Here is a 381,538-nt window from a genome sequence, read left to right as displayed (position 1 = left end):
GGGCAGTTCCTCACGGGGGTCGACAGCGTGCGCCGGGCAGAGCTCCGGCCGTCGAGCACGCTGACGAGCCGGGCGGGGGTGCGCCGACGAGGAGAAGGTCACGGATGGGGTGATGCTGGGGTCGATCGTGCCACGGGAACCCCTCATCCACATAGTTGTCCACAGGCTGTGGGTTGTAGGGTGAGGATGCTCTCACCGGCAGGATGCCGGGATCCGGGACGACGCCGCGCCATCGTCGCACGCGGCGAAGGTCACCCGTCGTGGTTTGACCCGGAGGGGTCGCGCAGCGTAACGTCAGACAGCCGTTCCAGGTGTTCTTGGCGCGCCCGCGTGGAGGAAACTCGACGCGAGGCCTCACGTCAGGAAATCCCTGCGAGGACCCGGTGCCCCCAGCAATGGCCATCCGGTCCGCGCGCCTGAGCGGTGACCGGGCGGGGGACCGTCCGGCGCACGACCCGAACCACCGGCAGGAGCCAACCGGAGCCTGTCACTGCATCGTCGAGGACATAGACGGTGTACCTCCCCGACGTTCTTGGAGTACCTCGTGAGCAAGCGGACCTTCCAGCCGAACAACCGGCGCCGGGCGAAGACCCACGGCTTCCGGCTGCGCATGCGGACCCGCGCCGGCCGCGCCATCCTGGCTGCCCGCCGCCGCAAGGGCCGCACCGAGCTCTCTGCCTGATCGCACGTGCTCCCCGCGGCGCACCGACTGCGCCGTTCCGTCGATTTCGAGCGGGCGGTGCGCCGCGGCGTGCGTGCTGGTAGGTCGACCGTGGTCGTGCACCTCTCGGAGGATCCCGAGGGCGCTGCTCAGCCGCAGGTCGGCTTCGTCGTCTCCAAGGCAGTGGGGAACGCGGTGCACCGCAACCTCGTGAAGCGCCGACTGCGCGCCGCCACGGCGTCGCGCCTCTCCGTGCTGCCCGCGCACGGGCGCGCCGTCGTCCGCGCGCTTCCCGGCGCGGCGCTCGCCTCCTTCGAGGAGCTCAGCGCCGACCTCGACAGCGGTCTCGTGCGTGCGACCCGTCGGCTCGACGAGCGAGCGGGCGAGCGTCGATGACGACGACCCATGCGCCGCGCATTCCAGCGCCGTCCTCGCCCGAGGAGCCGGGGACCGACGAGCGCGGCATCGTTCGCCGGGTCGTCGACCTGCTGCGCCGGGTCCCCGCCCTCACGCTGATCGGCATGATCAGGGCCTACCAGTCGGTGATCTCCCCGATGACCGGGCCCACGTGCAAGTACTACCCGTCCTGCTCCCAGTACGCCCTCACGGCGGTGCGTCGTCACGGCGCCCTGCGCGGAACGGGCCTCGCCCTCTGGCGGCTGCTGCGCTGCAACCCCTGGAGCCTCGGTGGGGTCGACGACGTTCCGCCGGCACGACACACGCACTAGCCCGCTGCCCGGGAAACGGGCTTTCACACGCTTTGTCCGAAGTTGAGGGAGCAGTCACGGATGGACTTCTTCGCGTTTCTCTACCCGATCGAGTGGGTAGTCGCCTGGATCATGTACTTCTGCCACCAGGGACTCACGTTCCTGGGGTTCTCCGACGGCCCGGGGCCCGCCTGGGTCCTGTCGATCGTCGGCCTGGTCATCATCATCCGCATCCTGCTGATCCCGCTGTTCTTCAAGCAGATCAAGGCGTCGCGCGGCATGCAGCTGCTGCAGCCCGAGATGCAGGCGATCCAGAAGAAGTACAAGGGGAAGACGGACCCCGCGTCTCGTGAGGCCATGAGCCGCGAGACGATGGAGCTCTACCGCAAGCACGGGACAAACCCCTTCGCCTCGTGCATGCCGATCCTGCTCCAGTCGCCGATCTTCTTCGCACTCTTCCGGGTGCTGAACTCGCTGAAGCCGATCTCGGACGGTACGTACTCGCGCGACAGCATCGGACCGATCGACGCTTCGGTGGCGAGCGACATCGAGAGCTCGTCGGTCTTCGGAGCCAAGCTCTCCGACGTCTTCCTCCAGACGGACGACCTGCAGACCCGCATCGTCATCGCCGTGCTCATCCTGGCGATGTGCGCGACGACGTTCTTCACGCAGCGACAGCTCACGATGAAGAACATGCCGAAGGCCGCTCTCGAGGGCCCGATGGCCTCGACGCAGAAGATGATGCTCTACGTCTTCCCCTTCATCTTCGCCGTCTCCGGCGTGAACTTCCCCGTCGGCGTCCTCGTCTACTGGACCACGACGAACCTCTGGTCGATGGGGCAGCAGTTCTACACGATCCGACGCATGCCGGCCCCGGGTTCGGAGGCGGAGCGCCTCCTCAAGGAGCGCCAGGCGCGCAAGCGCGCGGCGAAGGGCGTCGTCGAGGACGCGACGCCGGTCATCGAGCAGCCTCGCGGCCAGCGTCAGCAGCCCAAGCGCAAGGACCGCCAGAAGAGCGCCCCCCGTCCCGTCGGGACGGTGTCCGCGACCACCCCGGAGGATGCCCCGGTGGAGGATGCCCCGGCGGACAAGCCGGCACCGGGCGGTGCCGCGAAGGGCGGGTCCGGGACCGGCGCGTCGAAGCCCGCGCCCAAGAAGAAGAAGCAGAAGTAGACCTGCGCCCGAGCGCGCACGTGCCGTGAGGAGCAACGCATGACGCCTACCGAGACGCCCGCGCCCGACGCGACGTCCACCGAGGAATCCGCCCCGGAGACCACCCGACTCGAGGAGGAAGGGGAGATCGCGGCGGACTACCTCGAGGAGCTCCTCGACATCGCGGACCTCGACGGTGACATCGACATCGACGTCGAGCACGACCGGGCCGCTGTCGAGATCGTCGCGGACGACCCCGCCGCTCTGAGCTCTCTCGTGGGCGACGACGGCGAGGTGCTCGATGCGCTGCAGGAGCTGACGCGTCTCGCCGTGCAGGCCAGGACGGGGGAGCGGAGCCGCCTGATGCTCGACGTCGCCGGCTTCCGTGCGGGCCGCCGTCGTGAGCTCACGGCGCAGGCCGCAGAGGCGATCGAGCGCGTGCGTGCCGAGGGCACCAAGGTTTCGCTCGAGCCGCTCAACGCCTTCGAGCGCAAGGTCATCCACGACGCCGTGGCCGCAGCAGGGCTGCGGAGCGACTCGGAGGGTGTCGAGCCGCAGCGCTACGTCGTCATCTACCCGGCAGACTGACACCGTCGGAGACGACCCCTCCGCTTCTCCGCCCCGCGTTTCACGTGAAACGCGGGGCGAAGTGCGTTCCTGAGGGTGTGCAGGTGCCCACGAGCTGCGAGTGACTCTGGGTGCGGAACTGCTGACGATCCCGCCGGCAGGGGAACCGCACAGGAGATGCGGGGCGCGGCGAGCGCCGGTGGCGGGGCGTGTGCGGTCCCGGGCCGATGCCCTGATAGACGGCGTTCGCTACGTCGCGACGACCGCCGTTCCTCGCGTCGGCGAGGAGAAGTGTGACGACGATCCTCGGAACGTGCGGGACCGTGGTCGCAGCGCGTCGAACCTCGCTCCGCACTCGGTGGGCCGCGCACGCTCCACGTCGTTTCACGTGAAACGATGAGGCGTTCGTACACGAGGAGGCAGACGACCCGATGCAGCACGAGGCCGCAGGCAACGAGGAGCCGGACATCCCCCGGGAGGCGTTGATCGAGTACTTCGGTGACTCGTTCGTCGTCGTGGAGAAGTTTGCTGAACGGTTGCGGAGCGAAGGCGAGCTGCGCGGTCTCATCGGACCGCGGGAGGTTCCGCGGATCTGGGATCGTCACATCCTTAACTCGGCCGCCGTCGTGCCCTTCCTGCCCAGGACCGGGCTGATCGCCGACGTGGGGTCGGGTGCTGGCCTGCCGGGCGTCGTGATCGCCGCCATGCGGCCGGAGGCGACCGTCTACCTCATCGAACCGATGGAGCGGCGCTGCGCCTGGCTGACGGAGATCGCCGAGGACCTCTCCTTGCCGAACATCGAGGTCAAGCGAGGACGGGCCGAGGAGTATCACGGGGCGTTCGAGTGCGACGCGGTGACGTCGCGAGCCGTCGCGGCACTCGACAAGCTCGCGCGACTGTCGCTCCCGCTGGTTCGACCCGGCGGAGAGATGATCGTTCTCAAGGGTCGTAACGTGAGTCGCGAGATCGATCCGGCGCGGAAGGTCCTGCGCAAGCTCAAGGGGTCGGAGCCGGAGATCATCGAGGCACCGACGCTCCCCGGCGTGGAGACCACGACGGTCGTTCGTATCGTGCGGCAGACTGGATCCCGCTGATCTGGGGAACGGGTGCCGAGGACGTGAGCGACACGCCCGATCTCGGCCCCGACATCCGTCGAAAGCCATGGCGCACGGCGGATGCTGAGAGGCGACGACGGAGAGGATGAGACGCGTGACGCAGAGCCCTGTGGGCCCCGACGGCTCCGAGGAGCAGGTGGCGCTCTCCCACGACGGGGAGGGCGATCGGAGCATGGGAACCGAGGACGACCGCCGGGCAGCGCTGATGGCGAGTCTTCCCGTCGCCGACGAGTCGACGCCGTTGGCGGCTCAGCTCGCGGAGGACGCTCGCCGTCGGATCGACCTCCACGGACGTCGCTTCCCCCGACCGGTGACGACCCGGATCATCACCGTCGCGAACCAGAAGGGCGGCGTCGGGAAGACCACGACGACGGTGAACCTTGCCGCCGGGCTGGCGATGGCCGGGCTCAACGTCCTGGTGATCGACAACGATCCCCAGGGGAACGCGTCGACCGCTCTCGGCGTCGAGCATCGCGCAGGGACGCCGTCGGTCTACGAGGTTCTCGTCGATGGCGACCCGTTGGCGAGTGCGGTGCAGCAGTGTCCCGACATCCCCACCCTCTGGTGCGTCCCGGCGACCATCGACCTTTCGGGTGCAGAGATCGAGCTCGTGTCGCTCGTTTCACGTGAAACACGGCTTCGTCGTGCGCTCGATGAGTATCTCGCCCAGCGTGAGCGCGACGGCCTCGAACCCATCGACTACGTCCTCGTGGACTGCCCGCCGAGCCTTGGCCTCTTGACGGTGAATGCCTTCGTGGTCGGTCGGGAAGTGCTCATCCCGATCCAGTGCGAGTACTACGCCCTGGAAGGCCTGAGCCAGCTCCTCAAGACGATCGAGCTGATCAAGGCGCACCTCAACCCGGGGCTCCATGTCTCCACGATCCTGCTCACGATGTACGACGGCAGGACGAACCTTGCGCAGCAGGTCGCCAGCGAAGTTCGCGAGCACTTCCCGGAGCAGACGCTGCGCACGACGGTCCCGCGCTCCGTGCGCATCTCGGAGGCCCCGAGCCATGGGCAGACGGTTATGACCTATGACCCGGGGTCGACGGGGGCCCTCGCGTACCTCGAAGCGGCCCGCGAGCTCACGCAGCGAGCGGAGAACCGTAGCGACGAGGGGACGGGCGAGGACCGTCAACGGAACGCCGACTTGCGGCCACCCCAGGACCCTCCGGGGTCAGCACATTCCGGTTCCACGTCTCACCACGATCATGAGTTCGCCGGCACCATCGGTGGTCCCGGCCTGCGGCAGGAGGAACAGCGATGAGCGAGAAGCGCCGAGGGCTCGGTCGAGGACTAGGTGCCCTGATCCCGACGAGCTCCGAGGGCAGGCGGCCCGTCGACGTCTTCTTCCCGAGCCCTGCCACGGACGAGGCGAAGCACCACGAGACGGCCGGCGCCGCCGAGAGTTCTGTCGACCAGCAGGCCGAGGAGGCGGCAGCCACCACGAGTGTGACGACGCTGGTGGCGGACGCGGACGCCGGGCCCGCTGACCTCGCGTCCCTTACCTCGCCCCCGGACGCGGACCTCGCTGAGCTGGATGCTGTGGCGGCGGGGGACACCGCCGACTCGAGCGCGAGCCTGGCGCCGACACGCGACTCGTCGACGACAGACCAGGCGACGACAGACCAGGCGACGGTCGACTCGGCAACGACGGGCGCGGTTTCACGTGAAACGACGTCGGACTCCAGCCTGAAGGCCGGCAGGGAGCAGATCACCGCAACGGAGCCTGGTGCCTCTTCATCTGCGGGATCGACCAGCGTGGAGGAGTGGGCAGGCGGGGCCGCCGACGACCTGGTGCCCGTTCCGGGCGCGCGGTTCGCCGAGCTCCCGACCTCGTCCATCCGACCCAACCCGCGGCAGCCGCGCACCGTCTTCGACGAGGGCGAGCTCGACGAGCTCATCGGTTCCATCCGGGAGATCGGCGTGCTCCAGCCGATCGTCGTGCGCCCGGTGCCGGGGGAGTCCGGCGCGTATGAGCTGATCATGGGCGAGCGCCGCTGGCGGGCGACGCAGGCAGCGGGTCTTGATGTCATCCCGGCCATCGTCCGTGAGACCGACGATGCCGACCTGCTGCGTGATGCGCTCCTCGAGAACCTGCACCGCAGTGCTCTCAATCCCCTCGAAGAGGCAGCCGCGTACCGGCAGCTTCTGGACGACTTCGGCTGCACCCACGAGGAGCTGGCGGACCGTATCTCGCGAAGCCGTCCGCAGATCTCGAACACCCTGCGTCTGCTGCGCCTGCCTCCGCTCGTACAGCGTCGGGTTGCTGCCGGAGTGCTCTCGGCAGGTCACGCCCGGGCGCTCCTGGGGCTCACGGACGGTGCAGAGATCGAGCGTCTGGCGCAGCGCATCGTCGCCGAAGGCCTCTCCGTGAGGGCGACGGAGGAGATCGTCGCGATGGGCGGTCTGGACGGGGAGCGTCGCCCGCCGCGAACTCCTCGGGCCGGACAGCGGTCTGCGGCGATCGACGAGCTTGCGCATCGGTTGTCCGACCGCTTCGAGACGCGCGTCAAGGTGGACCTGGGCAAGAACAAGGGCCGTCTCACCGTGGAGTTCGCCTCCGTCGAGGACCTCAACCGCATCCTCGATGTCATGGCGCCCGACGACCCGGGTCTGTTGCGGAAGTAGACGACGATCGCGCCGGTGTCGTGGGCGCGGCTGCGTCGACGAGGGCGGCTCGCGGGATCACCTAGCGGGGCGGGTGCGCACGCCATACGGCGAGTGCACCCGCCCCGCTGGCCTGTCGGGAGGGACGGACCGCACCTCGCCTCCTCAGCTTTCTTACGGTGAGACGCCCGAGCCGGCTTCACCGGCGCGCATCCGAGTCGCATGACCAGCAACCCCTGTGTCGGCCGGTCGCCACAACGCGCTGCGCCCGTGGTGCGTGGTGAGGGAACTGTGCATCTACCGCAGACCCGCCTCGGGACGGGCGGAAGGAAGACTGCCGGGTGGAGCACAAGGCTATTCAGCGAGTGCCGGAACGCCTCGCTGACGAGGACGGCCGTGTCACGATGGGCGGCCTTCGCTCACACCCTTCGAGCGCTGTGTACACGCGACGGTGGTGGCTCCCGCCCGGGGGGAGGGCGGATGTTCCACGTGAAACGGCAGACCGGCGGCGCGCGGGCGTACGCCGTGGAACGCTCGCGGCTCCGCAGACCCGGCTTCGCCCAACGCTTCGCCGGGAGCGCCCGCACCGCGTACGCGCGTGACGTCGTGGCGCCTCGGCTCGGGCCGACGCCGTCGCCGTTCGCCGCGTTCGTCCTCGCGTCGGGAGTCGAGACCCTCATCACGGAGCAGGCTGTGGTCGCGACGTGTTTCACGTGGACCATGTCCGGGAGGACGTGGCTGCTGATCGGCTTCACGACGGCGAGCAAGCTGACGGTCGACGCCGAACTCCTCATACGCTGCCGCGCCGGCCGATCGTCGAGGCAGCGAAGGCCCGCGGCGCTCTCTGCTCGGAGGCGCGCGCGTCGGAGGCGAGGCCAATCGGCCCCGGAGACGTTGGGCAGATCAAGCGCTCCGTGATGTGGCCGCTCTGGCACCCTGCCAACGGATCGATGTGCGGGGCTGCGCCTCGCTGTTCTTTGCGGCAGAGGCCGAGGACCCCGGACACCACGCGAATGCTCTGCCAACGGGATGGCCCGTGAGCGGGGCGGCCCTCGGGTCTTCGACGATGGGCCGCAGAGCTGTCGCTCGCGGTTCGATGGCCGACGCCGCTCGATGCCGCTGCCATGCACCACGGCCGACCTCGGGCGCCGGTGGACGGTTCGCCGGAGTCCTCTCGTGAGAACACAGCGGCGTCGCGGTTGGTCGGTACGCGGACGGGCCGGACAACGCGGCGCCTTTCGCTCACGCGCCGTGACCGGCTGTTTCACGTGGAACATCGGAAGGTCGTGGCACCGTCCGATGCGGCTGGGCTAGACACCGCGCACCTACCCGCACCGCGTCGTCCGACTCCGCAGGTGAAGCGCCAGGGCGCGCGACGCATCGGCGGGGCTGGAGGCCACAGCCCGGCACCGGGGGAGGGGAGGGGCTCCCGTGATGCGCCGCCAGGGTCACCAGGGGTGGACCTGGATGCAGGGGAGGTCAGAAGTGTCGCGGTCGGGAAGCTCGCCGCGTGAGGCTCGCTCTTTTCGCTCTCGACCGTCCCGATTCCGCGGCAGCCGTGGACGGTCAGCGGCGTCAGGCATCGGTACGGGCGAACCCCCGCCCACCCGAGACCATCGCCACAGTGGCTCTGCTGCACCGTGCGCGTCGCCGTGGGTGGGAAAGGTCTCTGACTTCGGAGAATGAGAGAGCACAGGTGCGTCTACGCGAACCAGACGTCGCCTCGCTCCGCGAGCGCGACGCCGTGCGCCGCCTAGTCCCTGGGCGCGGGTCCGGGAACGCCGGCTGGGGAGACACGCGGGCGACGCGGGGCCGGCTGCTCGGAGAGTGGGCCCGCTCGAAGTCGCCAGTCCCGTCAGGGGTGTTTCACGTGAAACGACGCGCTCGGTGATCCTGAGCCGACCTGTCGGAAGGGCGCGAAGTTCCACCGTACGAGGTCATGTCGGGAACGTGGGTCGGCCCGTGAACGAGCATCTGCGACAAGGTCGGGCTGGGGCCGCATCAGTCGGTGCTATCCCGCCAGGCCAACGCACCCGCCAGCTCCGCCGCGGCAGGCCATGGCATCGCCGTGGGTCTCGCTCTTCAGTCCCACCGGAGGGGCGAAAACGAGCGCCGGCCAGCCAGGCGGGAAAGGAATCAGTGCCGGACGTGCGCGTTGACGAGAGACCGGTAGAGGTGCCCGAGATCGAGTCCGGCAGCGCGTGCCGCCTGGGGGAGGAGGGACGTCTCGGTCATCCCCGGCGCGACGTTGACCTCGAGGAACTGCACGACCCCGTCAGCGTCGAGGATGACGTCCGTCCGGGAGAGGTCGCGGAGACCGAGCGCGGAGTGGGCTCGAACGGCGACCTCGCGGACGACGCCGAGGACGTCGTCGTCGAGCCGCGCCGGTGCGAAGTACTCGGTGCGGCCGGGGTTGTAGCGTGCGTCGAAGTCGTACGGACCCGTCGTCACGATCTCGACCGGCGGCAGGGCCTCCGGACCGCGGCCCAGGTCGACGACGCTCACGGCCAGCTCGACACCACGGACGGCCTGCTCGATGAGTGCGACCTCTCCGTACGCGAAGCAGTCGACCATGGCGCGAGGAAGCTGGTCGGCTCGCTCGACGAGCGTGACGCCGAGCGCGGACCCGCCGTGCGTCGGCTTCACGACGAGCGGCAGCCCGAGGCGTGCGACGACCGCGTCGAGCACGGGCTGGGCGCCGAGCTCGCGGAACAGGCTCTGGGGGAGGGTGACGTACTCCGGGGTGCACAGGCCGGCGCCGAGGACGACGTTCTTCGCGACGGGCTTGCTCCAGGCTGCACGGCTCTCACGCGGACCGGTTCCGACGTAGGGCACGCCGACGAGCTCGAGGACGTCGCGGATGGAACCGTCCTCTCCGCTGGCACCGTGGAGGAGCGGCCAGACGACGTCGGGTCGCGCGGACTCGAGGAAGGGGAGGAGGTCGGCGTCGACGTCGTGCACGGTCACCTCGAGACCGGCGGCGCGGAGGCTCTCCGCGACACGGCGCCCGGAGCGGAGCGAGACGTCGCGCTCGTGCGAGAGGCCGCCGGCGAGGATGGCGACGTGCCCCCCCGGGGGGACGTCGTCGTCGGGCCGAAGAAGGTGAAGGTGCTGGTCAGGGCGCTGCGCGTCCGTCGAGGTCGTGCTGTCGGCTACGCCGCTCGTCGTGGGGCTGCCCGTGGTCGTGTCCACTGGTGACGGACTCCTGTTCGGTGCCGCGGCCGCCCGGTGGGGCGGCCGCGGCGTCGTGTGGTGAGGGGCTTCAGGCCAGGTTCGGCGAGGGGTTCTCGACGTCCGTGACGTCGGGGTCGAGCTCGGCGTTGGTGCCGAAGATCTCGACGAGCTCCTGCTCGGCGTTCACGACGCCCGCGAGGCGACGGACACCCTCGCGGATCCGCTCCGGGGTCGGGAAGCAGTAGGAGAGGCGCACGTGGCTCGCGCCCGTGCCGTCGGCGTAGAACGCGGTCCCGGGCACGTAGGCGACGCGCGCGGTGACCGCGCGGGGGAGCATGGACCGCGCGTCGAGCCCGTCGGGGAGCTGGACCCAGGTGTAGAAGCCGCCGTCGGGCACCGTCCAGCGCGCCGAGGGGAGGTGCTCGGCGAGGGCGCCGATCATGGCGTCGCGACGCTCACGGTAGAGCTCACGGAACTGCTTGATCTGGCCCTTCCAGTCGCACGTGTCGAGATAGGCGGCGATGGCGAGCTGCGACGCGTTCGACGGGCACAGGATCGCGGACTCGCTCGCGAGAACGAGCTTCTCGCGGACGGCGTGCGGTGCGACGACCCAGCCGACGCGGTATCCCGGGGCGAAGGTCTTCGAGAACGACCCGAGGTAGAGGACGCCGTCCTCGTCGAGCGACCGCAGCGCGGGGAGCGTCTGGCCGTCGAAGCCGAGGAGACCGTAGGGGTTGTCCTCGATGACGAGGACGCCGTACCGCTGCGCGATCTCGAGGATGCGCGGGCGGCGCTCGGCGGTGAGGGTCACGCCGGCGGGGTTGTGGAAGTTCGGGACGGTGTAGAGCAGCTTGACGCGACGCCCGTCGGCGGCGAGGCGCGCGAGCGTCTCCTCCAGCGCCTCCGGGACGAGCCCGTGCTCGTCGAGGGGCACGTGCACGACGTCGGCCTGGTACGACCGGAACACGCCCAGCGCCCCGACGTAGCTCGGCGCCTCCGCGACGACCACGTCGCCCGGGTCGACGAAGATCCGCGTGACGAGGTCGAGCGCCTGCTGCGAGCCGGTCGTCACGACGACGTCGTCGGGGTGGCACTCGATGCCCTCCATCCGCACGACGTCGAGGATCCGCTCGCGCAGGGTCTCGTCGCCCTGACCGGAGCCGTACTGGAGCGCCGTGGCACCGCGCGTCGCGACGAGGCGCTGCATGGTGTCGGCGATCTGGTCGAGGGGGAGGCCTTCGAGGTACGGCATGCCGCCGGCGAGCGACACGACCTCCGGCCGGTTCGCGACCGAGAACAGGGCTCGGATCTCCGACGCTCGCATCCCGTGCGCTCGCTCTGCGTAGGCACCGAACCACGGGTCGAGGCGGGTGCCGCTGGGAGCGGGCTGCTGCGAGGGAGTCGTCGGTCCAGTCACGATCCCCAGTGTGGCACGGAGGATCGGGGGATCGCGTGAAGACGCCGGAGGGCGGACCACCGTGCTGGTGGCCCGCCCTCCGGCGTGCGTGGTGCGAGGTCGCTCGCGGACCGTGCGGTCGCGGGAGGCGACGGCTCAGACGGTCGTGGCGAGCACGGCGTCGATCTCCTCCGTGAGCGCCCGCTTGGGGCGCGCACCGATGATCGACTTCTGCAGCTCGCCGCCGACGTAGACGTTGAGCGTCGGGATCGACACGATGCCGTAGGCGGCGGTCGTCTCCGGGTTCGCGTCGGTGTCGAGCTTGGCGATCTTGATCTTGCCGTCGTACTCCTCGGCGAGCTCCTCGAGGATCGGCGCGACCTGGCGGCACGGGCCGCACCAGGTCGCCCAGAAGTCGACGAGGACGGGGACGTCGGACTCGAGGACCTCAGCGCGGAAGGTGGCGTCGGTGACGGGGACGGTCGACATGGTGAACCTCCTGGGGACGTCGGTGGCTGCGGTGCGGGGTCAGGCCTGGAGCTCGGCGAGCGCCTCGGGCAGCTCGTCGGGGTTCGGCGTCTGCGGGGTGCCGGCGAGGTCCGCGAGGCCCGCCGCGTCCGCGAGCTCGGTGAGGTAGCGCTGCGCGTCGAGGGCGGCGGAGCACCCCGAGCCGGCGGCGGTGATGGCCTGGCGGTAGGTGTGGTCGACGGCGTCGCCGCACGCGAACACGCCCTCGAGGTTGGTCGCGGTGGTGCGCCCGACGACCTGGATGTAGCCCTCGTCGTCCAGGTCGATCTGACCCTTGACGAGCTCGGTGCGGGGCTCGTGGCCGATCGCGACGAACAGTCCCGTCGCGGGGAGCTCGCGCTCCTCGCCGGTCACGGTGTCGCGCAGCGTCACGCCCTCGACCTTCTTGTCGCCCTCGATCCCGGCGACCTCGCTGTTCCAGGCGAACTCGATCTTCGGGTCGTTGAGGGCACGGTCGGCCATGATCTTCGACGCGCGCAGCTCGTCACGACGGTGCACCAGCGTCACCTTCTCGGCGAAGCGGGTGAGGAACGTGGCCTCCTCCATCGCCGAGTCGCCCCCGCCGACGACCGCGATGTGCTGGTCGCGGAAGAAGAAGCCGTCGCACGTCGCGCACCAGGACACGCCGCGGCCGGACAGGCGCTTCTCGTCGTCCAGGCCGAGCTCGCGGTAGGCGGACCCGGTCGCGAGGATGACGGCGCGGGCGCGGTAGGTGTCACCGTTGCCCGTCACGACGGTCTTGACCGGCCCCTCGAGGTCGAGCAGCGTGGCGTCGTCCCACTCGATGCGCGCGCCGAACCGCTCGGCCTGCTTCTGCATGTGGTCCATGAGCTCCGGGCCCATGATCCCGTCGGGGAACCCGGGGAAGTTCTCGACCTCGGTCGTGTTCATCAGCGCACCGCCGGCGGTGACCGACCCCGCGAGCACCAGCGGGGACAGGCCCGCGCGCGCCGCGTAGATCGCCGCGGTGTACCCGGCGGGACCGGACCCGACGATGATCAGGTTCTGGACGGCTGACTGCTCGGTCACGTGCTGCTCCTCGGATGCTCGGTGCGTGGCGGCCGACCACGCGAGAGTGTGAACGCCGCCGGGGCGGCTTCTGTTCCACGGTACGGGGGTTCGCGGGTCGGCGGGTGCTCGGCTCACCGTGGGTGCGAACCGACCGGCACCCGGCTCGCCGCGGCGATGGTCCCGGCGCCGGCCCGCGGCCGTGCCCGCCGGCACGGTGCCGTGGGCGGGCGCTCCACGGCCCAGTGGCGCGAGAGCGACGGGCGGCCGGCGACGCCGCACGTGCCCGCGACGAGCACCGCACCGCGGGCACGAGCACGGCGGCAGGCGACGCCGCGGACCGTGGGGGACACGGCGTCGGACCCCCCACGACGTCAGGAAACGAGGATCTCGTTGATCTCCGCGCGGTACTCGCCGGCCGGGTTCTGCGGCAGCTCGGTGAACCACAGGACGATGGACTCGGCCTCGACCGGCTGCTTGAAGGTGAACGTCGCACCGGGGGAGAGCGGTCCGGAGGCGAGCACCGTGCCCTCGGTGGGGGTGTCCGGGCTCGTCGCGCGGATCTCGACGTTGCCGCCGTTCGTCGCGGTGTCGATGACGATCGACGAGACGGGAGCCTTCTCCTCCAGGGTGACGGCGAAACCGATCCCCGAGCGCAGCCCGGCGAAGTCCGCCGCGTTGTAGCGCCGCGAGATCCACGTCGTGTCCGGCTGCTGGTCGTAGGCCAGCGACGCCAGCTCAGGGTGCTCGCCGTCGTTGTTGCCGGCGGCGTCGCCCTCGGGATCGAGCGCGGTGCCGGACGCGATCATCGGGCGGACCTCGGGCGCGGGCGGTGCCTCCTCACCTGCGGAGGCGTCGCCCTCACCGCCCTCGGCCGGTGCCTCCGACCCGCCTGCGGTGGGCTCGTTGGTCTGCACGGCGGGGCCGAAGCCGTCGAACGCCGTGTTGACGGCCCAGACGACACCGCCGACGACGAGGGCCAGCACGAGCACGAGGACGATCGGGGTCGCGTTGAACCGTCGCGGCCCGCGCCGCGACGGGACGGGCTCGCTCCAGGCCTGCGCGGCGTCGGGACCGGCGGGCGGGGGCGGCGGGGACGCCGGGTCGTACGGCAGGGGAACGGTGCCCGCGTCGTAGCCGACGGGCGGCGGCGGGACCGAGTACGCCTCGGCGGTGGGCGGCGGCACGGCGGCGGTCGCCCCGGTCGCCGCCCCGGCGGCGTACGCCGCCCCCGCGCCCGCACCGGCCGACCCCGGCACCGCGCCGACGCGGTGGATGCGTCCGGTCGTCGGACGGCGGACGGGCGGCGCGGGCGGCGGCGTCCCGGGCGGCGCGCTCGCTGCGCCGTCGAACGCCGTCCGCACGGACTGGCGGCTCACACCGGCGGCGGGCTGCACGAACGCGGGCAGCGCCGCGACGACGGAGACCTCGCCCCAGGGCTCGACCGCACCCACGACGTCGGCGGGGGAGCGCGGACCCTCTCCCAGGGGTGTCGCGGTCCACTCCGCGGCGGTGCCGTGGGTGCCGGCGAAGGTCTCGGCGCACAGCTCGTCGAGCTCGGCGGGGACGTCGGGACGGACGTCCGAGAGGGCGAGCACGCTGTCGCCCGCGCGCTGCGCGGGCAGCGGGTGGATGGAGTCCGCGGCGATCCAGGGGACGTCGAGGGACGGCCCGGCCCAGCGGGCCGTCATCGCGTAGTAGAGGAGCGCGACGAGCCCGACGGCGTCCGCGCGCGAGGTCTGCTCGGCGTCGTGCTGGTCGTGGCCCGCCACGCCCGCGTCGAGCCCGAGGCCCGTGACGAGCACGCGGCTGCCGTCGACACGCACCGCGTCCGGGCGCAGCGCGAGATGGTGGACACCGCGGCGACGGGCGACCTCGAGCGCCGCGGCAGCCTCGCCGACGATGGCGCGGGCCTGCTGCGGGTCGACGATCCCGCCGGCGACGACCTCGCTCAGCGTGATGCCCGTGTAGCGCTCGGTCACGACGTACGCCACACCGTCCTCGGACCCGACGTCGAGCACCCGCGTGAGGCGCGGGTCGACGACGAGCGCCGCGCGTCGTGCGGAGTCGAGCGCCTCGGCGACGTGCGCGCCGGTGACGACCGAGAGCCGCACCGGTCGGTCGAGGATCTGGTCGTGGGCCGACCATGCCGTGACGTCCGACAGGTCGGACGCGAGCTGCTCGTCGAGCCGGTAGCGCGCGACGAGCAACGTTCCTGGGGCCACGCCGTTCACCGGACCTCCTCCGTGTGGGACTCGTGGTCGAGACCCCATGGTACGCGGGCCCGGATTGCCCCCGTATCACCGGATACCCGCACGTCAGACGTGTCGCGTCACCGGCGGACGAGGCGTCTGACGCGGCCCACGAGCGGTCCCGCGAGCTGGTCGAGCTCCCGCACGCGCATGAGCTTGAGGCCGCCCGCGTAGACGAGGCCCATCACGGTGCCGCCGACCGCCACGACGACGACCGACTGCCACCACGAGAGCCCGTAGATCCCGTCGGCGGGGTCGCCCGAGAGCACGACGAAGGCCCGCAGCACGCCCCACCCGGCGACGGCGCTCACGAGCGCGGCGAGCCCGGCCTTGACGTGCAGGCGGAGGATCCGCGCGCCGTCGAGCCCGTGGAGGGTGCGGCGCAGGCCGACGGTGCGGAGCCCGACCGCCACGAGGTTGGACAGGCTCATCGCGAGGCCGATGCCCACGACCCACAGCTGGGGAGGGAGGACCTGCGTGCCGAGCCACGACACGCCGACGAGCACGAGCGTGCCCGGCACCTGGATCCAGAAGACCGTGCGCCCGTCCTCGAACGCGTAGTAGACCCACTTCATGAGGACCATGCCGCCGAGCGGCACGAGCCCCAGCGCCATCGCGCGCAGCACCATGGACACGGCCTCGCCCGAGGCGGCGTCCACCGAGGGCACGAGCAGCTTGGTGACGGGCAGGGCGAGGACGACGAGGACCGCCGTCGCGAACACCGTGAACACGCCGACGGTGCGCACGCCGCGCGAGAGGTCGTGCCGCACGCGCGCGAGGTCGCCCGCGTGGGCGGCCGCGCTCATGCCCGTGAACAGCGCCGTCGCGATGGAGACGGTCACGAGGGAGTGCGGCAGGAGGTAGATCATCAGCGCCTGCGTGTAGGCCGCGTTGCCCGCGACGGCCAGCGCGTCCGAGAAGGCGCCGGGGGCGCCCGTCACGAGCCCGGTGACGGCGCCCAGGGTCCCGGGGTCGTCGCGGTAGGCCCCGAAGGTCTGCGCGAGCGCCGCACGGGGCGCCTCGCTCGCGAAGCGCGTCGTGAACAGGACGCCGACCTGCTCCAGGAGGACGGCGGCGAACGTCCACAGGGCCACCTGGCCCGCGGACCGCAGGCCGATGCCGTGGAGGCCGAACCGCAGGTGCCAGCGGAAGCCCGCGCGCCACAGCGGGACGACGAGGATGAGCGCCTGGGCGGCGACGCCGAGCGTCGCGGTGCCCGCGAGGAGCGCGATCTTGGTCCCGTCCCACTGCGTGAGGTCGTCGACGTTCCCCGTCGCCGCCGGGCCGTACAGCGCGATGAACGCCGCGAACCCGGCGATCGACACGACGTTGTTGAGCACGGGCGCCCACATGAACGGGCCGAACTGCCCCCGCGCGTTGAGGACCTGCCCGAGCAGCGTGTACAGGCCGTAGAAGAAGAGCTGGGGCGTGCACCAGAACGCGAACGCGACGGCGAGCGACGTCTGCGGTGCCGTCCAGCCCGGTCCCGTGTACAGCGCGACGAGGATGCTCGAACCGGCCGTGAGCAGCGCGGACAGCGCCAGCAGGATCACGCCCGAGAGCGTGAGCAGCTTGTCCAACCGCTCCTGCGTGTTGCGCGCGCGGTAGGCGCGCACGATCTGCGGGACGAGGACGGCGTTGAGCACACCGCCCGCGAGGATCGCGAAGAGGACGTTGGGGATCTTGTTCGCGACGTCGAACGCGTCCGCCACCAGGCCCGTCGTGCCGATCGCGGCGACCAGCAGCACGTTGCGCACGAGGCCCAGGCCGCGCGAGACGAAGGTGCCGGACGCCATGAGCGCCGACGACCGGCCGAGACTCCCCGTGCGGGGTGCCGGGGCCTCTGTGGCGCCCGCCTCCGCGGTCTCGTCGGGGGTGCCCGACGCCGCGGGGTCGCCGGGGAGCGCGCCGCGGTCCGGGGCGACGGCGCGCGCGGTGCCGGGGCGTGGCCCCCGCCCGGCACCCGCGGGCCGGACGTGCCGCGGCTGGCCGGGGCTCACTCGACGCGCTCCTCGTCACGCCGGGGAGGTCCGTCGGGCCCGCCCGCCGTCGCGGCCGGCGCAGCGGCCGGCGCGTCCTGCGGCGACGGCTGGTCGAGCGTGGCGCCGGCCAGACGACGGGGCGAGCGTCCACGACGCACGGTGCGCCAGATACCGGCGAACAGGGCGATGACGAGCAGGACGGCGACGACGACCGTGCCGACGGACTCCCAGTCGGCCCGCACCCGCACGACGAACTGCTGCGGCTCCGCGACCCGCACCTGGGGCTGCGCGGCGCTGACGAGCTCGACCTCGACCGTGACGTTGCCGCTCCCGAAGCCCTCGACCGGCACCCCGACGCTCGCCTCGGTCGGGACGAGGTCGCCGTCCGCGTCGCGCGTCGCCGCCGGGATCGTCACCGTCGTGCGCTCCGGGGCCCGCAGCCGGGGGTCGTCCGGACGGAGCACGACCTGGACCGTCGCATCCTGCGTGAGGGTGCTGCGCACCCGGACCGGCAGGTCCTCCTGCTCGGCGACGAAGAAGAACGACGAGCGCGTCTCCACCGAGAGCCCGCCCCGCACCGCGGCGGACCGCTGCTCGGCCTGCTGGACGGCGAGCGTGCGCGACGGCGGCGCCGCGCGGTAGGCGACGGCCGTCGGCGTGACGAACGCCGGCTCGAGCGGGCGCGTGAGCGCCGTCGGGTCCGCCGCGACCGTCGCGAACGCGGCGAGCTCCGCGCGCGACCGGTCGAGGGACCGGAGCTCGGCGGCACCGATCTCGCCGTCGGCGGGGGCGTCCTCGGGCAGGGACGCGCGGTCGACGGCGGGCGGCTCGACCGCGAGGAGCTGGTCCACGGGCGCGAGGTCGACCCAGCCGGAGTCGCGCAGCGCGTCGAGCCGCGCCGTGAACAGGCCGGGCTCGGGCTCCCACGACCGGGGCAGGGCGGCGAGGACGTGCCGCTGGTCGGCAGGGCGCTCGCGCGCGATCACGGCCGTCTCGGCGAGCAGGCGCTGCGTGGCGGAGACGCCGGAGCCGTCGCCGGCGGAGAGCAGTGCGGTGAGCACCGGGTCGGCGACGAGCGCCGTGACCGGTCCCGCGGACGTCGTCACCGTCGCGACGCCCGAGGGCGTGTACGTGAGCGACTCGTCCGGCGCGAGGCCGCCCGGGCCGACGACCGTCGCGGTCGCCCCCGACGCGACGGCGAGCGTCGTGGTCGCGAGGTCGGGGACGGCGTCGGCCGGCCAGGCGAGGTCGGTGCGCCACCCGTTCGTCGGGTCCGGAGGCGCGGGGGTCCCCGTGTCCGCGGCGTCGTCGGTGCCGTCGGTCGTGCCGTCGGCCGCCGTGCCCGACGCCGGGTCGGACGAGGTGCCCGACGACGGCAGCGGCGTCCCCTCGGGCAGCGCGAGGCCCGCGTGCGCGAACGCCGCGACGTCCGGGTCGTAGGCGCGCAGCGCGAACGTGGAGCGCCCGGCGGTCGCCCCGCTCACGGCGTCCGCCCAGGCGTTCACCGCCGGGTCGGCGGCGACGGCGGCGGCCGCGAGCAGCGCCGGGTCGGCGACCCAGCCCACGTCGGACGTCCCGCCCGTCGCGGCGAGCAGGCGGCCGAGCCGTCCCTCGCTCGCGACCGCGGCCGAGAGCGCGTCGTCGTACGCGACTGGGTCGGGGTCGACCGGGGGGCCCGTCACCGCCGCGACCACGCTGAGCCGCACGGGAGACACGTCGTCCGCGGGGGCCCGGAGCGCGAACGTGCGCTGCACGGCGAGGCGCGTACCGCCGTCGGACACGGCGACCGCCAGGCCGCGGGGGCCCGGGTCGTTGCCCGTGCCGAGGCCGAGCTCGGCGGCCGACGCGGAGAGCGTCACGTCGGCGCTCTCCCCGGGCGCGAGCGGCCGCCCGACGTCCTCGGTGGCGACGGTGGCGCCGACACGCCCGTCGAGACCGGTCGTCGTCCAGCTCTCGAGCGCGGACCGCGTGCGCAGCGCGCGGCGGTCGACGCCGAGGGTCACCGCGGGGGAGCCGAGCGTCTGCTCCGTCCCGTTCGTCACGCGCGCGGTGACGGTGAGGGTGCTGTCCGGCGCGAGGACGGTCGGTGCGAACGACGTGAGCTCGAGCGTCACCGCGTCCTCGCCCTCCGGGACGGTGTCGGCCGCGGCGGGCGGGGCCGCCGTCGTGCCGCCGAGCAGGACGCCGGCCGCGACGACCAGCACCAGGAGCAGGGCGACGAGCAGCCGTGAGGACGGACCGCGGAGCGAGACCGGCGCGGCGCCGGGAGGGCGCGCACCGCTGCGGGAGGAGGGCGTCATGAGTGGTCGGTCGAGCTCCGTGGGGCGGGCGGTGCCGGGCCGCCGCGGCCGTCGTGCGGGTGGCCGTGCGGGCGGACGATCGTCCGGGTCACCCTACTCTCGACCACCCCGTGGAACCGCGTGCGACGGCCCTCGAGGACGCCCTGCGCGACGACGGCGATGCGCCGCTCGTTCGGGTACGCCAGCCGCGCGGGGAGGTCCGCGACCGGTATCCAGGCGACGTCCTCGGCCTCGCCGTCCGGGTCGCCCTCGACCGTGAGGTACCCGCCCGTCGCGCGGAGCAGGAAGTGGTGGACGACCTTGTGCACGCGCCGGTCGTCACCGGTGAACCAGTAGTCGATGACGCCGAGGGGCTCCTGCACCGCGCCGCGGATGCCCGTCTCCTCCGCGATCTCGCGGACGGCCGCCTGCTCCGGCGTCTCGTCGCCCTCGAGGTGGCCCTTCGGCAGGCACCACTCCAGGCGGCCCCCGCGGTTGCGCCGCGCGATGATCGCCGCGCACGGGTGACCACCGTCGACCGTGATGACGAGCCCGCCCGCTGAGACCTCGTCGACGACCGGGAGCGGCGCCGGCGCCGGGCCCGGTCGCGAGCGCGGGTCGATGCGGAGGGCGTGGCCGCCCGGCGGGGCCGGGACGGGGGCGGGCTGCCCGCGGCCGTCGCCACGCCCGCCCGCCGGATCCCTCCGGGGGTCGTCGGCGTGCGCGGGGGTGGACATGGATTCAACTTTACCGAGTGGGCACCCACCTCCCCGGGACCGGCTCCCCGGCGCGGGCGCCGCATCTGGCAGGCTTGGGTGTCGTGCCCCAGCCTTCGTCCCCCTCGCCGTCGCCCCAGCCGACACCGCCCGCGACGCCGCACGCGCTCGAGCTGCAGCGCCGGGCCCTCGCGGTGCTCACCGAGATGGCGCCCGCGGCGATCGAGCTCGGCGAGGCGTTCCGCGCCGCGGGCCACGAGCTCGCGCTCGTCGGGGGACCGGTCCGCGACGCGTTCCTCGGGCGGGCGAGCAACGACCTCGACTTCGCCACCTCCGCGTCGCCCGACGAGACCGAGGCGATCCTCGCGCGGTGGGGCGACGCGCACTGGGACATCGGCAAGGAGTTCGGCACGATCGGCGCGAAGCGCTTCGGGCGCGGCGGCCCCGGGGACGACCTCGTCGTCGAGGTGACGACGTACCGGACGGACGAGTACGACCCGACGTCGCGCAAGCCCGTCGTCGCGTTCGGCGACACGCTGGAGGGCGACCTGTCCCGCCGCGACTTCACCGTCAACGCGATGGCCGTGCGCGTGCCCGACATGACGTTCGTCGACCCGTTCGACGGCCTGGGCGACCTCGCCCGCCGCGTCCTGCGCACCCCGATCGCCCCCGAGCGGTCGTTCGACGACGACCCGCTCCGCATGATGCGCGCGGCGCGGTTCGCCGCGCAGCTCGAGTTCGACGTCGACGGCGGGACGCTCGCCGCGCTCGTCCTCATGACCGAGCGCATCGAGATCGTCTCGGCCGAGCGCGTGCGCGACGAGCTGTCGAAGCTGCTGTGCGGCGCCGCGCCGCGGCGCGGGCTCGAGGTCCTCGTGGACACGGGCCTCGCCGACCACGTGCTGCCCGAGCTGCCCGCGCTCAAGCTCGAGATCGACGAGCACCACCGGCACAAGGACGTCTACGAGCACTCGCTCACGGTCCTCGACCAGGCCATCGCGCAGGAGACCGGGCCCGATGGCGCCGTCCCCGCCCCCGACCTCGTGCTCCGCCTCGCGGCGCTCCTGCACGACGTCGGCAAGCCGCCCACGCGCCGGTTCGAGGCCGGGGGCGGCGTGAGCTTCCACCACCACGAGGTCGTCGGCGCCAAGATGGTCGCCAAGCGGCTCAAGGCGCTGCGGTACGACAAGCAGGTGGTCAAGGACGTCGCGCGCCTCGTCGAGCTGCACCTGCGGTTCCACGGCTACGGCGACGGCGCGTGGACCGACTCGGCCGTGCGCCGCTACGTGACCGACGCCGGCCCGCTGCTCGAGCGCCTGCACCGCCTCACGCGCGCCGACTGCACGACCCGCAACCGGCGCAAGGCCCAGCGGCTGCGCGAGTCGTACGACGACCTGGAGCGCCGCATCGCCGACCTCCAGGCGAAGGAGGAGCTCGACGCCGTCCGCCCCGACCTCGACGGGCAGCGGATCATGGAGATCCTCGGGATCCGCCCCGGGCCCGTGGTGGGCAAGGCGTACAAGCACCTGCTGGAGCTGCGCCTCGACCGCGGCCCCGTCGACGAGGAGACGGCGCGCGCGGACCTCCTGCGGTGGTGGGCCGAGCAGCCGGAGTCCTCGGCGTCCTGAACGTGGCCCGCGCGCGTGCGCGCGGGTGAGCGCTCGGGGCGAGAAGGAGCGGAGACACCGAAGGGGTGCCGCTCTCGGGCTGAGAGCGGCACCCCTTGTCGTGCTCGCGGGTCCGACGTCGTGCCGGACGCCTCAGACGTCGTCGGTGGCCAGGGCGGCCTCGACCTTCACGTCCGCGGTGCGCGCGTCCGTGGCGCGGGAGTCCCCGGTGCGGGCGTCCTGCGTGCCGGGCTGAGCCGGGCCGGGGCCGTGCGCCGGAGGCGCGCTGCGGCGCAGGAGGAACGACAGGCCGACGGCGACCAGCATGACCGCCGTGCCCCAGACGAACGCGTCGCCGACGCCCTCGGCCAGCGCCACCCGAGGCGACGCGCCCGCCTCGCCGTAGGCGATCGACCGCGACGTCATGACCGCGACGAACATCGCGGTCCCGGCGGCGCCCGCGAGCTGCTGCACCGTGCCGATCGACGCGGAGCCGTGCGAGTACTGGTGCGGCTCGAGCGACGAGAGCGCCGACGTGAACAGCGGCGTGAACATGAACGCGAGGCCCAGGCTCAGCGTGACGTGCAGCGCCAGGACGAACCACGGCGACGAGTCCGCGTGGATCGTCGTGAAGGCCGCGAGGGCCACCGCGACGACGCTCACGCCCGGGATGACGAGCGGACGCGGGCCCACCCGGTCGTAGAGCCGGCCGACGGTCGGGCCGAGCAGACCCATGAGGAGCCCACCCGGGAGCACGATGAGCCCGGTCGCGAGCGGCTCGAGGCCCATCGCGTCCTGGAGGAACAGCGGCAGGAGGATGAGCGAGCCGAACATCGCGACCATGCCGACGGCCATGATGCCGAGCGGCACGCTGAACCCGCGGTGCGTGAACACGCGCAGGTCGAGCAGGGCGCGGTCCTCGCGCTGCAGGACGATCTGCCGCCACGCGAACGCGGCTAGCGCGAGGACGCCGAGAGCGAGCGGCACGGCGGGCGGGACGACGGGCGTGTGGCGCGCGGCCTCCCCGATGCTCGAGAGCCCGTAGACGAGCCCGCCGAACGCGAACGCCGCGAGGACCAGGGAGAACGGGTCGAGGCGCGAGTGCGTACGGTCTGCGACGTCCCGGATGTACAGGAAGCCGAGGAGGAGCGCGACGAGGCCGATCGGCAGCACGATGCCGAAGACCCACCGCCAGCTCAGGGAGTTGAGGATGAGGCCCGAGAGTGACGGACCGAGCGCGGGCGCGGCGGCCATGACGATCGAGATGTTGCCCATGACCTTGCCGCGGATGGCCGGCGGCACGAGCGTCATGATCGTCGTCATGAGCAGCGGCATCATGATGGCCGTGCCCGACGCCTGGACGACGCGCCCGACGAGCAGCCACGCGAAGCCGGGGGAGAGCGCGGCGAGCAGCGTGCCCGCGCTGAACAGCGACATCGCGAGCAGGTAGGCGCCGCGCGTCCCGAGCCGCTGGAGCAGGAACCCGGTCGCCGGGATGACGACGGCCATGGTCAGCATGAACGCCGTCGTGAGCCACTGGCCGGTGCTCGCGGTGATCCCGAGGTCCGCCATGAGCGGCGCGAGCGCCACGCTCATCGTCGTCTCGTTGAGGATCACGACGAACGCCGAGCCGAGCAGCAGCGCGATGACGAGGAAGTCCGCCCGGGGGAGGCGGTCGACGGCGGCCGAGGTGTCGTGGGTGGGGGAGGCTGTCACGGTGTGTCTCCGCTCGCGTCGGTGGCGGCCCGGGCGCAGGGTCGGACCCGGTCGGGGGGCAGGGTGCGCTGCAGGGCAGCGCGACGGTCGCGTGCGGGGGCACGCGACGACGGTGTCGGTTCGGTCGGCGGGGCCACGAGCAGGGTGACGCGACCCGGGACGGCCCGCGCGGCGCTGGCCGCGAGATCCGTACCCTGTACGACCATTCACCATCCTGCGTTATTCCCGCCGACGGTGACGACCTCTTTTCCGCCCCGGACTCATCGGTACGCCGAGGGCAGAAGGCGGCCCGCGCGCGTCGCGCAGGCGGTCGAGGGGAGGGGCGCGTCAGGCGGGAAACGTGCGGGGGGAGGCCCCGGCGTCGGGCACGACGGCGTCGCCCGGCTCGGACGGCGTGCGAGCGCCCCGCGTCCACAGGACCAGGGCGGCGACGCAGTACGCCACCGCCAGCACGGCGAACACGCCGCGCGACCAGCCCGTGTCCGGGAGCGTGAAGGCCGCGAGGGCCGCCGCGCCCACGAACGCCGCGTTGTAGAGCACGTCGTAGAACGCGAACGCGCGGCCGCGGAACTCGTCGTCCGTGTCGCGCTGGACGATCGTGTCCACCGCGATCTTCGTGCCCTGGGCGGCCAGGCCCAGCAGCGTCGCGCCCGTGAACACCACCGCGCGCGACGGCGTCGTGACGAGCAGGAGCTGGCTCGCCGCCGCGAGCAGCAGCATGATCGCGATCCACACCTGCGGACCGGTCCGGCGCGACAGGAACGGGGTGATGACCGCCGCCGCGGCACCCCCCACACCGGTGAGCCCCACGACCAGCCCGAACGTCACGAAGCCCGCGTCCTGGTCGCCCGGGCTCAGGAGGTTGCGCGCGATGAGGATCGACGCGATGAACACCACGCCGTAGAGGAAGCGGTGCGTCGCCATCGCGAGCAGCGCCTGCCCGGGCGTGCGGCGCGCGACGAGGTACCGGGCGCCGTCGGCCAGACCGCGCGCGACCCGCGCGATCTCGGAGCTGATCGCGGACTCCGCCGGGCGCTCCGGGCCGAGCTGCGTGCGCCCGAGGCGCAGCGCGAGGAGGGACGCGACGCCGAACACGAGCGCCGCGCACACGAGCGCCGACGAGTCCTTGACCCGGCCCGGCTCGAACGCCAGCCCGAGCACGACGCCGATCCCGCCCCCGACGAACGCCGCACCCGCGCCGAGCGTCGGCGTGAGGGAGTTCGCCGTGAGGAGCAGCGGCCCGTCGACGACGCGCGGGAGGCCCGCGGAGAGCCCCGCGAGCAGGAAGCGGTTCACCGACAGCGCGGCCAGGCCCAGCGCGTAGATCCAGCCGCTCACCCCGCCCGTCAGCATGAGCACCGCCATGCCGAGCGTGATGACGACGCGCACCGCGTTGCCCCACGCGAGGACCTGACGCCGCTGCCACCGGTCGAGGAACACCCCGGCGAACGGGCCGACGATCGTGAACGGCGCGAGCATCACCGCGAACGCGCCCGCGATGGCCGCCGCCGTGCCCTGCGACTCGGGGGAGAAGAACAGGAGCGACGCCAGGCCGACCTGGAACATGCCGTCCCCGGCCTGCGACACGAGCCGGACGGCGAACAGCTTGCGGAAGCCGTCCAGACGCAGCAGCGCCCGCAGCTCGGAGATCACACCCACGCGGTCACCCTACGTTCGTCGTCGTGCGGTCGGACATGCGGTTGTCCCCCGTGGGGCGTCGTGCGGCGGATCGGGGGCCGACGGCGCGGGTCGGGGGCCGACGGCGCGGATCGCCCTGGGAGGTCGGGCGGGGAGGCGCGCCGCGTCTACCATCCGCCGCTCGTCCCTCGCGGCTCCCGCCAGGCCCGCCACGACGCGGCGCGCCTCCCCGCCCTGCCGGTGCCGTCTCACCTCGGGCGTGCCCGCGGCCGACGGCGAACCCGGCCGAGCGAGGTAGAGCCCTGGTCCTCCTGCCGGACGACCAGGGCTCTACCTCGGCGGAGCGCTCAGCTTTCAGCTCCAGGTCAGCGCTCGACTCTTCGGTCGCGCTGGTCCTGCGCTCCGCTACGGCCGGGAGCCCGGCGAAAAGCGTGCCGGGCTCTCGACCTTCGCTGCACTCCGGATCAGCGCTCGACCTCACCGGCGATGAAGGCCTCCAGCTGCGCACGGCCCTTCGTGTCCTCCATCTGGACCGGCGGGGACTTCATGAAGTACGTCGAGGCCGAGAGGATCGGGCCGCCGACGCCGCGGTCCTTGGCGATCTTCGCGGCGCGGACGGCGTCGATGATGATGCCGGCGGAGTTGGGGGAGTCCCACACCTCGAGCTTGTACTCCAGGTTCAGCGGGACCTCGCCGAACGCGCGGCCCTCGAGGCGCACGTATGCCCACTTGCGGTCGTCGAGCCACGCGACGTAGTCCGACGGGCCGATGTGGACGTTGCGGTCCTCCTTCTTGCCGCCGAGCGGGCCCTCGAGGTTCGAGGTCACGGCCTGCGTCTTGGAGATCTTCTTGGACTCCAGGCGCTCGCGCTCGAGCATGTTCTTGAAGTCCATGTTGCCGCCGACGTTGAGCTGGTACGTGCGGTCCAGCACGACGCCGCGGTCCTCGAAGAGCTTCGCGAGCACGCGGTGCGTGATCGTCGCGCCGACCTGCGACTTGATGTCGTCGCCGACGATCGGGACGCCGGCCTCCTCGAACTTCGCGGCCCACTCCGGGTCGGACGCGATGAAGACGGGGAGCGCGTTGACGAACGCCACGCCGGCGTCGATCGCGGCCTGCGCGTAGAACTTCGCGGCCTGCTCCGAGCCTACGGGGAGGTAGCAGACGAGCACGTCGACCTGCGCCTCGCGCAGCGCGGCGACGACGTCGACCGGCTCCGCGTCCGACTCCTCGATCGTCTGCGCGTAGTACTTGCCGACGCCGTCGAGGGTCGGGCCGCGCTGGACGGTCACGCCGAGCGGCGGGACGTCGGCGATCTTGATCGTGTTGTTCTCGGAGGCGTTGATGGCCTCGGAGAGGTCGAAGCCGACCTTCTTCGCGTCGACGTCGAACGCCGCCACGAACTCCAGGCTCGACACGTGGTAGTCGCCGAACTGGACGTGCATGAGGCCCGGGACGGTGCTGCTCGGGTCGGCGTCACGGTAGAAGTGCACGCCCTGGACGAGGGACGATGCGCAGTTGCCTACGCCGACGATGGCGACGCGGATGGAGGTCATCCTCGCTCCTTGGTGTTCGTTGTTCCAGGGTCCTCGGGACGCCTCGCGCCGTCGGGCTCCTGCTCGGATGGTTCCGCAGGATGCGGGGTGCTGCTGGACCGCGCGCGGGCGGCGCCCCGGGCGTGCCCGGAGCTCCTGTCGCGCTCGGTGGTGATGAGACCGTCGAGCCAGCGCACCTCGCGCTCGACCTGCTCGAGTCCGTGGCGTTGCAGCTCGAGCGTGTACTCGTCGAGCCGCTCGCGCGTGCGAGCCGCGGACTCCCTGACCGCCTCCAGCCTCTCGGTGAGCCGGGTGCGCCGGCCCTCGAGGATGCGGATGCGGGTCTCGGCGTCGGTCTGCGCGAAGAACGCGAACCGGACGTCGAAGCTCTCGTCCTCCCACGCCGCCGGCCCGGAGGAGGCCAGGACGGTCTGGAGGTGCTCCTTGCCCTCGGCCGTCAGCTCGTAGACGATCCGCGCGCGCTTGCCCGAGAGGGCGGGCGCGAGGGTCGACTGCGCGGCCGACTGCTCCGTGCCGGTGATGAGCCCGCGGGCCACCAGCGACTTGAGGGCGGGGTACAGCGAGCCGTAGGACAGCACGCGGAAGGAGCCGAGCATGATGTTGAGCCGCTTGCGCAGCTCGTACCCGTGCAGCGGCGCCTCCTTGAGGAGCCCCAGGATCGCGGTCTCGAGCACGGGTGTCTTGCTCCGCACGATCCCACCTCCTGACGCTCCTCGGCGTGCCCCGGAGGGACCCGCTGGGATCTTGTTCGACCCGATGTATCGAGTCGATACATCGACAGGTTAGGTCGTCCCGATGTGTCGTGCAATCCTGACCGGACTGTGACACGCGTCGCCGGGCATGTGAAGAACCCGCGGAGGCGGCGGGACGCCCGGGCGAATCAATGGCGGACGATCCCGCTCACGGTGCGCTGAACCCTTGTCGGGACAGGGTGACGCCCTATTGTTCAGGGTGGTCCGGCGTGCGCCGACCTCGTGCCCGACGGCGGCCCGCCCCCGAGGCGGGGCCCGTCCCGTCGGTCAGGTGGTCTCCGCACGGCGGCCCACGGGCGGGCCCGCGGTCGACGCGAGCCGGCTCCTCGATGCCCCCCAGAGGAAGGTAGACCGTGGCGCGATCCACGAGGACGAACGGACGGACGACCCCGCGCGGGCGCCGTCGGTTCTTCAACTACCCACGCTCGCACGTCAAGGGCGTCCGCCGCTGGCTGCCGTCGTGGCGCGTGGTCGTCGGGACCATGCTGACGGGCATCGCGCTCGTCGCGGGCGTCGCCGTCGCTGCGTGGTACACGACCGACGTGCCGACGAAGCTGCCCAGCGTCGGCGCCCAGACGTCGACCGTCTACTGGGGCGACGGCACCACCGAGATGGGCAAGTACGCGGTCGAGGACCGCGAGATCGTCGACTACGCGACGCTGCCGGAGTACGTCGGCAACGCGGTCGTCGCGTCCGAGGACCGCACGTTCTGGACGAACTCCGGCGTCGACGTCAAGGGCATCGCGCGCGCCTTCTACAACAACATCAAGGGTGGCGGCCGTCAGGGCGCGTCCACGCTGACGCAGCAGTACGTCGAGCGGTACTACACGAACACCGTGACCGACTACGCGGGCAAGGCGCGCGAGGCGATCCTCGCCGTCAAGATCACCCAGAAGCAGGACAAGCCCGAGATCCTCGGCAACTACCTCAACACCATCTACTTCGGTCGTGGCGCCTACGGCATCCAGGCGGCCGCCAAGAAGTACTACGGCGTGAACGCCGCCGACCTCACGGTGTCGCAGGCCGCGATGATCGCCGGCATCATCCCCAGCCCCACCAACTGGGACCCGGCCGTCAACCACGCCCAGGCCGAGGAGCGGTGGAAGCGGACGCTGCGGAACATGGAGGAGGACGGCCACATCACCGCCGAGGAACACCAGGCGGCGGTGGACGCGGGCTTCCCCGAGGCGCAGGAGTACGTGAAGTCCCAGAAGTACGAGGGTCCCACCGGCTACCTCCTCGCCATGGTGGAGAAGGAGCTCGCCGGCGAGGGGATCGGCATCAGCGAGGACGCCCTCACGAGCAAGGGCTACAAGGTCACGACGACGATCGACCCGGCGATGCAGCAGGCCGCCGTCACGACGGCGGACTCGCTCCCCCAGGAGGGCCGCGACGAGAACCCGGTCTCCCCGAACCTCCGGACCGCGATCGTCTCCGTCGACCCGAACGACGGGTCGATCCGCGCCCTGTACGGCGGCAAGAACTTCCTCGAGAACCAGTACAACAGCGCGACCCCCGGCGCGGCGCAGGGCGGCTCGACGTTCAAGCCGTTCACGCTCATCGCGGGCCTGGAGAACGGGCACACGCTCGACGAGCGCTTCGACGGCAACTCGCCCAAGACCTTCCCCGGCGCCAACAACGGCGAGGACTGGAAGGTCCGCAACTTCGGCGACCACGACTGGGGGAACGTCGACCTCACCGAGGCGACCGCGCAGTCGGTGAACACCGCGTACGCGGAGCTCAACCTCGAGGTCGGGCCGGAGAAGACCGCGGACGTCGCGGCTCGCCTGGGCATCAAGGCCGACGTCGGGGTGAACCTGGCGAACGTGCTCGGTGACGCGACGGTGACGCCGCTCGAGCTGACCAACGCGTACGCGACCATCGCGGCGCAGGGCATGAAGGCGACGCCGCACATCGTGGCGTCCGTGACCGACTCGCGCGGCAACCTCGTCTACCAGGCGCCGGGCGCCGACGACCGGACGCAGGAGTTCGACCCCGAGGTGATGGCGGCGGCGACGTACGCGCTCTCCCAGGTCGTCGAGACGGGGTCGGGCAAGCCCGCGCAGGCGATCGGTCGTCCCGCGGCGGGCAAGACGGGTACGTCGACGGACAACAAGTCCGCGTGGTTCGCCGGCTTCACCCCCGGTCTCGCGACGGTCGTCGGTCTCTACCAGTCCGGCCCCAACGGCGAGCAGGAGCAGATCACGCCGTTCGGCAAGTGGGTCAACAGCGAGATCACCGGTGGGTCGTGGCCGGTCGAGGCCTGGACGTCGTACATGCAGACCGCCGCGGCGAACCTGCCGGCTGGCGAGTTCCCGGACTACACCCCGCCCAAGCCGAAGCCGACGGAGACGCCCACCGAGACCCCGACGGAGACCCCGACCGAGGAGCCGACGCCGGAGGAGACGGAGGAGCCGCAGCAGCCGGAGAACGTGGCCGTGCCGTCCGTCGTCGGCATGGAGGCCCGCGCCGCGCGCGCCCAGATCGAGGCCGCCGGCCTCAAGGTGCGGATCACCGAGGAGTTCTCCGACCAGCAGCCGCGGGGCTACGTCATCAGCCAGTCCTCGATGGACCAGGTGCCGCCGGGGTCGACCATCGCGCTCGTGGTCTCCAAGGGGACCGACCCGGGCCAGCAACCGCCGCCGGAGACGCCGGATCCGGAGGATCCGGACCCGTCGCCCACCGAGACCGGGAACCCGGGTGGTGGAGGCAACCCCGGCGGGGGCAACGGCAACGTCGGCGGCATCATCCCGGGCCGGGGCTGACCTGCCCGTCGGCCGCAGATTTCCGGGCGCCCGCGCCGAGCGGGTACTCTGGGGAGCTGCCGTCCGCCCGTCGGACGGCAGCAGCATGAAGCATGAACCCTCCTGTCACGGAGAGACCGTGACCGCGAAGACCAGAGGAGGTGGGTTATCCGCATGCGTCAGTACGAACTGATGATCATCCTCGACCCCGAGATCGAGGAGCGCACCGTCGCCCCGTCGCTCGACAAGTACCTGTCGGTCATCAAGACCGACGGCGGCTCCGTCGACAAGGTGGACATCTGGGGTCGTCGCCGCCTGGCGTACGACATCAACAAGAAGTCCGAGGGCATCTACGCGGTCGTCGACTTCACGTCGACCTCCGACACCGCCAAGGAGCTGGACCGTCAGCTCGGCCTCAACGAGGCCGTCCTGCGGACCAAGATCCTGCGCACGGACGCTCGCTGATCCTCCCCGCTTCCCCCGTCCGACCGTCCTGCACCGGACGCTGCACGCCGTAGCGCGTGTGGGCGCCGCGTGGTGGGATGAGCGACGCGAGAACGTTACGAGCGAGGCGCACGGCGCCGTCGACGACACAGACGACACACGAAGGAGCTGGCCATGGCAGGTGACACCGTCATCACGGTGATCGGGAACCTCACGGGAGACCCGGAGCTGCGTTTCACCCCCTCGGGTGCGGCGGTGGCCAACTTCACGGTGGCGTCCACGCCGCGGACCTTCGACCGCCAGTCGAACGAGTGGAAGGACGGGGACACCCTGTTCATGCGCTGCTCGATCTGGCGCGAGGCCGCGGAGAACGTCGCGGAGTCGCTGACGAAGGGCATGCGCGTCATCGTGCAGGGCCGCCTCGTCCAGCGCTCGTACGAGACCCGCGAGGGGGAGAAGCGCACCGTCGTCGAGCTGCAGGTGGACGAGATCGGTCCTTCCCTGCGCTACGCCTCTGCCAAGGTCACCCGCGCTCAGCGCTCGGGTGGCGGTGGCGGCGGCTTCGGCGGCGGTGGCGGCTACGGAGGTGGCGCCAACTCCGGCGGCGCCTCCGGCGGCGGATTCAGCTCCGGCGGCGGTCAGCAGCAGAGCGACGACCCGTGGGCCACGGCTGGTCCCGCGTCGTCCGGTGGCTCGTTCTCCGACGAGCCCCCGTTCTGATCGTCCGCCACTCCCAGAACACACACCCGTCCCCGCGGGTGCCGCGCCGCTCGTCGGCACGGTCCGTGCGCGGGGATCGCACCTTGTAGAGGAGCAACACCATGGCGAAGCCTGTGGTGCGCAAGCCCAAGAAGAAGTCCAACCCGCTGAAGTCGGCCAAGATCGAGTCGGTCGACTACAAGGACACCGCGCTGCTGCGCAAGTTCATCTCCGACCGCGGCAAGATCCGCGCGCGTCGCGTGACCGGCGTCTCCGTCCAGGAGCAGCGCCAGATCGCCCGTGCGGTGAAGAACGCGCGCGAGATGGCGCTGCTGCCGTACACGTCGACGGCTCGCTGAGCGGGAAGGGAGAGAACTCATGGCCAAGCTGATCCTGACCCACGAGGTCACCGGTCTCGGTGAGCCCGGCGACGTCGTCGAGGTGAAGGACGGGTACGCCCGTAACTTCCTCGTCCCGCGCAAGCTCGCCACGCCGTGGTCCAAGGGCGCCGAGTCGCAGGTGACTGCGATCCGCAAGGCGCGCAAGGCCCGCGAGATCGCGTCGCTCGACGACGCGAAGGCGATCCGCGACTCGCTGCAGTCGAAGCCGGTCGTCGTCGAGGCGAAGGCCGGCGCTGCCGGTCGCCTCTTCGGCGCCGTCACGACGGCGGACATCGCGTCCGCCGTGACGGCCGCCGGTGCGTCGGTCGACAAGCGCAAGATCGAGATCGGTCAGCCGATCAAGGCGACGGGGGACTACACGGTCTCCGTCCGCCTCCACCCGGAGGTCTCCGCGACCCTCGCGGTGAAGGTCGTCGCTGCCTGATCTGCTGCTGAGCAGTCCACGAAGGCCCGGCCCCTCCTCGGAGGGGCCGGGCCTTCGTCGCGTCCGGCCCAGTCGCCGGCTGCGCGCGTCGAGCCCTCAGGCGGTGCCGGTGACCATCCAGGCGCTCCCGCGCGCACGGAGCCCGGTGGTGACGGCGCGTGCCGCCATGAAGACCCCCGCGAAGGCGAGCCAGAGCCACGCGAGGCCCGCCGCGCCGTCGGGCGCCCAGTGCCGGACGGCGAGCGCGAACGGCGCGTAGACCACGAGCGTGAGCATGCCCGCCCAGGCGAGGAAGCGGCCGTCCCCGGCGCCGATGAGGACGCCGTCGAGCACGAACACCCACCCCGCCATCGGCAGGAGGACGCCGCACACCGCCATGCCGACGGCGACGGCGGTGCGCACCTCGGGGTCGGACGTGAAGAGGAGCGCGAACCACCAGCCACCCGCGGCCATGACGACGCCCAGCCCTGCCCCGGCGGCCACTCCCCACTGGAGGGTGCGGCGCAGGACGGCGCGGACGCGCGGGACGTCGTCGGCCCCCAGCCCGTGCCCGACGAGCGCCTGCGCCGCGATGGCGAGCGCGTCGAGAGCGAAGGCCGCGAGACCCCAGACGGAGTTCACGACCTGGTAGCCCGCGAGCGTGACCTCCCCGAGCCCGGTCGCGACGAACACGGTGAGGAGGATCGCGAGGCGGAGCGAGAGCGTGCGGACGAAGAGCGGAGCGCCGGCGCGCGCGTTGGCCCAGATCCCGCCCGCGGCGGGCCGCAGCGACGCGCCGTGCCGCCGGGCGCCGCGCACCACGACCACGACGAGTACCGCGCCCATGGTGAGTTGGGCGACGGCCGTCCCGATGCCGGACCCGGCGATCCCGAGCCCTGCCCCGTAGACGAGGACGACGTTGAGGACCGCGTTGAAGGTCGCGCCGCCCGCGGCGACCCACAGGGGCGTCCGGGTGTCCTGCATGCCGCGCAGCACGCCGGTGGACGCGAGGACGAGGAGCATCCCGGGGAGTCCGAGCGCGGACCAGCGGAGGTACACCACGGCGTGCTCGGCGACCTCACCCGTGCCGCCCATCGCGCCGACGGCCCACGGTGCCGTCGTCCACAGGACGGCCGCGAGGAGCGCACCCAGCCCGACGGCGAGCCAGAGGCCGTCGATCCCGGACTGGAGCGCCTCCCGCGTGTGGCCCGCACCGATGCGGCGCGCGACGGCGGCCGTGGTCGCGTAGGCGAGGAAGACGCACAGGCCGACGAGGGTCACGAGGAGGGTCGACGCGAGGGAGAGGCCCGCGAGCTGCGCGGTGCCGAGGTGGCCGACGACGGCGCTGTCGACGAGCACGAACAGCGGCTCGGCCACGAGCGCGCCGAGCGCGGGGACGGCGAGGGCCAGGATCTCCCGGTCGAGCCGGGACCGGGCGCGGCGACCTGTGGACGACGCACCGGGGCCGGACGGCGGCCCGATGTCGTCGGGGTGGCCGGACGGTGTCCGGCGTGTCGTCGGCGTGTCGCCCGACTTTCTTTCTTCCACACCCCTGAGGGTAGTGATGAGGCTGGTCAGAGGCCGCTCACGGCGATGTACACAGGAAGATCGTGAGGTTGTCCACACCGTTTTCCACCGGGTGTGCACAGTGTGGGGGACTGTGTCCACAGGAACGGGGGTCCCTGTCCACCGGGCGTGCACAGGGCCGTTTGCAGGGCGTCCGGTGGCGATCTAGTGTCGCGGGGTCGTGCCCGTCGGAGGCGGGGGGCGCGGCCACCGGGACAGTCGTGTGGGTGGCCCGCGGTAGAACACGTGTACGACGAAGAGTGGTCCCGGTCGTGCGGTCCCGCAAGGGCCGTTCCAGTCCCGGGGGAGCGAGGGGCGCATGTCGATCGAGGAGCTCGAGGAGAGCTACGGGGGACCGGGGCCGTCGGGGTTCGACCGGACGCCGCCCCAGGACGTCGCCGCCGAGATGAGCGTGCTCGGCGGCATGCTGCTGTCGAAGGACGCCATCGCGGACGTCATCGAGCAGATCCGCGGCTCCGACTTCTACCGCCCGGCGCACGAGATCGTCTACGAGTCGATCATCGACCTCTACGGTCGGGGCGAGCCCGCCGACGCCATCACCGTCGTCGCGGAGCTGACCAAGCGCGGCGAGCTCCAGCGCATCGGCGGCGCGCCCTACATCCACGACCTCATGGCCGGCGTGCCGACCGCCGCCAACGCCGGGTACTACGCGCGCATCGTCCGCGAGCGTGCGGTCCTCCGCCGTCTCGTCGAGGCGGGCACGCGCATCGTGCAGCTCGGCTACGCGACCGACGGCGGCGACGTCGACGAGATCGTCAACAACGCCCAGGCCGAGGTCTACGCCGTGACGGAGCGGCGCACGACGGAGGACTACCTCCCCCTCGCCGAGATCCTCGGGCCCACGTTCGACGAGATCGAGGCCGCCCAGGGGCGCGGCGAGGGCATGACCGGCGTCCCTACCGGCTACTCCGACTTCGACCGGCTCACCAACGGCCTGCACCCCGGCCAGATGATCGTCGTCGCGGCGCGCCCGGCCATTGGAAAATCCGTCTTAGGAATCAATGTTGCGACGCACGCCGCGGTGCACCACCAAATGGCGGCCGTCATCTTCTCCCTGGAGATGAGCCGCAACGAGATCACGATGCGTCTGCTCGCCGCCGAGGCGAAGGTGCCGCTCACGCGGATGCGTTCCGGGAAGATGGACGAGCAGGACTGGCAGAAGCTCGCCTCGACGATGGGGAAGGTCGCCGAGGCTCCGCTGTTCATCGACGACTCGCCGAACATGTCGCTCATGGAGATCCGGGCCAAGTGCCGACGGCTCAAGCAGCGCCATGACCTCAAGCTCGTCGTCATCGACTACCTCCAGCTCATGAGCTCCGGCAAGCGCGTCGAGTCGCGCCAGCAGGAGGTCTCGGAGTTCTCGCGTGCGCTCAAGCTGCTGGCGAAGGAGCTCGAGGTTCCTGTCATCGCGATCTCGCAGCTGAACCGTGGTCCGGAGCAGCGTGGCGACAAGAAGCCGCAGATGAGCGATCTTCGTGAAAGTGGGTCTATCGAGCAGGATGCTGACGTCGTGATCCTTTTGCACCGCGAAGACGCCTATGAAAAAGAATCGCCCCGAGCGGGCGAGGCGGACCTGATCGTCGCTAAGCACAGAAATGGTCCGACCGACACGATTACCGTCGCGTTCCAAGGTCATTACCAACGCTTCGCGGACATGCAGATGTAGCCGCTTGGGTGTTTCGCGTCTGTCGAGATTCCGGCTCAGTGGCCATCACATGCCTGATGAACTCGTAAGCCGCTCCGACGGCTCTCCGTGATCGAAACGCCCTGGAACGTGTGGCAAGACCGCTCCGCCTCGTTCGGGAGAACACCGCCGGGAGCTATCGACAACGAGGGCGCCTCTCGACGCACACCTGCGGGCTCAAGCCGGTGGTCCGAGAGAGAGATCGGCGATCCGCGGCCGTGGCATGCCGTCGCCAGGCTGCCTTTCCACCATGCTGCTCAGGGCGCGACGCGCCATCGACGAGCCGTCTGAGCCCGCTGGGAGAGCATCACCGACACGAGGGCAAGGATCACCACCCCCGTGTTGGCGGCGAGGGTGCCCGCCCAGGTCGTCGGCGGGATGCCGAGGGTGAAGCTGGCGGCGTTGAACACCGTGTGGGTGAGGATGCACAGGAGCACCCCGTTCGTGCCCGCCACCCGGAAGATCGCGCCGTAGAGGAAGCGGAACGCCATGACCTGGACCGCGAACATCCAGAAATCGATCTGACCGGACTCGTGGTTCGTGCCGGGGATGAAGAAGAGCGGCACGTGCCAGAGGAGCCAGACGATCCCGACCACCAGCGAGGACGGGACGAACCCCCACCGCCGATCGAGCCCGGGTTGCAGCGCGGTCATCCAGCCGGCCTCCTCCATGCCGCCGATGACGAGGTTGCCCGGCAGGGACAGGAAGAACATGAACCACGGGAGCGCGTGCGCGGAGGGGCCGGAGACCAGCAGGTGGAGCGCGAAGTACAGGGCGAGCGCGGAGAGGGCGAGCAGAAACCCCGCGGGACGGCCACGGACGGCGAAGACGAGCCACAACCACTCCCGGAGGCCTGAGACCCTGCGGTTCGCTCGCAGGACGACGTAGGAGGCGATCGCCGGCGAGAGGATGTAGAGCGCGAACGGCACGTTCGCCAGGAGCTCGGGAACCGTGGTGACGACGTTGTTCACCTCGTAGCCGAAGCGGGCCGCCACGATCAGACCGCCGGAGAGCCCGTAGGCGATCAGGAACGTGAGCGTCACGAACTGGCGAGCGATCCGTGCGTCCGTCACCCCGCAACGATAGGGCCGGCACCGAAGGCGGACGCCGCTCGTCCAGGAGCGCGGCACGACGTGGGCGCGAGGGGCCCGGACTTCAGCCGCACGTCGTCGGTGGGCACGGTCGTCCGGTCGCTGCTGCGGACGAGGTGCGGTCGGGACGGCGGGTCGTCGTCCGCCGTCAGCCCGCGACCGCCATGCGCGCGAGCGCCTGGACGGCGCGCTCCGTGACGACCGCGAGCGACGCGCCGACGTGGTGGTGCAGGGCGGTGCGGGCCTCGGGGAGCCGGTCGGCGAGCACGAGCTCGAGGATCCGGACGTGCTCGTCGACGGTGCTGCGGACGCGCTCGTCCTCGACGAAGTCGTACCGCCGCACGGCGCGCACCTTCTCGTTGACCTCCACGAGCGCCTCGGTGATCCGCTCGTTCCCGGCCGCGCGGGACAGCGCCGTGTGGAATTGCTCGTCGAGCAGCACGAAGCCGGGGTCCGGTCGGGGAGGTGCGGCGCGGAGCTCGACCCACCGCGCGAGCTCGGCGCGCAGCACGTCCGTGTCGTGGCGCAGCCCCGGGTTCTCGATGACGCGGTCGATCCCTCGGAGCTCGAGGGTCGCGCGCAGCTCGTCGAGGTCGCGCAGCTCGGCCAGGCTCGGCACGACGACGGCGTACCCGAAGTCGGTGCGCTCGACGAGTCCGTCGGACAGCAGGCGGGACAGCGCCTCGCGCACGGGGGTGCGTGAGACGCCGAACCGTCGGCCGAGCTTGGGCTCGGTGAGCCGTTCGCGGGGGTCGACGCGCCCGTCGAGGATCTCGCCCCGCAGGCGTGCGTACACGGCGTCGCGCAGCGAGGTGGTGGCTCGTTCCGACGCGGTGACGACGTCCGTGCGGGCGCCCGGGTCGTCGGCCCGGGCCCCGGCCCGTGCTCTCACCGTCCGCACGCGCCGTGCCGTCGGTCGCCGCCGGTGGCCACCCACCGCCCCGCGAGCACGGTGCCTACACCGCCATCGCCGCGCGCACGCTGTGCTCGGCGGCCTCGCCGCCCGCGCCGCGGCTCGTCACGCGCCCGGACTGCAGGACGACGTAGTCGCGTGCCGCGCCGAGCGCGAACCCGACGTGCTGCTCGACGAGCAGCACGGACAGCCCGCCCGCGTCGGTGAGCGTGAGGATCGCGTCCTCGATCTCCGTGACGACGGACGGCTGGATGCCCTCGGTGGGCTCGTCGAGCACGAGCACGCGCGGGCCGGTGAGGAGGGCCCGCGCGATGGCGAGCTGCTGGCGCTGCCCGCCGGACAGGAGCCCCGCCCGCCGGCCGAGCAGCCCGCGCAGGGCGGGGAACAGGTCGAGCGCCTCGTCGAGGCGGCGCGGCCCCTCGCGCGACGTGTCGGCGACGAGCTGGAGGTTCTCCCGCGCCGTGAGGTCGCCGAACGACTGCTGCCCCTGCGGCACGTACGCGAGACCGCGCCGCACGCGCTGGTGGGTCGGGAGGCGGGTGAGGTCCTCGCCGTCGAGCACGACGCTCCCCGACCGAGCCTTGAGCAGCCCGAGCGCGGTGCGCAGGAGCGTCGTCTTGCCGGCGCCGTTGTGCCCGAGCACGGCGGCGACGCCACCGGCGGGCACGGTGACGTCGACGCCGTGGAGCACCATGGTCCGGCCGTAGCCGGCGTGCAGGCCCGTGAGCTCGAGCATCACGCCTCCTTCTCGTCGGTCGTCGGGGCCGACGACGTCGGCGCCGCACCCCGTCGTCGGGCGCCGCGGGTCGCGCCCGCGCTGCCGAGGTAGACCTCCTGCACGCGCGGGTCGGCCTGGACCTCGGCGTAGGTGCCCTCGGCGAGCACCTGCCCGAGGTGCAGCACGGTCACCGACGACGCGAACGCCCGCAGGAACTCCATGTCGTGCTCGACGACCACGACGGTCCGCTGGGCGCCGATGCGTCGCAGCAGCTCTCCCGTCTGCTCGCGCTCGGCCTGGCTCATGCCGGCGACGGGCTCGTCGAGGAGCAGCAGCCGCGCGTCCTGGACGAGCAGCATGCCGATCTCGAGCCACTGCTTCTGCCCGTGCGCGAGGATCCCCGCCTGGACGTCGCGCAGGTGGGCGAGCCCGACGGTCTCCAGCGCCTGCTCGACGGCCGCGGGGGTCGAGGACCGGCGGCGCAGCAGCGTGAGCGGGCCCCGGCCGGCGCCGGCCGCGATGTCGAGGTTCTGCAGCACGCTCAGCTCCTCGAAGACGCTCGCGGTCTGGAACGTGCGCCCGACGCCCGCCCGCGCGATGCGGTGCGTCTTCTTCCCGAGGAGCTCGACGCCCCCGAACTGCACCGAGCCGGACGCCGTGGCGAGACCGGTGATCGCGTCGACGATCGTCGTCTTGCCCGCGCCGTTGGGCCCGATGAGGAAGCGCAGGTCGCCCGCGGTGACGGTGAGGTCGACGCCCTGGACGGCGACGAACCCGTCGAACTCGACGCGCAGCCCCCGGACCTGGAGGTAGTCGTGGCGGAAGCGCGAGTCGTCGACGCCGAGGACGGCCTGCGCGGCCTCCAGGTCGAGGCCGTCGCCCGCGACGCCGGTCTCGAGGACGGCGGCGCCGAGCGCCTCCACGTCGGTCGCCGCGTTCGCCGCGTCCGCGGCGGGCTCGGTGGGTCGGGTGGTCATGCGGTCCTCCCGGTGGTCGCGGGGTCGTGGTCGACGGCGGTCGTCCCCGCGGTGGCCGACCCGCCCGCGGTGGTGCCGCCGCCCGGGCGAGCGTCCTCCGAGGCGGCGTCGCCGGCCGGGGTGGGGCCGTCGTCGGGCACGGGGGTGGCGCGCGACCGGCGCCATCGCGTGAACAGCTCGGCGAGGCCGCCGGGCAGGAACGCGACGACGAGGATGAACAGCGCGCCCTGCGCGTAGATCCAGCCGGACGGGAACGTCTCGGACAGGCTCGTCTGTGCCCAGCTCACGGCGACGGACCCGAGCACCGGCCCGAGCAGGGTGGCCCGGCCGCCGATCGCGACCCCGATGAGGAAGCCGATCGACGGCACGACCCCCACGTCGGCGGGCGAGACGATCCCGACGATCGGCACGAACAGCGCACCGCCCACGGCGGCCATGAAGGCGGCGACGGCGTACGCGACGACCTTGACCTTCGCGGGGTCATAGCCGAGGAACCGCACGCGGTTCTCCTGGTCGCGCACGGCGACGAGCAGCTCGCCGAACCGCGACACCATGAGCTGGCGCGCGACCGCGACCATGACGAGGAGGGCCCCGGCGGCGAGGAAGAAGAGCATCCGCTTGTTCACGGGGTCGGCGAGGTCGTACCCGAAGAACGAGCGGAACCCGTTGAGGCCGTTGGTGCCGCCCGTCGTCGCCTGCTGGCCGACGAGGAGGATCGCGAACGCGGCGGCGAGCGCCTGCGAGAGGATCGCGAAGTACGCGCCCCGCACGCGCCGCGTGAAGACGGCGAACCCGAGCAGCGCGGCGAGGCCCGCGGGTACGACCACGATGGCGAGGATCGTCACGACGGGCGACCGGAACGGCTCCCACCAGCCCGGGACCTCGCCCGAGCCGTAGAGCATCATGAAGTCCGGGACGCCGTCCGGCCCGGCGTCCGCGAGCTTGAGGTGCATCGCCATGAGGTACGCACCGAGGCCGAAGAACACGCCCTGGCCGAGCGTGAGCATCCCGCCGCGGCCCCACGCGAGCCCGATGCCGACGGCGACCATGGCGAGGCACAGGAACTTCCCCAGCAGGCCGAGCCGGAACGTGGACAGCGTCGCGGGCGCGACGGCGAACAGCAGGACCGCGGCGACGGCGAACCCGACGACGACGCGGGCGCGCGACGAGCGGTACAGGGCGGTGAGCCGGGACGTGCTCCCGGTCGTGGCGGCGCTCATGCGAGGCTCCTCGTCCGGACCGACACGAGGCCCTGGGGTCGCACCTGGAGGAAGACGACGATGACGACGAACACGAGCACCTTGGCGATGCTCGCCGTCGTCGAGTACTCGAAGGTGGCCTGGAGCAGCCCGAGCGCGAACGCGGCGACGACGGTGCCCTTGATCTGCCCGATGCCGCCGGCCACGACGACGAGGAACGCGTCGACGACGTAGCTCGTGCCGAGCGTGGGCCCGATGGACCCGAGCAGGGTGAGCGCGACGCCCGCGATCCCCGCGAGGCCCGAGCCGACGAAGAACGTGAGGCGGTCCGTCGCACGGGTGGAGACCCCGCTCGCCTCGGCGAGGTCGCGGTTCTGCACGACGGCGCGGATCCGCCGCCCGAGCGGCGTCACCTTGAGCACGACGGCCAGCGCGACGACCGCGACGACGGCGAGCGCCAGGATGAACACGCGCGTCCTCGGGACGGCGAGGCCGAACAGGTCGACGGCGCCGCTCAGCCAGGCGGGGGCACGCACGTCGACGTTCGGGGCGCCGAACACGTCGCGCGCGACCTGCTGGAGCACGAGCGCGACGCCCCAGGTCACGAGCAGGGTGTCGAGCGGCCGCTTGTACATGCGGTGGATGAGCGTCGCCTCGAGCAGCAGGCCCAGCAGCCCGCCGACGAGGAACCCGAGCGGCAGCGACACGAGGAGCGAGAGCCCGGCGTTCCCGACGACCCCCTGCACGACGAACGCCGTGTAGGCGCCCGCCATCATGAACTCGCCGTGCGCCATGTTGATGACGCCCATCTGACCGAACGTGAGCGCCAGCCCGAGGGCGGCGAGGAGCAGGACCGAGCCGAGGCTCAGGCCCGCGAAGAGCTGCGAGAACAGCACGTCCATGGGCGTTCGTGCCTTCCGGTGGGTGCGGAGGAGGACGGGTGACGTGACCGCCGAGGTGGGGGGCGGGGGTGCGCGTGCCGGGTCGTGGCGGGTCTGGCCGAGGGAGACTCCGTAGTGAGCTTGCGAACGGAGGAGGATCCCGACCGAGAACACGGGAGCCCGCGAGGAACGAGCGGGCGGATGGTAGACCCGGCACGCGCACCCCCGGTCCCCACCGGACTCAGCGGGTCGGGAGCGACGAGGTCGTCAGGAGAGGCCCTCGGCCCAGTCGTAGCCCTCGAGGTACGGGTCGGGCTCGATCGGCTCGCCCGAGCTCCACTCGGTGTAGATGAGGCCGTCGGGGCCGATCTTGCCGATGAGCGCGGTCTTGGCGACGTGGTGGTTGTCCCCGTCCACGGTGACGGAGCCCTCCGGCGCGTCGAAGGTGACGCCGTCGGCGGCCTCCTGGACGTCGGCGACGTCGAACGACTCGGCCTTCTCGACCATGCCCTTCCACAGGTAGAGCGACGTGTACGCGGCCTCCATCGGGTCCGACGTCACGCGGTCGGCGCCGTACTTCGCCTGGAACGCCTCGACGAACGTGGTGTTCTCCGGGCTGTCGATGGTCTGGTAGTAGTTCCAGGCCGTGAGCTGGCCCTCGACGTTCTCGATGCCGACGCCGCCGACCTCCTCCTCGGCGATCGACACCGACACGACGGGCATCGTGTCCGGGCCGAGCCCGGCGTTCTTGTACTCCTTGAAGAACGCGACGTTGGAGTCGCCGTTGAGCGTGTTGAACACGGCGTCCGCTCCGGCGGACCTCACCTTGTTGACGATCGTGGAGAAGTCGGTGTGGCCGAGGGGCGCGTACTCCTCGCCGAGGACCTCGATGCCGTGGGCCTCCGCGTAGGCGTTGATGATCTTGTTCGCGGTGCGGGGGAAGACGTAGTCGGAGCCGACGAGGAAGATCGACGTGACGCCCTGCTCCTCGAGGTAGTCGAGCGCGGGGACGATCTGCTGGTTCGTCGTCGCGCCGGTGTAGAAGATGTTGGGCGACGACTCGAGGCCCTCGTACTGGACGGGGTAGAACAGCAGGGAGTCCTGCGCCTCGAAGACGGGGAGCATCGCCTTGCGCGACGCGGAGGTCCAGCCGCCGAACACCGCGGCGACGCAGTCGCTCGTGATGAGCTTCTCCGCCTTCTCCGCGAAGACGGTGGGCTCGGACTGCCCGTCCTCCTGGACGATCTCGAGCTGCTTGCCGAGCACGCCGCCGTCGGCGTTGATCTCCTCCGCCGCGAGGGCGAGCGAGTCGGCGACGGTCTGCTCGGAGATCGCCATCGTGCCGGAGAGCGAGTTGAGGAAGCCGATCTTGACGGTGTCGCCGGAGGTGTCGACGCAGCTCTCGGCGGCGCTGGTCGTGGAGCCCCCGCCCTCGCCGGCCTCCGTCCTCGCGCCGCACGCGGTGAGCGTGAGCGCGAGCGCGACGAGGGCGGCGGCCGGGGCGAGACGGGTCGTGGCGCGTGAAGGTGTCACGAGGGTCCTTTCAGCGGGTTCTCACAGCGGGGTTCTCGGCGGGTGCCGACGGCTGCCGGACGGGCGGCCGCTCCTCGCGGGCTCCGGGTACGGGCGCGTATACGGCCGTGCGCCCTGCGCGGTGCCCACGGTCGTCGACGCTAGTGACGGCGTGTTTCGGGTGTTCTGCCCGGGTTGTTAACGGGGCGTGTCAGGCAGTCACGATCCGGTCACGCCGACCCGGGCGGTGCGACGGCCGGCGGCGCGCAGGCCCGCGCCCAGCACGCCGACGGTCAGCGCGACGACGAGCACGACGCCGACGAGCCCTGCGACGCCGACGAAGATCCCGCCGACCTCGCCGTAGTCCGCGAGGGGTGCGCCCGCGAACGCGTGGTCGCGCGCTGCGTCGGCGAACCCGACCGACTCGGCGGTCGCCTCGAGCCCGTCGGGCGTCGCCGCGGCAAACGACGACACGACGACGGCGGCGAGCAGCGCCCCGGTGCCGAGGGCGAGGACGGCGCGCCGCACCGCGGCGAGGGGGGCGGACGGCGCGAGCGCCGGGGCCCGGCGGCCCTCGACGGCCGCGGCGCCCGGCGCGACGGCGAGCACGAGGCCGACGACGCCGGCCGTGATGAGCGCCTCGCCGAGCCCGACGAGGAGGTGCACGCCGAGCATCTGGCCGACGAGCTCGCCGACCGGGACCGGCACGGTCCCGCCGACGGCGAAGAGGCCTGCGAACACCGCGGCGGACACCGGGACGCTCACGAGCGCGCCGGCGCCGGCGGCGGCCGCGGCGCCCCGGCCGCGCGTCGCGCGGAGCACCCCGCGCGTCACCGCCCAGCCGACGAGCGTCCCGACGACGGCCATGAGGAGCACGTTCGTGCCCAGGGCGGTGAGCCCGCCGTCGGCGAACACGAGCGCCTGCACGAGCAGCACGGCGGTCACGGACAGGACGCCGAGCCACGGCCCGACGAGCGCCGCCGCGAGCGCCCCGCCCATGAGGTGCCCGCTCGTGCCGGCGGCGACGGGGTAGTTGAGCATCTGCACGGCGAAGACGAACCCGGTCGTCGCGGCCGTGAGCGCGACGCGCCGGGGCGTGAGGTCCTCGCGTGCCCGGTACGCGGCGTACCCGACGGCGGCGAGGGACACGACGGCGGTGGTCGCCGACGTGGGGTCGTCGAGGAAGTGGTCGGGGACGTGCATGTCAGGCTCCTGTCGTCAGCAGTGCGGTGCGGTGGTCGGGGAGGCCGAGGTCAGGGAGGCCGCGCGTGGCGCGCGCGGCCGCCGCCCAGGCGGTGACGACGCCGTCGGTGCCGGCGTCGTGGGTGCTCGCCCCCAGGTGGCGGACGACGGCGCCCGGGCCGTCGAGGTCGAGCCACAGGGGGCCGGACGGGGCGGCGGCGTGCGCCGCGGGCGGCCGGGCGCCCAGGCACAGCACCGAGTCGACGACGCGGGCGTCACCGAGGATCCCGGGCAGCGCCCGGTCGTCGCCGAGGTCGAGGTCCTCGACGAAGAGCTCGCGCGCCTGCCGGGGCGTGCCCCCTGCATCTGGTGACTCTCGCGGGGCCCCGGTCTCGTCGGTGGCCCGGGTGCGCGAGCGCAGGCGCCCGCCCCGCTCGCCGGTCCGGCCGAGCACGAGCGTCTCGCGGAGCAGCGCGACGGCGCTCCTGCCGAGGCGCACGTCGGTGCGCCGGTCGACGTCGGCCCCGTCCGCGACGACGAACGGCAGCGCGTCCCAGACGAGGAGGCCGTCGTCGTCCACCCGGACCGCGACGTCCCAGGACGCGGACCGGCCGCGCCCGGCGTACGCGACGGTGCCCGACACCTCGACGAGCTCGACCTCGACGCCGCGCCCGACGTGCACCTCGACCCGGACGCGGTCGCCGCCCAGGAGCAGCGCGCGCGTCGCGACGAGCGCGATGCGCACCGTCGTGGGGCTCGCGGACAGCACGCGCGGGCTCAGCGCGCCGGGGCGCAGGTCGCAGCGCACGCGGCCGCCCTCGCGGTACGCCCCGACGCGCGTCACGTCGTCCACGTGCGGCCCGTCGCCCGGGGTCAGCCGCGCCCGGGCGCGGTCACCGGCTCCGCGGCTGCGGCGTCGTGCTCGTGGGCGGGGGAGTGGCCGTCGTGGGCGGGCGCGTGGTCGTGCGGGGCGTCGCCCTCACCGTGGGTGTGGAGGAACCCGCCGCCGTCCTCGTCGGCGTGGAAGTGGGGCGCCATCGGGCCCGGGTCCTGCGGCACGTGCGCACCGGCCCGGTGCGCCGCGAGGAGCGTCTGCACCCACGTCGTGAGCGTGTCGATCGACTCGCGGTCGAGGCGCGAGAGCGCGAGCACGGGGGCGCCGTCGCGCGCGGCCGTCGCGTCGAGGACCATGCGCGGGACGTCCACCCCCACGTACGGGGCGAGGTCGGTCTTGTTGACGACGAGCAGGTCAGCCCGGGCGATCCCCGGTCCGCCCTTGCGCGCGACGTCGCCGCCCCCGGCGACGTCGAGCACGAAGATCTGCGCGTCGACGAGCGCGGGCGAGAAGGTGGCGGTGAGGTTGTCGCCGCCGGACTCGACGAGCACGACGTCGAGCGGCGCAAAGTCCTCCTCGAGGTCCTCGACGGCGAGGAGGTTGGCGGTGACGTCGTCGCGGATCGCGGTGTGCGGGCACGCGCCGGTCTCGACCGCGCGGATGCGCTCGGGGTCGAGCACGCCCGCGGAGCGCAGGAACCGCGCGTCCTCGTCCGTGTAGATGTCGTTGGTGATGACCCCGAGCCGCAGCACCTCGGACAGCTCGCGGCACAGGAGCGCGATGAGCGAGCTCTTGCCGGTGCCGACGGGGCCGGCGACGCCGAGGCGCAGCGAGCGGGTCGTGGGGGTCGTGGCGGTCGGGGCGTCGGGCAGGTTCTCAGGCACTGAACAGCCTCTCGGTGGTGCGGGCGTGGGTCTCGGCCCACTGCTCGACGAGCGGTGCGCCGTGCGCGGGGATCGCGCGGGGGTCGGTCAGGGGGGCGACGTCGTGGGCGAGCGCGTCGATCGCGGCCTGGGACGCGACGACCCAGCCCGTCGCGACGACCGGGTCGACGGGCTCGAGCTTGAGCGTGGCCGCGGCGACGGTCTGCACGTCCTCGTACCCGACGAGGCGCGCGACCTGCAGCGCGGACAGCCCCGCGCAGGCGGCCGTCACCCCGAGCACCAGGGGGCGCGGGGGCTGCGGCGCCCGGCGGCCCGACGGCGGTCGGTCGCCCGGACCACCGCGTCCCTCGTCCGCGGGGCGCGCGGCGGCGACGAGCGCCGCCGCCGCGTCGAGCGCGGCGACCGCGGGGTGCCCCGCCCACAGGCGGCGCAGGAGCCGGAGGTAGCCCCGGCCGAGCCGCTGCGACGTCTCGCGGAGCGCGGGCGACGGCGTCCGCGCCGCCCACGCGACCCAGGTGTCGGCGAGGGCGACCGCGACGGGCGGGGGGCCGTCGTCGGGCGCGAGCGCCGCGTGCCGCGCGACGACGGCGGTCGCGGCCTCGGTGCGCGTGACGGTGGCCAGGCGGGCGCGCACGTAGTCGGGGACGTGCGCGGCAGGCATCCCGGCGCGCAGCGCGGGCTCGAGGCCCGCGGACTGCGTGTGGCCGCCGGTCGGCAGCCGCGCGTCGGCGAGGAGCGCGAGCATGAGCTCGGCGCGCCCGTCGGCGTCGTGGCGGGGGAGGGCGTCCATGTCAGAACAGCGAGTAGAGCTGCGCGAGGGGCAGCCGGTCGGCGGGGGCGGGCACGACGAGCTCGCCGTCGACCTCGATCGCGAACGACTCGGGGTCGATGTCGATCCGGGGCAGGTAGTCGTTGTTCCGCATCTGGGCCTTCCCGACGTCGCGCGTCCCGGCCACGGGCAGGAGCGTCCGGGCCAGGCCGAGCCGCTCCGCGAGGCCGTCGTCGAGCGCGGCGGGCGACACGAACGACACGGACACGTCGGCCCCGATCGCGTCGGCGAGCGCGGGCCGCATGAGCACGGGCTGCGGCGACGGGATGGACGCGTTGGGGTCGCCCAGCGCGCCCCACACGAGCGCCCCGCCCTTCATGACGACACTCGGCCGCACGCCGAACAGCTTCGGCTCCCACAGCACCAGGTCGGCGAGCTTGCCGGGCTCGACGGACCCGACGTGCGCGTCGATCCCGTGCGCGACGGCCGGGTTGATCGTGTACTTCGCGACGTAGCGCCGGGCGCGCAGGTTGTCGGCCGGCAGGACAGGACCGGGGGCGCCGCCGGGGATCGGGCCGCGCCGCGCCTTCATGACGTGCGCCACCTGCCACGTCCGCGTCACGACCTCGCCGATGCGCCCCATGGCCTGAGCGTCGGACGACGTGATCGAGATGGCGCCGAGGTCGTGCAGCACGTCCTCGGCGGCGATCGTGGTCCCGCGGATGCGCGACTCGGCGAACGCGAGGTCCTCCGCCACCTGCGGGTTGAGGTGGTGGCACACCATGAGCATGTCCAGGTGCTCGGCGACGGTGTTCACCGTGTGCGGGAGGGTGGGGTTCGTCGAGCCGGGGATGACGTTCGGGTGGCTCGCGACGGTGAGGATGTCGGGCGCGTGCCCGCCGCCCGCGCCCTCGGCGTGGAACGCGTGGATCGAGCGGCCGCCGATCGCCCGGAGGGTCGACTCGACGAACCCCGCCTCGTTGAGCGAGTCGGAGTGGAGCGCGACCTGCAGGCCCCAGTCGTCGGCGGCCCGGAGCGCGGCGTCGATCGCCGCGGGCGTGGACCCCCAGTCCTCGTGCACCTTGTAGCCGCCCGCGCCGGCCATCGCCTGCTCGCGCAGACCCTCGGCGCTCACGGTGTTCCCCTTGCCGAGCAGCAGCACGTTCACGGGGAGCCGGTCGAGCGAGCGGTGGATCGCCTCTAGGTGCCAGGCGCCGGGCGTGACCGTCGTGGCCTTCGTGCCCTCGCTCGGGCCGGTGCCGCCGCCCGCGACCGTCGTGATGCCCGTGGCGAGCGCCTCGACGACCTGCGACGGCGAGATGAGGTGCACGTGCGAGTCGATGCCGCCCGCGGTGAGGATCCGGCCCTCGCCGCTCACGACGTCCGTGCTCGGGCCGATGTGCAGGTCGGGGTGCACGCCGTCCGCGATGTCGGGGTTGCCCGCGCGGCCGAGCGCGACGATCCGCCCGTCGCGGACGCCGACGTCCGTCTTGACGACGCCCCACCAGTCCAGCACGACGGCGTTGGTGATCACCGTGTCGAGCGCGCCCTCGGCGCGGGTCGTCGTGCCCTGGGCCATCGACTCGCGGATCGACTTCCCGCCGCCGAACACGACCTCCTCGCCCCCGAAGGTGCGGTCCTCCTCGACCTCGATCCACAGGTCCGTGTCGCCGAGGCGCACCTGGTCGCCCGTCGTCGGGCCGTAGAGCGCGACGTAGCGCTCGCGGGAGATCGCGACCATGCGTCAGTCCTCCTCGGGTGCGGTGGGGTCCAGGGCGCCGCCGTCGGGCTTGCCGCGCTGGAGACCGGGGACGCGTCGTCGGCCGCGCAGCGCGACGGCGTGGACCTCGGCGGACGCGCCGGGCTCGAACCGCCGCGACGTGCCGGACGGCACGTCCAGCCGGAAGCCGTGCGCCGCCGCGCGGTCGAGGTCGAGCGCCGCGTTGGCGTCGGGCAGGTGGAGGTGGGAGCCGATCTGCACGGGCCGGTCGCCCGTGTTCGTCACGACGAGGGTCACGCGCTCGTCGTCCGAGCGGTCGGCGTTGAGGACGAGCGGCACGTCCTCCGCGCCCTCCCGGAGCCGGATCGCGCCCGGTCCCGAGGTGCTGATGCCTGCCATGCCTCGCCGTCCTCTCGTCGTGCGTCGCGTCGCCGGGACCGGCTCAGGCGATGGGCTGGTGGATGGTGACGAGCTTGCGCCCGTCGGGGAACGTCGCCTCGACCTGGACGTCGGGCAGCATCTCCGCGACGCCCTCCATCACCTCGTCGCGGCCCAGCACGGCGCGCCCGGAGACCATGAGCTCCTCCACGGCGGCCCCCTCGCGGGCCCGCTCGATCACCCACGTCGTCAGGAGGGCGACCGTCTCCGGGTAGTTGAGCAGGACGCCGCGCTCGCGCCGGTCGCGGGCGACCATGCCCGCGACGGCGAGCAGCAGCTTCTCGGTGTCGGCGGGCGTCAGGTGCATGGCGGCGATCCTGTCGCGCCCGCGTTTCCGGCGTGTATACCCCGCGTTATACGTTCGTGTACCCGCTCCGCGCGGGCCGCCGCCCGCCACGCCTCCGCCGTCGTGCGCCGGCTCCGGGCGAGCCGTTGACCCCTGCTCGACCGAGGGCTACTCTCTCCGCCCCCATTCGGAAAGTTCGGCCGAAATTTCGGGGCCGCGACACGAAGGAGTGCCTGATGAATGGATCGACCGACCGCGCGTGCGAGACGACGCGGCGCCGACGCAGGGCGACGGGCCTCGTCGCCGGTGGGCTCGTCGGCGGGCTGGCGCTCGCAGCGGGACTCGCCGTCCCGGCCGCGGCCGAGAGCGCCCCGCGCACGGCGAGCGTCCCGGCGACGGTGACGCCCGCCGTCGGGCAGCCCGCCCTGACGGGTGCGCAGCGCGCGACGCTGGAGACGTACCTGGAGGACACGTACACCTCGCTGGAGGCCATGACCGACGAGGAGACCGGCCTGCCCGCGGACAACATCGAGGGCGACCTGGACCCGGCGTCGAGCAGCGCGTACACGTCGCCGACGAACATCGGCGGCTGGCTGTGGTCCACCGTCGTGGCGCGCGACCTGGGCCTGGTCGACGAGGCCGAGGCGCGCGACCGCCTCGCGACGACGATCGACACGGTCGCGTCCCTCGACCGGCACGACGCGAGCGGCATGTTCTACAACTGGTACGACCCGGCGACGGGCGACCGGGTCGAGACGTGGCCGGACGACGGCAACCCGGTGCACCAGTTCCTCAGCTCGGTGGACAACGGCTGGCTCGCCGCGGGCCTGCGCGTCGTCGCGGAGGCGGAGCCGAGCCTCGCGGAGGAGGCGCTGGCCGTCTACGACGGCATGCACTTCGGTGCGTTCTACAACGCGGAGGCGCGGCCGGACCTCGGCGTCGGGCTGCTGCGCGGCGGGTTCTGGGACGAGGAGCCGCCCGGGTGCTCGGTCGCCGGGGACTACCTCGGCACGGGGACCGACGTCTACTACACGTGCCACAACTACGACACGACGGTCTCGGAGACGCGCATCGCGACCTACCTCGGCATCGCCGAGGGCGAGGTGCCGCCGGAGGCCTACTACGCGAGCTACCGGACGTTCCCGGACACGTGCGACTGGTCGTGGCAGGAGCAGAAGCCGATCGGCGAGACGCGCGAGCACCTCGGCGTCCCGGTGTTCGAGGGGGCGTACCGCTACCGCGACCTCGCGGTCGTGCCGGGCTGGGGCGGCTCGATGTTCGAGGCGCTCATGCCGGACATGCTCGTCCCCGAGGCGGAGTGGGGCCCGACGTCGTGGGGCGTCAACCACCCGCTCGTGGTGCGCGCGCACAAGGAGCACGGCCTCGACGAGGCCGGGTACGGGGCCTGGGGCTTCTCGCCCGCGAGCAAACCCTTCGGCGGGTACGCGGAGTACGGCGTCGACGCGATCGGCCTGCGCTCCGACGGCTACCTGTCCGACGGCGAGACCGACGTCGACCTCGGCTTCGAGGGCTGCCGCGAGGCCACGAACCCGGCGTCGGAGTTCGGTGACGGCGTCGTGACGCCGCACGCGTCGTTCCTCGGGCTCGCGTACGACACCGAGGGCGTGCTCGACAACCTGGCCCACCTCGCCGACGACCTCGACGCGTACGGGCCGGGCGGGTTCTACGACTCGGTCGCGGTCCGCTCGGGCACGGTCGCCGAGCGCTACCTGTCGCTCGACCAGGCGATGATCGTCGCCGCGATCGGCAACGTCCTCGACGACTCGCGCCTCAAGGACTACTTCGTCGACGACCGGCTCGAGCAGGCGCTGCGCCCGCTCATGGAGGCGGAGACGTTCTCGGCCGTCGCCGACCTCACGCCCGGCGTGGGCGCCGACGTCGAGGTCGAGGCGCGCTGCCTCGGCAACCGGGCGGCCGTCGCGGTGCGCGCCACCAGCACGTCCGACGGCCGCACGACCGTGGAGCTCGCCACCCCGTACGGGACGCGGTCGTACGACGACGTCGCCCCGCACCGCAGCACCTACCGGGCGTTCTCGGCGCGCACGGCGGAGATCCCGTCGGGCACCGCGACCGTGACGGTGACGTCCGACGACGGCGCGACCGTCCAGGAGCTGCCGTACCGCTACGCGGGCGTCTCCTGCGGCTGACCCCACGCACCGCGGCCGACCGCCGTGCCGCGCGCGTCAGGCGCGCGGCGCGGCGGTCGACGCGCGCACGACGAGGCTCGTCGCGAGCTCCGTGCGCAGGGTGCGGCCGCTCGCGCTGCGTGCCCGGTGCACGAGCGCGACGGCCGAGGCGCCCATCTCGACGAGCGGCTGGCGCACCGTGGTGAGCGGGGGGTCGGTCCAGGGCGCGACGGGCAGGTCGTCGAACCCGACGAGCGAGACGTCGTCCGGCACGGAGCGACCCGCCTCGCGCAGCGCCCGCAGCGCGCCGAGCGCGGTGTCGTCGCTGCACGCGAAGATCGCCGTCGGGGCGTCGTCGAGGGCGAGCAGCCGCTGCGTCTCCTCGTAGCCCGCGGCGACCCCGTACGTGCTCAGGCGCACGAGGTCGTCGTCGACGGGCACGTCCGCCTGGATGAGCGCGGCCCGGTAGCCCGCGAGGCGGGCGAGCGCGTTGTCCTGCTCGGGGACGCCCGTGATCGTCGCGATGCGTCGGTGCCCCAGGGCGAGCAGGTGCGCCGTCGCCTCGAGCGCGCCCTGGAAGTTGGCCGCGCCGACGCTGAGCACGTCCTCGGGCGGACGGCGGCGCGGGTCGACGACGACGAGCGGCACCCCGGCCGTGGCGAGCGCGGCGCGCGCCTCGGCGGCGGGCACGGCGACGACGCTCACGAGACCGTCCGTGCCCCGGGCGAGCGCGTGCCGGACCCACGCCCCGCAGTCGTCGGGGTCCAGCTCGACGGACAGGACGACGTCGAGCCCGAGGCGCCGCGCCTCCGCGACCGCCCCGCGCACGACCGCCTCGGACCACGGGCCCTCGAAGTCGACGATCCGGACGTCGACGAGCCCGGTCCGCCGGGACGTGGGGGGCCGGATCTCGTAGCCGTGCCGCCGCAGGACCTCCGCGACCCGTTCGCGCGTCGCCGCCGAGACGTCCGGGCGCGCGTTGAGCACCTTCGACACCGTGGGGACGGACACCCCGGCGTCGGCCGCGACCCGGGCGAGGGGGACGCCCTGCCGACCCGGCCGCGACGCTGCCATCCGAGCCCTCCGTCCGTCGTGCGACCCGCGGCCGGTCCGGCCGGGGGAGCATGCCCCGACTCCGGATGGTAGCGAGGCCCCGGGTCGCGGCCGGGCCTGGCACGGACGACGACGGCCCGGCCGGGACCGCGAGGTCCGGACCGGGCCGCCGTGCGCGCGGTCAGTCGTCGAGCGAGACGGTCCCGCGGGCGACGCCGCCGAGCCAGCCGAGGCTGGGCTTGGGCGTGCGCTCGAAGGTCTCCGGGTCCCACGCGACGAGCCCGAACGTCGGGGCGAACGAGCCCCACTCGTAGTTGTCGAGCAGCGACCAGTGCAGGTAGCCGAGCAGCGGGAGGCCCGCCTCCATCTCGGCGTGCAGCGCGCGCAGGGCGTCGCGCGTGTAGTCGATGCGGCGCGCGTCATCCGCGGTCGCGATGCCGTTCTCGGAGACGAGGACCGGCAGGCCGGTGATCTCGTGCCCGAGGCGCGCGGCCTCCGCGATGGCGGCCGGGTAGTACTCCCACCCGGTGAGCGTCTTCTCGGAGTCCTCCGGGGCGGGCAGCGGCCCGTCCACGGTGATCCGCGTGCGCGTGTAGGCCTGGACCGCGACGAAGTCGTCGCCGCGCGAGGCCTCGAGGAAGACGGTCTCGCGCGGGTAGGCGTACTCGCGCAGGACCTCCTCGGCGCCCGGGTCGGCGAAGAACTGCTGCGGCGCGACGGACCACCCGACGGGCACCCCGACGGTCCGCACGAGCTCCACGGCCCGGCGGTGCGCGGCGATGAGGTGCTCGGTCGCGACCGGGTCGGGCGCGTGCATCGTGCCGGCCTGGAGCTGCTCGGTGCCCTTGGCGGCCGTGATCATCATCGCGAGGATGTTCGGCTCGTTGATGGTGAACACGTGCGACGCGCGGTCGAGCAGCGGCAGCACGTGCTCGACGTACCGCGCGAACCGCTCGACGGACCGCGGGTCGGTCCAGCCCCCGTCCTCCGCGAACCAGCGCGGCGACGTGAAGTGGTGCAGCGTGACGAGCGGCGTGACCCCGTGCTCGAGGCAGCAGTCGATCATGCGGCGGTAGTGGTCGACCTCGGCCCGCGAGAAGCGGCCCTCGGCCGGCTCGATGCGCGCCCACTCGATCGAGAACCGGTACGAGGTGAGCCCGGACTCGGCCAGCAGCCGGATGTCGTCGGCGTACCGGTGGTAGGAGTCGGCGGCGTCGCCCGACGGCTCGGCGAGGGTCGAGGCCGGGTCGACCTCGCGCGCCCACCAGTCGCTGTTGACGTTGTTGCCCTCGATCTGGTGGGCCGCCGTGGCGGCGCCCCAGACGAAGGACTCGGGGAAGGTGATCGACACAGGCTCTCCTCGTCGGTCGCCGGTCACTTGATGCCGGTCATGGCGATGCCCTGCACGAAGTAGCGCTGCAGGAACAGGAACAGGATGAGGATCGGCGTCACGACGAGCACGGACCCGGCCATGAGCAGGCCGTAGTAGGTGCCGTTCGAGCCGACCGAGTACAGCGAGAGCGCGACGGGGAGGGTGTACATGTTCTCCGTCTGCGCGACGACCAGGGGCCACAGGAAGTTGTTCCACGACCCGAGGAACGTGAGGATGCTCAGCGTCGCGAGCGGCGGCCCGCACTGGGGGAGCACGATCCGGAAGAAGACCCGGAACTCGCCCGCGCCGTCGATCCGGGCGGCCTCGATGAGCGCGTCCGGGATGCCGAGCATGAACTGCCGCATGAGGAACACGCCGAGCGGGCCGGCGAGGAACGGCAGGATGAGCGCCGGGTAGGTGTTGACGAGCCCCATGTTGGACACGAGCACGAACATCGGCACGAGCGTGACGACGCCCGGGACCATGAGCGTGAGCATGACGAGCGCGAACAGCACCTTCTTGCCGGGGAACTGCATCTTCGCGAGGGCGTAGCCGACCATCGAGCAGAAGATGATGTTGCCGAGCACGACGACGACGGCGACGACGATCGAGTTGGTGAAGTACTGCCCGTAGTTGAGCTGGGACAGCCACCGCTCGTAGTTGTCGAGCGTCGGGTTCTCGGGCCACCAGGTGATGGGCCGCTGCAGGAGCTCGCCCTGCGTCTTGAAGCTGCCGAGCGCCATCCAGATGAACGGCATGAGCGTCAGGAGCAGCCCGACGACGAGCGCGGTGTACGTGGCGCCGCGCGACCAGCGGATCGGGCGTCGTGCTCGACGGCGCGGCGCGCCCTCCGGAGCCGACGTCGCGGAGGGGGTCCGCGAGGACGTGACGGTCATGTCAATCCTCCTTCGACCGCAGCAGGCGGAACTGGACGGCGGCGAGGGCGGCGATCAGCGCGAAGAGCACGTACGCGGCTGCGGAGGCGAACGCGTAGTTGCCGTACCCGAACTGGTTGTAGACGTAGTAGCTGATGGTCAGCGTCGAGTTGACCGGGCCGCCCTTGGTCATGACGAAGGGCTCCTCGAACACCTGGAGGAAGCCGACCGACAGCAGCACCGCGCCGAGCAGCAGCGTCGGGCGCATCAGCGGGACCGTGATGGAGCGGAAGCGGCGCCACGAGCCCGCGCCGTCGACCTCGGCCGCCTCGTAGACGTCGCGCGGGATCGCCTGCAGGCCGGCCAGGAAGATGATCATGAGCGTGCCCATGTTGCGCCACGCGGCCATGAGGATGATCGACGGCATCGCCCACGTGCTGTCGTTGAGCCAGTCGGGACCGTCGATCCCGACCCAGCCGAGCACGGTGTTCACGAGGCCCGAGTCCTGGAGGATGAACCGCCAGACGACCGCCACGGCGACGATCGACGTCACGACGGGCGTGTAGAAGCCGACGCGGAAGACGCTGCGGAACTTCTCGATGCCCGAGTTGAGCGCGACGGCCAGGGCGAGGCCGAGCACCATCGTCAGCGGGATGCCGACGAGGACGAAGTAGAAGGTGTTGACCAGCGCCTTGCGGAACAGCTCGTCCTGGAAGACGCCGGTGAAGTTCTCGATCCCGACGAAGTTCACCGCGAACGGGGTCTTGATGTCACGGATCGTGAGGTCCGAGAACGACATCCCGAACGACGCGAGCAGCGGCCCCAGCATGAAGACCGTGAAGACCGCGACGAACGGGAGCGCGAACAGCCAGGCGACGAGCGCTTGCCGTCGCCGGTGGACGGCGCCGGCCGTACGCCGGCGCCGTCCCTCGGTGGTGGTGGTCATGACTGACGGGCCCTGTTACCAGCCGAGCCCGAGCGTGTCGGCCTTGGCCTGGATGGCCTTGGCCGCGTCCTCGGAGGACACCTGACCGTTCGCGACCTTCTCGGCCTCGGTCTCGATGGTGGCCGAGAGCTCGTCCCAGCTCGGGACGGTCGGCGGGGCGATCGTGTTCTCGAGCTGCTCCTGGAGCACCTGGGTGCGGGGGTTCGAGGTGAGCGCCTCGTAGTCCCACGCGCTGTTCAGCGCGGGCAGGTCGCTCGTCGCGTCGAACCACGCCTGCTGCGTCTCGGGCTCGGAGAGCCAGCGGATCAGCTTCCAGGCGCCGTCGGCGTTCTTGGCCTCGGCGAAGACGCCGAGGTGCGCGCCGCCGATGTAGGAGTCGTTGTTGGCGGAGCCGGCGGGCACGGGCACGGTGGCCACGTTCTGCTCGACCCAGTCCTCGCCCTGGAGGTCGGCGAGCACGTTGACCATCCACGGGCCGGAGATGAACGCCGGGTCGGAGCCGTCGACGAACGCGCTGTTCTGCGAGTCGCCGTAGCCGGACAGCGGCGACAGGCCCTCGGTGAAGAAGGACGCGTAGTAGTCGAGCGCGTCGACCATGGCCTGGTTGTCGAGGTCGAACCCGTCGCCGGCCTCGTTGAGGACGGAGCCGCCGGCCTGCGAGTAGAACGGCAGGATGACCTGCGTCGAGTCCTCGGCGTCGCCCATCGGGAGCTGGAGGCCGTAGGTCGAGCCGTTGGCCTTCATGGCCTCCGCGAACGCGGTGAGCTCCTCCCAGCTGGTGGGAGCCTCGACGCCCGCGGCCTTGGCGAGGTCGGAGCGGTAGTACAGGACGCGCGTCTCGACGTACCACGGCACGCCGTACGCGACGCCGTCGGCGACGGTCGAGGCGGCGGCGCCCTCGACGAAGTCGTCGTTGTCGACGAGGCCCTCGGGGACGGGGGCGAGGCCGCCGGTCGCGACCATCGTCGGCATGAAGGACGAGCCGATCATGATCGCGTCGGGCACGGTGCCCGCGGCGACGGCGGTCTGGAACTTCGTCATGACGTCGGCCCACGGGATCGTGGTGACCTCGACGTTCGCGTCGGGGTTCTCCTCCGTGAAGCCCTGGACGAAGTCGGGCAGCTTCTCGCCCTCCTCACCCATCGCCCAGATCGTGATGTCACCCTCCGCGGGCGCGTCGTCCACCGTCGTGGTGGAGCCGGCGCTGGTCTCACCACCCGTGGAGTCGTCGTCCGCGCGACCGCACGCGGTCAGGGCCAGGAGTCCGACGACGCCGATGGCGACCGCCTTGCGTCCGAGCTTCATGAGCAATCCTCCTCATCGAGCAGTCGGCTCGTCCGTGTGAGCCGCTGTGGAAACTACCTTAGCGTGCGCTCGGTTAGTATTTTCAACCGGGGCGTCCAGGCCGTACCGTTGGCGCCGACAGACCTGCCGAAGGAGACGGTGATGAACGAGAGCGACCCCGCAGGTGGCGGCGCCACGACGGGGACGGCCGGGGGCCCGAGGACGACGACCGCGACGGGCGCTCGCGGCACGACGGCGGCCGGCCTCCCCGACCGCCGCATCGTCCGCGGCGAGCAGCGCCGCCGCGAGATCCTCCGCACGGCGGTCGAGGTGTTCGGCGAGCAGGGCTTCCGCGGGAGCTCGCTGCGCGAGATCGCGGCCCGCGTCGGGATCTCCGAGGCCGGGCTCCTGCACCACTTCGGCAGCAAGGCCGGCCTCCTCACGGCGACCCTGGAGGAGCGCGACCGGCGCGACCGGGTGCGCCGCGGCGAGGACGAGGCCGCCGGCGCCGACCTGCTGACGACCATCCGCGACCAGGTGCGCCGCAACGCCGAGACGCCCGGCCTCGTGTCCCTCCACGTGGTGGTCGCCGCCGAGGCGACCGACGCGACCCACCCCGCGCACGACGTCGTCCGCGACCGCTACCGCGCGCTGCGCCACCAGGACGACACCCGCTTCCAGGACGCCGTCGCCCGGGGCGAGCTGCGCCCCGAGGTCGACCCGGCCGCGATCGGCCAGCTCTTCTCCGCCGTCATGGACGGCCTGCAGCTCCAGTGGCTGCTCGACCCCGACAACGTCGACATGGTCGCCCTCTTCGACCAGTTCCTCGCGCTGCTGCGCCCCGACGGCACGTCGCCCGCAGCACCCGAGCCCCGCACCACCGAGCAGGAGACCGCGTGACCCTCACCGCGACCGAGACCCCCGCCCGCGCCACGCTCACCTCGGGCGGCCTGACCGTCGAGCTCACCGGCGGCGGCGACGTGCGCGCCGTCAGCACGGACGGCCTGCTCGTGAACCAGTACCTGCCGGGCGAGCACGACCGCATGCCCGGCGGCATCCTGCTGCGCGCCACGCGCCCCGACGGCACGGTCGAGGTCGCGCGCCTCACCGGCTCCGCACCCGCCGTGACGGCGGTCGAGGTCGGCGCCGACCGCGTCGTGTGGTCGGGCGCCGCGCTCGGGCTCGCCACGCGCGTCGCGCTCACGCTCGACGGGCGCACGCTCGTCTGGCGCGTCGACCTCACGGCCGGCCCCGCGACGGACGCCGGGACGCGCTACGACGTCGTGCACGCGCAGGACCTCGCGCTCGCGCCGCCCGCCGCGGCGCTGTCGAGCGAGCCGTACGTGTGCCAGTACCTGCTGCACCGCGCGCTCGAGCACCCCGACGCCGGGACCGTGCTCGTCAGCCGGCAGACCATGTCCGCGCAGCCGCGCCTCCCGCTCGCGGTCGCGTTCCTCGTCGAGGGTGCCGTCGCGCACCTCACGGACTCTCTCCAGGTCTTCACCGCGCGCTCGCGGCGCGACGGGCTGCCGCACGGCCTGCTCGGGCCCGTGCAGCCGGGCGTGCTCCAGTACGAGTACGCGATGCCGACGCTCGTCTCGCGCCCGCTCGACCTCTCGACCGGGACGGCGCGCGTGCACGCCGTGACCGTGGTCGACGCCGACGCGCCCGGGCCGCTCGCGGCCCACCTCGACGAGGTGTCCGGCTGGGCCGCCGCCGCGGTCGCCGCCGCGGCCACCGACCGCCCGACCGCGCGCTTCACGCCCTCCGCCTCCGCGCTGCGCGACGCGCCGCTCCTCGCGGGCGACGAGCTCGACGAGGCCGGGCTGCTCGCCGCCGTCGGCCTCGCTCCCGACGACGTGCTCCTGCCCGAGCGCGACGCCGACGGCACGCTCCTGTCGTTCTTCACCGCGACGGGGACGCACGTCGTCGACGCGCGCAAGGACACCGTGACCGAGCGCTCGCACGGGCACGTGCTCAAGGCGGGCGACGACGTGCTGCCCACGGACGACGTCCTCTCCACGACGGCGTTCGCGCCCGGCGTCTTCGCGTCGCACGTCGTGCTCGGCAACACCACGGCGAACCGCCTCGCGACCGTGCACCGCCACCACCTCAACCTCCTGCGCAGCAGCGGCCTGCGCGTGCTCGTCGACGACGGCCGCGGGCCCCGGCTCCTCGGCCTGCCGTCCGCGCTCGTGCTCGACGTCGGCGGCGTCCGCTGGCTCTACGAGACGCCGCTCGGGCGGGTCGACGTGCGGACCGTCGCGCACGACCGCGAGAACCGCATCGACGTCGCCGTGCGCTGCGAGCGCCCGCTGCACGTCACCGCGACCCTCGAGCTCGAGGACGAGGCCGGCGGCTGGCTCGTCGAGCACGTCCCCGCGGCCCCGGGCGACGCCGTCGTGGTGCGGCCCGTGCCGGGCGGCGACGTCGACGCGCACTACCCGGACCTGCGGTACGCCCTGGCGTCGTCCGCGCGGCTGGTCGTCGAGGAGGACGGTTCGGAGGCCGGCGCCGAGGGCGCCGCGTCCGGCACGACCCGCCGCCTCACGAGCACGACCGGCACCGGGTCGCTCACGCTCGCCCTCTCCGGCTCGCTGCGCGGGACCGACGCCGCGCTCGGGCTCCTCGCGGGCGCGCTCGACCCCCTGGCGGACGCCGACGCGACCCTCGCGCGCCACGTCGAGACCGTCCGTGGCGTCGTGCGCGGGCTGCGGTTCGCGCCGCACGCGACGGTCGAGACGCAGGAGCTCGACCTCCTCGTGCCCTGGTACGCGCACGACGCGCTGATCCACTTCCTCGTGCCGCACGGCCTGGAGCAGTACTCAGGCGCGGCGTGGGGCACGCGCGACGTGTGCCAGGGCCCGTTCGAGCTCGCGCTCGCGGGCGGGCGCCACGACGTCGCGCGCGAGATCGTGCTGCGCGTCCTGGCCCACCAGCACACGTGGGGCGAGTTCCCGCAGTGGTTCATGTTCGACGCCTACGCGGAGCGGTACAACGACTCCTCGCACGGCGACGTCGTGGTGTGGCCGCTGTTCGCGCTCGCCCAGTACCTCGAGGCGAGCGGCGACCTCGCCGTGCTCGACGAGCACGTCCCGTTCTGGGACCACGAGCAGCGCCGCCCGGCCGCCTCGGGGCCCGACGCCGCGGCGACGGTCCGCGACCACGTGGCCCGCCTGCTCGACCACCTCGATCGCGACCGCCTGCCCGGCACGGCGCTGCCCGCCTACGGCGAGGGCGACTGGGACGACACGCTGCAGCCCGCCGACCCGCGGATGCGCACCGACCTGGCGTCGACGTGGACCTCCGCGCTGCTCGTGCAGGCCGCGGAGCTGCTCGCCCGCACGACCGCCGGCCGAGACGACCTCGCCGCGCTCTCCGGGCGCGCGGGCACGCTCGCGGCGGAGGTCCGCGCGGACCTGCGCGAGCGCGCCCTCGTGGACGGCGTCCTCGCCGGGTACGTGCGCCACGGCGCCGACGGCGACGAGCTCGTCATCCACCCGTCGGACACCGTCTCCGGGATGCGGTACCGCCTCATCCCCATGACGCAGTCGATCATCGCGGGCATCCTCACGCCCGAGGAGGCCGCGGACCACGAGCGACTCGTGCTGGAGCACCTGCACTTCCCCGACGGCGTGCGCCTCATGGACCACCCGGCCGCGTTCGACGAGGGCGTGCCGCACACGTTCCTGCGCGCCGAGCAGGCCGCGAACGTCGGCCGCGAGATCGGGCTCATGTACGTGCACGCGCACATCCGCTACGTCGAGGCGCTCGCGGCCCTGGGCCGCGGCCGCGCGCTCGACGAGCTGCTGCGCATCAGCCCGGTCGATCTCGGCCGGCGCCTCGCGCACGCCGCCCCGCGCCAGCGCAACGCCTACTTCTCGTCGAGCGACGCGGACTTCCCCGACCGCGAGAGCTTCGCGCGCGACTTCGACGGGCTCCGCGACGGGAGCGTCGGGGTGCGCGGCGGGTGGCGCGTGTACTCCAGCGGCCCCGGCATCTACCTGCGCCAGCTCGTCCAGGGCGTCCTCGGGCTGACCGAGCGCGGCGGGGAGATCGTCGTCGACCCCGTGCTGCCCGCGGCCGCGGACGGCCTCGCCGTCGACCTGGACCTCGGCGGCCGCACGCGCCGCGTGGCCTACCGCGTCACGGCGACCGGGGACGGCGTGCGGGTGCGCGCCGGGAGCGGCCCGGACGCGCTCGCGCCCGTCCCGACGACGGCGCGCACCGGCGACTACCGGCAGCGCGGCGTCGTCGTCGCGACGCGCGACCTCGGGGACGCCGCGCACGTCGAGGTCACGGTGCCCGCGGGGTCGTAGGCCCGGCCGCCGGTCAGGTGCAGTCGACGCCCGCGTAGGGCGTCTCGACGACCACGGGGCCGTCGGCGCCGGGGACCGTGAGCGTCGCGGTCCCCGCGTCGACCGACGCCGCACGGGCGCTGAAGGCGCGGTACGCGTTGCGCCCCGGCGCCACGGCGTCGAACGTGCGCTCGCCGGCCGGCGTGCCGAGCGTGACGTCGACCGGGTCGCTCCCGACGTTCTCGGCACGGACGGCGACGTGCGCCGTCCCGCCGAGGCACCGCGCGTCGGCCTCGACGTGGACGGGCGGCAGCTCGCGGACCCGCACCTCGCGGAACGACACGACGTCCGGCGCGGAGCCGTGCGCCTGGAGGCCGACGTACCCGACGAGCCCGCGCGAGCTCGAGTCCGGGTCGAGCGGACGGTCGGGGAACGGCACGCCCGGCAGGTTCTCGTACTCGTTGATGACCACGCCGTCGCGGATCACCGTGTAGTGCTGCCCGACGACGCGCACCTCCAGCTCGTTCCACGTGCCCTTGGCGGTGGGCCGGGCCTCGTCGAGGCCGAGGTCGGCGAACCCGTAGACCGAGCCCGTCTTGCGCGGGTCGTTCGAGCCGCCCTCGGGGGAGTCGTTGACCTGGATCTCGTGGCCGCAGTTGACCGCGATCCACGACAGGTTGCCCGTCTCGTTGCCGTTGAACGTCGTCGGGCAGCCCTCGACCGGACCGGACAGGTCGGGGAACCGCACCTGGATCCCGCTGTTCGCGCGCGCGTCGCCGGGGGCGTCGTCGCGGAACTCGACCACCATCGAGAAGTCGCCGTACTGGCGCACCGGGTACCAGAGCGTCCCGAACCCGCCGCCCGCGCCGGCGCGGCTGCGCACCGTGCCGTCGTCGAGACGGTCGAACCCGCCGTCGCCCGCGTACTCCCACGCGTCGAACGACTCCGGCGTGCCGTCGAGGATCACCTCGTAGCCGTCGTCGGCGGGTGCCGCGGCGGGCACGACCGCGGCGGCGGGCGCCGCGAGCGCGATCCCCGCGGCGAGGGCGGTCGCCCCGGCGACCCGGGCGCGGCGCCCCCGGCTGCGGGCCGGGCGGGCGGGGGTACGGGTGGTGCTCGTCATCGGAACTCCCTCGTTCGACGCGGTCCCGTCCACCCTCGCACGGTCCGCGCGGGCTCTCAACGGCACCCGGGCCGGTGCGAGAATCGACGCGTGGCCGGAGCCGAGGAGCGAGTGCTGGAGTCCGCGCGGGTCGCGTCCCGGCTGCGGGACGAGATCCTCGACGGCGTGCGCGAGCCCGGCTCGCGCCTCGTCGAGCGCGACCTCGCCGCCGGGTTCGGCGTGAGCCGCATCCCCGTGCGCGACGCGCTCAAGGTCCTGGAGGGGGAGGGGCTCGTCGCGCTGCGCCCGCACACGTGGGCCGTCGTGCGGGCGTTCACCGACGCCGACCTCGCCGACCTGGACGAGGTCCGCACCGTGCTCGAGCCGCTCGCGTTCCGCCTCGCCGCCGAGCGCCACGAGCCGTCGGGGCTGGAGCGCCTGCGCGCGGCGCTCTACCGCGAGCAGGAGGGCGCGCGCGCGGCCGACCCCGTGGGGTCGCGCCGCTCGGCCGCCGACTTCCACGAGATCGTCACGGCGCTCGCGGGCAACCGGCTGCTCGACGACATGATGCAGGGCATCCGCAGCCGGATGCGCTGGGCCCTGTCGCAGCACGACGACCTCGCCGACGTCACCCACGAGCACGTGGCGCTGTTCGACGCGGTGCGCGCCCGGGACGGCGACCGGGCCGCGGAGCTCGCCGCGGCCCACGTCGAGAGCAGCCGACGGCGGCGGGCCGCGCTCGCGTCGCGTCGCGCCGCGTCGCGGGCCTGAGCGTCAGACGGGCTCGTCAGACCGGCCCGGGCGTCCCGTCGCCGACCGACCGGGCCGGGATCTGGACGGCCTTGTCCCACGCGCCGACCAGGCGGCCGTCGGAGGTCTCCAGGCGGAACGGTGCGAGCGGGAGGTTGCCGGCCCGGCGCCGGGCCCGCAGCACGTCGAGCGCGTCCTCGTCCGTCTCGGCGCCGAACGGCTCGCCGCGCCGCGCACCCGTGGCGGTGACGACGCGATAGCTCGTCATCCGGTCGTCGTCGTGGTGGACCTCGTCGGCGAGCGAGGCGACCTCCTGGGCGATCTCGAGGCTCGGCAGCGCGCCCCACGTGCGGCCGGGGCCGTCGAGGGTCCAGGTGCCGGTGTCGTCGCGCCGGACGACGTACTCGCGCGAGGCGCTGCGGGCACGCCAGGTCCGGTGGTCGACGGCGGTCCAGGTGAGCAGGTTCATGTGCGGTGAGGTGGGTCGGACGACGGTCGGTCACTCGTCGGTCGAGCAGTTCCCCCCTGCCGTGTCCGGCGACCCACCGGCAGCGTACTGGTACCGATCGCGCGCGCGTGTCCACCCTGAGGAGGAGATCGGGCGGCGGGTACGGCGCCCGGGGTAGGCCGCGCGGGGGACCCCGTCACCCGACGCGCGGCCCGCCCGCGACGCTGCCATCATCGACCGGGTCAGCACGGCGACGCCGAGCCGCTCGGCGCGGGCCGGCACGCGAGCGCGAGGGGCGTGGGGCATGACCGCTGAGGGCACGGCGCAGGGCACGACGTCCGGCACCACGAAGGTCACCGTGCTCACGCTCACGGCGATGGTCGTGGGCTCCATGGTCGGGGCGGGCGTCTTCTCGCTCCCGCGCCGCTTCGCGCAGGAGACGGGCGTCGCGGGCGCGCTCGTGGCGTGGGTCGTCGCGGGTGCGGGCATGTTCACGCTCGCCCTCGTCTTCCAGCGGCTCGCGGTCCGCAAGCCCGGGCTCGACGCCGGGGTCTACGCGTACGCGAAGGCGGGCTTCGGGGAGTTCACGGGCTTCTACGCCGCCGCCGGGTACTGGGCGAGCGCGTGCGTGGGCAACGTGACGTACTGGGTGCTCATCATGTCGACGCTCGGGGCATGGGTTCCGGCCCTGGGCGCGGGGGACACGGTGCTCGCGCTCGTGCTCTCGTCGGTCGGGCTGTGGCTCTTCTTCGCGCTCGTGCGGCAGGGGATCCGGGAGGCGACGGCGATCAACCGGATCGTCACGATCGCCAAGCTCGTGCCCATCCTCGTCTTCGTCCTGCTCGCCGTGCTCGCGTTCGACCCCGCGGTCTTCGCGGCGAACCTCCACGGCGCCTCGTACACCGGGTCGCTGTTCGACCAGGTGCGCGACACCATGCTCGTCACCGTGTTCGTCTTCCTCGGGGTCGAGGGCGCGAGCGTCTACTCGCGGCACGCGCGCCGCCGCGAGGACGTGGGGCGGGCGACGATCCTCGGGTTCACGAGCGTGCTCGCGATCTTCGCGTCGGTGACGATCGTGTCCTACGGGATCCTGCCGATGGCCGAGATCGCGGAGCTGCGCCAGCCGTCGATGGCGGGCGTGCTGGAGGCCGCGGTCGGGCCGTGGGGGAGCGTCTTCGTGGGCGTCGGGCTGATCGTCTCGGTCCTGGGCGCCTACCTCGCGTGGACCCTCATGGCGGCGGAGGTCCTCTTCGTCGCGGCCCAGGACCGGGACATGCCGCGGTTCCTCACCCGCACGCGCCGGGAGGACGTCCCGGTGAACGCGCTGCTGCTCAGCACGGCGCTCTCGCAGGTGGTCCTCGTCGTCACGTACTTCTCCGACGACGCGTTCGACTTCGCGCTCGACCTCACCGCGTCGATGACCCTCATCCCGTTCCTCCTGGCCGCGCTCTACGCGCTGCGGCTGCGGCTCACGCGCGAGACGTACGACGGCGCCCCCGCCCGCACCCTGACGGGCGACCTCGTCGTGGCGGTCCTCGCGTCGGCGTACACCGCGTTCCTGCTCTTCGCGGCCGGGCTCGACCTCGCGCTGCTCGCGTTCGTCTTCTACGCGCCCGTCACCGTCCTCTTCGTCATGACGCGCCGCGAGCAGGGGCGGCGGGCGTTCGGGCCCGCGGAGCTCGCGCTGCTCGGCGTCGTCGTGGCGCTCGCGGTGCTCGCCGTCGTCGGGCTCGCGACGGGGTGGGTGTCGCTGTGAGACCACCGGACCGTACCGACCGCACCACCGAGAGGGAGCACCCATGAGCGTCGCGTCCGCCGTCCCGTCCACCGTCCCGCCCGCGCAGCACGGCGTCCACTCGGAGGTGGGGCGCCTGCGCAAGGTCCTCGTCTGCGCACCGGGGCTCGCGCACGAGCGGCTGACCCCGACGAACTCCGACGACCTCCTCTTCGACGACGTCATGTGGGTGGAGGCCGCCCAGCGCGACCACCTCGACTTCGTCAACAAGCTGACGAACCGGGGCGTCGAGGTCGTCGAGCTGCACGACCTCCTCGCGCAGACACTCGCGATCCCCGAGGCGCGGGCGTGGGTGCTCGACCGCAAGGTCGTGCCGAACCAGGTGGGCCTGGGGCTCGTCGAGGGCACGCGGGCCTACCTCGACTCGCTGAGCGAGCGCGAGCTCGCGCGGTTCCTCGTGGGCGGCCTGGCGACGACCGACCTGCCCGACGACTACCGCACCGGCTACGTGAACCTCGCGCGCGAGTCGACGGGCGGGTTCGAGTACCTGCTCCCGCCGCTGCCGAACACCCTGTACACGCGCGACACCACGTGCTGGGTCTACGGCGGCCTGACGCTCAACCCCCTGTACTGGCCGGCGCGCCAGGAGGAGACGCTCCTCATGAAGGCGGTCTACGCGTTCCACCCCGAGTACCGGGAGTCGACGGTGTGGTGGGGCGACCCGGAGCAGGACTGGGGCCAGGCCACGCTGGAGGGCGGCGACGTCATGCCGGTGGGCAACGGCGCGGTGCTCGTCGGGATGAGCGAGCGCACGTCGCGCCAGGCGATCTCGCAGCTCGCGAAGGCGCTGTTCGAGGCGGGCGCGGCGGAGCAGGTCGTCGTCGCGGGCATGCCGCGGCTGCGCGCGGCGATGCACCTCGACACCGTGTTCACGTTCGCGGACCGCGACCTCGTCACGGTGCACCCGGCGATCGTCGACGGCATCCACACCTTCACGCTGCGGCCGTCGGACCGTGCGCCGGGCGTCGAGATCACCGACGAGGGCGACACCCCCTTCGTCGACGTGGTGGCGCGCGCCCTGGACCTGCCCGCGCTGCGCGTCGTCGAGACGGCGGGCGACGCGTACGCGTCCGAGCGGCAGCAGTGGGACTCGGGGAACAACGCCGTCGCCATCGAGCCGGGCGTCGTCGTCACCTACGACCGCAACACCCTGACCAACGCGGCGCTGCGGCGCGCCGGCGTCGAGGTCGTGACGATCGTCGGGGCGGAGCTCGGGCGCGGCCGGGGCGGCGGGCACTGCATGACGTGCCCCATCGCGCGCGACCCGCTCGACTGAGACGCCGCTCGGCGGACCACCGGCGCGGCGCGGCTCCCGGGATACCCTGCACGAGCCGCCCACGACGAGAGGACCCGCCCGATGTCCGACCCCACCGAGCCGTACGAGCCGGTCGACGACCAGACCGTCATGCGGCCGCCGCGGCGGTACGGGGACGACGGCGCCGCGACCCCGGGCGGGACGCCGCCCCCGCCGCCCCCGCCCGGACCGGGGCAGCCCCACGCCCAGGTCCCGTACGGCACGGACCCGTACGGGCAGCGCGGGGCGCCGCCCGCGCCGCAGGGGTACCGCGGCCCGGACCCGCACGCGACGCTCCCGCCGGCGGACACGGGCGCGACCTGGCCTCCCGCGGAGACCGGCGCGACGTGGCCGCCCGGCGCGACGTCGTCGGGCCACACCGCACCCCCGCCGTCCGGGCACACCGCGCCGCCGCCCGGGGCGTACGCGGGCGCGCCCGGCGCGCCCTACGGCGCCCCGCCGCACGGCACCCACCCCACGGCTTCGTACGGCAGCCCGTCCGCGCCGTACGGGGCGCCGTCCGGCCCGGGCTACGGCGCGCCCGACGACGCGACGGTCGTCCCGACGGCGACCGCGACGCCGTCGGACCCGTACGGCTTCTCCCCGTACGCGACGCCGCCGGGCCGCGGCCGTCGCCCGTGGCTCGTGCCGGTCCTCGCCGGGTTGGGCGCGTTCGGGCTCGTCGCGGGCGCCCTCGGCGTGTGGCTCGGGCTGCGCGACGACGCCGCGCCCGACCCCGGGCCGACCACGGCCGAGCAGGCGCCCGCGACGTCGGACGCGCCGACGGAGCCGGAGCCGGAGGAGACCGAGGACCCCGCGGACACCGACGTCACGGACGACGAGCCGTGGCTCGCGCAGGAGTACCGCGCGGGCGCGGAGATGGACCCGGAGAAGGGCCCCGAGCTCGCGCCGATGTCGTGGGCGTACTTCTCCGACAACGACTACCTCGTCAACGACGACCGCATCGCCCTCGTGGCGCGGCGGGACTTCGCGTGCGACGACGTCCCCGCGATCCCTGCGATCCAGGCCCTCGCGGGCTCGTGCCAGGCGGGGTTCGAGGCCCGCGTCGTGTCCGACGACGGCCCGACCGTCGCGCTCGACGTCGTCGTGCTGGACGTCGGATCGAAGGAGGAGGCCGAGCGTGCCGCCGCGGCGTTCAACGACGCGCCGGAGGGCGACCCCCTGGCCGACACGACCGGCCCGGCCCACCCGACCCTCGCCGCGGCCGTCCCGCAGCCCGGGTTCCAGGGCTCGTACGCGATCCTCGACGACGGGGATGCGCCGTCGGTCATGCTGAGCACGGGCACCGTCGTGATCATGTACCGGCTCGGGATCGACGACGGCCTGGAGCGCGACCAGGTGCTCCCGGTCGCGCAGGCGGTCGGGTTCGTCGTCACCGACCACGAGCTGGCGAAGTCGTTCGACGAGAAGAAGTTCGCGAAGCCCAAGGCCGGCTGAGCGGACCGTCCCGGCGCTGGCTACGCTGGGGAGCGGTGATGGATCCCGCCGGGGCGCAGCCGCCCGAACCGCCGCCCGGGCTGATGGTTCCTGACTCGTCGCACGTCGGCGGGCAGGACGTTGCCCGCGGGAGGAGGCCGCATGAGAGCACGGCCGCACGCGGGAGCGGTGCCCCAGCCCGCGCTCGACCGGATGGTCCCGTTCGCGGGGCACGCCGTGGTGGTGGGCGTCGTCCCGGGCGGTGACCCGCTCGTCGTCCGCACGGCGGCGGCCTGGGCGGACGCCGCCGGGTCCCGGCTCGTCGCGGCGTACGCCGACGCGTCGCGCGCCGTGGTCGAGGAGCACCCGGACGGGTCCGTGACGCACGCGCCCCTCGACCCGGACTCCGCCGACGACGCCTGGCAGGGCACCGCCGAGCGCCTGCGCGCCGAGGTCGGCGCGGAGCTCGCGGGAGCACGCGTGCCGTGGGAGCTGCGCTACCTCGCGGGGCGGCCCGACCGCGCGCTGACCCACCTCGCGCGCGCCGTCGACGCGGCGGTGATCGTCGTCGGCTCGCGCGCGCCGGGCTCGCTCGCGCACGTGCGCGAGCTCGTCGAGGGGTCGGTCGCGGTGCACCTGGCCCACCACCAGCACCGTCCCGTGCTCACGGTCCCGCTCGCCGTCGTGGACTGGAAGGAGATCCGCACCCCGTGGGAGAGGTGACGCGCCGGCCCCCGCTGCTCGCGCTCGCGGGCCTCGTCGCGGCCGGGGGAGCGGTCGGCACGACGGCGCGCGCGCTGCTCGAGCAGGCGTTCGCGCCCCGGCCGGGCGCGTGGCCCTGGACGACGTTCTGGATCAACCTCGTCGGCTCGTTCGTGCTCGGCGCGCTGCTCGAGACGCTGCTGCGCGCGGGCCCCGACTCGGGCCGGCGCCGGGCCGTCCGGCTCGGGTGCGGCACGGGCGTGCTCGGCGGCTTCACGACGTACTCGACGTTCGTCGTCGAGGTCGAGCGCCTCGCGAGCGGCGGGCACTCCGCCCTCGGCGCGGCCTACGCGCTGGGGAGCGTCGCGCTGGGGGTCGCGGCGGCGGTGGGCGGCGTCGCGCTCGCGGCCGCGGCCCGACGGCGGCGCGTCGCCCGGGGCGGTGGCGCGCGGTGACGGGGGTCCCCGACCTGCTGCTCGTCGCCGTCGCGGGCGGGCTCGGTGCGGCCTCGAGGTTCCTCCTCGACACGGTCGTCGCGCGGCACAACCGCTGGTCGACGCCGCTCGGCACCCTCGTGGTCAACGTGACGGCGTGCTTCCTGCTGGGGCTGCTCACGGGGTGGGGGGCGACGCACCCGGGCCGGGGGGACGTCGTGGCGGTGCTCGGCGTCGGGTTCCTCGGCGGGTACTCCACGTTCTCGACGGCGTCGGTCGAGGGGGCGCGGCTCCTGCTCGCGGGCCGCGGCGCGGTCGCGCTCGTGCACGCGCTGGGGATGCTGCTCGTGTGCCTCGCGGCCGCCGTGGCGGGGATCGCGCTCGGGGGAGGGTGAGTCGTCGCGGGCCCGGTGCAACCCGGGGGTTGCGCCTCGACCCGGCGCTGTGCAACTGTGGAGTTGCACAGCGAGACCTTCCCCACGGAGAGGACGCACCATGACCACCACCAACGAGCCGGCCGTCGTCGACCCGGCGTCGTACACCGTCTCCCGGACCGTGACGATCGACGCCCCGGCTGCCCGCGTCTGGGCGGCGCTCACCCAGGAGGACCTCATCAGCCGCTGGTTCGGTCAGCGCACGTCCCTGCCCGACCTGCGCGTCGGTGGCGAGGGGGTGTTCAGCTGGCCCGACGTCCCCGACGTCCAGGTGCGGATCGAGGAGTACGACCCCACGACGACCTTCGCCTTCCGGTGGGGGACCCCGGTGGGGCAGCCCGTGGACGAGACGACGTCGACCGTCGCGCGCTTCACGCTCGAGCCCCAGGGCCCGACGACCGTCCTGCGCGTCGTCGAGACCGGGTTCGAGCGCACCGCCGACCCCGAGGAGCTGCTCGAGAGCCACCGGCAGGGGTGGACGAGCGAGCTCGACGAGCTCGTCGAGCTCCTCGAGGGCGCTCTCGCGGCCGAGGGCGGGCACGCGTGAGCGCAGCGGCGACGGAGCTCGCCCCCGTGTTCTCCGCGCTCGCGGACGACACCCGGTGGCGGATCCTCCAGGAGCTCGGCAGCGCGGACCTCTCGGCGTCCGCGCTCGCCGAGCGGCTCCCCGTGAGCCGGCAGGCCATCGCGAAGCACCTCGCCGTGCTCGCGGAGGTCGGGCTCGTCGAGTCGGTGCGCGTCGGGCGCGAGGTCCGGCACCGGGCCGTCGGGACGCGGCTCGGCGAGACCGCGCGCGCCCTCGAGGCCATCGGCGCGGCGTGGGACCGCCGGCTCGCGGCGATCAAGCGGATCGCGGAGGCGTAGCGGTCGTCGGTCAGGAGCCGGGAGCGGGGACGGGGTGCGCCGCGAGCGCCGACGCGACGGCGTGCAGGTTGTGCGCCATGAGGCGCCCGGTCTCGCGCGCCCACTCGTGGCCGTGGCCGGTCTGGACGTAGTCCGGCCCGGGCCCCGGGCCCTGGTTCCAGTAGGTCCACGCCTGCCCCGGGATCGTGTAGCCGATGTCCGCGAGGGCGCCGCTCACCTCCGAGATGACGTGGTGCGCGCCGTCCTCGTTGCCCGTGACCACGACCCCCGCGACCCGGTTGTACGCGACCGGGATCCCGTCGGGCCCCTCCTCGGAGATCATCGCGTCCATGCGCTCGAGCATGCGCTGGGCGAGCGACGACGGGCGCCCGAGCCACGTGGGCGTGAGGACCACGAGGATCTCCGACGCGACCAGCCGCTCGTGCACGCGGGGCCACTCGTCGCCCTCCCCGACGTCGGTGACGACGCCGGGCGGCACGGCGAGGTCGACGAGGCGGACGTGCTCGACCTCGACCCCGCGGTCCTGGAGCGCCTCGGCGACCACGCGCCCGAGCGCCTCGGTGTTGGACGGCTCCGGAGAGCTCTTGAGCGTGCAGCTGACGAACAGCGCCTTCATGGGGTCCTCCCGTGGCGCCGGGCGGTCGTGCCGCCCGGGACGGCCGGCGGCGGCTGGCTCCACCGTCCCGTCCAGCGTCACGGGGCCGCGCGCCGCTCGCAACGCGCGGCGTCGTCAGGGGAGGGCGGCGTCCTGGCGCCGGTAGCCGCGCGCGAGCCGGACCTCGCCCTGCCCGACGGCGGCGACGTCGTCCCACGGCACGAGGAACGTGCCGCGGTGCCGACGCCGCACGAGCTGCGGCACCGGCCACGGCGCCGTGACGCCCGTGCGCTCGTACCCGAGGAACGACGTCCCGGTCCGTGGGCTCACGAGGATCCCGACGACCCGCGCGCGCCCGACGCGGCTGCGCCGTCGCACCTGATCGCTCAGCGCGCGGTCCTCGGGGTGCGCGTCGTCGGGGTCGGCCCCGCCCGCGGGCGGGCCGTCGTCGGGCAGCGTGTCGAGCGCGAGGCGCACGTCGACGAGGAACCCGAGGTCCTCCCCGCCGGGCCCGAGGACGCGCGCGTCGAGCAGGTCGCCGAGGATCACGACTCCTCCTCGGGGTCGTGCCGGCCGCCCGGGATGCGGCCGACCACGTGCTCGCGCAGCCAGTCCTCGGTCCAGTGCAGGTCGAGCGAGTCCGCGCGGACGGTGAGCTCGAGCGCCGTGCCCACGTGCCCGACGTCGGACCACGGCACGCGCTCCCAGCGCGACGCGGGCGGGCGGCCGCCGAGGAGGCGCGTCACGAGCACCGGCCCGGTGAGGACCGCGCCGACCTCCGCCGGCTCGCCGGGCACCGCGTCCCGCGGGCCGTCGTCCGGCGAGCGGTCCGGCGCGGCGTCGTCCGCGGCGGCGGAGGCGACGAGCTCGAGGTCGTCGACGGTGGTGACCGGCTCGCCGTCGACGTCGAGCACCTGACGGCTCAGCAGGTGCAGGCGCGCGTCCACGACGCGCACCCCCGTCGGCGCGGTGGTGTCCCGGCTCATGACCCTGCTCCCGTCGCGATCATCAGGGGGATCGCCGCCACCGCCGCGACGACGACGATCACCAGGTACACCATGCCGAGGGCGTTGGTCACGCGCCCGTTGACGTGCTCGCCCATGTACTCCGGGTCGTTGGCTACGAGGAGGATCGGCACGTACGTGAGGGGCAGCGCGACCGCGGAGAACACGACGGACATCTCGGTGACCGCCACCGGGTCGACGCTCGTCATGAGGATCGCCACCGCGAGCAGCAGCGCGACGACCATCGTCAGGTGGAAGCGCACGGCGCGCGCCGGGCGGCGGAACTTCCCCCACGACCAGCCGAGGTACTGCGCGAGCGTGTACCCGCTCGACAGGGCCGTCTCGAGCGCGGCGCCGAACGTCGCCGCGACGATCCCGACGATCACCACGGCGAGCAGCAGCGTCCCCCCGGCCTCGGCGACGGGCAGCACGATCTGCGACAGCGACGACACCTCGATGCCTGCGGGCAGCAGCACGACGGCCGCGCACGCCGCGATCGCCACCGACAGGAGCCCGCCGAGCGGGAACCCGACGAGCACGTTGACGCGGTTCTGCGCGAGGTCCTTCGCGGTCCAGCCCTCCTCGACGGCTCCGGACGAGAAGAAGAACACCTCGTACGGCGTCATCGCGGCGCCGAAGAGCGCGACGGCGTAGTACCAGTAGGTCGCGACGTGCTCCGTCTCCGGGGGCGACGGCGGCACCGCCTGGCGCAGCAGCTCGCCCCAGTCCGGTCCCAGCAGGAACAGCGCGACCCCGAACCCCACGAGCAGCAGCCCGAGCAGGCCCGCGACGTTCTCGATCACCTGGAACTTCACGCGCCACAGCACGAGCCAGACGGCGAGCGCCGCGACCGGCATCCACAGGCGCGGCTCGACGCTGCTCGCGAGGTGCAGCGCGAGCGCGATGCCGCCGATCTCCGCGGTGAGCGTGAGCAGGTTGATCGCGAACGACGCCGCGAGGTTCGCGCCCGCCGCCCGCGGGCCCAGGCGCTCGCGGATGATCTCGAACGTCGCGCGCCCGCTCACCGCCGCGACACGGCCCGACATCGACGCGAACAGGCAGATCCCGACGACGCCCACGACCACGACCCACACGAGCGACAGGCCGAACCGCGACCCCACGACGGCGTTCGTGACGAGGTCGCCGATGTCGACGAACCCGCCGATCGCCGTGAGGATGCCGAGCGCGACACCGAGCAGCTGCTTCACGCGCCACCCGCCAGGGCGAGCACCGTGTCGAGGTCGTCGGCCGCGCGCGCGAGGTCGGCCTCGAGCTCGGACGCCGTGAGCGGCACCGCCCCGGCGGCCGACAGGTCGCCGCCCGCCTCGCGCGCGACCCAGGCGCGCGCGATGACGACCTCGGCCGTCGCGTCGGCGACGGCCGCGAGGCCTGCGTCGCGCTGCGCGGACGAGACGTCGTCCGGCGGCACGAGGGTGGTCAGGGCGGTCGTGGACTCCTCGAGGACCCGGACCTGGTCGAGCACGGCGGCGTCCGCGACGGGCGTCGTCACGCGGTCGGCGTCGAGCAGGCGCACGGTGAGCCGCGTCGTCTCGACCGCCGACCCGGCCTGGGCGACCGCGTCGGCGACGGCGGCCGTCGCCTGGCCGGGCTCCTGCCGGCTCGCCGTGCAGCCCGCCGTCGTGCCGAGCGCGAGCCCGAGCAGCAGCCCGAGCGCGGCCCCGGACCGGGTGATGCGCGCACGACGTCCCACGTCAGCGATGGTGCCGCTGCTCCGGGAGGCCCGCACCCGGACGGGCCGGCGGTCAGGCGGCCTGGACGCCCGCGAGCACGCGGTCGAGCGCCGGTCGCGGGTCGGCCCCGGCCGGCAGGTCCTGCGCGACGGCGACGATCGACTCGGCGATGTCGCGCACCTTGACGTTGGCGAGGCTCGACGAGCGGCGGAGCGACGCGAACGCGGCGTCGGGGGTGACGCGGTAGGCGAGCGCGATGATGCCCTTGGCCTGCTCGATCGCGGCACGGGACTGCGCCCACAGGCCGATCTGCTCGTTCGCCTGCACCCGCGCGCCGACGCCGACGACGCTCGTCACGTCGAGCACGACGCCCCGGGCCACGGGCACGCCCGTCGGGTCGGCCCAGGCGACGTCCACGAGCACGACGACCGCGCGCTCCCGGCCGCGGGCGTCCTGCATGACCTGCACCTGGACGGGCGCCTCGCCGGACACCGCGCGCGCGATGGCGGTGAGCGTCTGCTCCCGGTCCTTGCCCGTCGCCCGGTGGTGCCACAGGAGCAGCTCCGTCGTGGGGACGACCTCACCGGGGGCGTAGCCGAACAGCTCGACGAGCGGGTCCGACCACCACCACCGGTCCTCGTCCGGGTAGTAGCGGAACTCCCCGGCGGCGACCGCTCCCGGAGAGGCCACCCACGTCGAGAGGGCGGTGCTGTCGGCCGAACCGTTCACGTGTGCTCCTTGCGGCCTGGGAGCGGCGTGGAGCCGCTGCATGACTCCGTCGCCCCGGCGCACATGCTCCCGCACCGCGCCCCCGGGCGACGAATCGCGTGCTCAGGGGCGCGGCGGAGCGGTTCGACGCCGTGCTACGGGCGGTCGGGGGCCGTTCCCGCGGGCGCCTGCACGGAGCATGCCGCCGCGTCGGCCGCCGGGTCGGAGGCCTTCTCGGCCGCCCGCCCCGGGCGCGACGGAACGAGCTTGAGGCCCACCACCGCCGCGATGATCCCGGCGATGAAGACCACCTTGCCGACGCTCACGGACTCGTCGCCCGTGAGGATGGCGTAGGTGACGGTGAGCGCCGCGCCGACCCCGACCCACACCGCGTACGCGGTGCCGATCGGGATGTGCTTGGTCGCCCAGCCGAGGCCGAGCATGCTCAGCGCGAGCGCGACGAAGAAGACGACGGACGGCCCGAGGACGGACAACCCGTCGGACGTGCCGAGCGCCGTCGCCCAGACGGCCTCGAAGACGGCGCTGACGAGCAGGATGATCCACGGCACGGTCAGCTCACCGCCTTGAGCCCGATGACGGAGCCGACGAGCAGCACGAGCAGGCCGACGCGCGCCATGGTGGCGCGCTCCTTGCCCGTGACGAAGCCCCAGACGACGGTCAGCGTCGCGCCGATCCCGACCCACACCGCGTACGCGGTGCCGGTGGGGAGCGTGGTCATCGCCCAGGCGAGACCGACCATGCTCAGCGACATGGCGACGAAGAAGACGACGGTCGGGCGCCACCGGCGGAAGTTCTCCGACGCTCCGAGCGCGGTGGCCCACACCGCCTCGAGCAGGCCCGAGAGGACCAGGACGAGCCAAGCCATGACAAGCAACCCTCCTGAGTCAGTCTTGTCCGTGCGGGTACTGCTCCCTCGTCCGCAGAGCTACCTCGACGCAACTCTGGTACTAACGTACCACATTCGACCTCTCCAGCCGCCAGCCGCGGCTCACGGTCGTCAGCTCGCGGAACCCCCAGGCGCGCAGCTGCGCGATCTCCTCGTGGTCCGTCGCGTCCGTGCCGACCAGGACACGGTGCACCCCGGCGAGCTCGAGCCATGCCCGGGCCTCGGCCAGCACCCCGGCCAGCAGGGCGTCGTCGGCCCCCGGGCCGGGCGCGAGGTCCACCAGCTCGGCGGTGCCTCCCGTCGCGGCCTGTCGCTCGGCGCGGCCGAGGGTCGTGTCGAGCTCGACGTACGCGGCCGTCTCCGTGCCGCGGTGCGCGGTGAACCGCACGCCCCCGCCGGGGCCGAGCGTGCGCCGCAGGGCGACGTCGTCCGGCACGGGGACGGCGCGGGGGAGCGCCGAGGTCGGGGCGAGCAGCACCGTCTCGGCGTGCTCTCCGGGGCGGAAGCCCGCGCGCTCCAGGGCCTCGCGGACGTGCGGCCACTGCTCCGGCACCCCGTAGACGCCCGCGAACGGCAGCTGCCCGTCCGCGTACGCGACGCGCACCTGCCACGCCGCGAGCTGTGCGTGGCACGCGGCCGTCAGCGCGTCCGCGGCCGCGCGGGCCTCGGCGGACTGCTCCGGGTCCTCGTCGTCGGGCGGCGTGAGGAGGAGCCACTGCACGAGGCCGGCGTCGCGGTAGTCGTCGCTCGCCTCCGGCCCGGCCGTGAACCGGTGCAGGTGCGCGGCGCCCACGACCCGGTGCCGGGACTCGACGACGAACGTCGCGCGCTCGACGACCCACGGGTCGACGACGTGCTCGTCGGGCTGGCGCTCCAGGCTCCCGAGCACGCTGTTGACCGAGAGCCGCGCGCCCGGCACGACGGCGGAGAGGTGGGAGTTGACGAGGTCCGTGAGCTGGTCGCGGTCGTCGCGACGGAAGGTCCGGACACGGGGACGTGCAGACATGCGGCTGCCTCCAGGCGAAGTGATGAGCTGGGAAGGCCGCCACGCGATGCGGTACGCGGGCACCCTAGCAGCCGCGGTCGCCCACCGTCAGGGGCGCAGCAGCGCCTTGATCGCGCGCCGCTCGTCCATCGCGGCGTAGCCCTCGGCCGCGTCGTCGAGCGAGAGCTCGAGGTCGAACACGCGCGCGGGGTCGATGCGCCGTTCCAGCACGAGGTCGAGCAGCTCGGGCAGGTACCGGCGCACGGGCGCAGGCCCGCCGGACCAGTGCACGTGCCGGTAGAACATGTCGACCGCCGGGAGGTCGACGCCGTGCGGCAGCCCGACGACCCCGACGTGCCCGCCCGCACGGACGGCACCGAGCGCCTGGTTCATGGAGTCCTGCGTGCCCACCGCCTCGACGACGCTGTGCGCGCCGAGCCCGTCGGTCAGCTCGCGGACCCGCTCCACGCCCTCGTCGCCCCGCTCGGCGACGACCTCCGTCGCGCCGAACGCGCGCGCGAGCTCCTGGCGCGGCGCGTGCCGGCTCATCGCAATCACCTGCTCGGCGCCGAGCTGCGCGGCGGCGAGGACCGCGAGCAGCCCGACGGCGCCGTCGCCCACCACGACGACCGTCTTCCCCGGGCCCGCCTCGGCGACCCGGGCGCCGAACCACCCGGTCCCCAGCACGTCCGACGCCGTGAGCAGTCCGGGCAGGAGGTCGTCGTCGGGGCGCTCGGGCGTCGCGACGAGCGTCCCGTCCGCGAGCGGGACGCGCAGCAGCTCGGCCTGCGCGCCGCGCACGGGCTCCCGGTGGACGCACGACGTCTGGTACCCGGCCCGGCAGATCGGGCACGTGTTGTCGGACGCGAAGAACGACCCGACGACGAGCTGTCCCGGGCGCACGGTCCGGACGTCCGCGCCGACCTCCTCAACGGTGCCCACGTACTCGTGGCCCATCGCGACGGGGTGCTCGACCCGGTTGACGCCGCGGTACGTCCACAGGTCCGACCCGCACACGCACGCGGCCTCGACGCGCACGATCGCGTCGGTGGGCGCGAGCAGGCGCGGGTCGTCGCGCTGCTCGACGCGGACGTCGTAGGGGGCGTGGATGACGGTCGCGCGCACGGGGGCTCCTCGGGGCGGGCGGGTGGGCGGTCGTCGTCGAGCCTACGGCGACCGGTGGCGCGGGGCCTGTGCGGCTGTCGAGAGCCTGAGGTCAGCCGTCGTCGGTCCGGAGCGTCTGGACGGCGTGCTCCTCGTCGTAGGCGAAGCTGAGCCGCCTCGTGACGACCTCCTCGGCGACGTCGTCGAGCGTCGTGGACCGGGCGTAGGCGTGCGCCCGGAGCACCGCGAGCGCGTCGCCGGGCGGGATGCGGAGCTGGGCGGTGACCATGCCGGTCGCCTGGTGGACCTCCGCGCGGGGCGCCCAGTCCAACGAGTCCAGGTCGCCCAGCAGGGAGAGCCCGACGGTGTCGGCGAGGAGCTGCACGTCCTCCGGTCCCCGCGCCAGCGTCCGGGAGGAGGTGACGAGGCTCAGCACGCCGACGACCCGCCCTCCCGCGTGCATCGGCACGGCGTGGTACGCGCCCGGGCCCGTGATCGCCTCGACCGCGTGGGAGAAGACGGGGAAGTCGTGCTCGTCGCGGCCCTCGTCGGCCCCGCTGACGACGATGTGGTCCTCCGAGAGGGCGCGCTGGACCGGGCCCTCCCCGATCACCTCGCCCAGCCCCTCGATCCGGGCCGCGAGGCCGTCCGCCGTGGACACGGTGAGCCGGTCGTCCGCCGTCGGCGCGACCGTCAGCGCCGCGCTCCGGGCTCCGAGGACGGTCGCGGACGCCTGGCACAGCCGCGTGGCGAGGGGCAGGCTGCGGTCGGCCCGGGAGAGGGCGCGCGAGAGCAGCTCCAGCAGATCCGGCGCGGCGCCCACGGTGTGCCTCCCTACCTCGTGCACGGTCAGTCTGACAGCGCTCCCCGCGCTCGCTCGTCGGCGGTGCGCGGACGGCCCCGCGGCGCTCCCGGTCCGGGCAGCTCCCGGACCGGTTGCAGGAAACCGCCACCGGGCTAGAGTCCCGGAGTCGAGTCTGGACCTGGCTCACCACCCCGCTGAACGACGACGGAGACGACCCATGTCCGTGGAGAACCCCGCAGCGCTGCACCCTGTCTCGCTCGGCGACGGCACGACGCCCGGGCAGTTCCGGGTCGACCTCGCTACCGACGTCTGGTGGTGGTCGCCGGAGACGTACCGCCTCCACGGCTTCGAGCCCGGGGAGGTCGTGCCCACGACGTCGCTCGTGCTCGCCCACAAGCACCCCGACGACCGCGACCGCGTCCGCGACCTGCTGGAGCGGGCCCGCGTCGACGGGGAGCCGTTCTCGAGCATGCACCGCATCATGGACGCGCGCGGCGCGGAGCGGGTCCTCGTGCTCGTCGGGCACGGCCGTCGCGACCGGGACACCGGCCGGGTCGTCGAGCTGATGGGCAGCTTCGTCGACGTGACGGTCGCCGTCCGGGACCGGGCGGAGCAGCAGGCCGAGCGCGACATCGCGGCCGCGGCCCGCAGCCGCGGACCGATCGAGCAGGCCAAGGGCGTCGTCGCCGCCGCGCTCGGGGTGGGGACGGAGCAGGCGTTCGGGCTCCTCAAGCGCGTCTCGAACGACCGCAACGTGCGTCTGCGGGAGCTCGCCCGGCGGGTCGTCGAGGAGGGCACCACGCCGAGCCCGGACCGGGCCCGGCGCGTCGTGTCCCTCCTGCGGTAGGCGCCGGGCCGGGCGGTCAGCGCCGTGCGAGCGACCGGACGACCGCGGCGACGTCGCCCGGCGCCTCCTCGGCCATGAAGTGGCCCGCCGTCGTCGTGAGGTGCTCGAGGTCGGGCGCCCAGCGCCGCCAGACGCCCGCGGCGTCGTACCCGAGCTGCGCGCCCCAGTCCTGCTGCACCACGGCGACGGGCATCGCGAGCCGGTCGCCCGCGTCGAGCGACGCCTGGTCGTGCTCGACGTCGATCGTCGCCGTCGCGCGGTAGTCGGCCACGATCGAGTCGACCGCCTCGCGGCTCGACGCGAGGTAGTGCGCGCGCACGTCGGCGGGGATCGCGGCCGGGTCCTGCGTCCACGCGTCGAGGAAGGACCCGAAGAACGCGTCGGCGCTGTTGCGGATCATCGTCTCCGGCAGGCCCGGGGGCTGCGCCATGAGGTACAGGTGGAACGCGACGGCGGCGTCCACGCCGTGCAGCACTCCCCACGTGTCGAGCGTGGGCACCACGTCGAGGATGCCGAGGTGGCTCACGCGGTCGGGGTGGTCGAGCGCCGCGCGGAACGCGACGAGCGCGCCGCGGTCGTGGCCCACGAGGACGAACCGGTCGACGTCGAGCGCGTCGGCGAGCGCGACGACGTCGGCGGCCATGGTGCGCTTGGCGTAGACGTCAGGCGTCGTGGCGGCGGGCTTCGCGCTCTCGCCGTAGCCGCGCAGGTCGGGCACGACGACACGGTGGTCGCGCGCGAGGTCGGTCGCGACGTGCCGCCACATGTGGCGCGTCTGCGGGAAGCCGTGCAGGAGCACGACGGGCGTGCCCTCGCCCGCGGTCTCGGCGCGCAGCGCGACGCCGGGCGCGACCTCGACGGTGCGGGTCTCGAAGCCGGGGATGTGCATGGGGTGTCCTCTCTCGGGGCGGTTCTCGGCCGTGCCGGGCTGTGCCCCGCCGGTTCGTCGCCATCCTCCGGGCGGCGGATCAGCGTCCGATCAGTGCCGCCCGATCCGTGCCCCGGTGCGGCGAGAATGGCGGGGTGGTGGAGCTGCGCGTCGAGGTGCTCGGGCCGGTCCGCGTGCTGCGCGACGGCGCGGACGTCGACCCCGGCGGACCGCGCCAGCGCGAGCTCCTCGCGCGCCTCGCCGCCGCGCGCGGGCGCCCGGTGCCGTTCGACCGCCTCGCCGACGACCTCTGGGACGAGCCCGGCGCGGGGACGGGCGACCGGCGCGGCGCGCTCGCGACGTTCGTCGGCGACCTGCGGCGGCGCCTGGAGCCCGGGCGCGCGCCGCGCACGCCCCCGCGCGTCCTCGTCACCGCGCACGGCGGCTACGCGCTGCGGCTCCCGGACGACGCGCTCGACGCGGCGCGCCTGGAGGCGGCCGTCGCCCGCGCGAGCGCGTCTCCCGGGGCCGGGGACGCGGCGTCGGGCGCGACGCGCGCGCTGGCGGACGCCGCCGCCGCCTGGCGCGGCGAGCCGTACGCCGACCTGCCGGACCGGGAGTGGGTGCGGGCCGAGCGTCGGCACCTCGTCGAGATGCACGCGCGCGCCGTCGAGCTGCTCGCGGACGCGCTGCTCGGCGAGGGCCGGGCCGCGGAGGCGGTCGTCGTGCTCGACGCGCACGCCGCCGCGCACCCGTGGCGCGAGCACGCGTGGGCGCTGCTCGCGCTCGCGCTGTACCGCGACGGGCGGCAGGCGGACGCGCTCGACGTCCTGCGGCGCGCGCGCCGCCGGCTCGCCGACGAGCTCGGCCTCGACCCGGGCCCCGAGCTCGTCCGGCTCGAGCGCGACGTGCTCGGCCACGCGGCGTCGCTCGACGGCCCGACGCCGGGGCCGCGCCTCGCCGTCACGGCCCCCACCGGCTCGCGCACGCACCTGCGGTCCACGGTCGACGTCGCGCGCACGCTCGCCGTCGCCGGTGGCGACCACCTCGCGACCGCGCAGGAGCAGCGCGTCGCCGCGGCGCTCGCGGCCGAGGCGACCGGCGACCCGGTGCTCGCCGCCCGGACCGTCACCGCGTACGACGTCCCGGCCGTCTGGACCCGGAGCGACGACCCGGCGGCCGCCGACGCGCTCGTCGGCGTCGCGCGGCGGACCCTGGGGCGGCTCGGTCCGGACGCGGCGCCGGTGCTGCGCGCGCGTCTGCTCGCGGTGGTCGGCATCGAGCACCGCGGGACGCGCGACGCGTGGGCGTGGGCCGCGGCGGAGGACGCCGTCGGGATCGCGCGCGACCTCGGCGACCCGGCGACGCTCGCGCTCGCGCTCAACGCGCGGTTCCTCCAGTCCTTCCAGCGGCCGGGCGCCGGTCCCGAGCGGGACCGGACCGGCGCCGAGCTCGTCGCCCTGGCGGAGGACCACGACCTCCCGACCTTCGCGATCCTCGGCCACCTCGTCCGGATGCAGGCGGCGGCGGGCGCGGGCCGGTTCGCCGACGCCGACGCCCACGCCGCCGCGGCCGACGACGTCGCGGCGGGCTACGAGTCACCCGTGGTCCCGATGCTCACCGCCTGGTACCGGGCGATGCGCGACGCCGAGACCGCCCCGCCCGACGCCGCGGCGCGCGCGTACCGCGCCGCCGACGACCGGCTCGCCGGGGTGCGCATGCCCGGCGTGCGCGACGGGCTGCTCCCGCTCGCGCTCCTCACCGTCCGAGTGCGGCACGGGCGACCCCTCGCCGGGATCGAGGCCGCCGACCTCGGCCCGTACGCCCCGTGGGCGGAGCCGCTGCTCGTGCTCGACGCGGGCGACCCCGACACGGGCGCGCGGCTCGCGCGCGCGGCGCCCGAGCCGCCCGCCGACCACCTGCGCGAGCTGCTGTGGGCGCTGCGCGCGGAGACCGCCCTGCGGCTCGGGGACCGCGCCCTCGCCGGGCAGGCCCGACGCGCGCTCGCCCGCACCCCCGACGAGCTTGCCGGGGCCGGGTCGGGCCTGGTCTCGCTCGGGCCCGTCCGCGGCTGGCTCGACCGGCTCGACGGGCGGCGCGCGTCGTAGGAGCGGCCGTCCGGGGTGGGCGTGAGGCCGCTCAGCGCTCCGGGAGCAACCCCGCCACGAGCGCGTCGACGACGTCGTCGGTCGGGATGTCGGGGTCGATCGGCGTGGTGAGACGGTCGAGGAGCAGCCCGTCGATCGCGTAGTGGAACAGGGCGATCTCCCGGCGTCCGCCGGGCAGCCCGGCCGACCGGTTGAACGCGACGTCGGCCTCGAATCCCGCGCGCAGCCACGGGCCGAGCACGGCCGCGAGCTCGCCCCGGCGGCCGGACTCGAGCCGCAGCTCGAACAGGGCTCGGGTGACGTCGGCGTCGGTCGACAACCGGCGCACGATGTCGCGGAGGTAGTCCGCGAACAGCGCGCGGTCGGGCGTCTGGGCCGCGCGTCGGGCGAGGTCCTCGGGTGCCGGTGCGAGCCGCTCCCCGATGCGCTCGAAGAGCCCCGCGACGAGAGCGTCTCGGCTCCGGAAGTAGTTCGACGTCGTGCCCGTCGGGACCCCGGCCTCGTCGTCGATCGCGCGGTGCGTCAGGCCGCGCGACCCCTCCCGGGCGAGCACGGCGATCCCGGCGTCCGTCAGGGCGCTGCGCCGTGCGGTGTTCTTCGCCATGCGCCGAGGCTATCGCAACCACTGCACCTGTTGTAGTCTCACCGATAACCACTTCATCTGTAGTTGTCAGGAGACATGATGCGTGAGCTGACCTACTACGTCGCCGTGAGCCTCGACGGGTACATCGCCGGGCCGGGGGGCGAGTTCGACGCCTTCCTCGCCGAGGGCGACCACATGGCGCCCATCTGGTCCCGGTACCGCGGCACGGCGCCGACGGACCTGGCCGGGGCCGCCGGGCTGCCGGTCGCCGACGGCCCCTTCGACACCGTCCTCATGGGCTGGAACACCTACGCCGTCGGCCTTCCCGACCACCACCTGCCGAACCCCTACCGGCACCTGCGACAGGTCGTCTTCACCCGCACGCGCGAGGCGCCCGAGGGGAGCGAGGGGGTGCTGTTCACCGGCGCCGACCCGGTCGAGACGGTCCGCGCGCTCAAGCGGGAGGACGGCCGGGGGATCTGGCTGTGCGGCGGGGGAGCGCTCGCCGCCGTGCTCGTCGACGAGATCGACCGGCTCGCGCTCAAGGTCAACCCGGTGATGCTCGGCGCCGGGGTCCCGCTGTTCGGCGAGCGGGACTACGGGCCCCTCTCCTGGCGATCGACGGGCACGCAGACGTTCCGCTCCGGCGTCACGCTCGCGGAGTACGCGCGGGCGTGAGCGCCGGTCCCGGCGTGACGACCGTGCGCCTAGACGTCGAGCGGTCCCCGCACGACGGAGTCGCCCGAGTGGGACGGGTCGCCGTCGAAGTGCTCCTCGGAGACGTCGACCACCGGGAACTCGGCGAGGTCCAGGCCGTCGGGCACGTCGAAACGGCCCTCCGTGCCGTCGAGCACGCCGAGGCTCACGAGGCCGCTCAGGTCCTCCGCGAGGAGCCACACCTCGCGGTACGTGCCCTCGGGCACCGGCGCGTCGACCGTCACGACGACCTGGCGCCGCCCGTCGGGCCGCTCCTCGACGCGCGCGTCGCCGCTCGCGCCCTGCCAGTCGGGCAGCGGGTCGAGCGTCGCGCTGGCGACCGTCGTCTCGGGCGGCTCGACCCCGCGGCGCTCCCAGAGGATGCCGCCGACGCCGCCGACGACGAGCGCGGCGGCGGCCGCCGCCGCGACCGGGACCCAGACCCGCCGGCGCCGCGACGCGAGCGGCACGACGACGGCCGTGCCGGTCGCGCCGGTCGTGCTGTCCGGTGCCTCCGCGCCCGTCCCGGCCGCGTCCCGCGGAAGCGTCGGCGCGGCCGGAGCGTCGGTGACCGCCGCGGGGGCGACGACGGGCGGAGCGGCGGCGGCGCTCGTCAGGCCGAGCTCGGCCTGGATTCGCGACCACACCGCGGCGTCGGGGGCGACGAGCTCGTCCGCCGCGTCCGCGCCGTCGAACGCGTCGACGACGCGCGCGAGCCGGGCGACGGCGTCGGCGCACTCCGGGCAGGAGGAGAGGTGCGCGCGCGCGTCGTCGTCGAGCACGTCCTCGCCGAGCGCGAGGAGCGCGAGGGTCTGGTCATCGATGTGCTGCACCGTCCACCTCCAATCGGTCGCGCAGCCGGATCAGGCTTCGTCGTACGTGGCTCTTGACCGTACCCAGCGGCAGGCCGAGCTCCTCGGCGATCTGCACGTGCGTCAGGTCGCGGAAGAACGCGAGCTCCAGGATCGTCCGCCCCGGGTCGCCGAGCCGTCGCAGCTCCTCGGTGAGGAGCACGCGGTCGGCGACGCGTCCGACGTCGGTGTCCTCGCTCGCCGCGCGGCCCGCGTCCGGGGCGGTCGTGGCCGCGGCCTCCTCCGACCGGCGGACCCGGGACCGGGCCTCGTGCGCGTCGGCGACCGTGTGCCGCGTGATCCCGACGAGCCAGGCCGGGAGCCGGGCCCGGTCGGGGTCGAACCGGGACCGCCCGCGCCAGGCTGCGACGAACACCTGCTGGGTGACGTCCTCGGCGTCGGCGCGCGTGCCGAGCGAGCGCAGCGCGATCGTGTGCACGAGCGCTGACCAGCGCCGGTAGGCCTCGGCGAGCGCCTGCTCGTCGCCGTCGGCGAAGTCGCGGCCGAGGCGCCACAGGTCCGGGTCGGTGGTCCCGGTCTCGGTCACGTTCAGGGCGGGTCCTCGAGGGTCGGCGCCGACCACCCGGGCGGCAGCGGCGAGCGGGTAGCAGCGATCGTAGCGCCCGTGCGGGCCGTCACCGCGACGGGACCGCGGTCACGACGACGTTGTCCGAGTACGAGCGTCGTTCGGCGTCCCAGCGGCCGCCGCACGTCACGAGGACGAGGCGGCGCTCGCCGTCGCGGTCGAACAGCGCGTCGAGCGGCACGTCGGGCTTCGCGATGCTCCTGATGTCGGTCACTGTGTAGGTGTACGAGGTGCCCGTCGCGTCGACGACGTCGACGCTCGCGCCCGTCGTGATCTCGCGGAGCCGCGCGAACGGCCCGATGCCGTCCGGGTCGTCCACGTGGGCCGCGACCAGGGTCGTCCCGGTGGGGCTCGCCGGGGCCGGTCCGAACCGGTACCACGCGGCGACGTCGCCGGAGCCCGGCAGCGCCATGCGCCCCTCGGGGTCGACGCCCGCCGCCTCGACGGGCAGGTCGATCCCGAGGTCACCGACGACGACCCGTGCGGGTGCCGGCGGCGGGGGAGCCGGGACGTCCCGGGCCGGGCGCACCGGCACCGGTGCGTCCCGGGCCGGCCCGGGCGTCCCCGCGGTCGCCTCCCCGCCCTGGTGGGGGGCCGGGGTGGGGAGGGGGTCGGCCGACGGTCCGAGTCCGTCGGCAGACCCGTCGGCGGACGGCAGGGAGCATCCGCCGACGACCGCTGCGGTGACGAGCACCGCCCCCAGGAGGGTCCGGAGGCCGGCCCGCGCGCCCCGGGCGGGGCGCGCGGGACCGGCGATGGTGCGCTGCGTCATGCCGTCCGGTCGCTCCGGACGGCGTGGGCCGCGTGCTGCTGGCGCCACGCGCGCGCCAGCATGAAGGTGGCCGCGACGAGCAGCAGGCCGAACAGCGACGCACCGAACGCGATGGCGACGCCCGTCGCGGTGCTGCTCGGCGCGTCGGCCGCGAGGCCCGAGAGCCCGGCCGGGACGCCCGACGGCGACGAGTGCAGGCCTTCGACCGTCTGCGTCGCGAGGGCGAGGTTGCCGTCCTCGAGGCTGCCCCACGCGTAGGCGATGGTGTTGACGCCCTCGGCGACCGTGAGGTCGGCCGGGCCGAGCACGGGCTCCGTGGTGCCCGCGGCGGCGACGGTCGCCGAGATCGTGCCGGCCGGCAGGTCGAGCACGGCCTCCTTCGGGTTCTCCAGGCCGGTCACGACCGCCTCCCCACCGGCGAGGACGTCGACCGCCGGCGCCGCGGCGACGTGCCGCACGGTGAGCCGGCCCTGGCCCGCGGCCGTGGGCTTCGTGTCGTTCGTGAAGAGCGTCGCGGTCGGCTGGCCGCCCGCGTCGAGGTGCGCGACGGCGGTGTAGCTCGTGCCGCCCGCGAGCTGGAGGTCGACCGGGCCGATGACCGGGGAGCTCGTGTCGGTCGCGTCGGGCGCCGTGATCGCGACGCTGTACGTCCCGGCGGGGAGGTCGAGCGGACCCGCGAGGTCGCCGGGCTGGAAGTCGTCGAGGGTGAGCTCGTCGTTCACCCAGACGTCCACGGGCGTGTCCGGCACGCCGTGCAGGACGGAGAGCGAGGCGCCGTCGTCGGTGGCGGCCTGGGCGGGGAGCGCGACGGCCCCCAGCGCGACGAGGGTCGCTGCGCCCGCGAGCGCGGCGGTGCGTCGTGCGGTGCGGTGCATGGTGTCCTCCGGTGGTCGAGCCCGGTCCGTCCCGGGCGCTCGATCTGCTGACACCCCCTCTTCCCCCGCAGGTGCGGATCTGGATGCACACGCATCAAAAAAATGTGCCCGGCCCCGCAGGTGCGGGGCCGGGCACGGGGGACCGGTCAGAGGTTCTGGGGCCGCAGCACCGCGCTGATGCCGTGCGCGATCTGGACGTTGCCCTTGTTGAGGTCGAGCTTGCTCTTCACGAGGAACGGGTCGACGTCGTTGCGGTCCTGGTCGACGAGGCGGACCAGGGCGAGGCGCTTGCTCAGCACGTCGACCCGGAACGTCGCGCCCTGCGCCGTGGTGAGGACGGCGTCGTCGGACCGCAGCGCGGTGCCGGAGTCGATCGTCGCGCCGGGGACGACGTGGTAGAGCAGCACCTGCTCGATCGCGTCGATGCCCACCGCCCCGGCGAGCGACGTGAGCACGCGCTCCTCCGTGGGCTGCCAGCGGTGCGTGAGGTCGAACGCGAGGAGCTGGAACGCCCGGTCGTTCGGCAGGAACGCGGTGAGCGGCACCGTGCCGTCGGCCAGGACCGCCACGGGGCTGTCCGGCTTGGCGGCGAGGACCGCGGCCACGGCCTGGTCGACGATGTCGAAGTCGTACCAGTTGCGGTCGAACGTGTCGCCGTCGGCCGCGAGCACGGAGGCGAGGCTCGCGGTGCCCGACGGCGGCGCCGTCGTGGGGGCCGGTGCCGCGACGGCCGGTGCGGCCGCGGCGGTCAGGGCGAGGAGCGCGGCTCCCGCCGCGGTGAGCGTGCGTCGGAGGTTCATCGTCGAGTCCCTTCGTCGTGCACGGGACGGCGGTGCGCCGTCGGACGCCGGACGGCGTCCACCTCTCCTTCACCCGGACCGCCGCCCGCGGATGCACCCACCGCCGACGACTTCCTGACGCGCTCGACGCGCCGCCCGCTCAGCCCTCCGCGTCAGGCCCGTCCGTCGCGCCGCCCCCGAGGGGGCGCGCGAGCGCGCGGACCGTGTCGATCGTGTCGGCCTCGGCCGCCGTCTTGTCGTCGCGGTACCGGACGACGCGCGCGAAGCGCAGCGCGAGCCCACCGGGGTAGCGGGTCGAGCGCTGGAGGCCGTCGAACGCGATCTCGACGACCTGCTCGGGGCGCACGTGCACGACATACCCCTCGTCGGAGGTCTGGAGCTCGCGGAAACGCTGCGTCTGCCACGCGAGCATCTCGTCGGTCATGCCCTTGAACGTCTTGCCGAGCATGACGAACCCGCCCTCGGGGTCGCGCGCGCCGAGCCAGATGTTCGACAACCACCCGCTGCGCCGGCCGGAGCCCCGCTCGACGGCGAGCACGACGAGGTCGAGCGTGTGCCGCGGCTTGACCTTCACCCAGCCCGCACCACGCCGCCCGGCCGCGTAGGGCGCGTCGAGCGACTTCACGACGACGCCCTCCTGGCCCTCCGCGACGGCGGCGTCGAAGAACGCGGTCGCGGCCGCGGCGTCGTCGGTCACGAGGCGCCGCACGGCGAGCTGCCCGGCGGCGTCGGCGAGCAGGTCGTCGAGCACGGCGAGCCGGTCGCGCAGCGGCTCGTCCAGCAGGTCGCGGCCGTCGGCGTGGAGCACGTCGAAGAAGAACGGGGAGAGCTCGAGCGAGGCCGCGAGCTCGGCCTCCTCGGCGGCGCTGCGCTCGCCCTGGGTCGCGGAGCGGGCGGCGGTCTCCTGGAACGGGCGGGGGACGCCGTCGGGCCCGACGACGAGCGCCTCCCCGTCGAGGACGAGCGCCCGGCCGGGGAGCGCCCGCACGGCCGCGACGATCTCGGGGACGCGCTCGGTGATGTCGTCGAGCGAGCGCGTGAAGACGCGGACGTCGTCGCCGTCGCGGTGCACCTGGATGCGGATGCCGTCGAGCTTCACGTCCACGGCGACGGCGGTGCCCGACGCGTCCTCGCCGCCCGGCGCGGCGCCGAGCTTGTCGAGCGCGGCGCCGACGTCGGGTGCGGACTGCGCGAGCATCGGCCGCACGGGCCGGCCGACGGTGAGCCGGAACGTCGCGAGCGCCTCCGCCGCGGCCTCCGGACCGCCCGCGGTGAGCGCCGCGCGGGCGACCGGCCCGGTCGCGCCCGCGAGCATGACCGCGCGCCGCACCGTGTCGGCGGGGACGCCCGCCGCCTCGGCGACGGCGTCGACCACCACGGAGTCGAGCGCGCCCTGGCGCAGCTCGCCCGAGACCAGTCCGGCGAGGAGCGATTGCTCGCGCGCCGTCGCGGCGCCGAACAGGGCGGCCGCCTCGGCCTGGCGCGCGGTCGACGACCCGGGGCCGGAGAGCTCTGCCATGCGGGCGAAGGCGGCGTCGACGTCGGTCAGCGTGAGGCCGGGCTCCTCGGCAGGGGCGGGGAGGTCGCGCAGCGACCGCCACCCGAGCCCGGTGCGGCGCTGGCGCAGCTCGCCCGCGAGGTACGCGACGGCGATCTCCACCTCCGCGCTCCCGGCCTCGGCGTCGTCCGCGACGCGCCGCAGCAGGTCGGCGATGGCCGCGCGCTTGGCGAGGCGCGAGCGCGTGGCGGCGACGGCGTCGGACGTGGCGGCGACCTCGGCGAGCAGCATGCCCCATCCTCACGCCGACCACCCACGCCTCGCCCGCCGGGGCGCGCTCAGGGGGAGGGGGCCACCACGACGTCGACCCGCCCGACCGACGGCAGGACGTGCCGCAGCGCGTCGTCGGCGCGGGCCGACGTCCCGTCGGCGACGGCGACCGAGGTCTCGGGCGGGACGAGGACGCGCGCCTGCACGGTGAGCCGGTGCCCTGCCCAGCGCAGACGGACGTCGTCCACGCCGTCCAGCCCGTCCACCGCGTCGAGCGCGCGGCGGGCGCGGTCCGTGAGCGCGGGGTCGACGCCGTCCAGCAGCCGACGGCCGACGTCGCGCGCGGTGCCCCACAGGAGGACGAGGATCGCGACGGTGATGAGCAGGCCGACGGCGGGGTCGGCGAGGGGGACGCCGACGAGGACACCGAGCGCGCCGAGCACGACCGCGAGCGAGGTGAACCCGTCCGTGCGCGCGTGCACGCCGTCGGCGACGAGCGCGGCGGAGCCGATGCGGCGCCCGACGCGGATCCGGTAGACGGCGACGGCCTCGTTCCCGGCGAACCCGACGACGCCCGCGGCGACCACCCACCCGAGGTTCTCCACGGGCTGCGGGTCGGCGAGGCGCCGCACGGACTCGACGCCTGCGACGACGGCCGAGAGGGCGATCATCGCGACGATGAACAGGCCCGCGAGGTCCTCGGCCCGGCCGTAGCCGTGGGTGTACCGGCGCGTCGCGGCACGACGACCGAGCACGAACGCGATCCACAGCGGCACCGCCGTGAGCGCGTCGGAGAGGTTGTGCACCGTGTCGGCGAGGAGGGCGACCGAGCCGCTCACCGCCACGATGGCGAGCTGCGCGAGCGCAGTGAGCCCGAGGACCACGAGCGAGACCTTCACCGCGCGGATGCCCTGGCCGCTGGCGACGAGCTCGTCGTCGATCGAGTCGGCCGCGTCGTGGGAGTGCGGCACGAACACCTCGTGCAGCCAGCCGCGCAGGCCCGTCGGGTGCGCGTCGTGATGATGGTCGTGGTCGTGGTCGTGGTCGTGGTCGTGGTCGTGGTCGTGGTCGTGCGGGTGGTCGTGGCCGAGGACGGCCGGCCGCGGCGCGGTCATCGCGCGGCCTCGTCCGCACTGCCCGCGGCCGGCTTCTCCGCCGCCTGGTGCGCGCCGTCGGCGTGATGCTGCGGGTGGTCGTCCACCGCGTGCTGCGCCTGGAAGACGGCCTGTGTCACGAGCGTGCGCGCGTGCTCGTCGATCAGCGAGTAGAAGACGCGGTTGCCCTCCTGGCGCGCACGGACGATCCGGCCCCACCGGAGCTTCGCGAGGTGCTGGGAGACCGCGGTCGGTGACTTGCCCACCACCTCGGCGAGGGCGTTGACCGGGAGCTCGGCGTCTCGCAGGGCGAGGACGATCCGGACCCGCGTCGCGTCGGCGAGCAGCGAGAACACCTCGGCCGCGAGCTCGACGTAGGGGCTCTCGGTACCGAAGGTGCAAGCCTTCGTATCTTCACGCATACGCAGATAGTAGCGGTCCGGCTGACCCCCGTCCTTGCTCGGACGACCCCGTCGGTCTCGCCGTCCTCGACGCCTCACGGGCGGAGCAGCGCGCCCCCGTGGCTGCGAGGGCACGAGCCTCAGGACCGCCGAGCGAGGCGCACCGGTCGTACAGTGACCGCCGTGACGACCGAGCCTCCCGCTGATGTCGGCGCGGACTCCGGCGCCGCCGCGGGCACGGCTCACCGGCGACGCCGCCGTCGTCCGCCGCCGTGGCTGCTCGCCGCGGCGGTCGTCGTCGCGCTCCCCGCGACGGGTCTGCTCCCCGCGGCGGACGCGCGCGACCTGCTCGTGCGCACCGGGCCGGTCCTCGTGTTCCTCCTCGCCATCACGGTGGTCGCGGAGCTGTGCGCGGGCGCGGGCCTGTTCGACGCCGTCGCCGCCCGGGCGGCGCGGCTCGCCGGGGGTCGGCGGATCGTGCTGTGGGTCCTCGTCGTGCTGCTCGCGACGGCCAGCACCGTCGTGCTGTCGCTCGACACGACGGCGGTGCTCGTCACGCCCGTCGTGCTCGCCCTCGCCCGACGCACGGGCACCAGACCGCTGCCGCTCGCGCTCACCGTGCTCGCGCTCGCGAACACGGCGTCGCTCCTCCTGCCGGTCTCGAACCTCACCAACCTGCTCGCGGCGGAGCGGTTCGGCACCGGGTACGGCGGGGTGATGTGGGCGCCGGCGCTCGCGGTCCTCGCGGTGACGGTCGTCGTGCTCCTCGCGCTGCACGGCCGCCACCTGCGCGGGCGGTTCGACCTCGTGGGCCCTGGCCCGACGCCGCCCGACCGGGTGCTCCTGCGCGTCACCGGGGCCGTCGTCGTGCTCCTCGCGGTCGCGTTCGCGCTCGAGCTGCCCGTCGCGCCGACGGCGCTCGCGGGCGCGGCGGTGCTCGCGCTCGCGACGTGGTGGCGGCGCGTGCGCCCGCTCGTGCCGGTGCGCGAGATGCTGCCGTGGCGGTCGGCGCTCGTCGTGGCGGCGCTGTTCGTGGTCGTGGAGACCTGGCACGCGCACGGGCTCGGCGACCTCCTCGCCGCCGTCGCGGGCACGGGGACCGGGCCGGGCGACCTCGCCCGCCTCGCCGCGACGGGCGTCGTCGCGGCGAACCTCGTGAACAACCTGCCCGCGTTCCTCGCGCTGCTCCCCGCGGCGGGCGAGGACGTCGAGCGGCTCGCGACCCTGCTCGTCGCGGTCGACGCCGGGCCGCTGATCACGCCGTGGGCGTCGCTCGCGACCGTGCTGTGGTGGCAGCAGTACCGCCGTCACACCTTCGGGCAGGAGCCGCCGCCCGCGTGGCACGTGATCCGTCAGGGCCTGGTGCTCGCGCCCCTCGCCGTCGCGGCGGGGGTCGCCGTCGTGGCGCTGACTTGGCCGAGGTGACCCGGCATCACGGCCGAGCGCCATGACGAAGGCCGCGCGAGGAGACGAGACGAGATCTCCGGACGCGGGCTCCGTGCTGTCTCAGGCTGAGAGCTTGTGGTTGGCGAGACGGTTCATGGAGATGCCCTGCGCGGCAGCCTCCTCGACGAGCCGACGGTGCATGGCCGGGGGGATCCGCACGCGGAACTCGCCGGAGTAGTGGCGCTCGGACAGGGGCTCGGGGACCTCTTCGCCAGAGGCTGCCAGGTCCTCGACCACCTCGGAGGCGAGCTTCCGGATCCCGGCGAACGCGGCGGCCGACTCGGGCTCGAGCCAGGAGAGGGAGGGCAGCTCGAGAACCGTACCGACGAACTCTCCGTCGTCTGCGGACCAGGACACGCGGTAGCTGTAGTGCTCGGCGGCGTTCACTTCTCCTCCTCCGTGGAGTCGTTCTCCTCGTGCATGGCCTCGAGCCTGTCGATCGCCTCGAGGACCTGTCTGACCTGGTAGGCCTTGGCCCGGCCGTTGCTGTTCTGGATGTCGACCCGGGGGTCGCCGGGCCACGGCATGGCATAGACGTGGTGCGAGCCCCCGCTGCGTCTGGGCTCGCCGAAGTAGTGGTCGCACACGGCGGCGAGCTCGTCGAAGCGAACGCTGCCCGGGCTGTTCCGCATGCGGTCCAGCACCTTGTCTCGCTTCGTCACGAGACCTACGGTACCAATAGTGGTACCACCCCGCTGTGGCCGGCGTGCTCGGCCGCACAGGTCCGGGTGCGCTCGCCACGGGCCCGTGGTCGGATGGGGAGCGATGACTTCGCGATCGATGACGACACGAACCGTCCGCGCCGCCGCCTCGTCGCTGGCGGCGGTCCTCCTGCTCGGCGGGGTCCCCGCCGCGGCCGTCGCGGGCCCGGGGGGTGAGCCCGCCCGCACCGGTGCCGCCACGGCGTCGGCCCGCACCGGACCCGCCCCGACCACGGCCGCCCAGGTCGAGGCCCCCGTGCCCGAGATCGCCTGGGGGCCGTGCGACGGCGACGGCCTCGAGGCGTTCGAGTGCGCGACGGCGCAGGTGCCGACCGACTACGACCGCCCCCACGGCCGCACGACGACCATCGGCCTCACGCGGCTCCCGGCGTCCGACCCCGAGCAGCGGATCGGGAGCCTGTTCACCAACTTCGGCGGCCCCGGCGGCCCGGGAGTCGAGACGCTGCACCTGCTCGGGGGCTCGCTCTTCGACGACGACGTGCTCGCGCGGTTCGACGTCATCGGGTTCGACCCGCGCGCCGTCGGGACGTCCGACCCCGCGACGTGCTTCCGCGACCAGGACCGCGAGAACGCGTTCCTCGCGGGCCTGCCCGCGTTCCCCGTGACCGACCGCGAGGAGGCGCGCTACCTCGGCCAGATGGCGGCGTTCGGGGCGTCGTGCACGCTGTTCTCGGGCGACCGGATCGCCCACGCCTCGACGGCGAACGTCGCGCGCGACATGGACCTGCTGCGCCAGGCCGTGGGCGACGAGCAGCTCAGCTACGTGGGGTACTCCTACGGCACGGTGCTCGGCGCGACGTACGGCGCGCTGTTCCCGGACCGCGTCCGCGCCCTGGTGCTCGACGGCACGATGGACGTCGACGCGTGGTCGGGCGTCGGCTCGCGCGAGCTGATCGGCGCCCGGATCGGGCAGGCAGCCGGCGCGACCGAGACGTTCGGCGAGTTCGCGCGGCTGTGCGCGGAGGCGGGGCCGTCGGCGTGCGCGCTCGCGTCGCTCGGCGACCCGGCCGACGTCGTCGAGGCGACCTACGCCGCGCTCCGCGAGGCGCCCGTCGACGTGCCGCTCCCCGACGGCACGAGCGTGCGCGTCGGCTACCCGGACACGGTCGCGCTCGTCTTCCAGTACCTGTACGAGCCCGTCGCGTGGGGCGACCTCGACCTCACGCTCGCGTCGCTCGCCGTGCTGAGCGGCGCCGTCGAGCCGCCCGCGGCCGCGGACCGGCAGCGCACCCTCGGCGCCCTGCCCTCGCTGGGGGAGCTGCTCCGCCGCGCCGGATTCGCCGAGGACTACGCGTCGGTCGGCGGCGCGCTCGCGAGCCTGTGCGTCGACACGACGACCCCCGGCCGCCCGTGGCAGTACCCCGCGAAGGTCGACGCGCTCGACGCGCAGTACCCGCACTTCGGGCGCTTCCGCGGCTGGGTGGGCGTCCAGTGCGAGTTCGTGCCCGTCGAGGACCGCGACGCGTTCACGGGCCCGTGGGACCAGACGACGGACGCCCCCGTGCTCGTGGTCGGCACCCGGTTCGACCCCGCGACGCCGTACGGGTTCACGCAGCCCTACGCGGACCGCTGGCCCGACGCCCGCGTGCTCACCGTCGAGGGCTGGGGCCACACGATCATCGGCAAGAGCGCGTGCGCGGACGCCGCCGTCGCGCGGTACCTCGTGGACCTCGACGCGACCGACGGCGCGACGTGCGAGCAGGACGCCGTGCCGTTCCAGGGCCCGTCGGTCCCGCTCGGCGAGGCGCTGCGCCTGCCGGTCGTCTGACCCGCGGGGCGCTGCCCGCTGGTCCCCGCGGTCACGGCCGTTCGGCCCTGGCGACCCGTCCCGGCGCATGCCCACCCTGGAGGCATGACCGGACCGGGCCGCCGCGTGACGGAGGCCGCCCGGCGCTACCCGTGGGTGGTCGCCACGGTGGCGGTGGGTGGTCTCGCCGGCGTGCTCGAGGCCTGGGGGCCGGCCCTCTCGGCCCAGGTCGTGGTCTCGGCGTTCGCGCTCGTGCTCGTCGTGGTCCGGGCGCGCGGCATGGTGGCGGACCTGCGGGCGGGCACGTACGGCGTCGACCTGCTCGCCGTCCTGTCCGTCACGGCCACGGTGCTCGTGGGGGAGTACTGGGCCGCCCTCGTGGTGTGCCTCATGCTCTCGGGCGGCGAGGCGCTCGAGGACTACGCGAACGGGCGCGCGCGGCGCGAGCTGTCGAGCCTGCTCGCCGGCGCGCCGCGCGTCGCCCACCGGGCCGGGCCCGGCGGGGAGCTCGAGGACGTCCCCGTCGACGACGTGCGCCCCGGCGACGAGGTGTGGGTCCGGCCCGGCGAGGTCGTCCCGGTGGACGGCGTCCTGCTCAGCGCGGCGGCCACGCTCGACGAGTCGACGCTGTCCGGCGAGTCGCTCCCGGTGGAGCACCAGCGCGGCGACGTCGTGCTCTCCGGGTCGGTCAACGGTGGCGGGGCGGCGCAGGTCCGGGCGACCGCGACGGCCGCGGGCTCGCAGTACCAGGCGATCGTCGAGCTCGTGAAGCAGGCGCAGGAGTCCAAGGCGCCGTTCGTGCGCCTCGCCGACCGCGTCGCGGTGCCGTTCACGGTCGCCGCCCTCGCGCTGGCCGTCGTGGCCTGGGTGGTCAGCGGTGAGCCCGCGCGCTTCGCCGAGGTGCTCGTCGTCGCGACGCCGTGCCCGCTGATCATCGCGGCCCCGGTCGCCTTCATGTCCGGCATGTCCCGCGCGGCCCGGAACGGGATCATCGTCAAGTCCGCGGGCACGCTCGAGCAGCTCGCGCGCGTGCGCACCGTCGCGTTCGACAAGACGGGCACCCTGACGCACGGGGCCCCCGTGGTCGTCGACGTCCTCCCCGAGGGCGACCGCGCGCCGGACCGCGTGCTCGCGCTCGCGGCCGCCGTCGAGCAGTTCTCGGTGCACCCGCTCGCGGCGGCGATCGTCCGCGCGGCCCAGGACCGCGGCCTCGCGCTGCCCGTGGCACGGGACGCCACGGAGGAGACCGCCCGGGGCGCCCGCGCGACGGTGGACGGCCACGTCGTGGCGGTGGGGCGGCTGGCCTTCGTCGTCGCGGGCGCGCCTGCGGGCGTCCCCGTCCCCGGCGCGGGCCGCAGCGCCGTCCACGTGAGCGTCGACGGCGCGTACGCCGGGACCGTGCTCCTCGCCGACGAGCTGCGCGCCGACGCCCGGCCCACCGTCGCGGCCCTCCACGAGGCGGGGGTCCGCACCACCGTCATGCTCACCGGCGACGCCGCGGCCACCGCACGGCACGTCGCGGACCAGGTCGGCATCGACGACGTGCGCGCCGGCCTCCTGCCGCAGGACAAGGTCGACGCCGTGCGCGGCCTGCCGGACCGTCCCGTGATGATGGTCGGCGACGGCGTGAACGACGCCCCGGTCCTCGCCGTGGCCGACGTCGGCATGGCCATGGGTGCGCGGGGCTCGACGGCCGCGACCGAGTCCGCGGACGCCGTCGTCGTCCGCGACGACCTCGCGCGCACGGTCGGCGCCGTGCGGATCGGACGGCGCACCGTGCGGGTCGCGTGGCAGGCCATCGGCATCGGGATCGCCCTGTCCGGGCTGCTCATGGTGGTGGCCGCGACGGGACGGCTCCCCGCGCTCGCGGGCGCGTGGCTCCAGGAGGGCGTCGACCTCGCGTGCATCCTGTGGGCGCTGCTCGCCAGCCGCCCGGGCAGGGACGAGACGCCGCCCGGGCCGCCCCGCGCGGCACCGGGTGCCGAGGTCGTCGAGCCGCTCGTGCCGGCGTCGTCGTCCCGCTGACACCCCGCGCTCAGCCGTCCTGCGCTCGGGCGGCGCGGGTGCCGGCGCGTCGAGGTGCGTCCCCGCCGGCCGCCGTCGCGTGCGACAGTGTTCCGGGCGTTCGAGCACAGGACGCCCGCCGTCCGACCGTGAGGCGCCCCGTGGCCACCTCGACCTCCCCGTCCGACCCCCCGGCCGCCGCGCTGGCCGAAGCGGAGCGGCTCGCCGTCGCGCTCGAACGCCGGGCGATGTCGGCGAGCGACGTCTCGTTCACCATCGCCGACGCGCGCGCCCCCGGTATGCCGCTGGTCTGGGTCAACCCCGCGTTCACGGCGACGACCGGCTACACCGCGGCCGAGGTGCTGGGCACGAACTGCCGGTTCCTCCAGGGCCTGGGCACCGACCGCGAGGCGGTCGCGAGGATCCGCGCCGCGGTCGACGACGGCAGCACGGTGGGCGAGACGCTGCTGAACTATCGCAAGGACGGCACGGCGTTCTGGAACCAGCTCACCATCTCGCCGGTCCACGACGACCACGGGACGCTCACCCACTTCGTCGGCGTCCAGGCAGACGTCACCGCACGGGTCGAGACGGCGAGGTCGCGCGAGGCGGCCCTCGACGCGGCGATCTCCGCGAACCGTCGGCTGACCACGACGACGCGGCTCGTCGAGCGGTTGGGCGAGCTCCTCGACGTCGAGGACGTGCTGGCCGAGGCGGCGCACGCCGTCGCCGAGGTCTTCTCGGGCTGGGCGGTCGTGGTGACGTACCCGGACCGTCGCTCGCGCACCGACGTCGCGTCGCACGACCCGGCGCTCGCCGATGCGGCCCGGCGCCTGTCCCGGACGCCGGGCTGGGCCGACCGGTCGCTCGCGGCGGTCGACGTGCTCGAGGGCGGCGCGCGGTTCGCGCGGCCGTTCGACGTCACGCCCGACCTGGTCTCGCCGCACGCGGACGAGCAGGAGCTCGCGGCGATGCGAGAGCTCGGGCTCGGCTCCGCGATGTCGGTGGGGCTGCGGGCCCGGGGCCGGGTCGTCGGCGTGCTCGCCGTCGTCAGCCCGCAGGCCGGGGCCTTCGGCGACGAGGACGCCGTGATGTTCGAGGACCTCGGGCACCGGATCGGTCTCCTGCTCGACAACGCGCGGCTCTACGAGCGCGAGCGCGACGCCGCGCACACCCTGCAGGAGCGGATGCTGCCCCGCCTCGCCCCGCTCGACGACCTCGACGTCGCCGTGGTCTACCGTCCCGCGGCCGGCGCGTCGGGGGCCGCGGTCGGCGGCGACTGGTTCGAGGCTCTCGAGCTCCCCGACGGCCGCGTGCTCCTCGTGGTGGGCGACGTCGTCGGGCACGACATGCACGCCGCGGCGGCGATGGGCCAGATCCGGTCCGCGCTGCTGAGCGTCGCCGCGGACGGCACGACGCCGGACGGCGTCGTCGCGCGCCTCGACGGGCTCGTGAAGCAGTTCGGCCTCGCCGACGTCGCGACGTGCGTGGTCGCGACCCTCGGGCCGCCGGACGTCGACGGAGGGCGCGAGCTCGTCTACTGCCGGGCCGGCCACCCGCCGCCCCTGCTCCGCACGCCCGACGGCGTCGTCCGCCCGCTCGACGAGTCGCTCACCACGCCGATCGGGGTCGTCACGCCCCGGCCCGTCACGGCCGCCCGGGTGCGACCGCGTGCCGGGAGCGTGCTCGTGCTGTACACCGACGGCCTCGTGGAGTCCCGCGCCCGGGGCCAGCGCGAGGGCGTCGCGGAGCTCGCGCGGGCCCTCGGCCGCGCCCCGGCGGACGCGGACGCTGCCGCCGTCCGGGACCACCTGCTCGACCAGGCCGGGGGCCGCAGCGACGAGGACGACACGTGCCTGCTCGTCGTCCGCCTGCCGCGCGCGGACGAGGCCGCGGCGTCCGACGGCGGTGCGCCGCCCCACGCCTGAGCGGCGGGCGCTACGGACCCTCGGCGAGCGGCCCCCGCAGCCGCGCCCGGTCGTCCTCGGTCCCGCCCCGGAGCCGGCGCGCGAGCGTGTCGCGCCAGCGCGCGGGGAGCGTCGGGAGCGCGGCGAGCGCCGCGGCGGCCGGGAGGTCGTCGCGGTCGAGGTTCATCACGCGGTTGACCTCGCGCACCGTCGCGCGCCGGGTCGGCCGGTCGACGACGACGGCGGTCGCGCCCGCCCGCACCGTGCCGGGCGTGAGCACACGCAGGTACCAGCCCGTGCGGCCCGACGACTGGACCCGGTCCGGGAGGTCGACGAGACCGTGGACCGCCGCGAGCTTATAGCAGGGGCGGCGCGGCATGCTCACCTGGAGGGTCGCCGTCCCGAGGGTGAGCACGTCGCCCAGCAGCAGGTCGTCCTCGGTGAGCCCGCGCGTCAGGAGGTTCTCCCCGAACGCGCCGGGCGGGAGGTCCGCGCCGAGCTCGTCGCGCCACGCCGCGTAGTGCTCGACCGGGTACACGCACACGGCCTTCTCGGGGCCGCCGTGCACGCGCCGGTCGGCCTGCGCGTCGCCTTCCAGCCCTTCCGTCCCCACCGCGACGGGGCCGAGGCGCGGCCGCTTGCGGAACGCCGTCGGCACGTCGCGCCCACGGTGGGCCACCGTGCCCACCCCGCCGGTGCGCACCTCCAGCACGACGGCGCTCGCGGGTCCCGGGGCGGGCGCCGGGGAGCGTGGGTCGCCAGGGCGGGACGGTGCGGCAGGGCGCGACGGTGCGGCGGGGTGGGACGGCACGGTGGCTCCTCTCAGGCGGCGCGGCGCAGACCGACGGCGGGGAAGTCGACGGGGACGTCGAGCGCGACGTTGACGTAGTTGGTGAACAGGTTGAGCGCGACGTGCGCGACGACCTCGACCACCTGCTCGTCGGTCCACCCCGCGTCGCGCACCGCCTGCACGTCCTGCGCGCTCACGTGGCCGCGCTCGTCCACGAGGGCGAGCGCGAAGCGCAGCAGCGCCTCGACGCGCGGGTCGGACGCGGTGCCGTCCTGCGCGGCGGTGAGGTCGTCGCGCGCGACGCCGGCCTTGCGCCCGAGCGCGGTGTGGGCGGCGAGGCAGTACTCGCACGCGTTCCGGTTCGCGACGGCGACGGCGATCTGCTCGCCGACGGCCGCGCCGAGCGTGCCGGTGCCGAGGGCGCCGAACGCACCCCACATGCTCTGCAGGGCGGCGGGCGAGTTCGCGACCGCCCGGAACATCGCCGGGACGCCGCCGAACGCGGCACGGATCTGGTCGAGCCCGTCGGCGACGGGGCCGGTGGCGGACTCGGGGCTGACGAGGGGGACACGGGACACGGGGATCTCCTCCGGGTGCGGGGACGCCGGCCCCGGCGGGGCCGACGTCGTCCAGCCTGGTCGGTCGCGTCGGACGACGGGGAACGAATCGTCCTCGGAACGTGTCCGATCGTCTGGCATCCTGGGGTGATGGCTCCCGTCGACCGGCTCTCGCACCTGCTCGAGCGGTTCCGCGTGCGGACGCACCTCTTCCACACCGGGCCGCTGTGCGGCGTCACGACGTTCGACGCGCGGCCCGGGCGCGGGTTCCTGCACGTGCTCCGGCGGGGCGAGATGGACATGACCCACGTCGGCGCGGACGGTCGGGTGGAGCGCCGCAGCATCGACCGCCCGAGCCTGCTCTTCTACCCGCGCCCGCTCGACCACGCGTTCCACAACGCGCCCACCGAGGACTCCGACTTCGCGTGCGCGACGCTCGACGTCGAGGGCGGTGCCACGCACCCCCTCGTGCGGACGCTGCCGCCCGTGCTCGTCCTGCCGCTCGACGACGTGGCAGGGCTCGAGCCCGCGCTCGACCTGCTCTTCCGCGAGATCGACGACGTCCGCTGCGGTCGTCGGGTCCTCGCCGACCGGCTCTTCGAGGTCGTGCTCGTGCAGCTCTTCCGGTGGATCCTCGACCACGGCGACGACCTCGCCCTCCCGCCGGGTCTGCTCCCCGGCCTCGCCGACGAGCGCCTCGCGCCCGTGCTCGTCGCCGTCCACGAGGCGCCGGGGGAGCCGTGGACGCTCGCGTCGATGGCGCGCGCGGCGCACCTGTCGCGGAGCGCGTTCGCCGCCCGGTTCACCGCCGTCGTGGGGCAGCCGCCCGGCGACTACGTGACCGGCTGGCGCGTCACCGTCGCGCAGGACCGGCTCCGCGCGGGCGCCTCGGTGAGCCGGACAGCGACCGAGCTCGGGTACGCGACGCCCGCCGCGTTCTCGCGCGCGTTCAGCCACCGGGTCGGCCGCTCGCCGCGCGCGTGGCTGGCCGAGCGCGCGGACCCGGTCGCGCCGCCCGTGGCATCCTGACGCGGTGCGGTCGAAGCTGCGGGGCGAACGGTGCCGGCCGAACCGAGGCGGGTCGAGCCGGTGCGCGTCGAGCCGGTGAGCGGGGACGTCCTCGTGGACCGGGTCGTCGAGCGCGTGCTCGCCGTCGGGCGTGAGCAGCCCCGGACGGTCCGCCTCCTCGTCGACGGCCACCCCTCCACGCGGCCCGAGGACCTCGCGGATCGTCTGGTCGCGCCGCTCCGCGCGGCGGGCCGCCCGGTCGCGCGCGTGCGCGTGCAGGACTTCTGGCGCCCCGCGTCGCTGCGCCTCGAGCGCGGGCGCGAGGACCCCGACGCGCTCCTCGACGAGTGGGTCGACGTGGCCGGGCTCCGGCGCGAGGTGCTGGACGCCGTCGGGCCGGGTGGTACCGGCCGCTACCTGCCGAGCCTGCGCGACCCCGCGACGAGCCGGTCGACGCGCGCCGCGTACGTCGAGGCCGAGCCGGGCCTCGTCGTCGTGCTCGACGGCGCGCTCTGCCTGGGCCTCGGCCTCGCGCTCGACCTCACCGTGCACCTCGCCCTGCGCCCCGCGACGCTCGCGCGCCGCACCGCGCCCGACGCGGCGTGGACGCTCGCCGCCTACGGCCGGTACGCGGAGGAGGTCCGTCCCGAGGACGTGGCGGACGTCGTCGTGCGGGTCGACGACCCGCGGCACCCGGCGCTCGTGGTCCGCTGAGCGTCAGCGGGGGAGGTGCGTCTCGACGAGCTCGACGATCGCCGGGTCGTCGGGCAGGGTGCGCGGCCGGAACCGGTGCACCTCGCCGCCCGGCAGGACGAGGAACTTCTCGAAGTTCCACGTGACGCGCCCCGCCTTGCCGTCCGCGTCGGGCGTCTTCTTGAGCTCCGAGTAGAGCGGGTGCGCGTGGCGGCCGTTGACGCGCACGCGGTCCACCACGGGGAACGTCACGCCGTACGTGAGCGAGCAGAACTCCTGGATCGCCTCGTTGCTGCCGAACTCCTGGAGGAACTGGTTGCTGGGGAACCCGATCACGGTGAACCCGCGGTCGCGGTACTTCTCCTGCATCGCCTCGAGCGTCGCGTACTGCGGCGCGAGCCCGCACCGCGACGCGACGTTGACGACCAGCACGACGTCGTCCGCGTGCTCGCGCAGGGTGTGCGCCGTCCCGTCCATGGCGTCGAACGGGATGTCGTACAGGCTCATGGGACCTCCTCGGGCGAGGCGCCGGCGCGTCCGGGCCCGTCCCATCCTCGCACCGCGGGTGTGACGTCGTGCGGAACCCGTCCCGACCCCCGGTCGAGCGCGCGCGAGCCTGCCCGTGGCGTGCTGAAGTATGTGCGCGATGCCAGCAGCCGAGAGAAGGGACGCCTCCATGCGCCCGTGGACCCCGAAGACCGACATGGTGCGCCGGTTGTACGTCGCAGGCCGGGAGGCGACGAGCCCGGCCGAGGCGCTCCGGATGTCCCCGCAGGAGCTCGCGGAGGAGTTCGACCGCTGGCTCGAGGGCGTCCGCGCCGCGCGCGAGCAGTAGGAGCGGCGGAATCTCGGTGGCCTCCCGCGCCCGCGCGGGACAGACTCGGGGCATGACGACGCGGCTGCCGGACGACGGGCCGGGCCACGGACACGACGGGGGACCGGACGACGGCCCAGACACCACCTCGCCCGTGACCCGGGCGGTGGTCGGCGTGGTCGTGGGCATCGCGATCTTCGCGTTCGTGGGCGTCGTCGGGTACTTCGCGGTCGTGACGGTCGGGATGCGGTCGTGGGCCGACCAGCGGGACGCCTCCGCCGAGCGGTCGGTCGCGAGCGCGCCGGCGAGCGCGCCGGCCGGCACCGGGACCGGGCGCGAGACGACGCTCGACGCGTCGAACGAGGCGTACCGCCAGCGCCAGGGCACGCCCGAGCGTGACGCCGAGGCGGCCCGCTCGGTGCCCGCCGTCCGTGCCGCGCTCGACCCGGTCGCCGACGGCTCGGCGGTCGATGCCGACGAGGTCGCGACGGCGCTCGCCGCCGCGGGGTTCGAGACGGTGCAGGTCGTAGGCACGACGGCGTCCGGCGAGGTCGCGACGACCGTCGGCGTGGGCGTCGCCGTCCCGGGCGGCTGCGTGTTCGGGGGCGTCGCGCCCGACGCCGTGACGCTCGAGGCCGGCGGCCCGATCGCGGACGGCGGCTGCCTGGAGATGCCGGCGCACTGAGCCCCTCGTGCCAGGCGCCTGCGGCCGCGCGGCCCGGCCCGGGCGGTCCGGGAGGCCGCCGGGGCGGGTCGATCTCGCGACCTGCGGCTCTACCTGGGTACGGTCAGCGGGGCGGGCGACGGAGCCCGCACGGCTGACGGAGGATGAGAGATGCGGATCGAGGGCGCGGTCGCGCTGGTGACGGGCGGGGCGTCGGGCCTCGGGCGCGCGACGGCGGAGGGCCTGGTGGCTGCCGGGGCGCGCGTCGTGCTCGCCGACCTGGCGTCGTCCGACGGCGCGGCGGTCGCCGAGGGTCTCGGCGACGCGGCGCGGTTCGTCCCCACGGACGTCACGAGCGAGGACGACGTCGCGCGGGCCCTGGACGCCGCCGACGCCCTGGGCGGGGCGCGCGTCGTCGTGAGCTGCGCCGGGATCGTGCTCGCGCAGCGGGTCCTCGGCCGGTCCGGGGTGCACGCGCTCGACGCGTTCCGCCGCGTGGTCGACGTCAACCTCGTCGGCACGTTCAACGTCGTCCGGCTCGCCGCGGAGCGCATGCTCGCCCTCGACCCGCTCGGTCCCGACGGCCCCGACCCCGACGGCGAGGAGCGCGGCGTCGTCGTGCAGACGGCGTCGGTCGCGGCGTTCGACGGCCAGGTCGGGCAGGCGGCCTACGCCGCGTCCAAGGCCGGGGTCGCCGGCCTCACGCTGCCGCTCGCGCGCGACCTCGCGCAGCACCGGATCCGCGTCATGACGATCGCGCCCGGGATCTTCCGCACCCCGATGATGGCGTCGCTCCCCGAGGCGGCGCAGGAGTCGCTCGGGGCGCAGGTGCCGCACCCGAGCCGGCTCGGGCGCCCGGAGGAGTACGCGCACCTCGTGCGCGCGATCGTCGAGAACCCGATGCTCAACGGCGAGGTGGTCCGCCTCGACGGCGCCATCCGCATGGCGCCGCGCTGAGCCGCAGGACCGCCGGGGGCACGGGCCCCCGACGACGACAGGACCCCGGGCACGCGCCCGGAGGAGAGGAGAGGGACGATGCCGCCGTACACGACGGCGACCGACTTCCGGGCCGACCTGCTCGCCCGCGCGACGGCGGCCCAGCGCCGCGCGTCCGCCCGGAGCTTCCCGGGCGACGGCGGCTCCGTCGCCGGGGTGCGCATGGGCGACGTGTTCGTGCTCGCGAAGAACGCCCTCGACCTGCCGGTCGACCAGATCGAGCTGCTGCTCGAGGACCGGATCCACGAGGTGCGGGCCGGCGGGTGCTCGATCATGGGCAAGGCGGCGACCGCCCGGCGCGTGACGGTCGAGCGGCACGCGGAGCTCGTGGAGCTCTTCCTGCGCCGGCACGACCGCATCGACACGTGGGACCTCGTGGACCTCACCGCGTCCCAGGTGCTGGGGACGTGGCTGCTCGACCGCCCGCGCGACGTGCTCGACGACCTGGCGCGCGCGCCCGACTGGCCGCGCCGTCGCTCCGCCGTCGTCGCGACGGCGGCGTTCCTGCGGCGCGGCCAGGTCGACGACACGTTCCGGCTGTCCGCGGTGCTGCTCGACGACCCGGAGCCGTACGTCCAGAAGGGCGTCGGCTGGATGCTCCGGCACGCGGGCGACGTCGAGCCCGAGCGGCTGCGGGCGTTCCTCGAGGAGCGGGCCGCCACGATGTCGCGCGACGTGCTGCGTGCCGCCGTCGAGAAGCTGCCGCCCGCGGAGCGCAAGGAGTGGCTCGCGCGCTGAGCGCCGGGGTCGCCCTCAGCCCCGGGACGGCACCCGGCCGCAGCACGGCTCGAGGATCCGCAGCCCTTCGCGGCGGGAGAACCAGACCGTGAGCACGGCGGTGGCGCTGCCGAGGAGCGCGAGGTCGACGAGCAGCACGAGCGGCTCGATCGCGCCCTGCTCCATCGACGAGGCGCTGAAGGGTGCGAGGAGGAACAGGAAGAGGTTGTTGGCGACGTGCACGAGCACGGCCAGCTCGAGCCCGCCCGTCTTCCAGACGAGGAACCCGGTGCAGAGCGCGAACGCCGCGATGCCGATCTGCCCCACCCCGTCGTACCCGTGGCCGACGACGAAGAACGGGACCGGCAGGACGATCCCCCACACGGGCGAGCGCAGCCAGGTGCCGAGCATCTGCTGGGGCAGGCCGCGGAACGCGTACTCCTCGGCGGCGCACTGCAGCGGCCCGAGGAGGAGGATGCACCCCAGGCTCACCAGAAGGGCCGGGGTCACGGTGGGGGTCGCCAGGTCGGACGGCGGCCGGAGCAGGAACCCGCCCACGGTGACGACGCCGTAGAGCGGCACGACGAGCGGCACCGCGCTGCCGACGAGCCCCCACCGGAACCGTCCGGCGACCGAGTGGATCGTGCCGCGGCGTCGACCGCCCCAGCGCACGCCGAGCACGACGGCGGGCAGCAGGAGCGCGATGAGCCCGAGGCCGATCGCCCAGTCCAGCGGGTTGAGCGGGTCGGAGAAGTCGTCGGACGGCGTCGGCAGCCCGGGGCGGTAGGGCACCAGCACGGCGTAGGCGACCGCGACGGCGGCGACCGGGGCGAGGAACCCGAGGTAGAGGAGCGCCGTCGCGCCGAACGTGGTGAGCGGGGTCCACCACCGTGCGGGGCGAAGGTCGACGTGCGCCGCCCGGTGGTAGGCGAAGGTGGTCGCGGTCGTGCTGTCGAGCGTGGGCTGGGACACGGGACCGATGAGCGGCGCGCCGGGCACGGGTGCCGTCGGGACGGGACTCTCGTCGAGCGAGGGGTGCATGCGTCGAGCCTGGTCGGGCGGCTCGGGCCGCGGTATCGGTCATCGGTCTGATTTCCCGTCCTCAGCCGGGGCGCCGGGCTCGTCGGTGCCTACAGTGCTCCGGTGAGCATGTTCGCGCAGCGCCCGGCGTGGCGTCGGGTCCTCCGCGAGACCGGCCTCCTGGCCGCGGTCGCCCTGTCGGGTGCCCTGCTGTTCCTCGGCAACTTCGCGCTCAGCGTCGACACGCCGGGCGCGCAGGACGATCCCGTGCGGTTCGCCGCGCTCCTGTTCCTCGACCTCGCGTTCGGGGTCGCCGCGTGGGTCGTCGTGCTCTGGCGCCGCAGCGCGCCCTTCCTCGTCGCCCTGCTGCTCGCCGTGCTCGCCGTCGTCTCGACGGCGGCGGTGCCGGCGGCCCTCTTCGCGTTCGGGTCGCTCGCCACCCGGCGCCGGGTGCGCGAGCTGGCGCCGGTCGCGGCGGTCTGGCTCGTCGGCGTCCTGGCGGTGGCCGCCCTGGGGATCGACCTGGTCGGCGTGGCGCTGCCGTGGTGGGAGGTCGTGGCCGCGGTGGGCGCGACCGCCGTCGTCCTCGCCGTCGCGCTCGCCGCGGGCATCGCCGTCGGCGCACGGCGGGAGCTCGTCGCCACCCTGCACGAGCGGGTCCGGCTGACCGCGGAGGAGCAGCGCCTCGGCGAGGAGCGCGCGCGCCACCAGGAGCGCACGCAGATCGCCCGGGAGATGCACGACGCCCTCGCCCACCGCCTCTCGGTGACCGCGATGCACGCGAGCGTCCTGCGGCACCGGACGGACCTCGACGCCGCGGACCGGGACGAGGCCGTCGCCGCCCTGCACGACAGCAGCCGTCAGGCGCTCGCCGACCTGCGCGAGCTCCTCACCTACGCGCGGAGTCCGCGCGGGTCGGACGACGACCGGCCCCAGCCGACCCTCGACCGGCTCGACGAGCTCGTGGCCGAGACACCGCTCGCTCGGACGGACTGCGCCGTCGACCTCGAGCGCCTGCCCCCGACCGTCAGCCGGCACTCGTTCCGGATCGTGCAGGAGTGCCTCACCAACGCCCGGCGGCACGCCCCCGGGCAGCGCGTCGACGTCGCCATCAGCGGCGCTCCCGGCCGCGAGCTGGCGATCGTCGTGCGCAACGCTCTCGCGGGGCCGCGGCAGGGTGCGCCCCGACCGGGCCTCGGCGTCATCGGGATGCAGGAACGGGCACGGGCCGTGGGCGGGTGCGTCAGCGTCCGCCCGGGCGTCGACGAGCACGTAGTGTCGGTGACGATCCCCTGGCCCGCCGCGTGAGCCGCCCGTCGCCCGACGTCGTCCGGGTGGTCACCGTCGACGACCAGCCGGAGGTCCGCTCGGCGCTGCGCCTGATGCTCGGTGGCGAGCCCGACATCGCCGTGGTGGGCGAGGCGGTCGACGGGGACCACGCGCGCGACGTCATCGAGGCCTGCCGGCCGGACGTCGTGCTCATGGACCTGCGCATGCCACGCTGCGACGGGCTGGTCGCGACGGCGCGCGAGACCGCGCTCCGGCCGGAGACGGCGATCATCGTCCTGACGACCTTCGACACGGACCACCACGTCGTGCGCGCCCTGCGTGCCGGGGCGTGCGGGTTCCTCCTCAAGGACGCGCCGCCCGACGAGCTCGCCCACGCCGTCCGCGCGGCGGCCCAGGGGCGGCCCGTCCTCGCGCCCGCGGTGCTGCGGCGGGTGATGACGCTCGCCGCCGAGAACACCCGACCGCCGGACAGCGCCGCGGTCGACGCCCTCGCGACGCTCTCCCCGCGCGAGCGCGAGATCGCGCGCGCCCTCGCCCGGGGGATGTCGAACGCGGAGATCTGCGCGGCGCTGTTCATCTCGCTCGCCACCGTGAAGACGCACGTCAGCCGGGTGATCGCCAAGCTCGGCGTGGAGTCGCGCACCCAGGTCGCCGCCCTCGTGCTGCGGAACGACCCGGAGCACGGATGACCGCGGCGGGGGTTCCCGCGGCGGGCCGGGCGGCGTACGGTGAGCGCACGCGGCCCGGACATCCTGGCAAGAATCTCCCTTTTGACCATCTGCTGTGAAACTTTGTGCCACACTGGCCCCGTGAGCAGCAGCACGCCCGAGGGGCCGTGGGTCGTCGGGCTCGACGTCGGGGGGTCGGGGAGCCGCCTCCTCGCCCGCCGCCTGCCCGCCGCGGCACGGTCCGGTGCGGGTACGGACGACGTCGCGCTGACCGGCCGACCGGTCGCCATCGGGCCCACGGGGAGCGACGCCGCAGACGTCGTGCGTGACCTCCTCGATGCCCTCCGTGCCGCGGTCCCCGCTCTCGCCGCGGACGGCGTCGCCGCTGCCGCGGTCGGTGCGACCGGCCTCGCGTCCCTCGTGCGCGACCCCGCCGAGCTGCACGCCGCGCTGCGCACGGGCCTCCCTCCCGCCGAAGGTCTCGCGGTCGACGGCGACCCGGCCGCCCGGCCCGGCCCGCGCACCGCCGTCGCGGCGGACGCGCTCACCGCGCACCTCGGCGCGCTGTCGGGCCGTCCCGGCGCCGTGGTGGCGGTCGGGACCGGGGCGATCGCGCTCGGCACCGACCTGCGGACCGTGTGGCACCGCGTCGACGGGTGGGGCCACCTGCTCGGCGACCTGGGTTCCGGGTCGTGGATCGGCGCGCAGGGGCTGCGGGCCGCGGTCGCCGCGCACGACGGCCGCGACTCCGGCGGCTCGCCGGCGCTGCTCGCCGCCGCCGTCGCGCGGTTCGGCCCGGTGCCGTCGTGGCCCGGGCAGCTCTACACGCGCGCCGACCGCGCCCAGGTGCTCGCGTCGTTCACGCCCGACGTCGCGGCCGCCGCCCGGGCCGACGACCCCGTCGCGCGGCAGGTCCTCGCGGGCGCCGGGACCCACCTCGCGACGACGCTCGCCGCCGCGCTCGTCGACGGCGTCCCGCCGCTCGCCGCCGCGACCGGCGGGGTGCTGGGGATCGGCCCGCTCCTGACGGACGCGTTCCGGGCGCGGCTCGCCGTGCTGCGGCCCGACGTCGCGCTCGTCGACCCCGCGGGCACGCCCCTCGACGGCGCGCTGCACCTCGCCGCGCGCCTCGCGACCGAGCCGGGCTCCGTCGTCGGGCACGCGCCCTGGCTCACGCTCGGCGACCCCGCCGCGCCACCGACCGCCGGGCCACCGACCGCCCTGCCGCCGGGCGCGCCCGGCACCGCCCCGCACCCGACCACCGCCGAGGAGACCCCATGACCGCCGACGGCCTCGTCCGCATCCGCCAGGCCCTGCCGAGCCTGCGGCCCGCCGAGGCGCGCATCGCCGAGGCCGTGCTCGCCGACCCGGCGGCCGTCGTGGGCAAGACGATCACGGAGCTCGCCGCGCTCGTCGGGACGTCGCAGGCGACGGTCGTGCGGTTCTGCCGCGCGGTCGGGTACGCCGGGTACCCGGAGTTCCGCATCGACCTCGCGCAGGCGACGAGCCGCCGCGCCGTCGAGCAGGAGCGCGCGAACGTCGCGCACGGCGAGATCGACCCCGACGACACGCTGCACGACGTCGTCACGAAGATCGCGTTCCACGAGGCGCGCACCATCGAGGAGACGGCGCGCATGCTCGACCTCGACGCGCTGGAGCAGGTCACCGCCGCGGTCGCGCAGGCGACGCGGATCGACCTGTTCGGCGTCGGGTCGAGCGGGCTCACGGCGCAGGACCTCGCGCAGAAGCTCCAGCGCATCGGGCTGCTGTGCTTCGCGTCGCCGGACCCGCACGTCCAGCTCCAGTCCGCGGCGCTCCTGGCCGAGGGTGCCGTCGCGGTCGGCGTCTCGCACAGCGGGCTCACGGTCGAGACGAACGACGCCCTGCGCATCGCGCGCGACCGTGGCGCGACGACCGTCGCCGTGACGAACTTCCCCGAGTCGCCGCTCGTCGAGCACGCGGACCTCGTGCTCACCACGACGGCGCGCGAGACGCAGTTCCGGTCCGGCGCCCTGTCGAGCCGCATCGCGCAGCTCGCGCTCGTCGACTTCCTGTTCGTGCGCGTCGCGCAGCGCCTGTACGACCGCACGACCGCGAACCTGCGCGCGACGTACGAGGCCGTGCAGCCCCACCGCCTCGGCTACGACCGCCGGACGCGCCCGTGACCACCGTCGAGACGCCGGGCCTCGAGCTGCGCACGGACCTCCTCACGCGGGTCGCGCAGGCGCACGACGCGTCGCACTACCTCCTGCGGCCCGAGGTCGTCGTGCGCGCGCGCGACCGCGACGGGGTCGTCGCCGCGATGCGCGAGGCGACCCGCCGCAGGCTGCCGGTGACGTTCCGCTCCGGCGGCACGAGCCTGTCCGGCCAGGCGTCGGGCGCGGGCGTGCTCGTCGACACGCGCACGCGCTTCACCCGGGTCGAGGTGCTCGACGGCGGCGAGCGCGTGCGCTGCGAGCCCGGCGCGACGCTGCGGCTCGTCAACGCGCACCTGCTGCGGCACGGGCGCCGGCTCGGCCCGGACCCGGCGAGCGAGATCGCGTGCACGATCGGCGGGGTCGTGGCGAACAACTCGTCGGGCATGTCGTCGGGGACGGCGCGCACCGCGTACCGGACGGTCGAGGCGATGACGGTCGTGCTCGCGAGCGGGACGGTCGTCGACACGGGCGCGCCCGACGCCGACGCGCGCCTGCGCGCCGCCGAGCCCGCGATCCACCGCGGTCTCGCGGAGCTGCGCGACCGCGTGCGGGGCAGCGCGGCGGCGCGCGCGGAGATCGAGCGCCTGTTCTCGATGAAGAACACGATGGGCTACTCCGTCAACGCGTTCCTCGACCACGACGAGCCCGTGAAGATCCTCGAGCACCTGCTCGTCGGGAGCGAGGGGACGCTCGGGTGGGTCGCCGACGTGACGTTCCGGACGGTGCCGCTCCTCGCGCACGCCGCGACGACCCTCCTCGTGCTCGACTCGCTGGAGCACGCCACGGACGCGCTCGTGCCGCTCGTCGCGTCGGGCGCGGAGGCGATCGAGCTGCTCGACGCGGCGTCGCTCCGCGTCGCCGCGGCGGAACCGGCCGCCGATCCCTCGATGCGCTCGCTGGCCTCCGGGGCGGGCATCCACCGGCAGACCGCGCTCCTCGTCGAGTACCGCGCGGCGACCCCCGACGCTCTCGCGCCCTTCCAGGAGGCGGCGCGCGACGTCGTCGGCTCGCTCGCCGGCTCCCTGGCCGTCCCCGCCACGGTGACGACCGACGCCGCGACGCGCGAGCGCCTGTGGCGCGTGCGCAAAGGCCTCTACACCGCCGTCGCGGGCGCGCGGCCCGCGGGCAGCACCGCGCTGCTCGAGGACGTGGCCGTCCCCGTCGCCGACCTCACCGCGACGGTGCGCGACCTCGGCGCGCTCTTCGAGCGCCGGGGCTACGGCGACGCGGTGACGTTCGGGCACGCCAAGGACGGCAACCTGCACTTCATGATCACGCCGCGCCTCGGCGACCGCGCCGAGCTCGACCGGTACGCGGCGTTCAGCGACGACCTCGTCGACCTCGTGCTCGGCCACGGCGGCACGCTCAAGGCCGAGCACGGCACCGGCCGCATCATGGCGCCGTTCGTGCGGCGCCAGTACGGCGACGAGCTCTACGCCGTCATGCGCGAGGTCAAGGGGCTGCTCGACCCGCACGGCCTGCTCAACCCGGGCGTCGTGCTCACCGACGACGACCACGAGCACCTGCGGAACCTCAAGGTCGAGTCGTCGGCGGGCGGGGACGACGCGGCGCTCGTCGACCGCTGCGTCGAGTGCGGGTACTGCGAGCCGGGCTGCCCGTCGCGCACCGTGACGACCACGCCGCGCCAGCGCATCGCGCTGCTCAAGGAGATGGCCGCCGCGCCGCCCGCCGAGCGGCGCGAGCTCGAGCGGCAGTACGCCTACCAGGGCGTCGCGACGTGCGCCGCGGACTCGCTGTGCGTCGAGGCGTGCCCCGTGGGCATCGACACGGGCGTCGTCATGAAGGGCCACCGCGCGCGGTCGCAGCCGCGGCTCGTGCAGCGCGGGGGAGCGGCCGCCGCCGAGCACTGGGGGACCGTCGTCACGGGCCTGCGCGCCGCGCTCGGTGTCGTCGAAGCGCTCCCGACGCCGCTCGTGCGCGTCGCGTCCGAGGTCGCCCGCGGGGTCGTCGGGACGGACGTCGTGCCGCGCGTCGACGCCGACCTGCCCGGCCCCGGGCCGCGCCGCGGGACCACGGCCGTCGTGCCCGACGGCGGCGCCACCCCCGCGCGTGCGGTGCTGTTCGCGTCCTGCATGGGCGAGCTCTTCGCGCCCGCCGAGGCCGGCCTGCCCGGGGGCGCGTGCGGGGGGGACGGCGCGAGCCGCCCGGTCGGGGCCGAGGCCGCGTTCCGGGCGCTGTGCGAGCGGGCGGGCGTCGGGCTCGTGGTCCCCGACGGGATCGGCGGGCTGTGCTGCGGCACCCCGTGGTCGTCCAAGGGCCTGCCCGACGGCGCGGCCGCCATGGCCCGCAAGGTCGTAGACGCGCTGTGGGTCGCCACGCGCGAGGGCGAGCTGCCGGTCGTGTGCGACGCGTCGAGCTGCACCCACGGCCTCGCCGAGACGGCGCGCCACCTCACCGGGACGGACCCGCGCGACGAGCGGACGCGCGACCGGTTCGCCCGCCTGCGGGTCGTCGACGCCGTGACGTTCGTGCGCACCGACGTGCTGCCCGGCCTCGCGGCCCGCGGGTTCGACGTCGCGCGGGCGGGGGACGTCGTCGTGCACCCGACGTGCGCGACCGTGCACCTGGGCGCCGTGGACGACCTGCGGGCCGTGGCGGAGGCCGTCGCCGAGCGCGCCACCGTGCCGACGGCCTGGGGCTGCTGCGGGTTCGCCGGCGACCGGGGGATGCTGCACCCCGAGCTCACCGCGGGCGCGACGCGCGCCGAGGCGGACGAGGTCGCGCACCGCGCCGGCACGCTCCCCGAGGGGCGCTTCGACGCGTACGTGTCGAGCAACCGGACGTGCGAGATGGGCATGTCGCGCGCCACGGGCGAGGACTACGTCCACGTGCTCGAGCTCCTCGAGGCGGCCACGCGCCCCGGCGCGGCCGTCTGACCCCCGCGCGGTCGAGCCGGGAGCGGGCGATCGCGGTCGAGCCGGGAGCGGGCGCTCGGCGCGGTCGCTGCGACGCGGGGAGGCGGCAGACCGCTCGTCGCGGTGCATAGGGAGCGCTGACCGGTGGACGCCACCGCCGGCACGCCCCCAGGAGGACGACCGGATGGACGGCATCACCGCGATCGCGCAGCGGGTGGCTGCCATCGAGGCGACCCTCAGCCCCGCCCGCACCGTCGACGTCCGCACCGTCGACACTCGCGCCGCGGACGCCGTCGCGAGCGGCTCCGGCGCGCGCTTCGACGAGCTCCTCAGCACGGTGCTGGCGGGCTCGACCGGCACCGGCAGCACCGCGGTGGCGGGCGCGACCGGTCCCGACCGGACGCGCACGGTCGACGGCGTCCCCGGCGACCTCGCGGCCTACGGCAACGGGAAGATCCCCCGGTCCGCCCTGCAGGAGGTCGGGACGACCGGCCACCGCCTCTGGGCGCCCGCGGGCCAGGCGCTCGAAGGCCTGCTCGCCGAGGCGGCGCGCGACGGCGTCCGCATCGGCATCACGGACTCCTACCGGTCCTACGACGCGCAGGTCGACGTCGCCGCGCGCAAGGGCCTGTACTCCCAGGGCGGGCTCGCCGCCGAGCCGGGGACCAGCCCGCACGGCTGGGGCATCGCGGTCGACCTCGACCTGGACGATCGGGCCCAGGCGTGGATGCGCACCAACGGCGGCCGCTTCGGCTTCGTCGAGGACACCCCGCGCGAACCGTGGCACTGGGTGTACCGGTCCTGACCACCGCGGTCGCGACCTTGTGCGGTAGGCGTCGCAACAACCGCTCGGCCGCGGTCGCGACCTCGAGCCGCCACGCTGGGGGTCTGGTCGGCGGTCACCGGGCCGGCAGCCCCGACCATGCTCGCAGGTCGTCACCGGACGTCGTCGCGCCCTCGGCGGCGGCGCGACGGGCCCCGTCGACGTCGTCGAGCACGCAGGGCTCGGACAGCCAGAACAGCGTCTCGCGCAGCGACTCGAGGTAGTCCCCGGCCATCAGCACCGCGGCACCGCGCCCCTGCCGGGTGATCCGCATGATCTGGAGCTCTCGCTCGGCCTCGTCCACCAGGGCCGACAGCCTGTCCCTCGCCTCGCTGAGAGCTACCGACTTCATGCGCTCATACTGTCCGGACTACGAGCCTGTGAATAGCCTCATTCTTGCCAAAGAGGCACCCCTTCTTCCCGTGCTCGCGGCCTTCTCGGCCCACGGGACGCCGGGAGGCCCGCGCAGCGGGCGTGCAGGCCGTCGGCCTCGACGTGCTCGACGGCGGATCGTTGGCGGGATCTCTGCGCGCTCGAGGTCAGTTCCCGAACCCGACAGCGCAGTCAGGATTCGGCTGCGTTCCTGCCTGTAGTCCGTGCATCGGCGGACTTTCGACTTTTGATTGACACCCGACAGAAGCCTCGTAGGATGACGACCGAGTGGTAGGTGAATTTCACCCGACCGCTACGGCCCGACCGCCTCCGCGCGTGCCCCGGTGCACGTGGTGGCACTCTCCGTCCGCACGACGACGTGCGGGGGGATCGCGCTCGACGACGAGACGAGGAGGACCACCGGGCAGGGGGCGCGCAGCCCTCCCACCAGCACAGACAGACCGAGCCGCCCTGATTCCGTCGTTGGCGCGACGGGGGCGACCCGGTCCGGATGACCCCTCACAGGCGACTGAACCTCACAGGAGCGGCATCAGATGAAGGATATCGACCGGCGTACGCGCCGGAACCGGCGGGTGACCGCGGCTCTGGCCGCCGGCGCCCTCGCGCTCACGGGCCTGGGCGCGGCGACGGCACCCGCCGTCGCGCACGACGGCGTCGACCACGGCGCGGAACCGGGCGCCGAGGCGGCGCTCGACTGGTCCAACTACGAGCGCGTGCTGCTGACGAAGGACGTGGGCGAGCCCATCGACCTCGCGATCCTCCCGGACTCGCGCGTCCTGCACACGGCCCGCAACGGCGACGTGCGGCTCACCGACCCGGCGACGGGCATCACGCGCGTGGTCACGACGCTCGACGTCTACGCGAACTCCGAGGACGGCCTCCAGGGCGTCGCGCTCGACCCGGAGTTCGAGGACAACGGGTGGGTCTACCTCGTCTACGCGCCGCGCGACGCGGACGGCGACGGCGTCGCGGACACTCCGACGGGCAACGCGCCCAACTCGCTCCCGGCGGGCGAGGACGAGAGCTACTGGGACCGCTGGGTGGGCGTGAACCGTCTCGCGCGGTTCCAGTGGACGGGCGACACGATCGACCTCGCGAGCGAGCAGGTGATCCTCGACGTCGAGGTGCAGCGCGGCCAGTGCTGCCACGTCGGGGCGGACATCGACTTCGACGGCGACGGCAACCTCTACCTCACGACGGGCGACAACACGCCCGCGAGCACCCCGGGCGCGAACGGCTTCGCGCCGAACAACGACGCCCCCGGCATGAACCCCGGCTTCGACTCGCGTCGTGGCGCGGGGAGCACGAACGACCTGCGCGGCAAGATCCTGCGGATCCACGTCGAGGACGACGGCTCGTACTCGATCCCCGAGGGCAACCTGTTCGCGCCGGGCACCGAGGGCACGCGCCCCGAGATCTTCGTCATGGGCGTGCGCAACCCGTTCCGGTTCGAGGTCGACCCGGAGACGAACTCGCTCTCGTGGGGCGACTACGGCCCCGACGCGACGAAGGCGGTCGCGGAGACCGCGGGCCGCGGGCCCATGGGCCTCGTGGAGTGGAACGTCGTCTCGCTCGACGACCCGCACAACGCCGGCTGGCCCTATGTCCAGGGCGACAACTTCGCCTACAACGACTGGGACTTCGCGACGGGCACGCCGGGGGAGTTCTTCGACCCCGAGAACCTCGTCAACGACTCCCGCTGGAACACGGGCCTGCGCGAGCTGCCGCCGGCCCGCGCCGCGACGCTCTGGTACGGCGACAACCCGGGCGACCAGCCGTGGGACGAGCTCGTGAACTTCGGCTCCGGCTCCGGCCAGGCGCCGATGGGCGGTCCCGTCTACCACTACGACGCCGACAACCCGTCGACCACGAAGCTCCCCGCGTACTGGGACCGCAAGGCGTTCTTCGGCGAGTTCTCGCAGGACTACCTCGCCGCGTTCACGGTCGACTGGGAGACCTTCGACGTCACGCACATCGAGGACTTCCTGCCGAACGCCGCGCTCGCCGCGGCGGGCCAGCCGCCGCACGACAACCCGATGGACCTCGAGTTCGGTCCCGACGGCTCGCTCTACGTGCTCGACTACGGCGACGGCTTCTTCCGCGCGAACCCCGACGCGGGCCTGTACCGGATCGACTACGCCGAGGGCAACAAGGCGCCCCAGGCGCGCTTCACCGCGACGCCCACGTCGTCGTCGCAGGCGCCGCTCGAGGTGACGTTCGACGCGTCGACGTCGTCCGACCCCGAGGGCGACGACCTCACCTACGCGTGGGACGTGGACGGGGACGGCACGTTCGACGCCGAGGGCGTCCGGGCGACGCACACGTACACGGAGATCGGCGCGTACACCGCGCGCCTGCGCGTCACCGACGCGTCGGGCAAGTTCTCCCTCACGTCGCGCGTCATCTCCGTCGGGAACCAGGCGCCCGAGGTCACGATCGAGTACCCGGCCGACGGCGCGTTCTTCGACTGGGGCCAGGCCGTCCCGTACAAGGTGACCACGACCGACGCCGAGGACGACCTCGGCGGCGGCGAGGCGCCGACGCCGCACCTCACGTCGGGCGACCAGATCGGCGAGTGGCTCGCGGACGCCATCGGGCACGACGTCCTCGTCGAGACGCTCGGGGTCGACGCCGAGACGCTGGGCGAGGCCTCCGGCTTCACCCTCGACGAGCTCGTCGCGATCTCCGGCGGCGCCGTCACCGCGCAGATGGTGGCGGACGTGCTCGAGGCGTACGCCGCCGCGTTCGAGGACCCGCAGGCGGGCTCGGGCACCGTGTGCTCGCGCGTCGCGTGGACGTACGGCCTCGGGCACGACGAGCACGCGCACCCCGAGTCCACGGGCACGGGCTGCACGGGCGCGTGGCGCACCGACCCCAACTCGCCCGAGCACGGCCCCGGCGCCCTCCTGTACGGGGCGGTCGTCGTCACGTACACCGACGCGGGCCACAACGGCCTCCCGCCGGCCGCGGGCGAGGCGACGCTGCGCCTCAACCCGAAGGAGCAGCAGGGCGAGCACGCGATCGGCCGCGAGGGCGTCGAGGTGTTCGCCGACGCGACCGCACGGGGCGGCAACGCCGTCCGCGGCCTCGGCGCGGGCGACTTCCTGCGGTACGACCCGGTGAGCTTCGCCGGGATCGACGGCGCCGTGGTCCGCGCGAGCGGTAGCGGCGAGCTTCAGCTCCGCTGGGGCGCGGCCGACGCCGAGCCGTTCGCGACCGCCGTCGTCCCCGCGGGCGAGGGCTGGCAGGATGTCGAGATCACGTTCGACGCCCCCGAGGGCTCGGGCACGCTGTTCGTGACGTCGTCCGACGAGCTCGCGGTGGACGCGATCACCATGGTGGGGGCGGGCGCGGCGGACGTCACCGCCCCGACCGTCGCGCACACGCTCGCGCCGGAGACGCCCACGGGCGTCGGCGGCGTGTTCAACGAGCCGGTGCGGTTCTCCGTGCAGGCCACCGACGACGGCGCGGTCGCGAGCGTGCAGTACTCGCGCGACGCGGGCGCGACGTGGACGAACCTCGCGGCGAACCAGCAGTACGGCGTGACGTTCTCGCAGGACGGCGCGTACGACCTGCTCTACCGCGCGACCGACACGGGCGGCAACGTCTCCGAGGCCGGCGCGGTGTCGTTCACGATCGACCTCGACGCCCCGGACGAGCCGACGGTCGCCTCGGCCACGACGGTCTCCGTCGGCGCCGCGCGCGTCTCCTACGGCGCGCCGGGCGAGGCCGTCGTCACGGTCACGGGCGAGGGCGGCACGCCCACGGGCGAGGTCGTGCTCACCACGGGCGAGACCGAGGTCGGGCGCGGGACGCTCGCGGACGGCACGGCGACGATCGCGATCGACCCGTCGCTCGCCGTCGGGACGCACACCCTCACCGCGACGTACGGCGCCGACGGCGTCTACACGGCGTCGGCGGGGACGGTGCGCCTCACGGTGGCCCAGGCCCGGTCGACCACGACGGGCAGCGTGGCGCCGAACCCGGTGAAGCCCGCCGTCGCGGCGAAGGCGACGCTCCACGTGGAGTCGTCGACCGGCGTCGTGCCCACGGGCGACGTGCAGGTGACGGTGCGCAGGAACAACGGCACCGTCGCGTCGCTCACCGGGACGCTCGACGAGGCGGGGGACGTCGTCGTGACGCTCCCCAAGCTCGCGGCGACCGGCACCTACCAGGTGCAGGCCCGCTACCAGGGGTCCGCCGGGGTCGCGCCCAGCACGGTGAACCTCACCCTCACGGTCCGCAGCTGACCGTCCCACCGGTGGCCCGGGCGACCCGCCCGGGCCACCGGCCCCCAGGCGTCCCCGGGTGCGGTCCCGGGGCGGCTCACCTCGAAGGAGAGACATGAGTTCACATCACCACCCGACGGTCTCGGCCAAGCCGATGACCCGTCGCAACCTGCTCAAGGCGCTCGCGGCGTCGTCGGTCGCCGTGGGCGTGGGGGCCGCCCTCGGTCCGTCGGCGGCGAACGCGCTCGGCGGCGCCCTCCCGACGGCGGTCGCGCCGTCCGGCGGGCGCAACCGGCTCGTGCCGGTGAACCGCATCGGCATCCAGCTCTACACCGTGCGGGACAAGGTCAGCTCGCTCGGGTTCCGGGCCGTGTTCGAGGAGCTCGCCGACATCGGCTACTCCGAGATCGAGTTCGCGGGCTACACGCAGGGGAGCGTCGGCGCGATCACCGTGCCGGAGATCCGGCAGCTGCTCGACGACAACGGCCTGCGGGCCGTCGGTGCGCACGTCAACCTCACCCCGGCGAACATCGACGCCGAGATCGAGAAGGCGCTCGCGCTCGGCATGCCGCACCTCGGCCAGGGCGGACCCATCGCGGGCGGCTACGGCGGACCCATCCCCAAGGCGCAGTGGCTCCAGGCCTGCGAGACCTGGAACCAGATGGGCGAGAAGGCCCGCGCGGCGGGGCTCAAGCTCTACTCGCACAACCACGCCCAGGAGTGGGCGTTCACCAGCGACGACCCGAACCAGCGCGTCTACGACCTGCTGTGGGACAACCTCGACCCCGAGCTCGTGTTCTTCGAGATGGACGTCTACTGGGCGTACGTGGGCCGCCACCTGTACCCCGGGTTCGAGCCGATCGACTACGTCACGCGCGACCCGCGCCGCTTCCCGATCCTGCACCTGAAGGACGGCAAGACCAACGAGTCCAGCGGCAACGGCTACGACATCATCGAGTTCGGCGCCGGCGACATCCCCTACCAGGCGTTCCTCTCCCAGCTCCGCGACCGAGGGCAGCGGTTCGGGCTGTACGAGCAGGACAACGCGGCGACCGTGGCCGAGCCCGGCAACGCCCTCAACTCCCTGGGCAACGCCCGCCGCAGCTACGGCGAGATCTCCTCGCTCCGCGGCTGACGCGGACCGACCACACCTGACAAGGAGCATCACATGAAGTGGAAGTGGAAGGTCCCGGCCGCCGCGCTGCTCGCGGTGGCCACGGCCACGGCGGTCGCGCCCGCGGCGCAGGCCGCCGACGTCGAGTGCACGACCGACCTCGGCGACCGGACCGTCAGCGGCGACCTCGTCGTCCCGGGGGGCGCGGACTGCGTCCTCGGTGGCGCGACCGTCGAGGGCGACGTCGTGGTCCAGCCGGGCGGCTGGCTCGACGCGACGTCCGTGACCGTCGGGGGCGACGTCGTCGCGACCGACGCGTACGGCGTGCTGCTCGACGGCACGAGCGTCGCCGGGGACGTCAGCGTCTACTCGGCGGGCACCCGGAACGGGTTCCTGTACCTCAACGACCTCACCGTCGGGGGCGACGTCGCGGCTGGGGGCGTGGACGTCGAGATCAGCGACTCGACCGTCTCCGGCGGGCTGCTCACGCAGGAGGCGAGCTACGTCGACCTGCTGCGCACGTCCGTGCGCGGCGACGTGACGCTCGACGGCTCCGCGTTCGGCGTGACGGTCGCGGGCGCCGTGGTCGGGGGCACGCTCACCGTGAGCAACGGTGCGCGCGACCTGCTCGTCGGCGCGACGGCGTCCGGCGAGGCCGACGAGTGGGGCAACGCGGTCGCGGGCGACCTCGTGCTCAGCGGCAACGCCGGCAACCTGCGGGTCGCGGGCACGGCGGTCCAGGGCACGATCCGCGCGACGGGCAACGACCCGGCCGCCGTCTTCGGGCCCGGGAACACCGCGGGCGGCGTCGAGGGAGACCACACCGGTGAGGAGCCGGGGGCTGCGCCCGAGGGCGACCAGGCCGTGGCCGTCACCGTGCCGCAGCAGTCCGGGGGCGAGCTCACGTGGTCGCTCGAGGGCTCGTCGCGCCTCGTCGACCTCGGCGTCGCCGACGAGGAGCTCAGCTACTACCAGGCCCAGGGCCAGCTCGTCCCCGTGCGCGTGCAGGACACGCGCGCGGGCGACCCGGCGTGGTCGGTCACCGGCCAGGTGTCCGACTTCACGGCGGGCGGCCAGACGGTCGACGGCAAGCACCTCGGCTGGACGCCGGGCGTCATCGAGAACGGCGGCGACGCGGTCGCCGGCGCCCCGGTCGCGTCCGGGTTCGACGAGGGCGAGGGCCTCAAGCAGGCACGCACCCTCGCGCGGGCCGACGAGGGCCACGCGCGCGGCGCGTCCGTGGTCGGCGCCGAGCTCGACCTCAAGATGCCGCTCGACACCCCGCGCGGCACCTACACCGCGACGATCACGCTCACCGCACTGGGCTGATCCCGCGGGACACCGCAGCCCGGCCCGGCACGGGTCGGGCGACCGGTCGGCCACCACGCACGCCGTGGTGGCCGGCCGGTCCGGCGGCTCTCGTCCGAGCCGCCCCACCTGCACCGACGAAGGACCGAGCGCATGACCCACCGCCGCACCTCTCCCGCCCCCGCGTCCCGCGCCCTGCGCGCGCTCGCCGGGCCCCTGCTCGCGCTCGCGCTGACCGCCGCGCCCGCCGCCGCCGCGCTCCCCGGGGACGCCGCGGCCCCCGGCCACGTCGCGCCCGCCGCGCGGACTGCCGTCGCGACCGACGACGCCCCCGCGCCCGACCCGGAGCAGACCGTGCAGTGGGGCGTGCGTCCGGGAGACACCGCCCAGGGCGTCGACCGGCCCAACTTCGCGTACTCGCTCGCGCCCGGCGGCTCCCTGCGCGACAGCCTCGTCGTCTCGAACCACGGCGACACCCCGCTCGCGCTCGCCGTCTACGCCGCCGACGGCTTCCTCACCGACGACGGCACGCTCGACCTCCTGCCCGCGGGCGAGGAGTCGACCGCGCTCGGGACGTGGATCGCCCTCGACCAGGCCGAGGTCGAGATCCCTCCGCAGGAGCGCGTCGAGGTCCCCTTCACCGTCACCGTGCCCGACGACGCGACGCCGGGAGACTACGCCGCCGGAGTCGTGTCGTCCCTCGTCGTGGTCGCCGAGGACGGCGTCACGACCGATCGGCGGCTCGGCTCGCGCGTGCACCTGCGGGTCCAGGGCGAGCTCGCCCCGGCGCTCGCGGTCGACGACGTGCGGCTCGCCTACGACGGCACGCTCAACCCGTTCGCGCCCGGCAGCGCGACCGTCACGTTCACCGTGACGAACGAGGGCAACGCGCGCGTCGCCCCGGCGACCGCCGTCCGCGTCTCCGGCCCGTTCGGGCTCGGCGCGACGTCCGCGACCGACGTCGACGTGCCCGAGCTGCTCCCCGGCTCGTCCGTCGAGCGGACCGTCGAGGTCGACGGCGTCTGGCCGCTCGGGCGCGAGGTCGCGACGCTGACGGTCGGCGGCGAGGTCGTGCCGCTGCCCGGGACGGTGCCCGACCCGGAGGTCGTCGTGCCGGGCGTCGTCGCGACCGCCACCACCTGGGCCGTGCCATGGGTCGCGCTCGGCCTCCTCGCCCTCGTGGCGCTGGTCGTCGTCTGGCGCGTCCGCGCGCGGCGCCGGGCGCGGACCGCCCAGCAGCGCGCGGTCGACGCCGCCGTCGCCGCCGCGCTCGCCGAGCGTGCCGCGGGTGGGGCGGACGAGGCGCGGGCCGAGGACTCCCCGACCGACCCCGACGCCGTGGGCAGCCCGGCACCGGACCACGACCCCGTGGCGAGACCTGCGCCGTGAGGTGACCGGGCCGGAGCGACGGTGGTGGAGACGGCGTCACCTGGCGTGGCTGAGCGGCGCGGCGCCTTCGATACGGTGCGGGGGTGCAGCTCGAGTGGACACAACCGTTCCGGTGGGGCCTCCTCCTGGCTTTCGACGAGCAGGAGTCCTTCGACCTCCCCCCGGACCTCGGCGACGAGGCGATCGCTTCGTCACCTTCCTGCCTGGCGGTGCCGGTGCTCCATGCCGCCGACGTCGACGTCTCGGACGACTGGCCCGAGGACGTAGATCCTCCGACGGCGACGGTCACCGTGACCGTCGTCGTCGGTGAGCCCTTGCCCACGGGGGCCGCGGAGTTCGACGGACAGCTCAGCTGCCCGTCCGGGCGCCTCGCGATCGGGGACGCCGAGAACGAGCGCACCCTCGACGTCCCCCGAGGGCCGCTGCGTGTACAGGTCGACCGAGAGCCCGCTGAGTACGCGAGCCACGTGACGATGCGCATCGCCGCCCTGGAGCCGGACTGACGCCGGGGAACCTCGGCTCGAGTCCGTGGAGCGGTACCAGGCCCCGCGCCTGAGCGACCCCACCACGCGCGACGCGGGCTCAGCCTTCCGGCCGCGTGACGTCGTCGTGCGGGACGAGCACCTGCACCCCCGGCCGGTCGAGGACGGTCGTCGTCGTGGCGTCGAGGGTCTGCCAGGTCTCGTCGCTGAACCCGTTGCCGGTCGACCGCACGAGCACGGCGGACGACCCCGACGTCAGGTAGCGCAGCGCCTCCTCCTGCCACGCGAGGTTCCGACGGCGCGGCACCGGCTCGCCGGCGGCGTCCCGCGCGCCGTGGTCGTACGAGTACCCCGACAGGTCCACGGGAAGCTCGCAGCCGCGCTCTAGGTCGCGGCTCAGCACGTCGAGGACGGCGAGGACCCCGGGGGAGTCGGCGCGGACGCAGCCGTCGTCGGGGACCGCCGCCGCCACCTCGGCCGTCGGGAACGGGGCGATGCGCGGTGCGGTCTGCACCGCGGCCACGAGGAGGGCTGCGGCGCCGATGCTCAGGAGCGCCCCCGCCGCGACCCGGCCCGGGCGGGGCAGGAGCGAGCACGCGGCGGCCAGGACGAGGACCAGCGCCGGTGCCGAGAACGCGGCGTACTGCGGGTACGCGGACGGCGAGAGCAGCAGGACGCCGACCTGCACCGCGAGCAGCACGACCCACAGCCGCCCGCGCCGCCCGACCCACGCCGCGACCGCGGCGACCGTCGCGAGCCCCAGCACGGTCCACGCCACGGCGAGCTGCTCCTGCTCCGGCACGAGGTCGCGCAGGCCGCCCGTCCCCGTGAGCCACACGAGCCGCTGCTCGAGGTCCGTCGTCGCCGGGGGCCGGGTGAGCTGGTCGAGCACGACCATGCGGACCATGTCCGACCCCGCGGCGAGGAGGAACGGGCCGAGCACCGCCACCAGCGCGACGACGGCGCCCACGGCCGCGCGGGCCGCGGTGCGCCACCCGGCACCGACCAGCAGCCAGAGGAGCACGACGAGAAGCGGCACCACGCCCCAGATCTTGACCGTCGCACCGAGCGCGAGGACGGCCCCGCCCGCCCAGAGCCACGGGCGCTCGCGGCCGGTGCCCTCCTGGCGCCGGTCCAGGCCGCGGAGCAGCAGCACGACCCCGCCGAGCAGGCACAGGGAGCCGAGGGGTTCGAGGAGGGTGAGCCGCTCGGCCCACGCCGCGGCGTACGACAGCGCGTAGAGGACGCCGCCCACGACGGCCGCCGTCGTGCCCCACCGGCGCGCCACGCGCGTCACGAGCACGGCGTTGGCCGCGCCGACGAGCATGATGCCGACGCGCGCGGCGACCAGGGCGTGGTCGTCGCTCGTCCACGTGGTGAGCGCCGCGAAGGGCGTCAGGGCGAGCGTCGAGCCGGGCGGGTGCAGCAGCAGGAAGTCGCGGTAGGGCACGCGGCCGTGCACGAGCGCCACCGCGGCCGAGAAGTACACGCCGTCGTCGTAGCCGCGGTACCCGCCGATCCCGGCCGAGCCGTCGACGAGGTGCCACCGCACGAGGAACGCCAGGCCCGCCACGACGGCGGCCATGACCCACCCCCACCGCGCGGCAGCGGGCGCTCGGCGCGGGGCACGGGCTGCCAGGCTCACACCCGCCAGTGTGCGCCGGGGCCGCGGCGGGCGCGCGACGCGTCCCCCTAGCGGGACCCGACCGGGCGCTCCCGGCCGGGCTCCGGCAGGTCGTCGGCCGGGGCGGGCGCCGCCGGGCGCGGCAGCGGCCGGACCTGGCCCGCGACCGCGAGGGACAGCACGGTGGCGGCGCAGATCACGAGCAGCGCGTGGCGGGCCCCGACGCCGTCGACCAGCAGACCGAGCAGCGGGGGAGCGCTGAGCATCGCGACCGTGGAGAACGACGTCGCGACCGCGACGCGGGGTGCGGCGTGCGCGGGGTCGTCGGACGCCGCGGCGATCGCGACGGGGTTCGCGAGCGCCGCACCGCAGCCCCACAGGACGATGCCGACCCAGGCGAGCGGCAGCGTGGGCGCGAGGCCGAACACGAGGAGCCCGACGAGCGCGGAGGCGCCCGACGCCCGGAGCACCGCGACGCGACCGAACCGGTCGATGAGCCCGGTGCCGGCGAACCGGAACACCGTCATCGCGCCGACGAACGTCCCGTACGCCACCGCGCCGAGCGCCTCGCGCACGTCGAACCCGTCGACCACGGCGATGGACAGCCAGTTGCCCGCCGAGCCCTCCGAGAGCGACGACGCGAGCAGCACGAGCCCGATGAGGAGGGTGCGCGGCTCGCGCCACGCGGCGAGCGCCGCCCGGACGCCCGCGCCGCGCCGGGGTGCGGGGGCGCCGTCGGCCGCCGTCGTGCGCGCCGCGGCACGCTCGGGCGCGATCGCCGTCGCGGGCGCGATGAGGAGCGCACGGGCCGCCGTGACGACGAGCGTGACGACGACGACCTGCGTGGCGATGCCCACGTGCGCCCACGAGAACGCGGCGGCGATGAGCGCCCCGCACGCCGCCCCGATGGAGAAGGCCGCGTGGAAGTGGGGGAGGATCGCGCGTCCGACGTGCTGCTCCACCGACGCCGCGCAGATGTTGATGGGGACGTTGGTCAGCGCGCCGCACATGCCGTTGAGGAACGCGCCCGCCGCGAACACGCCGACGCTGCCGGTCGCCGTGCCGAGCGCGACGAGGCCGAACCCGACGACGTTCGCGGACGTCGCGACGACGAGCGTCGTACGGCTGCCGAAGCGCGCGACGACCGCGCCCGTCACGACGACGGCCGTGAGGGTGCCGACCCCGCCCACGACGAGCAGCGCGCCGAGCTGGCCCGAGCTCAGCCCGAGCGCCTCGCGCACCGACGGCAGGCGGCTCATCCACGACGTGCCGATGACGCCGAACAGCGCGAACTGCACCATGAGCGCCCACCGCGCGCGCGAGACCACGGCGCGGTCCGTCAGGGCGCGCGCCGTCCCGGAAACCGGAGGGTTTGTTGACACTTGCCCGAGTCTACGGAGCGAGCGGGCCCCCGGGCCTCCGTTTTCCGCGGCGGCGACCCGTCAGAGGCGGACGGTCCCCGCGACGCACGTGACGCTCGACCCGCCGACCCAGACGGTCCCGGCGCCGTCGCGCTCGACGTGCACGCGCCCCGCCCGGCCGAGCGCGGCGCCCTGGGCGGCGACGTAGCGCCCGGGGAAGCGCCCGTCGCGCGTGAGCCACTGCCCGACGACGGCGTTGAGGCTCCCGGTGACCGGGTCCTCGGGGATGCCCATGGCGAGCGCGAACCCGCGCACCTCGACGGCGGTGCCGTCGGGGCCGCCGTCGTCCCCGTGCAGGCCGGCGACGCCCACCAAGAGGTCGGGGCGCTCCGCGCGCAGCCGGGTCCAGTCGGGCGTCAGCCCCGCGACGCGCGCGGCGGAGTCGAGCAGGACGACGCGCCAGCCCGGCCCGTTGTCGAGCACGCGGTGGTCGAGCACGGCCTCGTCGGGGACGCGGAGCGCGGCGACGATCGCCGCGAGGTCGTCGGCCGGGACCGGCTCGTCGGCGAGCAGCGCGGGCGCGGCGAACGCGAGCCGCTCCGTGCCCTCCTCGCGCCGGATCGTCACGAGCCCGACGCCGCACTCCTGCACGACGACGTCCCCCGCGCGCGGGCTGCCGCCCGACTCGAGCCACGCGTGGCACGACCCGAGCGTCGGGTGGCCCGCGAACGGCAGCTCGCCCGCCGGGGTGAAGATCCGCAGGCGGTAGTCGGCTCCGCCCGCTGCGCCGTCGGGCGTGGGCGGCAGGAGGAACGTCGTCTCGGAGAGGTTGGTCCAGCGCGCGAAGGCGGCCATCTGCTCGTCCGTGAGGTCGACGGCGTCGAGCACGACCGCGACGGGGTTCCCGAGGGTCGGCGTGCGGGTGAAGACGTCGACCTGGGCGAACGGGCGGGACGCGGTCCGGTCGGCGATGTCGCCGTGGCGTGCGGTCATGCCGTGAGCGTACGTCCCCGCTGGTGGGACCACTTTTGTCGACGGCGAGACGGAAGTTGTAGACACATCGATAGAACGAGGGCTAGCCTGTCCAGCGTTGTCATCGACGGAGCCAGGCAGGGGTTACGCTCCGTGGACTCGTAGTCCGACCGAGTAAGGAGCAACGATGCTCGAACGCACCAGCCTGCCGGTGTCCCGCCGGATCAGGTACCGACGCGGCGCGGCCGCCCTCACCCTCGGCGCCCTGGTCGTCGCGGGCTGGGCCGTCCCCGCCGCGGCAGAGCTCCCCGAGCAGGAGCCCGGCGTCACGCTGCGGACCTTCCAGCTCGCGCAGAACCCCGGCGGGGTCTGCACCTTGAAGTCCGGGCAGACGCCCAACGTCGACAAGCTCATGCCGACCATCGACTGGTCCACGGCCGAGCAGTTCGGCGCCGAGGACAACTTCATCTCGCAGGTGAGCGCGAACCTGCACGTCCCCGCGGACGGCCAGTACCAGTTCCGCGTGACCAACGACGACGGCGCGCTCGTCTACATCGACGGCCAGCTCGTCCTCGAGAACGACGGCCCCAACGACTCGACCTCCGTCGAGGGCAGCGCGACGCTCACCGCGGGCGTGCACGACCTGCGGGTCGACTACTACGAGGGCAGCGACAAGCAGCGCCTCACGCTCGCGTGGAAGACGCCGGGCAGCTCCTCCTTCCAGGTGATCCCGACCTCGGCGCTCAGCACCGAGGCCGGCGTCGTGCGCGTGACCGCGCCCGGCTACAAGTACTGCGAGGGCGCGACCGACACGGCCGGCGACGGCCTGCGGCTCGACTCCGTCAACCCCAACTACGAGCTCGTCGACCTGCGCCCCGCGGGCTTCGAGCCCAAGGTCTCCGGCCTGGCGTTCACGCCGGACGAGCAGCTGGCCGTCGTGACGACGGGCGAGGTCAGCTCCGGCGGCTGGCGCCCCGACCCGGTGTCCGGCGAGGTCTACTTCCTCGACGGCGTCACCACGGCCGACGGCCCCGAGGACGTCACGGCGACGCTCGTCGCGGACGAGCTGCTCAACCCGATGGGCATCGAGGTCGTCGAGGACTCGATCTTCGTCTCGGAGCGGTACCAGCTCACGCAGCTCACCGACCCCGACGGCGACGGCTTCTACGACACGCACACGAAGATCGCGGAGTGGCCCGACGGCGGCAACTTCCACGAGTTCGCGTTCGGCCTGATCCACGACGAGGACTACTTCTACGTCAACCTCTCCGTGGCCATCAACAACGGCGGCGCCACGACGAACCCGCAGCCCGCGGCCAACCGCGGCACGTCGATCAAGATCGACCGCGAGACGGGCGAGGTGAGCTACGTCGCGGGCGGCCTCCGCACGCCGAACGGCATCGGCTTCGGCCCCGAGGGCGAGATCTTCGCGACGGACAACCAGGGCGCCTGGCTGCCGTCGAACAAGCTCATCCACATCCAGCAGGACAAGTTCTACAACCACTACACGAACCCGGCCGGGCCGTTCGACTCGAACCCCGTCGCCCCGCCGGCCGTGTGGCTGCCGCAGAACGAGATCGCCAACTCCCCGGGCAACCCGATCCTCGTCGAGGACGGCGAGTTCGCGGGCCAGATGCTGCTCGGCGACGTCACGTACGGCGGCATCCAGCGCGCGTTCCTCGAGAAGGTCGACGGCGAGTTCCAGGGTGCGGTCTTCCGCCACACCGCGGGCCTCGAGGTCGGCGTGAACCGCGTCATCTACGGCCCCGACGGCGCGCTCTACGCCGGCGGCACCGGTGAGGGCGGCAACTGGGGCGAGTCCGGCAAGCTCCGGTTCGGCCTCCAGAAGCTCGTCCCCGTCAACGAGGACTCCTTCGACATGAAGGAGATGCGCGTGGTCGAGGGCGGCTTCGAGATCGAGTACACCGACCCGGTCTCCGACGAGGTCGTCGAGAACCTCGCCGACGCGTACCAGATCAAGCAGTGGCGCTACGTGCCGACGCAGCAGTACGGCGGCCCGAAGGTCGACGAGCAGCCGCTCTTCGTCACGGACGCCCAGGTGTCCGAGGACCGCACGACCGTCACGCTGAAGATCGACGGTCTCAAGCCCGGCCACGTCGTCTACGTCCGGTCCCCGCGCCCGTTCGCCTCGGCCGACGGCGCGGAGCTCCTCAGCACCGAGGCCTGGTACACGCTCAACTCGCTGCCCGGCTACGTCGCCCCGGCCGACCGTGGCTGGTACGAGGCGGAGCTGGCCCAGCCCCTCGGCGGCTCGAGCATCGGCTCGGACCACAGCAACTACTCCGGCTCCGGCTTCGCCGCGGGCATGACGAGCGTCGGCTCCGGCCGCACGTTCTCCGTGACCGTCCCCGAGGCGGGCACCTACCCGGTGAACGTGCGCTACGCCAACGGCATCCACCCGTACACCGAGCTGCGGTCCAAGAACGTCTCGCTCCACGTGAACGGCCAGGACCTCGGCCAGTGGAACTTCCCGACCACGGGGAGCTGGAAGGACTGGGGCGTGCAGACGCGCGACCTCGAGCTCCAGGCCGGCACGAACACCATCACGCTCGCGTACGAGACGGGCGACCAGGGCAACATCAACATCGACGTGCTCTCGATCGGCGAGAACCCGGACATCTGCACCCCGGGCGAGGTCGAGGACGGCTACACCGCCCTCTTCGACGGCACCCTCGCGAGCCTCCAGGAGGGCTGGCGCATGGCCGGTCCGGGTGGCTTCGGCCGCCAGGAGGACTGCTCGATCCAGGGCGCGGGCGGCATGGGCCTGCTCTGGTACAACCAGGAGCTCGGTGACAGCTACAGCCTGAAGCTCGACTGGAAGCTCCTCAAGGACGACAACGGCGGCGTGTTCGTCGGGTTCCCGAACCCGGGCGACGACCCGTGGGTGGCCGTCAACAAGGGCTACGAGATCCAGATCGACGCGACCGACGCCGCCGACCGCACCACGGGTGCCATCTACACGTTCCAGGGTGCCGACGCCGCGGCCGTCGAGGCCTCGCTCAAGCCGGTCGGCCAGTGGAACGCGTACGACATCCGCGTCGAGGGCGACCGCATCCGGGTCTACCTCAACGACGTGCTGGTCAACGACTTCACGAGCAGCGACCCGGCCCGCCTGGTCAACAGCTTCGTGGGGATCCAGAACCACGGCAACGGCGAGATGGTCAACTACCGGAACATCCGGTTCAAGGAGCTGACCGACGAGCCCGTCGAGGAGCTCGCGATCTCGACGACGGTCCAGACCCGCTGCCTCGCGGGCAAGGTCTACGTCGCGGTCCGTGCCACGAACGACGACACGGTGCCGGCGGACGTCACGCTCACGACGCCGTTCGGGACGAAGACGGTGACCGGCGTCCAGCCGGGTGCCTCCGCGTACCAGTCGTTCGCGACGCGTGCCACGTCGGTCGAGGCCGGCGTCGCGCAGGTCTCCGCGACCGGTGACGGCCGGACGTTCGAGGCGGACGCCGCCTACGAGGCCGTCAGCTGCGGCTGAGCCGATGACCCGGGGCGGGCGGCGTGAGCCGTCCGCCCCGGGTCGCACCGGGCGGGGGCGGCGGCACGAGCCGCCCCCGCCCGACCCGTCTCGTCCGGCGCCCGGCAGGGCGTCCCCGCAGGGCGGAGCGCGGTCCGACGGCGCTCCCACCCTCGCGTAGGGTGCTCACGTCCGCGCGCTGCCGCACGGACGCACCGCACGAACGTCGTGGGCGAGCCGGCCGAGGCCGACCCCACGACTCCCCGACGAGTTCCCGACGAGGGGAGCACCCATGACGCTCGGACGCCTCCTGCACCGGACCGGACGGTTCGCCGCCCGCCGCCGGGGCGTGGTCCTCGCCGTCTGGGCCGTCCTCCTCGTCGCGGGCGCCGTGCTCGGCGGGGCGGTCTTCGACAAGACCTCCGACGTCGACCCCGCCCCGCCGGGCAGCGCGTCCGCCCTCGCGGCGGAACGCCTCGAGGAGCTCGCCCCCGAGGGCGAGACCGTCGTCGCGGTGCTGTCCGGCCGCGACCACTTCTCCGCCGACCTCATCGCCCAGGCGAGCGAGGTCATGCACGGCATCCGCGCGATGCCCGGCGTCGTGGAGCTCTCCGACGCCTACACCGGCGGCGGGCTCATCGCCGACGACGCGCAGGGCTCGCTCGTCGTCGTCGAGCTCGACCCCGCGCTGTCCGACGACGAGGCGCTCGCCCTCGCGCACCGCGTCGCCGACGCGCTGCACAGCGTCGACACCCCCGGGGTGCTCGTGGGCGGCGCGCTGCTCGCGGAGGAGGCGTTCGTCGAGCAGGCCATCACCGACGCCGCGGTGGGCGAGGGGATCGCGATCGCGGTGCTCCTCGTCGTGCTCGTCGTCGTCCTCGGCGGCCTGCGGGCCGGCCTGGTCCCGCTGCTCTCCGCGCTCGCCGCGATCGCGGTCGCGCTGCTCGTGCTCAGCGGGCTGCTCGGCGTCGTGCCCGTCAACGAGTTCGCCGTGAACGTCGTGACGCTGCTCGGCCTCGGCCTCACGGTCGACTACTCGCTGCTCGTGCTCGCGCGCTTCCGGGAGGAGCGCGCCGCGTCCCCGGGCCTCCCGCTCGACGAGCTCGTCGGGCGCACGCTGGCGACCGCCGGCCGCGCCGTGCTCGCCTCCGGCCTCGCCGTCGCGATCTCGCTCGCCGGGCTCCTCCTGCTCGGCGACTCCCTGCTCTCCGGCATGGCGGTGGGCGGCGCGATCGTGGTGCTCGTCGCGACCGCCGCCGGGCTCACGCTCGTCCCCGCGCTCGTCGCCACGTGGCACCGCGCGATCCCCGCGCCGGGCGCCCGCACCTGGTCCCACCCGTGGACGGGCCGCGGCGGCGCCGGCACGCTGGGCCGGCTCGCGCGCACCGCGCAGCGCCACGCCGTGCTCGTCACGCTCGGCGCGACGGCGCTCCTGCTCGCCCTCGCCGCGCCCCTCGGCTCGCTCACGCTCGGCAGCTCGGAGGTCCGCTCGCTGCCCGCCGACGCCGAGGCGCGCCTCGCCGCCGACGCCACCACCTCCCGCTTCGCCGACCTCGGCGTCGCGCCCGTCACCGTGCTCGTGGAGGGCCCGGTCGACGACCCGGCGGTGCCCGACCTCCTCGACCGGGCCGCCGCCCTGCCCGGTGTCGAGGACGCCATGCAGGACACCGGCTACCCGCCCGAGGTCACCGTCGTCGACCTCACGCCCGACGTCGGCCCGGGCGGTGACGCGACGGCCCAGGAGGCGCAGGACCTCGTGCACGCCGTGCGCGCCCTCGACACCGACCTCGAGGTGCTGGTCGCCGGACCGGCCGCCGAGGTCGTCGACACCCAGGAGCACCTCGCGCAGCGGCTCCCGCTCGCCGCCGGGGTCGTGGTGCTCGCGACCTTCGTGCTGCTCTTCCTGCTCACCGGCTCGCTCGTCGTGCCGCTCAAGGCCCTCGTGCTCAACCTCCTCACGCTCGCGGCGACGCTCGGCGTCCTCGTCTCCGTGTTCCAGCACGGCGTCGGCGCCTCGCTCCTCGGGTTCGAGCCGTGGGGCGCGCTCGACGTCACGACGCCCCTGCTCGTCGGCATGCTCGTGTTCGGCCTGTCCACCGACTACGAGGTCTTCCTGCTGTCCCGCACCGCGGAGGAGTGGCGCGCCCGCACGCCCGGCGAGGACCCGCGCGTCGCGAACGACCGGGCCGTGCTCCGCGGCATCACCGCGTCCGGCCCGGTCGTCACGACGGCGGCCGTCGCCATCGGCATCGTGTTCCTCGGCTTCGCGGCGGGCGAGCTCGTCGCGATGAAGGAGGTCGGCGTCGGCATGGCCGTCGCCGTGCTCCTCGATGTCACCGTCGTGCGCGGGCTGCTGCTGCCCGCGACGATGACGCTCCTGGGCCGGTGGAACTGGTGGCCCTCCTGGCGCGGGGGAGAACCCGGGTCCGCCGACGTAGAGCCCGGGTCCGCCGAGGGAGACCCCGGGTCCGCCGAGGGAGAGCCTGGGTCCGCCGAGGTAGAGCCGCGGTCGGTCACACGTCGCGCATGACCTCGGTGACGAAGCGCGCGGAGCGCTCGCGGAGGCCGTCGACGCGGAGCTCGACGAACAGCTCGCGCATCGACTCGTCGTCGCCCATCTCGGTGCGGGTCGGGGCCCGGCGGACGTTCTGCGAGCAGAGGAACTGCGTGCAGATGAGGGTGCCGACGGTGTTGCCGCGGCGCCCGGCGGCCCCGGCGCGGCGCGCCACGTAGAGGCTGACGTCGTCCGTCACGACGACGTCCTCGCACCACGCGCACACCGCACGCTTGCGCCGTCCGCCCGTCTTGGCGTCGGTCGAGCGCAGCAGGACGCCGCGCGGCTCGTCGTCGACCTCCACGACGGCGTACGCGAGGAGCGGGGCCTTGCGGTCGCGCCACCCGAGGTAGTCGAGGCGGTCCCAGTCGAGCGTGTCGAGGTCGGGGAGGGTCGCCTGCGCGGCCTCGCGCTTGGACGCGTTGACGAACGACGCGCGGATCTGCTTCTCGGTCAGGGGGTTCATGGGTTCGCTGCTTCCGTGTCAGGACGGTCCGCGGCCCGGCGGGCGTGCACGACGACGCGTGCTCGCCCGGGCGCACGACGGCGCCGCCGGGGGCGGGGAGGACGGCGTGCCCGCAGCCGTCGCGTCGTGACCGGCGCGGCCGCGACGACGGGGTCGTCGGACGGCGGTGCGCCCCGGAGCGAGGCGGGCGTCGGGGACTACGGCCCGCGGCCCGGTGGTCTCAGCGGGTGACGGTGCGGGGGGAGAGGGCGCCCGAGCAGGCCGCCATGGCCACCTCGCAGCCTGCGGTGCCGTGCATCCGCGTCTCCTCGTCCCGTGCGGCGCGCCGGCGGCGCGATCCTGACTCGTGGTCGTGCCCATCCGGCACGACGGACGGCTGCCCTCGGCAACCGTCACCCTCGATGGTGCGCCTCGGCCCCCGCCGTCGTCAACGTGATTGCCGCCCGGGCCGCCACGCACCCCGCTCGACGGCCGACGCCGTCCCTCAGGACGTGGCCCAGACGCCCAGCTCGTTGCCGCTCGGGTCGAGGAAGTGGAACCGGCGGCCGCCGGGGAACTCGTACGGGCCCTCGACCACCTCGCCGCCCGCGTCCCGCACGGCGGCGAGCGTCGCGTCGAGGTTCTCGGAGAACAGCAGGACGAACGGACCGCCGCGGGTCACGTCGCCCGACTCGGCCAGACGCAGACCGCCGGCCTCGTCCGCGCCGGACTCCGCCGCCGTGCGGATCCCGGCGTACCCGGGGCCGTAGGGGACGAACTCCCAGCCGAAGGCCGCGCCGTAGAACGCCTGCGCGGCGGCGAGCTCGGTCACGGGGAGCTCGACGTAGTCGATGGAGTGGTGGATGCCGTGCGCGTGGTTGCTCATGCGCCCATCGTGACGTGGGCCACCCACGGGCCACCCGCGGGCCGCCCGCCGGCACCACCGCGGCGGGTGCTTCCCCGGTGACCTTCGGCCCCGCCCGGGTGACGAAGTGCCGGGCCCGGCGAGCGGGTCGCCCGGCCAGACTCGGGGGTTCCGCCGTCCGCCGTCCGGGAGGAACTCCGTGCCCGTCGCCCTGCCGTCCCCGTCCGAGACCGCCGCACCCGCCGGGGAGCGGCTGGTGTCCGTGGAGGTGGTGGTGCCGTCCGGGGTGTTCTGGGCGGGGGAGGCGCGGAGCGTGACGGTCCCGGCGGCGTCGGGCACGCTGGGCATCCTGCCGCGGCACCAGCCGGTCGCGGCGTCGCTCATGGCGGGCCGGGTGCGTCTGCGCACCCCGGACCGCCCGACGGCCGAGCTGCGGATCGGGGGCGGGTTCCTCGTCGTCGACCAGGACGAGGTGACGATCCTCGCCGACGACGCGACATGGGTGCGCGCTCGGTAGCCCGCTACGCGGGGTCGGTCGTCGTCCCGAGCTGCACGACGACGACCCGGTGCCCGTCGGGGTCGTGGACGTGCGCGAACCGGTCGCCGGTCTCGGCGTCGGCGTCGGGCCCGACGAACGGCTCGACCCCGGCCGCGGCGAGGCGTGCGAGGGTCGCGTCGAGGTCGTCGACGTAGAGCACGAGGTTGGGCAGGCCGTGGCGCACGAGCGGGGCGCCGCCCTCGGGGAGCGGCACGAGCCACAGGCCGGGCTCGTCGACGCGTCCGGGGCCGACGTGGAGCAGGGGGAACCCCTCGGTCTCTCCCTGGAACAACGTGCGGAAGCCGAACCCGTCGGCCCAGAACGCGGCGCTCGCGTCGAGGTCGCGGCAGAGCAGGACCGTGCGCCCGATCGTCGTCGTCATGCGACGAGCCTAGGGCGCACCGCCGACGCTGCGCCGCGTGGGGCCGGCCTCCCGGGGCGCGCCCGCGCCGTCGGGCATACCGTGGACGGCATGGCGACCGACGGCGGCATCCGCAGGACGATCAGCGACCTCGTGGCGCAGGAGCGCGAGCTCCGCGAGCAGCTCGCGCAGGGTGAGATCACCGGGGGCGAGGAGCACGAGCGGCTCCGCGCGATCGAGGTCGAGCTCGACCAGTGCTGGGACCTGCTGCGCCAGCGTGGCGCCGCCCGGGAGTTCGGCGGCGACCCCGATGCGGCGGCGGTGCGAGACCCCGGTACGGTGGAGAACTACCTGGACTGATCGCCGACGGCGACGTCCGGCTCCCGTTCCGACCTCAGAAGGAGAACCCCATGACCACGTCCAGCGAGCAGGCGGCGCACAGCCCCCTCCCCACCGGGACCGAAGGGCGCGACATCCCCGGTCACGCGGGCGCGGTCGCACGGTTCGTCGTGGCGTTCGCGCTGTTCGTCGGCGGGCTCGTGCTCATGGGGTCGGGCATGTCCGGCGTCGACGGCGGTGTGTGGCTCTTCGTGGGCGGCCTCGCGGCGGCGACGCTCGCCTTCGCCCTCCCGATGGCGGGCACGGGCACGACCGAGCGCTGACACCCTCGACACGGAGGCCGGGTCCTGACGGGACCCGGCCTCCGGCGTCTCCGGGGTCAGCCGAGCGTGGCCCGGACGGCCTTCGCCGCGGTGACGAGGTGCTCGAGCGACGGCACGGTCTCCTCGTAGCGGCGGGTCTTCAGGCCGCAGTCGGGGTTGACCCAGACGACGCGCGGGTCGATCGACTTCACGGCGAGCTCCAGCAGCTCGGTGACCTCCTCCGTCGAGGGCACGCGCGGGCTGTGGATGTCGTAGACGCCCGGCCCGATGCCGCGCGAGTACCCGGCGTCGCGCAGCTCCGGCACGATCTCCATGCGCGAGCGCGCCGCCTCGACCGACGTCACGTCGGCGTCGAGGCCGTCGATCGCGCCGATGACCTCGCCGAACTCCGAGTAGCACAGGTGCGTGTGGATCTGCGTCGCCGCCTCCACGCCCGACGTCGCGAGCCGGAACGACCCGACGGACCAGTCGAGGTACGCCGGCTGGTCCGCGCGGCGCAGCGGCAGGAGCTCGCGCAGCGCGGGCTCGTCGACCTGGACGATCCCGATGCCGGCGGCCTCGAGGTCCGCGATCTCGTCGCGCAGCGCGAGGCCCACCTGGTTCGCCGTGTCGCCGAGAGGCTGGTCGTCGCGCACGAACGACCACGCGAGGATCGTCACGGGCCCGGTGAGCATGCCCTTGACGGGCTTCTCGGTGAGCGACGCCGTGTACGCGGACCACTCGACCGTGATCGGCGCGGGCCGCGTCACGTCGCCCCACAGGATCGGCGGGCGCACGCAGCGCGACCCGTACGACTGCACCCAGCCGTTCGCCGTGACCGCGAACCCGTCGAGGTGCTCCGCGAAGTACTGCACCATGTCGTTGCGCTCGGGCTCGCCGTGCACGAGGACGTCGAGGCCCAGCTCCTCCTGGATCGCGACGACGCGCGCGATCTCCTCACGCATCGCGGTCGTGTAGTCCGCGTCCGACAGCTCGCCCTTCGTCCACAGCGCGCGGGCGCGGCGGATCTCCGGCGTCTGCGGGAACGAGCCGATCGTCGTCGTGGGCAGCGGCGGCAGGTTCAGGCGCTCCTGCTGCGCGGCCGCACGCTCGGCGTAGTCACCGCGCGCGAAGTCCGCGTCGGTCAGCGCGGCCGCACGCTCGCGCACCGCGGGCACGACGACGCCGCTCGCCTCCGCGCGCGACGCCACCGCCGCGCGGGACGCCTCGATCTCCTCCGCGACGGCGTCGCGACCCTCGGTCAGCGCGCGGGCGAGCGTCGCGACCTCGCCGACCTTCTGGTCCGCGAACGCGAGCCAGTCGCGCAGGCGCGGGTCGAGCGTCGTGCCCGACGCCGTGCCGGGCTCGGCGAACGTCTCGTCCTCGACGTCGTGCGGCACGTGCAGCAGCGACGTCGACGTGCCGACGGCGACCGCGCCCGCACCGAGGCTGCGCGCGGCGGTCAGCGTGTCGAGCTTTGCCGAGAGGTCGGCGCGCCACACGTTGTGCCCGTCGATCGCGCCGACGACGAGCGTCTTCGTCAGGAGGTCGTCGTAGGGCGAGTCCGGAAGGTCCGCACGGACGGCGTCGATCGCGATCGCTTCGACGTCCGTGCCCGCGAGGGTCGCCAGGAAGTCGAAGGTCGCGCCGTCGCCGTCCGGCGACGTCTCCAGCCCGCCGAACGGCGTGGCGACGAGGATCGCGGGCCGCGCGTCCTGCGCCGAACCAGGGGTTGCCGCCGGGTTTGCGGACGAGGCCGCCGAAGACCCCGGGCTCGGCACCGGGCGGAGGTCGGTCGCGAGGGCGCGGTACGCGGACCCCACGGCGGCGGCGAGCTCGGTGAACGGCACGTCGACCGAGTCGGTGACGAGGATCGGCTCGTCGAGCTGGACCCACGGCGCCCCCGCCGCGGCGAGCGCGCGCAGCAGGTCGGCGTAGGCGGCGACGACGTCGTCGAGGCGGTCGAGCGGCGAGTACCCGGCGGGCGCGTCGTCCGCGGCCTTGGACAGCGCGAGGAACGTGACCGGCCCGACGACGACGGGCCGCGTCACGACACCGGCCTCCTTCGCCTCGACGAACTCGCGCACGACGCGGTCGTCGACGAAGCGGATCGGGGTGTCCGGGCCGATCTCGGGGACCAGGTAGTGGTAGTTCGTGTCGAACCACTTGGTCATCTCGAGCGGGGCGTCGTCCCCCTGGCCGCGCGCCACGGTGAAGTAGCCCGCGAGGTCGAGGCGGCCCGCGTCGTCGGTCAGCGACGCGAACCGCGACGGGACCGCCCCGAGGGAGGCGGCGACGTCGAGCACCTGGTCGTAGAAGGAGAACGAGCCGGGGACGGACGCGTCGTCGGCGCCGAGGCCGAGGTCGACGAGCCGGCGGACGGTCGCGAGGCGCAGCTCGCGGGCCGTGGCCTCGAGCTCCTCGGCCGAGGTCTTGCCGGCCCAGAACGCCTCGACGGCCTTCTTCAGCTCGCGGCGGCGACCGATGCGCGGGTAGCCGAGCACGGTGCCGGCGGGGAAACCGACCGGGTTCTGGGTAGGGGAGGGTACGGAAGTGGCCATGATCGAAACCTCTTGCTGGTCCGGAGGACCGGTCAGACGGGCGCGCCGTGCGTGGCGGCGCTCGTCGTGGGCAGGGAGGTGCCGGTGACCCACGGCCCGCTGGCCAGGTCCGGGACGAGCGGGGCGGCGGCGGCGCTGGCGCCGCCCCCGGTCCCGACCGACCCGCCGCCGAGGTGGACACCCTCGAGCAGGTCAAGAGCGGCGCGGTGCTTGTTGAACGTGTACACGTGCAGACCGGGCGTGCCCGCGTCGAGGACGCGCTGCGCGAGGTCGACCGAGTACGCGATCCCGTAGGCGTGCTGCGCCTCCGGGTCGGGCAGGGCGTCGAGCGCGTCCAGCAGGTGCTGGGGCGCGCGCACGCCCGTGAGCTCCTCGACGCGACGGAGCCGCGCGGGCTCCGTCGTGGGCAGCAGCCCGGCGAGGATGGGGATCGTCACGCCGGCCGCGCGGGCCTCGGCGACGAAGTCGGTGTACGACGACGCGTCGTAGAAGAGCTGCGTGATCGCGAAGCTCGCGCCGGCCTGCTGCTTCTGCCAGAGGCGGCGCACCTCCTGGGTGCGCGTCGTGCCGGCGGCGGGGTTCCCGTCGCAGAACGTCGCGACGGCGATCGTCAGCGGCCGGGCTGCGCCGCGCAGCGCGACGGCGGGGTCGGACGCGCAGCGCGACGCCTCGACCTCGCGCAGCAGCGCGACGAGCTCGGTCGACGACCGGACGCCGTCGGGCGCGGGCTGCCAGTCCGGCTGGTCGCGCGGCGGGTCGCCCCGCAGCGCGAGGAAGCTCCGCACGCCCTCGTCGAGGAAGTCGGTGATGACCGACTCCACGTCCTCGCGCGACGCCCCGACGCACGTGAGGTGTGCGATCGGCAGCACGGGCGTGCCCTGGAGCAGGCGTCCGACGACCTGGCGCGCGGTCGCGCGGTCGGTGCCCGCGGCGCCGTACGTCACGGACACGAAGTCGGGGTGCGTCGCGACGAGACGGCGTGCCGTCTCCCAGAACTTCGGGGCCGCGTCCGGTCGGCGCGGGGGCATGAGCTCGAACGACACCGTCGGCCGAGGACGGCCCGGACGGTGCGCGAAGGATGCCTCTGAGGTCATGCGTCACTCCATCGACCCTGGCGTTAGCACCTTTGTCCTCGGGAGGCTTCCGTCGGCGGGTTGCTGCGGTGTCGTCGAGCCAGGACTCTCGACCGCTCTGGATGGTTGGCACGATCCTACGACCCATCCGACATGCGGTCGAGAGCGCCCGCCAGGTGAGATGCGGAGGGATCGGCCGGAGGCGTAGCGGCGCCCCGCGCTACGGATCTCAGGCTCTCTACGCTACGAATTTCAGGTTTCCTACGCTACAGATTTCAGGTGCTCGAGCGAGGTCCCAGACACCGACCATGGCGACGGGTCGTCGTCGGCCTTGCAGGTCTCAGGCCCTCCGGCGCTCGGGCACGTGCAGGCGGCGGAGGAACCGGTCGGTGCGCAGCGGCGGCCCGCGCCGGTCGAGGAGCGACACGACGACGACGGTCGCCGTCGCGAGCGGGATGGTCCAGGCGGCGGGCTGGGCGAGCAGGGCGCGCACGACGCCAGGGACGCCGTCGGCCGTGCCGCCGGACGGGCTCCCGTACCCCGCGGCGACGAGCGCGGACGACGCGAGCAGCGCCGTCGCGCACAGGACGGCGCCCACGACCATGCCCGCCACCGCGCCGCGCGCGGTGAGGCCGCGCCACCACACGCCGAGCAGGATCACGGGGGACAGGGCCGACGCGGCGAAGACGAACACCGTCCCGACGCTCGTCACGAGGCCCTGCGGGATGGTGACGAGCGCGAACGCGAGCGGGATGAGCGTGCACGCGACCGCCGACCAGCGGAAGGACCGCACGGTGCCGCCGAACAGGTCCTGGCTCACGACGCCCGCCAGAGCGACCACGAGCCCCGACGACGTCCCGAGGAACGCGGCGAACGCCCCGGCGACGACGAGCGCGGCGAGGAGCTCGCCGCCGAGCCCGGGCACGAGGCGGGTCGGCAGCGTGAGGACGACGGTGTCCGCCACCCCGGGCGCCGCGAGGTCGGGCGCGACGACCCGCGCCACGAGCCCGAGCGTGCTCGACACCATGTAGAACACGCTGATCATGACGAGCACGACGACGGTCGTGCGGCGGGCCGAGCCGCCGTCGGGCGAGGTGTAGAAGCGCACGAGGACGTGCGGCAGGCCGGTCGTGCCGAGCAGGAGGGCGAGCAGGAGCGAGACGGTGGCGTACGCGTCGAGGCCGCCCGGCCCGGCCTCGTGGGGGAACACGGCGGCGGGGTCGAACGTGACGACGGCGCCGCCGGGCTCGAACGCCCCGCCGAGCGCCATGAGCACGAAGACGAGCGGCACCGCGAGCGCGGTGAGCTTGACCCAGAACTGGAACGCCTGGACGAACGTGATGGAGCGCATCCCGCCCGCGGCGACGACGGCGCTCACCACGACCGCGATCCCCACCGAGCCGACCCACGGCGGCACCGCGGCCACGCTCGTGATGACGAGCGCCGCCCCGTGGAGCTGCGGCACCACGTAGAGCCACCCGATGACGAGCACGAGCACGCTCGTCACGCGGCGCGCGACCACGGAGTCGAGCCGGGCGTGCACGAAGTCGGGGATCGTGTACGCGCCGCTGCGCCGCAGGGGGCCCGCGACGAACAGCAGGACGAGCAGGTAGCCCGCCGCGTACCCCACGGGGAACCAGAACGCCTCCGCGCCGGACAGCAGCACGAGGCCCGAGAGCCCGAGGAACGTGCCCGCGGACAGGTACTCGCCGCTGATCGCCGACGCGTTCCAGACCGGCCGCACGGTGCGCGACGCGACGAAGAAGTCGCTCGTGGTGCGCGAGATCCGCAGGCCGTAGAACCCGATGAGGCCGGTCGCGAGGAGGAGCAGCGCGATCGCGACGAGGGGCAGCGCGCTGGTCACGGCGCACCGCCGTCGTCGGGGCCGGGCTCGTCGGGCGCGCCCGTGCCCTCGGCGAGCGCGCGGTACCGGCGCTCGTTGCGCGCCGCCGCGACCGCGAACACGACCGCGAACGCGACGATCACCGGGTAGAAGCCGTACGCGTGCACGAGCCACGGCAGCGGCACGCCGAGCAGCACGACGTCGTCCAGCGCGGGCACGCCGCTCATCGTCACCGTGAGCAGCGTGACGACCGCGAGGAACGACGCCACGCACGCCAGCCCGAGCCGGAGCTGGGCCCGCACGAGCCCGCGCGTGTAGGCGGTCGCGGCGTCGTCCGGCTCACCGGTCCGTGTCGTGCCCGACGGCGCCCCGCCCTCCGGGCCGGCACCCTCGCCGCGGCCGGCGCGCGCCGCGGGGAGGTCGGTGGACCGGACGCGCACGCGCGCGTCCCGACGCGGGTCGGTGCCCGTCACGGCGCGCCCCGGTGCGGCCCGAGGAGCGCCTCGCGCACGGCGGGCACCATGCGGCGGCTCACCGGGACCTCGTGCCCGGCGACGACGAGCGCGGGCTGCGCCCCGCCGAACCGCGCCGCGGTCACGGCCGCGCGGTCCACGAGGTACGACCGGTGCACGCGCAGGAACCCCGCGGGCGCCCACCGCTCCTCGAGGTCGGAGAGCGGCTCGCGCACGAGGAACTGCTCGGTGTCCGTCACGAGCCGGGAGTAGTCGCCCTGCGCCTGCACCCACCGCACCGCGCTGCGCCGGACGAGCCGCGTCGTCGTGCCGACCGTCACGACGAGCGTCTCCTCGGCCGGGGCCGCACCGCCCGCCGGGTCGCCGGCAACCGGCGGTGGAGCGGCGGCGCTCGCGGACGGTGCCGCCGCGTCGGTCGCGGGGGTGCGCCCCGCCGCGGTGCGCTCCGCGACCCGTTCGACGACGCGGTCGACCGCGCGCGTGAGCCGCTCGCGCCGCACGGGCTTGAGCACGTAGTCGACGGCCTCGACGTCGAACGCCTCCAGCGCGCGCGCCTCGTCGGCGGTCACGAACACGACCGCCGGGCGGTCGGCGAACCGGGAGAGCGCGCGGGCGAGGTCGAGGCCGGTCAGCCCCGGCATGTGGATGTCGAGGAACGCCGCGTCCACCGTGCGCGACGAGAGCTCGCGCAGCGCCTCGGAGCCGCTCGCGACCCCGCGCACGGTGCGGACGCGCGGGTCGCGGCGGAGCAGGCCCACGAGCTCGTCGAGCACGGGCCGCTCGTCGTCGGCGACGAGCACGTCCAGCCCGACGGCGTCGCCCGCCCCGCCGGGGAGACCGCCGGCCGGAGCCGGGTCCGGGGTGGTCACGGCACGCTCACCTCCGTCTCGTGCAGCGGCTGCGACCGCGGGACGCGCAGCCGCACGAGCGTGCCCGAGCCGGGCGCGGTCTCGATGTCGAGCGCGTGGTCGTCGCCGTAGAGCTGGCGGACGCGCGTGTCGACGTTGCGCAGGCCCACGTGCGTCGTGTCGCGCGACGTGAGGAGCTCACGCACGACGGCCGGGTCCATGCCGACGCCGTCGTCCTCGACCGTGATCTCCGTCTGGGTGCCCTCGTCGCGCGCGGTGATGACGATCGTCCCGCCGTGCTCGCGCGGCTCCAGGCCGTGGCGCACGGCGTTCTCGACGAGGGGCTGCACGGAGAGGAAGGGGATGACGGCCGTCAGCGACTCCGGCGCGATCTGCAGGGTGACGGCGAGGCGCTCGCCGAACCGGGCGCGCTCGAGCTCGACGTAGGAGTGGATCGAGCGCAGCTCGTCGGCGAGGGTCGTGAAGTCGCCGCGCCCGCGGAACGAGTAGCGCGTGAAGTCGGCGAAGTCGAGCACGAGGTCGCGCGCCCGCTCGGGGTCGGTGCTGATGAACGACGCGATGGCACCGAGCGCGTTGTAGACGAAGTGCGGGCTGATCTGGGCGCGCAGCGCGCGGAGCTCGGCCTGCGCGAGCGCCGTGCGCGACGCCTCCAGCTCGGCGAGCTCGAGCTGCGCCGCGCACCACTGCGCCACCTCGCCCGTCGCGCGCACGAGCGGTGGCCGCACGGTGTCGGCGAACGCCACGACGACGCCGGCGACGCGCCCGCCCGCGACGACGGGCGCCCCGACGGCGTCCTCGACGTCGCCGCTCTCGACGTGGCGCCGTCCCGTCGCGAGGACGCGCTCGGCGACGCGCCGCGCGTCGGGCTCGAGCGTCGAGCTCCCGTCGAGGGCGACCGCGCCGTCCGCCGTGACGACGGCGAGCGCGTCGGCGCCGAGGAGCTGGCGCAGGGAGCGGGCCGCGCGGCCGACGTCGTCGCCGTCGAGCCCGTCGCGCAGGTGCGTCGCGGCGCGCGACGCTAGGTGGAGGGTGCGGAACGTCGCCCGGTCGGAGTCGCTCCCGAGCTCGCGCGACCCGCGCGCGAGCCGCCAGGCGAGCACGAGCCCGAGGGTGAGCAGGACGCCCACGACGAGACCGGCGGCGGCGCCGGCGAACACGGGCCCGGACATGCAGTGATCGTATCCAGCGCGGCGTCACCCGCCTCGGTGGGCAGGTAAGGTTAGGCGACCCTATCCCACGACGGAGGAACCTCCTGTGCCGATCTCCCGGACCACGTCGAGCCCGCGCGTGCGCCGCAGCGTCACCACCACCGCCCTCGTGCTCGCCGCGACCCTCCTCGCGGCGTGCTCGTCCGACCCCGAGCCCGCGGCGACCGGCGCGCCGGCGCCGGACGACACCGCGACGGGGTACGCCGTCGAGCACGCGCGGGGTACCGCCGAGCTCGACGCGGCGCCGCAGCGCGTCGTGACGCTCGAGCCCGTCGAGACGGACACCGCCGTCGCGCTCGGCGTCGTCCCCGTGGGCGCCGCCGTGCTGAGCGTCGAGGCGGGCGTGCCCGCGTACCTCGGCGAGGAGGCGCAGGCGATCGAGGTCGTCGGCACCGTGCCCGAGCCGAATCTGGAGGCCATCGCGGCGCTCGAGCCGGACCTCATCCTCGGTACGGAGTCGCGCCACTCCGACCTGTACGACCAGCTCGCGAGCGTCGCGCCGACCGTCTTCATGGCGACCCAGACCGACCCGTGGCAGGAGAACGTGCTCCTCGTCGGGCGCGCGCTCGGCCGGGAGTCGGACGCCCAGGCCCTGCTCGACGCCTACGACGCGCGGTGCGCCCAGCTCCAGGAGGACTACGACGTCTCCGGGACGGCGCAGCTCCTGCGTCCGCGCGACGGCATCGTGTCCGCGTACGGGCCGCGGTCGTTCGCGGGCAGCACGCTCGAGTGCGTCGGGTTCGCGACGCCGGAGCAGGAGTGGGGCGAGGACATCTCCGTGGACCTGTCCCCGGAGCGCGTGACCGAGGCCGCCGCCGACCTCGTGCTCGTCTCGGCCGCCGACCCCGACGACGCGTCCGCGGTCCCCGCGGAGATCCCGCTCAACGCCGCGTCCTTCCCCGACGTGCGCGTCGTGGACCAGTCGTCCTGGATCAGCGGCGTCGGGCCGCTCGGCGGGCAGGCCGTGCTCGACGACGTCGAGCGCTTCCTGCAGGACCGTGCCGGCTCCTGACGCGGCGGCCGGGCCCCCGGCGACCGCCGGGAGCCCGGCCGGGTGCCGGTTCCACCGGTCGCCCAACGTGCTCTTCCCGACGACGGTCGCGCGCGTGCACGACGTCGGCCCGCGCCTCGTGCGCGTGACGCTCGCCGGGCCGGACCTCGCCGGGTGCGCCGACGTCGGGCTCGACCAGCGCGTGAAGATCCTGCTCCCGGGGCCGGGCGCGGACCGCCTCGCGCGCCGGGCGCGCCTCGCGGACGAGAGCACGTGGCGCCGCGAGTGGTCCGCGCTCGACGACGACGTGCGCCCCGTCATGCGCTCGTACACGCCCGTGGCCGTGCGCCCGGAGGTCGCGGAGGTCGACCTCGACCTGTACCTGCACGAGCCCGCCGGCCCGGCGAGCGCCTGGGCGCGGCGGGCGGCGGTCGGGGACCGCGTCCTGCTGTCCGCGCCGCACGCGCGGTTCGGCGTGACCGACCATGGCACGCAGTGGGACCCGGGACCCGCCGTCGGGCACGTGCTCCTCGTCGCGGACGAGACGTCCGCGCCCGCGGTGCGCGGGATCCTCGCGAGCCTCGGCCCTGACGTCCGGGCCCACGTGCTCGTCGAGGCCGACGACCCGGCGGACGCCCCGCTCGGGGACGTGCCCGCGACCGTGCGCGTCGAGCACGTGCCCCGCCTGCGACGCCGCGGCGCCGAGCGGGCGGTGCTGGGCGCCGTCCGCGACTGGGCCGCCGTGCACGGCCGGTCCGCGGCCTCCGCGGGCGACGGCTTCTACGCGTGGTGCGCGACGGAGAGCGCCACGGTCGCGCGCGTCCGGGCCGAGCTCGTCGCGGCGGGCGTGGCGCGGTCGCGCGTGCACGCGCAGGGCTACTGGCACGACCGCGCCCGGCCGGACGCGACGGTCAGACGAGGAACGCGACCATGACGACGAACGCGACCAGGAAGAACAGCAGCACCCCGAGCCCGACGAACAGGCCCAGCGCGACCGGGTGCGCCTGACGCCACGGCACGAGCCGGGGGTCCATCGCCCGCAGCTGCACGGGCGTGACCGGCTGGTGGACCGGGTTGAGCGGGACGCCGCGGTGCGCGAGGTCGAGCGCGACGGCCGAGAGCTGGTCGCGGTCCCACATCTGCCCGACGAGCAGGGCGAGGCGCTTCGTCGGCCCCACGACGATGAGGTGGTGCGTCGGCGTCATGCCCCCGAACCCCATGCTGTCGACCGTGACGACGCGCTCGATCTCGGCCACCGTGAACCGCCGCGGCCGGCCCCAGCCCTGGACCGTCACCGACCCGTCGCCGAACGTGACGCGGGAGCGGTCGGTGAAGCGGCGCGCGAGCACGTACGTCAGCGGGATCATCGCGAGCACGACGCACGCGTACCCGAGCGCGAGGGCGAGGTTGCGCGTGCTGATCCCCAGGGAGACCGCCGTGAGCCCGAGGATCGGCACGAGGACCGCGGCGAACGTGAGGTTGGCGCGCACCACGCGGCGCTTGGCGTCGTCGTGCAAGGTCAGCTCCGTCACGCTCGGAATCGTCCCACGGCACCGACCGTCTACTGAGCTACGACGATGTCGTACCGCTCGTCATATTTGGTGCGGGAGATCACGTTCTCGGCGTACGCCACGGCAGCCTCGGAAGTGGGGTGCTGGTTGGCCGTCGGGTTGGACTTCTGGTCCGTGATGACGATGTTTTTGGGCTCGCCGACGAACAGCGTGGCCCAGAACGTGTACTCCAAGTTGTTGTTGACGTCGTAAGACCCCGACTCCTTGACGATCACCACGGTACGGTCGGATGCTGCCTTGACCTCTTGGATCTTGGGGAAGACGGTGTCTACCGCTGCGGCGTTCGCGGCAGTGGGGTTTTCCAGGCCGGCTGCCAGGAAAGGAGCGGCCACGTCGTTCAGCACGACATCGGGGAGACGCTCGTCCTTATCCACGACCACGGTCTCGCCGCTCGACAGCGTGACCGCGCCCTGGGTCTCGGGCAGCGCGTCGACCTGGTCCGCGGTGATGACGTCACCGGCGGCGAAGGTTGGCACCTCCTGCTTCGTGCCCGTACCGCCGGAACCACCCGGAGTCGAGGACGAGCCGTCCGTCACGGTCGGCGACGCACTCGGGGCCGGAGTCGGCTGGTCGTCCGGCGTGCACGCCGTGAGGGTGAAGCCCAGCGCGATGGTCGTCGCGACCGCCAGGATCTTCGTGGCCTTCGTGTTCACTGTCTCTCCCCTGCTTCTGGCCTCGTCGTCGCTCGGCTCTCGGCGCGCCCTGGTGCTGTTCGGGACGGGCGGGATGGCTCTCGGGCGGAGTGCCCGAGAGCGGCAAGGCTCGTTCGAGATCCGTGCTGCCACACAGGACACAGCGTCCGCTGCCCGACGTGCGGGCCCTGCCCAGCCGTTCCTGCGCTCGTCGATCTCAGACCCGCTCTCCCACCTGTCGCTCCAGCGGCACTGTAGCCGTCCGCGGGAGCGAGCAGGGTCGTGCTCGACGGGCGGGCGAGTCGCGTGGTGCTGCAAGCGCGGTGAACTCGGGTACTCGGCCCCATGCCGTCGGGCCGGTTTTAGGAGCTGCGGAAGAGGCGCTTGCGCGACCGCGGGTGGCCGGGGGAGCCGGCCGGCAGGTCGTAGGCGCTCGTCCACACCGGGACGTCGTGGGGCGGGAGAGCCCCGGCGCGGACCGCGGCCTCGTGCAGGTGCCGCGCGACGGCGCCGAAGCTCTCGCGGCAGGAGAGCTGGCCCTCGACGAGGGAGAGCATGACGACGGTGCGGTGCGCGGCGGCGTCGGGCTGGACCGTCGCGACGGCCCGCCCGTGGGAGAAGAACGCCGCCGCACGCGGGGTGACGAGGCGGAGCACGTCGAGGTCGTCGAGGAAGAACGCACGGGCCGCGCCCCCGACCTCCCACAACGACGCGCCCTCGCGGTGCGCGACGTCGGACGCCCGGCGCTTCCAGCGCAGCGCGCCGAACGCGGCGGCGACCCACCCGGCCGCCGTCACGGGGTCGGTGGCGAGCGCGAGGGTGCACGCGGAGAACGTCCCCCGCGGCGGGTCGGACGTGATGCCGACGGGAGGGCGGGCCACGCCGTCACCGTAGCCCGCGGAGGTCGGGCCCCTCGCCGAGGGCGGCGAGCGCCCGCAGCAGCACGTCGTGACCGGACCGTGCGGCCCCGGGCAGCCAGGCGGCGAAGACCGCGCCGAAGGTGAGGGGGAGGAGCGCGACGAGCCACGCGACCCCGTTCTGGTAGACGGCGCCGAGCGTCGCGATCCCGGCGGCTGCGGCGAGCCAGATCGCTACCAGCACGAGGTCCAGCACGCTCGGGGCGACCGTCCCGCGCACGCGGACGCCGTCGGGCTCCTCGGTGAGCCGGGCGCGCAGCACGCTGTGCCCGCTCGCGTGCGCGCCGGGGGCCCAGCGGCGGGCGACGAGCACGTCGTCGCGCACGCGGACCCGGACCTCCTGCCCGCGGCGGGGCAGCTCCGCGGCGCGCTGCCGGACGTCGGCGACGGAGACCCGCGGCAGGAGCAGGTCGAGGGGGACGCGGAGCACGGCGCCGAGCCTAGGCCGTCAGCAGCAGCGCGACCCCGGGTTGGCGTCCTGCTCGGCGTGCCGCATGCGCCAGAACTCGCGCTCGGTCATGACGACGCCGCCCGGGTGCACCGCGCGCTGGTGCGCGGCGTAGGTCGCGTACGCGTCGTCGCCCATCACCTGCCGCACGTACCAGCGGACGTGGGCCGCGCCGTCGTGCACGCGGGTCGCGGCACTGCGGAGCCCCGCCACGACGGTCGCGCGGACCGTCGTGGCGGGACCCTGCGTCCCCTGCCGCACCGTCACCGGTGCCCCGTCGCGGCAGGGCGCTTCTCGGGCGGCAGCGCCGCCCACTCCTTCTGGATCGCCTTCTCGGCCTTCGTCGCGAACAGGTCGGCCGGGGCGAACCGGCGCGACGCGACGGGCGGGTCCTCGTGGTTGGCGCCGCCGCCGTCGCGCAGCGCCTTCGCGGTCACGAGGACCGACGCGACGATGACGACGATCGCGAGGACGACGAACACGATCGAGAGCGTGCCCTGGACGAACGTGTTGCGGACGACCGCCTCCATCGCCTCGACCGAGCCGGCGGTTCCGAACGACGTCTCGCCGGCGGCGAGCGCGTCCTTGAACGCGTTGTGGTTGGCCCAGTACCCGACCGCGGGGACGGGGGAGAAGATCTTCTCGATCGACGCCCAGATGGTGATGACCGCGGTGAACGCGAGCGGCGCCGCGACGATCCACAGCCAGCGCTGGTAGCTGCGCCCGCGCTTGGCGACGATTGCCAGCACGACGGCGAGCGCGATGGCCGCGAGGAGCTGGTTCGCGATGCCGAACAGCGGGAAGAACGTGTTGATCCCGCCGAGCGGGTCGGTGACGCCGAGGTAGAGGATGCTGCCCCACCCGGCGACCATGATCGCGGTGCACAACCACACGCCTGGCCGCCACGTGACGTCGCGGAACTTCGGCGACACGTTGCCGAGGGTGTCCTGGAGCATGAACCGCGCGACGCGCGTGCCGGCGTCGACGGCGGTGAGGATGAACAGCGCCTCGAACATGATGGCGAAGTGGTACCAGAAGCCCATCATCGCGGTGCCGCCCACGAGCTGCTGCATGATGTGCGCGAGGCCGAGCGCGAGCGTCGGGGCACCGCCCGTGCGGGACACGATCGACGGCTCCCCGACGGCCTCCGCGGTCGACGTGAGCATGTCCGGCGTGAGGTTGACGCCCATGAGGCCGAGCCCGTTGACGAACGCGACCGCGCCCTCGACCGTGCCGCCCGTGGCGGCGGCGGACGAGTTCATCGCGAAGTAGATGCCGCGGTCGATGGAGATCGCGGCGACGAGCGCCATGATCGCGACGAACGACTCCATGAGCATGCCGCCGTAGCCGATGAAGCGCGTCTGGCGCTCCTTCTCGACGAGCTTCGGCGTCGTGCCCGACGCGATGAGCGCGTGGAAGCCGGACAGCGCGCCGCACGCGATGGTGACGAAGAGGAACGGGAACAACGCCCCGGACACGACCGGGCCCGTCTCGCCGCTCGCGAACTCGCTGATCGCGGGCACCGTGATCTCGGGCCGCACGACGATCACCGCGACCGCGAGGACGACGATGACGCCGACCTTCATGAACGTCGAGAGGTAGTCGCGGGGCGCGAGCAGGAGCCACACGGGCAGGACGGCGGCGACGAAGCCGTACACGATGACGCCGACCGCGATCGTCGTGCGGTCGAGGTGGAAGAGCTCGGCGCCCCACGCGGTGTCCGCGATCCAGCCGCCGCCGACGATCGCGGCGAGCAGCAGCACGAAGCCGATGACCGAGACCTCGGTGATCTTCCCGGGCCGGATGTACCGCAGGTACACGCCCATGAACAGCGCGATGGGGATCGTCATCGACACGGAGAACACGCCCCACGGGCTCTCGCCGAGCGCGTTGACGACGACGAGCGCGAGGATCGCGACGATGATGATCATGATGAGCAGCGACGCGACGATCGCGGCGGTGCCGCCCACGCGGCCGAGCTCCTGACGCGCCATCTGGCCGATGGTCCGCCCGCCGCGGCGCATGGAGAAGAACAGGACGAGGTAGTCCTGCACCGCGCCGGCGAGCACGACGCCGACGATGATCCAGATCGTGCCGGGCAGGTAGCCCATCTGGGCGGCGAGCACCGGGCCGACGAGCGGGCCCGCCCCGGCGATCGCGGCGAAGTGGTGGCCGAACAGCACGTGCCGGTCGGTCGGGACGTAGTCCTTGCCGTCCTCGCGGGCCTCGGCGGGCGTGGCGCGGCGGTCGTCGGGGCGCGTGATGTAGCGCTCGATGACCTTGGAGTAGAAGCGGTACCCGATGAGGTACGTGCACACGGCGGCGAACACGAACCAGATCGCGTTCACGGTCTCGCCGCGGACGACCGCGAGCATGACCCACGCGATGCCGCCGAGCAGGGAGATCGCGGCCCACAGGGCGATCTTCTGGGGCGTCCAGCGGGTGCGCGCCTGTGCCCCGGGAAGCTCCTCGGGCACCGCGGTGGGGGGCAGGGACGGGTCCGGCACGATCTCCGGGTCGTCGTCCGCGGCGTTCCGCGCCGCGCGGGTGTCTGTCGTCATCGAGCCTCTCCAGGGTCGCGTCGTTGCGGTCCGACCACGGAAGGCTAGGAACCGCGGCGGACCGTGATCCACGTCACGGCGGCGGGCGGTCGAGGTGTGCGACGAACGGTGGTCGGTGTGCGACGAACGGCGCGGGAAGAAGGTTGCGCGCGCCTCGTAGCCTGGGGCGGTGCAGACGCTGACGACGCCCCGACTGACCCTCCGCCCCTGGCAGCCCGACGACGCCGACGCCGTCCTCGACATCTACTCCCGCTGGGACGTGATGCGGTACGTCGGGACGACGCCGCGCGTCCTGGAGCACCGGGACGAGGCGCTCGCGCGCGTCGCCGCGTGGGCGGAGGTCGACGACGGCACGCACGGCGTCTGGGCGGTCGTCCCGCGCGAGGACGACGGCGCCGGTCTGCCCGACGGCGCGCCCGTGGGGACCATCCTGCTCAAGTCGATCCCGGCGTCGGGCACGGGCGACCCGCTGCAGCCGTCCGGCGACACGGAGATCGGGTGGCACTTCCACCCCGCCGCGTGGGGCCGCGGGTATGCGTCGGAGGCGGCCTCGGCCGTCCTCGCGCACGCGTTCGCGCGGGGCCTCGACCGGGTCGTCGCCGTGACGCACCCCGACAACGCGGCGTCCCAGGCGGTGTGCCGACGGATCGGCATGACCCCCCGCGGCAGGACCGACGCGTACTACGGCGTGACGTGCGAGCTGTTCGACGTCACCGCGGCGGAGGGGGCACGGGCGGCCCGACCCGCGTGAGGCGGCGGACCGCACCGAGGACGTCGACGTCGTCGTGCGGCTCGGTGTCGAGCGCGCGGTGGATCGTCATGCCCTCGATGAACGCGTCGAGCACGCGGCACGTCGCGGGGTCGAAGTGGCGGCCCAGCGCGGCGCGGCTGCGACGCATCCAGTCGTTGGTGAGCGTCCGGTAGGCCGGGTCCCGCGCCGCGAGCGTGTAGAGCTCGTGCGACAGGACGAGGTCGCGCTGCGTCGCGAAGACGTCGTGCGTGATGAGCGTCGTGACGGCCTGGACGGCCTCCTCGGGCGTGCGCGCGTCGCCCATGCGGCGCTCGAACTGCGCGGCGGCCTCGCGCGTGAACCGGCCGAACGCCTCGCGCAGCAGGTCGTCCATCCCGGCGAAGTGGTACGTCATGGAGCCGAGCGGGACGTCGGCCGCCGCCGCGACGCGCCGGTGCGAGGTCCCTTCGACCCCGTGCTCCGCGATCACGTCGAGGCACGCGTCGATGATGCGGTCGCGGCGCTCCGGGTCGTGGCGGCGCGCGCGGCCCGTCGGGCCGGGAGGCGCGGGGGTCTCGGTCACGGGTCAGATGTTCTCGCGGATCACGCGCGCCGGGTTGCCGACGGCCACGACGTTCGCGGGCAGGTCGCGCGTGACGACGGACCCCGCGCCCACGACGGTGTTGTCGCCGATCGTCACGCCCGGGCACACGATGACGCCGCCGCCGAGCCACACGTTGTCGCCGAGCGTGATGGGCTCGGCGGCCTCGAGCTTGTCGCGCCGCGGCTGGGGGTCGACGGGGTGCGTGGGGGTGAGGAGCTGGACGTTCGGCCCGAGGAGGCAGTCGTCGCCGATGGTGATCGCCGCGACGTCGAGCGCGGTGAGCCCGGAGTTGACGAACGTCCGGTCGCCGAGGTGCACGTTGCTGCCGAAGTCCACCGCGAGCGGGGGCTTCACCGACGCGCCCTCGCCGAGCGAGCCGAGCAGGTCCGTGAGGATCGCGCGGGCGCCGTCGTCGTCGCCGTCGAGCACCGCCCGGTGGTAGGCGTCGACGAGGCGCAGGCCGCGCTGGACGCCGCGCGCGATCTCCGGGTCGTCGGCGACGTAGAGGTCGCCCGCGGCCATGCGCTCGTAGCTGGTGCGGTCGTCGCCGGCGAAGTAGTCGGTGGTCATGCGCTGGTCTCCTGGTACTCGAGGGTGCGGTCGTGGGGGGAGGGGTGGTGCGGCGAGCTGGTGGCGCGGCGCGGTGCGAGGACGCCGGCGAGCAGCACGACGACGACGCCCGCGAGCGGGAGCACGAGCAGGCCGGTCCGCAGGCTCGTGGCGTCGGCGACGAGCCCGACGATCGGCGGCGACAGGAGGAACCCGAGCCGCATGAGCCACGAGACGAGCGTGAGACCCGTGCCCGCGCGCAGCCCGGGGAGCTCGTCCGCCTGCTGCATCGCGGCCGGGACGAGGGTTGCGACACCGAACCCGGCGGCGGCGAACCCGGCGATGGTGCCGGGCACGGAGGGGAACGCGAGCGCGAGGCCCGTGCCGAGCGCGACGAGCGCACCCCCGGTCCGGGCGACGGCGCGCTGACCGAAGCGGTCCACGAGGCGGTCCCCGACGAGGCGCCCGACGAACTGGGCGCCGACGAGCGCGACGAAGCCGGCGGCGGCGAGCGTCGCGGGGGCGCCGAGCGACCCGGACAGGTAGACCGCGGCCCACGTGCTGCCCGCGTCCTCGACGAGGGTGCCCGCGACGGCGACGAGCACGAGCGCGGCGAGGACGGCGGCCGTGCGGGCGCGGGACGCGCGCGCGAGTGCTGCGCCGGCCCCTGCGGGCGTCGCGCTCGCGGGCGCACCGGGCGGGGCACCCGCCCCGGCCTCGGTCGCGGCGGCCTCCGCCGCGACGGCGTCGGGCGCCTCGCCGTCGAGCCCGGGCAGGCACCAGCGCAGCGCGACGAGCGCGACCACCGCGAAGAGCGCGCCCGTGATCGCGAGGTGGACGCCGAGGGGCAGGCCGAGCGCGATGGCGGCGGCCGCCATCCCGCCGCCCACGACGGCGCCGACCGACCACAGCGCATGGAAGCCGTTGATGATCGAGCGGCCGTACCGGCGCTGCACGCGCAAGCCGTGCGCGTTCTGCGCGACGTCGGTGAACGCGTCCATCGCCCCCGCCGCGAACAGCGCGACGACGAGCAGCGGCAGGGCGGGCGCCAGGCCCGCGAGCAGCAGCCCGGCCGCGGTGAGCACGGTGCCGGCGACGGCGACGCGCGCCGACCCGAACCGGCGGACGAGCGCCGCGGCGGCGAGCCCGGCGGTGATGGCCCCCGCGGGGAACGCCGCGACGGCGAGCCCGTACGTGGCGTTGCCCAGGTCGAGCCCGGCCTTGATCTCGGGGTACCGCGGCACGAGGTTCGCGAACAGCGCGCCGTTGGTGAGGAACAGCGCGGCGACGGCGACCCGCGCACGCCGGACGTCCGGCGCCGGGCCCGCGAGGATGGGGGGCGGCATGCGGACGATCGTACACACGATGTGTACGACCGTACACATCCCCGCGGGGTCGGGGCCGTGGTCTGCGCCTAGGCTGGCGGGCATGGACACCGAGGAGCGACTGGCCGTCTTCATCGACTACGAGAACCTCGCGCTCGGGGCGCGCGAGCACCTGGGCGGCATGACGTTCGACTTCGGCCCGATCGCCGACGCGCTCGCCGTGCGCGGGCGCGTCGTCGTGCGGCGGGCGTACGCGGACTGGTCGTACTTCGACGAGGACCGCCGCTCGCTCACGCGCCACCAGGTCGAGCTCATCGAGATGCCCCAGCGCATGGGGGCGTCCCGCAAGAACGCCGCCGACATCAAGATGGTCGTCGACGCGATCGAGATGGCGTTCGAGCGCGACTACATCTCGACGTTCGTCATGTGCACGGGGGACAGCGACTTCTCCCCGCTCGTCCACAAGCTGCGCGAGCTGAACAAGCGCGTCATCGGCGTCGGCGTCGAGAAGTCGACGTCCCGCCTCCTGCCGCCCGCGTGCGACGAGTTCCTGTTCTACGACCGGCTCGAGGGTGTCGACGTCCCCGACGAGCCGGAGCCTCGCTCGGTCCGCGGTGGGCGCGCCGGGACGACGTCCGGTGGCGCGAAGGCGAAGCGCACCGGCGGCCGCACGTCCGGGCGCCGCAAGGCGACCGAGATCGCCGAGCCGGAGGTCGAGACCCCGGCCGCCGCGGCGCTCGCGGAGCTCGGCGAGGCCGTCGGGCGCTCGTCGCGCCGGGGCGAGCCCGTCGTGACCGAGAACGCCGAGGTCGACGGCGAGACGACGCCCGTCGAGCAGCCGGCCGACGAGCCCGCGCTCGTCGCGACGACCTCCGAGGCCGACGACGACGCGCCGTCGGGCGAGGACGTCCCCATGGAGGTGCGCGTCGCGCAGACCCTGGCCGACCTCGAGGCGTCCACGAGCGGCCCGGTCACTGCGTCGGTGCTCAAGCGCACGCTGCTGCGCAAGGACCCGACGTTCAGCGAGGCGGACTACGGGTTCCGCAACTTCGGCGAGTTCCTGCGGTTCCTCGCCGACCGGAGCTTCGTGGAGCTCGCGCCCGGCCCCGCGACGGGCGACCCGGAGGTGTCGCTGCCCGCGCAGGGCGACACGGACCAGGCGTTCGCGCTCGTGCGCGACGTGGTCCGTGAGGAGGGCGGCTCGACGGTCCTGTCCGGGCTGAAGAACGCGATCCGCAAGAAGCGCCCCGACTTCAGCGAGAAGGCGCTCGGGTACCGCGGGTTCCTGCAGTTCTGCAAGGCGGCGCAGGCCGCCGGCGCCGTCGACCTCGCCTGGGACGACGACGCCGACGACTACCGCGTGACGGTCGCCTGACGCTCACTCGGCCGTGGCGCCGGGCGCCGGGGACCACCCCGGCGCCCGGTCGCGGCGCCCGGACCTGCCGACCGGCGTCGCGGTCAGCGACCGACGAAGGCGAGCAGCGCCTCGTTGACCTCGGCCGCGTGCGTGACGAGCAGGCCGTGGGGAGCGCCCTCGACCTCGACGTACTCGGCGTCCGGCACGAGCTGGCGGAAGCGGCGTCCGGTCGCGTCGATCGGCAGGATGTTGTCCTTCGTGCCGTGCAGGATCAGGGTCGGCTTGCCGGCGGCGCGGACGGCCTCGACGTCGGCGCGGAAGTCCTCGATCCAGGTCGGCACGACCGCGTACGCGGCGACGGGCGCGGAGCCGATCGCGGTGATCCAGCTCGCGTGCACGGCGTCCTCGCTGATGCGGGTCCCGAGGTTCTCGTCGAGGTTGTAGAAGTCCTTGTAGAACTGCGTGTACCAGGCGTAGCGGTCGGAGCGCGCGGCCTCGACGATGCCGTCGAACACGGACTGCGGGACGCCCTCCGGGTTGTCGTCGCGCTGGACGAGGAAGGGCTCGAGCGAGGCGAGGAACGCGAGCTTGGCGACGCGCTCGTGGCCGTGGTTCTTCACGTAGCGGGCGAGCTCGCCGGTGCCCATGGAGAAGCCGACGAGGATCACGTCGCGCAGGTCGAGGGTCTCCAGGACGGTGTCGAGGTCGGCCGCGAACGTGTCGTAGTCGTAGCCGCTGCCGACCTTGCTCGACGCGCCGAACCCGCGGCGGTCGTACGTGATGACGCGGTGGCCGGCGTCGAGCAGCTCGCGCTTCTGCAGCTCCCAGCTGTGGCCGTCGAGGGGGTAGCCGTGGATGAGGACGACCGGCTGCCCGGCGCCCTGGTCCTCGTAGTAGAGCTCGATGTCGGTGGAGTTCTCCTGCCCGACGGTGATGTACCCCATGGTCGTGCCCCTTTCGCGAGGTCGGGAGAACGGTCGTTCTCTCGTTGGTCGCTACACTAGAGAACGATGGTTCTCCGCGCAAGCGGTACGACGTGAACAGGAGATGAGCGATGCTCGACGACGCGAGCGCCCGCGCGGCCGTGGTGGCCGCGGCCGACCGGCTGTTCTACGCCCAGGGCGTGCAGGCCGTCGGTATGGACGCCGTCCGTGCGGAGGCCGGGGTGTCGCTCAAGCGCATCTACTCGCTCTTCCCGTCCAAGGACGACCTCGTCGTGGCCGTGCTGCGCCAGCGCACCCGGCGGTGGGACGACGGGATCGCCCAGGCCGCCGCGGGGGTCGCCACGCCCCGGGAGCGGCTGCTCGCCGTGTTCGACTTCCTCGACGCGTGGTTCCGCGAGGACGGCTTCCGCGGCTGCGCGTTCATCAACTCGTTCGGCGAGCTCGGCGCGACGTCGCCCGGGGTCGCCGCCGCGGTGCGCGAGCACAAGGAGTCGTTCCAGCAGTACGCGCGCGACGTCGTGCGCGAGGCAGGCCTGCCCGACGACGTCGCGCTCCAGGTCGTGCTGCTCGCCGAGGGGGCGCAGACGACGGCGGCCATCACGCAGGACCTCGACGTCGCGCGCCAGGCGCGCCGGGCGGCCGAGGCGATCCTCGACGCGGCGGTCCCTGCGACCGCCTGACGTCCCGGGGCGTTCCCGGGGCGGTCGGGCCGCCCGCGTGCCCGGGTGGCGGGGAAGCGAGATGGGAGCGATCCCACGACACGCCGAGAGAGCGCTTGCTCGGCGTGTTCGCGCCGCCGTAGGGTCGCGGACGGAGGGCCGAGGAACGGCCCCCGCCCGGTGCAGAGTCGCGCCGAGAGCATGTCCCGCACCGTGGCGAGACGCAGGCGGCACCGCCGCCGGACCTGGAGGAACGATGGACCTCGCACGTCACCGCTCCCTGACCCCGCCCCGCAACCTGGCCGGGCGCCGACCACGCGCCCGGCGGCGCCTCGCGGGTGCGCTCGTCGCCGCGCTCACGGCCGCCGCGGCGGCGCTCGCCGTCACCGTGCCCGCGACGTCGGCCGCCGCCGCACCCGGCGACCTCCTGTGGTCCGACGAGTTCGACGGCGCGGCGGGCTCGGCGCCGAACCCCGCCGTCTGGAACCACGAGACCGGCGCGCACGGGTGGGGCAACGCCGAGCTCCAGAACTACACGGCCTCGCGCGCCAACTCCGCGCTCGACGGCCAGGGCAACCTCGTCATCACCGCGCGCCGCGAGGGCGACGGGTCGTACACGTCGGCGCGCATGACGACCCAGGGGAAGTACCAGCCGCAGTACGGGCGCATCGAGGCGCGCATCCAGATCCCGCGCGGCCAGGGGATCTGGCCGGCGTTCTGGATGCTCGGCGGGAGCTTCCCCGGGACGCCGTGGCCGTCGTCGGGCGAGATCGACATCATGGAGAACGTCGGGTTCGAGCCGCACCGCGTGCACGGCACGGTGCACGGCCCGGGGTACTCCGGCGGCTCCGGCATCACGGGCATGTACCAGCACCCGCAGGGCTGGTCGTTCGCGGACACGTTCCACACGTTCGCGGTCGACTGGAAGCCGGGGGAGATCACGTGGTTCGTCGACGGCCAGCAGTTCCACCGCGTCACGCGCGCGAGCGTCGGCGCGAACGCCTGGGTGTTCGACCAGCCGTTCTTCCTCATCCTCAACGTCGCGGTCGGCGGGCAGTGGCCGGGCTACCCCGACGGCACGACCCAGCTCCCGCAGCAGATGAAGGTCGACTACGTGCGCGTCTACGACAACGGCTCGGGCTCGTCGAGCCCGGGGAACCCCGGCACCGGCCTGCCGACGGGGACCGGCGCGGTGCGCGCCGCGAACGGCATGTGCGTCGACGTCCCGTGGGCGGACCCGACCGACGGCAACCAGGTGCAGATCGTCACGTGCAGCGGCAACGCCGCGCAGACCTGGACGCGCGGCTCCGACGGGACCGTCCGCGCGCTCGGCAAGTGCCTCGACGTGCGCGACGGCGCGACGACGCGCGGCGCCGCCGTGCAGGTGTGGACGTGCAACGGGACCGGCGCGCAGAAGTGGGCGTACGACGCGGGGAGCAAGGCGCTGCGCAACCCGCAGTCCGGGCTCTGCCTCGACGCCACGGGGGGCGCGCCCCTGCACGACGGCCAGCGGCTGCAGACCTGGACGTGCAACGGCACGACCGCCCAGCAGTGGACGCTGTGACACCCGGCTGACCTGGTGACCGCGGCGACCGGCCGCGCGGGCGGGGCGCCCCGGGGTGCGTCACCCGCGCGCGGTCGCCGCGTCGTCGGGCGGGTCGACGCGCGGGCCCGGCTCGCCCTGCTCGCCCGGTCCGGATGGGCGGCCGCCCGGCTCACGCGGGCCGAGCCGGCTCGCGACCATCGGCAGCACGATCACCGACAGCACGCCCGCGCCGACGAGCGCCGCCCCGACCTGCGACGTCATGGCGCCCTGCTCGACGGCGATCTCCGTGAGCGCGACGAGCAGCGGCAGCGCGGTCGCCGCGTAGAGCGCGGTCTGGACGCGCTCGACCGACGGCAGCTCGCGCCGGAACCACAGGAGCACCGGCCCGCCCCGCACGACCACCATGAGTGCGAAGAACGTCAGCGGCAGCAGCGGGGAGGCGACGATGGAGTCGATGTCCAGGCCCATGCCGGAGCTGACGAAGAACACCGGCACGAACACGCCCCACGCGACCGCGTCGAGCTTCTTCTCCAGCGCCTCGACGTCGCCGGGCGCCCAGCGGCGCAGCACCATGCCGCCGACGAACGCGCCCAGCACCGCGTCGAACCCGAGCCCCGCGGCGAGCGCGAGCAGCACGACGAGCAGCAGCACCGTGAGGCGCAGCGTGCTCTGGCCGGTCCCGTGCTCCGCCGCGCTGAAGAGGCGGTCGCCGCCGAGGGCCTTGAGGCGCCCCAGCCGGCCCGGCAGCGCGGACAGCGCGACCGCGACGACCGCGAACAGGACGAGCAGGATCGCCGCGACCCCGCTCTCGCGCGTCCCGAGCAGCACGGCCATGGCGACGATCGGGCCGAGCTCGCCCACCGCCCCGACCACGAGCACCGCGCGGCCGAGCCGCGAGCCGAGCTGACCGCCGTCGCGCAGGATCGGGAGCACCACGCCGAGCGCCGTCGTCGTGAGCGCGATCGCCCCGGCCGCGACGGCGTGCGGCGAGTCGTGACGCACGACCACGAGGACGAGCACCGCCCCGACCACGAGCGACGTCAGCCACGCGGCTCCGGCCCGCCGACCGACGCGCTCGCGCAGGAGGCTCGGCTCGAGCTCGTACCCCGCCAGCAGGAAGAGGAAGCCCATGCCGAGGTCCGAGAGGAGCGTGACGTCGTCGGGCGTGGCGAGGTCGAGCGCGGACGGCCCGACGAGGATGCCGCCCAGCAGCAGCACGACGACCTGCGGGACGCGCGACCGCACGGGCATGAGGCCCGTGAGCAGGGGCGCCAGCAGGGCGACGACGAACACCGGCACGAGCGGGGCGTAGACGTTCACGGACGGCTCCCGGTGGTCGGCGGCGGCGAGCACCAGGATGGCGCAGCGGCCGAGGTCGCGCGCGGGAAGCGGCGGGCGCATCTTGACGGCGGTCGCGGCCCGGCCTAGCGTCGGCCGGGCCGCGTGACGCGCGGCACCTGGATCGGCAGACAGGACCACTGAGCCGGCGCACCGTGGCGCCGGAGCCGCGCCCCGGTGAGCGACGAGCCACCAGGAGGCACCATGACCAGCACCGACGCAGCGACCAGGACGTGGGTCCGCGACCCGCTCGGCGTGTTCACCGCCGACGACTCCCCGGGCGCCCCGGACGCGCGCGGCGGCCTCGTCGTCGAGGGCGGGGTGGTCGTCGAGCTCGTCGCGGCCGGCGCGCAGCCGTCCGCTCCCGTCGACGAGACGTTCGACGCGTCGCAGCACGTGCTCACGCCGGGCCTGATCAACACGCACCACCACTTCTACCAGACGCTCACGCGGGCCTGGGGGCCGGTCGCCGACGCCCCGCTCTTCCCCTGGCTGCAGCGCCTCTACCCGGTCTGGGCGCGCCTCACGCCGCGCGACCACGAGCTCGCGACGACCGTCGCCCTCGCGGAGCTCCTGCTCTCCGGCTGCACGACGGCGGCCGACCACCACTACGTCTTCCCCGCCGGTCTCGACGACGCGATCGACCTCCAGGTCGCCGCCGTCCGGCGGCTCGGGATGCGCGCGACCCTCACGCGCGGCTCCATGACGCTCGGCCAGGACGACGGCGGCCTGCCGCCGCAGTCGGTCGTCCAGGACCTCGACACGATCCTCGCGGACTCGCAGCGGCTCGTGGACACGTACCACGAGCGGGGCGCCGGGGCGCAGGTGCAGATCGCCTTCGCGCCCTGCTCGCCGTTCTCGGTGACGACCGACGCGATGCGCGAGAGCGCGGCGCTCGCGGAGGAGCTCGACGTCCGCCTGCACACGCACCTCGCCGAGACGGTCGACGAGGAGGACTTCTGCCGTGAGCGCTTCGGGATGCGCACGGTCGACTACCTGGAGTCCGTCGGCTGGCTCACGGACCGCGCCTGGCTCGGCCACGGCATCCACCTCGACGACGACGAGGTGCGCCGCCTCGGGGCGGCGGGGACCGGCGTCGCGCACTGCCCGACGTCGAACATGCGCCTTGCCTCCGGCATCGCCCGGGCCGTGGAGCTGGAGGACGCGGGCGCGCCCGTCGGGCTCGGGGTCGACGGCTCGGCGTCGAACGACGCCTCGACGATGATCCTCGAGGCGCGCCAGGCGCTCTACCTCCAGCGCCTCCGGTACGGCGCGGACATCCCCGTGACCCGCGCGCTCGGCTGGGGCACGCGTGGCTCGGCGCGCGTGCTGGGGCGGGACGACGTCGGCGTGCTCGCGGTCGGCAAGCAGGCCGACCTCGCGCTGTGGCGGCTCGACGAGCTGCGCTTCTCCGGCGCCCACGACCCGGTCGCCGCGCTCCTGCTGTGCGGCGCCGACCGCGCGGACCGCGTCATGGTGGGCGGCGCGTGGCGCGTCGTCGACGGCGCGATCCCCGGGCTCGACCTCGGCGCCCTGGCGGCGGAGCACTCGGCGGCGGCGCGCCGCCTCGTCGCGGGCTGAGCCGGCCCCGCCGGCCGCGGACGAGTTGTCGTCGGGGACTTGACACAGGTCACACTTGGCGTTCGAATAGTGGAAGTAGTTTTCCGCCAAGCGGAACGATAGCTGACGAGGAGGTCCGCTATGAACGCGCGAGCCACGAGGGCCACGGACGGCGCCGAACGGCGTCCGGTACGCCCTGAGGACGAGCGGCTGCCCATCGGGTCGACGTTCGGGTACGGGTTCCAGCACGTGCTCACGATGTACGGCGGCATCATCGCCCCGCCGCTCATCGTGGGGAGCGCCGCGGGCCTGACCGGCGCCGAGATCGGGATGCTCGTCGCAGCGTCCCTCTTCATCGGCGGCCTCGCGACGATCCTGCAGACGGTGGGCATCCCCTTCTTCGGGTCCCAGCTGCCGCTGGTCCAGGGCGTGTCCTTCGCGGGCGTGTCCACGATGGTCGCGATCGTCAACGGCGGGGGAGGGATCCCGGGCGTCCTGGGCGCGGTGCTCGTCGCCTCCGTGATCGGCCTGCTCATCACGCCGTTCTTCGCGCAGATCATCCGGTTCTTCCCGCCCGTGGTCACGGGCGTCGTCATCACGACGATCGGGCTCACGCTCATGCCCGTCGCGGCCAACTGGGCGATGGGCGGCAACGCGAGCGCGCCCGACTACGGCTCGGTGAGCAACATCGGCCTCGCCGCGCTGACGTTCGCGATCGTCATCCTGCTGTCCAAGGTCGGCAGCGGCACGATCTCGCGCCTGTCGATCCTCATCGCGATCGTCGTCGGGACGCTCATCGCCCTCGCGCTCGGCAAGGCCGACTTCTCCGGCGTGGGCGACGGCCCCGTCGCCGCGTTCCCGTCGTTCCTCGGCTTCGGGGCGCCGACGTTCGAGATCGCCGCGATCATCTCCATGCTCATCGTCATCCTCGTGACCCTCACCGAGACGACGGCCGACATCATCGCCGTCGGCGAGATCGTCGGCACCAAGGTGAACCGCAAGCGCATCGCCGACGGCCTCCGGGCCGACATGGCCTCGTCCATCGTGTCGCCGTTCTTCGGGTCCTTCACGCAGTCGGCATTCGCGCAGAACGTCGGTCTCGTGGCCATCACGGGCGTGAAGTCGCGGTTCGTCGTGGGGGCGGGCGGCGCGATCCTCGTGATCCTCGGCCTGCTGCCCGTCCTCGGCCGCGTCGTCGCCGCGGTGCCGACGCCGGTCCTCGGCGGTGCGGGCGTCGTCCTGTTCGGCTCGGTCGCGGCGTCGGGCATCCGCACGCTCGCCAAGGTCGACTACTCGCGCCCGATGAACCTCATCATCGTGGCGGCGTCGATCTCGTTCGGGATGATCCCCATCGCCAAGCCCGACTTCTACGACCAGTTCCCCACGTGGTTCGGGATCATCTTCCACTCGGGCATCAGCTCGGCCGCGGTCATGGCGATCCTGCTGAACCTGCTCTTCAACCACCTGAAGTTCGGCACGCCGCCGGACCCGTCCGTGTTCGCGGCCGGGGCGGAGCACGGCGCGAACGCCGTGGACGACGACGACCTGGAGGACCTCCAGGACGACGGCGTCCTCAACGGCTCGACGCGCCGACCGGTCGCCGTCGACGCCGCGGCGCCGACGCCCGACGCCCCGGCGCCGGACGGGGACGGACGACAGGCCGGCACCGCCGCCGGAGCGGGCGACCCGGCCACGCCCGGCGACGGCACCGCCGCGCCGCGCCAGCACGCCGTCGCCCCGCTCCCGCGGACCGCGACCCCGTAGCGCGGCACAGCGTCGTGCCCGACGCCGCCCCGCACCCCGAGCGTCCCTCACGCCGGGTGCGGGGCGTCGTCGCGCCCGGGCCGTGTAGCGTCGTGGGTCGGCGTCGAGCACGGCGTCCCGACCCCGACCGCAGGACCGCACCATGAGCACCCCCACGCCCGAACGCCCGGCACCGTCCGCGAGCGGGGCCCCGGCCGAGACCCGGCCGTCGACGACCGACCCGACCGGCGACCCGACCGTCGACCGCGGCGCCGACCCGAGCGCCGACCCTGGCGCCGACCACCTGGGCAGCGGGCTGCGCACGCGGCACCTGACGATGATGGGCCTCGGCTCCGCGATCGGCGCCGGGCTGTTCCTCGGCTCCGGCGTCGGGATCGCCACCGCCGGCCCGGCCGTGCTCGTGTCGTACGCGATCGCGGGCGTCGTCGTCATCCTCGTGATGCGGATGCTCGCCGAGATGGCGAGCGCGCGCCCCGCGAGCGGGTCGTTCTCCGTCTACGCGGAGGAGGCGCTCGGGCCGTGGGCCGGGTTCCTGCTCGGCTGGCTGTACTGGTTCATGCTCGTCATGGTGCTCGGCGCCGAGATCACCGGGGCCGCGCGCATCGTCACCGGCTGGTACCCCGACGTGCCGCAGTGGGGCGTCGCGCTCGCCGTGGTCGTCGTGTTCGCGGTGATCAACCTGTGGGGCGTGCGGCAGTTCGGCGAGCTCGAGTTCTGGTTCGCGTTCGTCAAGGTCGCGGCGATCGTCGGGTTCCTCGTCGTCGGCGTGCTGCTCGTGCTCGGCCTGCTGCCCGGGACGGAGCCCGTCGGCACGTCGAACCTGCTCGGCCAGGGCGGCTTCGCCCCGGAGGGGTGGGGCGGCATCGCGGCGGGGCTGCTCGTCGTCGTCTTCGCGTTCGGCGGCATCGAGATCGTCACGATCGCCGCCGCCGAGGCGCGCGAGCCGCGCACCGCCGTCGCGCGCGCGACGCGCAGCATCGTGTGGCGGATCCTCGTGTTCTACCTGGGCTCGGTCGCGATCATGGTGCTCGTGCTCCCGTGGGACTCGCCGCTGCTCGCCGAGAGCCCGTTCGTCGCGGTGCTCGACCTCGCCGGGCTGCCGGGCGCGGCGCGCGTCATGGAGGTCGTCGTCGTGGTCGCGCTGCTCTCGGCGTTCAACGCGAACGTGTACGGCACGTCGCGCATGGCCTACTCGCTGGCCGGGCGCGGCGACGGCCCGCGCGCGCTGCGGCGCGTGTCGCGGCGCGACGTCCCCTGGGTGTCGGTGCTGGTCTCCGTGTTCTTCGCGCTCGTCGCGGTCGGGCTGAACTGGCTCCTGCCGGAGGCGCTGCTGGGCATCCTGCTCAACGCCGTGGGCGCCGCGCTGCTCGTCGTGTGGGTCCTCGTCGCCGTCTCGCAGCTCCGGCTCCGCCGTCGGATCGAGGCGCAGGCCCGCGCGTCGGGCGAGCCGATGACGCTGCGCATGTGGGGCTTCCCGTGGCTCACGTGGGCGGTGCTCGGGGGTCTCGCCGCGCTCGCCGTCCTCATGCTGACCGACGCCGCCGCGCGCGCCCAGCTCGTGTCCACCGCCGGGCTCGTGGCCGTGATCCTCGCGGTGTACCTCGTCACCCGGCGGGGCCGGGTGCGGCGCGGTGCGGCGGTGGGAGCGCGCGCCGACGGGTGAGCCGTCGTCCACGGCGTGCACGGACGTGCGCCCCGGACGGTGCACAATGAACGGATGACCTATCGCGTCCTGAGGCTCATCCTGTCGCTGCTCGCCTACGTGCTGCTGCGGCCCCAGGTGACAGGACGCAACAACATCCCGCGCCACGGTGCGGTGATCCTCGCGAGCAACCACCTGTCGTTCATCGACTCGCTGCTCATCCCGATCGTCGCGCCGCGGCACGTGACGTTCCTCGCCAAGGCCGAGTACTTCACGGGCCGCGGGATCAAGGGCCGCCTGTCGCGGTGGTTCTTCACGACGATCGGCATGATCCCCGTCCAGCGCGACGACCCGCGCGCCGGGCAGCGCTCGCTCGAGGACGCGCTCGAGGTGCTCCAGCGCGGCGGCGCGTTCGGGATCTACCCCGAGGGCACGCGCTCGCGCGACGGCAAGCTGCACCCGGGCCGCACGGGCGTCGCGTGGCTCGCGCTCGCCGGGCACGCGCCCGTCGTCCCCGTCGCCGTGCGCGGCACGGACAAGGTCCAGCCGGTCGGCAAGCGGATCCCGCGCCTGCACCGCGTCGAGGTGCACTTCGGCAAGCCCATCGACCCGCAGCGCCAGATCACGGCCGGGACCAAGCCGGCGCAGGCGCGGCGCGAGCTCACGGACGAGGTCATGGCGTCGATCCACCGCATGAGCGGCCAAGACCTCGCGGCCTGACGGCGGTCACCCGCCGATCGAGCTCAGCCCGAACGCCGTCGCGAACCCGAGCACCGTGACGAGCCCGGTGACCGGTCCGCCGAACTCCGTCGCCTCGGGGATCATCGTGTCGACGAGCATGGTGAGCAGCGCCCCCGCGGCGAACGCCTGGGTGACCGCCACGACGGCGGGCGACGCGCTGTCGAGCGCGAGGTAGCCGACCCCGGCCGCGAGCGCCGAGACGAGCGTCGTCGACCCCCACAGCGCCCACAGCCGCGACGGCTTCGTGCCGGCCTTGAGCAGCCCCGCCGTCGCCGACATCGCCTCCGGCAGGTTGGACACGAAGACGGCGGCGAGCATCGCGACGCTCACCCCGCCGCCCCCGATGAGCGTCGCGCCGAGCACCACGGACTCGGGGATGCCGTCGAGCACGGTGCCGAGCGCGATCGCCGCGCCGCCGGTGCCGCCCGCGGCCTGGACCGACTCCTTCTGCACGCCCGTGGAGCGCTTGCGGCCCTCGCCGCCCATCCGGTCGATGATCCGGTCGCCGACGAAGAACGTCAGCGCCCCGCCCGCGAGGCCCGCGAGCAGGACGAGCCCGCTCGCGCGGGTCGACGCGTCCTCCACGAGGTCGTAGGCGACGGCGCTGATGAGCACGCCCGAGCCGAACGCCATGACGAGCCCGACGAGCCGCTGGCCCGGCGGGCGCCAGAAGACGAGCGCGGCCCCGAGGAGCAGCGACGACGCCCCGACGAGGCCCCACCAGAACCCGATCACGCTCCCATTGGACCAGCGGGCGTGCCGGGGCGCGCGGCGTCGCGCACGTCGCGGTTCCCCCGTCGAGGGGATGTGCCGCGCGGGCGGCGCGGTGAGACTGGGGGCCATGACGACCGACGCGCGCCCGCCGCGAGGGTGGGGACGGGTGCTCGCCCCGCTGCGCAGCACGGCCACCGTGCGCGCCGGGGTGCTCCTCGTGGTCGGCGGCGTCGTCGCCGGGGCGTACGTGGTGCTCGTCGCGGGGTTCGTGCAGATGTTCGCGTCCCTCCAGACGCCGCGCGTCGCGACGGTCGTCCTGGCGCTCGTGACGGCGGTCCTCGCGAGCACGCCCCCGTTCCTCGCGCCCGTGCGCACGCTCGAGATCGCGGCGGCGCGGACGTTCCTCGACGTCGACGTGCCGCTCCCCGCGGCCGGTGCCGCCCCGCCGGGCGCGGCGACGCGCTGGCGGGCCGCGGCCTGGTACGCGCTGCACCTGGCCCTCGGTGCCGCGGTCGTGGTGGTGGTGCTGTTCGGGGTCCCGGTCGCGACGCAGCTCGTGCTGTCCGCGACGGGCGTCGAGCCGGTGCTGCTCGCCGACTGGCGACCGTGGGAGGCGCTGCCCGCGTGGACGTGGCTGCTCACCGCGGTGCTCGTGCTGCTCGCCGTCCCGTACGTCGTGGTGCTCGCGCGCGCCGTGCTGCGCCAGGCGGCCCTGCCGCTGCTCGGCCCGGACCAGACGGAGCAGATCGCGGAGCTGGAGGCGGCCGCTGACCGTGCGGCGGAGCGGGGCCGGCTCGCGCGCGAGCTGCACGACTCGGTCGGCCACGCCCTGACCGTCACGACGCTCCAGGCGGCCGCGGCGGCACGCCTGCTGGACTCCGACCCGCCCGCGGCGCGCCGTGCGCTCGCCGCGATCGAGGAGACGGGCCGCAGCGCGATGGCGGACCTCGACCACGTGCTCGGCCTCCTGCGCGCGGACGTCCCGGGGGCGCCGCCCCGCGCCCCGGCCCGCACGCTCGCCGACCTCGACGCCCTGCTCGACGACGCGCGCGGCACGGGCGCCGACGTGCGGCTCGCGCGGGACGGCGCCGCGCTGCCTGACGTCCCGCGCGCCGTGTCGCAGGAGGCGTACCGGGTCGTGCAGGAGGCGCTGACCAACGCGCTGCGCCACGCGCCCGGCGAGCCCGTCGCCGTCGAGGTGGCGCCCGGTCCCGGTGACGCGCTGGTCGTCGAGGTGCGCAACCCGCTCGGGGCGGGCGCGCGGCGTCGGGCACCCGACGGCGCCGCGCGCGAGCACCGCGGCCTCGCGGGCATGCGCGAACGGGCCCACCTGCTGCGCGGGGAGGTCGCGGCCGGTCCCGCGCCCGACGGCGGCGCCTGGGTCGTGCGCGCGACGTTCCCGCGCGCGGGGTCGTCGCGATGAGCGCGGGCCCGGGCAGGAGCGGTCCCGTGACGGGGACGGTCCGCGTGGTGCTCGTCGACGACGAGCCGCTCGTGCGCGCGGGGCTGCGCGTCATCCTCGACGCGGAGCCGGACCTGGAGGTCGTCGGCGAGGCGGGGGACGGCGCGGAGGTGCCGGGCGTCGTCGCGCGGGCGCGGCCCGACGTCGTGCTCATGGACGTGCGGATGCCGCGCGTCGACGGGATCGCGGCGACGCGGGCGCTGCTCGCGCGCGACGGCGCACCACGCGTCCTCGTGCTCACGACCTTCGAGAACGACGACCACGTGCTCGACGCGCTCCGGGCCGGGGCGCACGGGTTCCTGCTCAAGCGCGCTCGCCCGGAGGAGGTCGCGCAGGCGGTGCGCGTCGTCGCGCGCGGCGAGTCGCTGCTCTTCCCCGACGCCGTGCGACGCCTCGCGACGGCGCACCCGCCCACGGGCGACGCGCTGCGCGGCGCGCGCCTGACCGAGCGGGAGGGGGAGGTGCTGCGGCTCGTCGCGCAGGGGCTGTCGAACGCGGAGATCGCGGCCGAGCTCTACCTCGGCGTCGAGACGGTGCGCACGCACGTGGGCAACGTCCTCGCCAAGCTGGGCGTGCGCGACCGCACGCAGGCCGTGGTGCGCGCCTACGAGTCGGGGTTCGTGCGGGCGGGCTGACGCGCGCGCCGACCGCCCCGGTGCGACGATCGCGCCATGGACCTCTCCGTGCTCACCCGCCCCGCCCCGCCCGTGCCGCCCGTCGCGACGGTCGCACGCGTCGCGCTGGGGCTCGCCCTGGTCGGGGCCGGGATCAGCCACCTCACGGTCGCGCGCGAGGAGTTCCAGGCGCAGGTCCCGTCCTGGTTCCCCGTGGACGACGACGTGACGGTGCTCGCGTCGGGCGCCGTCGAGATCGCGCTCGGCGGGTCGCTCGTCGTGCTGTCCCGGTGGCGCGTCGCCGTGGGGCTCGTCGCTGCCGCGTTCTTCGTGGTGATCTTCCCGGGGAACGTCGGGCAGTGGCTCGAGCACCAGGACGGGTTCGGCCTCGACACCGACGCCAAGCGGTTCGGGCGCCTGTTCTTCCAGCCCGTGCTCGTGGCGTGGGCGCTGTGGTCCACGGGCGCCCTCCGGGCGCTGCGTCGGGCGCCGCGCCCGCGCGACTGACCGGCTGCCGCGCCGGAGCGCGGTCATCCGCGCCGGAGCGTGGTCACCCGCGCGGGGGAGCGGGCTCGCCGTGCCGGGGGATCCGCCGCCGGGCGGGGTCCGGGAGCGTCGAGGCATGAGCACCTCGACACCGCACCCGCCCCTGTCCGACCGCACGCCGGCACCCGCGCCGTCGGGTCGCGACCGTGGACCGTCGACCCGCGGCCGGCCGCCCGCCCCTCCCGGGCGCGCGTCCCGAGGACGCTGGATCGCCCCCGCCGCGGCCGCGTGGTGGGCGCTCGGCGGCCTCGTCGCGCTCGTCGTCACGCTGACCGGCGGCACGCTCGCGGTCGGCGCCGCGAACGACCTGTCGTTCGGCGCCCTGAGCAGGGTCCCGGGCGCGACCCTCACGCCGTGGGTCGCGGTCCTCGCCCTCGTCGGCGCGGCCACCGCGCTGCGCGTGTGGCTCGGAGCCCGGCGCGGTCCCGTCGCCCGGACCGACCGCGCGGTGACCGTCGCGGCGACCGCGGTCGTCTCGGCCGGGGTGCTCGCCCTCACCGACGCGTCGATCCTCGCCCGGCTCGGGTACCTCCCGGTCACGCTCGTCATGGCGCCGTTCGACCCCGTGATCCGCGCCGCGTTCGAGGACTTCCTCGGCGCCGGGCCGCTCACGCAGCTCGCGCTCCTCGGCGGCGGCGCCCTGCTCGTCGCCTCGACGTGGCGGTTCGTGCGCCGCGGGGCCGGGGCGTGCGCGTCCTGCGGGCGCCGCCACGACGGGCACGACCCCGCGTGGACCACGCCCGCCGCCGCGGCGCGCTGGGGACGGATCGCCGCGCTCGTCGCCGCCGCGATCCCCACCTTCTACGCGGTGACGCGCATCGCCTGGGTGCTCGGCATCCCGCTCGGCTTCTCGCCCGACGACGTCGCGCAGCTCGCCGGGGACGACGGCTGGGTCGCGGCGCTCGGGCTGGGCGGCTTCGCGCTCGTCGGCGCGGTGCTCACGCTCGGCCTGTTCCAGCGCTGGGGCGAGGTCTTCCCGCGCTGGACGGTCGGGCTCGCGGGCCGCCGCGTGCCCGTCGCGCTCGCGGTCGTCCCCGCGACGGTCGTCGCGGTCGCGGTGCTCCCCGCGGGGTTCTCGCTCATCGTCCTCGGGTTCGGCGAGAGCCGGCTGGCCCTCACCGCGGACTCGTGGGGCGCCGTCGGGCCGACGCTCCTGTGGCCGGTCTGGTCGCTCGCGCTCGGCGCGGCGACCTACGCCTACTGGCTCCGCCGCCGTGGCACGTGCCGGGTGTGCGGGCGCGGGGGAGCCCGGGCCCGGCATTGACCTGGGGCGTGCACCAGGACCCAGAATCAGGGTCGGGTACCGATCGTGCAGAGAGAGGCTCCTCATGTCCGACACGCTCACACCGCAGGCGGCCGCCGCCCGAGCAGGTGTCAGCCTCGACACGCTCCGCTACTACGAGCGGGAGGGACTCATCGGGCCGATCGCCCGGACGGCCGGCGGGCACCGCGCCTACGACGGCGACGACCTGTTCTGGATCGGGCTGGTGACGTGCCTGCGGGACGCCGGGCTGGGGATCGCCGAGCTGCGCGAGTTCACCTCGCTCCTGCGCCGCGAGGGGAGCCCCGCCGACCGGGTCGCGTTCCTCCAGGGCCATCGGCGGGAGCTCCGCGAGCGCAGGGCGCGGATCGACCTCGCGCTCGGCGTGCTGGACGACAAGATCGCGTACTACCGCGAGCAGTCGGGAGAGAGCCCGGGCCCGAGCGTCGAAGGGGAGCCGGCCGAGCCGTCGAGCACCTGTTGACCTGGAGCGCGCTCCAGCATCGAGCATCGGGGCATGACCGCACAGATGAACGCTCCTCAGATCGTCCTCGGGACCATGGACCACGGCACGCGCGTGGAGCAGTCCACCGCGTTCCGGCTGCTCGACCGCTTCGTCGAGGCGGGCGGCCACTGGCTCGACACCGCGAACTGCTACGCCTTCTGGACCGACCCGAGCGGGCTGGGCGGCGCCAGCGAGCGCGTGCTCGGCGCCTGGCTGCGGGCGAACCCGGGGGTGCGCTCCGCCGTCGGGCTCGCCACCAAGGTCCGGCAGGACCCGCTGGTCGCGCACGCGTGGCCCGAGAGCGCGGAGGGCCTCTCCGCGTCCGCCGTCAGGGCGGGCCTCGACGGGAGCCTCGACCGCCTCGGCGTCGACCACGTCGACCTGCTGTGGGCGCACGCGGAGGACCGGACGGTCGACCTCGGCGAGACGGTCGCCGCCTTCGGGGAGGCCGTGGCCGAGGGTCGTGCGAGCCGCATCGGCGCGGCCAACCACGCGTCGTGGCGGGTGCAGCAGGCACGCGACCTCGCGCGTCGGCAGGGCGTGGCCGAGTGGTCGGCGCTGCAGCTCCGGCACTCCCTCGTGCAGCCCCGCCCGGGCACGACCGTCCCGGAGGCGGGCCACAAGCTCCTGACCCCGGACGACCTCGACCACGCCCGCACGGAAGGGCTCGACCTGTGGTGCTACACGCCCCTGATGATGGGCGGGTACACCCGTGCGGACCGCCCGTTCTCCGCGGGCTACGCCCACCCGGGGACCGAGCGGGTGCTCCGCGTGCTCGACGAGGTCGCCCGGGAGACCGGCGCGACGCCGAACCAGGTCGTCCTGGCCTGGCTCATGAGCCAGGGGATCTCGCCCATCGTCGGGGCGAGCAGGATCGAGCAGGTCGACGAGGCGATGGCCGCGCGCGACGTCACGCTGTCGCCGAGCCAGCTGGACCGCTTCGCCGACGCCCGCTGACCGCTCACGCTCGCTGACCGCCGCCGCAGACACCCCCGGTGCGGTGACGACCCCGAGCCTGCTCCCCGTCGAGCACGACCTTGTTGTCGGCATCGGCCTGGTGACGACAGCAAGGTCGTGCTCGACGGGGCTGCTGCGGCTCGGCGGGGCTACTGCGGCTCGACCGGGCCGTCCTGGCCGGCCACGAGGTCGCCGCAGCTCGTCTCCTGCGCCGTCGTGACGACCGGGTCGTCCGCGGCGGCGTCCTGGGCGACCGTCTCCTCCTCGCCGTTCGTCGCGACCTTCGCGCCCGTGTCGAGGTCGACGAAGGTGCGCGACACCGTGAAGGTGGAGCCGTCGTCGGGCACGGCGTCCAGGCCCGCGAGGCGGAGCGTGCCGTCGACCTCGGTGCAGCCGACACCCGTGCCGAAGCCCGTGAATCCCTTGTCGAACGTGTAGGGCTCGTCCTGCGCGTTCCGCGTCGGCGTCAGGGCGCAGTCGGCGGCCGAGAGCAGCAGGACCTCGCGGCCGGTGTCGACGAGCGCGATCGGCGCGGTCCCGTCCCCCGCCGCGACGAGCTGGACGATCGCGCTCGCCGGCTGCGGGCTCGCCGACTCGACAGGTGCGGAGAACGTGGCGCCCGACGCCGTCGTGATGCCGAACGTGCGGTCCGCGCCGCCGGTGAGCCACGCCGTGTCCGGGCGGCCGTCGCCGTCGACGTCGACGATCTCGTGCGTGCCCGCCCCGGCGGGGACGCCGTCGCCGGTCGCGGGGCACCCCTCGGCGGCGGGGGTCGAGGCGCCGTCGGTGGGCGACGCCGCGTCGGTGGGGGACGGGCTCGCGGGAGCGCTGGTCGACGGCGCGGGCGTCTCGACGGCGGGGCCCTCGTCGGTCGGGCGGTTGACCAGCCACACGACGAGCGCGATCACCAGCACCGCGACGACCGTGACGACGATCCACGGCCACGTGCGGCGCGTCGGCGCGGGCTCGGGGTCGGGCGTGGGGAACGGGCCTCCGGGCGTGGTCATGTCCTCAGGCAACCACTCCCGCCGGGGCGCGGCATCCGGAACCGCGGAGGACCGACGGCACCGGTCTCAGCGACGCAGGACCTGGGCGAGCGAGCGGGTGAGCGCGTCGCCGTCGGGCCCGTGCGCCGTCGGGACGCCCCCGACGTCGCCCGGCAGGCTGCCGGGCGCGGGCAGCGGCGAGCCGTGCGCGAGGACCTGCTGCGCGGGCGTCAGCTCGCGGATCGCGACGGCCGCGACGTGGCCCGGGTGGCGCCGTGCGGCGCGCGCGTAGATGTCGGGGTCGTGCTGGCCGTCGTCGCCGATCAGCAGCCAGTCGACGTCGGGCAGCTCGCGGAACAGCCGGTCGAGCGACGTGTCCTTGTGCTCCGGGCCGCTGCGGAACCAGCCCGTGTTGGTGGGCCCCCAGTCGGTGAGCAGCAGCGGGCCGGGCGGGAAGTCGTGGCGCTGGAGGAAGCGTCGCAGGTTGGCGGCGGTGTTCCACGCGCCCGTCGACACGTAGACGAACGGGGTGCCGGGCCGCGACGTCGCGATGCCGCGGTACAGCGCCGCCATGCCCGGCACCGGCACGCGGGCGCTCGAGTGCCGCACGAACGTGTTCCACGCCGCGATGAACGGGCGCGGGACGGCCGTCACCATCGCGGTGTCGTCGATGTCCGAGACGACGCCGAGCCGGCGCCCGTCGGCCACGACGAACACCCGGCCGGTCGCCGTCGCGCCCGCCGAGGTGCGGAACGAGACGTCGTGCCAGCCCGGCGCGAGGTCGACGTCGATCACTCGGTCGAGGTAGCCGCCGCGGTCGGACACGAGGTCGACCGTCGTGCTGCCCACCCGCACGCGGACCTCCTCGCGCGGCGCCGGGGCGGTGAAGAAGTACCGCCAGCCGCGGCGGTCCGCGGACTCGCGCTCGTGCAGCGCCGGGTCGAACGCGGGGCTCGCGAGCAGCACCCGGCCCAGCACGCGCACCCGGCGCGGGCTCCCGTAGCCGGCAAAGGGCTCGACGCGCGGGCGCCACCCGCGGGCCTTCTGGAAGCGGGAGACGACGGCGCGCCACCGGTCCTCGAGCCGCGCGGCCCGGTGGGGGCGCTGGCTCGGGGTGGGCTCGCTCGTGACGGTCGGTACGGGTGCGGTCTGTGGCATGGCTCGCGGCGCTGTCCTCGGTCGGGGGTGGCGGGTCAACCCTGTCACAGCCTGCCCACGAGCGCGGGGTGTCGCTCGGGGGCGTCGGTCGCCGACGAGCGCGTGCGGGCCCGACGGAGCGTGCCTAGCGTGGCCGCGTGAGCGACGAGACCTCCCGGAACCCCGCCGACCTGCCGGGCCGTCCCGTGCCCGACGGCGTGAGCGACGCGACCGTCGACGCGCTCGGTGCCCTGAGCGAGGCGCTCGAGACGACGGAACGCGCGCGCGGGCACCTCTACACGTTCCACCAGCTCACCGGGGAGGCGGACCTCGCGCTCGGCGAGGCGGTCGAGAAGCTGCGCGAGGCGGGGCACGCGGAGGTCGCGGACCGGATCGAGGCGGACCTCGTGGGACGCAACGTCGTCCCCGGCCGCTGGACGTTCCAGCTCGTCGAGGAGTACGACGACGGCTACTGGTCGGCGTTTCGCGAGCACGAGCGCGCCGCGCGCGACGAGCTCGCGGACGGCGCGCGGCACCTCTTCGAGGCCCGGATGAAGCAGGACCGGCGCACGGTGGGCCGTCCTGGCCACGAGGCCGGCCCCGACGACGTGCGGTGACGTCCTGCCGGTCGGCGCAGGACCGCGGGCCGCGCCACCGATGAGTCCGGGCGCGCTCGTCGGTCCCAGGGGGCAGGACCGACGAGAGGAACCTCGATGACCACGGCCGACCAGCCTGTCGCCCGACCCGCCGCCCCCGACGCACCGGAGGGGACGCTCGTCCCCGGGTTCAGCTCTCCCGGCGCGCGTCCCGTCCCGTGGGAGACGGTGCGCGACGTGCTCGAACGGGCCGAGATCTCGTGGATCTCGACCGTGCGCCCCGACGGGCGCCCGCACGTCACACCGCTCATGACGGTCGTCGCCGACGGCTCCCTCCACGTGACCACCGGGCCGGACGAGCGCAAGGCCCGCAACCTGGCCGAGAACGCGCGCGTCGTCCTCACGACCGGGACGAACGCCTACGAGGACGCGCTCGACGTCGTCGTCGAGGGCACCGCCGCGCGCGTCACCGAGGACGCGGCGCTCCGCCGCCTCGCCGAGCGGTGGCGCTGCAAGTACGGCGACGACTGGGCGTTCGACGTCGGGGACGGCGTGTTCCTCCACGACGGCGACCCGGCGCTCGTCTTCGCCGTGCGGCCCGAGGTCGTGTTCGCGTACGAGCGCACGTCCGAGCACGCGGCGATGCGGTGGCGGTTCGACGCGAGCGACGGCCAGGCGGTGCACGCCGTCAGTGGCGAGGATCCCGGATCGCCGCGGTGAAGAGCGGCCAGCCGGTGTCGTCGGCGGACACCGAGAAGACGTAGGGCCGGTCCACGCGGAAGGAGATGCTCTCCGCCACGCCAGACGCCGCGTCCTCGGCCACACCGATCTCGGTGACGGCCGCCGCGACGGTGCCCTCGGCGTCGACCTGGAGGAGCGCCTGCTGCCAAGCCTGCGAGACGTAGAGCTTGTCGTCGCTGATGCCGCGGAGGTTCGGCGGCGTGACCGAGTCGAGGAGCCCGCCCAGCCCGGCGGCGGAGAGCGCGGGCCGGAAGTCCAGCGGGTCGTCGGCGGGGACGTCGAGCGTCGGCAGGGTCAGCGCGACCGTCTGCCCGGGTGCCGCGGCCAGCGCTTCCCGCAGCGCGAGGAGCTGCTCCGGCGTGACGGACGCCGGATCGACTCCCTCGGGCGGCAGCACGACGTCGGCGTGGAACCCCTCGACGTACGGCAGCCGGACCGCGCGCCACCCGTCGTCCTCGGCGTACGCCCACGTCTCCGTGAGCCGCAGCGACTCCACGTCCACCGTGTCGCCGCCCCGGAGCGTGAAGGGCGAGGGCGCCGTGTCGCCCACGTCGAACGGTGCCTCCCACCGGGCGGCGAACAGGACCGCGTTCTGGAGCACGAGGCGCAGGTAGATGTCGGGCTCGATGGCGCTCTCCTCGATCAGCCCGCCGGTGTGGAACCGGACCCACTCGCTGAGCGGCACGATGCCCGACGACGTCCCGAGGTCCGTGTGCAGCACCCCGGCGCCGTACCCGGACGCGAGCGACTCGAGGTAGGGCTCGTGGACCTCGGCCTCGTCGTCGAGCACGATCTGGTTCGCGACGTGCACGAGCGGCTTCTCCGGCAGCTCGTCCGCCCGGACCTGCGCCGGGTCGCCGTCGTAGGCGTCGAGCGATGCGAGGAGGGCGTTGACCGCGTCCGTCCGCTCCTGGCCGGACGCGCCGAGCGCGTCGTCGAGGGCGAGCGCTATGTCGCCCCGCGCGCCCTCGGCCAGCATCGAGAGCGCGACCACGGCGCTCGCGGGCGACACCACCACGTTCCCCTCGGGCGGTGCCGCGGCGAGCATCGTCAGGCCGAGCCGCTCGGTCGCGTCGACCACGCGCGGCGTGGCACCGGCGTCGGCCACGCGCACGACGTCCCGCGCGGTGTCGGCGGTGGCGACGGGCAGGCCCGGGTCCGCCGGCGCGCCGCCCGCGCACGCCGTGAGCGCGGCCAGCGCTGCCGTCGTCGCCAGGGCGGTCAGCGTGCGCCGCGGCGGGCTCGGCTCCCGGTGCGGTCCTGCGGTCGTCGTCGTCATCGATCCCCCGGCCGTCGGGGGCGGCGCGCTCGCCGCCCTCTCTCCGACTGTGTCGGCGGGAGCGCGATCCTTGCGCAGCGGTACCGCTGCGGCTCTGACGTGCCCCGTCGCGGTCAGTCGACCGCGGGCCCGAAGCGCTCGGTCTTGATCCGCGCCGGGTCGTGGCCCAGCGCCACGAGCTGCCGTGCGACGGCCTCGACGAACCCCGTCGGCCCGCACACGAAGCACGCGGGCTCGATCTCGGGCGGCCAGCCCCACGCGGCGAGCTCGCGCCGCTCGAGGCGACCGGGCCCGCGCATCGAGCCGAGCGGGGTCGACCGGGTGTGGACGACGTGGACGTCGAGCCCGTCGTGCGCGGCGGCGAGGCGGTCGAGGTCGTCGACGTACAGCGCGTCCTCGGGGCGGCGCACCGAGTACACGAGCCGGAACGGCGTGCGGTCGCCGGCGTCGCGCCGGGTGCGGAGCATCGCCATGAGCGGGACGAGGCCCGAGCCGCCGGCCGCGAGCAGCACGGGCGTCCCGGCGTCGCGCTCCGGCGACCAGACGAACCACCCGCCGACCGGCCCGCGCAGCTCGATCGCGTTGCCCACCGCGAACACGTCGGTGAGGTAGGTCGAGACCTCGCCGCCGGGGACCCGCTGGACGGTGACCTCGACGCGCGCGGGGGCGCCGCCGTCGGGCACCGTGCCGTCCCGCGGGACGGCGGGCGGACCGCCCGGGGAGGGGTCGTCGTCGGGCAGGGGGGTGCGCGTCGCGGCGCTGCCGATCGAGTAGCTGCGCTCGGCGGTGTAGCCGTCGGGCGCGGTGAGGCGCAGGTCGACGTGCTGGCCGGCGAGGTGGCCGGGCCACGCGGGGACCTCGAGGACGAGCGTCCGCGCGGACGGGCTCTCGGCCCACGCGTCGACGAGCGTCGCGACCTGCCAGCGCGACGGCGTCGCGTACCGCGCGCCGAGGCGGACGGGCGCCTCAGTCACCCTGGTACCTCTGCTCGCGCCACGGGTCGCCGAGGTCGTGGTAGCCGAGCCGCTCCCAGAAGCCCTGGCGGTCCATGGGCATGAGGGTGATGCTGTTGACCCACTTCGCCGACTTCCAGAAGTACAGGTGCGGCACGAGGAGCCGCGCGGGGCCGCCGTGCACGGGGTGCAGCGGGGCGCCGTCGAACGTGTGCACGACCCACGCCTTGCCGCCGAGCAGCTCGGCGACCGGGAGGTTCGTCGTGTAGCCGCCGTAGCAGCCGACCATCGCGAAGTCGGCCGTGGACTCGACCTCGCCGAGGAGCGTGTCGAGCGAGACGCCGCGCCAGGACGTGCCGAACTTCGACCAGCGGGTGACGCAGTGGATGTCGACGGTCGGCTCGTCCTGGGGGAGCGCCAGGAGCTCGGCCCACGACCAGGAGCGGGTCGCGCCGGTCTCGGTGGTGACGTCGAAGCGCCAGGTCGCGGTGTCGACGCGCGGTGTGGGCCCTGCCGAGAGCACGGGGAACCCGGTCTCGACGTACTGGCCCGGCGGGAGCGCCACGCCCTGCGGGCGTGGCCGGCCCTGGAAGCCGGGGGTGAGGGTGCTCATGGCTCACGGTAGGCGCGGCCCGCCAGGCCGCGCCAGGGGTCAGGCGTCCGCGTCGCCTGGCGGCGGTGCGGCGACGAGTCGCACGACGGCGTCGCGCAGCCACGCGCGGTACCGCTCGCGCGACCAGCCCGCACCGGCCGCGAAGTGCGTCCAGCCCTCCGGCGCGAGGAGGTAGGACAGGGTCTCGGCGGCCTCGTCCCGCGGCGCGCGCAGCCGGAACCCGTGGTCCGCGAGCACGTCGACGCTCGCGCGCAGGTCCGCGCGACGGCGGTCGAGGAGCGCCGCGAGCTCGACGGCGACGGCCTCGTCGGAGCGGGCCGCCGACGTGAACGCCGACCACAGGGCCGCGACGCGTTCGTTCGCCGCCGCCACGAGCGCGACGAGCCCGTCGAGGAAGGCCTCGGGGTCGGTGGTCCCGGCGACGGCGCGGCCCTCGGGCCGAGCGGCGAGCGACTCCTGACCCTCGGACCCCGCGAACGTCACCTCGAAGGCCGCGAGGAGCAGGGCGCGCTTGGGCCCGTGCGCCTTGACGGTCTCGAGCGACACGCCCGCCCGCTCGGCGACGCGCGCGAGGGTCGTGCGCTCGTAGCCGCGCTCGGCGAGCTCCTCGGCCGCCGCGCGCACGACGCGCTCGCGGGTGCGCGCGGCCTGCTCGGCGCGGAGGTCGGACGTGTAGGCGCGGGGGACCACTATTGACTACCCCTCTAGGGTGATGAATACTCCTAACGGTTACCGATCTTCTCACACGCCGCCTCCCCCTCGGCGTCCTCGCGCGGACGGCCCGGTCCCCGCGCCCTTCCCGTCCGACCGGCGCGTCCCGCGCCGCCCGAGAGAGGCACACCGATGGCCACCGTCCTGCTCTGCTCCACCCCCGTGCACGCTCACGTCACCCCGCTGCTCGCGGTCACGCGCGCGCTCGTCGCGCACGGCCACGAGGTCCGGTTTCTCACCGGCGCACGCTTCGCCGCGGCCGTGGAGGCGGCCGGCGCCGAGCACGTGCCGCTGCCCGCCGCCGCCGACTTCGACGACCGCGACCTCGCGGCCGCCTTCCCGGGCCGCGCGGGCCGCACCGGTCTCGACGCGATCCGGCACGACATGCTCGAGATCTTCGTCCGGCCGGGCGCCGCGCAGCACCGCGCCGTCGTCGACGCCCTCTCCGCGCGCCCGGCCGACGTCGTGCTCGTCGAGCCCCTGTTCCTCGGCGCGATGGCGCTCGTCGCCACCCCGGCCGACCGGCGCCCTCCCGTGCTCGCGCTGGGCATCTTCCCGCTCGGGCTGAAGAGCGACCTCACCGCACCGTTCGGCCTCGGCGTGCTGCCCGCGCGCGGGCCGCTCGGGGTGCTGCGCAACCGAGCGCTGCACCGGTTCGTCGAGGGGGTCGCGTTCGCCGCGCCGCAGCGCGCCGCGCAGGAGATGGTGCGCGCGACCGGCGCCACCCCCAGCGACACCTTCTTCCTGGGCTGGCCCGCCGACGCGGACGCCGTCGTGCAGCTCACCGTCCCCGAGCTCGAGTACCCGCGGCCCGACGTCGTCACGCCCGTCCGGTTCGTCGGCCCGCCGCGACCCGCCGCCGCGCACGGCGACCTCCCCGCCTGGTGGGACGACCTCGGCACGCGCCGCCCCGTCGTCCACGTCACGCAGGGCACGGTCGCGAACGAGGACCCGCACCAGCTCCTCGTCCCGACCCTGCGCGCGCTCGCGGACGAGGACGTGCTCGTCGTCGCCGCCACCGGCGGGCGGCCCGTCGAGACGCTCGGCACGCTGCCCGCCAACGCGCGCGCCGCCGAGTACCTCCCGTACGACGCGCTGCTCCCGCGCACGTCGGTCCTCGTGACGAACGGCGGCTACGGCGGCGTGCACCACGCGCTGCGGCACGGCGTGCCCGTCGTCGTCGCCGGGAAGACGGAGGACAAGGCGGAGGTCGCGGCCCGCGTCGCGTGGACCGGGACGGGCGTACGGCTGCGGACCAGCACGCCGCGACCCGCCCAGATACGACGCGCGGTGCGCCGCCTGCTCGACGACCCCGCGTACACCCGGGCCGCCGCGCGCCTCGGCGAGCGCATCGCCGTCGCGCCGGGGGAGGACGGCGTCGTCGCGGTCGTGGAGGAGGTCGTCGCCCGGCGCGCCGCACCCCGTGCCGCACGCTGACGGGGGAGGAGGATCGGGGGATGCCCAGCGACCTGCTCATGCGCATCCACGGTCCCGAGTTCCGCGCCATGTCCGAGCGTGTGCTGGAGGCGACCGCGCTCACCTCGCGGCTCAACGTGCTCCCGTTCGACGACGAGGACGGCAAGGCGCGGCTCCTCGAGCAGATCCTCGGGCGACCGCTGCCCCCGCGCACGACGATCTACCCGCCGTTCTTCACCGACCACGGTCTGCACCTCGACCTCGGTGAGCGGGTCTTCGTCAACCAGAACTGCACGTTCCTCGACTACGCCGGCATCCGGCTCGCCGACGGTGTGCTGGTCGCGCCGCGGGTCACGTTCATCACCGTCGGGCACCCCGTCGACACCGACGACCGCAAGGTCTGGCTCACCGGCGGCCCGATCGACGTCCACGAGAACGTGTGGATCGGCGCGGGCGCGACCATCCTGCCCGGCGTGGCCATCGGTCGCGACGCCGTCGTCGCCGCGGGCGCCGTCGTCACCGACGACGTCCCGCCGCGCAGCCTCGTGACCGGGCCGCGGGCGGACGTCCGCCGCACCTGGTGAGGGGCCGCCGGCTCAGCACTCGACCACGTTGACCGCAAGGCCGCCCGTCGAGGTCTCCTTGTACTTGGTCGACATGTCGACGCCCGTCTGGCGCATGGTCTCGATGACGGTGTCCAGCGAGACGACGTGCGAGCCGTCGCCCTGGAGCGCGAGGCGCGCGGCGGAGACGGCGGTGCACGCGGCGATGGCGTTGCGCTCGATGCACGGGACCTGGACGAGCCCCCCGACGGGGTCGCACGTGAGGCCGAGGTTGTGCTCCATCGCGATCTCGGCCGCGTTCTCGACCTGGGCGGGCGTGCCGCCGAGCACCGCGCAGACGGCGCCGGCGGCCATGGAGCAGGCCGAACCGACCTCCCCCTGGCACCCGGCCTCCGCGCCGGAGATGGACGCGTTGCGCTTGTACAGCGCGCCGATGGCGGCGGCGGTGAGCAGGTACGTGCGCATCGCCCGACGACGGCGGGCCGGGTCGGCGGCGACGTCCGGGTGCGTGCGCAGGAAGTGCCGCCCGACGGCCGGGATGATCCCGGCAGCGCCGTTCGTCGGGGCGGTCACGACGCGCCGCCCGTCGGCGTTCTCCTCGTTGACGGCCATCGCGAAGGCTTGGAGCCACTCGATCGTCGTGTCGGCGCCGCGCTCGTCGGCCAGCTCGAGGCGCTCGCGCTGCGCGCGGGCCCGACGCCGGACCTTGAGCCGCCCGGGCAGGACGCCGTCGCGCTCCAGCCCGGCGTCGACGCACGCGCTCATCGTGTCCCAGATGCGGTCGACGCCCGCCTCGACCTCGGCGACCGGGCGCAGGGCGGTCTCGTTGGCCCACGCGACCGCGGCGATGGACGTCCGCTCGCGCTCGCACACCGCGAGGAGCTCGGCCGCGTTGGCGAACGGGAACGGCACGCCGGCCGGCTCGGTCCGCGGGTCGATCGCCTCGCCCGCGAGCTCGGCCCCGACCTGGGCGGCCTCGTTCGCGGCCGCTGCCTCGAGCTCGGCCGCGGTGAGGACGAACCCGCCGCCGACGGAGTAGTACGCCTCCTCGGCGACCGTCGTGCCGTCGGCGTCGAGCGCGGTGAAGCGCATCCCGTTGGGGTGACCGGGCATGCGCGTCAGCGGCGCTAGGCGCACGTCGTCGCTGGTCATGGTGATGCGGTGGCGGCCCAGGAGCGTGACGGGCGCGCCGTCGCCGAGCTTCTCCCACGACCCGGGCACGCGCGCCGGGTCGCACGTCTCGGGGTCGAGGCCGAGCAGCCCCGCGACGACGGCGTCCGGCGTCCCGTGGCCGACGCCCGTCGCGCCGAGCGAGCCGCACAGCACGACCCGCAGCCCGGCCACGGTGCCGAGCGTGTCGTCCGCGGCCAGGGTCGTGACGAACGCCTTCGCCGCGCGCATCGGCCCGACGGTGTGCGAGCTCGACGGGCCGACGCCGACGGAGAACAGGTCGAGGACCGAGACGTAGGCGCTCATGCCCACCATGGTCGCACCTCGTCCACGATGCGGGCGGATTTTGCTATAGCGAATTGGTCACGAGCGCGTGGGCGCGGGACGGCTCATGGCGACCGGGCAGGTCGCGAGGTGGTCGTCCACCAGGCCGCACGCCTGCATGGCCGCGTACGCCGTCGTGGGCCCGACGAACCGGAAGCCGTGCTTCTTGAGCGCCTTCGACAGGGCGACCGACTCCGGGCTCGTGCTCGGGACGTCGCCCCACGTGGCGGGCCGGCCGGAGCGCGCGGGCGGCGCGAACGACCACACCAGCTCGTCGAGCGAGCCGCCGCCGGCCTGGAGGGCGAGGAGCGCCCGCGCGTTGTCGATCGTCGCCGTGATCTTCTGGCGGTTGCGGATGATGCGGGCGTCCGTCAGGAGCCGCTCGACGTCGGGCTCGTCGAACGCCGCGACCGCCTCGGGGTTGAACCCCGCGAACACCTCGCGGAAGGCCGGTCGCTTCCGCAGCACCGTGATCCAGGACAGCCCGGACTGGAAGCCCTCGAGGACCAGGCGCTCGAACAGCGCGGTGTCCCCGTGCACCGGCACCCCCCACTCGGTGTCGTGGTACTCCTCGTAGAGCGGGTCGCCGTCGCCGAAGCAGCGGGCGCCGGGGCGCGGCGCGGGCGGCGCGTCGTCGGGCACGGCGAGCGGGGTGGACGCGTCGTTCTCGGTCGTCATGCGCCCCACTCTGCCGCTTCCCGCCGACAGTCACGCGGCCCCTGTGGACGGCGCGCGTCCGGACGCGCGCGCCGAGGAACCTGTGGTCAGGCGTCGGCCGGGGGCAGCGCGACCTCCGCGATCGCGCGCAGCGCGTCGAGGTGCGCGCGCAGGGCGGCGGCGCCGGTGGGCGTGAGGCGCACCCAGGTGCGCGTGCGTCGTCCGGCACGCTCCTTGCTGATCTCGACGTACCCGGCGTCCTCGAGCACCGTGAGCTGCTTCGACAGGGTCGAGTCGGACAGCTCGATGGTGTCGCGCAGGGTCCGGAAGTCCGCCTTCTCGACGCCCGAGAGCGCGGCGACGACGGAGAGGCGCACGGGGGAGTGGATCACCTCGTCGAGCGTGTGGCGCGGGTGGTGGTCGACGGCGGAGCCGTCGCCCGCGGTGGGACGGTGCGTCGTCACGCCGTCACCGCCGCGTCCCGCGGGGCGGGCCGCCACGCCGCGACGAGCAGCGGGACGGCGCTCACGAAAGCCGCGGGCACCCAATACGCCACGGAGCCGGGCCACACCACCAGCCCGGCGACGAGCACGGCCCCGTAGACCACGGCCCAGGACACGGCGCCGACGGCGATCCGGCGTCGCGTGCCGACGGCCAGGGCGCCCTGCCGCCCCGCCCACGTGGCGCCGACGGTGACGATCGCGACCCAGGCCGCCATGCCGACGACGAAGCCGACGCGGCCGCCCAGCCCGATCGCGAGCACCAGCCCGACGCTCGCGACGGCCCACCCCGTCAGGTAGAGCCGGACCCACCGCCACCCGCGCGCCCGGGTGGCGCCGGCGAGGCGGTCGGCACGGTCGAGAGCGGCTGCCGCGTCGAGGGGTGCGGTGCGGGTCGTGTCGTCGGTGCTCATGGATGCCATCGAAGCATCTACTTTCCATCATGGCAAGTGGTTTCCATGGGGACCTCTCCCTATCGTGCACGTCACCGGTCCCGTGCACACTGGTCCCGGCCGTGCCCCGCCCCGGGCCGCACGACGCCGTCGTCCCGAACGCCGTCCCCGAGGAGCACCCATGTCCGACGCCCTGGCCGCGCTCGCCGCCGCCGTCGCGGCAGCGCCCACGAGCGCGCCCCTGCGCGTGCACTACGCGAGCCTCCTGCTCGCCGCGGGGCGTCCCGTCGAGGCGCTCGAGCAGGCGAGCGCCGGGCTGCGGATCGACCCCGCCGACGGCGAGGCGCTGCGGCTCGTGCAGGAGGCGGCCGCGTCCGCCGCGGCGGCGTCGCGACCGGCGGGCGCCGCGCCCGGGCAGGCGCCGGGGGACCCCGCGCCGTCCGGCGACCCTGCGCCGTCCGGCGACCCTGCGCCGTCCGACCACCCGGCGCCGCCGGACCACCCAGGGCAGGGCGCTCCCGCCGGGCCGGGGAGCCCGGCGTCGGGCATCGACTGGGACCGGCTGGAGGACGAGCTCGACGTGCGCGTCCCGCCGCCCTTCGTCGAGGAGCCTGCGGTCGGCCCCACGGGCCCCGCCCCCGCCGACCCGAGCCCGGCACCCGAGCAGGGCCACACCGCCCCCGCACCCGGGGGCGGGCAGCCGTTCCTCGTGCCTGCGCGCGACGACGCTCCCGACGACGGGTCGGGCCTGCTCGAGGTCTCGCGCGAGACGGTGACGCTCGCGGACGTCGGCGGACTGGAGCCGGTGAAGAAGCGCATCCGCGAGGCCTTCTTGGAGCCGATGCGCCACCAGGCCATCGCGCAGGCGTTCGGCAAGTCGCTGCGCGGCGGCCTGCTGCTCTACGGGCCGCCCGGCACCGGCAAGACGTACATGGCGCGCGCGGTCGCGGGCGAGCTCGGCGCGCGGTTCCTCACGGTGACGCTCGCGGACATCCTCGACAAGTACATCGGGGAGAGCGAGCAGAACCTCCACGCCCTGTTCCAGCGGGCGCGGCAGCTCGCGCCGGCCGTCCTGTTCCTCGACGAGGTCGACGCGATCGGCGGCAGGCGCGCGCAGTACTCCGGCTCGTCGGGCATGCGGACGGTCGTCAACCAGCTCCTCCAGGAGATGGACGGCATCGGCTCCGACAACGACGGCCTGTTCGTGCTCGGCGCGACCAATCACCCGTGGGACGTCGACACCGCGCTCCTGCGCCCGGGCCGGTTCGACCGCGTCGTGCTCGTCCTGCCGCCCGACGAGCCCGCGCGCGAGGCCATCCTGCGCCACCACCTCGCGGGGCGGCCCGTCGCCGGGATCGACCTGGGCGCCGTCGTGCGGCGCACCGAAGGGTTCTCCGGCGCGGACCTGGAGCACCTGGCGGCCACGGCAGCCGAGAAGGCGATGATGGACTCGATCGCGTCCGGCCAGGTGCGACCCGTCACGATGGCCGACATGGAGTCGGCGCTCGCGGACGTGCGGCCGTCCACGACGGCGTGGCTCCAGTCCGCGCGCAACGTCGTGACGTTCGCGAACAACGACGGCCGCTACGACGAGCTCGCCGCGTACCTGCGCGCGCGGCGCATGCTCTGAGAGGGCGAGGCAGCCGACGGTGACCACGACCACCGACCCGCGCGCCGTCGGCGCGCGCGTCGAGATGCTCGTCCAGATGGGGCGGCCCGAGCGCGCGCTCGACGAGGTCGACGAGGCGCTCGCGACCGTCCCCGACGACCCGCGGCTCCTCCTCGCCGCCGCGTGGGTGCGGCTGCACCTCCAGCGCTCCGCCGACGCGCTGCCCCTCCTGGAGCAGGTGGTCGCCGCCCAGCCCGCGGCCGACGGCGCGCTCTACCTGCTGTCGGTCGCGCGCCAGAACACCGGTGACGTCCCGGGCGCGCGCGACGCCGCACGCCGCGCGCTCGAGCTCGACCCCGACGACGCGCGGTACCACCTCCAGCTCGCCGACGCCCTCCTCTCGGGGCGCGTGCGCGGCGCCGACCGGCGGCTCGCGCGCGAGCGCATCGCCTCGGCGCTCGAGCTCGCCCCCGAGGCCCCGGACCGGCTCGCGCAGGCGGCCCGGCTCTGGTCGCGCCTCGGGGACGACGACCGGGCGCGCGCCCTCGTGCGGCAGGGGCTCGCCGTTGCGCCGGAGCACGAGGACCTCCTCTACCTCGACGCGGCCCTCGCGCTCGACGCGAGCCGCAGCGCCCAGGGGTACAGCGGCGTCCTCGCCATGAACCCCGAGCACGCCGAGGCCGGGTACCTGCTGCACCTCAGCGTGTGGCAGCAGGTGCTGCGGCTCGTCGAGATGCCGGTCCTGCTCGTCGGGGCGGTCGCCCTCGTCGTCGCCTTCGCGATGAGCGACGCCCACGTGGGCAGCGTGCCGGTCTGGGGGGTCGTCGTGCTCCTGTGGACGGGCGTGACCGCGCTGCGCGTCCTGCCCGTCCTGCTCCAGGTCCCGCGCGGGCTGCTGCGCCGCACCCTGCGCCGGACCCCGTTCCGCGGCGGCACCGTCGTGGCGATCGCCGTCGGGTGGGCGGGCGTCCTCGCGGGCCTCGCCCTGCTCTACGTCGTGCGCGACGCCGTCGCCGTCCGCTGGTTCCTCGTCGGGCTCGGGACGGTGCTCGCCCTGGTGACCGTCACCTCGGCCGTCCTGCACGCGGCGATGTTCACGCAGGCGCGCGAGCTCGGCTACCTGCCGGCCGGGACGGCGGGAGCCGTGCGGATCGCGGCCCTGCGCGCGAGCCTGCGGGGCGCCGTCGTGCGCCGTGCCGTCGTCCTCGGGATCGTCGCGGTCGTCGTCGGGAGCATCGGCCCGGGCGCGGTCGCGCGCGAGGACGCCCGGCCCGTGGCGGCCCTCGCCGCGGTGGCGTACGTGCTGCCGCTCGTCGTCGGGACGTGGGCCGCGTGGCGCGTCGCGGCCCGGCAGCGCGCGGTGTCCGACGAGCGCCCGCCCGTGAGCACGGCCGCCGCGGTCCGCGCGGGGCTGGGCGGCGCCGTCCTCGTCCTCGCCACGGTCCTGCTGCTGCTCGCCGAGGCGGCCGCGCTCGCCGCGCTGCCCGTCGCCCCCGACGAGCACGACGCCGACGGCCGCTACGTCCAGGAGGAGCGTGCCACGCGCGACCCGGGCTCGGCGGTGCAGGAGTGCACCGGGCGCCCCGCCGCGCGCCTCGCGTGCCTCCAGGAGAACGACCGGGTCCGCCAGGAGGAGCTCCAGGAGCGGATGGGCGAGCTCGACGTCCCGACGATCGACGTCCCCACGTTCGACGTGCCGGATCTCCCGGATCTCTCGGATCTCCAGGCGCCGGGCTCCACGGGGCAGCAGACCCCCTGATCCCCGGCACCCCGGGCGGGTGACGAGCCCGCGGCCGTGCGGGTGACCCGGGGCGGTGCGACCGTGGCCGCGTGGCAGGACTCGTGGAGACGCTCTCTCGACCCGTCGGCGCGGCGCTCGCGGCCGTGACCGGCACGGTCGCGCGCGTGCGCGGCGGCCGCCCGATGCACGCGCGCGGGGTGCTCCTCCGCGGCACGCTCGTCGTCGCGGAGGACGAGGCGGGCGCGGCGAGCGTCCCGCAGGGCCGCACGCCCGTCACGGTGCGCGTGTCCCTCGGGGCAGGCCTCCCGCGCGGGCTCCCGGACGTCGTCGGGATCGCCGTGCGCTGGACCGACGACGGCGCGCCCCAGGACGTCCTGTTCGCCTCCTCGGGGAGGGGGCGGCTCACGCGCTTCCTCCTCGTGCCGCGCCGCGCGCTGCTGGGCGGCTGGCTGTCGACGCTCATGCCGCTGCGGTCGCCGCACGGTCCCCGCGTGCTCGCCCTGCGGCCGGACCACGACGCGGCGCGGGTCGTCGGCACGCCGGTGCTCGAGGTGCTGGAGGCGACCCCGCTCGGCGCCTGGCACCGGTTCGGCGCGATCGAGCTGCACGGCCCCGAGACGGGTTCCGCGCACGACGGCGACGACCCCGAGGTCCGTTTCGACCCCACCGGTCACGCGCCGCGCCACCTCGGCACGTACGGCTGGGAGGACGCGCTGCGCGCTCGCGGCTACGCGGCCGCGCGCCGTGGCGGCGGGCCTGCAGCCCGGTAGCGAGAGAAGGGCGGCGACCCCGGAGTCCTGTCCACCGGGACCGCCGCCCGCGAGGGCGGCACCGTCGACGTGAGGCCGCCCCCGAGCCGAGGGCCGGGCGGCGAGGACGCCGCCCGGCCGTGCGCGCCGGTCCGTCAGACCGCCGCGAGCCGACGGCGCAGCCCGAGCCCGACGCCCGCGACGCCCGCGAGCACGGACCCGCCGACCAGCGCCGACATGCCGAGCGACACCCGTCCGACGGGGCTGTTCTCGACGCTGTCCTTGAGCTCCGTCGTGCCGTCGGAGAGGGTGCCCGTGCCGTCCGCGAGCGCGGCCGCGCCGTCGGCGATGCGGGTGCTGCCGTCGTGCAGGTCGGACGCGCCGTCGGCCAGGGTCGTCGTGCCGGCGTGCAGCGTCGCGGAGCCCTCGGCCAGCGCCGCGTTGCCCGCGGCGAGGGTCGTCGCGCCCGTCGAGAGGGTCGTGAGCCCGTTCTGCAGGCGCAGCGTCCCGTCCTCCAGCCGCGTGGTCCCGCCGAACAGGTCGCCCGCGCCCGTGCGCAGCCGCACCGTGCCGGCGGAGAGGTCGCTCGCGCCGGTCGCGGCCTTCGCCGTCCCGGCCTTGAGGTCGGCGGCGCCGGACGCGAGCTCCGACGCGCCTGCGGCGAGCTCGGAGGTCTTGGTGGCGAGCTGGGCGTTGCCGCCAGCGACCCGCGAGGCGCCGTCGGCCAGGCGAGCCGTGCCCTCGGCGAGCGCTGCCGAGGCGTCGGCCGCGTCGGTGTTCCCGGCGGCGAGACGGGCGGCGCCGTCTGCCGACGCCGCGTTCCCGGCGGCCAAGGTCGTCGCGCCGCCCGACACCTTCGCGGCGCCGTCGGCGAGGGCGCGGGTCGCCCCGGCGAGCGAGGCGTTGCCGGCCGAGACCGTGCTCGCGCCAGCAGCGAGAGCGTCGGCCCCTCCGGAGAGCTGCGCCGTCCCGGCGGCGAGGCTCTGTGCCCCGCCGGAGACTGCGGCGGCGCCGGTGGCGAGCCCGGCCGCGCCCTCCGCGAGCCGCGTCGCGCCCGCGTCCGCCTCCTGGGCGCCGGTGGACACCCGTGCGGCTCCGGTGCTGAGGTCCCGAAGACCCGCCTCGAGCCGGGCCGCTCCCGCCGCGGCGCCGGAGTCGCCCGCGAGCCCGTCGCGCAGGGCGGACGCGCCGGCGACGAGCCCTCCTGCGCCGGCGTCGACCCTCGCCGCACCGTCGCGCACCGAGCCCGCCGCACCCGCGAGCGCGTCGAGCCTCGCCTTGAGGGCCGGGTCGTCGGTCGCCGCGGCCAGCCCCTGGAGCTGTGCGGCGAGGGAGTCCGCTCCCGCGTGGACCTGGTCGGCGCCCTCGGCCACGGAACGCGTCCCGTCGGCCAGGCGGACGGCGCCGTCGCGAGCCGTGGACAGTCCCGCCGCGAGTCCGGTCGCGCCGTCCCGGAGCTGGGCGGACGCCGCCGCGACCTGCTGCGCGCCCGGCGCCAGGAGCGCCGTGCCGGCCTGCAACGAGCTCGCTCCGGCGGACAGCTGCTCGGCGCCCGCCGCGACCGTCGCCGCGCCCGGTGCGAGCGAGCCGGCGCCCCGGGCGGTGGCGGCGACGCCGTCGCGCAGGGTCGACGCGCCCGCCGAGACGCTGCTCGCCCCGGTCGCGAGATCGCGCGCGCCGGACGCGGCGCCGGTGAGGCCCGTGGTGACCGTCGACGCGCCGTCCGCGACGGTGCTCGCCCCGACGGCGAGCCGTGCCGTGCCGTCGGCGAGGTCGGACGCGCCGGTGGCGAGCGCCGAGGTGCCCTCGGCGAGCAGCCCGGCACCCTGCGCGGCCGTCGCGTTCCCGGCGAAGAGCTCGGCCGCGCCGTCCTTCAGGGTGCCCGCACCCGCCGCGATCTGGGACGCGCCGTCGGCGGCACGGGCGTTCCCCGCGGCGAGGCGTGCCGCCCCGGAGTCGAGGTCCTTGCTGCCCGCGGCGAGCCGGGCCGCGCCGCTCGCGGCGTCGCCCGCCCCGGCGGCGAGGCGTGCCGCCCCGGCGTTGAGCTCGTCCGCCCCGGCGGCGAGCTCGGTCGCGCCGTCCAGCGCGGTGGCGCCGCCCGTGGCGAGCTGGGTGGCGCCGTCGGACGCCTTCCGCGCCCCGGCGGACAGGTCGCCCGCACCCGCCTCGAGGTCGCCCGCGCCGTCGGCGAGACGCTGCGCGCCGGCCTGGGCCTCGGTCGTGCCGTCGGCGAGGGTCGCGGCGCCCGCGTCGAGCTCGGCGGCGCCGTCGTCGAGGCGGGTCGCGCCGTCGGCGACCTTGCCGTTGTACACGAGGAGGAACGCGACCAGGCCGGCGACCGCGAGGGCCAGCACGGCGAGCGCGACGGAGGTGAGGACCGTGTGCGTGCGTGACGGTCGGAGAGCGTGCTGCGTCATCTGTCGTCCTTCCTCACGCCCGGCGTCGTCGCGGGGCGGTCGGCACGAGGGGAGAGCTGCGGGAGAGGCGGGTACCGGTCTGCTCGGCGCGGGAGTGCGCCGGTGCGCCCGCCACCGTTGGCGGGACGTGGAGTAGCAGGTAGATCCCCAGCGACGCTAGCAACGCCCCGGACACCACGGACAGCGAGTACTAGGTACTTTCGCCGTCACAATTCGGTCACGGGCCCGAAGTATCAGGTACTCCGTGCGCGAGTCCGTCGCTCGGAGCAACGGCCGCCCGTCCGGGGCGCCGGAGACGAGCTCGAGCGCTGCCGTCCGGAGCGGGAGCCGCGCCGCTCCCGAGGCGATCTCGGCGCTCATCGGCGAAGGTAGGGCGGTGCTTGACGACGCGCCCGACCAGCGCGGCTCGACGGTGACGCTCCGGACGGCTGCTGGGACCGGGGCGGAGCGAGGGTAGGGCAGAAGGGGAAGAGGAACAGCATGGAGTGCAGTGCGCCGACCGGCGTGTCGTCCTTCCCGGGCAGGGCGTGGAAGACCGACGCCGAGCCCGGGACCACCGTCGACGGCTCCGAAGCCCGCCCGCGAGCAGGAGCGGTGATCCGGTGAGGGCGTCGTCACGCGCGGCGAGGTGGGCCGCCGGCCTGACGACCGCGGTCGTCCCGCTGGCGGTGGCGGGGTGCTCGTTCCAGAGCTCCGAGGAGAGGGCTGCGGAGCAGGTGGTCACCACCTTCTTCGACCGCCTCGTCGACGGCGACGCCACGGGAGCGGGCGAGCTGCTGAGCGATCCGTCGGTCCTCAGCCCGGTCGCGCTCGACGACGCGGTCTACGCCGAGGCGGTGCGCCCCGTCGAGGCCCGCGTCACCTCCGTGACCGGGTCCGGCCCGGAGTCCTCGGTGGACGTCGAGTACCGGCTCGACGGCGAGGAGGAGACGCGCACCCTCGTGGTCAGCACGGAGACCGTCGGAAGGGAGCCGAGGGTCGCTCTGGTCCGACCACGGGCTCCCGGTCGTCCATCCGGGCGTCCCGGTGGAGATCGTGGTCGAGGGGTCGGGCGCGTTCGACCTCGCGACGTCGGGGCCCCTGCGGCTGCTTCCCGGGATCTACGACCTCGAGCTCGCCGGGCCGCAGGACCTCACGACGATCGATCCCGACGGCGGCGACAGCGAGCCGTTCACGGTGGAGTTCCCCGTGGACCCGGACGCGATCCAGCCTCCTCCGGGAGCGGAGCTGCGCTCGCAGATGCTGCACGTCGACCCGGTGCTCCGCGCCGAGGTGGCCACCGAGGCCGAGGCGCGCATCGACGAGCTGCTCGCCTCGTGCACCGCCGCCGGGCTCACGGGCGACGCCTGCCCGCAGAGCGTCACGGACGGGATCTTCCGCGGGTACGCAGGGGTGGACGTGGCGTCCGCCGTCTGGGCCCAGGCGGAGCCGCTCTCCCTCGTGGCCGGCGAGGAGGTGCGCGCGTCCGCCCCGTACACGGAGAGTGCTCGATGGCCGCAGGGCCCGCTGGAGGTCACCGTGAGGGTCGAGGGCACCGTGCTGCGTGACCCGTCCGGCGCCGTCGTCGTCGAGCTCGACTGAGGCTCCCTCCCGCCAAGGGGTCGGTCGAACGGCGGACGGGGGCTTCGCCCGAGCGGTGTACGTGCCGACGGAAGATCGGCCAGGAGAGGGCATCGCCCGGCACCCGGGTCTCCCTAGGTTCGGTGGCGTCATCGTCACCGACCCCGAGGGGGGAGCATGATCGAAGCACGCGGCCTGACCAAGAGGTACGGGCCCAAGACCGCGGTGGACGGCGTCTCGTTCACCGTGCGTCCTGGGACCGTGACCGGCTTCCTGGGCCCCAACGGCGCGGGCAAGTCCACGACCATGCGCATGATCATGGGCCTGGACCGCCCCACCGCCGGGACCGTCACCGTCAACGGGCGCCCCTACGCCCAGCACCGCTCACCGCTGACCGAGGTCGGCGCGCTGCTGGACGCCAAGGCCGTGCACACCGGCCGCTCGGCCTACAACCACCTGCTCGCGATGGCCGCCACGCACGGCATCCCGACCCAGCGCGTGGACGAGGTCATCGAGATGACCGGCCTGCAGCCGGTCGCCAAGAAGCGGGTGGGCGGCTTCTCCCTCGGCATGGGCCAGCGCCTGGGCATCGCGTCAGCGCTGCTGGGCGACCCCAAGACCCTCATCCTGGACGAGCCCGTCAACGGCCTGGACCCCGAGGGCGTGCTGTGGGTGCGCAACCTCGCGCGCTACCTCGCCTCCGAGGGCCGCACCGTCTTCCTGTCGAGCCACCTCATGAGCGAGGTCGCCCTCACCGCCGACCACATCATCGTCATCGGCAAGGGCCGCATCCTGGCGGACGCCGCCGTCGAGGACGTCGTCGACGGCGGCACCCGGCGCAGCGTCCGGGTCCGCACCCCGCACGCCACGCGGCTCGCCGAGCTGTTGACGCAGGACGGCGCGACGGTCACCTCGGACGAACCCGGCCTGCTCCAGGTGGAGGGTGCCGAGGCGCCGGGGATCGGCGAGCTCGCCGCGGCGTCGGGCGTCGTGCTCCACGAGCTCACGCCGGAGACGTCCACGCTCGAGGAGGCGTACATGCGGCTCACCGTCGACGCGGTCGAGTACCGCGCCGAGCCCGCGGCCGCCGCGGCCGACCCCGACGACACGGTTCGTCCCACCGCTCTCGAAGGTGCCCGACGATGACCACGGCCACGTTCTCCGCCCCGGCTCCCGCGACGACCCTCCGCACGACGGCCCGCCTCTCGTTCGGCCGCGTGCTGCGGTCGGAATGGGTCAAGTTCCGCTCCGTGCGCTCCACCTGGTGGACGATGGGCTCGACCGTGGTCGTCATGATGCTGTTCGGCGTCGTCATGGCCGCGTCCCTGAACTTCGCCGCCACCCGGCCCGAGGAGGCGGGCGCGCTCGGCAGCGTCTCGACGGTGCAGACGCTCGTGCTCGGCTACATCTTCGCGCAGCTCGCGCTCGCGGTGCTGGGTGCGCTGAGCATGACCACCGAGTACTCCACGGGCATGATCCGGTCGACCTTCAGCGCCGTCCCCGCACGGCTCCCGGCGTACTGGGCCAAGGTCGTCGTCGTGGCGGCGGCGTCGCTCGTCGTGGCGGTCGTCGGGCTCGCCGCGTCCTACCTGGTGACCGCGCCCCTGCTGGCGGGCAACGACCTCGTGCCCGACCTGGGCGACCGGGTCGTGCAGCGGGTGCTGCTCGCGTGCGCGGGCTACCTCACGTGCGTCGCGGTCCTGGCCGTCGCGGTGGGGGCGATCCTGCGGCACCCGGCGGGCACCATCTTCACGCTCGCCACGCTGCTCTTCGTGGTGCCGATGATCACGGAGTTCGTGCCCCACGACGGGGTCCAGGACGTCGTCCGGTTCCTGCCCATGAACCTCGGCACCGCCATGATGGCCGTCACCGCGGCGGACGCCGGCCGGGTCGAGGTCCTGACGCCCGGTGCCGCGGCCCTCGCCCTGGGGGTCTGGACCGTGGTGCCGCTCGCCGTGGCGGCCCTGCTCCTGCGGCGTCGCGACGTCTGACCGGCGTCGCGTCCGACCGGCGTCGCGGCTGACCGGCGTCGGCCGGGGTCAGTCGCGGTCGTTCGGCATGAGGGCCCACAGGACCAGGTACGCGATGACCTGGGGGCCCGGGAGCAGGATCGAGACCGCGGCGACGATGCGGACGACGGTCGGGTCCCAGCCGAACCGGCGGGCGATCCCGGCGCACACGCCGGCGATCATCCGGCCGTGGCGCGGTCGGGACAGCGTCGGGCGGTACGCGGCGGTGGAGGCGTCTGAGGTGCTCATGCCTCGACGGTACGAGCGTCCCGGGCACCCCGGTATCCGGAGGTCCCCCGACCCGACCCTGATCCTCGGGGCGGTGACCCCGAGGGTCGGGGCTCAGAGGGCGAGGGCGGCCTGGAACGCCGCGAGCGCCCGCGGCGTCGCGAGGGCGAACGTCACGGCCTCGACGCCCGGCCCGGGGCGCGATCCGTCCCGGTCCCGGGCTGCCGCCGGGTCGGCGGGCTCGTCGAAGAGGTCGGGTACGGACCAGCCGCGGACGGCGTCCACCGCCACGCGGGCGACCTCCTCGACGTCCCAGCCGTACGCGCCCGCGCTGATCGCGGGGAAGGCGACGGTCGTGGCGCCGAGGTCGTCCGCGACGTCGAGCGAGCGGGCGAAGCACGACGCGAGGAGCGCGGGGTCCGTCTCGCCGCGGTAGCGGTTCGGCCCGACGGTGTGCACGACCCAGCGGGCGGGGAGGTCGTAGGCGTCGGTGGCGACGGCGTCGCCCACGGGCAGGCCGTCGGGGAGGGTCGTGCGCCGGAGCCGACGGCACTCCTCCAGGAGCCGCGGCCCGGCCGCGGCGTGGATCGCGCCGTCCACCCCGCCGCCGCCCAGGAGGGACGAGTTCGCGGCGTTGACGATCGCGTCGACGTCGAGCGTCGTGATGTCGGCGAGGCGTGCGTCGAGGTCCATCGCTCCATCGTGCCCGGGGACGGGGTTGCTCGCCGTCGACCACGGGGTCCGTGGCGTCCTGGCCGCCTTCCCGACGGCGACCTCGTGCTCGGCGACCCCGGTCAGTCGCGCGAGACCACGACGCTCGAGCTGTGACCGCCGAACCCGAACGCGTCGACGAGCGCGTGCCGGGCCGACGTCGTGGCCGCCTCCCGGACGACGTCGAGGTCGATCGCGGGGTCGAGCGTGTCGACGTTGAGCGTGGGCGGCACGCGGCCGTCGCGCAGGGCGAGGAGCGCGACGAGGACGCCCAGCGCGCCCGACGCGCCGAGGAGGTGGCCCGTCGCGCCCTTCGTGCTCGTGACGGGCGGCGGCATCCCGAGGGCGGCGCGCAGCGCGTCCGCCTCGTTGACGTCCCCGACGGGGGTCGCCGTCGCATGCGCGTGGACGAGCCCGACGTCCTCGGGGGCGAGGCCCGCCGAGCGCAGCGCCATCGTGATGGTGCGGGCCTGGTTCTCGGGGTCGCCGCCGACGATGTCGAACGCGTCCGACGTCAGGGCCGCACCGGAGACGACGCCGTGCACGACCGCCCCGCGGGCCCGGGCGTGGTCCTCGCGCTCGAGCACGAGGAGCGTCGAGCCCTCGCCCATGACGAACCCGTCCCGGTCCACGTCGAAGGGCCGGGACGCGCGCTCCGGCTCGTCGTTGCGGGTCGACATCGCGCGGGCCGCGGCGAAGGCCGCGAGCGAGAACGGCTGGACGCCCGCCTCGACGCCCCCGCACACGACGACGTCTGCCGAGCCGGCGAGGATCATCTCGCGGCCCATCGTGATCGCCTCCGAGCCCGCCGCGCACGCGCTGATCGGGGCGCGCGCGCCGGCCTTGGCGCCGAGGTCGATCGACAGCCACGCGGCCGGGCCGTTGGCCATGAGCATCGTCACGGTGTGCGGGGAGACGCGCCGGTGGCCCTGCTCGTGCAGGACGCGCGACTGGTCGAGCGTCGTCGCGATCCCGCCGTTCGCGGAGCCGACGACGACGGCGAGACGCGTCGGGTCGACGTCGGGCGACCCGGCGGACGCCCACGCCTCCCGGCCCGCGACGAGCGTGAGCTGCTCCGCCCGGTCGGTGCGGCGCCGCTCCCGGACGGAGAGCGCCTCGGCGAAGGCGTCGTCGACGCGCGCGGCGATGCGCACGGGCAGCTCGGCCGCCCAGTCGTCGTCGATCGCCTGCACGCCCGGCTCCCCGCGCAGCAGCGCCTCCCACGTGTCGGGGGCGGTGCGCCCGACCGGGGTCACCGCCCCGTACCCGCTGACGACGACTCGTGTCATGGTGTGCCCCTTGCAGCCGAGCCGCCGAGAACGGCGACGGGTGTGGTCGATGGGTCTTATTCCAAGTCATCGCGACGGCCTTTGTCGCCCTCGCAGGTGTGACGGTGCGCACGCCCACATCCCGGCAGGAGCGGCGGGCGACTGCCGCGAGCGCCCGCCGGCCGCGTACGGTCGGCACAGCGGCCGCCGTCGGGGAGGCCGCGGGACGAGGGGCGGGGGAGCGGCGGTGCACCGTGCGGGGACGCGAGGGCCTGCTGCCCGACGGCGCGCGCACCGTGCCGTGGTGGCGGTCGCCGTGGGCGTCGTCGTAGTCGGGACCGGGTCGTGCGCCGCCCCCGCGCCCCCGGCGCCCGCGGCCTCTGCCCGGGCGGAGACGCCCGCCCTGCCGCCCACGGACGGCGTGCTCGACTACCAGCTCGGCGCCGCGTACGACGAGGTCGACGCGGGGGACGGGCCCGTGCGGCCGGACGTCGTCGTGCGGGACGCGACCGCCGCACCGCTGCCGGGCGCGTACTCCGTCTGCTACGTCAACGGCTTCCAGACCCAGCCCGGAGAGGCCGACCGGTGGCTCGACGGCCACGAGGACCTGCTCCTGCACGACGCCGACGGGACGCTCGTCGTCGACCCCGACTGGCCGGACGAGCACGTCCTCGACCCCTCCACGCCCGAGCAGCGCGACGGCATCCTCGCGATCCTCGGGCCCGTCGTCACGGGCTGCGCCGACGCCGGCTTCGACGCCGTCGAGCTCGACAACCTCGACACCTGGACGCGGTTCGACGCCGTCGACGAGGACGGCGCCCACGCCCTCGCCCGCGCGTACGTCGACCTCGCGCACGACGCCGGGCTCGCCGTCGCGCAGAAGAACGCGGCGGAGATCGCGTCCGTCGCGCACGACGACCTCGGCTTCGACCTCGCCGTCACCGAGGAGTGCGCGGTCTTCGACGAGTGCGCTGCGTACACCGACGTCTACGGCGACCACGTGCTCCAGGTCGAGTACCCCGACGCGCTCGCCGACGCCGGCCTGACCTTCGACGACGTCTGCGCCCGCGACGACCGCGCCCCGCTCACCGTCCTGCGCGACCGCGATCTCGTCGGCCCGGACGAGCCGGGCTACGTCTACGCGTCGTGCTGACCGCGGTGTCGACGAGTGTCGGCCGGCAGCGTCGGCTGCAGGCGGCCGACGAGCCGTGGCGGTCGCCCCGGCACTCTGGTGCACTGTCCGGTGTGAGCGCACAGACCCCGACCGGGGCGGCTCTCCGGGCACTCGTCCCGGAGCTGATGGCCGGCTACGACGACATTGTGTGGCAGTTCGACGACGACGTGTCCGACGCCCTCTGCGTCGTGATGAGGCCGGTCAGAGCGCCTGAGCGTGTCGCGCGCGTGCTCGTCCACCGCGGCGAGGAGGTCTTCGCGCTGCAGCTCGATTCCCACTTCGGGGTGACGTTCGAGTACGAGCAGGACGAGAAGCCGGATGAGCTTCGTGATCGGCTGGCCACCGCGGTCGCCGCGGTCCGCGGACCCAGCCGCCTCGTCCTGACCTTTGCCGGCTCGACGCAGACACGGAGCCAGCTCGTGCTCGCCCCCGACTCGCCCGACGAGCGCAGCGACGGCATCTGGATGGAGCGGCAGACCGCCGAGATTCTCTGGCGCGTGCGACGGCGCCGACTTCGGCGAGAGGTACGCGACTTCCCCAGGCTCTAGCCTGCCCCTCCGTCTGCTCGTCGAGGCCGTGCCGGCGATCGAGCCGTCACCAGCCGTCGGGCGTGAGGAGCGTGCGGATGCGCTTCTCGCTCACCGGGCCGTCGGTGCCGCGCTGCTGCGCGAACAGCGACACGCGCAGCTCAGGCACTGCTCAGCCCTTCACGTCGTACGCAGGGACTCGATGTCGACGTCACGCGGTGCCATGGCTGCGGTGGTCACGGCCACGCCGACCACGGCGGCGACGGTGAGAGCCGCAAGGACGGCGATCGACGCCCAGTCCGGTTCCCGGACGAGACCGCCCGCGTACTGCCAGGCCAGGCCGCCGAGGACCCCGCAGAGCAGGGCGAGCGACGCTCCTGTCCCGAGGGTCGTCAGCGACTCCCAGCGGTGAGCCGCTCGCAGGGTGGATGCGTCGACACCTGCGGCCAGCAGACTCATGTCGGGGCGGCGTCGCGTCGTCGCACGATCCGCCAACGCGACAGCGAGGGCGAGCACCGTCATCACCGTCCCCAGGAGGAGGCCGAGCCGGACGAACCCGTTGATCATCGCGATGTTGCGTCCACTGTCAGGGTCGAGTCCTGTCGCGGTGGGCTGACTGTATGGGGCCGTCCGGTAGATGCTGGCGAGCGTCGCGGCGACGTCGGCCGACGGAACAGCCGTCACGAGCTGGACGTTCGTCGCGTATGCGGTCCCACCGGCCTCGGTGACGACGGGGCCACGAGCCACGGCATCGAGGACGGCAGCCGGATCGATGGTGACGAGCAGATCGACACCTGACTCGGCGAGGAGACCGGCGACGTTCTCGGGGAGCACTCCGCGATGCGGGAGGTTCTCCGCGAGCGACGCGATCGCCGGGACGTCGTCGACCCGGACGGACGACGGGTCCTCGTCGATCGACGAGGTCAGCACCGCGCCGTCGACGCAGCCGGGAACCGACGCCCCACCGACGGCGCGGAGGAAGGCGTCCACGCGATCGCACGGCGCGATGGCGGCCAGGCGCATCTCCGGCGACGCGGGATCGCTCGCCGCCAACCCGATCGCCGCGGTGGGCAGCTCGTCGAGCAGCGTGGCCGCTCCGCCGTCCGGAAGCTCGGAGACGTCGACGGCGACCGGGACGACCGCGGCGGTGGGGACGCTCACGGCACGGGCGTCCCGTGTCTGACCGATGGTCACGCCTGCGGCCATGACGAGGAGCGCGAGCGCGACGACCAGACGTGCGCCGTCACGTGGGTCGAAGGCGGCTCGCGCTCCGCCGAGCCGTGCCGAGACCGTCTTCCCGTGGACCGCGAGGACACGGCCCGACCAACGGATGACGGAGGGCATCGCGACGGCGAGCCCGGCCGCCGTCACGACGACGGCCGTGGACATGAGGAGGTCGAGGCGCACGGGCGTCACCCCGGGGGGACGAAGCGCCCCCGTGACGACCTGAGCGGAGAGAGACGTCAGGCCGCACGCGAGAGGAACCAGTCTCCACGCGGAGACGGTGCGCGCGGGGTCCGCCTGCCGGATCTCCGCCCGTGTTCCCGTCCCGGTCTCGATCCGTCGACCGATGACGACCGCCAGCGTGAGAAGCAGGACCCCGGGGAGGATCGCCGTCGCCGCCGTGAGCTCTGTGTCGGAGGCGAACCAGGTCGTGCCCAGCAGCCCGGACCGAGCGACGACCCGGTTGACGACGGGAAAGACTGCGACTCCACCGAGCCACCCGATGAACGAGAGCGTCGTCACCTCGAGCATGTTGACGCTACGGATCGTCGAGGTCGACGCACCGAGGAACTGGAGGACTGCGAGCCGCCGTGCTCGGGTCGCCGCGGAGAGCCTGGTCGCAACCCCGAGGAACGCCGCGACCGGTAGTCCCACGAGAACCGCGAGGACGGTGACGAGCGCGGCGACCTGTCCAGGAGGGATGTCCGGGGTGTCTCGGTCGTGCGCGCCCGCGCCCGTCGCCCCCGGCGCGACGACACCCTCACCACCACGAGGTTGCTCTGACGCCGGCACCCCCCGGTAGATGACGAGCTCGTCCGGGCTGCGGAGCCCGGCGTCCCCGACGGTCCCGGCGACCCTCCCCGGGGCCAAGGCCCGGAACGCCGCGGTCGAACGTAGCTCTTCCGCAGCCGGGGACAGGATGACCTCGCCGGAGGCGGGCCATCGGCCGAGGCCCGGGGGCAACGGGAGCTCGCCGTCGAGCGGATCGACGTCCACGCGAAGCAGCATCCGCTCCCCGTAGGCGATGCGTGACACCGTCACGCGAGCCTGGGAGTGCGCGTCGTCGACCGCCGACGTGAAGGAGCGTTCCCACGTGCGGTCCGCCTGCGCCGAGACGACGGTCGCGGCAGCGATGCAGAGGAGTGTGCCGACCATGGCCATGCACACGCCGCCGACGACGAGCGCTCGCGACCACCACCGGCGGTGCCCGCTCGATCGGAGAAGACGAAGCCCGAGGAGCGTCGCGCTACGACGGTTCATGCGACCGGGTGCGGGCGTGCGCCGTGTGGCGCCCCGATCTCGGCCATGTCGACGACCCGGTCCGCCAGGGCCGCGACGGCCGCGTCGTGCGTGGCGAGGACGACCGCAGCGCCGCGGCTCCGTGCCGCGTCGAGCAAGAGCTCCAGGACGCGCCCTCCGGTCGCTGCATCGAGGGCCCCGGTGGGTTCGTCGGCGAGCACGACCGAGGGTTCATGGATCAGCGCTCGGGCAACGGCAGCCCTCTGGGCCTGCCCGCCCGAGACCTGAGCCGGGTACCGCTGGGCGAGCTGGGATATGCCCAGCTCGCCCAGCAGATCACGCGCCGTGCGTGTCGCGACTCGCCGCGGTGACCCGAGCAGCTCGAGCGGGAGCGAGACGTTCTCCAGGAGCGTGAGCTCGGCGATGAGCTCCGAGAACTGAAAGACCATTCCCACGTGCCGCCTGCGGATCGCGCTCCGCTCCTCCGTGGTCATTCCCGTGATGACGTGCCCGGTCACGGCCACCGCCCCGGAGGACGGGACGAGGATTCCGGACAGGCAGTGCAGGAGCGTCGTCTTGCCGGTGCCGCTCGTGCCCGTCAACGCGACGGCCTCACGGCCGACGGTCAGATCGACGTGGTCGAGAATCGGCTGCTCGAGGGGAAAGGCGAAAGAGATCGCGCGCGCCTCGACGGCGACCGTGCGCTCGGTCACCGGGTGTAGGTCTTCTCCGCCGAGCAGTTGTCCGGGAGGAGCGTGCCGCGGTCTCGGCACACCTTGGCGCGCGCCCTCGTCACGTACAGCTGAGGCGCCGCCCAGATGTACTGGTTCAGGTACTTGTCGGCGTCGACCGGTGCGTAGTAGGTGTTGTACCCGTAGCCCTCGATGCGCACCTGCTGCTTGCCCGCGTGCCCGTCGTTGAGCGTGTCGTTCAGGGTTCCCCAAAAGTGGAAGGCCCCCTGCCTGACGGACTGCGGCTCGAACACGTACGAGCCGTTCATCGACACACCAGTGGTGCTGTGAGTAAATGCGGCGGCATGGGCAGACCCTGCGCCGATGAGGCCGAGCGCTACTGCCAATCCTGCGCCGGCCAACCGTGAACGAAGTCCCTTCATCTTTCCCCCTGGCGAGATGCGCCCCACATTGGGCGATTCGATCGGGACGCTAACGAACCTCGTCCGTGGCGTCAAGGACGAGGCGCGTCGTGGATCGCGTTCGCGCCGCGCGTCACCAGCCGTCGGGCGTGAGGAGCTTGCGGATGCGCTTCTCGCTCACCGGGCCGTCGGTGCCGAGCTGCTGCGCGAACAGCGACACGCGCAGCTCCTCGATCAGCCACCGCACCTCGGCCAGGTCGGCGGCCCGGGCCGGGTCGGCCGGGCCCTGCACGTACGCGGCACGGGCGCGCTGGTAGGCGTCCTCGACGTCGTGCACGCGCCACGCGAGCTCGGCGTCGCGGTTCGGGTTCGACTGCGCCTTCTCCAGCCGGTACGACGCCGCCCGCAGGTAGCGCGTCAGGTGCGGCAGGCGTCGGGGCGGGGTCTGCGAGACGAAGCCGTCGTGGATGAGGCCCGCCGCCTGGTCGCGCAGGTCGGTGAGCGTGTTGAGCAGCGCGAGGCTGTTCGACGCGCGGATCTCCGCGTCGAGGTTCCGCGACGCGGTGAGCGCGGCGACCACGTGCCCGACCACCTGGTGCACGTGCTCCTCCAGGTGCGCGCGGACGAACGTGCGCGCGGCCGCGTAGGCCTCGGCGTCGCGGACCGTCGCCGCGTCGGGCTGCCCGCTGCCGCCGCTCGTCAGCGCGATCACCGCGGCGAGCTGCAGGTCCGCGACGAGCGCGTCCGTGTTCCGGTACGGGCTGGCCGCCAACGTGAGCGACTGCGTGCCGTTCCACCGGCTCGTGATGCGCCCGGTCTGCAGCGCCGTCTCGGTCAGCAGCAGCCGCCGCACACCCCGCGCGTGCTCCCGCGCCTGCGCGGTCGCGTCGGCCAGCACGCGCAGCGCGACGACCGGCTTCCCCTTCGCGTCCTGCTCCTCGACGACCGCCGGGTACCCGCGCACCACGACCCCACCCCCGAGGTCGGTCGACACCGTCGCGGGCAGCCGCCCGTCGGTGAGGTCGTCGGGCCAGGTGGTCAGGTCGGTGCGCTCGCTCACCAGGCTTGTGGTCGAGCCCGCGGGCGGTGTGCCGTCGGTGCTCGGGCCGGCCGCGCCGTGACTTGGTGCGGTCGGCCGTCCATGTCCGCGCGCGGCCTCGACGCCCGTCGCGCCCGACGACGCGCCGCCCGCTCGTCCTGCACCTCGCCCGGGTGAGCCGGACGCGGAGGCGGGGGAGGGGGCGTCGGATGCGAAGGGCGTGGCGGGCCTGGCGGGAGCGCCGTGAGGAACGAGCGGCGCGGATGGTAGCCCGAGCGCCGACGCCCCCTCCGCCGCCGGACCCGACCCCGGGACCCACGCACCCGACCCCGAGACCGACGCACCCGACCCGGGAACCGATCCCGAAGCGGCCTCACGAAGAGCAGCACCCACCGCTCCCTTGACCGCCGCGCGGACCGCGGCCTGGTTCTGCGCGGCGAGACGGCGCTGGAGCGCAAGAAGGTCCTTCGACTCGTCGAGCACGACGGAGCCGCCGCGCCCGCGGGTGTCCTCGACGCGGAACGTCATGCGCAGGTGCGCAGGCAGGCGCGCCTCCTGCTCGGGGCCCCATGCGTCGTCGGGGATGACGACGTCGCGCAGCGCCCGGACGGCGCGCGTGAACGCGACGTGGAACGGCTCGGCCATGTCGCCCGCGCGAGCCATGTCCTCCCAGGCGGGCGTGTGCTCGCGGAGCCAGGCGACGACGTCGCGTGCGACGTCCGGTGCCGGCACGAGCTGGACGCGGACCGGCTTGGGCAGCGAGCGGATCGTCGCCGTGGCGAGCTCGTCGAGCAGGCCCGGCACCATCCAGTCGAACCCGTCGGGGACGACGCGGTTGAGCACGGAGATCGGGACGTGCACGGTCACGCCGTCGGCCTCGGTCCCGGGCTGGAACTGGTAGGTGAGCGGGAGCGTGAGCTCGCCCTGCGGCCAGGTCTCAGGGAACTGCGACGTGTCGACCTGCTCGGCGTCGGGCACGAGCTGTTCGAGCGTGAAGGTGAGCAGGTCGGGGTCGCGGCGCTGCGCCGTCTTCCACCAGCGGTCGAAGTGCGCGGCGGACACGACGTCGTCGGGCACGCGCTCGTCGTAGAAGTCGAACAGCACGTCGTCGTCGACGACGAGCCCGCGCTGGCGCGAGCGCGCCTCGAGCTCCTCCGCCTCGGCCAGGAGCTTGCGGTTGTCGTGGAAGAACCGGTGGTGCGTCGTCCACTCGCCCTGCACGAGCGCGTGCCGCACGAACATCTCGCGCGCGGCCTCGGGGTCGACCTTCGCGTAGAGGACCTTGCGGTCCGCGACGATCGGCACGCCGTACAGCAGCACCTTCTCGGTCGCGATCGCCGCGCCGCGCTTGGTCGACCAGTGCGGCTCGGAGTACATGCGCCGCGCGAGGTTGCCCGCGAGGCCCTCGGCCCACTCGGGCTGGATCCGGGCGACGTCGCGCGCCCACAGCCGCGACGTCTCGACGAGCTCGCCCGCCATGATCCAGGCCGGCGGCTTCTTGCTCAGCGGCGAGCCGGGGAAGATCGCGAACCGCGCGCCGCGCGCGCCGGTGTACTCGTTGCGGGCCTGCTTCTGCGCCCGCCGCAGCGCCTTGGCGCGGGCCTCGCCCTTGAGGTGCGCGACCGACGACGCCTTCACCTCGCCCGTGTCCTGCATCCCGATCTGCGACAGCAGGCCGGACAGGAGCGCCTTGTGGATCGTGTCCCCGTCCCAGGCGCGCTTGTAGGCCTGGGTGTCGGGGGTTGCGTCGGGGGCGGTGGTCGGGTCCGCGGCGGCTGCCCCCGAGGTGCTCGGGCTACCATCCGCGCCGCTCGTTCCTCGCGTCGCTCCCGCCAGGCCCGCCACGCCCTTCGCATCCTCGGGCGCAGCCGCCGCTCGCCCTGGACCTCGCCGCCCGTCGTCACCGGCCGCGCCGCGTGCGCGCGGCTTGTACGACATGTCGATGCCGAGGGGCTTGGACATCTCGCGGAGCTGGGCGACGACGTCCTGCCACTCGCGGATGCGCAGGAAGTTGAGGTACTCGGCCTTGCACAGGCGGCGGAAGGCCGACGACGAGAGCTCGTGCTGCTGCTCGCGGACGTACTCCCAGACGTTGAGGTAGGTGAGGAAGTCGGAGTGCGGGTCGGTGAAGCGCGCGTGCGCCTGGTCGGCTTGGGCACGGACCTCGGCGGGGCGCTCGCGCGGGTCCTGGATCGACATGACGGCGGCGATGATCGCGACCTCGCGCGCGACGCCGAGCCTCGAGCCCTCCCAGATCATGCGGGCGAGGCGCGGGTCCATGGGGAGCTGCGCGAGGACGCGCCCGACCTCGGTGAGGCGCGTGACGCCGTCGGACGTGGCGAGGGCGCCGAGCTCGGTGAGGAGCTGCACGCCGTCGCGCACGGCGCGCGTGTCCGGGGGCTCGACGAACGGGAAGCGCGCGACCTCGTCGGGGGTCTCGACGACGCCGACGGAGATCATCTGGAGCAACACGGACGCGAGGGAGGTGCGCAGGATCTCCGGCTCGGTGAACTCGGGCCGGGCGAGGAAGTCGTCCTCGGAGTAGAGGCGCACCGCGATGCCGTCGGCGACGCGGCCGGAGCGGCCGGAGCGCTGGTTCGCGCTCGCCTGCGAGACGGGCTCGATGGGCAGGCGCTGGACCTTCGTCGCCTTGGAGTAGCGCGAGATGCGGGCCGTGCCAGGGTCGACGACGTAGTGGATCCCGGGCACGGTGAGCGACGTCTCGGCGACGTTCGTCGCGAGCACGATGCGCCGCGAGGAGTGCGCCTGGAACACGCGGTGCTGCTCGGCCGACGACAGCCGCGCGTACAGCGGCAGGATCTCGACGCGCTGCGGGTGCTTCGGGTCGGTGATGCGGTCCTTGAGGTGGCCGGTGAGCGCGTCGGCGGCGTCGTGGATCTCGCGCTCGCCGGAGAGGAACACGAGGATGTCGCCCGGTCCCTCGCGCATGAGCTCGTCGCACGCGTCGACGATGCCGGTCACGAGGTCCTTCTCCTCGGCGCCCGCGCGGCCCTTCGCCTTCGTGCCGCTGCCGGGGTCGACGTCCGGGGACAGCGGCCGGTACCGGATCTCGACCGGGTAGGTGCGGCCGGACACCTCGACGACGGGCGCGGCGTCGGGCAGCGCGTCGACCACGTACTCCGGCGCGCCGCCGAGCTGGGCGAGGTGCGCGGGGGAGAAGTGCTGCGCGAAGCGCTCGGAGTCGATCGTCGCCGACGTGATGATCAGCTTGAGGTCGGGGCGGCGCGGCAGGAGCCGCGCGAGGTAGCCGAGCAGGAAGTCGATGTTGAGGGACCGCTCGTGCGCCTCGTCGACGATGATCGTGTCGTACGCGAGGAGCTCCGGGTCGCGCTGGATCTGCGCGAGCAGGATGCCGTCCGTCATGACCTTGACGAGCGTGTCCTCGCTGGACGTGTCGGTGAACCGCACCTGGTACCCGACGACGCCGCCCAGCTCCGTGCCGAGCTCCTCCGCGATGCGCTCGGCGACCGTGCGCGCGGCGATGCGGCGGGGCTGCGTGTGCCCGACCTGACCCGAGCGGCCTCGGCCGAGCTCGAGCGCGATCTTGGGGAGCTGCGTCGTCTTCCCGGAGCCCGTCTCGCCCGCCACGATGACGACCTGGTGGTCGCGGATCGCGGCGGCGATGTCCGCGCGTCGGGCGCTGACCGGAAGCTGCTCGGGGTACGTGATGGGCGGGACCGTCACGTTAGCGCGCGCCTGCGCGGCCCGGTCGAGCTGCGCGCGGCTCACCTGCCGCGGGCCCGACGTCGTCCGCTCGCCCCGCCCGCGACGCGTCGGCTCCGTGGTCGTCGAGGTGCCCGACGCCGTCCGCTCGCCTCGCCCGCGCCCGCGGCGGTTCCCGCGGCGTCGGCGACCCTCGCGCGGGGTGCCCTCGGCGGCGCCGTCCCGCTGGGGAGGGCGCGCGTCAGGTTGGTTCGCTGCGGGCTCGGTACTCACGACGGTCCATTCTCTCAACCTCTCGCAACTTCATTGCTCTCGAGGAGGGGCCGACCCTGGCGCATCGTGCTGTCATTTTGCTAGCGTCGTACGTGGGAGGTGGTCCAGGTGGCGACGCTGACGATCCGAGGGCTCGACGACGACGTGCGCGAACGGCTGCGGGCGCGGGCGGCGGAGCACGGGCGGTCCATGGAGGCGGAGGTGCGCGAGATCCTCACCTCCGCGGTGACAGCCCCCAGCGGGCTGGAACGGGGGCTGGGCACCTTCATCCACAGGTCGTTCGCCGACGCCGGTCTGGCGGTCGAGCTCGACCTCCCCGCGCGCTCAGAGCACGGCCGGGTCGTCGACCTCTCCGACGAACCGGGCACGCCGGACCGGGAGACCGCGGACACGTGATCGTCCTCGACACGAACGTGGTGTCCGAGGTGATCCGCCCGGTGCCCGAGGCGCGCGTGCTCCGCTGGCTCGACGCGCAGGCTCCGCAGGCGCTGTCGATCACGGCGGTCACCGTCGGCGAGATCGTCCACGGGGTGGCGCGGCTCCCCGAAGGGCGGCGCCGTGACCGCCTCGCCGCGCTCGTCGAGGAGCACGTCACCACGACCTTCGCGGGCCTGGTGCTCCCGTACGACGCCGACGCCGCGCGCGTCGGGGGCACCCTCCTGGCGCTCCGCGAGCGAGCGGGGCGGCCGATGAGCCTGGCCGACGCGCAGATCGCCGCGATCTGCCGCGTGCACGACGCGACGCTCGCGACGCGCAACGTCCGTGACTTCGCCGCTACCGGAGTGGACGTCGTCGACCCGTGGGACCCCGGCACGACCTGACTGACGCGGGAGCCCGCGACCGGTTCGGGTCACGGCGGGGTCGCGCGGGCGTAGCGGGTGGCCAGGGTGCGCACGTGGTCGACGAGGGCCGGCGGCTCCGTCACGTGGAAGTCCAGGCCGAGCATCCCGACCCACACCGCGACGACCTCGACGCTGTCGCCGCCGGTGACGAGGACGCAGCGGTCGTCGGCGAGCGGTTCGACCGTGCCGACCGTCGGGTTGATGCGCCGCAGCACCTCGTCGGCGGGCGCGTCGACGACGATCCGGGCGTGCACGGCCCAGCCGGCGCGCGCGACCTCGCGCACGACGAAGTCGGTCAGGTCGCCGGGGAAGTCCACCGGCGCGAACCGCCGCCCGCCCGGCACGCGCAGCACGAGCCAGTCGACGCGGTAGGGGGCCCACGCGCCCGTCGCCGGGTCGCGGGCCACGAGGAACCAGCGGCGCTGCCACGCGACGAGGCGGTACGGCTCGAGCTCGAGCGGCTCGTCGCGGTAGAAGCAGCGCAGGCCCTGGTGGTCGCGCACGGCGTCGGCCAGGGCGGTCAGGGTGTCCGGGTCGACGACCGGGTCCTCGACGTTCGAGTCCGTGTTCGCGGGGCCGGCGGCGCTCGCGGACCGGAGCGCGGCGAGGCGACGGCGCAGGCGGTCCGGCATGACCTGCTCCAGCTTGGCGAGCGCGGACGCCCCGGACTCCTCGAAGCCCGCCGTGCCGGTCGCGGCCCGCAGCCCGACGGCGACCGCGACGGCCTCGGCGTCGTCGAGCAAGAGCGGGGGCAGCCGCGCCCCGGCGCCGAGCCGGTACCGGCCGCCCGGGCCGCGCACCGCGTCGACGGGGTAGCCGAGCTCGCGCAGGCGGGCGACGTCGTTGCGGACCGTGCGGTCGCTGACGTCGAGGCGCTCGGCGAGCTCGGCGCCCGACCAGTCGGGGCGCGACTGGAGCAGGCCGAGCAGCATGAGCATGCGGGCCGAGGTGGAGGCCACGGGTCCCTCCTGGGGTCGACGGACGACGCGGGAGAACTCCTCAGAGCACCGCCAGAATAACGGAAGGAAGCGTTCCTGAAGCCTTCCTAGAGTCGGGAGCAGAGCAGGGCACGAGGCCCCGCCCGACCGAGGAGACCACCATGACCGCGTCGCACCTCTCCCCGTCCCTCGAGCACCACCCGTTCTCCGTCGCCGTCCCGCAGGCCGACCTCGACGACCTCCGGTCGCGCCTCGAACGGACCCGGTTCGCGCCCGCCGCCCCCGGGGACTCCTGGGACTACGGGACGCCCGAGTCCTACCTGCGCGACATGGTGGGGCGCTGGACGGCGTTCGACTGGAGGGCCGTCGAGGACCGGGTCGACGCGTACCCGGGCTTCCGCACCGAGATCGACGGCCAGCCGATCCACTACCTCCACGTGCGCTCCCGGCACGACGACGCGACGCCCCTGCTGCTCGCGCACACCTACCCGGGCTCGTTCCTCGACTTCCTCGACATGATCGACCCGCTCGTCGACCCCGTCGCGCACGGCGGCCGCCCCGAGGATGCGTTCCACCTCGTCATCCCCTCCATGCCGGGCTTCGGGTTCTCCACCCCGGTCGTCGGGGAGACGGACTGGACGATGGCGCGCGTCGCCCGCGCCTACGACGTCCTCATGCGCGACCTCGGGTACGACTCCTACGGGATCCACGGCAGCGACGGCGGCGCCATGGTCGGCCGCGAGCTCGCGGTCCTCGACCCCGAGGGTTTCCTCGGGGCCCACGTGCTCCAGCTCTTCTCCTTCCCGTCGGGCGCTCCCGGCGAGATGGACGGCTTCGGCGAGAAGGAGCTCGCCGCGCTCGGGCACCTCCAGTGGTTCCAGTCCGTGGGTGCCTACAACACGATGAACGCGTCGCGGCCGCAGACGATGGCCGCGGGGCTCGCCGACTCGCCCGTCGCCGTCCTCGCCTACCACGAGCTGTTCGAGAGCTTCGGTAACGGGACGAGCCTCGTGAGCGCCGACCAGGTGCTCGCCCAGGCGACGCTCTACTGGCTGACCAACTCCTACGCGACCGCCGCGCGCTACCACTACGCGGAGCAGCGCTCGGGCGCCGAGCCGGTCGTGAGCCAGGGCCGGATCGGCGTGGCCGTCTTCGCCGACGACTTCCAGACGATCCGCGCGTTCGCCGAGCGCGACAACGCCCGGATCGAGCACTGGTCCGAGCACCCGCGCGGCGGGCACTACGCGGCGCTCGAGGTCCCGCTCGACGTCGTCGCCGACCTCCGGGTCTTCTTCGCCTGACGCCCGCGACCGTCGAGAACGGGGTACCGCGCGCTCGACCACGACGTCGCCGTCGTCATCGGCCGGATGACGACGGCGACGTCGTGCTCGGCGCAGAATGGGGCGGTGTTCTCCCGACCCGTGACCCGCCTCGACCTCGTCCCGCGCCGCGTCCGCGTGCACGCCGTCCGGGAGACGTCCGGCGCGCTGCGCCGTATCACGTTCCGCGACGCCGCCCCGGGCGAGGCCTCGCTCGCGACGCTGCGCGTGCCCGGCCCCGACGACCACGTCAAGGTGTTCCTCCCGGACCCGGCCACCGGCGTCCTGCACGCCCCGACGCTGACCGACGACGGCGCCCTCCAGCGCCCGACGGGCGTCGTGTCGATCTCGCGCGAGCTGACCGTCCGGGCGACGCGGACCGTCGACGGGGTTCCCGAGGTCGACGTCGACTGGGTGCTCCACGGCGGCACCGACCCGGGTGCGCCGCCCACCGGCGAGGGTGGCCCGGCGTCGGCGTGGGCCGCACGGGCGGCGGTGGGCGACGAGGTCGTGCTCGCCGGCCCGACGACGAGCCGCGCCGTGCCGGACGGCGTCGGGCGGCTCCTGCTCGTCGGGGACGAGACGGGCCTGCCGGCGCTCGCGCGCTGGGTCGAGGCGATCGGGGCCGACGTGCCCGTGACCGCGATCGTGGAGATCGGCGACGACGTCGACGAGGCGTTCGTCGAGGACGAGCTCGGGCGCGCGACGACCGAGCTCCTCTACCGCACCGACGGGCCGGGACAGCTCGCCGAGGCCGTCCGCGCGCTCGGCCCGCTCGACGCCGACGAGTACGTGTTCGCCGCGGGCGAGGCGACCGACCTCGTCGCGGTCCGCCGGGCGCTGCGCGGCTCCGGCGCGCGGCCCGACCAGCTCGCCGTCCACGGCTACTGGCGCCGCGGGGTCGTCAACCTCGACCCCGAGGCTCCCCTGGACCCGACCGACCCGGACTGACCCCGCCTGACCGCTCGCCCGGGTCAGCCGCCGTGCAGGACGTCGACGGCGAGCCCGCGCCCGGCGACGGCGAGCCGCGAGTCGTTCGTCCACAAGGCTGTGCACCCGTGGACCTGCGCGGCAGCGAGGTGCAGCGTGTCGGGCGTCCGGAGCGACGAGGACGCGCGCAGGCGTGCAGCCCGCTCGAAGGCCGTGGCATCGAGAGGAAGCTCGACGAACAGGTCGAGCGCGCCCCGGTACCGGTCCTCGAGCTCCGGGTCCCGGGACCGCAGCGGTCCCACGAGGCACTCGAGCCGGACGAGCGGGCTGATCGCGAACTCCTCGTGCCCGTGCCGGGCCAGCAGCTCGCGCACGTGCGGGCCACGCTCGGCGTCCTCGACCAGGTAGATGACGAGGCAGGTGTCGAGGTAGATCACTCCCAGCCCTCGCGCGCAGCCTCGATGTCGGCGTCGATCTGGCTCGCCGAGCGGGCGGTCCGTCGCGACGGCGGGTGGTCGTCGAGCCACTCGACGATGGCCGCCCCGGTCCCGTGCGCGAGGTCGGCCCGGACCGGCACGAGCCGCACGAGCGGGACACCGCGACGCGCGATGACCACGTCCTCGCCGGCCGCGGCACGGCTGACGAGCTGGGAGAGGTTGTTCTTGGCCTCGAGCACGTTGACCTGCATCGCCGCTCCTCGGGTGGGGTTTCCTGGCCAGGATATCTGGCCAGTGTGCTCCGCGGAAGGCCCGGGAGGGTCGTGAGGTCCCCTCCCGCGGCCGTCTGCGGGCGGCGTAACGGGCTGCAAGCGGACCGACGGCGCGCCACAGTGGGCCCATGACCCGACTCCTCGTCCTCGGCGGTTCCGACTTCGTGGGGCGCGCCGTCGTCGACGACGCCCTCGCCCGCGGCTGGGACGTCACCGTCCTCAACCGGGGCACCGCCCCCGTGCCCGACGGCGTCCGGCAGCTCGTGGGCGACCGCACCCGGCCCGACGGCCTGGACGCGCTGCGCGCGGACGACGTCCCGCAGAAGTGGGACGTCGTCGTCGACACGTGGTCCTGGGCGCCCGCAGCGGCGCGCGACGCCGCCCGGCTCCTCGCCGGCCGGGTGCCGGGCGACAACCGGTACGTCTACGTGTCGTCGCGCTCGGTGTACCCGTTCCCGCAGCCGCGCGGGGCCGACGAGACGTCGGAGCTCGTCGACGGCGACCCGGACGACACGACCTCCGACGACTACGCCCGCGCGAAGCGCGGCGCGGAGATCGCCGTGACCGACGCGCTCGGAGACCGGGCGATCCTGCTGCGCGCGGGCCTCATCCTCGGGCCGCGGGAGAACGTCGGCCGCCTGCCGTGGTGGCTGCGTCGCGTCGCGCGCGGCGGTCCGGTGCTCGCCCCCGGGCCCGCCGACCTGCCGCTGCAGTACGTCGACGCGCGCGACCTCGCCGCGTTCGCGCTCGACGTGGCGCTCGCGGGCGTGTCCGGGCCGGTCGACGTCGTCAGCGCGCCCGGGCACACGACCATGGGCGAGCTGCTCGCCGCGTGCGTCGAGGCGACCGCCGACGACGCGGCAGCGGCGGGCGACCCGCCCGCCGAGCTGGTGTGGGTCGAGCCGGAGGCCGTCCTCGCGGCCGGGGTCGAGCCGTGGACCCAGCTCCCGGTCTGGCTGCCGCCGGGCGAGCTGCACGACGCGCTCCACGGCTCCGACACGTCGCGCGCGGCGGCGCTCGGCCTGCGCACGCGCGACGTGCGCGAGACGGTGCGCGACACGTGGGCATGGCTCCGCGCCCTCGACGCCACGGGAGAGACGACGCCGCAGCGCGCGGACCGCCCCGCCGTCGGGCTCCCGCCGGACCTCGAGGCCGCCGCGCTGCGCGCCGCCGGCCGCGGCTGACCCGCCGGCGCGCTGACCCGCGGCCCGCCGACCACCCGCCGTCGAGCACGACGCTGCCCTCAGCCGAACACGACGTTGCTGTCGTTCTCGCCCCGGTGGCGACAGCAACGTCGTGTTCGGCGAGGGGGGCTGGCCGCGCAGGCGATCGGTGGGAGTCAGTGCTCCGCGAGGAGCTCGCGGACGCGGGGGATGACCTGGGTGCCGTAGAGCTCGATGCTGCGCAGCATCGTCGAGTGGGGGAGCGTGCCGGTCGAGTACTTGAGGTCGAACCGGCCCGCGCCGAGGAGGCGGACGGTGCGGGCGATCTTGCGGGACACGGTCTCGGGCGAGCCGACGTAGAGCGAGCCGTCGCGCACGTCGTGGGCGAACCGCCCGCGGTGGTACGCGGGCCAGCCGCGCTCGCGCCCGATCCGGTTGTTCATCGCCGCGAAGTGCTCGTAGACCTCCTCCTGGGCCTGCTCGTCGGTGTCGGCGACGTGGCCGGGCGAGTGCACGCCGATCGGCAGCACCGGGGTGCCGAGCTCCTCGACCGCGCGGTGGTAGAGGTCCACGTAGGGGCGGAACCGCTCGGGCTCGCCGCCGATGATCGCGAGCATGAGCCCCAGCCCGTGCCGCGCGGTCCGCACGACCGACTCGGGCGAGCCGCCGACACCGACCCACGTGCGCAGGCGCCCGCTCTCGGTCTTGGGCCAGACCTCCTGGTCGGCGAGCCCGGCGCGCGTCGTGCCCGACCACGTGACCGGGCCCTCGTCGAGCAGGTGGACGAACAGGTCGAGCTTCTCCTCGAACAGCACCTCGTAGTCGGCGAGGTCGTAGCCGAACAGCGGGAACGACTCGATGAACGACCCACGCCCCAGGATGACCTCCGCGCGCCCGCCGGACAGCGCGTCGAGCGTCGAGAACCGCTCGAAGACGCGCACCGGGTCGTCGGAGCTGAGCACGGTCACCGCGGAGCCGAGGCGGATGCGCGACGTCCGCGTCGCGATCCCGGCGAGCACCACCTCGGGCGCGCTGATGGCGAAGTCCGCGCGGTGGTGCTCCCCGACGCCGAAGAAGTCGACGCCGACCTGGTCCGCGAGCTCCGCCTCCTCGACGACGTCGCGGATGGTGCGCGCCCCGCTGAGGAGCACGCCGTCCGCCCCGGCGGTCACGTCGCCGAAGGTGTCGAGCCCGAGCTCGACCGTCGCGGGTTCCGGTGCGGCCGTCGCGCGCTCGGCGGGGATCGGGGAGGTCGTCTCGTCGGTCATGTTCTGCTCCTGCGGTCGGGCGACCGTCGGGGGGCCGGTGCTCTCACCGGTGGCGCGGTCGTGCGCGTCTCAACCGTGCCCGGTCCGTGGATCTTCCGCGACCCGTCCGCGGGCGGCCGTCGCAGGGACGACGACGGGCGCCGCCCCGGGTGGGACGACGGCCGTCGGTGCCGCGCCGGCGGACCGGCGGGGACGTCAGTACGTCGAGACGTCGCCGCTCGCGACGAGCGCCGCGATGGCGACGATGTAGATGACGAAGCCGATGGCGCCGAGCACGGTGAAGACGATGCTGAGGATGAGACCCCACTTGGCGAGCTGGTTGTCGAAGCCCGCCTCCTTGCTCTTCTTGCGCGCGATCGCGCTGACGACGATGCCGGCGACCGCGAAGACGAACGCGAGGACGAAGCCGACGATGCCGAGGGTCTTGCCCGGGTCCTCGATCGGGGCCGAGTAGCCGGCGTGGGCCTGCGGGGCGGCGGGGTACTGCTGGGCCATGGTTCTTCTGCTTTCTGGTGGGGCCGACGTGGTCGAGTCCGGACGGGGCGCGGACGGGGTGCCGTCCGCGCGACTGCGGGGCTCATTGTGGGGCATGACGCCTGTGCGTGAACAGGGGGAGTTCTCCCCGGGTGACGTGAACACAGGACATACAGGACAGGCCGGGCGGATCAGCCCGCCGTCGGGTCGCTCGGGGCGTAGAGACGCAGCGCTCCGCGCCGCATGGTGAGACGGACGGTGACCGGCCCGGTGGGGGCGACGTCGTCGAGCGAGAGCGTCTCGCCGTCGTGCGCGAGCACCACGGGCGGCGACCCGGGGTGCCCGGGCTCGGCGTCGGGGGAGCGGCCCGTCGTGACGGCCTCGCCGTCGGGCCCGACGACCGCGCCGCGCGCGGGGAAGCGGAGCTCCAGGGCCGGGACGGACGTCGCGTCGACCACGAGGTGCCCCCGCACCCCGGGCACGCGCCGCGCGACGCGCGTCCCCGCGTCGCCCGCCGCGACCTCGAGGAACGTGCGCAGCCGGCTCGCGCGCCGCTCGGCCCGGGCCGTGCGGACGTCGAGGACGCCGTCGTCGAGGCGGTGCCGCTCGACCGGTGCGAGGCTCTGCGGGTAGTAGCGGTTGACTCCCGCGAACAGCGACCAGTACTCGCCCTCGTGCCCGTCCACCTCCATGCGCACCCGGTGCGCGCGCCGCAGCACGCGCGCCGCCGCGAGGACGGCCGCCGGCCACTTGCCGAGCCGGTGCTCGTGCTTCTCGCGCTCGGTGACGAGCTCCGGGTAGACACCGGCCGAGAAGGTGTTGAGCACGGTGCGGGGCGGTCCGTCGACCCCGTCGACCTCGAGGTCCGCGACGTCGATCGTCACGCCCGAGCCCGTCCGCACCGCCTCGATCGTCGCGCGCATCGACGTGAGGTCGGCCGCGCGCGCGAAGTGGTTGAGGGTGCCGCCGGGGAGCACGGCGAGCGGGAGGTCGTGCGCGCGCGCTGCCGCGGCCGCGGTCGACACCGTGCCGTCACCACCGCTGATGCCGAGCGCGCGGGCGCCCCGCGCGACGGCGTCGTCGTACAGACGGCGCAGGTCGTCGCCCTCGGCGAGCACGTGGAGGTCGGCGCGGGGAAGTCCGTCGCGGACCGCCGCGAGCGGGTCCTCCTTGAGCAGCCGGCCCGAGCCCGCCGCCGGGTTGACGACGACGAAGAGGCCCGCGCCGTCGTCGAGCGCGGGGACGTCCGCGGGCGGCCCCGCCGGGACGTCGGGGCGTTGCTCGGCACGGCCGGGGACGAGCACCCGACCCGCGAGCGCGACCCCGACGCCCAGCGCCGCGCCCGCGGCGACGTCCGAGAACCAGTGCGAGCCCGTGTGCAGGCGCGAGTACAGGACGGCCCCGGCGAGCGGCGTGAGCGCCAGCCCGACCGTCGGCCACTCGATGGCGACGCCCGTGACGAACGCGGCGGCCGACGCCGAGTGGCCCGACGGGAACGAGGGCGACGTCGGCGGGTCCGCCACGCGCCGCCACAGGGGAAGGCCGTCGAGCGACGGGCGCACGCCCCCGAACACGGTCTTGCCGACGACGTTCGCCAGGACGCTCGACACGAGCAGCGAGCCGTAGCCGCGCAGGGCGGCGTCGCGCCCGCGCCGCCCGGTGGCGGCGATCCCGACCGCGGCCCCGGCCCACAGCACGCTGTGGTCGGCCCACGTCGAGAGCCGGGAGAGCGCGGTGTCGGCCGCGGCCCCCAACGCGCGGCGGTTCGTCCAGCGGTTCACCGCGCGGTCGAGGCGGGCGACGCCGGGGAGCGCCTCGTGCGGCTTGACGATCCCGGTGACACGAGGCATCTCGCCATCGTAGGAAGGGCGGTCGAGGACCGCGCGGCGACGGCGCTCCGGGCCCGCGTGGGCCGCGTGGCCGGGCTCAGGCCCCCGCGCGGCTCGTCTCGCCGCGGAGCGTGTCGATGTGCGCCTGCAGGCGCTCCAGCGCGACGGCCACGCCCTCGCCCGCGTCGTGCGCGAGGTCCGTCACGTAGCGGAGCTGGGCGGACGCCGCGTCGAGCGCGACCTGGGCGTCGGCGAGCGCGACGGCGGCGCGCCCGTCGGCCGCCTCGTCGTCGTCGGTCGCGCGCTCGAGCGCGGAGCGGGCCTCGTCCGTCGCGGCCTGGACCGACTCGACGGCGTCGAGCACGTCGTTGCGGAGCACGGGGTGCAGGGCGGGGAGCTGGGCGTGCACGCGGTCGAGGTCGTTCCCGATGGTCTCCGTCTGGACCTGCGCGTCGGCGATGAGCTGCTGGACCTCGGCGGCGCTCGCCGTCGAGCACATCGGCAGCATCATGGACAGCGCGAGCAGGCTCGCCGCGGCGAACCGGGCAGACGTGCGCGTGCGCTGCGGCGTCGTGGGCTCGCTCGTCCTCGCTGACATGGCGACAAGTCTCCCGGGCGAACCTGAGAAGCACCAGGGAATCGAGGGCGAATTCATGGAGATTTCGCACACAGCGCACGCAGGAGACGTGGTCCGGCGGCCCGAACCGGGTTCCGGTCCGCCGGAGCGGACGGTCAGACGCGCGCGAGCCGACGGCGTCGGGCCGCCGCGACGCGCGTCCCGACGAGCCCGTGCCGCGGGCTGAACAGGTAGGCGAGCGCGAACGCCACGCCCAGCGCGACGACGACCGTCCCGCCCGACGCCGTGTCGAGGTAGTAGCTGACGTAGATGCCCACGACCCCGCACACCGCCGCGACGAGCGGCGAGATCCACAGCATCCGCGAGAAGCGGTCGGTGAGGAGGTACGCCGTCGCGCCGGGCGTGATGAGCAGCGCGACGACGAGGACCACGCCGACGGCCTGGAGCGCGACGACGACCGTCAGCGCGAGCAGGCCGAGCAGCAGCGCGCCGAGCCGTCGGGGCGAGAGCCCGATCGCGTGCGCGTGCGTCGGGTCGAACGCGTAGAGCGTGAGGTCGCGCCGCTTGAGCACGACGACCGCGAGCGTCACCGCGCCGAGCGCCAGCACCTGGAGCAGGTCCGCGCGCGACACCCCGAGCAGGTTGCCGAAGAGGATGTGATTGAGGTCCGTCTGGCTCGGCGTCACGGAGATGAGGACGAGCCCGAGCGCGAAGAGCGTCGTGAACACGACCCCGATCGCGGCGTCCTCCTTGACGCGCGACGTGTCGCGCACCGCGCCGATGAGCAGCACCGCGAGCAGCCCGAAGACGAGCGCGCCGAGTGCGAACGGCGCCCCCACCACGTACGCGAGCACGACGCCGGGCAGCACGGCGTGCGAGACGGCGTCGCCCATGAGGGACCAGCCCACGAGCACGAGCCAGCACGACAGCACGCCGCACACGATCCCGGCGGTCACCGTGACGGCGAGCGCGGTGCGCAGGAACTCGAACGACAGGGGCTCGAGGAGGGTGGCGAGGAGGTCGGTCACGGGGCCACCTCCACGCCGAACGCGAGCGCGAGGTTCTCGGGCCGCAGGACCTCCGCGGGCGTCGAGTGCAGCAGGACGCGGCGGTGGAGCAGCACCGCCTCGTCGGCGAGCTCGGGCAGCGCGTGCAGGTCGTGGGTCGAGACGAGGACGGTCGCCCCGCCGGCCGCGAGCTCGCGCAGCAGCGTGGTGATCGTCGCCTCCGTGCGCTTGTCCACGCCGGCGAACGGCTCGTCGAGCAGGAGGATCGTCGCGCCCTGCGCGAGCCCCCGGGCGACGAACGCGCGCTTGCGCTGCCCGCCCGAGAGCGCGCCGATCTGCCGGTCGGCCAGGTCGGTGAGCTCGACGCGCGCGAGCGCGCGCTCGACCGCCTCCCGGTCCGCGGGCCGCGTGCGCCGCGTGAAGCCCTGGTAGCCGTACCGGCCCGTCATGACGACGTCGCGCACGCTCAGCGGGAACGCCCAGTCGACGTCCTCGCTCTGCGGCACGTACCCCACCGCCTGGGCGCGCCGGGCGCGCGCGGGGGGGGCGCCGTCGACCAGGACGGTGCCGCGGTCCGGCCGGACCATGCCCATGACCGCCTTGAACAGCGTCGACTTGCCCGAGCCGTTCATGCCGACGAGCCCGCACACCGTCCCGCGCCCGCTCGACGCCCCGAGCGTGAGCGTCGCGCCGTCGAGCGCGAGGACGTCGCCGTAGTGGACGGTGAGGTCGCGCACGTCGATCGCGGGCATGCCCGACGGCGCCCGCCCGCCCGCGCTCACGCGTCACCGCCCGCGGTGGTGCCGGTGAGGCCCGCGACGATGGTCTCGGTGTCGTGGCGCAGGAGGTCGAGATAGGTCGGCACGGGTCCGTCGGGCGCCGAGAGGGAGTCGACGTAGAGCGTCCCGCCGAACGCCGCGCCGGACTCGCGCGCGACCTGCTGCATCGCGTCGTCGGAGACGGTGGACTCGCAGAACACGGCCGGGACGTCGTGCTGCTCGACGAACTCGATGGCGCCGACGACCGACTGCGGCGTCGCCTGCTGCTCGGCGTTGACCGCCCACAGGTACTTCTCCGCGAGCCCGGCGTCGCGCGCGAGGTACGGGAACGCGCCCTCGCACGTGACGAGCGCGCGGTGGCCCTCGGGCAGCGCGTCGAGCGCCGTCGTGAGCTCGTCGTGCACGGCGGCGAGCTCGGCGGAGTAGGCCGCGGCGTTCGCCGCGTAGTCGTCGGCGTGGGCCGGGTCGAGCTCCGCGAAGGCGTCGGCCATGTTCTGCACGTAGACCTGCGCGTTCACGGGCGACATCCAGGCGTGCGGGTTCTCCTTGCCCTGGTACTCCTCGGCGGTGTCGTCGCCGAGCGCGATGGGCTCGACGCCCTCGCTGACGACGACGTGCGGCACGTCGAGCCCGTCGACGAACCGAGCGAACCACGCCTCGAGCCCCATGCCGTTGTCGAGGATGAGGTCGGCGTCCGCCGCCTTGCGGACGTCGCCGGGCGTCGGCTCGTAGCCGTGGATCTCCGCCCCGACCTTGGTGATCGACTCGACGCGCAGGTGGTCGCCCGCCACGTTCTCCGCCATGTCGGCGAGCACGGTGAACGTCGTGAGCACGACGGGCCGGCCGTCGTCGGGCGGGGTCGCCCCCGCGTCCGTGGCGCTCGAGCAGCCGCTCAGCGTCGCGGCGGCGAGGAGCGCGACGGCTGCGGCAGCGCGGGATGCGGACCTCCGCGTCGGAAAGTTCGGCATACCGAAAAATCTAGTCGGCACGTCGGCCGCACGCAACGCCGCTTCCACCCGGTCCGCCGAGGTAGAGCCCAGGTCCCGCGAGGTAGAGCCCTGGTCCCGCGAGGTAGAGCCCTGGTTCAGCGAGGGGGAAGACCAGGGCTCTACCTCGGCAGACCGGGGCTCTACCTCGGCAGACCAGAGCTCTACCTCGGCGTACCGGGGCTCTACCTCGGCAGACCAGAGCTCTACCTCGGCGTACCGGGGCTCTACCTCGGGGTGGTCGGAGTGGTGCGGGCGCCCAGGCGGCGGCTCACCTCGGCGGCGGCGCGCCCGACGGCGGCGGCGAGCTCCGCGCGTCGGGCGGGCGGGGCGTCGTCGGCCCAGAAGGTGAGGGCGATACCGGCGACGGGGAGCCCGGTGTGGTCGACGGCCGCGTGCGCGACGGACGCGAGGCCCGGGGTGACCTCGCCGTCCTCCTCGGCCCAGCCGCGCCGTCGGACGCCGCGCAGCACCTCGCGCAGGGCGCCGAGGGTCTGCGGCCCGACGCCGGTGCGGTCGGCGAACGCCGCGGCGCCGGGGAAGAGGGCGCGGACCTGGGCCGCGGGGAGGCCGGCGAGGACGGCGCGCCCGCTCGCGGTGAGGTGCGCGGGGAGGCGCACGTCGACGTCGGTCACGAGCGTGGGGCGCCGCGGGGCGCGCTGCTCGACGAGGTAGAGGACCTCGCGCCCGTTGAGGACGGCGAGGTGCGCGCTCTCACCGGTCGACTCGACGAGGCGCGCGACGACGGGCCGCGCGAGCCGCGCGAGGGGCGCCTGCCGCGCGTACGCCGACCCGAGCGCGAGCGACGCCGTCCCGAGCCCATAGCGGTGCTCCTCGGGCAGGTGGGTCACGAACCCCTCGTCGACGAGGACGGACAGCAGGTGGTAGACGGTCGAGCGGGGCAGCCCGAGGCCCTGCGCGACGGCGGCCGCGGGCGACGGGCCCGCCTGCGCGGCGAGGAACGTGAGCACGCGCACGGCCTGGCGCGCGGCGGGGACGTCGCTCGGCATGGAGGCCACGGTAGGCCCGTGGCACGATCGAGGCGTGACGACGACGCCCGACGACCAGCGCCTGCGCGACCTCGCACGCCTGCGACGCGTGCGCGACCGGATCGACCGCGAGTACGCGCAGCCGCTCGACGTCACGGCGCTCGCGGCCGGCGTGCACGTGTCGGCCGGGCACCTCAGCCGCGAGTTCAAGGCGGCGTACGGGGAGTCGGTGTACGCGTACCTCATGACGCGGCGGATCGAGCGCGCGAAGGCGCTGCTGCGTCGCGGCGACCTGAGCGTCACGGACGTGTGCTTCGCGGTGGGGTGCTCGTCCCTGGGGACGTTCAGCACGCGCTTCACCGAGCTCGTCGGCGTGCCGCCGAGCGTGTACCGACGGCGCGCGGCCGAGTCCGACGCCGGGTCCCCGGCTCCCGCGGAGTCGCGGACGGCCGCGGCGGCGCTGGGCACCACGCACGGCGCCGCGTCAGGCCCCGTGTCCGCCGCCGAGGCGGGCGCCGTCCCCGGCGCGGAGCGGCTGGACGGGATGCCGGCGTGCGTCGCGCGACGCGTCACGCGACCGGTCAGGAATCGAGAAGCGCAGGCCGGACGACGGTCCTAGCGTCGTTCTCATGAACCTCACCATCAACTCCAGCTTCCTGCCCCAGACCGACCCCGACGCGTCGCTCGCGTTCTACCGCGACGTGCTCGGCTTCGAGGTCCGCAACGACGTCGGCTACGAGGGGATGCGGTGGATCACCGTGGGCCCGGCCGACCAGCCGGACACCGCGATCGTGCTGCACCCGCCGGCCGCGACGCCGGGCCTCAACGACGACGACAAGCGCGCCCTCCTGGAGATCGTGGCCAAGGGCGCGTACTTCGGCGTCAACCTCGCGACGCCCGACGTCGACGAGACGTTCGCCCGGATCGAGGCCGCGGGGGCGGAGGTCGTGCAGGAGCCGATCGACCAGCCCTACGGCGTGCGCGACTGCGCGTTCCGCGACCCGGCGGGCAACGAGATCCGCATCCAGCAGCGCTCCTGACCTCCGCACCGCCGCGGTCCCGTCCAGGCGCCCCGGTTGCGCGCCGCCGTCGCGGACGGCGCGATGAGTCCCGACCGCCCGGCCGGTCCTCACCCCGGGACGTCCACGCACCGCACCCATCCACGCGCCGACCGACCGGCTCTCCGGCAGACTCTCCCCGGGCTGCCGGGAGCGGGCGGTCGGTGCCGTCGACCGGTCCTCCGACCGCGCGACGAGGCTCGACGACGAGGAGACACGCATGAGCACGGCCACGACGACGGGAACCCCGACCTCGGAGCGCCAGGACCCCGACGCGCACGACGTCATCCGGGTCCAGGGGGCGCGGGCGAACAACCTGCAGGACGTGAGCGTCGAGATCCCCAAGCGGCGTCTCACGGTGTTCACGGGCGTCTCCGGGTCGGGCAAGAGCTCGCTCGTGTTCGACACCGTCGCGGCCGAGTCGCAGCGCCTCATCAACGAGACCTACCCGGCGTTCCTCCAGGGCTTCATGCCCACGCTGGACCGCCCCGACGTCGACGTGCTCGAAGGGCTCACGACGGCGATCGTCGTGGACCAGGAGCGGCTGGGCGCCAACCCGCGCTCCACGGTGGGCACGGTGACCGACGCGAACGCGATCCTGCGGGTGCTGTTCAGCCGGTTCGGCGAGCCGCAGGTGGGGCCGCCCACGGCGTTCTCCTTCAACATCCCCGCGCGCAAGGCGAGCGGCATCATGACGTCCGCCACCGGCGAGAAGACGATCGTCCGCAACGCGATCTACCACGGTGGCATGTGCCCGCGGTGCGAGGGCCGCGGGTCCGTCTCCGACCTCGACCTCACGGAGATCTTCGACGACTCGAAGTCCTTGCTCGACGGCGCGATCAAGGTCCCGGGGTACACCGCCGACGGGTGGATGGTGCGCGGGTTCGTCGAGTCCGGCTTCTTCCCGGGCGACAAGCCGATCCGGGAGTTCACCGACCAGCAGCGGCAGGACTTCCTCTACAAGGAGCCCACCAAGATCAAGGCGGCGGGCATCAACCTCACGTACGAGGGCCTGATCCCCAAGATCCAGAAGGCGATGTTCTCCAAGGACGTCGACGCGCTCCAGCCGCACGTCCGCGCGTTCGTCGAGCGCGCGGCGACGTTCGCGCCGTGCCCCGACTGCGGCGGCACGCGCCTGTCCGAGTCGGCGCGCTCGTCGAAGATCCGCGGGGTCAACATCGCGGACCTGTGCGCGATGCAGATCACCGACCTCGCGGCGTGGATCCGCGACCTGGACGACCCCCACATGGCGCCCGTCGTCAACGCCCTCGGCGAGAACCTCGCGTCGTTCGTCGAGCTCGGGCTGGGCTACCTCAGCCTCGACCGGCCGTCGGGCACGCTCTCGGGTGGCGAGTCGCAGCGCATCAAGATGCTGCGCCACCTCGGGTCGTCGCTCACCGACGTCACCTACGTCTTCGACGAGCCGACCATCGGCCTGCACCCGCACGACATCGACCGCATGAACGGCCTCCTGCTCCAGCTCCGCGACAAGGGCAACACGGTCCTCGTCGTCGAGCACAAGCCGGAGACGATCGTCGTCGCGGACCACGTCGTCGACCTCGGCCCCGGTGCGGGCACGGCCGGCGGCCGGGTGACGTTCGAGGGCACGGTCGAGGGGCTGCGCGCGAGCGACACCGTCACCGGGCGCCACCTCGACGACCGCGCGACGCTCAAGGAGGAGGTGCGTTCGCCGTCGGGCGCGCTGGAGATCCGCGGCGCGGACGCGCACAACCTGCAGGACGTGGACGTCGACATCCCGCTCGGGGTGCTCGTCGTGCTGACCGGGGTGGCCGGGTCGGGCAAGAGCTCGCTCGTCGAGGGGTCGGTGTCGCGGCGCGAGGGCGTCGTGACGATCGACCAGAGCGCGGTGCGGGGGTCGCGCCGCAGCAACCCCGCCACCTATACGGGCCTGCTGGAGCCGATCCGCAAGGCCTTCGCCAAGGCGAACGGCGTCAAGCCCGCCCTGTTCAGCGCGAACTCCGAGGGCGCGTGCCCCGAGTGCAAGGGCGCGGGCGTCATCTACACCGAGCTCGGCTTCATGGAGACCGTCTCGACCCCGTGCGAGGACTGCGGCGGCCGCCGGTTCCAGGCCGCGGTGCTCGACTACACGCTCGGCGGGCTGAACATCGCCGACGTGCTCGACCTCCCGGTCGCGAAGGCGCGCGCGTTCTTCTCGTCGGGCGAGGGCAAGGTGCCGGCCGCCGCGGCGATCCTCGAACGTCTCGACGACGTCGGCCTCGGGTACGTGAGCCTCGGCCAGCCGCTCACGACGCTGTCCGGCGGCGAGCGTCAGCGCCTCAAGCTCGCGACCCACCTCGGCGACAAGGGCGGCGTGATCGTGCTCGACGAGCCGACGACCGGCCTCCACCTCGCCGACGTGCAGAACCTCCTCGGGCTCCTCGACCGGATCGTCGACGCGGGCAAGTCCGTCATCGTCATCGAGCACCACCAGGCGGTCATGGCGCACGCGGACTGGATCATCGACCTCGGCCCCGGCGCCGGGCACGACGGCGGTCGCGTCGTCTTCGAGGGCACCCCGGCCGACCTCGTGGCGGCCCGCTCCACGCTCACGGGCGAGCACCTCGCGGCCTACGTAAACGCCTGACCCGCTGCCCCCCGGCCGCCGCCCGACCCTCCCGCCCCCGCCCGGTGCCGAACAGGTGATCGTGGCGCGTCCCGGGCAGCTGACGCGCCACGACCGCCTGCTCGGCTCGCCGGGATGGCCTGGTCGGCGTCGGCGGCGGCGGCGTCGGTAGCTGCGGTAGAGGGCCGGCTTCTGCGGTCGGGGAGGGAACATGGACGATTGTCTGGGATCCCAGACTGAACCCGTCCCCGCGGGCTCCCGTCATAGCGGGGCGCGGTGTGTCCTGGGGGCATGGCAGCGACGACGCACTCCCCGGCCGTCTCCGACCAGGCCCGCGCCGCGCGCGTCGTCGTCGTGGGCGACGGCCCGCTGACGATCGACGACGTGGTCGACGTCGCGCGGCACGGCGCGCGCGTCCGGCTCGCGGACGCGGCGGTCGAGGCGATGGCGGCGAGCCGCGCCGTCGTCGAAGGGCTCGCGGACGACGACCGCCCGCACTACGGCGTCTCGACCGGGTTCGGGGCGCTCGCGCGGCGCCACATCCCGGTCGAGCGGCGCGCACAGCTCCAGCTGAGCCTCGTGCGGTCGCACGCGGCGGGGTCGGGGCCGGAGGTCGAGCGCGAGGTCGTGCGGGCGCTGCAGCTCCTGCGGCTCGGGACCCTGGCGACCGGGCGGACCGGGGCGCGCCCCGTCGTCGCGCAGACGTACGCCGCGATGCTCGACGCCGGGATCACGCCCGTGGTGCGGGAGTTCGGCTCGCTCGGCTGCTCGGGCGACCTCGCGCCGCTCGCGCACGTGGCGCTCGCGGCGCTCGGCGAGGGCGAGGTTCGGGACGCGACGGGAGCCGTCGTGCCCGCCGCGGACGCGCTCGCCGCGGCCGGGATCGCGCCGCTCGCGCTGCGCGAGAAGGAGGGCCTCGCGCTCATCAACGGCACCGACGGCATGCTCGGGATGCTCGCGCTCGCTCTGCACGACCTGCGGTCCCTGCTCACGACGGCCGACGTCGCGGCCGCGGCGAGCGTCGAGGCGCTGCTCGGCTCGGACGCGCCGTTCGCGGCCGACCTCGTGGCGATGCGGCCGCACCCCGGCCAGGCGGCGTCGGCCGCGAACCTGCGCGCGCTGCTCGACGGCTCGCCCGTCGTGGCGAGCCACCGGACGCTCGACGCCGACGGCCGGCCCGAGTGCACGCGGGTGCAGGACGCGTACTCGCTGCGGTGCGCGCCCCAGGTGCACGGCGCCGCGCGCGACACGCTCGACCACGCGACCGCCGTCGCGCGCCGGGAGCTCGCGGCGGCGATCGACAACCCGGTCGTCACGGTGGACGGGCGCGTCGAGTCGAACGGCAACTTCCACGGGGCCCCGGTCGCGTACGTGCTCGACTTCCTCGCGATCGCGGCGGCCGACGTCGCGAGCATGAGCGAGCGCCGCACGGACCGGTTCCTCGACAAGGCCCGCAACGAGGGCCTGCCGCCGTTCCTCGCCGACGACCCGGGCGTCGACTCCGGGCTGATGATCGCGCAGTACACGGCGGCGGGGATCGTCTCGGAGCTCAAGCGGCTCGCGGTGCCGTCGAGCGTCGACTCGATCCCGTCGTCGGCCATGCAGGAGGACCACGTGTCCATGGGCTGGGCCGGGGCGCGCAAGCTCCGCCGCGCCGTCGACGGGCTGGGCCGCGTCCTCGCGATCGAGCTGCTCACCGCGACGCGCGCCCTCGACCTCCGCTGCGACGCCGGGTCCCTGCACCCCGCGCGGGGGACCGGCGCCGTGCGCGACCTCGTGCGCACGGCCGCCGCGGGACCCGGACCGGACCGCTACCTCGCGCCCGAGATCGAGGCCGTGACCCACCTCGTCGCGACGGGTGCCGTGACCGCGGCGGCGAGCGCCGCCGTCGGGCACCTGGCCTGACCTCCCGCCCGACCCCGAAGGAGCGAGACGACCATGGCCCACGAGCCGACCCACCGCCTCGGCACGCCCGTCCCCGTCCGCGCCCCGCGCGGCACGACCCTCACCGCGCGGTCCTGGCAGACGGAGGCGCCGCTGCGGATGCTCATGAACAACCTCGACCCCGAGGTCGCGGAGCGGCCCGACGACCTCGTCGTCTACGGCGGCACCGGCAGGGCGGCGCGCGACTGGCCGAGCTACCACGCGATCGTCCGCACGCTCACGACGCTCGCGGACGACGAGACGCTCCTCGTGCAGTCGGGCAAGCCGGTCGGGGTGCTGCGGACGCACGAGTGGGCGCCGCGCGTGCTGCTCGCGAACTCGAACCTCGTGGGGGACTGGGCGACGTGGCCCGAGTTCCGGCGGCTCGAGGCGACGGGCCTGACGATGTACGGGCAGATGACGGCGGGGTCGTGGATCTACATCGGCGCGCAGGGCATCCTCCAGGGCACGTACGAGACGCTCGCCGCGGTCGCCGCGAAGCGATTCGGGGGCTCGCTCGCCGGCACGCTCACCCTCACCGGCGGGTGCGGCGGGATGGGCGGCGCGCAGCCGCTCGCGGTGACGCTCAACGGCGGCGCGTGCCTCGTGGTCGACGTCGACCGGTCGCGCCTCGACCGGCGCGTGCGCGAGCGGTACCTCGACGTCGTCGCCGACGACCTCGACGCCGCGGTCCGGCTCGTCGAGGACGCGCGGCGCGAGCACCGGGCGCTGTCGGTGGGGGTCGAGGGGAACAGCGCGACGGTCGTGCCGGAGCTGCTGCGACGCGGGGTCGAGGTCGACGTCGTCACGGACCAGACGTCGGCGCACGACCCGTTGTCGTACCTGCCGGTCGGGGTGGACCTCGCGGACTGGGCCGACTACGCCGCCGCGAAGCCCGACGAGCTCACCGACCGCGCGCGCGAGTCCATGGCCCGGCACGTGGAGGGCATGGTCGGGTTCCTCGACGCGGGCGCCGAGGTGTTCGACTACGGCAACTCGATCCGCGACGAGGCGCGCCGCGGCGGCTACGACCGCGCGTTCGACTTCCCGGGGTTCGTGCCCGCGTACATCCGGCCGCTGTTCGCGCAGGGCAAGGGCCCGTTCCGGTGGGCCGCGCTCTCGGGCGACCCGCGCGACATCGCCGCGACCGACGCCGCCGTGCTCGACCTGTTCGACGACGACCACCTCCACCGCTGGATCCGCGCCGCCCAGGAGCGCGTCGCGTTCCAGGGCCTGCCCGCGCGCATCTGCTGGCTCGGGCACGGCGAGCGCGACCGCGCGGGCCTCGCGTTCAACGACCTCGTCGCCTCGGGCGTGGTGCGCGCTCCGGTCGTCATCGGCCGCGACCATCTCGACGCCGGGTCGGTCGCGTCCCCGTACCGCGAGACGGAGGCCATGGCCGACGGCTCCGACGCGATCGCCGACTGGCCGCTGCTCAACGCGCTCACGGCCGCGTCGTCGGGCGCGACGTGGGTCTCGATCCACCAGGGCGGCGGCGTCGGCATGGGCCGCTCGATCCACGCGGGCCAGGTGTCCGTCGCCGACGGCACGCCGCTCGCCGCGGCCAAGCTCGCGCGCGTGCTCTCGAACGACCCGGGCCTCGGGGTGCTGCGCCACGTCGACGCCGGGTACGACGACGCGGTCGTCGCCGCCGAGCGCGGCGGGCTCCGCGTCCCCGCGCGGGAGACGCCGTGACGGGTCGCCGCGCGGCGGGCACGTCCTCGGTGCCCGGGTCGACCCTCGTCACCGGCATCGGGGAGCTGACGACCAACGCCCCGGGCGGTCCCGGCACGCGCGACGGCGACCCGACCGGCCTGGTGACGGACGCCGTCGTGCTGCTCGACGGCGGCCGGGTCGCCTGGGCGGGCCCGGCCCGGGAGGCGCGGGACGCCGTCGGGCACGCGCTGGACGGACGGGAGCCGGACGTGACCGTCGACGCGGGCGGGCGCGCGGTGCTCCCCGGGTTCGTCGACTCGCACACCCACCTCGTGTTCGCGGGCGACCGCGCCGCCGAGTTCGAGGCGCGCATGGCCGGGCGCCCGTACGAGGCGGGCGGCATCCGGTCGACCGTCGCCGCGACGCGCGCCGCGTCCGACGACGTGCTCCGCGCCGGGCTGGCCCGGCACCTCGACGAGGCGGCCCGCCAGGGCACGACGACGGTCGAGGTGAAGGGCGGCTACGGCCTCACCGTCGCGGACGAGGAGCGGTCCGTGCGGCTCGCGCGCGAGGTGACGCCCGAGGTGACGTTCCTCGGGGCGCACGTCGTGCCGGTGGAGTACGCGGGCCGGGCCGACGCGTACGTCGACCTCGTGTGCGGGGAGATGCTCGCCATGTGCGCGCCGCACGCCCGGTGGGTCGACGTGTTCTGCGAGACCGGCGCGTTCACGCCCGAGCAGTCGCGCCGCGTGCTCGAGGCCGGGGCCGCCGCCGGGCTCGGCGTGCGCGTGCACGCGAACCAGCTCGCCCCGGGGGATGGGGTGCGCCTCGCCGTCGGGCTGGGCGCCGCCGCGGTGGACCACTGCACGTACCTCACCGACGACGACGTCGCGGCGCTCGCGGGCTCGTGGACCGACAGCGGGACGCGGCCGGACGGGACGTCGGGAGCGGTCGCCGGGACCGTCGCGACCCTGCTCCCGGGCGTCGAGTTCTCCACGCGCCAGCCCTACCCCGACGCGCGACGCCTCCTCGACGCGGGGGCCGTCGTCGCGCTCGCGAGCGACTGCAACCCCGGGTCGAGCTACACGTCGTCGATGCCGCTGTGCGTGGCACTCGCGGTCCGCGAGATGCGGATGACCGTCGCCGAGGCCGTGTGGTCCGCGACCGCGGGCGGCGCGCTCGCGCTGCGGCGGGACGACGTCGGCCACCTCGCCCCCGGCGCCCGGGCCGACGTCGTGCTGCTCGACGCCCCGAGCCGCACCCACCTCGCCTACCGCCCCGGCGTCCCGCTGATAGCGAAGACGTGGAGGTCTGGCCACCCCCACCCCTGACCCGCCCGGCGTCGAACAGGTCGTCCTGGTGCGTCCGGGTCGCGTGTCGTGCCAGGACCACCTGGTGGACCCGCCGGAACCGCCTGCTCGGCGGGGGCTACGTCAGTGCCGGTTCCGCGGTCGGCGGGTGGAGGGAGAGGCCGGCCGCGAGCTCCAGGACGCAGAGGGCGGCGAGGCGGACTGTGCGGCCGTCGGGGGCGTCGGCCGTCGCGTCGACCTCGACGACGTCGGCGGAGCGGAGCCGGCCGTCGAGCGCCGCGGCCCGGACGAGGGCGCGCAGCTCCCACGCCGCGATCCCGCCGGGGGCGCTCGCGGGGCAGCCCGGGGCGACGGAGCGGTCGCACACGTCGACGTCCACGTCGAGGTGCACCGGCCCGCCCGCGGCGCCCGCGACCTCCATGGCCGCACGCATCACCTCCTCGGGCCCGCGCCGGCGCAGCTCGTCGACGTGCACGACGGTGATCCCCAGCTCGACGGCGCGGCGCGCGTACTCGGCGGAGTTCGCGAAGTCCGCGATGCCGACCTGCACGACCCGCCGCGGGTCGAGCCCCGCCTCGATGAGCCGTCGCACCGGCGACCCGTTGGACACGCCGTCGCGCAGGTCGTGGTGGGCGTCGAGCGTGACGAGGCCCGCGGTGGCAAGGTCGTCGCCCCACGCGCCGAGCGCGGTCGCGACGGTCACGGAGTTGTCGCCGCCCAGCGCGACGAGCAGCCGTGCGCGCTCTAGCGCGGTCCGGACCGCCGCGCGCGTCCGGGCCTCGCCCTCCGCGCCGTCGGGCTCGTCGACGTCGCCGAGGTCGGCGAACGTGAGCTCGGCGAGGTCGACGGGATCGGCCCGCTCTCCGAGGCCTCGGGCACCGACGCCGGCGACGGGTCGCACGCGGGCGGAGGGGCCGCCGTCGGGCAGGGGGCGGTCGGGGACGAGCGCGGGGCTGTACCGGCGCAGCGCGGCGCGCACCGCGGCGGGTGTCGCGTGGGCGCCGGTCGGCGAGAGCGACGTGCGCCAGGCCGGGACGCCGAGCAGCGCGACGTCGACGGCGTCGCCCGTCGGCCCGGGCCAGTCGCCCGCCCGGGGCCACGAGGGGTCGTGCGGGAGGGCCTGCGCGTCGTCGCTCACGGTCTCGACGCTAGCGGCCCGACGGCGGCCCCGCCCTGCGCGGACGGCACCCTAGTCGCGCGCCGCGTGCACGACGGCGACGGGGTGCGTCGCGTGGTGCAGCACCTCCTGGCTCACGGAGCCGAGGAGCATGCCGCGCAGGTCGCCGCGGCCGCGCGACCCGACGACGGTCAGCGCGGCCCCCGCCGCGGCCTCCCGGAGGGCGACGGACGGCTCGCGGTCGACGACGAACGTCTCGACGAGGACGTCGTCGTGCTCCGCGGTGCGCACGCGCGCGAGCGCGGCCTCCACGGTGCGCGACGCCTCGGCGCGCGCGTCCCGCTCGGCGGCGGTGTAGAACGCGGGGTTCTCCTCCCACAGCGGCCCGGCGGGCAGGCGCCAGGCGCACACCGCGACGACGCGGGATCGCGTGCGCGCGGCCTCGTCGAGCGCGAACCGGAGCGCGGCGTCGCCGTGCACGGACCCGTCGACGCCGACCACGACGTCGGTCGTGCGCTCCACGTGGTCCACGGACGGCGGCACCACGACGACCGGCACCGGCGCGCGGGCGGCCAGCCGGGTCCCCACGGACCCGAAGAACATCGACCCGACGGACCCGAGCCCGCGCGACCCCACGACGACGAGGTCCGCGTCCTTGGCCTCGTCGAGCAGCGCCTCCGAGGGCGGGCCGGAGCGCAGCAGCGTCCGCACGGGCACCGACGCGTCCACGCGTGCGGCGCGCTCGGCGGCGGCCGAGAGGATGGGGCCGGCGATCTCGCCGAGCTCCTCGACGCTCGGGTAGTACGCGCCGCCGACGAACGGCGTCGCGACGACGGGCACGTACGCGACGTGCAGCACGCGCAGCTCCGCGCCCCGACGTGCCGCCTCGTGCACCGCCCAGTCCAGGGCCTTGCCGCTCGTCGTGCTGCCGTCCACACCGACCAGCACGACCTGCTGCGTCGATCCGCTCACCATGACCACCTCGGTCCTGTCGTCCCCTTCGTGGCGGTCGTCCCGCCACCTGCCACACCTCCTGGATACCGCGCGCGGGCGGTCCGCCGCACCCGGCGACCGCCCCCGACGCGCGGGACGCTCGGCACGACCCACCGGGACGAAGGTCCCGCACCCGCGGCGCCACGGGCGGGCGCGCGCGAGAATCCCCCTCCGACCGGCTACGTTGAGGGCATGGGCTCTCCCCACCCGATCCGCGTGTTCCTGCTCGACGACCACGAGGTGGTGCGCCGCGGCGTCGCCGCTCTGCTCGAGGCCGCCGGTGACATCACCGTCGTCGGCGAGGCCGGCACCGCCGCCTCCGCGCTCGCCCGCATCAAGGCGACGCGTCCCGACGTCGCGATCCTCGACGTGCGCCTGCCCGACGGCTCGGGCGTCGAGGTGTGCCGCGAGGTGCGCTCCGAGCTGCCCGAGGTCGGCTGCCTCATGCTCACGTCCTTCGCCGACGACGAGGCGCTGTTCCAGGCCGTCCTCGCCGGGGCGTCGGGGTACGTCCTCAAGCAGATCCACGGGTCCGACCTCGTCGGCGCGGTCCGCACGGTCGCGGCGGGCGGGTCGCTGCTCGACCCGGCGAGCACCGCGCGCGTGCTGGAGCGCCTGCGGCACGCCGCGGACGAGACGCCGGACCGCCTCGAGGGCCTGTCCCAGCAGGAGCGCCAGATCGTCGCGCTCATCGGCGAGGGCCTGACGAACCGCGAGATCGGCAAGCGCCTCTACCTCGCGGAGAAGACGGTCAAGAACTACGTCTCCCACGTCCTCGCGACGCTCGGCCTGCAGCGCCGCACCCAGGTCGCGGTCCTCGCGACCGAGATGCGCCAGGAGGAGGCGTCCCGCCAGGGCGCTCCGGGCGCGGGCGGTCCCACGGGGGACCGGCAGCACGGTGGCCCGGCGCAGCGTCCCTGACGGCGGGCCCGACCCGCAGGGCGGGACGGGGCCCGAGGGCTCGCCCGCGCACGGTCCGGGGACCGACGCCCACGGACCGGGCGACCGCGCGGCGTCGGGACCTTCGGCACTCCCGGATCTGACACCGCGGCGCGACGATGTGGAGATGGACACAGTCGAGCGGACCGGGACAGGGGCACCGGTGGGGAGCGGGGGGCTCGCGACGGCCGAGCGCCCGCGCGCCTCGGCAGGGCTCGCGGAGCTCACGCCGGAGGAGAGCTACGCGCTCCTCGCGACCGTCCCCGTGGGCAGGATCGTCTACACCGACCACGCGCTGCCGGCGATCCAGCCGGTGAACTTCGTGCTCGACGGCCCGGACGTCGTGTTCCGGACCGCGGAGGGCTCGAAGCTCGCGGTGGCCGCCAGCCGCGCCGTCGTGGCGTTCGAGGTCGACTCGTTCGACGCCGACGCCCGCTCCGGGTGGTCCGTCGTGCTCGTCGGCCGCACGTTCGAGGTCACGGAGCCGGTGGAGCGCGCGCGGCTGCTCGCGCTGCCGCTCGTGACCTTCGTGCCCGGCGTGCGCGACCGCGTCATCAAGGTCGTGCCGCGCATCGTTACGGGGCGGCGGATACTGCGCTGACGCCGGGTGCGCGCACTACGCTCGCTGGGTGACCCCGACGACGACCGAGGTGCGCACCGCGACGCCCGCGGACTGGCCGGGCATCTGGCGGGCGCTCAAGCCCGTGTTCCGCGCGGGGGAGACGTACACGTATCCGCGCGACATCACCGAGGCCGACGCTCGGGCCGCGTGGCTCGACGCCCCAGGGGCGCGCGTCCTCGTGGCCGTCCCGGCGGAGGACGGCGCCCGCGGCACCGTGCTCGGCACGGCGAAGTACCTGCCCAACCACCCCGGTGCCGGGGCGCACGTCGCGAACGCGAGCTTCGTCGTCGGGCCCGACGGAGCCGGGCGTGGCGTCGGCCGGGCGCTCGCGCGCGCCGTGCTCGACGGTGCGCGCGCAGACGGCTACCGGGCGATGCAGTTCAACGCGGTCGTGGAGACGAACGAGCGCGCGGTCCGGCTCTGGGAGTCGCTGGGGTTCACGATCCTCGCGACCGTCCCCGAGGCGTTCGACCACCCGGTGCACGGGCTCGTCGGCATGCACGTCATGCACCGGGCGCTCTGAGCACCCTGCCCCGCGGGCGCGTCAGCCGAGCGGCACCCACCACTCGAGGCGCGTGCCGCCGTCGGGCCGGGCGGTCGCGGTGCTCGACCCGCCGAGCGCGGCGGCGCGCGCCTGCATGTTCCGCAGGCCGGAGCGCCGGCCGCCGGGCTGGATGCCCACGCCGTCGTCGGTGACGGTGAGGCGCGCCTCGTGCGCCGTGACGGCCAGGTGCACGACGACGCGGCTCGCCTGCGCGTGCCGGGCGACGTTGGTCAGGGCCTCGCCGAGCACGACGACGAGCTGGTCGGCGACCTCGGCCGGCAGGCTGGGGCCGCCGTCGGTCACGCCCGCGCCCGACCCCTCGGCCGCCACCTCGACGTCGACCTCGGGCGCGAACCCGAGCACGGTCGTCGCGGCCTCGGCCTGCGCGCGGAACCGGTCCTCGATCGAGGGCGCGTCCGGGTCCGTGGCCGTGTGCAGCGCGAAGATCGTGGACCGGATCTGCCGGATCGTCTCGTCGAGGTCGGAGACGGTCTCCTCGATGCGCGTGCGCGCGTTCGGGTCGCTGACGAGCGGCTGCACGCTCATGAGCGTCATGGCCGACGCGAAGAGGCGCTGGATGACGACGTCGTGCAGGTCGCGCGCGATCCGGTCGCGGTCCTCCAGGACGCCGACCTGCTTCGCCCGGCCGTAGAGCCGCGCGTTCTCGATGGCGACGCCCGCGGCGGCGGCGAGCGCGACCACGGCCGCCTCGTCCTCCGCGGTGAACTCCTCGCACCCGCCCCCGGGGACCTGCTTGTCGGTGAGGTAGAGGTTGCCGAACACCGTGTCGCGCACCCGCACCGGCACGCCGAGGAACGTGTGCATGGGCGGGTGGCCCTCGGGGAAGCCGGCCGAGCGCACGTCGTCGGCGATCTCCGGGACGCGGATGGGCGCCGGGTGGTCGATGAGCTCGCCCAGCAGACCCTCGCCGTGCGGCCAGTGGTCGATCTCGGCGACCTCGTCGTCCGAGAGGCCCAGGGGGATGAACTGCGCGAGGCGCTCGCGCCCCGAGGCGTCGAGCACCCCGAGCGCGCCGTACCGGGCGCCCGTGAGCTCCATCGCCGCGTCGACGATGCGCCGCAGCACCTGCGGCAGGTCGAGGTCGCTCGTCACCGCCACGACGGCGTCCAGCACGCGTTGCCCGGCGCTGGCCGGCAGGTCGGTCGTTCCGCTCACCCGATGCAGTCTCCCAGACCCCGGCGGTCGGGCGGCACCCGTCTCGCCCGGGGTGTGACGTGGGCGACACCGCCGCGCTATCGTGCGTCCACATCTCGGGACGTCCGACGCCGTCCTGCCGCCGGCCGCACGTCGCCGTCGTGCAGGTCCCGGACCACCGGGCCGTCGACGCAGGGGGCCGAAGGGACGCGGTGCCGCATGCCGACCACCGACCAGGGCGCGGACGTCGCCCCGCACTCCGGGGCGCCCGCCGAGGCCGCGGCGAGCGCCCTCGCGGACCTGCGGTCCGCCGTCGGGCACCTGCACCCCGACGACCCGGCCGAGCTCGTCGCGATCGCCGACGACCTGCGCGCGCTCGGCAGCCCGGCCGCCGCGGTCCCGTTCTACGAGGCGGCCGTCGAGCAGGGCGTGCCCGGGGCCGTGTACCGGCTGGGCGTCGCGCACCACGAGGCGGGCGACGCCGCGGAGGCGTTCCGCTGCTTCGAGCTCGCCGGTCTGGCGGGCGACGCGCTGGGGGCGTTCATGGCCGCGCAGGTCGCGGCGGAGCGCGGCGACCTGCACGCGGCCCGCCGCTGGTACGAGCTCGCGCAGGGCGTCGAGGGCGCGGCCGTGCGCCTCGCGCAGGTGCTCGCCGAGCTGGGGGAGCGCGACGCGGCCGACGACGTCCTCGCGGCGACGTCGGGCGAGAGCTGGGAGGCGGCGGTCGAGCTCGTGCGCAGCGGCGCCCTGACCCCGGACGACGCCGTCGCGCTGCTCGAGGGGTGGGCCGGGACGGGCGAGGCGCGCGTCGCGGCGGCCCTCGCGGACCTCTACGTGCGCGCGGGTCGCGGGCCGGACGCCGAGGACCTGCTCGAGCAGGCGGCGCTCGCCGGCGAGCCGACCGCGCGCACGAGCCTCGGGGTGCTCCGCCTCCGGGCGGGACGCGTCGCCGAGGCGATGGCCCTGTGGCACGAGGCCGCCGCCCAGGGCGATCCCCAGGCGGCGGAGCTGCTGGCCCGCTTCGGCTGACGCCGGGCGGCCGGGCACCGGACCCGGCGGCCACGGTCCGGGCACGCAGAAAGGCGCCCGGCGGGCGACCGGCTCCGTCGAGCTGTCGGTCGCCCTGCCGGGCGCGGAGGGCGGGACGTGCGGGTGGTCTCCCCACCGCCCGCACGCCCCTCTTCCCCCGGGAGCGACTCCCTGCAGCGACGGCCTCAGATCGTCGCGCGGTATCGGTCGCCCCGTGGCCCGCCGCACACGGCGGGCGGTCGAACCGTCAGACCAGCCAGGCGTTGCGCTGGACGAACGGGATCCTCTTCCACGTCTTGCCGAGCCCGAGCACGCTGCCCGCCCCGAGGAGCGTGAGAGCGATGATCGTGAGCGACATCGTGATGTGGTCGTCGATGATCGGGTTGGTCACGAGCGGGAGCTCGGCCAGGTACATGAGCAGGAGCAGGAGCGTGCCGCTCACCGCGGCGATGCGCATCCCGATGCCCAGGATCAGGGCGAGCCCGATGCCGAGCAGGCCGACCATGAAGAGCACGTCGATGAACGCGTTCCCCGCGAGGCCGCTGAAGAAGCCCGAGAACGTGCCCTCGAGGTTCGACAGGAAGCCGGTGGTCGGGCTGTTCCCGTTGATCCACGACCGCTCGGCGGGGGTGGCGAACCCGAGCCCGAACGTCTTGTCGAGGAAGGCCCAGAGGAAGTAGAACCCGATCGTGATCCGCAGGACGCCGAGCACCACCTGGGTGGGTCGCGTGGCGCGCTCCGCGAGGCTGAGGGTCTCCGGCTCGGTGCCTTCGACCGTGGGGAGCGGCGCGTTGGCGTTCCGCTCGATCGTCCCCTTCATCACTGTCCCCTCTCATCGACCCGTCCGGTGCGGTCGGGCTCCTGAGACCAAGCAAACCCCTGTGAAGGAAGGGTGGACGTCAGGCAAAAGTCGCCGGGCCCGGGGACCTAGGTCCCCGGCGCGGACGAGGGTCCGGCGATACCGGGCACGGGCCGATCGCGCGCGGCCCGTGCGGTCAGGAGCCCGACGCGTCCTCGAGGTCCGCGCGGAGCTCGTCGACCCGGGTGCGCAGGCTCTCGATCGCGTCGCGCACCGCGGCGTCGGCACCGGAGAGCGAGCCCGCGACGTCGCCCAGCTCGGCGGACGCGTCCTCGAGCGCGGCCTCGGCGTCGGCCAGGCGCTCCTCGGCCTGGGCGCGCGTCTCGTCCGTGGCGGACGCCGCCTCGTCCGCCGCGGCGCGGGCCTCGTCGGCGGCCTCCTGCGCGGACGCGACAGCCTCCTCGGCGCGGGTGCGCGTGTCGTCCGGGAGGGTGCCCAGGTCGTCCGTGAGCGACCGGACGTCCTCGCCGATCGTCTCGACCTGCGCGCCCGCGTCGTCGAGGAACTGCTGGACCTGGTCGCCTGTCAGGGTGAATTCCGGCACGCTCACCGAGCCGTCCTCGGCGCACCCGCCCAGCGCGACGGTCGCGGCGACGGCTGCCCCGAGCGCGAGGGCGCGGGACGTTGACCTGCGGTGACGTGTCGGTGAACTCATGGGGCGATTGTCCACCGCGAACATGAGACCGGGGTGAGAGCCTCGTGGAGGCGGTGTACGGTAGGCGGACGAGGGCACTGTGGCGTGCAGCACACCGATCGTGTGCGCGCGCAGCCGTGACGTCGGGCGCGACGACGCGCACATCCGGCGTGCGGGACCGCAGGCCCGTGGCAGGGCACGAAGCACGGGAGTGAGCGGTGAGCACCACGGCGGAGCACGAGGGCGCGGACGACGCGCCCGTGACGCTCGAGCCCGCGCCCGCCGCCGCCGCGGTGGGCCCGGAGTCGTTCGGACGGCGCGCGCGGGCCGTGTCGCACGTCCTCATCTCGTCGGCGCTCGCCATCACGCTCGCCGCGGCCCTCGCCGGCAGCGCCCAACCCCGCCCGGGCGCGTCGTTCTTCGCGCAGGAGGCGACCACGGCGACCCAGGTCGCGGCGCTCTCGAGCACGCTCGGGGCCGGCCTCGACGAGGGCCAGCAGCTCGACGGCGCCATCGAGGTCCTCGCGACGGCCAACGCGCTCGACGACGGCCACGTCTCCCCGCCCGTCGAGCAGGCCCGCGCCGAGCTCGGCATGCTCCTGGCCACCTACCTCGCGCAGCAGGACGCGGCCCGCCGCGTCCCCGCGCCCCTCGTGCCCGCCGGCGACCTCGACCTGGACGAGTCGCTCGACGGCGCGCAGGTCCCCGAGCTGCCGGAGCCGCTCGGCCCGGGTACGGGCGCAGGCGCCGGCGCTGGTGACGACGACACCACGACGGGCACGGACGGCGAGACCGCGGACCCCGCGACCGACCGCCCGGCGCAGCAGCCCGCGACGGTCGACGCCGCCGGGGACGCGGCGGCGGATGCGGTCCGCACCGCGGCGACGCCCACCGCGCCCTCGCCGAGCCCGACGAGCAGCCCGTCCCCCGGCGCGTCCACCGACCCCTCGCCGAGCGTCACCCCGAGCCCCGGCGGCGCGCCGAGCCCGGCGCCCGGCACGAGCACGCCCCTGGACCCGTCCGCCCCCGGCGGCACGGGATCCCCGGGAGGCCCGGGGTCCCCGGGCGACCGGACGCTGCCCGAGGACGAGGTGCCCGCGCCCGACGGGGTGGCACCCGGCGAGATCGACGGTTCCCAGGACCCGGCCGACGGCTCGGCTGACAGCGGTGACGGCGACCACGCCGAGGGCGACGACCACGTGCACGGCGACGTGACGCTGGAGGACGTCCTCGCCTCCGCGACGACGCTCGCCGAGCTGCTCGGCACCGACCTCGTGCCGGTCGGGGTCGTCCCGGCCGCCGGGGCGACGGCGCTCGCGGGCACGACCCTCGCGGAGCGGCTCGCCGAGGTCGTCGAGCGGTACGCGGGCTCGACGGCGCAGTACCAGAACGGCCGCATCCCGCCCGAGGCGCTGTGCGCGCTCGACTTCGCGCCGGGCAAGACCCTGCGCTGCGACGCCGCGGAGCAGCTCGAGGCCCTCGCCGCCGAGTTCGAGAAGGAGTTCGGGTACGCGCTGAAGATCACCGACGCGTACCGCCCGTACGACGAGCAGGTGCGCCTCAAGGCGGTCAAGCCCTACCTCGCGGCCGTGCCCGGCACGTCGCAGCACGGGTGGGGGCTCGCGATCGACGTCGGCGGGAACGTGCCGTCGGGGACGTCGCTCGAGTACGTCTGGCTCCGCACGCACGGCCCGGACTACGGCTGGGACAACCCCGCGTGGGCGCGGCCCAACGGCTCCAAGCCGGAGCCGTGGCACTTCGAGTTCTTCGCGGCAGGCAAGATGCCGACGCGGTACACGCCTGCCGAGAGCAGCGCGCCGTCCACGCCGCAGAAGCCGGCGGGGCCGAGCGCGCCCGCGCCGAAGCCGACAACCCCGCCCGCGCCGCAGCCCCCGGCACCGACGCCCACGCCGACGCCGACGCCGACGGAACCTCCGCCGACGAAGCCCACGGACCCGCCGCCGCCCACGACCGTCGCCGTCCCGGCGAACCTCGTCGGCAATCAGCAGGCCGCCGTGGAGGCAGCGCTCCAGGGCGCCGGGCTGAAGGTCAGCGTCACGACGAAGGTCGACGAGGCCGCGCCCGGGACCGTGCTGTCCGTCGCGCCGGGCTCCGGCACCCAGGTCGCACCGGGAAGCACGGTCGCGATCGTCGTCTCGTCCGGGCCGCCGCCCGAGCCCGAGCCCGAGCCGTCACCCGAGCCGACGGACCCGGCACCCGAGCCCACGGTCGCGCCGACCCAGGCCCCGACGGCCCCCGGGACGGAGCCGACCACCCCCTGAGCCGAGGGGCGTCGTCGGGCCTCGGTGGAACCGTGGGCGCGCCCGGCGCGAGGGCAGCGCCGGGAAAATGCCGTGCGTCTCCCGTGCCGACGGCGTAGCGTCGGGCGCGATGTGATCCTCACCCGCCCCGGCCGCTCCGTCCCGTCGAGCCCGTCGCCGTGGCCCCCGCCGCTCTCCGCGGCGTGCGCGCGCCACCCGGGCACCTGGTAGGTGATCACCCATGGCACGTCCCACCCCTGTCCTGCGCGCGTCCGACGTCCGCGTGTCCTTCACGGGCCGCGCGGTCCTGCGCGGCGTCGACCTCGCCGTCGACCCCGGCCACCGCACGGGTCTCGTCGGCGAGAACGGCGTCGGCAAGTCCACGCTCCTGCGGGTGCTCGCGGGCACGCTCGCGCCCGACGACGGCACGGTGAGCCGGCCCGCGGACCTCGGGTTCCTGCACCAGGAGTTCCCGTACCCGCCGACGACGACGGTCCGCGCGGTCGTCGACGACGCGCTCGCGCGCGTCCGCGGGATCGAGCGCGAGCTCGAGGAGGCGGCGCTCGCCCTCGCCGGCGACCCGGGCGGCGAACCCGCCCCCGGTGCCGAGGAGGCGTACGCGCGCGCCCTCTCGCGCGCCGAGCTCGCCGACGTCTGGGACGCCGACGCGCGGGCCGCGCGCACGCTCGCGGGTCTCGGGCTCGACGTCGACGGGGTCGCCGGCCGCGAGGTCGGGGCGCTGTCCGGTGGCCAGCGCACGCGGCTCGGCCTCGCCGCGCTGCTCGTGCGCCAGCCCGGCGCGATGCTGCTCGACGAGCCGACGAACCACCTCGACGACGCCGCGGCGGAGTTCCTCGCCGTGGCGCTGCGCGCGCTCCCGGGCGCCGTGGTGCTCGCGAGCCACGACCGCGTGTTCCTCGACGAGGTGTGCACCGAGATCCTCGACCTCGACCCGGTCGCGGAGCCGCTCCGCGGCGCGGGCGGCGGGGACGCGGCACGCGGCGGGGGAGCGGGGACCCTCTACGGCGGCACGTACGGCGACTACCTCGAGGCCAAGCGCGTCGAGCGCGAGCGCTGGGAGCAGCGCTTCGAGGCGGAGCAGGCCGAGCTCGCGGAGCTGCGGCGCGGCGTCGCGGTGACAGCCCGGGACGTCGCGAAGAACCGTGAGCGGGGCAACCAGGCGAAGATCCTCTACGACTTCAAGGGCGAGCGCGTGCAGGGCCAGGTCGCGCGGCGCGTGCGCAACGCGCAGCAGCGGCTCGACGCGCTCGAGCGCGACCAGGTCCGCAAGCCGCCCCCGCCCCTGCGCTTCGCACCGCCGAGCGGGGGGACCCGTCTCGCCCCGGGCGGTGGCGACGTGGTCGCGTGGGCGCGGGGCGTCGTCGTGCACCGGCCCGGGCGCGGAGGGCCCGGGGCCGCCCCGGGCGAGCGGCCGGACCGGCTCGACATGGCGGCGTCGGGCGTCCCGTCGATCGAGGTCGCGCGGGGGAGCCGGCTGCTCGTCACCGGGGCCAACGGCGCCGGGAAGTCCACGCTGCTGCACGTGCTCGCGGGCGACCTCGTGCCCGACGCCGGCACCGTGGGCCGGGCGCGCGGGGTCCGGGTGGGGCTGCTCGAGCAGGACGTGCACCTGCACGACGACGACCGCACCCCGCGCGAGCTGCTCGCCCTCGCGCAGGGCGTGGACCCGGCGGACGCGCGCGACGCGGCCGTGGACGCGCACGGCCTCCTCGCGCCGCGCGACCTGGGGCGACGGCTCGCGGAGCTCTCCGTGGGGCAGCGCCGGCGCGTGGTGCTCGCGATGCTCGTCACGCAGGCACCCGACGTGCTGCTCCTCGACGAGCCGACGAACCACGTGTCGCTCACGCTCGCGGGCGAGCTCATGGAGGCCGTGGAGGAGTGGCCGGGCGCCGTGGTCGTGGCGTCGCACGACCGGTGGCTGCGGCGCCGCTGGCAGGGCGACGCCGTGCACCTCGCCTGACGTCCCCGCCGCGCTCGTCGGTCCGGCCGCGGGGTGGGGCGCGGGCGGACCCGGGAGGTGGAGCACGGGGTGCGGGGTCCGGGAACGCGGTGGCCGTGCGCGGCGCGGCGTGCGTAGGGTCGGGCGGTGGACGACGACCGGACGGGCGCCCCGGTGCCCGACAACGCGTGGAAGCAGGTGGTCGCGTCGCTCGCCGACGCGGGACGGCTCGAGGTGCTCGCGCGCGTCGTGACCGAGGGGCCCGCGGAGGCGGTGCTGTCGGCCGACGAGCGCCGTCGGCTCGCGCCGCTCCTCGCCGCGGGCGTCGTGGTGCGCGAGGAGACGGGCTTCCTGCGGGCGGCGCCCGAGCGGTTCGCGGCCCTGCTCGCGACCGTGCCCACGCCGCGCCCCACGGGCCCCGACCGCTTCCTCACGGACGGACGCCTGCTGCGCATGCCGAAGCGGTGGCGCGACCGCGAGCTCGTCGTGCGGTACCTCGCGGCGCAGGTGCTCCCGCTGGAGGAGCCCGTCACCGAGCTCACGCTGACCAGGCGGCTCGCGGCGCGCGCGGCGGACCCCGTGTCGCTGCGGCGCGCGATGGTCGACGCGGGCCTCGTGCACCGCACGCGCGACGGCGCCGAGTACTGGCGCACCGTCGTGACGGAGTTCGACGACGTCTGACGGGCGGCGGCCTCGCTACGGCAGCCCGTGCGTCGGGGGCGAGGGCTAGGGTCGGTTCTCATGAGCAGCGAGCGCGCCGTGGCGGCGCTGGAGGCGTCGGGCATCGACTTCACCCTCACCCGGCACGGCCGGGTGGGGTCGCTGGAGGAGGCCGCCGCCGCGCGCGGCGTGCACCCGGCGCGCGTCCTCAAGACGATCGTCGTGCGGCGCGCGGAGGACGACTACCTGTTCGTGCTCGTCCCGGGCGACCGGCAGATCTCGTGGCCCAAGCTGCGCGCGCTGCTCGGGGTGTCGCGCCTGTCCATGCCGGACAAGGAGGTCGCGCGCGACGTCACGGGGTACGAGCGCGGCACCATCACGCCGTTCGGCGCCACGCACGCGTGGCCCGTCGTGGCGGACGTGCGCGTGGTCGCCGTGCGCGGCGAGGACGAGGTGGACGTCGCGGGCGAGGCGGCCACCCCGGAGACCCCGGGCGACGGCGACCACCTCGTCTCGATCGGCGCCGGCGAGCACGGCGTGGCCGCGACGGTCGACGGGCAGGCCCTCGTGGCGGCCCTCGGCGCCCAGGTCGCCGACGTCACCGAGCCCCTGTAGCGGGTCCGGGAACGAGCCCTGCGGCGCCGCCCGGGCTGCGCCTCAGCGTGGCGGTCACGGGGCTCCGGGAGGCGCGCGCAGGCACCGGCGCGGTCCGGGTTGTGAGGGTTCGGAGGAAGGTCGCGGTCGACCGTCGCGCGGGCTGGTGTGCGCCCCGCGCCGGGTGCAGACTCTGGGGTGCTCCGGTCACGGTCGCCTGGTCCGACCCACCGCCCGACGGTCACGGCGAGCGGCCGGACGGAGCCGTGAGGCAGGCGCAGGGAACAGGCCACCACCGCCGGACGTTGTCCGGAGGGGCGGCCGACAGCAGCAGGACGACTCGAGAGAAGCGGGAACCGTGGACACAGGCAGCGCGATCGACCGGACGAGCGGGATCGTCTACGCCCCGGCGGACGGCGGCGTGGTCGTGACGATGTGGGGCGAGGTCGACGCGGCGCTGCGCGACCGCGCGAGCGAGGCGATGTCCTACGTGCTCGACACCCGCGGGCGCGTCGTGGTGGACGTCGCCGACGTCACCTTCATCGACTCCTCGGGCATTGCGTTCATCATCCAGCTCTACATGCTCGGCGAGGAGGACGGCCGCGAGGTCGTGCTCCGCGACCCGTCGCCGAGCATCGTCGAGCTGCTCGACATGATCGGCATGGGCGGGCGCATCCCCGTCGAGCGCAGCGGTGCCTCGACCGGTCCGATCGAGGTCGTCGGCGCCGTCTGACACCCGCGCCCCCGCCGCCGCCCCGGGTCCCCGGGGCTGTGGGAACCGGCCGGTACGGTGCGGGCATGCGCATCCTGCACACCTCCGACTGGCACCTCGGGCGCACCTTGCACGGGGTCGACCTGCTGGAGCACCAGGCCGCGCACCTCGACCACCTCGTCGAGCTGACCCGCTCCGAGGCGGTCGACGCGGTCGTCGTCGCGGGTGACGTCTACGACCGCGCGATCCCGCCGGTCGACGCCGTCTCCCTCCTCTCGGACGCGGTGACGCGGCTCGCCGAGCACGCGCACGTCGTCGTCACGCCGGGCAACCACGACTCCGCCGTCCGGCTCGGGTTCGGCGACCGCCTCCTGCGCCCGGGCGTCCACGTGCGGGCGCGCCTGGCCGACGTCGGTGCGCCCGTCGTCCTGGGCCCGCGCCCCGGTTCGACAGACGGTGACGGCTCCCCGCTGCTCGTCTACGCGCTCCCGTACCTGGACCCGGACACGGCCCGCCACGTCCTCGCGGACGCCGCGGACGCGCCGGACGCCGACGCTCCGGGCGCCGAAGGTGTGGGCGGCGACCCGGTGAGGCCGCGGCCGCTCGCGCGGTCCCACGAGGCCGTCATGGGGGCGGCCCTGCGCCGGGTAGGCGCCGACCTCGCGCGGCGCCGCGCCGCGGACCCGGGGGTGCGGGCGGTCGTCGTGGGGCACGCGTTCGTCGTGGGTGGCCTGGCGTCGGACTCCGAGCGCGACATCCGCGTCGGCGGCGTCGACGCCGTCCCGGCCGCCGTGTTCGCGGGCCGCGGGGTGGACTACGTGGCGCTCGGCCACCTCCACGGGCCGCAGCGGGTCACCGTCCCGGAGGTCGGCGGCGGGGAGCCCGGGGGCGGCGTGGCGACCGTCGCCCGCTACTCGGGCTCGCCCCTCGCGTTCTCCTTCTCGGAGCTGCACCAGCGCAAGTCCACCGCGCTCGTCGACGTCGACCGGCTCCGCACGGACGCCGACGCGGCGGTCGAGCTCGTCCCCGCTCCCGTGCCGCGCCGCCTCGCGGAGGTGACCGGCCCGCTCGACGAGCTGCTCGGGGAGGCGGGCGAGCCGCACGTCGACGACTGGCTGCGCGTCGTCGTGACGGACCCGGTCCGGCCCGCCGAGCTGTACGCCCGCGTCCGGTCCCGGTTCCCGCACGCGCTCCAGGTGACGCACCGCCCGCCGCGCGTCGCCGAGCGGGAGGTCGTGACCGCCGTCGGGCCGGGGCGCGACCCGCTGGACGTCGCGCGCGACTTCGTCGAGCACGTCTCCGGCCACGCCCCCAGCGACGCGGAGGTCGTCGTGCTGCGCGAGGCGTTCGAGCTCGCGCTCGCCGAGGAGCGCAGCGCCTGATGCACCTGCACTCCCTGACCTTCCAGGCGATCGGCCCGTTCGCGGGCCGCCACCACGTCGACCTCGCGGCGCTCGGCGCGTCCGGGATCTACCTCCTCGAGGGGCCGACGGGCGCGGGCAAGTCCACGATCATCGACGCGATCGTGTTCGCGCTCTACGGCAAGGTCGCCTCCGACGCCGCGAGCGACGACCGTCTCCGTTCGGCGTTCGCGGGACCGGACGTCGAGTCGTACGTCGACCTCGTGCTGGAGGTCCCGGCGGGGGTCTTCCGCGTCCGGCGCACGCCCGAGTACCGCCGCCCCAAGAAGCGCGGCACCGGCACCACGACGCAGCAGGCCTCGGTGCGGCTCTGGCGGCTCGCCGAGGTGCCGCCCACCGACGCGCCGGACGCGGTCGAGGACGCCGCGGGCGAGCTGCTCTCCGCACGGCTCGACGAGGCGAGCGACGAGATCCGCCGGCTCGTGGGCCTCGACCGGCGCCAGCTCGTGCAGACGGTCGTGCTGCCGCAGGGCGAGTTCGCGACGTTCCTGCGCGCGAAGCCCGAGGACCGGGCCGTGCTGCTCCAGAAGGTCTTCGGCACGGAGCTCTACCACCGCGCCGCGGCGCGCCTGGCGGAGCTCGCGCGCGCGGCGCGCTCGCGCACGGACGCCGCGCGGCAGGGCGTCGTGGGCGCGGCGGAGCGGTTCGCGGGGGTCGCCGGGCTCGGGCCCGACGACGCGCGGCGGCTGCGCGAGGCGGCGGACGACGACGACCGGCTGCGGAGGGCGGACGACGACGCCCCGGCCGCTGCGGAGGCGGCGCCGGGCGTGCACGCGCTCGCCGTCGCGCACGTCGGGCGCCTCGACACCGAGGCCACGGCGCTGGCCGAGGGTGCGGCGGGGGCCGACGCGACGCTCGCCGCCGCGCGTGAGCGGTTCGAGCACGAGCGCGCCCGGCACGACGCGCTGGAGCGGCGAGCCCGGCTGCGGGCCGACGCGGCACGCCTCGACGGGGAGGAGGCGGCGGTGGCCGAGTGTCGCCGTCGGGCGGACGCGGCGGCACGTGCCGCGGTCGTCGCTCCGGCCGCCCAGGGCCTCGCGCGCGCCGAGCAGACCCTGCGCGCCGCGCTCGACCGGCTCGCGCTCGCGCGCACCGGGGCGCCCGCCGTCCTCGCCGACGCCGACCCGACGACGCTCGAGGCGCTGCGCGCCGACGTCGCGACGGCGGCCGTCCGCGTGGCGCGGCTCGTCCCGGTGGGGGCGTCGCTGCCCGGGCGCGACCGCGAGCTCGCCGACGGGCGCAAGGAGGTCGCGCAGGCGACGGAGGAGCGCGGTCGCGTGCTGGCCGAGCTCGACGCGCGTCCGGCGCGCCGCGACGCCGTGCGCGCGCGCGTCGCGTCCCTCGCCGCGGCCGCGGGCGAGCTCGGGGTGCTCCGCGAGCGGGCGGACCGCGCCCGGGCGGTCGAGGAGGCGGCGCGCCAGACGGCGGCGCTCGCGACCGAGGCGGCCGAGGCGCACGCCGAGCGGGCGCGGGCCGCGGCCCGGGCGCACGAGGCGGTGGAGCACGAGGCCCGGCTGCGGGCCGCGCGCATCGCAGGTCTGGCCGGGGAGCTCGCCGCGGGCCTCGCCGTCGGCGAGCCGTGCCCGGTGTGCGGCGGGGCCGAGCACCCGCACCCGGCGCCGCTCGCCGAGGACCACCCGGCGGTCGAGGACGTCGAGCGCGCCGAGCGGGAGCGCGCGGACGCCGAGCGCCTGCTGCACGACGTCTCGGCCCGGGCGCAGGTGCTCGCCGAGCGGTGCGAGGCTCGTCGTCGGGACGCCGACGGCCTGACCCCGCAGGAGGCCGGGCAGCGGGTCGCGGACGCGGAGGAGCTGGTGGCCGCCGCGCGCGCCGCGGAGCGCGAGCGCGCCGAGGCCGAGCGCGAGCTCGAAGAGCTGGACGCGGAGACGCGTGCGCTGGAGGCCCGGGCGGCCGGGCTCGCCGAGGCGGTCGCGGGCACGGCCGCGCGGCTCGAGGAGATCGAGGCGGCCCTCGCGCGCGACCGCGCCGAGATCCGCGCCGAGCTCGACGCGGCGGGCCCGCTCGTGGAGCTCGTGGACCTGCCCGACCCGCTCGCCGGCGAGGGCGGCGCGCGCAACCCCGTCGCCGTGCTCGCGGCCGCGCTGGAGGGCCGGGTGCGCACGATCGACGCGCTCGCGGACGCGGGCAGCGCCGTTGCCGCCGCGCAGCGGGCGTGCGAGGAGCGTGCGGCCGACGTCGCCGCGCTCGTCGCACGGTCCGGTTTCGCGGACGCGGCCGAGGCGCTCGCCGCGGTGCTCGACGACGCCGAACTGCACACGCTCTCTCAGCGCGTCGCGGAGCACGACGCCGCGCGGACCGCGACGGCGACCGGTCTTGCGGACCTGGCGCTCGCCGACCTGCCCGAGGACGCGCGGGCCGACGTGGCGGGCGCGCGCGCCGCCGTCGAGGAGGCAGAGGCCGTCGCCGGAGCCGCGGCGCGGCAGCACGAGCTCGTCGCCCGCCGGGCCGAGGCGGCCCGGACGGCGGCCGAGGCCGTCGGGGCGGCGGTCGACGGCTGGACCGCGGCGCGGGACGCGGCGGGACCGGTCGCGCGCATGGCCGCGCTCGCGTCGGGCACGGGCGACAACGCGCACGCGCTCTCGCTCGCGACGTTCGTGCTCGTGCAGCGGTTCGAGGACGTGGTCGCGGCGGCGAACGAGCGCCTCGCCGAGATGTCGTCGGGGCGGTACGAGCTCGTGCGCAGCGCGACGCGGGAGGACGTGCGGGCGCACAAGCGCGGCCTCGCGATGAAGGTGCTCGACCACGTGACGGAGCGCGAGCGCGACCCGCGCACGTTGTCCGGCGGGGAGACGTTCTACGTGTCGCTGTGTCTCGCCCTCGGGCTGGCGGACGTCGTCACGGCCGAGGCGGGCGGCATCGAGCTCGGGACGCTGTTCGTCGACGAGGGCTTCGGCAGCCTCGACCCCGAGACGCTGGAGGCCGTCCTCGCGGCGCTCGGCCGGCTCCGCGCGGGCGGGCGCGTCGTGGGCGTCGTCTCCCACGTCGAGGCGCTCAAGCAGTCCGTCGCGGAGCGCGTCGAGGTCCGCCGCCTCCCCGGCGGCGGCAGCACGCTCAGCGTGCGGGCCTGACCAGGGCTGCGCCGTCCGTCAGGACCGAGGGCGCGGTCCTGGTGACGGCGCGCACACGCGGTCGACGAGCTCGGTCACGGCAGCCCGCAACGGTCCCGGCGGCGCGCCCGCGTCGAGCGCGAGGGCGGCGCGGTCGAACGCCGCGGACAGCAGGAGCGTCAGCGCGTCGAGACGTTCCTCGTCCGCGAGGTCTCGTGCGACGTCGTCGCCCGCGCCGGAGCCATTGCTCGCGCTGCCCCCGCCGGGCTGGGCGCCGAGCGCCGCGCCGAGCCCTTCCCGCAGGGTGCGGCGCGCGTGGCGGGCGTCGAGCGCGTCGGCCTCTGCGGGGCCGAGCACGGCGGGTGCATCGACGAGGAGGAGCCGCGTGCGGCCGGGTTCACCCATCGCGTCGAGGTAGGCGCGCGCACCCTCCACGAGCATCGCGCGGGCGTCCGGGGCGTCCGGGGCGTCCGGGCCGTATGGGGTGTCCGGCGTGTCCGGTCGTTCCGCGGCTGCCGTGCCGGGATCCGCGGCGGTGCGCTCCTCGATCTCCCGGGCGACCGCCTCCGCCTCGGCCTCGGCGACGGCGCGAAAGAGGTCCTGCTTGTCGGCGTAGTGGTGGTACAGCGCGCCGCGCGTGACGTGCGCGGCGGCCGCGATCTGGGGTGTCGACGTCGCGGCGTACCCGGCGCGGACGAAGAGGTCGCGCGCGGCCGCGACCAGGGCAGCGCGGGTCGCGTGGGTGCGTTCGGCGTTGGTCCGGCGGCGCTCTTGCATACCGACAGACTGTAGGCCATCCTCGATACATACAGCCTGTTTGTTTCTGCGACCACCCGGTCGCCGACGACGAGGAGAAGACCGTGCGCATCACGAGCTGGTACCCGGTGCTCATGACCGGCGACGTCGCAGGGACCGTCGCGTTCTACCGCGACCACCTGGACTTCCGGCCGCTCTTCACGAGCGACTGGTACGTCCACCTCCAGTCCGCGCACGACGCGTCGGTGAACCTCGCCGTGCTCGACGGCGACCACGAGACGATCCCGGAGAGCGGCCGGGGTCGCGCGGGCGGGCTCCTGCTCAACCTCGAGGTCGAGGACGTCGATGCCGTGCACGCGCGCCTCGTCGCCGCGGGACTGCCGATCCTGCGCTCGCTGCGCGACGAGGCGTTCGGGCAGCGGCACTTCATCACGGCCGACCCGAACGGGGTGCTCGTGGACGTCATCACGCCCATCCCGCCGACGGGGGAGTTCGTCGAGCAGTACGAGGAGTCCGCCCTCCCGACGGCATAGCCGGCGCGCGCGTCCCCGAAGGTCGCTTGAGGGTTGGGGCTTGGGGCTTGGGGCTTGGGGCTCGAGGGCTGGGGTTCACGGTTCAGGGCTGAGAGGCGCAGGACCCCCGGCGCGGGGCGCAGGCTTGCCGCTCACGGCTCGGCCGGACGGGACGGGATGTCACGAACCGGCCCCGTGTCCGTCCCTCTTCGAGGAGCAGTGCGACGGCCCGCCGTCGTCGCGTCCTCTCCCGGGAACGGCCGCGTCCGGCGGCGTCGTCCGGGAGCCGTCGAAGGAGAGCAGCAATGTCAGCAGCATCGTCCCCGCTCGAGCGCGAGCTGCGGCGCATGGAGGTCATCGCGCGCCGGGAGCAGCTCCGTCTCGTCGGCCGCGTCGCCCCGCGCGTGGCGGAGCGCCGCCGCTGGGCCGACGCACCGCGCCGCCAGTCCCCGGCCACCGCCGCCCGCTAGCGGGGGTCGGGGCTCGCGGCCCGGAGAGTCCGGCGGCTCGCCACCGTGCGCGGTCGCGAGCGCGCGCACGTCAGGCCGGTGCGCCGAGGCCCGCGAGCTCGCGCGCCCGGAGCAGCACGTCGTCGAGCATCTGCGGGGTGAGCCGGCCGGTGAACGTGTTCTGCTGGCTCACGTGGAAGCACCCCAGCAGGGTGAGGGTCTGCTCCGGGGGCGGGGGGCCGCCGTCGGGCACGACGCCGGGGAGGGACGCCCCCGGAGTGGGGCGAGGGGTGGCCCGGCGCAGCGTCACCTCCGCACCGTGCGCGAACCGGGGCCGCGGACGCGGCACGGCCCAGCCCTGCTCGGCGAGCGTCGAGAGCAGCGCCTGCCACCCGAAGCCGCCGAGGACGACGGCGACCCGCACCGTCGCGCCCAGTAGCTCGACCTCGCGCGCGAGGTACGGGCCGCAGCGGCGGCGTTCCTCCGGAGTCGGCTTGTTGTCCGGGGGCGCGCACCGCACCGGCGCGGTGACGCGGATCCCGGTGAGGCGGAGGCCGTCGTCGGCGGAGACCGACGTCGCCTGGTTGGCCAGGCCCGTGCGGTGCATGGCGGCGAAGAGGAAGTCGCCGCTGCGATCGCCCGTGAACATGCGTCCTGTGCGGTTGGCCCCGTGCGCGGCGGGCGCGAGCCCGACGACGACGATCCCCGCCTGCTCGTCACCGAACCCGGGGACGGGGCGGGCCCAGTAGTCGTCGTCGCGGAACGATGCCCGCTTGACGTGGGCGACGTGCTCGCGCCAGGCCACGAGTCGCGGGCACGCCCGGCACTCGACGAGGTGGGCGTCCAGCGCCGCGAGCGTCGGCGCCGTCCGGGCCGCGAGCGGGTAGGCGGGGTCGTCGGGCGTCACCCGCCCATCCTGCCCGGACCCCCACCCGCCCGCGTCTCGTCTGCCCAGCACGTGATCGGCGACCGACATCCGCGAGATCCAGTCGCCGACCCCGTGCTCAGCGGGCGGCAGGGCCGTGGTCAGCCGTCAGGCCCGGTGGGTCGTCGGCGCCGTCGCGCCGGCGAGCGCCGCAGCGTCGTGGGGAGCGTCGGTAGCCGAGACAGCGCCGTCGTGGGGCGCGTCGGCGGACGGGAGGGTAGCCCCGACGGGAGCGTCCGGGAGGTCCGCGGACGCGGCGGGGACGCCGACGGCGGGGTCGGGAGCCCCGAGGGAACCCGCGGCGTCGGCCGGGAGCGGTGCGCCGAACGTGTGCCGCAGGCCGAGCAGCACGACGCCCGCGACCACGACGACGCCGAACATCACGGCGGCCATGGTCACCGGCGGAGACCCGCCGAGCAGGCCGGTCACCGGCGCGACGACCGCCCCGACGCCGAACTGGAACGCGCCGATGAGGGCCGCGGCGCTGCCGGCGCGGTGCGCGTTGCGCTCGAGCGCGATGGCCGGGACGGACGGCATGACGAAGCCTGCGGTGCCGAGCGTGAGCACGATGAGCGGGACGAGCCACGCGAGCCCGCCCCCGGCGAGCGCGGCGACGAGGAGCCCGCCCGAGAGGACGAACCCCGCTGCGACCGCACCCTGGAGGATGCGCTCGGGCGTGACGCGCCCGACGAGCGCGCCGTTGATCTGGCTGCCCGCCGTCACGGACACCGCGCCCACGCCGAAGACGATCGCGTACTGCTGCGCGGACATCCCGTAGAAGTCCTGGAACACGAACGTCGACGCGGAGATGTAGGTGAACATCGCGGCCATGTAGAAGCCGGCGATGAGCGCGAGGCCGATGAACGACCAGTCCCCGAGGAGCGAGCCGTACGAGCGCAGGGCCGCGACCGTCCCGCCGCTGCGGCGGCGTTCGACGGGCAGCGTCTCGCGCAGCCGCAGGAGCACGAGCACGAAGAGCACGGCCCCCACGACGGCGAGCGCGACGAACATGCCGCGCCACGACCCGAGACGCAGGAACTGCGCGCCGATGGTCGGCGCGAGGATGGGCGCGACGCCCACGACGAGCATGAGCCGCGCGATGACCTTGCCGATCTGGTAGCCCTCGAACGAGTCGCGCACGATCGCCATGGACAGCACCATCCCGGCGGCCGCGGAGAGGCCCTGGACGAACCGCAGGCCCGTGAGCGCGGCGACCGAGCCGGCGAAGACGATCCCGACGGACGCCGCCACGTACACCGCGAGCGACACCAGCAGGGGAGCGCGGCGACCGACCGCGTCCGAGACCGACCCGATGAGGAGCTGGCCGAGGGCGAGGCCCGCGAGGGTCGCGGTGAGGGTGAGCTGGACGCGGGACTCGGTCGTGCCGAGCTCGTCCACGATGCGCGGGAACGCGGAGAGGTAGAGGTCGATCGTCAGCGGCCCGACGGCGGTGAGCGCGGACAGCAGCAGGACGAGACCGGCGCTGATGCGCCCGGTGCGGGCCGCGGGGCTCGGCGAGGGTGCGGTGCCCGGGCGGGCGGCGACGGGCGCGGTCGGCGCCGGGGTCGCGGGTGGGGTGGAGGCCATGACAGCGGCAACCACCGGTGGTGCGCCGCGTGTTCCCGCACGGCGTACGTGATCGGATGCTGAGACGTGCGGCGGGTCAGGCGCGGTCGGCCCGGGCGGCGGCAGCCCGCGCCGGGCCCGCGCGTGCTCCAGCCGGTCGTCGAGCGCGCCCGCGAGAGTGAGCGCGGCGTCGTGCAGGTGTGCGGCGCGCTCGGCGTCATCGGGCGCGCCGTCCGGCGGCTGCACGACACCGAGTCGTCGCCCTGGCGCACACTGTCGTACTGACGGCGGGGGGCGAGAGCGACGGGACCAGAGCGACAGGACGGGAGGGCGGACGGTGCACCGATCGGCGTGGTGGTGGCGCGCAGGGCTCCTGCTCGTCGTGGTCGGCGTCGGCGTGGCGGTCGTCGCGGCCGACGACGGCCTGCGCTCGGAGGTCCACGCGGCCCTGTCGAACCTGGCGCGCGCCCTCTTCTGACCAGACCGTCCCGCCGAGCACGGGGTTGCTGTCGTCCTGGGCGTCGGAGCGACAGCAACCCCGTGCTCGGCACCCCGGCGGCGCGGGCAGCGCCGGGGTCAGCCCTGGGCGTCGCGCCAGGTGATCCACTCGCGCACGAGGGACAGGTCGTAGTCGGGCCCGCTCGTGCCGACGGTGAACAGGGTCGCGCCCGCGGCGACGAGCGCGTCCGCGGACTCCGCCGGCGGCCGGGACACGGCGACCGAGCGCTCGACGAACGCGGCGGTGTCGCGACCCACGGCCGCGCCGTGCTCGTCGAGGATCGCGCTCTTGCGCGCGAGCGTCTCCGCGTCGCCGAACGAGTGCCAGACGTCCGCGTGCTCCGCGACGACGCGCAGCGTCTTGCGCTCGCCGCCCCCGCCGACGAGCACCGGGATGTCCCGGGTCGGCGTCGGGTTCGACGCCGCCCAGCGGGCCTTGATGCGCGGGAGCGCCGCGGCGAGGTCGGCGATGCGGCCGCCCGCGGTGCCGAACTCGTACCCGAACCGGTCGTAGTCCTTCTCGAACCAGCCCGCCCCGATCCCGAGGATCAGACGACCGCCGCTGATGTGGTCGACCGTCCGCGCCATGTCGGCGAGGAGGTCCGGGTTGCGGTAGCTGTTGCACGTGACGAGGGCGCCGATCTCGACGCGCTCGGTCTGCTCGGCCCACGCCCCGAGCATGGTCCAGCACTCGAAGTGCTTGCCGTCGGGGTCGCCCGTGAGCGGGAAGAAGTGGTCCCAGTTGAAGATGACGTCGACGCCCAGGTCCTCCGCGCGCAGCACGGCGTCGCGAACCTGGGCGTAGTCGGCGTGCTGCGGCTGGAGCTGGACGCCGATGCGGAAGGGGTGCCGAGGAGAGGTCATGCTCGGAATCTACGTCCGGGCCGAGAACGACGACACCCCGCGTCGAGCACGACCTCGTCGGCGCCACGAGCGTCAGAACGACGGCAAGGTCGTGGTCGGCGGACCTAGGGTGGGGCGCATGAAGCGACTGGTGGGCCTGCTCGTGACGCTCGTGGTGCTCGTGGCGGTCGCCGTCGTGGCCGACCGGGTGGCGGTGCGCGCCACCGAGCGCGGCGCGGTCACGGCGTTCGAGCAGCAGGCCGACGACGTGTCCGGCGCCCAGATCGACATCACCGGCTTTCCGTTCCTCACGCAGCTCGTGCGCGGCTCGCTGACGCACGTCACGGGCTCCGCGGACTCCGCGTCGTTCGGCGGCTACGCGATCTCCGACCTCCAGGTCGAGGCCGACGGCGTGAGCACGTCGGAGCCGTACCGGATCGCGTCCGGCACGGCGTCCGGCGTCATCGCGGCGGAGTCGTTGCAGCAGGTCGTCGCCGAGCAGAGCGGTCTCGACGTCGGCGTGACCGCGACCGGCGGCGTGCTGTCCCTGGGCTTCGAGCTGCTGGGCACCACGATCACCGTCGACGTGACGCCGCGCGTGTCCGGGCCGGCCGAGCTCGCCGTCGACGTCGTCGCCGTCCGCACCGGCCTCGGCACGGTCTCGGTCGACGACCTGCCGTCCGGGCTCTCGGGCGCGCTGTCCGACCTGCGCGTCCCGCTCGACCTGCCGGACGGCGTCGCGCTCGACTCCGTGTCCGCCGTCGAGGGCGGCGTGCGCGTCGCGGTGACGGGGACCGACGTCGTCGCCACCGACCTGGTGGCCTCGTGACCCGGGTGGTGCGACCGTCGTGACCGGGGCGGGGTCGTGAGCACCGAGGCGGTCGACGGGCGCCGCGTCCTCGCGGCGCGCCTCGCCGCGCACCGGCTCCGCTCGCCCGACCTGCCCGACGTGCCGACCGCCGTCGGGCACCTCGTGGCGGTGCAGGGGCAGGAGTTCCACCCCGCCCTGTGGGGCCTCACACGGCGGCTGCGGCCCGACGCGCGGCCGGGCGCGGCGGGCGCGGTCGCCGCGTGCGACCGCGGCGAGGTGCTGCGCACGCACGTGCTGCGGCCCACGTGGCACCTCGTCCGGCCCGACGACGCGCGCTGGCTCCTCGAGCTCAGCGCGCCCCGCGTCCACCAGGCCAACGGGACGCTGTACCGGCAGGTGGGGACCGCCGGGCACGGGCCGGAGACCGACCTCGTCGTCGCGGCCGTGCAGGAGCGGCCCCGCACGCGCCGCGAGCTCGCGGGGCTGCTCGCCGCGCACGGCCGCCCGCTCGAGGGCATCGCGCTCGGCTACGTGCTCATGCGCGCCGAGCTCGACCGGCTGCTGGTCAGCGGGCCGCTCGACGGCAAGCAGCAGACGTACGCCGCGTTCGACGACCGCGTCCCGCCCGGCTACGGGCCGCTCGGCGAGCGGTTCGACCGGGACGCCGCTCTCGTCGAGCTCCTGCGCCGCTACCTCGCGAGCCGCGCGTACGCGACGGTCAAGGACGTCGCGCAGTGGTCGGGCTTCACGCTCACCGACGTGCGGCGCGCGCTCGACCTGCTCGACGACGAGGTCGTGGCCGTGCCCGGGGCGGGTGCGCTCGACGGGCTGACGCTCTGGCGGCTCGCGGACCCCGGCGACCGGGTGCTCGACCCCGCGCCGCTCGTCGGTGCGCTCGCGCCCGACGGTGACCCCGCCCGGCCGGTCGTCGACCTGCTGCAGAGCTACGACGAGCTCTTCCAGTCCTTCGGCGAGTCGCGCAGGATCGTCGTGGCCGACGGCGTCGACCTCGGCGACCGGCTCGGGTCCTTCATCCATGCCGTCGCGGTCGACGGCGTCGTCGTCGGGCGGTGGCGCTGGGTCGTCGGGACACGTGACGTCGTCGTCGAGCCGCAGTGGCGCCGCGCGCCGTCGCCCGCGGAGGAGGCGGCGTTCGCCGCCCAGGTGGACGCGGTCCGCGCCCACTGGGGCACGCTCCTCGCGTGACGAGCCGCCGAGCACGGGATCCGCGACCGGATCGGCCCCGAGACGGTCGCCCACCCCGTGCTCGACGGGGGCGGGCGGGCTAGAGGGTGGCAGGGTGGAGGGCGTGACGAACGTCGACGCTCCGCGTCTCGCGAACTGGGCCGGGAACCTCACCTACGCGTCCGCCGAGGTCGCGCACCCCGCGACGCCGGAGGAGCTGGCCGACGTCGTGCGGCGGTCGGCGCGCGTCAAGGCCCTGGGGTCGCGGCACTCGTTCGGGGACGTCGCGGACACGACGGGCACGCACGTCGTCCTCGACCGGTACGACGACGGCCGCGCCCCCGTCGAGGTCGACCCCGCCTCGGGCGTGGTGTCGGTCGCGGCGGGCCTGCGGTACGGCGACGTGACGCGGCACGTCCAGGCGGCGGGGCGGGCGCTCGCGAACCTCGCGTCGCTCCCGCACATCTCGGTCGCGGGGTCGGTCGCGACGGCGACCCACGGCTCGGGCGACGCGGTCGGCTCGCTGGCGAGCGCCGTCGTCGGGGTGGAGCTCGTCATCGGCGACGGCGGGCGCCGGACGCTGCGGCGCGGCGACGCGGACCTCCCCGGCGCGGTCGTGGCGCTCGGGGCGCTGGGCGTCGTGACGCGCGTCGAGCTGGAGACGGTCCCGACGTTCGACGTGCGCCAGGACGTGCACGTCGGGCTGCCGTGGGACGCGGTGACGGCGCACTACGACGAGATCACCGCGTCGGCGTACTCGGTGAGCCTCTTCACGGACTGGGGGCCCGACGGCGTCCAGCAGGTCTGGCGCAAGTCGCGCCTCACCCCGGGGGATGCCGGCGCGGCGCGGGCGGACCTCTTCGGGGCGACACCCGCCACGACGATGCTGCACCCCCTGCCCGGCATCGACCCCGTGCACTGCACGCCGCAGCTCGGCGAGCCCGGCCCGTGGAACGAGCGGCTGCCGCACTTCCGGCTCGACTTCACGCCGAGCAACGGCGCCGAGCTGCAGTCGGAGTATCTCGTGCCGCGCGCCCGGGCCCAGGAGGCGTTCGCCGCGATGCGCGACCTCGGCCCGCGCGTCACCCCGCTGCTCCAGGTGGGGGAGATCCGCACGGTCGCGCCCGACCCCGAGCCGCTGTGGCTCAGCCCGTTCGACGGCCCGGCCGTCGGCGTGCACCTCACGTGGAAGCCCGTGCCCGACGACGTCGCGCGCGTCCTGCCCGACGTCGAGGCCGCGCTCCTCCCGCTCGGCGCGCGCCCGCACTGGGGAAAGCTCTCGCACGCGCTCGTCCACGCCCCGGGCTCCGTCGCGGCGCTCTACCCGCGCGTCGACGACTTCGGCGCGCTCGCGCAGCGGTACGACCCGCAGGGCCGCTTCCTCGGCGGGTACGTCGAGCGCCTGCTCGCGGGCTGAGCGCCGCGCCCCGGCTCGCACGGTGCGCGACCGGTCGCTACGGTCGTCCGAGCACCGAGAGGCTCGCCGCCGCGCCGATCCGCACGGCACCCGCGCGGGCACGGCACGACAGAGGTACCGAGGAGAACTGTGGCAGCGACCGGCACGGCGGGCGGGGAGCCCGCGACGCAGAAGCCGCGCGAGGAGTGGACCGGGCAGGTCGGCTTCATCATCGCGGCCATCGGCTCGGCGGTCGGGCTGGGGAACATCTGGCGGTTCCCCGGCGTGGCGTACGAGAACGGGGGCGGGGCGTTCCTCGTGCCGTACCTCGTCGCCCTGCTCACCGCGGGCATCCCCATCCTGTTCCTCGACTACGCGATCGGGCACCGCTTCCGCGGCTCGGCCCCGACGGCGTTCCGGCGGATCGCGCGGTGGCTCGAGGGCCTGGGCTGGTTCCAGGTGATGATCTGCTTCGTCATCGCGCTCTACTACACCGCGGTCATCGCGTGGGCCGTGAGCTTCTTCGTCTTCTCGTTCGACCTGCGCTGGGGCGACGACCCGGCCGCGTTCTTCACGGGCGACTACCTCCGGCTCGCCGACCCGGGCGTCAGCCTCGAGTTCGTGCCGGCGGTGCTCGTGCCGCTCGTCGCGGTCTGGGTCGTGACGATCGTCGTCCTCGCGCTCGGCGTGGCGAAGGGCGTGCAGCGCGCGAACACGGTGTTCCTGCCGCTGCTCGTCGTGGCGTTCGCGGTGCTCGTGGTGCGCTCGCTGTTCCTCGAGGGCGCGGCGGACGGGCTGAACGCGCTGTTCACCCCGGACTGGTCGGCGCTGGGCGACGCCAACGTGTGGATCGCCGCCTACAGCCAGATCTTCTTCTCGCTGTCGATCGCGTTCGGGATCATGGTCACGTACGCGTCCTACCGTCGGCGCCGGTCCAACCTCACGACGCCGGGGCTCGTCGTCGCGTTCTCCAACTCCTCGTTCGAGATCCTCGCCGGCATCGGCGTCTTCGCGACGCTGGGCTTCCTCGCGCACGAGCAGGGGGTCGGCGTGGGGGAGCTCGAGGGCATCAGCGGGCCGATCCTCTCGTTCGTCACGTTCCCCGCGATCGTGTCGCAGATGCCGGGCGGCCCGATCTTCGGTGCGCTGTTCTTCGGGTCCCTCGCCATGGCGGGGTTCACGTCGCTGCTGTCGATCCTCCAGGTCGTGTCCGCGGGGTTCCAGGAGAAGTTCGGCTGGACGCCGCGGCAGGCGTCCGTGCGCCTCGGCGTCGTGAGCGCGGTCATCTCGGTCCTGCTCTTCTCCACCACCACCGGCCTCGTCGCCCTCGACACCGCCGACCAGTGGGCCAACAACGTCGGCATCGTGGGGTCCGCCGTGCTCATGACCGTCCTCGTGCTGTGGGTGCTGCGGCGCGGACCGGAGCTGCGCTACCACCTCAACGCCGTCTCGACGTTCCGCCTCGGCCCCTGGTGGCAGGGGCTCGTCGCCGTGCTGGCCCCGCTCGTGCTCGGCTACATGCTCGTGTCCAGGATCGTCACGCTCGTCGTCGACGGCTACGAGGGGTACCCCGCGTGGTACCTCGCGCTCGTCGGGTGGGGCGCGATCGCGTTCATGGTGCTCGCCGCGCTCGTGCTCACGGCGATGCGCTGGCGCCGCAGCCCCGACGACTTCGTCCCCTGGCCGCCGTACCCGCCGGGTGACGCCGCGGCGGGGCCGGGCCGGGCGCCGTCGGGCCGCGGGACGGCCGGCCGCACGACTGCCCCGACCGGTGCCGACGGGGAGGAGACCCGATGACCACCTCGGCCGTGATCCTGCTCGTGCTCGCGATCGTCGTCGTGTGGGGCGGGCTGCTCGTCGCGATCCTGCGACTGCGCGCCCAGCCCGAGCGGGCGGACTACCCGCCCGGGGACGAGGACGACCACCGCGAGGACGAGGCGCCCGCCGCACGCGACACGTAGCCCGCGCCGGTCCGCGCCGAGGGCGGGTGCGGTTCGTCACGGTTCGGCCTCGATGTCCCCGCCGGTTTGGTGAGCGGGGCCGAACGGCCCCACACTCGTGCGCAGGTGCCGCGCACCGCCGGGTCCTCTGTTCCCCGTACGTTCCTCTGCCCTCACGGGCCGGGTGCTGACGTAACACGACGGAGACGATCGGTGTCTACGCTGCCCCTGCCCGGCCCCCACCGATCGGAGACACCATGCGTACGACCCCGCGCAAGCTCCCCCTCACCGGTCTCGTCGCGCTCGCCGCGACGAGCACCCTCCTGCTCGCCGCGTGCACCGACGCGTCCCAGACCGGGACGGACGGCAGCACGTCGGGTTCCGGTGACGAGACGTCGGCAGCGCCCTCGTTCGACCCGTCGACCGTCGAGGTCGACGACGCGGCCGCCGCGCTCCTGCCCGAGGACGTCGCGTCCGCGGGGACGCTCGTCGTCGGCTCGAACACCGAGTACGCGCCCGCCGAGTTCATCGACGCCGACGGCAAGACGCCCATCGGGTTCGACATCGACGTCATCAAGGCCGTCGGCGCGACGCTCGGGCTCGACGTCGAGGTCCAGTCGGCCGACTTCCCGGCGATCATCCCCGCGCTCGGCACCAAGTACGACGCCGGGATCTCCTCGTTCACCATCACGGAGGAGCGCATGCAGGAGGCGAACATGATCGCCTTCCTCAACGCGGGCTCCGCCTACGCGGTCGCGTCGGGCAACCCGGACGACATCGACCCCGAGAGCCTGTGCGGCGTGACCGTCGCCGTGCAGACGGGCACGGTCCAGGACGAGGACATCGCCGTGCAGAGCCAGGCGTGCACCGACGCCGGCGAGGAGAAGATCGACATCCTCCAGTACGACTCGCAGTCCGACGCCACGACGAACGTCGCGGGCGGCAAGGCGCAGGTCCTCTACGCCGACTCGCCGGTGATCGGCTACGCCGTCGAGCAGACGGGCGGCCAGCTCGAGCAGCTCGGCGACGTGTTCGACAGCGCGCCGCAGGGCGTCGTCGTCGCGAAGGACGACACGGAGCTCGCCGCCGCGATCCAGGCAGCCCTGCAGTCGCTCATGGACAGCGGCCAGCTCGAGGAGATCCTCGGGGCCTGGGGCAGCGGCGACGCGGCCCTGGAGACCGCCGAGCTCAACCCGTCCGTCGGCTGACGACCCCCTCGCCAGCCCCGTCCGTCCCGCCGCCCCGCGGGCGCCCACCCGGCGCCCGCGGCCGGCGGGCGGGACGACCGCGCGGACGACGACGACCGCGCGGCCCGGCTCGTCCCCCGAGCCCCGACCCCCCGAGGTGCACCATGACGACCGGTAGCTCCCCCCGCGGCGCCGCCGCCGGACCGGCCGACGACCCGGTCCCCGACCGCATCCACGCCGTCCCCGTCCCCCGGCCCGGGCGGTGGATCTCCGCCGCCCTGCTGCTCGTGCTCGCCGCGATGGCGGCCAACGCCCTGCTGACGAACGAGAAGTTCCGGTGGGACGTCGTCTGGCTGTACTTCCGCGACGTGACGGTCGTGCGCGGCGTCGGCTGGACGCTCGTGCTGACGTTCGGCTCGATGCTCATCGCGATCGTCCTCGCCGTGCTCCTCGCGATCATGCGGCGCTCGGACAACCCCGTCATGCGGTCGGTGAGCTGGGGCTACATCTGGTTCTTCCGCGGCACCCCGATCTACACGCAGCTCGTGTTCTGGGGCCTCATCTCGGTGCTCTACCCGCGCCTGAGCCTCGGCATCCCGTTCGGGCCGGAGTTCTTCGAGTTCCGCACGGCGGACCTGTTCACCGCGTTCGTGTGCGCGCTCATCGGGCTCTCGCTCAACGAGGCGGCGTACCTCGCGGAGATCGTGCGCGCGGGCCTCGGGTCGGTCGACCCGGGCCAGACCGAGGCCGCGAAGGCGCTCGGCATGAAGGACGGCAAGATCCTCACGCGCATCGTGCTGCCCCAGGCCATGCGCGTGATCGTGCCGCCCACGGGCAACGAGACGATCTCCATGCTCAAGACGACGTCGCTCGTCCTCGCGGTGCCGTTCACGCTCGACCTGCAGTACTCGACGAACGCGATCGGCAACCGCCTCTTCCTGCCGATCCCGCTGCTCATGGTCGCCGCCATCTGGTACCTGCTCATCACGAGCGTCCTCATGGTCGGCCAGCACTACGTGGAGCGGTACTACGGCCGCGGGTTCGGGACGCAGACGCCGACGCGGCGCCGCGGGCGCGGCCCGGGCGGGCGCGGGCGCAAGCCGAACCGGCAGGACCTCATCGCCGCGTCCGGCACGACGAAGGACGACCCCTTCCTGGAGGTGACCCCGTGAGCGGGACGCACGACACGGCATCCGCGGCGCCCCGGACCTCCCCGGAGGCGGGCCGCTCCACCGACGCCACCCCGATGGTGCAGGTCGAGGGCCTGCACAAGATGTTCGGCGACCTGCACGTCCTCAAGGGCGTGGACCTCGAGGTCGCGCGCGGCTCGGTGTGCGTCGTGCTCGGCCCGTCGGGCTCGGGCAAGTCGACGCTGCTGCGCTGCGTCAACGAGCTCGAGGAGATCACGGGCGGCCGCGTCCGGGTCGACGGCGAGCTCATGGGCTACCGCGAGGTCACCAAGGACGGCCGCACTCGCCTGCACCGCCTGCACCCCAAGGTCGTCGCGCGGCAGCGCTCGCGCATCGGCATGGTGTTCCAGCGCTTCAACCTGTTCCCGCACATGACGGCGCTCGAGAACGTCGCAGAGGCGCCCGTCCAGGTGCGCGGGCTGAGCAAGGCGCAGGCGCGGGCGCGCGCGTCCGAGCTCCTGGACCGCGTGGGCCTCGCCGACCGTGCCGACCACTACCCGGCGCAGCTCTCCGGCGGCCAGCAGCAGCGCGTGGCCATCGCGCGGGCCCTCGCCATGGACCCCGAGCTCATGCTGTTCGACGAGCCGACGTCGGCCCTCGACCCCGAGCTCGTCGGCGAGGTGCTGGCCGTCATGCGCGACCTCGCGCGGTCCGGCATGACGATGATGGTCGTGACGCACGAGATCGGGTTCGCGCGCGAGGTCGCCGACACCGTGGTCTTCATGGACGAGGGCGTCATCGTCGAGCAGGGCAGCCCGGAGCAGGTGCTCGGGGACCCGCAGCACGAGCGCACGCGGTCGTTCCTCGCCCACGTGCTGTAGACGGCGTCCGGCACCGGCGAGGGAGCCTCGCGAGACCGGCCCGGCGCCTGGGCGGACCCTCGACGGGTCGACCGCGGGCAGGCGGGTCGGTCTCGCGCTCAGCCGGCGCGGCGGCGGCGCGGGAGCGCGGGCGCCCCGTGCGCGGGCGCGAGGCGGGGCGAGAGCCCCGTGGGGCGGGCGACCGTGACCATCTCCCCGCTGAGCGCCCGGCCGAGGTGCACGAGCGGCAGCATGTTCTCGTGCTCGACCACGAGGGCGTCGTAGATCGGGGTCTCGCTGTCGGGGGTGGGAGAGGAAGATCGCGTCAGCACGCCTCCCACTGTCGGTGAGGGACGTGTGTTCCGCGACCGGAAGCGGTGACGTGTCCGTGAGGCGTTCGTGGAGACCGCCGGGTCACCAGCCCCAGTCGCCCCAGTCCCAGCCGCCCCCGCCGCCGTCCCCGTCACCGCCGTCGTTCCCGTTGCCGCCGCCGTTCCCGGGTCCGTTCCCCGGACGCTCCTCCTGCTCGCGCTCGTCCTGCTCCTTCTGGCGGTCGTCGAGCTCCTGCGAGCGCTTCGACGCGTCCTCCTCGGCCTGCGCGACGGCCTCCTCGCGCTCCGTGAGCTGGGCCGTCGCGGCGTCGAGCTCGGCACGCTGGGCGTCGAGGTCGGCCCGCTCGGACTCGAGCTGCTCGCGCTCCGCCGCGACCTCGCTCTGCACGCGCTGCGCCTCGGCCCGCTCGCGCTGCGCCTCGCCCTGCGCCGAGAGCGTGAGGCCGATGCCGACGAGCAGGCCGACCGCGACGCCCGCGAGGCCGACCGCCGTCGGGACGAGCCAGCGCCGCCCCCGCTCCGGCGCGTGGTCGCCGTCGTCGTCGGCCGCGGGCAGGGCGAGCGGCCCCACCGGGACGACGCCGGACCGCCCGGCCCGGGCCGGGACCGTCGGGGCTGCACCCGGGGTGGCGGACGGCGTCGGGCGCGCGGCGGGCGCAGGCGTCGCCGGGCGGGCGGCCGGGCCGGGCGACGGGCGCGCGGCCGGGTCGTCGAGCATCCCGCCGAGCGCGGGCAGGATCATCGTCGAGCTCGCCACGGGGTGGTCCTCCACGGCGCCCGGGATTGGCGGGGCGGCCGGGACGGCGGCCGCGACGCGCGTCGCGTCGGCCTCGGGACCGACCGCCGGGGTCGCGCCCGACGAGCGGGCGCGCAACGACCGTCGGGTCGGCGCGCCGGACCCGACGGGCAGCGGCTCGGTGCTGCGCAGGACGGGCGCCTCCGGGGGCGGCACGGGCCCGGGCGCGGGAGCGGCGTCGTCGGCCCAGAACACCCACCCGGGCGGGGGCGGCGGCCAGGACGGGTCCGGGTGCCACTCGGTCGTCGGGGTGAAGCCCGCGGGCACGGGCCACCCCGGCGGCGGGACGAAGCGCACGGCCATGGGTCCTCCTTCGGTGGCGCCCGCCGCGCGGGGGCGGGGGCGCCGGGAGCCGCGGGGCTCCCGGTCCGGCGTGGACGTGCCGCGGCGACGTCCGACGACGACGTCCGGGCGGGACGTCCGACGGGAACAGTAGGGGAGCCCCGCCCGTCGGCACGAATCGCCGCATCCCGGGCACGGGTCGGCCGGGGAGCGGCGGGCGGGGCCGCCGGGGGCGGGCGGGCGGGCGGTGGAGTGTGGTCGGCGGGGGGCCGGTGGGTCGTCGGTGGGTGCGGCGGTGCGGGTGGGTGGTGCGGAGGGGTGGCGCGGACGCGTGGGTGGCCGCTGGTAGAACGGACGCAGACCGACGGACGGTCGGCGGCGACGGCCGTCGGCGGCCGTCCCGAACCGGAGGTGTGCGTGTTCCTCGTCGACGAGCCGGTGCTGCGGGCCGCGACCGTGGCCGACCGGGCCGGTGCCGGCGCGGCGCCACCCCGCGAGCAGGCGCTCGTGCTGTCCGCGAGCGACCTCGTCGTCGCCGCGGACTGCGAGTACCGGCTCCTGTGCTGGCTCGACGAGCAGCTCGGGCGGACGCCCCGCCGCGACGAGGGCGACGACGCGATGCTCGCCCGCACGGCCGAGCTCGGCGCCCGGCACGAGCGCGCGGTGCTCGCGGGCTACGAGGCCGAGCACGGCCCGTTCGACCCGGCGACCGGCCGCGGCGTCGTGCACGTCGAGCCGCCGCGCGGCACCTCGTGGGACGAGCTCGTCGCCGCGCAGGCGCGCACGCTCGCCGCGGTCGAGGCGGGGGCGGACGTCGTGCACCAGGCCGCCTTCTTCGACGGCGCGTTCCACGGCCGGGCCGACTTCCTCGTGCGCACCGGCACGGACGACGCGGGCGCGGCGCGCTACGCCGTCGTGGACGCCAAGCTCGCGCGCCGGGCCAAGGTCCCCGCCCTGCTCCAGCTCGCGGCCTACGGCGACCAGCTCCTCGCCGCGGGCGTCCCCGTGGACCCGGACGTCTCGCTCGTCCTCGGCACGCGCGAGCGCACGTCGCACCGCCTGGCCGACCTGCTGCCCGTCTACCGGGACCGGCGCGAGCGGCTCGTGCGCCTGACGACCGAGCACGTCGCGCGCGAGGGGCGTGCCCCCTGGGACGACCCGGCGGTCCGCGCGTGCGGGCGCTGCGCCGACTGCCGCGCCCAGGTGGAGGCGCGCCGGGACGTGCTCCTCGTCGGTGGCGTGTACGAGTCGCAGCGCGCGGCCCTGCACGCGGCGGGGATCCGGACGATCGACGAGCTCGCCGCCGCGACCGACGAGACGCCGGTCCCGGCCGGGATGAGTCGGTCGACCTTCGCGCGCGTGCGGCGCCAGGCCGGGCTCCAGCTCGGCACCGGCCCGTCCGACGGCACGGTCGTGTGGGCCGACGCGTCCGGGCCCCGCGAGCTGTCGTGGCGCATCGACGACCCGGCGCCCGTGCTCGCCCTGCCGGAGCCGAGCCCGGGCGACCTCTTCTTCGACTTCGAGGGCGACCCGCTGTGGACGGACGCCGGCGGCACGAGCTGGGGGATCGACTACCTGTTCGGGTGGGTCGAGCGCCCGGCGACGCCCGAGGACCGGCCGCCGTTCCACGCCCTGTGGGCGCACGACCTCGCGGCGGAGCGGGACGCGCTCGTCGCGTTCGTCGACCACGTCAACGCGCGCCGCCGCGTCCACCCCGACCTGCACGTCTACCACTACGCCGACTACGAGCGCGCGCACCTGCTCGCGATCGCCGCGCGGCACGGCGTCTACGAGGAGGAGGTCGACGACCTCCTGCGCGACGGCGTCCTCGTCGACCTGTACGCCGTCGTGCGGCAGGCGCTGCACGTGTCCGACCGCTCGCGGTCCATCAAGAAGCTCGAGCCGCTCTACATGGGCGACGAGCTGCGCACCGGCGACGTGACCACGGGCGCCGCGTCCGTCGTCGCGTACGCCGAGTACACCGCCCTGCGCGACGCGGGCCGCAGCGAGGAGGCGGCCGAGCTCCTGCAGGGGATCGCGGACTACAACCGGTACGACTGCGTGTCGACGCTGCGCCTCGCCGCGTGGCTGCGCGAGGCGGCCGCGGCGGTCGCCGGGACCGCGGGTCGCGACGCCGATGCCGCGGCCACGACGGCTGGCACGGCCACGACTGCTGGCACGGCCACGACGACCGGCGTGGCGGCGGGCCCGGGCGCCGCGAGCGCCGCGGCTGCCACGACCGGTGCGCTCGCCGAGACCGAGACCGAGACCGAGACCGGGGCGGGGGAGCGCGAGCGGTCCTCCGCGGTGCTGCTGGAGGAGGAGATCCGGCAGGCCGTCGGCGAGGACCGCGCGCGGCGCACGGCGGACGAGCAGGCTCTCGCGATGTACGGGGCGGCGGCCGGGTACCACCGGCGCGAGGCCAAGCCGTTCTGGCACGAGCACTACTCCCGCCTCGCGCTCCCGCCCGACGAGTGGCTGGGGCGGCGGAACGCGTTCCTCGTCGAGCAGGCCGAGGTCGTCTCGGGGTGGGAGGTCGAGCCGGGGCGGCGCACGTGGTCCCGGCGCCTCGCGCTCGTCGGACGGCTGCCCGAGGGCAGCGACCTGCGCGTGGGCGTCGCCCCGTTCGTGCTCTACGACCCGCCCCTGCCGCCGTGCGCCCGCACGGCCGTCGACGGCGTGCGGGGCTGGCTCACCGGCGGGGTGATCCTCGACGCCGGGCGCCGCGCGACGCCGGCGGGCGAGCGCGACGTGCTGGTGGTGCGCGAGCAGCTCCCGACGAGCGCGGAACCGTTCGACGCGACCCCGGTCGCGCTCACCCCGTCGCCGGGGCCGGGCACGAAGCCGCTCGAGGCCGCGACCGAGGAGGCCGCGCGCCGCGCCCTCGCCACGTGGCGGGCCACGGGCTCGCTCCCGCAGGACGCCGCGACCGACCTGCTGCTGCGCCGGCCGCCGCGCCTCGTGCCCGCCGGTCCGGCCGCACCCGACGTCGCCCCGGGCGGAGCCGCCGCAGCCGACGGCGTCGGCAGCGTGACGGGCGGCGCGCTGCCGCCCGTCGCGGACGACGTCGTCGACGCGGTCACGGCGGCCGTCGAGCGGCTCGACGACTCGTACCTCGCGGTGCAGGGCCCGCCCGGGACGGGCAAGACGTACGTCGGTGCGCGGGTCGTGGCGCGGCTCGTCGCGCAGGGGTGGCGCGTCGGCGTCGTCGCGCAGTCCCACGCCGTGGTCGAGAACCTGCTGCGCGCGGTCGTGCTCGGCGCGGGGGTGCCGCGCGAGCTCGTCGCGAAGAAGCTCGCGACGGACGGGCCGTCGCCGCGCGCCGTGTACGCCGAGCTCGACGGCGCCCACCTCGCCGCGTTCGCGACCGAGCCGGGGCCGCGGGTCGTCGGCGGCACCGCGTGGGACTTCGCCGCCGAACGGCTGCCCGCGGGCACGCTCGACCTGCTCGTCGTCGACGAGGCGGGCCAGTTCTCGCTCGCGAGCACGGTCGCGGTCGCGCGGGCGGCCCGCCGCCTGCTCCTGCTCGGCGACCCGCAGCAGCTCCCGCAGGTCAGCAAGGGCCGCCACCCCGAGCCCGTCGACCGCTCGGCGCTCGCCTGGCTCGCCGACGGCCACGGCGTGCTGCCCCCCGAGCGCGGCTACTTCCTCGCCACCACGTGGCGCCTGCACCCGGACCTCGCCGCGGCGGTCTCGACGCTCTCCTACGAGGACCGGCTGCGCGCGCACCCGCTCGCCGCGGCCCGCCGCCTCGACGGCGTCGCGCCCGGCGTGCGGCAGGTGCTCGTGGAGCACGCGGGCAGCACCGTGCGCTCGACGGAGGAGGCGGCCGAGGTCGTGCGCCAGGTCGCGGACGTCCTCGGCCGGTCCTGGACGACGACGGTCGACGGCGTCGCGCACGAGCGTCCGCTCGGGCAGGGCGACGTGCTCGTCGTCGCCCCGTACAACGCGCAGGTGTGGGCGGTGCGTGGTGCCCTGCGCGACGCGGGCTACCCGGACGTCGAGGTCGGGACGGTCGACCGGTTCCAGGGCAAGGAGGCTCCGGTCGTCATCCTCACGCTCGCGGCGTCGTCCGGGCACGAGGCGTCGCGCGGGCTCGGGTTCCTGCTGTCCCGGAACCGCCTCAACGTCGCGGTGTCGCGCGCCCAGTGGAGCGCGGTCGTCGTGCGCTCGCCCGGGCTCACCGACACGCTGCCCCGCTCGGCCCGCGGTCTGGAGGAGCTCGGCGCCTTCCTGGCCCTCACGTCCTGACGGGCGGCGGTGCCCGGCCGCGGGGCCACCGGAACCGTGCACACCGGAAGCCCTCGCCGGAGCATCCGGCCGGAACCGTGCACACCGGAAGCACCCGCCGGAGCCTCCGGCCGGAACCGTCCGCACCGGAAGCACCCGCCGGAACCACGGGCCGGTGCGCGTCGTTGGTCGGGGAGTGAGCCGTACCCGGCCACGACCCCGGCGCGAGCGCACCGCTCGGCGCCCCCACCCCCGGAGGACGACCCATGGGATTCCTGGACCGGCTCCTCGGCCGCGAGCCGCGAGACGACGGCGGCGCGCCGCAGCACACGGGCCCCTACGGCGCCCAGCCCCCGACGCAGCCCGCGAACCCCTACCCGACGCAGTACCCGGCCCAGCAGCCCGCGTACGGCAGCGCCCCGCAGGACGCTCGGCCCGCGGCCGGGCAGCGTACGCCGGACCAGGTGGCGATCGACCGCTACCGCTACCTGCTGCGCACCGCCCCGCCGGACGCCGTCGAGCAGGCGCACGCCGAGGCCTTCGCGCGGCTCACGCCGGAGCAGCGCCGGCAGGTGCTCGCCGAGCTCGGTGAGCAGGTCCCGGCGGGCGAGCGGGCGACGTCGGACGCCCCGCAGGACCTCGCACGCATGGCGACGCGGGCCGAGATGCGGCAGCCCGGGACGCTGGAGCGCACGTTCGCGGGCCGGGGCCAGACGGGCCCCGGGTTCGGCGCGATGGTCGGGTCCAGCCTGCTGGGCACGATCGCGGGCGTCGTCATCGGGTCCGCCGTCGCGAACGCCCTGTTCGGGCCCGCGTTCGCCGACCCGAGCCAGCCCGTGGCCGAGGACGCGGCCGCCGGCGAGGACCCGGGCGCCGGCGAAGACCCGGGCGCCGCCGAGGGTGGCGCTGACGGCGGCGCCGTCGAGGCGTCGGGCGGGGACCCCGCGGGCGGTACCGACGGCGGCTTCGACGGCGGCGGCTTCGACGACTTCGGCGGCTTCGGCGAGTTCTGAGGCCCCCCGCCTCGCTGCCCGGAACGCACGAGTGCCCCCGACCGGAGGGTCGGGGGCACTCGAGGAACGATCGATCGGTGCGGCGAGCCGCTACCGAGGAGATCGGGTCAGACGGGGCGGATGTTCTCCGCCTGCGGGCCCTTCGGGCCCTGCGTCACGTCGAACTCGACGCGCTGGTTCTCCTCCAGCGTGCGGAAGCCCTGCGACTGGATCGCGGAGTAGTGCGCGAACACGTCGGCCGAGCCGTCCTCGGGGGCGATGAAGCCGTAGCCCTTCTCGCTGTTGAACCACTTCACGGTTCCGGTAGCCATTGTTACTCCTTCAAGAGTGTGGAAACACCCCCCGCGGGCGCAGGGGAGTACATCACGGTGTTCGTCGTCAACTCTTGGGTAACAAGGTCCGCCGGGCACCCGCCGGGTGGCGGTCACGTCGACGCGAGGACAAGCGAGGCACTGCAATCTCGGAGACAACCGTACATGGTAGGCCCCCTCTTGGCCATGGGTTGCCGCGAGCTGTTGTGCCGACCCCCGCGGCGTCCGCGGTGGCGGGTGCCGGGAGCGCGCGGGGAGGCGCCCGGAAGGTCCCCGGGCGCTCCCCGTGAGGTGCCCGGAGAGCGTCGCCGGGGAGCGCGTCGAGGGCTCAGAACGGGACGTTCGTACCGTTCACGGAACGAAACGAGACCCTTGCGTTACGAGTCGGTAACAACTCCCTGCGTCCCACGAAACCCGATCCGCCTACGTTCGCGTCACCCAGGAACGCGGAGGCGCCCCCTCCCGCGGATTCGTGGGTCCGGAGCCCTCCGAGATGCCGCGGAGGGCTCCGGACGGCGCGACCGCGGGGAGGTTTCGTCCCCGGGTGACCTGTGTCACTATTCAGCACGCAATTCAGTGTTGAATTCAGCGATCGACCGCGGAGAGAGGCGGCTTGGCTGCCTCCGCGGGGATCAGGACCACGGAGGTTGGCATGCATCGCACAGCACGACGGGCGAGCGGGGGTGCCGCCCTGCTCCTCGCGGCCACCCTCGTCCTCACCGCCTGCGGTCCCCAGTCCCAGGGCGGCGGCGACGAGACGACCGGGACGTCGACCGAGACCGACGACGGCGGCGGCTCGGCCGACCTGAGCATCGTCCCGTCGGTCCAGATCGACATCGACGGCGCCGAGGTCGAGGCCACCGCGGCCGGCAACCCGGCGGACCCCGCCGGTGACGGCAGCGCCGAGTGCGCCGAGGGCACCTCGATCGCGGTCGCCGGAGCTCTGACGGGCCCGAACGCCGCGCTCGGCCTCAACATCCAGTACGGCGCCCAGGTCGCCGTGGACGCGTTCAACGAGGCGAACCCGGGCTGCCAGGTCACGCTCAAGCCGTTCGACACCGAGGGCGACCCGCAGAAGGCGACCCAGGTCGCGCCGCAGATCGTCGGCGACGCGAGCGTGCTCGGTCTGCTCGGCCCCGCGTTCTCGGGCGAGACGGCCGCCACGGGCGACGTGTTCAACCAGGCGGGCCTGCTGTCGCTCACGGCGTCGGCGACCAACCCCGACCTCACGACGAACGGCTGGACGAACTTCTTCCGCGGTCTCGCCAACGACGCCGTCCAGGGCCCGTCGGTCGCGAAGTACCTCGTCAACACGAAGGACTTCGGCAGCGTCTGCGTCGTCTCCGACAACTCGGACTACGGCATCGGCCTCGCCCAGCAGATCACCGAGGGCCTGGGCGACGCCGCGAACGAGGACTGCGCCGCCGAGGTGAAGACCGGCGACAAGGACTTCTCGGCCGCCGTCCAGATCATCTCCGGCGCCGACGCGGACGCCGTCTTCTACGCCGGCTACTACGCGGAGGCCGCGCCGTTCGTGCAGGGCCTGCGCGACGGCGGCGTCGACATCCCGTTCGTCTCGGCGGACGGCACGAACGACCCGCAGTTCGTCTCGCAGGCGGGTGCCGCGTCGAAGGGCGCGATCCTCTCCTGCCCGTGCGGCCCGGCCCCGGAGGACTTCGCGGCCACCTACGAGGAGACGAACGGCCAGGCGCCGGGCGTGTACTCGGTCGAGGGCTACGACCTCGCGACGATCATGCTCACGGGCATCGCCTCGGGCGTGACCGACCGTGCGGGCCTGATCGACTACGTGGCGAACTACTCCGGTGAGGGCCTGGCCCGCGCCTACGAGTGGGACGACACGGGCGAGCTCGCCTCGGCGCTCATCTGGATCTACGAGGTCCAGTAGTCCGACGACGACGGGCGCCCCGCCCCGACGTCCCCGCCCCGCGCGGGGACCGGTCGGCGGGGCGCCCGTCGTGGACCACGACCTCGTACCCCAGAGAACGAACCAGGGAGCGTCATGCCCGCTCTTGCTGACGCGCTGATGCACAGCGCGACCGCCGGCCCCCTCGTCCACCAGTCCCTCATCGACTTCAACATCGCGGGCCTCGCCCGGAACTTCTGGGGCCTCACCATCGAAGGCCTCACCTACGGCGCGATCTACGCGCTCGTCGCCGTCGGCTACACGCTCGTCTACGGCGTGCTGCGGCTCATCAACTTCGCCCACTCCGAGGTCTTCATGCTCGGCATGTTCGGGCAGTACGCGACGCTCATGCTGCTCGGCTTCTACCCGAGCGGGAACGCGTACGACAAGGGCATCGCCCTGACGGTGCTCTACCTCGGCATCGCGATGCTCGGCGGGATGCTCGTCGCGGGCGGTGCCGCCGTCGGGCTGGAACGCGTGGCGTACCGGCCGCTGCGACGGCGCGGCGCACCGGCGCTCGTCTTCCTCATCACCGCGATCGGGATGTCGTTCATCATCCAGGAGTTCGTGCACTTCGTGCTGCCGAAGCTCACGGGCGGCACGCTCGGCGGCGTCAACGCGCAGCAGCCGATCCGGCTCGTCCAGCCCGAGGTGCAGTTCACGATCGGCGGCGCGCCGGTCACGAACATCACGCTCGTCATCATCCTGTCGGCGCTGGTCCTCGCGCTCGCGACGGACATGTTCATCAACCGGACGAAGTTCGGCCGCGGCATCCGCGCCGTCGCGCAGGACCCGGTGACCGCGACCCTCATGGGCGTCTCGCGCGAGCGCGTCATCATGCTGACGTTCCTCATCGGCGGCATCCTCGCCGGTGCGGCCGCGCTGCTCTACACGCTGCGCGTGCCGAACGGGATCATCTACTCCGGCGGCTTCATCCTCGGCATCAAGGCGTTCTGCGCCGCGGTGCTCGGCGGCATCGGCAACCTGCGCGGCGCGCTGCTCGGTGGCCTGCTGCTCGGCGTCATGGAGAACTACGGCCAGGTCGTGTTCGGCACGGAGTGGCGCGACGTGGTCGCGTTCGCGCTCCTCATCATCGTCCTGATGTTCCGCCCGACGGGCATCCTCGGGGAGTCGCTGGGGAGGGCCCGCGCATGAGCACCTCGACACCTGCACCCGGCCCCGCGCCCGACGGCGGTCGCCCCACCGCGATGCCGCCCGCCGGCCGCGTCGCGACGAAGGACCGGCCGCACAGCGGCGTCGGCGACCGGCTGCGCCTGTGGTGGGACGCCCAGGCCCGGCCCACGCAGTGGGCGATCGGCGTCCCGTTCCTGATCTTCCTGGCGCTCGTGCCGATCCTCAACATCCCGGTGCTCACCACGGTGGGCACCAACTTCGGCGGGGTGATGGCGCAGTTCGGCATGATCGCGCTCATCGCCATCGGCCTCAACGTCGTGGTGGGCCAGGCCGGCCTGCTCGACCTCGGCTACGTCGGCTTCTACGCCATCGGCGCGTACACGGTCGCGATCCTCACGAGCCCCGACAGCCCGTGGAACCAGACCGACGAGTGGCTGTCGAAGGACTGGGCGTGGCTCGCGGCGCTGCCGATCGCGGTCGCGATCACGTCGTTGTCCGGGCTGATCCTCGGCTCGCCGACGCTGCGCCTGCGCGGCGACTACCTCGCCATCGTCACGCTCGGCTTCGGCGAGATCGTCCGCCTCCTCGCAGACAACCTCGACGAGCTGACGGGCGGCGGCCAGGGCCTGCGCGGCGTCGCCTACCCCCGGGTGGGCGTCACGGAGGAGCTGCCCAACGGCGTCTTCTCCGCGGGGAACGCCGCGGGCACGCTCAACTCGGGCGTGTGGTGGTACTGGCTGAGCCTCGTGTTCATCGTCATCTCGCTGCTGCTCGTGGGGAACCTGGAGCGCTCGCGCGTCGGGCGCGCCTGGGTCGCGATCCGCGAGGACGAGGACGCGGCCGAGATCATGGGCGTCCCCACGTTCCGCTTCAAGCTGTGGGCGTTCGTCATCGGTGCGTCGATCGGCGGTGTCGCGGGCGCGCTCTACGCCGGGCAGGTCCAGTTCGTCATCCCGACGAACTTCAACGTCATCAACTCCGTGCTCTTCCTGTGCGCCGTCGTGCTCGGCGGCCAGGGGAACAAGCTCGGGGTGATCCTCGGCGCGTTCATCATCGTGTACCTGCCGAACTTCTTCCTCGGCCGCACGGAGCTGTTCGGCATCCCGATCAACGGCAACGAGATCGCGAGCTACCGGTACCTGTTCTTCGGGATCGCGCTGGTCGTGCTCATGATCTTCCGTCCGCAAGGGCTCCTCCCCGTCCGGCAGAAGCTCCTCGCCTACGGGCGCGAGCTCTACGTCGCCGCGCGACGCGCGGCGCAGGCCGTCACGCGGGGCGGGTCCGACGACGGCGCCCGCCCGGGCTCCCCGGCGGTCGCCACGGCGTCGGGCGGCTCCCGCGCGTCGCGCGCGACGGGCACGACGACCGGGACCGGCGCAGACGGCACCACGACCGGGGAGGAGACCCGATGAGCACCCACGACCCCGGCGGCATCGGCGCGGGCGGCGAGCACGGCGACGAGCACCTCGCGTCGTCGGGCCGCGCCGACTCCTCGCGTGCCGACCTGTACATGCCCGGAGCCGTCCTCGAGGAGCCGGCGGTCGTCGACGTCGCAGACGTGCGCCCCGAGCTCGCCAACCCCGAGCTCGTCGACGCGATGGTCGCGCCCGACCGCACGGTCCACGCGCGCGTCGGCGAGCCGCTGCTCCAGATGCAGAACGTCACGGTCCAGTTCGGCGGCCTCGTCGCGCTCGACGACGTGACGTTCGACATCCGGCGCGGCGAGATCCTCGGGCTCATCGGCCCGAACGGCGCGGGCAAGACGACCGCGTTCAACGCGATGACGGGCGTCTACCGGCCCACCCAGGGGCAGGTCGTCTTCGACGGCTCCCCGGTGGGCAAGCTCAAGCGCTACCGGATCACGCAGCGCGGCATCGCCCGCACGTTCCAGAACATCCGCCTGTTCAACGAGATGACGGCGCTGGAGAACGTCGTCGTCGGGTCGGACGCGCGGCACCGCACGTCGGTCCCCGGCGCGCTGCTGCGCACGCCGCGGCACCGGCGCGAGGAGCGGGACGCGATCGACCGGGCGCTCGCGCTGCTCGAGTTCGTGGGCGTCGGCGGGCGCGCGACGGAGAAGGCGCGCAACCTCTCGTACGGCGACCAGCGCCGGCTCGAGATCGCGCGGGCCCTGGCGACCGAGCCGAAGCTGCTGTGCCTCGACGAGCCGGCGGCCGGCTTCAACCCGGCGGAGAAGGAGTCCCTCATGGACCTCATCCGCCACATCCGCGACGACGGGTACACCGTGCTGCTCATCGAGCACGACATGCGCCTCGTGCGCGGGGTGACCGACCGGATCGTCGTGCTCGAGTTCGGGCGCGTCATCGCGGACGGCACGCCGGACGAGGTCACGAACGACCCCAAGGTCGTCGCGGCGTACCTCGGCGTGCCCGACGAGGAGCTGGCCGGCCCGGACGGCGTCGGGCCCGCGGCCCCCACCACCGAAGGAGGCAGCGGCCATGCCCCTGCTTGAGCTGCAGGACATGACGGTCGCCTACGGGCGCATCGAGGCCGTGCGCGGCATCTCGATCACCGTCGAGGAGGGCGAGCTCGTCACCCTCATCGGGGCCAACGGCGCCGGGAAGACCACGACGATGCGCGCCATCTCGGGCATCCGCCCGGTGGCGCGCGGCAAGGTGCTCTTCGACGGCAAGGACATCACGAAGATGAAGGCGCACCTGCGCGTGCTCGAGGGCATCGTGCAGGCGCCCGAGGGCCGCGGCATCTTCCCCGGGATGACGGTCGTCGAGAACCTGGAGATGGGCGCGTACGCGCGCACGTTCGCGTCGAAGGCCGAGCACGACGAGACGGTCGAGCGCGTCTTCGACCTCTTCCCCCGGCTCGCGGAGCGCAAGGAGCAGGTGGGCGGCACCATGTCGGGCGGCGAGCAGCAGATGCTCGCGATCGGGCGCGCGCTCATGGCCCGGCCGCGGCTGCTGCTCCTCGACGAGCCGTCGATGGGGCTCGCGCCCATGGTCATCCAGCAGATCTTCCGCATCGTGTCGGAGATCAACGCGCAGGGGACGACGGTGCTGCTCGTCGAGCAGAACGCGCAGCAGGCGCTGTCGCGCTCGCACCGCGCGTACGTGCTCGAGACGGGTGAGGTCGTGCGCAGCGGCGGCGGGCGCGAGCTGCTCGCGGACTCGAGCATCAAGGAGGCGTACCTCGGCGTCGCGTGACGGGCACGCCGTCCCGGCCGGACGCGCCTCCGGGCGGGTCCGCCCGGGTCGGGCGCGGCCGGGGGCGGTCCGGCCTGGTTAGGCGCGCCCAGGGGCGGGCCCGGCCGGGGGCGGGTCCGCCGCCGGGCGCGCTGCCCTAGGCTGGCCGCGTGCCGCTCCGACGACGTGACGCCCGGGACCGACTGACCTTCGAGCTGGTCGAGTCCGACGACGTCGACGCGGACGACGACGCCCTCGGCGGCCCGGGCCTGGCCTCGCCGGGCGGGCCGCGCGGCGTGCCGTCCGGCGCGACGGGGGGCACGACCTGGACGCCGGGCGCGACGGCGGGCGTCCGTGCCGCCCTCGGGGCGACGGACGGTCCCGCGGGACCCGACGGCCCGCCCGGGCGTGCGTCGGTCGACGACGACCCGGCCGAGAACGACCCGGCAGAGCGCGACCCGGCGGAGAGCGACCCGGCGGAGAGCGACCCGGCCGAGGGTGGACCGGCCGAGGGTGGACCGCCCCGGCGGGGACGGCTTGCGGCGGTCGTCGCGGGGGTCGCGGCGGGGGTTGCGCTCGTGCTGGGCGGCATGCTCGCGGTCGACGCGTGGCAGGGCCGTGCCGACGTGGAGCGGCTGCGGGCCGCGCCCGGCGGCCTGGAGCCGCTGCCCGACGCGCCCGTCGAGCGCTGGACGGCCGACGTCGAGGTCTCCAACGGGCTCGCGCTCCTGCCCGGGGCGGTCGTGACGGTCGAGGACGGGACCGCCGTCGCCCGCTCGCTCGACGACGGGGCGGAGCGCTGGCGCGTCGATGTCGGCACCCACGCGTCGTGCGGCGGCCAGCTGCTGTGGTCGCTGCCCTTCGGCGAGCCCGCCTCGACGCTCGCCTGCGTGGCGCCGGTGTCGGACGCCGTCGGCCTCGGCGGCGAGACCGACCTGCAGTTCGATCCCGCGACCGGCCGCGTCCTCGCGTCGGACTGGGCGGTCACGGTGCTCGCCGCGGACGGCGAGGTGCTCGGGCGCCGCGACACGACGTCCGACGGCGGCACGCCCGCACCCGGGCCCGGCGGCACGATCCTCCGGGCCGAGCGCGTCGGCGAGGTGCCGGCGGGCGACGGCGCGGTCGTCGAGCAGGACCCGACCACCGGGGAGGTCGCCGACCTCCCGACCGGACGACCCGCCGTCGTCCGCGTCGAGGACGCGCTCACGGGTGACGTCCGGTGGGAGGCCGATGTGCCGTTCGTCGCGGGGGCCGGGCAGTGCGTCGAGTGGGCCGAGACCGAGGGCACGGAGACGGTCCGTGCGCAGCTCGAGAACCTGTGGGCGGCGTCCGAGACCCACCTCGTCCGTGTGGAGGGCTGCGGCGTCACGGCCTGGTTCACGCCCGGTGGCGAACGGCTCGACGAGGTCGGCGACCCGCTCGACGGTGTCGTGGCGCTCGCCGACGGCACGTACTACCGCGACCCGAGAGGCAACGGGAACGGCTGGGGCTTCACATCAGCGGGCGATCCGGGTGGTGCGAGGCACGCGATCCTCGGGGCGGACGGAGCCGTGCGCTGGGAGCCGCCCGGCCCGCTCCTCGTACCGCGCTCGACCGACGGCTCGGACGCCCCGCTGCTCGCCCGGTACGAGGGGGAGCTCGTCGCGTTCGACGGTGACGGCAGCGAGCTGTGGCGCTCGTCGGAGGTGGTGGCGCCCGAGGCGGTGCTCGTCGCCACGCACGACACGGTCGTCGTGTCCGGGGGTTCCAGCACGGGCTGGATGACCGGGCTCGACGCGACCTCGGGGACGGTGCGCTGGTCCCTCGACCGCGAGACGGTCGAGGCCGCGGGCGGCGGGAGCGTCAGCTGGATGGACACCGCCTACACGGACGGGCGGCGCGCGATCCTGCTCGCCTACCAAGACGACGGGCGGACGGACCTCCTCGCGATCGACCTCGCCGACGGTCACGTCGCGTGGTCCGGTGGTGTCGGGCCGGAGGAGGGCTCCTGGCCCGTTCCCCTCCAGGGCCGGCTCCTGCGGATCGGGCAGTCGGAGATCGCCCGGCTCGGTTGACGACCGGCCTACGCTGAGGGGGTGCCGCTCCGACGGGGAGACGGCGGCGACGGCCGCCGGACGTTCGAGCTCGTCGACACGGCCGGGGTCGACGACGACCTCGACCTCCTCGACGCGCCGCACCCGGTGCTGCTCGGCGGACCGCACGCCGTGCCGCGCGGCACGACCCTTCCACCGCCTCCCGGAGCGTCGGCGCCCGAGGCGTCGGGTCCGGGGGCGCTTCCGCCAGGGGCTCTGCCCGGACCGCCAGGGGCGCCGCGCGTGCCCGGCCGCCGCCGCCGGGTCGTGGCCGCGGCGGTCGCGACCGGGGTGGTCGTGCTCGTCGTCGGCGGGATGCTCGTCGTCGACGCCGCGACGAGCCGGGACGCGCAGGAGCGGCTGGAGACGGCGCGCGGCGCGGTCCGCGCGCTCGACGCCGCCCCGACGGAGCAGTGGCGCGCCCCTGCCGCGGCGGACCGCGGGACGGCCTTCCTCCCGGGCCTGCTCGTCACCGTGGACGGCGACGAGGCGGTCGCGCTCGACCTCGACACGGGCGCCGAGGCGTGGCGCGTGCCGGTCGGCGGCGACGAGGCCGTGTGCGGGTCGTGGAGCCCGTGGGAGCGGTCGGCCGTGCCGTCGCGCACGGTGGTGTGCGTCGCCGGGTCGGGGGTCGCGCCGTCCTGGTACGACGTCAGCCCGCCGCCCCGGCCGGGGGAGGGCACGGCGACCGTGACGGTGCTCGACGCCCGCGGGCGGGTCGTGGGGCAGCGGCAGGCGCAGACGGCGGGGGCGCTGCTGGTCCCCGGCCCGGACGGTGGCCTCGTGCGGGCCGAGCGCGTCGGCGAGCCGGGCGAGCCGAGCGGTGCCCCTGTCGCCGTCGACCCCGGTGCGGGCGAGTCCGTCGACGGCGTCGCGGGGCGGGACGTCGTCGTGACGCTCGAGGACGCCGCCACGGGCGCGGTGCGCTGGCGGCGCGAGCTGCCGTTCCAGGACGTCCCGTGGTCGTGCACGTCGTGGGACGCCGAGACCGGCGGGGAGGACGTCGACCCGGAGCGGCTGCTGCTCGTCGCGACGGAGACCCTGGTCGACGTGGGCGGGTGCGGCGTCGCGGCGTCGTTCCTGCCGGACGGCGAGCGGCTCGACGACCCGGACGCCCCGACCGACGGCGCGGTCCCGCTCGCGGGCGGGCGGTTCCTCGTCGACGCGGACCGGCAGGGGTCGGACGGCGCGCTGCGCGCCGACCGCGTGCTCGACCCGGACGGGACGCCGCTCCTCGACGTGCCGGGCGAGGTGCTGGACCCGCAGGCGACCGACGATCCCGCTCCGGGCGTGCTCCTCGTGCGCGACGGCATCGCCCTGCGCGCCTTCGACGAGCGGGGCGCGCGCCTGTGGACGTTCGACGGCGCCCGCGTGCCCGAGGCCGTGTACGTCGTCGCGGAGGGCACGGCCGTCGTCGGGACGGCGAGCACGGTCCTGGGGCTGGACGCGCTGTCGGGCGAGCAGACGTGGTCGCGGTTCGTCGACGACCTCGCGGGCGAGCGCGGTCACGGCGCCGTGGTGACGCAGGCGTTCACCGACGGGCGGTGCGCCTTCCTCGTGCTCGTCGACCCCGCGACCGGGGCGAGCTCGCGCGTCGTGGCGCTCGAGCTGTCGTCGGGGTCGGTCGTCTGGTCGGAGGACCTCGACGGCGGCTGGGGCGGGCTCCTCCCGGCGCAGGGCCGGCTCCTGCGCTGGGACGGGCAGTCGGTCGCCCTCCTCGGCTGAGGTGCACCGACGCTCACGCGCTGATGTCGTCGGGCTGCGGCACTACCCTGGCGAGATGCCCGACGACCTCACGCAGCCCGCCACGCCGTCTCCTCCCGAGCCCGAGGTGGCCGAGGCGCCCGAGACGCCGCAGGCGCCCGTCGCCCCCCGTCGTCCCGCACCGCGCACGCACCACGGCGAGACGGTCGACGACGACTACGAGTGGCTGCGGGACAAGGAGTCGCCCGAGGTCGTCGCGCACCTCGAGGCCGAGAACGCGTACACCGAGGCGCGCCTCACGCACCTCGAGCCGCTGCGCGAGCGGATCTTCGAGGAGATCAAGGCCCGCACGCTCGAGACGGACCTGTCCGTCCCGGTGCGCCAGGGCGCGCACTGGTACTACGCGCGCACGGTCGAGGGGTCGCAGTACCCGATCCGGGCCCGCGCCCCGATCGACGCGAGCCTCGGCAGCGACGCGCCGTCGGCCTGGGTGCCGCCCGTGCTGGAGCCGGGCGTGCCCGTGCCGGGCGAGCAGGTGCTCCTCGACGACAACGTCGAGGCCGAGGGCCACGAGTTCTTCTCGCTCGGGTCGTTCGACGTCTCGGCCGACGGGACGCGGCTCGCGTACGCGGTCGACGTCGTGGGCGACGAGCGCTACACGCTGCGGATCCGCGACCTGGAGTCCGGCACCGACCTCGTGGACGAGGTCCCGGGCACGTTCCCGGGCGCCGTCTTCTCCCCGGACGGGCGGTACGTGTTCTACCCGACGGTCGACGACGCGTGGCGGCCCTGGCGCGTGTGGCGCCACGAGGTGGGCACGCCCGCGACGCAGGACGTCGTCGTCTTCGAGGAGCCCGACGAGCGGTTCTGGGTCGGGGTGGGCGTCTCGCGCTCGCAGCGGTTCGTGCAGATCGACGTGGGCTCGAAGATCACGTCCGAGACGTGGCTGATCGACGCCGACGACCCGACGGGCGAGGCGCGAGTGGTCTGGCCGCGTCGCGAGGGCGTCGAGTACACGGTCGAGCACGCCGTCCTGCCGAGCACGTGGTTCCCGACCGCCGAGCACGCGGTCGGCGACCGTCCCGACGAGAATCCGGTCGCCGACCCCGTGCTCGGCGGGGCGGGGGAGCGGAGAGTGGGGGAGCAGCGGGACGTGCTGCTCGTCCTGCACAACGACGGCGCGGAGAACTTCGAGCTCGTCGTCACCGGTGCCGCTGACGTCTCGGCCGGGCCGGACGACGCGACCGTCGTCGTGCCGCACGACCCCGCGACCCGGCTCGAGGCCGTGGACGCGTTCGCCGGGCACCTCGTCGTCTCCTACCGGCGCGACGCGCTGTCGCGGGTCGGCGTGATCGACCTCGCGAGCCCCGAGCCGCCGCGGCCCGCGGGCCTGCCCACCCCGATCCGCACAGGAGACACACCGGCGCCCGCGACCGACCTCTGGCACGTGCACGAGGTCGCGTTCGACGAGCCGCTGTACACCGCCGCGCTCGGTGCGAACCCCGAGTGGGACCAGCCGAACGTCCGGCTGAGCTACACGAGCTTCGTCACGCCGTCGACCGTCTACGACCTGCGGGTCGAGACCGACGAGCTCACGCTCCTCAAGCAGCAGCCCGTGCTCGGCGGCTACGACGCCGCGGACTACGTGCAGCGCCGCGAGTGGGCCACGGCCGAGGACGGCACGCAGGTGCCGGTGTCGCTCGTGTGGCGGCGCGACGCCGTCGGGCTGGACGCGACGGGCACGGGCGCCGAGCCGGCGCCGCTCCTGCTGTACGGCTACGGGTCGTACGAGATCAGCATCGACCCGGGGTTCTCGATCTCACGACTGTCGCTGCTCGACCGCGGGGTCGTGTTCGCCGTCGCGCACGTGCGCGGCGGGGGCGAGATGGGGCGCCGCTGGTACGACGAGGGCAAGACGCTCGCCAAGCGCACCACCTTCACGGACTTCGTCGCGGTCGCGCGGCACCTCGTCGACGCCGGCTGGACGAGCCCCGAGCGGCTCGTCGCGCAGGGCGGCTCGGCGGGCGGCCTGCTCATGGGCGCGGTGACGAACCTCGCGCCCGAGCTCTTCGCGGGCGTGCTCGCGCAGGTGCCGTTCGTCGACGCGCTCACCTCGATCCTCGACCCGTCGCTCCCGCTCACCGTCGTCGAGTGGGACGAGTGGGGCGACCCGCTGCACGACCCCGACGTCTACCGGTACATGCGCACGTACACGCCGTACGAGAACGTGCCCGACGACGCGTCGCACTACCCGCGGATCCTCGCCGTGACGTCGTTCCACGACACGCGCGTGCTGTACGTCGAGCCCGCGAAGTGGGTCGCGCGGCTGCGCGCCGCGGGGGCGCCCGCGCTGCTGAAGATCGAGATGCACGCCGGGCACGGCGGGGTCTCGGGTCGCTACGAGGGCTGGCGCGAGGTCGCGTACGAGGACGCGTGGGTGCTCGACGTGCTCGGGCTGGCCGACCGGTGACGTGCCCGCGGGCGTGAGGCCGCAGGCGGAGGGGGAGCGATGACCGACGAGACCGTGACGCCCGACCCGCGGACGGCGCGCGACGCGACGCCGCCGGGGAGGGCCGTGCTGCTGCTGCGCCCGGTCGGGTACCTCGCCGTCGGGCTCGTGGGGACGGCCGTCGGGCTCGCCCTCCTGGGCCTGTACCTCGCGCCCGCGGTGTACGGGCTGCTCGCGCCGCCGGCGGACCAGGAGCCCTGGGCCGAGCTCGTCGCGTCGCCCGGCGCCGAGCTCGGGCGGCTCGCGGTCGTCGCGCCGGTCGCCGTGGTGCTCGCCGGCCCGGTCGCGTGGTACCTGGCGTGCGCCGTCTGGCCGCTCGCCGCGCTGGCGTTCGTGCACGCCGGGCGGGCGCTGCGGCCGTCGTCCCGGGACGACCGGCTGTCGTTCACGAGCCGGGTCGCGCCGGGCACGACGCTCGGGCCGCCCGTGCCCGGGCCGCTCCCCGTGCCCCTCCAGCCGCAGCGGCGCTCGCGGCTCACGGACACCCTCGTGCGCTTCGCCGTCTGCGGCTGGCACCCCGACCGCCGCGAGGCCGGGGCCGCGGTGCCGGCCGGCGTCGCGTGGGTGCTCGCGAGCGCGGGGGCGTCGACGGCGCTGCCGCCCGGCTGGCGGGTCGTGCTCGTCGTGGCCGCGGTCCCGTTCGCGCTGTGGTCCGTGGTCGCGCTGCGGCGCCGGTGGGTCTGGCGGTTCCACCGCGAGCGCGTGCGCGCGGCGCGGCGCGAGCGGTGGCTCGAGCGCCACGCCGACGGGTACGTGATGCGCGACGGCCCGCGCGTCGTCCGGTCGCGCCCGCAGTCGGCCGAGCACCGCGCACGCGTGGAGGCGGAGCGCGCCGCGGCCCGCGCCGAGCAGGACCGCCTCACGAGCCTGACGAGCGACGCCATCGGCGAGCGCCGCGAGGCGGTGCTCCGCGCCCGCCGCGAGCGCGAGCAGCACCAGAACGACGCCCCACGAGGAGACTGACCCCGCGAGGCCGCCGAGCATGGGGTTGTTGCCCGTCCGGCGTCGGGGACGGGCTGTGACCGCATGCTCGGCGGCGGGGGGTCAGACGGACTGCGGGCTGCCGCACTCCGCGCAGTAGCGCGCGGCCGCGGCGTTCTGGGTGCCGCACTCGCGGCACGCAGCCACCTGCGCCAGGCGCTCGCCGCACTCGGGGCAGAACTTGCCGCCGTCGACCTTCGCGTCGCACGCCGGGCACCGCGTGACGGCGGCCGTCCGCAGGTCCGCGCCGCCGACGAGGTCGGTCGTGCGGAGCTGCTCCTGGACCTGGTACCGGCGGGCCTCGGCCTGGAGCTGGGCGAGCTCCTCCACCTGCTTGGGCGAGCAGCGCACGCACTGCCCCACGGCGTCGTTCCAGCAGACCTCGTGGCACATCCAGTCGCCGCACCCGTGGCACTGACGGAACGCATCGCGCACCTCGCCGACGGCGGCGTCGAGCGCCTTGTCCTTCGCCGACGAGTTGGTCTGGCGGTCTGCGGCCCACGACCCCGCCGCGTAGGAGAGGTCGGCGACCTTGCCCCCGAAGAACCGGCCCGCCGCCTGGACGAGGCTGCTGCCCTTCGCGACGACGTCCGTCCGGTAGGCGGAGCGGTAGCCGTTGCCGCAGCGCTCGCACCGGAACTCGAACTGGTAGCCCCCGGCGTTCGACAGGTCGCGGACGTTGTCGGTGAAGGCGATGGGCGTGCTCATGGCGGGGACCTCGGTGGGCTCGTGGGGTCGGCGTCCCCGCAGGCCAGGCCCGCGGGAGGGGGGAGTCATGGGGATCCCGTGACCGCAGCGATGCTACCCACCGACCCTCGCCGTCCCGACGGATCACCCGGGTGAAATCGGGTCGACCGGCGGGCGCGCCGCGGCCGGGGGTTCAGGGGCGGACGAGGCGGAGCGGGGCGTCGGCGGTGCGGACCGTCACCGTCTGGCCCCACGAGGCGACGAGGCGGTCGTCCTCCACGCCGTCGCCGAACACGACGAGCCGGTCCGAGGCGACGGTGAGCGCGACGTCGGCCCCCTCCTCGACGACGCCCTCGGTGAGCGAGACGCCCGTCGCGGGCGACGGCCACGCCTCGCGGACGAACCAGCCGAGCCGGTGCTCGGTGCGCCCCGGGGCCCGCCGCCCGCCGCGGTCGTGCGCGAGCGACGCCCACCAGCCGGTCGCGCCCGTGCCCGTCGCGACGAGCACGCCCGACGACGACTGCCGCTCCTCACCTGCGCCGCAGCGCAGCGTGTAGCGCGCGCTCTGGTGGCTGGGGTGCCCGACGAACACCTCGTTGAGCGCGGTGAGGTGCTGGCCGTCGTCGAGGTCGGCGCGGACCATGGTGAGCGCGTCGACGGGCAGGAGCGCCACCCGGTCGGGCGCGCCGCCCGGCGCCTCGGTGTCGGCCCCGAGCCCGCGCAGGAGGGCCGTCGCCGCCGCGACCGGGTGCCGCACGAGGACGCCCGCGTTCACCCCGGGCTCCGGGTCGACGCCGAGGACCGGCTGGCCGTGCAGGTACTTCGCGACGTTCGCGACGAGGCCGTCCTGCCCTACGACCACCACCACGTCCTCGGGCGCGACGAGGAACCGCGACAGGTCCGCCCGCTCGACGTCGGCGCGCGCCCAGCCCGGGGGCAGGGCGGCCACGACGGCGTCGCGCGCGGCCGCGAGGGCGTCGTGCCGCGCCTGCACCTCGGCCAGCGACCGGCCGCGCGACCGGAGGAAGAACTCCGCCTGGCCGCGCGTCCCGTGCCGGTCCAGCAGGTCGTCGAGCTCGGTCCGCCGGTGCACGACGACGGCGCGTCGCCGGAGCATCGTCAGGCCGCCTTCCCGGTCGCCGTGGCGGGCGACCCGCCGTCGCGGCCGAGCCCGCGCGCCAGGGTCGACAGCACCCCGGTGAGCAGGTCGGGCGTGATGGTGAGGTTCTGCACGTCCGGCAGCGACCCGGCGGCCTCGCGCAGCGCGAGCGCGAGGAGCGTGCCCTGCCCGGCGCTCGCGTACACGTCCATGCGGGCCTGCTCGGCGGCGGCCTCGGCCGTGCCGACGACCCGCACCTGCTCCGCCTTCGCGTCGGTCGCGAGCTGGGCGCGCTCGGCGGTCGCGCGGGCGTCGACGAGGGCGGCGGCCGCCTTCTCCTCGGCCTCGCGCCGCGCGTTCGCGCCCTCCTGGGCGACGAGGCGCTCACGCCGGGTCGCGAGCTCGATCCTGCTCGCGAGCTCGTTCTCTGCGATCGCCCGCTCGCGCTCGACGGCGAGGGCCCGGCGCTCGTAGGTCGCGCGGTCGGCCTCGGCCTGCACGTGCTCGCGCGCGGGCGTCTGGAGCGCGCGCTCGACGTCCTTCTCCGGCCGCACGGCGAGCACCTGGACGCCGATGACGACGATGCCCGTCGTGGTGAGGCGCGGGTCGGTGGTCAGCGCCTCGGTGAGGACGTCGCGCACGCGCGGCACGCCGGTCGTCAGGGCGTCGGCGAGGGGCATCGCGGCGAGCGTGTCGGTGGCCCGGCTCTGCGCGAGGCGCCCGACGATGCTCGTCACCTGGTCGCGCCCCGCGGTGTTCGTCTCGCCGCTGCCCGGGTCGACCGCGAAGTCGAGGCGCTGCGAGACGGTCACCGGGTCGGCGAACCGGTACGTCACGCCGGCCTGCACGGTGACGTCCTGGTGGTCGGCGGTCACGGCGTGGAAGAAGACGGGGAGCTCCTGGTCGTCGACGGGGACCTCGGAGAGGACCGACGTCGTGGGCCGGAACCAGAACGCCTGACCGACGCCCTCGTGGGCAACCCGCCCGCGGCGCAGGTGCACGACGTGCCCGGTGGGGCTCCCGAGGAAGTGCCGCGTCCAGGGGTAGGTGCGGATGGTGGCCATGGTCGTCTCCGATCTATTGTCGTCAACCTGACGAAAACGAGCGTAGGTGCGCGTGCGGGTTCTCGTCAACCTGACGCGAATATGCGACGATGGGCCCATGGCCCCTCCCGCTGCCCAAGCACCGGACGTCCCGCCCGGCGCGGCCCTGCTGCCCGTCACGGTCGATGTCGTCGCGCTCACCGTGCGCGACGACGCGCTGCACGTGCTCCTCGTCGAGCGCGGCGTCGAGCCGTACCGCGGCGCGCTCGCGCTCCCCGGCGGGTTCGTGCTGCCGGGCGAGCGGCTCGCCCGCGCGGCGCGCCGCGAGCTCGCCGAGGAGACGGGCGTCCGGCCGCCCGGGCACCTGGAGCAGCTCCGTACCTACGGCCCGCTCGACCGCGACCCGCGCGGCCCGGTCCTCTCGGTCGCGTACCTCCTGCTCGCGCCCGAGTTCGGCGTCGTGCACGCCGGGTCCGACGCCGGGGGAGCGGCCTGGCACCCCGTCGAGCCCCTGCTCGGGGACGGGCCGGGGGCCGGCCTCGCGTTCGACCACGCGCGGATCCTCGCCGACGGCGTCGAGCGGGCCCGCGCCAAGCTCGAGTACTCCGCGCTCGCGACGGCGTTCTGCCCGCCCGAGTTCACCGTCGCCGACCTGCGGCGCGTCTACGAGGCCGTCTGGGGCGTGCGGCTCGACCCGCGGAACTTCTCCCGCAAGGCCACGACGACCGCCGGCTTCCTCGAGGACACGGGCCGCACGACGTCGGGCGGGACCGGGCGGCCCGCGGCGCTCTACCGGGCCGCGCGCCCGGCGCCGGGCCCGCAGCCGGGCGCCGGACCGGACGTCGCCGCGACCGACGTTGCCGCGCCCGACCCGGACGACGCCCCAGCGAGCGTGCCCGCGGTGCTCGACCCGCCCCTCATGCGCCCGCGTCGCTGACGGCGCGGCTGCGCCCCGCGCCGTCGGCCCACCCCGGTGCCCCGCACCGACGGGCCCACGCCGGGGGAGTTCTCCCCCTCGACAGCGCCGACCCGCTGAGTACGCTCGCGCGCATGTCGACGTACAGCTCCTGGCGCAGCGACCAGGGCAACATGCGAGCCCTGTCCGACGAGCTTGCCGCCCAGGCCGCGATGGCGCGGTCCCGCGAGGCGTCGCTCCACCGGCGCCTGCGGTCGCTCGAGGGCGACCTGTCGAGCCGCGTCGAGGTGCTGACGCGCCTCGTCAACGCGCTCATCGAGCTCGGCGAGGTCCGCGAGGAGCTCGCGCTCTTCACGCCCGCGCGCCGCGCCCGCGACGCGGCGCGCGCCCTGACGAGCGCCGTCGTCACGGGGGAGGGCGACGTGTCGCACCTGCGGCGCTCGCCGGACCTCGTCGACGTGCCCGGCTACTGGCTCGTGCCCGCCGCGCTCGCGGTCGCCGAGCTCCCCGCCGGGCGGCTCGACCGCGAGGCGGCCGAGGAGGCCCTGCTGCGCGACCGCCGTCGAGCCGCGACGTACCTCGTCGCGGTGTGCGCGCTCGCCGGGCAGCCGGGGCTCGCGTGCGAGTGGACGGCGTGGGTGCTCGACGCGCCCGCCCTGCCGGCCGCGGGCTGGGGCAGCGCCGACGGCGCCCCCGAGCCGTCGCCCGGCGCGGGCGAGGCGCCGGACGAGGTGGGCGTCACCGGGGCCGAGCGTGCGCTGTGGGTCGCGGCCGCGGCCGGTCACCTCGGCGGCGACGGGGTGGAGGTCGTGCGCCGCGCCCTCGCGGAGCGGGTCGCGCTGCTCGACGACGACGCGCGCGCCCGCTGGCGCGCCCGGCTCCTGGAGGAGGCGCCGTCGCTGCCCGAGCGGCCCTCCGAGGGCGAGGCCTGGGGCAGTCCCGAGGCCGCGGGCGGGACGGCCGGCACACGCCGTCGGGCCGCCGCTCCTGACGCGCTCCCGCTCCTGCGGTCGTGGACGGCGTGGTCGCGCGCGCTCGTGGCGGGGGAGGTCGCGGTGCCCGCGCCGACCCCCGGGCCCCTCCCGCCCGGGACCCCCGAGGCGCCCGGCGCGGCGCTGCTCCGCGTCGTCGCGTCGCTCGTGGACGAGGGAGCGCCCGTGGAGCGCGGGCTCCTGGACCGGGCGGCGCTGCTCGACGAGCGCGTCGGCCGCGCGCCCCGCGAGGACGGGCCGGGGTGGGACGCCCCGGCGGGGACGCTCGTCGACCTGCTCGTCGACGACGCCTGCGGGACCGACCCCGGGCGCGCGGCGCTCGCGGGCCCTCTCGTCGCCGAGGAGCTGCGGGCCGCGACCCACGCGCGGGCCGCGGAGCTCGCGGCGGCTCCCGTGCCGTCGCGCGAGCTGCGCCTCGGGGGCCGCACCGTGACGGTCACGCCGACCGAGGACGGCGCGGCACCCGCCGCGACGGCCCGTGCGGAGCTCCTCGCGCGACCCGTGGACGGGGTCTCCTGGGGCGTCGTCGGCGGGACGGGCGCGGTCGCCCTCCTCGGGGTCGTGCTCGGGATCGCCGCCTCGCCGGCGTGGTTCACGGTGGCCGTCGTCGCGGCCGGTCTTGCCGCCTGGCAGTGGTTCGCCGGGGAGCGCCGCGCGCGCGACCAGCGTGCCGACGCGCAGTCCCGCGCGCAGCGGTTCGACGCCGACCTCGCCGAGGCGCGCACCGCCGTGGCCGCGTCCGCGGAGCGCGCGCGGACGCAGCGCGAGGCCGTCGCGACCGTCGTCGAGGACCTCGACGACACCCTCGCCGAGCTCGCCGCCCGCACCCCCGTCTGACGCGGTCGGACGGCCGCGCCGCACCCGTCCGCCGTGACCGCGCCAGGGTCCGTCCGCCCCTCGCTCCCGGGCCGTCCGCCCCGGGCGCCGGCGGGCCTCTCCGGCGTTCGAACGAGGGTTTCGAACGCCGGATGAACTGTCGGTGAACAGTGGCGGAAGAATCCACAGGATGGTCGAGCGCGCGGCGGTCGTGACCGCACCATGGACGACGTGACCGAGACGCTCCTGCTGGTGCTCGTCGTCGTGACCGCACTGGCCTTCGACTTCACCAACGGCTTCCACGACACGGGCAACGCGATGGCCACGTCCATCGCCACCAAGGCCCTCAAGCCCAAGACCGCCGTCGCCCTCTCCGCCGTCCTCAACATGGTCGGGGCGTTCCTCTCCCTGGCCGTCGCGGCGACCATCGCGAAGGGTCTGGTCGACGCGAACGTCATCACCCTCGAGGTCGTCCTCGCGGGGCTGGTGGGCGGCATCACCTGGAACCTCCTGACCTGGTTGCTCGGCATCCCGTCGAGCTCGTCGCACGCGCTCATCGGCGGCGTCGTGGGCTCCGTGCTCGCGGCCGTCGGCACGCAGGGCGTCATCTGGAGCGGCGTCGCCGCGAAGGTGCTCATCCCCGCGCTGCTCGCCCCGCTCATCGCGGTCGGCGTCGCGAGCGTCGGCACGTGGGCCGTGGCCCGCCTCACGCGCGACGTCCCCGAGGACGTCTCCACGCGGGCGTTCCGCTGGGGCCAGGTCGGCTCCGCGTCGCTCGTCTCGCTCGCGCACGGCACCAACGACGCGCAGAAGTCGATGGGCATCATCCTGCTCGCGCTCATCGCGGCGGGCGCCGTCCCGGCCGACTCGAGCGTGCCGTTCTGGGTCATCCTGTCGTGCGCGTTCTTCATGGCCCTCGGCACCTACCTGGGCGGCTGGCGGATCATCCGCACGCTCGGCAAGGGCCTCGTCGAGATCGACACCCGCCAGGGCATGGCGGCCGAGACGTCGTCCGCCGCGGTCATCCTCATGTCGGGCCTCTTCGGCTACTCGCTCTCGACGACGCACGTCGCCACCGGCTCGATCCTCGGCTCGGGCGTCGGGATGCCCGGCGCGAAGGTCCGCTGGGGCGTCGCGGGCCGCATGCTCGCCGCCTGGGGCCTCACGCTCCCGGCCGCCGGTCTCGTCGGCGCGGCGTGCTACGGCATCCAGCACGGCATCGGGGGCGCGGCCGGGACGGTCGTCGTGTTCGCGATCCTCGTCGGGTCGTCGCTGGCCATCTGGATCGCGTCGCGCCGCAAGCCCGTCGATCACACGAACGTCAACGACGCCTGGGAGGAGGGCGCGGTGGACGCCGGGCTCGAGTCCGAGGTCGTCGAGGCGCGCGAGGCCGCGCTCGAGCGTCGTCTCGACGTCGCCGACCCGTTCACCGATGCCGCGCCCGCCCCGGCGCCGACCACCCCGACCACGCCCGCCTCGCGCCAGCGCGCGGGCGTCTGACCGGCAGCCCGGAGGAGAGAACCGTGTTCGTCGAGATCGACTCGCTGCTCAAGGTCGTCGTCGCCGGCCTCGTGGTCGGCGCGGGCCTGCCCGCCCTGTTCGCCCTGGGGGTCCGGCTCGCCGCCGGGCGCGCCGTGCCCGTCGAGGTCGGCACCCCGGACGGCCGCTTCACGTCCGACGGCCGCACCGTGCGCGTCGAGCGCGCGACCCGCCCGCGCCAGGTCGGCGCGATCGTGTGCTTCGCCGTCGTGGTCGTCGCGATCGCGGCCGGCATCGCGTTCGTCGCGGGCGGAGGCCACTGACCCGGGACGACACGCTCCCGCTGAGTGCAGGAAAGAGTCGCGGTCGGACGTCCCGACCGCGACTTTTTCCTGCACTCAGCGGGTGGGGGTCAGGCGGAGTCGCGGACCACGAGGTGCGGCTCGAACAGGACCGAGCGCGCGTCGGTGTCCGGGTCGTCGATCGCGGCGAGCAGGAGGCGCGCCATCTCGGCCGCCATCTCCTCGACCGGCTGCCGGACCGTCGTGAGCGGCGGGTGCGCCTGGCGCGCGACCGTCGAGTCGTCGAAGCCGACGACGGCCACGTCCTGCGGGACGCGGCGGCCCGCCTCCTGCAGGACGAGCGACGCGCCGTCGGCCATGAGGTCGCTCGCGCCGAACACGCCGTCGACGTCCGGCCGCGCGGCGAGCAGCTCGCGCGCCGCGGCCTCCCCGCCCGCGCGGGTGAAGTCGCCCTCCACGACGAAGGGCTCCGCGAGCCCGGCGGCCCGCACCGCCGCGAGGAAGCCGTCGCGGCGTCCCCGCGCGAACGGCACGTCCGACGGTCCGGCGACGGTCGCGAGGCGCGTGCGGCCGTCCGCGATCAGACGCTCGGCCGCGATCCGGCCGCCGGCGGCCTGGTCGAGGTCCACCCAGCTCACGCCGGCCGCCTCGTCGACCCCGTCGAGGTGCGTCGACAGCACGACCGGCACCGTGAGCGCGGCGAACCGTGCCGGCAGCGGGTCGCTCGCGCTCGACGTGATGAGCAGGACGCCGTCGACGTGCCCCTGCCGCACGTAGCGCACGACCTGGTCGTGCGCGGGCGGGTCCGCGGGCAGGATCGCGAGGTGGATGTCGCGCGGGCGCAGCACCTGCTGGGCGCCCGCCGTCACGCGCCCGATGTACGGGTCGGTGAACAGCCGCTCGAGGAACGGGCTCGGGGAGCGCTGCTCCGACGGCTCGGACACGACGAGCGCGACCGACCCCGTGCGCCGGGTGACGAGCGTCCGGGCGGCGAGGTTGGGGACGTAGCCCGTCTCGTCGATCGCCCGCTCGACGACCGCCACGATCGCCGGGTCCACCGTCGGCACGCCGTTGATCACGCGGGACACCGTGGCGCGGGAGACGCCCGCGACGGCCGCGACGGCCTCGAGCGTCGGGCGGGGAGCGGGGCGACGGGCAGCCATGCGGTCAGTTATACCGCCGGGCCGTGCGCTCAGCGCAGCCGCTCCTTCGCCGCGAGCACGCGCAGCACGGCCGCGTCGACCTGCGCGGCGAACGCGTCGTCGCTCGACGCGCGCTCGACGACGGCCGCCACCATGGGCTCGACGACGCTCGGGTCCGCGGACGCCAGCACCATGTCGCCGCCCGCGGCGATCGTCAGGACGGCGCGGTCCGCGGGCGACCAGGCCTGCACCTGCTGCGCGGCGGACACGTCGTCGGTGAGGACGACGCCGTCGAACCCCAGGTCGCCCCGCAGCATCCCGTCCACGACGACGGGCGAGAAGGCCGCGGGGAGCGTCCCGTCGATCTGCTGGTAGACGGCCGTGGAGGTCATGACGAACGCCGCGCCGGCCTCGATGCCCGACGCGAAGACGGCGACCGACGCGTCGTCGCGCGTGGTCACGTCGTCGGTGACCCCGGCGTCGGTGTCGGTGTTCTCGGTGACGCGGCCGAGCCCGGGGAAGTGCTTGATCGTCACGTCCACGCCCGACGCCTCCATGCCCGCGCTGAACGCGTTCGCGTGCGACGTGACCGAGTCCGGCGTGAACCCGTAGCTGCGCTGGAAGGCCCCGATCGGCGGGTTCTGCGCGGCCGTCCCCTCGGGCAGGAGGTCCATCACGGGCGCGAGGTTGAGGTTCACGCCCGCCGCGGCGAGCTCGGCGCCCCACGTGGTCGCGTCGGCCTGGAGCGTCGCCGGGTCGAGCCGGGCCTGGTCGGTCGCCGTCGGGATCTGGGAGAACCCGGGCCCGCGCAGCACCTGGACCTTCCCGCCCTCCTGGTCGGTCGCGACGAACAGCGGGGTGCCGTTCGTCGTCTCCGGGGAGACGAGCGCCGTGAAGCCCGCGACGAGGTCCGCCGTCGGGCCGGTCCCGGCCTGCGAGCGGCCCGCGAGGAACACGTTGCCCACGTGCAGGCGCGAGACGGCGTCGTAGCTCACCTGCTGCGGGTCCCGCACGTCGACCCCGACCATGAAGAGCTGCCCCACCTTCTGCTCGAGCGTCCACCCGGCCAGGGGGTCCTCGGGCGGGGTGGACGGCGTCGGCGACGTGCCCGACGGCGTCGGGTCGGCCGGGGCGGACGGCGGGCCCGACGGCGGGGCCTGCGGCGCGGAGGCGGGCCGCGTGAGGTACCAGGCGACGGCCGCCACGGCGGCGAGCGCGGTCACGACGGCGACGACGATCCAGGTGGTCCGGGCACGAGCGGTCACAGGCGACACCTCCGACGCCACGGTAGCCCGACGGCCGCGGAGGGGGCCGTCCCGGGCGATCCCGCGACCCCCGGGGGGTATGACCGACGTCACCACCGGGTTCGCGTCATGATCGGCGTCCCGGCGCGTCTCCTGGGTGACATGGCGTCCTGGCCTCGCGGCCGCGGGGCGAACCCCCCGAACCTGGAGCCCGGCAATGACCCCTCGCCCACCCTCCCTCCGCGTCGCACCCGGACGCCTGCGCAGAGCGGTCGCGGCGCTCGTCGCCGCCGTGCTCGCCCTGGCCGGCGCCGTCGTCCTCGTCTCGGGGCCGCAGGCGCGCCCGGCGTCCGCCGCGGTCGGGTCCTGCCCCGCGCCGGGGGACATGCCGAACGTCGGCCAGACGCCGCCGCTGTTCACGGACACGAACGTCACGGTGTGGACCGGGGGCGACTACCACGCCACGGCGAGCGCCGCGGAGTCGGAAGGGCTGCTCGTCGTCGCGGGCGAGGCGACGATCGACGGGCCCGGGAACTTCAGCATCGGCGCGGTCGGCGCGGGCTCGCAGATCACGCCGCCCGACGGCGCGGTGATGCTCGCCGTCGGGGGTGGCCTGGAGATCGGGCCGGAGACGAGCGTCACCGTCGGCTCGACGCTGCCGACCGGCGGCGCCGTGAACGTCGGTGCCGCGGTCACGGGCGGCGGGTCGCTCTCGACCGCCGGGACGACGCCGGGCGCGGACGCCCCGGTCACGCAGGGCATGGGCGCGGCGGCCCTCGGCGAGTGGGCCGGGTACGGCGCGGTGGTCGCCGACGCGTCGGCGACGATCGCCGGGTGGCCCGCGACCGCGGCGGGCGTCGTGTCGGGGAGCCGGGTCACCTTCACCGGCTCCGGCACCGCCGACCCGCAGGTGTTCACCGTCGACGCCGCGCAGCTCGCGGGCGTCCGCGAGGTCGTCTTCGCGAACGTGCCGGACGACGTCGCGATCGCGATCAACGTGACCGGTGACGCTCCGGTGAGCATGAGCCCCAACTACTGGGAGGGCAACGGCTCGCCGTTCATCAACGACTTCAACTCCAACCCGGGCTTCGGCAACTGGGCCGCGCGCATCCTGTGGAACTTCGCGTCCACGCCGGACCTCGCGCTCGGCCGGGCCGACCAGTTCCTCGGCACGATCGTCGCGCCGGTCGCGGACGCGACGATCACGACGAGCACGAACGGCCGCGTCCTCGTGGGCGGGAACCTCACGTTCGGCGACCCGAGCGTGACCGGCGGGCTCGAGATGCACAGCTACCCGTGGATCGGGCCCGGCCCGTTCGACTGCACCGGGGGCGCGAGCTTCGCCGTGCAGAAGACCGTGACGGGCGAGGCGGCCGCGGACGTGCCCGCGGGCACGACGTTCCAGGTGGAGTACACCTACGAGCAGCCCGACGGCGTCACCGGGGGCGACACGCTCACGGTCCCGATCAGCGGAGCTCTGCTGAACGGGCCGACCCTGCCGGAGGGCACGGTCGTCACGGTCCGCGAGACGAACCTGCCGTCGGTGGCGGGCGTCGAGTGGGGCACGCCGGTGATCCGCGTGGACGGCGAGCCGCTCGGCGACCCGGCGCAGTTCACCGTCGCCGAGGGCCGCACGGTCACGGTCACCGTGGTGAACACGGCGAACGCCGGCGGCGGGACCACCGCCGCGGGCGGCTTCACGGTGGCGAAGGTCCTCGCCGGGGACGCCCTCGGCCTCGTCCCGGCGGACACCGCGTTCCTCGTCGACTGGGAGGCCACGCTGCCGCAGGGCGCGACGTACGACGGCGACCTCACCGGCACCCTGAGCGTGCTCGCGGACGGCGCCGTGGTGGCCGGGCCCGCCGACCTGCCGGTCGGTACGACGGTGACGTTCGCCGAGCGGCTGCCGCTCCCGGTGGTCGACGGCGTCGCGTGGGGCGACCCGGTCGTGAGCCCGGCGGGGCCGGTGACGGTCGTCGAGGGCGCGACGGGCGTCGCGGTGACGGTCACCAACGTCGCGGACCCCGTCGTCGGCGGGTTCGCGGTCCGCAAGGCCGTCGAGGGCTCCGCCGCGGGCGACGTGCCGGCGAGCACCGCGTTCCTCGTCGATTGGACCGCGACCGTCCCCGCGGACGTCGCCTACGACGGCCCGACCACGGGCACGCTCACGGTGCGCGCCGACGGCACGCTCGTGAGCGGTCCGGCGGACCTGCCGGTCGGCACGGTCGTGACGCTCGCGGAGCAGCAGCCGCTGCCCGCGGTCGACGGCGTCGTGTGGGGCGTCCCGTCGTTCGATCCGGGGCCGTCGGTGACGGTGGTCGAGGGCGCGGCCGTCGAGGTCACGCTGACGAACACCGCGGAGGCGGTGCAGGAGGTCGGCGGGTTCGCCGTCCAGAAGACCGTCGCGGGCGGCGCGGCCGGCGCCGTCCCGGGCGGCACGGAGTTCGTCGTCGACTGGACGGCGGAGCTCCCCGAGGGCGCCGAGTACGCGGGGGACACGCAGGGCACGCTCACGGTCCGCGCCGACGGCACGGTCGACGCGGGACCGCAGGACCTCCCGGCGGGCACCGTCGTGCGCTTCGTCGAGCGGCAGCCGCTGCCGACGGTCCCCGGGGTCGCGTGGGGCGAGCCGGTGTTCTCGCCCGCGACGGTGACCATCGGCGACGGCGACGCCGTCGCGGGCGTCGCGCTGACCAACCAGGCCGACGCGCTCGTCGGGGGCTTCTCCGTCGCGAAGACCGTCACGGGCGACCTCGCCGGGAGCGTGCCGCCGGGCACGGAGTTCTCGGTCGCGTGGTCCGCGGCGCTGCCCGCCGGGTTCACCCACGACGGCCCGCTCGCCGGGACGCTCACGGTGCGTGCCGACGGCACGGCCGTCGACGGCCCGCAGGACCTCCCGGTCGGGACGGTCGTGACGTTCACGGAGACCGACCTGCCCGAGGTGGGCGACGTCGTCTGGGGCGCGCCGGTGTTCTCGCCCGCGTCCGTCACGGTCGGTGACGGCGAGGACACGCTCGTCACGCTGACCAACACGACGCAGGACGTGGCCGCGGTCGGCGGGTTCTCCGTCGCGAAGGAGGTCGTGGGCGACCGCGCGGACCTCGTCCCCGCGGGGACGACATTCACGGTCACGTACGCGTATGAGCTCGAGGGCACGCCCGTGGGCGGCTCCGTCGAGGTCCCGGCCGACGGCACGGTCGTCGCAGGGCCGCAGAACCTCCCGGCCGGGACGGTCGTGACGTTCGGCGAGACGGACCTGCCCGCGGTCGACGGCGTCGAGTGGGGCACGCCCGTCTTCAGCCCGCCGACGCTCGTCGTCGGCGACGGGACGGACGCGCTGGTCACGGTGACGAACACGGCCGACCAGGCCGTGGGCGGTTTCTCCGTCGTGAAGGAGGTCGTGGGGGCCGCGGCGGGCTCGGTGCCGGCGAGCACCGAGTTCACCGTCCGCTACGCGTTCGACCGCGACGGCGAGCCCGTCACCGGCACGCTCACGGTGCGGGCCGACGGCCAGGTCGTCGACGGGCCGCAGGACCTTCCCGTGGGGACCGTCGTGCGGCTCACCGAGACCGACCTGCCGACGGTCCGCGGCGTCGACTGGGGCACGCCGGCGCTCACCGTCGGTGACGAGCGGGTGACCGAGGTGACGGTCGGTGCGGGCGCGCCGGTCGTCGTGACGCTGACGAACACCGCGTCGTCGGCCGGCGGCCTCGCGATCACGGGTGCGGACGCCGTCGTCGTGACGACGCTCGCCCTGCTGCTCGTCGGGACGGGCGCCGCGCTCCTCGTGGTCCGCGCTCGCCGCCGCCGCACCGCCTGACGCGCGGGGCGTCGTCGTCGTGCGGGGCGGGACGCGTCAGTCGTGGCCCGCGAGCGTCGCGAGCGCCTTCGTCCACAGGGCGTGGGCGCGCTCGGCGCGCTCGGCCGTCTCGATGTTGCGCTCGACGACGCGCACGAGCGTCCCGGAGTCGTCGGGCTCGAGCGTGATCGCGATGTCGTGGTAGCTCTGCGGCACGTCGGGCAGGCCCATGGTGGGCGAGAAGTGCGTGAAGTGCAGCAGGCGGGGGCGCTCGACGGCCACGACGGTGCCCCAGTCGGCGAACTCGCGGCCCATGTAGTGGCCCTCGAACGTCACGGGGCTCCCGGGCCGGAAGTCGGTCTCGATGTTCATGCCGAGCATCCAGCGGGCGCTCGGGTGCATGAGCTCGGCCCAGACGACCTGCGGGGGTCGGGCGACGTGGGTCTCGACGGTCGTGCTGTGCTCGGTCAGGGTGCGGTCGTTCACGGGGGACTCCGGGGGGTGGGGGCTGGCTCCTGGGCCCGACGGTAGACCCTCCGGGCGGCACCGGCAGCCGGTAGGTTCGGCGCGTGACCCGACTCGTGCTCGTCCACGGCCGCGACAACCAAGGGCTCGACGCCGAGCAGCTCGACCGGACGTGGACCGAGGTCCTGGACGCGGGTCTCGCGGCGGCGGGCTCGGGCGTCGTCGTGCGCGACGCGGACACGGCGTTCGTCTACTACGGCGACACGCTCGCCGCGCTCGTCGGCGGTGCCGCGACGCCGCCGCCGGTCACCGTGCACGCGGTCGGCGCGCCGCGCGACGGGGACGCCCTTCTGTCCGCGGCCGAGGCCGCGGACGAGGCCGCGTTCGTGGCGGCCGTCGCCGAGGAGGTGCTGCGCGCCGCGGGCGCGACGGTGCCGGCGCGCCCGGAGGGCGCCGGGCCGGGCGCCGTCGGGGGAGACGTCGGCGCGTGGCTGAACCTGCTGCTGTCCGCGCTCGACCGGTCCGTGCCGGGCCTGAGCGGCGCCGTCGTCGCGCTGCTCGCGCGCGACGTCTGGGCGTACCTGCACGACGACACCGTCCGCACGACGATCGACGACGCCCTCGCCGCCGCGATCCCCACGGGCGGGCCCGCCGTCGTCGTCGCGCACTCGCTCGGGTCGGTCCTCGCCTACGCCGTGCTGCGCGAGCATCCCGATGCCGCGCGCTGGGACGTGCCGCTCCTGCTCACGCTCGGGTCCCCGCTCGCCGTCCGCGCGATCCGGGACGTCCTCGCCGCGCGCGTCCCGCTGCGCGTGCCGGCCCCCGTGCGCCGGTGGGTCGCGGCGCGCGACCCCCGGGACGCGCTCGCGCTGCACGGCCTCGGTCCGACGGCGTTCCCGCTCGACCCGGCGTCGCCGGGGATCGAGGAGCTCGTCGTCGCGAACGCCGCGCCGGGCCACCACGCGGCGGCCGTCGTGCTCGACGGCGCCCGGCCCGCCGGCTACCTCGCCGTCCCGGAGGTCGCGCGCACCGTCGCGGACGCGCTCGGCGCCTGAGAGCGTCGCCCCTGCGGGCGGGTGCGGGCGGGTGCCCGACGCCGGGCAGGTCCCGTCAGGCGACGCCGGTCAGGAGACGCCGTGCAGACGCGCGTGCAGCGCGCGGACCTCCACCTCGAGCTCGTACGCGGGACCGCGCACCGCGATCCCCGGCGCCACGTCGCCGATCGCGAGCGGACGCACCGGTCCCGGTGCGACGCCCCACTCCTCCAGCCACCCCACGAGCTGCGTCGTGCTCGCGGCGTAGACGACCGGGCCGAGGCCGACCCACGCGTGCGCCGCGCTGCACATCGCGCAGTGCTCGCCGGACGTGTAGACGGTCGCGTCGCGCCGCTCCTCGGGCGTGAGGTGCGCGGCGGCCCAGCGGGCGATCTCGAGCTCGGGGTGCCGGGTCGCGTCGCCGTCCTTGACGCGGTTGCGGTCCTCGAACCGCACGACCCCGTCGCGGTCGACGAGGAGGGAGCCGAACGGCTCGTCGCCGTCGTCGAGCGCCTCGCGCGCCAGCTCGACGCAGCGGCGCAGGTGCACGAGGTCGTCGGCGGTCGGCAGGGGCAGGCTCTGGTCGCTCATGGCGTCATCCTCGCCCGCTCACGACGCGACCGCGAGGGCGGCCCGCACGTCCGCGACGAACCCGTCCACGTCCCCCGGGGTCGCGTCCCACGCGCACATCCACCGCACCTCGACGCGGTCGGGCGTCTCGCCCGGCCCCCAGTCGTAGAACCGGTGCCGTTCGCGCAGGCGCGCGACCGCCGTGCGCGGGAGCGTCGCGAAGACCGCGTTGACGAGCGTGGGCTGGGTGAAGGCGAGACCCGCCGCCGGGCCCGGGGCGGCGTCGTCGGGCCCGACGGCGGCCGGCACGACGGCGTCCGCGAGCCCCGCGCGCAGCCGCGCGGCCATCGCGTTCGCGTGACGGGCGTTGCGCAGCCAGAGCTCGTCGGCGTCGGCGACCTCGTCCACCTCGGCGACGACGTCGCCGACCGGCTCGAAGAGCGCGAGGAGCTGCGCGGAGACGTAGCGCATCTTCGACGCGAGCTGCATCGTCGACTTGCGCACGAACTCCACGCCGTCGACCGCGGACGGGTCGAGCACGACGACCGCCTCACCGAGCGCGAGCCCGTTCTTGGTGCCGCCGAACGACAGCACGTCCACGCCCGCGTCGGTCGTCAGGGCGCGCAGCGGGACGCCGAGCGCCGCGGCGGCGTTCGCGAGCCGCGACCCGTCGAGGTGCACCCGCATGCCGCGGGCGTGCGCGGCGTCGGCCACCGCCCGGATCTCGTCGACCGTGTAGAGCGTGCCGAGCTCGGTGGACTGCGTGAGCGACACGACGAGCGGCTGCGCGCGGTGCGGGTCGCCGAGGTCGCCCGCGAACCGCTCGACCGCCGCGGGCGTGAGCTTCCCGTCGGGCGCCGGCACCGTGAGCACCTTGACGCCGCCCACCCGCTCGGGGGCGCCGTTCTCGTCCGTGTTGAGGTGCGCGTGCTCGGACGCCACGACGGCGCCCCAGCGGGGGAGCGTCGCCATGAGCGCGACGACGTTCGCGCCCGTCCCCGTGAGCACGGGGTACGCGGTGGCGTCGGGCCCGAACCGCGCGCGCACGGCGTCCTGCAGGCGCGCGGTCCACGGGTCCTCGCCGTACGAGATCTCGTGCCCGGCGCTCGCGGCGGCGAGCGCGGCGAGGACGTCGGGGTGGGCGGGGGAGTAGTTGTCCGAGGCGAACGAGGTCACGTGCCCAGCGTAGGTCGGCGGGGCGGCCCGGCCGCGCGCGAGCGGGCCGGGGCGCGCCTAGCGTCGAGGGTGGACGCGGTGCGCGTCCTCAGGACCGCGCGCAGCGCGCGAAGCACGGAGGTGCAGCCATGACCACGAACCCCGACCAGCCCGGCACGGGCCCGGGCTCCCCGGCGGAGCCGACGGTGGAGCCGCCCAAGTCGCCCGGCCCGCCCCCGGACCCCTCGGAGCCGCCGCACGACCCGAGCCACACCGACCCGGTCCCCGGCGGACCGGCCGACCCGTCGCCCGACGTCCCCGACCGGCCGTCGTCGCCGGGCCGGCCCGTCGGCCCCGACGAGCCGACCCACGGCTGACGCCTCGGGCTCACTCCCCGGGCTCACGCCCTGGCTGACGCCCGGTCGGCACCCGGCCGACCGACCCGCGCACGCCCCAGCCGCGCCGGCTCAGAGGAGCCGGCGCGACCCGGGCGGCGTGACGCGCAGCCAGCGGAACCCGTAGCCGTCGAGCCGCACCTCGGCGGTCCCGTCGGGCGCGGGCTCGACGTCGTCCGCGTCGAGGACGTCGACGAGCCGCGCGTCCTCCGGCAGGTCGCCCAGGGGCACCCGCACGACGACCGGGTCGGGCGAGAGGTTGTGCAGCGTCACCATCGAGGCGTCCTGCCAGGTGGTGCGCAGCGCCAGCACGGACGGCTCGGGCGAGTCGAGCACCTGCGCGTCGCCCCAGCCCAGCTCGGGGCACTCGCGGTAGCGGTGCGCGAGCATCCGCACGAACGTGAGCAGCGACTCCGGGTCCCGGCGCTGGTCGGCGACGTTGACATGCTCGGGCGCGTACCCGTCGCCCGGCAGCGGCGCCGCGAGCCGGCGCGCGGGGGCGCGGGAGAACCCGCCGTTCGGCCCCGACGTCCACTGCATGGGCGTCCGCACGGCGAGGCGCCCCGGCACGTCCAGGTTCTCGCCCATGCCGATCTCCTCGCCGTAGAACAGCACGGGCGTGCCCGGCAGCGAGAAGAGCAGCGAGTACACCATCCGCAGCCGGCGCGGGTCGCCGCCCAGCATCGGGGGCAGCCGCCGTCGCAGCCCTCGCCCGTAGAGCTGCATGTCCTCCTCGGGCCCGAACGCGGCGAAGACCTCGGCGCGCTCGTCGTCCGTGAGCTTGTCGAGCGTGAGCTCGTCGTGGTTGCGCACGAACGTCGCCCACTGGGTGTCGCGGGGGATGGGCGGACGCGCGGCGAGCGACCCGGCGAGCGGGGTCGCGTCGTGCCTCGCGAGCGCCAGGTACAGCGCCTGCATCGCGTTGAAGTCGAACTGGAGCGTCAGCTCGTTGCTCGTCACCCCGCCCGGGTCGCCGTCGGTGGGGTCGCCGTCCCCGAAGTAGCGCGCCTGCTCCTCGTACGGCAGGTTGACCTCGCCCATGAGGATCGCGTCGCCCGACCGCCGCCCGACGAACGCGCGCAGCACGCGCAGCAGGTCGTGGGGGTCGTCGATCTCGTCGCCCGGGTTCGCGGCCGCGTCGGTCAGCGCGTACGGGACGGCGTCGACCCGGAAGCCGGAGATGCCGAGCTCCAGCCAGAAGCCGATCGTCTTCGCGATCGCGTCCCGCACCTGCGGGTTCGCGGTGTTGAGGTCGGGCTGGTGCCGGTAGAACCGGTGCCGGTACCACTCGCCCGACGCCTCGTCGAGGGTCCAGATGCCCTCCTCCTGGTCGGGGAACACGACCTGGTCCTTGGTCGACGGCGGCTCGTCGGACCGCCACACGTAGTAGTCCCGGAACGGGGACGACGTCGACCGCCGCGCCGAGCGGAACCACGGGTGGCGGTCGGACGTGTGGTTGACGACGAGGTCCACGATCACGCGGATGCCCCGGTCGCGCGCGGTCCGCACGAGCTCGACGACGTCGCCCAGGTCGCCCAGGCGCGGGTCGACGCCGAGGAAGTCGGTGATGTCGTAGCCGTCGTCGCGGTCGGCCGTCGGGTAGAACGGCATGAGCCACAGGCACGTCACCCCGAGGTCGGCCAGGTGGTCGATCCGCTGGACCAGGCCGGGGAAGTCGCCGATCCCGTCGTCGTCCCAGTCCATGAAGGTCTCGACGTCGAGGCAGTAGGCGACCGCGTTCTTCCACCACAGGTCCCCGGTGTCGCGGATCCTCACGCCGCACCCCCGTCGGTGGTGGCGGCGCACGCCTCGCGCAGCCGGGGCAGGAGGGCCTCGCCCGCCGCGTCGAGGAACGCGTCTTGCTGCTGCCCCACGTGGTGCAGGTACACCTCGTCGAACCCGCACGCGACCAGCTCGGCGACGCGGTCCGCCAGGCGCCGGGGGTCGTGCTCGACGAGCACCGTGCCGCGCACCTCCTCCGGGCGCACGAGCTCCGCCACCGCGTCGTACTGCTCCGGGGTCTCGAGGTGCCAGTTGACGCTCGGCGGCAGGAGGTTCGAGCGCCACTGGTCGTGCGCGACGGCGAACGCGGCCTCGTCGTCCGTGCCCCACGCGACGTGCACCTGCAGCGCGAGCGGCCCGCGGCCCCCCGCGTCGCGGTACTCGCCGACGACCTGGCGCAGCGACTCGACCGGCTGGTTCACGGTGACGAGGCCGTCGGCCCAGTCGGCGTGGCGGCGCGCCGTGGCGGGGGTGACAGCCGGACCGACGAGCCGCGGCGCGACGTCGGGCAGCGACCACACGCGCGCCCGGTCCACCGTGACGTGCCCGTGGTGCGTGACCTCCTCGCCCGCGAGGAGGGCCCGGATGACGTCGACGCACTCGCGCAGCCGGGCGTCGCGCTCGGCCTTCGTGGGCCAGCGGTCGCCCGTGACGTGCTCGTTCATCGCCTCGCCCGAGCCGAGCGCGGCCCAGAACCGGCCCGGGAACATCGCGCCGAGCGTCGCGATCGCCTGCGCGACGATCGCCGGGTGGTAGCGCTGGCCGGGGGCGGTGACGACGCCGAACGGCAGCGCGGTCGTCGCGAGCGCGGCGCCGAGCCACGACCACGCGAACCCGGACTCGCCCTGGCGCGCGCTCCAGGGGGCCAGGTGGTCGGAGCACATGGCGGCGTCGAAGCCGACCTGCTCGGCGCGGCGGGCCGCGGCGAGGAGGGGGCCGGGCGGGATCTGCTCGTGGGAGGCGTGGAAGCCGACGGTGACCATGGCGCCCAGTGAACCGACCCTCGCCGTGCCACGCGCGGCGAGGAGGGGGAACGGTGGAGGCTCCGTGGCCGCGCCGCGGGGCCCGGCGCGTCCGGGACGCGCGCCCGTACGCTGACGGGATGCGCCTGCTGACCTGGACGTTCGCCGTCTATCTCGCCGCCGTCCTGGTCGTGACGCTCTGGCCGTCGCCGCAGTCCACCGACGCGCCCGGCTGGGCGACGTCCACGCTCGGCTTCCTCCAGGGCCTCGGGATCCCGATCACGCTGCCGGTGCTCGAGGCGCTCGCCAACGTCGTGATGTTCGGGCCGTTCGGCGTGCTCGGTGTGCCCCTCCTGCGGGGCGCGGTGGCCCGCCGGGGCCGTGCCGTCCCGGGGGCGTGGCGCGCCGTCGGGTTCGTGACGCTCGCGGGCTGCGCCCTCTCGGTCGCGATCGAGCTCACCCAGAACCTCCTGCCCGGCCGCGTCCCGACGGTCCAGGACGTCGTCCTCAACACGGCCGGCGCGCTCCTGGGCGCCGTGCTCGTGGCCGCGGCGCTCGCGGTCGCGGCCGCACGACGCCCGGCCGCGCCCCGCCGCTGAGCGCTCCCGGCGCCGCGGCGGCGCCCTCAGGCGACCGCGCCGTCGACGTAGGACCAGCGGTCGCCCTCCCTGACGAACCGGCTCACCTCGTGGAGCCGCCCGCGGTCGGCCGGGTCGGTGCGCGAGCGGTAGTGCGCGACGAACTCCACGACCCCGGTCGTGTCGAACGGGCCGCCCGCCTCGGTGCGCACCACGTCGAGGCGGCGCCACTCGACGTCGTCGTCGAGGTCGAGGTCGGCGGGCCGGGTGGAGGGGTGCCACGTCGCGAGCAGGTAGTCGGCGTCGCCGACGGCGAACGCGCTGTAGCGCGAGCGCATGAGCGCCTCGGCGGTCGGTGCGTGCGGGCCCCGGGCGGTGCCGTCCGGGCCGGGGCGCAGCCCCGCGTGGTACCGGCCGCAGCACGACCCGTAGGTGTCGCCGGAGAGGCAGGGGCAGCGCGCGCCGTCGTCGAGCGGGTTCCCGGTCATGCGGCCGCATCCTACGGGTGGGCGCGTGCGGGCACGGCCCCTGCACGACGACGCCCGCCCACCGGGGTGGACGGGCGTCGTCGGGCGGTGCGCCGCCCGGGCGCCACGCTCGGGCGCGGCGACCGGGCGGGGCGCGTCAGTCCTGCGGGTCCCAGGGGCCCCAGCGGTCGCCGGGCGCCTGGTTCCGCGTCCACCACTTCGCCGTGTACGTCGTGCCCTCGTACGTCACGCTGTCGCCCTTGACATAGACGCGGCTCGGCTTCCACGCGCCGACCCCGGCGGAGTCGACCCCCGCGATCTCCTCCCACGGGCCCCACGCGTCGGCACCGGGCACCTGGCCCTTCGTCCACCACTGCGCGCGCCACACGGCGCCCCCGTAGGTGACCGTGGTGCCGCCCGCGTAGGCGGTGCCCTTCGACCAGGCCGGCGGCTCGGTGTACGTCGGCTGGGCCTGCGGGTTGAACTCGTCCGTCACGACCGACTTCGCGGCGTTCGTCACCGGGTCGTCGAGCAGCAGGACGTCGAGGCCCTGCTGGATGTCGTTCGAGATGATCGCGCCGTTGTACCAGTAGGCCGACCACGAGCCGCCGAGGATCAGCCGCTCCGCGGACAGCGGGCCGCGGTCGAACCACGCGATCTCGACGGGGTTCGCCGAGTCCGTGAAGTCCCACACCGAGATGCCGCCCTGGTACCAGGCCTGGACCATGATGTCGCGGCCCGGGACGGGGATGAGCGAGCCGTTGTGCGCGACGCAGTTCTCCGTCGCGGCCTGCTCGCGCTCGATCTTGTAGTAGCTCTTGAACACGAGCTCGCCGCCCACGATGTCGTAGATGGCGTCCGCGCCCTTCTCCGGCCCGACGGTCGGGTTGCACGTCGGTGCGCCGCCGCCGCCCAGCTCGTCCGTGAAGACGACCTTGGTGCCGGCGTTGTTGAACGTCGCCGAGTGCCAGAACGCGAAGTTCGTCGTGTCCCGGACGACCTCGGTCACCACCGGGTGCGCGCGGTCGGAGATGTCGAGCAGGATGCCGTCGCCCATGCACGCGCCCGCCGCGAGGTCCTTCGACGGGTAGGTCGTGATGTCGTGGCAGCCCGACGTCGTGCTCGAGCCGTTGCCGCCCGGGTTGCCGCCGTCGGGGAAGAGGACGGGCGTCGAGACGAGCTCCGCCGCGGCGGGGTCGTCGAGCGGGATCTGCACGACCGAGATGAGGTCGTGCGGGGGCTGGCAGTCGGGGAACGCCGCGTTCGGGCTGTACGACGAGACGTAGACGAACAGCTCCTCGCCGTCCTGCGAGGGCGCGAGCGAGTGCGTGTGGGAGCCGCACTGCGTCTCGACGGACGCCACGTACTCGGGCGCCGTCGGCTCGGAGATGTCGAAGACCTTGATGCCCTCCCACGACTCCTTGATCGCGGCGCTCTGGGCGACGTTCTCGCACGAGTCGTTGCTGCGCGAGGAGTCGGTGCTGAGGACGAGCAGGTCGCCGTACACGGAGATGTCGTTCTGCGACCCGGGGCAGACGACCTGGGCGACCTGCTGCGGGGCGGTCGGGTTCGCGACGTCGTACACGGTGAAGCCGCCGTAGTTCCCGGCGAACGCGTACCGGCCCTGGAACGCGAGGTCGGTGCTGTACTGCCCCTCGGGCGCGAAGCCGCCGTTCTTCGGGATGTTGGCGACGTGCGTGAGGTTGGGGCTGCCGGCCGTCTCCCCGGGCGCCAGGACGTCGGTGGCCTGGGCGAGGGGGGCGAGGCGCTGTGCGGGGAGGTCTGCGAGCGAGGCGGCGGCCTGGTCGGTGAGCGCCGCCACCGCCTCGGGGGAGCCGTCGGACGGCTCCGCGGCGGCGGTCGTGGCGACCGCGAGGGTCGAGACGGCGAGGGTCGCCGCCAGGGACGAGGCGAGCAGGACCCGGCTCCGGTGCCGGTGCGTCTGCCGGTGCGTTCTTCGATGCACGAGGGAAACACCTCCTTGGTAGGGTGCTGCAAATTCTGGCGGGCAAATGTGATCTGGACCACTCAAACCGGGCGGTTCGCGACGATCTTTTACACGGAGGGAACAGCGCGGGTGCAGATTTTTCCCAGCCGTAACACAGCGCGGCGCAGCGCCGCGCGTGCCCTGACCTGCGGCGTCACCGCGACCGGCCTCGCGCTCGGCGCCGCGCTCGGTCTCGCCGCGTGCACGCCCGACCCGCAGCCGACGTCGACGCCGTCGAGCGTCGTCGTGCAGCCCGGGCGGCCGGGCGAGGACGCCACGACCGTCGCCCCCGAGGACTACGCGGGCGCGCCCGACGAGGGCTCGTGGAACCAGGCCGACGCCGCGTTCGTCACCGGCATGATCGAGCACCACCTCCAGGCCCTCGAGATCACCGCGCTCGCGCCCGACCGCGCCGGGTCCGACGCCGTCCGGTCGTTCGCGGAGCGCGTCACCGCCGCGCAGGGGCCCGAGGTGCACGCGCTCGCGTCGTGGCTCCAGGCGCGCGACCTCGCCGTGCCCGAGGGCGCGCAGGACGCGGGCGGGACCGGCCCGCGCGCGCCCGACGGTGCGGGGCACGACCACGGCGACGGGACCGCCGGGATGCTCTCGGACGAGCAGCTCGCGGCGCTCGAGGCCGCGAGCGGCCCGGAGTTCGACCGCCTGTTCCTCGAGGGGATGATCCAGCACCACGAGGGCGCGCTCGCGATGGTCGACGTCGTGCTCGTCGAGGGGGAGGACCTCTTCGCGAACGAGATGGCCGCCGAGACGGCGGCCGGCCAGGGCGGCGAGATCGACCGCATGCGGGACCTCCTCGCCGCGCTCTGACCGCGGGCGCCCGGGTCGCGGCCCCCGAGCCGCCGCCGTACGGTCGGGACGTACGCGTGCTGCCACCCGACGGCGAGGAGGCCCCGTGGAGCGCTCCGACGGCACGACGGCGCCCGGAGAGAGCCCCGAGCGGAAGCAGTCACCGGCCCGTCCACGGGGCAGCCCGATGCTCATCGTGCTCATGATCATCGTGGTCCTCCCGTCGGTCCTCCTGGCCGACTCGTGGGGGGCGGGGGCGGTCGGGATCATCGGCGGCCTGACCGGGCTGTTCTCGCTCGTCGCGTTCATGGGCGGTCCGCTCCGGGCCGACCTGCGGGTCGTCGCCGTGCTGGGACCGCTGCTCGTGGTCGCCGCGGCGGTCCCGCGGCTCCTGGCGGAGACGTCGCGCCCCGCGGCGGTCGCGCTCGTCGTCGTGCTCGGGTTCGTGGCCGCGCTGTTCCCCCTGCTCGGCGAGCGCTACGCGACCGTCGGCCTCGGCCTGGGCATGACCACCGTCTTCGGCTACGGTTACGCCCCCCAGGGCGGGGCCGACCACCGGCAGGTCGTGCTGGCGGCCGTCGCCGGCGTGGTCGTGGCGGTGCTGCTGCGGGTCGTCATGGGCCTGCCCGACCCGTCGAAGACCACGCGGGAGCAGGTCGCCGCGGTGCTCGACGCCGCGGACCCCACCGCCGCGACGGCGACCGCGTTCCGCACCTGGCTCGGCGACGGTCGCAAGCGCTGGCTCGCCGGCGTGCTCGACGGGGCCTCGCGCTACCGGCTGGCGCGGCACACCGCCCGGCTGACCGGGGACGCGTCCCCGGACGACCTCGCCGCTCTGGAGCGGCGCGCCGAGGACCTGGCCGCGCGCGTGCGCGCCCGGCCGCGGCGCGCCGCGGGCCCGGCGCCTTCGCCGGCACCCGACCCCGCGTCGTCGACCGCCGTCGGCCCCGCCGGCGACGCGGCCCGTGCCCTGGACGCGGTCGAGCAGGCGCTGACACGCCACGACACGTCCGCGGTCCGGCTGGGGCGCGGCCCGCGCCACCAGTTCCTCGACGCCGTCCAGCACCCGTCCGGGCGTCTGCGGTCCGTGCAGGTCCGGCACGCGTTCCGCACCGCGCTCGCGCTGCTGGTGATGCTCCTCGTCACGTCCGGCCTGGAGCGGGGGGACCCGCTCGTCTCCACCGTGCTGCTGACCACCTTCAGCATCGTCCAGGCGAGCTGGCGCGACACCGTCACCAAGGCGCGGAACAAGATCCTCGGCCTCGTCTCGGGCTCGATCGGCGTCGCGGTGGTGCTGCTCGTCGTGCCGCAGCGGTACCTCACGCTCGTCGCCGTCGTCGCGCTGTGCCTGGGCCTGTGGTTCATCGCCGCGCGCCCGGCCCTGGGGGCCGCCTTCATGGTGGTCGTCAGCGTCGGCTTCAACTCCGTCACGCGCGATCTCGACCCGGTCGCCCTGCTCGCGCAGTACGTCGGCCTCACGGTGTGCGCGGTCGTGGTCGGGGTCGTCCTCGGGTTCGTCGTGGTCCCGAGCTTCCGCCCACCACCGTTGCGGCAGCGGGTCGAGACCGCGACGGCGGCCACCGCCGCCGCCCTCCGCGCCGGGGCGGTCGGCGTGGGGCCGGCGCCGCGGGCGGAGGACGTCGCGCTCGTCCGGGAGGCCGTGTACGAGCAGGACGAGCTGGTCCCCGACCGCGAGCACCTCGACGACCGGCAGGCCGAGGAGCTCGACGACCTGCGCGCCGCGCTGCGTGACGTGATCGTCCTCGCGAACGCGACGCAGATCGACGACGACGAGCGCGCCGCGGTCCTGCGGACGCTGAGCCCGGACGGGGCGACGCCGTCGGACGACGGCCCGACCCGGGGCGCGCCGAGCGCGGGGGACGGGCCCGACGCGGGGGAGGCGCCCGGTGCGGGGGCCTCGACACTGCTGGACCTCGCCCGCCGCGCGGCGTCGGCCGAGCGCTACCTGCTGACGACCCTCCCCGCCCCGTCCTGAGCGGTACCCACGACCCGCGAGCCGCTCCCCGGACGCGCGACGGCGGCCCGACCCCGGGAGGGGCGGGCCGCCGTCGGGCGTGCGGGACGGGTCAGCAGGACAGGTTGTTGCCCGTCGTCGTGCCGAGGATCTGGGCGAACCGCTGGAACGCGGCGATGCGCGACTGCACCTGCGCCGGGTTCCCGCCGTTGCACTCCATCGTGCCGTTGATCGAGCGGATGGACTCGCCGAAGCCGGCGCCCGACACGATCGCCTGGTGCCCGGACATCGAACCCGCGCCCGACTGCGTGTTCCAGAACCACAGGCCGGTCTTCCACGCGACGGCGGAGTTCTGCTCGACGAGGTACGGGTTGTTGAGCAGGTCGATGCCGAGCGCGTCGCCCGCGGCCTTGTAGTTGTAGTTCCAGCTCAGCTGGATCGGGCCCTTGCCGTAGTAGGCGGACTGGCCCGCCGGGCAGCCGTACGGCTTCGAGGTGTCGCAGTAGTGCGGGTAGTTCGCGGTGTTGATCTCCTTGACGTACACGAGGCCGCCGGTCTCGTGGTTGACGTTGGCGAGGAACGCCGCGGCCTCGCGCTTGGCGACCTCGGTGCCGCCCGTCGTCGCGAATCCCGGGTAGGCGGACAGCGCGTCGACGAGGCCCTGGTACGTGTAGAACGGGTTCCGGTTGGGGAACATCTGGTTGAACTGCGCCTCGGAGACGACGAACCCGGTCGGGTTGCCGGGGTTCCCGGGGTTGCCGGGGTTCGTGCCGCCGCCGCAGGCGCCCTGGCTGCGCCAGACGCCCCACTCGCCGGTGGTGCCGGGCGTGTCGCCCTGGGTCCACCAGCCGGCCTTCCAGTTCTGGCCGCCGTGGGAGACGACGGCGCCGCCCGTGTAGACGGCGCTCGCGCTCCAGGGGGCGGCGCACGTCGCGGCGTGCGCCTGCTGCGCCGGGCCTGCGACGGACCACGAGAGCGCTCCCGCGAGCGCGAGGACGAGGCTGAGGAGCAGGGCGAGAGGGCGGGAGGTCGGCCGGGCGGCGGCCGTCGTGGGCGCCGCGGGGGAGGACGACGCCGGGGCTCGCGTGTGCATCGGTGCACCTTTCGTCGGTGGTCGGGTCGCTTCGAGCCTGACCGCCGCGCGGCGTCGTGGACAACCCCCCTACGCGGAACCCCGTACCCGTGGGAGCCCGAGGTAGAGCCCCGGTCTGCCGAGGTAGAGCCGAGGTCCGGACCACGGCTCTACCTCGGCGGACCAGGGCTCTACCTCGCGGGACCAGGGCTCTACCTCGTGGTGGGGGACGAGCGTCGCGGGGGCGGCGGGGTTGACGTCCGGGTGGGGCGGGTGCGAGAGTGTCCGCCAACCCGGAAACGTTTCCAGGACTGTCGAGGTCGTCAGTCTGGAAACGTTTCCAGAACGACGGTCCTTCGACGACGAGGTGGACGACAGTGACGTCATCACGCGCCACGCTGATCCAGGTGGCACAGCGGGCCGGGGTCTCCCTGGCCTCGACCTCCCGTGCGCTGCACGGGACGGGCGCGAGCCCCGCGATGGTCGAGCGCGTGCGCGCCGCGGCCACCGAGCTGGGGTACAGCCCGGACGCCATCGGGCGCTCGCTGCGCCTCAAGAAGACGTTCCAGGTGGCGTTCGCCGTCGCGGACATCGGCAACCCCGTCTACGTCGAGATGATGACGGCGATCCACGAGGTGCTCGCTCCGCACGGCTACCGCGTCGTCGTCATGACGACGGGGGACACCACGCGGTCCACCGTCGAGCTCGTGCGCAGCCTGTCGAGCGGCTTCGTCGACGCCATGATCCTCAGCCCGCTGCGCACCGACGACGAGCTCGTCGAGGAGATCCGCGAGGCGCCGGTGCCCGTCGTCGTCATCGGCCGCACGCTCGCGGACCGCGGCATCGACTCGGTGTCCACGGACTCCGCGGGTGGGATCGGCGAGGCGGTGCGGCACCTGCTCGGTCTCGGCCGTCGCCGGATCGCGTTCCTCAACGGCCCCCTCGACACGACGCCCGGTGAGGCGCGCCAGCGCGGCTTCGACGCCGCGACGCGCGCCGCCGACTTCGACGCCGAGCGGGTCGAGGTCGCGCCCGCCCTCGACTTCACCGTCGCCGCGGGCCTCGCGACGACGCGCGCGCTGCTCGACGCCACGGACGACGACGCCCGCCCGGACGCGATCGTCGCGGCCAACGACCTCCTCGCCATCGGCGCCATCCGGGCCGTGCGCGAGCGCGGGCTCTCCGTCCCCGAGGACGTCGCGGTGACCGGCATGGACGACACGGAGATCGGCCGCGTGTTCCAGCCCTCCCTGACGAGCGTCTCGCTCGGCTCGACGGAGCGTGGGCGCGTCGCCGCGCAGCTCGTCGTGGACCTCGTCGACGGCGACGCGGAGCCCGGGCGGCACACCGCCGTCGGGCCGCGGCTCGTCGTGCGCGAGTCGACCGCCCCCGGGGGTGGTTCCCGGTGAGCGCACCGACCCTCGCGGGCGACCCCCGTCGCTCGGCCCTGCGCCCCGACCGCGGCCCGGTGCGCCGGACCGGCGGCATGGCCCGCGCCAAGCGGCGCGAGGCGATCGCGCTCGTCATGCCGTCGCTCCTGCCGATCCTCGTGCTCAGCGTCGCGCCGCTCGTCATGGGCGTCGCGCTCGCGTTCACCGACGCGCGGCTCGTGCGCCAGCCGGACTACCAGTTCGTCGGCGTCGACAACTTCGTGCGCCTCGCGGACAACTCGTTCTTCTGGGACTCGTTCCGCATCGGCATGATCTGGGCCGTCTCGGTGACGCTGCTCCAGCTCGTCGCGGCGATGGGCCTCGCGCTCCTGCTCAACTCCGGGCTCCGGCTCCAGGGCCTGACGCGCGTGCTCGCACTCATCCCGTGGGCCATGCCGCCGGTCGTCGTGGCGATCATGTGGCAGATGATCTACTCGCCCAACGCGGGGCCGCTCAACGCGTTCCTCGGCGCCCTGGGCCTGCCGGACGACATCAACTGGCTCGCGGACTTCTCGACCGCCCTGCCCGCCGTGATCGTCGTCGGGGTGTGGGTCGGCATGCCGCAGACCACCGTGACGCTGCTCGCGGGGCTCCAGCAGATCCCGGACGAGCTCCACGAGGCCGCCGCGATGGACGGCGCAGGCGCGTGGCGCCGCTTCACCGCGGTGACGCTCCCGAGCCTGCGCCCGATCATCACCTCGATCACGTCGCTGAACTTCATCTGGAACTTCAACTCGTTCTCGCTGGTCTACGTGCTCACCGAGGGCGGGCCGGGCGGCCGGACCATGCTCCCGATGCTCTTCACATACCTCGAGGCGTTCAAGAACCGCAACATCGGCTACGCCGCCGCGATGGGCGTCGTCCTCGTCGTCGTGGTCGTCCTCCTGCTCGCGATCTACCTGCGGTCGCAGTTCCGCTCCGAGAAGGAGAGCTGACCCGTGCGCGCACTCGTCCGCCCCGCCCAGTACGCGGCCCTGGGGTTCTACATCCTGTTCCTCGGCTTCCCGCTGCTCTGGCTGATCTCCGCCTCGCTCAAGTCCTCGGGCGAGCTCAACTCGCTCACCGTGAGCCTCATCCCGCAGGACTGGCACTGGGAGAACTACTCCCAGGCGCTGACCCGGCAGGGCCTCGTCCGCTCGGCCTGGAACAGCGCGATCGTCGCGGTCGTGTCCACGATGCTCGTCATCGTCATCGCGCTGCCGGCGTCGTACGTGCTCGCCCGGCTGCGGGGGAAGATCCGCGCGGCGGGCGTCGGCTGGATCCTCGTGAGCCAGGTCTTCCCGGTGATCCTCATCATCCTGCCGCTGTTCCTCATCCTGCGGACCATCGGGCTCACGGACTCGCTCGTCGGCCTCACGCTCGTCCACACCACGTACACGCTGCCGTTCGCGCTGTGGATGATGCAGGGCTACGTGAGTGCCATCCCCGTGGACCTCGAGGAGGCGGGCTCCATGGACGGCGCGAGCCGGCTCACGGTCCTGCGCACCATCGTCTTCCCGCTGCTCATGCCCGGGATCGTCGCGACCGCGATGTTCAGCTTCGTGTCCTCGTGGAACGAGTTCTTCTTCGCGCTCGTGCTGCTCCAGTCGCCCGAGAACTACACGCTGCCCATCACGCTGAAGATGTTCATCGGCGGCGAGGGCAAGGTGGCGCTCGGCCCCCTCGCCGCGGGCTCCGTGCTCGCGGCCATCCCCAGCATCGTCTTCTTCTCGATCATGCAGAAGAAGCTCACCGGCGGCCTGCTCTCGGGCGCGGTGAAGGGCTGATCGTGACCCCCTCCACGCCCGGTCCCGTCCCCAGGCTCTCCCGACCCCACCCCCACCCGAAAGGTAGAACCATGAAGACTCGTGGTGCGTCCATCGCCGCATGCCTCACGATCACGACCCTGCTCGTCGCGTCCTGCTCCAGCGGGGGCGGCAGCGGGGACGACGGCGCCGACGGCGGCACGGTGACGCTGAAGTTCCAGTCGCTGTCCGACCAGCCCGCCGCGATCGAGGCGACCGAGAAGATCGTCGCCGACTGGAACGAGGCGAACCCCGACGTCCAGGTCGAGATCGTGCCCGCCGGCTGGGACGGCATCTACGACAAGCTCATCACCCAGTTCAACGGCGGCGCCGCGCCGGACATCATCCACTACGAGGCCGCGAGCATCGTGCCGTTCGCGGTCGACGGGTACCTCGCGGACCTCTCGGAGTACATGTCCGACGAGCGCCGGGACGACATCCCCGAAGGCATCCTCGACGCCGTGACGGTCGACGACCAGGTCATCGCGTACCCGACCGAGCTGCAGTCCTACATGGTCTTCGCCAACAAGACGATGCTCGACGCGGCCGGCGTCGAGATCCCCACGGGCGAGACGATGACGTGGGACGAGCTGCGGCAGATCGCGCAGGCCACGACGAAGGACGGCGCGTACGGGCTCGGGTGGGGGCTCGCGAGCCCGACGGCCGCGTTCATGGCGATGGCCCCCGGCTTCGGCGGCGAGTACTTCGAGGGCACGGGCGCGGACGCGAGCATCACCATCGGCGAGGGCGAGATGGCCCTGCCGGAGCTCGTCGACACGATGGCGCACACCGACGGCACGGTGCTGCCGGTGACCCTCACGCAGTCCGGGTCGGAGACGCTCGCGTCGTTCTACGCGGGGCAGGTCGCGATGACGATCCAGGGTTCGTTCCAGGCCGCGAACATCGCGAACGACGCGCCCGAGGGCTTCGACTGGGTCGTGCTGCCCCCGCTCGAGGGCCCCGACGGCGCCGAGCAGGCCGCGAACCCGCAGACGCTCTCGGTGAACATCGACTCCGAGCACGTCGAGGAGTCCGCGGAGTTCATCGAGTTCTTCACGCAGACGGAGAACCTCGCCGCGCTCAACGAGGCGGACGCGCTCATCCCCGCGACGACGTCGGCCCAGGAGGCCATGGCGGAGTCGCTCGGCGACGAGAACGGCTGGTCGACGATCCTCTCCTCCGGCCAGTACCTCACCTCGGCGCCGTACCTGTTCGTCGACGCGTACGCGCAGTGGAAGGACACCGTCGCGACGCCCGCGTACCAGAAGTTCCTCGCCCAGGAGATCGACGCCGACCAGCTCGCGACCGAGCTCGAGTCGGGCTGGGCCGAGATCACCAAGTAGCACTCTCGGTCGCTCGCCGCGGCACCGCGTCACGGGTCGCGGCGAGCACTGAGCAGCAGCGGCCGGGCGGCCGCGCACGCGACCGCCCGGCCGGGAACCGCGACCCGCACGGGTCGCACCGGCGCGAGGCGCCGAGACGGATCGACAGGGAGTGGATCGTGACCTGGCTGGACGACCGAGCGGTGGCAGTGATCACCGGAGCGGCGGTGGGGGACGCGCTGGGAGGCGCCACGGAGGGCTGGACGCCCGAGCAGATCGAGGAGCGCCACGGCGGCCGCGTGACGGGGATCGTGGAGCCCTGGTACCCGAACTGGCAGGACGCGCGTCCGATCGCGCCCTACCACAAGGGTGACGGGCACATCACGGACGACACCCTCATGACGCGCGCGCTCGTGGAGGTGTACGCGAAGCGCCGCGAGCACCTCGACGCGTACGCGATGGCCGAGGACCTCGTGCCCCTCATGATCGGCGAGCCGCGCTGGATCCCCGAGCTCGAGTCCACGGCCCTGCTGCTCCAGCGCGTTTTCCTCGCGGAGAAGTGGATCGTCGCGCGCCTGCACTACGGGCACGTCGACCCGCGCGAGGCCGGGGTCGGGAACGTCGTCAACTGCGGCGCCGCGATGTACGTCGCGCCCGTCGGGCTCGCGAACGCGGGCGACCCGCGCGGCGCGTACGCCGAGGCGATCGACCTCACCGGGGCGCACCAGTCGAGCTACGGCCGCGAGGCCGCGGGCGTGTTCGCGGCCATGGTCGCCGCGTCCGTCGCGCCGGGGGCCACGGTCGACGACGTCGTGCACGCCGCGCTCGACGTCGCGCACGACGGCACGGCCGCCGCGCTCCAGGCCGTCGTCGAGGCGTTCGACGGCTGGACGACGGCGCCCACCACCGACGAGGAGGAGCGCGCCCTCGCGCGGCTGATCCGCGACACGGTCGCGCCGTTCGACTCCGTCGGGCCCGCGTACCGGCAGATGTCGATGGACGCGCGGCGCCCGTCGCGCACCAAGTCCATCGAGGAGCTGCCCGCGGCGCTCGGCTTCGTGCTCGGGCACCGCGGCGACTTCCGCGGCGCGGTCCTCGGCGCCGTGAACTACGGCCGCGACGCCGACTCGATCGCCGTGATGGCCGGCGCGGTGTGCGCGGGCCTCGGCGGGACCGCCGTCGTGCCGGACGAGTGGCTCGACGCGATCGAGGAGGCGAGCCGCATGGACGTCCGGGAGACCGGGCGGCTCATGGCGTCCGCCGCGCAGGACATCCTGCGGGCCGACCGCGAGCGCGCGACCGCCCGCCTCCGCGCGCTCGCCGAGCTCGGCAACGCGCCCGTCGACGGCGCGGCCCTCGCCGCGCGGGCGGGTGACCCGGCGTGAGGCTGACCTGGGCCCAGCCCGAGGACCTGCTCGCGCACGAGCTCGTCCAGGCCGCCGCGGAGGGCAAGGACCCCGCGGCGCTCGCGGACGTGCGCGAGCGCTGGGCCGCCGCGGGCGGGGACCCCGTCCCCGCGGTGAGCGGGGCCGGTCCCGTGCCCGCGACCCCGGAGCTGCGCGCGCTCGCGCGCGACCTGCTCGTGGAGCTCGACGCGCTGCCCGCGGCGCCCGCGGCGCACGAGCCCGACGACTGGGACGCGATCCTCGCCACGCTCCCGGCGGCGCCTGGCCTGCCCACCCGCCCGGGCGCCGTCGGGTCCTCCGCCGGCATCGGGGCCGGTGTGCCGAGCGGAACCGCCGCCGCCGCCGACGCCGCGTACGCGGACCGCGTGCTCGGCGCGTGGACCGGGCGCGCGGCGGGCTGCCTGCTCGGCAAGCCGGTGGAGAAGATCCCGCGCGCCGGGATCGAGGAGATCCTGCGCGCCACGGGCCGGTGGCCGCTGGACCGCTGGTTCACCGCCGTCGGGCTGCCCGACGACGTCGCCGCGCGCTGGCCGTGGAACCGGCGCAGCGCCCCGACGTCGCTCGAGGAGAACATCGACGGGATGCCCGAGGACGACGACCTCAACTACCCGATCCTCGCGCTCGCCCTGCTGGAGCGGCACGGGCGCGGCTTCACGACGGACGACGTCGCGCAGCTCTGGCTCGACGCGCTGCCCGCGGGCCGCGTGTTCACGGCCGAGCGCGCCGCGTACCGCAACATCCTCGACGCGCGGCCGGTGCCGGAGACGGCGACGCACCACAACCCGTTCCGGGAGTGGATCGGCGCGCTCATCCGCACGGACGTGCTCGGCTGGGTCTCGCCCGGCGACGTGCGCGAGGCCGCGCGCCTCGCGTGGACGGACGCGCGCCTGAGCCACACGCGCAACGGCGTGTACGGCGCGATGTGGGCGGCCGCGCTCGCGTCGGCGGCGACGGTCTGCGAGACGGTGGACGAGGTGCTCGACGAGGCGGACGCCGTCGTGCCGCCGGGCAGCCGCCTGGCCGCGGCGATCCGGCTCGGGCGGGACGCGGGCCGCGACGGCGACGCGTCCGAGGCGGGCGTGCGCGCCGGGCTCGACACGATCCACGCGGCGTACGGCGACCTGCACTGGGTGCACGTGCTCAACAACGCCGCGGTGATCGCCTACGCGCTCACCGCGGGGCGCGGCGCGGACGGCCGCGGCGACTTCGGCGCGAGCGTCGCGATCGCCGTCACCGCGGGCTGGGACACCGACTCCGCGGGGGCGACGGTCGGCGGCGTGGTGGGTGCGCTGCAGGGCGTCGAGGGCATCGGCCAGCGGTGGACGCGCCCGCTCGACGGTCACATCGCGACCTCGCTGCCCGGTGGCGAGCAGAGGATCGTGGACCTCGCGGCGCGGACGGTCGCGCTCGCGACGGTCCCGGTCGTGGTGGCCGAGGGAGCCGTGCAGGGTCCCACGGAGGAGGCACAGGCATGAGCACGACGGCGGACGGGGAGCAGGGCGCCACGGTCCCGGGCGGGTCGGGACGGGTCGTGGTGGTCGGGTCGGCGAACGTCGACCTCGTCGTCGACGTGCCGCGGCACCCCGGCGGCGGCGAGACCATCCTCGGCGGCGAGCTGCGGCGCAACCCCGGCGGCAAGGGCGCGAACCAGGCGGTCGGCGCGGCGCGCGCGGGCGGTGCCGAGACGACGTTCGTCGGCGCGCTCGGGCACGACGACGCGGCCGACCTGCTGCTCGCGTCGCTCGACCGCGGCGGGGTGCGGACCGACCTCGTCGAGCGCGTGGACGCCGCGACGGGCACCGCGCTCATCACCGTCTCGCCCGACGGCGAGAACGCGATCGTCGTGGCGCCCGGGGCGAACTCGCACGTGACGGTCGGCGCGGCGCAGGCCGAGCGGATCGCCGCGGCGGACGTCGTCCTCGCGCAGCTCGAGATCCCGCTCGACGTCGTCCGTGCCGCCGCCGCGGCGCGCCGACCGGGCGCGCTGCTGGTCCTCAACGCGGCGCCGTCGCGCGACCTGCCCGACGACGTCTGGGCCGCGCTCGACGTGCTCGTCGTCAACGAGCACGAGGCGGCGGACCTGACGGGCGCTACCGGCGACACCGAACCGAGCGCGCTCGCGGGGCTGCTGCTGGAGCGCGTGCCGGCCGTCGTCGTGACGCTGGGCGGAGAGGGCAGCCTCGTCGCGGAGCGCCGCCCGGCCGGGCCCCTGCTCACGACCGTCCCCGCGATCGCCGTCGAGGCGGTCGACACCACCGGCGCGGGCGACACGTTCTGCGGCGTCCTCGCCGCGGCGCTCGCGCGCGGCGCCGACCTGCCCGACGCCGCGCGGCTCGCCGCCGCCGCGGGCGCGCTCGCCGTGACCCGGCCCGGCGCGCAGGACGCCGTGCCCGACGCGGCGGACGTCGTCGCGCTCGCCGAGCGCGCCGCGAACCCCGACCGACCGACCTGAGCCCGTCCGCAGCACGTCCGAGCGCGGGCCCGGCCCGCCGAGGGAAAGGCACCATGACCTACACGTTCGACCCGCTGGTCCCGCGCCCGATCGACCTGCCGACCGAGGTCGCGCTCGACGGGCCGCTCACGCCCGAGCAGTCCCTCGCGCTCGACGAGGCGAAGATCTTCGTCGGCCCGGCCGACCCCGCCGACCGCCCGGCCTGGCGCGAGCGCCTCGCCGCGTGGCGCGACGACGCGCGCCGTCGCCACGGGTACACGGGCGCGGCGTACGACCGCCCGGCCGCGGCGTGGGCCGCGGGGTGCTCGACGGTCGCGCAGGTGTGGCTGTGGGACGAGCTGCTGTACTCGTTCGAGGAGCACCGGTTCACGCCGGAGCGGTTCCTCGCCGACGCTCGCGAGCGGTTCGGCGGCCTCGACGCCGTCGTCCTGTGGCACGCGTACCCCGTCATCGGGATCGACGACCGCAACCAGTGGGACTTCTACCGCGACGTCCCGGGCATCGTCGACCTCGTGCAGACGTTCCACGACGCGGGCCTGCACGTGTTCGTCGACTACAACCCGTGGGACGTCGGCACGCGCCGCGGCGACGACGACCTCACCGAGCTCGCCGCCGTCGTGCGCGACCTCGGCGCCGACGGCGTCTTCCTCGACACGCTGAAGAAGGCCGAGCCGGAGCTCGTCGCGCGGCTCGAGGCCGCGCGCCCGGGCATCGTCCTGGAGGGCGAGTCCAAGCTCCCGGTCGAGCGCATCGAGGACCACTCGTCCTCGTGGGCGCAGTTCTTCGCCGACTCGCCCGTGCCCGGCGTGCTGCGCGCGCACTGGTACGAGCGCCGGCACATGCAGCACCACGTGCGCCGCTGGCACCGCGACCACTCCGAGGAGCTCCAGTCCGCGTGGCTCAACGGCGTGGGCGTCATGGTGTGGGAGGTCGTGTTCGGCGTGTGGGTCGGCTGGTCGCGGCGCGACGCCGCGACCGTGACGCGCCTGGTCACGGTCCAGCGCGCGGCGCGGCCGCTGCTGCTCGACGGCGAGTGGACGCCGCTCGCCGAGCTCGCGCCCGAGGCCGAGGCCGCCGGGGTGTACGCGTCGCGCTGGGAGCTCGACGGCGTGACCCTGTGGACGCTCGTCAACCGCGGTGACGCCGACTACGCGGGCCCGCTGCTCGCGGGCGGCGGGGACGGCGCGGACGTGCGCGTGCCCGGCCGAGGGATCGCCGCGGCGCTGCACGTGGCCGACGGCGCGGCGGAGCCTGCGTGGCTGCCGCACCTGCGCGACGTGGTCGCCTCGCTCGACGAGACCGCGCCGCACGACCCCGACGCGCGCTTCCCGCACCGGCTCGCGCGGCGTCTCGACGCCTCTGTCCCCACGTCCGCGCCGACCGGGGGGACGGAACCGGCCGGGCCGGGGGCCGTCGTCGGGCAGGACGCCGCCCGGGCGACGGGCGCGCCCGGGGCGGGCGCCGTCGTCGTGCCCGCGGGGCCGTACGTGCTGACCGTCCGGTACCGCGCGCGCGAGACCGGGATGTACCAGGGCGCGCCGTACGTGGACGAGTGGAAGCCGCTCCCGCCGCGCCTGCACGACGCACGGACCCTCCAGCGCGACGGCGAGCTCGCCGCCCCGGTGGCGGTGGGCCGCGACGTGACGAACGCGGAGTTCGCGGAGTTCCTCACGGCCACCGGGTACGTGCCCGCCGTCGCGCACCGCTTCCTCGCGCACTGGGTCGACGGCCGTCCCGCGCCCGGCACGGAGGACGAGCCCGTGACCTTCGTCGACCTCGACGACGCGCACGCGTACTGCGCGTGGCGCGGTGGGCGCCTGCCCACCGAGGACGAGTGGCAGCTCGCGGCCGAGCAGCCCGGCTGGACGCGCGGCGAGCCCGCCGTGTGGAGCTGGACGGGCTCCGAGCACTCCGACGGCCGGACCCGGTTCGTCATGCTCAAGGGCGGGAGCGACCACCGCGCCGAGGGCTCCGACTGGTACGTCGAGGGCGGGCGCCACGCGCCGGACTACGCGGTCAAGCTCCTCGTCCCCGGCCTGGGGCTCGCGCGCGGCGCGACCGTCGGGTTCCGCTGCGCGTGGGACCTCGCCGACGACGCGACGGAGGTGACGGCATGACGGACGCACCGCGCGTCTCGCGCGACCCCGCCGCCGGCGCGCTCGCGGGCCTGCGCGTCGTCGACGCGTCGACGCTGTTCGCCGGGCCCATGGCGGCGATGCACCTCGGTGACCTGGGCGCCGACGTCGTCAAGGTCGAGCACCCCACGAAGCCCGACCCGTCGCGGACGCACGGCGCCGCGAAGGACGGCGTGAACCTGTGGTGGAAGACGCTCGGGCGCAACAAGCGCACCGTCACCGCGAACCTCGGGAGCGACGGCGGCCGCGAGGTGTTCCTCGCGCTCGTCGCCGACGCGGACGTCGTCGTCGAGAACTTCCGGCCCGGCACGCTCGAGCGCTGGGGCCTCGGCTACGACGAGCTGTCCGCGCGCAACCCGCGGCTCGTGCTCGCGCGCGTGAGCGGGTTCGGGCAGGTCGGGCCGTACCGCACCCGCCCCGGGTTCGGCACGCTCGCCGAGGCGATGAGCGGGTTCGCCGCGATGACCGGCGAGCCCGACGGCCCGCCGACCCTCCCGCCGTTCGGCCTCGCCGACGGCGTCGCGTCGCTCGCGACCGCGTTCGCCGTCATGGTCGCGCTGTCGACGCGCGAGCGCACCGGGCACGGGCAGGTCGTCGACACGGCGATCATCGAGCCCATCCTCGCGATGCTCGGGCCGCAGATCACGCGCTGGGACCAGCTCCGCACCGTGCAGCCGCGCACCGGCAACCGGTCCGCGAACAACGCGCCGCGCAACACCTACCGCACGCGCGACGGGCAGTGGGTCGCGGTGTCGACGTCGGCGCAGTCCATCGCCGAGCGCGTCCTGCGTCTCGTCGGGCGCCCCGAGATCGTCGACGAGCCGTGGTTCGCGAGCGGCGTCGAGCGCGCGCAGCACGCCGACCTGCTCGACGAGGCCGTCGGCGGCTGGATCGCGCAGCGCACGCGCGACGAGGTCGTCGCCGCGTTCGAGGAGGCGCAGGCCGCCGTCGCGCCGATCTACGACGCCCAGGACATCGTCGACGACCCGCAGTTCCGCGCGCTCGGCACGATCCACGAGATCGAGGACCCCGAGCTCGGCCCGATGCTCATGCAGGGCCCGCTGTTCCGGATGTCCGAGAACGACGGCGTCATCCGCTTCACCGGCCGCGCGCACGGCGCCGACACCGACGCCGTGCTGGGCGAGCTCGGGTTCTCGCCCGAGCGCGTCGCGGAGCTCCGGGCCGAGGGGGCGGTGTGACGGGCCGGGGCGACCGGCCGGGCGCCGCGCCGCCGCTGACGCTGCTGTACGTGCCCGCGGACCGGCCCGACCGGGTGGCCAAGGCGCTCGGGTCCGCGGCCGACGTCGTGCTCGTGGACCTCGAGGACGCCGTCGCGCCGGCGCGCAAGGACGAGGCGCGGGCGCACGCCGTCGCGCTGCTCGACGACGCGGCCGCCGCGCGCGGGGTCCAGGTGCGGGTCAACCACCCCGCGACGCCGTGGCACGCCGCCGACGTCGCGGCCCTCGCGGGCATGCCGCTCGCCGTCGGGGCGCGTGCGCCGAAGGTCGAGTCCGCCGACGAGGTGCGCGCGCTCGCGGCGGCGCTCCCCGGGCGGGCGCTGCACCTGCTGGTCGAGTCGGCCCTCGGCGTCGAGCGCGCGTTCGAGCTCGCGACGGCGTCGCCGCAGGTCGCGTCCCTCGGGCTCGGCGAGGCCGACCTCCGCTCCGACCTGCGGGTCGACGACGAGGCCGGGCTCGCGTGGGCGCGCAGCCGGGTCGTCGTCGCGGCCCGGGCGGCGGGGCTCCCGTCGCCCGCGATGTCCGCGTTCACGCACGTGCGCGACCTCGACGGGCTCGCGGCGTCGTGCCGCGCCGGGCGGGCGCTCGGCTTCTGCGGCCGCACCGCGATCCACCCCGCGCAGCTCGACACCATCCGCGACGCGTTCCTCCCGACCCCGGACGAGGTGGACCGCGCGCGCGAGGTCGTCGAGCGCGTCGGCGACGCCGCAGCGTCGGGCACGGGCGTCGTGGCGCTCGCCGACGGCACGTTCCTCGACGTCGCGATGGTCGAGCGCGCGCGCACCGTGCTGGCCCTGGCGGGCCGCCGCCCGCCCGGCTAACGCGGCCGAGAACGACCCTCCTCCCGGTCGAGCACGACGTCGCTGTCGTCATCGGCCCGGTCACGACAGCAACGTCGTGCTCGGCGGGACGAGGGAAGGGGGAGGGGGCAGTCATCACCGGATCTCGACGAGGAGACACCATGGACGCAGCACGACGGCCGTACCGGCGGCCCGGGACGACGGCGGCGCTCGCCGCGCTGGCGGTGAGCGCGACGATCGGCGGGTCGGCGCTCGCGCTGCCCGCGACCGCCGCGGAGCAGGGCACGGTCGAGACGGGGCGGGTCGCGGACTCCGCGGCCGGGCCCATCGACTACACGGTCTACCTGCCGCCCGGCTACGACGACGCCGCGCAGGAGTACCCGACGCTCTACCTGCTGCACGGCCGCGGTGACACGCAGGCCGCGTGGCAGCAGGTCACGGGCGACCTCGACGAGCTCATCGGGGCGGGCGAGATCCAGCCGATGGTCGTCGTCATGCCCGACGCACCGTGGAACGACCGCGGCTCCTGGTACACGGACTCGCTGTACACCGGGGACGCGACGGGCGCGGGCGCCGGCACCGCCGTCGAGACGGCGTTCACGCGCGACCTCGTCGCGCACGTCGACGCGACCTACCGCACGGTCGAGGACCGCGAGGCGCGCGCCGTCGGCGGCTACTCCATGGGGGGCGCGGGCGCGCTGCGGTTCACGCTCGCCCACCAGGACACGTTCTCCGCGGGCATCGTGCTGAGCCCCGCCGTCTACGTGCCGCAGCCGCCCGCGGACTCCTCAGCCCGCGACCATGGCGGCTACGGCGTCGGGAGCGCGCCGTTCGACGCCGACCGGTACACCGAGCTGTCGTACCCGACGGCGCTCGCGGCGCTCGACCCGGCGCTCCCGGTGCACCTGTTCGTCGCCGTCGGCGACGACGAGTGGGCCAACCCCGACCCCGCCGAGGCCACGCACGACATCGACTTCGAGTCCGCGCGCCTCTACAACCAGGCGCGCCGCGTCCCGGGCGTGACGGCCGAGCTGCGCGTGCTCGACGGCGGCCACGACTGGGACGTCTGGCGGCCCGCGTTCCGCGAGGGGGTCGTCGACGTCTCGGCGCGCCTGCGCACCACGCCCGCCGCGCCGTGGGACGCCGAGCTCCTCGGCTCCACGGGCGACGACCGCGCGGGCGGGGTCGCGGCCCTGCCCGACGGCGGCACCGCCGTCGCGCTCAACCTCGCCGGCGCGTGGGACGGGTACGAGCCCGCGGGCGGGCTCGACACGGTCGTCGTGCGGCGCGACGCCGACGGCGCCGAGGTCTGGCGGCACACAGTCGCGACGGCCGCGGACGACCGCGCGTACGGCGTCGTGCCGGGCGCCGACGGCGGCGTGCTCGTCGCCGGGTACACCAAGGGCGACCTCGACGGCGCCCACGCGGGCACGACGCGCGACGACGGGTTCGTCGCGGCCGTCACCGCCGACGGCGAGCGCGCCTGGACGCTGCAGACCGGCGACCCCGCCGCGGCCGACCGCTTCTACGCCGTCGCGCCCGACGGCGCGGGCGGCGCCTACGTCGCCGGGTACACGAGCGGTGCCGTGGGCGACGCGCCGAGCGCCGGGGACAAGGACGCGCTGGTCGGGCGGGTCTCCGCGGCGGGCGAGCTGCTGTGGCTGCGCCAGGTGGGCGGGCCCGGCGAGGACAAGGCGCTCGCGGTCGCGGCCTCGCCCGACGGCGCGGTGTACGTGGGCGGGGTGTCGGGCGGCGGGATGCCCGGGGCCGAGCGCGCGGGCGGGAACGACGGCTGGGTCGCGCGCTACGGCGCGGACGGCGAGCAGGAGTGGCTGCGCGCCGTCGCGACGAGCGAGAACGACCAGGTCAACGGCCTCGTGGCGCGCTCGGACGGGTCGGTCGTCGCCGTCGGGCACACGCGCGGGGCGCTCGGCGACGGCGGCAACCTCGGGGACAACGACGTCGTCGTGCGCGCGCTCGACACCGCGGGAGAGGTCCTGTGGACGACGCAGGTCGGGACGTCGACCGACGACCGCGGCGTGACGGGCGTGCTCGGCGCCGACGACGCGGTGCTCGTCGTCGGCACGACCTACGGCGCGCTGGGCACGGCCGTCGGCGGGGTCGACGTCGTGACGTTCCCCGTCGCGGCCGACGGCACCCCGGGCGAGGCGACGCAGACCGGGTCGCGCGAGCGCGACGGCGCCGACGAGTGGGACGACGCGAACCTGTTCGCGGCCCCCGCACCCGCCGCCGACGGCCGCGACGGCGCCGCGCTGCTCACCGGGCTCACGTACGGCGCCCCCGCGGGCACGACGAACGCGGGCGCCGCCGACGTGTTCGTGGCCCGGACGCCGTGGGACGCCGTCGTGCCCGACGCCGGGGCCACCGGCCCGGCGCTCGACGTCACCGCCGAGGCGCGGTGCCTCGCGGGCAAGGCCTACGTCGCCGTGCGCGCGACGAGCACCGGCGACGCGCCTGTCGACGTCGAGCTCGCGACGCCGTACGGCACGCACGTCGTCGCGGACGTCGCCCCGGGCGCGTCGGCCTACCGGTCGTTCGCCGTCCGCGCCACGACCGTCCCCGCGGGCGAGGCGACCGCGACGGTGGACGGCCGCGCCGTCGTCGTCCCGTACGCCGCCCTCACCTGCCCCTGACCCCGACCCTTACGCTGCCGCCGCCCCCCGCACGCAGCCGAGCACGGGGTCGGCGACCGTTTCTTCGGGATTTCGGTCGTTGACCCCGTGCTCGGCGGGCGGTGGTGTCGGGGAGGCGCGGTCAGCAGGTGAGGTGGTCGCCCGTGGTCGTGCCGACGATCTCGACGTAGTGCCGGAAGAGGCGGACGCGGTTGTTCATCTGGCGGGGGTTGCCGCCCTCGCACTCGAGCGGGCCGTTGATCGAGCGGATGGTCTCGGCGAAGCCGTGCTCGCCGACGATCGCGTCGTGGCACGTCATCGAGGCCGTGCCGGGCTGGGTGTTCCAGTACCAGAGCGCCGTCTGCCACGCGACGGTCGGGTCCTGCTCGACGAGCCACGGGTCGGCGAGGAGGTCGATCCCCAGAGCCTCCCCGGCCGCCCGGTAGTTGAAGTTCCAGCTCAGCTGGAGCGGGCCGCGGCCGTAGTAGGCGTCCTGCCCGGCGGGGCACCCGTACGGCTGCGCGGGGTCGCAGTAGTGCGGGTAGTTCGCGGTGTTGACCTCGACGACGTGCTCCAGCCCGTGCGTCTCGTGGCTCACCTGCGCGAGGAACGCCGCGGCCTCGCGCCGGGCCACACGGTCGCCGCCCGACGTCGCGAACGCGGGGTACGCGACCGTCGCCGCGACGAGCCCGGCGTACGTGTAGAACGGGTTCCGCTCCGGGAACATCGCGTCGAACTGCTGCTCGGTCACCACGAACGTCGTCGGTGCGGTGGTGGTCGTGGTCGTCGGGTCGGTCACGGGGTCCCCCCTCGTCGGCGGCGGCCGCGACGCCGCGGCCCCGACCACCCTACGGGATTCGTGAGGAGACCTGCGTAACCGTGAAAGATGCCTCGGATGTGCCACCGAGCCGCCCACCGAGACGCCCAAGGCGCCGCCGAGCACGGGGTCGGCGACCGGATCGGTGCGGATCCGGTCGCCGTCCCCGTGCTCGACGGGTGGAGGTCAGGGGGTCAGCGGCATGCCGTCTCCGGGTAGGCGGCGGTCGTCTCCGTCTGCACGGCCCGTCCGTCGACGTCCTTCGTCGCGACGAGCGTGATCTCGCCCGCGGCGAGCGTCTTGGCCTTCACGGCGAGCGTCTTCTCGGCCGACTCCCCGGCGGGGACCGCCGAGAACGTGTGCTCGCCCGCCGGGGTCTGCACGTGCACGTCGATCGGCACCGTGTCCTCGTTCGTCACGGACGCCGTCAGCCAGAGCTGCTTGCCCGCGGCCTTGCACGACGGCGTCGCGGTGCCGGAGAAGCGGACCGTCGTCGAGCCCGGCTCGGCGCCGACGGTGGCCGCTGTCGCGGACTGGTCGAAGGACGCGTTGCCGAAGGTCGTGAACCAGCCCTGGGCGGTCGCGAAGTCGTCGGTGAAGGCCCGCGACAGGAGCAGCAGGAGCCGCGCCTTGACGGCCGTGAGGTCGCCGCCCGCGATGATGCCGTTGCCGCCCCCGTACGACGACCCCGACCCGGTGCGCGTCGTCGAGACGAACCAGACGCCCTTGTCGCGGACGGCGGCGGTGCGGGCCTGGCTCATCGCGGACGAGATGCCCCCCGCACCCGTCCCCGCGGTGACGATGCCCTGGACGCCCGCGTTCGCGAACGCCGTCACGGCCTCGCCGCCGGCCTGCTGGTAGGACATGAGGATCTCGACGCGCGGGAGCGTCTTCGCGTCGACCTTCGCGAGGTCGAACGGCGTGAACCACTCCTCGGTGTCGCACGCGAGCACCCGCGCCGGGGCGCGGCCGAGCGTCACGTTGTCGCCGTCGATCCAGCCGAGCACGCCGTACTCGCGCGTCTGGAACGTGTCGGTGCGGTACGAGTTCGACTTCGTGACCTCGCGGGCCGCCTGGATCTCGTCGTTGAGCATCAGCACCGTGCCGAAGCAGAACGTCTGCTGGGACGCGGCGACCTTGATCGCGTTGTAGAGGTTCGCGGGCGCGTCCGTGCCGAACACGAGGCTCGAGTCCGGCCCGGCGCCCGACCCCCACGGGCGCATCGAGCCGGACGTGACGACGGGCTTGCGCGACCGCACGGTGAGGTCGAGCCAGTACGCGAACTCCTCCTGCGTGTCCGTGCCGGTCGTGACGACGATGGCGTCCGCCGTCTCGAGCTGCTTCTCCACCTCGAGCGTGAGCGCGTGGAACTGCTCCATCGAGTAGCCGGACGAGCCGGCGTTGCCGAACTGGACGGCGGTGACGTCGGCGACCGCGTCGAGCTCGGGCCGCAGCGTGTTCAGCATGTCCTCCATGCGGTACGTGCCGGCGCGGTAGCTCGTGAACGTGTCGCGGCCGGTCGCCTTGCCGGCCATCGTGCCGCCGGTCGCGACGACGACGACCTTCGGCTTCTCCGCCGCGGCGGTCGCCGTCGCGGTCGCGTACCGCGCGGACGTGATGCCGAGCGGGTTGGCGGGCGCGGTCCCGGCCGCGAGCACCGGTGCCGCGGCACCCTCGGCGCGCGCGGCGGCGGCCGACGCCCGGGAGTCGGCGACGGTGTACGCGACCGTCGCGGCGAGGGCGGCGCACGCGAGCACGAGCGCGACGACGGCCGCGACGGCGCGGCCGGACAGGGTCAGGGTGAACGTTCTCAACAGGGGGCCTTCCGTCGGGGGGAACATCTGGCCCGCCCGACGCTAGGGACCGTGTGTTGCCTGGGGATTGCCTGGGCGTAAGAAGTACGGACGTGCCGATTACCGCCGGAGCGGTTGACCCGCGCTGTCCGCGGGTCCAGCCTGGCGGGAGGGCCGGCGTCGGTCCGGCCCGGTCAGGAGCGGTCATGGACGATCGCGACGCCGCCCTCCTGCGGGCGCACGAGCACGCCGCCGCGTGGCTCGACTCCCTCGCGACGCGCCCGGTCCCGCCCCGGGCGGGCGTCGCCGACGTCGTCGCCGTGCTCGGCACGGACCTGCCGGACGGCCCGAGCCCGGCCGCCGACGTCGTCGACCTGCTCGCCACGGCGTGCGGGCCGGGCCTCACCGCGATGCCGTCGGGCCGCTTCTACGGCATGGTCATCGGCGGCAGCCACCCGGCGGCGCTCGCGGCCGACTGGCTCACGAGCGCGTGGGACCAGAACTCCGCGCTGCGCACCGTCACCCCGGCCCACACGGCCGTCGAGGACGTGACGAGCGCGTGGCTGCTCGAGCTGCTGGGCCTGCCCGCGTCGGGCGCGGTCGGGTTCGTCACCGGCGCCACGACCGCGAACTTCACGGCGCTCGCCGCCGCGCGCGGCGAGGTGCTGCGCCGCGCGGGGTGGGACGTGCGGCGCGACGGCCTCACGGGTGCGCCGCGCGTGCGCGTGCTCGTCGGTGCCGAGCGGCACGAGTCGGTCGACCTCGCGCTGTCGTACCTCGGGTTGGGGGAGCCCGAGGTCGTCGCCGCGGACGACCAGGGCCGGGTCTCGGTCGCCGCGCTCCAGGAGGCGCTGGCCGACCCGGCCTCTACCTCGCGGGACCAGGCCTCTACCTCGGGGGACCAGGGCTCTACCTCGCGGGACCTGGCCTCTACCTCGGGAGACCGGGGCTCTACGTCGGCGCCCACGATCGTGGTGCTGCAGGCGGGCAACGTGCACTCCGGGGCGTTCGACCCGTTCGGCCCGGCGGTCGAGGTCGCGCACCGGCACGGCGCGTGGGTGCACGTCGACGGCGCGTTCGGGCTCTTCGCCGCCGCGTCGCCGACGTACCGCCACCTCGTCGCGGGGTACGAGGGCGCGGACTCGTGGGCGACCGACGCGCACAAGACGCTCAACGTCCCGTACGACTGCGGGCTCGCGATCGTCGCGGACCCGGCGCCGCTGCGCGCCGCGATGGGCATGCACGGCGACTACCTCATCCAGAGCGCGGCGGGCGACCCCCTGGACAAGGTGCCCGAGCTCTCGCGGCGCGGTCGCGCGTTCCCCGTCTGGGCGGTGCTGCGGGCGCTCGGCCGCTCGGGCGTCGCGGACCTCGTGGACGGGTTCTGCCGCCACGCGGCGACGTTCGCCGACGCGGTGCGCGCGCTCGACGGCGAGGTCCTGCACGACGTCGTGTTCACCCAGGTGTGCGCGGCGTTCGGTGACGACGCGCGCACGCAGGACGTCGTGCGGCGCGTGCTCGACGACGGGACGGCGTGGATGTCCGGCTCGCGCTGGCACGACCGCGCCGTGCTGCGCGTCTCCGTGAGCTCCTGGGCGACGACGGACGCCGACGTCGCGGTGAGCGTCGACGCGCTCGGCCGGGCGGTCGCCGCGGCCCGCGCCTGACGACCGGCCCCGGGCGTCGGTCCGACGCCCGGGGCCGGTGGTGCGTCAGCGCCCGCGGTGCCGGCCGAGGTCGATGCGCACGAGGTGCCCGTCGGGCGGCGTCGTCTCGTCCGCCGGGAGGGCGTTCGTCGTCGCGAGCAGACCCTTGCCGTCCCACTCGAGGCCCGCGGGGAGCGGGACCTCGACGAGGGTGCTCGGCCCGCGCTTGCCGACCTGCGAGATCTTCCCGCCGAACAGCTCGGCGACGTAGACCGTGCCGTCGCCGGAGACGGCGAGGTTGGTCGCGCCGAGGAACCCGGTGGCGAGCCGGCGCACCGCGCCGCGCCAGGGATCGACCGTGTACACCGCGCCGCGCGCCCCGAGGCTCGCGTCCTCGGGCCCGCCGGGGAGCGTCGTCACGTAGAGCACGCCGCGCGGGCCCACCTCGACGTCCGTCGGGACGGGCTCGAACCAGTACGTCTGCCCGACGACGCACGCGGGCCACCCGAGGCCCGCCGCCGCCTCGGCGGTGACGACCGCGGGCTGCGCGGGCAGCACGGCCACCGTCCGGACCCGGCCGCGGTCGCTCACCGACAGGATCGCGTTGGCGCCCGCGTCGGCGACGTACGTGGTGCCGCGGGACGACGTCGTCGCGTACGGGTGGGAGTCCGCGATCCCCGTGTACCGGGGCGGGACGGGCGACGCGGGGACCTGGGCGACGCACGCCGGGTCGGTGTCGCGCAGGCCGTAGGTCACGCCGCCGTCGGGGTTGTTCGCCTGCTCGTACGCGAACGTGTCCGCGAGCAGGACGGGCGCGCCCGTCGGGTTGCCCCGCCGGTCGGTCCGCAGCGTCGACACCTCCGACGCGACCGGTCCGTCCTCGCCGAGCCGCGTCTCGGTGAACGTGATCCGGCGGCCGTCGTAGGAGACGCCGCCCACCTCGCCGCCGTCGGGCGACGCGTAGAGGACGGTCGGGGTGCCGTCGCGGCCGACGGCCGTGAGCAGCCCGGGGAAGTTCTGGGTGACGTAGGTGGTGCCGCGCGGCCCGACCGCGAGGCTGAGCGGGGTGACGAGGCCGGTCGCGACGTCGGTCACGGTCGGCGGGCGCGGCGAGGGCTTGCCGCCGTGCGCGACGGCGGGCCCGGCGACGAGCACGAGGGCGGCGGTCGCGGCGGCGACGGCGGCGGGCAGGGCGGTGCGGAGTCTTCTCATGGGTGCTCCTGGTCCGGCGGTCCCGCGGGGGCGAGGGGAGCCGGCGCGCGCTGCTGTCGGCGCGGGCGTCGCCCCGGGGACGAGGGTGAGGTGGTCGTCGGGCCGGACGACGTGGCGCGCCGGGGGCGTGCCGTGCGACCGGCGAGGCGCCGGCCGGGAGTCTGCTGTGCGTCGGCGGTGAGCACAGACCTCCGAGTGTGCACCCGCGGGCGGCGCCGGTCCACCATCGTCGCCCCGGGCGACGAGCACCCGGGGCGACGTCGGGGCCGGTGGGTCAGCCGCGGACGGCCAGGTCCACCCAGACGAGCCGGTGGTCGCTGCTCGGGAACGGGAAGACGCCGGTGAGCCGCGAGAGCGGGTCGGCCTGGACGGGCCAGAACACGCCCGCGTCGCGGACCCGCAGGTCGCGCGACGGCAGCACGTAGTCCGCGCGGAGGTTCCCCGGGGCGGTGTCGGCGAAGTCGGCGGTGTCGAGCGCCGGGTCGCCCCGGTGGGTCGTGTTCGCCCCGCCCTGGAGCGTGGCGGCCTCGACCGCGCCGGCGGACCGGGGCGCCGGGTCCTGGACGCGCCGGTGGTCGAGGAGCTGGTCGATCGCGGCGTCCACGGAGTCGCCGTCGAGCGGGTCGGCGTTCTGGTCGCCCAGGACGACGAAGCTCGCGCCCGGGCGCAGCCCGCCGCGCCGGCCCGCGTCGTCGTACATGTAGCGTGACGCCTTGCCGGGGGTCACGTAGTCCGCCCAGAACCGGATCTCGTCGTGGTTGCGGCGGCCGTTGCGGTCCTCGGGGCCGTCGAACGTGGGCGGGGTCGGGTGCGACGCGAGCACGTGGACGGTCTGCCGCCCCACGCGGACCGGGACGTCCCAGTGCGACTTGCTCGACAGCCGCACGACGTCGAGCTCCTCGGGCGTGAACCAGTCGGCGGGCGCGGGCGTCGCGGGGTCGTCCGGGAGGAGCGCCCCCGGCATGTCCTTCCACAGGAAGTGCTGGAACGTGCGGACGCCGCGCGTGTCGATCGGGTACCGCGAGAGCACGACCATGCCGTACTGCCCCTCGAACGCGCCGAAGCCGAACGCGTCGTCCCCGCCGCCGACCACGCCGTCGTCGTTCAGGTCGAACCCGCTGGGCACGCCGGTGTTGGACGGCGCGACGTACGCGTAGCGGTACTCGATCGGCTCGGCGCCGCCCTGCGGGACCTCGAGGTAGTGGTCGCGGAACAGGTCGACGGCGCGCCCGCCGGGCACGAAGTCGAACTCGTTGAGCAGCACGACGTCGGGCCGCGTGCGCTGGAGCACCTCGGCGATCGTCGCGGCCTGCGGGTCGTCGGGGGTCGAGAGGTCGGCCTCGAGCTCGCCCGCGGCGGCGCGGTTGAGGCTCGCGTTGTACGTCGCGACGCGGAGCGTCCCGCGGTCGTGGCCGTGGCGGTCGCCGTGCGCTGCGGCGGGCGCGGCGACGGCGCCGGCGCCCGCGACGGCGAGGGCCGCGGCGGCCGCGAGCGCGGTGCGTGCTGCGCGTGGTCGGGTGCGGGGCGCGGTCGGGGTGGACGGTCTCGTGGACACGGTGGCTCCTCGTCGTCGGGGACGGTGGTCGTCGAGAGGTTCCCCGCCACCGTACGCACGGGTGCCCACGCCCGGAAGGTCGGGAAGGTGTCGCGCGGTCGAACACCCGGCGCCGGGCCGGGGTGACGATGTGGGTGCCCGGTGGGACCGTGAGACATGGACACCTCGCCGTCCCGACCCGTCCGCACCTACCCGCACGGCGTGCCCTGCTGGGTGGACACCGAGCAGCCCGACGTCGACGCCGCCCTCGCGTTCTACGGCGCCCTCTTCGGGTGGGAGTTCGAGGACCGGCTCCCGCCCGGCGCGGGGGAGCGGTACGTCGTCGCCTCGCTCGGCGGGCAGGACGTCGCGGCCGTCGCGACGGGCCGCGCCGACCCCGGGTGGATCACGTACGTCGCGGTCGACGACGTCGACGCCTCCGCGCGCGGCGTCCCGGACCTCGGGGGCGAGGTCCTCGACGGCCCGACGACGGTCGGCCCGCCGGGGCGCATGGCGACCGTGCGCGACCCCCAGGGCGCGACGTTCCGGCTGTGGGAGCCCGGCGCGCGGCTCGGCGCGCAGCGCGTCAACGAGCCGGGCACGTGGAACTTCAGCGTGCTGCGCACGCCCGACGTCGCGCGGGCCCTGCACTTCTACGGCCCGCTGCTCGGTTGGGAGGTGAGCCCGGACCTCGGGGCGGGGATGGCGCGCGTCGAGGGCTACGGCGACCACCTCGCGCGGACGGTCTACCCCGAGATCGACGCGAACCAGGGAAGCGCCCCGCCGGGGTTCCGGGACGTCGTGGCGGGCGTCCTGGAGGAGCCCGGACCCGCACGTCACACGGTGACGTTCGCCGTCGCGGACCGGGACGCCGCGGCCGCGGCGGCCGAGCGGGCCGGTGCGGTGGTGCTGTCCTCGGCCGACACGGGGTGGACACGCGAGGCCGAGGTCCGCGACCCGCAGGGCGCGGTGCTCACGCTCTCGCAGTTCACGCCGCCCGAGGGCTTCTGACGGGACGGTGCCCGCCGGGTCGCGGCGGGTGCGGCATCATGACGCCGTGAACGTCGTGACGCGCAGCCCGCAGGCCCAGGTCGTCGACCGTCTCCGCGCCGCGGACCTCGAGTACGGGCGCGTCGGCCCGACGGACGACCGCGGCTGGACCTTCGCCGAGGTCGACACCGAGGACGGCACGTGCGCCGACGAGGCGGACGTCCCCGCGTCGGTCGCCGAGTCCCTCGCGCGGGTCGACGCGCTCGTGCCGGCGCCGTGGGTCGTGCAGCTCGACGCGGGCTCGGACCTGCTGCCCGAGGGTGTGAGCGCGATCCTCGCCGCCCGCCCGGACGCCGTCGCGCCGCCGGTCGTCGTCACGTGGGCCCCCGCACAGCCCGGCTCGAGCACCGACCACACGATGCGCCTCGACGGCGACCCGGGCGCCGTGCTCGCGGCCGTCGGTGCGCTCGTCGGGCTGCGCGACGCGACGACGGGCGCGGACCGGCTGCGCGCGCTCGAGCACCCCGACGACCTCCTCGAGGCGTTCGCGGCGGTCGCGGACCTGCCCGCGACGGACTCGGCGGCGCCCGACGCCGTCGTGCAGCTCGTCCGCGCCGACGCCGCGTTCGTCCGCGCCGCCGTCCGCCCGGCGGGCACCGCGTGGGTGCGCGCGACCGACGAGCGCACCGTCGTCTGGACCGCCGCACGCCCCGAGGCGCCGAGGTTCGGTGCGTCGGACGAGGCGGCGCAGGAGGCGTTCCGGTCGGCCCTCTCGGACGAGTTCCGCGCCCGCTCCACGATCGAGCGCGGCCTGCGCGCCGGGGAGGTCGTCGTCAGCCTGGAGCGCACCGGCCGGGGCGTCGCCTGGACGCTCAGCACGCCGGGGCGCCCGTGGGTCTTCGGAAGCTGGAACGACACCTGGACGGACCTCTCGACGTCCGGTCCCGAGGGTGCGTACGAAGCCCTGGTCGAGGCGTTCGGCGCCCCGCGCGACCCGGGCCGGCTGCGCGCCCTGCTCGCCGCGTCGACCTGGCCCGGCGACCCGGTCGCCGACCTCGCCTACCTCCTCGGGCTGCCCGCCGCGCTCGTCGAGGCCGTCGAGGACCCGGCGCGGTTCCGGCACGGCGCCGAGCGCGTCCAGCCCCTCGGCCCGACGGCGCCGCTCACCGCGACCGAGAAGGCGGCCCTCGTCGCCCGCGCGCCCCGGCGCGGTGCGGGGAGCGCGGCGTGGGACGTCGTCCTGCTGGTGCTGGGCCTCGCGCTGCTCGGCCTCGGGGCGGCGATCCTCGCGACGGACGGCGCCGTCGTCGGGTCGGACGGACCGCCCGGGTGGGACGTCGTCCCGTGGGTCGCGGGCGGCGCCCTCGTCCTCACCGGCTGGGCGCGGGCCGGGTCCGCCCGCGGGGAGCGGCGGCGCTTCCTCGCCGACGCGTGAGCGCCCGTCCCCGGTCGGCTGCGACCGGGGACGGGCGACGTCGATGTCAGGCGCTCCGTCAGGCTGCCCGGTCAGCGGCCGTCGAGGTGGTCGACCTCCTCGAGCAGACGCTCGCGCGTGGCCGTGTCGCGCACGAACTTCTCCACGACCTTCCGCACCGACGCCCACCGCCCGGCCTCGACGGCGTCGAGCGCCTTCGTCAGCTGGCCGGGCGGGAGGTCGAGCGCCGCGAGGCGCGAGCGCAGGCCCTCCGGCGTGACGGTCACGACGACGGTCGCCTCCGCGGTCGCCTCGCCGCCCGCGCCCCGCGCGGTCGCGGTCACCGTGTGCTCGCCGAGCGCGAGGTCCGCAGCCGGGACGACCGCCCCGTTGTCCACGGGCTCGCCGTCGAGCGTCACGACCACCTCGTCCGCGTCCGTCGTGCTCGCCGCGACGACGAGCGTGCCGCCCCGCTCGACCTCGGTGCCCTCAGCGGGGCTGACGATCGTGACCGTCGGCGCTCCGGGCGCGGGCGCCTCCTGCTCGCGCGCCTGCTTCCACCCGACGAACGCCCCCGCGCGGTCGGTGATGATGCCGTCGACCCCGATCTCGGTGAGGCGCGCCCAGTCGGCCGCGGAGTTCACCGTGTACGGCATGACGGCGACGCCCGCCGCGTTGAGGTCGGCGACGACGCCCGGACGCGCGAGCAGCGCGCTCGCCGACGGGTTGTACATGACCGCCCCGAGGTCCTGCGCCACGGTGACGGGGTCGGCGTCGAGCGCGCCGCGGAGCAGCCCGCGCGGGATCTGCGGGGCGTGCTCGCGCGCGGCGCGCAGCGCGTCGACGTCGAACGACTGGAGCACCACGCGGTCCTCGAGCCCGGCCTCGACGACCATGTCGACGACGCGCTCGACCTCCGCGGAGGTCTCGGGACCCTTGATCTCCAGGAGCAGGGTCGACGACCCGGTCTCCAGCAGGTCGAGCAGCTGCGCGAACGACGGCAGCCGCTGCCCGGCGAACGCGGGCGAGAACCAGGACCCGGCGTCGAGCGCGGTGACCTGCTCGCCCGCCAGGACGGCGACGTCGCCCGTGCCGTCGGTCGTGCGGTCGACCGTCTGGTCGTGCAGCACGACAGGGACGCCGTCGGCCGTGGTGTGCACGTCGACCTCGACGTACTCCGCCCCCGTGCGCATCCCGGCCGCGACGGCGGCGAGCGTGTTCTCGGGAGCCACCGAGGAGTAGCCGCGGTGCGCGACGGTGACGGGCAGCTCGCCGTCGCCGCCGACGTACGACGCGGGCTCGATCTCCGTGACGGTCACGTCGTCGACGCTCACGGTCGCCCCGGCGGTGACGAAGCCGAGCGCGCCGTCGCGGGACCGGTCGATCCGCCCCTCCAGCACGGTCCGCCCGTCGAGCGCGTACGTGACGGCCGCGCCCTGCACCTCGACGGACAGGTGCACGTCGCGCCCGGTCGCGGCGTCGGTCGGCGCCGAGCCGGTGTACGGGACGTTCCAGGCGTCCGCGACGGTGCGCTGGGCGATCTCGACGCCGTTGGGCGCCGTCGTCGTGCTGCGCAGGACCGCCTGCCACCACGGGGTCGTGCCGTCGGGCGCGACGTCGAGGATCGCGCCCGCCCAGCGCGACGCGTTGTCCACGCTCTCGAACCGGAGCGTCGCGTCGAGCCGGTAGTTCTCCGCTGAGCGGCCGAACACGATCCGCGCGGGCGACGACCCGTCGGGTGCGTCGCCGACGAGCCGGCCGTCGCGCACCTGCCAGTCGCCGAGCACGGGCGTCCAGCCCTCGGGGAGGGCGTCGCCGTCGAACGACTCGGCGAGCAGCACGTCGCCGGGTGCGGCGGCGGCCGGGGCCGCGAACGGCACGGTCGCGGTCGTGGCCGTGGCGGCGACGAGGGTCGTCGCGAGCAGGGTCCCCGCCAGTGCGGCGGCGGTGCCGCGCACGGCGCGGCGTCGGGTGGTCGTCATCGGGTCCTCCGAGCGTCGGGTCGGTTGCCCCGGCGACCCTAGGAACGCGGCGTTGCGCTCCGGTGGACGCCGGGCGACGCCTCGGGGACGGTCAGGTGTCGGGACGCCGCCGCCCCCTCGGCATCCCCCCGAGCCTCACCCGGGGGGATCCGTCGCGCCCGTCAGGAGCCGTGCGACGTCGGACCCCGCGGCGAGCAGCGCGACGGTGCGGCGCGCGATCGCGTCGAGCCGGGCGCCGAGGGCCGCGAGGGTCGGGACGACGTCGTCGAGCCGGCGCAGCGCCGCGATCGTCTCGCGGACCGCCGCGACCGGGTAGCCGGCCGACCGCAGCGCCGCGGTGATCCGCGCCTCCCGGACGGCGGCGGGCGGGTAGGCGCGCGCACCGTGGGTCCCGGCGCGCGTCGCGACGCGCTCGGGGGCGACGAGCCCCTCGCGCTCCCAGTGGCGCAGCGTCGAGGCCCGCACGCCGAGCGCCGCGGCGAGCCCGGTGATGGTGAGGACGTCGTCCTCGTCGCCGGCCGCGCCCGCGGGCACGTTCGCGGACGGGCCGCCCTCGTCGGGTCCGGTCTCGCCGCTGGGCCCGCCCTCCGCGCGGATCGCGAGCAGCGCGCGGCGGGCGACGAGCGCCTCGTCCCGCTCACGCGCGAGCGTCACGTGCAGCGCCCCCACGCGCGCTGCGGCGTCGGGCAGGGGGAGCGTGCGGACGTCGCGCAGCACCGCGCGCGCGACGACCGGGCCGACCGCCGTCGCCAGCCCCCGGTACGCACGCAGCGCCAGCACGTGCTCGTCGCCGAACGTGCGGTAGCCGTTCGACGACCGGCCCGCGGGCGGCAGGACGCCGAGCGCCTCGAGGTCGCGCACCTGCTGGACGGACCAGCCGGTCGCGCGCGCGACGTCGGACGTGCGCAGCGCCCGGGACGCGCCGGGACCGCCGCCCGACCCCCGCGCTCGTGCACCCACGTCGCCCAACCCTCCGGAAGCACGTCAACCTCACACTGGAACCATGAGTATGGAGCAGATCCTCGCCACGGTCCGGTCGCTCGACGGCGCCCTCGTGCTCTCCCCGGGGCCGGGCAGCGCGTTCCCCGAGCTCGCGTGGGGCGACCACTTCTTCTACCACGCCCCCGACGGCGTCGTCCCGCCCGGTCAGCCGTACGGCACCGTCGTCACGAAGGACTACCCCGACGACACCGCGTCGCGCCTGGGTGCGGAGGGGCGCTGGAGGGTCAACGTGCACGTCGGGCGCGACCGGTTCCGGACGCTCCTCGGCACCGACCCGCGCGACGGCGCGGCGTCGGAGGTGGCGGAGACCGACGTCGTCGTGCCGCACCCGGTCTACGGCGCGCTCGGCTGGGTGGCGGTCGTGGTCCCGGGCGAGCGCACGACCGCGCTCGTCCTCGACCTGCTGCGCGGCGCCCACGACGACGCCCGCGCCCGCACCGCCCGCCGCACCACCCGATAGCGAGCCCGCCGTCGACCACGGGGTCGGTCCCCGCCGAGCACGGGGTTGGCGGCCTCTTTCGCCGGAAGAGCGACCACAACCCCGTGTTCGGCGGAGGTCTCTCCGCCGGGGGGGTCGGGCGGGGCGGCGGTCAGGCGGGGAGCGGGGTGCTCGCGCGAGCGGGCGCGGGGCGCGCGGCGACGTGGCCGTGGCCGGCGACGTCGACCCCGACCGCGAGGAGGCGGGGGACGCCGTCGGTCACCTCGACGGTCGAGACGGACGCGTTGGGCAGCGCGACGAGGCCGGTGGGGGCGAGCGTCGCGAGCCACGCGCCGAGCGTGAGGCCGTGCCCGACGACGAGCACGTGCCGGTCCCGCGTCGCGCCCGGGCGGGACGCGTCGTCGTGCGCGGCGACGACGCGCGTGAACACCGCGCGCACGCGCGCCATGAAGTCCCGGCCCGGCTCCCCGCCGCCGACGCCCGGGTGGGTGCCCGCGAGCATGCGCGGCACGAGCTCGGCCCACGGCTCGACGGCGTCGAGCTGCGACTCCGGCCGTCGCTCGTAGGAGCCGAACGACAGCTCGCGCAGGTCGGGGTCGACCGCGAGCGGGAGGTCGGGGTGGTGCCGCAGGATCTCCATCGCCGTGAGGACCGCGCGGCCCTGCGGCGAGGAGTACGCGGCCGCGAAGTCGTGCCGCGCGAGGTGCTGCGCCGTGACGCGCACGCCCGCACGTCCCGTGCGGGTGAGGGGGGAGTCGCACGCCCCCTGCAGGTGGCGTCGTGCGTTGAGGTAGGTCTGCCCGTGGCGTACGAGCGTGATCGTCAGGGTCATCGTCGCTGTGCCCTCTCCGGTGCGTCCCGGTCTGCCGGTCACTGTCGACGCTAGGGGGCCCGGGTGTCGGCACGACGACCGCCGGGTGACGCCGGGGTGGCGGGTGCCGGAACGCCGTCCCTCAGGAGCGCGCGGTGACCTCGTCGCGGTGCCGGGCGTCGTCGGGCCCGGGAGCGTCATCGGCGTCGCGCGGACCCGCCTGCTCGCCGTCGGGTGCCTCCGCCTGCTCGGCGCCGCGGGCCTCCGGCTGCTCGGGCGCGCGCTCCTCGGGCTGCTCGGGAGCGACGGGTGCGGGCCACGGCTCGTCGGCGACGGCCGACCCCGCGTGCGGTCGCGCGCCCGCGTGCCGGTGCACGACCACCGCGAGGGGCGCCACGAGCACCCCGCACACCATCCCCCAGGAGAGGCCCGCCTCGAGCACGGGGAGGGTGCGGCCGGCGTCGGGCAGCACGCCGCCCGCGGCGAGCGTGGAGGCGACGACGGGCACCGCCGCGGCGAGGGCCGCACCTCCGACGCACGCGAGCCACACCCCGAGCAGCAGCGCCGCGCGGCCCTCGATCGGCGGCAGGCGTCGCGCGGCGAGCGCCGTGAGCAGGCCGACCGCGAGCCCGACGCCGACGGGCAGCAGCAGGTGCACGGGGTCGGCGAGGAGCGCCGCGCGGTCGACGGCGATCCGGGCGGAGGGCAGCAGCACGACGTCGCGCGCCACGCCCCACGGCGACTGCGGGTCCGCGGCGCCGGGGAGCGTCGTGCGCCCGACGCCCGCGGCCGCCCACAGCACGCCCGTCGCGGTGCCGGCGGCGAGCGCGGCGGGCCACGCGCGGACCCGGGTCGGCGTGCGGGTGTGGCGCGTGCCGGCGGGGTCGTCGTGGCGGTCGGTGAGGGCACGCGCGACGGCGACCGTCACGGCCACGAGCGGCCCGTTGACGAACCCCCACCAGCCGCCGAGCGCGGTCGCGACGAACCGGGTGACGGTGTCCGCGCGCCAGGCCAGCGTGACGCCCGCGAACCACGCCGCCGTCGCGGCGAGCGCGGAGGCGAGCACGGCCGCGCCCCACACGGCGAGGAACGCCGCCCAGCGCCCCTCGCCCGCGGGCAGGCGTCGCAGCACGAGGTGCGCGCCGAGCGCGACGAGCCCGCCCGCGAGGGCGGCCGTGAGCACGGTGCTGCCCGAGACCTGCTGACCGCCCGTGACGACGCCGGTCGGGTGGGGCAGGACCGTCCGCACGAGCCCGGCGGGCAGGGTGTGCCCCGCCCCGGCGAGCCAGTCCGCGGCACGGCCGGTGACGACCCAGAGCACCGCGGTGAGCGCCCCCGCGGCGACGACGGCGGGCACGGTCCTCGATGACGGCATCCTGCGAGGGTAGTGGCAACGCGGGGCCGCGAGGACCGCTCAGTTCCGGTCCCGGCCGTCGTCTCTACGCACGGGACCTGCCGCGCCGCGCGGCGGGACGACGACACGGAGGACGCCATGAGCGACACCACGACCCGCACCACGAGCCACACCCTGGACGTGCCGGGAGCCGTCCTGGCCTACGACGTCCGGACCCCCGCGACGACGAGCGACCTGCCGCCGCTCGTCGTCATGGGCTCGCCCATGGCGGCGTCCGGGTTCGGGCAGCTCGTGGACCTCCTCGACGACCGGGTGGTCGTCACGTACGACCCGCGCGGCACCGAGCGCAGCACGCTCGCCGCCGACGGCGAGGTGTCGGTCGAGCGGCACGCGGACGACCTGCACGAGATCGTGGCCGCGCTCGGCCTCGGCCCGGTGGACGTGTTCGGGTCGAGCGGGGGCGGCGTCGTCGGGCTCTCGTGGATCGAGCGGCACCCGGGCGACGTGCGGACGTTCGTCGCGCACGAGCCGCCGATCACGCCGCTGCTGGAGGACGCCGAGACCGCGACCGCGGTGCAGGCGGACGTCGTGGAGACGTACCGGCGCGAGGGCTTCGGGCCCGCGATGGCGAAGTTCGTCGCGCTCGTCAGCCACGTGGGACCGCTGCCCGCGGACTACCTCGACCGCCCGGCGCCCGACCCGGCGATGTTCGGCTTCCCGACGGACGACGACGGGTCGCGCGACGACCTGCTCCTCGGCCGGAACCTGGCCACCATGCCGTCGTGGGCGCCCGACGGCGACGCCCTGCGTGCGGCGGCGACCCGCATCGTCCCCGCGGTGAGCGCCCAGGGCGAGGGCACGCTCGCGTGGCGCGGCGGTGCCGCCCTCGCCGCCCTCCTGGGCGTCGAGCCGGTGACGTTCCCGGGCGACCACGGCGGCTTCATGGTCAACGAGTGGTCGCCCGCGAACGACCCGGCGGCGTTCGCGACGACCCTGCGCGAGGCGCTCGCGGGCTGACGGCGCGTCCCGGACGCGCCCCGCGTCTCAGCGGAGGGCGGCGAGGGCGAGGCAGCCCAGGCCGAGAACGACGTCGAAGTACAGGCACGCCTCCGCCATCGGCCGGGGGACGACCTCGCCGCGCCGGTGGTGGACGACGTCCCACGCGGCGTGGCCGGCCAGGGTCAGCCCTGCCACGACGAGACCGATGCCCGGGTCGACGGCGAGCGCCACCACAGCGAGGGAACCGTAGCCGAGAAGTGCGGCCGCCTGGGGGAGCGTCGGTCGTGCTGCGCCGCGCGCGACGCCGATCCCGAGCAGCACGAGCGCGGTGAGCCCGATGCCGGCCCACCAGGGGATGCCCGCCACCTCGCTCGCGACCACGACGAGCGAGGCGCCGAGGATGCTCACCCAGGCGACCCAGGGGCGTCCGAGCGCTGCTGCGGCCACGTAGCAGAGCGCGGCCGCGCTCACGCCGATCGCCAGGGTGGTGCGGTCGGCCACGCCGATCGCGAGCAGCAGGACGGCGACGCCGAGGCCGAGCGCGGCGGGCCAGCGGGCCACGACGGCCCGGGCGGCGCTCGTCCCGCTGCTCGTCCCCGTGCTCGTCCCGGTGCTCGTCCTACGCGCGGTTCCGGAGCGCGGTCCGGTGGTCTGCGGGGCGGTGCGTGGAGTGCTCATGACGTCCTCGTCTCTCGTGGCGGTCGCGGTCGGGCGACCGCGCTCTCTTGGGAGGACCAGCCTCACCCTGGGGCCGCGGTACTCCCCGGGGGTATCGTGGACGGTGTCCGGATCCGTGGACCGGACGTCGGGAACCCGGGGGTGACGGCTCATGGCGGAGCGGTTGGTGGCGGTCGTCGGCTACGCCGGCGCGGAGCTCCTGGACATCGCGTGCGTGACCTCGACGCTCGTCCTCGCGAACCGTGTGGGCGCTGCACCGCCCTACCGGGTGGTGCTGCTGACCCCGGGCGGGCGACCCGTCGCGTGCGACTCGGGCCTCACGCTCGCGAGCCACGGCTCCCTCCAGCGGTGGGTCGAGCCGGTCGACACGGTCGTCGTGACCGGAGGGCTCGGCCACGAGGAGGCCGGTGCCGACCCGCTCGTCGTCGCGCACGTGCGCCGGGTGGCCGCCCTGAGCCGCAGGGTCGCGTCGGTCTGCACGGGCGCGACCGTCCTCGCGGCGACGGGTCTCCTCGACGGGCGTCGTGCCACCACGCACTGGCGCTACGCCGACCGGCTCGCGCAGGAGTACCCCGCCGTCCGCGTCGACCCGGCGCCCATCTACGTGCGCGACGACAACGTCTACACGTCGGCGGGCGTGACGAGCGCGCTCGACCTCACGCTCGCGCTGGTCGAGGAGGACAACGGTCCGGAGCTCGCCCGCAGGGTGGCCCGCGCGCTCGTGACGTACCTCCAGCGCCCGGGGAACCAGGCCCAGATGAGCGTCTTCACGGCGGCCCCTCAGGTACGGGACGCATGCGTCCGGGCCGTGGTCGACCTCGTCGCCGCGCGGCTCGACGGAGACCTCTCGCTCCCCGCCCTCGCCGCCCACGCGGGCGTGAGCCAGCGCCAGCTCACGCGCCTGTTCGTCCGGCACCTCGGCCGCACGCCGGCGCGGTACGTCCGGCGAGCCCGGACCGAGGCGGCGGCCCACCTGCTCGCGTCGACCGACCGCCCGGTCACCACCGTCGCCCGCGAGTGCGGGCTGAGGTCCGCGGAGGCGCTGCGGCAGGCGTTCGCCGCGGAGTACGGCCTCGCGCCCTCGCAGTACCGGGCCGCGCACCGGCGTGCCGGGCGCCTCGCCCCGCCTGGCGGGACCGGTCCGGGAGCCGCCGGGCTCCGCGGCGCGCGCGGCGAGCAGGAGCGGCTGCCGACGTAGGGGACCCGCGCACGGCCCACCGGGCCCGTCGCGGGTACGTCCACCTACGAGGTGGCGAAGAGCGGCGCGCGGCCGGGCGGCTGCGCGGGCGGCGGGTCCTGGATCCCGGCGAGCAGGGGCCGCTCGAAGACCGCGTGCTCGGGCGTGAGCTCGAACGGCTCGTCGCCGTGCACGACCCGCAGCCGGTCGCCGGACTCGAGGCGGTACGTGACGCCGTCGGCCCGGACCTCGACGCGCGCCCGGGCGCCGCCGTGGTGGACGGCGAGCGCGAGCCGCGTGAGCCGGGACGGGAGCCGGGGGGCGAGGCGGAGCCCGTCGTCGTCGTGCCGCAGCCCCACGATGCCCGTGACGACGGCGGTCCAGGCCCCCGCGAGCGACGCGACGTGCAGCCCGCCGTCGGTCGAGCCGCGCAGGTCGCACAGGTCGAGGAGCGCGCACTCGCGCGCGTAGTCGTACGCGAGGTCGACGTAGCCGATCTCCGCGGCGACGACCGCCTGCACGGGCGCCGAGAGCGACGAGTCGCGGACGGTCAGCGGCTCGTAGTAGTCGAAGTCGCGGCGCCGCTGCTCGGGCGTGAACTCCTCGGGCGCGGCGTGCAGGGCGAGCACGAGGTCGGCCTGCTTGACGACCTGCCGCCGGTACAGCTCGACGTAGTGCACGTGGTCGTCGAGCGGGAACCGCGCGGTGCCCCGCGACTCGAAGTCCCAGGGGGCGTGCCGCGTGAAGTCCTGCGACTGCTCCGTGACGCCGAGCTCCGCGTCGTACGGGACGACCATCCGGTCGGCCGCGCGCCGCCACCCCGCGCGCTCGTCGGCGGTGACGTCCAGCCGCGCCGCCTGCTCCGGGAACCGCTCGCACAGCTCGTCCGCCGCGCGCAGGTTCTTGCGGGCCATGAGGTTGGTGTACGTGTTGTTGTCGACGACGGCGGTGTACTCGTCGGGCCCGGTCACGCCGTCGATGCGGAAGCCGGAGGCCGTGTGGTGGCCGCGCCCGGCCCACAGCCGCGCGGTCTGCACCACGAGGTCGACGACGACGTCCCGGGCGAGCTCGTCGTCGTGCGTGGCGGCGACGTGCCGCACGGCGGCGAGCGCGACGGCCGACGAGACGTGGAACGCGGCGGTGCTCGCGGGCCAGTAGCCCGACGACTCCCGACCGCTGATCGTGCGCCACGGGAACGCCGCGCCGGGCAGGCCCAGCTCGGCGGCCCGCTCGCACGCGTGGGGGAGGGTGGCGTGTCGCCAGCGCAGGTGCGCGGCCGCGGCGTCGGGCAGCACGTGGTCCAGCACGGGGAGCACGAACGTGTCCGAGTCCCAGAAGGCGTGGCCCGCGTAGCCGGTGCCCGTGAGGCCCTTGGCCCGCACGCCCACGCCCTCGACCCGCGCCGACGCCTGGACGACCTGGAACAGGCTGTGCCGCAGGGCCTGCTGCATCTCGTCGTCGCCGTCGAGCTCGACGTCGCCCCGGTCCCAGACCGCGGCGAGGGCATCGGCCTGCTCGCGCTCGAGTGCGTCCCAGCCCGCGTCGACGGCCGCGGCGAGCACGGTGTGCGCGTGCGCGGGGAGCGCGTCGGCGTCGGCGCCGCCCGCGTAGGCGGCGAGGACGACGACCTCCAGCCACTCGTCGGCGCGCAGGTCGACGGTGAGGACGGCGGCGCCGCCGCGGTGGTGCCAGCGCGGGCGGACGCCGTCCGCCGCGTCGACGAGGTGCGCGGTCTCGACGGCGACGCCGCGCTCCGAGCGCACGGTGCGCTGCCGCACGGACGACCCCTCGGCGTCGTGCCGGCACGAGACGGTGACCAGCCCGGGCGCCTCGCGGCCGGGGTCCTGCCCGCCGTGGGCGCAGCCGGGCACCGGGCGCAGGGTGACGGTGACGTCGCCGTGCGCGTGCACGCGCCAGCGCGACGCGACGACCTCGCGCCGGGTGAGCGGGACGAGCCGCTCGTTGTGCAGGGTGACGCTCCCGCCCGACGGCGCGGTCCAGCGCAGCTCGCGCCGCAGCACGCCCCGGCGCAGGTCGAGCACGCGCTCGTGCGCCTCGACCGTCCCGTCGGGACCGGCGGGGTCGTCGGTCCGGACGTCGACCGGCTCGCCGTCGACGGACCAGCCGACCCGCCACGCGTCGACGACCGGCACGAGGCGCTCCTCGACCTCGGGGTAGGCGTACGCGCGCTCCGCGTAGGTCTGCTCGAACTCCTCGTGGACGGAGGCGACGAGGGTCGAGGGGTCGTCGTCGGGGTCCGCCTCGTCGAGCGTGCCGCGGACGCCGACGTACCCGTTGGCGAGGGACAGGAGGGACGCGGCCGTGGCCGGGTCGTCGACGTCGAGGGCCGACTCCCGGACGGACCACGCGGGGAGGTCGTGGGTCACGCGGTCACTCCACCACGACGCCGTGTCGCACACCCGTCCGGGGCGTGCTCGAGCCCCGTCCAGGGCCGCTCCGGAGACAAGTGTCGATCGGCCGTGGACTTTTGCTTGTTGTCGACACAACTTTCGCCTACCTGTTGACATCCATGCACTGACTGCGGTGTCATGAACCTCGTTGCCCCTGGAACCGACCAGGGGGCCGGACGTCGGCGCAGGGGAGCCCGTCGTCCGGACCGACAGCCGAGCGGTACGCACCGACGCGCACCCCGGCGGGGCCACGACGGCCCCGGACCTCGCCCACGGCCGGTCTCCCACCGGCCCGGGTCGAGCCCCGCACGACCGAGCACCCTCTCGACCCTCTGCGACCGCGGGACACCCCCGCACCACCCAGTCCTGCTGCTCAGAGTCCCCCCGCACCACCTCGGGGAACCTCCGCGCGCCCGAGCGCGCCGGCACGCGGGGCGGCGACCGCCGTCCCGCCGGTCCGGCGCGCCACGGACCGCCCGGACGACCCCGTACGCCCGGAAGGAGTCCCCCATGCCCGACCCGACGACCGAGACGGCGCCGAGGCCGCTCTCGAGGCGGGCCCTGCTCGCCGGGGCCGGCGTCGTCGCTGCCAGCCCCGCCGCCGCGCTCCTGCTCGGAGCCGGCGGCAGCGTCGCCGCGGCGCCCCCCGCCGCCGCCGCGACGACCGTCACCGCAGCCACCGGCGTCCGCAAGATCACCATGTACGCCGAGCGGATCTCCGACACCCTCGTCGGCTACGGGCTCGAGCGCGGCAAGGCGACCGTCCCCGGGCCCATACTCGAGATGTGGGAGGGCGAGACCCTCGAGATCACGCTCGTCAACACGACGGACAAGCGCCTGTCGATCCACCCGCACGGCGTGAACTACGACGTCAACAGCGACGGCAGCACGTTCAACAACTCGTTCAACGAGCCGGGCGAGACGCGGACGTACACGTGGTCGACGGTCAAGATGGCGCGCGACCGCGGCATCTGGATGCCCGGCAGCGCGGGCTACTGGCACTACCACGACCACGCGTGGGGCGAGCACGGCACGCAGGGCCTCGCGGCGGGCCTCTACGGCGCGCTCGTCGTGCGCCGGGTCGGCGACGTGCTGCCGCAGAAGCAGTTCACGATGGTCTTCAACGACATGACCATCAACAACAAGGTCGCGCCGGACACGCCGATGTTCGAGGCGAAGCTCGGCGAGCGCGTCGAGTTCATCTGCATCGGCCACGGCAACCAGCTCCACACCTTCCACCTCCACGCGCACCGCTGGGCGAACAACCGCACCGGCCTGCTCGCGGACCAGTACGACCCGAGCCAGGTCGTCGACAACCGGGACCTCAACCCGGGCGACGCGTTCGGGTTCCAGGTCGTCGCCGGGCTCGGTGTCGGACCCGGTGCGTGGATGTACCACTGCCACGTCCAGTTCCACTCCGACGGCGGCATGGCGGGCATCTTCCTCGTGCGCAACGCCGACGGCTCGATGCCGCCGGGCGCCCAGGAGTCGATCGACCGCTTCCAGGGTCACGGCAGCCACACCATGTCGGCCCCGTCCGGGGCCGCGCCGTCCGGCGCCGCCGCGACGACGAGCGCCCCGGCCACCGCCCCCGGCGGTCCGGCCGCCGGTGGCTCCGGGCCGGCCGTCGTCGACCTCACGGGCCACGCCGGCCACTGACCGTCCGCCGGCGAGGTGGGGCGGGCCGCCGGCCCGTCCCGCACCCGGCAGGACCCGCTCCCGGCCCGTCCGGGAGCGTCGCACCGATGACGAAGGAGTTGGAGAGTGCTTTCCAGACGATCGACACCCCCCACGAGGGGGCGCTCCCGACCGGGGGCACTACGGGCCCTGACCGTCGGCCTGACGGGCGTCGCGCTCGTCGCGAGCGCCGCCGTCCTCCCGGCGGCGGCCCAGACCGGCGCCACCGCACCGACCACCGCGGTCAGCGCGGGCGGGTCCCTCGCGGCGGGGTCCGTCGCCGCCGCGCCGGCCGCCGCAGCCGCGCCCGTGCGCGTGCTCGTGTTCCACGGCGCGCCCGACGAGCAGACCGACCCCGTCGTCGACGCGACGGCGGCGCTCACCGAGATCGGGGCCGCCAACGGCTTCGAGGTCGAGGCGACGTCCGACCCGGAGATGATCAGCGCGGCGACGCTCGGCGAGTACCGCGGCGTCGTCATGCTCTCCGCGGAGGGCATCGAGCTGAGCGGCGAGCAGGAGGCCGCCCTCCAGGCGTACATCAACGGCGGCGGCGGCTTCCTCGGCGTGCGCGACGCCGCGCGCTCGCAGGAGGCCTCGAAGTGGTTCGAGGGCCTCGTCGGCGCCCGGATCAAGGGCGCCACGATGACGGCGGAGAAGGTCGCCGAGGCGACCGGCACCGGCCGCAGCCCGGCCGCCGAGACGCCGGCCAAGGCCGTGGACGGCGACCCCAACACCAAGTGGCTGACGTTCGCCCGCACGGGCCAGCTCACGCTGCGCATGGAGCAGCCCGTCGCGGTGGTGAAGTACGGCATCACGTCGGCGAACGACTCCGCGGGCCGCGACCCGAAGAACTGGAAGCTCCAGGGCTCGACCGACGGACAGACGTGGGTCGACCTCGACACGCGCGCCGACGAGGACTTCCCGCAGCGCTTCCAGCCGCGCACGTTCGACGTCGCGAACGAGACCGCGTACGGCTGGTACCGGCTGGACGTCACCGCGAACTCCGGCGACGCCGAGATCCAGCTCGCGGAGCTCTCGATCTTCGGCCCCGACTCCGTCGAGCAGCCCGACCCGGAGATCCCGCTCGAGGAGCGCACGGTCGACCTGGTCGACCGCCAGCACCCCGCGACGGCGGACCTCCCGCTCACGTGGGACCGCGAGGACCGGTGGCTCGACTGGGCCGACGACCCGACCGGTGACGTGCACACGGTCGCGACGCTCGAGCCCGGCCCCGACGCCGGCCCGACGGCCAACCCGTTCCAGCCCGTCTCGTGGTGCCGCGACTACGACGGCGGCCGGTCGTTCTTCACCGGCATGGGCGGCACGCCCGAGAGCTGGGCGGACGCGACGTTCCGCGAGCACCTGCTCGGTGCGCTCCAGTGGACGACGGGCGTGGTGCGCGGCGACTGCCAGGCGACCATCGCATCGAACTACAAGGCCGAGCGCCTGTCCCAGGTGAACACGGCCGGCACGCTCGACCAGAACGGCGAGCAGCACGGCCTGACGATCGCGCCCGACGGCACGGTCTTCTACATCGGCCGCGGCGCCTGCCCGACCGGCCCGATCGTCCCGTGGAGCGACCCGAACGTGGGCCTCGGCTGCGGCACGATCCACCAGTGGGACCCGGAGACGGGTGAGGCGAAGCTGCTCACGACCCTCGACGTCATGGGCAACCGCGGCAGCGGCGACGAGCTCGTGAAGAACGAGGAGGGGCTGCTCGGCATCGTGCCCGACCCCGACTTCGCGACGAACCACTGGCTCTACGTCTACTGGATGCCGCACGAGAACATCGACCGGGAGCGTCGCGTCGGCTACCGGACCGTCTCGCGGTTCACCTACGACCCCGAGACGCCGACGATCGACCAGAGCACGCGCGTCGACCTGCTCGAGTGGGAGACGCAGATCCACAGCTGCTGCCACGCGGGCGGTGGCATGGCGTTCGACAGCGAGGGCAACCTCTACATCGGCTCGGGCGACAACAACTCGTCCGGCGGGTCGAACGGGTACTCCGGCAACAACTGGACGCAGGAGTTCGCGGGCATCAGCTTCCAGGACGCGCGCCGCACGTCGGGCAACACGAACGACCTCAACGGCAAGATCCTGCGGATCCACCCCGAGGACGACGGCACGTACACGATCCCGGACGACAACCTGTTCCCGGTGGGCGAGTACCCCGCGGACAAGACCCGTCCCGAGATCTACGTCATGGGCGTGCGCAACATCTCGCGCCTCCAGATCGACCCCGACACCGACTGGCTGACGGCCGCGTGGGTCGGCCCTGACGCGACGAGCCCGAGCCCCGAGCTCGGCCCGGCGAAGTACGAGACCGCGACGATCATCACGTCCGCGGGCAACCAGGGCTGGCCCTACTGCATGGGCAACAAGCAGCCGTACCGCGACCGGAGCAACGAGGACGCGAGCGTCCTCACCGGCTGGTACGACTGCGACAACCCGAAGAACACGTCGCCCCGCAACACGGGCCTCGTGGACCTCCCGCCGGTACGGAACAACATGATCTGGTACTCGCCCTCGGGCGGCGGGCCGGTCTTCCCGGACCGCGGCAACGGCATCCCGACGTACGAGGACGACGAAGCGACCTACACCATCCCGTGGCTGCGGGGCGGCGGCCAGGCCGTCATGTCCGGTCCGACGTACCGCCAGTCGCAGGTCGACCCCGAGTCCGACGTCGCCTGGCCGTCGTACTGGGAGGGCAAGTGGTTCATCGGCGACCAGTCGAACTCGAACAACCGCGTCGCGGTGACGGTCGACCCGGAGAACCTGGACGCCCCCGTGTTCATGGAGGACCTGCGCCAGATCATCCCGGGCGGCCGCGGTGACGGGCTGCTCCAGAGCTGGATGGACGCGAAGTTCGGTCCGGACGGCGCGCTGTACCTGGTCGACTACGCGGGCGGCTTCTTCAGCCTCGACCCGAACCAGAAGCTCATGCGGATCACGTACCAGGGCGGGGCCCCGACCCCGGCCCCGGCCGCGACCGCGACGAGCATCCAGGGCGACCCGCTCACGGTGCAGTTCACGGGTGCGCGGTCCGGCGGCGTCTCCTACCTGTGGGAGTTCGGCGACGGCAAGACCTCGCGCCAGGCCAACCCGAAGCACAAGTACCCCCGCATCGGGACCTACGAGGCCAAGCTCACCGTCACGTACGCGGACGGCTCGACGGCCACCGTCACGACCGACGGCTCGCCGTCGTGCACCCTGCCCGACGAGCGCGAGACCGTGTTCTTCGGCGACGTCGACTCCACGGTCGAGAACCTCGACCTCGGCGCCTGCACGATGAACGACCTGTTCCAGGACGAGAAGGAGTGGCGCACCCACGCCCGGTTCCTGGCGCACGTCGAGTCGGTCGCGAAGAGCCTGTACGACGACAGCCGCATCGACGAGCGCGAGCGTGCTCGCCTCGTCGACGCCGCGGCGCGGTCGCAGATCGGCGTGGACCCGGGCGGGTACCGCACGATCTTCGACGGCACGCAGGAGTCGCTGTACGACTGGTTCCAGGCACCGAGCGGCAAGTTCACGCTCGAGCCGGGCGGCTCGCTGAAGTCGAGCGGCGGTCTCGGGATGCTCTGGTACGCGGGCGAGGAGCTCGGGGACTTCTCCGTGAAGCTCCTGTACCGCGACGTCTCCGCGGGTGACCACCACGCCAACACGGGCGTGTTCACCCGGTTCCCGAACCCGAACGACCCGGGCGACGTGCCGTGCGCGGCCAACCAGTCGCCCGCGTGGGTCGCGATCTCGTGCGGTCACGAGATCCAGATCTACGACGGTCCGACGGGCGAGCCGCAGAAGACCGGCTCGGTCTACAACTTCGACCCGCTCGGCCTGAACACCGGCGGCGAGAAGCCGAAGGGCGAGTGGAACGAGTACGAGATCCGGGTGGTCGGCCAGCAGTACACGATCATCCGCAACGGCGTCGTCATCAACGAGTGGGAGAACACCCCGGGACAGCAGTCGTCCCGTGCCGGTGACCCGCCGACCGACCTGCGCCAGTTCGACAGCGGGTTCATCGGGCTCCAGAACCACGGGAACGCGGACCTCATCGAGTTCCGCGACATCCGGGTCGCGGACCTGTAGCACCGCCGGGCGGGGGCGGCCGGCCAGGCCGTCCCCGCCCGTACCCCGCAGTCCGACAGAGCCCCCAGAACCACCCCCAGAACCTTCCCGAGACACCCCCCGAGGAGTGCACCCTCATGGAACGACGTACCAGTCCCGGCGGCGTCCGCCGCCGCGGCGCGCGGCGGTTCCTCGCCGCCACGGTCGCCGGGCTCACCGCCACGACGGTCCTCACCGTCGCGCCGGCGTCCGCGTCCCCCGCAGGGACGGCAGCGCCGTCGTCCGTCTTCTCCGTCGCCGACGCCACCGTCGCGGCCGAGCAGGTCCTCACGTGGACCGCGGACAACAGCGTGACCGACTACAAGGCCTTCCCCGCCACGGCCGAGGCGGGCCCCGCCACGATCGTGTTCGAGAACAGCATGGCGACCGGCAGCACGTTCGGCATGAGCCACACGCTCACGTTCGACACGTCGTCGCCCGGCTACAACCACGACGTGAACCTCAACATCCTCGCGAGCCCGTTCGACGCGAACGGCGGGCGGCACGAGGCGCAGGTCACCTTCACCCCGGGCAAGTACCGCTACTTCTGCGCCATCCCCGGGCACGGCGAGATGTGGGGCGAGCTCGTCGTCACCGACGGCGGCACCGGCGGCGAGGACACCACGGCCCCGTCCGTGACCGCGCTCGTCACGGGCGAGCAGGACGGCGACGGCGCCTACGTGGGCGGCGCGACCGTGACGCTCGACGCGACCGACGACGACTCCGGCGTGGCCGGGGTCGAGTACGACCTCGACGGCGCGGGCTGGCAGGCCTACACGGAGCCGTTCGTCGTCGACGCCGTCGGCACGCACACGCTCCAGTTCCGCGCGACCGACGCCGCGGGCAACACGTCCGAGGCGCAGACCGCGACCTTCACCGTCGTCGAGGGCGACGTCGAGGAGGACACGACCGCCCCGGTCGTCGAGCCCATGGTCATGGGGCAGCAGGACGAGTCCGGCGCCTACGTCGGCACCGCCGCGTTCATGCTCCACGCCACGGACGAGGGCTCGGGCGTCGCGTCCGTCGAGTACCAGGTCGACGGCGGCGCGTGGCTCCCGTACACGACCACGGTGCCGTTCACCGAGGTCGGCGAGCACACCGTGTCGTTCCGGGCGACCGACGTCGCGGGCAACGTGTCCGAGGTCGGCTCCGTGACGTTCACCGTCGTCGCCGGCGGCGGCGAGGACGACACGACCGCGCCGACCGTCACCGCCGAGGTCACCGGCACGCAGGACGGCAACGGCGCGTTCGTCGGGTCCGCCACGGCGACGCTCACCGCGACGGACGACGCGTCCGGCGTGGAGAGCGTCGAGTACGACCTCGACGGCGCCGGCTGGCAGCCGTACACCGAGCCGATCGTCGTCGACGAGCCCGGCGAGCACACGCTCGTCTACCGGGCCACCGACGTCGCGGGCAACGTCTCCGAGGAGACCGTCACCGAGTTCGTCGTCGTCGCGGAGGCCGAGGAGGACACCACGGCCCCCGTGGTGGCGACCGAGCTCAGCGGCCAGCAGGACGAGGACGGCGCCTACGTCGGCTCCGCGTCCGTGCTGCTCACCGCCACGGACGACGGCTCGGGCGTCGCGACCGTCGAGTACGACCTCGACGGTGCGGGCTGGACCGAGTACACCGGGGCCGTCGTCGTCGACGAGCCCGGCCGCCACACGCTCGCCTACCGCGCGACCGACGTCGCGGGGAACGTCAGCGAGCCGGCGACCGTCACGTTCGACGTCGTCGCGGGCCAGGGCGGCGACACCGTCGCCCCGACCGTCGACCACCGCGTCATGGGGGGCGACAAGAACGAGGCCGGCGAGTACCTCGACAACGTGTTCGTGCGCCTCCTCGCGAAGGACGCCGACTCCGGCGTCGCGTCGGTCGAGTACCAGCTCGACGGCGGCGAGTGGACCCCGTACGCCAAGCAGATCTCCGTGCGGACCCCCGGGTCGCACACGGTGACCTACCGCGCGACGGACGTCGCGGGCAACGTGTCCGCCCCGAAGACGGTCACGTTCGTCATCGCGGGCGGCGAGGAGCCCGGCGGCGACACCGACGGCCCCGTCGTCACGGCGGGCGTCAGCGGCAGCCGCACGCGCGACGGCGACTTCGTCGCGAGCGCGCGCGTCACGCTCACGGCGGTCGACGAGGAGTCGGGCGTGGACCGCATCGAGTTCCAGGCCAACGACGGCGCGTGGCAGCGCTACGCGGCCCCGGTCGCGTTCGCGGCCGACGGCCAGCACGTGGTCCGCTACCGCGCGGTCGACGGCGTCGGGAACGTCACGAGCGGCGAGGTGACCTTCACGGTCCTCAAGCTCGTGCGGGACCGCTGCGTCGGCTCCGACATCCGCCCGACCGTGATCATCGACGGCCACGACAGCACGGTGCAGAACTACGACGACGGCACCGGCTGCACGGTCAACGACCACGTCGCCGAGAACGACGAGTACGCGACGCACCGCGAGTTCGTCGACCACGTGAGCCTCGTGACCGAGGACCTCGTCCTCGACGGCGTCCTCGACGACGCCGAGCGGGACCTCGTCATCACGGCGGCCCAGCTGTCCGACATCGGTCGCCGCTGACAGCACCCGTCCCACCAGCACGTCCGACCGGCGAAGGCCCGGACCCGCTCCCTCCAGGGGCGGGCCCGGGCCGTCGTCGTCCCCGGGCCAACCCGGTCCGCCGGACACCCCCGGTCCGCCGGACACCCCCGGTGCGCCGAGCACGACGTTGCTGTCGCCTGGGGCGGGATCCCGACGACAAGGTCGTTCTCGACCGCGCGCAGGGTCGTGCTCGGCCTGCCCCGCGGGAAGGGGGAGCGCGGGAGGGGCGTGCCGCGCGCCGTCGGGCTGTGGGCGGGACGGCCAGGCTGCCCGACGCCGCGCGGCCGGGTCAGGCCGGCGGCTCGCCGTACACCGGGCGGACGAAGGCCAGGACGATGCCGAGCCCGCCGCGCTGGGCGAGGCGCGCGCGGTCCTCCGGGTGGTCGAGCAGGTGCCGCAAGACGCGCGCGACCGCCTCGGGGTCCGTCACGACGACGGGGTCGGGGTCCGGTCCGTGCGCGGGCCGGCCCTGCAGCAGGTCCTCGCCCTCCGCGTGGCGTGCCCGCGCGCCGTCGTGCAGCTCGACCCGGAGCGACGGGCGCCCCTCGCCCGGGACGACGTGGACGCGCGCGACGTCGTCCCACCGCACGACGACCCGGACCACCTCCGCGCGGCCCACCGGGAGCTCGACCTCGTGCGGCCGCAGCACGACCGCGTGCTTCGACGGCCCGCGCACGTACGCCAGCAGCCCGCCGCCGAAGGCGAGGGCGACGATGCCGGTCAGGGCGGCCGCGAACCCCTCGTCGCTCCGCAGGAGCCACACCGCGAACGCCACCGCGCCACCGCACAGCGCGAGCAGGATCAGCAGCACCGCGAGGTAGTCGACGACGGGCGTCAGGCGCTCGCGACCGCGCACGCCGCCACGCACCGCGGTCCACACCATCGTCGGCCGGTACGGCTGCCGGGGTCGGCGGCTGCTGCTCACGGGGGACAGTCTGCCGGGTCGGCGCCGAGCACGACGTTGCTGTCGTTCTCACGGCGATACCGCCAGCAACCTCGTGCTCGGGGGCTCGGGGGCTCGGGGCTCGGGGGCTCCGGGGCTCGTCGGTTCAGGAGCCGCCGAGGAGCATCCGCTTGGCGGCGGTGAACTCGTCGTCGGTGAGGGAGCCGGCGGCGTGCAGGCTCGCGAGCTCGGCGAGCGCCGCGGTGACGCCGTGCTGCACGGTCACCTCGGGGGCGCCCGCGCCGCGGGTCATGCGGGTCGTCGTGTACGTCGTGGTGGTCGAGGACGACGAGCTCGTGGGCGAGCCCCACGCGGGGGCGTCCGCGTCGGTCGTCGGGTCGTCGGCGACCGGTGCGTCGGCGACGGTCGCGCTCGCGGCCCGGGCGGCGTCGTGCAGCGCGCGCGTGCGGTCGCGGCGGGCCTGCACCACGACCCGCTCCCCGGGCAGGCGCCAGACGACCACGGGGTCGCCGGGCTGCGGGACCTCCGACGGGAGCAGGTTCGTGACCGGGGCGAGGCGCGTGACCGTCGTCGTCAGCGCCCCGTGCCGCACGCGCACGGCGCAGTGCGCGACGCCGCCCGACTCCGTGCGGTCGGTGACCGACGCCGTCACGACCCCGGCCTCGCGCGTCGCGCCCAGGCGGTCGCGGTGGTACTGCGCGTAGAGCGGGGCGTCGTCGCGCGACCGGCGCAGCGACCGCGCGTAGCCCGCCCACATCGGGCCGAGGAAGACCCACGGGAAGATCGTCCACACGACGTTCCAGAACCACGGGAAGAAGCCGTCGTGGTCCCATGCGTTGACCGTCACGAGCCAGACGAACCCGCCCGACAGCAGCGCGAGCAGCACCCCGTTCCGGATCTTCGTCCCGACGCCCGACGGCGGCTCCATGAGCCCCTCGGGCGTGCGCGGCAGGTCGTCGACCGATTCGTCGTTGCCCACCAGCCGCAGGATGGCCTTCGGGTCGGCGGTCTTGCGCGCGAGCGCGGCGGACGGCGGCAGGGGCGATTCGTCGTGCGGGGCGGACGGCGCCCCCGTCGTGTGGTCAGACATCACCCCGATCCTACGATCGCCCTGCCTCGACGGAACCACCCGCCCGCCCTGTCTTAGCCACCCCTCCCCAGGCGAACACGGGGATGGCGACCTCTTGCGGCTGTTTCTGGTCGGCAACCCCGTGGTCGACGGGCGGTGGAGCCGTGTTGGTCAGCGGTTGGTCGTCACCGTCGTGCCGGTGGCGCGGGTCGCGGCCAGCAGTGAGTGGAGGCCGAACGCCTGGACCGGGCCTAGCGCTCCCGTCCCGTTCGTCTCGCCGGCCGCTGCTCGGGTCGCGCCCCACGCGAGGTAGCGGGCCGTGAGGTCGTACGCGTCGGGGCCGTCGAGTCGGGCCCGACGCAGCACCTCGCCCCCGGCGTCGCGTGCGACCGCGAGGACGTGCGTGCGCGACGCCGCGCGGGCTGCCTCGTCCGGCCCGCCGCTCGACCCGCTGCGCGACCGGGCGAGCCGCCGCAGGCCGTCGCCCAGCCCGGGGATGCGCAGCGCCGCCGTCGCGACCGCCGTCGCCACGGGCGCGAGCCGCACCGCGGGACCGGACACGCCCAGCGCCACCTCGATGTCGCGCAGCCCCGGCGCGAGGCCGGGGAGCGTGAACGGCTCGGTGCCGCCCGCGGTGACGCCCCGCACGCGTCGGCCGGGGCCGACGTCGAACGTGACGGCGCGCGCCGCGACACGCTCGGTCCGGAGACCGCCGTCGCGCCACGCGTACGACGGCTCGAGCGCCGTCTCCAGCGCGCTCACGCGCGTGCCGCCGCTCACGCCGCCGCCGGTGGGGAAGTAGCCGATCTCCAGGCGCACCGCGTCGGCGCCCTCGTCCTGGAGCGCGAGCGCCCCCGCGAGGTTGCCGGGCACCCAGTCGTGGCCGAACGCCGTGAGCAGCGCCGCACCCGTGCGCCGGGCGCGCGGGCCGAGCTCGTCGAACACGCGCCGGATGAACGCCGGCTCGCCCGTCGAGTCGAGGTACACCGCGCCCGCGTCGATCGCGGCCTCGACCGCCGGACCGCCGTGCCGCCCGAACGGCCCGACCGTCGAGATCAGCACGTCGCCCGGCCCGACCAGCGCACGCACGGTCCGCGCGTCGTCGACGTCCGCGACCGCGGTCTCGAGCGGCGTTCGCGCCCAGGTGCCCGACGGCGGGCTCCCGGCTTCGGGCGAGCCCGTGGGCTCGGCGCGGTGGCGGGGCGCTGTGGATGGTGCCGTTGCGGACGGTGCCGCCCCGGTCCGTGCCGTCGCGGCGAGGTCCGCGGCGAGCGCGTCCAGGCGGTCCTGGGACCGACCCGCGAGCACGGGCCGTGCGCCGCGAGCCACGAGCTCGTGCGCGACGAGCGTGCCCGTGTAGCCCGTCGCGCCGAGGAGCACGATGCGGCCCGTCGCCGGGGGAGGGGTCGGGGCGTCGGTCATGGGATCACCTCTCGCCGGAACCAGGGATCCCGCGAGACTACGGAGCGGTGCCGGGGCTCGCGCGTCGGCGGGGTGCCGGCCGCTCCCTGCCCGCGCTCGCCCGCGGCCCGCGTGGTGTCCTGGCGGTATGGACCGACAGCCCGACGACCCGCGGCGCGAGGACAGGCCGCCCGACGACGGTGGACGGCCCGACGGGCCCCGGCCGGGGCTCGTCGGTGTGCTGTGGTGCGTCGTCGTTATCGTGGCGGTACTGGTGATCGGCGTCGCGATGGGACTGCTCGACGGCCGCTGACCGTACCGGCCCGCATCGCCTCACGGCGTGCGCTCGGTGGGGCTCGCCGCGCGCTGGGTGGACGGCGGCGCAGGGTGGCTCGCGCCCGGAGGTCAGCTTCGCCCCGCTGTGCCGACGCCGATATCGACGTCATCCCCCATGACTTCGATACTGACGTCGTCTAGGATGACTTCACTATCGACGTCATCGGAGGCGGTATGGCGGTCCGCATCGAGATCACGAGTCCCGAGCTGCTCGGCTTCGCCCTGCAGCAGGGCCGGCTGCTGAGCGGGACGAGCCAGCGGCAGCTGGCCGACCAGCTCGGTATCGGCCAGAAGTGGGTCTGGGAGATGGAGAACGGCAAGCCCGGTCTTCTGATGGAGCGCCTCTTCGCCATGCTCGACGCGACGGGCGTCCGGTTGTGGGCGGAGATCGACGAACCGGTCGGCGACGACCCCTCCGGGGCAAGCGGGGACGACGTGGAGAAGCTCGATGGCTGACCTCCGCGTCGAGCTGTACGGCCGGCTCGTCGGTCATCTGGTGGGGACGAGCTCGCGCACGTTCGACTTCAGGACGGACCGGTCCGTGCTCGCGCACTGGGCACCGGGCAGCACCGTGCTGTCGGAGTCGGTGCCGCTGAGTCTCGTGGAGAACCGCGCCCGCGCGGCTCGGCGACGCAACTACTTCGCCGAGCTCCTCCCGGAAGGCCGCGTCCTGAGCGACCTCGCCGCGCGGGCGCGGCTCAGGGAGGCCGACGTCGTCGGACTGCTGGCGCGCTACGGGCGCGACGTCGCGGGCGCCGTCGAGCTCTACGACCCGGACGCGCCGGGCGAGCCACGGACGCCGCTCGCGACACCGCTCACCGACGAGCAGGTCGGCGCGCTCCTCCGTGACACCCGTGGCATGCCGCTCGGCAACTCCCCGTACTCCGGGAAGTCCTCCCTCGCCGGGGTGCAGGACAAGATCGTGCTCGCCCTCGTCGACGACGTGTGGCACCAGGTGCACGACGGGTACCCCTCGACCCACATCCTCAAGCCTCACTCCACGGCGAACCCGACGATCATCTACGACGAGGAGTACGCGACACGGATCGCCGCACGCCTGGGCCTCACGCGCGGGACGCCCCGGCTGCACGAGTTCGACGGCCGGACGGCGCTCGTCATCGAGCGCTTCGACCGGTCTCCCGACGCCCCGCGCGGACGCCTCCACCAGGAGGACATGAACCAGGCGCTCGGAGCGCGCGGCGACGAGAAGTACCAGGAGATCGGCGGAAAGGTCAGCCTCGTTCGGATCGCGCAGGTCCTGCGGCGAGCCGCAGGTCCGACGGCGGTCGACCAGCTCCTGCGGTACGTCACCCTGACCGTCGCGGTGGGCAACCTCGACATGCACGCGAAGAACGTCTCGATGCTCCACCTCCCGGACGGCTCGGCGCGGGTGGCGCCGATGTACGACGTCGTGCCGCTGCGGCACCAGCCGACCGACGGTCGGCTGGCTCTTGCGGTGAACGGCGTCTACGTCCACAGCGCTGTCACGGCCGGGGACCTCGTCACCGAGGGGGAGGCGTGGGGGTCGAGAGCGGCGAGCGACGTCGTCCGCTCGACGCTCGACGACGTCGCCTCGGTCGTCGCGAGCGAGACGCCGGACTCGCGGGCGCAGCCAGGCTTGCGCGACGAGATCCTCGGCTTCACGCGGAATCTCCTGGCGGGACGCCCGACGGGATAGGCGGCGGATCAGGACAGCGAGAAGATCACGCGCTCCACCGTGGCGCGGGAGAGCGTGCCCGCAGGACGCACGGCCCAGGCGTCGAGCAGCTGGAGGTACTGGTGATACGCCCATGTCTTGTCGAGCCGGAGCTGGACGCCGGCGTTGGTCGTGATCCAGTCCCGTACGCGCATGTCGAGCTCGGGTGCGGCGTCGTCGCTGTCCGGTCCTGCTGTGGCCGTCGTGAAGTACAACCACCTCGTGAAGAACGCCGGCCCGAGGTACGCCACGCGACCGGGCAGGTTCCTCATCGCGTAGAAGCCGGAGAGGGCGCCCTGTGTGCGAGCGGTCCGAGCCGCTGAGCGCAGACGCTCCAGGACCGTCGGGTCGACCGCGTCGGAACCACCCGTGAGGACGCGGGCCGTGCGGTAAGGACCATAGCCGGATGACCCGTAGCCCCAGATCATCGTGGCGACGAACGCCAGATCGGTACGGTCCGCAGCCTCAGACTTCCGCACGCTCTCGAGGACGGTGGCACGGTCAACTTGCCCAGGGAGCGAGGCGAGAAGGTCGTCGACGTCTGGCACGACCGACAGCCGCCGTGCCCACGGTTCACGCTTCCACGTCATTCCCTTCTGTGGCGGTGGGGGTGCGGACCCGTCTCCGAGGGCCTCGGCCAGATTCTCTGGCGGGGCTGGGAGGTCGTCGAGAGGGCGGAGAAGTGCGGCGTAGGGCGTCGTCGCCTCGGCGGACCTGTCGATCACCATGGGGTCACCGTAGAGGTGGTCGGGGACATCGCTCACCGAGCAGGGGGCGCCGCGCGTCGCGGACGCCGGATGCGCTACGGCGAAAGGTCGATGTGCGCCCACGACAGGTCGGCGTCGCCGGCGAGCCGGAGCAGGTCCTCCTGGCGCGCCTGGCCGATGACGCTGCGGTACGCCCCGACCGTCCGGCGGAGGCGTCGGTAGCGCGACACCTCCCTCGACAGGGGCAGCGCGGGGACGTAGCGCTCGATCGTGGCTCCGATGACGTCACATGCCCTTCTGGGACGTCGGCTCAGCGAAGCGTAGGAGCGGAGAGTAGGTCCGTGGATGCTTGAGGGGGTAAGGACGGACTCGCGTTCGGGTACGTGATGCCGGTGGAGCGAGGGCGCTAGCTCCGCGTGGCTGGCGGTGGTAGCTTGAGCGCGTGATCGCCTAGGACTCGGGCGGTGAGGTAGTGGAAAGGGCACGCGCCGCGGGCTTGCCGCGCTAGCGTCGTGTCTGCCCGAACTGGCGCGACCGGGCAGCGTCGTGGGCTGAGGAGGAAGATTGGTCTCGACACTGGACGGGTTCACGTTCGTCGATTTGTTCGCCGGTATCGGGGGGTTTCACGCTGCACTTGCTGACCTCGGCGGACGCTGCGTGTACGCATGCGAGATAGATCCTCGGGCGAGGAAGATCTACGAGAATGCGTGGATCGAACCGGACCGGAGCAGGGGTCACTCCTATCCGTTCGCAGAGGACATCAATGACGACGTGGCGTACGTCGAGGAAGACGCGCTCCCCGTGGCTCAGGACGACCTCAAGGAGTTCCCCGAGCACGATGTGCTCGCTGCGGGATTTCCGTGCCAAGCGTTCAGCAAGTCGGGGAAGCAGCACGGGGTGCTGGACGAGACCCGAGGTACGCTCTTCTACAACATTCTTCGGATCGTCCGCGCTAAGCGGCCTCGGGTCGTCTTCCTCGAGAACGTGAAGAACCTCGCTGGACCCAAGCATCGCGACACCACGTTCAAGACGATCATTCGGGCCCTTCACGAGCTCGGGTACGTCGTCGCGGCCCACCCGACCGTCATCTCACCGCACAGGATCTCTCCTCGGCTCGGCGGTACGCCGCAGATGCGTGAACGCATCTACATCATGGCGATCCACGGAAGTGCGCTGGGTGACGATCTCCAGACCGGAGCCGAGCGCATCGAGTGGACGAGGAAGAGCAGAGCATCCCTCGCGACGGCGCCGCCCTTTGCAGCATTCGAGTACGACGGTTGGGACCCTGGTGAGTGGCGGATCCACTCCACACCCCTGGCGCTCTACGGCGGTGAGCCGATTCTCGTCGGCGACGCTCGGCTAGGGGATGTCAGCCGGTACGCCGTAGGCGAAGAGGGGCCGGCCATCGCGGCGTGGGACGGCTTCGTCCGTGAAGTCGTCAGGCGTCGCGCGCTCAGGAAGGACGACGGCCGTCGGCGGCTCCCCGGGCATCCCATCTGGCTCGGGGTTCTCGACGAGGGCTGGCTCGCCCTGGAGAGGGCTGACGCTGAAGGCAGGCGGCCGACGCGCGACCCCGATGATCGCGGCTGGAAGCACGCCTTCCTGGACCTCAACGAGCGCTTTGTCGTCGACTACCGACATGAGATCAACGCGACCCTGGGCGACACCGTCCTCTCCTTCGAGCGCAGTCGCCAGAAGTTCGAGTGGCAGGCGCAGGACGCCTCGTCGCTCGACGAGTGCCTGATCCAGCTCCGCCCGTCGGGCATCCGTGTCAAGAAGGCGACGTACACCCCAGCTCTCGTCGCGATCAACCAGACCCCGATTCTGGGTAAGGAGCGTCGCCGGATCGCACCGCTCGAGGCGGCTCGACTTCAGGGCTTCCCCGATCGTGTCGCGCAGATCATGACGAAGAGTCAGCCCGACAGCGCGTCCTACAAGCAGCTGGGCAATGCTGTGCACGTCGGGGCGGTGGCGTTCGCATTCGCCCAGTTTCTCGGGCACTTCGAAGAGATCGCGGGCCTCGATCCGCGGCTTCAGCGCGCACGCCACGCGTGGCGCGACCGATGGGAGGCCGGAGACGAAGCGCACGGCGTTGTCAGCAGGAAAGGGCTCCCCGTCGGGGGCGCGACCGATGACGACGAGCCGCGAGCTGCCTGAGGGGGTCGCTGCGCGTCCGCAGCGTGTCCCGGCGCACCCAGGCCCAGCCTCGGCGCGTGTCTCGGAGAGGATGAGCCGTGCGCGCAGGAGAGATACGAAGCCTGAGCTTGCGCTGCGCAAGGTGCTCCATGCGCACGGGCTCAGGTACCGGGTCGCGTTTCCCGTCCCAGGGCAGCGTCGGCGGACGATCGACATCGCGTTCACGCGGTCAAGGGTCGCGGTGTTCGTCGACGGGTGCTTCTGGCACGGCTGTCCGGAGCACGGAACCTCGCCGCGTTCGAACAGCGAGTGGTGGCGGATCAAGCTCGCGGCGAACCAGGCGCGAGACGTGGACACGAACAGGCTGCTCGAGCAGCAGGGATGGCTGGTCCTCCGCTACTGGGAGCATCAGGAGCCGTCCGCCGTGGCCGCCGAGATCGAGCGTGTCCTCGCGGGCGTGCGCAAGAGGCAGGTCAGCTCTCCGCGGCGTTGACGATAAGCTGGAGCGCACGCGCCGTCGAATGGCCGTACCCGTCCCGGACAGCGCGATCTGCCACTTCAGGATCGATGCCCAGGGTGTCGAGCACGCCGATCGCGACTCTGGCGATCTGTGACCACTGGACGGACGTCTGCGTCTTGGAGGGGCGTCCCCACTCGGCGGCCGAGCGGACGCGCAGCTCTTCCTCGTGCCGACGCAGCTCCTCTCCGACCTGATCGCCTAGAACGGCGGCAGCGAGGCAGACTCCCGCCAGACTTGCCACGAGCTGGAGGTCGTGCCAGCGCGCGCCGTGCTTGCCGTCCTTGAAGTGGTCCGACCACGCGTCGGCGGCTCGGTGAGCTCGCATGCCCGTGGCGACCAGCCGAAGCGCGTCGCTGATGACCCTTTCGTCGCGGAGCGGGTCGCCCGGGCGCTGAGCCCGGTCCAGGAGCGCATTGATCTGGTTCGCGGTAGACAGACGGCGAGGTTCGCCGTCATCGTTCAGAGAATCGAGGAAGAGCGTGGAGAAGAGCCAGGACAAGACCTTCGTCCGCCGGTAACGAGAGTCGGGGACCCCGGAGTCGGAGAGGAACGTCGAGATCGCGCTCACGTGCGAGGAGACCGGGGAGAGGAACGATGCGGCGGCGCGGATTCCTGGCCCGTCACCAGCCGATACCGCGAGGGCACGCATCAGTAGGAGCTCGTGGTAGACCGCGTTCCGGATCTCCTCCGCGTTGAGGTGCTTTCCCTGCTTGTTGTAGAGGCTGAAGACCTCGTGGATCTGGCGGGGCGTCGCCTCGGTGTACTCGATCACGGGGACCTTGTAGTCCGTCGTCGCCTCGAAGATGTCGCGAACCGCAACGTGCTCGCCGCCGACCCGCACGAACTCGTCGGCGATCTGGTGAAAGTACTTGCCTGCCAGCGGGGCGAGATCTCCGCTCAGCCCTGCCGACCCAGCAGCAAGCTTGAACGGGAAGTAGTAGGAGCGCTCTGCAGTGGCCGTCAAGGCCTCGCCGGTCGCCTTCTTCCACGCCGTTCGAAACTGCGGATAGTTGGTCCGGAAGAGATGGGCGAGTTCGAACCCTGGGTACTCGCGTGTCGCCGACTCGACGATCTCGAGCGCGGCTGGGTGAGCGCCGATGAAACGGAGGATCGACGTGAGTCGCTGCTTGCCGTCGACAACCTCGAAGGGCGCTTCCGCCGCCGACTTGGGGCGCAGGATGATGACGGACGGCAGCGGGATCCCTCGGAGGATCGACTCGATGAGGAGCTGCGAGTCGCCGGTGGGCCACACGTCGCCGCGCTGGTAGGAGGGACTGAGCTCGAGTCTTCGCGACTTTGCCCGGGAGGCGAAGTCGTGTATCGACCACACTTCGGCCTTGGCCCGGATCGGGCCTGAGACGGTCGTGTCGACGGTGTCGTCCCACGCCTCGACCCAGGTCGTGGTGGCACTCGCACGGCTGCCGCTCTCGACGGCATCGAGGAAGACGTCACGAAGAGTGAGCGCTCGGTCGACCCGCGTGCGGAGAAGGTCGAGCCCGTGCGGCGTGAGCGTCACGATGTCCTGGTGCACCGTGTACATCTCGTGCGGGGTGCCTGAACCGAGGCCCTCGAACAGAGACCTCGCGAGGCGCTCCGTTGGCGCGATCGGATCGAGACGGCTGTCGAGACGCAGCCAGTCCTGCACGGCTGCTACCAGGTCGAGCCAGGAGCCGTCGTCAAGACGAACGTCGTGCTCGGTGAACTCCTCGGACTGCTCGACCTCGGTCGGGTGCGGGCTCGTCGCAGACAACGAGGCAAGCCCTACAGCGATCGCTCGTTCGATCTCGCGACGGTCGTCAGCGTCAGTCTCGTCACCCAGGTAATCCATGATCTCGCCGTCTCGCCATCTCGTCAGGTTCCTTCGCCGACGCAAGGATCGTAGCCACTTGCGGAGGGGGAGTCTGCAGCCGCTCGAGGCGTTGCTTCCCCGCCAGAGATATTTCGCCCCCTCGACGGTCGAGATCACGGACATGACGGACTACGGTGCACGTGTTGGGACGACCAACATGTGCAGCGTGGCAGGGAGCAGCAGCATGATTCCAGACAGGGACGCCTGGGCAGGGTACGACCGTTGGAACGATCTTCTGGCTGCCGAGCTGTTTCCCGAGACCGAGCAGCCATCGCCGGTCTACCTGGATCTCGAGGCAGACGTTCTCTCGCGAGTCGCTGCGCGTATCGGGGTACCTGAAGACGGGGTGGTGCAGGCGCTGGCGGGCGCGGTGGCGAGTACCGTCGAGGTCGAGAGCGCGCGCGCGTTTCGCCATCACCGGCAGCGACTTTCCGTGTGGAGGACGGGTGATCGCGAGCGCGTCAACCCCTTGATCGCGCTCCTCGCGGTCTTCAGCCTTGCCGCCGAACGCATGGCGAGCGGCGAGGGTATGTCGGCGAACAACTACTACGGTCGCCTCGCGACCCTTCTTGGCGGTAAGGCCGAAACTCTCGGCAAGGCCTATCGCGCGATCGCGGAACCGTTCTGGGGGAGCCTCAATCTCTGGCTCACGACCGTGGGGGGTGCACGAGGGCTTCCGACCGCGTACTCCGTGGGGATGCGGTTCGTCGGCCTCGCGGTCTCCCAGGCGCTCGTGCGGGAGGCCGATCGGCGGCGCCTCGAGCGGTTCTTCTCAGACTTCGACCTCGCGCCCCGATCGGAGCTCCCGCCGGCAGAGCTGACCCCGCTGCTCGGCTCGTGGATCGGTCAGGACCCGAGCCCGGCGACGAAGCACCTCGTGGCGCTCTGGAGCAGGTCTGGACTCCAGGACCGCGTAGCCGAGGTCGCGGCGACGCTGCTGAGCGAGTGGGACGGCATCGACTCGGAGACCGAGGGGCTCGGTCCGCGCGGGCGCGCGTCGCTCGCGATGTCCATCACGGCCTTCCCTCGTAAGCAGGTGAGGCTTCGACCTGTGTTCTTCCTGCCCCGCCCTGAGCAGTCGCGCAGCGTCGTGCTCCATGGGGAGCGGGACGAGAGCGTGGTCCTCGTGCAAAGCTCAGCCGCAGCCATGAGCTTCCAGGACCCGGGCATCATCGACGCCGCGAGCCTGCTCGAGGGCGTCCTCGAGGTGGAGGACGATCTCGCCGGTACGATCCGTCGTCGTCCTCGCGGGCTCGTCGTCTTCCGAAAGGACGACCTGACTGGCGACTGGGTCGAGGTGCAGCAGGTTCTCATGGGCGACGACGTGGTCGTCCTCGTCGCTGATCGGCTGCGGCAGCGGGTCGAGGGGATCCTGGCTGAGGTGTCGCGCCCGGGTTGGGAGCCTCGAGAGCTGCCGGGGGTGCCGGAGGGCTGGACCCTGCTCCAGCGCGTCGAGATCTTCTCGCGGCCGTCGGACGCCGAGCAGGCGCACTCCGACGTCCGCGCCCTGGTGCCGCTGACCAGCAGCCAGCTCAAGCTCGCAGGTGGTCTCGCGCTTCCCGGCCCTCTCCGCAACCGTTGGCACTCGGCACGGCCTCCCGAGCTGCGCGCGGTGAGCGATGTCGGCGAGTCGTTCTCGGTGCGTCTTCTCGATCTGGGCGCGCCGGGTGACGACAGGGACGACGAGGTGGAGCTTGGGCGCTGGGATGACGGCGGCTCCGGTTCGGTCATCCGAGACCTGGCCGGGCTGGAGCTCGAGGACGGGGACTACGCCGTCGAGCTCTGCACCGGGGAGACGGCGCTCTCTCGCAAGCAGTTCTCGTTGCGGTCGTCTTCCACGCCCGAGGCCTCCCTCTGGGAACGCGCCGAGACGATCGAGCATGCGATGAGCGCCCCCCTCTCACTTCTCGGTGCGGGTGATCCTTCTGCGGGAGGGCCCGTCGTGCAAGGCGTCGTGATCGACGCGGATCCAACGTCTCCGGAGGCTTCGACGGCGCAGCCACCCCGCAAGCCCTGGTGGATCTCGGGACGCGACCGGGAGAGGGCGACCAAGGTCGTCCTCCGGAGGCCGAGCCAGGACTCCTGCTTCTACTCGGGCATGCACCGATTCGAGCTGGAGACCGCGATGTACGACTCGAAGGGCCGCCCGCTCAGCACAACCACGATGGGTGTCTGCGAGGGCTGTGGGCTGCAGAAGCGATACTCCTCGAGCTACTGGCGGAACAAGAAGAAGTTCGAGCGTCAGCAGGCTCGCGCAGCGACGGTACGTGTCGATGTCGCTGCGCTCCCTCCGTCTGAGGACCGTGGTGGCGACCTGGACGAGGACTGGGAGGTCGCGCTCGACGCGTTGCGCTACGCCGGCGGCGGCCCGATAGCCGTTCTCGAGCGTGTCGCTCGGCAGCTCGACCCGAGCCGCGTGTTCGTCAAGGAGTTCACGAGCACGCTCGAGGCGCTAGGACACATCGAGGTACGCCGGTCTCCAGAGACCCTCGCGCCGGTCGCATGGGAGGTCTGCCCGACGACTGTCGTTGACACGGGCAGCGAGCGTGTCCTCACCGGCTTCTGGAGCAGTCCGCTGGTGGACGACGCGACCGAGTCGGTCGAGAACAACGGGAGTCGGCTCGTCTCCACCAGGCAGGTCAAGGGTCCGGACCGTTGGGCAACCACCGCGACGGACGATGAGCTGCTGGAGTGGCTCGACGTCGACGGAGTCCTGGTGGCCGGGCGCGCCGGACCGGAGCTCGCTCGTCTTCTCCCTGCGCTGAGCACGGTCGTCGGCGCTCTCCCGCGGGCACGAGCGGCGGGACACCTGGACGTCCAATGGTTCGACCCCGCGCGCTCCTCCTGGGTCGACGGCGTCGGCATCGACGGCGTGGGCGCATACCGGGTCGGCAGGTACGCCTCCCAGTACCTCCTGCGCACGGAGGCGGACGTCGCGAACGGAACCGTGGCGCTCGCGGACGTCTACCTCGTGAAGCACGCCGCCTCTGTAGCCCTGTGCGGCAAGCCGCTGCTGGCGTACCAGGAGGAGACCGGCGATCTCGCTGTGCCACTGGGAGCAAGTCTTCCCGGGATGTACCAGCGAGCAGCCGTCCTCGACTCCGGAAGGTCGCCAGAGCGACGCCGGGGCTATCTCGTCTACCCCGGTGTGTCTCGTAACGTGGCGCACCGACTGACCTACCTGCTCGAGAACTGAGGAACGATGGCGTCCCAGCCCAATCCTGTCAGCGTCGGCGACAACCTTCGCGAGACGCTCCTGCGCTACATCGACACGGCGTTCCACCTCCGTGACGAGTCGCTCCGTCGCGAGCGTCGGCGGCTCCTCACGGAGGAGACGCCGCTCGTTCCGCACCCTCTGCTCGAGCCCGTTCTCCCGTACGACGGGACGGAGGACGGTCTCGAGGCGTGCGCAGCCGCGGGCCTGCGCCCTCACGAGGCGCGATGGCTCCTGGGGGGGCTCTTCGGCGTCGACAACGTTGACGGCCTCATGCTGCGACAGCACCAGGCCGACGCTCTAGCGGTCGCGATGAGTGAGGGCGCCAGGACCAACCCGGTCGTGACGTCGGGCACGGGCTCGGGAAAGACAGAGTCCTTCCTCCTTCCGGTCCTCGCTCGACTGCTGATCGAGGCGCGTGACTGGGCTCCTGGTGCTCGATCAGAAGATCGATGGTGGGACAGCGCGCCACTGCGCTGGACCGCCGTGCGATCGGGTGAGGCGAGAGATCCGGCGGTCCGGACGCTCGTGCTGTACCCGACGAACGCGCTCGTCGAGGACCAGATGTCGCGACTGCGGCGGACGGCTCGTCGTATCCAGGACGCAGGAGGGCCGGCGCTGTGGTTCGGCCGGTACACCTCGGCGGCTCCGGGCGGGACGACCCTGCCGACGTCCACGGGAACCCACTCGCGCCTGGCGACGGTGGCCGAGGAGATGCGCAAGCTGGTCGACGAGTACGACTCGCTAGCGGCAGCCGATGCGTCGATCACCGACTTCCTCTCCGATCCGCGACGCGTCGAGCTCCTGACGCGCTGGGACATGGTCCGGACACCGCCTGACATCCTGGTGACGAACTACTCGATGCTCAACATCATGCTCATGCGGCAGATGGAGGAGCCGATCTTCGAGGCGACCAGGCAGTGGCTGGAGGCCGACCGGTCGCGAAAGTTCACGCTGGTGGTCGACGAGCTGCACCTCTACCGGGGTACACAGGGCTCGGAGGTGGCCCTCATCCTCCGCAACCTGTTGCTCAGGATCGGGCTCGCCGCTGACTCGCCGCAGCTGCGCGTCATCGGTACGAGTGCCTCCCTCGACGCAGACAAGGGCGAGTACCTCGAGCAGTTCTTCGGCGTACCGAGAGCGTCGTTCGAGCAGATCAGCGGCGCGCCCCGAACAGTCGACGTCACGCTTCCTGTCCGTCTCGACGACGCCCTGTCCGGCCGTTCATCCGCAAGCCTCGAGGCGATCCTGGCGAGCGCGTGCCGCGACGGGGACACGCCCCCACGCGCCACCTCTCTCGAGGACATCGAGACGCGCGCGTTCGGTGAGAGGACGGGTGGGCTGGAGAGCGTGACTCGTGCTCTCGAGGAGATCGTGGAGTCACCGTCCTCGAACGCCATCCCGTTCAGGGCCCACTACTTCATGCGGACGATGCGGGGCATGTGGGCGTGCAGCGACCCGGAGTGCACCGAGCTTCCCGGCGAAGGCAGGTCCGTACCTGGTATCGGAAGGCTCTTCGCCCGTCCGGCCCGCCAGTGCGCGTGCGGTTCTCGGGTGCTCGAGCTGCTCTACTGCGGGAACTGTGGCGACGCGAGCCTTGGCGGTCATGTCCTCTCCTCGCTGGACGACGGAGGGGACTTCCTCGGCGTCGACCCCAGCGAGACCGACGCGGAGAGAGCACGACTCGTGTTCGAGCGGCGCCGGCACGAGTACCGCTGGTACCTGCCCCGCCGAGAGGGAATCGGGATGTCGTGGCAGCACACGGGCCCTGACAAGAAGCCGTGGAAGTTCAGCTTTGCCCCTGCGTCGTTCGACCCTCGGTCCGGATTCCTCCGGCCGGGTCCGGACGAGGCGACGGGAACCGTGGTCACGAGCTCCGGCCCCGACGCCTCCTGGGAGCCACCGGCACTGCCTTCGCACTGTCCGCGCTGCGGGCACCACAGGCGACAGCGGGGCTTTGAGACGGGCCGTGTCTCGTCGGCGCTGCGCGCTCACACACAGGGTGCGACCCAGGCCGCCCAGCTCCTGGTCTCCGAGATCTTCCGCGAGCTCGGCGACGACAGGGACTCGAGCCGGACGATCGTGTTCACCGACTCTCGGGACGATGCAGCGCGCATGGCCGTAGGTCTCTCGATGAACCACTATGCCGATCTCGTCCGGCAACAGGTTCAGCAGGTGCTCGCGGCCCCGTCGGAGGACGTTGCGGCAATCCTCAGGGCTGGGGTGAGAGGAACGCTCGAGGGTGCGCTGCAGGCCCGCTATGGCGAGCTCGTCGCGACGTATCCCCAGGTCAACCAGGCCTACATGCTCGATCACCTGGCCGTGGCCCAGGACGCTCATCGCGCGCTCATCAGCTCGTTCGAGGCCGAGCAAGCCGCTGCGGTGGCGTGGGAGTGGCCGAACCTGGTCAACCAGGTGAGCAGACGACTCGTCCAGCTCGGCGTGCCGCCCGGCGGACCGAGAGCCTCCCTGCTGAAGCTGGACGACGGCAGCCCGTGGTACCGCGCCTTCGAGCCCCCGGTACCGGGCGAGTGGGAGCCGATCGCACCGGCCGCGCTTCGCGCGGACCTGCAGAGGAGCTTCCGCAACCACCTGGCGTCGTCGTTGGGCGACGTGCTGCTCGGGTCCGCCGAGAGGGACTCGGAGGAGACGCTGGTCGCATCTCTCGTCCCTCGCAGTGTCGAGGGAGACGAGGGCGTCACCGCACAGGCGGCCCGCTCGAGCCTGCGGATCATCCTCGCCGCGGACCGTTGGCTTCCTCAGGACCGCGCGTCCGACGCCAAGGGCCGCGTGAAGGCGGCGGTCGACTACGTGAAGCGTGTCGCGCTGCGAGCGGGCATCGATGCCGACGAGCTGCAGGGCAGCATCGACGCTCGTCTGGCGAGGCTGCTCGACTCCGGGCTGGTCCATCTCGACCGCCTCGACCTTCCGCTCGATGTCATCCCCGCCGGAGACGACGTCTGGGTGTGCGACCTGTGCAGTCGTCGTCATCTGCATCCGTCCGCAGGTACGTGCACACGAGAAGGGTGCGCCGGAGAGCTCGAGGTCGTAGCGGTGTCGTCGCTGGGCGAGTCGGACTACTACGCCTGGCTCACCGGTCAGAAGCCGCAACGGCTCGCTGTCGCGGAGCTGACAGGGCAGACCCGACCGCCGGAGGAGCAGCGCAGACGGCAGCGCGTCTTCCGAGGAGCCCTTCTTCCTGCACCCAAGGAGAACAGCCGCGCGACCCCGCTCGACGTTCTCAGCGTGACCACCACGATGGAGGTCGGCGTCGACATCGGGTCGTTGCGCTCGACGGTCATGGGCAACATGCCGCCGCAACGGTTCAACTACCAGCAGCGTGTCGGTCGTGCGGGTCGCGCGGGCCAGGCCTTCTCGTTCGCAGCGACGCTCTGCCGGGACCGTTCGCACGACGACTACTACTTCGCCAACTCCCACCGGATCACCGGTGACGCTCCGCCACAGCCGTTCCTCGACACCAGCCGCGTGCGCATCCTGCGCCGCGTCGTGGCGGCGGAGCTGTTGCGGCGTGCGTTCGCCTCTCTCCCGACACCGCCCGCGCCGCGGGGTGACAACGTCCACGGGGCGTTCGGCGACGTGAAGGAGTGGGAGGCCCACCGGGAGGGCGTCGAGAAGTGGTTGATGACCAGTGACGACGTTCAGCCGGTCGTCGGTCGGCTGAGTGCCCTGACAGGCGTCGGCGCGGCGGACCTCGATGACGTCGCGCACTGGGTGCGGGACACTCTGGTGCTCGAGATCGATGACGCTGTCGAGAACGAGGCTCACACGCAGACGTCGCTGAGCGAACGCCTCGCCAATGCAGGAGTGCTGCCGATGTTCGGGTTCCCGACTCGCGTGCGTTACCTGTACCGCACCGACGCTGGCGGCAAGGCAACGGCGGACGAGTTGAGCGACCGCCCGTTGGGCCAGGCCGTCTCGCTCTTCGCACCTGGAGCGCAGATCGTGCGCGACGGCTGGGTGTACACGGCGAACGGCTTTGTTGCGTGGCGCCGAGGTTTCGACAACAAGCCGTACTCCGTCAACCCCCTCTCGGCCCGCCTCACGGTGACACGGTGTCAGGAGTGCTCTGCCTCGACGGTGTCGGAGAAGTGGTCGAGCTGCCCCGTCTGCGGTTCGTCCGTGCGCGAGGTCGCGATGTACGAGCCCAGCGGGTTCAGGACGCACCCGGAGCGCACGGACGGCAAGATCGAGGACCGTCGCGCTGCTGGAGCGTCCCGTCCGGTCCTGGGATGGTTGAACCCGGGGCAGCCGGCAGAGAGAGTCGGTGCGCTCGACGTCTGGATGCTGGAGCAGGCGAAGCTCCTCACGATCAACGACAACAACGGTCAGCTCTTCACGATGTACCAGCACTCAGACAAGTCGGTCATCGTCCCGCTCGAGAGCAGCTCCGCGCCGACGATGCCCAAGGTGGGTGAGGCAGCGATCGGCGAGGTGCGCACGACAGACGCCGCACTGCTCCTGATCCGAGGAGCCAGCCTCGAGAGCGGTGTAGTCGCGACGGCACGGGGCGACTGCCCGTCCGGCAACGCTGCGATGCTCTCCTTCGCGGAGGCGTTGCGTCGCGGCTGCCAGTCGGAGCTCGACATCGACCCGGCCGAGCTCACGGTAGGCATCCAGCCACGCACGATCGAGGGGGTCCGAACGGCGGCCGTCTATCTGGCGGACACGCTGGACAACGGCGCCGGCTATGCGCTCGAGCTGGCCCGCAGACGCGTGGGTTCCGTCTTGGACCGACTCCACGGCCAGATCGCCACCTCCTGGGCCGATGCTTCGCACACGAGGTGTGACACCTCGTGCCCGGACTGCTTGCGCTCCTGGGACAACCGCCACCTGCATGGCGCGCTCGACTGGCGCCTCGCGCTCGATGTCGCAGACCTGGCCCTCGGGCGTGCTCTTGACACCGACCGCTGGAGCGAGGTGACCGAGCGTGCCGCGCGAGGCTTCGTCCGAGGATTCGGGGAGGCGGTCGAGGACGGACCGGGACGGATCGCGATCGAGGAGCGTGACGGCGTGACCGTCCTGACGGCAGGGAAGATCGCGGTCCCTGTCGGTCACCCGTTGTGGTCACGCGACGTCGACCACCTCGAGGAGGTGCAGCGTCGAGTTGCGGAGTCGCTCAGCGCCGACAGCTTCTCCGTCCGTTGGAGCGACGCGCGGACTCTCCGCAACCGCCCCGACAAGGTATTCAGCCAGTTCGTCGCGTGACCAGGAACTCGAGAAGGAGCTCCCGCAATGGCCTACATCGTCTCGCTCTCGCCGTTGGACCCGCTGGAGGGTCGGCGACCGCACTCGAGGTCAGACTGCACGTGGCGGGTCTCGTCTCGCGACGGAGAGCAGGTCCTGCAGCTCGACACCTACGGCTCTCCGGAACGCAAGGACGTCGGCACGATCAGCCAGTCGATCCAGCTGGACGAAGAACGCGCTGCCGAGCTCGTCGCGATCATCCGGTCGGTCTTCCCCGGAGTGCGTTGAGAGGGGACCCCTCGGCGGCGGTCATGAGGTGCCGTTCCTTCACGGGTGCGCTAGCTCGTCAGGGAGGCTTCCGGACGGGTCTGGAGAGACCAGCCCTCGCCTATAAGATCCACCAGGCAGGGTCCTCCCTGCCGCACCGCAGAGGAGTACCACCACGTGACGACGGCGACCGACCAGTCCACCCGGCCGACGTTCACCGGAGCCCCAGGCTCCACCGTCATCGTCCGTGACGAGTCCTGGCTCGTGACGTCGATCGAGCCGACGACCGACGGCCACTTCGTCCACGTCCTCGGTCTGTCGGAGCTGGTTCGCGACACGGAGGCCGTGTTCAGCACAGCGATCGACGACGTCCAGGAGGTGGATCCTTCGGCGACCCGCGTCGTCGCCGACGAGTCGCCGAAGTACCGCCGAGCCCGTCTGTGGCTCGAGGCGATGCTCCGCAAGACGCCGGTCCCGGTCGCGGACCCGAGCCTCACGACGGCGCACCGCGCCCTCGCGGACCCGCTCGACTACCAGCTCGCAGCGGTGCGCCAGGCGCTCGACCCGGACAACCTGCGCCCCCGCATCCTCCTGGCGGATGCGGTTGGCCTGGGCAAGACGCTCGAGATCGGCATGATCCTCTCCGAGCTCGCGCGCCGAGGCCGAGGGGAACGCATCCTCGTCGTCACGCCCAAGCACGTCCTGGAGCAGATGCAGTTCGAGCTCTGGACGCGCTTCGCCCTGCCGTTCGTCCGCCTGGACAGCACGGGCATCCAGAGGATCCGCCAGAAGCTGCCGGCGAACCGCAACCCGTTCGCATTCTTCAAGCGCGTGATCATCTCGATCGACACGCTGAAGAGCGACAAGTACGTGGCGCATCTGCGCAAGCAGCGCTGGGACGCCGTCGTGATCGACGAGTCGCACAACGTCACGAACACCTCGACGCAGAACAACCGCCTCGCGAACCTCCTTGCCGAGCGCACGGACGCTCTGGTCCTCGCGAGCGCGACCCCCCACAACGGGCGCGCCGAGTCGTTCGCGGAGCTGGTCCGCATGCTCGAGCCGAGTGCCGTCCGCCCGGACGGGACGCTCGTGGAGGAAGAGGTTCGGCGCCTCATCATCCGCAGGCACCGCCACTCGCCCGACGTCGCCAGCGTCGTCGGGTCCGACTGGGCGGAACGCCTCCCGCCACGCAACGAGCTCGTGCCGGCCTCGCCGGTCGAGGAGGAGATCGCGCGCGAGCTGGAGCAGGTGTGGCTGTGGCCGGCGTCCGGCCGCAGCCCGTACTCGGGCAAGGCCTCGACCCTCTTCCCGTGGACGCTCGCCAAGGCGTTCCTCTCCTCGCCGGCGGCACTCGCGGACTCGGTCCACAACCGCCTGCGCACGCTCCGGGAGCGCCGGGAGGTGGGCGTCGGCGCCGAGGTTTCCGCGCTGGAACGCTTGCAGCACCTAGCCGATGCCGCGCTGACCCAGCGCTCAGGCAAGTACGACGCCCTGCTCGCCGAGCTCCGCAGCATCGGCGTCGCCCGCACGAGCACGGCTCGTGCCGTCGTCTTTGCCGAGCGCGTCGCCACCCTCGGCTGGCTCCAGGAGAAGCTCGTCCGGGATCTCGGCATGACGAAGGACCAGGTGCAGGTGCTGCACGGGGGTCTGAGCGACGTCGAGCAGCAGGACGTCGTGGACTCGTTCAAGCTTGCGTCGTCGCCGATCCGCGTGCTGGTCACAGGCGATGTCGCGTCCGAGGGCGTTAACCTGCACAGCCAGTGCCACCACCTCATCCACTACGACATCCCGTGGAGCCTCATCCGGATCGAGCAGCGCAACGGCCGCATCGACCGCTACGGCCAGAAGCTCGCGCCGCAGATCGTCACGCTCCTCCTGCAGCCGACGACGACGGACCGCTTCGGCGGGGACATCCGCGTGCTCACGCGGCTCGTCGAGCGCGAGCACGAGGCCCACAAGGCCCTCGGCGACTCCGCGTCCCTCATGGGCACGTACGACGTCGCGGCGGAGGAGAAGGCCATCGAGGAGGTCATCCGGGGGCAGAAGGACCTGGACGACGTGGTCCGCAGCCCGGAGGACGTCGCGGCGGCCGACGGCATCGACGGCTTCCTCGCGCGCCTCCTCGGCCTCGGTTCGGGCACCGAGGTGCCCGACGCCGTCCCCGTGGTCCCGACGAACGGCTCGCAGGCCGCGAGGGGCACGTCGGGCCTGTACGACGGCGAGCTCGCGTTCCTCACCGATGCGGTGCACGAGATCAGCCCGACCCCGGGTATGGCGCCGCCGAACGGAGTGGGGTGGACGCCGCCGTCGGCCCACGGCGTGGCGAGCCTCCGGCCGCCACGCGACCTACGACAGCGGCTGGAGGTCCTCCCGCAGTCGTACCTGGACGCTCGCGACGTGACGCAGACCCTCAAGCTGGCGACCACCTCGGCGCGTGGCAAGGCGGAGCTGGTCCAGGCGCGGACCAGCGAGTCGACGTCGACCTGGCCCGAGGCGCACTACCTCGCCCCGCTGCACCCGGTCGTCGACTGGGCCGCCGACAGGGCGCTCGCCGCGCTCGGTCGCGACCAGGTGTTCGCGGTGCGCGGCGCCGTCGACCAGGTCACCGTGCTGCTGCAGGGCACGCTGACGAACAAGCGGGGACAGGTCGTCGCGACGTCGTACATCCACGCGATCTTCCCCGACGAGAGCAATCCGCAGTTCGCGCTCGCTCAGGTGTTCCCGACGGCCTCCGAGGCGATCGCGGCGCTGGCTCTCGAGGCGGTCAACACGGGCGCACTCCGTGGCGCCGAGCAGCTGCAGCCGTTCGTGGCTGAGGCCGTGCGCGCCTCGGACGCCCCGATCGCCGACCAGGTCGCCGCCATCCGTGCCGAGACGGAGCGCCGTGTGAGCAGCTGGCAGGAGCGCAGCCGGAAGTGGCGCCTCGAGTCGCAGGTGCTCGTGCAGCGCGACGAGCTGCGCAGCCGCAAGGAGCGCGTGGACGAAGAGACGCGCCTCGCGGAGTCGATGCTCCCCGACCGGACCCTCGTGCGCCCGCTCCTCGTCGTGGTGCCGGCAACGTGGTCGGGCGCTCCTTCCCAGGTCGCCGGTTCTGAAACCTGGGTTTCATCGATCGAGGAGGACCAGCACTGATGGCGGTGAGCGACGCGATCGTCGTCGGCGAGGACTGGATCAGCCAGCACTACTTCGCGACGGACGGCAAGCAGTCGTTCCAGGCGCGCGTGCTGGACCGCCGCAAGGAGTGGGACGCCGAGACCGCGGAGGGTCGTGCGACGACGCGGTCGCGCTTCACGGAGTCGCGCGGCGAGCTGTTGTCGGTCTTTGCGTCGTTCGGCGAGGAGGGCGGTCGTAGCCCCGAACTGCCCGCGCTGTACGAGCGGTTGCGCCGGGTTCTCGGGTTCGGGGGTGCGGGCCTTGTTGCCGAGCGCTCCGGCCCGGTCCTGCGCGTGCACGCCACAGGCTTGGAGGGCGCGGCCCCGCTGGCGATCGTCGAGGCCGTCGCCGTCAAGGACGTCGAGTCGCTCCTCGCCAAGGGCGATGCGCACAAGCCGTCGCCGGCGGACCGCACGCTGCTCGTTCCGTACGACGTGGAGGAGTCCACCCAGGTCCACTCGGTCGCTCGCCTCCTGTCGTACCTGTTCGTGTCCGACGACGCGCCCGACTTCGCGCTGGTCCTCGCCGGGGGCACGGCGCTCGTCGCGGAGAAGGCGCGCTGGGCGGAAGGCCGGTACCTCGCCGTCGACCTGCAGCTCGTGGCCGAGCGCGCGGACGCGAGGCGCGGGGGAGAGATCGACCGCGCACTGACGTGCCTGGCCGCGCAGTCCCTCGCGCCCGACGCTGAGGGCAACGTCTGGTGGTCAGGCGTCCTCGAGGACTCCGTGAAGCACACGGTCGGCGTCTCGAAGGACCTGCGCGAAGGAGTGCGCCTGTCGATCGAGCTCATCGCCAACGAGGTCGTGGAGCGGCGCCGGGCGCAGGGCCTCGAGTCGCTCCCGCAGCCTGAGGCGCAGACGCTCGCGAAGCAGTCCTTGCGGTTCCTCTACCGCATACTCTTCCTCCTCTACGCGGAGGCGTCGCCCGAGCTCGGCGTGCTGCCCGTCGGCGACCCGGCGTACGAGCGCGGGTACAGCCTCGACCGGCTGCGCGAGCTGACTCTCGTCGAGCTGGCGAGCGCGTCGGCCGATCGAGGCACGCACCTGTACGAGTCGTTGCACGCCCTGTTCCGGCTCGTCGACCGTGGGCACGAGGGCGGTACCGCGCCCGACGGCGGTGGCGAGACCGAGGGCCTGACCTTCCGGTCCCTCAAGGCTGACCTCTTCGCGCCCGCGGCGACGGCCCTTGTGGACGAGGTCCGCCTGGGGAACGGCACGGTGCAGGCGGTCCTGCGTCACCTCCTGCTCAGCAAGGAGGTCAAGGGCAAGGACCGCGGGTTCATCTCCTACGCAGAGCTCGGCATCAACCAGCTCGGTGCGGTGTACGAGGGCCTGATGAGCTACACGGGCTTCTTCGCCGAGGAGGACCTCTACGAGGTCGCGAAGGACGGCAATGCGGAGAAGGGCTCGTGGGTCGTGCCGACGACCCGTGCCGAGGGCATCGCCGCCAAGGACTTCGTCCGCGCCGAGGACCCGGTGACCAAGGAGCTCAAGCCCGTGGTTCACCAGCGGGGGACGTTCGTCTACCGACTCGCGGGGCGCGAACGGCAGCAGTCGGCCTCCTACTACACGCCCGAGGTGCTGACCCGGTTCACGGTGTCTCAGGCGCTCGTCGAGCTCATCGGCCCGGACGAGGTCAAGGAGGGCTCCGTCGAATGGGAGGGCCGCGAGGTTCCCCGCAAGATGTCAGCACGCGAGATCCTCGACCTCACCGTGTGTGAGCCGGCCCTCGGCTCCGGTGCGTTCGCCATCGAGGCGGTGCGCCAGCTCGCCGCCGCGTACCTGCGGCGCAAGCAGGAGGAGACGGGCAAGCGCATCGACCCCGACGCGTACGCGACAGAGCTGCAGAAGGCCAAGGCGTACATCGCCCTGCACAACGTGTACGGGGTGGACCTCAACGGCACCGCCGTCGAGCTCGCGGAGATCTCCCTGTGGCTCGACACCATGGGCGAGGGCCTCCAGGCGCCGTGGTTCGGCCTGCACCTCAAGCGCGGCAACTCCCTCATCGGTGCCCGACGCGCGGTGTACCGCCGTGACCAGCTCGCCAAGAAGGCGTGGCTCAACGCGGTCCCGGCGGACGTCCCCCTCACGCCGTCCGACGCCGACCGCGCCGCCGGGCGATCGAGCTCGCTCGGCGACGTGGGCGGTCGCATCCACCACTTCCTGCTTCCTGCCGCCGGCTGGGGCAGCGCCGTCGAGGCGAAGGAGGCCAAGGAGCTCGCACCCGAGGCGCTCGCCCGCCTCAAGGCATGGCGGAAGACGGTGCTCGTCACCCCGTCGAAGAAGCAGACCGACGAGCTGGTCAACCTCGCCCACCGCGTCGAGGCGCTGTGGGACCTCGCGCACCAGCGACTGCGGATCGCCGAGGACCAGATCCGCCGGTCCATCGAGGTGTGGGGAGCCAGCGACCTGCCCGTCGGCGGGGCCGTGACGCGCGAGCAGATCGAGAATGCGCTCGCCGATGCGAAGGGTGCCTACCAGCGGCTCCGGCTCGTCATGGACGCGTGGTGTGCACTGTGGTTCTGGCCGCTCACGGATGCTGTAACCCGGGTTACAGACGACGACGGCGACGAGGTGGTCGTCGAACCGCCGACCCTGGACGACTGGATCGCCGGCCTTCGCGCTGTGCTCGGTGTCCACGCGGAGACCGGCGCCTCGGGGCGCGGGCGGAAGTGGACCGGAGGGGACCAGACCCTCGCGTCCACCGCCGACTGGGACGAGCTCAACGAGGCTGAGGAGCTCGAACTGTCGTTCGCCGGGGTCCTGGCGCCGGAGCGGGTGCTGCGCGAGCACCCGTGGCTGGTCGTGTGTCAGCGAGTCGCGGCGCGGCAGGGGTTCTTCCACTGGGAGCTCGACTTCGCTTCGGTGTTCGCCGCGCGTGGTGGCTTCGACCTCCAGGTCGGGAACCCGCCATGGGTGCGGCCTATCGTTGATCAGGAGGCGCTGCTCGCCGAAGCGGACCCGTGGTGGCAGCTCAAGAACAAGGCGACCCAGTCGGAGCTGGCCGCTCACCGAGAGTCATCCCTCGCCGCCGAGGGCATGGTTGATTTCGTCGTCGGCGCGATCGGTGACATGGAGGTAACCAAGGACTTCGTCAGTTCCGTCCAGGACTACCCGCACCTCGCCGGACTCCAGCCCGATCTCTACCGATGCTTCATGGAGCAGACCTGGCGGCACGCCTCGCCGCGAGGCACGATCGGCCTCATTCACCCCGAGTCGCACTTCACTGACGAGAAATCGGGCGCGCTCCGGGCTGCCACGTATCAGCATCTTCGACGGCACTGGCAATTCAAGAACGAGTTGATGCTATTCCGCGAAATTGACGATCAGGTCGTATACGGCATCCATGCGTATGGACCAACTCAAGCGGTAGCATTCATCCACGCCGTGTCCCTATACCACCCCAGCACAGTCGAAAGTTCCCTGCACCACGAAGGCATAGGCCCTGAGCCTGGCATCAAGGATACTGACGGGCGATGGGATACGAGACCACACGCCGGCCGGATTACGACGGTGACCGAGCAGGTTCTTGGCACTTGGCACGAAGTCTTGGAGTCGGCGGCCGTCCCGGTCAACCGTAGCCGAATGGTCTACGCGGTCAACAGTTCTGTAGCCGCCGTTCTCTCCAGGGTGTCGACTGCGCCCCGCCTCACTAGCCTTGAGTTGCAGTTCTCGCCCGGCTGGCATGAGAAGAACGACCGCACCAAGGGGTTCTTTGACTCCTTGTGGGGTGAGCCTTGCGACTGGGACGCGGCGATCTTACAAGGCCCCCATCTTCACATCGGGAATCCAGCTTTCAAGACGCCCAATCCGACGATGAAGCACAACCAAGACTGGACGAACGTCGACCTGGAGGCCCTCGAGGCAACAGCGATCCCGGCGACGTCGTACAAGCCGCGCGGCGACCGTAAGACCTACGACGCGGCGTATACCCACTGGACCCGCGACGTTGTGGTCGGCCCAGACGGCAAGCCTACTGATGGCTCCCCCGCCGTGGATCCGAAGTACCTCCGCCACGTCGAAACAACCACCCGCGCCGACGGCACCACCATCCGCACCGAGACCGTCTCCGCCCGCGCTTTCTACCGCCTCGCCTGGCGAAAGATGGCAGCGAACACCGGTGAGCGCACCCTCATCTCGTCGCTGATCCCGCCAGGATCGACACACATCGATGGCGTGTTCTCGATGGGTCTTCCGTTCGACACCTACGCTAGCCTCGTCGACGTCACTTCAGTCACGTCCTCGCTTGTCGCCGACTCAGTCGTTCGCGTGGCGCCCAAGGCAAATATCCGGTCGTCCACGGTGGCGAACCTGCCCCTTCCTCTAGAAAGCCCACTGAGAGGACTTCTACGGCTGAGGACACTTCGTCTCAACTGCGTCACCGATGCCTACGCCGACCTGTGGGCCGAGTGCTTCGACGAGGCATTCCGCGACGACTCGTGGACCGGCCTGCCAGAGCGCGCGGGCTGGGTGGACCTGAACGACGTCGGCCCGAAGTGGACGCCGGAGACGCCGCTGCGCCGGGCGGAGGACCGCCGTCAGGCGCTGCTGGAGATCGACGCCCTGGTGGCGCTGTCGCTGGGTCTGACCGCGGACGAGCTATGCACCATCTACCGGACCCAGTTCCCGGTGCTGTACGGCTACGATCGAAACCGGGACCACTACGACGACAACGGCCGCCTCGTTCCCAACAGCGTCCTGACCACCTGGCGCAAGAAGGGCGGCAACGACGGCCGCTTCTCGGAGGACGAACTTACCGCCGTCCACCCGGGCAGCGGCGTCGCCTACACCTACGAGCTCCCGTTCCAGACCCTCGACCGCGAGGCCCACATGCGCCAGGCCTACGCCGAGTTCGAGCGCCGCCTCGCGGCCAGGGCAGGCGACGTCGGCTGACTCAGCACCGCTCCGCCCCGGGAGCGGAACCACTGCCCAGTTCCCCGCCGATCAGTTCCAGCCTGAAAGCACTTCATGCACCCCTCTCGCGCTGCAGCACTGCCCGCGCTCGCCGTCGTCTCCCTCGCATTCTTGACGGCCTGCGGTCCAAACATCGTCGTCGTGGAAGGGGGGACGCCGTCGTCTGCTGCCGAGACGCCAGCCGAACCATCGACGACGACCGCTTCCGCCGAACCGGCGACCGAGTCGGAGCCGACGGGGGACACTACCCAGCCCGCCCCGAGCGACAACGCTCAAGTCGAGCTGGTGCAAGCGGTCACCGAGTACACGGACGCATACTTCGCAGGCGACTGGGACGTTGCGTACACCAAGCTGTGGTCTGAGCGGTGCAAGGCGAACGACGACGCGCGCAACGGGTTCCTCGGGACTCTCATGGCCCAGGACATCAACTTCCCGGAGGGGAGCCTTCGTCCCACGGCGAAGGACGTCATCGTCGATCGGATCGACGGCACGCTAGCCGTGGTGTCGTATGGCTTCGGCGAGGGCGCGATGAGCGGCGAGATCGCGTTGCAGCCGTGGGTGCACGAGGACGACCAGTGGCGGTTCGACGACTGCTGAACGGGCTGGCGCCTGGGGCTGCTGCATGATTCCGTGACAGTTGGTTAGGCAGCTTGGTCGGCGGCCTGGCTCATGATGATCTCGAACTCGATCGGGGTCAATCGTGCGAGTCTGGCCTGGCGTCGGCGACGGTGGTAGGTCCGTTCGATCCAGGTCACGATCGCGATCCGCAGCTCCTCTCGGGTGGTCCATCTCTGCCGGTCCAGGACGTTGCGCTGAAGCAGGCTGAAGAAGCTCTCCATGGCGGCGTTGTCACCGGCTGATCCGACCTGGCCCATGGATCCGCGCATCTGGTGGCGCCAGAGGGAGTGCTGCAGCTTTCGGCTTCGAAACTGGCCGCCGCGGTCCGAGTGCAGGGTGCAGTCGGCCACGCGCACCCCGCGGCGCGAGACCGCCGATTCCAGGGCGTCGACGGCCAGCTGGGACGTCATGCGGTCGGCGATGGAGTACCCCACGATCCGGTTCGACCACACGTCCTTGACCGCACACAGGTAGACCTTGCCTTCGCCGGTGGGATGCTCGGTGATGTCCGTCAACCACAGCCGGTTCGGGCCAGGAGCGGTGAATTCGCGACGCACCAGGTCATCGTGCGCGGGCGCGCCGGGCCGCCCATTCTTCCCGCGGCGCTTCTTGCCGAACACGCACCACCACTGGTTCGCCGAGCAGATCTTCCACACCGTGCGCTCACTGACCTTGTGCCCGGCCGCGTTCACCTCGTCGAACAGCAGCCGGTAGCCGAACTCGGGGTCCTCACGGTGGGCATCGAAGACCGCGTTCGCGAGATACGCCTCCTCGAGCTCGCCGCCGGTGACCGGCTGGGCGAGCCAGGCGTAGTAGTGCTGGCGGTGGAGCTTGAGCACCCGGCACGCCACCGCGACCGGCACCCTGATCGGGGCACCGGCCGCGGCGAGCTCTCTCACGAGCGGGTAGAGCCTTTTCCCGGCAGCTGAGCCTGGGACAGGTACGCCGCCGCCCGCCGCAGGACCTCGTTCTCCTGCTCCAGCAACCGAATCCGACGTCGAGCCTCACGCAACTCCCGTGCGTGCTCCGAGGCGACGCCGAGCTTCACGCCGTCCTCGACATCGGCGGCACGCAACCACTTCGTGATCGTCATCTCATGGACCCCGAAGTCCTGGGCGATCTGTGCCAGCGTCACACCGGGACCACGGTTCCGGGCGACCCGCACGACGTCCTCACGAAACTCACGGGGATAGGGCCTGGGCACAGCAACATCCTTCCAGCCTGCTCGGCGAGCAAGCGATCTGAGATGTCACAGATCCGTGCAGCAGCCCCCCTCGGTCTGCGCGGCTCAGCCGTCGTCGGAGTTCATCGAGTCGGCGTACTTGTCGCCGTCGGTGACCGCGGCCCACAGATCGTCCAGCGAGAACGGGTACTCGAGCCAGGTCCCGATCGGTCCGATCCTGACGGCGAGCCCGTCATCTGCGATGTCGATGGCGACGTCCCATTCCGCCGAGCTCTGCAGCGCGTCCTCGAGCCCAGGTAGGTCTTCGCGTCCGACGGCAGCGCGAACGTCGTCGATCGAGTGAAGGAGCACCTCGGCGCTGCCACGTCGTGCGCGACCGCGGCGCGAAGCTCGCCGCGTCACCCGAGCACTCCGCGCGCCACGTCCTCGCACTCCGTGCAGAGCCCCACCGTGCCCGACGCTCTTCCGAAGCTGCCGCAGTCCGTGCACCAGAGTCTGCGGGAGCGCTCGACGGCGAGCATCTGCTCGATGGCACGAGCGACGTCCTCGAGGGTGCCGGTCGCCGCGCTGATCTGGACCGTGAGCTCCGCATCGGCCGGGTCGAAGTAGCAGACGTCCCGCCCTGCCGGCGCGACCGTCACCACGCCGTCGTCGAGGCCCAGCACGACCTGGACCGGTGATCCATGGGCGAACCAGCTCCCGCGCGCGTCGGAGGTGGAGGAGGTAGGAAGGAGCTGGCGCAACCTGATCCGCGGAACGCGCACGATCTGACCCGACCCAGCCCGCTCGAGCTCATTGCCGCCGAGATCGTCGAAGTAAGGGCTCAGCGCCGCACGGAGGTGGGTGTCCGCCATCTCGTGCACCATCCATCGAGGAGGAGCGATCATCTCTCGGTCCTGTCGTCCGTGAACTTGCTGTGCGCAGTCACTACCGGCTTGCCGACCTGCCCTTCGTCCTCAAGAACTCCGTGAGGATCTGCATGGCGCTGGGCTCGTACTCACGCCAGAGCCTCTCGATGTTGTCGAG

The 381,538-nt window shown here is 74.5% G+C and carries 329 protein-coding genes, 2 pseudogenes and 2 riboswitches (1 of these 333 only partly in view); of the genes and pseudogenes, 170 read left to right on the top strand and 161 right to left on the bottom strand.

What is annotated here, in order from left to right:
• The first annotated feature begins 544 nt into the window (after positions 1-544).
• The 8 genes from rpmH (at position 545) to HKK73_RS18795 (ending at position 6,833) form a co-directional block, all read left to right on the top strand.
• Positions 545-682: a 50S ribosomal protein L34 gene (gene rpmH / locus HKK73_RS18830; RefSeq protein WP_034225701.1), complete on the top strand. Its 138-nt coding sequence runs from the start codon at positions 545-547 to the stop codon at positions 680-682.
• A 6-nt stretch (positions 683-688) separates the two neighbouring features.
• Positions 689-1,057: a ribonuclease P protein component gene (gene rnpA / locus HKK73_RS18825; RefSeq protein ID WP_031315171.1), complete on the top strand. Its 369-nt coding sequence runs from the start codon at positions 689-691 to the stop codon at positions 1,055-1,057.
• Positions 1,054-1,389: a membrane protein insertion efficiency factor YidD gene (gene yidD / locus HKK73_RS19450; RefSeq protein WP_081599776.1), complete on the top strand. Its 336-nt coding sequence runs from the start codon at positions 1,054-1,056 to the stop codon at positions 1,387-1,389. Before rnpA ends, yidD begins: the two co-directional genes overlap by 4 nt.
• Before the next feature lie 60 nt (positions 1,390-1,449).
• Complete coding sequence (gene yidC, locus HKK73_RS18815) at positions 1,450-2,541, top strand: membrane protein insertase YidC (protein ID WP_043651562.1); 1,092 nt, start codon at positions 1,450-1,452, stop codon at positions 2,539-2,541.
• A 39-nt stretch (positions 2,542-2,580) separates the two neighbouring features.
• On the top strand, positions 2,581-3,108 hold the full coding sequence (locus HKK73_RS18810; protein WP_034651924.1) for a R3H domain-containing nucleic acid-binding protein: 528 nt from the start codon (positions 2,581-2,583) through the stop codon (positions 3,106-3,108).
• A gap of 410 nt (positions 3,109-3,518) precedes the next feature.
• Positions 3,519-4,181: a 16S rRNA (guanine(527)-N(7))-methyltransferase RsmG gene (rsmG, locus tag HKK73_RS18805; RefSeq protein ID WP_137281361.1), complete on the top strand. Its 663-nt coding sequence runs from the start codon at positions 3,519-3,521 to the stop codon at positions 4,179-4,181.
• Positions 4,182-4,296: 115 nt separating this feature from the next.
• The gene (locus tag HKK73_RS18800) at positions 4,297-5,469 is read left to right on the top strand and encodes a ParA family protein (protein ID WP_371810569.1); all 1,173 of its coding nucleotides are present in this window, start codon (positions 4,297-4,299) and stop codon (positions 5,467-5,469) included.
• A complete protein-coding gene (locus tag HKK73_RS18795; RefSeq protein ID WP_171468623.1) occupies positions 5,466-6,833 on the top strand; it encodes a ParB/RepB/Spo0J family partition protein in 1,368 nt (455 codons plus the stop codon). Before HKK73_RS18800 ends, HKK73_RS18795 begins: the two co-directional genes overlap by 4 nt.
• A 2,115-nt stretch (positions 6,834-8,948) precedes the next feature.
• Here the strand turns inward: HKK73_RS18795 and HKK73_RS18790 are convergent.
• The 8 genes and pseudogenes from HKK73_RS18790 to HKK73_RS18755 form a co-directional block, all read right to left on the bottom strand.
• The gene (locus HKK73_RS18790) at positions 8,949-9,869 is read right to left on the bottom strand and encodes a D-alanine--D-alanine ligase (RefSeq protein ID WP_076404571.1); all 921 of its coding nucleotides are present in this window, start codon (positions 9,867-9,869) and stop codon (positions 8,949-8,951) included.
• 205 nt (positions 9,870-10,074) lie between these two features.
• Positions 10,075-11,403 (bottom strand): PLP-dependent aminotransferase family protein, encoded by a 1,329-nt coding sequence (locus HKK73_RS18785; protein WP_061268283.1) that lies wholly within the window; start codon positions 11,401-11,403, stop codon positions 10,075-10,077.
• Positions 11,404-11,538: 135 nt separating this feature from the next.
• Entirely contained in the window at positions 11,539-11,871 is a 333-nt protein-coding gene (trxA, locus tag HKK73_RS18780; RefSeq protein WP_021479912.1) for a thioredoxin, read from the bottom strand.
• A 39-nt stretch (positions 11,872-11,910) separates the two neighbouring features.
• Complete coding sequence (gene trxB / locus HKK73_RS18775; RefSeq protein WP_086150122.1) at positions 11,911-12,939, bottom strand: thioredoxin-disulfide reductase; 1,029 nt, start codon at positions 12,937-12,939, stop codon at positions 11,911-11,913.
• A 353-nt stretch (positions 12,940-13,292) separates the two neighbouring features.
• A complete protein-coding gene (locus HKK73_RS18770) occupies positions 13,293-15,143 on the bottom strand; it encodes a protein kinase family protein (protein WP_253705709.1) in 1,851 nt (616 codons plus the stop codon).
• Between the two features lie 107 nt (positions 15,144-15,250).
• Complete coding sequence (gene murJ, locus HKK73_RS18765; protein WP_340697512.1) at positions 15,251-17,170, bottom strand: murein biosynthesis integral membrane protein MurJ; 1,920 nt, start codon at positions 17,168-17,170, stop codon at positions 15,251-15,253.
• The gene (locus tag HKK73_RS18760; RefSeq protein ID WP_171468621.1) at positions 17,167-19,452 is read right to left on the bottom strand and encodes a DUF6049 family protein; all 2,286 of its coding nucleotides are present in this window, start codon (positions 19,450-19,452) and stop codon (positions 17,167-17,169) included. Before HKK73_RS18760 ends, murJ begins: the two co-directional genes overlap by 4 nt.
• A 128-nt stretch (positions 19,453-19,580) precedes the next feature.
• A pseudogene (locus tag HKK73_RS18755) lies at positions 19,581-20,168 on the bottom strand (NUDIX hydrolase); the annotation flags it as partial.
• 152 nt (positions 20,169-20,320) lie between these two features.
• On the opposite strand from HKK73_RS18755, the gene HKK73_RS18750 reads away from it, so the two are divergent.
• Positions 20,321-21,775, top strand: a complete 1,455-nt coding sequence (locus HKK73_RS18750; RefSeq protein WP_256380379.1) for a CCA tRNA nucleotidyltransferase — start codon at positions 20,321-20,323, stop codon at positions 21,773-21,775.
• Positions 21,776-21,907: 132 nt separating this feature from the next.
• Here the strand turns inward: HKK73_RS18750 and HKK73_RS18745 are convergent, their stop codons facing one another.
• The 4 genes from HKK73_RS18745 to HKK73_RS18730 form a co-directional block, all read right to left on the bottom strand.
• Positions 21,908-23,470: an MDR family MFS transporter gene (locus HKK73_RS18745; RefSeq protein ID WP_253705708.1), complete on the bottom strand. Its 1,563-nt coding sequence runs from the start codon at positions 23,468-23,470 to the stop codon at positions 21,908-21,910.
• 327 nt (positions 23,471-23,797) lie between these two features.
• The gene (locus HKK73_RS18740; RefSeq protein ID WP_171468618.1) at positions 23,798-25,129 is read right to left on the bottom strand and encodes an MFS transporter; all 1,332 of its coding nucleotides are present in this window, start codon (positions 25,127-25,129) and stop codon (positions 23,798-23,800) included.
• 443 nt (positions 25,130-25,572) lie between these two features.
• On the bottom strand, positions 25,573-26,664 hold the full coding sequence (locus HKK73_RS18735; protein ID WP_021482832.1) for an inositol-3-phosphate synthase: 1,092 nt from the start codon (positions 26,662-26,664) through the stop codon (positions 25,573-25,575).
• On the bottom strand, positions 26,661-27,356 hold the full coding sequence (locus HKK73_RS18730; protein ID WP_021482833.1) for a PadR family transcriptional regulator: 696 nt from the start codon (positions 27,354-27,356) through the stop codon (positions 26,661-26,663). The genes HKK73_RS18735 and HKK73_RS18730 overlap by 4 nt, the downstream gene beginning before the upstream one ends.
• 413 nt (positions 27,357-27,769) lie before the next feature.
• Here HKK73_RS18730 and HKK73_RS18725 point away from each other — a divergent pair, with 413 nt between their 5' ends.
• From HKK73_RS18725 to rplI, 5 genes are all read left to right on the top strand, one after another.
• Positions 27,770-30,181 (top strand): penicillin-binding protein, encoded by a 2,412-nt coding sequence (locus HKK73_RS18725; protein WP_171468617.1) that lies wholly within the window; start codon positions 27,770-27,772, stop codon positions 30,179-30,181.
• Positions 30,182-30,334: 153 nt separating this feature from the next.
• Complete coding sequence (gene rpsF, locus HKK73_RS18720; protein WP_170982187.1) at positions 30,335-30,625, top strand: 30S ribosomal protein S6; 291 nt, start codon at positions 30,335-30,337, stop codon at positions 30,623-30,625.
• Between the two features lie 153 nt (positions 30,626-30,778).
• The gene (locus tag HKK73_RS18715; RefSeq protein WP_021481583.1) at positions 30,779-31,324 is read left to right on the top strand and encodes a single-stranded DNA-binding protein; all 546 of its coding nucleotides are present in this window, start codon (positions 30,779-30,781) and stop codon (positions 31,322-31,324) included.
• A 101-nt stretch (positions 31,325-31,425) separates the two neighbouring features.
• The gene (gene rpsR, locus HKK73_RS18710) at positions 31,426-31,662 is read left to right on the top strand and encodes a 30S ribosomal protein S18 (RefSeq protein ID WP_021481584.1); all 237 of its coding nucleotides are present in this window, start codon (positions 31,426-31,428) and stop codon (positions 31,660-31,662) included.
• 19 nt (positions 31,663-31,681) lie between these two features.
• Complete coding sequence (gene rplI, locus HKK73_RS18705; RefSeq protein WP_047230914.1) at positions 31,682-32,128, top strand: 50S ribosomal protein L9; 447 nt, start codon at positions 31,682-31,684, stop codon at positions 32,126-32,128.
• A gap of 96 nt (positions 32,129-32,224) precedes the next feature.
• On the opposite strand, the gene HKK73_RS18700 is transcribed toward rplI, so the two are convergent.
• Positions 32,225-33,589 carry an MATE family efflux transporter gene (locus HKK73_RS18700; protein WP_043653617.1) on the bottom strand — a complete coding sequence of 455 codons (1,365 nt, stop codon included), beginning with the start codon at positions 33,587-33,589 and terminating at the stop codon, positions 32,225-32,227.
• A gap of 403 nt (positions 33,590-33,992) precedes the next feature.
• Between HKK73_RS18700 and dnaB the strand changes: the two genes are divergently transcribed.
• Complete coding sequence (gene dnaB / locus HKK73_RS18695) at positions 33,993-35,360, top strand: replicative DNA helicase (RefSeq protein ID WP_021479895.1); 1,368 nt, start codon at positions 33,993-33,995, stop codon at positions 35,358-35,360.
• A gap of 275 nt (positions 35,361-35,635) precedes the next feature.
• Here the strand turns inward: dnaB and HKK73_RS18690 are convergent, their stop codons facing one another.
• The 14 genes from HKK73_RS18690 to HKK73_RS18625 all read right to left on the bottom strand — a co-directional run bounded on the left by HKK73_RS18690 (position 35,636) and on the right by HKK73_RS18625 (position 48,804).
• The gene (locus HKK73_RS18690) at positions 35,636-36,451 is read right to left on the bottom strand and encodes a CPBP family intramembrane glutamic endopeptidase (RefSeq protein ID WP_043653599.1); all 816 of its coding nucleotides are present in this window, start codon (positions 36,449-36,451) and stop codon (positions 35,636-35,638) included.
• A 166-nt stretch (positions 36,452-36,617) separates the two neighbouring features.
• On the bottom strand, positions 36,618-37,361 hold the full coding sequence (locus HKK73_RS18685) for a GntR family transcriptional regulator (protein ID WP_081599916.1): 744 nt from the start codon (positions 37,359-37,361) through the stop codon (positions 36,618-36,620).
• Positions 37,362-37,425: 64 nt separating this feature from the next.
• Entirely contained in the window at positions 37,426-38,118 is a 693-nt protein-coding gene (gene urtE, locus HKK73_RS18680; protein WP_061268117.1) for an urea ABC transporter ATP-binding subunit UrtE, read from the bottom strand.
• Positions 38,118-39,077, bottom strand: coding sequence for an urea ABC transporter ATP-binding protein UrtD (gene urtD, locus HKK73_RS18675; protein WP_171468616.1), 960 nt, complete (start codon positions 39,075-39,077; stop codon positions 38,118-38,120). The genes urtE and urtD overlap by 1 nt, the downstream gene beginning before the upstream one ends.
• On the bottom strand, positions 39,074-40,297 hold the full coding sequence (gene urtC / locus HKK73_RS18670; RefSeq protein ID WP_051027948.1) for an urea ABC transporter permease subunit UrtC: 1,224 nt from the start codon (positions 40,295-40,297) through the stop codon (positions 39,074-39,076). Before urtC ends, urtD begins: the two co-directional genes overlap by 4 nt.
• Positions 40,294-41,178, bottom strand: a complete 885-nt coding sequence (gene urtB / locus HKK73_RS18665; protein WP_043653602.1) for an urea ABC transporter permease subunit UrtB — start codon at positions 41,176-41,178, stop codon at positions 40,294-40,296. The genes urtC and urtB overlap by 4 nt, the downstream gene beginning before the upstream one ends.
• A 246-nt stretch (positions 41,179-41,424) precedes the next feature.
• Positions 41,425-42,690, bottom strand: coding sequence for an urea ABC transporter substrate-binding protein (gene urtA / locus HKK73_RS18660; RefSeq protein ID WP_043653604.1), 1,266 nt, complete (start codon positions 42,688-42,690; stop codon positions 41,425-41,427).
• Positions 42,691-42,888: 198 nt separating this feature from the next.
• Positions 42,889-43,872 (bottom strand): energy-coupling factor ABC transporter permease, encoded by a 984-nt coding sequence (locus HKK73_RS18655; RefSeq protein WP_085386975.1) that lies wholly within the window; start codon positions 43,870-43,872, stop codon positions 42,889-42,891.
• A 1-nt stretch (position 43,873) separates the two neighbouring features.
• A complete protein-coding gene (locus HKK73_RS18650) occupies positions 43,874-44,704 on the bottom strand; it encodes an urease accessory protein UreD (RefSeq protein ID WP_051028734.1) in 831 nt (276 codons plus the stop codon).
• 20 nt (positions 44,705-44,724) lie between these two features.
• Positions 44,725-45,570, bottom strand: a complete 846-nt coding sequence (gene ureG / locus HKK73_RS18645; protein ID WP_085951389.1) for an urease accessory protein UreG — start codon at positions 45,568-45,570, stop codon at positions 44,725-44,727.
• Positions 45,563-46,360 carry an urease accessory protein UreF gene (locus HKK73_RS18640; protein WP_171468615.1) on the bottom strand — a complete coding sequence of 266 codons (798 nt, stop codon included), beginning with the start codon at positions 46,358-46,360 and terminating at the stop codon, positions 45,563-45,565. Before HKK73_RS18640 ends, ureG begins: the two co-directional genes overlap by 8 nt.
• Before the next feature lies 1 nt (position 46,361).
• Positions 46,362-48,080, bottom strand: coding sequence for an urease subunit alpha (locus HKK73_RS18635; protein ID WP_043654665.1), 1,719 nt, complete (start codon positions 48,078-48,080; stop codon positions 46,362-46,364).
• A gap of 3 nt (positions 48,081-48,083) precedes the next feature.
• Entirely contained in the window at positions 48,084-48,458 is a 375-nt protein-coding gene (gene ureB / locus HKK73_RS18630; RefSeq protein WP_043654668.1) for an urease subunit beta, read from the bottom strand.
• A gap of 43 nt (positions 48,459-48,501) precedes the next feature.
• Positions 48,502-48,804 carry an urease subunit gamma gene (locus HKK73_RS18625; RefSeq protein WP_043654671.1) on the bottom strand — a complete coding sequence of 101 codons (303 nt, stop codon included), beginning with the start codon at positions 48,802-48,804 and terminating at the stop codon, positions 48,502-48,504.
• 215 nt (positions 48,805-49,019) lie between these two features.
• On the opposite strand from HKK73_RS18625, the gene HKK73_RS18620 reads away from it, so the two are divergent.
• Positions 49,020-50,951: a glucoamylase family protein gene (locus HKK73_RS18620; protein WP_171468614.1), complete on the top strand. Its 1,932-nt coding sequence runs from the start codon at positions 49,020-49,022 to the stop codon at positions 50,949-50,951.
• 36 nt (positions 50,952-50,987) lie between these two features.
• On the opposite strand, the gene HKK73_RS18615 is transcribed toward HKK73_RS18620, so the two are convergent.
• From HKK73_RS18615 to HKK73_RS18595, 5 genes are all read right to left on the bottom strand, one after another.
• Entirely contained in the window at positions 50,988-52,004 is a 1,017-nt protein-coding gene (locus HKK73_RS18615) for a LacI family DNA-binding transcriptional regulator (RefSeq protein WP_171468613.1), read from the bottom strand.
• Between the two features lie 160 nt (positions 52,005-52,164).
• A complete protein-coding gene (locus tag HKK73_RS18610; RefSeq protein WP_342804094.1) occupies positions 52,165-53,334 on the bottom strand; it encodes a family 1 glycosylhydrolase in 1,170 nt (389 codons plus the stop codon).
• A gap of 23 nt (positions 53,335-53,357) precedes the next feature.
• Positions 53,358-54,251, bottom strand: a complete 894-nt coding sequence (locus tag HKK73_RS18605) for a carbohydrate ABC transporter permease (protein WP_144722923.1) — start codon at positions 54,249-54,251, stop codon at positions 53,358-53,360.
• A 1-nt stretch (position 54,252) separates the two neighbouring features.
• Positions 54,253-55,176 (bottom strand): carbohydrate ABC transporter permease, encoded by a 924-nt coding sequence (locus HKK73_RS18600; RefSeq protein WP_021481814.1) that lies wholly within the window; start codon positions 55,174-55,176, stop codon positions 54,253-54,255.
• Positions 55,177-55,191: 15 nt separating this feature from the next.
• Positions 55,192-56,481 (bottom strand): extracellular solute-binding protein, encoded by a 1,290-nt coding sequence (locus HKK73_RS18595; protein ID WP_021481813.1) that lies wholly within the window; start codon positions 56,479-56,481, stop codon positions 55,192-55,194.
• A gap of 141 nt (positions 56,482-56,622) precedes the next feature.
• Here HKK73_RS18595 and HKK73_RS18590 point away from each other — a divergent pair, with 141 nt between their 5' ends.
• Complete coding sequence (locus tag HKK73_RS18590; protein WP_081895914.1) at positions 56,623-57,360, top strand: TetR/AcrR family transcriptional regulator; 738 nt, start codon at positions 56,623-56,625, stop codon at positions 57,358-57,360.
• Positions 57,357-60,779: a GH36-type glycosyl hydrolase domain-containing protein gene (locus HKK73_RS18585; RefSeq protein WP_171468612.1), complete on the top strand. Its 3,423-nt coding sequence runs from the start codon at positions 57,357-57,359 to the stop codon at positions 60,777-60,779. Before HKK73_RS18590 ends, HKK73_RS18585 begins: the two co-directional genes overlap by 4 nt.
• Before the next feature lie 13 nt (positions 60,780-60,792).
• Here the strand turns inward: HKK73_RS18585 and HKK73_RS18580 are convergent, their stop codons facing one another.
• Positions 60,793-61,881, bottom strand: a complete 1,089-nt coding sequence (locus HKK73_RS18580; RefSeq protein WP_171468611.1) for a DUF1080 domain-containing protein — start codon at positions 61,879-61,881, stop codon at positions 60,793-60,795.
• Positions 61,882-61,971: 90 nt separating this feature from the next.
• Here HKK73_RS18580 and HKK73_RS18575 point away from each other — a divergent pair, with 90 nt between their 5' ends.
• A complete protein-coding gene (locus tag HKK73_RS18575) occupies positions 61,972-62,631 on the top strand; it encodes a GntR family transcriptional regulator (protein ID WP_034653870.1) in 660 nt (219 codons plus the stop codon).
• A 16-nt stretch (positions 62,632-62,647) separates the two neighbouring features.
• On the opposite strand, the gene HKK73_RS18570 is transcribed toward HKK73_RS18575, so the two are convergent.
• Positions 62,648-63,079 carry a hypothetical protein gene (locus HKK73_RS18570; protein ID WP_043654679.1) on the bottom strand — a complete coding sequence of 144 codons (432 nt, stop codon included), beginning with the start codon at positions 63,077-63,079 and terminating at the stop codon, positions 62,648-62,650.
• Between the two features lie 283 nt (positions 63,080-63,362).
• Between HKK73_RS18570 and HKK73_RS18565 the strand changes: the two genes are divergently transcribed.
• From HKK73_RS18565 to HKK73_RS18530, 8 genes are all read left to right on the top strand, one after another.
• Positions 63,363-64,814: a basic amino acid/polyamine antiporter gene (locus tag HKK73_RS18565; RefSeq protein WP_043654682.1), complete on the top strand. Its 1,452-nt coding sequence runs from the start codon at positions 63,363-63,365 to the stop codon at positions 64,812-64,814.
• Between the two features lie 43 nt (positions 64,815-64,857).
• Positions 64,858-66,129 (top strand): arginine deiminase, encoded by a 1,272-nt coding sequence (locus tag HKK73_RS18560; RefSeq protein ID WP_043654685.1) that lies wholly within the window; start codon positions 64,858-64,860, stop codon positions 66,127-66,129.
• Between the two features lie 81 nt (positions 66,130-66,210).
• Positions 66,211-67,605, top strand: a complete 1,395-nt coding sequence (locus HKK73_RS18555) for a hypothetical protein (protein ID WP_171468610.1) — start codon at positions 66,211-66,213, stop codon at positions 67,603-67,605.
• 25 nt (positions 67,606-67,630) lie between these two features.
• Positions 67,631-67,705, top strand: a riboswitch (Fluoride riboswitch).
• Positions 67,706-67,746: 41 nt separating this feature from the next.
• The gene (locus HKK73_RS18550; RefSeq protein ID WP_061268133.1) at positions 67,747-68,307 is read left to right on the top strand and encodes a universal stress protein; all 561 of its coding nucleotides are present in this window, start codon (positions 67,747-67,749) and stop codon (positions 68,305-68,307) included.
• Positions 68,295-68,741 carry a CrcB family protein gene (locus tag HKK73_RS18545; RefSeq protein WP_171468609.1) on the top strand — a complete coding sequence of 149 codons (447 nt, stop codon included), beginning with the start codon at positions 68,295-68,297 and terminating at the stop codon, positions 68,739-68,741. Before HKK73_RS18550 ends, HKK73_RS18545 begins: the two co-directional genes overlap by 13 nt.
• On the top strand, positions 68,738-69,115 hold the full coding sequence (locus HKK73_RS18540) for a CrcB family protein (protein ID WP_085386987.1): 378 nt from the start codon (positions 68,738-68,740) through the stop codon (positions 69,113-69,115). The genes HKK73_RS18545 and HKK73_RS18540 overlap by 4 nt, the downstream gene beginning before the upstream one ends.
• Positions 69,116-69,215: 100 nt before the next feature.
• The gene (locus HKK73_RS18535; protein ID WP_085386988.1) at positions 69,216-69,701 is read left to right on the top strand and encodes an SRPBCC domain-containing protein; all 486 of its coding nucleotides are present in this window, start codon (positions 69,216-69,218) and stop codon (positions 69,699-69,701) included.
• Entirely contained in the window at positions 69,698-70,018 is a 321-nt protein-coding gene (locus tag HKK73_RS18530) for a helix-turn-helix transcriptional regulator (RefSeq protein ID WP_034652607.1), read from the top strand. Before HKK73_RS18535 ends, HKK73_RS18530 begins: the two co-directional genes overlap by 4 nt.
• 10 nt (positions 70,019-70,028) lie before the next feature.
• Here the strand turns inward: HKK73_RS18530 and HKK73_RS18525 are convergent, their stop codons facing one another.
• From HKK73_RS18525 to HKK73_RS18475, 11 genes are all read right to left on the bottom strand, one after another.
• Entirely contained in the window at positions 70,029-70,634 is a 606-nt protein-coding gene (locus HKK73_RS18525; protein WP_034652636.1) for a flavodoxin family protein, read from the bottom strand.
• A gap of 114 nt (positions 70,635-70,748) precedes the next feature.
• A complete protein-coding gene (locus HKK73_RS18520) occupies positions 70,749-71,162 on the bottom strand; it encodes a hypothetical protein (protein WP_085386989.1) in 414 nt (137 codons plus the stop codon).
• Positions 71,159-71,599 carry a hypothetical protein gene (locus HKK73_RS18515; RefSeq protein ID WP_171468608.1) on the bottom strand — a complete coding sequence of 147 codons (441 nt, stop codon included), beginning with the start codon at positions 71,597-71,599 and terminating at the stop codon, positions 71,159-71,161. Before HKK73_RS18515 ends, HKK73_RS18520 begins: the two co-directional genes overlap by 4 nt.
• The gene (locus HKK73_RS18510) at positions 71,596-72,825 is read right to left on the bottom strand and encodes an NRAMP family divalent metal transporter (protein ID WP_171468607.1); all 1,230 of its coding nucleotides are present in this window, start codon (positions 72,823-72,825) and stop codon (positions 71,596-71,598) included. Before HKK73_RS18510 ends, HKK73_RS18515 begins: the two co-directional genes overlap by 4 nt.
• Complete coding sequence (locus HKK73_RS18505) at positions 72,822-73,328, bottom strand: hypothetical protein (protein WP_034652614.1); 507 nt, start codon at positions 73,326-73,328, stop codon at positions 72,822-72,824. Before HKK73_RS18505 ends, HKK73_RS18510 begins: the two co-directional genes overlap by 4 nt.
• A 52-nt stretch (positions 73,329-73,380) precedes the next feature.
• Positions 73,381-74,037, bottom strand: a complete 657-nt coding sequence (locus HKK73_RS18500; protein WP_171468606.1) for an ANTAR domain-containing protein — start codon at positions 74,035-74,037, stop codon at positions 73,381-73,383.
• 134 nt (positions 74,038-74,171) lie between these two features.
• Positions 74,172-74,585 carry a multidrug efflux SMR transporter gene (locus tag HKK73_RS18495; protein WP_171468605.1) on the bottom strand — a complete coding sequence of 138 codons (414 nt, stop codon included), beginning with the start codon at positions 74,583-74,585 and terminating at the stop codon, positions 74,172-74,174.
• Positions 74,586-74,587: 2 nt separating this feature from the next.
• Entirely contained in the window at positions 74,588-74,902 is a 315-nt protein-coding gene (locus tag HKK73_RS18490; RefSeq protein ID WP_034652619.1) for a multidrug efflux SMR transporter, read from the bottom strand.
• A gap of 82 nt (positions 74,903-74,984) precedes the next feature.
• Positions 74,985-75,929, bottom strand: a complete 945-nt coding sequence (locus HKK73_RS18485) for a hypothetical protein (protein ID WP_085386992.1) — start codon at positions 75,927-75,929, stop codon at positions 74,985-74,987.
• Positions 75,930-76,016: 87 nt separating this feature from the next.
• Positions 76,017-77,033, bottom strand: coding sequence for a zinc-binding dehydrogenase (locus HKK73_RS18480; protein ID WP_171468604.1), 1,017 nt, complete (start codon positions 77,031-77,033; stop codon positions 76,017-76,019).
• A 91-nt stretch (positions 77,034-77,124) separates the two neighbouring features.
• Complete coding sequence (locus HKK73_RS18475; RefSeq protein WP_171468603.1) at positions 77,125-77,835, bottom strand: GAF and ANTAR domain-containing protein; 711 nt, start codon at positions 77,833-77,835, stop codon at positions 77,125-77,127.
• 199 nt (positions 77,836-78,034) lie between these two features.
• On the opposite strand from HKK73_RS18475, the gene HKK73_RS18470 reads away from it, so the two are divergent.
• Positions 78,035-78,664 (top strand): PAS and ANTAR domain-containing protein, encoded by a 630-nt coding sequence (locus HKK73_RS18470; protein ID WP_137281332.1) that lies wholly within the window; start codon positions 78,035-78,037, stop codon positions 78,662-78,664.
• 16 nt (positions 78,665-78,680) lie between these two features.
• On the opposite strand, the gene HKK73_RS18465 is transcribed toward HKK73_RS18470, so the two are convergent.
• A complete protein-coding gene (locus HKK73_RS18465; protein ID WP_171468602.1) occupies positions 78,681-79,553 on the bottom strand; it encodes an alpha/beta fold hydrolase in 873 nt (290 codons plus the stop codon).
• A 134-nt stretch (positions 79,554-79,687) separates the two neighbouring features.
• Between HKK73_RS18465 and HKK73_RS18460 the strand changes: the two genes are divergently transcribed.
• Positions 79,688-81,640, top strand: a complete 1,953-nt coding sequence (locus tag HKK73_RS18460; protein ID WP_216608020.1) for a BTAD domain-containing putative transcriptional regulator — start codon at positions 79,688-79,690, stop codon at positions 81,638-81,640.
• A 31-nt stretch (positions 81,641-81,671) separates the two neighbouring features.
• On the opposite strand, the gene HKK73_RS18455 is transcribed toward HKK73_RS18460, so the two are convergent.
• Positions 81,672-82,244, bottom strand: coding sequence for a TetR/AcrR family transcriptional regulator (locus HKK73_RS18455; RefSeq protein WP_171468601.1), 573 nt, complete (start codon positions 82,242-82,244; stop codon positions 81,672-81,674).
• A 78-nt stretch (positions 82,245-82,322) separates the two neighbouring features.
• On the opposite strand from HKK73_RS18455, the gene HKK73_RS18450 reads away from it, so the two are divergent.
• The gene (locus HKK73_RS18450; RefSeq protein ID WP_171468600.1) at positions 82,323-82,901 is read left to right on the top strand and encodes a dihydrofolate reductase family protein; all 579 of its coding nucleotides are present in this window, start codon (positions 82,323-82,325) and stop codon (positions 82,899-82,901) included.
• 29 nt (positions 82,902-82,930) lie between these two features.
• Here the strand turns inward: HKK73_RS18450 and HKK73_RS18445 are convergent, their stop codons facing one another.
• The 8 genes from HKK73_RS18445 to HKK73_RS18410 form a co-directional block, all read right to left on the bottom strand.
• Positions 82,931-83,752, bottom strand: coding sequence for an anti-sigma factor (locus HKK73_RS18445; protein ID WP_171468599.1), 822 nt, complete (start codon positions 83,750-83,752; stop codon positions 82,931-82,933).
• Positions 83,736-84,317, bottom strand: a complete 582-nt coding sequence (locus tag HKK73_RS18440) for an RNA polymerase sigma factor (RefSeq protein ID WP_198947259.1) — start codon at positions 84,315-84,317, stop codon at positions 83,736-83,738. The genes HKK73_RS18445 and HKK73_RS18440 overlap by 17 nt, the downstream gene beginning before the upstream one ends.
• 88 nt (positions 84,318-84,405) lie before the next feature.
• On the bottom strand, positions 84,406-85,128 hold the full coding sequence (locus HKK73_RS18435) for a class F sortase (RefSeq protein WP_216608019.1): 723 nt from the start codon (positions 85,126-85,128) through the stop codon (positions 84,406-84,408).
• Positions 85,125-86,003: a DUF4397 domain-containing protein gene (locus HKK73_RS18430; RefSeq protein WP_114553976.1), complete on the bottom strand. Its 879-nt coding sequence runs from the start codon at positions 86,001-86,003 to the stop codon at positions 85,125-85,127. Before HKK73_RS18430 ends, HKK73_RS18435 begins: the two co-directional genes overlap by 4 nt.
• 146 nt (positions 86,004-86,149) lie before the next feature.
• Positions 86,150-86,803 carry a fasciclin domain-containing protein gene (locus HKK73_RS18425; RefSeq protein ID WP_114553975.1) on the bottom strand — a complete coding sequence of 218 codons (654 nt, stop codon included), beginning with the start codon at positions 86,801-86,803 and terminating at the stop codon, positions 86,150-86,152.
• A 139-nt stretch (positions 86,804-86,942) separates the two neighbouring features.
• On the bottom strand, positions 86,943-88,592 hold the full coding sequence (locus HKK73_RS18420; protein ID WP_171468597.1) for an ATP-dependent DNA ligase: 1,650 nt from the start codon (positions 88,590-88,592) through the stop codon (positions 86,943-86,945).
• Between the two features lie 47 nt (positions 88,593-88,639).
• A complete protein-coding gene (locus HKK73_RS18415) occupies positions 88,640-89,686 on the bottom strand; it encodes a cation diffusion facilitator family transporter (RefSeq protein WP_171468596.1) in 1,047 nt (348 codons plus the stop codon).
• Positions 89,683-90,087: a metalloregulator ArsR/SmtB family transcription factor gene (locus tag HKK73_RS18410; protein ID WP_171468595.1), complete on the bottom strand. Its 405-nt coding sequence runs from the start codon at positions 90,085-90,087 to the stop codon at positions 89,683-89,685. Before HKK73_RS18410 ends, HKK73_RS18415 begins: the two co-directional genes overlap by 4 nt.
• 162 nt (positions 90,088-90,249) lie before the next feature.
• On the opposite strand from HKK73_RS18410, the gene HKK73_RS18405 reads away from it, so the two are divergent.
• Complete coding sequence (locus HKK73_RS18405; protein WP_171468594.1) at positions 90,250-91,491, top strand: SLC13 family permease; 1,242 nt, start codon at positions 90,250-90,252, stop codon at positions 91,489-91,491.
• Between the two features lie 81 nt (positions 91,492-91,572).
• Here HKK73_RS18405 and HKK73_RS18400 read toward each other — a convergent pair whose 3' ends face one another.
• Positions 91,573-91,899: a type II toxin-antitoxin system HicB family antitoxin gene (locus HKK73_RS18400; RefSeq protein WP_043652837.1), complete on the bottom strand. Its 327-nt coding sequence runs from the start codon at positions 91,897-91,899 to the stop codon at positions 91,573-91,575.
• A complete protein-coding gene (locus tag HKK73_RS18395) occupies positions 91,896-92,174 on the bottom strand; it encodes a toxin HicA (RefSeq protein ID WP_171468593.1) in 279 nt (92 codons plus the stop codon). Before HKK73_RS18395 ends, HKK73_RS18400 begins: the two co-directional genes overlap by 4 nt.
• A 118-nt stretch (positions 92,175-92,292) precedes the next feature.
• Between HKK73_RS18395 and HKK73_RS18390 the strand changes: the two genes are divergently transcribed.
• From HKK73_RS18390 to HKK73_RS18380, 3 genes are all read left to right on the top strand, one after another.
• On the top strand, positions 92,293-94,002 hold the full coding sequence (locus HKK73_RS18390; RefSeq protein ID WP_171468592.1) for an alpha/beta hydrolase: 1,710 nt from the start codon (positions 92,293-92,295) through the stop codon (positions 94,000-94,002).
• An 84-nt stretch (positions 94,003-94,086) separates the two neighbouring features.
• Entirely contained in the window at positions 94,087-96,006 is a 1,920-nt protein-coding gene (locus HKK73_RS18385; protein ID WP_171468591.1) for a heavy metal translocating P-type ATPase, read from the top strand.
• Between the two features lie 140 nt (positions 96,007-96,146).
• Positions 96,147-97,913, top strand: coding sequence for a SpoIIE family protein phosphatase (locus HKK73_RS18380; protein ID WP_171468590.1), 1,767 nt, complete (start codon positions 96,147-96,149; stop codon positions 97,911-97,913).
• A gap of 10 nt (positions 97,914-97,923) precedes the next feature.
• Here HKK73_RS18380 and HKK73_RS18375 read toward each other — a convergent pair whose 3' ends face one another.
• Positions 97,924-98,571 (bottom strand): MOSC domain-containing protein, encoded by a 648-nt coding sequence (locus HKK73_RS18375; protein WP_216608018.1) that lies wholly within the window; start codon positions 98,569-98,571, stop codon positions 97,924-97,926.
• Between the two features lie 143 nt (positions 98,572-98,714).
• Positions 98,715-99,260, bottom strand: coding sequence for a carboxymuconolactone decarboxylase family protein (locus tag HKK73_RS18370; protein WP_171468589.1), 546 nt, complete (start codon positions 99,258-99,260; stop codon positions 98,715-98,717).
• A gap of 129 nt (positions 99,261-99,389) precedes the next feature.
• Between HKK73_RS18370 and HKK73_RS18365 the strand changes: the two genes are divergently transcribed.
• On the top strand, positions 99,390-100,268 hold the full coding sequence (locus tag HKK73_RS18365; RefSeq protein WP_171468588.1) for an AraC family transcriptional regulator: 879 nt from the start codon (positions 99,390-99,392) through the stop codon (positions 100,266-100,268).
• Positions 100,269-100,298: 30 nt separating this feature from the next.
• Positions 100,299-100,961: a uridine kinase gene (locus HKK73_RS18360; protein WP_253705707.1), complete on the top strand. Its 663-nt coding sequence runs from the start codon at positions 100,299-100,301 to the stop codon at positions 100,959-100,961.
• A 3-nt stretch (positions 100,962-100,964) separates the two neighbouring features.
• On the opposite strand, the gene HKK73_RS18355 is transcribed toward HKK73_RS18360, so the two are convergent.
• Complete coding sequence (locus HKK73_RS18355) at positions 100,965-101,447, bottom strand: glutathione peroxidase (RefSeq protein ID WP_114553905.1); 483 nt, start codon at positions 101,445-101,447, stop codon at positions 100,965-100,967.
• A gap of 169 nt (positions 101,448-101,616) precedes the next feature.
• On the opposite strand from HKK73_RS18355, the gene HKK73_RS18350 reads away from it, so the two are divergent.
• The 4 genes from HKK73_RS18350 (at position 101,617) to HKK73_RS18335 (ending at position 104,152) form a co-directional block, all read left to right on the top strand.
• Positions 101,617-101,775, top strand: a complete 159-nt coding sequence (locus HKK73_RS18350; RefSeq protein ID WP_021483806.1) for a hypothetical protein — start codon at positions 101,617-101,619, stop codon at positions 101,773-101,775.
• A 52-nt stretch (positions 101,776-101,827) separates the two neighbouring features.
• Positions 101,828-102,439 carry a hypothetical protein gene (locus tag HKK73_RS18345; RefSeq protein WP_137281317.1) on the top strand — a complete coding sequence of 204 codons (612 nt, stop codon included), beginning with the start codon at positions 101,828-101,830 and terminating at the stop codon, positions 102,437-102,439.
• A gap of 150 nt (positions 102,440-102,589) precedes the next feature.
• Positions 102,590-103,375, top strand: coding sequence for an SDR family NAD(P)-dependent oxidoreductase (locus HKK73_RS18340; protein WP_085387013.1), 786 nt, complete (start codon positions 102,590-102,592; stop codon positions 103,373-103,375).
• Between the two features lie 78 nt (positions 103,376-103,453).
• A complete protein-coding gene (locus HKK73_RS18335) occupies positions 103,454-104,152 on the top strand; it encodes a DNA alkylation repair protein (RefSeq protein ID WP_137281316.1) in 699 nt (232 codons plus the stop codon).
• A 15-nt stretch (positions 104,153-104,167) separates the two neighbouring features.
• On the opposite strand, the gene HKK73_RS18330 is transcribed toward HKK73_RS18335, so the two are convergent.
• A complete protein-coding gene (locus HKK73_RS18330) occupies positions 104,168-105,172 on the bottom strand; it encodes a CPBP family intramembrane glutamic endopeptidase (RefSeq protein ID WP_171468586.1) in 1,005 nt (334 codons plus the stop codon).
• 108 nt (positions 105,173-105,280) lie between these two features.
• Here HKK73_RS18330 and HKK73_RS18325 point away from each other — a divergent pair, with 108 nt between their 5' ends.
• The 6 genes from HKK73_RS18325 to HKK73_RS18300 all read left to right on the top strand — a co-directional run bounded on the left by HKK73_RS18325 (position 105,281) and on the right by HKK73_RS18300 (position 112,988).
• Entirely contained in the window at positions 105,281-106,459 is a 1,179-nt protein-coding gene (locus HKK73_RS18325) for a sensor histidine kinase (RefSeq protein ID WP_253705977.1), read from the top strand.
• Positions 106,456-107,130 carry a response regulator transcription factor gene (locus HKK73_RS18320; protein ID WP_043652811.1) on the top strand — a complete coding sequence of 225 codons (675 nt, stop codon included), beginning with the start codon at positions 106,456-106,458 and terminating at the stop codon, positions 107,128-107,130. Before HKK73_RS18325 ends, HKK73_RS18320 begins: the two co-directional genes overlap by 4 nt.
• A 120-nt stretch (positions 107,131-107,250) precedes the next feature.
• Positions 107,251-108,390: an N-acetylglucosamine kinase gene (locus HKK73_RS18315; RefSeq protein ID WP_216608017.1), complete on the top strand. Its 1,140-nt coding sequence runs from the start codon at positions 107,251-107,253 to the stop codon at positions 108,388-108,390.
• Positions 108,387-109,274, top strand: a complete 888-nt coding sequence (locus HKK73_RS18310) for a MurR/RpiR family transcriptional regulator (RefSeq protein WP_021482220.1) — start codon at positions 108,387-108,389, stop codon at positions 109,272-109,274. Before HKK73_RS18315 ends, HKK73_RS18310 begins: the two co-directional genes overlap by 4 nt.
• Complete coding sequence (locus HKK73_RS18305; RefSeq protein ID WP_171468584.1) at positions 109,271-112,204, top strand: FAD-binding and (Fe-S)-binding domain-containing protein; 2,934 nt, start codon at positions 109,271-109,273, stop codon at positions 112,202-112,204. The genes HKK73_RS18310 and HKK73_RS18305 overlap by 4 nt, the downstream gene beginning before the upstream one ends.
• A 163-nt stretch (positions 112,205-112,367) precedes the next feature.
• Positions 112,368-112,988 (top strand): D-alanyl-D-alanine carboxypeptidase family protein, encoded by a 621-nt coding sequence (locus HKK73_RS18300; protein ID WP_043658194.1) that lies wholly within the window; start codon positions 112,368-112,370, stop codon positions 112,986-112,988.
• 94 nt (positions 112,989-113,082) lie between these two features.
• Here HKK73_RS18300 and HKK73_RS18295 read toward each other — a convergent pair whose 3' ends face one another.
• Positions 113,083-113,358 carry a type II toxin-antitoxin system Phd/YefM family antitoxin gene (locus tag HKK73_RS18295; RefSeq protein WP_043658191.1) on the bottom strand — a complete coding sequence of 92 codons (276 nt, stop codon included), beginning with the start codon at positions 113,356-113,358 and terminating at the stop codon, positions 113,083-113,085.
• Between the two features lie 613 nt (positions 113,359-113,971).
• Between HKK73_RS18295 and HKK73_RS18290 the strand changes: the two genes are divergently transcribed.
• The 5 genes from HKK73_RS18290 to HKK73_RS18270 all read left to right on the top strand — a co-directional run bounded on the left by HKK73_RS18290 (position 113,972) and on the right by HKK73_RS18270 (position 121,942).
• On the top strand, positions 113,972-117,649 hold the full coding sequence (locus tag HKK73_RS18290) for a PQQ-dependent sugar dehydrogenase (RefSeq protein ID WP_253705706.1): 3,678 nt from the start codon (positions 113,972-113,974) through the stop codon (positions 117,647-117,649).
• 94 nt (positions 117,650-117,743) lie between these two features.
• Positions 117,744-118,763 (top strand): sugar phosphate isomerase/epimerase, encoded by a 1,020-nt coding sequence (locus HKK73_RS18285; RefSeq protein WP_034651214.1) that lies wholly within the window; start codon positions 117,744-117,746, stop codon positions 118,761-118,763.
• A 33-nt stretch (positions 118,764-118,796) separates the two neighbouring features.
• On the top strand, positions 118,797-120,071 hold the full coding sequence (locus HKK73_RS18280) for a hypothetical protein (protein ID WP_114552950.1): 1,275 nt from the start codon (positions 118,797-118,799) through the stop codon (positions 120,069-120,071).
• A 132-nt stretch (positions 120,072-120,203) separates the two neighbouring features.
• Complete coding sequence (locus HKK73_RS18275) at positions 120,204-121,439, top strand: WxL protein peptidoglycan domain-containing protein (protein WP_171468582.1); 1,236 nt, start codon at positions 120,204-120,206, stop codon at positions 121,437-121,439.
• Between the two features lie 83 nt (positions 121,440-121,522).
• A complete protein-coding gene (locus HKK73_RS18270; RefSeq protein ID WP_043660404.1) occupies positions 121,523-121,942 on the top strand; it encodes a hypothetical protein in 420 nt (139 codons plus the stop codon).
• A gap of 79 nt (positions 121,943-122,021) precedes the next feature.
• Here the strand turns inward: HKK73_RS18270 and HKK73_RS18265 are convergent, their stop codons facing one another.
• The 3 genes from HKK73_RS18265 to HKK73_RS18255 all read right to left on the bottom strand — a co-directional run bounded on the left by HKK73_RS18265 (position 122,022) and on the right by HKK73_RS18255 (position 125,899).
• Positions 122,022-123,506, bottom strand: coding sequence for a glycosyltransferase 87 family protein (locus HKK73_RS18265; protein ID WP_043660402.1), 1,485 nt, complete (start codon positions 123,504-123,506; stop codon positions 122,022-122,024).
• A gap of 107 nt (positions 123,507-123,613) precedes the next feature.
• Positions 123,614-124,927 carry a sugar MFS transporter gene (locus HKK73_RS18260; protein WP_171468580.1) on the bottom strand — a complete coding sequence of 438 codons (1,314 nt, stop codon included), beginning with the start codon at positions 124,925-124,927 and terminating at the stop codon, positions 123,614-123,616.
• A 60-nt stretch (positions 124,928-124,987) separates the two neighbouring features.
• Positions 124,988-125,899: a PhzF family phenazine biosynthesis protein gene (locus HKK73_RS18255; protein ID WP_171468579.1), complete on the bottom strand. Its 912-nt coding sequence runs from the start codon at positions 125,897-125,899 to the stop codon at positions 124,988-124,990.
• A 166-nt stretch (positions 125,900-126,065) separates the two neighbouring features.
• Between HKK73_RS18255 and HKK73_RS18250 the strand changes: the two genes are divergently transcribed.
• Together HKK73_RS18250 and HKK73_RS18245 are read left to right on the top strand one after the other, a co-directional pair.
• Positions 126,066-129,389, top strand: coding sequence for a family 16 glycoside hydrolase (locus tag HKK73_RS18250; protein ID WP_171468578.1), 3,324 nt, complete (start codon positions 126,066-126,068; stop codon positions 129,387-129,389).
• A gap of 271 nt (positions 129,390-129,660) precedes the next feature.
• Positions 129,661-131,898 (top strand): efflux RND transporter permease subunit, encoded by a 2,238-nt coding sequence (locus HKK73_RS18245; protein ID WP_171468577.1) that lies wholly within the window; start codon positions 129,661-129,663, stop codon positions 131,896-131,898.
• Here the strand turns inward: HKK73_RS18245 and HKK73_RS18240 are convergent.
• Complete coding sequence (locus HKK73_RS18240; RefSeq protein WP_021483431.1) at positions 131,882-132,388, bottom strand: FBP domain-containing protein; 507 nt, start codon at positions 132,386-132,388, stop codon at positions 131,882-131,884. The two genes, HKK73_RS18245 and HKK73_RS18240, sit on opposite strands and share 17 nt — an antisense overlap.
• A gap of 484 nt (positions 132,389-132,872) precedes the next feature.
• Positions 132,873-133,253, bottom strand: coding sequence for a VOC family protein (locus HKK73_RS18235; RefSeq protein ID WP_171468576.1), 381 nt, complete (start codon positions 133,251-133,253; stop codon positions 132,873-132,875).
• A 178-nt stretch (positions 133,254-133,431) separates the two neighbouring features.
• Between HKK73_RS18235 and atpC the strand changes: the two genes are divergently transcribed.
• On the top strand, positions 133,432-133,749 hold the full coding sequence (gene atpC, locus HKK73_RS18230; protein ID WP_198163144.1) for an ATP synthase F1 subunit epsilon: 318 nt from the start codon (positions 133,432-133,434) through the stop codon (positions 133,747-133,749).
• 4 nt (positions 133,750-133,753) lie between these two features.
• On the opposite strand, the gene HKK73_RS18225 is transcribed toward atpC, so the two are convergent.
• Positions 133,754-134,152 (bottom strand): VOC family protein, encoded by a 399-nt coding sequence (locus tag HKK73_RS18225; protein ID WP_051028203.1) that lies wholly within the window; start codon positions 134,150-134,152, stop codon positions 133,754-133,756.
• 90 nt (positions 134,153-134,242) lie between these two features.
• Here HKK73_RS18225 and HKK73_RS18220 point away from each other — a divergent pair, with 90 nt between their 5' ends.
• Complete coding sequence (locus HKK73_RS18220; RefSeq protein ID WP_043655332.1) at positions 134,243-134,491, top strand: DUF2630 family protein; 249 nt, start codon at positions 134,243-134,245, stop codon at positions 134,489-134,491.
• A gap of 50 nt (positions 134,492-134,541) precedes the next feature.
• Positions 134,542-134,793: a hypothetical protein gene (locus HKK73_RS18215; protein WP_021483231.1), complete on the top strand. Its 252-nt coding sequence runs from the start codon at positions 134,542-134,544 to the stop codon at positions 134,791-134,793.
• 56 nt (positions 134,794-134,849) lie between these two features.
• Here the strand turns inward: HKK73_RS18215 and metE are convergent, their stop codons facing one another.
• The 6 genes from metE to HKK73_RS18185 all read right to left on the bottom strand — a co-directional run bounded on the left by metE (position 134,850) and on the right by HKK73_RS18185 (position 142,760).
• On the bottom strand, positions 134,850-137,333 hold the full coding sequence (gene metE / locus HKK73_RS18210) for a 5-methyltetrahydropteroyltriglutamate--homocysteine S-methyltransferase (RefSeq protein WP_171468575.1): 2,484 nt from the start codon (positions 137,331-137,333) through the stop codon (positions 134,850-134,852).
• Positions 137,334-137,365: 32 nt separating this feature from the next.
• Positions 137,366-138,427, bottom strand: a complete 1,062-nt coding sequence (locus HKK73_RS18205) for a methylenetetrahydrofolate reductase (protein ID WP_043655337.1) — start codon at positions 138,425-138,427, stop codon at positions 137,366-137,368.
• A 5-nt stretch (positions 138,428-138,432) separates the two neighbouring features.
• Positions 138,433-138,535: riboswitch (SAM riboswitch) on the bottom strand.
• A 211-nt stretch (positions 138,536-138,746) separates the two neighbouring features.
• Complete coding sequence (locus HKK73_RS18200; protein WP_076404247.1) at positions 138,747-140,270, bottom strand: cation acetate symporter; 1,524 nt, start codon at positions 140,268-140,270, stop codon at positions 138,747-138,749.
• Positions 140,267-140,722 carry a heavy metal transporter gene (locus HKK73_RS18195; RefSeq protein ID WP_171468574.1) on the bottom strand — a complete coding sequence of 152 codons (456 nt, stop codon included), beginning with the start codon at positions 140,720-140,722 and terminating at the stop codon, positions 140,267-140,269. The genes HKK73_RS18200 and HKK73_RS18195 overlap by 4 nt, the downstream gene beginning before the upstream one ends.
• Positions 140,719-141,528 (bottom strand): LytTR family DNA-binding domain-containing protein, encoded by an 810-nt coding sequence (locus HKK73_RS18190; protein WP_253705975.1) that lies wholly within the window; start codon positions 141,526-141,528, stop codon positions 140,719-140,721. Before HKK73_RS18190 ends, HKK73_RS18195 begins: the two co-directional genes overlap by 4 nt.
• Before the next feature lie 59 nt (positions 141,529-141,587).
• Positions 141,588-142,760 carry a sensor histidine kinase gene (locus HKK73_RS18185; protein ID WP_034653820.1) on the bottom strand — a complete coding sequence of 391 codons (1,173 nt, stop codon included), beginning with the start codon at positions 142,758-142,760 and terminating at the stop codon, positions 141,588-141,590.
• Positions 142,761-142,845: 85 nt separating this feature from the next.
• Between HKK73_RS18185 and HKK73_RS18180 the strand changes: the two genes are divergently transcribed.
• Positions 142,846-143,811, top strand: a complete 966-nt coding sequence (locus HKK73_RS18180) for an ABC transporter substrate-binding protein (protein WP_253705705.1) — start codon at positions 142,846-142,848, stop codon at positions 143,809-143,811.
• The gene (locus HKK73_RS18175; protein WP_085387034.1) at positions 143,798-144,724 is read left to right on the top strand and encodes a siderophore-interacting protein; all 927 of its coding nucleotides are present in this window, start codon (positions 143,798-143,800) and stop codon (positions 144,722-144,724) included. Before HKK73_RS18180 ends, HKK73_RS18175 begins: the two co-directional genes overlap by 14 nt.
• Here the strand turns inward: HKK73_RS18175 and HKK73_RS18170 are convergent.
• The 6 genes from HKK73_RS18170 to HKK73_RS18145 all read right to left on the bottom strand — a co-directional run bounded on the left by HKK73_RS18170 (position 144,702) and on the right by HKK73_RS18145 (position 149,919).
• Positions 144,702-145,322: a hypothetical protein gene (locus HKK73_RS18170; RefSeq protein ID WP_171468573.1), complete on the bottom strand. Its 621-nt coding sequence runs from the start codon at positions 145,320-145,322 to the stop codon at positions 144,702-144,704. The two genes, HKK73_RS18175 and HKK73_RS18170, sit on opposite strands and share 23 nt — an antisense overlap.
• Before the next feature lie 29 nt (positions 145,323-145,351).
• The gene (locus HKK73_RS18165; RefSeq protein ID WP_171468572.1) at positions 145,352-146,014 is read right to left on the bottom strand and encodes a hypothetical protein; all 663 of its coding nucleotides are present in this window, start codon (positions 146,012-146,014) and stop codon (positions 145,352-145,354) included.
• 341 nt (positions 146,015-146,355) lie between these two features.
• Positions 146,356-146,874 (bottom strand): hypothetical protein, encoded by a 519-nt coding sequence (locus HKK73_RS18160; RefSeq protein ID WP_171468571.1) that lies wholly within the window; start codon positions 146,872-146,874, stop codon positions 146,356-146,358.
• Between the two features lie 4 nt (positions 146,875-146,878).
• Positions 146,879-147,340 (bottom strand): hypothetical protein, encoded by a 462-nt coding sequence (locus HKK73_RS18155; protein ID WP_085387038.1) that lies wholly within the window; start codon positions 147,338-147,340, stop codon positions 146,879-146,881.
• An 18-nt stretch (positions 147,341-147,358) separates the two neighbouring features.
• Positions 147,359-147,625, bottom strand: a complete 267-nt coding sequence (locus tag HKK73_RS19390; RefSeq protein ID WP_074803792.1) for a YbdD/YjiX family protein — start codon at positions 147,623-147,625, stop codon at positions 147,359-147,361.
• Entirely contained in the window at positions 147,622-149,919 is a 2,298-nt protein-coding gene (locus tag HKK73_RS18145) for a carbon starvation CstA family protein (protein WP_021481587.1), read from the bottom strand. The genes HKK73_RS19390 and HKK73_RS18145 overlap by 4 nt, the downstream gene beginning before the upstream one ends.
• A gap of 169 nt (positions 149,920-150,088) precedes the next feature.
• Here HKK73_RS18145 and HKK73_RS18140 point away from each other — a divergent pair, with 169 nt between their 5' ends.
• The gene (locus HKK73_RS18140; RefSeq protein WP_009863291.1) at positions 150,089-150,670 is read left to right on the top strand and encodes a GNAT family N-acetyltransferase; all 582 of its coding nucleotides are present in this window, start codon (positions 150,089-150,091) and stop codon (positions 150,668-150,670) included.
• Here HKK73_RS18140 and HKK73_RS18135 read toward each other — a convergent pair.
• From HKK73_RS18135 to HKK73_RS18125, 3 genes are read right to left on the bottom strand one after another with little or no spacing between them, the layout of a single operon-like run.
• Positions 150,630-151,232 (bottom strand): TetR/AcrR family transcriptional regulator, encoded by a 603-nt coding sequence (locus tag HKK73_RS18135; RefSeq protein WP_085387039.1) that lies wholly within the window; start codon positions 151,230-151,232, stop codon positions 150,630-150,632. The two genes, HKK73_RS18140 and HKK73_RS18135, sit on opposite strands and share 41 nt — an antisense overlap.
• 3 nt (positions 151,233-151,235) lie before the next feature.
• The gene (locus HKK73_RS18130; protein ID WP_061268962.1) at positions 151,236-151,823 is read right to left on the bottom strand and encodes a sugar O-acetyltransferase; all 588 of its coding nucleotides are present in this window, start codon (positions 151,821-151,823) and stop codon (positions 151,236-151,238) included.
• A complete protein-coding gene (locus HKK73_RS18125) occupies positions 151,820-153,148 on the bottom strand; it encodes an MFS transporter (protein ID WP_171468570.1) in 1,329 nt (442 codons plus the stop codon). The genes HKK73_RS18130 and HKK73_RS18125 overlap by 4 nt, the downstream gene beginning before the upstream one ends.
• An 82-nt stretch (positions 153,149-153,230) precedes the next feature.
• On the opposite strand from HKK73_RS18125, the gene HKK73_RS18120 reads away from it, so the two are divergent.
• Positions 153,231-154,502, top strand: coding sequence for an NYN domain-containing protein (locus HKK73_RS18120; RefSeq protein WP_137281288.1), 1,272 nt, complete (start codon positions 153,231-153,233; stop codon positions 154,500-154,502).
• An 83-nt stretch (positions 154,503-154,585) separates the two neighbouring features.
• Here the strand turns inward: HKK73_RS18120 and HKK73_RS18115 are convergent, their stop codons facing one another.
• A complete protein-coding gene (locus tag HKK73_RS18115; RefSeq protein WP_043654451.1) occupies positions 154,586-155,428 on the bottom strand; it encodes an alpha/beta fold hydrolase in 843 nt (280 codons plus the stop codon).
• A gap of 110 nt (positions 155,429-155,538) precedes the next feature.
• Here HKK73_RS18115 and HKK73_RS18110 point away from each other — a divergent pair, with 110 nt between their 5' ends.
• Both HKK73_RS18110 and HKK73_RS18105 read left to right on the top strand, forming a co-directional pair.
• Positions 155,539-156,108, top strand: coding sequence for a TetR/AcrR family transcriptional regulator (locus HKK73_RS18110; RefSeq protein ID WP_043654454.1), 570 nt, complete (start codon positions 155,539-155,541; stop codon positions 156,106-156,108).
• A 235-nt stretch (positions 156,109-156,343) separates the two neighbouring features.
• Positions 156,344-157,651 carry a glycoside hydrolase family 16 protein gene (locus tag HKK73_RS18105; RefSeq protein ID WP_171468569.1) on the top strand — a complete coding sequence of 436 codons (1,308 nt, stop codon included), beginning with the start codon at positions 156,344-156,346 and terminating at the stop codon, positions 157,649-157,651.
• 60 nt (positions 157,652-157,711) lie between these two features.
• On the opposite strand, the gene HKK73_RS18100 is transcribed toward HKK73_RS18105, so the two are convergent.
• Positions 157,712-159,034 (bottom strand): cation:proton antiporter, encoded by a 1,323-nt coding sequence (locus tag HKK73_RS18100; protein WP_171468568.1) that lies wholly within the window; start codon positions 159,032-159,034, stop codon positions 157,712-157,714.
• 141 nt (positions 159,035-159,175) lie between these two features.
• Between HKK73_RS18100 and HKK73_RS18095 the strand changes: the two genes are divergently transcribed.
• The 4 genes from HKK73_RS18095 (at position 159,176) to HKK73_RS18080 (ending at position 164,657) form a co-directional block, all read left to right on the top strand.
• Positions 159,176-160,552, top strand: coding sequence for an 8-oxoguanine deaminase (locus tag HKK73_RS18095; protein ID WP_171468567.1), 1,377 nt, complete (start codon positions 159,176-159,178; stop codon positions 160,550-160,552).
• Between the two features lie 120 nt (positions 160,553-160,672).
• Positions 160,673-162,295, top strand: coding sequence for a nucleobase:cation symporter-2 family protein (locus tag HKK73_RS18090; protein ID WP_253705704.1), 1,623 nt, complete (start codon positions 160,673-160,675; stop codon positions 162,293-162,295).
• Positions 162,296-162,437: 142 nt separating this feature from the next.
• Entirely contained in the window at positions 162,438-163,958 is a 1,521-nt protein-coding gene (locus HKK73_RS18085; RefSeq protein WP_114553767.1) for an amino acid permease, read from the top strand.
• A 54-nt stretch (positions 163,959-164,012) separates the two neighbouring features.
• The gene (locus HKK73_RS18080; protein WP_061268954.1) at positions 164,013-164,657 is read left to right on the top strand and encodes a 1-acyl-sn-glycerol-3-phosphate acyltransferase; all 645 of its coding nucleotides are present in this window, start codon (positions 164,013-164,015) and stop codon (positions 164,655-164,657) included.
• A 6-nt stretch (positions 164,658-164,663) separates the two neighbouring features.
• Here the strand turns inward: HKK73_RS18080 and HKK73_RS18075 are convergent, their stop codons facing one another.
• Positions 164,664-165,413: a ZIP family metal transporter gene (locus HKK73_RS18075; protein ID WP_171468566.1), complete on the bottom strand. Its 750-nt coding sequence runs from the start codon at positions 165,411-165,413 to the stop codon at positions 164,664-164,666.
• 106 nt (positions 165,414-165,519) lie between these two features.
• On the opposite strand from HKK73_RS18075, the gene HKK73_RS18070 reads away from it, so the two are divergent.
• The 6 genes from HKK73_RS18070 to HKK73_RS18045 all read left to right on the top strand — a co-directional run bounded on the left by HKK73_RS18070 (position 165,520) and on the right by HKK73_RS18045 (position 170,737).
• Positions 165,520-166,815 carry a sensor histidine kinase gene (locus tag HKK73_RS18070; RefSeq protein ID WP_144722978.1) on the top strand — a complete coding sequence of 432 codons (1,296 nt, stop codon included), beginning with the start codon at positions 165,520-165,522 and terminating at the stop codon, positions 166,813-166,815.
• Between the two features lie 26 nt (positions 166,816-166,841).
• Positions 166,842-167,489: a response regulator transcription factor gene (locus HKK73_RS18065; protein WP_232322673.1), complete on the top strand. Its 648-nt coding sequence runs from the start codon at positions 166,842-166,844 to the stop codon at positions 167,487-167,489.
• A 36-nt stretch (positions 167,490-167,525) separates the two neighbouring features.
• The gene (locus HKK73_RS18060) at positions 167,526-167,975 is read left to right on the top strand and encodes a MauE/DoxX family redox-associated membrane protein (RefSeq protein WP_085387053.1); all 450 of its coding nucleotides are present in this window, start codon (positions 167,526-167,528) and stop codon (positions 167,973-167,975) included.
• A gap of 115 nt (positions 167,976-168,090) precedes the next feature.
• The gene (locus HKK73_RS18055; protein WP_216608016.1) at positions 168,091-169,278 is read left to right on the top strand and encodes a hypothetical protein; all 1,188 of its coding nucleotides are present in this window, start codon (positions 168,091-168,093) and stop codon (positions 169,276-169,278) included.
• 64 nt (positions 169,279-169,342) lie between these two features.
• Complete coding sequence (locus HKK73_RS18050; RefSeq protein WP_171468565.1) at positions 169,343-169,759, top strand: MerR family transcriptional regulator; 417 nt, start codon at positions 169,343-169,345, stop codon at positions 169,757-169,759.
• 33 nt (positions 169,760-169,792) lie between these two features.
• The gene (locus tag HKK73_RS18045) at positions 169,793-170,737 is read left to right on the top strand and encodes an aldo/keto reductase (RefSeq protein ID WP_216608015.1); all 945 of its coding nucleotides are present in this window, start codon (positions 169,793-169,795) and stop codon (positions 170,735-170,737) included.
• Between the two features lie 149 nt (positions 170,738-170,886).
• Here the strand turns inward: HKK73_RS18045 and HKK73_RS18040 are convergent, their stop codons facing one another.
• Positions 170,887-171,744 (bottom strand): hypothetical protein, encoded by an 858-nt coding sequence (locus HKK73_RS18040; protein ID WP_171468564.1) that lies wholly within the window; start codon positions 171,742-171,744, stop codon positions 170,887-170,889.
• 66 nt (positions 171,745-171,810) lie between these two features.
• Positions 171,811-172,881: an App1 family protein gene (locus tag HKK73_RS18035; protein WP_171468563.1), complete on the bottom strand. Its 1,071-nt coding sequence runs from the start codon at positions 172,879-172,881 to the stop codon at positions 171,811-171,813.
• Between the two features lie 137 nt (positions 172,882-173,018).
• Between HKK73_RS18035 and HKK73_RS18030 the strand changes: the two genes are divergently transcribed.
• Both HKK73_RS18030 and HKK73_RS18025 read left to right on the top strand, forming a co-directional pair.
• Positions 173,019-173,477, top strand: coding sequence for a hypothetical protein (locus HKK73_RS18030; protein WP_253705703.1), 459 nt, complete (start codon positions 173,019-173,021; stop codon positions 173,475-173,477).
• Between the two features lie 96 nt (positions 173,478-173,573).
• A complete protein-coding gene (locus tag HKK73_RS18025) occupies positions 173,574-174,176 on the top strand; it encodes a pyridoxamine 5'-phosphate oxidase family protein (RefSeq protein WP_171468562.1) in 603 nt (200 codons plus the stop codon).
• On the opposite strand, the gene HKK73_RS18020 is transcribed toward HKK73_RS18025, so the two are convergent.
• From HKK73_RS18020 to HKK73_RS18005, 4 genes are all read right to left on the bottom strand, one after another.
• Positions 174,145-175,476 carry a serpin family protein gene (locus HKK73_RS18020; RefSeq protein WP_114553086.1) on the bottom strand — a complete coding sequence of 444 codons (1,332 nt, stop codon included), beginning with the start codon at positions 175,474-175,476 and terminating at the stop codon, positions 174,145-174,147. The genes HKK73_RS18025 and HKK73_RS18020 overlap by 32 nt on opposite strands.
• Before the next feature lie 113 nt (positions 175,477-175,589).
• The gene (locus HKK73_RS18015; RefSeq protein ID WP_171468561.1) at positions 175,590-176,450 is read right to left on the bottom strand and encodes a ferredoxin reductase; all 861 of its coding nucleotides are present in this window, start codon (positions 176,448-176,450) and stop codon (positions 175,590-175,592) included.
• The gene (locus tag HKK73_RS18010) at positions 176,443-177,042 is read right to left on the bottom strand and encodes a sulfite oxidase-like oxidoreductase (RefSeq protein ID WP_034654951.1); all 600 of its coding nucleotides are present in this window, start codon (positions 177,040-177,042) and stop codon (positions 176,443-176,445) included. Before HKK73_RS18010 ends, HKK73_RS18015 begins: the two co-directional genes overlap by 8 nt.
• A gap of 39 nt (positions 177,043-177,081) precedes the next feature.
• Complete coding sequence (locus tag HKK73_RS18005; protein WP_232322674.1) at positions 177,082-177,732, bottom strand: TetR/AcrR family transcriptional regulator; 651 nt, start codon at positions 177,730-177,732, stop codon at positions 177,082-177,084.
• A 153-nt stretch (positions 177,733-177,885) separates the two neighbouring features.
• On the opposite strand from HKK73_RS18005, the gene HKK73_RS18000 reads away from it, so the two are divergent.
• On the top strand, positions 177,886-179,190 hold the full coding sequence (locus tag HKK73_RS18000; RefSeq protein WP_171468560.1) for a glycosyltransferase: 1,305 nt from the start codon (positions 177,886-177,888) through the stop codon (positions 179,188-179,190).
• A 20-nt stretch (positions 179,191-179,210) separates the two neighbouring features.
• On the top strand, positions 179,211-179,753 hold the full coding sequence (locus HKK73_RS17995) for a DapH/DapD/GlmU-related protein (RefSeq protein ID WP_171468559.1): 543 nt from the start codon (positions 179,211-179,213) through the stop codon (positions 179,751-179,753).
• 12 nt (positions 179,754-179,765) lie between these two features.
• Here the strand turns inward: HKK73_RS17995 and HKK73_RS17990 are convergent, their stop codons facing one another.
• The 4 genes from HKK73_RS17990 to HKK73_RS19260 form a co-directional block, all read right to left on the bottom strand.
• Positions 179,766-181,208, bottom strand: coding sequence for an L-serine ammonia-lyase (locus HKK73_RS17990; protein WP_137281271.1), 1,443 nt, complete (start codon positions 181,206-181,208; stop codon positions 179,766-179,768).
• A gap of 57 nt (positions 181,209-181,265) precedes the next feature.
• Positions 181,266-181,904, bottom strand: a complete 639-nt coding sequence (locus HKK73_RS17985; protein WP_144722989.1) for a DNA-3-methyladenine glycosylase I — start codon at positions 181,902-181,904, stop codon at positions 181,266-181,268.
• Between the two features lie 86 nt (positions 181,905-181,990).
• Positions 181,991-182,347, bottom strand: coding sequence for a transcriptional regulator (locus HKK73_RS19265; protein ID WP_051028494.1), 357 nt, complete (start codon positions 182,345-182,347; stop codon positions 181,991-181,993).
• Positions 182,344-182,796, bottom strand: a complete 453-nt coding sequence (locus HKK73_RS19260) for a hypothetical protein (RefSeq protein WP_232322675.1) — start codon at positions 182,794-182,796, stop codon at positions 182,344-182,346. Before HKK73_RS19260 ends, HKK73_RS19265 begins: the two co-directional genes overlap by 4 nt.
• Before the next feature lie 160 nt (positions 182,797-182,956).
• Here HKK73_RS19260 and HKK73_RS17975 point away from each other — a divergent pair, with 160 nt between their 5' ends.
• The 3 genes from HKK73_RS17975 (at position 182,957) to HKK73_RS17965 (ending at position 186,895) form a co-directional block, all read left to right on the top strand.
• The gene (locus HKK73_RS17975) at positions 182,957-184,405 is read left to right on the top strand and encodes a 26S protease regulatory subunit (protein ID WP_144679506.1); all 1,449 of its coding nucleotides are present in this window, start codon (positions 182,957-182,959) and stop codon (positions 184,403-184,405) included.
• A gap of 19 nt (positions 184,406-184,424) precedes the next feature.
• Positions 184,425-186,143 carry a tetratricopeptide repeat protein gene (locus HKK73_RS17970; RefSeq protein WP_171468558.1) on the top strand — a complete coding sequence of 573 codons (1,719 nt, stop codon included), beginning with the start codon at positions 184,425-184,427 and terminating at the stop codon, positions 186,141-186,143.
• Positions 186,144-186,214: 71 nt separating this feature from the next.
• Complete coding sequence (locus HKK73_RS17965) at positions 186,215-186,895, top strand: hypothetical protein (protein WP_137281267.1); 681 nt, start codon at positions 186,215-186,217, stop codon at positions 186,893-186,895.
• Positions 186,896-187,029: 134 nt separating this feature from the next.
• Here HKK73_RS17965 and HKK73_RS17960 read toward each other — a convergent pair whose 3' ends face one another.
• Complete coding sequence (locus HKK73_RS17960; protein WP_171468557.1) at positions 187,030-189,291, bottom strand: hypothetical protein; 2,262 nt, start codon at positions 189,289-189,291, stop codon at positions 187,030-187,032.
• A 1,026-nt stretch (positions 189,292-190,317) separates the two neighbouring features.
• Here HKK73_RS17960 and HKK73_RS17955 point away from each other — a divergent pair.
• From HKK73_RS17955 to HKK73_RS17945, 3 genes are all read left to right on the top strand, one after another.
• Positions 190,318-190,872 carry a hypothetical protein gene (locus tag HKK73_RS17955; RefSeq protein ID WP_043655837.1) on the top strand — a complete coding sequence of 185 codons (555 nt, stop codon included), beginning with the start codon at positions 190,318-190,320 and terminating at the stop codon, positions 190,870-190,872.
• 156 nt (positions 190,873-191,028) lie between these two features.
• Positions 191,029-191,997, top strand: coding sequence for an ABC transporter ATP-binding protein (locus tag HKK73_RS17950; protein ID WP_043655840.1), 969 nt, complete (start codon positions 191,029-191,031; stop codon positions 191,995-191,997).
• Positions 191,994-192,842: an ABC transporter permease gene (locus HKK73_RS17945; RefSeq protein WP_043655843.1), complete on the top strand. Its 849-nt coding sequence runs from the start codon at positions 191,994-191,996 to the stop codon at positions 192,840-192,842. Before HKK73_RS17950 ends, HKK73_RS17945 begins: the two co-directional genes overlap by 4 nt.
• A 48-nt stretch (positions 192,843-192,890) precedes the next feature.
• Here the strand turns inward: HKK73_RS17945 and HKK73_RS17940 are convergent, their stop codons facing one another.
• The 3 genes from HKK73_RS17940 to HKK73_RS17930 all read right to left on the bottom strand — a co-directional run bounded on the left by HKK73_RS17940 (position 192,891) and on the right by HKK73_RS17930 (position 195,088).
• On the bottom strand, positions 192,891-193,109 hold the full coding sequence (locus HKK73_RS17940) for a PspC domain-containing protein (RefSeq protein ID WP_021482897.1): 219 nt from the start codon (positions 193,107-193,109) through the stop codon (positions 192,891-192,893).
• A 93-nt stretch (positions 193,110-193,202) separates the two neighbouring features.
• Positions 193,203-193,781, bottom strand: a complete 579-nt coding sequence (locus tag HKK73_RS17935; RefSeq protein WP_171468556.1) for an O-acetyl-ADP-ribose deacetylase — start codon at positions 193,779-193,781, stop codon at positions 193,203-193,205.
• 101 nt (positions 193,782-193,882) lie between these two features.
• Complete coding sequence (locus HKK73_RS17930; RefSeq protein WP_171468555.1) at positions 193,883-195,088, bottom strand: beta-ketoacyl synthase; 1,206 nt, start codon at positions 195,086-195,088, stop codon at positions 193,883-193,885.
• Positions 195,089-195,371: 283 nt separating this feature from the next.
• Between HKK73_RS17930 and HKK73_RS17925 the strand changes: the two genes are divergently transcribed.
• Both HKK73_RS17925 and HKK73_RS17920 read left to right on the top strand, forming a co-directional pair.
• Entirely contained in the window at positions 195,372-196,220 is an 849-nt protein-coding gene (locus HKK73_RS17925; RefSeq protein WP_043655852.1) for an endo alpha-1,4 polygalactosaminidase, read from the top strand.
• A 92-nt stretch (positions 196,221-196,312) separates the two neighbouring features.
• Complete coding sequence (locus HKK73_RS17920; protein WP_137280952.1) at positions 196,313-196,789, top strand: hypothetical protein; 477 nt, start codon at positions 196,313-196,315, stop codon at positions 196,787-196,789.
• Between the two features lie 46 nt (positions 196,790-196,835).
• Here HKK73_RS17920 and HKK73_RS17915 read toward each other — a convergent pair whose 3' ends face one another.
• The 5 genes from HKK73_RS17915 to hrpA form a co-directional block, all read right to left on the bottom strand.
• The gene (locus tag HKK73_RS17915; RefSeq protein ID WP_114553055.1) at positions 196,836-196,937 is read right to left on the bottom strand and encodes a DUF3418 domain-containing protein; all 102 of its coding nucleotides are present in this window, start codon (positions 196,935-196,937) and stop codon (positions 196,836-196,838) included.
• Between the two features lie 11 nt (positions 196,938-196,948).
• Positions 196,949-199,252: an ABC transporter permease gene (locus tag HKK73_RS17910; protein ID WP_171468554.1), complete on the bottom strand. Its 2,304-nt coding sequence runs from the start codon at positions 199,250-199,252 to the stop codon at positions 196,949-196,951.
• Positions 199,249-199,944, bottom strand: coding sequence for an ABC transporter ATP-binding protein (locus HKK73_RS17905; RefSeq protein WP_198163148.1), 696 nt, complete (start codon positions 199,942-199,944; stop codon positions 199,249-199,251). Before HKK73_RS17905 ends, HKK73_RS17910 begins: the two co-directional genes overlap by 4 nt.
• Positions 199,941-200,231, bottom strand: a complete 291-nt coding sequence (locus HKK73_RS17900; protein ID WP_171468553.1) for a hypothetical protein — start codon at positions 200,229-200,231, stop codon at positions 199,941-199,943. Before HKK73_RS17900 ends, HKK73_RS17905 begins: the two co-directional genes overlap by 4 nt.
• A 226-nt stretch (positions 200,232-200,457) precedes the next feature.
• Positions 200,458-205,320, bottom strand: a complete 4,863-nt coding sequence (gene hrpA, locus HKK73_RS17895; RefSeq protein WP_253705702.1) for an ATP-dependent RNA helicase HrpA — start codon at positions 205,318-205,320, stop codon at positions 200,458-200,460.
• Between the two features lie 108 nt (positions 205,321-205,428).
• Between hrpA and HKK73_RS17890 the strand changes: the two genes are divergently transcribed.
• Together HKK73_RS17890 and HKK73_RS17885 are read left to right on the top strand one after the other, a co-directional pair.
• Positions 205,429-205,716: an Arc family DNA-binding protein gene (locus HKK73_RS17890; RefSeq protein ID WP_085388609.1), complete on the top strand. Its 288-nt coding sequence runs from the start codon at positions 205,429-205,431 to the stop codon at positions 205,714-205,716.
• Positions 205,713-206,141, top strand: a complete 429-nt coding sequence (locus HKK73_RS17885) for a type II toxin-antitoxin system VapC family toxin (protein WP_085387077.1) — start codon at positions 205,713-205,715, stop codon at positions 206,139-206,141. The genes HKK73_RS17890 and HKK73_RS17885 overlap by 4 nt, the downstream gene beginning before the upstream one ends.
• Positions 206,142-206,170: 29 nt before the next feature.
• On the opposite strand, the gene HKK73_RS17880 is transcribed toward HKK73_RS17885, so the two are convergent.
• Entirely contained in the window at positions 206,171-207,121 is a 951-nt protein-coding gene (locus tag HKK73_RS17880) for a YafY family protein (RefSeq protein ID WP_144722290.1), read from the bottom strand.
• Between the two features lie 140 nt (positions 207,122-207,261).
• Here HKK73_RS17880 and HKK73_RS17875 point away from each other — a divergent pair, with 140 nt between their 5' ends.
• Positions 207,262-208,401 (top strand): epoxide hydrolase family protein, encoded by a 1,140-nt coding sequence (locus HKK73_RS17875; protein WP_171468552.1) that lies wholly within the window; start codon positions 207,262-207,264, stop codon positions 208,399-208,401.
• A 105-nt stretch (positions 208,402-208,506) separates the two neighbouring features.
• Positions 208,507-209,370, top strand: a complete 864-nt coding sequence (locus HKK73_RS17870; protein ID WP_171468551.1) for a siderophore-interacting protein — start codon at positions 208,507-208,509, stop codon at positions 209,368-209,370.
• A gap of 23 nt (positions 209,371-209,393) precedes the next feature.
• Here the strand turns inward: HKK73_RS17870 and HKK73_RS17865 are convergent, their stop codons facing one another.
• Positions 209,394-209,786 (bottom strand): type II toxin-antitoxin system VapC family toxin, encoded by a 393-nt coding sequence (locus HKK73_RS17865; protein WP_170982152.1) that lies wholly within the window; start codon positions 209,784-209,786, stop codon positions 209,394-209,396.
• Positions 209,783-210,037 (bottom strand): type II toxin-antitoxin system Phd/YefM family antitoxin, encoded by a 255-nt coding sequence (locus HKK73_RS17860; protein ID WP_034651325.1) that lies wholly within the window; start codon positions 210,035-210,037, stop codon positions 209,783-209,785. The genes HKK73_RS17865 and HKK73_RS17860 overlap by 4 nt, the downstream gene beginning before the upstream one ends.
• Before the next feature lie 149 nt (positions 210,038-210,186).
• Between HKK73_RS17860 and HKK73_RS17855 the strand changes: the two genes are divergently transcribed.
• A complete protein-coding gene (locus tag HKK73_RS17855; RefSeq protein ID WP_171468550.1) occupies positions 210,187-211,242 on the top strand; it encodes an NAD-dependent epimerase/dehydratase family protein in 1,056 nt (351 codons plus the stop codon).
• A gap of 155 nt (positions 211,243-211,397) precedes the next feature.
• Here HKK73_RS17855 and HKK73_RS17850 read toward each other — a convergent pair whose 3' ends face one another.
• From HKK73_RS17850 to HKK73_RS17815, 8 genes are all read right to left on the bottom strand, one after another.
• Entirely contained in the window at positions 211,398-212,489 is a 1,092-nt protein-coding gene (locus tag HKK73_RS17850; RefSeq protein WP_171468549.1) for an LLM class flavin-dependent oxidoreductase, read from the bottom strand.
• Positions 212,490-212,684: 195 nt separating this feature from the next.
• Complete coding sequence (locus HKK73_RS17845; protein WP_137280943.1) at positions 212,685-212,984, bottom strand: hypothetical protein; 300 nt, start codon at positions 212,982-212,984, stop codon at positions 212,685-212,687.
• A 170-nt stretch (positions 212,985-213,154) separates the two neighbouring features.
• The gene (locus HKK73_RS17840; protein ID WP_114553214.1) at positions 213,155-214,813 is read right to left on the bottom strand and encodes a bifunctional phosphatase PAP2/diacylglycerol kinase family protein; all 1,659 of its coding nucleotides are present in this window, start codon (positions 214,811-214,813) and stop codon (positions 213,155-213,157) included.
• Between the two features lie 76 nt (positions 214,814-214,889).
• A complete protein-coding gene (locus HKK73_RS17835) occupies positions 214,890-215,390 on the bottom strand; it encodes a hypothetical protein (protein ID WP_114553213.1) in 501 nt (166 codons plus the stop codon).
• Between the two features lie 134 nt (positions 215,391-215,524).
• Positions 215,525-216,397, bottom strand: coding sequence for a metal ABC transporter permease (locus HKK73_RS17830; protein ID WP_061267940.1), 873 nt, complete (start codon positions 216,395-216,397; stop codon positions 215,525-215,527).
• Positions 216,394-217,128 carry a metal ABC transporter ATP-binding protein gene (locus HKK73_RS17825; protein ID WP_114553211.1) on the bottom strand — a complete coding sequence of 245 codons (735 nt, stop codon included), beginning with the start codon at positions 217,126-217,128 and terminating at the stop codon, positions 216,394-216,396. The genes HKK73_RS17830 and HKK73_RS17825 overlap by 4 nt, the downstream gene beginning before the upstream one ends.
• 26 nt (positions 217,129-217,154) lie before the next feature.
• On the bottom strand, positions 217,155-218,123 hold the full coding sequence (locus HKK73_RS17820; RefSeq protein WP_171468548.1) for a metal ABC transporter substrate-binding protein: 969 nt from the start codon (positions 218,121-218,123) through the stop codon (positions 217,155-217,157).
• A gap of 245 nt (positions 218,124-218,368) precedes the next feature.
• Positions 218,369-219,151, bottom strand: a complete 783-nt coding sequence (locus tag HKK73_RS17815; protein WP_085387089.1) for an IclR family transcriptional regulator — start codon at positions 219,149-219,151, stop codon at positions 218,369-218,371.
• On the opposite strand from HKK73_RS17815, the pseudogene HKK73_RS19255 reads away from it, so the two are divergent.
• From HKK73_RS19255 to hutI, 6 genes and pseudogenes are all read left to right on the top strand, one after another.
• Positions 219,150-219,542 (top strand): annotated as a pseudogene (locus tag HKK73_RS19255) (helix-turn-helix transcriptional regulator); the annotation flags it as partial. The gene HKK73_RS17815 and the pseudogene HKK73_RS19255 overlap by 2 nt on opposite strands.
• Positions 219,543-219,759: 217 nt before the next feature.
• Positions 219,760-220,170, top strand: coding sequence for a VOC family protein (locus HKK73_RS17805; RefSeq protein ID WP_031316030.1), 411 nt, complete (start codon positions 219,760-219,762; stop codon positions 220,168-220,170).
• A 238-nt stretch (positions 220,171-220,408) separates the two neighbouring features.
• Positions 220,409-222,793: an excinuclease ABC subunit UvrA gene (locus tag HKK73_RS17800; RefSeq protein WP_171468546.1), complete on the top strand. Its 2,385-nt coding sequence runs from the start codon at positions 220,409-220,411 to the stop codon at positions 222,791-222,793.
• A 270-nt stretch (positions 222,794-223,063) separates the two neighbouring features.
• Positions 223,064-224,677, top strand: a complete 1,614-nt coding sequence (gene hutH, locus HKK73_RS17795; protein WP_171468545.1) for a histidine ammonia-lyase — start codon at positions 223,064-223,066, stop codon at positions 224,675-224,677.
• Between the two features lie 33 nt (positions 224,678-224,710).
• The gene (hutU, locus tag HKK73_RS17790) at positions 224,711-226,390 is read left to right on the top strand and encodes a urocanate hydratase (RefSeq protein ID WP_171468544.1); all 1,680 of its coding nucleotides are present in this window, start codon (positions 224,711-224,713) and stop codon (positions 226,388-226,390) included.
• Positions 226,387-227,682 (top strand): imidazolonepropionase, encoded by a 1,296-nt coding sequence (hutI, locus tag HKK73_RS17785; RefSeq protein ID WP_232322676.1) that lies wholly within the window; start codon positions 226,387-226,389, stop codon positions 227,680-227,682. Before hutU ends, hutI begins: the two co-directional genes overlap by 4 nt.
• A gap of 97 nt (positions 227,683-227,779) precedes the next feature.
• On the opposite strand, the gene HKK73_RS17780 is transcribed toward hutI, so the two are convergent.
• Both HKK73_RS17780 and HKK73_RS17775 read right to left on the bottom strand, forming a co-directional pair.
• Positions 227,780-228,799, bottom strand: a complete 1,020-nt coding sequence (locus HKK73_RS17780; protein WP_137280936.1) for an arginase family protein — start codon at positions 228,797-228,799, stop codon at positions 227,780-227,782.
• 51 nt (positions 228,800-228,850) lie between these two features.
• Positions 228,851-229,750, bottom strand: a complete 900-nt coding sequence (locus tag HKK73_RS17775) for a universal stress protein (protein WP_170982150.1) — start codon at positions 229,748-229,750, stop codon at positions 228,851-228,853.
• A 213-nt stretch (positions 229,751-229,963) separates the two neighbouring features.
• On the opposite strand from HKK73_RS17775, the gene HKK73_RS17770 reads away from it, so the two are divergent.
• From HKK73_RS17770 to HKK73_RS17760, 3 genes are all read left to right on the top strand, one after another.
• Positions 229,964-230,692, top strand: coding sequence for a response regulator transcription factor (locus HKK73_RS17770; protein ID WP_081599919.1), 729 nt, complete (start codon positions 229,964-229,966; stop codon positions 230,690-230,692).
• Positions 230,693-230,837: 145 nt separating this feature from the next.
• A complete protein-coding gene (locus tag HKK73_RS17765; RefSeq protein ID WP_081599918.1) occupies positions 230,838-231,311 on the top strand; it encodes a pyridoxamine 5'-phosphate oxidase family protein in 474 nt (157 codons plus the stop codon).
• Between the two features lie 28 nt (positions 231,312-231,339).
• Positions 231,340-231,855: a GNAT family N-acetyltransferase gene (locus tag HKK73_RS17760; protein ID WP_085387095.1), complete on the top strand. Its 516-nt coding sequence runs from the start codon at positions 231,340-231,342 to the stop codon at positions 231,853-231,855.
• A 21-nt stretch (positions 231,856-231,876) separates the two neighbouring features.
• Here HKK73_RS17760 and HKK73_RS17755 read toward each other — a convergent pair whose 3' ends face one another.
• Positions 231,877-233,052, bottom strand: coding sequence for a GAF domain-containing sensor histidine kinase (locus tag HKK73_RS17755; protein WP_232322677.1), 1,176 nt, complete (start codon positions 233,050-233,052; stop codon positions 231,877-231,879).
• A gap of 198 nt (positions 233,053-233,250) precedes the next feature.
• On the opposite strand from HKK73_RS17755, the gene HKK73_RS17750 reads away from it, so the two are divergent.
• Entirely contained in the window at positions 233,251-234,060 is an 810-nt protein-coding gene (locus tag HKK73_RS17750) for a lipopolysaccharide assembly protein LapB (RefSeq protein ID WP_086149969.1), read from the top strand.
• Positions 234,061-234,307: 247 nt separating this feature from the next.
• Here the strand turns inward: HKK73_RS17750 and HKK73_RS17745 are convergent, their stop codons facing one another.
• Complete coding sequence (locus HKK73_RS17745; RefSeq protein WP_021482147.1) at positions 234,308-234,880, bottom strand: hypothetical protein; 573 nt, start codon at positions 234,878-234,880, stop codon at positions 234,308-234,310.
• Positions 234,881-235,055: 175 nt separating this feature from the next.
• Positions 235,056-235,574 carry a hypothetical protein gene (locus HKK73_RS17740; protein ID WP_170963605.1) on the bottom strand — a complete coding sequence of 173 codons (519 nt, stop codon included), beginning with the start codon at positions 235,572-235,574 and terminating at the stop codon, positions 235,056-235,058.
• A 197-nt stretch (positions 235,575-235,771) separates the two neighbouring features.
• On the opposite strand from HKK73_RS17740, the gene HKK73_RS17735 reads away from it, so the two are divergent.
• From HKK73_RS17735 to HKK73_RS17705, 7 genes are all read left to right on the top strand, one after another.
• A complete protein-coding gene (locus HKK73_RS17735) occupies positions 235,772-237,835 on the top strand; it encodes a D-alanyl-D-alanine carboxypeptidase family protein (RefSeq protein ID WP_171468543.1) in 2,064 nt (687 codons plus the stop codon).
• A gap of 220 nt (positions 237,836-238,055) precedes the next feature.
• Positions 238,056-239,795: an ABC-F family ATP-binding cassette domain-containing protein gene (locus tag HKK73_RS17730; RefSeq protein WP_171468542.1), complete on the top strand. Its 1,740-nt coding sequence runs from the start codon at positions 238,056-238,058 to the stop codon at positions 239,793-239,795.
• A gap of 126 nt (positions 239,796-239,921) precedes the next feature.
• Positions 239,922-240,455, top strand: a complete 534-nt coding sequence (locus HKK73_RS19250; protein ID WP_232322678.1) for a DUF2087 domain-containing protein — start codon at positions 239,922-239,924, stop codon at positions 240,453-240,455.
• 60 nt (positions 240,456-240,515) lie between these two features.
• Positions 240,516-241,049, top strand: coding sequence for an aminoacyl-tRNA deacylase (locus HKK73_RS17720; protein ID WP_034650291.1), 534 nt, complete (start codon positions 240,516-240,518; stop codon positions 241,047-241,049).
• A gap of 337 nt (positions 241,050-241,386) precedes the next feature.
• Positions 241,387-241,761 (top strand): STAS domain-containing protein, encoded by a 375-nt coding sequence (locus HKK73_RS17715; RefSeq protein WP_021483854.1) that lies wholly within the window; start codon positions 241,387-241,389, stop codon positions 241,759-241,761.
• A gap of 65 nt (positions 241,762-241,826) precedes the next feature.
• Positions 241,827-243,122, top strand: a complete 1,296-nt coding sequence (locus HKK73_RS17710; protein WP_171468541.1) for an exonuclease SbcCD subunit D — start codon at positions 241,827-241,829, stop codon at positions 243,120-243,122.
• Positions 243,122-246,250, top strand: coding sequence for an AAA family ATPase (locus HKK73_RS17705; protein WP_171468540.1), 3,129 nt, complete (start codon positions 243,122-243,124; stop codon positions 246,248-246,250). The genes HKK73_RS17710 and HKK73_RS17705 overlap by 1 nt, the downstream gene beginning before the upstream one ends.
• Before the next feature lie 18 nt (positions 246,251-246,268).
• Here HKK73_RS17705 and HKK73_RS17700 read toward each other — a convergent pair whose 3' ends face one another.
• Positions 246,269-247,006: a TetR/AcrR family transcriptional regulator gene (locus HKK73_RS17700; RefSeq protein WP_085387102.1), complete on the bottom strand. Its 738-nt coding sequence runs from the start codon at positions 247,004-247,006 to the stop codon at positions 246,269-246,271.
• 83 nt (positions 247,007-247,089) lie between these two features.
• On the opposite strand from HKK73_RS17700, the gene HKK73_RS17695 reads away from it, so the two are divergent.
• Together HKK73_RS17695 and HKK73_RS17690 are read left to right on the top strand one after the other, a co-directional pair.
• Positions 247,090-247,518 carry a VOC family protein gene (locus HKK73_RS17695; RefSeq protein WP_034655429.1) on the top strand — a complete coding sequence of 143 codons (429 nt, stop codon included), beginning with the start codon at positions 247,090-247,092 and terminating at the stop codon, positions 247,516-247,518.
• Between the two features lie 284 nt (positions 247,519-247,802).
• A complete protein-coding gene (locus tag HKK73_RS17690; protein WP_157446563.1) occupies positions 247,803-247,967 on the top strand; it encodes a hypothetical protein in 165 nt (54 codons plus the stop codon).
• A 70-nt stretch (positions 247,968-248,037) separates the two neighbouring features.
• Here HKK73_RS17690 and HKK73_RS17685 read toward each other — a convergent pair whose 3' ends face one another.
• Both HKK73_RS17685 and HKK73_RS17680 read right to left on the bottom strand, forming a co-directional pair.
• A complete protein-coding gene (locus HKK73_RS17685; RefSeq protein WP_034655427.1) occupies positions 248,038-248,853 on the bottom strand; it encodes a uracil-DNA glycosylase in 816 nt (271 codons plus the stop codon).
• Between the two features lie 126 nt (positions 248,854-248,979).
• Positions 248,980-250,458 (bottom strand): multidrug effflux MFS transporter, encoded by a 1,479-nt coding sequence (locus tag HKK73_RS17680; RefSeq protein WP_114553681.1) that lies wholly within the window; start codon positions 250,456-250,458, stop codon positions 248,980-248,982.
• 123 nt (positions 250,459-250,581) lie between these two features.
• Between HKK73_RS17680 and HKK73_RS17675 the strand changes: the two genes are divergently transcribed.
• A complete protein-coding gene (locus tag HKK73_RS17675) occupies positions 250,582-250,722 on the top strand; it encodes a hypothetical protein (RefSeq protein WP_170982149.1) in 141 nt (46 codons plus the stop codon).
• A 52-nt stretch (positions 250,723-250,774) separates the two neighbouring features.
• Entirely contained in the window at positions 250,775-250,915 is a 141-nt protein-coding gene (locus HKK73_RS17670; RefSeq protein WP_157446567.1) for a hypothetical protein, read from the top strand.
• A 98-nt stretch (positions 250,916-251,013) separates the two neighbouring features.
• Here the strand turns inward: HKK73_RS17670 and HKK73_RS17665 are convergent, their stop codons facing one another.
• Positions 251,014-251,799: an LLM class F420-dependent oxidoreductase gene (locus tag HKK73_RS17665; RefSeq protein ID WP_114553679.1), complete on the bottom strand. Its 786-nt coding sequence runs from the start codon at positions 251,797-251,799 to the stop codon at positions 251,014-251,016.
• Between HKK73_RS17665 and HKK73_RS17660 the strand changes: the two genes are divergently transcribed.
• From HKK73_RS17660 to HKK73_RS17625, 8 genes are all read left to right on the top strand, one after another.
• Entirely contained in the window at positions 251,798-252,607 is an 810-nt protein-coding gene (locus HKK73_RS17660; RefSeq protein WP_171468538.1) for a DUF2993 domain-containing protein, read from the top strand. The genes HKK73_RS17665 and HKK73_RS17660 overlap by 2 nt on opposite strands.
• A gap of 36 nt (positions 252,608-252,643) precedes the next feature.
• Positions 252,644-253,795 (top strand): DNA glycosylase AlkZ-like family protein, encoded by a 1,152-nt coding sequence (locus HKK73_RS17655; protein WP_171468537.1) that lies wholly within the window; start codon positions 252,644-252,646, stop codon positions 253,793-253,795.
• Positions 253,796-253,898: 103 nt separating this feature from the next.
• Positions 253,899-255,191, top strand: a complete 1,293-nt coding sequence (locus HKK73_RS17650; protein WP_171468536.1) for an FAD-binding protein — start codon at positions 253,899-253,901, stop codon at positions 255,189-255,191.
• 129 nt (positions 255,192-255,320) lie between these two features.
• A complete protein-coding gene (locus HKK73_RS17645; RefSeq protein WP_171468535.1) occupies positions 255,321-256,967 on the top strand; it encodes a sodium-dependent transporter in 1,647 nt (548 codons plus the stop codon).
• Positions 256,964-257,131, top strand: coding sequence for a methionine/alanine import family NSS transporter small subunit (locus HKK73_RS17640; RefSeq protein WP_076404313.1), 168 nt, complete (start codon positions 256,964-256,966; stop codon positions 257,129-257,131). Before HKK73_RS17645 ends, HKK73_RS17640 begins: the two co-directional genes overlap by 4 nt.
• 236 nt (positions 257,132-257,367) lie before the next feature.
• The gene (locus tag HKK73_RS17635) at positions 257,368-258,318 is read left to right on the top strand and encodes an ABC transporter substrate-binding protein (protein ID WP_021483556.1); all 951 of its coding nucleotides are present in this window, start codon (positions 257,368-257,370) and stop codon (positions 258,316-258,318) included.
• Between the two features lie 143 nt (positions 258,319-258,461).
• Complete coding sequence (locus HKK73_RS17630) at positions 258,462-259,469, top strand: amino acid ABC transporter permease (protein WP_034655424.1); 1,008 nt, start codon at positions 258,462-258,464, stop codon at positions 259,467-259,469.
• A 74-nt stretch (positions 259,470-259,543) separates the two neighbouring features.
• Entirely contained in the window at positions 259,544-260,308 is a 765-nt protein-coding gene (locus HKK73_RS17625) for an amino acid ABC transporter ATP-binding protein (RefSeq protein ID WP_043656078.1), read from the top strand.
• A 98-nt stretch (positions 260,309-260,406) separates the two neighbouring features.
• Here HKK73_RS17625 and HKK73_RS17620 read toward each other — a convergent pair whose 3' ends face one another.
• Positions 260,407-260,619, bottom strand: coding sequence for a hypothetical protein (locus HKK73_RS17620; protein WP_128082896.1), 213 nt, complete (start codon positions 260,617-260,619; stop codon positions 260,407-260,409).
• Between the two features lie 82 nt (positions 260,620-260,701).
• Positions 260,702-261,718 carry a hypothetical protein gene (locus HKK73_RS17615; RefSeq protein ID WP_085387111.1) on the bottom strand — a complete coding sequence of 339 codons (1,017 nt, stop codon included), beginning with the start codon at positions 261,716-261,718 and terminating at the stop codon, positions 260,702-260,704.
• 396 nt (positions 261,719-262,114) lie between these two features.
• Between HKK73_RS17615 and HKK73_RS17610 the strand changes: the two genes are divergently transcribed.
• Positions 262,115-265,948 carry a bifunctional RecB family nuclease/DEAD/DEAH box helicase gene (locus tag HKK73_RS17610; protein WP_253705701.1) on the top strand — a complete coding sequence of 1,278 codons (3,834 nt, stop codon included), beginning with the start codon at positions 262,115-262,117 and terminating at the stop codon, positions 265,946-265,948.
• 245 nt (positions 265,949-266,193) lie between these two features.
• Entirely contained in the window at positions 266,194-266,940 is a 747-nt protein-coding gene (locus HKK73_RS17605; protein ID WP_085387112.1) for a hypothetical protein, read from the top strand.
• A gap of 107 nt (positions 266,941-267,047) precedes the next feature.
• Here the strand turns inward: HKK73_RS17605 and HKK73_RS17600 are convergent, their stop codons facing one another.
• Positions 267,048-267,251: a cold-shock protein gene (locus HKK73_RS17600; protein ID WP_009861351.1), complete on the bottom strand. Its 204-nt coding sequence runs from the start codon at positions 267,249-267,251 to the stop codon at positions 267,048-267,050.
• A gap of 652 nt (positions 267,252-267,903) precedes the next feature.
• On the opposite strand from HKK73_RS17600, the gene HKK73_RS17595 reads away from it, so the two are divergent.
• The 9 genes from HKK73_RS17595 (at position 267,904) to HKK73_RS17555 (ending at position 280,715) form a co-directional block, all read left to right on the top strand.
• Positions 267,904-269,157, top strand: coding sequence for a branched-chain amino acid ABC transporter substrate-binding protein (locus HKK73_RS17595; RefSeq protein ID WP_043657227.1), 1,254 nt, complete (start codon positions 267,904-267,906; stop codon positions 269,155-269,157).
• Positions 269,158-269,271: 114 nt separating this feature from the next.
• On the top strand, positions 269,272-270,330 hold the full coding sequence (locus HKK73_RS17590) for a branched-chain amino acid ABC transporter permease (RefSeq protein WP_043657230.1): 1,059 nt from the start codon (positions 269,272-269,274) through the stop codon (positions 270,328-270,330).
• On the top strand, positions 270,327-271,721 hold the full coding sequence (locus tag HKK73_RS17585; RefSeq protein ID WP_232322680.1) for a branched-chain amino acid ABC transporter permease: 1,395 nt from the start codon (positions 270,327-270,329) through the stop codon (positions 271,719-271,721). The genes HKK73_RS17590 and HKK73_RS17585 overlap by 4 nt, the downstream gene beginning before the upstream one ends.
• Complete coding sequence (locus tag HKK73_RS17580; protein WP_021483128.1) at positions 271,718-272,782, top strand: ABC transporter ATP-binding protein; 1,065 nt, start codon at positions 271,718-271,720, stop codon at positions 272,780-272,782. Before HKK73_RS17585 ends, HKK73_RS17580 begins: the two co-directional genes overlap by 4 nt.
• Positions 272,769-273,488 (top strand): ABC transporter ATP-binding protein, encoded by a 720-nt coding sequence (locus HKK73_RS17575; protein WP_021483127.1) that lies wholly within the window; start codon positions 272,769-272,771, stop codon positions 273,486-273,488. The genes HKK73_RS17580 and HKK73_RS17575 overlap by 14 nt, the downstream gene beginning before the upstream one ends.
• Positions 273,489-273,637: 149 nt before the next feature.
• Positions 273,638-275,521 (top strand): PQQ-binding-like beta-propeller repeat protein, encoded by a 1,884-nt coding sequence (locus HKK73_RS17570; RefSeq protein ID WP_171468534.1) that lies wholly within the window; start codon positions 273,638-273,640, stop codon positions 275,519-275,521.
• A 21-nt stretch (positions 275,522-275,542) separates the two neighbouring features.
• The gene (locus HKK73_RS17565) at positions 275,543-277,264 is read left to right on the top strand and encodes a PQQ-binding-like beta-propeller repeat protein (RefSeq protein WP_171468533.1); all 1,722 of its coding nucleotides are present in this window, start codon (positions 275,543-275,545) and stop codon (positions 277,262-277,264) included.
• Between the two features lie 55 nt (positions 277,265-277,319).
• On the top strand, positions 277,320-279,713 hold the full coding sequence (locus HKK73_RS17560; protein WP_171468532.1) for a S9 family peptidase: 2,394 nt from the start codon (positions 277,320-277,322) through the stop codon (positions 279,711-279,713).
• Between the two features lie 39 nt (positions 279,714-279,752).
• Positions 279,753-280,715: a hypothetical protein gene (locus tag HKK73_RS17555; protein WP_171468531.1), complete on the top strand. Its 963-nt coding sequence runs from the start codon at positions 279,753-279,755 to the stop codon at positions 280,713-280,715.
• An 81-nt stretch (positions 280,716-280,796) separates the two neighbouring features.
• Here HKK73_RS17555 and HKK73_RS17550 read toward each other — a convergent pair whose 3' ends face one another.
• From HKK73_RS17550 to HKK73_RS17540, 3 genes are all read right to left on the bottom strand, one after another.
• Positions 280,797-281,441, bottom strand: coding sequence for a zinc ribbon domain-containing protein (locus tag HKK73_RS17550; protein WP_216608014.1), 645 nt, complete (start codon positions 281,439-281,441; stop codon positions 280,797-280,799).
• A 172-nt stretch (positions 281,442-281,613) separates the two neighbouring features.
• Positions 281,614-282,537, bottom strand: a complete 924-nt coding sequence (locus tag HKK73_RS17545; protein ID WP_043658143.1) for an inorganic polyphosphate kinase — start codon at positions 282,535-282,537, stop codon at positions 281,614-281,616.
• Between the two features lie 2 nt (positions 282,538-282,539).
• Complete coding sequence (locus HKK73_RS17540; protein ID WP_171468530.1) at positions 282,540-283,583, bottom strand: SPFH domain-containing protein; 1,044 nt, start codon at positions 283,581-283,583, stop codon at positions 282,540-282,542.
• 97 nt (positions 283,584-283,680) lie between these two features.
• On the opposite strand from HKK73_RS17540, the gene HKK73_RS17535 reads away from it, so the two are divergent.
• The 4 genes from HKK73_RS17535 to HKK73_RS17520 all read left to right on the top strand — a co-directional run bounded on the left by HKK73_RS17535 (position 283,681) and on the right by HKK73_RS17520 (position 288,088).
• Entirely contained in the window at positions 283,681-284,499 is an 819-nt protein-coding gene (locus tag HKK73_RS17535; protein ID WP_171468529.1) for an NUDIX domain-containing protein, read from the top strand.
• Between the two features lie 113 nt (positions 284,500-284,612).
• Complete coding sequence (locus HKK73_RS17530) at positions 284,613-286,307, top strand: hypothetical protein (protein WP_171468528.1); 1,695 nt, start codon at positions 284,613-284,615, stop codon at positions 286,305-286,307.
• 201 nt (positions 286,308-286,508) lie between these two features.
• On the top strand, positions 286,509-287,786 hold the full coding sequence (locus tag HKK73_RS17525; protein ID WP_171468527.1) for an inorganic phosphate transporter: 1,278 nt from the start codon (positions 286,509-286,511) through the stop codon (positions 287,784-287,786).
• 23 nt (positions 287,787-287,809) lie between these two features.
• On the top strand, positions 287,810-288,088 hold the full coding sequence (locus tag HKK73_RS17520) for a hypothetical protein (RefSeq protein ID WP_061267893.1): 279 nt from the start codon (positions 287,810-287,812) through the stop codon (positions 288,086-288,088).
• Positions 288,089-288,177: 89 nt separating this feature from the next.
• Here the strand turns inward: HKK73_RS17520 and HKK73_RS17515 are convergent, their stop codons facing one another.
• Both HKK73_RS17515 and HKK73_RS17510 read right to left on the bottom strand, forming a co-directional pair.
• A complete protein-coding gene (locus HKK73_RS17515) occupies positions 288,178-289,230 on the bottom strand; it encodes a LacI family DNA-binding transcriptional regulator (RefSeq protein ID WP_171468526.1) in 1,053 nt (350 codons plus the stop codon).
• Positions 289,231-289,259: 29 nt separating this feature from the next.
• Entirely contained in the window at positions 289,260-290,474 is a 1,215-nt protein-coding gene (locus HKK73_RS17510; protein ID WP_371810567.1) for a glycoside hydrolase family 3 N-terminal domain-containing protein, read from the bottom strand.
• A 196-nt stretch (positions 290,475-290,670) separates the two neighbouring features.
• Here HKK73_RS17510 and HKK73_RS17505 point away from each other — a divergent pair, with 196 nt between their 5' ends.
• Positions 290,671-294,273 (top strand): DUF5979 domain-containing protein, encoded by a 3,603-nt coding sequence (locus HKK73_RS17505; RefSeq protein WP_253705698.1) that lies wholly within the window; start codon positions 290,671-290,673, stop codon positions 294,271-294,273.
• 36 nt (positions 294,274-294,309) lie between these two features.
• Here HKK73_RS17505 and HKK73_RS17500 read toward each other — a convergent pair whose 3' ends face one another.
• Positions 294,310-294,738 (bottom strand): SRPBCC domain-containing protein, encoded by a 429-nt coding sequence (locus HKK73_RS17500; protein WP_253705697.1) that lies wholly within the window; start codon positions 294,736-294,738, stop codon positions 294,310-294,312.
• Positions 294,739-294,821: 83 nt separating this feature from the next.
• Here HKK73_RS17500 and HKK73_RS17495 point away from each other — a divergent pair, with 83 nt between their 5' ends.
• On the top strand, positions 294,822-295,772 hold the full coding sequence (locus HKK73_RS17495; RefSeq protein ID WP_171468524.1) for a hypothetical protein: 951 nt from the start codon (positions 294,822-294,824) through the stop codon (positions 295,770-295,772).
• 69 nt (positions 295,773-295,841) lie between these two features.
• Here HKK73_RS17495 and HKK73_RS17490 read toward each other — a convergent pair whose 3' ends face one another.
• Complete coding sequence (locus HKK73_RS17490) at positions 295,842-296,342, bottom strand: nucleoside deaminase (protein ID WP_171468523.1); 501 nt, start codon at positions 296,340-296,342, stop codon at positions 295,842-295,844.
• Positions 296,343-296,360: 18 nt separating this feature from the next.
• Positions 296,361-297,497, bottom strand: coding sequence for a low specificity L-threonine aldolase (locus HKK73_RS17485; protein WP_171468522.1), 1,137 nt, complete (start codon positions 297,495-297,497; stop codon positions 296,361-296,363).
• A 128-nt stretch (positions 297,498-297,625) separates the two neighbouring features.
• Here HKK73_RS17485 and HKK73_RS17480 point away from each other — a divergent pair, with 128 nt between their 5' ends.
• Positions 297,626-297,853, top strand: coding sequence for a hypothetical protein (locus HKK73_RS17480; RefSeq protein ID WP_051876683.1), 228 nt, complete (start codon positions 297,626-297,628; stop codon positions 297,851-297,853).
• 90 nt (positions 297,854-297,943) lie between these two features.
• Here HKK73_RS17480 and HKK73_RS17475 read toward each other — a convergent pair whose 3' ends face one another.
• Positions 297,944-299,647 (bottom strand): alpha-amylase family protein, encoded by a 1,704-nt coding sequence (locus HKK73_RS17475; protein ID WP_171468521.1) that lies wholly within the window; start codon positions 299,645-299,647, stop codon positions 297,944-297,946.
• The gene (locus tag HKK73_RS17470) at positions 299,644-300,636 is read right to left on the bottom strand and encodes a TIGR03885 family FMN-dependent LLM class oxidoreductase (RefSeq protein WP_171468520.1); all 993 of its coding nucleotides are present in this window, start codon (positions 300,634-300,636) and stop codon (positions 299,644-299,646) included. The genes HKK73_RS17475 and HKK73_RS17470 overlap by 4 nt, the downstream gene beginning before the upstream one ends.
• A 119-nt stretch (positions 300,637-300,755) precedes the next feature.
• On the opposite strand from HKK73_RS17470, the gene HKK73_RS17465 reads away from it, so the two are divergent.
• Positions 300,756-301,214: a VanZ family protein gene (locus HKK73_RS17465; RefSeq protein WP_171468519.1), complete on the top strand. Its 459-nt coding sequence runs from the start codon at positions 300,756-300,758 to the stop codon at positions 301,212-301,214.
• A 26-nt stretch (positions 301,215-301,240) separates the two neighbouring features.
• Here the strand turns inward: HKK73_RS17465 and HKK73_RS17460 are convergent, their stop codons facing one another.
• On the bottom strand, positions 301,241-301,681 hold the full coding sequence (locus tag HKK73_RS17460) for a YchJ family protein (protein ID WP_171468518.1): 441 nt from the start codon (positions 301,679-301,681) through the stop codon (positions 301,241-301,243).
• 136 nt (positions 301,682-301,817) lie between these two features.
• Positions 301,818-303,626: a carbohydrate-binding protein gene (locus HKK73_RS17455; RefSeq protein WP_253705696.1), complete on the bottom strand. Its 1,809-nt coding sequence runs from the start codon at positions 303,624-303,626 to the stop codon at positions 301,818-301,820.
• Positions 303,627-303,674: 48 nt separating this feature from the next.
• Here HKK73_RS17455 and HKK73_RS17450 point away from each other — a divergent pair, with 48 nt between their 5' ends.
• Positions 303,675-304,472 (top strand): DUF305 domain-containing protein, encoded by a 798-nt coding sequence (locus HKK73_RS17450; RefSeq protein WP_171468517.1) that lies wholly within the window; start codon positions 303,675-303,677, stop codon positions 304,470-304,472.
• 85 nt (positions 304,473-304,557) lie between these two features.
• The gene (locus HKK73_RS17445; protein WP_137280904.1) at positions 304,558-306,447 is read left to right on the top strand and encodes an FUSC family protein; all 1,890 of its coding nucleotides are present in this window, start codon (positions 304,558-304,560) and stop codon (positions 306,445-306,447) included.
• A 91-nt stretch (positions 306,448-306,538) separates the two neighbouring features.
• On the opposite strand, the gene HKK73_RS17440 is transcribed toward HKK73_RS17445, so the two are convergent.
• A complete protein-coding gene (locus tag HKK73_RS17440; RefSeq protein ID WP_081600147.1) occupies positions 306,539-307,519 on the bottom strand; it encodes a glycoside hydrolase family 19 protein in 981 nt (326 codons plus the stop codon).
• Between the two features lie 356 nt (positions 307,520-307,875).
• On the opposite strand from HKK73_RS17440, the gene HKK73_RS17435 reads away from it, so the two are divergent.
• From HKK73_RS17435 to HKK73_RS17385, 11 genes are all read left to right on the top strand, one after another.
• The gene (locus HKK73_RS17435; protein WP_021481797.1) at positions 307,876-308,907 is read left to right on the top strand and encodes a LacI family DNA-binding transcriptional regulator; all 1,032 of its coding nucleotides are present in this window, start codon (positions 307,876-307,878) and stop codon (positions 308,905-308,907) included.
• Complete coding sequence (locus tag HKK73_RS17430; RefSeq protein ID WP_021481798.1) at positions 308,904-309,863, top strand: carbohydrate ABC transporter permease; 960 nt, start codon at positions 308,904-308,906, stop codon at positions 309,861-309,863. Before HKK73_RS17435 ends, HKK73_RS17430 begins: the two co-directional genes overlap by 4 nt.
• A gap of 3 nt (positions 309,864-309,866) precedes the next feature.
• Positions 309,867-310,694 (top strand): carbohydrate ABC transporter permease, encoded by an 828-nt coding sequence (locus tag HKK73_RS17425; RefSeq protein ID WP_171468516.1) that lies wholly within the window; start codon positions 309,867-309,869, stop codon positions 310,692-310,694.
• Positions 310,695-310,765: 71 nt separating this feature from the next.
• Positions 310,766-312,055 (top strand): ABC transporter substrate-binding protein, encoded by a 1,290-nt coding sequence (locus HKK73_RS17420; RefSeq protein WP_043656842.1) that lies wholly within the window; start codon positions 310,766-310,768, stop codon positions 312,053-312,055.
• 158 nt (positions 312,056-312,213) lie between these two features.
• Positions 312,214-313,419, top strand: coding sequence for an ADP-ribosylglycohydrolase family protein (locus tag HKK73_RS17415; RefSeq protein WP_233139877.1), 1,206 nt, complete (start codon positions 312,214-312,216; stop codon positions 313,417-313,419).
• Entirely contained in the window at positions 313,416-314,915 is a 1,500-nt protein-coding gene (locus HKK73_RS17410; protein ID WP_171468515.1) for an ADP-ribosylglycohydrolase family protein, read from the top strand. Before HKK73_RS17415 ends, HKK73_RS17410 begins: the two co-directional genes overlap by 4 nt.
• Positions 314,912-315,892 carry a ribokinase gene (locus HKK73_RS17405; RefSeq protein WP_171468514.1) on the top strand — a complete coding sequence of 327 codons (981 nt, stop codon included), beginning with the start codon at positions 314,912-314,914 and terminating at the stop codon, positions 315,890-315,892. Before HKK73_RS17410 ends, HKK73_RS17405 begins: the two co-directional genes overlap by 4 nt.
• Positions 315,893-315,945: 53 nt before the next feature.
• Positions 315,946-318,009 carry an SUMF1/EgtB/PvdO family nonheme iron enzyme gene (locus HKK73_RS17400; RefSeq protein WP_171468513.1) on the top strand — a complete coding sequence of 688 codons (2,064 nt, stop codon included), beginning with the start codon at positions 315,946-315,948 and terminating at the stop codon, positions 318,007-318,009.
• Positions 318,006-319,226: a CaiB/BaiF CoA-transferase family protein gene (locus HKK73_RS17395; protein ID WP_171468512.1), complete on the top strand. Its 1,221-nt coding sequence runs from the start codon at positions 318,006-318,008 to the stop codon at positions 319,224-319,226. The genes HKK73_RS17400 and HKK73_RS17395 overlap by 4 nt, the downstream gene beginning before the upstream one ends.
• On the top strand, positions 319,223-320,086 hold the full coding sequence (locus tag HKK73_RS17390) for a CoA ester lyase (protein ID WP_171468511.1): 864 nt from the start codon (positions 319,223-319,225) through the stop codon (positions 320,084-320,086). Before HKK73_RS17395 ends, HKK73_RS17390 begins: the two co-directional genes overlap by 4 nt.
• Positions 320,087-320,226: 140 nt before the next feature.
• Positions 320,227-322,719: an alpha/beta hydrolase-fold protein gene (locus tag HKK73_RS17385; protein ID WP_171468510.1), complete on the top strand. Its 2,493-nt coding sequence runs from the start codon at positions 320,227-320,229 to the stop codon at positions 322,717-322,719.
• A gap of 121 nt (positions 322,720-322,840) precedes the next feature.
• On the opposite strand, the gene HKK73_RS17380 is transcribed toward HKK73_RS17385, so the two are convergent.
• Positions 322,841-323,497 (bottom strand): chitinase, encoded by a 657-nt coding sequence (locus tag HKK73_RS17380; protein WP_253705695.1) that lies wholly within the window; start codon positions 323,495-323,497, stop codon positions 322,841-322,843.
• A 212-nt stretch (positions 323,498-323,709) separates the two neighbouring features.
• A complete protein-coding gene (locus HKK73_RS17375) occupies positions 323,710-325,329 on the bottom strand; it encodes an asparaginase (protein ID WP_253705694.1) in 1,620 nt (539 codons plus the stop codon).
• A 185-nt stretch (positions 325,330-325,514) separates the two neighbouring features.
• Between HKK73_RS17375 and HKK73_RS17370 the strand changes: the two genes are divergently transcribed.
• Positions 325,515-326,975 carry a pyridoxal-dependent decarboxylase gene (locus tag HKK73_RS17370; protein WP_171468508.1) on the top strand — a complete coding sequence of 487 codons (1,461 nt, stop codon included), beginning with the start codon at positions 325,515-325,517 and terminating at the stop codon, positions 326,973-326,975.
• A 45-nt stretch (positions 326,976-327,020) separates the two neighbouring features.
• Here HKK73_RS17370 and HKK73_RS17365 read toward each other — a convergent pair whose 3' ends face one another.
• Entirely contained in the window at positions 327,021-328,166 is a 1,146-nt protein-coding gene (locus tag HKK73_RS17365; RefSeq protein WP_171468507.1) for a ScyD/ScyE family protein, read from the bottom strand.
• A gap of 274 nt (positions 328,167-328,440) precedes the next feature.
• Positions 328,441-329,721 carry an endonuclease/exonuclease/phosphatase family protein gene (locus tag HKK73_RS17360; RefSeq protein ID WP_171468506.1) on the bottom strand — a complete coding sequence of 427 codons (1,281 nt, stop codon included), beginning with the start codon at positions 329,719-329,721 and terminating at the stop codon, positions 328,441-328,443.
• 156 nt (positions 329,722-329,877) lie between these two features.
• Between HKK73_RS17360 and HKK73_RS17355 the strand changes: the two genes are divergently transcribed.
• Both HKK73_RS17355 and HKK73_RS17350 read left to right on the top strand, forming a co-directional pair.
• The gene (locus tag HKK73_RS17355; protein ID WP_171468505.1) at positions 329,878-330,711 is read left to right on the top strand and encodes a VOC family protein; all 834 of its coding nucleotides are present in this window, start codon (positions 329,878-329,880) and stop codon (positions 330,709-330,711) included.
• A 46-nt stretch (positions 330,712-330,757) separates the two neighbouring features.
• Entirely contained in the window at positions 330,758-332,125 is a 1,368-nt protein-coding gene (locus HKK73_RS17350; RefSeq protein ID WP_171468504.1) for a hypothetical protein, read from the top strand.
• A gap of 71 nt (positions 332,126-332,196) precedes the next feature.
• Here HKK73_RS17350 and HKK73_RS17345 read toward each other — a convergent pair whose 3' ends face one another.
• Both HKK73_RS17345 and HKK73_RS17340 read right to left on the bottom strand, forming a co-directional pair.
• Entirely contained in the window at positions 332,197-334,086 is a 1,890-nt protein-coding gene (locus tag HKK73_RS17345) for a glycerophosphodiester phosphodiesterase family protein (protein ID WP_171468503.1), read from the bottom strand.
• Positions 334,087-334,221: 135 nt separating this feature from the next.
• Positions 334,222-335,046: a MerR family transcriptional regulator gene (locus HKK73_RS17340; RefSeq protein ID WP_253705693.1), complete on the bottom strand. Its 825-nt coding sequence runs from the start codon at positions 335,044-335,046 to the stop codon at positions 334,222-334,224.
• Positions 335,047-335,089: 43 nt separating this feature from the next.
• Here HKK73_RS17340 and HKK73_RS17335 point away from each other — a divergent pair, with 43 nt between their 5' ends.
• On the top strand, positions 335,090-335,548 hold the full coding sequence (locus HKK73_RS17335) for a DUF6194 family protein (protein ID WP_216608013.1): 459 nt from the start codon (positions 335,090-335,092) through the stop codon (positions 335,546-335,548).
• A gap of 130 nt (positions 335,549-335,678) precedes the next feature.
• Here the strand turns inward: HKK73_RS17335 and HKK73_RS17330 are convergent, their stop codons facing one another.
• Entirely contained in the window at positions 335,679-336,359 is a 681-nt protein-coding gene (locus tag HKK73_RS17330) for a histidine phosphatase family protein (protein WP_171468502.1), read from the bottom strand.
• A 121-nt stretch (positions 336,360-336,480) separates the two neighbouring features.
• Positions 336,481-337,713: a hypothetical protein gene (locus tag HKK73_RS17325; RefSeq protein ID WP_171468501.1), complete on the bottom strand. Its 1,233-nt coding sequence runs from the start codon at positions 337,711-337,713 to the stop codon at positions 336,481-336,483.
• A gap of 117 nt (positions 337,714-337,830) precedes the next feature.
• Between HKK73_RS17325 and HKK73_RS17320 the strand changes: the two genes are divergently transcribed.
• Entirely contained in the window at positions 337,831-338,709 is an 879-nt protein-coding gene (locus HKK73_RS17320) for an alpha/beta fold hydrolase (protein WP_171468500.1), read from the top strand.
• A 27-nt stretch (positions 338,710-338,736) separates the two neighbouring features.
• Here HKK73_RS17320 and HKK73_RS17315 read toward each other — a convergent pair whose 3' ends face one another.
• The gene (locus HKK73_RS17315) at positions 338,737-339,369 is read right to left on the bottom strand and encodes a hypothetical protein (protein ID WP_216608012.1); all 633 of its coding nucleotides are present in this window, start codon (positions 339,367-339,369) and stop codon (positions 338,737-338,739) included.
• A 151-nt stretch (positions 339,370-339,520) separates the two neighbouring features.
• On the opposite strand from HKK73_RS17315, the gene HKK73_RS17310 reads away from it, so the two are divergent.
• Positions 339,521-340,567, top strand: coding sequence for a GlxA family transcriptional regulator (locus HKK73_RS17310; RefSeq protein ID WP_163188806.1), 1,047 nt, complete (start codon positions 339,521-339,523; stop codon positions 340,565-340,567).
• Positions 340,568-340,611: 44 nt separating this feature from the next.
• Here the strand turns inward: HKK73_RS17310 and HKK73_RS17305 are convergent, their stop codons facing one another.
• On the bottom strand, positions 340,612-342,933 hold the full coding sequence (locus HKK73_RS17305; protein WP_171468499.1) for a glycoside hydrolase family 65 protein: 2,322 nt from the start codon (positions 342,931-342,933) through the stop codon (positions 340,612-340,614).
• Between the two features lie 534 nt (positions 342,934-343,467).
• On the opposite strand from HKK73_RS17305, the gene HKK73_RS17300 reads away from it, so the two are divergent.
• The 3 genes from HKK73_RS17300 (at position 343,468) to HKK73_RS17290 (ending at position 351,317) form a co-directional block, all read left to right on the top strand.
• Positions 343,468-344,616 carry a multicopper oxidase domain-containing protein gene (locus HKK73_RS17300; RefSeq protein ID WP_081896028.1) on the top strand — a complete coding sequence of 383 codons (1,149 nt, stop codon included), beginning with the start codon at positions 343,468-343,470 and terminating at the stop codon, positions 344,614-344,616.
• A 105-nt stretch (positions 344,617-344,721) separates the two neighbouring features.
• The gene (locus HKK73_RS17295; RefSeq protein ID WP_253705692.1) at positions 344,722-348,723 is read left to right on the top strand and encodes a ThuA domain-containing protein; all 4,002 of its coding nucleotides are present in this window, start codon (positions 344,722-344,724) and stop codon (positions 348,721-348,723) included.
• 116 nt (positions 348,724-348,839) lie between these two features.
• Positions 348,840-351,317 (top strand): OmpL47-type beta-barrel domain-containing protein, encoded by a 2,478-nt coding sequence (locus HKK73_RS17290; protein ID WP_168944514.1) that lies wholly within the window; start codon positions 348,840-348,842, stop codon positions 351,315-351,317.
• A 310-nt stretch (positions 351,318-351,627) separates the two neighbouring features.
• Here HKK73_RS17290 and HKK73_RS17285 read toward each other — a convergent pair whose 3' ends face one another.
• The 3 genes from HKK73_RS17285 to HKK73_RS18985 all read right to left on the bottom strand — a co-directional run bounded on the left by HKK73_RS17285 (position 351,628) and on the right by HKK73_RS18985 (position 354,733).
• On the bottom strand, positions 351,628-352,263 hold the full coding sequence (locus HKK73_RS17285; protein ID WP_171468498.1) for a glycosyltransferase: 636 nt from the start codon (positions 352,261-352,263) through the stop codon (positions 351,628-351,630).
• A gap of 124 nt (positions 352,264-352,387) precedes the next feature.
• Positions 352,388-353,332, bottom strand: a complete 945-nt coding sequence (locus HKK73_RS17280; protein WP_171468497.1) for an SHOCT domain-containing protein — start codon at positions 353,330-353,332, stop codon at positions 352,388-352,390.
• 150 nt (positions 353,333-353,482) lie between these two features.
• A complete protein-coding gene (locus tag HKK73_RS18985; protein WP_216608011.1) occupies positions 353,483-354,733 on the bottom strand; it encodes a trans-acting enoyl reductase family protein in 1,251 nt (416 codons plus the stop codon).
• A 127-nt stretch (positions 354,734-354,860) separates the two neighbouring features.
• Between HKK73_RS18985 and HKK73_RS17270 the strand changes: the two genes are divergently transcribed.
• The 3 genes from HKK73_RS17270 to HKK73_RS17260 all read left to right on the top strand — a co-directional run bounded on the left by HKK73_RS17270 (position 354,861) and on the right by HKK73_RS17260 (position 356,726).
• Positions 354,861-355,025, top strand: coding sequence for a hypothetical protein (locus HKK73_RS17270; RefSeq protein ID WP_171468496.1), 165 nt, complete (start codon positions 354,861-354,863; stop codon positions 355,023-355,025).
• A gap of 197 nt (positions 355,026-355,222) precedes the next feature.
• A complete protein-coding gene (locus HKK73_RS17265; RefSeq protein WP_171468495.1) occupies positions 355,223-355,504 on the top strand; it encodes a helix-turn-helix domain-containing protein in 282 nt (93 codons plus the stop codon).
• Positions 355,497-356,726, top strand: a complete 1,230-nt coding sequence (locus HKK73_RS17260; RefSeq protein WP_171468494.1) for a type II toxin-antitoxin system HipA family toxin — start codon at positions 355,497-355,499, stop codon at positions 356,724-356,726. Before HKK73_RS17265 ends, HKK73_RS17260 begins: the two co-directional genes overlap by 8 nt.
• An 8-nt stretch (positions 356,727-356,734) precedes the next feature.
• Here HKK73_RS17260 and HKK73_RS17255 read toward each other — a convergent pair whose 3' ends face one another.
• Positions 356,735-357,472, bottom strand: coding sequence for a hypothetical protein (locus HKK73_RS17255; protein ID WP_171468493.1), 738 nt, complete (start codon positions 357,470-357,472; stop codon positions 356,735-356,737).
• A gap of 74 nt (positions 357,473-357,546) precedes the next feature.
• Positions 357,547-357,681, bottom strand: a complete 135-nt coding sequence (locus tag HKK73_RS19330) for a hypothetical protein (protein ID WP_256380361.1) — start codon at positions 357,679-357,681, stop codon at positions 357,547-357,549.
• A 334-nt stretch (positions 357,682-358,015) separates the two neighbouring features.
• Here HKK73_RS19330 and dcm point away from each other — a divergent pair, with 334 nt between their 5' ends.
• Both dcm and HKK73_RS17245 read left to right on the top strand, forming a co-directional pair.
• Complete coding sequence (gene dcm / locus HKK73_RS17250; RefSeq protein ID WP_171468492.1) at positions 358,016-359,608, top strand: DNA (cytosine-5-)-methyltransferase; 1,593 nt, start codon at positions 358,016-358,018, stop codon at positions 359,606-359,608.
• Positions 359,601-360,080 (top strand): very short patch repair endonuclease, encoded by a 480-nt coding sequence (locus HKK73_RS17245; RefSeq protein ID WP_256380378.1) that lies wholly within the window; start codon positions 359,601-359,603, stop codon positions 360,078-360,080. Before dcm ends, HKK73_RS17245 begins: the two co-directional genes overlap by 8 nt.
• On the opposite strand, the gene HKK73_RS17240 is transcribed toward HKK73_RS17245, so the two are convergent.
• Entirely contained in the window at positions 360,061-361,935 is a 1,875-nt protein-coding gene (locus HKK73_RS17240; RefSeq protein ID WP_171468490.1) for a DUF262 domain-containing protein, read from the bottom strand. The genes HKK73_RS17245 and HKK73_RS17240 overlap by 20 nt on opposite strands.
• A gap of 187 nt (positions 361,936-362,122) precedes the next feature.
• Between HKK73_RS17240 and HKK73_RS17235 the strand changes: the two genes are divergently transcribed.
• From HKK73_RS17235 to HKK73_RS17210, 6 genes are all read left to right on the top strand, one after another.
• Positions 362,123-365,152: a hypothetical protein gene (locus HKK73_RS17235; protein WP_171468489.1), complete on the top strand. Its 3,030-nt coding sequence runs from the start codon at positions 362,123-362,125 to the stop codon at positions 365,150-365,152.
• A gap of 6 nt (positions 365,153-365,158) precedes the next feature.
• Entirely contained in the window at positions 365,159-370,396 is a 5,238-nt protein-coding gene (locus HKK73_RS17230) for a DEAD/DEAH box helicase (RefSeq protein ID WP_171468488.1), read from the top strand.
• 27 nt (positions 370,397-370,423) lie between these two features.
• Positions 370,424-370,663: a hypothetical protein gene (locus tag HKK73_RS17225; RefSeq protein ID WP_171468487.1), complete on the top strand. Its 240-nt coding sequence runs from the start codon at positions 370,424-370,426 to the stop codon at positions 370,661-370,663.
• A 156-nt stretch (positions 370,664-370,819) separates the two neighbouring features.
• Positions 370,820-373,777, top strand: coding sequence for a helicase-related protein (locus HKK73_RS17220; RefSeq protein WP_171468486.1), 2,958 nt, complete (start codon positions 370,820-370,822; stop codon positions 373,775-373,777).
• Positions 373,777-378,690, top strand: coding sequence for a class I SAM-dependent DNA methyltransferase (locus HKK73_RS17215; RefSeq protein ID WP_171468485.1), 4,914 nt, complete (start codon positions 373,777-373,779; stop codon positions 378,688-378,690). The genes HKK73_RS17220 and HKK73_RS17215 overlap by 1 nt, the downstream gene beginning before the upstream one ends.
• A gap of 75 nt (positions 378,691-378,765) precedes the next feature.
• The gene (locus tag HKK73_RS17210; protein ID WP_171468484.1) at positions 378,766-379,308 is read left to right on the top strand and encodes a hypothetical protein; all 543 of its coding nucleotides are present in this window, start codon (positions 378,766-378,768) and stop codon (positions 379,306-379,308) included.
• Positions 379,309-379,352: 44 nt separating this feature from the next.
• On the opposite strand, the gene HKK73_RS17205 is transcribed toward HKK73_RS17210, so the two are convergent.
• The 4 genes from HKK73_RS17205 to HKK73_RS17190 all read right to left on the bottom strand — a co-directional run.
• Positions 379,353-380,533 (bottom strand): IS3 family transposase gene (locus tag HKK73_RS17205; protein ID WP_253705691.1). Its coding sequence is split into 2 segments (ribosomal slippage): positions 379,353-380,246 and positions 380,249-380,533, totalling 1,179 coding nucleotides; the frame shifts between segments, so codons are not numbered across the junction.
• An 84-nt stretch (positions 380,534-380,617) separates the two neighbouring features.
• Positions 380,618-380,863, bottom strand: a complete 246-nt coding sequence (locus tag HKK73_RS17200; RefSeq protein ID WP_171468483.1) for a hypothetical protein — start codon at positions 380,861-380,863, stop codon at positions 380,618-380,620.
• A gap of 47 nt (positions 380,864-380,910) precedes the next feature.
• A complete protein-coding gene (locus tag HKK73_RS17195; RefSeq protein WP_216608009.1) occupies positions 380,911-381,366 on the bottom strand; it encodes a hypothetical protein in 456 nt (151 codons plus the stop codon).
• 73 nt (positions 381,367-381,439) lie between these two features.
• Positions 381,440-381,538, bottom strand: the final stretch of a protein-coding gene (locus tag HKK73_RS17190; protein WP_253705690.1) for a DUF697 domain-containing protein. Its footprint extends 1,134 nt past the window's final position; the window shows 99 of its 1,233 coding nt (coding positions 1,135-1,233); its start codon lies beyond the right edge, outside the window; the stop codon is at positions 381,440-381,442.

The organism is Cellulosimicrobium sp. 72-3 (assembly GCF_013127315.1).
Classification (GTDB): Bacteria; Actinomycetota; Actinomycetes; order Actinomycetales; family Cellulomonadaceae; genus Cellulosimicrobium; species Cellulosimicrobium funkei.
The sequence above is the reverse complement of the archived record's forward strand: the minus strand, read 5'-3'. Positions and strand labels throughout refer to the sequence as shown.

Excerpts from the sequence above, each read along its gene's own strand:
- yidD (WP_081599776.1), top strand. The coding sequence starts at position 1,054 with ATGACGACGACCCATGCGCCGCGCATTCCAGCGCCGTCCTCGCCCGAG.
- yidC (WP_043651562.1), top strand. The coding sequence starts at position 1,450 with ATGGACTTCTTCGCGTTTCTCTACCCGATCGAGTGGGTAGTCGCCTGG.
- HKK73_RS18810 (WP_034651924.1), top strand. The coding sequence starts at position 2,581 with ATGACGCCTACCGAGACGCCCGCGCCCGACGCGACGTCCACCGAGGAA.
- rsmG (WP_137281361.1), top strand. The coding sequence starts at position 3,519 with ATGCAGCACGAGGCCGCAGGCAACGAGGAGCCGGACATCCCCCGGGAG.
- HKK73_RS18795 (WP_171468623.1), top strand. The coding sequence starts at position 5,466 with ATGAGCGAGAAGCGCCGAGGGCTCGGTCGAGGACTAGGTGCCCTGATC.
- trxA (WP_021479912.1), bottom strand. The coding sequence starts at position 11,871 with ATGTCGACCGTCCCCGTCACCGACGCCACCTTCCGCGCTGAGGTCCTC.
- HKK73_RS18760 (WP_171468621.1), bottom strand. The coding sequence starts at position 19,452 with ATGACGCCCTCCTCCCGCAGCGGTGCGCGCCCTCCCGGCGCCGCGCCG.
- HKK73_RS18735 (WP_021482832.1), bottom strand. The coding sequence starts at position 26,664 with ATGACCTCCATCCGCGTCGCCATCGTCGGCGTAGGCAACTGCGCATCG.
- rpsF (WP_170982187.1), top strand. The coding sequence starts at position 30,335 with ATGCGTCAGTACGAACTGATGATCATCCTCGACCCCGAGATCGAGGAG.
- HKK73_RS18715 (WP_021481583.1), top strand. The coding sequence starts at position 30,779 with ATGGCAGGTGACACCGTCATCACGGTGATCGGGAACCTCACGGGAGAC.
- rpsR (WP_021481584.1), top strand. The coding sequence starts at position 31,426 with ATGGCGAAGCCTGTGGTGCGCAAGCCCAAGAAGAAGTCCAACCCGCTG.
- rplI (WP_047230914.1), top strand. The coding sequence starts at position 31,682 with ATGGCCAAGCTGATCCTGACCCACGAGGTCACCGGTCTCGGTGAGCCC.
- dnaB (WP_021479895.1), top strand. The coding sequence starts at position 33,993 with ATGTCGATCGAGGAGCTCGAGGAGAGCTACGGGGGACCGGGGCCGTCG.
- urtE (WP_061268117.1), bottom strand. The coding sequence starts at position 38,118 with ATGCTCGAGCTCACGGGCCTGCACGCCGGCTACGGCCGGACCATGGTG.
- urtD (WP_171468616.1), bottom strand. The coding sequence starts at position 39,077 with ATGACCACCCGACCCACCGAGCCCGCCGCGGACGCGGCGAACGCGGCG.
- urtC (WP_051027948.1), bottom strand. The coding sequence starts at position 40,297 with ATGAGCGCCGCCACGACCGGGAGCACGTCCCGGCTCACCGCCCTGTAC.
- urtB (WP_043653602.1), bottom strand. The coding sequence starts at position 41,178 with ATGGACGTGCTGTTCTCGCAGCTCTTCGCGGGCCTGAGCCTCGGCTCG.
- HKK73_RS18655 (WP_085386975.1), bottom strand. The coding sequence starts at position 43,872 with ATGCACGTCCCCGACCACTTCCTCGACGACCCCACGTCGGCGACCACC.
- HKK73_RS18640 (WP_171468615.1), bottom strand. The coding sequence starts at position 46,360 with ATGGACGCCCTCCCCCGCCACGACGCCGACGGGCGCGCCGAGCTCATG.
- HKK73_RS18635 (WP_043654665.1), bottom strand. The coding sequence starts at position 48,080 with ATGGTCGCGATCTCCCGCGAGCGCTACGTCGCGCTCTACGGCCCGACG.
- ureB (WP_043654668.1), bottom strand. The coding sequence starts at position 48,458 with ATGGCAGGCATCAGCACCTCGGGACCGGGCGCGATCCGGCTCCGGGAG.
- HKK73_RS18625 (WP_043654671.1), bottom strand. The coding sequence starts at position 48,804 with ATGCACCTGACGCCCGCCGACACCGAGAAGCTGCTGCTCGCCGTCGCG.
- HKK73_RS18620 (WP_171468614.1), top strand. The coding sequence starts at position 49,020 with ATGAATGGATCGACCGACCGCGCGTGCGAGACGACGCGGCGCCGACGC.
- HKK73_RS18615 (WP_171468613.1), bottom strand. The coding sequence starts at position 52,004 with ATGGCAGCGTCGCGGCCGGGTCGGCAGGGCGTCCCCCTCGCCCGGGTC.
- HKK73_RS18605 (WP_144722923.1), bottom strand. The coding sequence starts at position 54,251 with ATGACCGTCACGTCCTCGCGGACCCCCTCCGCGACGTCGGCTCCGGAG.
- HKK73_RS18600 (WP_021481814.1), bottom strand. The coding sequence starts at position 55,176 with ATGACCACCACCACCGAGGGACGGCGCCGGCGTACGGCCGGCGCCGTC.
- HKK73_RS18595 (WP_021481813.1), bottom strand. The coding sequence starts at position 56,481 with ATGAAGCTCGGACGCAAGGCGGTCGCCATCGGCGTCGTCGGACTCCTG.
- HKK73_RS18590 (WP_081895914.1), top strand. The coding sequence starts at position 56,623 with ATGAACGAGAGCGACCCCGCAGGTGGCGGCGCCACGACGGGGACGGCC.
- HKK73_RS18580 (WP_171468611.1), bottom strand. The coding sequence starts at position 61,881 with ATGACGAGCACCACCCGTACCCCCGCCCGCCCGGCCCGCAGCCGGGGG.
- HKK73_RS18570 (WP_043654679.1), bottom strand. The coding sequence starts at position 63,079 with ATGAACCTGCTCACCTGGACCGCCGTCGACCACCGGACCTGGCGTGCC.
- HKK73_RS18565 (WP_043654682.1), top strand. The coding sequence starts at position 63,363 with ATGACCGCTGAGGGCACGGCGCAGGGCACGACGTCCGGCACCACGAAG.
- HKK73_RS18560 (WP_043654685.1), top strand. The coding sequence starts at position 64,858 with ATGAGCGTCGCGTCCGCCGTCCCGTCCACCGTCCCGCCCGCGCAGCAC.
- HKK73_RS18555 (WP_171468610.1), top strand. The coding sequence starts at position 66,211 with ATGTCCGACCCCACCGAGCCGTACGAGCCGGTCGACGACCAGACCGTC.
- HKK73_RS18550 (WP_061268133.1), top strand. The coding sequence starts at position 67,747 with ATGAGAGCACGGCCGCACGCGGGAGCGGTGCCCCAGCCCGCGCTCGAC.
- HKK73_RS18535 (WP_085386988.1), top strand. The coding sequence starts at position 69,216 with ATGACCACCACCAACGAGCCGGCCGTCGTCGACCCGGCGTCGTACACC.
- HKK73_RS18525 (WP_034652636.1), bottom strand. The coding sequence starts at position 70,634 with ATGAAGGCGCTGTTCGTCAGCTGCACGCTCAAGAGCTCTCCGGAGCCG.
- HKK73_RS18515 (WP_171468608.1), bottom strand. The coding sequence starts at position 71,599 with ATGAGCCGGGACACCACCGCGCCGACGGGGGTGCGCGTCGTGGACGCG.
- HKK73_RS18490 (WP_034652619.1), bottom strand. The coding sequence starts at position 74,902 with ATGGCTTGGCTCGTCCTGGTCCTCTCGGGCCTGCTCGAGGCGGTGTGG.
- HKK73_RS18485 (WP_085386992.1), bottom strand. The coding sequence starts at position 75,929 with ATGTCTGCACGTCCCCGTGTCCGGACCTTCCGTCGCGACGACCGCGAC.
- HKK73_RS18470 (WP_137281332.1), top strand. The coding sequence starts at position 78,035 with ATGTCCGTGGAGAACCCCGCAGCGCTGCACCCTGTCTCGCTCGGCGAC.
- HKK73_RS18465 (WP_171468602.1), bottom strand. The coding sequence starts at position 79,553 with ATGCACATCCCCGGCTTCGAGACCCGCACCGTCGAGGTCGCGCCCGGC.
- HKK73_RS18455 (WP_171468601.1), bottom strand. The coding sequence starts at position 82,244 with ATGGCGAAGAACACCGCACGGCGCAGCGCCCTGACGGACGCCGGGATC.
- HKK73_RS18450 (WP_171468600.1), top strand. The coding sequence starts at position 82,323 with ATGCGTGAGCTGACCTACTACGTCGCCGTGAGCCTCGACGGGTACATC.
- HKK73_RS18435 (WP_216608019.1), bottom strand. The coding sequence starts at position 85,128 with ATGACGCAGCGCACCATCGCCGGTCCCGCGCGCCCCGCCCGGGGCGCG.
- HKK73_RS18430 (WP_114553976.1), bottom strand. The coding sequence starts at position 86,003 with ATGCACCGCACCGCACGACGCACCGCCGCGCTCGCGGGCGCAGCGACC.
- HKK73_RS18425 (WP_114553975.1), bottom strand. The coding sequence starts at position 86,803 with ATGAACCTCCGACGCACGCTCACCGCGGCGGGAGCCGCGCTCCTCGCC.
- HKK73_RS18420 (WP_171468597.1), bottom strand. The coding sequence starts at position 88,592 with ATGCTGCTCGCCGAGGTCGCCGCCACGTCCGACGCCGTCGCCGCCACG.
- HKK73_RS18415 (WP_171468596.1), bottom strand. The coding sequence starts at position 89,686 with ATGACCGCGCCGCGGCCGGCCGTCCTCGGCCACGACCACCCGCACGAC.
- HKK73_RS18410 (WP_171468595.1), bottom strand. The coding sequence starts at position 90,087 with ATGCGTGAAGATACGAAGGCTTGCACCTTCGGTACCGAGAGCCCCTAC.
- HKK73_RS18390 (WP_171468592.1), top strand. The coding sequence starts at position 92,293 with ATGACGACACGAACCGTCCGCGCCGCCGCCTCGTCGCTGGCGGCGGTC.
- HKK73_RS18385 (WP_171468591.1), top strand. The coding sequence starts at position 94,087 with ATGACCGGACCGGGCCGCCGCGTGACGGAGGCCGCCCGGCGCTACCCG.
- HKK73_RS18365 (WP_171468588.1), top strand. The coding sequence starts at position 99,390 with ATGGCTCCCGTCGACCGGCTCTCGCACCTGCTCGAGCGGTTCCGCGTG.
- HKK73_RS18355 (WP_114553905.1), bottom strand. The coding sequence starts at position 101,447 with ATGAGCCTGTACGACATCCCGTTCGACGCCATGGACGGGACGGCGCAC.
- HKK73_RS18350 (WP_021483806.1), top strand. The coding sequence starts at position 101,617 with ATGCGCCCGTGGACCCCGAAGACCGACATGGTGCGCCGGTTGTACGTC.
- HKK73_RS18345 (WP_137281317.1), top strand. The coding sequence starts at position 101,828 with ATGACGACGCGGCTGCCGGACGACGGGCCGGGCCACGGACACGACGGG.
- HKK73_RS18340 (WP_085387013.1), top strand. The coding sequence starts at position 102,590 with ATGCGGATCGAGGGCGCGGTCGCGCTGGTGACGGGCGGGGCGTCGGGC.
- HKK73_RS18335 (WP_137281316.1), top strand. The coding sequence starts at position 103,454 with ATGCCGCCGTACACGACGGCGACCGACTTCCGGGCCGACCTGCTCGCC.
- HKK73_RS18330 (WP_171468586.1), bottom strand. The coding sequence starts at position 105,172 with ATGCACCCCTCGCTCGACGAGAGTCCCGTCCCGACGGCACCCGTGCCC.
- HKK73_RS18325 (WP_253705977.1), top strand. The coding sequence starts at position 105,281 with ATGTTCGCGCAGCGCCCGGCGTGGCGTCGGGTCCTCCGCGAGACCGGC.
- HKK73_RS18310 (WP_021482220.1), top strand. The coding sequence starts at position 108,387 with ATGACCGCCGACGGCCTCGTCCGCATCCGCCAGGCCCTGCCGAGCCTG.
- HKK73_RS18300 (WP_043658194.1), top strand. The coding sequence starts at position 112,368 with ATGGACGGCATCACCGCGATCGCGCAGCGGGTGGCTGCCATCGAGGCG.
- HKK73_RS18295 (WP_043658191.1), bottom strand. The coding sequence starts at position 113,358 with ATGAAGTCGGTAGCTCTCAGCGAGGCGAGGGACAGGCTGTCGGCCCTG.
- HKK73_RS18285 (WP_034651214.1), top strand. The coding sequence starts at position 117,744 with ATGAGTTCACATCACCACCCGACGGTCTCGGCCAAGCCGATGACCCGT.
- HKK73_RS18280 (WP_114552950.1), top strand. The coding sequence starts at position 118,797 with ATGAAGTGGAAGTGGAAGGTCCCGGCCGCCGCGCTGCTCGCGGTGGCC.
- HKK73_RS18275 (WP_171468582.1), top strand. The coding sequence starts at position 120,204 with ATGACCCACCGCCGCACCTCTCCCGCCCCCGCGTCCCGCGCCCTGCGC.
- HKK73_RS18265 (WP_043660402.1), bottom strand. The coding sequence starts at position 123,506 with ATGGCCGCCGTCGTGGCGGGCCTGGCGTTCCTCGTGCGGTGGCACCTC.
- HKK73_RS18255 (WP_171468579.1), bottom strand. The coding sequence starts at position 125,899 with ATGACCGCACGCCACGGCGACATCGCCGACCGGACCGCGTCCCGCCCG.
- HKK73_RS18250 (WP_171468578.1), top strand. The coding sequence starts at position 126,066 with ATGCTCGAACGCACCAGCCTGCCGGTGTCCCGCCGGATCAGGTACCGA.
- HKK73_RS18245 (WP_171468577.1), top strand. The coding sequence starts at position 129,661 with ATGACGCTCGGACGCCTCCTGCACCGGACCGGACGGTTCGCCGCCCGC.
- HKK73_RS18240 (WP_021483431.1), bottom strand. The coding sequence starts at position 132,388 with ATGAACCCCCTGACCGAGAAGCAGATCCGCGCGTCGTTCGTCAACGCG.
- HKK73_RS18235 (WP_171468576.1), bottom strand. The coding sequence starts at position 133,253 with ATGAGCAACCACGCGCACGGCATCCACCACTCCATCGACTACGTCGAG.
- HKK73_RS18225 (WP_051028203.1), bottom strand. The coding sequence starts at position 134,152 with ATGACGACGACGATCGGGCGCACGGTCCTGCTCTGCCGCGACCTCGAC.
- HKK73_RS18220 (WP_043655332.1), top strand. The coding sequence starts at position 134,243 with ATGGCGACCGACGGCGGCATCCGCAGGACGATCAGCGACCTCGTGGCG.
- HKK73_RS18215 (WP_021483231.1), top strand. The coding sequence starts at position 134,542 with ATGACCACGTCCAGCGAGCAGGCGGCGCACAGCCCCCTCCCCACCGGG.
- metE (WP_171468575.1), bottom strand. The coding sequence starts at position 137,333 with ATGGCCACTTCCGTACCCTCCCCTACCCAGAACCCGGTCGGTTTCCCC.
- HKK73_RS18205 (WP_043655337.1), bottom strand. The coding sequence starts at position 138,427 with ATGACCTCAGAGGCATCCTTCGCGCACCGTCCGGGCCGTCCTCGGCCG.
- HKK73_RS18185 (WP_034653820.1), bottom strand. The coding sequence starts at position 142,760 with ATGTCCGGGCCCGTGTTCGCCGGCGCCGCCGCCGGTCTCGTCGTGGGC.
- HKK73_RS18145 (WP_021481587.1), bottom strand. The coding sequence starts at position 149,919 with ATGACGACAGACACCCGCGCGGCGCGGAACGCCGCGGACGACGACCCG.
- HKK73_RS18130 (WP_061268962.1), bottom strand. The coding sequence starts at position 151,823 with ATGACCACCGACTACTTCGCCGGCGACGACCGCACCAGCTACGAGCGC.
- HKK73_RS18125 (WP_171468570.1), bottom strand. The coding sequence starts at position 153,148 with ATGCCGCCCCCCATCCTCGCGGGCCCGGCGCCGGACGTCCGGCGTGCG.
- HKK73_RS18120 (WP_137281288.1), top strand. The coding sequence starts at position 153,231 with ATGGACACCGAGGAGCGACTGGCCGTCTTCATCGACTACGAGAACCTC.
- HKK73_RS18115 (WP_043654451.1), bottom strand. The coding sequence starts at position 155,428 with ATGGGGTACATCACCGTCGGGCAGGAGAACTCCACCGACATCGAGCTC.
- HKK73_RS18110 (WP_043654454.1), top strand. The coding sequence starts at position 155,539 with ATGCTCGACGACGCGAGCGCCCGCGCGGCCGTGGTGGCCGCGGCCGAC.
- HKK73_RS18105 (WP_171468569.1), top strand. The coding sequence starts at position 156,344 with ATGGACCTCGCACGTCACCGCTCCCTGACCCCGCCCCGCAACCTGGCC.
- HKK73_RS18100 (WP_171468568.1), bottom strand. The coding sequence starts at position 159,034 with ATGCGCCCGCCGCTTCCCGCGCGCGACCTCGGCCGCTGCGCCATCCTG.
- HKK73_RS18095 (WP_171468567.1), top strand. The coding sequence starts at position 159,176 with ATGACCAGCACCGACGCAGCGACCAGGACGTGGGTCCGCGACCCGCTC.
- HKK73_RS18090 (WP_253705704.1), top strand. The coding sequence starts at position 160,673 with ATGAACGCGCGAGCCACGAGGGCCACGGACGGCGCCGAACGGCGTCCG.
- HKK73_RS18085 (WP_114553767.1), top strand. The coding sequence starts at position 162,438 with ATGAGCACCCCCACGCCCGAACGCCCGGCACCGTCCGCGAGCGGGGCC.
- HKK73_RS18080 (WP_061268954.1), top strand. The coding sequence starts at position 164,013 with ATGACCTATCGCGTCCTGAGGCTCATCCTGTCGCTGCTCGCCTACGTG.
- HKK73_RS18070 (WP_144722978.1), top strand. The coding sequence starts at position 165,520 with ATGACGACCGACGCGCGCCCGCCGCGAGGGTGGGGACGGGTGCTCGCC.
- HKK73_RS18060 (WP_085387053.1), top strand. The coding sequence starts at position 167,526 with ATGGACCTCTCCGTGCTCACCCGCCCCGCCCCGCCCGTGCCGCCCGTC.
- HKK73_RS18055 (WP_216608016.1), top strand. The coding sequence starts at position 168,091 with ATGAGCACCTCGACACCGCACCCGCCCCTGTCCGACCGCACGCCGGCA.
- HKK73_RS18050 (WP_171468565.1), top strand. The coding sequence starts at position 169,343 with ATGTCCGACACGCTCACACCGCAGGCGGCCGCCGCCCGAGCAGGTGTC.
- HKK73_RS18045 (WP_216608015.1), top strand. The coding sequence starts at position 169,793 with ATGACCGCACAGATGAACGCTCCTCAGATCGTCCTCGGGACCATGGAC.
- HKK73_RS18040 (WP_171468564.1), bottom strand. The coding sequence starts at position 171,744 with ATGACCACGCCCGGAGGCCCGTTCCCCACGCCCGACCCCGAGCCCGCG.
- HKK73_RS18035 (WP_171468563.1), bottom strand. The coding sequence starts at position 172,881 with ATGCCACAGACCGCACCCGTACCGACCGTCACGAGCGAGCCCACCCCG.
- HKK73_RS18025 (WP_171468562.1), top strand. The coding sequence starts at position 173,574 with ATGACCACGGCCGACCAGCCTGTCGCCCGACCCGCCGCCCCCGACGCA.
- HKK73_RS18020 (WP_114553086.1), bottom strand. The coding sequence starts at position 175,476 with ATGACGACGACGACCGCAGGACCGCACCGGGAGCCGAGCCCGCCGCGG.
- HKK73_RS18010 (WP_034654951.1), bottom strand. The coding sequence starts at position 177,042 with ATGAGCACCCTCACCCCCGGCTTCCAGGGCCGGCCACGCCCGCAGGGC.
- HKK73_RS18000 (WP_171468560.1), top strand. The coding sequence starts at position 177,886 with ATGGCCACCGTCCTGCTCTGCTCCACCCCCGTGCACGCTCACGTCACC.
- HKK73_RS17995 (WP_171468559.1), top strand. The coding sequence starts at position 179,211 with ATGCCCAGCGACCTGCTCATGCGCATCCACGGTCCCGAGTTCCGCGCC.
- HKK73_RS17990 (WP_137281271.1), bottom strand. The coding sequence starts at position 181,208 with ATGAGCGCCTACGTCTCGGTCCTCGACCTGTTCTCCGTCGGCGTCGGC.
- HKK73_RS17985 (WP_144722989.1), bottom strand. The coding sequence starts at position 181,904 with ATGACGACCGAGAACGACGCGTCCACCCCGCTCGCCGTGCCCGACGAC.
- HKK73_RS19260 (WP_232322675.1), bottom strand. The coding sequence starts at position 182,796 with ATGAGCACCGACGACACGACCCGCACCGCACCCCTCGACGCGGCAGCC.
- HKK73_RS17975 (WP_144679506.1), top strand. The coding sequence starts at position 182,957 with ATGTCCGACGCCCTGGCCGCGCTCGCCGCCGCCGTCGCGGCAGCGCCC.
- HKK73_RS17960 (WP_171468557.1), bottom strand. The coding sequence starts at position 189,291 with ATGACGCAGCACGCTCTCCGACCGTCACGCACGCACACGGTCCTCACC.
- HKK73_RS17950 (WP_043655840.1), top strand. The coding sequence starts at position 191,029 with ATGATCGAAGCACGCGGCCTGACCAAGAGGTACGGGCCCAAGACCGCG.
- HKK73_RS17945 (WP_043655843.1), top strand. The coding sequence starts at position 191,994 with ATGACCACGGCCACGTTCTCCGCCCCGGCTCCCGCGACGACCCTCCGC.
- HKK73_RS17940 (WP_021482897.1), bottom strand. The coding sequence starts at position 193,109 with ATGAGCACCTCAGACGCCTCCACCGCCGCGTACCGCCCGACGCTGTCC.
- HKK73_RS17935 (WP_171468556.1), bottom strand. The coding sequence starts at position 193,781 with ATGGACCTCGACGCACGCCTCGCCGACATCACGACGCTCGACGTCGAC.
- HKK73_RS17930 (WP_171468555.1), bottom strand. The coding sequence starts at position 195,088 with ATGACACGAGTCGTCGTCAGCGGGTACGGGGCGGTGACCCCGGTCGGG.
- HKK73_RS17910 (WP_171468554.1), bottom strand. The coding sequence starts at position 199,252 with ATGAACCGTCGTAGCGCGACGCTCCTCGGGCTTCGTCTTCTCCGATCG.
- HKK73_RS17900 (WP_171468553.1), bottom strand. The coding sequence starts at position 200,231 with ATGAACGGCTCGTACGTGTTCGAGCCGCAGTCCGTCAGGCAGGGGGCC.
- HKK73_RS17875 (WP_171468552.1), top strand. The coding sequence starts at position 207,262 with ATGACCGCGTCGCACCTCTCCCCGTCCCTCGAGCACCACCCGTTCTCC.
- HKK73_RS17860 (WP_034651325.1), bottom strand. The coding sequence starts at position 210,037 with ATGCAGGTCAACGTGCTCGAGGCCAAGAACAACCTCTCCCAGCTCGTC.
- HKK73_RS17855 (WP_171468550.1), top strand. The coding sequence starts at position 210,187 with ATGACCCGACTCCTCGTCCTCGGCGGTTCCGACTTCGTGGGGCGCGCC.
- HKK73_RS17850 (WP_171468549.1), bottom strand. The coding sequence starts at position 212,489 with ATGACCGACGAGACGACCTCCCCGATCCCCGCCGAGCGCGCGACGGCC.
- HKK73_RS17845 (WP_137280943.1), bottom strand. The coding sequence starts at position 212,984 with ATGGCCCAGCAGTACCCCGCCGCCCCGCAGGCCCACGCCGGCTACTCG.
- HKK73_RS17840 (WP_114553214.1), bottom strand. The coding sequence starts at position 214,813 with ATGCCTCGTGTCACCGGGATCGTCAAGCCGCACGAGGCGCTCCCCGGC.
- HKK73_RS17835 (WP_114553213.1), bottom strand. The coding sequence starts at position 215,390 with ATGTCAGCGAGGACGAGCGAGCCCACGACGCCGCAGCGCACGCGCACG.
- HKK73_RS17825 (WP_114553211.1), bottom strand. The coding sequence starts at position 217,128 with ATGCCCGCGATCGACGTGCGCGACCTCACCGTCCACTACGGCGACGTC.
- HKK73_RS17820 (WP_171468548.1), bottom strand. The coding sequence starts at position 218,123 with ATGCCGAACTTTCCGACGCGGAGGTCCGCATCCCGCGCTGCCGCAGCC.
- HKK73_RS17815 (WP_085387089.1), bottom strand. The coding sequence starts at position 219,151 with ATGCCGAGCGACGTCCCCGCCGCGCGCCAGGCCGTGCGCGTGCTCACG.
- HKK73_RS17805 (WP_031316030.1), top strand. The coding sequence starts at position 219,760 with ATGAACCTCACCATCAACTCCAGCTTCCTGCCCCAGACCGACCCCGAC.
- HKK73_RS17800 (WP_171468546.1), top strand. The coding sequence starts at position 220,409 with ATGAGCACGGCCACGACGACGGGAACCCCGACCTCGGAGCGCCAGGAC.
- hutH (WP_171468545.1), top strand. The coding sequence starts at position 223,064 with ATGGCAGCGACGACGCACTCCCCGGCCGTCTCCGACCAGGCCCGCGCC.
- hutU (WP_171468544.1), top strand. The coding sequence starts at position 224,711 with ATGGCCCACGAGCCGACCCACCGCCTCGGCACGCCCGTCCCCGTCCGC.
- HKK73_RS17770 (WP_081599919.1), top strand. The coding sequence starts at position 229,964 with ATGGGCTCTCCCCACCCGATCCGCGTGTTCCTGCTCGACGACCACGAG.
- HKK73_RS17765 (WP_081599918.1), top strand. The coding sequence starts at position 230,838 with ATGGACACAGTCGAGCGGACCGGGACAGGGGCACCGGTGGGGAGCGGG.
- HKK73_RS17750 (WP_086149969.1), top strand. The coding sequence starts at position 233,251 with ATGCCGACCACCGACCAGGGCGCGGACGTCGCCCCGCACTCCGGGGCG.
- HKK73_RS17745 (WP_021482147.1), bottom strand. The coding sequence starts at position 234,880 with ATGAAGGGGACGATCGAGCGGAACGCCAACGCGCCGCTCCCCACGGTC.
- HKK73_RS17740 (WP_170963605.1), bottom strand. The coding sequence starts at position 235,574 with ATGAGTTCACCGACACGTCACCGCAGGTCAACGTCCCGCGCCCTCGCG.
- HKK73_RS17730 (WP_171468542.1), top strand. The coding sequence starts at position 238,056 with ATGGCACGTCCCACCCCTGTCCTGCGCGCGTCCGACGTCCGCGTGTCC.
- HKK73_RS17720 (WP_034650291.1), top strand. The coding sequence starts at position 240,516 with ATGAGCAGCGAGCGCGCCGTGGCGGCGCTGGAGGCGTCGGGCATCGAC.
- HKK73_RS17710 (WP_171468541.1), top strand. The coding sequence starts at position 241,827 with ATGCGCATCCTGCACACCTCCGACTGGCACCTCGGGCGCACCTTGCAC.
- HKK73_RS17705 (WP_171468540.1), top strand. The coding sequence starts at position 243,122 with ATGCACCTGCACTCCCTGACCTTCCAGGCGATCGGCCCGTTCGCGGGC.
- HKK73_RS17700 (WP_085387102.1), bottom strand. The coding sequence starts at position 247,006 with ATGCAAGAGCGCCGCCGGACCAACGCCGAACGCACCCACGCGACCCGC.
- HKK73_RS17690 (WP_157446563.1), top strand. The coding sequence starts at position 247,803 with ATGTCAGCAGCATCGTCCCCGCTCGAGCGCGAGCTGCGGCGCATGGAG.
- HKK73_RS17680 (WP_114553681.1), bottom strand. The coding sequence starts at position 250,458 with ATGGCCTCCACCCCACCCGCGACCCCGGCGCCGACCGCGCCCGTCGCC.
- HKK73_RS17660 (WP_171468538.1), top strand. The coding sequence starts at position 251,798 with ATGCTCGGAATCTACGTCCGGGCCGAGAACGACGACACCCCGCGTCGA.
- HKK73_RS17665 (WP_114553679.1), bottom strand. The coding sequence starts at position 251,799 with ATGACCTCTCCTCGGCACCCCTTCCGCATCGGCGTCCAGCTCCAGCCG.
- HKK73_RS17640 (WP_076404313.1), top strand. The coding sequence starts at position 256,964 with ATGACCACCTCGGCCGTGATCCTGCTCGTGCTCGCGATCGTCGTCGTG.
- HKK73_RS17635 (WP_021483556.1), top strand. The coding sequence starts at position 257,368 with ATGCGTACGACCCCGCGCAAGCTCCCCCTCACCGGTCTCGTCGCGCTC.
- HKK73_RS17630 (WP_034655424.1), top strand. The coding sequence starts at position 258,462 with ATGACGACCGGTAGCTCCCCCCGCGGCGCCGCCGCCGGACCGGCCGAC.
- HKK73_RS17625 (WP_043656078.1), top strand. The coding sequence starts at position 259,544 with ATGGTGCAGGTCGAGGGCCTGCACAAGATGTTCGGCGACCTGCACGTC.
- HKK73_RS17615 (WP_085387111.1), bottom strand. The coding sequence starts at position 261,718 with ATGGCCGTGCGCTTCGTCCCGCCGCCGGGGTGGCCCGTGCCCGCGGGC.
- HKK73_RS17605 (WP_085387112.1), top strand. The coding sequence starts at position 266,194 with ATGGGATTCCTGGACCGGCTCCTCGGCCGCGAGCCGCGAGACGACGGC.
- HKK73_RS17600 (WP_009861351.1), bottom strand. The coding sequence starts at position 267,251 with ATGGCTACCGGAACCGTGAAGTGGTTCAACAGCGAGAAGGGCTACGGC.
- HKK73_RS17595 (WP_043657227.1), top strand. The coding sequence starts at position 267,904 with ATGCATCGCACAGCACGACGGGCGAGCGGGGGTGCCGCCCTGCTCCTC.
- HKK73_RS17590 (WP_043657230.1), top strand. The coding sequence starts at position 269,272 with ATGCCCGCTCTTGCTGACGCGCTGATGCACAGCGCGACCGCCGGCCCC.
- HKK73_RS17585 (WP_232322680.1), top strand. The coding sequence starts at position 270,327 with ATGAGCACCTCGACACCTGCACCCGGCCCCGCGCCCGACGGCGGTCGC.
- HKK73_RS17580 (WP_021483128.1), top strand. The coding sequence starts at position 271,718 with ATGAGCACCCACGACCCCGGCGGCATCGGCGCGGGCGGCGAGCACGGC.
- HKK73_RS17575 (WP_021483127.1), top strand. The coding sequence starts at position 272,769 with ATGCCCCTGCTTGAGCTGCAGGACATGACGGTCGCCTACGGGCGCATC.
- HKK73_RS17560 (WP_171468532.1), top strand. The coding sequence starts at position 277,320 with ATGCCCGACGACCTCACGCAGCCCGCCACGCCGTCTCCTCCCGAGCCC.
- HKK73_RS17555 (WP_171468531.1), top strand. The coding sequence starts at position 279,753 with ATGACCGACGAGACCGTGACGCCCGACCCGCGGACGGCGCGCGACGCG.
- HKK73_RS17550 (WP_216608014.1), bottom strand. The coding sequence starts at position 281,441 with ATGAGCACGCCCATCGCCTTCACCGACAACGTCCGCGACCTGTCGAAC.
- HKK73_RS17545 (WP_043658143.1), bottom strand. The coding sequence starts at position 282,537 with ATGCTCCGGCGACGCGCCGTCGTCGTGCACCGGCGGACCGAGCTCGAC.
- HKK73_RS17540 (WP_171468530.1), bottom strand. The coding sequence starts at position 283,583 with ATGGCCACCATCCGCACCTACCCCTGGACGCGGCACTTCCTCGGGAGC.
- HKK73_RS17535 (WP_171468529.1), top strand. The coding sequence starts at position 283,681 with ATGGCCCCTCCCGCTGCCCAAGCACCGGACGTCCCGCCCGGCGCGGCC.
- HKK73_RS17530 (WP_171468528.1), top strand. The coding sequence starts at position 284,613 with ATGTCGACGTACAGCTCCTGGCGCAGCGACCAGGGCAACATGCGAGCC.
- HKK73_RS17525 (WP_171468527.1), top strand. The coding sequence starts at position 286,509 with ATGGACGACGTGACCGAGACGCTCCTGCTGGTGCTCGTCGTCGTGACC.
- HKK73_RS17515 (WP_171468526.1), bottom strand. The coding sequence starts at position 289,230 with ATGGCTGCCCGTCGCCCCGCTCCCCGCCCGACGCTCGAGGCCGTCGCG.
- HKK73_RS17505 (WP_253705698.1), top strand. The coding sequence starts at position 290,671 with ATGACCCCTCGCCCACCCTCCCTCCGCGTCGCACCCGGACGCCTGCGC.
- HKK73_RS17490 (WP_171468523.1), bottom strand. The coding sequence starts at position 296,342 with ATGAGCGACCAGAGCCTGCCCCTGCCGACCGCCGACGACCTCGTGCAC.
- HKK73_RS17480 (WP_051876683.1), top strand. The coding sequence starts at position 297,626 with ATGACCACGAACCCCGACCAGCCCGGCACGGGCCCGGGCTCCCCGGCG.
- HKK73_RS17470 (WP_171468520.1), bottom strand. The coding sequence starts at position 300,636 with ATGGTCACCGTCGGCTTCCACGCCTCCCACGAGCAGATCCCGCCCGGC.
- HKK73_RS17465 (WP_171468519.1), top strand. The coding sequence starts at position 300,756 with ATGCGCCTGCTGACCTGGACGTTCGCCGTCTATCTCGCCGCCGTCCTG.
- HKK73_RS17460 (WP_171468518.1), bottom strand. The coding sequence starts at position 301,681 with ATGACCGGGAACCCGCTCGACGACGGCGCGCGCTGCCCCTGCCTCTCC.
- HKK73_RS17440 (WP_081600147.1), bottom strand. The coding sequence starts at position 307,519 with ATGCACACGCGAGCCCCGGCGTCGTCCTCCCCCGCGGCGCCCACGACG.
- HKK73_RS17420 (WP_043656842.1), top strand. The coding sequence starts at position 310,766 with ATGAAGACTCGTGGTGCGTCCATCGCCGCATGCCTCACGATCACGACC.
- HKK73_RS17405 (WP_171468514.1), top strand. The coding sequence starts at position 314,912 with ATGAGCACGACGGCGGACGGGGAGCAGGGCGCCACGGTCCCGGGCGGG.
- HKK73_RS17400 (WP_171468513.1), top strand. The coding sequence starts at position 315,946 with ATGACCTACACGTTCGACCCGCTGGTCCCGCGCCCGATCGACCTGCCG.
- HKK73_RS17395 (WP_171468512.1), top strand. The coding sequence starts at position 318,006 with ATGACGGACGCACCGCGCGTCTCGCGCGACCCCGCCGCCGGCGCGCTC.
- HKK73_RS17385 (WP_171468510.1), top strand. The coding sequence starts at position 320,227 with ATGGACGCAGCACGACGGCCGTACCGGCGGCCCGGGACGACGGCGGCG.
- HKK73_RS17370 (WP_171468508.1), top strand. The coding sequence starts at position 325,515 with ATGGACGATCGCGACGCCGCCCTCCTGCGGGCGCACGAGCACGCCGCC.
- HKK73_RS17365 (WP_171468507.1), bottom strand. The coding sequence starts at position 328,166 with ATGAGAAGACTCCGCACCGCCCTGCCCGCCGCCGTCGCCGCCGCGACC.
- HKK73_RS17355 (WP_171468505.1), top strand. The coding sequence starts at position 329,878 with ATGGACACCTCGCCGTCCCGACCCGTCCGCACCTACCCGCACGGCGTG.
- HKK73_RS17345 (WP_171468503.1), bottom strand. The coding sequence starts at position 334,086 with ATGACGACCACCCGACGCCGCGCCGTGCGCGGCACCGCCGCCGCACTG.
- HKK73_RS17335 (WP_216608013.1), top strand. The coding sequence starts at position 335,090 with ATGAGTATGGAGCAGATCCTCGCCACGGTCCGGTCGCTCGACGGCGCC.
- HKK73_RS17330 (WP_171468502.1), bottom strand. The coding sequence starts at position 336,359 with ATGACCCTGACGATCACGCTCGTACGCCACGGGCAGACCTACCTCAAC.
- HKK73_RS17325 (WP_171468501.1), bottom strand. The coding sequence starts at position 337,713 with ATGCCGTCATCGAGGACCGTGCCCGCCGTCGTCGCCGCGGGGGCGCTC.
- HKK73_RS17320 (WP_171468500.1), top strand. The coding sequence starts at position 337,831 with ATGAGCGACACCACGACCCGCACCACGAGCCACACCCTGGACGTGCCG.
- HKK73_RS17315 (WP_216608012.1), bottom strand. The coding sequence starts at position 339,369 with ATGAGCACTCCACGCACCGCCCCGCAGACCACCGGACCGCGCTCCGGA.
- HKK73_RS17310 (WP_163188806.1), top strand. The coding sequence starts at position 339,521 with ATGGCGGAGCGGTTGGTGGCGGTCGTCGGCTACGCCGGCGCGGAGCTC.
- HKK73_RS17300 (WP_081896028.1), top strand. The coding sequence starts at position 343,468 with ATGCCCGACCCGACGACCGAGACGGCGCCGAGGCCGCTCTCGAGGCGG.
- HKK73_RS17290 (WP_168944514.1), top strand. The coding sequence starts at position 348,840 with ATGGAACGACGTACCAGTCCCGGCGGCGTCCGCCGCCGCGGCGCGCGG.
- HKK73_RS17280 (WP_171468497.1), bottom strand. The coding sequence starts at position 353,332 with ATGTCTGACCACACGACGGGGGCGCCGTCCGCCCCGCACGACGAATCG.
- HKK73_RS18985 (WP_216608011.1), bottom strand. The coding sequence starts at position 354,733 with ATGACCGACGCCCCGACCCCTCCCCCGGCGACGGGCCGCATCGTGCTC.
- HKK73_RS17270 (WP_171468496.1), top strand. The coding sequence starts at position 354,861 with ATGGACCGACAGCCCGACGACCCGCGGCGCGAGGACAGGCCGCCCGAC.
- HKK73_RS17265 (WP_171468495.1), top strand. The coding sequence starts at position 355,223 with ATGGCGGTCCGCATCGAGATCACGAGTCCCGAGCTGCTCGGCTTCGCC.
- HKK73_RS17260 (WP_171468494.1), top strand. The coding sequence starts at position 355,497 with ATGGCTGACCTCCGCGTCGAGCTGTACGGCCGGCTCGTCGGTCATCTG.
- HKK73_RS17255 (WP_171468493.1), bottom strand. The coding sequence starts at position 357,472 with ATGGTGATCGACAGGTCCGCCGAGGCGACGACGCCCTACGCCGCACTT.
- HKK73_RS17240 (WP_171468490.1), bottom strand. The coding sequence starts at position 361,935 with ATGGATTACCTGGGTGACGAGACTGACGCTGACGACCGTCGCGAGATC.
- HKK73_RS17230 (WP_171468488.1), top strand. The coding sequence starts at position 365,159 with ATGGCGTCCCAGCCCAATCCTGTCAGCGTCGGCGACAACCTTCGCGAG.
- HKK73_RS17225 (WP_171468487.1), top strand. The coding sequence starts at position 370,424 with ATGGCCTACATCGTCTCGCTCTCGCCGTTGGACCCGCTGGAGGGTCGG.
- HKK73_RS17215 (WP_171468485.1), top strand. The coding sequence starts at position 373,777 with ATGGCGGTGAGCGACGCGATCGTCGTCGGCGAGGACTGGATCAGCCAG.
- HKK73_RS17210 (WP_171468484.1), top strand. The coding sequence starts at position 378,766 with ATGCACCCCTCTCGCGCTGCAGCACTGCCCGCGCTCGCCGTCGTCTCC.
- HKK73_RS17195 (WP_216608009.1), bottom strand. The coding sequence starts at position 381,366 with ATGGCGGACACCCACCTCCGTGCGGCGCTGAGCCCTTACTTCGACGAT.